444 protein-coding genes, 12 tRNA genes, 1 other RNA gene and 2 pseudogenes (2 of these 459 only partly in view) are annotated in these 455,164 nt (G+C 68.0%); 220 read left to right on the plus strand and 239 right to left on the minus strand.

Annotated features, from left to right (window positions below; all coding sequences use genetic code 11):
• Positions 1-185 carry the 3' end of an SPW repeat domain-containing protein gene (locus RS84_RS14445; protein WP_045258497.1) on the plus strand. It extends 202 nt beyond the left edge of the window, so 185 of the gene's 387 nt are visible here — the last part of the coding sequence; its start codon lies off the left edge, out of view; its stop codon occupies positions 183-185.
• A 77-nt stretch (positions 186-262) separates the two neighbouring features.
• Here the strand turns inward: RS84_RS14445 and RS84_RS14450 are convergent, their stop codons facing one another.
• The 4 genes from RS84_RS14450 to RS84_RS14465 all read right to left on the minus strand — a co-directional run bounded on the left by RS84_RS14450 (position 263) and on the right by RS84_RS14465 (position 4,059).
• A complete protein-coding gene (locus tag RS84_RS14450) occupies positions 263-685 on the minus strand; it encodes a GIY-YIG nuclease family protein (RefSeq protein WP_052676386.1) in 423 nt (140 codons plus the stop codon).
• A 10-nt stretch (positions 686-695) separates the two neighbouring features.
• The gene (locus RS84_RS14455; protein ID WP_045258498.1) at positions 696-1,385 is read right to left on the minus strand and encodes a Pr6Pr family membrane protein; all 690 of its coding nucleotides are present in this window, start codon (positions 1,383-1,385) and stop codon (positions 696-698) included.
• Between the two features lie 79 nt (positions 1,386-1,464).
• Positions 1,465-3,831 carry a lamin tail domain-containing protein gene (locus tag RS84_RS14460; protein ID WP_160298182.1) on the minus strand — a complete coding sequence of 789 codons (2,367 nt, stop codon included), beginning with the start codon at positions 3,829-3,831 and terminating at the stop codon, positions 1,465-1,467.
• Between the two features lie 155 nt (positions 3,832-3,986).
• A tRNA-Val gene (locus RS84_RS14465) sits at positions 3,987-4,059 on the minus strand.
• Positions 4,060-4,212: 153 nt separating this feature from the next.
• On the opposite strand from RS84_RS14465, the gene RS84_RS14470 reads away from it, so the two are divergent.
• The 8 genes from RS84_RS14470 to RS84_RS14505 all read left to right on the plus strand — a co-directional run bounded on the left by RS84_RS14470 (position 4,213) and on the right by RS84_RS14505 (position 8,990).
• A tRNA-Gly gene (locus tag RS84_RS14470) sits at positions 4,213-4,285 on the plus strand.
• 53 nt (positions 4,286-4,338) lie between these two features.
• Positions 4,339-4,409, plus strand: a tRNA-Cys gene (locus RS84_RS14475).
• 25 nt (positions 4,410-4,434) lie between these two features.
• Positions 4,435-4,506 (plus strand) — tRNA-Val (locus tag RS84_RS14480).
• A 102-nt stretch (positions 4,507-4,608) separates the two neighbouring features.
• Entirely contained in the window at positions 4,609-4,962 is a 354-nt protein-coding gene (locus RS84_RS14485; RefSeq protein ID WP_045258499.1) for a YnfA family protein, read from the plus strand.
• 93 nt (positions 4,963-5,055) lie between these two features.
• On the plus strand, positions 5,056-5,232 hold the full coding sequence (locus RS84_RS19360; protein WP_160298183.1) for a hypothetical protein: 177 nt from the start codon (positions 5,056-5,058) through the stop codon (positions 5,230-5,232).
• Positions 5,233-5,321: 89 nt separating this feature from the next.
• A complete protein-coding gene (locus tag RS84_RS14495) occupies positions 5,322-6,380 on the plus strand; it encodes an FUSC family protein (protein WP_045258501.1) in 1,059 nt (352 codons plus the stop codon).
• Between the two features lie 67 nt (positions 6,381-6,447).
• Entirely contained in the window at positions 6,448-8,448 is a 2,001-nt protein-coding gene (gene thrS / locus RS84_RS14500) for a threonine--tRNA ligase (protein WP_045258502.1), read from the plus strand.
• Entirely contained in the window at positions 8,445-8,990 is a 546-nt protein-coding gene (locus tag RS84_RS14505) for an HIT family protein (RefSeq protein WP_045258503.1), read from the plus strand. Before thrS ends, RS84_RS14505 begins: the two co-directional genes overlap by 4 nt.
• A 134-nt stretch (positions 8,991-9,124) precedes the next feature.
• Here the strand turns inward: RS84_RS14505 and pdxY are convergent, their stop codons facing one another.
• Both pdxY and RS84_RS14515 read right to left on the minus strand, forming a co-directional pair.
• On the minus strand, positions 9,125-9,976 hold the full coding sequence (pdxY, locus tag RS84_RS14510; protein ID WP_045258504.1) for a pyridoxal kinase PdxY: 852 nt from the start codon (positions 9,974-9,976) through the stop codon (positions 9,125-9,127).
• A 46-nt stretch (positions 9,977-10,022) separates the two neighbouring features.
• Positions 10,023-11,327: an aminotransferase class I/II-fold pyridoxal phosphate-dependent enzyme gene (locus tag RS84_RS14515; RefSeq protein ID WP_045258505.1), complete on the minus strand. Its 1,305-nt coding sequence runs from the start codon at positions 11,325-11,327 to the stop codon at positions 10,023-10,025.
• An 89-nt stretch (positions 11,328-11,416) separates the two neighbouring features.
• Here RS84_RS14515 and pdxS point away from each other — a divergent pair, with 89 nt between their 5' ends.
• The 10 genes from pdxS to RS84_RS14565 all read left to right on the plus strand — a co-directional run bounded on the left by pdxS (position 11,417) and on the right by RS84_RS14565 (position 21,584).
• The gene (pdxS, locus tag RS84_RS14520) at positions 11,417-12,310 is read left to right on the plus strand and encodes a pyridoxal 5'-phosphate synthase lyase subunit PdxS (RefSeq protein WP_045258506.1); all 894 of its coding nucleotides are present in this window, start codon (positions 11,417-11,419) and stop codon (positions 12,308-12,310) included.
• Positions 12,300-12,911, plus strand: a complete 612-nt coding sequence (gene pdxT / locus RS84_RS14525) for a pyridoxal 5'-phosphate synthase glutaminase subunit PdxT (RefSeq protein WP_045258507.1) — start codon at positions 12,300-12,302, stop codon at positions 12,909-12,911. Before pdxS ends, pdxT begins: the two co-directional genes overlap by 11 nt.
• 53 nt (positions 12,912-12,964) lie before the next feature.
• A complete protein-coding gene (locus tag RS84_RS14530) occupies positions 12,965-13,723 on the plus strand; it encodes a YebC/PmpR family DNA-binding transcriptional regulator (RefSeq protein ID WP_045258508.1) in 759 nt (252 codons plus the stop codon).
• Positions 13,724-13,776: 53 nt separating this feature from the next.
• Complete coding sequence (ruvC, locus tag RS84_RS14535; protein WP_045258509.1) at positions 13,777-14,358, plus strand: crossover junction endodeoxyribonuclease RuvC; 582 nt, start codon at positions 13,777-13,779, stop codon at positions 14,356-14,358.
• 9 nt (positions 14,359-14,367) lie between these two features.
• Positions 14,368-14,973 carry a Holliday junction branch migration protein RuvA gene (ruvA, locus tag RS84_RS14540; protein WP_045258510.1) on the plus strand — a complete coding sequence of 202 codons (606 nt, stop codon included), beginning with the start codon at positions 14,368-14,370 and terminating at the stop codon, positions 14,971-14,973.
• The gene (gene ruvB / locus RS84_RS14545; protein ID WP_045258511.1) at positions 14,966-15,991 is read left to right on the plus strand and encodes a Holliday junction branch migration DNA helicase RuvB; all 1,026 of its coding nucleotides are present in this window, start codon (positions 14,966-14,968) and stop codon (positions 15,989-15,991) included. Before ruvA ends, ruvB begins: the two co-directional genes overlap by 8 nt.
• Before the next feature lie 92 nt (positions 15,992-16,083).
• Positions 16,084-16,464 carry a preprotein translocase subunit YajC gene (locus RS84_RS14550; RefSeq protein WP_082062206.1) on the plus strand — a complete coding sequence of 127 codons (381 nt, stop codon included), beginning with the start codon at positions 16,084-16,086 and terminating at the stop codon, positions 16,462-16,464.
• A 57-nt stretch (positions 16,465-16,521) separates the two neighbouring features.
• Positions 16,522-18,270 (plus strand): protein translocase subunit SecD, encoded by a 1,749-nt coding sequence (gene secD, locus RS84_RS14555; protein ID WP_045258513.1) that lies wholly within the window; start codon positions 16,522-16,524, stop codon positions 18,268-18,270.
• The gene (secF, locus tag RS84_RS14560; protein ID WP_045258514.1) at positions 18,270-19,259 is read left to right on the plus strand and encodes a protein translocase subunit SecF; all 990 of its coding nucleotides are present in this window, start codon (positions 18,270-18,272) and stop codon (positions 19,257-19,259) included. Before secD ends, secF begins: the two co-directional genes overlap by 1 nt.
• 69 nt (positions 19,260-19,328) lie before the next feature.
• Complete coding sequence (locus tag RS84_RS14565; RefSeq protein WP_045258515.1) at positions 19,329-21,584, plus strand: RelA/SpoT family protein; 2,256 nt, start codon at positions 19,329-19,331, stop codon at positions 21,582-21,584.
• On the opposite strand, the gene RS84_RS14570 is transcribed toward RS84_RS14565, so the two are convergent.
• Entirely contained in the window at positions 21,571-22,122 is a 552-nt protein-coding gene (locus RS84_RS14570; protein ID WP_045258516.1) for a hypothetical protein, read from the minus strand. The genes RS84_RS14565 and RS84_RS14570 overlap by 14 nt on opposite strands.
• Before the next feature lie 61 nt (positions 22,123-22,183).
• Positions 22,184-23,551: a DUF349 domain-containing protein gene (locus RS84_RS14575; RefSeq protein WP_082062207.1), complete on the minus strand. Its 1,368-nt coding sequence runs from the start codon at positions 23,549-23,551 to the stop codon at positions 22,184-22,186.
• Between the two features lie 186 nt (positions 23,552-23,737).
• On the opposite strand from RS84_RS14575, the gene nirB reads away from it, so the two are divergent.
• Genes nirB through RS84_RS14595 form a run of 4 tightly spaced genes read left to right on the plus strand, consistent with a single transcriptional unit; the run spans position 23,738 to position 28,558 of the window.
• The gene (gene nirB, locus RS84_RS14580) at positions 23,738-26,308 is read left to right on the plus strand and encodes a nitrite reductase large subunit NirB (RefSeq protein ID WP_200892026.1); all 2,571 of its coding nucleotides are present in this window, start codon (positions 23,738-23,740) and stop codon (positions 26,306-26,308) included.
• A complete protein-coding gene (gene nirD, locus RS84_RS14585; RefSeq protein WP_045258517.1) occupies positions 26,305-26,673 on the plus strand; it encodes a nitrite reductase small subunit NirD in 369 nt (122 codons plus the stop codon). Before nirB ends, nirD begins: the two co-directional genes overlap by 4 nt.
• Complete coding sequence (gene cobA, locus RS84_RS14590) at positions 26,670-27,434, plus strand: uroporphyrinogen-III C-methyltransferase (protein WP_045258518.1); 765 nt, start codon at positions 26,670-26,672, stop codon at positions 27,432-27,434. Before nirD ends, cobA begins: the two co-directional genes overlap by 4 nt.
• Positions 27,431-28,558: a uroporphyrinogen-III synthase gene (locus RS84_RS14595; protein WP_045258519.1), complete on the plus strand. Its 1,128-nt coding sequence runs from the start codon at positions 27,431-27,433 to the stop codon at positions 28,556-28,558. Before cobA ends, RS84_RS14595 begins: the two co-directional genes overlap by 4 nt.
• Before the next feature lie 57 nt (positions 28,559-28,615).
• Here RS84_RS14595 and RS84_RS14600 read toward each other — a convergent pair whose 3' ends face one another.
• Both RS84_RS14600 and RS84_RS14605 read right to left on the minus strand, forming a co-directional pair.
• Entirely contained in the window at positions 28,616-29,488 is an 873-nt protein-coding gene (locus RS84_RS14600) for a formate/nitrite transporter family protein (protein WP_045258520.1), read from the minus strand.
• Positions 29,489-29,631: 143 nt separating this feature from the next.
• Positions 29,632-29,931, minus strand: a complete 300-nt coding sequence (locus tag RS84_RS14605; RefSeq protein ID WP_045258521.1) for a hypothetical protein — start codon at positions 29,929-29,931, stop codon at positions 29,632-29,634.
• A gap of 89 nt (positions 29,932-30,020) precedes the next feature.
• Here RS84_RS14605 and RS84_RS14610 point away from each other — a divergent pair, with 89 nt between their 5' ends.
• The 12 genes from RS84_RS14610 to aroQ all read left to right on the plus strand — a co-directional run bounded on the left by RS84_RS14610 (position 30,021) and on the right by aroQ (position 42,673).
• Positions 30,021-31,355: a replication-associated recombination protein A gene (locus RS84_RS14610; protein WP_082062208.1), complete on the plus strand. Its 1,335-nt coding sequence runs from the start codon at positions 30,021-30,023 to the stop codon at positions 31,353-31,355.
• A 38-nt stretch (positions 31,356-31,393) separates the two neighbouring features.
• On the plus strand, positions 31,394-32,689 hold the full coding sequence (locus tag RS84_RS14615; RefSeq protein WP_045258522.1) for an acyltransferase family protein: 1,296 nt from the start codon (positions 31,394-31,396) through the stop codon (positions 32,687-32,689).
• A 161-nt stretch (positions 32,690-32,850) separates the two neighbouring features.
• Positions 32,851-33,480, plus strand: coding sequence for a 30S ribosomal protein S4 (gene rpsD, locus RS84_RS14620; protein WP_052676389.1), 630 nt, complete (start codon positions 32,851-32,853; stop codon positions 33,478-33,480).
• 105 nt (positions 33,481-33,585) lie between these two features.
• Positions 33,586-33,774, plus strand: coding sequence for a hypothetical protein (locus RS84_RS14625; protein ID WP_045258523.1), 189 nt, complete (start codon positions 33,586-33,588; stop codon positions 33,772-33,774).
• A 59-nt stretch (positions 33,775-33,833) separates the two neighbouring features.
• Positions 33,834-36,494 carry an alanine--tRNA ligase gene (gene alaS, locus RS84_RS14630; protein WP_045258524.1) on the plus strand — a complete coding sequence of 887 codons (2,661 nt, stop codon included), beginning with the start codon at positions 33,834-33,836 and terminating at the stop codon, positions 36,492-36,494.
• On the plus strand, positions 36,491-36,964 hold the full coding sequence (gene ruvX, locus RS84_RS14635; RefSeq protein WP_045258525.1) for a Holliday junction resolvase RuvX: 474 nt from the start codon (positions 36,491-36,493) through the stop codon (positions 36,962-36,964). The genes alaS and ruvX overlap by 4 nt, the downstream gene beginning before the upstream one ends.
• Positions 36,965-36,966: 2 nt before the next feature.
• Positions 36,967-38,553, plus strand: coding sequence for an endolytic transglycosylase MltG (mltG, locus tag RS84_RS14640; RefSeq protein ID WP_045258526.1), 1,587 nt, complete (start codon positions 36,967-36,969; stop codon positions 38,551-38,553).
• Positions 38,553-39,371, plus strand: a complete 819-nt coding sequence (locus RS84_RS14645) for a shikimate dehydrogenase family protein (RefSeq protein WP_045258527.1) — start codon at positions 38,553-38,555, stop codon at positions 39,369-39,371. The genes mltG and RS84_RS14645 overlap by 1 nt, the downstream gene beginning before the upstream one ends.
• A gap of 48 nt (positions 39,372-39,419) precedes the next feature.
• A complete protein-coding gene (gene aroC / locus RS84_RS14650; protein ID WP_045258528.1) occupies positions 39,420-40,649 on the plus strand; it encodes a chorismate synthase in 1,230 nt (409 codons plus the stop codon).
• 4 nt (positions 40,650-40,653) lie between these two features.
• Entirely contained in the window at positions 40,654-41,151 is a 498-nt protein-coding gene (locus tag RS84_RS14655) for a shikimate kinase (RefSeq protein WP_152641847.1), read from the plus strand.
• Positions 41,148-42,236 (plus strand): 3-dehydroquinate synthase, encoded by a 1,089-nt coding sequence (gene aroB, locus RS84_RS14660; RefSeq protein WP_045258530.1) that lies wholly within the window; start codon positions 41,148-41,150, stop codon positions 42,234-42,236. Before RS84_RS14655 ends, aroB begins: the two co-directional genes overlap by 4 nt.
• Positions 42,233-42,673 carry a type II 3-dehydroquinate dehydratase gene (gene aroQ / locus RS84_RS14665; protein ID WP_045258531.1) on the plus strand — a complete coding sequence of 147 codons (441 nt, stop codon included), beginning with the start codon at positions 42,233-42,235 and terminating at the stop codon, positions 42,671-42,673. The genes aroB and aroQ overlap by 4 nt, the downstream gene beginning before the upstream one ends.
• 13 nt (positions 42,674-42,686) lie before the next feature.
• Here the strand turns inward: aroQ and RS84_RS14670 are convergent, their stop codons facing one another.
• A complete protein-coding gene (locus tag RS84_RS14670) occupies positions 42,687-43,001 on the minus strand; it encodes a hypothetical protein (protein WP_152641848.1) in 315 nt (104 codons plus the stop codon).
• A gap of 203 nt (positions 43,002-43,204) precedes the next feature.
• Between RS84_RS14670 and RS84_RS14675 the strand changes: the two genes are divergently transcribed.
• The 4 genes from RS84_RS14675 to RS84_RS14690 all read left to right on the plus strand — a co-directional run bounded on the left by RS84_RS14675 (position 43,205) and on the right by RS84_RS14690 (position 48,060).
• The gene (locus tag RS84_RS14675; protein ID WP_045258533.1) at positions 43,205-43,558 is read left to right on the plus strand and encodes a hypothetical protein; all 354 of its coding nucleotides are present in this window, start codon (positions 43,205-43,207) and stop codon (positions 43,556-43,558) included.
• Between the two features lie 176 nt (positions 43,559-43,734).
• On the plus strand, positions 43,735-44,295 hold the full coding sequence (efp, locus tag RS84_RS14680; RefSeq protein ID WP_045258534.1) for an elongation factor P: 561 nt from the start codon (positions 43,735-43,737) through the stop codon (positions 44,293-44,295).
• Between the two features lie 3 nt (positions 44,296-44,298).
• Complete coding sequence (nusB, locus tag RS84_RS14685) at positions 44,299-44,709, plus strand: transcription antitermination factor NusB (protein WP_045258535.1); 411 nt, start codon at positions 44,299-44,301, stop codon at positions 44,707-44,709.
• A gap of 57 nt (positions 44,710-44,766) precedes the next feature.
• Entirely contained in the window at positions 44,767-48,060 is a 3,294-nt protein-coding gene (locus RS84_RS14690; RefSeq protein WP_235281502.1) for a DEAD/DEAH box helicase, read from the plus strand.
• On the opposite strand, the gene RS84_RS14695 is transcribed toward RS84_RS14690, so the two are convergent.
• Positions 48,057-48,974, minus strand: coding sequence for a DUF4349 domain-containing protein (locus RS84_RS14695; protein ID WP_052676390.1), 918 nt, complete (start codon positions 48,972-48,974; stop codon positions 48,057-48,059). The two genes, RS84_RS14690 and RS84_RS14695, sit on opposite strands and share 4 nt — an antisense overlap.
• A gap of 162 nt (positions 48,975-49,136) precedes the next feature.
• Between RS84_RS14695 and RS84_RS14700 the strand changes: the two genes are divergently transcribed.
• The 30 genes from RS84_RS14700 (at position 49,137) to RS84_RS14845 (ending at position 83,097) form a co-directional block, all read left to right on the plus strand.
• Positions 49,137-50,723: a Rieske 2Fe-2S domain-containing protein gene (locus RS84_RS14700; RefSeq protein WP_045258536.1), complete on the plus strand. Its 1,587-nt coding sequence runs from the start codon at positions 49,137-49,139 to the stop codon at positions 50,721-50,723.
• 82 nt (positions 50,724-50,805) lie between these two features.
• Entirely contained in the window at positions 50,806-51,336 is a 531-nt protein-coding gene (gene pyrR / locus RS84_RS14705; RefSeq protein WP_045258537.1) for a bifunctional pyr operon transcriptional regulator/uracil phosphoribosyltransferase PyrR, read from the plus strand.
• Positions 51,333-52,298 (plus strand): aspartate carbamoyltransferase catalytic subunit, encoded by a 966-nt coding sequence (locus tag RS84_RS14710; RefSeq protein WP_045258538.1) that lies wholly within the window; start codon positions 51,333-51,335, stop codon positions 52,296-52,298. Before pyrR ends, RS84_RS14710 begins: the two co-directional genes overlap by 4 nt.
• A complete protein-coding gene (locus RS84_RS14715; RefSeq protein ID WP_045258539.1) occupies positions 52,295-53,614 on the plus strand; it encodes a dihydroorotase in 1,320 nt (439 codons plus the stop codon). The genes RS84_RS14710 and RS84_RS14715 overlap by 4 nt, the downstream gene beginning before the upstream one ends.
• Positions 53,611-54,120: a hypothetical protein gene (locus tag RS84_RS14720; protein WP_235281503.1), complete on the plus strand. Its 510-nt coding sequence runs from the start codon at positions 53,611-53,613 to the stop codon at positions 54,118-54,120. The genes RS84_RS14715 and RS84_RS14720 overlap by 4 nt, the downstream gene beginning before the upstream one ends.
• The gene (carA, locus tag RS84_RS14725) at positions 54,117-55,256 is read left to right on the plus strand and encodes a glutamine-hydrolyzing carbamoyl-phosphate synthase small subunit (protein WP_045258540.1); all 1,140 of its coding nucleotides are present in this window, start codon (positions 54,117-54,119) and stop codon (positions 55,254-55,256) included. Before RS84_RS14720 ends, carA begins: the two co-directional genes overlap by 4 nt.
• A complete protein-coding gene (carB, locus tag RS84_RS14730) occupies positions 55,256-58,543 on the plus strand; it encodes a carbamoyl-phosphate synthase large subunit (RefSeq protein ID WP_045258541.1) in 3,288 nt (1,095 codons plus the stop codon). The genes carA and carB overlap by 1 nt, the downstream gene beginning before the upstream one ends.
• A 2-nt stretch (positions 58,544-58,545) precedes the next feature.
• Positions 58,546-59,388, plus strand: a complete 843-nt coding sequence (gene pyrF, locus RS84_RS14735) for an orotidine-5'-phosphate decarboxylase (protein ID WP_045258542.1) — start codon at positions 58,546-58,548, stop codon at positions 59,386-59,388.
• A complete protein-coding gene (gene gmk / locus RS84_RS14740; RefSeq protein ID WP_045258543.1) occupies positions 59,381-60,289 on the plus strand; it encodes a guanylate kinase in 909 nt (302 codons plus the stop codon). The genes pyrF and gmk overlap by 8 nt, the downstream gene beginning before the upstream one ends.
• Before the next feature lie 87 nt (positions 60,290-60,376).
• Positions 60,377-60,634, plus strand: coding sequence for a DNA-directed RNA polymerase subunit omega (gene rpoZ, locus RS84_RS14745; RefSeq protein ID WP_045258544.1), 258 nt, complete (start codon positions 60,377-60,379; stop codon positions 60,632-60,634).
• Positions 60,635-60,718: 84 nt separating this feature from the next.
• Positions 60,719-61,912 (plus strand): methionine adenosyltransferase, encoded by a 1,194-nt coding sequence (metK, locus tag RS84_RS14750; RefSeq protein WP_045258545.1) that lies wholly within the window; start codon positions 60,719-60,721, stop codon positions 61,910-61,912.
• On the plus strand, positions 61,912-63,870 hold the full coding sequence (locus RS84_RS14755) for a hypothetical protein (protein ID WP_045258546.1): 1,959 nt from the start codon (positions 61,912-61,914) through the stop codon (positions 63,868-63,870). Before metK ends, RS84_RS14755 begins: the two co-directional genes overlap by 1 nt.
• Positions 63,871-63,889: 19 nt before the next feature.
• Entirely contained in the window at positions 63,890-64,807 is a 918-nt protein-coding gene (gene fmt, locus RS84_RS14760; RefSeq protein ID WP_045258547.1) for a methionyl-tRNA formyltransferase, read from the plus strand.
• Positions 64,804-66,240, plus strand: a complete 1,437-nt coding sequence (locus RS84_RS14765; protein ID WP_082062209.1) for an RsmB/NOP family class I SAM-dependent RNA methyltransferase — start codon at positions 64,804-64,806, stop codon at positions 66,238-66,240. The genes fmt and RS84_RS14765 overlap by 4 nt, the downstream gene beginning before the upstream one ends.
• A 4-nt stretch (positions 66,241-66,244) precedes the next feature.
• Positions 66,245-66,937, plus strand: coding sequence for a ribulose-phosphate 3-epimerase (gene rpe / locus RS84_RS14770; protein ID WP_045258548.1), 693 nt, complete (start codon positions 66,245-66,247; stop codon positions 66,935-66,937).
• On the plus strand, positions 66,934-67,197 hold the full coding sequence (locus tag RS84_RS14775) for a phosphoribosyl-ATP diphosphatase (protein ID WP_045258549.1): 264 nt from the start codon (positions 66,934-66,936) through the stop codon (positions 67,195-67,197). The genes rpe and RS84_RS14775 overlap by 4 nt, the downstream gene beginning before the upstream one ends.
• A 38-nt stretch (positions 67,198-67,235) precedes the next feature.
• Complete coding sequence (gene hisG, locus RS84_RS14780) at positions 67,236-68,078, plus strand: ATP phosphoribosyltransferase (RefSeq protein WP_045258550.1); 843 nt, start codon at positions 67,236-67,238, stop codon at positions 68,076-68,078.
• A complete protein-coding gene (hisF, locus tag RS84_RS14785) occupies positions 68,078-68,839 on the plus strand; it encodes an imidazole glycerol phosphate synthase subunit HisF (protein WP_045258551.1) in 762 nt (253 codons plus the stop codon). The genes hisG and hisF overlap by 1 nt, the downstream gene beginning before the upstream one ends.
• On the plus strand, positions 68,836-69,189 hold the full coding sequence (gene hisI, locus RS84_RS14790; RefSeq protein ID WP_045258552.1) for a phosphoribosyl-AMP cyclohydrolase: 354 nt from the start codon (positions 68,836-68,838) through the stop codon (positions 69,187-69,189). Before hisF ends, hisI begins: the two co-directional genes overlap by 4 nt.
• Positions 69,189-69,779 carry a Trp biosynthesis-associated membrane protein gene (locus RS84_RS14795; protein WP_045258553.1) on the plus strand — a complete coding sequence of 197 codons (591 nt, stop codon included), beginning with the start codon at positions 69,189-69,191 and terminating at the stop codon, positions 69,777-69,779. Before hisI ends, RS84_RS14795 begins: the two co-directional genes overlap by 1 nt.
• 49 nt (positions 69,780-69,828) lie before the next feature.
• Positions 69,829-70,059 carry an HGxxPAAW family protein gene (locus RS84_RS14800; RefSeq protein ID WP_045258554.1) on the plus strand — a complete coding sequence of 77 codons (231 nt, stop codon included), beginning with the start codon at positions 69,829-69,831 and terminating at the stop codon, positions 70,057-70,059.
• On the plus strand, positions 70,059-70,832 hold the full coding sequence (gene trpC / locus RS84_RS14805; RefSeq protein ID WP_082062210.1) for an indole-3-glycerol phosphate synthase TrpC: 774 nt from the start codon (positions 70,059-70,061) through the stop codon (positions 70,830-70,832). The genes RS84_RS14800 and trpC overlap by 1 nt, the downstream gene beginning before the upstream one ends.
• Entirely contained in the window at positions 70,832-72,064 is a 1,233-nt protein-coding gene (gene trpB / locus RS84_RS14810; protein ID WP_045258556.1) for a tryptophan synthase subunit beta, read from the plus strand. The genes trpC and trpB overlap by 1 nt, the downstream gene beginning before the upstream one ends.
• Positions 72,061-72,888 (plus strand): tryptophan synthase subunit alpha, encoded by an 828-nt coding sequence (gene trpA, locus RS84_RS14815; protein WP_045258557.1) that lies wholly within the window; start codon positions 72,061-72,063, stop codon positions 72,886-72,888. Before trpB ends, trpA begins: the two co-directional genes overlap by 4 nt.
• 10 nt (positions 72,889-72,898) lie before the next feature.
• A complete protein-coding gene (gene lgt / locus RS84_RS14820; protein ID WP_045258558.1) occupies positions 72,899-73,927 on the plus strand; it encodes a prolipoprotein diacylglyceryl transferase in 1,029 nt (342 codons plus the stop codon).
• Between the two features lie 136 nt (positions 73,928-74,063).
• The gene (gene gltB / locus RS84_RS14825; protein ID WP_152641882.1) at positions 74,064-78,587 is read left to right on the plus strand and encodes a glutamate synthase large subunit; all 4,524 of its coding nucleotides are present in this window, start codon (positions 74,064-74,066) and stop codon (positions 78,585-78,587) included.
• Positions 78,580-80,046, plus strand: coding sequence for a glutamate synthase subunit beta (locus RS84_RS14830; RefSeq protein WP_045258560.1), 1,467 nt, complete (start codon positions 78,580-78,582; stop codon positions 80,044-80,046). The genes gltB and RS84_RS14830 overlap by 8 nt, the downstream gene beginning before the upstream one ends.
• A gap of 54 nt (positions 80,047-80,100) precedes the next feature.
• Positions 80,101-81,549 carry a pyruvate kinase gene (gene pyk / locus RS84_RS14835; RefSeq protein WP_045258561.1) on the plus strand — a complete coding sequence of 483 codons (1,449 nt, stop codon included), beginning with the start codon at positions 80,101-80,103 and terminating at the stop codon, positions 81,547-81,549.
• A 124-nt stretch (positions 81,550-81,673) separates the two neighbouring features.
• Positions 81,674-82,438, plus strand: a complete 765-nt coding sequence (locus tag RS84_RS14840) for an alpha/beta fold hydrolase (protein WP_045258562.1) — start codon at positions 81,674-81,676, stop codon at positions 82,436-82,438.
• The gene (locus RS84_RS14845; RefSeq protein WP_045258563.1) at positions 82,435-83,097 is read left to right on the plus strand and encodes an esterase/lipase family protein; all 663 of its coding nucleotides are present in this window, start codon (positions 82,435-82,437) and stop codon (positions 83,095-83,097) included. The genes RS84_RS14840 and RS84_RS14845 overlap by 4 nt, the downstream gene beginning before the upstream one ends.
• Positions 83,098-83,154: 57 nt before the next feature.
• Here the strand turns inward: RS84_RS14845 and RS84_RS14850 are convergent.
• A tRNA-Leu gene (locus tag RS84_RS14850) sits at positions 83,155-83,240 on the minus strand.
• A gap of 101 nt (positions 83,241-83,341) precedes the next feature.
• Here RS84_RS14850 and RS84_RS14855 point away from each other — a divergent pair.
• The 3 genes from RS84_RS14855 (at position 83,342) to RS84_RS14865 (ending at position 84,983) form a co-directional block, all read left to right on the plus strand.
• Positions 83,342-83,956: an ANTAR domain-containing response regulator gene (locus RS84_RS14855; RefSeq protein ID WP_045258564.1), complete on the plus strand. Its 615-nt coding sequence runs from the start codon at positions 83,342-83,344 to the stop codon at positions 83,954-83,956.
• Between the two features lie 3 nt (positions 83,957-83,959).
• Positions 83,960-84,496 carry a GNAT family N-acetyltransferase gene (locus RS84_RS14860; protein WP_045258565.1) on the plus strand — a complete coding sequence of 179 codons (537 nt, stop codon included), beginning with the start codon at positions 83,960-83,962 and terminating at the stop codon, positions 84,494-84,496.
• 157 nt (positions 84,497-84,653) lie between these two features.
• Positions 84,654-84,983 carry a hypothetical protein gene (locus RS84_RS14865; protein WP_045258566.1) on the plus strand — a complete coding sequence of 110 codons (330 nt, stop codon included), beginning with the start codon at positions 84,654-84,656 and terminating at the stop codon, positions 84,981-84,983.
• Positions 84,984-84,989: 6 nt separating this feature from the next.
• Here the strand turns inward: RS84_RS14865 and RS84_RS14870 are convergent, their stop codons facing one another.
• Positions 84,990-85,415, minus strand: a complete 426-nt coding sequence (locus RS84_RS14870) for a hotdog fold thioesterase (protein WP_045258567.1) — start codon at positions 85,413-85,415, stop codon at positions 84,990-84,992.
• Positions 85,416-85,460: 45 nt separating this feature from the next.
• Here RS84_RS14870 and polA point away from each other — a divergent pair, with 45 nt between their 5' ends.
• The 7 genes from polA to RS84_RS14905 all read left to right on the plus strand — a co-directional run bounded on the left by polA (position 85,461) and on the right by RS84_RS14905 (position 96,091).
• On the plus strand, positions 85,461-88,094 hold the full coding sequence (gene polA / locus RS84_RS14875; RefSeq protein WP_045258568.1) for a DNA polymerase I: 2,634 nt from the start codon (positions 85,461-85,463) through the stop codon (positions 88,092-88,094).
• A gap of 58 nt (positions 88,095-88,152) precedes the next feature.
• Positions 88,153-89,829, plus strand: a complete 1,677-nt coding sequence (locus tag RS84_RS14880; RefSeq protein WP_045258569.1) for a DUF885 domain-containing protein — start codon at positions 88,153-88,155, stop codon at positions 89,827-89,829.
• Between the two features lie 52 nt (positions 89,830-89,881).
• Positions 89,882-90,910 (plus strand): LLM class flavin-dependent oxidoreductase, encoded by a 1,029-nt coding sequence (locus tag RS84_RS14885; protein ID WP_045258570.1) that lies wholly within the window; start codon positions 89,882-89,884, stop codon positions 90,908-90,910.
• A gap of 37 nt (positions 90,911-90,947) precedes the next feature.
• On the plus strand, positions 90,948-92,300 hold the full coding sequence (locus tag RS84_RS14890) for an MFS transporter (protein ID WP_045258571.1): 1,353 nt from the start codon (positions 90,948-90,950) through the stop codon (positions 92,298-92,300).
• 28 nt (positions 92,301-92,328) lie between these two features.
• A complete protein-coding gene (locus RS84_RS14895; RefSeq protein WP_045258572.1) occupies positions 92,329-93,081 on the plus strand; it encodes an SGNH/GDSL hydrolase family protein in 753 nt (250 codons plus the stop codon).
• Positions 93,078-93,827, plus strand: coding sequence for a formylglycine-generating enzyme family protein (locus RS84_RS14900; protein WP_045258573.1), 750 nt, complete (start codon positions 93,078-93,080; stop codon positions 93,825-93,827). The genes RS84_RS14895 and RS84_RS14900 overlap by 4 nt, the downstream gene beginning before the upstream one ends.
• A 152-nt stretch (positions 93,828-93,979) precedes the next feature.
• Positions 93,980-96,091, plus strand: a complete 2,112-nt coding sequence (locus RS84_RS14905; RefSeq protein ID WP_200892027.1) for a HelD family protein — start codon at positions 93,980-93,982, stop codon at positions 96,089-96,091.
• A 53-nt stretch (positions 96,092-96,144) separates the two neighbouring features.
• Here RS84_RS14905 and RS84_RS14910 read toward each other — a convergent pair whose 3' ends face one another.
• From RS84_RS14910 to RS84_RS14930, 5 genes are read right to left on the minus strand one after another with little or no spacing between them, the layout of a single operon-like run.
• Positions 96,145-96,564 (minus strand): GNAT family N-acetyltransferase, encoded by a 420-nt coding sequence (locus tag RS84_RS14910; protein ID WP_045258574.1) that lies wholly within the window; start codon positions 96,562-96,564, stop codon positions 96,145-96,147.
• A gap of 18 nt (positions 96,565-96,582) precedes the next feature.
• The gene (locus tag RS84_RS14915) at positions 96,583-97,908 is read right to left on the minus strand and encodes an MFS transporter (RefSeq protein WP_045258575.1); all 1,326 of its coding nucleotides are present in this window, start codon (positions 97,906-97,908) and stop codon (positions 96,583-96,585) included.
• Positions 97,905-98,492 (minus strand): GNAT family N-acetyltransferase, encoded by a 588-nt coding sequence (locus RS84_RS18765; protein ID WP_052676392.1) that lies wholly within the window; start codon positions 98,490-98,492, stop codon positions 97,905-97,907. The genes RS84_RS14915 and RS84_RS18765 overlap by 4 nt, the downstream gene beginning before the upstream one ends.
• Positions 98,493-98,537: 45 nt before the next feature.
• A complete protein-coding gene (locus tag RS84_RS14925; RefSeq protein ID WP_045258576.1) occupies positions 98,538-98,819 on the minus strand; it encodes a DUF1905 domain-containing protein in 282 nt (93 codons plus the stop codon).
• Between the two features lie 21 nt (positions 98,820-98,840).
• Positions 98,841-99,221 carry a DUF1761 family protein gene (locus RS84_RS14930; RefSeq protein ID WP_045258577.1) on the minus strand — a complete coding sequence of 127 codons (381 nt, stop codon included), beginning with the start codon at positions 99,219-99,221 and terminating at the stop codon, positions 98,841-98,843.
• A gap of 77 nt (positions 99,222-99,298) precedes the next feature.
• Here RS84_RS14930 and RS84_RS14935 point away from each other — a divergent pair, with 77 nt between their 5' ends.
• The 6 genes from RS84_RS14935 (at position 99,299) to RS84_RS14960 (ending at position 104,230) form a co-directional block, all read left to right on the plus strand.
• Entirely contained in the window at positions 99,299-99,919 is a 621-nt protein-coding gene (locus tag RS84_RS14935; RefSeq protein WP_045258578.1) for a TetR/AcrR family transcriptional regulator, read from the plus strand.
• 355 nt (positions 99,920-100,274) lie between these two features.
• Complete coding sequence (locus RS84_RS19365; RefSeq protein ID WP_052676393.1) at positions 100,275-100,742, plus strand: peptidoglycan recognition family protein; 468 nt, start codon at positions 100,275-100,277, stop codon at positions 100,740-100,742.
• 70 nt (positions 100,743-100,812) lie between these two features.
• Positions 100,813-101,820: an alpha/beta fold hydrolase gene (locus RS84_RS14945; RefSeq protein ID WP_052676394.1), complete on the plus strand. Its 1,008-nt coding sequence runs from the start codon at positions 100,813-100,815 to the stop codon at positions 101,818-101,820.
• Positions 101,821-101,932: 112 nt separating this feature from the next.
• Positions 101,933-102,349, plus strand: coding sequence for a hypothetical protein (locus RS84_RS14950; protein WP_152641849.1), 417 nt, complete (start codon positions 101,933-101,935; stop codon positions 102,347-102,349).
• A gap of 430 nt (positions 102,350-102,779) precedes the next feature.
• Positions 102,780-103,220, plus strand: a complete 441-nt coding sequence (locus RS84_RS14955) for a MarR family winged helix-turn-helix transcriptional regulator (RefSeq protein WP_045259227.1) — start codon at positions 102,780-102,782, stop codon at positions 103,218-103,220.
• Between the two features lie 671 nt (positions 103,221-103,891).
• Positions 103,892-104,230 (plus strand): hypothetical protein, encoded by a 339-nt coding sequence (locus RS84_RS14960; RefSeq protein WP_152641850.1) that lies wholly within the window; start codon positions 103,892-103,894, stop codon positions 104,228-104,230.
• Here the strand turns inward: RS84_RS14960 and RS84_RS19765 are convergent.
• From RS84_RS19765 to RS84_RS14980, 5 genes and pseudogenes are all read right to left on the minus strand, one after another.
• Positions 104,214-104,417: pseudogene (locus tag RS84_RS19765) on the minus strand (hypothetical protein); the annotation flags it as partial. The gene RS84_RS14960 and the pseudogene RS84_RS19765 sit on opposite strands and share 17 nt — an antisense overlap.
• Before the next feature lie 10 nt (positions 104,418-104,427).
• The gene (locus tag RS84_RS14965) at positions 104,428-104,928 is read right to left on the minus strand and encodes a GrpB family protein (RefSeq protein WP_082062216.1); all 501 of its coding nucleotides are present in this window, start codon (positions 104,926-104,928) and stop codon (positions 104,428-104,430) included.
• Positions 104,925-107,279, minus strand: coding sequence for an ATP-binding cassette domain-containing protein (locus tag RS84_RS14970; protein WP_152641852.1), 2,355 nt, complete (start codon positions 107,277-107,279; stop codon positions 104,925-104,927). Before RS84_RS14970 ends, RS84_RS14965 begins: the two co-directional genes overlap by 4 nt.
• 22 nt (positions 107,280-107,301) lie before the next feature.
• Positions 107,302-107,712, minus strand: coding sequence for a VOC family protein (locus RS84_RS14975; RefSeq protein WP_045258583.1), 411 nt, complete (start codon positions 107,710-107,712; stop codon positions 107,302-107,304).
• A 5-nt stretch (positions 107,713-107,717) separates the two neighbouring features.
• Positions 107,718-108,116: a helix-turn-helix transcriptional regulator gene (locus RS84_RS14980; protein ID WP_045259228.1), complete on the minus strand. Its 399-nt coding sequence runs from the start codon at positions 108,114-108,116 to the stop codon at positions 107,718-107,720.
• Positions 108,117-108,295: 179 nt separating this feature from the next.
• Between RS84_RS14980 and RS84_RS14985 the strand changes: the two genes are divergently transcribed.
• Positions 108,296-108,883: an HdeD family acid-resistance protein gene (locus RS84_RS14985; protein WP_045258584.1), complete on the plus strand. Its 588-nt coding sequence runs from the start codon at positions 108,296-108,298 to the stop codon at positions 108,881-108,883.
• 68 nt (positions 108,884-108,951) lie between these two features.
• Here the strand turns inward: RS84_RS14985 and RS84_RS14990 are convergent, their stop codons facing one another.
• Positions 108,952-109,716, minus strand: a complete 765-nt coding sequence (locus RS84_RS14990) for an SDR family oxidoreductase (RefSeq protein WP_045258585.1) — start codon at positions 109,714-109,716, stop codon at positions 108,952-108,954.
• A gap of 121 nt (positions 109,717-109,837) precedes the next feature.
• On the opposite strand from RS84_RS14990, the gene RS84_RS14995 reads away from it, so the two are divergent.
• The 4 genes from RS84_RS14995 to RS84_RS15010 all read left to right on the plus strand — a co-directional run bounded on the left by RS84_RS14995 (position 109,838) and on the right by RS84_RS15010 (position 112,499).
• Positions 109,838-110,311 (plus strand): NfeD family protein, encoded by a 474-nt coding sequence (locus RS84_RS14995; RefSeq protein WP_045258586.1) that lies wholly within the window; start codon positions 109,838-109,840, stop codon positions 110,309-110,311.
• 8 nt (positions 110,312-110,319) lie between these two features.
• Positions 110,320-111,237 carry an SPFH domain-containing protein gene (locus RS84_RS15000; RefSeq protein ID WP_045258587.1) on the plus strand — a complete coding sequence of 306 codons (918 nt, stop codon included), beginning with the start codon at positions 110,320-110,322 and terminating at the stop codon, positions 111,235-111,237.
• A complete protein-coding gene (locus RS84_RS15005) occupies positions 111,234-112,010 on the plus strand; it encodes a glycerophosphodiester phosphodiesterase family protein (RefSeq protein WP_045258588.1) in 777 nt (258 codons plus the stop codon). Before RS84_RS15000 ends, RS84_RS15005 begins: the two co-directional genes overlap by 4 nt.
• A 105-nt stretch (positions 112,011-112,115) precedes the next feature.
• Positions 112,116-112,499 (plus strand): RNA polymerase-binding protein RbpA, encoded by a 384-nt coding sequence (locus RS84_RS15010; RefSeq protein ID WP_045258589.1) that lies wholly within the window; start codon positions 112,116-112,118, stop codon positions 112,497-112,499.
• Here the strand turns inward: RS84_RS15010 and lnt are convergent.
• The 9 genes from lnt to RS84_RS15055 are packed head-to-tail and all read right to left on the minus strand — an operon-like array spanning position 112,496 to position 122,186.
• The gene (lnt, locus tag RS84_RS15015) at positions 112,496-114,019 is read right to left on the minus strand and encodes an apolipoprotein N-acyltransferase (RefSeq protein WP_045258590.1); all 1,524 of its coding nucleotides are present in this window, start codon (positions 114,017-114,019) and stop codon (positions 112,496-112,498) included. The genes RS84_RS15010 and lnt overlap by 4 nt on opposite strands.
• A gap of 11 nt (positions 114,020-114,030) precedes the next feature.
• Positions 114,031-116,493 (minus strand): DEAD/DEAH box helicase, encoded by a 2,463-nt coding sequence (locus RS84_RS15020; protein WP_045258591.1) that lies wholly within the window; start codon positions 116,491-116,493, stop codon positions 114,031-114,033.
• Positions 116,490-117,254 carry a twin-arginine translocase subunit TatC gene (gene tatC / locus RS84_RS15025; RefSeq protein WP_045258592.1) on the minus strand — a complete coding sequence of 255 codons (765 nt, stop codon included), beginning with the start codon at positions 117,252-117,254 and terminating at the stop codon, positions 116,490-116,492. The genes RS84_RS15020 and tatC overlap by 4 nt, the downstream gene beginning before the upstream one ends.
• A gap of 53 nt (positions 117,255-117,307) precedes the next feature.
• Complete coding sequence (locus RS84_RS15030) at positions 117,308-117,559, minus strand: twin-arginine translocase TatA/TatE family subunit (RefSeq protein WP_045258593.1); 252 nt, start codon at positions 117,557-117,559, stop codon at positions 117,308-117,310.
• Positions 117,560-117,589: 30 nt separating this feature from the next.
• A complete protein-coding gene (locus tag RS84_RS15035) occupies positions 117,590-118,579 on the minus strand; it encodes a helix-turn-helix transcriptional regulator (RefSeq protein ID WP_045258594.1) in 990 nt (329 codons plus the stop codon).
• Complete coding sequence (locus tag RS84_RS15040; RefSeq protein ID WP_045258595.1) at positions 118,576-119,562, minus strand: helix-turn-helix transcriptional regulator; 987 nt, start codon at positions 119,560-119,562, stop codon at positions 118,576-118,578. Before RS84_RS15040 ends, RS84_RS15035 begins: the two co-directional genes overlap by 4 nt.
• Positions 119,562-120,473 carry a hypothetical protein gene (locus tag RS84_RS15045; RefSeq protein ID WP_045259229.1) on the minus strand — a complete coding sequence of 304 codons (912 nt, stop codon included), beginning with the start codon at positions 120,471-120,473 and terminating at the stop codon, positions 119,562-119,564. The genes RS84_RS15040 and RS84_RS15045 overlap by 1 nt, the downstream gene beginning before the upstream one ends.
• A gap of 4 nt (positions 120,474-120,477) precedes the next feature.
• The gene (locus RS84_RS15050; RefSeq protein ID WP_045258596.1) at positions 120,478-121,503 is read right to left on the minus strand and encodes a tRNA (adenine-N1)-methyltransferase; all 1,026 of its coding nucleotides are present in this window, start codon (positions 121,501-121,503) and stop codon (positions 120,478-120,480) included.
• A complete protein-coding gene (locus RS84_RS15055) occupies positions 121,500-122,186 on the minus strand; it encodes an HAD family hydrolase (RefSeq protein ID WP_268748621.1) in 687 nt (228 codons plus the stop codon). The genes RS84_RS15050 and RS84_RS15055 overlap by 4 nt, the downstream gene beginning before the upstream one ends.
• A 90-nt stretch (positions 122,187-122,276) precedes the next feature.
• Between RS84_RS15055 and RS84_RS15060 the strand changes: the two genes are divergently transcribed.
• The gene (locus tag RS84_RS15060) at positions 122,277-123,125 is read left to right on the plus strand and encodes a PAC2 family protein (protein WP_045258598.1); all 849 of its coding nucleotides are present in this window, start codon (positions 122,277-122,279) and stop codon (positions 123,123-123,125) included.
• Here RS84_RS15060 and RS84_RS15065 read toward each other — a convergent pair.
• Positions 123,115-123,942, minus strand: a complete 828-nt coding sequence (locus RS84_RS15065; protein ID WP_045258599.1) for an undecaprenyl-diphosphate phosphatase — start codon at positions 123,940-123,942, stop codon at positions 123,115-123,117. The genes RS84_RS15060 and RS84_RS15065 overlap by 11 nt on opposite strands.
• Positions 123,943-123,984: 42 nt before the next feature.
• On the minus strand, positions 123,985-125,280 hold the full coding sequence (locus RS84_RS15070) for a M20/M25/M40 family metallo-hydrolase (protein ID WP_045258600.1): 1,296 nt from the start codon (positions 125,278-125,280) through the stop codon (positions 123,985-123,987).
• 112 nt (positions 125,281-125,392) lie between these two features.
• On the opposite strand from RS84_RS15070, the gene RS84_RS15075 reads away from it, so the two are divergent.
• Positions 125,393-125,475, plus strand: a tRNA-Leu gene (locus RS84_RS15075).
• 112 nt (positions 125,476-125,587) lie between these two features.
• On the opposite strand, the gene RS84_RS15080 is transcribed toward RS84_RS15075, so the two are convergent.
• Together RS84_RS15080 and RS84_RS15085 are read right to left on the minus strand one after the other, a co-directional pair.
• On the minus strand, positions 125,588-126,685 hold the full coding sequence (locus RS84_RS15080; protein WP_045258601.1) for a VIT1/CCC1 transporter family protein: 1,098 nt from the start codon (positions 126,683-126,685) through the stop codon (positions 125,588-125,590).
• Positions 126,686-126,795: 110 nt separating this feature from the next.
• A complete protein-coding gene (locus RS84_RS15085; RefSeq protein ID WP_045258602.1) occupies positions 126,796-128,538 on the minus strand; it encodes a DEAD/DEAH box helicase in 1,743 nt (580 codons plus the stop codon).
• A gap of 115 nt (positions 128,539-128,653) precedes the next feature.
• Here RS84_RS15085 and RS84_RS15090 point away from each other — a divergent pair, with 115 nt between their 5' ends.
• Entirely contained in the window at positions 128,654-129,487 is an 834-nt protein-coding gene (locus tag RS84_RS15090) for an SGNH/GDSL hydrolase family protein (protein ID WP_045259230.1), read from the plus strand.
• A gap of 15 nt (positions 129,488-129,502) precedes the next feature.
• Here RS84_RS15090 and RS84_RS15095 read toward each other — a convergent pair whose 3' ends face one another.
• The gene (locus RS84_RS15095) at positions 129,503-130,303 is read right to left on the minus strand and encodes a TrmH family RNA methyltransferase (protein WP_045258603.1); all 801 of its coding nucleotides are present in this window, start codon (positions 130,301-130,303) and stop codon (positions 129,503-129,505) included.
• 79 nt (positions 130,304-130,382) lie between these two features.
• Between RS84_RS15095 and RS84_RS15100 the strand changes: the two genes are divergently transcribed.
• From RS84_RS15100 to RS84_RS15110, 3 genes are read left to right on the plus strand one after another with little or no spacing between them, the layout of a single operon-like run.
• Positions 130,383-131,213, plus strand: a complete 831-nt coding sequence (locus RS84_RS15100; protein WP_045259231.1) for a Sir2 family NAD-dependent protein deacetylase — start codon at positions 130,383-130,385, stop codon at positions 131,211-131,213.
• Positions 131,210-131,797 (plus strand): histidine phosphatase family protein, encoded by a 588-nt coding sequence (locus RS84_RS15105; protein ID WP_045258604.1) that lies wholly within the window; start codon positions 131,210-131,212, stop codon positions 131,795-131,797. The genes RS84_RS15100 and RS84_RS15105 overlap by 4 nt, the downstream gene beginning before the upstream one ends.
• Positions 131,798-131,799: 2 nt before the next feature.
• A complete protein-coding gene (locus tag RS84_RS15110; RefSeq protein ID WP_045258605.1) occupies positions 131,800-133,104 on the plus strand; it encodes an erythromycin esterase family protein in 1,305 nt (434 codons plus the stop codon).
• Here the strand turns inward: RS84_RS15110 and RS84_RS15115 are convergent, their stop codons facing one another.
• The 5 genes from RS84_RS15115 to RS84_RS15135 are packed head-to-tail and all read right to left on the minus strand — an operon-like array spanning position 133,105 to position 139,067.
• Positions 133,105-133,911, minus strand: coding sequence for an HpcH/HpaI aldolase/citrate lyase family protein (locus RS84_RS15115; RefSeq protein WP_045258606.1), 807 nt, complete (start codon positions 133,909-133,911; stop codon positions 133,105-133,107).
• Positions 133,908-134,390, minus strand: coding sequence for a MaoC family dehydratase (locus RS84_RS15120; RefSeq protein WP_045258607.1), 483 nt, complete (start codon positions 134,388-134,390; stop codon positions 133,908-133,910). Before RS84_RS15120 ends, RS84_RS15115 begins: the two co-directional genes overlap by 4 nt.
• Before the next feature lie 9 nt (positions 134,391-134,399).
• On the minus strand, positions 134,400-135,548 hold the full coding sequence (locus RS84_RS15125) for an acyl-CoA dehydrogenase family protein (protein WP_321163045.1): 1,149 nt from the start codon (positions 135,546-135,548) through the stop codon (positions 134,400-134,402).
• Positions 135,548-137,509 (minus strand): acetyl/propionyl/methylcrotonyl-CoA carboxylase subunit alpha, encoded by a 1,962-nt coding sequence (locus RS84_RS15130; protein WP_045258609.1) that lies wholly within the window; start codon positions 137,507-137,509, stop codon positions 135,548-135,550. Before RS84_RS15130 ends, RS84_RS15125 begins: the two co-directional genes overlap by 1 nt.
• A gap of 4 nt (positions 137,510-137,513) precedes the next feature.
• On the minus strand, positions 137,514-139,067 hold the full coding sequence (locus tag RS84_RS15135; protein WP_045258610.1) for a carboxyl transferase domain-containing protein: 1,554 nt from the start codon (positions 139,065-139,067) through the stop codon (positions 137,514-137,516).
• Between the two features lie 111 nt (positions 139,068-139,178).
• On the opposite strand from RS84_RS15135, the gene RS84_RS15140 reads away from it, so the two are divergent.
• Entirely contained in the window at positions 139,179-139,772 is a 594-nt protein-coding gene (locus RS84_RS15140; RefSeq protein WP_045258611.1) for a TetR/AcrR family transcriptional regulator, read from the plus strand.
• Here the strand turns inward: RS84_RS15140 and RS84_RS15145 are convergent.
• Genes RS84_RS15145 through pdhA form a run of 3 tightly spaced genes read right to left on the minus strand, consistent with a single transcriptional unit; the run spans position 139,765 to position 143,233 of the window.
• On the minus strand, positions 139,765-141,108 hold the full coding sequence (locus RS84_RS15145) for a dihydrolipoamide acetyltransferase family protein (RefSeq protein WP_045258612.1): 1,344 nt from the start codon (positions 141,106-141,108) through the stop codon (positions 139,765-139,767). The genes RS84_RS15140 and RS84_RS15145 overlap by 8 nt on opposite strands.
• On the minus strand, positions 141,105-142,115 hold the full coding sequence (locus RS84_RS15150) for an alpha-ketoacid dehydrogenase subunit beta (protein ID WP_045259232.1): 1,011 nt from the start codon (positions 142,113-142,115) through the stop codon (positions 141,105-141,107). The genes RS84_RS15145 and RS84_RS15150 overlap by 4 nt, the downstream gene beginning before the upstream one ends.
• Positions 142,116-142,117: 2 nt before the next feature.
• A complete protein-coding gene (gene pdhA, locus RS84_RS15155) occupies positions 142,118-143,233 on the minus strand; it encodes a pyruvate dehydrogenase (acetyl-transferring) E1 component subunit alpha (RefSeq protein ID WP_045258613.1) in 1,116 nt (371 codons plus the stop codon).
• Between the two features lie 170 nt (positions 143,234-143,403).
• Here pdhA and RS84_RS15160 point away from each other — a divergent pair, with 170 nt between their 5' ends.
• Positions 143,404-143,877, plus strand: a complete 474-nt coding sequence (locus RS84_RS15160; RefSeq protein WP_045258614.1) for an Lrp/AsnC family transcriptional regulator — start codon at positions 143,404-143,406, stop codon at positions 143,875-143,877.
• Here the strand turns inward: RS84_RS15160 and RS84_RS15165 are convergent.
• Positions 143,849-144,748 (minus strand): alpha/beta fold hydrolase, encoded by a 900-nt coding sequence (locus tag RS84_RS15165; RefSeq protein ID WP_045258615.1) that lies wholly within the window; start codon positions 144,746-144,748, stop codon positions 143,849-143,851. The genes RS84_RS15160 and RS84_RS15165 overlap by 29 nt on opposite strands.
• A 67-nt stretch (positions 144,749-144,815) precedes the next feature.
• On the opposite strand from RS84_RS15165, the gene RS84_RS15170 reads away from it, so the two are divergent.
• From RS84_RS15170 to RS84_RS15180, 3 genes are all read left to right on the plus strand, one after another.
• Positions 144,816-145,541 (plus strand): 3'-5' exonuclease, encoded by a 726-nt coding sequence (locus RS84_RS15170; RefSeq protein ID WP_082062217.1) that lies wholly within the window; start codon positions 144,816-144,818, stop codon positions 145,539-145,541.
• A 29-nt stretch (positions 145,542-145,570) separates the two neighbouring features.
• Entirely contained in the window at positions 145,571-146,500 is a 930-nt protein-coding gene (locus RS84_RS15175; RefSeq protein WP_045258616.1) for a helix-turn-helix transcriptional regulator, read from the plus strand.
• Positions 146,501-146,668: 168 nt separating this feature from the next.
• Positions 146,669-146,980 (plus strand): hypothetical protein, encoded by a 312-nt coding sequence (locus tag RS84_RS15180; RefSeq protein WP_045258617.1) that lies wholly within the window; start codon positions 146,669-146,671, stop codon positions 146,978-146,980.
• A gap of 35 nt (positions 146,981-147,015) precedes the next feature.
• Here the strand turns inward: RS84_RS15180 and RS84_RS15185 are convergent.
• Positions 147,016-147,090: transfer RNA gene (locus RS84_RS15185), tRNA-Ile, on the minus strand.
• A 29-nt stretch (positions 147,091-147,119) separates the two neighbouring features.
• Positions 147,120-147,656: a gamma carbonic anhydrase family protein gene (locus tag RS84_RS15190; RefSeq protein WP_045258618.1), complete on the minus strand. Its 537-nt coding sequence runs from the start codon at positions 147,654-147,656 to the stop codon at positions 147,120-147,122.
• A gap of 140 nt (positions 147,657-147,796) precedes the next feature.
• Here RS84_RS15190 and RS84_RS15195 point away from each other — a divergent pair, with 140 nt between their 5' ends.
• Positions 147,797-148,282, plus strand: coding sequence for a Dps family protein (locus tag RS84_RS15195; protein WP_045258619.1), 486 nt, complete (start codon positions 147,797-147,799; stop codon positions 148,280-148,282).
• A gap of 55 nt (positions 148,283-148,337) precedes the next feature.
• On the opposite strand, the gene RS84_RS15200 is transcribed toward RS84_RS15195, so the two are convergent.
• Genes RS84_RS15200 through RS84_RS15220 form a run of 5 tightly spaced genes read right to left on the minus strand, consistent with a single transcriptional unit; the run spans position 148,338 to position 153,161 of the window.
• Complete coding sequence (locus RS84_RS15200; RefSeq protein WP_045258620.1) at positions 148,338-149,804, minus strand: amidohydrolase; 1,467 nt, start codon at positions 149,802-149,804, stop codon at positions 148,338-148,340.
• Positions 149,801-150,442 carry an FMN-binding negative transcriptional regulator gene (locus RS84_RS15205; RefSeq protein WP_045258621.1) on the minus strand — a complete coding sequence of 214 codons (642 nt, stop codon included), beginning with the start codon at positions 150,440-150,442 and terminating at the stop codon, positions 149,801-149,803. Before RS84_RS15205 ends, RS84_RS15200 begins: the two co-directional genes overlap by 4 nt.
• A 10-nt stretch (positions 150,443-150,452) precedes the next feature.
• Positions 150,453-151,451: an Fpg/Nei family DNA glycosylase gene (locus RS84_RS15210; protein ID WP_045258622.1), complete on the minus strand. Its 999-nt coding sequence runs from the start codon at positions 151,449-151,451 to the stop codon at positions 150,453-150,455.
• A 1-nt stretch (position 151,452) separates the two neighbouring features.
• A complete protein-coding gene (locus RS84_RS15215; protein ID WP_045258623.1) occupies positions 151,453-151,938 on the minus strand; it encodes a ribose-5-phosphate isomerase in 486 nt (161 codons plus the stop codon).
• Between the two features lie 41 nt (positions 151,939-151,979).
• Positions 151,980-153,161 (minus strand): ferrochelatase, encoded by a 1,182-nt coding sequence (locus tag RS84_RS15220; protein ID WP_045258624.1) that lies wholly within the window; start codon positions 153,159-153,161, stop codon positions 151,980-151,982.
• 128 nt (positions 153,162-153,289) lie between these two features.
• Between RS84_RS15220 and pepN (RS84_RS15225) the strand changes: the two genes are divergently transcribed.
• From pepN (RS84_RS15225) to RS84_RS15240, 4 genes are all read left to right on the plus strand, one after another.
• The gene (gene pepN / locus RS84_RS15225; protein ID WP_045258625.1) at positions 153,290-155,860 is read left to right on the plus strand and encodes an aminopeptidase N; all 2,571 of its coding nucleotides are present in this window, start codon (positions 153,290-153,292) and stop codon (positions 155,858-155,860) included.
• Positions 155,861-155,951: 91 nt separating this feature from the next.
• On the plus strand, positions 155,952-157,055 hold the full coding sequence (locus tag RS84_RS15230) for a mechanosensitive ion channel family protein (protein WP_052676396.1): 1,104 nt from the start codon (positions 155,952-155,954) through the stop codon (positions 157,053-157,055).
• Complete coding sequence (locus tag RS84_RS15235; RefSeq protein ID WP_045258626.1) at positions 157,052-157,501, plus strand: globin; 450 nt, start codon at positions 157,052-157,054, stop codon at positions 157,499-157,501. Before RS84_RS15230 ends, RS84_RS15235 begins: the two co-directional genes overlap by 4 nt.
• Positions 157,498-159,156 (plus strand): FAD-binding dehydrogenase, encoded by a 1,659-nt coding sequence (locus RS84_RS15240; RefSeq protein WP_045258627.1) that lies wholly within the window; start codon positions 157,498-157,500, stop codon positions 159,154-159,156. Before RS84_RS15235 ends, RS84_RS15240 begins: the two co-directional genes overlap by 4 nt.
• Before the next feature lie 3 nt (positions 159,157-159,159).
• On the opposite strand, the gene RS84_RS15245 is transcribed toward RS84_RS15240, so the two are convergent.
• Positions 159,160-159,825, minus strand: coding sequence for a hypothetical protein (locus RS84_RS15245; RefSeq protein WP_045258628.1), 666 nt, complete (start codon positions 159,823-159,825; stop codon positions 159,160-159,162).
• An 83-nt stretch (positions 159,826-159,908) separates the two neighbouring features.
• Between RS84_RS15245 and RS84_RS15250 the strand changes: the two genes are divergently transcribed.
• Positions 159,909-160,790, plus strand: coding sequence for an acyl-CoA thioesterase (locus RS84_RS15250; protein WP_045258629.1), 882 nt, complete (start codon positions 159,909-159,911; stop codon positions 160,788-160,790).
• A 30-nt stretch (positions 160,791-160,820) separates the two neighbouring features.
• On the opposite strand, the gene RS84_RS15255 is transcribed toward RS84_RS15250, so the two are convergent.
• The 4 genes from RS84_RS15255 to RS84_RS18995 form a co-directional block, all read right to left on the minus strand.
• Positions 160,821-161,339, minus strand: a complete 519-nt coding sequence (locus RS84_RS15255) for an acyl-CoA thioesterase (protein ID WP_045258630.1) — start codon at positions 161,337-161,339, stop codon at positions 160,821-160,823.
• Positions 161,332-163,011, minus strand: coding sequence for an energy-dependent translational throttle protein EttA (gene ettA / locus RS84_RS15260; protein ID WP_045258631.1), 1,680 nt, complete (start codon positions 163,009-163,011; stop codon positions 161,332-161,334). Before ettA ends, RS84_RS15255 begins: the two co-directional genes overlap by 8 nt.
• An 84-nt stretch (positions 163,012-163,095) precedes the next feature.
• Positions 163,096-163,608: a DUF6993 domain-containing protein gene (locus RS84_RS19480; RefSeq protein ID WP_045258632.1), complete on the minus strand. Its 513-nt coding sequence runs from the start codon at positions 163,606-163,608 to the stop codon at positions 163,096-163,098.
• A gap of 61 nt (positions 163,609-163,669) precedes the next feature.
• Positions 163,670-164,236: a single-stranded DNA-binding protein gene (locus RS84_RS18995; RefSeq protein WP_082062218.1), complete on the minus strand. Its 567-nt coding sequence runs from the start codon at positions 164,234-164,236 to the stop codon at positions 163,670-163,672.
• A 198-nt stretch (positions 164,237-164,434) separates the two neighbouring features.
• On the opposite strand from RS84_RS18995, the gene RS84_RS15275 reads away from it, so the two are divergent.
• The 9 genes from RS84_RS15275 to RS84_RS15315 all read left to right on the plus strand — a co-directional run bounded on the left by RS84_RS15275 (position 164,435) and on the right by RS84_RS15315 (position 171,088).
• On the plus strand, positions 164,435-164,704 hold the full coding sequence (locus RS84_RS15275) for a hypothetical protein (protein ID WP_052676397.1): 270 nt from the start codon (positions 164,435-164,437) through the stop codon (positions 164,702-164,704).
• A 17-nt stretch (positions 164,705-164,721) separates the two neighbouring features.
• Positions 164,722-165,234 carry a hypothetical protein gene (locus RS84_RS19230; protein WP_045258633.1) on the plus strand — a complete coding sequence of 171 codons (513 nt, stop codon included), beginning with the start codon at positions 164,722-164,724 and terminating at the stop codon, positions 165,232-165,234.
• Between the two features lie 7 nt (positions 165,235-165,241).
• A tRNA-Arg gene (locus RS84_RS15285) sits at positions 165,242-165,314 on the plus strand.
• Positions 165,315-165,352: 38 nt separating this feature from the next.
• Positions 165,353-165,979 carry an oligoribonuclease gene (gene orn / locus RS84_RS15290; protein WP_045258634.1) on the plus strand — a complete coding sequence of 209 codons (627 nt, stop codon included), beginning with the start codon at positions 165,353-165,355 and terminating at the stop codon, positions 165,977-165,979.
• Positions 165,980-166,015: 36 nt separating this feature from the next.
• Positions 166,016-166,091 (plus strand) — tRNA-His (locus RS84_RS15295).
• An 85-nt stretch (positions 166,092-166,176) separates the two neighbouring features.
• Positions 166,177-168,354 (plus strand): heavy metal translocating P-type ATPase, encoded by a 2,178-nt coding sequence (locus RS84_RS15300; protein WP_160298184.1) that lies wholly within the window; start codon positions 166,177-166,179, stop codon positions 168,352-168,354.
• 37 nt (positions 168,355-168,391) lie between these two features.
• On the plus strand, positions 168,392-169,024 hold the full coding sequence (locus RS84_RS15305; RefSeq protein ID WP_045258635.1) for a LysE family transporter: 633 nt from the start codon (positions 168,392-168,394) through the stop codon (positions 169,022-169,024).
• Between the two features lie 22 nt (positions 169,025-169,046).
• Positions 169,047-169,730: a response regulator transcription factor gene (locus tag RS84_RS15310; RefSeq protein ID WP_235281505.1), complete on the plus strand. Its 684-nt coding sequence runs from the start codon at positions 169,047-169,049 to the stop codon at positions 169,728-169,730.
• Positions 169,727-171,088: a sensor histidine kinase gene (locus RS84_RS15315; protein ID WP_045258636.1), complete on the plus strand. Its 1,362-nt coding sequence runs from the start codon at positions 169,727-169,729 to the stop codon at positions 171,086-171,088. Before RS84_RS15310 ends, RS84_RS15315 begins: the two co-directional genes overlap by 4 nt.
• Here RS84_RS15315 and RS84_RS15320 read toward each other — a convergent pair.
• From RS84_RS15320 to RS84_RS15330, 3 genes are read right to left on the minus strand one after another with little or no spacing between them, the layout of a single operon-like run.
• On the minus strand, positions 171,037-171,540 hold the full coding sequence (locus tag RS84_RS15320; RefSeq protein WP_045258637.1) for a GtrA family protein: 504 nt from the start codon (positions 171,538-171,540) through the stop codon (positions 171,037-171,039). The genes RS84_RS15315 and RS84_RS15320 overlap by 52 nt on opposite strands.
• Positions 171,533-172,291, minus strand: coding sequence for a polyprenol monophosphomannose synthase (locus tag RS84_RS15325; RefSeq protein WP_045258638.1), 759 nt, complete (start codon positions 172,289-172,291; stop codon positions 171,533-171,535). Before RS84_RS15325 ends, RS84_RS15320 begins: the two co-directional genes overlap by 8 nt.
• Positions 172,288-173,805: a glycosyltransferase family 39 protein gene (locus RS84_RS15330; protein WP_045258639.1), complete on the minus strand. Its 1,518-nt coding sequence runs from the start codon at positions 173,803-173,805 to the stop codon at positions 172,288-172,290. The genes RS84_RS15325 and RS84_RS15330 overlap by 4 nt, the downstream gene beginning before the upstream one ends.
• Positions 173,806-173,905: 100 nt before the next feature.
• Between RS84_RS15330 and RS84_RS15335 the strand changes: the two genes are divergently transcribed.
• The 3 genes from RS84_RS15335 to RS84_RS15345 are packed head-to-tail and all read left to right on the plus strand — an operon-like array spanning position 173,906 to position 175,037.
• Complete coding sequence (locus tag RS84_RS15335; protein ID WP_414738826.1) at positions 173,906-174,253, plus strand: metallopeptidase family protein; 348 nt, start codon at positions 173,906-173,908, stop codon at positions 174,251-174,253.
• A complete protein-coding gene (gene clpS / locus RS84_RS15340) occupies positions 174,250-174,546 on the plus strand; it encodes an ATP-dependent Clp protease adapter ClpS (protein ID WP_045258641.1) in 297 nt (98 codons plus the stop codon). Before RS84_RS15335 ends, clpS begins: the two co-directional genes overlap by 4 nt.
• Positions 174,543-175,037, plus strand: a complete 495-nt coding sequence (locus tag RS84_RS15345) for a DUF2017 family protein (RefSeq protein WP_045259239.1) — start codon at positions 174,543-174,545, stop codon at positions 175,035-175,037. The genes clpS and RS84_RS15345 overlap by 4 nt, the downstream gene beginning before the upstream one ends.
• Before the next feature lie 20 nt (positions 175,038-175,057).
• On the opposite strand, the gene RS84_RS15350 is transcribed toward RS84_RS15345, so the two are convergent.
• The 6 genes from RS84_RS15350 to gatC all read right to left on the minus strand — a co-directional run bounded on the left by RS84_RS15350 (position 175,058) and on the right by gatC (position 180,703).
• Positions 175,058-175,639 carry a hypothetical protein gene (locus RS84_RS15350; RefSeq protein WP_082062220.1) on the minus strand — a complete coding sequence of 194 codons (582 nt, stop codon included), beginning with the start codon at positions 175,637-175,639 and terminating at the stop codon, positions 175,058-175,060.
• A complete protein-coding gene (locus RS84_RS15355; RefSeq protein ID WP_045259241.1) occupies positions 175,623-175,952 on the minus strand; it encodes a hypothetical protein in 330 nt (109 codons plus the stop codon). The genes RS84_RS15350 and RS84_RS15355 overlap by 17 nt, the downstream gene beginning before the upstream one ends.
• A gap of 38 nt (positions 175,953-175,990) precedes the next feature.
• Positions 175,991-177,247, minus strand: a complete 1,257-nt coding sequence (gene dinB / locus RS84_RS15360) for a DNA polymerase IV (RefSeq protein ID WP_045258642.1) — start codon at positions 177,245-177,247, stop codon at positions 175,991-175,993.
• A 128-nt stretch (positions 177,248-177,375) separates the two neighbouring features.
• Positions 177,376-178,890 carry an Asp-tRNA(Asn)/Glu-tRNA(Gln) amidotransferase subunit GatB gene (gatB, locus tag RS84_RS15365; protein ID WP_045258643.1) on the minus strand — a complete coding sequence of 505 codons (1,515 nt, stop codon included), beginning with the start codon at positions 178,888-178,890 and terminating at the stop codon, positions 177,376-177,378.
• Positions 178,890-180,407, minus strand: a complete 1,518-nt coding sequence (gene gatA / locus RS84_RS15370) for an Asp-tRNA(Asn)/Glu-tRNA(Gln) amidotransferase subunit GatA (RefSeq protein WP_045258644.1) — start codon at positions 180,405-180,407, stop codon at positions 178,890-178,892. Before gatA ends, gatB begins: the two co-directional genes overlap by 1 nt.
• On the minus strand, positions 180,404-180,703 hold the full coding sequence (gatC, locus tag RS84_RS15375) for an Asp-tRNA(Asn)/Glu-tRNA(Gln) amidotransferase subunit GatC (protein WP_082062221.1): 300 nt from the start codon (positions 180,701-180,703) through the stop codon (positions 180,404-180,406). The genes gatA and gatC overlap by 4 nt, the downstream gene beginning before the upstream one ends.
• A 66-nt stretch (positions 180,704-180,769) precedes the next feature.
• On the opposite strand from gatC, the gene RS84_RS15380 reads away from it, so the two are divergent.
• The 4 genes from RS84_RS15380 to RS84_RS15395 are packed head-to-tail and all read left to right on the plus strand — an operon-like array spanning position 180,770 to position 185,198.
• Positions 180,770-182,470, plus strand: coding sequence for a long-chain-fatty-acid--CoA ligase (locus tag RS84_RS15380; RefSeq protein WP_045259242.1), 1,701 nt, complete (start codon positions 180,770-180,772; stop codon positions 182,468-182,470).
• Positions 182,471-182,515: 45 nt separating this feature from the next.
• Positions 182,516-184,336 carry a DEAD/DEAH box helicase gene (locus RS84_RS15385; RefSeq protein ID WP_052676398.1) on the plus strand — a complete coding sequence of 607 codons (1,821 nt, stop codon included), beginning with the start codon at positions 182,516-182,518 and terminating at the stop codon, positions 184,334-184,336.
• Between the two features lie 35 nt (positions 184,337-184,371).
• Positions 184,372-184,926 carry a GNAT family N-acetyltransferase gene (locus tag RS84_RS15390; protein WP_045258647.1) on the plus strand — a complete coding sequence of 185 codons (555 nt, stop codon included), beginning with the start codon at positions 184,372-184,374 and terminating at the stop codon, positions 184,924-184,926.
• Positions 184,923-185,198 carry an acylphosphatase gene (locus tag RS84_RS15395; protein ID WP_045258648.1) on the plus strand — a complete coding sequence of 92 codons (276 nt, stop codon included), beginning with the start codon at positions 184,923-184,925 and terminating at the stop codon, positions 185,196-185,198. Before RS84_RS15390 ends, RS84_RS15395 begins: the two co-directional genes overlap by 4 nt.
• Positions 185,199-185,201: 3 nt before the next feature.
• Here RS84_RS15395 and ligA read toward each other — a convergent pair whose 3' ends face one another.
• The 3 genes from ligA to RS84_RS15410 all read right to left on the minus strand — a co-directional run bounded on the left by ligA (position 185,202) and on the right by RS84_RS15410 (position 189,927).
• Positions 185,202-187,523 (minus strand): NAD-dependent DNA ligase LigA, encoded by a 2,322-nt coding sequence (gene ligA, locus RS84_RS15400; protein ID WP_045258649.1) that lies wholly within the window; start codon positions 187,521-187,523, stop codon positions 185,202-185,204.
• A 59-nt stretch (positions 187,524-187,582) separates the two neighbouring features.
• Positions 187,583-188,680: a tRNA 2-thiouridine(34) synthase MnmA gene (gene mnmA, locus RS84_RS15405; protein WP_082062269.1), complete on the minus strand. Its 1,098-nt coding sequence runs from the start codon at positions 188,678-188,680 to the stop codon at positions 187,583-187,585.
• 89 nt (positions 188,681-188,769) lie between these two features.
• Entirely contained in the window at positions 188,770-189,927 is a 1,158-nt protein-coding gene (locus tag RS84_RS15410; RefSeq protein ID WP_045258651.1) for a cysteine desulfurase family protein, read from the minus strand.
• Positions 189,928-190,019: 92 nt separating this feature from the next.
• Between RS84_RS15410 and glgX the strand changes: the two genes are divergently transcribed.
• From glgX to glgB, 3 genes are all read left to right on the plus strand, one after another.
• Entirely contained in the window at positions 190,020-192,092 is a 2,073-nt protein-coding gene (gene glgX, locus RS84_RS15415; protein ID WP_045258652.1) for a glycogen debranching protein GlgX, read from the plus strand.
• A gap of 65 nt (positions 192,093-192,157) precedes the next feature.
• A complete protein-coding gene (locus RS84_RS15420) occupies positions 192,158-194,230 on the plus strand; it encodes an alpha-1,4-glucan--maltose-1-phosphate maltosyltransferase (RefSeq protein ID WP_082062222.1) in 2,073 nt (690 codons plus the stop codon).
• Positions 194,227-196,431, plus strand: a complete 2,205-nt coding sequence (gene glgB, locus RS84_RS15425) for a 1,4-alpha-glucan branching protein GlgB (RefSeq protein ID WP_045258654.1) — start codon at positions 194,227-194,229, stop codon at positions 196,429-196,431. Before RS84_RS15420 ends, glgB begins: the two co-directional genes overlap by 4 nt.
• A gap of 93 nt (positions 196,432-196,524) precedes the next feature.
• On the opposite strand, the gene RS84_RS15430 is transcribed toward glgB, so the two are convergent.
• Positions 196,525-197,454, minus strand: a complete 930-nt coding sequence (locus RS84_RS15430; RefSeq protein WP_045258655.1) for a tetratricopeptide repeat protein — start codon at positions 197,452-197,454, stop codon at positions 196,525-196,527.
• A complete protein-coding gene (locus tag RS84_RS15435; RefSeq protein WP_052676399.1) occupies positions 197,451-199,382 on the minus strand; it encodes a hypothetical protein in 1,932 nt (643 codons plus the stop codon). Before RS84_RS15435 ends, RS84_RS15430 begins: the two co-directional genes overlap by 4 nt.
• Before the next feature lie 181 nt (positions 199,383-199,563).
• On the opposite strand from RS84_RS15435, the gene RS84_RS15440 reads away from it, so the two are divergent.
• Positions 199,564-200,625 (plus strand): AI-2E family transporter, encoded by a 1,062-nt coding sequence (locus RS84_RS15440; protein WP_045259243.1) that lies wholly within the window; start codon positions 199,564-199,566, stop codon positions 200,623-200,625.
• Positions 200,626-200,627: 2 nt separating this feature from the next.
• Here the strand turns inward: RS84_RS15440 and RS84_RS15445 are convergent, their stop codons facing one another.
• The 9 genes from RS84_RS15445 to rpsB all read right to left on the minus strand — a co-directional run bounded on the left by RS84_RS15445 (position 200,628) and on the right by rpsB (position 207,281).
• Positions 200,628-201,350 (minus strand): alpha/beta hydrolase, encoded by a 723-nt coding sequence (locus RS84_RS15445; protein ID WP_045258657.1) that lies wholly within the window; start codon positions 201,348-201,350, stop codon positions 200,628-200,630.
• The gene (locus RS84_RS15450) at positions 201,347-201,634 is read right to left on the minus strand and encodes a hypothetical protein (RefSeq protein WP_045258658.1); all 288 of its coding nucleotides are present in this window, start codon (positions 201,632-201,634) and stop codon (positions 201,347-201,349) included. The genes RS84_RS15445 and RS84_RS15450 overlap by 4 nt, the downstream gene beginning before the upstream one ends.
• A gap of 9 nt (positions 201,635-201,643) precedes the next feature.
• Positions 201,644-202,312, minus strand: a complete 669-nt coding sequence (locus RS84_RS15455; RefSeq protein WP_235281506.1) for a transglycosylase SLT domain-containing protein — start codon at positions 202,310-202,312, stop codon at positions 201,644-201,646.
• Positions 202,313-202,359: 47 nt separating this feature from the next.
• Entirely contained in the window at positions 202,360-202,941 is a 582-nt protein-coding gene (locus tag RS84_RS15460; RefSeq protein WP_045258659.1) for a DivIVA domain-containing protein, read from the minus strand.
• Entirely contained in the window at positions 202,941-204,092 is a 1,152-nt protein-coding gene (locus tag RS84_RS15465; RefSeq protein WP_052676400.1) for a phosphatidate cytidylyltransferase, read from the minus strand. The genes RS84_RS15460 and RS84_RS15465 overlap by 1 nt, the downstream gene beginning before the upstream one ends.
• 6 nt (positions 204,093-204,098) lie before the next feature.
• Entirely contained in the window at positions 204,099-204,653 is a 555-nt protein-coding gene (gene frr / locus RS84_RS15470) for a ribosome recycling factor (protein ID WP_045258660.1), read from the minus strand.
• 63 nt (positions 204,654-204,716) lie between these two features.
• Entirely contained in the window at positions 204,717-205,433 is a 717-nt protein-coding gene (pyrH, locus tag RS84_RS15475) for a UMP kinase (RefSeq protein ID WP_045258661.1), read from the minus strand.
• A 91-nt stretch (positions 205,434-205,524) separates the two neighbouring features.
• Positions 205,525-206,352, minus strand: coding sequence for a translation elongation factor Ts (gene tsf, locus RS84_RS15480; RefSeq protein ID WP_045258662.1), 828 nt, complete (start codon positions 206,350-206,352; stop codon positions 205,525-205,527).
• Between the two features lie 41 nt (positions 206,353-206,393).
• A complete protein-coding gene (gene rpsB / locus RS84_RS15485) occupies positions 206,394-207,281 on the minus strand; it encodes a 30S ribosomal protein S2 (RefSeq protein ID WP_045258663.1) in 888 nt (295 codons plus the stop codon).
• 305 nt (positions 207,282-207,586) lie between these two features.
• Here rpsB and RS84_RS15490 point away from each other — a divergent pair, with 305 nt between their 5' ends.
• On the plus strand, positions 207,587-208,129 hold the full coding sequence (locus RS84_RS15490; RefSeq protein WP_045258664.1) for a murein hydrolase activator EnvC family protein: 543 nt from the start codon (positions 207,587-207,589) through the stop codon (positions 208,127-208,129).
• A gap of 30 nt (positions 208,130-208,159) precedes the next feature.
• Here RS84_RS15490 and RS84_RS15495 read toward each other — a convergent pair whose 3' ends face one another.
• The 9 genes from RS84_RS15495 to RS84_RS15535 form a co-directional block, all read right to left on the minus strand.
• Entirely contained in the window at positions 208,160-209,062 is a 903-nt protein-coding gene (locus RS84_RS15495; RefSeq protein ID WP_045258665.1) for a tyrosine recombinase XerC, read from the minus strand.
• A 49-nt stretch (positions 209,063-209,111) separates the two neighbouring features.
• A complete protein-coding gene (gene dprA / locus RS84_RS15500; RefSeq protein ID WP_045258666.1) occupies positions 209,112-210,290 on the minus strand; it encodes a DNA-processing protein DprA in 1,179 nt (392 codons plus the stop codon).
• A complete protein-coding gene (locus RS84_RS15505) occupies positions 210,287-211,816 on the minus strand; it encodes a YifB family Mg chelatase-like AAA ATPase (RefSeq protein ID WP_045258667.1) in 1,530 nt (509 codons plus the stop codon). The genes dprA and RS84_RS15505 overlap by 4 nt, the downstream gene beginning before the upstream one ends.
• Entirely contained in the window at positions 211,813-212,175 is a 363-nt protein-coding gene (locus tag RS84_RS15510) for a YraN family protein (RefSeq protein WP_045258668.1), read from the minus strand. The genes RS84_RS15505 and RS84_RS15510 overlap by 4 nt, the downstream gene beginning before the upstream one ends.
• Positions 212,176-212,275: 100 nt before the next feature.
• Positions 212,276-212,602: a DUF2469 family protein gene (locus RS84_RS15515; protein WP_045258669.1), complete on the minus strand. Its 327-nt coding sequence runs from the start codon at positions 212,600-212,602 to the stop codon at positions 212,276-212,278.
• Between the two features lie 50 nt (positions 212,603-212,652).
• A complete protein-coding gene (locus tag RS84_RS15520) occupies positions 212,653-213,312 on the minus strand; it encodes a ribonuclease HII (protein ID WP_045258670.1) in 660 nt (219 codons plus the stop codon).
• Positions 213,309-214,043: a signal peptidase I gene (lepB, locus tag RS84_RS15525; protein WP_045258671.1), complete on the minus strand. Its 735-nt coding sequence runs from the start codon at positions 214,041-214,043 to the stop codon at positions 213,309-213,311. The genes RS84_RS15520 and lepB overlap by 4 nt, the downstream gene beginning before the upstream one ends.
• Positions 214,044-214,160: 117 nt before the next feature.
• The gene (gene rplS, locus RS84_RS15530) at positions 214,161-214,508 is read right to left on the minus strand and encodes a 50S ribosomal protein L19 (protein ID WP_045259246.1); all 348 of its coding nucleotides are present in this window, start codon (positions 214,506-214,508) and stop codon (positions 214,161-214,163) included.
• A gap of 166 nt (positions 214,509-214,674) precedes the next feature.
• A complete protein-coding gene (locus RS84_RS15535) occupies positions 214,675-215,163 on the minus strand; it encodes a hypothetical protein (protein WP_045258672.1) in 489 nt (162 codons plus the stop codon).
• Between the two features lie 110 nt (positions 215,164-215,273).
• Here RS84_RS15535 and map point away from each other — a divergent pair, with 110 nt between their 5' ends.
• Positions 215,274-216,056, plus strand: a complete 783-nt coding sequence (gene map, locus RS84_RS15540) for a type I methionyl aminopeptidase (RefSeq protein ID WP_045258673.1) — start codon at positions 215,274-215,276, stop codon at positions 216,054-216,056.
• Between the two features lie 6 nt (positions 216,057-216,062).
• Here map and RS84_RS15545 read toward each other — a convergent pair whose 3' ends face one another.
• Complete coding sequence (locus RS84_RS15545) at positions 216,063-216,800, minus strand: class I SAM-dependent methyltransferase (protein WP_045258674.1); 738 nt, start codon at positions 216,798-216,800, stop codon at positions 216,063-216,065.
• A 43-nt stretch (positions 216,801-216,843) separates the two neighbouring features.
• Between RS84_RS15545 and RS84_RS15550 the strand changes: the two genes are divergently transcribed.
• Positions 216,844-217,437, plus strand: a complete 594-nt coding sequence (locus RS84_RS15550; protein ID WP_235281507.1) for a histidine phosphatase family protein — start codon at positions 216,844-216,846, stop codon at positions 217,435-217,437.
• A 24-nt stretch (positions 217,438-217,461) separates the two neighbouring features.
• Here the strand turns inward: RS84_RS15550 and trmD are convergent, their stop codons facing one another.
• From trmD to rpsP, 4 genes are read right to left on the minus strand one after another with little or no spacing between them, the layout of a single operon-like run.
• Positions 217,462-218,157, minus strand: a complete 696-nt coding sequence (trmD, locus tag RS84_RS15555; RefSeq protein WP_045258675.1) for a tRNA (guanosine(37)-N1)-methyltransferase TrmD — start codon at positions 218,155-218,157, stop codon at positions 217,462-217,464.
• A 9-nt stretch (positions 218,158-218,166) separates the two neighbouring features.
• Complete coding sequence (rimM, locus tag RS84_RS15560; RefSeq protein ID WP_045258676.1) at positions 218,167-218,763, minus strand: ribosome maturation factor RimM; 597 nt, start codon at positions 218,761-218,763, stop codon at positions 218,167-218,169.
• On the minus strand, positions 218,756-218,986 hold the full coding sequence (locus tag RS84_RS15565) for an RNA-binding protein (protein WP_045258677.1): 231 nt from the start codon (positions 218,984-218,986) through the stop codon (positions 218,756-218,758). The genes rimM and RS84_RS15565 overlap by 8 nt, the downstream gene beginning before the upstream one ends.
• Positions 218,987-218,992: 6 nt before the next feature.
• Positions 218,993-219,430 (minus strand): 30S ribosomal protein S16, encoded by a 438-nt coding sequence (gene rpsP / locus RS84_RS15570; protein WP_045258678.1) that lies wholly within the window; start codon positions 219,428-219,430, stop codon positions 218,993-218,995.
• Between the two features lie 208 nt (positions 219,431-219,638).
• On the opposite strand from rpsP, the gene RS84_RS15575 reads away from it, so the two are divergent.
• Positions 219,639-220,790, plus strand: coding sequence for a glutamate--cysteine ligase (locus RS84_RS15575; protein ID WP_045258679.1), 1,152 nt, complete (start codon positions 219,639-219,641; stop codon positions 220,788-220,790).
• 6 nt (positions 220,791-220,796) lie between these two features.
• On the opposite strand, the gene RS84_RS15580 is transcribed toward RS84_RS15575, so the two are convergent.
• The gene (locus RS84_RS15580; protein ID WP_045258680.1) at positions 220,797-221,768 is read right to left on the minus strand and encodes a sugar-binding transcriptional regulator; all 972 of its coding nucleotides are present in this window, start codon (positions 221,766-221,768) and stop codon (positions 220,797-220,799) included.
• A gap of 102 nt (positions 221,769-221,870) precedes the next feature.
• On the opposite strand from RS84_RS15580, the gene RS84_RS15585 reads away from it, so the two are divergent.
• The 3 genes from RS84_RS15585 (at position 221,871) to glpK (ending at position 225,966) form a co-directional block, all read left to right on the plus strand.
• Positions 221,871-223,580: a glycerol-3-phosphate dehydrogenase/oxidase gene (locus RS84_RS15585; protein WP_045258681.1), complete on the plus strand. Its 1,710-nt coding sequence runs from the start codon at positions 221,871-221,873 to the stop codon at positions 223,578-223,580.
• Positions 223,581-223,674: 94 nt separating this feature from the next.
• Entirely contained in the window at positions 223,675-224,427 is a 753-nt protein-coding gene (locus RS84_RS15590) for an MIP/aquaporin family protein (protein WP_045258682.1), read from the plus strand.
• A 24-nt stretch (positions 224,428-224,451) separates the two neighbouring features.
• Entirely contained in the window at positions 224,452-225,966 is a 1,515-nt protein-coding gene (gene glpK / locus RS84_RS15595; protein ID WP_045258683.1) for a glycerol kinase GlpK, read from the plus strand.
• A gap of 7 nt (positions 225,967-225,973) precedes the next feature.
• Here the strand turns inward: glpK and RS84_RS15600 are convergent, their stop codons facing one another.
• Complete coding sequence (locus tag RS84_RS15600; protein WP_045258684.1) at positions 225,974-226,903, minus strand: LysR family transcriptional regulator; 930 nt, start codon at positions 226,901-226,903, stop codon at positions 225,974-225,976.
• A 78-nt stretch (positions 226,904-226,981) separates the two neighbouring features.
• Here RS84_RS15600 and RS84_RS15605 point away from each other — a divergent pair, with 78 nt between their 5' ends.
• A complete protein-coding gene (locus tag RS84_RS15605; RefSeq protein ID WP_045258685.1) occupies positions 226,982-227,899 on the plus strand; it encodes an EamA family transporter in 918 nt (305 codons plus the stop codon).
• A 6-nt stretch (positions 227,900-227,905) separates the two neighbouring features.
• Here RS84_RS15605 and ffh read toward each other — a convergent pair whose 3' ends face one another.
• The 4 genes from ffh to RS84_RS15625 all read right to left on the minus strand — a co-directional run bounded on the left by ffh (position 227,906) and on the right by RS84_RS15625 (position 231,240).
• Complete coding sequence (gene ffh / locus RS84_RS15610) at positions 227,906-229,459, minus strand: signal recognition particle protein (RefSeq protein WP_045258686.1); 1,554 nt, start codon at positions 229,457-229,459, stop codon at positions 227,906-227,908.
• Between the two features lie 12 nt (positions 229,460-229,471).
• Positions 229,472-229,972 carry an RNA polymerase sigma factor gene (locus tag RS84_RS15615; protein ID WP_045258687.1) on the minus strand — a complete coding sequence of 167 codons (501 nt, stop codon included), beginning with the start codon at positions 229,970-229,972 and terminating at the stop codon, positions 229,472-229,474.
• Entirely contained in the window at positions 229,969-230,589 is a 621-nt protein-coding gene (locus RS84_RS15620) for a hypothetical protein (protein ID WP_045258688.1), read from the minus strand. Before RS84_RS15620 ends, RS84_RS15615 begins: the two co-directional genes overlap by 4 nt.
• Positions 230,590-230,652: 63 nt before the next feature.
• A complete protein-coding gene (locus RS84_RS15625; RefSeq protein WP_045258689.1) occupies positions 230,653-231,240 on the minus strand; it encodes a TetR/AcrR family transcriptional regulator in 588 nt (195 codons plus the stop codon).
• Positions 231,241-231,330: 90 nt separating this feature from the next.
• Between RS84_RS15625 and lipB the strand changes: the two genes are divergently transcribed.
• Positions 231,331-231,984: a lipoyl(octanoyl) transferase LipB gene (lipB, locus tag RS84_RS15630; protein ID WP_045258690.1), complete on the plus strand. Its 654-nt coding sequence runs from the start codon at positions 231,331-231,333 to the stop codon at positions 231,982-231,984.
• Positions 231,981-232,970, plus strand: coding sequence for a lipoyl synthase (gene lipA, locus RS84_RS15635; RefSeq protein ID WP_045258691.1), 990 nt, complete (start codon positions 231,981-231,983; stop codon positions 232,968-232,970). Before lipB ends, lipA begins: the two co-directional genes overlap by 4 nt.
• A gap of 94 nt (positions 232,971-233,064) precedes the next feature.
• Here the strand turns inward: lipA and RS84_RS15640 are convergent, their stop codons facing one another.
• On the minus strand, positions 233,065-233,565 hold the full coding sequence (locus tag RS84_RS15640; RefSeq protein WP_045258692.1) for a DUF2004 domain-containing protein: 501 nt from the start codon (positions 233,563-233,565) through the stop codon (positions 233,065-233,067).
• Between the two features lie 44 nt (positions 233,566-233,609).
• Positions 233,610-234,482: a signal recognition particle-docking protein FtsY gene (gene ftsY / locus RS84_RS15645; RefSeq protein WP_045258693.1), complete on the minus strand. Its 873-nt coding sequence runs from the start codon at positions 234,480-234,482 to the stop codon at positions 233,610-233,612.
• Positions 234,483-234,510: 28 nt separating this feature from the next.
• On the opposite strand from ftsY, the gene RS84_RS15650 reads away from it, so the two are divergent.
• Positions 234,511-235,173 (plus strand): hypothetical protein, encoded by a 663-nt coding sequence (locus RS84_RS15650; RefSeq protein ID WP_045258694.1) that lies wholly within the window; start codon positions 234,511-234,513, stop codon positions 235,171-235,173.
• A 35-nt stretch (positions 235,174-235,208) separates the two neighbouring features.
• Here RS84_RS15650 and smc read toward each other — a convergent pair whose 3' ends face one another.
• On the minus strand, positions 235,209-238,754 hold the full coding sequence (gene smc, locus RS84_RS15655) for a chromosome segregation protein SMC (RefSeq protein WP_045258695.1): 3,546 nt from the start codon (positions 238,752-238,754) through the stop codon (positions 235,209-235,211).
• Positions 238,755-239,268: 514 nt separating this feature from the next.
• Here smc and RS84_RS15660 point away from each other — a divergent pair.
• The 6 genes from RS84_RS15660 (at position 239,269) to RS84_RS15685 (ending at position 244,316) form a co-directional block, all read left to right on the plus strand.
• Positions 239,269-239,547 carry a hypothetical protein gene (locus tag RS84_RS15660; RefSeq protein WP_045258696.1) on the plus strand — a complete coding sequence of 93 codons (279 nt, stop codon included), beginning with the start codon at positions 239,269-239,271 and terminating at the stop codon, positions 239,545-239,547.
• Positions 239,548-239,562: 15 nt separating this feature from the next.
• Entirely contained in the window at positions 239,563-240,648 is a 1,086-nt protein-coding gene (locus RS84_RS15665) for a GNAT family N-acetyltransferase (RefSeq protein WP_045258697.1), read from the plus strand.
• Positions 240,645-241,718, plus strand: coding sequence for a GNAT family N-acetyltransferase (locus RS84_RS15670; RefSeq protein ID WP_045258698.1), 1,074 nt, complete (start codon positions 240,645-240,647; stop codon positions 241,716-241,718). Before RS84_RS15665 ends, RS84_RS15670 begins: the two co-directional genes overlap by 4 nt.
• 76 nt (positions 241,719-241,794) lie before the next feature.
• Complete coding sequence (locus tag RS84_RS15675) at positions 241,795-242,490, plus strand: ABC transporter ATP-binding protein (RefSeq protein WP_045258699.1); 696 nt, start codon at positions 241,795-241,797, stop codon at positions 242,488-242,490.
• On the plus strand, positions 242,487-243,809 hold the full coding sequence (locus RS84_RS15680; RefSeq protein ID WP_045258700.1) for a hypothetical protein: 1,323 nt from the start codon (positions 242,487-242,489) through the stop codon (positions 243,807-243,809). Before RS84_RS15675 ends, RS84_RS15680 begins: the two co-directional genes overlap by 4 nt.
• A gap of 33 nt (positions 243,810-243,842) precedes the next feature.
• Positions 243,843-244,316 carry a hypothetical protein gene (locus RS84_RS15685; RefSeq protein ID WP_045258701.1) on the plus strand — a complete coding sequence of 158 codons (474 nt, stop codon included), beginning with the start codon at positions 243,843-243,845 and terminating at the stop codon, positions 244,314-244,316.
• On the opposite strand, the gene RS84_RS15690 is transcribed toward RS84_RS15685, so the two are convergent.
• Positions 244,305-244,880 (minus strand): cupin domain-containing protein, encoded by a 576-nt coding sequence (locus RS84_RS15690; protein WP_082062224.1) that lies wholly within the window; start codon positions 244,878-244,880, stop codon positions 244,305-244,307. The two genes, RS84_RS15685 and RS84_RS15690, sit on opposite strands and share 12 nt — an antisense overlap.
• 140 nt (positions 244,881-245,020) lie before the next feature.
• On the opposite strand from RS84_RS15690, the gene RS84_RS15695 reads away from it, so the two are divergent.
• Complete coding sequence (locus RS84_RS15695) at positions 245,021-245,359, plus strand: carboxymuconolactone decarboxylase family protein (RefSeq protein WP_045258702.1); 339 nt, start codon at positions 245,021-245,023, stop codon at positions 245,357-245,359.
• A 13-nt stretch (positions 245,360-245,372) separates the two neighbouring features.
• On the opposite strand, the gene mutM is transcribed toward RS84_RS15695, so the two are convergent.
• The 6 genes from mutM to RS84_RS15725 are packed head-to-tail and all read right to left on the minus strand — an operon-like array spanning position 245,373 to position 250,459.
• Complete coding sequence (gene mutM, locus RS84_RS15700; RefSeq protein ID WP_045258703.1) at positions 245,373-246,236, minus strand: bifunctional DNA-formamidopyrimidine glycosylase/DNA-(apurinic or apyrimidinic site) lyase; 864 nt, start codon at positions 246,234-246,236, stop codon at positions 245,373-245,375.
• A complete protein-coding gene (rnc, locus tag RS84_RS15705; protein WP_045258704.1) occupies positions 246,229-246,921 on the minus strand; it encodes a ribonuclease III in 693 nt (230 codons plus the stop codon). Before rnc ends, mutM begins: the two co-directional genes overlap by 8 nt.
• Before the next feature lie 7 nt (positions 246,922-246,928).
• Positions 246,929-247,138: a 50S ribosomal protein L32 gene (gene rpmF, locus RS84_RS15710; RefSeq protein ID WP_017830754.1), complete on the minus strand. Its 210-nt coding sequence runs from the start codon at positions 247,136-247,138 to the stop codon at positions 246,929-246,931.
• 2 nt (positions 247,139-247,140) lie between these two features.
• Entirely contained in the window at positions 247,141-247,689 is a 549-nt protein-coding gene (locus tag RS84_RS15715) for a YceD family protein (RefSeq protein WP_045258705.1), read from the minus strand.
• A gap of 51 nt (positions 247,690-247,740) precedes the next feature.
• Entirely contained in the window at positions 247,741-248,238 is a 498-nt protein-coding gene (gene coaD, locus RS84_RS15720) for a pantetheine-phosphate adenylyltransferase (protein ID WP_045258706.1), read from the minus strand.
• A 52-nt stretch (positions 248,239-248,290) separates the two neighbouring features.
• Positions 248,291-250,459 (minus strand): ATP-dependent DNA helicase RecG, encoded by a 2,169-nt coding sequence (locus RS84_RS15725; RefSeq protein WP_045258707.1) that lies wholly within the window; start codon positions 250,457-250,459, stop codon positions 248,291-248,293.
• A 51-nt stretch (positions 250,460-250,510) separates the two neighbouring features.
• Between RS84_RS15725 and rsmD the strand changes: the two genes are divergently transcribed.
• Entirely contained in the window at positions 250,511-251,095 is a 585-nt protein-coding gene (gene rsmD / locus RS84_RS15730) for a 16S rRNA (guanine(966)-N(2))-methyltransferase RsmD (RefSeq protein ID WP_045258708.1), read from the plus strand.
• On the opposite strand, the gene thiL is transcribed toward rsmD, so the two are convergent.
• The gene (thiL, locus tag RS84_RS15735) at positions 251,065-252,060 is read right to left on the minus strand and encodes a thiamine-phosphate kinase (protein WP_045258709.1); all 996 of its coding nucleotides are present in this window, start codon (positions 252,058-252,060) and stop codon (positions 251,065-251,067) included. The two genes, rsmD and thiL, sit on opposite strands and share 31 nt — an antisense overlap.
• A 23-nt stretch (positions 252,061-252,083) precedes the next feature.
• On the opposite strand from thiL, the gene RS84_RS15740 reads away from it, so the two are divergent.
• Positions 252,084-252,554 (plus strand): DUF3515 family protein, encoded by a 471-nt coding sequence (locus tag RS84_RS15740; RefSeq protein ID WP_045258710.1) that lies wholly within the window; start codon positions 252,084-252,086, stop codon positions 252,552-252,554.
• Entirely contained in the window at positions 252,554-252,772 is a 219-nt protein-coding gene (locus tag RS84_RS15745) for a PLDc N-terminal domain-containing protein (RefSeq protein WP_052676401.1), read from the plus strand. Before RS84_RS15740 ends, RS84_RS15745 begins: the two co-directional genes overlap by 1 nt.
• Positions 252,773-252,781: 9 nt before the next feature.
• On the opposite strand, the gene RS84_RS15750 is transcribed toward RS84_RS15745, so the two are convergent.
• From RS84_RS15750 to leuC, 6 genes are all read right to left on the minus strand, one after another.
• Positions 252,782-253,867, minus strand: a complete 1,086-nt coding sequence (locus RS84_RS15750) for a D-alanine--D-alanine ligase family protein (RefSeq protein WP_045258712.1) — start codon at positions 253,865-253,867, stop codon at positions 252,782-252,784.
• Positions 253,773-254,903 (minus strand): NAD(P)H-dependent glycerol-3-phosphate dehydrogenase, encoded by a 1,131-nt coding sequence (locus tag RS84_RS15755; protein ID WP_045258713.1) that lies wholly within the window; start codon positions 254,901-254,903, stop codon positions 253,773-253,775. Before RS84_RS15755 ends, RS84_RS15750 begins: the two co-directional genes overlap by 95 nt.
• Positions 254,893-255,651 (minus strand): lysophospholipid acyltransferase family protein, encoded by a 759-nt coding sequence (locus RS84_RS15760; protein WP_045258714.1) that lies wholly within the window; start codon positions 255,649-255,651, stop codon positions 254,893-254,895. The genes RS84_RS15755 and RS84_RS15760 overlap by 11 nt, the downstream gene beginning before the upstream one ends.
• A 5-nt stretch (positions 255,652-255,656) precedes the next feature.
• Complete coding sequence (gene murA / locus RS84_RS15765) at positions 255,657-257,021, minus strand: UDP-N-acetylglucosamine 1-carboxyvinyltransferase (protein ID WP_045258715.1); 1,365 nt, start codon at positions 257,019-257,021, stop codon at positions 255,657-255,659.
• Between the two features lie 69 nt (positions 257,022-257,090).
• The gene (gene leuD / locus RS84_RS15770; RefSeq protein ID WP_045258716.1) at positions 257,091-257,687 is read right to left on the minus strand and encodes a 3-isopropylmalate dehydratase small subunit; all 597 of its coding nucleotides are present in this window, start codon (positions 257,685-257,687) and stop codon (positions 257,091-257,093) included.
• A gap of 2 nt (positions 257,688-257,689) precedes the next feature.
• Positions 257,690-259,135: a 3-isopropylmalate dehydratase large subunit gene (leuC, locus tag RS84_RS15775; protein ID WP_045258717.1), complete on the minus strand. Its 1,446-nt coding sequence runs from the start codon at positions 259,133-259,135 to the stop codon at positions 257,690-257,692.
• Between the two features lie 187 nt (positions 259,136-259,322).
• On the opposite strand from leuC, the gene RS84_RS15780 reads away from it, so the two are divergent.
• Positions 259,323-260,621, plus strand: a complete 1,299-nt coding sequence (locus RS84_RS15780; protein ID WP_045258718.1) for an O-acetylhomoserine aminocarboxypropyltransferase/cysteine synthase family protein — start codon at positions 259,323-259,325, stop codon at positions 260,619-260,621.
• Positions 260,618-261,931: an LLM class flavin-dependent oxidoreductase gene (locus tag RS84_RS15785; protein ID WP_045258719.1), complete on the plus strand. Its 1,314-nt coding sequence runs from the start codon at positions 260,618-260,620 to the stop codon at positions 261,929-261,931. Before RS84_RS15780 ends, RS84_RS15785 begins: the two co-directional genes overlap by 4 nt.
• A 25-nt stretch (positions 261,932-261,956) precedes the next feature.
• Here the strand turns inward: RS84_RS15785 and RS84_RS15790 are convergent, their stop codons facing one another.
• Positions 261,957-262,958, minus strand: coding sequence for a TerC family protein (locus RS84_RS15790; protein ID WP_045258720.1), 1,002 nt, complete (start codon positions 262,956-262,958; stop codon positions 261,957-261,959).
• 181 nt (positions 262,959-263,139) lie between these two features.
• On the opposite strand from RS84_RS15790, the gene RS84_RS15795 reads away from it, so the two are divergent.
• The 9 genes from RS84_RS15795 (at position 263,140) to RS84_RS15835 (ending at position 270,726) form a co-directional block, all read left to right on the plus strand.
• The gene (locus RS84_RS15795; protein WP_082062225.1) at positions 263,140-263,793 is read left to right on the plus strand and encodes a TIGR00645 family protein; all 654 of its coding nucleotides are present in this window, start codon (positions 263,140-263,142) and stop codon (positions 263,791-263,793) included.
• Between the two features lie 61 nt (positions 263,794-263,854).
• On the plus strand, positions 263,855-264,412 hold the full coding sequence (locus RS84_RS15800) for an RNA polymerase sigma factor (RefSeq protein WP_045258721.1): 558 nt from the start codon (positions 263,855-263,857) through the stop codon (positions 264,410-264,412).
• Complete coding sequence (locus RS84_RS15805; RefSeq protein WP_045258722.1) at positions 264,409-265,473, plus strand: DUF4349 domain-containing protein; 1,065 nt, start codon at positions 264,409-264,411, stop codon at positions 265,471-265,473. The genes RS84_RS15800 and RS84_RS15805 overlap by 4 nt, the downstream gene beginning before the upstream one ends.
• A gap of 119 nt (positions 265,474-265,592) precedes the next feature.
• On the plus strand, positions 265,593-266,141 hold the full coding sequence (locus RS84_RS15810; protein WP_045258723.1) for an ArsR/SmtB family transcription factor: 549 nt from the start codon (positions 265,593-265,595) through the stop codon (positions 266,139-266,141).
• A complete protein-coding gene (locus RS84_RS15815) occupies positions 266,141-267,376 on the plus strand; it encodes an MFS transporter (protein WP_045258724.1) in 1,236 nt (411 codons plus the stop codon). The genes RS84_RS15810 and RS84_RS15815 overlap by 1 nt, the downstream gene beginning before the upstream one ends.
• 61 nt (positions 267,377-267,437) lie before the next feature.
• Positions 267,438-268,751, plus strand: a complete 1,314-nt coding sequence (locus RS84_RS15820) for an acyltransferase family protein (RefSeq protein ID WP_045259250.1) — start codon at positions 267,438-267,440, stop codon at positions 268,749-268,751.
• 30 nt (positions 268,752-268,781) lie between these two features.
• A complete protein-coding gene (locus RS84_RS15825; protein ID WP_045258725.1) occupies positions 268,782-269,366 on the plus strand; it encodes an RNA polymerase sigma factor in 585 nt (194 codons plus the stop codon).
• Positions 269,363-270,238 (plus strand): hypothetical protein, encoded by an 876-nt coding sequence (locus RS84_RS15830; RefSeq protein WP_045258726.1) that lies wholly within the window; start codon positions 269,363-269,365, stop codon positions 270,236-270,238. Before RS84_RS15825 ends, RS84_RS15830 begins: the two co-directional genes overlap by 4 nt.
• 122 nt (positions 270,239-270,360) lie before the next feature.
• Positions 270,361-270,726, plus strand: a complete 366-nt coding sequence (locus RS84_RS15835) for a hypothetical protein (RefSeq protein ID WP_152641855.1) — start codon at positions 270,361-270,363, stop codon at positions 270,724-270,726.
• A gap of 54 nt (positions 270,727-270,780) precedes the next feature.
• On the opposite strand, the gene RS84_RS15840 is transcribed toward RS84_RS15835, so the two are convergent.
• A tRNA-Glu gene (locus tag RS84_RS15840) sits at positions 270,781-270,853 on the minus strand.
• A 151-nt stretch (positions 270,854-271,004) separates the two neighbouring features.
• Between RS84_RS15840 and RS84_RS15845 the strand changes: the two genes are divergently transcribed.
• The gene (locus RS84_RS15845; protein WP_045258728.1) at positions 271,005-271,643 is read left to right on the plus strand and encodes an MBL fold metallo-hydrolase; all 639 of its coding nucleotides are present in this window, start codon (positions 271,005-271,007) and stop codon (positions 271,641-271,643) included.
• A 2-nt stretch (positions 271,644-271,645) separates the two neighbouring features.
• Positions 271,646-272,530: an aminoglycoside phosphotransferase family protein gene (locus tag RS84_RS15850; RefSeq protein ID WP_045258729.1), complete on the plus strand. Its 885-nt coding sequence runs from the start codon at positions 271,646-271,648 to the stop codon at positions 272,528-272,530.
• A 26-nt stretch (positions 272,531-272,556) separates the two neighbouring features.
• Here RS84_RS15850 and pepN (RS84_RS15855) read toward each other — a convergent pair whose 3' ends face one another.
• The gene (gene pepN / locus RS84_RS15855) at positions 272,557-275,040 is read right to left on the minus strand and encodes an aminopeptidase N (protein ID WP_045258730.1); all 2,484 of its coding nucleotides are present in this window, start codon (positions 275,038-275,040) and stop codon (positions 272,557-272,559) included.
• Positions 275,041-275,120: 80 nt separating this feature from the next.
• Here pepN (RS84_RS15855) and RS84_RS15860 point away from each other — a divergent pair, with 80 nt between their 5' ends.
• Both RS84_RS15860 and RS84_RS15865 read left to right on the plus strand, forming a co-directional pair.
• Entirely contained in the window at positions 275,121-275,585 is a 465-nt protein-coding gene (locus tag RS84_RS15860) for a MarR family winged helix-turn-helix transcriptional regulator (protein WP_045258731.1), read from the plus strand.
• Positions 275,582-276,439 carry a 3-hydroxyacyl-CoA dehydrogenase gene (locus RS84_RS15865; RefSeq protein WP_045258732.1) on the plus strand — a complete coding sequence of 286 codons (858 nt, stop codon included), beginning with the start codon at positions 275,582-275,584 and terminating at the stop codon, positions 276,437-276,439. The genes RS84_RS15860 and RS84_RS15865 overlap by 4 nt, the downstream gene beginning before the upstream one ends.
• Before the next feature lie 53 nt (positions 276,440-276,492).
• Here RS84_RS15865 and RS84_RS15870 read toward each other — a convergent pair whose 3' ends face one another.
• The 3 genes from RS84_RS15870 to RS84_RS15880 form a co-directional block, all read right to left on the minus strand.
• Positions 276,493-277,452: a DNA topoisomerase IB gene (locus RS84_RS15870; protein ID WP_045258733.1), complete on the minus strand. Its 960-nt coding sequence runs from the start codon at positions 277,450-277,452 to the stop codon at positions 276,493-276,495.
• Between the two features lie 79 nt (positions 277,453-277,531).
• Positions 277,532-278,026: a hypothetical protein gene (locus RS84_RS15875; RefSeq protein WP_045258734.1), complete on the minus strand. Its 495-nt coding sequence runs from the start codon at positions 278,024-278,026 to the stop codon at positions 277,532-277,534.
• A 59-nt stretch (positions 278,027-278,085) separates the two neighbouring features.
• The gene (locus RS84_RS15880) at positions 278,086-279,327 is read right to left on the minus strand and encodes an MFS transporter (protein WP_045258735.1); all 1,242 of its coding nucleotides are present in this window, start codon (positions 279,325-279,327) and stop codon (positions 278,086-278,088) included.
• Between the two features lie 81 nt (positions 279,328-279,408).
• Between RS84_RS15880 and RS84_RS15885 the strand changes: the two genes are divergently transcribed.
• Positions 279,409-280,248 (plus strand): hypothetical protein, encoded by an 840-nt coding sequence (locus tag RS84_RS15885; protein ID WP_045258736.1) that lies wholly within the window; start codon positions 279,409-279,411, stop codon positions 280,246-280,248.
• 15 nt (positions 280,249-280,263) lie between these two features.
• On the opposite strand, the gene RS84_RS15890 is transcribed toward RS84_RS15885, so the two are convergent.
• Together RS84_RS15890 and fdhD are read right to left on the minus strand one after the other, a co-directional pair.
• Complete coding sequence (locus RS84_RS15890; RefSeq protein WP_045258737.1) at positions 280,264-282,606, minus strand: FdhF/YdeP family oxidoreductase; 2,343 nt, start codon at positions 282,604-282,606, stop codon at positions 280,264-280,266.
• Complete coding sequence (fdhD, locus tag RS84_RS15895; protein WP_045259251.1) at positions 282,596-283,483, minus strand: formate dehydrogenase accessory sulfurtransferase FdhD; 888 nt, start codon at positions 283,481-283,483, stop codon at positions 282,596-282,598. The genes RS84_RS15890 and fdhD overlap by 11 nt, the downstream gene beginning before the upstream one ends.
• Positions 283,484-283,584: 101 nt before the next feature.
• Between fdhD and glp the strand changes: the two genes are divergently transcribed.
• Both glp and RS84_RS19630 read left to right on the plus strand, forming a co-directional pair.
• On the plus strand, positions 283,585-284,829 hold the full coding sequence (glp, locus tag RS84_RS15900; protein WP_235281508.1) for a gephyrin-like molybdotransferase Glp: 1,245 nt from the start codon (positions 283,585-283,587) through the stop codon (positions 284,827-284,829).
• Positions 284,826-285,695, plus strand: coding sequence for an NTP transferase domain-containing protein (locus RS84_RS19630; protein WP_082062227.1), 870 nt, complete (start codon positions 284,826-284,828; stop codon positions 285,693-285,695). The genes glp and RS84_RS19630 overlap by 4 nt, the downstream gene beginning before the upstream one ends.
• 63 nt (positions 285,696-285,758) lie before the next feature.
• Here the strand turns inward: RS84_RS19630 and RS84_RS15910 are convergent.
• The 10 genes from RS84_RS15910 to RS84_RS15955 form a co-directional block, all read right to left on the minus strand.
• Positions 285,759-285,830, minus strand: a tRNA-Gln gene (locus RS84_RS15910).
• A 110-nt stretch (positions 285,831-285,940) separates the two neighbouring features.
• Entirely contained in the window at positions 285,941-286,438 is a 498-nt protein-coding gene (locus RS84_RS15915) for a lipocalin family protein (RefSeq protein WP_045258738.1), read from the minus strand.
• 139 nt (positions 286,439-286,577) lie between these two features.
• Complete coding sequence (locus RS84_RS15920) at positions 286,578-288,668, minus strand: pectinesterase family protein (protein ID WP_052676403.1); 2,091 nt, start codon at positions 288,666-288,668, stop codon at positions 286,578-286,580.
• Entirely contained in the window at positions 288,665-290,128 is a 1,464-nt protein-coding gene (locus RS84_RS15925) for a right-handed parallel beta-helix repeat-containing protein (protein WP_052676404.1), read from the minus strand. The genes RS84_RS15920 and RS84_RS15925 overlap by 4 nt, the downstream gene beginning before the upstream one ends.
• A gap of 227 nt (positions 290,129-290,355) precedes the next feature.
• Positions 290,356-291,861 (minus strand): glutamate--tRNA ligase, encoded by a 1,506-nt coding sequence (gene gltX / locus RS84_RS15930; RefSeq protein WP_045258739.1) that lies wholly within the window; start codon positions 291,859-291,861, stop codon positions 290,356-290,358.
• Between the two features lie 12 nt (positions 291,862-291,873).
• Positions 291,874-293,127: an MFS transporter gene (locus RS84_RS15935; RefSeq protein WP_045258740.1), complete on the minus strand. Its 1,254-nt coding sequence runs from the start codon at positions 293,125-293,127 to the stop codon at positions 291,874-291,876.
• On the minus strand, positions 293,124-293,891 hold the full coding sequence (locus RS84_RS15940) for a fumarylacetoacetate hydrolase family protein (protein WP_045258741.1): 768 nt from the start codon (positions 293,889-293,891) through the stop codon (positions 293,124-293,126). Before RS84_RS15940 ends, RS84_RS15935 begins: the two co-directional genes overlap by 4 nt.
• A gap of 25 nt (positions 293,892-293,916) precedes the next feature.
• Entirely contained in the window at positions 293,917-295,014 is a 1,098-nt protein-coding gene (locus RS84_RS15945; RefSeq protein ID WP_045259256.1) for a branched-chain amino acid aminotransferase, read from the minus strand.
• Between the two features lie 61 nt (positions 295,015-295,075).
• On the minus strand, positions 295,076-296,119 hold the full coding sequence (locus tag RS84_RS15950; RefSeq protein ID WP_045258742.1) for a 3-isopropylmalate dehydrogenase: 1,044 nt from the start codon (positions 296,117-296,119) through the stop codon (positions 295,076-295,078).
• 120 nt (positions 296,120-296,239) lie between these two features.
• On the minus strand, positions 296,240-297,790 hold the full coding sequence (locus RS84_RS15955; RefSeq protein WP_045258743.1) for an MFS transporter: 1,551 nt from the start codon (positions 297,788-297,790) through the stop codon (positions 296,240-296,242).
• Between the two features lie 93 nt (positions 297,791-297,883).
• On the opposite strand from RS84_RS15955, the gene RS84_RS15960 reads away from it, so the two are divergent.
• Entirely contained in the window at positions 297,884-298,429 is a 546-nt protein-coding gene (locus RS84_RS15960) for a TetR/AcrR family transcriptional regulator (protein ID WP_045258744.1), read from the plus strand.
• Positions 298,430-298,441: 12 nt separating this feature from the next.
• On the opposite strand, the gene RS84_RS15965 is transcribed toward RS84_RS15960, so the two are convergent.
• The 5 genes from RS84_RS15965 to RS84_RS15985 form a co-directional block, all read right to left on the minus strand.
• Positions 298,442-299,668: an RNA polymerase sigma factor gene (locus RS84_RS15965; RefSeq protein ID WP_045258745.1), complete on the minus strand. Its 1,227-nt coding sequence runs from the start codon at positions 299,666-299,668 to the stop codon at positions 298,442-298,444.
• A gap of 14 nt (positions 299,669-299,682) precedes the next feature.
• Complete coding sequence (locus RS84_RS19370) at positions 299,683-300,057, minus strand: YciI family protein (RefSeq protein WP_045258746.1); 375 nt, start codon at positions 300,055-300,057, stop codon at positions 299,683-299,685.
• 175 nt (positions 300,058-300,232) lie between these two features.
• On the minus strand, positions 300,233-301,837 hold the full coding sequence (gene serA / locus RS84_RS15975; protein WP_045258747.1) for a phosphoglycerate dehydrogenase: 1,605 nt from the start codon (positions 301,835-301,837) through the stop codon (positions 300,233-300,235).
• Between the two features lie 122 nt (positions 301,838-301,959).
• Complete coding sequence (locus RS84_RS15980) at positions 301,960-302,301, minus strand: hypothetical protein (RefSeq protein ID WP_045258748.1); 342 nt, start codon at positions 302,299-302,301, stop codon at positions 301,960-301,962.
• Positions 302,298-302,765, minus strand: coding sequence for a hypothetical protein (locus RS84_RS15985; protein ID WP_045258749.1), 468 nt, complete (start codon positions 302,763-302,765; stop codon positions 302,298-302,300). Before RS84_RS15985 ends, RS84_RS15980 begins: the two co-directional genes overlap by 4 nt.
• A gap of 78 nt (positions 302,766-302,843) precedes the next feature.
• On the opposite strand from RS84_RS15985, the gene RS84_RS15990 reads away from it, so the two are divergent.
• Positions 302,844-303,785, plus strand: coding sequence for a hypothetical protein (locus RS84_RS15990; protein WP_045258750.1), 942 nt, complete (start codon positions 302,844-302,846; stop codon positions 303,783-303,785).
• On the opposite strand, the gene RS84_RS15995 is transcribed toward RS84_RS15990, so the two are convergent.
• Positions 303,786-304,442, minus strand: a complete 657-nt coding sequence (locus tag RS84_RS15995) for a GntR family transcriptional regulator (RefSeq protein WP_045258751.1) — start codon at positions 304,440-304,442, stop codon at positions 303,786-303,788.
• Positions 304,443-304,513: 71 nt separating this feature from the next.
• Here RS84_RS15995 and RS84_RS16000 point away from each other — a divergent pair, with 71 nt between their 5' ends.
• Positions 304,514-307,354, plus strand: coding sequence for an FAD-binding and (Fe-S)-binding domain-containing protein (locus tag RS84_RS16000; protein ID WP_045258752.1), 2,841 nt, complete (start codon positions 304,514-304,516; stop codon positions 307,352-307,354).
• Here RS84_RS16000 and RS84_RS16005 read toward each other — a convergent pair.
• The 8 genes from RS84_RS16005 to RS84_RS16040 form a co-directional block, all read right to left on the minus strand.
• On the minus strand, positions 307,345-308,820 hold the full coding sequence (locus RS84_RS16005; protein ID WP_045258753.1) for a DUF5129 domain-containing protein: 1,476 nt from the start codon (positions 308,818-308,820) through the stop codon (positions 307,345-307,347). The genes RS84_RS16000 and RS84_RS16005 overlap by 10 nt on opposite strands.
• A gap of 151 nt (positions 308,821-308,971) precedes the next feature.
• Entirely contained in the window at positions 308,972-310,000 is a 1,029-nt protein-coding gene (ilvC, locus tag RS84_RS16010) for a ketol-acid reductoisomerase (protein ID WP_045258754.1), read from the minus strand.
• A gap of 67 nt (positions 310,001-310,067) precedes the next feature.
• Positions 310,068-310,577 (minus strand): acetolactate synthase small subunit, encoded by a 510-nt coding sequence (gene ilvN / locus RS84_RS16015; RefSeq protein WP_045258755.1) that lies wholly within the window; start codon positions 310,575-310,577, stop codon positions 310,068-310,070.
• Between the two features lie 2 nt (positions 310,578-310,579).
• Positions 310,580-312,382, minus strand: coding sequence for an acetolactate synthase large subunit (locus tag RS84_RS16020; RefSeq protein ID WP_045258756.1), 1,803 nt, complete (start codon positions 312,380-312,382; stop codon positions 310,580-310,582).
• A gap of 92 nt (positions 312,383-312,474) precedes the next feature.
• Complete coding sequence (gene ilvD / locus RS84_RS16025) at positions 312,475-314,193, minus strand: dihydroxy-acid dehydratase (RefSeq protein ID WP_045258757.1); 1,719 nt, start codon at positions 314,191-314,193, stop codon at positions 312,475-312,477.
• A 9-nt stretch (positions 314,194-314,202) separates the two neighbouring features.
• On the minus strand, positions 314,203-314,997 hold the full coding sequence (gene otsB, locus RS84_RS16030; RefSeq protein WP_045259257.1) for a trehalose-phosphatase: 795 nt from the start codon (positions 314,995-314,997) through the stop codon (positions 314,203-314,205).
• 42 nt (positions 314,998-315,039) lie between these two features.
• Positions 315,040-316,449, minus strand: a complete 1,410-nt coding sequence (locus RS84_RS16035) for an alpha,alpha-trehalose-phosphate synthase (UDP-forming) (protein ID WP_045258758.1) — start codon at positions 316,447-316,449, stop codon at positions 315,040-315,042.
• A gap of 48 nt (positions 316,450-316,497) precedes the next feature.
• Positions 316,498-317,727 (minus strand): MFS transporter, encoded by a 1,230-nt coding sequence (locus RS84_RS16040; protein WP_045258759.1) that lies wholly within the window; start codon positions 317,725-317,727, stop codon positions 316,498-316,500.
• A 190-nt stretch (positions 317,728-317,917) separates the two neighbouring features.
• On the opposite strand from RS84_RS16040, the gene RS84_RS16045 reads away from it, so the two are divergent.
• Positions 317,918-319,123 (plus strand): PLP-dependent aminotransferase family protein, encoded by a 1,206-nt coding sequence (locus RS84_RS16045; protein WP_235281509.1) that lies wholly within the window; start codon positions 317,918-317,920, stop codon positions 319,121-319,123.
• Complete coding sequence (locus RS84_RS16050; protein WP_045258760.1) at positions 319,120-319,398, plus strand: hypothetical protein; 279 nt, start codon at positions 319,120-319,122, stop codon at positions 319,396-319,398. The genes RS84_RS16045 and RS84_RS16050 overlap by 4 nt, the downstream gene beginning before the upstream one ends.
• Positions 319,399-319,425: 27 nt before the next feature.
• Here the strand turns inward: RS84_RS16050 and RS84_RS16055 are convergent, their stop codons facing one another.
• From RS84_RS16055 to RS84_RS16065, 3 genes are read right to left on the minus strand one after another with little or no spacing between them, the layout of a single operon-like run.
• Entirely contained in the window at positions 319,426-320,610 is a 1,185-nt protein-coding gene (locus RS84_RS16055) for an acetyl-CoA C-acetyltransferase (protein ID WP_045258761.1), read from the minus strand.
• Positions 320,607-321,254 (minus strand): CoA transferase subunit B, encoded by a 648-nt coding sequence (locus RS84_RS16060; protein WP_192626762.1) that lies wholly within the window; start codon positions 321,252-321,254, stop codon positions 320,607-320,609. Before RS84_RS16060 ends, RS84_RS16055 begins: the two co-directional genes overlap by 4 nt.
• A gap of 1 nt (position 321,255) precedes the next feature.
• Complete coding sequence (locus RS84_RS16065) at positions 321,256-322,044, minus strand: CoA transferase subunit A (protein ID WP_045259260.1); 789 nt, start codon at positions 322,042-322,044, stop codon at positions 321,256-321,258.
• Positions 322,045-322,150: 106 nt separating this feature from the next.
• Between RS84_RS16065 and RS84_RS16070 the strand changes: the two genes are divergently transcribed.
• Genes RS84_RS16070 through RS84_RS16085 form a run of 4 tightly spaced genes read left to right on the plus strand, consistent with a single transcriptional unit; the run spans position 322,151 to position 325,150 of the window.
• A complete protein-coding gene (locus RS84_RS16070; RefSeq protein ID WP_045258762.1) occupies positions 322,151-322,936 on the plus strand; it encodes an IclR family transcriptional regulator in 786 nt (261 codons plus the stop codon).
• 35 nt (positions 322,937-322,971) lie between these two features.
• Complete coding sequence (locus RS84_RS16075) at positions 322,972-323,409, plus strand: MarR family winged helix-turn-helix transcriptional regulator (protein ID WP_045258763.1); 438 nt, start codon at positions 322,972-322,974, stop codon at positions 323,407-323,409.
• Entirely contained in the window at positions 323,406-324,629 is a 1,224-nt protein-coding gene (locus RS84_RS16080; protein ID WP_045258764.1) for an MFS transporter, read from the plus strand. The genes RS84_RS16075 and RS84_RS16080 overlap by 4 nt, the downstream gene beginning before the upstream one ends.
• Positions 324,630-324,670: 41 nt before the next feature.
• A complete protein-coding gene (locus RS84_RS16085; protein ID WP_045258765.1) occupies positions 324,671-325,150 on the plus strand; it encodes a YbaK/EbsC family protein in 480 nt (159 codons plus the stop codon).
• A gap of 3 nt (positions 325,151-325,153) precedes the next feature.
• On the opposite strand, the gene RS84_RS16090 is transcribed toward RS84_RS16085, so the two are convergent.
• Both RS84_RS16090 and RS84_RS16095 read right to left on the minus strand, forming a co-directional pair.
• Positions 325,154-325,555: a protease inhibitor I42 family protein gene (locus tag RS84_RS16090; protein ID WP_160298185.1), complete on the minus strand. Its 402-nt coding sequence runs from the start codon at positions 325,553-325,555 to the stop codon at positions 325,154-325,156.
• Positions 325,556-325,652: 97 nt separating this feature from the next.
• Positions 325,653-325,725: transfer RNA gene (locus RS84_RS16095), tRNA-Lys, on the minus strand.
• Positions 325,726-325,875: 150 nt separating this feature from the next.
• Between RS84_RS16095 and RS84_RS16100 the strand changes: the two genes are divergently transcribed.
• The 3 genes from RS84_RS16100 (at position 325,876) to RS84_RS16110 (ending at position 328,281) form a co-directional block, all read left to right on the plus strand.
• Positions 325,876-326,673, plus strand: a complete 798-nt coding sequence (locus tag RS84_RS16100) for an inositol monophosphatase family protein (protein WP_045258767.1) — start codon at positions 325,876-325,878, stop codon at positions 326,671-326,673.
• A gap of 20 nt (positions 326,674-326,693) precedes the next feature.
• A complete protein-coding gene (locus tag RS84_RS16105) occupies positions 326,694-327,263 on the plus strand; it encodes a hypothetical protein (protein ID WP_045258768.1) in 570 nt (189 codons plus the stop codon).
• A gap of 76 nt (positions 327,264-327,339) precedes the next feature.
• A complete protein-coding gene (locus tag RS84_RS16110; protein ID WP_045258769.1) occupies positions 327,340-328,281 on the plus strand; it encodes a hypothetical protein in 942 nt (313 codons plus the stop codon).
• Positions 328,282-328,296: 15 nt separating this feature from the next.
• On the opposite strand, the gene RS84_RS16115 is transcribed toward RS84_RS16110, so the two are convergent.
• Positions 328,297-329,733, minus strand: coding sequence for an Nramp family divalent metal transporter (locus RS84_RS16115; protein ID WP_082062231.1), 1,437 nt, complete (start codon positions 329,731-329,733; stop codon positions 328,297-328,299).
• Between the two features lie 127 nt (positions 329,734-329,860).
• Positions 329,861-330,298 (minus strand): hypothetical protein, encoded by a 438-nt coding sequence (locus tag RS84_RS16120; RefSeq protein ID WP_152641856.1) that lies wholly within the window; start codon positions 330,296-330,298, stop codon positions 329,861-329,863.
• A 359-nt stretch (positions 330,299-330,657) separates the two neighbouring features.
• On the opposite strand from RS84_RS16120, the gene RS84_RS19635 reads away from it, so the two are divergent.
• The 3 genes from RS84_RS19635 (at position 330,658) to RS84_RS19235 (ending at position 332,888) form a co-directional block, all read left to right on the plus strand.
• A complete protein-coding gene (locus RS84_RS19635; RefSeq protein ID WP_268748625.1) occupies positions 330,658-330,780 on the plus strand; it encodes a hypothetical protein in 123 nt (40 codons plus the stop codon).
• Between the two features lie 131 nt (positions 330,781-330,911).
• Positions 330,912-331,295 (plus strand): hypothetical protein, encoded by a 384-nt coding sequence (locus RS84_RS16125; protein ID WP_152641857.1) that lies wholly within the window; start codon positions 330,912-330,914, stop codon positions 331,293-331,295.
• Positions 331,296-331,382: 87 nt separating this feature from the next.
• Positions 331,383-332,888, plus strand: a complete 1,506-nt coding sequence (locus tag RS84_RS19235) for a hypothetical protein (RefSeq protein WP_152641858.1) — start codon at positions 331,383-331,385, stop codon at positions 332,886-332,888.
• A 666-nt stretch (positions 332,889-333,554) separates the two neighbouring features.
• On the opposite strand, the gene RS84_RS16140 is transcribed toward RS84_RS19235, so the two are convergent.
• Positions 333,555-333,824: a hypothetical protein gene (locus RS84_RS16140; RefSeq protein ID WP_235281510.1), complete on the minus strand. Its 270-nt coding sequence runs from the start codon at positions 333,822-333,824 to the stop codon at positions 333,555-333,557.
• A 425-nt stretch (positions 333,825-334,249) separates the two neighbouring features.
• On the opposite strand from RS84_RS16140, the gene RS84_RS16145 reads away from it, so the two are divergent.
• Together RS84_RS16145 and RS84_RS19020 are read left to right on the plus strand one after the other, a co-directional pair.
• Complete coding sequence (locus RS84_RS16145; protein ID WP_045258775.1) at positions 334,250-337,984, plus strand: hypothetical protein; 3,735 nt, start codon at positions 334,250-334,252, stop codon at positions 337,982-337,984.
• Positions 337,985-338,142: 158 nt separating this feature from the next.
• Positions 338,143-338,729: pseudogene (locus RS84_RS19020) on the plus strand (transposase); the annotation flags it as partial.
• Positions 338,730-339,157: 428 nt separating this feature from the next.
• On the opposite strand, the gene RS84_RS19770 reads toward RS84_RS19020, so the two are convergent.
• Positions 339,158-339,514, minus strand: coding sequence for a HEPN domain-containing protein (locus RS84_RS19770; RefSeq protein WP_414738823.1), 357 nt, complete (start codon positions 339,512-339,514; stop codon positions 339,158-339,160).
• 33 nt (positions 339,515-339,547) lie between these two features.
• Positions 339,548-339,917, minus strand: a transfer-messenger RNA (tmRNA) gene (gene ssrA, locus RS84_RS19025).
• A gap of 131 nt (positions 339,918-340,048) precedes the next feature.
• Between ssrA and RS84_RS16155 the strand changes: the two genes are divergently transcribed.
• The 5 genes from RS84_RS16155 to RS84_RS19495 all read left to right on the plus strand — a co-directional run bounded on the left by RS84_RS16155 (position 340,049) and on the right by RS84_RS19495 (position 343,997).
• Positions 340,049-340,708, plus strand: a complete 660-nt coding sequence (locus RS84_RS16155) for an SIMPL domain-containing protein (protein WP_045258776.1) — start codon at positions 340,049-340,051, stop codon at positions 340,706-340,708.
• A gap of 43 nt (positions 340,709-340,751) precedes the next feature.
• The gene (locus RS84_RS16160) at positions 340,752-342,350 is read left to right on the plus strand and encodes a radical SAM protein (protein WP_235281511.1); all 1,599 of its coding nucleotides are present in this window, start codon (positions 340,752-340,754) and stop codon (positions 342,348-342,350) included.
• 77 nt (positions 342,351-342,427) lie between these two features.
• Positions 342,428-342,658 carry a hypothetical protein gene (locus RS84_RS16165; protein ID WP_235281512.1) on the plus strand — a complete coding sequence of 77 codons (231 nt, stop codon included), beginning with the start codon at positions 342,428-342,430 and terminating at the stop codon, positions 342,656-342,658.
• A gap of 3 nt (positions 342,659-342,661) precedes the next feature.
• Positions 342,662-343,468 (plus strand): prolipoprotein diacylglyceryl transferase, encoded by an 807-nt coding sequence (locus RS84_RS16170; RefSeq protein WP_082062234.1) that lies wholly within the window; start codon positions 342,662-342,664, stop codon positions 343,466-343,468.
• Positions 343,449-343,997: a hypothetical protein gene (locus tag RS84_RS19495; RefSeq protein ID WP_052676408.1), complete on the plus strand. Its 549-nt coding sequence runs from the start codon at positions 343,449-343,451 to the stop codon at positions 343,995-343,997. Before RS84_RS16170 ends, RS84_RS19495 begins: the two co-directional genes overlap by 20 nt.
• 7 nt (positions 343,998-344,004) lie before the next feature.
• Here the strand turns inward: RS84_RS19495 and hflX are convergent, their stop codons facing one another.
• Entirely contained in the window at positions 344,005-345,516 is a 1,512-nt protein-coding gene (gene hflX / locus RS84_RS16180; RefSeq protein ID WP_045258778.1) for a GTPase HflX, read from the minus strand.
• Between the two features lie 68 nt (positions 345,517-345,584).
• Here hflX and RS84_RS16185 point away from each other — a divergent pair, with 68 nt between their 5' ends.
• Positions 345,585-346,226, plus strand: coding sequence for a class I SAM-dependent methyltransferase (locus RS84_RS16185; protein WP_045258779.1), 642 nt, complete (start codon positions 345,585-345,587; stop codon positions 346,224-346,226).
• Positions 346,227-346,240: 14 nt separating this feature from the next.
• Here the strand turns inward: RS84_RS16185 and RS84_RS16190 are convergent, their stop codons facing one another.
• The 16 genes from RS84_RS16190 to RS84_RS16265 form a co-directional block, all read right to left on the minus strand.
• A complete protein-coding gene (locus tag RS84_RS16190; RefSeq protein WP_045258780.1) occupies positions 346,241-346,900 on the minus strand; it encodes an HAD family hydrolase in 660 nt (219 codons plus the stop codon).
• A gap of 4 nt (positions 346,901-346,904) precedes the next feature.
• Positions 346,905-347,777, minus strand: coding sequence for a diaminopimelate epimerase (gene dapF, locus RS84_RS16195; protein WP_045258781.1), 873 nt, complete (start codon positions 347,775-347,777; stop codon positions 346,905-346,907).
• A gap of 9 nt (positions 347,778-347,786) precedes the next feature.
• Positions 347,787-348,317 carry a dihydrofolate reductase family protein gene (locus RS84_RS16200; RefSeq protein WP_045258782.1) on the minus strand — a complete coding sequence of 177 codons (531 nt, stop codon included), beginning with the start codon at positions 348,315-348,317 and terminating at the stop codon, positions 347,787-347,789.
• Positions 348,314-349,225 (minus strand): tRNA (adenosine(37)-N6)-dimethylallyltransferase MiaA, encoded by a 912-nt coding sequence (miaA, locus tag RS84_RS16205; RefSeq protein ID WP_045259264.1) that lies wholly within the window; start codon positions 349,223-349,225, stop codon positions 348,314-348,316. The genes RS84_RS16200 and miaA overlap by 4 nt, the downstream gene beginning before the upstream one ends.
• On the minus strand, positions 349,222-350,769 hold the full coding sequence (miaB, locus tag RS84_RS16210; RefSeq protein ID WP_045258783.1) for a tRNA (N6-isopentenyl adenosine(37)-C2)-methylthiotransferase MiaB: 1,548 nt from the start codon (positions 350,767-350,769) through the stop codon (positions 349,222-349,224). Before miaB ends, miaA begins: the two co-directional genes overlap by 4 nt.
• Before the next feature lie 133 nt (positions 350,770-350,902).
• Entirely contained in the window at positions 350,903-351,748 is an 846-nt protein-coding gene (locus RS84_RS18795) for a regulatory protein RecX (protein ID WP_052676409.1), read from the minus strand.
• A gap of 4 nt (positions 351,749-351,752) precedes the next feature.
• A complete protein-coding gene (recA, locus tag RS84_RS16220) occupies positions 351,753-352,796 on the minus strand; it encodes a recombinase RecA (RefSeq protein ID WP_045258784.1) in 1,044 nt (347 codons plus the stop codon).
• A gap of 262 nt (positions 352,797-353,058) precedes the next feature.
• Complete coding sequence (locus RS84_RS16225; protein WP_045258785.1) at positions 353,059-353,283, minus strand: DUF3046 domain-containing protein; 225 nt, start codon at positions 353,281-353,283, stop codon at positions 353,059-353,061.
• An 18-nt stretch (positions 353,284-353,301) separates the two neighbouring features.
• Positions 353,302-353,610, minus strand: coding sequence for a helix-turn-helix domain-containing protein (locus RS84_RS16230; protein WP_045258786.1), 309 nt, complete (start codon positions 353,608-353,610; stop codon positions 353,302-353,304).
• Positions 353,611-353,745: 135 nt separating this feature from the next.
• Entirely contained in the window at positions 353,746-354,228 is a 483-nt protein-coding gene (locus RS84_RS16235; protein ID WP_045258787.1) for a CinA family protein, read from the minus strand.
• On the minus strand, positions 354,225-354,800 hold the full coding sequence (gene pgsA, locus RS84_RS16240) for a CDP-diacylglycerol--glycerol-3-phosphate 3-phosphatidyltransferase (RefSeq protein ID WP_045258788.1): 576 nt from the start codon (positions 354,798-354,800) through the stop codon (positions 354,225-354,227). Before pgsA ends, RS84_RS16235 begins: the two co-directional genes overlap by 4 nt.
• The gene (locus RS84_RS16245; RefSeq protein ID WP_045258789.1) at positions 354,800-357,496 is read right to left on the minus strand and encodes a DNA translocase FtsK; all 2,697 of its coding nucleotides are present in this window, start codon (positions 357,494-357,496) and stop codon (positions 354,800-354,802) included. The genes pgsA and RS84_RS16245 overlap by 1 nt, the downstream gene beginning before the upstream one ends.
• Before the next feature lie 90 nt (positions 357,497-357,586).
• A complete protein-coding gene (locus RS84_RS16250) occupies positions 357,587-358,081 on the minus strand; it encodes a GNAT family N-acetyltransferase (protein ID WP_045258790.1) in 495 nt (164 codons plus the stop codon).
• A gap of 64 nt (positions 358,082-358,145) precedes the next feature.
• The gene (locus tag RS84_RS16255; RefSeq protein WP_045258791.1) at positions 358,146-359,822 is read right to left on the minus strand and encodes a ribonuclease J; all 1,677 of its coding nucleotides are present in this window, start codon (positions 359,820-359,822) and stop codon (positions 358,146-358,148) included.
• Between the two features lie 67 nt (positions 359,823-359,889).
• Positions 359,890-360,867: a 4-hydroxy-tetrahydrodipicolinate synthase gene (gene dapA, locus RS84_RS16260; RefSeq protein ID WP_045259266.1), complete on the minus strand. Its 978-nt coding sequence runs from the start codon at positions 360,865-360,867 to the stop codon at positions 359,890-359,892.
• Between the two features lie 28 nt (positions 360,868-360,895).
• Positions 360,896-361,306, minus strand: a complete 411-nt coding sequence (locus RS84_RS16265; RefSeq protein ID WP_045258792.1) for an EF-Tu/IF-2/RF-3 family GTPase — start codon at positions 361,304-361,306, stop codon at positions 360,896-360,898.
• Positions 361,307-361,346: 40 nt separating this feature from the next.
• Between RS84_RS16265 and RS84_RS16270 the strand changes: the two genes are divergently transcribed.
• Positions 361,347-361,889, plus strand: a complete 543-nt coding sequence (locus tag RS84_RS16270; RefSeq protein WP_045258793.1) for an NUDIX domain-containing protein — start codon at positions 361,347-361,349, stop codon at positions 361,887-361,889.
• 12 nt (positions 361,890-361,901) lie between these two features.
• Here RS84_RS16270 and RS84_RS16275 read toward each other — a convergent pair whose 3' ends face one another.
• Genes RS84_RS16275 through RS84_RS16285 form a run of 3 tightly spaced genes read right to left on the minus strand, consistent with a single transcriptional unit; the run spans position 361,902 to position 363,947 of the window.
• Positions 361,902-362,663, minus strand: coding sequence for an SDR family NAD(P)-dependent oxidoreductase (locus RS84_RS16275; RefSeq protein WP_045258794.1), 762 nt, complete (start codon positions 362,661-362,663; stop codon positions 361,902-361,904).
• Between the two features lies 1 nt (position 362,664).
• Entirely contained in the window at positions 362,665-363,141 is a 477-nt protein-coding gene (locus RS84_RS16280) for a dihydrofolate reductase (RefSeq protein ID WP_045258795.1), read from the minus strand.
• Entirely contained in the window at positions 363,138-363,947 is an 810-nt protein-coding gene (locus RS84_RS16285) for a thymidylate synthase (RefSeq protein ID WP_045258796.1), read from the minus strand. Before RS84_RS16285 ends, RS84_RS16280 begins: the two co-directional genes overlap by 4 nt.
• A gap of 96 nt (positions 363,948-364,043) precedes the next feature.
• Between RS84_RS16285 and RS84_RS16290 the strand changes: the two genes are divergently transcribed.
• The 3 genes from RS84_RS16290 (at position 364,044) to RS84_RS16300 (ending at position 365,557) form a co-directional block, all read left to right on the plus strand.
• Positions 364,044-364,454, plus strand: a complete 411-nt coding sequence (locus RS84_RS16290) for a thioredoxin family protein (protein WP_045258797.1) — start codon at positions 364,044-364,046, stop codon at positions 364,452-364,454.
• Between the two features lie 22 nt (positions 364,455-364,476).
• Positions 364,477-365,046, plus strand: a complete 570-nt coding sequence (locus tag RS84_RS16295; protein WP_045258798.1) for a DUF4395 domain-containing protein — start codon at positions 364,477-364,479, stop codon at positions 365,044-365,046.
• 85 nt (positions 365,047-365,131) lie between these two features.
• A complete protein-coding gene (locus RS84_RS16300; RefSeq protein ID WP_045258799.1) occupies positions 365,132-365,557 on the plus strand; it encodes an OsmC family peroxiredoxin in 426 nt (141 codons plus the stop codon).
• Here RS84_RS16300 and RS84_RS16305 read toward each other — a convergent pair whose 3' ends face one another.
• The 5 genes from RS84_RS16305 to RS84_RS16325 all read right to left on the minus strand — a co-directional run bounded on the left by RS84_RS16305 (position 365,558) and on the right by RS84_RS16325 (position 370,969).
• Complete coding sequence (locus RS84_RS16305) at positions 365,558-365,992, minus strand: hypothetical protein (protein WP_052676410.1); 435 nt, start codon at positions 365,990-365,992, stop codon at positions 365,558-365,560.
• The gene (gene dapB, locus RS84_RS16310) at positions 365,992-366,732 is read right to left on the minus strand and encodes a 4-hydroxy-tetrahydrodipicolinate reductase (RefSeq protein WP_045258801.1); all 741 of its coding nucleotides are present in this window, start codon (positions 366,730-366,732) and stop codon (positions 365,992-365,994) included. The genes RS84_RS16305 and dapB overlap by 1 nt, the downstream gene beginning before the upstream one ends.
• Positions 366,733-366,763: 31 nt before the next feature.
• Positions 366,764-367,366, minus strand: coding sequence for a histidine phosphatase family protein (locus RS84_RS16315; RefSeq protein WP_045258802.1), 603 nt, complete (start codon positions 367,364-367,366; stop codon positions 366,764-366,766).
• 79 nt (positions 367,367-367,445) lie between these two features.
• Positions 367,446-368,471, minus strand: a complete 1,026-nt coding sequence (locus RS84_RS16320; protein ID WP_045259267.1) for an aldo/keto reductase — start codon at positions 368,469-368,471, stop codon at positions 367,446-367,448.
• A 215-nt stretch (positions 368,472-368,686) separates the two neighbouring features.
• Entirely contained in the window at positions 368,687-370,969 is a 2,283-nt protein-coding gene (locus RS84_RS16325; protein WP_045258803.1) for a polyribonucleotide nucleotidyltransferase, read from the minus strand.
• Positions 370,970-371,330: 361 nt separating this feature from the next.
• Here RS84_RS16325 and RS84_RS16330 point away from each other — a divergent pair, with 361 nt between their 5' ends.
• On the plus strand, positions 371,331-372,641 hold the full coding sequence (locus RS84_RS16330; RefSeq protein ID WP_045259268.1) for a UDP-glucose dehydrogenase family protein: 1,311 nt from the start codon (positions 371,331-371,333) through the stop codon (positions 372,639-372,641).
• A 9-nt stretch (positions 372,642-372,650) separates the two neighbouring features.
• Here the strand turns inward: RS84_RS16330 and RS84_RS16335 are convergent, their stop codons facing one another.
• Positions 372,651-374,573 carry a GDSL-type esterase/lipase family protein gene (locus RS84_RS16335; protein ID WP_235281513.1) on the minus strand — a complete coding sequence of 641 codons (1,923 nt, stop codon included), beginning with the start codon at positions 374,571-374,573 and terminating at the stop codon, positions 372,651-372,653.
• Between the two features lie 154 nt (positions 374,574-374,727).
• Between RS84_RS16335 and RS84_RS16340 the strand changes: the two genes are divergently transcribed.
• On the plus strand, positions 374,728-375,300 hold the full coding sequence (locus RS84_RS16340) for a DedA family protein (RefSeq protein WP_152641859.1): 573 nt from the start codon (positions 374,728-374,730) through the stop codon (positions 375,298-375,300).
• Between the two features lie 39 nt (positions 375,301-375,339).
• A complete protein-coding gene (locus tag RS84_RS19375; RefSeq protein ID WP_160298187.1) occupies positions 375,340-375,516 on the plus strand; it encodes a DUF5302 domain-containing protein in 177 nt (58 codons plus the stop codon).
• Between the two features lie 52 nt (positions 375,517-375,568).
• Here RS84_RS19375 and RS84_RS16345 read toward each other — a convergent pair whose 3' ends face one another.
• Positions 375,569-377,008: a cation:dicarboxylate symporter family transporter gene (locus RS84_RS16345; RefSeq protein ID WP_045259270.1), complete on the minus strand. Its 1,440-nt coding sequence runs from the start codon at positions 377,006-377,008 to the stop codon at positions 375,569-375,571.
• 146 nt (positions 377,009-377,154) lie between these two features.
• On the opposite strand from RS84_RS16345, the gene RS84_RS16350 reads away from it, so the two are divergent.
• Together RS84_RS16350 and RS84_RS16355 are read left to right on the plus strand one after the other, a co-directional pair.
• The gene (locus RS84_RS16350) at positions 377,155-378,432 is read left to right on the plus strand and encodes an ATP-binding protein (RefSeq protein WP_045258805.1); all 1,278 of its coding nucleotides are present in this window, start codon (positions 377,155-377,157) and stop codon (positions 378,430-378,432) included.
• Positions 378,429-379,124, plus strand: coding sequence for a response regulator (locus RS84_RS16355; protein ID WP_045258806.1), 696 nt, complete (start codon positions 378,429-378,431; stop codon positions 379,122-379,124). The genes RS84_RS16350 and RS84_RS16355 overlap by 4 nt, the downstream gene beginning before the upstream one ends.
• 3 nt (positions 379,125-379,127) lie before the next feature.
• On the opposite strand, the gene RS84_RS16360 is transcribed toward RS84_RS16355, so the two are convergent.
• Genes RS84_RS16360 through RS84_RS16375 form a run of 4 tightly spaced genes read right to left on the minus strand, consistent with a single transcriptional unit; the run spans position 379,128 to position 383,213 of the window.
• Positions 379,128-379,877 (minus strand): SDR family oxidoreductase, encoded by a 750-nt coding sequence (locus RS84_RS16360; protein ID WP_045258807.1) that lies wholly within the window; start codon positions 379,875-379,877, stop codon positions 379,128-379,130.
• A 53-nt stretch (positions 379,878-379,930) separates the two neighbouring features.
• The gene (locus tag RS84_RS16365) at positions 379,931-381,283 is read right to left on the minus strand and encodes an FAD-binding oxidoreductase (RefSeq protein ID WP_152641860.1); all 1,353 of its coding nucleotides are present in this window, start codon (positions 381,281-381,283) and stop codon (positions 379,931-379,933) included.
• Between the two features lie 57 nt (positions 381,284-381,340).
• Positions 381,341-381,985, minus strand: coding sequence for an FMN reductase (locus tag RS84_RS16370; protein ID WP_045258808.1), 645 nt, complete (start codon positions 381,983-381,985; stop codon positions 381,341-381,343).
• Between the two features lies 1 nt (position 381,986).
• On the minus strand, positions 381,987-383,213 hold the full coding sequence (locus RS84_RS16375) for an LLM class flavin-dependent oxidoreductase (protein WP_045258809.1): 1,227 nt from the start codon (positions 383,211-383,213) through the stop codon (positions 381,987-381,989).
• Between the two features lie 110 nt (positions 383,214-383,323).
• Between RS84_RS16375 and RS84_RS16380 the strand changes: the two genes are divergently transcribed.
• Both RS84_RS16380 and RS84_RS16385 read left to right on the plus strand, forming a co-directional pair.
• Positions 383,324-384,493, plus strand: a complete 1,170-nt coding sequence (locus tag RS84_RS16380; RefSeq protein ID WP_045258810.1) for an acyltransferase family protein — start codon at positions 383,324-383,326, stop codon at positions 384,491-384,493.
• 38 nt (positions 384,494-384,531) lie between these two features.
• Positions 384,532-385,353 carry a serine hydrolase domain-containing protein gene (locus tag RS84_RS16385; RefSeq protein ID WP_235281514.1) on the plus strand — a complete coding sequence of 274 codons (822 nt, stop codon included), beginning with the start codon at positions 384,532-384,534 and terminating at the stop codon, positions 385,351-385,353.
• Positions 385,354-385,360: 7 nt separating this feature from the next.
• On the opposite strand, the gene efeB is transcribed toward RS84_RS16385, so the two are convergent.
• The 3 genes from efeB to efeU are packed head-to-tail and all read right to left on the minus strand — an operon-like array spanning position 385,361 to position 388,872.
• The gene (gene efeB / locus RS84_RS16390; RefSeq protein ID WP_045258812.1) at positions 385,361-386,674 is read right to left on the minus strand and encodes an iron uptake transporter deferrochelatase/peroxidase subunit; all 1,314 of its coding nucleotides are present in this window, start codon (positions 386,672-386,674) and stop codon (positions 385,361-385,363) included.
• Positions 386,675-386,698: 24 nt separating this feature from the next.
• Positions 386,699-387,931 (minus strand): iron uptake system protein EfeO, encoded by a 1,233-nt coding sequence (efeO, locus tag RS84_RS16395; protein ID WP_045258813.1) that lies wholly within the window; start codon positions 387,929-387,931, stop codon positions 386,699-386,701.
• Complete coding sequence (gene efeU, locus RS84_RS16400; RefSeq protein ID WP_082062237.1) at positions 387,928-388,872, minus strand: iron uptake transporter permease EfeU; 945 nt, start codon at positions 388,870-388,872, stop codon at positions 387,928-387,930. The genes efeO and efeU overlap by 4 nt, the downstream gene beginning before the upstream one ends.
• 148 nt (positions 388,873-389,020) lie before the next feature.
• Here efeU and RS84_RS16405 point away from each other — a divergent pair, with 148 nt between their 5' ends.
• On the plus strand, positions 389,021-390,025 hold the full coding sequence (locus RS84_RS16405; protein WP_152641861.1) for an isopenicillin N synthase family dioxygenase: 1,005 nt from the start codon (positions 389,021-389,023) through the stop codon (positions 390,023-390,025).
• Positions 390,026-390,097: 72 nt separating this feature from the next.
• Here the strand turns inward: RS84_RS16405 and RS84_RS16410 are convergent, their stop codons facing one another.
• The 3 genes from RS84_RS16410 to rpsO form a co-directional block, all read right to left on the minus strand.
• The gene (locus RS84_RS16410; RefSeq protein WP_235281515.1) at positions 390,098-390,439 is read right to left on the minus strand and encodes a winged helix-turn-helix domain-containing protein; all 342 of its coding nucleotides are present in this window, start codon (positions 390,437-390,439) and stop codon (positions 390,098-390,100) included.
• Positions 390,429-391,289: a hypothetical protein gene (locus RS84_RS16415; protein WP_045258816.1), complete on the minus strand. Its 861-nt coding sequence runs from the start codon at positions 391,287-391,289 to the stop codon at positions 390,429-390,431. The genes RS84_RS16410 and RS84_RS16415 overlap by 11 nt, the downstream gene beginning before the upstream one ends.
• A gap of 153 nt (positions 391,290-391,442) precedes the next feature.
• Positions 391,443-391,712: a 30S ribosomal protein S15 gene (gene rpsO, locus RS84_RS16420; RefSeq protein WP_005048780.1), complete on the minus strand. Its 270-nt coding sequence runs from the start codon at positions 391,710-391,712 to the stop codon at positions 391,443-391,445.
• Between the two features lie 233 nt (positions 391,713-391,945).
• Here rpsO and RS84_RS16425 point away from each other — a divergent pair, with 233 nt between their 5' ends.
• Both RS84_RS16425 and RS84_RS16430 read left to right on the plus strand, forming a co-directional pair.
• Positions 391,946-392,881, plus strand: a complete 936-nt coding sequence (locus RS84_RS16425; protein WP_045258817.1) for a DMT family transporter — start codon at positions 391,946-391,948, stop codon at positions 392,879-392,881.
• A 37-nt stretch (positions 392,882-392,918) separates the two neighbouring features.
• Positions 392,919-393,800: a DNA-3-methyladenine glycosylase family protein gene (locus RS84_RS16430; RefSeq protein ID WP_045258818.1), complete on the plus strand. Its 882-nt coding sequence runs from the start codon at positions 392,919-392,921 to the stop codon at positions 393,798-393,800.
• Between the two features lie 53 nt (positions 393,801-393,853).
• Here the strand turns inward: RS84_RS16430 and RS84_RS16435 are convergent, their stop codons facing one another.
• From RS84_RS16435 to RS84_RS16460, 6 genes are all read right to left on the minus strand, one after another.
• Positions 393,854-394,402, minus strand: a complete 549-nt coding sequence (locus tag RS84_RS16435; protein WP_045258819.1) for a YceI family protein — start codon at positions 394,400-394,402, stop codon at positions 393,854-393,856.
• A gap of 154 nt (positions 394,403-394,556) precedes the next feature.
• Positions 394,557-394,925 carry an FKBP-type peptidyl-prolyl cis-trans isomerase gene (locus RS84_RS16440; protein ID WP_045258820.1) on the minus strand — a complete coding sequence of 123 codons (369 nt, stop codon included), beginning with the start codon at positions 394,923-394,925 and terminating at the stop codon, positions 394,557-394,559.
• 96 nt (positions 394,926-395,021) lie between these two features.
• Entirely contained in the window at positions 395,022-395,834 is an 813-nt protein-coding gene (locus RS84_RS16445) for an ABC transporter permease (RefSeq protein ID WP_045258821.1), read from the minus strand.
• A gap of 7 nt (positions 395,835-395,841) precedes the next feature.
• Positions 395,842-396,669 carry an ABC transporter permease gene (locus tag RS84_RS16450; RefSeq protein ID WP_045258822.1) on the minus strand — a complete coding sequence of 276 codons (828 nt, stop codon included), beginning with the start codon at positions 396,667-396,669 and terminating at the stop codon, positions 395,842-395,844.
• A gap of 67 nt (positions 396,670-396,736) precedes the next feature.
• On the minus strand, positions 396,737-397,924 hold the full coding sequence (locus RS84_RS16455; RefSeq protein ID WP_045258823.1) for an extracellular solute-binding protein: 1,188 nt from the start codon (positions 397,922-397,924) through the stop codon (positions 396,737-396,739).
• A 40-nt stretch (positions 397,925-397,964) separates the two neighbouring features.
• Positions 397,965-399,035 (minus strand): ABC transporter ATP-binding protein, encoded by a 1,071-nt coding sequence (locus tag RS84_RS16460; RefSeq protein ID WP_045258824.1) that lies wholly within the window; start codon positions 399,033-399,035, stop codon positions 397,965-397,967.
• 116 nt (positions 399,036-399,151) lie between these two features.
• Between RS84_RS16460 and RS84_RS16465 the strand changes: the two genes are divergently transcribed.
• Positions 399,152-399,949, plus strand: coding sequence for a FadR/GntR family transcriptional regulator (locus tag RS84_RS16465; RefSeq protein ID WP_052676412.1), 798 nt, complete (start codon positions 399,152-399,154; stop codon positions 399,947-399,949).
• 37 nt (positions 399,950-399,986) lie between these two features.
• A complete protein-coding gene (locus RS84_RS16470; protein ID WP_045258825.1) occupies positions 399,987-400,691 on the plus strand; it encodes a cache domain-containing protein in 705 nt (234 codons plus the stop codon).
• Positions 400,692-400,818: 127 nt separating this feature from the next.
• Here the strand turns inward: RS84_RS16470 and RS84_RS16475 are convergent, their stop codons facing one another.
• Positions 400,819-402,354, minus strand: coding sequence for a PrsW family glutamic-type intramembrane protease (locus RS84_RS16475; protein WP_082062238.1), 1,536 nt, complete (start codon positions 402,352-402,354; stop codon positions 400,819-400,821).
• An 89-nt stretch (positions 402,355-402,443) separates the two neighbouring features.
• Between RS84_RS16475 and RS84_RS16480 the strand changes: the two genes are divergently transcribed.
• Complete coding sequence (locus RS84_RS16480; RefSeq protein ID WP_045258826.1) at positions 402,444-403,313, plus strand: fumarylacetoacetate hydrolase family protein; 870 nt, start codon at positions 402,444-402,446, stop codon at positions 403,311-403,313.
• A gap of 69 nt (positions 403,314-403,382) precedes the next feature.
• On the opposite strand, the gene RS84_RS16485 is transcribed toward RS84_RS16480, so the two are convergent.
• From RS84_RS16485 to RS84_RS16500, 4 genes are all read right to left on the minus strand, one after another.
• Positions 403,383-403,679, minus strand: a complete 297-nt coding sequence (locus RS84_RS16485; protein ID WP_052676413.1) for a hypothetical protein — start codon at positions 403,677-403,679, stop codon at positions 403,383-403,385.
• A gap of 87 nt (positions 403,680-403,766) precedes the next feature.
• Complete coding sequence (locus RS84_RS16490; RefSeq protein WP_045258827.1) at positions 403,767-405,224, minus strand: aspartate ammonia-lyase; 1,458 nt, start codon at positions 405,222-405,224, stop codon at positions 403,767-403,769.
• Positions 405,225-405,302: 78 nt separating this feature from the next.
• Positions 405,303-406,223: a phosphodiesterase gene (locus tag RS84_RS16495; protein ID WP_045258828.1), complete on the minus strand. Its 921-nt coding sequence runs from the start codon at positions 406,221-406,223 to the stop codon at positions 405,303-405,305.
• A gap of 44 nt (positions 406,224-406,267) precedes the next feature.
• Complete coding sequence (locus RS84_RS16500; protein ID WP_045258829.1) at positions 406,268-406,846, minus strand: dihydrofolate reductase family protein; 579 nt, start codon at positions 406,844-406,846, stop codon at positions 406,268-406,270.
• A 72-nt stretch (positions 406,847-406,918) separates the two neighbouring features.
• On the opposite strand from RS84_RS16500, the gene RS84_RS16505 reads away from it, so the two are divergent.
• The gene (locus RS84_RS16505; RefSeq protein ID WP_045258830.1) at positions 406,919-407,485 is read left to right on the plus strand and encodes a TetR/AcrR family transcriptional regulator; all 567 of its coding nucleotides are present in this window, start codon (positions 406,919-406,921) and stop codon (positions 407,483-407,485) included.
• 37 nt (positions 407,486-407,522) lie between these two features.
• Here RS84_RS16505 and RS84_RS16510 read toward each other — a convergent pair whose 3' ends face one another.
• Together RS84_RS16510 and RS84_RS16515 are read right to left on the minus strand one after the other, a co-directional pair.
• Positions 407,523-407,858, minus strand: a complete 336-nt coding sequence (locus tag RS84_RS16510; protein WP_045258831.1) for a hypothetical protein — start codon at positions 407,856-407,858, stop codon at positions 407,523-407,525.
• Positions 407,855-409,258, minus strand: coding sequence for an inorganic phosphate transporter (locus RS84_RS16515; protein WP_045258832.1), 1,404 nt, complete (start codon positions 409,256-409,258; stop codon positions 407,855-407,857). Before RS84_RS16515 ends, RS84_RS16510 begins: the two co-directional genes overlap by 4 nt.
• 156 nt (positions 409,259-409,414) lie before the next feature.
• On the opposite strand from RS84_RS16515, the gene RS84_RS16520 reads away from it, so the two are divergent.
• Positions 409,415-411,511: a S9 family peptidase gene (locus RS84_RS16520; protein WP_045258833.1), complete on the plus strand. Its 2,097-nt coding sequence runs from the start codon at positions 409,415-409,417 to the stop codon at positions 411,509-411,511.
• Positions 411,512-411,728: 217 nt separating this feature from the next.
• Positions 411,729-412,562: a DUF559 domain-containing protein gene (locus RS84_RS16525; RefSeq protein ID WP_045258834.1), complete on the plus strand. Its 834-nt coding sequence runs from the start codon at positions 411,729-411,731 to the stop codon at positions 412,560-412,562.
• A gap of 158 nt (positions 412,563-412,720) precedes the next feature.
• On the opposite strand, the gene RS84_RS16530 is transcribed toward RS84_RS16525, so the two are convergent.
• The 7 genes from RS84_RS16530 to RS84_RS16560 all read right to left on the minus strand — a co-directional run bounded on the left by RS84_RS16530 (position 412,721) and on the right by RS84_RS16560 (position 419,674).
• The gene (locus tag RS84_RS16530; RefSeq protein ID WP_045258835.1) at positions 412,721-413,749 is read right to left on the minus strand and encodes an ATP-dependent 6-phosphofructokinase; all 1,029 of its coding nucleotides are present in this window, start codon (positions 413,747-413,749) and stop codon (positions 412,721-412,723) included.
• Positions 413,750-413,960: 211 nt separating this feature from the next.
• The gene (locus tag RS84_RS16535) at positions 413,961-416,105 is read right to left on the minus strand and encodes a DEAD/DEAH box helicase (protein ID WP_045258836.1); all 2,145 of its coding nucleotides are present in this window, start codon (positions 416,103-416,105) and stop codon (positions 413,961-413,963) included.
• Positions 416,106-416,310: 205 nt separating this feature from the next.
• Positions 416,311-417,261: a bifunctional riboflavin kinase/FAD synthetase gene (locus tag RS84_RS16540; protein ID WP_045258837.1), complete on the minus strand. Its 951-nt coding sequence runs from the start codon at positions 417,259-417,261 to the stop codon at positions 416,311-416,313.
• Positions 417,258-417,671 (minus strand): hypothetical protein, encoded by a 414-nt coding sequence (locus tag RS84_RS16545; protein WP_192627350.1) that lies wholly within the window; start codon positions 417,669-417,671, stop codon positions 417,258-417,260. Before RS84_RS16545 ends, RS84_RS16540 begins: the two co-directional genes overlap by 4 nt.
• Positions 417,672-417,742: 71 nt before the next feature.
• A complete protein-coding gene (locus RS84_RS16550) occupies positions 417,743-418,111 on the minus strand; it encodes a hypothetical protein (RefSeq protein ID WP_045258839.1) in 369 nt (122 codons plus the stop codon).
• Positions 418,108-419,001: a tRNA pseudouridine(55) synthase TruB gene (gene truB / locus RS84_RS16555; RefSeq protein ID WP_045258840.1), complete on the minus strand. Its 894-nt coding sequence runs from the start codon at positions 418,999-419,001 to the stop codon at positions 418,108-418,110. Before truB ends, RS84_RS16550 begins: the two co-directional genes overlap by 4 nt.
• A gap of 28 nt (positions 419,002-419,029) precedes the next feature.
• Positions 419,030-419,674, minus strand: a complete 645-nt coding sequence (locus RS84_RS16560) for a hypothetical protein (protein WP_045258841.1) — start codon at positions 419,672-419,674, stop codon at positions 419,030-419,032.
• Positions 419,675-419,720: 46 nt separating this feature from the next.
• Between RS84_RS16560 and RS84_RS16565 the strand changes: the two genes are divergently transcribed.
• Positions 419,721-420,617 carry an A/G-specific adenine glycosylase gene (locus RS84_RS16565; protein ID WP_235281516.1) on the plus strand — a complete coding sequence of 299 codons (897 nt, stop codon included), beginning with the start codon at positions 419,721-419,723 and terminating at the stop codon, positions 420,615-420,617.
• A 3-nt stretch (positions 420,618-420,620) separates the two neighbouring features.
• Here the strand turns inward: RS84_RS16565 and RS84_RS16570 are convergent, their stop codons facing one another.
• The 10 genes from RS84_RS16570 to RS84_RS16615 all read right to left on the minus strand — a co-directional run bounded on the left by RS84_RS16570 (position 420,621) and on the right by RS84_RS16615 (position 434,537).
• On the minus strand, positions 420,621-422,753 hold the full coding sequence (locus tag RS84_RS16570; protein WP_045258843.1) for a helix-turn-helix transcriptional regulator: 2,133 nt from the start codon (positions 422,751-422,753) through the stop codon (positions 420,621-420,623).
• Positions 422,754-422,858: 105 nt separating this feature from the next.
• Positions 422,859-423,281, minus strand: coding sequence for a 30S ribosome-binding factor RbfA (gene rbfA, locus RS84_RS16575; RefSeq protein WP_045258844.1), 423 nt, complete (start codon positions 423,279-423,281; stop codon positions 422,859-422,861).
• Between the two features lie 86 nt (positions 423,282-423,367).
• Positions 423,368-426,112, minus strand: coding sequence for a translation initiation factor IF-2 (infB, locus tag RS84_RS16580; protein WP_045258845.1), 2,745 nt, complete (start codon positions 426,110-426,112; stop codon positions 423,368-423,370).
• A gap of 96 nt (positions 426,113-426,208) precedes the next feature.
• Positions 426,209-426,463: a YlxR family protein gene (locus tag RS84_RS16585; protein ID WP_045258846.1), complete on the minus strand. Its 255-nt coding sequence runs from the start codon at positions 426,461-426,463 to the stop codon at positions 426,209-426,211.
• A 58-nt stretch (positions 426,464-426,521) separates the two neighbouring features.
• The gene (nusA, locus tag RS84_RS16590) at positions 426,522-427,505 is read right to left on the minus strand and encodes a transcription termination factor NusA (RefSeq protein ID WP_045258847.1); all 984 of its coding nucleotides are present in this window, start codon (positions 427,503-427,505) and stop codon (positions 426,522-426,524) included.
• Between the two features lie 153 nt (positions 427,506-427,658).
• Positions 427,659-429,713 (minus strand): PhoX family protein, encoded by a 2,055-nt coding sequence (locus tag RS84_RS16595; RefSeq protein ID WP_200892030.1) that lies wholly within the window; start codon positions 429,711-429,713, stop codon positions 427,659-427,661.
• Positions 429,714-429,794: 81 nt separating this feature from the next.
• Positions 429,795-430,832: a TIGR00730 family Rossman fold protein gene (locus tag RS84_RS16600; RefSeq protein ID WP_045258848.1), complete on the minus strand. Its 1,038-nt coding sequence runs from the start codon at positions 430,830-430,832 to the stop codon at positions 429,795-429,797.
• A 96-nt stretch (positions 430,833-430,928) separates the two neighbouring features.
• The gene (locus RS84_RS16605; protein WP_045258849.1) at positions 430,929-432,686 is read right to left on the minus strand and encodes a proline--tRNA ligase; all 1,758 of its coding nucleotides are present in this window, start codon (positions 432,684-432,686) and stop codon (positions 430,929-430,931) included.
• A 41-nt stretch (positions 432,687-432,727) separates the two neighbouring features.
• Complete coding sequence (locus RS84_RS16610; RefSeq protein ID WP_045258850.1) at positions 432,728-433,498, minus strand: isocitrate lyase/PEP mutase family protein; 771 nt, start codon at positions 433,496-433,498, stop codon at positions 432,728-432,730.
• 154 nt (positions 433,499-433,652) lie between these two features.
• Positions 433,653-434,537: a hypothetical protein gene (locus RS84_RS16615; RefSeq protein WP_152641862.1), complete on the minus strand. Its 885-nt coding sequence runs from the start codon at positions 434,535-434,537 to the stop codon at positions 433,653-433,655.
• Positions 434,538-434,612: 75 nt separating this feature from the next.
• Here RS84_RS16615 and RS84_RS16620 point away from each other — a divergent pair, with 75 nt between their 5' ends.
• The 4 genes from RS84_RS16620 to RS84_RS18800 are packed head-to-tail and all read left to right on the plus strand — an operon-like array spanning position 434,613 to position 438,073.
• Positions 434,613-436,028 carry an RNB domain-containing ribonuclease gene (locus RS84_RS16620; RefSeq protein ID WP_045258852.1) on the plus strand — a complete coding sequence of 472 codons (1,416 nt, stop codon included), beginning with the start codon at positions 434,613-434,615 and terminating at the stop codon, positions 436,026-436,028.
• Entirely contained in the window at positions 436,025-436,891 is an 867-nt protein-coding gene (locus tag RS84_RS16625) for a phosphotransferase family protein (RefSeq protein WP_045258853.1), read from the plus strand. The genes RS84_RS16620 and RS84_RS16625 overlap by 4 nt, the downstream gene beginning before the upstream one ends.
• Positions 436,892-436,900: 9 nt before the next feature.
• A complete protein-coding gene (locus RS84_RS16630; RefSeq protein WP_045258854.1) occupies positions 436,901-437,371 on the plus strand; it encodes an NUDIX domain-containing protein in 471 nt (156 codons plus the stop codon).
• Positions 437,372-437,380: 9 nt separating this feature from the next.
• A complete protein-coding gene (locus tag RS84_RS18800) occupies positions 437,381-438,073 on the plus strand; it encodes a nucleotidyltransferase domain-containing protein (protein WP_052676414.1) in 693 nt (230 codons plus the stop codon).
• 6 nt (positions 438,074-438,079) lie between these two features.
• Here the strand turns inward: RS84_RS18800 and RS84_RS16640 are convergent, their stop codons facing one another.
• From RS84_RS16640 to ispG, 4 genes are read right to left on the minus strand one after another with little or no spacing between them, the layout of a single operon-like run.
• A complete protein-coding gene (locus RS84_RS16640; RefSeq protein WP_045258855.1) occupies positions 438,080-438,943 on the minus strand; it encodes a hypothetical protein in 864 nt (287 codons plus the stop codon).
• A 34-nt stretch (positions 438,944-438,977) separates the two neighbouring features.
• Positions 438,978-439,313, minus strand: a complete 336-nt coding sequence (locus RS84_RS16645) for a nuclear transport factor 2 family protein (protein ID WP_045258856.1) — start codon at positions 439,311-439,313, stop codon at positions 438,978-438,980.
• 25 nt (positions 439,314-439,338) lie between these two features.
• Entirely contained in the window at positions 439,339-439,947 is a 609-nt protein-coding gene (locus tag RS84_RS16650; RefSeq protein WP_045258857.1) for an SIMPL domain-containing protein, read from the minus strand.
• Entirely contained in the window at positions 439,944-441,074 is a 1,131-nt protein-coding gene (gene ispG / locus RS84_RS16655; protein WP_045258858.1) for a flavodoxin-dependent (E)-4-hydroxy-3-methylbut-2-enyl-diphosphate synthase, read from the minus strand. Before ispG ends, RS84_RS16650 begins: the two co-directional genes overlap by 4 nt.
• Positions 441,075-441,318: 244 nt before the next feature.
• On the opposite strand from ispG, the gene RS84_RS16660 reads away from it, so the two are divergent.
• Positions 441,319-443,202, plus strand: a complete 1,884-nt coding sequence (locus RS84_RS16660; RefSeq protein ID WP_045258859.1) for a chorismate-binding protein — start codon at positions 441,319-441,321, stop codon at positions 443,200-443,202.
• Positions 443,203-443,266: 64 nt separating this feature from the next.
• On the opposite strand, the gene RS84_RS16665 is transcribed toward RS84_RS16660, so the two are convergent.
• A complete protein-coding gene (locus RS84_RS16665) occupies positions 443,267-444,583 on the minus strand; it encodes a M50 family metallopeptidase (RefSeq protein ID WP_152641863.1) in 1,317 nt (438 codons plus the stop codon).
• A 57-nt stretch (positions 444,584-444,640) separates the two neighbouring features.
• Between RS84_RS16665 and RS84_RS16670 the strand changes: the two genes are divergently transcribed.
• From RS84_RS16670 to RS84_RS16680, 3 genes are all read left to right on the plus strand, one after another.
• Positions 444,641-445,207: a hypothetical protein gene (locus RS84_RS16670; RefSeq protein WP_045258860.1), complete on the plus strand. Its 567-nt coding sequence runs from the start codon at positions 444,641-444,643 to the stop codon at positions 445,205-445,207.
• Between the two features lie 92 nt (positions 445,208-445,299).
• Entirely contained in the window at positions 445,300-445,953 is a 654-nt protein-coding gene (locus RS84_RS16675) for a YcnI family protein (RefSeq protein ID WP_045258861.1), read from the plus strand.
• An 89-nt stretch (positions 445,954-446,042) separates the two neighbouring features.
• Entirely contained in the window at positions 446,043-447,665 is a 1,623-nt protein-coding gene (locus RS84_RS16680; RefSeq protein ID WP_045258862.1) for a Mur ligase family protein, read from the plus strand.
• A 23-nt stretch (positions 447,666-447,688) separates the two neighbouring features.
• On the opposite strand, the gene dxr is transcribed toward RS84_RS16680, so the two are convergent.
• Positions 447,689-448,774 carry a 1-deoxy-D-xylulose-5-phosphate reductoisomerase gene (gene dxr / locus RS84_RS16685; protein ID WP_045258863.1) on the minus strand — a complete coding sequence of 362 codons (1,086 nt, stop codon included), beginning with the start codon at positions 448,772-448,774 and terminating at the stop codon, positions 447,689-447,691.
• A 33-nt stretch (positions 448,775-448,807) separates the two neighbouring features.
• On the minus strand, positions 448,808-449,767 hold the full coding sequence (locus tag RS84_RS16690) for an FKBP-type peptidyl-prolyl cis-trans isomerase (protein WP_045258864.1): 960 nt from the start codon (positions 449,765-449,767) through the stop codon (positions 448,808-448,810).
• A gap of 128 nt (positions 449,768-449,895) precedes the next feature.
• Between RS84_RS16690 and RS84_RS16695 the strand changes: the two genes are divergently transcribed.
• A complete protein-coding gene (locus RS84_RS16695; RefSeq protein WP_045258865.1) occupies positions 449,896-450,675 on the plus strand; it encodes a lysophospholipid acyltransferase family protein in 780 nt (259 codons plus the stop codon).
• A gap of 30 nt (positions 450,676-450,705) precedes the next feature.
• Here the strand turns inward: RS84_RS16695 and RS84_RS16700 are convergent, their stop codons facing one another.
• Positions 450,706-451,191 (minus strand): OsmC family protein, encoded by a 486-nt coding sequence (locus tag RS84_RS16700; RefSeq protein ID WP_045258866.1) that lies wholly within the window; start codon positions 451,189-451,191, stop codon positions 450,706-450,708.
• Between the two features lie 47 nt (positions 451,192-451,238).
• Between RS84_RS16700 and RS84_RS16705 the strand changes: the two genes are divergently transcribed.
• Positions 451,239-452,234, plus strand: coding sequence for an asparaginase (locus RS84_RS16705; RefSeq protein WP_045258867.1), 996 nt, complete (start codon positions 451,239-451,241; stop codon positions 452,232-452,234).
• Between the two features lie 20 nt (positions 452,235-452,254).
• Here the strand turns inward: RS84_RS16705 and RS84_RS16710 are convergent, their stop codons facing one another.
• A complete protein-coding gene (locus tag RS84_RS16710) occupies positions 452,255-454,981 on the minus strand; it encodes an FtsK/SpoIIIE domain-containing protein (RefSeq protein ID WP_052676415.1) in 2,727 nt (908 codons plus the stop codon).
• A gap of 68 nt (positions 454,982-455,049) precedes the next feature.
• On the minus strand, positions 455,050-455,164 hold the final stretch of the coding sequence (locus RS84_RS16715) for a PP2C family protein-serine/threonine phosphatase (RefSeq protein WP_045258869.1). The gene runs 683 nt beyond the window's last position; the window shows 115 of its 798 coding nt (coding positions 684-798); its start codon lies off the right edge, out of view; its stop codon occupies positions 455,050-455,052.

A 455,164-nucleotide genomic window follows, 5' to 3' on the forward strand; every position in this document is an offset into this window, starting at 1 on the left:
TCCACCTCGTGTTCGACGTCGCGGCGAGCCTGTTTCTCGCTCTGTCGCCGTGGCTCTTCGGCTTCTCGGGAGAGGCTCTGAACGTCTGGCTGCCGCATGTCGTGGTCGGCGCGGCGGTGATCGTCGTCGTGCTGTTCTCGCAGCCTCAGCCCGCTTCGGCGAAGGCGAGCCCTGTGCGGGCCTGAGCAGAGCGAGTCGAGGCGCGGATGGCGTCGCGGACTCCGGAGACGGACGTCCGTGACGCCATCCGCCCGTGCCCGTCTCAGGACAGTGCTTCGGCGATCCAGCGGGCGTACCTGCTCCAGGGGTCGTCGCGCCCTCGCAACGAGGAGACATGCCGGCGGAGATCGGCGGTCAGCGTGAACCACTCGCCGCCTTCCCGCACATCGGCGAACTCTCGGTGCCTTTGCTGTTCGAGCGCGCGGCCGCCTCGTTCGAACGCCAGAAGCTCGTGATGACGGATGCTGGCGAGTCGCTGCCGGGGCCTGCGGCTCGTGCCGATCTTCACGCGGCGGTCGTAGCGGATGTAGTAGACGACCTCGACGACCGGTCGTGGGAGATCAGGGTCGGGGGAGTCGCCGTAGCGCCATCCGCAGACCGCGCACAGCCAGGCGCCATCAGGATGCACGCCCGTCGTCGACCCGCACAGCGAGCACGGGCCGGGGAGACGAGCGGGAGCAGCCATCTCCGGGACGCTACCGAGTGGGTCGGACACCGAGTCGGCTGCCGATGCTCGGCGGCGTCTGGGGGGCGACTTCGAAGACCCTGATGCGGCTCATCGCCCAGACGAGCGACGCGCACACGAGAAGAGTGGCCATCAGCATCCCCACGCTCGCCGCGAGCTGCGCGACGCCCCGTGACGGCAGGAGGAAGCCATATGGCACCCACCCGTCCGTGACACCGCGGACCAGGGTGACGCCGAGCCACAGGAGCGGATAGGGGAGCACGAGCCAGATCCGTCGCCATTCGAGCGGAGGACGGTCGGCTATGACGAGCCAGTCGACCAGGAGCAGCAGAGGGAACGCGAGATGCAGGGTGACGCTCACCCACCCCGGAGCAGTACCGGTCCCTGGGACGACGAGGTTGTAGATGAGCGCGACGACGATCATCGCCGTGACGGCCGCTCCGCGGGCGAGGTGCAGCCACGCGGGAGGACGGCCGTCACGCAGCGTCCGCGCTCCGACGGCGATGAGCACGCCGGCGGCGAGCAGACTCGTGAGATTGGTGAAATAGCCGAAGTAGTCGAAAGGGTCGGCGCGGCCCGCGGGGATGCCGAGCACGTAGGTGTACACCAGCACGCCGATGACGACGATGCCGACGACCATGCGCAGCACGCCTGTCGACGTCGGCATCGACGGACGCGGCGGGCGGACCGGCGGGCTCATCGCGCCAGTGTACGACGAGCGGGGCCCTGGTCGCCTGTGTCCTTGCGGACCGGAGACCAGGGCTCGCTCTGATCGGGCGCTATGCGCTCCGTCGCCTGGATATCCCGGTCAGCCCGGCTCCCACGGCGCCGAGCAGGAGCGCGAACGTGACCAGCCCGACGGGGGCGTCGGCGCCGGTCGCGGCGAGCGAGCCTCGTGAGCCCGCTCCGGACGTACCAGGCGCCGTCGCGGCGGCCGTCACCGTGAGCGGTGCGCTCGCGATCACCGTCGACGGGTCCACGGCCGCGGAGACGGTCACGGTGTGGGCTCCTGCGGGGACGGATGCCGGGACTGTGACGCGGGTGAGGGCGAGCCTTCCGGTGGCATCAGCCGTCGCCGTGCCCAGCGTGATCGGGTCGGAGTGCAGGACGACCGCGTAGGCCGCACCAGGGGTCAGACCGGATGCGAAGACGTCGATCGTTCCGCCGGCCGTGACGGATGCCGAGCTCAGCGTCACCGACGCGTCGATGTGGTCGACGAATCCGAGATCGCAGGAGACCGTGCCGGCCCACAGGGAGTGACCGCCGTTGTTGCCGTCGTCGGAGCGCACCACCTGCTTCACGCCGTCGACGCAGGTCGAGTCCGGCGCGAGAGCGAAGCCTTCGAGGTTGAGGTTGGCGAGCCCTGTGGGGCGGTTGTACACGCGGTCGACGGCGAAGCCGCCGGCATCCGCCTTGAGCACGGTGACCGACCCTCCGACGCTGTCGTCCGCGACCGCCCACAGGCGGTCGTTGTCTGCGTCCCACTGCACCTCGGCGATCCGTGGCATCCCCGTCGTCACGGTCGCGATGCGGTGTGCGGATGCGCCGTCGCCGCTCAAGGCGTAGGCGTACAGGTTGCCGTTCTTCTCGAGCGCGAGGAAGAAGAGACCGTCGCCGTGACCTTCGTAGTCGGATGGGTCGTAGGCACGCCCCGTGGACTCGTCGACGAAGCCGCTTGCGGTGAGTGCAGCATCCGGAACCCAGGTGATGCCTTCGAAGCCGAGGTTCGCGTCGTCCTTGATCGCCGGGTCGATGACTCCCGCGAGATCCGCCGTCACGTTCCACTGTGCGGTCGGGTGAAGGATGCCGCCGGCCTCGTTCGGGTCGAATCGCAGGACGCTGTCGAGTGCGACGGACTTGTTCTTGTTGTCGCGCTCCGTGGTCACGTAGAGGAAGCCATCCGGCCCCACGGTGATGCTCTCCGTGTCGGGCTGGCTGGCCGTCGGATCGGTCGCGCCGGGGAACACGAGATCCTTGCCCTCAGCCCAGCCGTCAGCGGGGTCCTTGACCCAGCGGTCGCCGTCTTTGATGAGGCGGTAGACGTGGTTCTTGTTCTTCACGGCCCACATGACGTCGGGGTCGTTCGGGTCGATGTCGAGCCCCGACACGTCCTGCCCGGAGACGGCGGAGGTGAACTGGCACTGGTTGTCTGCGACCTTCCAGTCCTGGCTGCCGGGCCAGGTCAGCCCGCCCGGCTGCTCGGCGCCGAGGTCAGATGCCGGCTCCGTCTGGCACGGCACGGCGCCGCCGCTGAGATCGATGATGCGGCCGCTGCAGGCGGTGGCGTTGGATTCGCCGAAGCTGTCGCGTTCTGTGTGCAGCCAGTTCTCAGAACCGTCGCCGCATCGGGACAGGGAGCCGGGCTGGGCGTCCATGCCCGTCCAGACGATCTCATCGACGAGCGTGGTGCCGTCGGAGAGGTAGAGCCGCACGGCGTCGCCGTCCTTGCTGAGACCCTGGTTCGAGTTCAGGGTGAGGAACCCGTGCGCGGGCACGACGGTGCCGTTCGGCGCGTCGAGAGCCGAGGGGGTGTGCGAACTGTCGTTCTGCAGCCAGTCGGCCACATCGAGGTCGGTATCGCCGCTGTTGAACAGCTCGTACGTGTCGGACTCGGAGGTGACCTCGTTGATCGAGATCGCACTGTACGAGTCGTCGACAGGCGTGCCGTCTCCGCCCTGTCCGGGGTTGAGCTCTCCCGGTGTCTTGATGTCGAGGTGCACTAACTCTCCGGCACTGTTCAGGCCTGACGTGCTGAGGTGCGTGTCGCCCCAGGTCTGAGCGTCGATGCGGGTCGTGCCGTCGGCCGCGAGGACTGTGAGGGTGTCGCCCTTCTTCAGCTTCAGCGCGGGGAACTGCGTGCCGCTGGCGACGTACACTCCGCCGGCAGGGAGCACCGTGTTCGCAGGCAGGGTCACCGAGAAGCCGTTCAGCGAACCGGTGAGCACATAGCCGGACGCATCCAGCGGGTCGGCGGAGAAGTTGATGAGCTCCACCCAATCGGGGCTGCCGTCGGTCTCGATCTCGTTGATCCGGAGAGACGGGGCAGACGCAGTCGGGTCGGCGGATGCGCCGGCCGCACCTCCGAGCGTCGTGAGGGCGATGCCCAGCACGATGGCTGTCGTCTTGATGAGAGTGTTTCGGGGCACCACAGATCCTTCTTCGGGCGGACAGTCGTCTGCGAAGACCATCAGGTGCCGGTGACGAGCGTCGGTCGTGCGGGTGGCCGGAAGATGAACGGATGCCGGAGCCCGGCTCATGAACGACGAAACCCCGCCTCGCTGAGCGAGACGGGGTTGTGCTGTGGGCGATACCGGACTCGAACCGATGACCTCTTCCGTGTGAAGGAAGCGCGCTACCAACTGCGCCAATCGCCCATACCTTGCGGGTACGTCAACCGATACTACCCGACGCTCGGAGGCTCAGATGACCAGAAACCGAGACACGCGCGAGATTCGGTTCTGGTTTTGACAACGGCCGAACGTCGGCTAATGTTTATCAAGTGCTCGGGGCAACAACCCGGGAACAACGCGGATGTAGCGCAGTTGGTAGCGCACAACCTTGCCAAGGTTGGGGTCGCGAGTTCGAGTCTCGTCATCCGCTCAAGTGCAGGGGCCTTCTTCGGAAGGCCTTCCGCACGTGGGGTCAATCCACACGGTGGCGTGGCCGAGCGGCTAGGCACCGGCCTGCAAAGCCGTTTACACGGGTTCGAATCCCGTCGCCACCTCGTAGAAACTGAATAGCCCACTTGGGCGCGATTGGCGCAGCGGTAGCGCGCTTCCCTGACACGGAAGAGGTCACTGGTTCGATCCCAGTATCGCGCACAGACGAGAACCCCCGGCTTCGGCCGGGGGTTCTCTCGTTTCCGGCCTGGACTCGGTTGACCGGAGCGACGGACCGCATCGCACGCCTGGGACACTGATGGGATGAGCGTCTTCCGCATCAGCATCCTCTTCGTCCTGGCCGCGATCGCGGAGATCGGCGGCGCCTGGCTGATCTGGCAGGCGGTGAAAGAAGACCGCGGGTGGCTGTTCGCCGTCCTCGGCGTGATGGCTCTCGGGGCATACGGGTTCATCGCCGCACTGCAGCCTGACGCCCACTTCGGACGCGTCCTCGCCTCGTACGGCGGGGTCTTCATCGCGGGCTCGCTCGCCTGGGGCATCATCGTCGACGGCTTCAAGCCCACGATGTGGGACTGGGTGGGGTCTGTCGTCGCCTTGGTCGGCGCGGCGATCATCATCTTCGCGCCGACGGGGCAGGGTGCGGATGCCGTGTCCTGAGGGCCCATCGACGCGCTGAGCTGTCAAGCCCCTCTCGCAGGAGCTGCGTCGGCACCACAGTGGGTGGCACGACCGCGACCAGAGGAGGCGGAGATGTCAGATCCCCGAGCGATTCCGGATGAAGAGCGTCCGATGGTGCCGGAAGAACTGGTGCCACGGCAGGAGAGCGACGATCCCGTCGATGCCGATCACACGGGTGCCGGATCCGACCCTGCACATAGTGAGGGCGACGAGGACGACGACACCGTCGAGGTCGAGGATCTTCCCTAGCGGGGTCGGGCGTCGAGCGCGCCGGGCGAGGACGGCGTCCGACGTGCCGACCTGCCCGTGGGCCTTCAGTGCCACACGCAAGGATCCCGATGTCTGAGGTGCTCCGCACCGACCGGCTCATCCTCGCCGCGAAGGCGGCGGCAGCGGCATCCGTCGCCTGGCTGCTCGCGCCTTACGTGCCCTACGCCGACGCCGAGTACTCCTATTACGCGCCACTGGGCGTTCTTGTGAGCATGTACCCGACGGTCGCGGGGTCGGCGCGTGCGGGGGCGCAGTCGCTCGCCGGGCTCGGGATCGGCATCGCGCTCGGTCTCGGCATGCTCGGTCTCGTGTACATCGGGCTGCCGGCCGTCATTGCAGTCGCACTCGTGATCGGGGCAGGCATCCTCATCAGCGGCATCCGCACGCTGGGCGTCGGCGGCGACTGGGTGGCGATCGCCGCGCTTTTCGTGCTCCTGCTGGGCGGCCCGGACGCCGACCAATTCTCCCTGTCCTACCTGCTGACGATGGCCTTCGGGGTGCTCGTGGGAGTCCTGACCAACATTCTGATCGTGCCGCCGCTGTACCTCCGACGGGCGTCAGAGCGCCTCACCGCACTCCGGGATGCAGTCTGCGCGGATCTGCGCGACGTCGCGGACGCACTCGACCGAGGAAGGATCGACCCCGACTGGCTGTCGGACGCCGGGACGAGGCTCGCCGGCATGCTCGACGACGTCGCGGATGAAGTCCGGATCGCGGAGGAGAGCAGCAGAGCGAATCCGAGAAGCAGGCGGCGCGGTGCCGATCGGCGATTGAACGAGCGACGCATGGCCGCGCTCGAGCGATCGACGCGAGCGGTCGCAGAACTCGCCGACCTGCTGTCACGCGGATCGGCGGGACGCCTCTTCGCCGATGCCCCGACCCGCCGGGCACTCGCATCCGCGGTGAGGGCGAGTGCAGCTCTGGTCGAGGCTCCGGCCGCCGATCCGCGAGCGCAGCAACGACTCGACTCTGCCACCGGGGCTCTGGACGACGCGCTCGCGCAGCTTGGTCGCGGCGGCGCTCCGCCCGACGACGAACCGGAGGCTCGCGCCTACGCCTACGCGGCGACCCTGTGCGTACGGCGGATCGTCGACGCGTCGCGAGACTTCATCGCCGGCACGGCATGATCCGGGTCGGGGAGGGCGCGGGTGAGGCCGGTGCTCTGCAGGCGAGTAACCTGGAGGGGACCCCGAGATGGAGTGCTCAGTGCCTGAAAATGCCCAGCCGAAAGACGGCTTCGCCCTGTTCTCTGATCGATCCGTCGTCGCGATGCGCGTCAACGGCGTCCTCAAGGACCTCGCCGCCACCGTGACCGACGCCGACGAGGTCGAGCCGGTCACGATCGACAGCCCCGAGGGGCTCAGCATCCTGCGCCACTCCACGGCGCACGTGCTCGCGCAGGCGGTGCAGCGGATCAACCCGCAGGCCAACCTCGGCATCGGCCCGCCCATCACCGACGGCTTCTACTACGACTTCGGCGTCGAGCAGCCGTTCACGCCCGAGGATCTCAAGGCCATCACCAAGGAGATGCAGCGCATCGTGCGCGAGGGCCAGCGCTTCGTGCGTCGTGTCGTGACCGACGACGAGGCGCGCGCCGAGCTCGCCGACGAGCCCTTCAAGCTCGAGCTGATCGGCCTCAAGGGCGGCAAGGAGGCCGCTGAGGGCGCCTCGGTCGAGGTCGGCGAGGGCGAACTGACGATCTACGACAACACGACGCGCGACGGCGAGGTGGTCTGGAAGGACCTCTGCCGCGGTCCGCACCTGCCCAATACGCGCATGATCGGGAACGGCTGGGATCTCACCCGCATCGCCGCCGCGTACTGGCGCGGCAGCGAGAAGAACCCGCAGCTGCAGCGCATCTACGGCACGGCCTGGCCCACGAAGGACGAGCTGCGCGAGTACCAGCATCGCCTCGAGGAGGCGGCCAAGCGCGACCATCGTCGACTCGGCAAGGAGCTCGACCTGTTCTCCTTCCCGGAGGAGATCGGCTCGGGACTGAGCGTCTGGCATCCTCGCGGCGGCATCGTGCGGGGGGAGATGGAGCAGCACGCACGAAAGCGGCACATCGAGGGCGGCTACACGTACGTGTACACGCCGCACATCTCGAAGGAGGACCTCTTCCTCACCTCGAACCACCTCGTCACGTACAAGGAGGGCATGTACCCGCCGATCGTGATGGACGAGGAGCGCGACGACGAGGGCAACATCACCAAGCAGGGCCAGGACTACTACCTGAAGCCCATGAACTGCCCGATGCACATCCTCATCTACAAGGAGCGCGCGCGCAGCTACCGCGATCTGCCGCTGCGCTTCGCGGAGAACGGCACCGTGTACCGCAACGAGCTCTCCGGCGCGCTGCACGGCCTCACCCGCGTGCGCGGCTTCACCCAGGACGACTCGCACCTGTTCGTCACTCCCGACCAGCTCGAGGGTGAGGTCTCGAAGGTCCTCGAATTCATCCTGTCGATGCTCCGCGACTTCGGCCTGACCGATTTCGAACTCGAACTCTCCATGAAGGACGACGAGAAGTCGAAGTGGATCGGCTCGGATGAGTTCTGGGAGTCGTCGACCGATGCTCTGCGTCGTGTCGCGCTCGCCTCGGGACTCAAGCTCACCGAGGTTCCCGGCGAAGCCGCGTTCTACGGCCCCAAGATCGATCTGAAGACGCGAGATGCCATCGGCCGCACGTGGCAGCTGTCCACGGTGCAGGTCGACCCGAACCTGCCGGAACGCTTCGACCTGGAGTTCATGGACAAGGACGGGCAGAAGAAGCGCCCGATCATGATCCACCGCGCGCTGTTCGGATCCATCGAGCGGTTCTTCGCGATCCTGCTCGAGCACTACGCGGGCGACTTCCCGGTGTGGCTGTCGCCGGTGCAGGTCGTCGGCATCCCTGTCGCGGAGGACTTCGCCGACTACCTCGGCGACGTCATCTCGACGCTGCGCAGCCAGGGCGTGCGCGCCGAGCTCGACACCTCTGACGACCGGATGCAGAAGAAGATCCGCACGCACACGACCGGCAAGGTGCCGCTGCTGCTGATCGCGGGGGAGCAGGACCGCAATGCCGGCACCGTCTCGTTCCGGTTCCGCGACGGCACACAGGAGAACGGCGTGCCCATCGCGGATGCCGTCGCCCGCATCCGGGCGGCGATCGACGCACACGCGCTGGTGCAGACAGCAGGGGACCTCGCGTGAGCTCAGGCCCAGAGTCGTTGGAGGATGCCGGCCATCTGGTCGGCGTCCCCGACGAGTTCCAGCGGCTGTGGACCCCGCATCGGATGGCGTACATCCAGGCGGGGCCCGAGCCCCTGCGCGAAGAGTGCCCGTTCTGCGAGGCGCCGAAGTTCCCTGACGCCGAGCGGCTGATCGTCGCGCGCGGCGAGACCGCGTACGTGCTGCTGAACCTGTTCCCGTACAACTCGGGGCACATGCTCGTGTGCCCGTACCGGCACATCGCGACCTACGATCAGGCGACGGCTGAGGAGGTCACCGAGATCGGCGAGCTCACGCAGACGGCCATGCGCGTGCTGCGCGAGGTCTCGCGCTGCGACGGCTTCAACCTGGGCATGAACCAGGGCGCTGTCGCCGGGGCCGGTGTCGACGCCCACCTGCACCAGCATGTGGTGCCGCGGTGGACCTCCGACGCCAACTTCTTCCCGATCATCGCCAAGACCAAGGCGCTGCCGCAGCTGCTCGGCGAGGTCCGCGATGCCGTCGCGCACGCCTGGCCGCGGTGACACGCGGCCGGCCCTTCGACGAGCTCAGGGACCCAGGAAGGCTCGGGGACCCAGGAAGACTCAGGGACCCAGGAAGACTCAGGGACCCAGACAAGCTCAGAGACCCTCTGGGTCGCTGAGCCTGTCGAAGCGCCTCAGCGAACCTGGCGGGCCTCGAACTGCAGACGCGGGTTCGCGTAGAACTCCTGCGCCTCGATGAGCTGCAGCTCGCGCTCGCCCGACTCGAGGGTCAGCGACAGCAGATCGAACACGCTCGACGCGGTGCGCTCCAGCGCGGTCTTCGCGCTGCCGGTCTCGACGTAGTGAGCCGTGAACAGCGCCGCCGTGACGTCGCCCGAGCCGTTCGCCTTCATCGGAAGCCGCGGCGTCTGCACGATCCACGCGCCGGCAGCGTCGGCGACGAGCATCTCGATCGTCCCCTCCTCGCGGTCGGGACGCTCGACGCTCGTGACCAGCACGGTCTTCGGCCCCATGGCCATCGCCAGGTCGACCGAGGCGAGCGTCGACTCCAGGGTGTCCGGCTCCGTCTCGGTGAGGAAACCGAGCTCGAACTGGTTCGGCGTGATGATGTCAGCGACAGGGACGACCTTGTCGCGGAGCAGGATCGGGATCGCCGGCGCGACGAAGCATCCGCTCTTCGCATTGCCCATCACCGGATCGCAGGCGTAGACCGCGCCAGGGTTGGCGGCCTTGACCCGTGCGACGGCGTCGATGATCACGTCGCCGATGCCCTCTCCGCCCTGGTATCCGCTGAGGATCGCGTCGATCTGCCCGAACACGCCGCGCTCTTCGATGCCCGTGATGACCTCGGCGACGTCGGCGGGAGCGATCAGCGGACCGCGCCAGGCGCCGTAGCCGGTGTGGTTGGAGAAGTTGACCGTGTAGACGGGCAGCACCTCGACGCCGATGCGCTGCAGCGGGAAGACCGCCGCGGAGTTGCCGACGTGGCCGTAGGCGACGGCCGACTGGATGGAGAGGACCTTCATTCCTCGATCCCTTCGTGTGGACGCGGGCCGATGTCCGCGTGGATGGTCATCGCAGGGCCGCGACGAGGTCTGCGACGAGCGTCTCCGCATCGTCGTCCGAGAGGTCGTGCACGGTCAAGCGCAGGTGCCTCGATGGCTCGGTGCGGTCGCCGAGGGCGAACTCGTCGCCGGTGCGCGCCAGCCATCCACGGCGCATCAGCCGCTCCGTGACGACGCGGGCGGGCAGGGGGAGCGGAATCCACAGGCTCAGACCGTCGGATGCCGGCGCGTCGATGCCGTGCGCGCGAAGTCGCGCCGAGAACGCCTCGTTGCGAGCGGCGTAGTGCGCGGCGGCGTCGGCGACGTCGGCGGCGACCTGCGGATCCGTCAACTGGGCCAGCGCGAGCCGCTGCAGCAGATGACTGACCCAGGTCGTCCCAGGGCTCAGCCGCATCGCGAGCCGGTTCGCGGTTTCGGGGTCGGTCGCGGCGATCGCCAGGCACATGTCGGGCCCGAGGAACTTCGACACCGAGCGCACGAGCGCGAACCGACGATGCCCGGGGCCGATCAGCGATTCGTAGGGGCGCTGAGACAACAACGAGAAGTGGTCGTCCTCGATGATCAGCACGTACGGATGGTCCGCGAGGACGGCGCGAAGTTCGGCGGCACGCCGGGCGGTCAGGCTCGCCCCGGTCGGATTCTGCGCCCTCGGGGTGCAGATGACGGCCCGGACGCCGGCGTCGAGCGCCGCGCGGAGTCCCGCCACGGTCATGCCCTCGTCGTCGACCGCGACGGGGATCGCGCGATAGCCGCCCAGACGGACGGTATGGATGCTGGCGAGGAAGCAGGGGTCCTCCAGCGCGACCGCGTCATCGCGCATCAGCGCCTGTGCGAGCAGTCGCTCGACGGCATCGACCGCTCCGCTCGTGACCGTGATGCGGAAGTCTGCCTCGAGATCGGCCGCGATCCAGTCGCGCGCCCATGCGTCCAGCGCCTCGTCGATCACAGGTTCGCCGTAGAGGACGGGCCGGCCGGCGACCGTGGTGAGAGCTCTGGTCGGATCGGGGATGAGCCGGGGGTCGGGGTTTCCCGTGGCCACGTCGCGCAGAACCGTGTCGGCCGCGTAGCCCTCCTGGGCGACGGATTCGTGACCGGCGACGACCGTGCCTGCACGGCCCCGTGAGACCACGAGGCCGGCCTGGGCGAGCTGGCGGTACGCGGCGACAGCGGTGTTTCGATTGATGCCCAGGGTGGCGGCGAGCTCCCGCACCGGAGGAAGCACGGTTCCGGGAGGCAGAGCCCCGCGATCGCGCAGGGCGCGCACGCTGTCGGCGATCTCCGCCGCGGTGGTGCCTGTGATGTCGTCGCTCATGTGTCCTCATGTTGATTCTAGGTTGTTCCGGACGGTGCTACTGTTTGGCATAGATCAAACCCGACTTTGGTTGCACCGAGGAGCTTCCCATGACCGAACAGACCACCACCGGATCCTCGCGCGTCAAGCGCGGCCTCGCCGAGATGCTCAAGGGCGGCGTCATCATGGACGTCGTCACCGCGGAGCAGGCGAAGATCGCCGAGGACGCAGGCGCCGTCGCCGTGATGGCCCTCGAGCGGGTCCCCGCCGACATCCGCGCCCAGGGTGGCGTCTCCCGGATGAGCGATCCCGACATGATCGACAGCATCATCGACGCGGTCTCGATCCCGGTCATGGCGAAGGCCCGTATCGGCCACTTCGTCGAGGCGCAGGTGCTGCAGGAGCTCGGCGTCGACTACATCGACGAGTCCGAGGTGCTCTCGCCTGCCGACTACGTCAACCACATCGACAAGTACGACTTCACCGTGCCGTTCGTCTGCGGCGCCACCAACCTCGGCGAGGCCCTGCGTCGCATCAACGAGGGAGCAGCCATGATCCGGTCCAAGGGCGAGGCCGGAACCGGCGACGTATCCGAGGCGATGAAGCACATCCGCAAGATCCGCGGCGAGATCGCGGCCCTCGCGGCGCTGCCCAAGGACGAGCTGTACGTCGCGGCGAAGGAGCTGCAGGCGCCCTACGAGCTGGTCGCCGAGATCGCCGAGACCGGCACGCTGCCGGTCGTCCTGTTCGTCGCCGGTGGCGTCGCGACCCCGGCGGATGCCGCCATGATGATGCAGCTCGGCGCGGACGGCGTGTTCGTCGGCTCCGGGATCTTCAAGTCCGGCAACCCCGCCGAGCGCGCCAAGGCGATCGTCAAGGCCACGACGTTCTACGACGACCCCAAGGTCATCGCCGAGGTCTCGCGTGGCCTGGGCGAGGCCATGGTCGGCATCAACGTCTCCGACCTCCCGGCGCCGCACCGCCTCGCCGAGCGTGGCTGGTAACCCCGCAACGGTCGGCGTCCTCGCGCTGCAGGGCGACGTGCGCGAGCACGCCGCTCTGCTCGCGTCGCTCGGCGCCGAGGCCGTGCTGGTCCGCCGCCCTGCGGAGCTCGCCGAGGTCGACGGGCTCGTGATCCCCGGAGGCGAATCGAGCGTGATCGACAAGCTGTCCCGCATCTTCGGGATGCAGGAGCCGATCCGCATCGCGATCGCCGACGGGATGCCGATGCTCGGCACCTGCGCGGGGCTCATCATGCTCGCCGACAACGTCACGGACGCGATCGAAGGCCAGGAGTCGTTCGGTGGTCTCGACGTGGTCGTGCGGCGGAACGCCTTCGGGCGCCAGGTCGAGTCCTTCGAGGCCGAGCTCGACGTCCCGGAACTCGATGGCGGGCCCGTGAGGGCCGCGTTCATCCGAGGGCCCGTCGTCGAGAGCGTGGGACCGGCTGCATCCACCCTCGCCTCACTGCCTGACGGCCGCGTGGTCGCGGTGGAACAGGGGAGTCTGCTGGGTCTGAGCTTCCACCCCGAGATCACCGGGGAGACCCGCTTCCACGAGCGGTTCCTCGCACGGGTAACCGCGCGCAAGAGCCGACTTCGTTAGACTGGACGATGCCCTGTGCCAGGCGCCGGGGCGGATTCGACGAGCGGAGAGTTATGTCCGGGCATTCCAAGTGGGCCACGACCAAGCACAAGAAGGCGATCATCGACTCGCGTCGTGCGAAGTCGTGGGCCAAGCTCATCAAGAACATCGAGGTCGCGGCCAAGCTCGGCGGCGCTGACCTCCAGGGCAACCCGACCCTGTTCGACGCTGTTCTCAAGGCGAAGAAGACCTCGGTCCCGAAGGACAACATCGACCGTGCGATCAAGCGCGGTGCAGGCATCGGCGGCGAAGCCGTCGAGTACACCTCGATCATGTACGAAGGCTACGGTCCCAACGGCGTCGCCCTCATGATCGAGTGTCTGACCGACAACAAGAACCGCGCCGCCGCCGAGGTGCGCACGGCTCTCAGCCGCAACGGCGGCACGCTGGCCGACCCCGGCAGCGTCGCGTACAACTTCAGCCGCAAGGGCGTCATCGTGGTCAAGTCCGAGGGCACCACCGAGGACGACGTCATGATGGCAGCGCTCGAGGCGGGTGCGGAGGAGATCGAACCGCACGCCGAGGGCTTCGAGATCGTGACCGAGCCGACCGACATGGTCGCGGTCCGCTCGGCCCTCGTCGACGCCGGCATCGAGTACGAGTCGGCCGACGTCGAGTTCGTGCCGAACCTCAAGGTCGAGATCGACGCCGACACCGCGCGCAAGGTCTTCCGTCTCATCGACGCCCTCGAAGACAGCGAGGACGTGCAGAACGTCTTCAGCAACTTCGACCTGTCGGCCGAGGTCCAGGCGGAGCTCGAAGACGACGAGTGAGTCGCGCCGCGTGGCAGCGCCAGGGCGCCGCTGACCGCGCATAGCCTGGGGGAGTGACCTCTTCGCTGCGCGTGCTCGGCATCGACCCCGGCCTCACCCGCTGCGGCGTCGGCATCGTCGACGTCGATCGGGCGCGCCGAGGGACCCTCGTGCACGTGGGCGTCATCCGCACGCCGCCGGATGCGCCCATCGGCGAGCGGCTCGCGGCGGTCGCCGCGGGGATCCGCGAGGTCATCGAGATCCACACGCCGGATGCGGTCGCGGTCGAGCGCGTCTTCGCCCAGCAGAACAGCCATACGGTGATGGGCACGGCGCAGGCCAGTGGCGTCGCTCTGCTGCTCGCCGCAGAGGCCGGCCTGCCGGCCGCGACGCACACGCCGAGCGAGGTGAAGGCGGCGGTCACCGGCTACGGAGCCGCGGACAAGAAGCAGGTGCAGGCGATGATCGCCCGGATCCTGCGCCTTGATGCCCCACCGCAGCCCGCCGACGCCGCGGATGCCCTCGCGATCGCGCTGTGCCATGCCTGGCGGCGCGGCGCGGCCGGCGCTCCTGGGCACGACGTGCTCACGCCCGCCCAGAAGGCCTGGGCCGACGCCGAGCGTGTCGCTCGAACGTATGTACGATCGCGCGCCTAAGCTGGAGCCATGATCTCCTCCCTGCACGGCACCGTGCTGCACACGACGTCCGATCAGGTCGTCATCGAGGTCGGCGGAGTCGGCTTCTCGGTCGCCGTTCCTGCAGACGTCGCGCACACCGCATCGATCGGCGAGCGGATGCTGCTGCACACCAGCCTCATCGTGCGCGAGGACGCGCTGTCGCTGTACGGCTTCGCCGACCGCGACGAGCTGGAGATCTTCGGTCTTCTGATCAGTGTCACGGGGGTCGGTCCGAAGTCCGCTCTCGGCGTGCTCTCTCACCTCACGGTCGATCAGATCGCCGAGGCCGTCACTGCCGAAGACGATGCGCCCTTCCGTCGGGTCTCCGGCATCGGCCCGAAGACCGCCAAGCTCATCGTGCTGCAGCTCGCAGGCAAGGTGCGGGCAGCGGCGCCGACGACGAAGACCGCCGCCGCGAGCGGCGGCGACGTCATCGATCAGGTCGCTACCGCACTGGTCGGGCTCGGCTGGTCCGAGAAGGTCGCCGTCGAGGCGGCCGCGCAGACGGCATCCGATGCGTCCGACGCCGAGCGCGCCTCCGTGTCCTCGCTGCTGCGCCGAGCGCTTGCGGCATTGGGGCCGGCACGTGTCTGACGCTCGCGACGCCATGGAGCCGATCGACGAGGCGGAGCTCGCGATCGAGGGCGCGCTGCGGCCGAGCAGCCTCGATGAGTTCGTCGGCCAGGCGAAGGTGCGTGGTCAGCTGCAGCTGCTTCTCGAGGCCGCTGCGATCCAGGGGCGCTCTGCCGATCACATCCTGCTGGCCGGTCCTCCCGGTCTCGGCAAGACCACACTCGCCATGATCGTGGCGCATGAGAGCGGCCGGCCGCTGCGCATGTCGAGCGGCCCGGCCATCCAGCACGCGGGTGACCTGGCAGCCCTGCTGTCGAGCCTCACGCCCGGCGAGGTGCTCTTCATCGACGAGATCCACCGCATGGCGCGCTCCGCCGAGGAGATGCTGTATCTCGCGATGGAGGACTTCCGCATCGACATCATGGTCGGCAAGGGAGCGGGGGCCACGAGCATCCCGCTGGAGCTCGCGCCGTTCACCCTGGTCGGTGCGACGACCCGATCAGGGCTCCTGCCGAACCCGCTGCGCGACCGCTTCGGCTTCACCGGGCATCTCGAGTTCTACGACGAGGGCGAGCTCGAACAGGTCATCGCGCGATCGGCGCTCGTTCTCGGAGTCGACCTGCCCTCGGATTCCCTCGCCGAGATCGCGCGGCGATCGCGCGGCACACCCCGCATCGCGAACAGGCTGCTGCGCCGGGTGCGCGACTATGCGCTCGTGCACGGCGGGGGAGCAGCGTCGCTCTCCGGCGTCCGCGCGGCTCTCGAGCTCTACGACGTCGACCCGATCGGTCTCGATCGTCTGGATCGGGCGGTGCTCGAAGCGCTTGTCCGTCGGTTCCGCGGCGGTCCTGTGGGCCTCAGCACACTCGCCGTCGCGGTCGGTGAAGAGGCCGAGACGGTCGAGAGCGTGGTCGAGCCCTATCTCGTGAGAATCGGCTTCCTCGGCCGGACGCCTCGCGGGCGGGTTGCGATGCCCGAGGCGTTCGCGCACCTGGGCCTCGCGCACCACGCCGAGGCCGGACTCTTCGATAACCTATAATCGCTGGAGACTTCCGTCTCATCCCCCGAAGTGCAGGCCGCTGTTGGCGTGTGCGCGAATGAAAGGCATCCGTTTTGGATCCCACACTCCTCATGCTCCCGGTCCTCGGCGTCCTGATCGTCTTCATGTTCGTGAACAGCCGCAAGCGGCAGAAGCAGATGAAGGCGGAGCAGGAGGAGAAGGCGACCAAGACGGTCCCCGGCGCCAAGGTGCTGCTGCAGGGCGGGCTCTACGGAACCATCGTGGCCTACGACCCCGAGAACCTGGATGAGCCGGCGCTCGTCGAGATCGCCCCCGGAACCGTCATCGAGGTGCACAGCCAGGCGATCCTTCGGGTCGTCGAGCCGACGGTCGCAGAAGAGACGGATGCGGCGGACGAGACGGATGCCGCCGACGCCGTCGTCCAGGCGCCTTCCATCGAGACCGCAGAAGAGACGCGTGCGCGTCTCGAGCGCGACGCGGACGACAAGTAATCTTCTTCAGGATCTGCGCGCCGCAGCGGCGCGCCGGCATGTCAGAAAGCTGAGCACGTGGCTTCTTCCTCACCGGTCCGTCACGCCTGGAGGGTCCTTCTCGGGCTGCTCCTGGTGACAGGCGTCCTCTTCGGCATCAACGCGCTCGGCGTGTACGTGTTCCAGAAGAGCTCTTGGACCCCAGAACTCGCCCTCGACCTCCAGGGCGGAACGCAGATCGTCCTGCAGGCGCAGACCGAAGACGGCGCCGCTCCCTCGCAGGAGCAGATGGACCAGGCTGCGGCGATCATCCGCCAGCGCGTGGATGCGTCCGGTGTCAGCGAAGCCGACATCACCACCGAGGGCGGACAGAACATCGTCGTCCAGATCCCCGGTGTCGCCGATGAGGCAACCCGCAACCGGATCAAGTCGAGCGCGCAGCTGGAGTTCCGCGCGGTCCTCGATACAACGGCTGCGGCGACAGAATTCACAGGTGAGGACGGCAAGACGACGCCGTACCCCACGCCGGACGACTCGATGAATGCGACCCCGAGTCCCGAACCGACCGACGCAAGCGACCCGTCTTGGATCACCGAGAGGCTACGCGCCGAGTTCCTCGCGTACGACTGCGCGAACCCGCAGAGCGACCCGGCTCGGGCCCCCAAGGACCAGCCGCTCATCGCGTGCGACCCGAGCGGCACCGCCAAGTACCTGCTCGGTCCGGCAGAGCTCGACGGCACCGCGATCACCGACGCGACGTCGGGCCGCGACCCGAAGTCGGGGGCATGGCTCGTGCAGCTCACGATGACCGCCGACGGGGCCGATGCCTTCGGCAAGGTCAGCACCCGGCTCTACCAGAACAAGCTCGCAAGCCTCTCGCCGCGCGACCAGTTCGCGTTCGTGCTCGACGGCAGCGTCATCAGCGCACCGCAGATGAACGGGCAGATCCTCGACGGCCGTCCGAGCATCTCGGGCAGCTTCACGCAGGAGTCCTCGAAGACGCTGGCCGACCAGCTCAAGTTCGGCGCGCTGCCGCTGAGCTTCGAGGTGCAGAGCTCAGGCACCGTCTCGGCAACCCTCGGCACCCAGCAGCTTCAGATCGGCCTCATAGCAGGTCTCATCGGTCTCGCGCTCGTCGCGATCTACTCGCTGATCGTCTACCGAGCGCTCGGAGCCGTCATCGTCGCCTCGATCGCGGTGATGGGCGTCCTGACGTACATCATCATCTGCATCCTCGCGTGGCGCATGGGCTTCCGCCTGTCGCTCGCCGGAGTGGCGGGTCTGATCGTGTCCATCGGATTCGTCGCCGACTCGTTCATCGTGTACTTCGAGCGAATCCGCGACGAGCTCCGCGACGGCAAGTCGATCACCGCCGCGGTGGAAGATGGCTGGGGCCGTGCGAAGCGCACGATCTACATCTCCAAGTCCATCAACATCCTCGCGGCCGTCGTGCTGTACATCCTGGCCGACGCCACGGTGAAGGGCTTCGCGTTCACGCTCGGCCTCACGACGATCATCGATGTGTTCATCTTCGTGATCTTCACGCACCCGGTCATGCAGCTGCTCGTGCGCACGCGGTTCTTCGGCAACGGCCACCCGCTGTCGGGGCTCGACCCCGAATCGCTCGGCGCGGTGTACCGCAGCCGGTCGCAGTACCGCGAAGTGGTCACCGCGGCCAGCGGACGTGGAGCCAAGAACGTCCGCTCCCGCGCCGAGGCCGACCGCCGCCAGACCATCGCCGAGCGCAAGCGCGCCGAAGCCCTGGCCACAGCGGGCACCACCACCGACGAGAGTCCGCGCAGCAAGGCAGAGGAGGGGGAGAACTGATGGCCTCCATGAACGAATTCGGTAACAACCTCTATTCGGGCAAGACCTCCTTCCCGTTCGTCGGCAGGCGCCGGCTCTGGTTCATCATCGCAATCGCCCTCGTGGTGGGTTCGGTGCTCGTCCCGGTGTTCCGCCCGGTGCAGTTCTCGATCGAGTTCACCGGCGGCTCGCAGTTCACGGTCACCGCCCCCAAGAGCACCGATCAGTCCAAGGCCACGGACGCCGTGCACTCGGTCGTCTCGGGTGCCGCGACCAAGGTCGTGACGGTGAACGAGAAGGACATCCGCGTTCAGACCGACCAGATGAGCGACGACGAGACCCAGAAGGTCTCGGACGCTCTGGCCGAGGCCTACGGCGTCGACCCCGACAGCGTCACCTCCTCGTTCATCGGCCCGGCCTGGGGCGAGAACGTCACCAAGCAGTCGCTGTGGGGCCTCGCGATCTTCCTCGCCCTGACGTTCCTGATCCTGGCGCTGTACTTCCGCACGTGGAAGATGTCGGCTGCAGCGATCATCGGCCTGCTCGACGTGCTGGTCATCACGATCGGGGTCTACGCCCTCGCGGGCTTCGAGATCTCTCCGGCTGCCGTCATCGGCTTCCTGACGATCCTCGCGTACTCGCTGTACGACACCACGGTGGTGTTCGACAAGATCCGCGAGAACACCACGGAAGACGGTGACAAGTCCGGGCGCACCTTCGGCGAGGCCGTGAACCTCGCGGTGAACCAGACGCTGGTCCGCTCGATCAACACGTCGATCGTGGCAGCTCTCCCGGTGGGCGCGATCCTGTTCATCGGCGCCTTCTGGCTGGGCGCCGAGACGCTCACCGACATCTCGCTGTCGATCTTCGTCGGCATCCTGGTCGCCACGTACTCGACGCTCTTCGTCGCGGCTCCGCTGTACTCGTTGTTCCGCGAGAACGAGCCCAAGATCAAGGCGCGCGACGCCAAGATCCTCGAAGCTCGCAACAAGGCGACCGTAGAGGCGTGACCGTCCGCGTCCTGCGGGGCCGAGCCCCGCAGGACGCGCGTAAGATGTAGAAGTTCGGGAGGTACGCGGATGGCGGAACCGCAGTCGTCGTCGCAGGGATCGAGTCTGCGACGCCTGGTTCCCCGCATCTTCTCCCGCGCCTCCCGGATCAATGACGTCGACAACCTGATCCGCACCGTCCGGGCGAATCATCCCCGTGGCGATTTCGCCGTGATCGAGCGGGCCTACGCCGTCGCGAAGCAGAAGCACGAGGGCCAGAAGCGCCAGAGCGGCGAGCCCTACATCACCCACCCGCTCGCGGTCGCGCAGATCCTCGCGGAGCTGGGGCTGGGTCCGCGCGCCGTCGCCGCGGCACTGCTGCACGACACGGTGGAGGACACAGGTTACGCGCTGAGTGAGCTGACGGCCGAGTTCGGCGACGAGGTCGCCATGCTCGTCGACGGCGTCACCAAGCTCGACAAGGTCAAATACGGCGAGAGCGCTCAGGCGGAGACCGTCCGCAAGATGATCGTCGCGATGTCGAAAGACATCCGCGTGCTCCTGATCAAGCTCGCCGATCGCCTGCACAACGCGCGCACCTGGGGCTTCGTCCCGCCAGAGAAGGCGGCGAAGAAGGCCAAGGAGACGCTCGAGATCTACGCGCCGCTGGCGAACAGGCTCGGCATCCAGGCGATCAAGTCCGAGCTCGAAGACCTGTCCTTCGCCGTCCTGCATCCGAAGATCTACAACGAGATCCAGAGTCTCATCGCGCAGCGCACCCCGCAGCGCGAGAAGTACCTGAACCAGGTCGTCGAGGAGATAGACGAGGATCTGCGCGATCTCCGCATCCGGGGAACCGTGGTGGGGCGCCCGAAGCAACTGTACTCGGTGTACCAGAAGATGGTCGTCAGAGGGCGCGAGTTCGACGACATCTACGACCTGATCGGCATCCGCGTCATCGTCGGCTCGGTGCGCGACTGCTACGCCGTTCTCGGTGCGATCCACGCACGGTGGACCCCGCTTCCCGGCCGGTTCAAGGACTACATCGCCACTCCGAAGTTCAACCTGTATCAGTCGCTCCACACGACGGTGATCGGTCCTGCAGGCCGCACGGTCGAGATCCAGATCCGCACGCAGGAGATGCACCACCAGGCCGAGTACGGCGTTGCGGCGCACTGGATGTACAAGGAGCGGATGAACGGCGGCAAGACGGAGGTCCGTGCCGCGGATGCGGACATGGCCTGGCTTGCGCACATCTCCGACTGGCAGGCCGAGACCGCCGATCCCGGCGAGTTCCTCGACTCGCTGCGCTTCGAGATCGGCGCCAAGGAGGTCTACGTCTTCACGCCCAAGGGTCGTGTGATCGGACTGCCCGCCGGCGCGTCGCCGGTCGACTTCGCGTATGCCGTGCACACCGAGATCGGCCACCGCACGATGGGCGCCAAGGTCAACGGGCGCCTTGTGCCGCTGGAATCGGAGCTGAAGAGCGGCGACGTGGTCGAGGTGTTCACCTCCAAGAACCCCGATGCCGGTCCCAGCCAGGACTGGCTCGGCTTCGTCAAGAGCACTCGCGCGCGCAACAAGATCCGCGGATGGTTCACGAAGGAGCGGCGCGAAGAGGCCATCGAGCAGGGCAAGGAAGCCATCGCCCGGGCGATGCGCAGGCAGAACCTACCCCTGCAGCGCCTGATGAACCAGGATTCGTTCGCCGAGGTGGCAAGGCAGCTCCGCTACGAAGACGTCTCGGCGCTGTACGCCGCAGTGGGCGAAGGACACGTCTCCACTCAGTCGGTGCTCGAGAAGGTCACCGCGCTCGTCGCGGCGGACGACCCGGCGACCGGGCCCATCGATGTTCCTGGCCGCGTGCAGACCCGCGAGTCCCGCTCCGGCGACTCCGGAGTCCTGGTCCGCGGTGCCTCCGACATCCTGGTGAAGCTCGCGAAGTGCTGCACCCCCGTACCGGGGGACCAGATCGTGGGATTCGTCACGCGCGGAAGCGGCGTCTCGGTGCACCGCGCGGACTGCGTCAACGTCAAGGCGCTGAGCGGCGAAGCCGAGCAGGATCGCTTCGTCGACGTCTCCTGGGCGCCGACCACCAAGAGCGTGTTCCGTGTGCAGATCCAGGTCGAGGCGCTCGACCGTTCGGGCCTGCTCTCCGACGTGACTCGCGTTCTCAGCGAGCACCACGTGAACATCCTCTCTGCGACCGTGTCCACGACCGATGAGCGTCTGGCGCTCAGCCGTTTCGTCTTCGAGATGGGCGACGCCGTGCATCTCGATCGGGTGCTGAACGCCGTGCGCCGCATCGATGCGGTCTACGACGTGTACCGCGTCACGTCCTCCTGAGGCCCAGACCCCTCAGCGCAGCAAGCGCCTGTCTGCGACCGGGGACGCGATGCAGCGACTCGATCTCACGCGCGGCAGGTGCGACGGCTTCGGGCAGCGCATCGGCGAGGAGATCGGCCCACGGCAGGAACGACGGCGTGCGGCCCGCACCCAGCAGCAGGTCGACCATCGTCCGCACCGGCGTCGTCACGGCGGTGCCGCTCAGCAGGCACGTGTCGCCGGTCTCGAGTCGTCGATCGTGGAAGAACACGCGCCGATCTGTGTCGAGCCGCAGTCGCTGAGCCGTGGTCCGGTTCACATGATGCCGCGCGGGCGGCGGCACGCCGCCCGCATGGATCCACGCGGCAGTCGGGCCGCTCGCCGCCGTGCCCGCGGGAATCAACGGGGCCACGGCTCGCGCCCGAAGTTCCGGGCCCTCAACGAGGTCGGCGGGGATGTACCCCTCGCCGAGTTCGATGACGTGCCCGTCGAGGCGAGCGGCGCTCAGCTCGCTGAGGCTCAGTCTGGCGCCCGGCAGATACAGGAACGCGGGATGCATCACGCCAGTGTGGCGCACTGCATCCCGCGTTCGGGCATCTCTGCCGGGATCTGTGGAGAGGTCAGCCGCCCAGCGCGCTGAGCCAGGTGCGGCGCGCCTCGAGAGCATCCGCCGCCGCCTTGGCGGCCTTCTTGTCTCCGGCCTTCTCTGCGGCCGCGAGCTCGGCCTCGAGCTTCTCGATCGCCTCGAGCAGCTGCGAGCTCATGTCGTTCGCGCGCGCCTTGGTCTCGGGGTTGTTCTTCTTCCAGTCGACCTCTTCGCGGGCCTTCAGGGCCTGCTCGATCACGCGCAGACGGTCGTCGAGCGCGCGCTCCTTCTCGCGGGGGAAGATGCGTCCGATCTCGTCCCACTGACGCTGGATGCGGGTGAGCAGAGCCCGGGCGCTCTTGATGTTCGGCTCGTCGGCCACTGCCTTCGCCTCTTCGAGGAGAGCCTGACGGGCCTCGATCTTCGGAGCGGAGTCAGCTTCCTCGGCGGCGGCCTGTTCGGCGCGTGCCGAGTACAGCGCGTCGCCTGCGGCCTTGAAGCGAGCCCACAGCGCGTCATCGGCCTTGCGACCGGCGCGCCCAGCGGACTTCCACTCGTCGAGCAGCGTGCGGTAGGCGGGGATCCCGTCGACTCCGCGGGGAGCCAGGGCCTCTGCGCGCTCGACCAGCCGGGTCTTGGCGTCACGTGCGGACTTGTGCGCGTCGTCGAGCTCGGCGTAGAAGGCACGGCGATGCTTGTCTACCGTGGCTCGCGCATCGCGGAATCGCTTCCACAGCTGCTGCGAGACGCTCTTCGACAGACGAGGGCCGTTCTGCTGGTGAGCCTGCCATTCGCCGAAGAGCTCACCGAGCTCGGCCGTGACCTGCTTCCACTGCACCTTCGACAGATCACGTGCGGCGATGGCCTCGGCGCGCTCGACGAGAGCGGTGCGCTCGGCGATCGCCTTGTCGACGAGCTCCTTGGCTGCCTGCGCCTCCTGCGCGGTCGCCTCGGACAGCGAGTCTGTGAGCGCGTTGAGACGTCCGCGCAGTCCGGCGAGGTCGCCGACTGCAGCGGCGTCGGTCGCCTCCTCGAGGAGGTGCGCGGCCTGCTTGGCGAGGTCGCTCGCCGATGCGCCACCGGCCTGATGACGCTGCTCGAGCGTGTGCACCTTGAAGGCGATGTCGTCGTACTTGCGCACGAAGTAGGCCAGCGCCTCTTCAGGCGTGCCGTCGGGGTACTGGCCGACCACGCGCCAGGTCTCGTTCTCGAGAACCTCGACGGTGCCGTCTTCGGACACCCGACCCCACTTGGCGACCTCCTCAGGGGAGGACGTGGGTGCCACGGGGGCAGCAGGCGCCTGCGCGGCCGCGGGGGCCTTCGGCGGCAGCTTGCGCGGCAGCGGCGCTGCCGGGGGACCGGGAACGGGGGGAGTCGGCTTCGAGGGCTCGGTGGCAGACACTATTGATCTCCTTGCGCGGACGACCGCGGGAGGCGGAAAGGACGAACTTCAGCCTAGTACGCGCGGGCATCTTTCCGAGTGGATGCCGATCTCACATCGGCCGTTACCGATCTGTGAGCGAATCGTTCGATCGAGGAAACACGCCGTGCCCTCTCCGGGAAACACGGCTTTCCTATCGTCGCAGTCATGAACCAGACAGCATCCGAGATCGTGGTCGTCGGCGCCGGCATGGTCGCGCACCGTTTCGTGGAGAGCCTGCTGAGCCGCGCGGACGCCTCAGTGCGCGTCCATGTGTTCGGCGACGAGGGCCGGGGCCCCTACGACCGCGTCGGTCTCACCGGGTTCTTCTCGGGAGCGACCGGCGACGACCTCGCGCTGGACAGGTCGATCTTCGACGACGAGCGCGTCCGGCTGCACCCCGGCGACCGGGTCACGCAGATCGACCGTGCGGCTCGCACGGTGACGACGACGTCGCGCCGGGTGGTGGGCTACGACACCCTGGTGCTGGCCACGGGCTCCTACGCGGCGCGGGTCGCGGTCGACGGTGCGGATCTGCCCGGCTGCTTCGTCTACCGCACCATCGATGACGTGCAGGCGCTGAAGGACTTCGTGGAGCGCCGGGGACGGATGCTCGGACGCCCGCTGCGCGGCGCCGTGATCGGCGGCGGCCTACTCGGCCTGGAGGCCGCCGGCGCGCTGCAGGGCATGGACGTCGACGCGACCGTGGTGCAGTACTCCGACCGCCTGATGTCGCAGCAGCTCGACAGCGCGGGCGCCGGGATGCTCCGGCGGCTGCTCGAGGCGCGAGGCATCAACGTCCGTACCGAGTCCCGGACCACGCGGCTCGATCCCGACCGCTCAGGAGCCGTGGCGGCTCTCGAGTTCCAGGACGGCTCGATGCATGAGGCCGACGTCGTCGTGTTCACGGTGGGCGTGCGTCCCCGGGACGAGCTCGCCCGCGCGGCGGGACTGAAGGTCGACCCGCGCGGGGGCGTCCTGATCGACGAGCGCTGCGTCACGAGCGATCAGGACATCCTCGCGATCGGCGAGGTCGCGAACTTCGACGGACGCTGCGTCGGCCTCGTGGCTCCCGGTTATGCGATGGCCGAGGTCGCCGCCACCCGGCTGCTGGGCGGAGACGCGTCCTTCCCCGGATACGACGACTCGTCCAAGCTCAAGCTCTCCGGCGTCGATGTGGCGAGTTTCGGCGATGCGATGGCGACCACCCCGAACGCTCTCGACGTCGTGTACGCCGACGCGGTCGCGGGCGTCTACAAGAAGCTCGTGCTATCGGACGACGCGCAGACTCTTCTCGGCGGCATCCTCGTCGGCGACGCCTCCGCGTACGGCTCGCTGCGTCCGCTGCTCGGCGCGAGGCTCGGGGCCGACCCCGCGGCCTACCTGCTCCCGGAGGGTGGCAATGAGGCGCCGGGCGGAGAGCTCCCCGACGAGGCCGTGGTGTGCTCGTGCTCGAACGTGACGGCAGGGCGGATCCGCCAGGCGGTGCACGAAGAGGGATGCACGGACGCGGCTGCGGTCAAGGGATGCACGAAGGCCGGCGCGACCTGCGGCTCATGCGTGCTGATGGTCAAGAAGGTCGTCGGGCAGGAGCTCACGAAGCTCGGCCAGACCGTCTCGAACGCGCTGTGCGAGCACTTCGACATGTCGCGGCGTCAGCTGTTCGACGCCGTGCGCGTCGCCGAGCTCACGACGTTCAGCTCGATCGTCGAGCGCTTCGGCCGCGGGCGCGGCTGCGACATCTGCAAGCCGGCGATCGCCAGCATCCTCTCCGTCCTCGTCGGAGCCCACGTGCTCGACGGAGAGAACGCGACGCTGCAGGACACCAACGACCACGTGATGGCGAACATGCAGAAGGACGGCACCTACTCGGTCGTGCCGCGCATGCCCGGCGGTGAGGTCACACCCGAGGGTCTTCTCGCTATCGGCCAGATCGCCAAGGACTACGGGCTGTACACGAAGATCACCGGCGGCCAGCGCATCGACATGTTCGGTGCGCGTCTCGAGCAGCTCCCGGCGATCTGGGGACGCCTGGTGGATGCAGGCTTCGAATCCGGGCACGCGTACGGCAAGTCGCTGCGCACCGTGAAGTCGTGCGTCGGGTCGACTTGGTGCCGCTACGGGGTCCTCGACTCCGTGGGTATGGCCGTGAAGCTCGAGCTGCGCTATCGCGGTCTGCGGGCTCCGCACAAGCTCAAGCTCGGCGTCTCGGGCTGCGCCCGTGAATGCGCCGAGGCGCGAGGCAAGGACGTCGGCGTGATCGCGACCGAGACCGGCTGGAACATGTACGTGGGGGGCAACGGCGGATTCGCTCCCAAGCACGCGCAGCTGCTGGCCTCCGATCTCGACGACGATGCCCTCATCCAGGCGATCGACCGCTTCTTCATGTACTACATCCGCACGGCTGACCGCCTGCAGCGCACCGCACCCTGGCTCGACGACCTGGAGGGCGGGCTGGACGAGCTTCGCCGAGTGATCTTCGACGACAGCCTCGGGATCTGCGCCGACCTCGACGCGGCCATGGCCACGCACGTCGACCGCTATGAGGACGAATGGGCGGCGACGCTCCGCGACCCGGAGAAGCTGCAGCGGTTCCACTCGTTCGTGAACGCCACCGACACACCGGACCCGTCGCTCGCGTACGTCGCCGAGCGCGGGCAGATCCGACCAGCCACATCAGAGGAACGACGCAGCGGCGGTGTGCTCATCGCCGGAACTGCACTGGAGGTACGCCGATGACGCTCATCACGGAGGACACGCTCGTGCGCGTCTGCTCGATCGACGATCTGGAGATCGAACGGGGGAGGGCCGCACTGGTCGACGTGCAGCAGATCGCGCTGTTCCGTCTCACGGATGGAACGGTGCGGGCGGTCGACAACTTCGACCCGTTCAGCGGCGCGAACGTGATCTCGCGCGGCATCGTGGGAACGCGGGGCGCCTCTGCCACGGTCGCCTCGCCGCTGCACAAGCAGGTGTTCGACCTCGCGACCGGCGCCTGCCTCGACTCCCAGGGAAAGCGCCCGGTGAGCGGGACGGATGCCGCGCTGCGCGTGTGGCCGGTGCGGGTCATCGGCGCCGACGTGTACATCGAGGTCGCATCATGAGGCGCACGCGCGTCGGCCGCGTCGACCTCATAGGCGGAGGCCCCGGCCCCGCCGACCTGATGACGATCCGCGCATACCGACTTCTCCAGGAGGCGGAGGTGATCGTCGCGGACCGGCTCGGCCCCTTCGACGAGCTGCGCGCCGAGATCGGTCCCGAGGTGCTCGTGATCGACGTGGGCAAGAGACCGGGCCACCATCCGGTTCCGCAGGAGCAGATCAACGCGCTGCTCGTCCAGCACGCGAAGGCGGGCAAGCGCGTCGTGCGGCTCAAGGGCGGCGACCCGTTCGTGTTCGGACGCGGCGGCGAAGAGGTCATCGCGTGCCAGGCCGCAGGGATCCCCGTGAGCGTGACACCGGGAATCAGCAGCGTGATCTCGGTCCCTCAGGCGGCGGGCATCCCGGTCACGCACCGGGGCGTCTCGGCGGGGATCCACGTCATGAACGGTCAGGGTGAGATCACGCCGAGCGCCCTCGCCTCGATGGGCGACCCGGCCGTGACCACGGTCGTGCTCATGGGCGTCGCCGCTATCGGCCGGATCGCGGAGTCCGCTCTTCGCGCCGGAGTCGCAGCGTCCACGCCGATCGCGATCGTGGAGAACGGCTCCACGCCGCAGCAGCGCACCATCCGCACGACTCTGGGCAGTATCGTGGCGGATGCAGAGGAGGCCGACGTGATCAATCCCGCCGTGATCGTCATCGGAGAGGTGGCCAGAGAAGGGCTCCTGCTCCCCGCTGATGTTCTGGCCGTGAGCACCGCGTGACCCGGCCGCGAACCCTCGACCATGCTCTCGCCGGCTGCACGATCATCGTGGCAGCCGATCGTCGTTCCATCGACCTCGCCACGGCGCTCGAGCGTCGTGGCGCCGTTGTGCATCGCGCTCCCGCCCTGAGCATCGTGCCCAACGTCGATGACGCCGAGCTTCTGCGTCGCACCAAGCTTCTGCTCGAAACCCCTCCGGACATCGTGATCGTCACGACCGGCGTCGGCTTCCGGGGCTGGATGGACGCCGTGCACGAGCACGGCATAGACGAGAAGCTGAGCGCGTCCTTCGAGGGTGCTCAGTTCATCGCCAGGGGCCCGAAGGCGCACGGCGCGATCCAGCAGGCGGGATTCAGCGCCGACTGGGTCGCCGAGTCGGAGACGTCGGCAGAGGTGGGGGAGTATCTTCTCGCCTCGGGCGTGGAGGGAAAACGCATCGTCGTCCAGCATCACGGCGCCGGCTCCGATGGACTCGACGAGCTGCTGGCGGACGCGGGCGCGGATGTTCTCAGCGTCGTCGTGTATCGCTGGGGTCCGCCGCCGAATCCGGATGTGGTGCGCAGGTCGGCGCTGCAGGCGGCGGCGGGCGAAGCGGATGCCGTGCTCTTCACATCCGCGCCGGGCGCTGCGTCCTGGCTCGCGGTGGCAGAGGAGGCGGGCGCGTTGGAGGGCATCCGTCGTCGTGCGGCATCCGGACGGCTGCTGCTTGCCGCAGTCGGCCCCGTCACCGCCGTGCCGCTGCAGGAGGCCGATCTCGCCCTGACGATCGCCGACCGCGGGCGCCTCGGCTCGCTGGCGCGCACGGTCATCGCCTACTTCGGCGGCGGCAAGGCGCCGTCGGTGCACACCGACGAAGGACGAGTCGAGGTGCGCAGCGGAGGCGCTCTGGTCGACGGCCGTTTCGTGCCCCTCTCACGCACCGGCTCAGTGCTGCTCGAGGTGCTGGCGGATGCGGGAGGACGTGTGCTCTCACGTGCAGAGCTCGGCGCGATCCTGCCCGGCGGCGAGCGCAACGCGCACGCTGTGGAAGTGGCAGTCGCCCGGGTGCGGGAATCTCTCGGCGCTCGCGACCTCATCCAGACCGTGGTCAAACGCGGCTACCGGCTCGCGGTCTCCGACCGCTGATCCACCCACGACGATGGGCCCGGCGGAATCCCGCCGGGCCCATCGTCGTCGCCAAGGTCAGACGGCGCCGAGCACCTCGGCGGGGCTCGCGACGCCGGCCTTGGCGCGGGCCTGACGCGGCTCGCGCACCTTCCGTGCGACGGTGCGGCCGTAGGTGAGATACAGGGGGAGTCCGGCGAGGAGCAGTCCGCCGACGAGGTTGCCCACCACTGTGGGGATCTCGTTCCAGATCAGGTAGTCCATGATCGTGAAGTCGGCGCCGAGCAGGAGACCGGAGGGGAACAGGAACATGTTGACGATCGAGTGCTCGAAGCCCATGTAGAAGAACAGGCTGATCGGCAGCCACATGGCGACGATCTTGCCGAGCACGTTGCTGGACACCATCGACAGGATGACACCGGTCGACACCATCCAGTTGCACAGGACGCCGCGGATGAACAGGGTCAGCATGCCTGCGGCGCCGTGCTCGGCGTATCCGACGGTGCGCCCGTGCCCGATCTCGCCGATCGCGAGGCCGACAGGGCTCGGGTCGGACGAGAATCCGTATGTGAAGTAGATCGCCATCAGGACCGCCACGAGCAGGGCGCCGCCGAAGTTGCCGAGGAACACGAGTCCCCAGTTGCGCAGCATCGCGCCGATCGTGGCGCCGGGGCGCTTGTCGAGCACGGCCAGCGGGCCGAGTGTGAACACGCCCGTGAGCAGGTCGTAGCCGAGAAGGTACAGCAGGACGAAGCCGATCGGGAAGAGCAGCGCGCCCAGCAGCGGCTGGCCGGTCTGCGTCGACACGGTGACGGCGAACGCGGCCCCGAGGGTGAGGATCGCGGCTCCCATGAACGCGCGGATCAGTGTGTCCCGCGTGGACAGCTGCATCTTGTAGGCGCCGGCGTCGACCATCAGGGTGACGAGCTCGGCGGGCTTGGTATACGACATGGGCGGGCCTCCATGGGATCAGAGACGAGCTCTCCGCTCGCTCCGCCCAGGCTCTCCCACGCGCGTTTCGGTCTCTCGCGCGGACCGTTACGGCCGTGCGGCGATTCGCTCACAGGCGGGAAGCGCCGACTGTGAGCGTCGACTCACTCGGCTGGGGTCTCGCCGGACGTGGGCTCGGGGGTCGGTGCGCCGGGAAGCGGTGCGTCCGAGGGGGCGACGGTCGAGGTCGGTGTCGGCGTCGGCTCAGGGGCGGTGACCTGAGCGTGCACGACCTGGCTGGCGATGGCGCCGATCACGAGGAGGCCGCCGACGATGCCGGCGATCGTATTGTCACGTACGCGTCGACGGATCCGGCCATCGTGCCAGGACTTGCGCGCTGCGTGCAGTCGTGCGCGTTCCGCCTCCGTGCGCGCCTGTGCGCTCTTCGAACCGCGTGCGGCCATGCCGTGTACTCCCTTGCTGGACGTGAATCGACGACGTCGCCTGAGAGCCTATCGTCGCCGACGTCGGAGGCCGGCATTAGCCTGGACTGATGACCTCCGCAGCCGCGCTCCTCTCCGGGCAGACCCCGCTCGCTGTGCGCATGCGGCCGATCTCGCTGGCCGAGGTCGCCGGTCAGAAGCACCTGCTGCGCGCCGGCTCTCCGATCGTGGCGCTGGCCGATCCTGCGGCCGCATCGCCGGGCGCCGTGTCCATCATCCTGTGGGGTCCGCCCGGCACGGGCAAGACGACCCTCGCACAGGCGATCGCCCGGTCGTCGGGGCGGCGCTTCGTCGAGCTCTCCGCGATCACCGCGGGCGTGAAAGACGTGCGCGAGGTCATGCAGGAGGCGATCACGCAGCGCGACCTCTACGGGCAGACGACCATCCTGTTCCTCGACGAGATCCATCGCTTCACGAAGGCCCAGCAGGACGCTCTGCTTCCCGGCGTCGAGAACGGCTGGGTGATCCTCATCGCGGCGACCACCGAGAACCCCTCGTTCTCCGTGATCTCGCCGCTGCTGTCGCGCTCGCTGCTGCTCACCCTGCAGCCGCTCACAGACGACGACATCGGTCTCCTCGTCGACAGGGCCGTCACGGATGCCCGGGGTCTGAACGGCGCTGTCACTCTTGCAGATGAGGCGCGCTCCTCGCTGATCCGGCTCGCCTCGGGCGATGCCCGGCGGGCTCTCACCGGTCTCGAGGCCGCGGCGGCCGTCGCGACCTCGAACGCCGGCGACGACGAGAAGCCGCCTGCCGTCACGGCCGACGATGTGGCCCAGGCAGTCGACAAGGCGCTGCTCCGGTACGACCGCCAGGGTGACGAGCACTACGACGTCATCAGCGCCTTCATCAAGTCGATCAGGGGGTCCGACCCCGACGCGGCTCTGCACTACCTGGCGCGCATGATCGAAGCGGGGGAAGACCCGCGCTTCATCGCGCGGCGCCTGGTCATCTCGGCCTCGGAGGACGTCGGTCTCGCCGACCCTCAGGCGCTCAGCATCGCGGTCGCCGCGGCTGACGCGGTGGCGTTCATCGGAATGCCGGAGGGGCGGATCCCGCTCGCCGAGGCGACCGTGTATCTGGCGACGACAGCCAAGTCGAACGCCGCCTACGCCGGCATCAACGCGGCGATCGCCGACATCCGCGCCGGCGGCTTCGGTCGCGTGCCTGTGCACCTGCGCGACGCCCACTACCCGGGAGCGAAGCGCCTCGGCCACGGACGCGGCTACGTGTATCCGCACGACAGCGAGTTCGGCATCCTTCCCCAGCAGTATCTCCCCGAGGAGCTCGAAGGCCGCCGCTACTACGAGCCGAAGAACCTCGGCGCCGAGCGCGACATCTCGGCGCGCCTCGAGAAGATCCGCCGCATCCTCGACGATCGCTGATCCGCACTCCGATCGTGCGCACCCCTAGAGTGGGGCCCATGTCACGCAGTCCGATCCGGATCCCGCCCGACCGCGATCTCTCGATCGACTTCGTCCGGGCGATCTGCCTGCCGATCGTCGTGCTGCTGCACGCGTTCCAGATGGGCATCGACGGCGAGCCGCTGCGGGCGTTCAACGCCCTCGCGGAGTGGACGCCCCTGGCCGGCATCACGTGGATCGGCATGATCATGCCGACCTTCTTCATCGCCGGCGGCTTCGCCGGCATCACGACGTGGCGACGGCTGCGGCATCGAGGAGAGAGCGCGGCCGAGTACATCAGAGTGCGCGCGCTCCGATTGGCGCGACCTGTGCTGCTCGCGATGGCCGGCGTGCTGGTGACGCTCGGCGCGATGGCCGCTCTCGGAGCCGACCCCGAATTCCTCCGCAGCTTCGCGTTCCGCCTCGCCGAGCCCCTGTGGTTCATCGCGGTGTACGCGATCTGCACGTCTTTCGTGCCGCTGATGTCCTGGTTCCATCACCGCGCGGCCTGGGCGACCTACTTCACGCTGGCCGGGCTTGTTGTCGCGATCGATCTTGCCGGGAGGTATCTGGGCCTGCCGCTCGGCGCGCTCAACTGGCTGTTCCTGTGGCTGTTCGTGCAGCAGCTCGGCTTCGGTGTGCGCGATCAGTGGTACTCACGCCGTCCGCGGTGGCTGCTGCTCCTTCTCGCGGTCGTCGCGTACGGCCTGATCTGCGTCGCAGTCTTCGGCATGGGCTACGACCCCGACATGATCGCGAACCTGAACCCGCCGACCGTGGTTCTGCTCCTGCTCGGGCTCGCCCAGGTCTACCTGTTCACTCTGCTGCAGCCGTCGATCCGCGCGCTCATGCGTCGGCGAGCCGTGCTGGTCACGATCGGCGCCCTGGGCATCTACGGCATGGTCATCTACCTGTGGCACACGGTCGCGATGGCTGTGGTCGTCGGCATCCAGCTCGCGCTGGGGCTGCCGTTCCCGACCGTCTTGACCTCCGAGTGGTGGATCACTCGCATCCCGTGGCTGCTCGCGATCTGCGCGGTGATCGCGATCTTCTGCGTGATCGTCCCGCCCATCGAGAAGCGCTGGCCGGCCGAGCGTCCGAGGGGCATGCCGCTGTGGGCGTCGATCCTGTGCACGCTGCTGCTGGTCGCGGCGGTCGGCTGCGTGCTGACGCAGGGCTACCTGACGCCGTTGACCGCCTTCGCGATGGGCGGACTGGCGGCGGCGATCGTGTGGCTGACGGTCGGAGGTCCGGGCGCGATGCAGGGCGAGCGGATGCTGGAAGATGCCGCCGTCCGCGGCATCCCGCGGGAGTGACGCCCGATCTGTTAGACTTGATCGGCTCGAAACCGAGTTTTCGGGCATCTCCTCGTTCACACCCCACCTTGCTGGCGCCCCGGCGTGCGCTCCAAGGCAGAACGCGGTGATACGTCCGCGAGTCGCGAAAGTCGCGACCGCGTCATCGGAAGGACAGCTTCGTGACCACGAAGTCCCAGGACCGCCGCAAGGTGCGTCTCAGCCGCGCCCTCGGCGTCGCTCTCACCCCGAAGGCCGCCCGCTACCTCGAGAAGCGTCCCTACGCTCCGGGCGAGCACGGCCGAACCAAGCGCAAGGCCGACAGCGACTACGCCGTCCGCCTCCGTGAGAAGCAGCGTCTGCGCGAGCAGTACGGCATCCGCGAGAAGCAGATGCGCAACACGTTCAACGAGGCTCGCCGCACCGAGGGCCTGACCGGTGAGAACCTGGTCGAGCTCCTCGAGATGCGTCTCGACGCCCTCGTGCTGCGTTCGGGCTTCGCCCGCACCACGGCACAGGCTCGTCAGCTCGTCGTGCACCGTCACATCCTCGTCGACGGCCAGCTCGTCGACCGCCCGTCGTTCCGCGTGAAGCCGGGTCAGCTCATCCACGTCAAGGCCAAGAGCGAGGGTACCGAGCCCTTCCAGGTCGCAGCAGCCGGCGGTCACGCCGAGGTCCTGCCGCCGGTTCCGGGCTACCTCGAGGTCGAGCTCGACAAGCTCCAGGCTCGCCTGGTGCGTCGTCCGAAGCGCGCCGAGGTCCCCGTGACCTGTGAAGTGCAGCTCGTCGTCGAGTACTACGCAGCTCGCTGATCCAGCGATCAGTGCAAGAGGCGTCGGGGTGACCCGACGCCTCTTGTCGTTTCCGCATACGATGGAGGCACCGCGCCCTCGCGGGTTCAAGGCAAGGATGACCACATGAAGAACGTGCTCTGGTTCCTGATCGGCGTGATCGGCGGCTTCGTCGCGGCGCACTTCATGAACAAGGACCCGCGCGGTCACGACCTCCTGGCCGAGCTCGACGCCAGGATCAACGGGTTCACCGCGATCATCGGCGACGCGTATCGCGAGCAGGAGGCGCGGCTCACCGAGCCCGCCGACGACTGAACGCGTTCCCTCACGCGGCACCTCACTCCCTTCCACACGCAAGGACACCCGGCACAGCTATGAAAACTGCGGAGATCGCGCAGCGCTATCTCGATTTCTTCGAGAAGAACGACCACCTCATCGTCCCCTCGGCATCGCTGGTGAGCGACGATCCGTCGCTGCTGTTCACGGTCGCCGGCATGGTGCCGATGATCCCGTACCTCACGGGCGTCGTTCCCGCACCTCACCCGCGCATCGCCGACCTGCAGAAGTGCATCCGCACCAACGACATCGAAGAGGTCGGCCGCACGGCCCGCCACGGCACGTTCTTCCAGATGCTCGGCAACTGGTCGTTCGGCGACTACTTCAAAGAGGGCGCCATCCGCTACGCCTGGGAACTGCTCACGTCGTCAGAGGCTGACGGCGGCCTGGGCTTCGACGAGAAGGATCTCTGGGTCACGGTTTACGAGACCGACGACGAGGCCGAAGCCATCTGGCGCGACATCATCGGCCTCAAGCCCGAGCGCATCCAGCGTCTCGGACGGGCCGACAACTACTGGAACACCGGGCAGCCCGGTCCCGGTGGACCCGACAGCGAGATCTTCTTCGACCGCGGTCCGGCGTACGGCAAGGACGGCGGACCGGCGGCCGACGACTCGAGGTTCCTGGAGATCTGGAACCTCGTGTTCATGCAGGATTTCATCGAGAACATCCGCGGCAAGACGGAGTTCGACATCGTCGGCGAGCTGCCGATGAAGAACATCGACACCGGCATGGGGCTCGAGCGCGTGGCGTTCCTCAAGCAGGGCGTCGAGAACATGTACGAGACCGACCAGGTGCGTCCGGTCCTCGACCGCGCCGTCGAGCTGTCGGGCCGCACGTATGGCAAGGTCCACGAGGACGACGTCCGCTTCCGGGTCATCGCCGATCACGTCCGCTCTTCGCTCATGCTGCTCTCCGATGGCGTGCGCCCGTCGAACGAGGGTCGCGGGTACATCCTGCGCCGCCTGATGCGCCGCACCGTCCGCGCCATGCGTCTGCTCGGTGTCGACGAGCCGGTCTTCCCCGAGCTGTTCGCCACCTCGCGCGACGCGATGAAGACGGCGTACCCCGTGCTCGAGGCGGACTGGTCCACGCTGTCGGCGTCTGCCTTCGCCGAGGAGGAGACGTTCCGCCGCACGCTCGCAGCGGGCTCGACGATCCTCGACCTCGCCCTCGACGAGACCAAGAAGAGCGGCGGCTCGCAGCTCAGCGGCTCCGAGGCCTTCCTGCTGCACGACACGTACGGCTTCCCGATCGACCTCACGCTCGAAGTGGCCGAAGAGGCGGGGCTGGCCGTCGACCGCGCGGCGTTCGACACTCTCATGCAGGAGCAGCGTCAGCGTGCGAAGGCCGATGCACGTAACCGCAAGCGCCAGCTGGCGGACGTGTCGGTGTACCGCGATCTCCGCGCCCTGGGCGAGACCGGCTTCGACGGCTACACCGCGCTCGAGGTGGAGTCGCGCATCCTCGGGATCCTCGTGGACGGTCAGTCCGTCGCCAGCGCGTCCGAGGGCCAGATCGCCGAGGTCGTTCTCGCGGAGACCACGCTGTACGCCGAGTCCGGCGGACAGGTCGCCGACAAGGGCACCATCGTCGGTCCCGGATTCGAGCTCGAGGTGCTCGACGTGCAGCGCCCGGTGCCGGGCCTCATCAGCCACACCGTCGAGGTCAGCCGCGGCGCGGTGGCGGTGCAGGACACCGCGACGACTGTCGTGGATGCCGCGAACCGGCGCGCCGCTCGTCAGGCCCACTCCGCCACGCACCTCGTGCACGCAGCACTCCGCGATACGCTCGGCAAGACGGCCACCCAGGCCGGTTCGCTGAACCGCGCCGGATACATGCGCTTCGACTTCTCGTGGTCGCAGGCGCTCTCGGCAGACACCCGCACTGAGATCGAGGAGATCACCAACCGCGCCGTGCAGGATGCGCTCGAGGTCACCACGCGCATCGTCTCGCTCGACGAGGCGAAGGCCGCGGGTGCCATGGCGCTCTTCGGCGAGAAGTACGGCGATGTCGTGCGCATGGTGGACATCGGCGGCCCGTGGTCGCGCGAGCTCTGTGCCGGCACGCACGTGTCGACCAGCGCCGAGATCGGCCTGGTCAGCATCGTCGGAGAGTCCTCTGTGGGCGCATCCAACCGTCGTATCGAGGCTCTCGTCGGCCAGGACGCGTTCCGTGAGCTCGCAGCCGAGCGTGCTCTCGTGTCGCAGCTGAGCGCCTCGCTGAAGACTCCGCGCGAGCAGCTCCCGGAGCGCATCGCCGATCTCGCCGCGAGCCTGAAGGCCGCCGAGAAGCGCATCGCCCAGTTCGAGGCCAAGGAGCGCGCCGGGCAGGTGCCGGCCATCGCCGACGCTGCTGTGCGCATCGGAGCCTTCCACGTCGCTGCGCAGTCGGTCGGCGAGGTCGCCTCGGCCGATGACGTGCGCGAGCTCGTGCTCGGGGTACGCGACCGTCTGGGTTCTGCTGCGGCGGTCGTCGCCCTCGGTGCTGTCGTGAACGGCCGGCCCGTCGTGGTCGTGGCCACGAATGACGCCGCACGCGCGGCGGGCGCCAAGGCCGGCGCTCTCGCGAAGCGCGCGGCCGGCGTCCTCGGCGGCGGCGGCGGCGGACGTGACGACGTCGCGCAGGGTGGTGGGACGGATGCCGCGGCTCTGCCCGCTGCGCTCGACGCCGTCTCGCAGGAGCTGCACGCAGCGTGAGCGGTTTCCGTCGCGGCGTGCGGCTGGGGATCGACGTCGGCAAGGCGCGAGTGGGCGTTGCCCGCTGCGACCCAGACGGAATGCTGGCCGTGCCGATCGAGACCGTTCCCCGCTCCGAGTCGTCGATCGGCCGGCTGGTCGAGATCGCGGCGGAGTACGAGCCGCTCGAGTTCGTGGTCGGACTGCCCGTGAACATGCGCGGAGACGACACCGCCTCGACCCTCGATGCGCGGGAGTTCGCCGCCGCGCTGGGTGAGCGCTCCGGGATCCCGGTGCGCCTGGTCGACGAGCGGCTGAGCACGGTCTCCGCGCACGCCGCCCTTCGTTCTTCGGGGAGAACCCAGAAGAACTCTCGTAGCATTGTGGATCAGGTCGCCGCGGTTGTGCTTCTGCAGCAGGCGATCGACACGGAGAAGAGCACGGGAAGACCTCCCGGTTCCACGATTCCGCTCGATGAGGAGTCCCGCTGACCATGCCCGAACGTGAGAGTGCGTCCCCCCAGCACGATCCGGACGCCCGTCTCGGCGACCTGTTCGAGAATCTTCCCGATCCCGCGCCGCAGATCCCGGTGGTCGAGGACTCGCGTCCTGCTCCCGGCTCCCGGCGTGCGGCGCGCGAGGCGGCGGCCGCAGCCGGGGCAGCCCCGCAGTCTGCAGCGGCTCCACAGCCCTCGGCATCAGCGCAGCCTGCGGCGGCCGATGCCGCAGCGCAGGACGCATCGTCAGCACGGCGCGAGATGGTCGAGCAGCAGGCCTCGCCCGAGCAGGCTCCTGCGACCGAGACCTCGCCGGCCGGGCATCCTGCGCCGGTCAGCGCGACGCAGGCATCCGACGCGGCAGAACCCGCACCCGTCCGCACGGATGCGGCGGTCTCGCCTCGATCAGAAGACGGCGATTCTCCGGCGGAGCCGGTCTCTCGACCCGCCATCGGCGGCGGACTCGACGACCTGTTCCATGACGATCACGAAGACCACCCGCGCGCACCGAAGAAGAAGCGTCGCACCGGGTGCCTGGTCGCGCTCGTGATCGTGCTGGCACTGCTCGGCGGGCTCGCGGCCGGCGGTGCATGGGTGTGGAACACCTACGGCGACAAGATCAGCGACGCGATGGGCTGGGGCGACCCGAAGGACTGGGAGCCGGGGCTCGCGACGGGAGAGGCGATGGTGACGATCAGCGAGGGCGACACCGGGCAGCCGGTGTCGCAGGCACTGTTCGACGCGGGCGTCACCCGCACCGAAGACGTCTTCTACGACTATCTGGTCGAAGAGAACGTCTCGGCGACGTTCTACCCGGGCGTCTACAGGTTGCAGAAGAAGATGACCGCTGCTGCCGCGCTCGAGGCCCTGCAGAACCCGGAGAACAAGCTCGAGAACACGGTGTCGGTCGCGGAGGGCGGGACGATCTCGTCGATCCTGCCGAGCATCGCGGAGACGATGGAGTTCCCGATCGAGGAGCTGCAGGCAGCCGTCGCCGATCCCAGCGTGTACGGAGTCGCCGCGCAGTCCCTCGAAGGTTGGCTGTTCCCGGCTGTCTACACCTTCGACCCCGGTGTGACGGCGACGCAGGTGATCCAGAAGATGGTCGACCGCACGCGAGAGTCGCTCGCGTCCGCCGGCGTGCCTGACGCAGACGCCGAGCGGATCCTCACGATCGCGTCGATCATCCAGCGCGAGGGGCGCACAGACGACTTCGACAAGGTCTCGCGCGTCATCCAGAACCGTCTCGACATCGACATGAAGCTGCAGATGGACTCGACCGCGCAGTACGGCTACGGCTCGCTCCACGAGGGTGTCGTATCGAGCTCCAAGGAGGCGCTCGAAGATCCGAATCCGTGGAACACCTACGTCAACACGGGTCTTCCGGTGACGCCGATCGCGAGTGCGAGCGATGCGGCGATCAATGCCGCGATGCATCCGGCCGACGGCCCGTGGCTCTACTTCGTGACGGTCAACCTCGAGACCGGCGAGACGGTGTTCTCCACCACCTACGAGGAGCACCAGGCGGCGATCGAGCAGTGGGACGCGTGGTGCAAGGCGAATCCTGACGGCGGCTGCAGCTGATGAGCCGCACCCGGCTGGCGGTGTGGGGCGACCCCATCGCGCATTCGAAGTCTCCGCTGCTGCACGCCGCGGCGTACGAGGTGCTGGGACTCGACTGGGAGTACGAGCGCCGGCAGGTGACCGAGGCGGAGTTCGCCGGCGCCGTGCGCGGTCTGGACGACTCCTGGCGGGGTCTGTCGCTGACCATGCCGCTGAAAGACGAGGCGTTCCGGATCGCGGACTCGCGCGACGCGCACGCCGAGCTCACCGGCGTCGCGAACACGCTGCTGCTGGGCGCGTCGATCGCGGCCTTCAACACCGACGTCGGCGGGATCATCGACGCCCTCGCGGAGAAAGACCTGAGCGGCGTCGGCGAGGTGCGCCTGCTCGGCGCCGGTGCGACCGCGGCATCCGCTCTTGTGGCGGTGAAGGACATGGGGGCGACCCGCGTCGATGTGCGGGCCCGGCGCCCCGAGCGCGCGTCGGCGCTGATCGCCCTCGGTGAGCGACTGGGCGTCACGATCACGGTGTCGACGTTCGACGAACCCGCGTCGTCGGTCGATCTGACGATCGCGTCGCTCCCGGGCGGCACCGTGCTCGACGAGAGCATCGTGCGCCCGCTCTCGGACGAGGGCGGGAAGCTGTTCGACGTCGCCTACTCGCCCTGGCCGTCTGCGCTCGCTATGGCGTGGACCGGTGGAGAGGCCATCGCCGGACTCGGGATGCTGCTGCACCAGGCCGTGCGCCAGATCCGCATCTTCCTGCACGGCGACCCCTCGGCTGAGCTGCCCGACGAGATCGCCGTCGTCGCGGCGATGCGGGCCGCTCTACAGGCCTGAGACGTCACGCGGGACGAGCAATGCCTGAACGCGTGGGAGACTAGAGCAATGCTCCGCGTGCTCACGGCCGGCGAATCGCACGGCCCAGAACTCATTGCCGTCATGGAGGGTCTTCCCTCCGGCGTCCCGGTGTCTTCCGTGGCCATCCAGGCCGATCTCGAGCGCCGCAAGCTCGGCTACGGCCGAGGCTCGCGCATGAAGTTCGAGCAGGACGAGCTCACGATCTCTGGCGGCGTCCGCCACGGCAAGACCCTGGGCAGCCCGATCGCCTTGCGCATCGGCAACACGGAGTGGCCGAAGTGGATCGAGGTCATGAACCCCGAGCCCGTCGAGCTCACCGACAAGTCCCGCGGCCGCAGCGCCCCGCTGACCCGCCCGCGGCCGGGGCATGCCGACCTCGTCGGCATGCAGAAGTACGACTTCGACGAGGCGCGGCCGATCCTCGAGCGTGCGAGCGCCCGTGAGACAGCCGCCCGTGTCGCCCTCGGCGCGATCGCCCGGTCCTTCCTGGGCGAGCTTGGCATCCGCCTGGTCAGTCACACGCTGTCGATCGGACCGGTGCAGGTTCCCGACGGGTCGCCTGTTCCGACTCCGGACGACGTCGACGCGCTCGACGCCGATCCGCTGCGCTGCTTCGACCCCTCCACCTCGGCCCTCATGGTCGCCGAGGTCGACGACGCGAAGAAGGACGGCGACACGCTCGGCGGCATCGTCGAGGTGCTTGCCTACGGCCTGCCACCCGGGCTCGGCTCGCACGTGCAGTGGGACCGGCGCCTCGACGCGCGTCTCGCTCAGGCGCTCATGAGCATCCAGGCGATCAAGGGTGTCGAGGTCGGAGACGGCTTCGAGACCACGCGCCGCCGCGGCTCCGCCGCGCACGACGAGCTGTTCGCCACCGGCGACGGCATCACGCGCGGCTCCGACCGTGCGGGTGGCACCGAGGGCGGGATGTCGACCGGCACTGTGCTCCGCGTCCGCGCGGGAATGAAGCCGATCGCCACCGTTCCGCACGCTCTGCGCACGATCGACGTGTCGACCGGAGAGGACGCCACGGCCCACCACCAGCGCTCGGACGTGTGCGCGGTGCCCGCAGCCGGCGTGGTCGCAGAGGCCATGGTGGCGATCGAGCTCGCGAACGCCGTGCTCGAGAAGTTCGGGGGCGACAGCATCCGCGAGACCCGGCGCAACCTCGAGAGCTACCTCGACGCCATCCCGGCCGAGCTGCGCACCGCTCCGGCATCCGAGGCGGCGCTCATCGCGCATGACGAGCGCGCCTGATCGGATGACGCTGGTGCTGGTCGGCCCCATGGGGGCCGGCAAGACCAGCGTCGGACGACGAGTGGCCCGACGGCTCGGCGTGGCGTTCATCGACACCGACAAGCGGATCGCGCGAGCGCATGGCCCGATCCCGGCCATCTTCGCCGAGCACGGCGAAGAGCGATTCCGCGAGCTCGAGCGCGAGGCGGTCAGCGCCGCCCTCGACGAGGGCGGCGTGGTGTCGCTCGGCGGTGGCGCGGTGACGGATGCCGGAACGCGGGAGCTGCTGCGACGGCATCCGGTCGTCTATCTGACGGTGAGCCCAGAGGCGGTCGCGGAGCGCATCACCGGCAGCGGCCGTCCGCTGCTCGCCGGGGAGGACCCCGTCGCGCGATGGACGGAGATCTTCGCGCAGCGACGCGACCTGTACGACGAAGTGGCCACGGTGACCTTCGACACGTCCCGCCGCCCGATGCAGCGGATCGCGGAGGAGATCGCGGCCTGGAGGAGAGAACAGCCATGAGCACGACCACCATCCCCGTCACCGGGAACGACCCCTATGACATCGCGATCGGGCGCGGCATCCTCGACCAGGTGTCCGCGGCTCTCGCGCCGACCGTGCGCAAGGTGCTCGTCGTGCACCCGCCCACGCTGGCGGCCAGGGCGGCCGAGCTGCGTGAGCGACTTCTCGCCGATACCGAGAACGGGCCGCGCGAGGTGCTGCTCGCCGAGGTGCCGGACGCGGAGCAGGGCAAGCGCATCGAAGTCGCCGCATTCTGCTGGCAGGTCATGGGGCAGGCCGACTTCACGCGTACCGATGCGGTGATCGGCTACGGCGGGGGAGCGGTGACCGACCTCGCAGGCTTCGTCGCGGCCACCTGGCTGCGAGGGGTTCAGGTCGTGCAGGTTCCGACCACGGTGCTGGGGCTCGTCGACGCCTCTGTCGGCGGCAAGACCGGAATCAACACGGCAGAGGGCAAGAATCTCGTCGGGGCGTTCTGGTCACCGCGGGCGGTGATCGGCGATCTCGACGAACTGGGCAGCCTCAGCGCCAATGAGGCGACCGCGGGCTTCGCAGAGGTCGTCAAGGCCGGATTCATCTGGGCGCCGGAGATCCTCGACATCGTCGAGGCCGACCCCGCCCGAGCGGTGGACACGACCACTCCCGAGTTCCGCCGCGCTGTCGAGCTCGCAGTCGGCATGAAGGCGGAGGTCGTCTCCGAGGACTTCCGCGAGGCCGGTCAGCGCGAGATCCTCAACTACGGCCACACTCTGGGACACGCGATCGAGCACGCGGAGCGCTACAAGTGGCGGCACGGGGCGGCGGTCTCGGTCGGCATGATGTACGCGGCCGAGCTGTCGCGGCTGGCAGGACGCCTGTCGGATGCCTCGGCAGAGCGCCACCGCGGCATCCTCGAATCCCTCGGCCTGCCGACCTCGTACCGCGCCGGCGCCTGGCCGCAGCTGCTCGCGACCATGCAGCGCGACAAGAAGAGCCGGGGCGGCATGCTGCGCTTCATCGTGCTCGACGAGATCGGCAAGCCGACCGTGCTGCAGGCGCCCGACGAGTCGCTGCTGTTCGCCGCATACCAGGAGGTCGGGGCGTGAGCGATCCTCGCCGCCTCCTGCTCGTAAACGGGCCGAACCTGAACCTGCTGGGAACGCGTGAGCCGGGCATCTATGGATCCGCGACCCTCGCCGACGTCGAGAGGATCACCGCGGATGCCGCAGCATCCGCAGGTTTCGAGATCCGCGCCATCCAGAGCAACCACGAGGGCGTGCTGATCGACGCGATCCACGCGGCCCGCGAGGACTGCGCGGGCATCGTGATCAACCCTGGCGGACTCACGCACACGTCGGTGTCGCTGCGCGACGCGCTGACCGGTGTCGGGCTGCCGTTCGCCGAGGTGCACATCTCCGACGTGTACGCGCGTGAAGGGTTCCGGCATCATTCGTACCTGCACGACGTCGCCGCCGTGCGGGTCGTCGGACGTGGCGTGGACGGCTACGCGGATGCCGTGAGGCAGCTCGCAGAGCTTCTCTGAGCCGAGCGCCGACTCATCCGGTCAGCGGAGCCCACACGATCGCGACGCAGATCAGCAGACCGATCAGCGCCACGAGCGCCATGCCGAGGAAGCAGCCTGCCAAAGCGCGCAGACGGGGCGAGCCTTCGGGAACGCTCACACGCACGATGACCATGGCGACGAGCGCGGCGACCAGCAGGGATGCTGTCACGAGCGCAACAGGTGCGGCGGGGCTGCCATCCGCCACGATCGCGATGAGCGGCACGAGGCTCACCGCTGTGAACAGCGCGGCGACGATGATCCAGATCGCACCTGAAGACGTTCGCAGCGCGGGCTGATTCGTCACCATCGTCGGGTCCTGCGAGCGCGCCGTCCCTGTCGTCCTCCGCGCGGATGGCCTGCTGAACATGGGATGCACCTCCTTGATCGGCTCCAGGATGAGCCGTTGATCGATCGGCGTCAATGGGGTCGTTCGCCGAGGCGTCGAGAGCTAGATTTCCTCGTGCCGGTGCGCCGAGCGCGGCGCCTCCCGGCGACGGAGAGGAGAGACGCATGAGCGTGCGATTGAACAAGGAAGCACTCGAGTTCGCCCGCCGGATGATCGGCGACGGGAAAGTCATCAACGACGAAAGAGACGACTGGAGCGAGCACGCGCCCAGCACCGATGACGAGAACGCGTTCATCGAGAAGCACGGTATGGAGGAGTTCGCGAAGTGGCACCTCGGTGAGGACACCGACGAGACGGAGGGCACGAAGGGCCGGTGCAAGTTCCCGTATGGAGACTTCCGCAAGGTGCACCGCTGCGCGGTGATCTCTGGGGAGAGCCGTGCCGGCCAGTACGACCACGCTTCGATTGAGAAGGCGCTGAAGGATCTGCTCGCAGAGATCGATGAGGACCGCTCCTGAGCAGGTCGTGCCGTCTGCGGGCATCTGCCCCGAGTCTATCTCGAATATAGCTTCGAATATCCGCAGGGTGACGGGCTCGCATTTCGTCGTTCCTCCGAAGCCGGTCCGCTCATCCCGTAGAATCGACTGTCGGCTCCATCGAGCCCCGCAGACTCACGAACGGAACTCCTTTTCGCATGGCATCTACCGCAGACATCAAGAACGGCGTCGTCCTCAACCTCGAGGGCCAGCTCTGGAGCGTCGTCGAGTTCCAGCACGTGAAGCCGGGCAAGGGCGGCGCGTTCGTGCGCACCAAGCTCAAGAACGTCCTCACCGGCAAGGTCGTCGACAAGACGTTCAACGCGGGCGCCAAGGTCGAGATCGAGAACGTCGACCGCCGCGACTACACCTACCTGTACACCGATGGCGACGGCTACGTCTTCATGGACCAGACCGACTTCGACCAGATCACGGTGGGAGCGGCGACCGTCGGCGACGCCAAGAACTTCCTCCTCGAGAACCAGCAGGTCACGATCGCCCTGAACAACGGCAACCCGCTGTACATCGATCTGCCGGCATCCGTCATCCTCGAGGTGACCTACACCGAGCCCGGCCTGCAGGGCGACCGTTCTTCGGCCGGCACCAAGCCCGCCACGCTCGAGACCGGCTACGAGATCCAGGTTCCGCTGTTCCTCGAGACCGGCACCAAGGTCAAGGTCGACACCCGCACGGGTGACTACCTCGGTCGCGAGAAGTAAGGCGTGGGCGCTCGGACGAAGGCGCGCAAGCGCGCACTCGACATCCTGTTCTCGGCAGATGTCCGAGGCGACGAGGTCTCGGTGACCCTGGCTGCCGAGGCGAAGCGCGCAGCGAGCGAACCTGCCAGAGAGGCCTCGTGGCTCTATGCGCGCGAGGTCGTCGACGGGATCATCGATCACCGCGATGAGATCGACGAGCAGATCACGACGCACAGTCGTGATTGGAAGCTCGAGCGGATGCCGGCGGTCGATCGCGCCCTGCTGCGCATCGGCGTGTGGGAGATCCTCTACAACGACGAGGTTCCCACGGCTGTCGCGATCGACGAGGCAGTCGAACTCGCCAAGGAGTTCTCGACCGACGACTCCGGCGCCTTCGTGCACGGCGTGCTGGCCCGCGTGGCACGCGCCGTCTAATATCCGCTCGTTCGGCGCCGCACCGATGATGTCGGATGCAGCGGGAAGGATATCGGCATGCCCGCGCCACATGTAGATCTTCGTGATCTGATGCAGATCACGAACGCGGGCGGGTACACGCGCGGGCTCGCGTACTTCCGCGAAGGCAACGTGCTCGACCTGATCTGGCACGAGGACCGCCAGGAACTCGAGGCCTACGTCAAAGGCAGTGCGGGCGCGCAGTACGTCAGCGAAGTCACGTTCATCTCCTCGAGCGGCAAGAGGCGTGTGCGCTCGACGCGGTGCACATGCCCGGTCGGCACGGCGTGCAAGCACGTGGTCGCAGCCCTGCTCGCATCGAACGTGCACGAGTACAACCAGCAGACCGGGGGAGCATCGAGCGTGCAGGTCGCCGCAGATCCTGCCCCGGCGCCCGCGCCCGCAGCGCCCTCGTGGCGGGCACTCGCCGCCACGGCATCCGCCGAGCACTTCCAGCCGCTGAGCCTGGGCGTCGAGCTCCGCCACCGCGAGCCGCGGGGCGAGAACCACTGGGCGCCGCGTACCGTGCGCCCGGCCACTCCACGCGACCTCGCGAAGCCGAGTGGCGATCTGCAGCTCGCGATTCGTCCCCTCATGCGCAGCCGGCAGACGGGCGCCTGGATCCAGGGCCACGCCGGGTGGGACACGGTGCGAAGGGACGCGGCGCAGTTCGGCCGCGCGCAGAGCCGATGGTTCGGGGATCTGCTGAGCATCTCGCGCGACTCGCTGCTCTCGGGCAACGCCGGAGAGTGGCTCGTTCTGGACCAGATCGAATCGACTCTGCTCTGGGCGCACCTGCGTGCGGGTGCGGCGCTCGGCATACCTCTGGTCAGCGTGCACAAGAGCGCCTCGGTGCGGCTCGCCGAGTCCGCCGAGATCACAGCGAGCATCGCCCGCGACGACGCGGGGGCGCTGGAGATCTCGGCCGAGATCTCCATCGACGGCCGCTCCGTGCTCGCGGCCGAGGTGCACCCCATCGGTCACAGCGGCGTGTACGCGGCGACGCTGCGGGGCAGCACGATGGAGATCACCCTCGTCGAGCATGCGCTCTCGGCCCCCGTGCACACCCTGCTCTCCGCACGACGGGCGATCGAGGTTCCGGCTGCAGAGGAGAAGGCGTTCGTGGCCGATGCCTATCCGCTGCTCGCCCGGAGCGTGCCGGTGCGCACCGCCGGTCCCGTCGAGCTTCCGGAGGTGCCGGCGCCGCGACCCCAGCTCACGGTCGCCTTCGAGCGCGGCGACGTGGTCAGCTACGCGTTCCGATGGAACTACCGGGGCTTCGGGACTGTCCCGTTCGAGTGGAGCAGGGCCGCAGTCCGCGATGCGGACGCAGAGGCGGCGAAGCGCGCCGAGCTCGAAGCCGTCTGGCAGGAGCACAGCGAGACCCGGTTCCGCGCATCCGGATCGTTCCACGACATCGATGCGGCGGCTTTCGTCGCGCATGTCGTGCCCGCTTTCGAAGCCGCCGGCGTCGTGGTCGAGACCACGGGTACTCGCAAGGAGTATCGCGAGCTCACCGGCGACCCCGAGGTCAAGGTCTCGACCTTCGAGTCCACCGACTCCGACTGGTTCGACCTCGGCATCGTCGTGACGATCGACGGGCGCAGCATCCCCTTCGGCCCGCTGTTCACTGCGTTGAGCAAGGGCAAGAAGAAGCTTCTGCTCGTCGATGGCAGCTACTTCTCGCTCGCTCATCCCGCTCTCGACCGGCTTCGCGAGCTCATCGACGAAGCCGGCGAGCTCGACGAGTGGGAGACCGGACCGCGCATCAGCCGCTATCAGACCGATCTCTGGGAGGAGTTCGAAGACCTCGCAGACGAATCGGAGTCGGCGGTGAGCTGGCGGTCGATGGCCGACGGGCTGCGCCAGGCCACGGGGGTGCCTCCGACGGCGCTACCGCAGGGCCTGGTCGCCGAGCTGCGTCCGTATCAGAAGACCGGCTTCGACTGGCTCGCGTTTCTCTGGCGGCATCGGCTCGGCGGGATCCTCGCCGACGACATGGGTCTCGGCAAGACGCTGCAGCTGCTCAGCTTCGTGCAGCACACACGGGAGGCGGGGGAGAAGCGGCCGTTCCTCGTGCTGGCGCCGACCTCGGTGCTCAGCACCTGGAGGTCGGAGGCTGCGCGCTTCACGCCCGATCTGCGGGTCGCGCTCGTCGAGAGCACGAGCGGAAAGAGGACGGGCCGACTGGCGGATGCCGCGGCATCCGCCGACATCGTCGTGAGCTCCTACACCGTCGCCCGCCTCGATGAGAGGGAGTTCGCGACCGTCGAATGGGCGGGACTGATCCTCGACGAGGCGCAGTTCGTCAAGAACCCCAAGACGAAGCTGCACCGGGCGATCTCCACATTCCGGGCCGATGTCACCTACGCCGTGACGGGCACGCCCATGGAGAACAGCCTGTCTGAGCTGTGGTCCCTCCTGAAGCTGGCCGCCCCTGGGCTGTTCCCCTCGGCGCGGAAGTTCCGCGACCGCTACATCCAGCCCATCGAGAAGGGCAAGGTTCCCGAGAACGAAGAGGGCGGCGAGTACCGCCAGCGACGACTCGCGCAGCTGCGCCGCCGCATCCGTCCGCTCATGCTGCGGCGCACCAAGGAGCTCGTGGCCGCTGATCTTCCGCCCAAGCAGGAGCAGCTGCTCGAGGTGGAGCTGAGCCCGGCGCATCGCGCCCTCTACGACGTGGTGCTGCAGCGGGAACGGCAGAAGGTCCTCGGGCTGATCGACGATCTCGACAAGAACCGGTTCATCGTGTTCCGCTCGCTCACGCTGCTGCGCATGCTGAGCCTCGCGCCGGGACTGATCGACGAGAACGACGCGGAGATCGGCTCGAGCAAGCTCGACACGGTGCTCGAGCGCGTCGTCGAGCTGCAGGCGGAGGGACACCGGGCTCTCGTCTTCAGCCAGTTCACGTCGTTCCTCGATCTGGCGGCGCAACGGCTCGACCAGGCGGGCATCCCGTACGCGCATCTGGACGGCTCGACCCGACGCCGCCAGGATGTGATCGATGGCTTCAAGGCGGGGGAGCAGCCGGTGTTCCTCATCAGCCTCAAGGCCGGCGGTTTCGGTCTCACCCTCACAGAGGCCGATTACGTCTTCCTTCTCGATCCCTGGTGGAACCCGGCGGCCGAGGCGCAGGCCGTCGACCGCACCCACCGCATCGGCCAGACGAGCCAGGTGTTCGTCTACCGGATGATCTCGGCGGGGACGATCGAGGAGAAGGTCCTCGAGCTGCAGCAGCGCAAGGCGCGGCTCTTCACCGCGGTGATGGACGACGACGAGCTGTTCGCCCAGTCGCTGACCGCAGAGGACATCCGGGGCCTGTTCGAGGACTAGCGAGGCGCGGGCGCATCCTCAGGTGTCGGCGGGGTGGTCGTATCCAGGGCGGGGAACAGCGCCGCGTCGAGCCCGGATGCGGCCGGTCGAGACGGGAGTCGCCTGCGGGCTCTGATCGAGACCCAGATCACGAACGCCGTGATCGCCCCGATCGTCGCGAGCCAGGGCAGCATCACGCCCAGCGCGATGACCACGGAGCCCCAGAACCCTATGAATCCGCTCCAGCCCACAGCCAGAGCCTCGCCGAAGTCGGAGGGGGCGGTCTTCGGCGGCACGTACTCGGACAAGAGGCTGAGAGTCACGGTCGACATCGCGATCTGGTCGTCGAGCGCCCTCGCCTGCGCCTCCAGACCCTCCAGCTCGGTCTGCCGCTCGGAGATCTCGGACTCCAGCTCGATCAGATCGGACGTCGCGGATGCTGTGGCCAGCCACTCGTTGTACCGGGCGATAGCCGTGCGCAGCGTCGTCATCCTGGCTTCGAGATCACGCTGCGTGCCGCCGACCTCGACCGACTCCATGCTCGTGTCCTTCACCGTGCCGAGTCCCGCGAGCGCAGAGCGCACATCTTCGAGTCCGTCAGCGGGGATCCGCAACGTGAGCTCGGCCGAAGCCTGACCTCCATCCTCCGCCGCATGCTCGCTTCGGCCGCTCACACGGCCACCGGCATCCGTCACGATCGAGGTCGCCTCGGCCGCCGCATCTATCGGGTCCTCGGTCTCGATCGTGATGCGGCCGGTGATCACGACCGCGGCATCCGGTGCGGTCTCGTCGGTCGCCGCCTCCGGCGCCGGCGCCTGCGCCGCGCTGTCGGCGCCTCCGCCCGATGAGGCGCCGAGACCGGCGCATCCGGCGAGGCCGAGTGCCGCTGCTCCGGCGACGACGAGTAGTGCCAGGACCCTCGGTGTCTTGTTCATCCCGGCAGGCTATTGGCCGTACTCCGCAAGGCCGCCGTGAGAACGGTCACGAACGGATCGCCGTTGCGTAACGAGTGCGCAACGGCGATTGTCACGGCCGTTCTCCGGCGGTGTCCAGAGGGCCGCCGGTAGACTCGATGAGTCCACTTCGAGAGGAATGCAATGCGGATCACGGGACTCGGCCACGCGGGAATGTTCATCGAGACGGTCGGTGGCAACATCATCTGCGACCCCGTGCTCGGTCCGTCTTTCTTCGGCTCGTGGTTCCCGTTCCCTGACAACAGGGGCCTGGACTGGGAGCGGTTCGGGCGAGAGGCGGACTTCCTCTACATCTCGCACCGGCACCGCGACCATTTCGATCCGAGACTGCTCGAGCGCTACATCCGCAAAGACATCGAGGTGCTGCTTCCCGAGTACCCGACCGATGATCTCGAGCAGGACATCCGCGCCCTCGGCTACACCAACATCACCTACGCTCCGGCCGGCGAGATCATCCAGCGCGGCGAGCTGAAGCTCATGATCACACCGCTTCGCGCCCCCAGCGACGGCCCGATCGGAGACTCCTCGCTCAGCGTCGACGACGGCACCGGCTCTGTGCTCAATCAGAACGACTCGCACCCGCTCGATCTCGACAAGCTCATGCACTTCGGCAAGCCCGACGCGTACTTCACACAGGTCTCCGGCGCGATCTGGTGGCCGATGGTCTACGACCTGCCGCTCGACGCCAAGCAGAACTTCGCGCAGCTGAAGCGCGATGCGCAGAACAAGCGCGCGATGTACTACATCGAGAAGGTCGATGCCCCGCACGTCTTCCCGATGGCGGGGCCGCCGATGTTCCTCCGCGACGACCTGTTCGACTTCAACGGCATCGGCCGCAACGGCGAATCGATCTTCACGGACCAGAAGCAGTTCCTCGCCCACATGAAGGAGCTCGCGCCGCAGTACGACGGACAGCTCTTCGTCCCCGGCACCGTGGTCACGGTCGACGGCGGCGAGGTCACCACCGAGCAGACGCTCTACACGGATGCCGAGATCGCCCACATCTTCGATGAGAAGTGGGACTACCTCGAGGAGCAGCGCGCGAGCCGGCAGCAGGAGATCTCCGATGAGATCGCCTCTCGAGCAGAACCCCTGCCCCCGCAGGAGATCCTCGCCGCGATCAAGGAGTGGTGGGAGCCGCTGCTCAAGAAGTCGCGCACGATCCGTCTCGGAGTGGGCGGCTGCGTGCGCTTCAGGATCGGCGACCTGGACATGGTGGTCGATTTCCCCCGCGCGAAGGTGCGCGAGTACGCGGGGGAGGAGTGCGTCTACTGGTACACGATTCCTGCGGATCTGGTGTCGACGAACATCCGAGACCACGAGATCGACTGGTCGAACTCGATCTTCCTCTCCATGCAGTTCTCCGTCGGTCGCAGCGGCAAGTTCAACGAGTTCCTCACGACGTTCCTCAAGTGCCTCTCGGTCGACCGCATCGAGTACGTCGAGAACTGGTACCAGGAGCAGACCGATCAGACCGAAGACGCGGAGATCGGCGACTGGGTCGTGCAGCGGCGCTGCCCCCACCTGCGCGCCGACCTGACCAAGACCGGCAAGGTCGACGACGACGGCATCCTGACCTGCAGCATGCACGACTGGAAGTGGGACCTCAAGACCGGCCGCTGCCTCTCGACCTCCGGTCACCCGATCCGGTCGTCCCGGATCATCGAGACCGGCCGGGTCTCCGACGAGGATCTTCAGCCGACGCCGTGAGGGCTGCCCGTCCGAGCCTGTAGACTCGACACACCGAAGCAACCTTTAACACCGTCCAGAGAGGCGGAGAAGGGAGCGGCTGATGAGCGCACGTACTGTGCTGCACGAAGCCGACGTGGCGCGCGCGCTGACCCGTATCGCGCACGAGATCCTCGAATCGAATCGAGGGGCTGAGAACCTCGTCCTGCTGGGCATTCCGACCCGCGGCGTCACTCTCGCCCACCGCCTGGCCGCACTGATCAGCGAGATCGCGCAGACACCCGTGACCTCGGGTGCGCTCGACGTCACGCTCTTCCGTGACGATCTGGCCAAGCATCCGACCCGCTCGCCGCACCCCACGGACATCCCCGCCGGCGGGATCGACGGCAAGACCGTCGTGCTCGTCGATGACGTGCTGTTCTCGGGTCGCAGCATCCGTGCAGCCCTCGACGCGCTGCAGTCGATCGGCCGTCCTGCGATCGTGCGTCTCGCGATCCTGATCGACCGGGGTCACCGGGAGCTCCCGATCCGGCCCGACTTCATCGGCAAGAACATCCCCTCGGCGCGCAGCGAGCGCGTCAACGTGCGCCTGCTCGAGAACGACGGCGCCGAAGGGGTGACGATCGAAGCATGAGGCACCTTCTCGACACCAAGAACCTCGACAGGGCGACAGCGCTGCGCATCCTCGACATCGCCGAGGACATGTCGGACACGCAGTCGCGCGAGGTCAAGAAGCTTCCGACGCTTCGCGGCAAGACCGTCGTCAACCTGTTCTTCGAAGACTCGACCCGCACGCGCATCTCCTTCGAGGCCGCGGCGAAGCGTCTCTCTGCCGATGTCATCAACTTCGCGGCCAAGGGCTCGAGCGTCTCCAAGGGCGAGAGCCTGAAGGACACGGCGCAGACCCTCGAGGCCATCGGAGCGGATGCCGTCGTGGTGCGGCATCCGTCATCCGGCGCCCCGCAGACCCTCGCGACGAGCGGCTGGATCTCCGCCGGCGTCGTGAACGCGGGAGACGGCACCCACGAGCACCCCACACAGGCGCTGCTCGATGCGTTCACGATCCGCAAGCGCCGGTTCGGAGCCGACAGCCGCGGGCGTGACCTCAGCGGGCTCAAAGTCGTGATCGTCGGGGACGTGCTGCACTCGCGCGTCGCGCGCTCGAACGTGTGGCTGCTCACGACGCTCGGTGCGGAGGTCACGCTCGTCTCGCCGCCCACGCTCGTTCCTCAGAACGTGTCGCTGTGGCCTGTGCAGGTGCTCTTCGACCTCGACCAGGCCCTCGCACAGGGACCGGACGCCGTCATGATGCTCCGCATCCAGCTGGAGCGCATGAATGCCGCGTATTTCCCCACTGAGCGGGAGTATTCCAGGCTGTGGGGCCTTGACGCATTGCGCGTCGACGGGCTGCCGGACGGTAGCATTGTGATGCACCCTGGGCCCATGAACCGGGGCCTGGAGATATCCTCCGAAGCCGCCGACTCCGCACGCTCGACCGTGCTCGAGCAGGTCGCGAACGGGGTGTCCATCCGCATGGCGGTGCTGTACCTGCTCCTTGCAGGAGAACGAGACGACGAACGAGGGGGAGACCAGTGAGCGAGACCCTCGTCATCACCGGCGCACAGCTTCTCGGCGCCGAGAGCGCCGACATCATCGTGGAGGACGGCGTGATCGCCGAGATCGGCTCCGGTCTCAGCCGCGCAGGCGCCCGCGTCATCGACGCGGACGGCCTGGTGGCGCTTCCCGGGCTCGTCGACCTGCACACGCATCTGCGCGAGCCCGGCTACGAGGCGTCGGAGACGATCCTCACCGGGACGAAGGCGGCGGCGGCGGGCGGATTCACCGCGGTCTTCGCGATGCCGAACACCTCGCCCGTGGCCGACACCGCAGGAGTCGTCGAGCAGGAGCTCGCCCTCGGAGAGGCAGCGGGGTACGCCACGGTGCAGCCCATCGGGGCCGTCACGGTCGGTCAGAAGGGCGAGCGCCTCGCCGAGCTGGGGGCCATGGCCACCTCCCGTGCTCAGGTGCGCGTCTTCAGCGACGACGGCTTCTGCGTCTTCGACCCGCTGATCATGCGACGCGCGCTCGAGTACGTGAAGTCCTTCGGCGGAGTCATCGCCCAGCACGCTCAGGACCCGCGCCTCACCGAGGGCGCGCAGATGAACGAGGGCACCGTCTCCGCCGAGCTCGGCCTCGCCGGCTGGCCCGCGGTCGCCGAGGAGTCGATCATCGCCAGGGATGTGCTGCTGGCCGAGCATGTGGGCTCGCGCCTGCACGTCTGCCACCTGTCCACCGCAGGATCGGTCGACATCATCCGGTGGGCGAAGAAGCGCGGCATCGACGTCACGGCGGAGGTGACGCCGCATCACCTGCTCCTGACCGACGAGCTCGTGCGCGGCTACGACGCGCGCTACAAGGTCAACCCGCCGCTGCGCCGCGAAGAGGACGTGCTGGCCGTGCGCGAGGGGCTTGCGGACGGCACGATCGACATCGTCGCCACCGACCACGCCCCGCACCCCAGCGAGCACAAGGCGTGCGAGTGGCAGGCAGCGGCGAACGGCATGGTCGGGCTCGAGAGCGCGCTGCGGGTCGTGCACCAGTCGATGGTGCAGACCGGGCTCATCGGCTGGGACGACGTGGCCAGGGTCATGAGCGCGGCACCCGCGCGCATCGGACGCCTCTCGGGGCACGGCACGCCGCTCGAGGTGGGCCGGGCGGCCCACATCGCGCTGTACGACGCCTCTGCGGCGGGGGTCTTCACAGCAGCCGATCTGCACGGACGCAGCGTGAACTCGCCGTACCTCGGTCGCGAACTGCCCGGGCGGGTGGAGTACACGCTGCACGGCGGTGTGCTGACGGTCGATGGCGGTGCGGTCGTCGCCGAGCTCGGTGATCGGAGCGGGTCGAAGTGACGCGCGAACTCGCGATCGGAGCCATGATCGCGCTGGCAGCCGTCGTGCTGCTCGCGATGCTCCTCGCCTGGCGGGCCCGCATGCGCCGCGACTCGGGGCTGACCGCGCCGCTCGGAGTGCCGGAGCATGCGGAGGTCGTCGCCAGGCACGAAGTGCTCTACGTGTCGACGACCAAGCACGAGCAGCCGCTCGAGCGACTGACCATCTCGCCGCTCGCCTACCGGGCCAGGGGAGAGGCCGCCGTGACCGACCGGGGCCTCGCACTGTGCCTCGACGGGGCACCCACCGTGTTCCTCGCATCGTCTCGCCTGCTCGGCGTCGACCGGGCGACGGTCACGATCGGCAAGGTCGTGGAGCCCGGTGGACTCGTGCGCATCGCGTGGAGCGCCTCCGACGACACGGTGGTCGACTCGTACATCCGGATCGCCGACGGCGACCCGAAGAACTTCATCGCAGAACTGCGGCGGCTCGTACCCGCCGCCGACGACACAGGAGCCACGTCATGACCTTCGATAAGGCAGTCCTCGTCCTGGAGGACGGAACCCGCCATGTCGGCCGCGCCTACGGCGCCCTCGGCACGACCCTCGGCGAGGTGGTCTTCGCCACGGGCATGTCCGGCTACCAGGAGACCCTCACCGACCCCTCGTACGCCGGTCAGATCGTGCTGCAGACGGCGCCGCACATCGGCAACACCGGCATGAACGACGAAGACCCCGAGTCGCGCCGCATCTGGGTGGCCGGCTACATCGTCCGCGACCCCTCGCGCGTCGTGTCGAACTGGCGCGCGAACGCGTCGCTCGACGAGATCCTCGTGCAGGACGGCATCGTCGGCATCAGCGGCATCGACACCCGCTCCATCACGAGGCACATCCGCTCGGCCGGTTCCATGCGCGGAGGCATCTTCTCCGGTGAGGCTGCGGCGCTCGACGCGGACGAGCAGCTGCGCATCGTCCGCGAGGCGCCCGAGATGGCAGGTCAGAACCTGTCGGCGCAGGTCTCGGTCGAAGTCGCGACCGTCACCACGGCCATCGGCGACAAGATCGGCAATCTCGCCGTGCTCGACCTCGGCGTCAAGCAGGCCACGATCGACAACCTCGCGGCCCGCGGGTTCGAGGTGCACGTGCTGCCGCAGTCGTCGACCTTCGCGGATATCACCGCGATCGACCCGGTCGCGGTGTTCTACTCGAACGGACCCGGTGACCCCTCGGCATCCGGCGCCCAGGTGGCGGTGCTCCGCGAAGTGCTCGACGCCAAGCTGCCCTACTTCGGCATCTGCTTCGGGAACCAGCTCTTCGGCCGCGCCCTGGGTCTCAGCACCTACAAGCTCACGTTCGGACACCGCGGCATCAACCAGCCTGTCCTCGACAAGTCGACCGGCCGAGTCGAGATCACCTCTCACAACCACGGCTTCGCTGTCGACGCCCCGCTCGACGGCCCGTTCGCGAGCCCGAACGGCTACGGCCAGGTCGAGGTGAGCCACGTGGGCCTCAACGACCAGGTGGTCGAAGGCCTGCGCGCCCTCGACATCCCCGCGTTCTCGGTGCAGTACCACCCGGAGGCGGCCGCAGGCCCCCACGACGCCAACTACCTCTTCGACCGGTTCCGCGACCTGGTCATCGCCAGCCAGAAGGACGCCAAGTAATGCCCAAGCGCGACGACATCTCCTCCGTCCTCGTCATCGGCTCCGGCCCGATCGTCATCGGCCAGGCCTGCGAGTTCGACTACTCCGGCACCCAGGCGTGCCGTGTCCTCCGTGAAGAGGGCGTGCGCGTGATCCTGGTGAACTCCAACCCCGCCACGATCATGACCGATCCCGACTTCGCCGATGCGACGTACATCGAGCCGATCACTCCCGAGGTGATCGAGACGATCATCGCCAAGGAGAAGCCCGATGCGATCCTGCCGACCCTCGGCGGGCAGACCGCTCTGAACGCGGCCATGGCCCTGCACGAGCGCGGCATCCTCGAGAAGTACGGCGTCGAGCTCATCGGCGCCAAGGTCGAGGCGATCCGGAAGGGCGAGGACCGTCAGATCTTCAAGCAGCTCGTGCTCGACGCGGGCGCAGACGTGGCCCGCAGCATCATCGCCCACACCATGGACGACCTGCTCGCGGGTGCTGCAGAGCTCGGCTACCCGCTGGTCGTCCGCCCGTCGTTCACGATGGGCGGACTCGGCTCCGGCTTCGCATACGACGAGGAAGACCTTCGCCGCATCGGCGGCGCCGGACTTCGCGACTCGCCGACGACCGAGGTGCTCCTGGAGGAGTCGATCCTCGGCTGGAAGGAGTACGAGCTCGAGCTCATGCGCGACACCGCCGACAACACGGTCGTGGTCTGCTCGATCGAGAACGTCGACCCTGTCGGCGTGCACACCGGCGACTCCATCACCGTGGCTCCGGCGCTGACCTTGACCGACCGCGAGTACCAGAAGCTGCGTGACATCGGCATCGACATCATCCGCGCCGTCGGCGTCGACACCGGAGGCTGCAACATCCAGTTCGCGGTGGATCCGTCCAACGGCCGCATCATCGTGATCGAGATGAACCCGCGCGTCTCGCGTTCGAGCGCCCTCGCCTCCAAGGCGACCGGGTTCCCGATCGCAAAGCTCGCCGCCAAGCTCGCACTCGGCTATCGCCTCGATGAGATCCCGAACGACATCACGGGCGTCACACCGGCGAGCTTCGAGCCCACGCTCGACTACGTCGTGGTCAAGGTGCCGCGGTTCGCGTTCGAGAAGTTCCCGGCGGCGGACGCGACGCTGACCACGACCATGAAGTCGGTCGGTGAGGCGATGGCGATCGGCCGTAACTACGCCACAGCCCTGCAGAAGGCCCTCCGCTCGCTGGAGAAGCGCGGATCGAGCTTCCACTGGGGCGCGGAGGACCGCTCGGTCGACGAGCTCCTCGAGATCTCCAAGGTGCCCACGGACGGCCGGATCGTCACGCTGCAGCAGGCGCTGCGCAAGGGCGCCACGGTCGAGCAGGCGTTCGAGGCGACGGCCATCGACCCCTGGTTCCTCGACCAGATCGTGCTGATCAACGAGGTCGCCGAGACCGTCCGCACCGCGGCCGAGCTCGACGCCGACACGATCCGCTACGCCAAGGAGCACGGCTTCTCCGACGCGCAACTCGCCGAGATCCGCGGCATCTCCGAGCAGGAGGTGCGCGGCCTCCGCCACGGCCTCGGCATCCGCCCGGTCTACAAGACGGTCGACACCTGCGCCGGCGAGTTCCCCGCTCTCACCCCGTACCACTACTCGAGCTACGACTTCGAGACCGAGGTCGCGCCGTCGGAGCGCACCAAGGTGGTCATCATCGGCTCGGGCCCGAACCGCATCGGCCAGGGTGTCGAGTTCGACTACTCGTGCGTGCACGCGTCGTTCGCCCTGTCGGATGCCGGTTTCGAGACCGTCATGGTCAACTGCAACCCGGAGACCGTGTCGACCGACTACGACACCTCGGACCGCCTGTACTTCGAGCCGCTGACGCTCGAGGACGTGCTCGAGGTCCTCGACGCGGAAGCTGCCAGCGGCACGATCCTCGGCGTCGTCTGCCAGCTCGGCGGACAGACTCCACTGGGCCTCGCCAAGGGCATCGAGGCCGCGGGGTACACCGTGCTGGGCACCAGCCCGGCGGCGATCGACCTCGCCGAAGAGCGCGAGCTGTTCTCGCAGCTTCTCGACAGGGCCGGTCTGCTCGCGCCTCGCAACGGCACGGCGATCGACGTCGACGGCGCGGTGCGCATCGCCGAGGAGATCGGCTATCCCGTTCTCGTGCGTCCGAGCTTCGTGCTCGGCGGTCGCGGTATGGAGATCGTCTACAGCACGGATGCGCTGCGCGACTACTTCGTGCGCACCGCCGGTGAGGTCATCATCGAGGAGGGCAAGCCGCTCCTCGTCGACCGCTTCCTCGACGACGCGATCGAGCTCGACGTCGACGCGCTCTACGACGGGACCGACCTGTTCATCGGCGGAGTCATGGAGCACCTCGAGGAGGCCGGCATCCACTCCGGCGACTCCAGCTGCACCCTGCCGCCGGTCTCGCTCGGCCGCACCGACGTCGATCGCGTTCGCGAGGCGACCCTCGCCATCGCGAAGGGCGTGGGTGTGCGCGGCCTGCTGAACGTGCAGTTCGCGATCAGTGCCGGCGTGCTCTACGTGATCGAGGCCAACCCGCGTGCGAGCCGCACGGTGCCGTTCGTCTCGAAGGCCCTGGGCATCCCGATGGCGAAGGCAGCCAGCCGCATCATGGCCGGAAGCACGATCGCCGAGCTGCGTGCCGAGGGAATGCTGCCCGAGCAGGACGGATCGCGCGTGCCGCTCGGCTCGCCCGTCTCGGTCAAGGAGGCGGTGCTGCCGTTCAAGCGGTTCCGCACCGCCGAGGGCAAGACCGTCGACTCGATCCTCGGCCCGGAGATGCGCTCGACCGGTGAGGTCATGGGCATCGACCGCGACTTCCCGACCGCGTTCGCCAAGAGCCAGGCGGCGGCCTACGGCGGCATGCCGACCTCGGGGACGGTGTTCATCTCGGTGGCCGACTCGGACAAGCGCGCGGTGATCCTGCCGGCGCATCGCCTGCAGCAGCTCGGCTTCACGATCGTCGCCACCGAGGGCACGGCCGAGATCCTCTCGCGCAACGGCATCGCGGTGACGGTGGTCGAGAAGTACAGCGAGACGCAGGAATCGGGCGCGAAGAACGTCGTCGACCTCATCAACGAGGGCGCGATCGACATCGTCGTGAACACGCCGTCGGGCGGCGCGACGCGTGCAGACGGCTACGAGATCCGCGCGGCGGCGGTCGCGGCCGACAAGGCGCTGTTCACCACGATGGCCGTGCTCGGCGCCGCGGTGAGCGGAATGGATGCGGCGCACGAGGGCTTCCAGGTGCGCAGCCTGCAGGAGTACGCGCAGGACCGGAAGGCGATGGTGTGAGCATGAACTTCGGAGAGCGCGCGCGTGCTGCGCTCGAGGCGCACGGACCGCTGTGCGTCGGCATCGACCCTCACGCGGCGCTGCTCGACGCCTGGGGCCTGCCGCAGAGCGGCGACGGCGTTCGCGAGTTCGGATTGAGGACGGTGGAAGCCGCTGCGGGACGCGTGGGCGCTGTCAAGCCGCAGGTCTCGTTCTTCGAGCGCTTCGGCTCGGCCGGGTTCGCGGCCCTCGAAGAGGTGATCGCGGCCGCCCGCACGGCGGGCCTGCTCGTGATCGCCGATGCGAAGCGCGGCGACATCGGCACCACGATGGACGCGTATGCCGCCGCGTGGTTCATGCCAGGCTCACCGCTCGAGGCCGATGCGCTGACCGTGAGTCCGTACCTGGGCGTCGGAGTGCTCGGCGGGACGTTCGAGCTCGCCGAGCGCCACGGCAAGGGCACGTTCGTCCTCGCCGCGACGAGCAATCCAGAGGCGGCCGGCGTGCAGCGTGCCCGCACCGCTTCCGGTGACACGGTGTCGGCATCCGTCATCGCCGAGGTCTCGGCGCGCAATGCGGCCGCGACCGCGGAGGGGGAGTGGGGCAGCCACGGCTTCGTCGTGGGTGCGACCGTGGACTGGGCGGATGCAGGCATCGCGCCGTTCTCTCCCCCCGCGCCGATCCTCGGCCCCGGATTCGGAACCCAGGGTGCGGGACCCGCTGATCTGCGTGTGCGATACGGCCAGGCGGCGGCTCAGGTGTTCGCGAGCGAAAGCCGCAGCATCCTCGCATCGGGTGCCGCAGGGATCGCGGATGCGATCGATGCGGCAGCAGCGGCCTACCGGGAGGTTCTGCAGCATGGCTGAGAATCGTTCTGTACCAGAGGTCGACCGCGCAGCGGCCGCTCGGCGCGCCGTCGAGCGTCGACGCGCCAGGGCGGCGCTGAAGCGCGACCTCACGATGCGCGTCGTCACTCCGCAGAAGGTGCTCGAGCGTGCGACCGCAGACGCGGATTCGGTCGAGGGATCGATGCGCATCACCGACTTCCTGCTGGCTCTGCCCGCGATCGGTGCAGGCAAGCGCGACCGGATCCTCGCCGAGCTGCAGATCTCGCCGGTCAAGCGCCTGGGTGGCCTCGGTGTGCGCCAGCGCGGCGTGCTCCGCGGCTGGCTCGACAGTCGCTTCCCCGTACTCGAGCCGCGCGGCGCCCGCAGCCGGCTGCTTGTCCTGGCGGGCCCGACAGCGGTGGGCAAGGGCACCGTCGCGGCGTACATCCGCGAGCACAACCCGGAGATCCACCTTTCGGTGTCCGCGACCACGCGCGCTCCGCGTCCTGGGGAGATCGACGGGGTGCACTACTACTTCGTGGACGACGCGGAGTTCGACCGGCTGATCGCCGACGGCGAGCTGCTCGAATACGCCGTGGTGCATAACAAGTCCCGCTACGGCACCCCGCGTGCGCCGATCGACGCGGCCCTGGCCGCGGGAAAGACGGTTCTGCTCGAGATCGACCTTCAGGGCGCCCGCCAGGTGCGACGTGCGGAACCTGCGGCCACGCTGATCTTCCTGCTGCCTCCGACGTGGGACGAACTCGTGCAGCGCCTGGTCGGGCGAGGCACCGAGAACGCCGAGGAGCGGACCCGCCGGCTCAAGACGGCGAAGGTCGAACTGGCCGCCCAGAACGAGTTCGATCACCTCATCGTGAACGAGGACGTCGCCACGGCCGCCGCAGAGGTCGTAGAATTGTCTCTAGGCTCTGCGCGCTGACACGTCTTGACCCGAGTTCATCGAAGGGTCGCGCGCCCATTGCACCGTCTTCGCGACGCATCCGTCGCCTGATCAGGAGGTCCCACCATGGCCGGACACCACAACAAGGGCATCATCGATCCCCCCATCGACAACCTGCTCGACCGCGTCGACTCCAAGTACGAGCTCGTGATCTATGCGGCCAAGCGCGCACGTCAGATCAACGACTACTACTCCGACCTGCACGAGGGCAACCTGTTCGATAACGTCGGCCCGCTCGTCGACTCGTCCGTCGAGGACAAGCCGCTCACGATCGCGCTCCACGAGATCAACGAGGACAAGCTCCGCCTTCGTCACGCAGAGTGATATTCGTGAACCGCACCTCTCGCACTGTCGGAGGTGCGGTTCACTATGTATGCGACCCCTTTCCGATCCCGTTCTGGAGCCCTGATGAGCGCGCTGCGTCTGTTCACGTCCGAGTCCGTCACCGAGGGGCATCCTGACAAGATCTGCGATCAGATCTCCGACAGCATCCTCGACGGACTCATCGCGAAAGACCCAGGTTCGCGCGTCGCGGTCGAGACGCTCGTCACGACCGGACTCGTGCACGTCGCGGGAGAGATCCGCACCGAGGCGTACGTCGACATCCCCACGATCGTGCGCGACGTGGTCAACGGCATCGGCTACACGTCGAGCGACACCGGCTTCGACGGCTCGTCGTGCGGCGTGAGCATCTCGGTCGGCGAACAGTCAGGCGACATCGCGAGCGGGGTCGACAACGCTCAGGAGCACCGCGACGGCACCTCGACCGATCCGCTCGACGGGCTCGGCGCCGGCGATCAGGGCATCATGTTCGGCTTCGCGACGGACGAGACGCCTCAGCTCATGCCGATGGCCGCGTGGACCGCGCATCGTCTGGCCGAGCGCCTCACCGAGGTGCGCCGCTCGGGCGCGCTGCCCTTCCTTCGCCCCGACGGCAAGACCCAGGTCACCCTCGGCTACGACGGCTTCACCCCGAAGACCGTCGATGCGGTCGTGCTCTCGACCCAGCATCACCCCGACATCTCGCAGGACGAGCTCAAGGAGCTCGTGCGCGAACACGTGATCGAACCTGTGCTCGCCACGACCGGACTCGATCTCGACGACGTCACGTTCTACATCAACCCCGCCGGTCCCTTCGTGACGGGCGGCCCGAAGGGCGACGCCGGGCTCACCGGACGCAAGATCATCATCGACACATACGGCGGGGCGGCCCGTCACGGCGGCGGCGCCTTCAGCGGCAAGGACCCGTCGAAGGTCGACCGCTCAGGCGCCTACGCGATGCGCTGGGTGGCGAAGAACGCCGTGGCGGCGGGCCTCGCGGAGCGGCTCGAGGTCCAGGTCGCGTACGCGATCGGGGTCGCCCGGCCCGTCGGGCTCTACGTCGAGACCTTCGGCACCGGCAAGGTGTCCGACGAGAAGATCACGCGCGCCATCACCGACGTCTTCGATCTGCGCCCGCAGGCGATCATCGAACAGCTCGACCTGCTGCGCCCGATCTACGCGCAGACCGCAGCGTACGGGCACTTCGGCCGTGACCTGCCCGACTTCACCTGGGAGCGCACCGACCGCGCCGAAGAGCTCCGGCGCGCCGCCGGACTCTGATGGAGAACGAGAGCCGGCGCATCGCGCGCGTGCTCCTCGACTCGCCGCTGCCGCAGCTCGACCGGCTGTTCGACTACGCCCTGCCCCCGGAACTCGGCGACGTGCCGCTGGGCGTTCGCGTGAAGGTGCCGTTGCGCAGCGCGGGGCGCGTGGTCGACGGCTACGTGGTCGAGATCGACTCCGAGGACGACGCGGATCGGCCGCTGTCGGAGGTCGACAGCGTGGTGTCCGACGTGTGCGTCCTGCCGGAGCGGCTGCATCGACTCGCACGACGGGTGGCCGACCGTGCGGCGGGCTCGGCATCAGACGTGCTGCGACTGGTCATCCCCAAGCGACAGGTGCGCGTCGAGAAGGCGTGGACAGCGGACTCCGCGCCCGTCGAGCCTTCGCCCGCCGCCCAGATGAAGGCTCGCGAGGTCGTCGACGCCTACGAGGGGCTCGAAGCCGTTCTCGCAGAGCACGGCAGAGCTGCGGTGGAGGCGATCCCGCTGCTGCACGGCGACGTGCAGGGCTGGGCGGCGATCCTCGCCGCCTCCGCCACGCGCATGCTCGCGGCGGGGGAGTCCACGGTTCTCGTGGTGCCCGATCATCGAGATCTCGACCGTCTGCTCGCGGCGCTCGAGGAGCTCCTGCCCGCCGAGGCGATCGCACGGTTCGACTCGCGTCAGACGAATCCGGAGCGCTACCGCTCGTTCCTGCGCAGTCTTGAGGACGCCCCGTGCATCGTCGTCGGCAACAGATCGGCCGTGTATGCGCCGGTGCGCGCCGGTCTCGTGGCGATCTGGGATGACGGCGATCCTCTGCTGGGCGAACAGCTCGCCCCTTACGTCAACGCTCGCGACGTGGCGCTGCTGCGGCAGGAGCAGGAGGGGTCGGCTCTGCTGTACGTCGGTCACACCCGGACCACCGACGTCGAGCGGCTGGTCGCTCACGGCTGGCTCGTCGACGTGAGGGCTGCCCGGCGTGTGCTCCCGCGTGTGGTGCTCAGCACGCCCCAGGAGATGGATCAGCCGACAGCGCAGCGGATGCCGTCTTCCGCGTTCCTCTCCGCCCGGAACGCGGCGGGCGAAGGCCCGGTCCTTGTACAGGTGTCGCGCCCGGGATTCGCACCCTCCCTCGTGTGCGCCGAGTGCCGTACGCCCGCGCGCTGCGCACAGTGCGGCGGTCCGCTGGGGGCGAAGCACCGCGGTGCCGTGCCGGTGTGCGGATGGTGCGGCCGGGGCGCGCGGGCATGGGCCTGCACCTCTTGCTCGTCGACGCAGCTGCGGCTGGCCTCCTCAGGGAGCGAGCGCACGGCAGATGAGCTCGGGCGGGCGTTCCCCGGCGTGCGGGTGATCGTCGCCGACAGCGCGCATCCTGTCGAGCGCGTGGCGGACAAGCCGGCCCTGGTCGTCGCCACGCGGGGTGCGGAGCCGCTGGCGGAGGGCGGCTATCGCGCGGTGGTGTTGCTCGACGGCCCGCGGATGCTGCAGGCCCCGGATCTGCGCATCGGCGAGTCGTGCCTGCGATGGTGGTCGAATGCGGCCGCTCTCGCCGCTCCCGGTGCGCCCGTGCACCTCGTCGGGGTCGACGGCGGCGTCGCCCGAGCTCTCGCGACGTGGAACCACTCGTCGTACGCCCGCGCAGAACTGGCCGAGCGCGCCCCGCTGCACATGCCGCCGGCCGCTCGCGTCGCCCTCGTCGAGGGGACTCAGGCCGCGGTCGCGCGTGCGCTTGACGGACTCACCGAGATCGGGCTGCCGAGAGACGCCGTTCTCGGACCTGTCCCCGTCGAATCCGACGACGTGCCTGCGCGGGTCCGAGCCCTGGTGCGCTTCGAGTACGGCGCCGGAACCCGCGTCGCGGCCGCCCTCAGGGCAGCGGTCGTCGCCGAGGCGGTCGCCGCCCGACGAGGCAAGGGCCGCACAGCACGCATAGCGCTCACAGTGCGCCTCGATATCCTCGATCCAGAACTCTGATCCCTTCCGGAGAACCTTCATGCGCCTCGTCTTCGCCGGCACGCCAATGGCTGCCGTCCCCACTCTTCGCCGGCTCGCGGCCGAACACGATGTCGCCGCGGTCGTGACCCGTCCTGATGCGCCACTCGGTCGCAGGCGCGTGCTCACGCCGTCGCCCGTCGCTCAGGTCGCCGAGGAGCTCGGCCTCCCGATCATCAAGGCCGCGCGGCTCGACGACGAGGCGACTGCGGCTGTCACGGCCCTGCACGCCGAACTCGGCGTCATCGTCGCGTACGGGGGCCTGGTCCGCGAGCCCCTGCTGTCGGCGCCCGCACACGGCTGGATCAATCTGCACTTCTCGCTTCTGCCGCAGTGGCGGGGTGCGGCTCCCGTGCAGCGCGCCCTGATCGCCGGCGACGCCGAGCTGGGAGCGAGCGTGTTCCAGCTCGTGCCCGCGCTCGACGCCGGCGACGTGTTCGCGATGCGCGTCGTCGACGTGGCCGAGGACGCGACGGCGGATGCCGCGCTCGAGACCCTTGCGGTCGACGGAGCGCAGCTCACCGCGGAGGTCGTCGCCGCGATCGCAGACGGCACCGCGCGCGCGATCCCGCAGACAGGAGAGCCCACGCTCGCCCCCAAGCTCACGCTGGAGGACGGTCTGCTCGACTGGCACCAGCCGGTCGAGCAGGTGTTCGCGCGATTCCGGGGAGTCACCCCGGAACCTGGAGCCCACACGACGATCGACGGCGTGCGAGTCAAGGTTCTGGAGGCGTCGCCGAGCACCGAGGACCCGCGCGAACCGGGCGAGATCGCCGCCACGAAGAACGCCCTGCTGTTCGGCACCGCGACGCGGCCCCTCGCCGTCACCCGCGTGCAGCCCGCAGGCAAGGGAGCGATGAGCGCCGTCGACTGGTGGCGCGGGCAGCGTGCTCCCGAGGGTCTGCGAGCGGGCGCATGACCGGCTCGCAGCGCGGAGGCCGTCGGCAGGGTCCGCCTCGTTCCGGTCACTCCCGCCCCGAGCGCACTGTGCAGCCGGCCAGGAAGGCCGCCTACGACGTGCTGAGGGCTGTCTCGGCCTCAGACGCGTACGCGAACCTGATGCTGCCGGCCGTCATCGCAGAAGCGGGGCTCGACCCGCAGGACGCGGCGCTCGCGACCGAGCTGACCTACGGCACTCTGCGCCGCCGCGGCACCTATGACGCCATCATCGCCGCGGCCGCCGATCGACCGGCCTCCGACATAGATCCTGCCGTCCTCGATGCTCTGCGTCTCGGCGCACATCAGCTGCTGGCGACCCGCGTCGCGCCGCACGCCGCGGTGAACGAGTCCGTGAACCTCGTGGCGGCGGCGCAGGGCCGCGGCGCCTCGAGCTTCGCGAACGCCGTGCTGCGCCGGATCTCCCGTGAGGGCGCCGAGCGCTGGCAGGAGATCATCGAGTCCGGGGCCCGCTCCGATGACGAGCGCCTCGCGCTGCGGACCGCGCATCCCGTCTGGGTGATCAGGGCGCTGCGTCGCGCTCTCGCCGCAGAGGAGCGGGCAGCAGAGCTCGACGCGCTGCTCGATGCGGACAACGTCTCTCCCGAGGTGACGCTGGTCGCGCTGCCAGGTCTCGCCGAGCCAGGCGACCCGCGACGGCCCTACGCGGCGACGGCATTCGCCTCACCCGGAGGCGATCCGCACCGCATCGTGGCAGGCAGCGGAGGACGAATCCGCGTGCAGGACGAAGGGTCGCAGCTGGTGGCCCTCGCGCTGGCGGCGGCCGCCCCGATTCGCGCGGGTGAGCGCTGGCTCGACCTGTGCGCGGGCCCCGGCGGGAAGACGGCCCTGCTCGCCGCGATCGCGCACGAGAGCGGCGTGACGCTCGAGGCCAATGAGGTCGTTCCCGCGCGCGCGGGTCTGGTGCGCAATGCTCTGCGACCCGTGCCCGGCGAAGTCGTGGTGCACGAGCAGGACGGCCGCGAGTTCGCGAGCGGCCGTCCCGGGGCCTTCGATCGCATTCTCGTCGATGCGCCGTGCACGGGCCTCGGCGCTCTGCGCCGTCGCCCTGAGGCGCGGTGGCGGAAGTCGCCCGCGGATGTCGCCGAGCTCGTGCCGCTGCAGACGCAGCTGCTCTCCGCGGCCCTCGACGCCCTGGCGCCGGGCGGGATCGTAGCCTACGTGACCTGCTCTCCGCACCTGGCCGAGACGACCGGCGTGGTGCAGGAGGTGCTGCGCGAGCGGCCCGAGTACGTGGAGCTCGACGCCGCACGGGTCGTCGCCGGTCTCGCGCGCAACCCGATCGACCTCGCGGAGGGCTCGGGTCACGTGCAGCTGTGGCCGCATCGCCACAGAACAGACGCGATGTTCCTTGCGCTCATCCAGCGACCAGCATCCGACTCACAGGGAGACTGACAACATGCACCTGCACAACCCGCTTCCTCGCGCTCCGCGGATCAATCCCAGCATCCTCGCGGCCGACTTCGTGAACATGCAGCGCGACCTTGCGAAGATCGCGACCGCGGACTTCGCGCACGTCGACGTGATGGACAACCACTTCGTGCCGAACCTGACCTTCGGCCCGCAGATGGTCGAGCGGATCCAGGCCACGAGTCCCGTGCCGCTCGACGTGCACCTGATGATCACGGACCCCGATCGCTGGGCGCCCGGCTACGCGGAGCTGGGGGCTGCGAGCGTGACCTTCCATCTCGAGGCCGCCGCCGATCCGGTCGCTCTCGCCAGGAAGCTTCGCGCGATCGGTGCACGCGCCGGCGTTGCGATCAAGCCAGGGACCGCGGGGGAGAGCCTGTACGACATCATCGACGAGTTCGACCAGATCCTCGTGATGACGGTCGAGCCGGGTTTCGGCGGGCAGGGATTCATGTCCGAGACCATGCCGAAGCTGCGCGGCCTGGCGGATGAGGCGAAGCGCCGCGGATCGGATGTGTGGCTGCAGGTCGATGGAGGCATCTCCGACAGCACGATCGAGATCGCGGCGGCCGCCGGCGCCGACACCTTCGTCGCGGGCTCGGCCGTGTACGGTGCGGATGACGTCGAGGCTGCCGTCATGCGGCTGAGAGACCTCGCCAGAGCGGCTAGCCTGGAATCGTGAAGACTTTCGACGAGCTGTTCGCCGAGCTCAGCGTCAAGGCCGAGACCCGCCCTGAAGGATCGGGAACGGTCGCCGAGCTCGATGGCGGTGTGCACACGATCGGCAAGAAGATCGTGGAAGAGGCCGCCGAGGTGTGGATGGCGTCCGAGTACGAATCCGACGAGGCCGCCGCCGAGGAGATCTCGCAGCTGCTGTACCACGTGCAGGTGATGATGATCGCGAAGGGCCTGACCCTCGCGGACGTCTACCGACATCTGTGATGCGCTCCGCCCCACTCGTTTCGACCTGAAGGCTGTTCATGCTGCGCATCGCTGTTCCCAACAAGGGCTCTCTCTCCGAGACCGCCGCCGACATGCTCGCGGAGGCCGGCTACGCCGGACGCCGTGATCCCAAGACCCTGCACGTCGTCGATTCCGAGAACGACGTCGAGTTCTTCTTCCTCCGTCCCAAGGACATCGCGACCTATGTCGGGTCGGGTGCGATCGATGTGGGCATCACCGGCCGTGACCTCCTGCTCGACGCGCGGATGCCCGGCGCACGAGAGATCGAAGCGCTCGGCTTCGCGGCATCGACGTTCCGCTTCGCCGCTCCGACCGGGCGCTACAGCGACGTCTCGCAGCTCGACGGGCTCCGCATCGCGACCTCCTACCCCGGACTCGTGGACGCGTTCCTCGACGAGCGCGGCATCGCCGTCGATCTCGTCCCGCTGGACGGCGCGGTGGAGTCGGCTGTGCGCCTTGGCGTCGCGGATGCCGTCGCCGATGTCGTGGAGACGGGGACGACCCTCCGTCAGGCAGGACTCGAGGTGTTCGGTCCGGTCATCCTGGAGTCCGAAGCCGTCCTGATCTCAGGTCCCGCCGACGCTGAGGGGGCCGACACGCTCCTGCGTCGCCTGCGCGGCGTGATGGTGGCACGACGCTTCGTGATGATCGACTACGACCTCCCGGCCGCACTCCTCGACGAAGCGGTGAAGATCGCGGGCGGCATCGAATCGCCCACGGTGTCTCCGCTGCGCGACCCCGAATGGGTGGCGGTGCGGGTCATGGTGGCACGCTCGCGAGTCAACCCGGTCATGGACGAGCTGTACGCCCTGGGCGCGCGGGCGATCCTCGTCACGGCCATCCACAACGCGAGGCTCTGATGGCCCTCGCGAAGCGCGTCATCCCCTGTCTCGACGTCGCCGAAGGGCGCGTGGTGAAGGGTGTGAACTTCGAGAACCTGCGCGACATGGGCGATCCGGTCGAACTCGCGCGGCACTACGCCGCGCAGGGAGCCGACGAGATCACGTTCCTCGACGTCACGGCGACCGTGGATGCTCGCGCGACGACGTACGACGTCGTGCAGCGTACCGCCGAGCAGGTCTTCGTGCCGCTGACGGTCGGCGGGGGAGTCCGCTCGGTCGATGACGTCGCCCGGCTGCTCGGGGTGGGTGCGGACAAGGTCGGCGTGAACTCGGCCGCTATCGCCCGCCCGGCCCTGATCGGCGAGATCGCCGACCGTTTCGGCGCGCAGGTGCTCGTGCTGTCGCTCGACGTCAAGCGCGCCGGCACCACGCCATCGGGCTTCGTGGTCACCACGCACGGCGGGCGCAACCTGACCGAGATCGATGCGATCGAGTGGGCGCGCGAAGCGGCCGAGCGCGGGGCAGGCGAGCTGCTCGTCAACTCGATCGACGCCGACGGCACCCGCGACGGCTTCGATCTGGAGCTTGTGGGGCTCATGCGCGAGGCCGCGCGGGTGCCGGTGATCGCCTCGGGAGGTGCGGGATCCGTGGAGCACTTCGCTCCGGCGATCAAGGCCGGAGCCGATGCTGTGCTCGCCGCGAGCGTCTTCCACACGGGCGCCCTCACCGTGGGAGACGTGAAGGACGCTCTGCGCGCCGAAGGAGTGCTGGTCCGGTGAGCGTGGAGGAGAAGATCGCGCAGGTCGCGTTCAACGGCGACGGGCTCGCACCCGTGATCGTGCAGCAGTTCGATACGCGCGAGGTGCTGATGATGGCGTGGATGAACGACGAGGCCCTGCGGCGCACGCTCACCTCGGGCCGGGCCGTGTACTGGTCGCGCTCTCGTCAGGAGTACTGGCGCAAGGGCGACACCTCCGGCAACATCCAGGTCGTGCACGAGGCTCGTCTCGACTGCGACGGCGACGCGATCCTGCTGATCGTCGATCAGACAGGACCCGCGTGCCACACCGGAACCCGCACCTGCTTCGACACGACCGACCTCGAGGCCGTCCCCGGGACCGACGACTGATGGATCTCGCACGCAGAGGACGCTCGATCGCCGTCTCCGGGTTCCTGCTCGGGGGTGCCGTCGGCATCATCGCGTCGACGCAGACCTGGCTCACCGTGCAGCGCGCAGACGCCGGCGCCGACATCCTCGTGCCCGGTGCATCCGCTCTGCCGCTGCTCGCCCCGCTGAGCCTCGCGGTCCTCGCGCTCGGTGCCGCGCTGTCGCTCACGGGATCCGTGCTGCGCCTGATCTTCGGCGCCCTGGCCGGAGCCGTCGCGATCCTGATGGGGTGGAGCACCTTGCAGCTGCTCCTCTCCTCTCCAGTCTCCGCCGTGGCCTCGACCGTCACGGATGCGACCGGCATCGCCGGTGCCGCGGGGCTTGCGGACGTCATCGGCGCGATCGTTCCCACGGCGTGGCCCGTCATCGCACTCGTCGGCTGGGCGATCCTGCTGATCGCGGCCGTCGTGGTCGTTCTCACCGGCCGCACATGGAAGAGCGGCGGCCGCCGCTACCGGACGGATGCCGGCGCAGCCGCCGTCGCCGAAGGCCCCGTCGACGCCGTCGATTCCTGGGACGACCTGTCCCGTGGCACGGATCCGACGCGCTGACCCCGATAGACTGAACCCGATCCAGCTACACCGTCCCCCGGAGGAGAACATGACCAACCCGATCGCCGACCCCGGACACGGACACTCGCCTGCTGCCTGGACTGGCGTTATCATCATGCTCCTCGGCTTCACGCTCGGCACTCTCTTCTTCTGCCTCGAGATGCCCAGCCTGGTGTGGGCATCCGTCGTGCTCATCCCCGTCGGGGCGCTCATCGGCTGGATCCTGTCGAAGGCCGGATGGGGCGCGAAGGGTCCCAAGTACCAGCCGAAGGCGCACTAGTGGTCCTCGCCGACCTGACGGCCGGCGCTGTCGCAGACGCCGAGCGTCGCAAGCTCTCCCGGCCTCTGGCAGATGTCGAGCGGGTGGCATTGGCACGTCCGGCCGCCAAGGACGCGCTCGGATTCCTGGCGCCCGCGGATCGGGTCAAGATCATCGCCGAGGTCAAGCGCGCGAGTCCGTCTCGCGGCGCCCTCGCGGAGATCCCCGACCCCGCCCTGCAGGCGTCGCTGTACGAGACCGGCGGCGCCTCGGCGATCAGCGTTCTCACCGAAGAACGCCGCTTCGGGGGCAGCCTCGCCGATCTCGAGGCGGTCACGGCCCGCGTGTCGCTGCCGGTGCTGCGCAAGGACTTCATCGCCACGCGCTACCAGGTGCTCGAGGCGCGGGCAGCAGGTGCCGACCTGGTGCTGCTGATCGTCGCCGGTCTGGAGCCCGCGGTTCTGAAGGACCTGTTCGGCTTCATCACAGAACTCGGGATGACGCCTCTCGTCGAGACGCACTCCGCCGACGAGCTCGAGGCGGCGATCGACCTCGGGTCGCCGCTGATCGGCGTGAACGCGCGGGATCTCAAGACCCTCGAACTCGACCGCGACCTGTTCGGCCGCCTGGTCGAGCGCATCCCCGACTCCGCGGTCAAGATCGCCGAGTCGGCGGTGCTCACCCCTGCCGATGTCGCGCACTACCGCTCTGCGGGGGCCGACGTCGTCCTGATCGGGGAAGCGCTCGTCACGGGCGACCCGGTCGCCACACTCAAGAGCTTCCTGGAGGTCTGATGCCCAGCACCGAGCGTCCGCCGGGCAGTCTGCGCGAGCAGCACGGCCCGCTTTTCGGCGAGTACGGCGGGCGCTACATGCCCGAATCGCTGATCGCGGCGATCGACGAGCTCACCGAGGCGTATGCCGAGGCGATCGTCGACCCGGGTTTCCGCGCGGAGCTCGCGCACCTGCTGAGCTCGTACGCGGGGCGCCCGTCTCCGCTCACGGAGGTCGCCCGGTTCGCCGAGCACGCCGGCGGCGCCCGCGTCTTCCTCAAGCGCGAAGACCTCAACCACACGGGGTCGCACAAGATCAACAACGTGCTCGGACAGGCGCTGCTCACCAAGCGCCTTGGCAAGACGCGGGTGATCGCCGAGACGGGTGCCGGACAGCATGGGGTCGCCACGGCGACGGCGGCCGCCCTGTTCGGACTCGACTGCACGATCTACATGGGCGAGGTCGACACCGAGCGCCAGGCGCTCAACGTCGCGCGCATGCGCCTGCTGGGCGCGGAGGTCGTCGCCGTGAAGTCCGGCTCGCGCACCCTCAAGGACGCGATCAACGACGCCTACCGCGACTGGGTCGCCTCGGTCGAGACCACCAACTACATCTTCGGCACGGCCGCCGGTCCGCACCCGTTCCCTGCGATGGTGCGCGACTTCCAGAAGATCATCGGCGAGGAGGCGCGCCAGCAGCTGCTCGACGAGGTCGGGCGTCTCCCGGATGCCGTCATCGCGTGCGTGGGCGGCGGCTCGAACGCGATCGGCATGTTCGACGCCTTCCTCGACGACGAGAACGTGAAGCTCTATGGAGTGGAGGCGGCCGGTGACGGCGTCGACACACCGAAGCACGCCGCGTCGATCGAGCGAGGACGCCCTGGCATCCTGCACGGCGCGAAGACCTATGTGCTGCAGGACGAGGACGGGCAGACGATCGAGTCGCACTCGATCTCGGCCGGTCTGGACTACCCGGGTGTCGGTCCTGAGCACTCCTGGCTGGCTGACATCGGCCGCGCCGAGTACATCCCCGCCACCGACGACGAGGCGATGCAGGCCCTTCGCCTGCTGAGCCGCACCGAAGGCATCATCCCCGCTGTCGAGTCGGCGCACGCCCTCGCGGGCGCACTGCGCCTGGGCAAGGTGCTCGGTCCCGACGCCGTGCTCGCGGTGTGCCTCTCCGGCCGCGGCGACAAGGACATGGACACGGCGGCGAAGTACTTCAAGCTCTACGACGAGGGAGCATCCGAGTGACCGCCGACGTCGCCGCACGACCCGGAAGAGTCGAGGCCGCGATCCAGAAGGCCGAGGCCGCAGGGCGCAGCGCCTTCGTGGGCTATCTGCCCGTGGGTTTCCCCGATCTCGAGACGAGCATCCAGGCGGCGATCGCCCTCGCCGAGAACGGCGTCGACATCATCGAGCTGGGGCCGCCCTACAGCGACCCCGTCATGGACGGCTCCGTGATCCAGGAGGCCACGACGGCCGCCCTTGCGAACGGCTTCAAGATGGCCGATCTCTTCACCGCGGTCCGCGCGATCACCGCCGCCACCGACGTGCCGGTCCTCGTGATGACCTATTGGAACCCGGTCTTCCAGTACGGCGTCGACCGCTACGCCGACGATCTTCTCGCCGCCGGCGGTGCCGGGCTGATCACGCCCGACATCACGCCGGAGGTCGCAGGGGAGTGGATCGCCGCGAGCGAGCGCACCGGGCTCGACCGCGTCTTCCTCGCAGCTCCCACCTCGACCGATGCGCGACTCGACCTCGTGGTCACGGCATCCACCGGGTTCGTCTACACGGTCTCCACCATGGGGATCACGGGCGAACGGGCCGAACTCGACCGCGCCGCTCGGACCCTCGTGGGCCGGCTGCGCGCGCACGGCGCGAAGCGCGCGTGCGTCGGCATCGGCATCTCCACCGCCGAGCAGATCGCCGGGGTCAGCGAATACGCCGACGGCGCCATCGTCGGCACCGCACTGGTCCGCGCCCTCCGCGACGGCGGCGTGTCCGCCCTCGCCGAAGTCACCCGCACACTGGCTGCCGGCACATCGTCGGCACGCCCCGTACACGAGAACTAGAATCGCACTCATGTCCCTCGCGCTCCACAGCACCTTCACCGGCGTGCTCGCCAGCATCCCGAGCCCTCCCGTCGCCTACTTCGACCTGGGCCCGATCCGGATCCACTTCTACGCGCTCTGCATCATCGCCGGCATCATCGCCGCCGTGCTGCTGACGAACCACCGCCTCACCAAGCGCGGGGCGGAGCCGTGGGTCGTGATCGACATCTCGATCCTCGCCGTGCCGCTCGCGATCATCACCGCGCGGTTCTACCACGTGTTCACGCACCCGAACGACTACTTCGGGGCCGGCCACAACACGTGGAATCCCTTGCAGCCCGGTTCCATCTGGGCGATCTGGGAGGGCGGCATCGCCATCTACGGCGCCCTCATCGGCGGTGCCATCGGCGCCTGGCTCGGCTGCCGCTGGACCGGCATCCGCTTCTGGACCTTCGCCGACGCCCTCGCACCTGGCCTGCTGCTCGCGCAGGCGATGGGCCGCTTCGGCAACTGGTTCAACCACGAGCTCTTCGGCCTGCCCACCGACCTGCCCTGGGGCCTGGAGATCGAGTCGACCAACTCGGCGTTCCCCCCTGGCCTGCCCGACGGCACGCTGTTCCACCCCACCTTCCTCTACGAGGTGATCTGGAACGGCCTGGGTGTGCTCGTGCTGCTCTGGCTGAGCCGCAAGGCGACCGCTCTGCAGTGGGGACGCCTGTTCGCGATCTACCTCATCTGGTACAGCGCGGGCCGCATCGTGTGGGAATCCATCCGCATCGATCCGAGCGAGATCTACTTCGGTCTGCGCAGCAACGTCTGGGCCGCGATCCTCGGTGTCGTCGTCGGTCTGGTGATCCTGATCGTCCAGAGTCGCAGGCACCCCGGGCTCGAGCCCTCGCCGTATCAGCCGGGTCGCGGCCGGAACGATGCCGACGCTGTTGTAGACTCGCAGGACAATCCCTCTGACTTCGTGGATCTCAGCGAGCCTGATGCCGAAGAAGTCCCCGCAGGAGCCGCAGCCACAAGCACCGCTCCCACGGAAGCGGAAGGCTCCCGATAGCCGCCGATCCGTGCGGAACCCCATGCATTCGCCCGGCCAATGACGTCCCCGGGTCTCCCCGACTGATCTGAGGACGGTTCAGGTGTATTTCCAGCCTCCCTACGGCGCATCCGGCGCTTACCCCCCGAAGCAGGGCATGTACAACCCCGCGTTCGAGAAGGACGCGTGCGGCCTCGCCATGGTCGCGACCCTGCGGGGCGAAGCGGGCCACGACATCATCTCGCTGGCACTGGAAGCCCTGCGCAACCTCGAGCACCGCGGTGCCATCGGCTCGGATGCCGGCACCGGAGACGGCGCAGGCATCCTCACGCAGATGCCCGATGCCTTCCTGCGGGCGGTCACGGGCTTCGAGCTGCCGCCGGTCGGCGAGTACGCCGCCGGAATGGCGTTCCTCCCGCGCGACTCGAGCCAGCGCCGTCAGCAGAAGGCCGGCATCGAGAAGATCGCGAAGGAAGAGGGCCTCCGCGTCCTGGGCTGGCGCGAGGTCCCGACCGTCAACGAGCACCTCGGCAAGCTGGCCGACGAGGCCCGTCCGGCCTTCGAGCAGCTGTTCGTGAGCGCAGGGGGAGCGACGCACGCCGATGCCCCGCTCACCGGCATCGCGCTCGACCGCGTCGCCTATCGCCTGCGCAAGCGCGCCGGTCATGAGCTGGGCGCCTACTTCGTGTCGCTGTCTGCACGCACCCTCGGCTACAAGGGAATGGTCACGACGCTTCAGCTCGAGCCGTTCTACCCCGACCTTCAGGACGAGCGCTTCGCCTCCGAGCTCGCCGTCGTGCACTCGCGCTACTCGACCAACACGTTCCCGTCGTGGCCGCTTGCGCAGCCGCTGCGCATGCTCGCGCACAACGGCGAGATCAACACGGTCGGCGGAAACCGCAACTGGATGCGCGCCCGCCAGTCGCAGCTCGAATCCGAGCTTCTCGGCGACATCGATCCGCTGCTGCCGATCTGCACCGACGGCGCGAGCGACTCCGCATCCTTCGACGAGGTGCTCGAGCTGCTGACCCTCACCGGGCGCAGCCTTCCGCACGCCATCATGATGATGGTTCCGGAGGCCTACGAGAAGCAGTCCGACATCTCTCCGGAGCTGCGTTCCTTCTACGAGTACCACGCCAATCAGATGGAGCCGTGGGACGGCCCTGCCGCCCTCATCTTCACCGACGGCACCCTCGTGGGGGCCACCCTCGACCGCAACGGCCTCCGCCCAGGGCGGTGGACCGAGACCACCGACGGCCTCATCGTGATCGGCTCCGAGACCGGCGTGCTCACGTTCGAGCCGGAGCGCATCAAGCGTCGCGGACGCCTGCAGCCGGGCAAGATGTTCCTCGTCGACACGGCCCAGCGCCGGATCGTCGAGGATGAGGAGATCAAGCGCGAGCTCGCGACCATGCACCCGTGGCAGGAGTGGCTGGATGCCGGTTCGGTGCGCCTCGCCGACCTCCCTGAGCGCGAGCACATCGTGCACCCGCCGGCGTCGATCACCCGCCGTCAGCGCACGTTCGGCTACACCGAGGAAGAAGTCCGCATCCTGCTGACCCCGATGGGCCAGAACGGCGTCGAGCCGCTCGGCGCCATGGGCTCGGACACGCCGATCGCCGTTCTCAGCAAGCGGCCTCGTCTGCTGTTCGACTACTTCACCCAGCAGTTCGCGCAGGTGACCAACCCGCCGCTCGACTCGATCCGCGAAGAGGTCGTCACGAGCCTCAAGCTGGGTCTCGGCCCTGAGCGCAACCTGCTCACGTGGGGACCGGAGCACACCCGCACGGTCTCGCTCGACTTCCCCGTGATCGACAACGACGAACTGTCGAAGATCCGTCACATCGACAAGGCTCTGCCCGGTCGCTCGAGCGCGACGATCCGCGGTCTCTACCACTTCGACGCCGGCCCCCAGACGCTCGCCGCGCGTCTGGACGAGATGTGCGCCGAGGTCGACGAGGCCATCGAGCGCGGTGCCGAGTTCATCATCCTGTCGGACCGCGACTCCAACAAGGACCTCACGCCGATCCCGTCGCTGCTCATGGTGGCTGCCGTGCACCACCACCTGATCCGGCGCGAGAACCGCATGAAGGTCGGTCTGATCGTCGAGGCCGGTGACGTGCGCGAGGTGCACCACGTGGCCACGCTGATCGGATACGGCGCCTCTGCGGTGAACCCGTACCTGGCGATGGAGACGGTCGAGCACCTTGTGCGCACGGGCTACATCACCGGCATCACGCCGGAGAAGGCCGTCCGGAACCTGATCTACGCGCTCGGCAAGGGCGTGCTCAAGATCATGTCGAAGATGGGCATCTCGACCGTGTCGTCGTACGCGGGCGCACAGGTGTTCGAGGCGATCGGTCTCAGCCAGGAGGTCATCGACGCGTACTTCACGCGCACCGAGTCGAAGCTCGGCGGCATCACGATCGAGGACATCTTCGCCGAGAACCAGGCACGTCACGACTACGCCTACCCCGAGGACGCCGCTGCGCGCGCTCACGAGCGCCTGTGGACGGGTGGCGAGTACCAGTGGCGACGCGACGGCTCTCCGCACCTGTTCAACCCCGAGACGGTCTTCAAGCTGCAGCACTCCACGCGAGAGCGCCGCTACGACATCTTCCGTCAGTACACGAAGCTCGTGGACGACCAGGCGGCGGAGCTGAAGACGCTGCGCGGTCTGTTCACGCTGCGCACCGGCCACCGCAAGCCGGTGCCGCTCAGCGAGGTCGAGCCGGTCTCCGAGATCGTCAAGCGGTTCTCCACGGGAGCGATGAGCTACGGCTCGATCTCCAAGGAGGCGCACGAGACGCTCGCGATCGCGATGAACCGGATCGGCGGCAAGTCGAACACCGGTGAGGGCGGAGAGGACGCCGACCGCCTGGTCGATCCTGAGCGCCGCAGTGCCATCAAGCAGGTCGCCTCCGGTCGCTTCGGCGTCACGAGCCAGTACCTCACGGAGTCGGATGACATCCAGATCAAGCTCGCACAGGGCGCCAAGCCGGGCGAGGGCGGTCAGCTGCCTCCGCAGAAGGTGTACCCGTGGGTGGCGCGCACGCGTGGCGGCACGCCGGGCGTCGGTCTCATCTCGCCGCCGCCGCACCACGACATCTACTCGATCGAAGACCTCAAGCAGCTGATCTTCGACCTGAAGCGTGCGAACCCCGAGGCGCGGATCCACACCAAGCTGGTGAGCCAGTCGGGCATCGGCGCGGTGTCGGCCGGTGTCGCCAAGGCGCTCAGCGACGTGATCCTGGTCTCGGGCCACGACGGCGGAACGGGCGCGAGCCCGATGAACTCGCTCAAGCACGCCGGCACCCCGTGGGAGCTGGGTCTCGCCGAGACGCAGCAGACGCTCATGCTCAACGGCATGCGCGACCGCGTCGTGGTGCAGGTCGACGGCCAGCTCAAGACCGGACGCGACGTGATCATCGGAGCGCTGCTGGGCGCGGAGGAGTTCGGCTTCGCCACGGCTCCGCTCGTCGTCAGCGGCTGCATCATGATGCGCGTGTGCCACCTCGACACGTGCCCCGTGGGCGTCGCGACGCAGAACCCGGTGCTTCGTGAGCGCTTCACCGGCAAGCCCGAGTTCGTCGTGAACTTCATGGAGTTCATCGCCGAGGAGGTGCGCGAGATCCTCGCCGAGCTCGGCTTCCGCTCGATCGACGAGATCGTCGGACGCACCGAGCTGCTCGGCGTCGATGCCGCCGTGGAGCACTGGAAGACCGAGGGCCTCGACCTCACCCCGATCCTCGAGGGTCCGGCCTTCCCGGCGGGCGAGCCGCGCAGGAGCGCGCGCACGCAGGATCACGAGCTCGAGAAGCACTTCGACGTGCAGCTCATCGACATCGCGAAGGATGCTCTGCTGAACGGCGAGCATGTCGTGATCGAGCTGCCGATCGCCAACACCGAGCGTGCCGTCGGCACGATGCTCGGTCACCAGGTGACCGCGCGATACGGTGCGGCGGGTCTTCCGCGGGAGACGATCGACGTCACTCTGCACGGCACGGCCGGGCAGTCGCTCGGCGCCTTCATGCCGGCCGGAATCGTGCTGCGCCTGGAGGGCGACGCCAACGACTACGTCGGCAAGGGCCTCTCCGGCGGTGACATCACGATCCGTCCGCCGCGAGGCTCGTCGATCGCACCCCACGAGAACGTCATCGCGGGCAATGTCATCGGCTACGGAGCGACGTCGGGTTCGATGTTCATCTCCGGCGTCGTCGGCGAGCGGTTCCTGGTGCGCAACTCCGGAGCCACCGCGGTCGTCGAGGGTGTGGGCGACCACGCGCTCGAGTACATGACCGGGGGAGTCGCCGTGATCCTGGGCCCGACCGGACGCAACTTCGGCGCAGGCATGTCCGGGGGAGTGGCGTACGTCCGCTCGCTCGACAGCGCCAAGATCAACGCGCAGTCGCTCGGCAGCGGGGAGCTCCTGCTCATGCCGTTGGATCGCGCCGATCTCGAGGTGCTTCGCGGGCTCGTATCCGAGCACGTCGAGCGCACGGCATCCCCTCTCGGTGCGGAGATCCTCGCGGACTTCGAGAACATCGCGACCGAGTTCGTGAAGGTCCTCCCGCGTGACTACGCCGCCGTGCGCAGCATGCGCGAGGAAGCAGTGGCCGAGGGGATCGACCCCGACGGCGATATCGTCTGGAACCGCATCCTGGAGGTGACCGGTGGCTGATCCCAAAGGTTTTCTGAAGGTCACCGAGCGTGAGCTTCCCGCTCGCCGCCCGGTTCCCGTGCGCATCCTCGACTGGAAGGAGGTTTACGAGCCGGGCGACCAGGCCGTGCTCCGTCGCCAGGCGAGCCGCTGCATGGACTGCGGTGTGCCGTTCTGCCACCAGGGCTGCCCGCTCGGCAACCTGATCCCGGAGTGGAACGATCTCACCTGGCGGGGGGAGGGGCGCGCGGCGATCGACCGTCTGCACGCGACCAACAACTTCCCCGAGTTCACCGGTCGTCTGTGCCCTGCACCGTGTGAGAGCGCGTGCGTGCTGGGCATCAACCAGCCGGCCGTGACGATCAAGCAGATCGAGGTCTCGATCATCGACGAGGCCTTCAGCAAGGGCTGGGTCGAGGCCCAGCCGCCTGCTCGTCTGACCGGCAAGACCGTCGCGATCGTGGGTTCGGGGCCTGCAGGACTCGCAGCCGCCCAGCAGCTGACCCGCGCCGGCCACACCGTCGCGGTGTTCGAGCGCGACGACCGGATCGGCGGCCTCATCCGCTACGGCATCCCGGACTTCAAGATGGAGAAGTCGCAGCTCGAAGCCCGGCTGCGTCAGATGCAGGAGGAGGGCACCCGTTTCCGTGCGGGCGTCGAGATCGGCAAGGACATCAGCTGGGCCGACCTCCGTGCGCGCTATGACGCGGTCGTCGTCGCCACAGGCTCGACCGTGCCGCGCGACCTGCCGATCCCCGGCCGTGACCTCGACGGCGTGCACTTCGCGATGGAGTACCTCGTGGAGTCGAACCACGCGGTCGCCGGCGACAAGGTGCCCGAGCAGATCACGGCAGAGGGCAAGCACGTCATCGTGATCGGCGGCGGCGACACCGGCGCCGACTGCATCGGCACCGCACACCGCCAGGGTGCGCTGAGTGTCACGAACCTCGCGATCGGCAAGCAGCCCAGCGCCGAGCGCCCTGGGCACCAGCCCTGGCCGATGATGCCGACGATCTTCGAGGTCTCCTCGGCGCACGAGGAGGGCGGAGAGCGCATGTATCTCGCGTCGACCGTCGAGTTCCTCTCGAATGAGGTCGGCGAGGTGCGCGCACTGCGTGTGGCGGAGACGGAGTACGTCGACGGACGTCGCGTGCCCAAGAGCGGCACCGAGCGCGAGATCCCCGCCGATCTCGTGCTGATCGCGATGGGCTTCACCGGCCCGGAGCAGGACGGCTTCTCCGACGACGAGCGTCCCCAGTTCACCGACCGCGGCAACTTCCAGCGCGACTCGTCGTACCAGTCGACTCTGCCTGGCGTGTTCGTAGCCGGTGACGCCGGCCGCGGCCAGTCGCTGATCGTCTGGGCGATTGCGGAAGGCCGAGCCGCCGCGGCGAACGTCGACCGGTTCCTGATGGGCGAGACCGTGCTTCCCGAGCCGGTGCGTCCGACCGATGTCGCGATCGGGCTTCAGCCCGCGTAGGCTGAGCCCGGCATCGTCGCCTGATCTATATCCCCCTCTACCCTGGAGAATCTGTTGAGACGCGCGAAAATCGTCGCCACCCTGGGCCCCGCAACGTCCACGTATGAAACCGTGCGAGCCATCATCGATGCGGGGGTCGACGTCGCCCGGCTGAACCTCAGCCACGGTGACTACTCCGTGCACGAGAACAACTACGCGAACGTCCGCCGCGCGGCCGACGACGCCGGCAGGGCCGTTGCGGTCCTCGTCGACCTGCAGGGCCCGAAGATCCGCCTCGGCCGGTTCGAGAACGGTCCCTACGAGCTCGAGGCCGGTGACATCTTCAAGATCACCACCGAGGACATCATCGGCAACAAGGATATCTGCGGCACGACCTTCAAGGGTCTGCCCCAGGACGTCAAGCCCGGCGACTTCCTGCTCATCGACGACGGCAAGGTCCGCGTGGAGGTCGTCGAGACCGACGGCGTCACCGTCACGACCAAGGTCATCGTCGCCGGTGCCGTGTCGAACAACAAGGGCATCAACCTGCCCGGCGTCGCCGTCAACGTCCCCGCTCTGAGCGAGAAAGACGAGGACGACCTGCGCTGGGGCCTGCGCACCGGCGCCGACCTCATCGCGCTCTCGTTCGTGCGCAACGCCTCCGACGTCGACCGCGTCCACGAGATCATGGCCGAAGAGGGCGTCAGGGTGCCGGTGATCGCCAAGATCGAGAAGCCGCAGGCTGTCGACGCGCTCGAGGGCATCGTCGACGCGTTCGACGGCATCATGGTCGCCCGCGGTGACCTCGGCGTCGAGCTGCCTCTCGAGGCGGTCCCGATCGTGCAGAAGCGCGCGGTCGAGCTGGCGCGCCGCATGGCCAAGCCCGTCATCGTCGCGACTCAGATGCTGGAGTCCATGATCAACAGCCCGGTTCCGACCCGGGCCGAGACCTCGGACGTCGCGAACGCGGTGCTCGACGGTGCGGATGCGGTGATGCTCTCGGGCGAGACCAGCGTCGGCGACTACCCGGTGATCGTGGTCGAGACCATGGCTCGCATCATCGAGTCGACCGAGGAGCACGGCCTCGAGCGCGTGCTGCCTCTCACCACCAAGCCGCGCACGCAGGGCGGTGCGATCACCCTCGCCGCACTCGAGGTCGCCGAGTTCGTCGAGGCCAAGTACCTCTGCGTCTTCACGCAGTCTGGTGACTCGGCTCGCCGCCTGTCGCGCCTGCGCTCGCGCATCCCGATGCTCGCGTTCACGCCGGAGCCCGGCATCCGTCGCCGCATGGCGCTGACGTGGGGCATCACGTCGACCCTGGTCGACGTCGTGCAGCACACGGATGCCATGTACCACCAGGTCGACGAGCACCTGCTCAGCAACGGTCTTGCGGAAGAAGGGGACAAGGTCGTCGTGATCTCCGGTTCCCCTCCCGGCATCATCGGCTCGACGAACGACCTCCGCGTCCACAAGGTCGGCGACACCATCCGCGGTGCTGCTCCGATCTACAAGGCCGGAATCTGATCGTCTGACCGAAGAGGGGCGAGGCTGCGGCCTCGCCCCTCTTTCTGCGTCGGCGTGATCCCACGGCAGCCCACGCGCCGCTCCGCGGCCGCGATCGAGCCGGTGGACGCGATAGGTTGCCGTCATGACTGCAATCGGACGCCGTGTCGAGATCGGCGGGCTGGCGTTTCGCGTGATCCAGAGCACGCGCCCGGCGGGAGCGACGGCACCCGCCGTGGTTCTCATCCACGGGATCGGCGTATCGCACCGCTACCTCGCCAGGCTGCACGACGAGCTCAGCATGACGACCGCAGTCGCGTCGATAGATCTGCCGGGCTTCGGAGGCCTGCCGAAGCCCTCGGGCGACGTGGGCATCGAGAGGATGTCTGCGGCGCTGGGTGAGATCGTCGCGGCGCTCGGGCATGAGAGGGTCGTGCTGGTGGGGCACTCGATGGGGGCTCAGTGGGCGATCGAGACGGCGTCGCAGCGCCCGGAGATCGCGAGCATGGTGGTCGCCATCGGGCCGGTCGCGGACGACAGGCACCGCACACCCGCGTCTCAGGCGCGAGCCCTCGCCGTCGACACGCTCGGTGAGACACCCGCGATCAACGCGATCGTGCTCGCGGACTACCTGCGCTGCGGCATCCCCTGGTATCTGACGCAGCTGCGGCACATGCTCGCGTATCCCACGGAGGAGAAGGTCGCCGCGCTGACGCGGCCGCTGCTCGTGGTGCGCGGCGGATCCGACCCGGTGGCCGGACGCGATTGGTGTCGCCGGCTGGCGTTGCGCGCTCCTGCCGGTCGGCTGGTGGAGGTGCCCGGGGGACACCATGTCGTGCAGCAGTCGTCCCCGCGCGCCGTCGCGTCCGCGATCCGCTTCCATGCTGAGCACTTCTGGCCGACACCATGACGGCACTGCGGACACTGAGGTGGTGGGCCGCCGATTACGCCTACGCGGCGGTATGGCAGGTGCGAGCGCTCTTCCGAGGCGCCGACGCCGAGTCCTTCGCGAGCGGGAGGGGTGCGACCATCATCGTCCTCCCGGGTGTGTATGAGACGTGGCGGTTCCTGCAGCCGCTGGTCGCGGCCATGCACGATCGCGGCCATGCCGTGCACGTGCTCGAGGTGCTCGCGCACAGCCGACGGCCCGTGACCGAGATGGCGGACCAGGTCACGAGGTACCTGCATGAGCACGATCTGCACGAGGTGATCCTCGTCGCGCACAGCAAGGGAGGGCTGGCCGGAAAGCAGGTCATGCTCGGACCTGAGGGACGCAGAGTGCACTCGATGCTCGCGATCGCAACTCCTTTCGGCGGATCGCGCTACGCGCGACGGATGCCGGTGCGCACTCTTCGGGCGCTCGCGCCCGAAGATCCAGCCATCCTTGCACTGGCAGGGCGCGCTGACGTCAACGCCAGGATCGTCTCGGTCTACGCGCGCTTCGATCCGCACATCCCCGAGGGCAGTGAGCTGCCGGGCGCGAAGAACGTCCCGCTCGACACGGGCGGGCATTTCCGTGTGCTCGCGCACCCTCGGGTGATGGCGGAACTCGCGTCTCTCGCGGAGTAAGAGCGGCACCTGCACTCCGAAACGGGTTCAAAGCACGTGTAGGTTCGTCGACCTCGCTGGTGCCGGCGGTGGGACTCGAACCCACACGCCCTCTCGGACAAAGCATTTTGAGTGCTCCGCGTCTGCCATTCCGCCACGCCGGCTCGTGTGTCGCACCTTCGACCTTAGCGCAGGAGGTCCGCGCGAACCGCCCGAACGGACAGCCTGAGGCGTGCGCACGGCACGGCTCTACTAAGATGGACGGGTGACCGAAGAACAGGTTGAGCAGCCCACGGCATCCGCCCCCCGACGCGTCGTCGTCGCCGAGGACGAATCGCTGATCCGTCTCGACATCGTCGAGATCCTCCGCGACAACGGCTTCGACGTCGTCGGAGAAGCAGGCGACGGCGAGACGGCGGTGGCCCTCGCGACCGAACTGCGCCCGGATCTCGTGATCATGGATGTGAAGATGCCTCAGCTCGACGGCATCAGCGCGGCCGAGAAGCTGCACAAGGGCAACATCGCTCCCGTCGTGCTGCTCACGGCGTTCAGCCAGAAGGAGCTCGTCGAGCGCGCAAGCGAGGCGGGCGCTCTCGCCTACGTGGTCAAGCCGTTCACTCCGAATGACCTGCTGCCCGCGATCGAGATCGCACTCGCGCGCCACGAGCAGATCATCACGCTCGAGGCCGAGGTCGCCGACATGGTCGAGCGCTTCGAGACCCGTAAGCTCGTCGACCGGGCCAAGGGCCTGCTCAACGAGAAGATGGGCCTGAGCGAGCCCGAGGCGTTCCGCTGGATCCAGAAGGCATCCATGGACCGCCGCCTCACAATGCAGGACGTGGCCAAGGCCATCATCGAACAGCTCGCACCGAAGAAGTAGGCCGTGCGGCCGCTCGACGCGGAGCACACGCTTCGCGCGGTGCGCACGGGGGACGGTGCGGCTCTCGCCCGGGCGTACTCAGCGAATCGCGCGCACCTCGCACCCTGGGAGCCCACTCGGTCCGCGGAGTTCTTCACGGCCGAATGGCAGGAGAATCACGTCAGGCAGTGCGTCGATGACGCAGCGGCAGGGCGAAGCATCCGGTTCGTGATCGAATCGTCCGACGGCGAGATCCGCGGCCGGGTCAACATCAACAACATCGTGCGCGGAGCATTCTGGAGCGCGGACCTCGGGTACTGGATCGACGCCTCGCGTACCGGTCGAGGACTCGCGACCCGGGCGGTCGCCCAGGTGCTCGATCACGCGCGTTCCGAGCTGCGGCTGCACCGGATGCAGGCAGCGACGCTGCGTCACAACGAGGGATCGCAGCGTGTGCTCGCCGCCAACGGCTTCGAGCGCATCGGCCTGGCTCCCGAGTACCTGAAGATCGCGGGGGAGTGGCAGGACCACATGCTGTTCCAGCGGATCCTGCACGCATGAGCCGTCGTCGGGAACACGGGCGGGAGCCGAACGGACGCTGATCCTCGCCCGTTTCGCACCCGGAGTCAAGGGGGCGGCGCGCGTGCGCATCCCCTTCTAACATCGAAGCGCGTCGCCCGGGAGAGACGGCGCGAGTCAATGCGAACCGAGGGTCCTGATGAAGCGCATCGTCATGAGCTTCGGCGAATTCCTCACAGGGGATGAGATCGCAGACGCGGTCAGCAGATACTCGCTGGCCCTGGCGAAGACTCACCAGACGGAAGTCGTCGAGATCCCGTACCGATCGACGCCCGGACGCGTCGAGCGCGTCCGGCTGCAGATCGGCTGGCTCGTCGACATCGGCGTCGCCGACGACAGGGAGGGCGGACGAGAACTGCTCGAACCCGAGACCGTGCAGCTCATCCAGGAGTCGGCGGATGCCTTGAAACGGGTCGGTTCCCTCGGGGAGGAACCCCGGTCCTGGACGAGGTGGGAGTACGACCTCTGACGGCGGTCAGTGCGCCGGCGTGTCCTTGATCATGTTCGTGATGCGGATCGTCGAGCACCGTCGGCCTTGATCGTCCGTCACCACGATCTCGTGCACGGTGATGCTGCGGCCGAGGTGGATCGGCGTGCACACGCCCGTCACGAGACCCGAGGTCGCCGACCTCGTGTGCGTGGCGTTGATGTCTACGCCCACTGCGAGCTTGCCAGGGCCCGCGTGCAGATTCGCGGCCATCGACCCGAGCGATTCGCCGAGCACCACGTACGCACCGCCGTGCACGAGGCCGACCGGCTGCGTGTTGCCCTCCACGGGCATCGTCGCGACAGCGCGCTGGATCGAGAACTCGGTGAACTCGATGCCCATCTTCTCGGCGAGCGCGCCCATCCCGCGGGCCGTGGCCCATTCGAGTCCTTCGCTCATCGCGACCTCGCTCATGCATCCTCCTCAGCGGGTGTCTGCCGTCCTCGTTAGGCTGACAGGGTGACGGACTCCGCAAAGCCTACCCTCATGGTCGTCGACGGCCATTCGCTCGCCTATCGTGCCTTCTTCGCCCTCCCGGTCGAGAACTTCACGACGAAGGACAACCAGCACACGAACGCCATCTACGGCTTCCTGTCGATGTTCGTGAACCTCATCAAGGCCGAGAAGCCGACGCACCTGGCGGTCGCGTTCGACACCTCACGTCACTCCTTCCGCACCGACGTCTACCCCGAATACAAGGCGACACGATCCGAGACGCCGCAGGAGTTCCGCGGGCAGATCCCGCTGCTGCAGGACTGCCTCGCGGCGATGTCCGTCCCCGTTCTCACGAAGGAGGGGATCGAGGCCGACGACATCCTCGCGACACTCGCGACTCAGGGTGCCCAGCAGGGATACGACGTCCTGGTCGTGTCAGGAGACCGCGACACGATCCAGCTCGTGACGGATGACGTGACGCTTCTCTACCCGTCCGTGCAGGGCGTGTCCCAGTTGAAGCGCTACGACCCGGTGACCGTCCAGGACCGCTATGGGGTCCGGCCCGAGCAGTATCCCGACATCGCTGCGCTCGTCGGCGAGACCAGCGACAATCTCCCGGGAGTTCCCAAAGTCGGCGAGAAGACGGCGGTCAAGTGGCTCACGCAGTTCGGCTCACTCGATGAGCTGCTCGAGCGAGCCGAGGAGATCAAGGGCGTCGTGGGCGGAAACCTCCGGGAGCACCTCGAGGATGTTCGTCGCAACCGCAGGCTCAACAGGCTGCTCACCGACGTCGAGCTGCCGGTCGCCCCGGCCGACCTCGTGGTGGCTCCGATCGATGCGCAGGGCGTTCGCGACATCTTCGCCCGTCTTGAGTTCCGCACGCTGCTGCCGCGCGTGTTCGAAGCGGTGGGTGCCGGAGAAGTCGCCGACGACCCGGCATCCGCCGTCGTGCTCCCGCAGCCGGTCGAGCTGGCGGCCGCCGAGTTCGCGACCTGGGTCGAGGCCCAGGAGGGCGAGGTCGCGCTGCGCATCACCACCCAGGGCGGAGCACCCACGCGCGTCGGAGCTGCGACCGGAACCGAGGTGCGCGAGATCGACTGGAGCGAGGCGGCGGCCGACTCTCTGCGTGGCTGGCTGGAATCGGACAGCCCGAAGGTGCTGCACGACGCGAAGCCGCAGGTGAAGGCGCTGCTGGGTGCCGGCATCCGTCTCGCCGGACTCGCATACGACACGAGTCTCGCCGGCTGGCTTCTGCGCCCCAGCTTCCCGGACAAGACACTCGTCGATCTGGTGGAGCGCTACCTCGGCGAGAAGCTGCCCCAGGCCGATCCGTCGCAGCTGGTGCCAGAGACCGAGGGGGCGACGCCCTCCCAAGAGGCATGGTTCGCGCTCCGAGTCGCGGCCGCCCTCCGCGAGGACATCCCGGAGTCGGTGGCGCGCGTGCTCACCGAGATCGAGCTGCCCACGCTTCTCACGCTCGCCGACATGGAGGTCGCGGGCGTGGCAGTCTCGCACGACGTGCTCTCCGGATTCTCGGGGGAACTCGCCACGCGTGCCGACGGTCTCGCGCAGGACGCGTTCGCCCTCGTGGGTCGCGAGTTCAATCTCGGATCGCCGAAGCAGCTGCAGGAAGTGCTGTTCGACGACCTGCAGCTGCCGAAGACGCGCAAGACCAAGACGGGCTACTCCACGGATGCCGCGGTGCTCGCGGACCTGCAGGAGAGCAATCCGCACCCGTTCCTCGGACTGCTGCTGCAGCACCGCGAGGCGACCAAGCTGCGGCAGATCATCGAGTCGCTCGACACGGCGATCCGCGACGACCACCGGGTGCACACCACATATGTGCAGACCGGCAGCCAGACCGGCCGTCTTTCAAGCACCGATCCGAACCTGCAGAACATCCCCGTGCGCACCGAGGAGTCGCGTCGCATCCGCAGCGCTTTCCAAGTCGGCGACGGCTACGAGGCGCTGCTCACCGCCGACTACTCCCAGATCGAGATGCGCATCATGGCGCACCTCTCGGGAGACGAGGGCCTCATCGAGGCGTTCAACAGCGGCGAAGATCTGCACAGGTTCGTCGGCGCCCGTGTCTTCGGCGTCGAGCCCTCCGATGTGACGGCAGCGATGCGCACCAAGGTCAAGGCCATGTCGTACGGCCTCGTGTACGGCCTCAGCGCTTTCGGCCTGTCGAAGCAGCTGCGCATCGAGCAGTCGGAGGCCAAGCAGCTGATGGTGGAGTACTTCGCGCGCTTCGGCGCGGTGCGCGACTACCTGCGAGCATCCGTTCTGAAGGCGAAGGAGGTCGGGTACACCGAGACGATCTTCGGTCGTCGTCGCCCGTTCCCCGATCTGTCCAGCCCGAACCGCGTTCTGCGCGAGAACGCCGAGCGTGCCGCTCTCAACGCTCCGATCCAGGGCAGCGCAGCCGACATCATGAAGATCGCGCTGTTCCACATCCACGACGACCTGCGATCCGAGGGGCTCGCCTCGCGGGTGCTGCTGCAGATCCACGATGAGCTCGTGGTCGAGGTCGCACCAGGGGAGTGGGATGCCGCCGAGCGCATCGTCCGTTCGCGAATGGGCGACGCTGCCGAGCTGTCGGTTCCGCTCGACGTGCAGGTCGGCCGCGGCCAGGACTGGAACGAGGCCGCCCACTGATCCTGGGCACCGGGTACCCGAGATGCTGCGACGGGGTGCCGCGGGCTAGTCTGGACGGATGACTTCCGCACCGCGCACCCCGTCAGCGATCGACAAGGTCGCCGATGAGTGGGTCGACACGATTGTCGAACTCTCCCCGATCCTCGGAACGTACATCGGCCGCACCGAGGTGAACGATCGCTTCGGCGACTTCAGCCCTGAGGGGCATGAAGAGATCATCACCGCGACACGTGCGACGCTCGCCAAGCTGCAGTCGCTCGAGCCGGTCGACGCGATCGACGAGGTGACGAAGACCGACCTCTCGTCGGAGCTCGCTCTCGACCTCGAACTGCACGAGGCGAAGTGGCACTTGCGCGACGTCAACGTCATCGCCTCCGCTGCTCAGGACGTGCGCAGCGCCTTCGATCTGATGCCCACCGACACCGCGGAGGACTGGGCGGTCATCGCCACACGTCTCGCAGCCGTCCCCGACGCGCTCCGCGGTTACACCGAGACGCTGCGCGCAGGCATCGCGGCGGGTGTCGTCCCCGCTCGTCGACAGGTCGTCGAGGTCGCCGGCCAGATCGCGCGCTACACCGCTGATGACGGCTTCTTCGCCGAGTTCGTCGCCGAGGCTGGTCCCGCCGAGGGAAACCTGCCTGCATCCCTCGCGCGTTCGCTCGCCGACAACTCCGCCGCCGCGCGCGTCGCGTATGACGAACTCGGGCGGTTCCTCTCTGAAGAGCTGGCCCCCATGGCCGGCGATGCGGATGCCGTGGGGCGCGAGCTGTACGCGCTGAACTCCAGGCGATTCCTCGGCGCGACGATCGACCTCGACGAGACGTACGAGTGGGGTCGCGAGGAGCTGGCGCGCATGGTCGCCGAGCAGACAGCGATCGCGAATGAGATCCTGCCCGGCGCATCGGTCGAGGAAGCGGTCGCGCACCTCGAGGCCGACCCGGCGCGCAAGCTGGTCGGCACCGAGGCCCTGCGGCGCTGGATGCAGGAGACCAGCGACCGCGCGATCGCCGAACTCGGCGCGTCGCACTTCGACATCCCCGAGGCCATCCGCACGCTCGAGTGCATGATCGCGCCGACGCAGGAAGGCGGGATCTACTACACGGGTCCGACCGACGACTTCTCGCGGCCTGGCCGCATGTGGTGGTCGGTGCCCGAGGGCGTCACCGAATTCGACACCTGGCGCGAGCTGACGACGGTCTACCACGAGGGCGTCCCGGGGCATCACCTGCAGATCGCGCAGGCCGTGTACAACCGCTCAGAGCTCAACTCCTGGCGCCGCCTGCTGGCCGGCACCTCGGGTCACGCCGAGGGCTGGGCGCTCTACGCCGAGCGTCTGATGCAGCAGCTCGGGTATCTCGACGACCCGGCAGATCGCCTCGGCATGCTCGACGGACAGCGCATGCGCGCTGCCCGGGTCGTGCTCGACATCGGCGTGCACCTGGGCAAGCCGCGTCTCGATGGCGAAGGTGTGTGGGACGCCGAGTACGCGCTGGAATTCATGCGCAAGAACGTGAACATGTCAGACCAGTTCATCCAGTTCGAGGTGAACCGGTACCTGGGCTGGCCGGGACAGGCTCCCTCGTACAAGGTGGGCCAGCGCATCTGGGAGCAGGTGCGTGACGCGTACCAGGCCGAGCGCGGCGCGGACTTCGACATCAAGGAGTTCCACAAGCGCGCGCTCGACATGGGCGGCGTCGGCCTCGACACCCTCCGGACGGCGCTTCTGAAGAAGTAGGGAATGGCCGGCTTCGATTCGCTGTTCATTCACCTGAATGGAAAGGGATGACATGGACATCGAGTTCGGGCTGGACACCTTCGGCGACATCACCCGCGGCACGGATGGGGAGCTCCTCAGCGGCGCGCAGACGATCCGCAACATCGTCGCGCAGGCCGAGCGGGCCGATGCGGTCGGCGTCGACTTCTTCGGTGTGGGGGAGCACCATCGTCCCGAGTTCGCGGTCTCCGCGCCCGAGATGGTGCTGGCGGCGATCGCCGGCCGCACGGAGCGCATCCGCCTCGGCACCGCGGTGACGGTGCTGTCCTCCGACGATCCGGTGCGCGTGTACGAGCGCTTCGCGACGCTCGACGCGGTCTCGAACGGACGTGCCGAGGTCGTGCTCGGCCGCGGATCGTTCATCGAGTCGTTCCCGCTCTTCGGCTACGACCTGCGCGACTACGACGCGCTCTTCGAGCAGAAGCTCGACCTCTTTGTCCAGCTGCTCGAGGAGAAGCCCGTCACCTGGTCGGGAACGATGCGCGCCTCGCTCGAGAACGCCGACGTGTTCCCGAAGACCGAGAAGGGCCTGCGCACCTGGGTGGGCGTCGGCGGCAGCCCGGAGTCGGTCGTCCGGGTCGCCCGCCACGGTCTCGGACTCATGCTCGCGATCATCGGCGGTCCGGCGGGACGGTTCAAGCCCTTCGTCGACCTGTACCACCGCTCCGTGTCGTCGTTCGGAACAACCGCGCACCCCGTGTCCGTGCACTCTCCCGGGCACATCGCCGCCACGGACGCTGAGGCCTGGGACGAGGCGTACTCCGGCTTCGAGGCGATGAACAACACGATCGGCCGGGAGCGCGGCTGGCCGGCCTACAGCCGAGCGCGATTCCAGAACGACGTGGGCCCTGAGGGTGCTCTCTACGTCGGCTCTCCCGACCGCGTGGCCGCGAAGATCGCCGAGACGGTGAAGCTCCTGGGCCTCGGCCGCTTCGACCTGAAGTACGCGACGGGCACGCTGTCGCACGAGTCGATGATGCGCAGCATCGAGCTGTACGGAACCGAAGTCATCCCACGCGTGCGCCGTCTCCTCGCCGACTGACCCGGATCGGCACGCCGTCGGCTCTACGATGAAGGGCATGGCCAACACAGCGCTGCCGAGCCGTGCCTCTCTCGCTCAGAGACTCGATGACGTGCCGTTCACGAGGAGACATCTTCGTCTCCTGACCGGATCCGGTCTCGGCTGGGCCCTCGACGCGATGGACGTCGGGCTCATCTCGTTCATCCTCGCGGCGCTCACGCAGCAATGGGGACTCACGAAGCCGGAAGCGGGATGGGTCGCATCCGTCGGCTTCATCGGGATGGCGCTCGGCGCCACGCTCGGAGGGCTCCTCGCCGACCGGCTCGGACGCCGGCATGTCTTCGCCATGACCCTCCTCGTGTACGGGATCGCGACCGGGGCGAGTGCGCTGGTCGGCGGCCTCGCGATGCTTCTCGTCCTCCGCTTCTTCGTGGGTCTCGGACTCGGCGCGGAACTGCCCGTCGTCTCGACGTACGTGAGCGAGTTCGCGCCCGCACGCATCAGAGGACGACTGATCGTCATCCTCGAAGCGTTCTGGGCTCTGGGATGGACCGCGGCAGCCCTGATCGGCTACCTCGTGATCCCGGCATCCGCCGATGGCTGGCGCTGGGCCTTCGCGCTCGGCGCGATTCCGGCCGTCTATGCGCTGATCGTCCGCTGGCGTCTTCCCGAGTCGCCGCGCTGGCTCGCCCTGCGGGGCCGGATCTCCGAGGCGGAGAAGGTCGTGGTGTCGTTCGAGCTCGACGCCGGAATCGTCGCGGGCCCTGCCATCCGGAAGGAGCCGCCCTCCCGAGCGATCACGGCGACGACACGCGCCCGGGTCACGACGCTGTGGCACCCCGAGTTCCGACTGCGCACCGTGTGCCTGTGGATTGTCTGGCTCTGCGTGAACTTCGCCTATTACGGCGCGTTCATCTGGATTCCCAGTCTGCTCGTCGACGCCGGCTTCGACCTGGTCAGGTCGTTCGGGTTCACGCTGGTCATCACTCTCGCACAGCTGCCCGGATACGCAGTCGCCGCGTGGCTGATCGAGGTGTGGGGGCGCCGTAGCACGCTGTCGGTGTTCCTGATCGGGTCTGCGGCGTCGGCGCTGTTCTTCGGCACGGCGAGCAGCCCTGGCGCGATCATCGCCTCGGGCATGGCGCTGTCGTTCTTCAACCTCGGGGCCTGGGGCGCCTTGTACGCCATCACCCCTGAGATCTACCCGACCTCGCTCAGAGCGACCGGGGCCGGATGGGCTGCCGGCGTGGGGCGGATCGCGTCGATCGTCGCACCGCTTGCCGTGCCCGCCATGCTTCTGCTCGGCGGAGCGCCGTTCGTATTCGTCGTCTTCGGCGTCTGCTTCGTCGTCGCCGCCGCTGCAACGTGGGGCCTCAGCGACCGCAAGGGGCAGGCGCTCGACGATCGCTGAGCGGGCTTAGGCTGATCGTGTGAGTGATGTGCGTTATGTGGCCATCGGCGATTCGTTCACCGAGGGCGTCGGCGACGAGCTGCCCGACGGTCAGGTTCGCGGGTGGGCCGATCTCACAGCGCAGGGTTGGGCGGATGCTGCGGGCCACCCGATCCGGTACGCCAATCTCGCCATCCGCGGACGTCTGGCCTGGCCGATCGTCGAGCAGCAGCTCGAGCCGGCTCTGGCGCTGCGGCCTACGCATCTTTCCTTCAACGGCGGTGGCAACGATGTCCTGCGACCGCGGGCGGATGTCGAGCACATCGCCGATGCGTTCAGCCGGGTTCTCCGCCGGTGCGATGAGGAAGGCGTCACGCTGATCCTGCTGTCCGGCGCGAATCCGAGCGGTCAGCTGCCGATGGGCAAGGTGTTCCAGAAGCGCGGAGACCTCCTGTCGGAGGCGGTTCTGCGTCGCGTTGAGAACCGACCCGACGTCATCACCGCCCTCAACTGGCCGGATCGTGAGCTGTCGGAGCCGCAGTACTGGTCAGAGGACCGTCTGCACATGAACGCCGCCGGCCATCATCGAGTGGCTGCCAGAGTGCTGCATGCCCTCGGGTTCGAGCCGCCGGAGACGTGGTGGGCGCCGGGAGTTGCAGGCCTGCCCGGCCCCAGCGGTTACGCGTACTACCGTGAGTTCGTCGGACCCTGGGTGAAGCGTCGCGTGACCGGCACATCGTCGGGCGACGGCCGAACCGCGAAGTATCCGAGCTGGGTCGAGCTCCCACCCCGTCGGGCATGACCGACATCGAGATGCGGCGCATCCGCGGGGGCTCCGTGACCCTGCACGATGAACGCCGGAAGATCCAGCGAGTCGTCGAACTCGAGGACTTCGAGATAGGCGTCTTCGCGATCACCGAGGAGCAGTTCGCCGAGATCCTGCCGGTGCCGTCACAGCACCCGCGGCGCCCTGCGACAGATGTGAGCTGGCTGCGCGCCGTGCACTTCTGCAATGCGGCATCCGAATGGGAGGGGCTCGAGCCCGTGTACCGGTTCGACGGCGAGGATGTCACCTGGGACCCGACCGGCGAGGGGTATCGGCTGCCCACCGAGGCCGAGTGGGAGTTCGCGTGCCGGGCAGGTTCATCAGGTCCGCACTACGCCCCGCTCGCAGATGCTGCCTGGACGAGCGCGGAGAGCGTGCGCACACCCCAGGACGTCGGCGGGAAGCTGCCGAACCTCAACGGCCTGTTCGACATGCTCGGCAACGTGTGGGAGTGGTGCTGGGACTACCTGGACCCCGCACGGTATGACGACTACCGGGTGTTCCGCGGCGGAGGGTACGCCGACGATGCCTGGAGCGTGCGCGCCGGGGTGCGACGAGGGGGCGCACCGCGCATGCATCATGCCGACGTGGGGGTGCGCGTGGCTCGAGGGGCGTTCGACACGCCCGGCGCAGCGCAGGGATGGTCGGCGTCCGCGGATCGCGAACGTGCGGCGTTCGACGGACCCGTGCCGTTCGGGTGGACGCATCTCGCCCGCAGGTAGAGCGGTTGCGGAAATCGCGTCTTCATGCCTCGGCATCTTCGCTCGCCGCGCGCCAGCGGCGGGGCTGAAGAGGCCAGATCCGGGCGGGAAAGTCAAAGTTGTCTTTTCTGTTTCGACCCTTCAAGGTGGACGCTGGATGAGGGGAGCACCTGGTGGCAGAGGCAGTCGTCGGCAAGGCGGATCAGCTCGAATCGGAGCAGCGTGCGGTCGGGATGATGTACGCGCGCCTGGATACGGAGAGATCAGAGCATGAGGCTGCGCGTGCCAGATTGATCGCCGCGCAGGTCGAGGGGCCGGTGGCTCGCCTCACGAAGGACGTCGAGGTCGCGCGGTTGAACGGAGCGTTGCGGCGGCTTCAGCTCGCGGATCGTTCTCTGTGCTTCGGGCGGATAGACAGCAGCGCCGGCCCGTCGCTGCATGTCGGTCGTATCGGGCTGCGCTCCGAGACGGGCGAGATGCTCCTGGTCGACTGGCGGGCGGAGGCGGCTCGACCCTTCTACACGGCGACCCTCGCTTCTCCATCGGGAGTGCGCCGCCGCCGTCATCTGCGCCTCGAGGGCCGCCAGGTGGTCGATATCTCCGACGAGATCCTGGACGGAACGGCCCCGACCACCGCGGATGTGATCGGCGATGGACCTCTCGTCTCGGCGCTGGGCGGAGCACGGACAGGGCGTATGCGCGAAGCGGCATCGACACTGCAGCGAGAGCAGGATCAGATCGTGCGCTCCGAGCATCGGGGCGTGATGGTCGTCGACGGGGGCCCCGGCACGGGAAAGACCATCGTCGCACTGCACCGGGCAGCATATGTTCTCTATGCGTTCCCTTCGGTCGCCGAGCGCGGAGTCCTCGTGTACGGCCCGAACAGACGCTTTCTGGACTACATCTCCGAGGTGCTGCCCTCACTCGGGGAGAACGACGTCGAACTGGCCACGGCGCCGGATCTCGTCGCGGCGGAGGCGACGAGACCCGAATCGGATGCGCTCGCGCGCGCGAAAGGCCGCCGAGGCTTCGGTGAAGCGCTCGCACGACGAGTCCACGCGCGGCAGCCGCAGGGCGTGCCTCTGCGGCTCACGACCGCGCACGGGCAGGTCGTCCTCGACGCCCGACGGGTCGACGCGGCTCGCCGCAGCGCCCTCCAGGGCGGGATCGGTCACAACCGCGCACGAGGCCTGTTCCTGGAACTCGTGGTGGAGGACCTGGTGCACGAACTGGAGCAGCAGACGGCGAAGGAGATGTCGGATTTCGAGGAGGAGCTGAGGGAGGTCGGAATCGACCTCGACAGCATGTTCGCGGGGCCTGGCGAACATGCGCGACACGAGGTCGAGTCCTCCGCTGAAGGGCTGGACATCGATTGGGATCGCATCCGCGATGATCTGCTCGAGGACCACGGCATCGAGCGGACCATCTCCGAGGTGTGGCCGTCGCTCCGGGCGGAGGAGGTGCTGCAGGAGTTCCTCGCGGATGCCGAGGCCTTGGCCGATGTCCTGCCAGAGCTCTCTGCGGAGCATCTCGCCTCGATCTCACCTGAGTCGGGGGCTGGATGGAGCAGAGCCGATCTCGCGGCGCTGGACGAGGCGCGGGCGCTCGTGGACGGACTCCCTGAGATCGTCTACGGTCACATCGTGGTCGACGAGGCGCAACAGCTCTCCGAGATGGAGTGGCGGATGCTGATGCGCCGTTGCCCGAGCCGCTCGATGACGATCGTGGGGGACCTCGCCCAGGCGGGTCCGACGACCACCATCACCGACTGGGAAGAGGCCCTGGAGCCGTTCATGTCCGATCGGTACGCGCACCACACTCTGAGCATCAACTATCGAACTACCGCCGAGATCCTCGACGCCACGCTGCCCGTACTCGCCCGCATCGCACCGTCGCAGAGCCTCTCGTACTCGATCCGCTACGGCGAACTGCCGATCAGCCATTCGGTCGCCGAACCCGACGCCGATGCGGTGGTGGGAGACCTCGTCACTCGACTGCAGCACGAGCATCCTCACGACCTGGTCGGGATCATCGCCGCACCGCGCCGCGCGCGAGAGCTGGATCTCAGGTTCCCCGACGATGGCGTCGCCGTCGTGCCGGCTCCGGACGCGAGAGGACTGGAGTTCGATGCGGTGATCATCGTCGATCCCGACGAGATCGAACGCGGGAGCGAAGCGGGTCTCCGCGATCTCTACGTCGCGCAGACCCGAGCGACCAAACGCCTCATCACGGTCATGATCGCATCGCCCTCCACGGCCGAGCCGTCAGCCGCGTCGTCGTCCTGAGCGGGAGGACCGTACCGAGCCCGGACTCGACCGTCTGCAGGCGAGTGCCCGATTTAGGGCGTCATCTGCTTGATCATGAAGCGATTCGGGTCCTCTGCCGGTGCGAACCCGTAACGGGCGTAGAGTCCGTGAGCGTCGGCGGTCGCGAGCATGACACGCCGGAGCCCCAGGGGCTCGAGGTCGGCGAGCACGCCCTCGATGAGCGTCTTGCCGAGGCCACCCCCGCGAATGCCGGGGTCGACGAAGACGTCGCAGAGCCAGGCGAAGGTGACGCCATCCGTCACGACGCGTGCGTACGCGACCTGCTCGCCATCCGCGTCCCAGATGCCGTAATTGCGCGAAGCGTCGATCGCTGCGTCCTGGGTTTCACGCGAGCGGCCTTTCGCCCAGTATGCATCCTCGCTGAGCCAGGCGTGCACACGGGCTCGATCGATCAGAGAGGAGTCGTTCGAGAAGCGGAAGGGGGAGCGCATCGCCCCATCCTAGAAGGACTAGCGCCGTCTCTCAGGATCCAGCCCGATCCGGATGCGCGTGCGTTTGCGTTCGATGAGGATGAAGACGGTTCCGATCAGCCAGATGGGAACGGGCATCAGGAATGCGATGCGGAAAGCGTCGAACGAATAGGTCTCGGGCGTGCCGGCACCCTGGAGGTCGAGGGCGAGACCGATGAGGAAGATCGCGATGAGAGCGGCGATGAACCCGCCGGCGTTGGTCACGCCGGTGGCAGTGCTCAGTCGATGCGTGGGGTTGTGCGTGCGCGCATGGTCGAACGCGATCATGCTGGCGGGTCCGCCCGTGCCGAGAGCGATCGCGAGCACGTAGAGCATCCACAGCGGCGCGGGACCCGGGAGTGCGATCACCGCAACCCAGGCGACGAACTGCAGACCCACAGACGGCAGGACGAGCGCGTAGGAGCGGTGATAGGGCAGACGCCGGGAGAGATCGCCGATGACGGGACCGAGCACCATTCCGGCGACCACGTACACCGAGATGATGCCGGCGGCGTGGGCAGTGTCGAGGCCCTGGGCGGCGGTGAGGAACGGCATTCCCCACAGAAGCACGAAGGCGGTGCCGGCGAAAGGCGAGGTGAAGTGCGACCAGAAGGCGAGGCGGGTGCCGGGGTGGGCCCATGCCGCGCGGATGCCGACACCGGTGTCGATCGCCGAGGTGACCACCTGCACGAGACCGGTGTCGGTGTTGACGGTGACATCGGCGCCGCGCTCGGGCGGGTGGTTGCGGATGACGAGGAACACCAGGATGCTGAACAGCACGCCGAGGCCGGCGATGCTGCCGAAGGTGATCGACCAGCTCGTCGCGTGCAGGAAGGCGGCGAGCGGCACCAGAGCGACGAGCTGGCCCGCTTGACCGAGGATCCCCGTGAACTGCACCATCAGAGGCCCGCGCTGGGCGGGGAACCACGTTGCGACGAGGCGCAGCACGGCCGGGAAGATCGCCGCATCACCCGCTCCGAGCAGGATACGGGCGATGATCGCTATGCCGATGCTGGGGGAGAGGGCCATCGTCAGCTGGCCGGCGGCCATCAGCACCATGCCGATCGTCATGATCGGGCGCGAGCCGTACCGGTCGAGGAGAATCCCGATCGGGATCTGCATGCCGCCGTACACCGCGAGCTGGACGACCGCGAACAGGGCGAGAGTCGATGCGTCCGCGTGGAAGCGGTCGGCGGCTTCGACGCCGACCGCGCCGAGGGAGGTGCGGTTCGTGATCGCGAGGACGTAGGCGGCGACGCCGACCGACCAGATGAGCCAGGCGCGCCACCCGGGAGTTGCTGAGGGGGAGACGGGGACCTGCTTCACCCCTCTACGCTACTCCTGACGGGCAGGGTGATTCGGCGCGACGTTCGGGGACGCAGCCGGATCCCCATGATCTGTGTGGGATGACTCGCCGACACTCTTAGGCAGGGATCGATGACGGTCCATCCCAGCGACGTGTAGAGCCCCTGCGGTGCCACTGCATCCGGGTAGCAGGCGAGAAGAGCGCTGTTGTAGGGGAGGCCGTCGAGCACGTTATTCATGAGCGCCCTGCCCAATCCGGAACGGCGGTGCGACGGCTTCACGACGAGTTCTGCGACCCCGAACTGCTGCTGTTCGAGCCATCGCGCGCGGTGCGGCGCGGCGAGCGTCGCGTTCAGACGGTCCCACCACCAATCGCCGGGCCCGATTCCGGTTCCGAGGACGAAACCGACCAGATCTCCGTCCTCTGTCGCAGTGCGGAGCCGGAACTCCGGCTTCTCTGCCGCGTACCGTCGTATCCGCTGAGGGAACTCGATGAGGTTGCGGGCCGGATCCTCATCGTACGGCGGCTCTGCGAATGCGTCCGCATAGAGCCGTGCGATCGCGTCGAGCTGATCTTCGGTGCCGTCCCACTGCGAGATCTTCACCGCTCGATCTTCGCACGATCGATGCCCGAGGCCTGGGCACGAGGCTCAGCTGAGCCGCTCGGTGAGGTGCACGGTGACGTCGTCGCCGTCGGTCTTCCCGATCTGCTTCCGGATCGCCGCGGTGATGGGGAGCTTGTGCGTGCCGTCTCCGAGCGCCATGAACGCGCCTCGGAAGGGCTCACCGTCGACAGTACCGGCAACCTTCACGAGTCCGCGGGTGCCGAAGATCGTCACGGAATCCGGGAGCTGCACGCACGTCCAGGTATCGCCCTCCCGGACTTTGCCGAGAGTCGCGGTGAACGTCAGGTCAAGAGGTCGAGCGCTCATTTGGTGCCTTCTTTCGTGGGTTCAGACGAAGAGCCCGACGAGGATGCCGATCAGCGTGAGCTTGATGATCCAGTCGAGCAGGTGGACGCAGGCGGTCGGGATCGCGGTGTTCTCGTGCACGACGCCGCCGAACAGCAGGATGAGGGGCAGAGCCGAGAGCGTCAGGCCGAGCAGGGCTCCGACGGCGGCGCCATGCCAGTCGGCTGTCGCCATGAGACCGGCGATGAGCAGTGACGCCAGAAGGCTGCGCAAGATCACCGAGAGCATCTGCACGGGGAACGGGATGCCGGGTCGCGGCGTGCTGGTCCGGGCGACGAGCCGAGAGACCGGCGGGATCGCGTAGAGCGCCGCGCTGGCGATGAAGGATGCGATCGTGGCGATCAGTATGCCGATGACGATCATGACGCCCCCTTGAGTACTTGATGGTACTCAAATGGTATGACTCGCTTAAAGAACCGTCAAGTACTAATATTCGAGGTATGAGCGAGACTGCGACGCGAACCAGAGGCCGTCCCGCCGGGTCGACGGGGGATGAGCTGCTCGACGTGGCCCGCGGGGTGTTCCTCGAATTCGGCTACCGCGGCGCGTCGATGGACGAGGTTGCGAAGCGCGCGAAGATCTCCAAGTCGTCGCTGTATCGCGAGCACTCGTCGAAGAAGGCGCTCTACGCGGCCGTCGTGCATGCGTGGGCGAGGGCCGGCCGCGACGCCATGCGACCGTCGCTCGAGAGGCTGCGGGGGAGCGGTGACCTCCGCTCACGGCTCATCGAGCTCGCGCAGACCATGCGGGCCGGCATTCTGAGTCCGCCCGTGCTGGAGATGCGCCGTCTCGTCACCGCCGAGGCGCAGTCGCAGCCCGAGGTCGCACGGGTGTACCTCGAGGAGAGCTGGAACTCGAACATCCGAAACCTCGGCGAGGCGCTGGGCGAGATCGCAGACGGGGGAGAGCTGCGGATCGACGACCCGGACGCCGCGGCCGCCCAGTTCACGTGGCTGGTGATCGGCGCGCCCCTGAATGCCCGGCTGTTGAGCGCTGTTGTCGACGAGCCGCGTGTCGAGACCGCCGTCGACCTTTTTCTCGCGGGGTATGCTCCGCGCTGACCGGCGATACTGGAACCCATGTATGGGGGAGGGCGTGTTGAATAGGCGGATGAGTACCTCCGTCTCATCGCCCGACCCGGCTGCACCGACTGCGGAACCCTCACGCCGGCGCTTTCTCATCGCCGCGGGGGCGGGACTCGCCGTGACCGCAGCGGGAATCTGGTTGGCTGCCGTACCTGAAGGCGGCGAGGAGGCTGGATCCCCCGTGGACCCGGACAACCCACGGGGCCTGACTGAGTACGCCCCGGTTTACGAGCGAGCCGTGAAGGGCCTAGAAGTGCCTCTGGGGTTCGAGGACTGCGCGAACCCCACTACGAGGGCGAGCCGCGCCACAGCGGGGAGCGACCATCACACAGTGACCCCGCTCATCGACCGATTCGTCATCCATCACACGGGAACAACCGCTGATCAGCTCGATTTCCTCTCGCGGTGCAACAAGCGATCCTCCGCGCCCACGTTCTATCTCCGAAACGATGGCACCGTTTTCGAGCTCATCCGCCCCGGCGCGAAACCCGCGTCGACGGGCGCGGACTGGAACTGGAGATCTCTCGCGGTGGAGACGCTGGACCACACCGGGGCGCCCGACTACGCCGTGACTGCGGAGCAGCTCGAGGAACTCGCGCAGATGATCGCGTGGCTGGCCACGTTCGACGGAGGAACACTGGACGGCGTTCCCGTGTCGTTCACGATCGATCGCGACCACGTCATCAGCCACCAGGAGACGTGGTCGGGAACTGAATGCCCCGGCCCGTACCTCCAGGCTCGACTCGATGACATCGTGGCCCGAGCTCGGGAGATCTTCGAGAAGAACACGGCCGCTTGACCGGGTGACACGTTCTGCGGAGTCGGCGCGATTGCGGTGCCGACTCCTCCTGCGCTTCTACGCTGGTGGCATGGATGACGAAGCCGGCCGCGCCGTGATCGCAGATCTGTGCCGCCTCCCGAATCCCGAGGCAATCGATCGCACGGCGTATGTGGAACTCGGAGGGGTCAGCCAGTTCGTGTCGATCCGCGGGCGAAGCGCGAGCAATCCGGTGCTCGTCGTGTGTCATGGCGGCCCAGCGCTCCCTTCGCTGCCGTCTTCGTGGATCTGGCAGCGAGGCGTCGAGGACTACTTCACCGTCGTCAACTACGACCAGCGCGCCAGCGGCAAGTCGGCGGCGAACGTGCCGGACGGGCTGGATCTGAGCATCGACAGGTATGTCGATGACCTTGTGGAGCTGATCGAGTGGCTTCGGAGTGAGGTGGGCGTGACGAAGGTGGGTGTTCTCGGCCACAGCTGGGGAACGCTCATCGGCGTCACTCTGGCAGAACGGCGAGCAGATCTGCTCTGGGCGTACATCGGCGTCGGCCAGGTGATCTCGGGGGCGGAGAACGAGATCGAGAGCTTCGGCCACGCGGTGCGCAGCGCCATTGCGGATCATAACGACGAGGCCGTGTCAGAGCTCACCGCTCTCGGAGAGTACCCCGGCGTGCAGCAGCTCACAGTGGAGCGAATCGTGACGTGCAGGAGGTGGGCCCAGCACTACGGGGGATTGGCCGCATATCGCTCGGGAGCAGGCTATTTCATCGACGCGGAGGAGTTGTCGCCGTACTACACGAGCGATGAGCTCGAGCTGATCGGCACGGGGCAGCGGGCGACGATGCCCGCTGTGCTTCCCGCGCTGCTCGGCTTCGATGCGCGAGACCGTATCGAGTTCGACGTCCCGATGATCCAGTTCCTCGGGCGGCACGACTGGACGACTCCGACGGGCCCCGTCGAGCGATGGTTCGAGAAGGTCGCGGCTCCATCGAAGAGCCTCATCTGGTTCGAGAACTCGGCCCACCTGTGCATGTTCGAGGAACCAGGAAAGTTCGTCGTGAGCCTGGTGAACTCGGCGCTGCCGCACGCAGCGGTATGAGGAGAAGCGACCGACTCGGCACCGCGGACGCGCTCTGATGACGAGAGGCGGGTGCGTATATCGAACGACGCGTGTTCGCATCCGGGTAGCGATGATGTTCTAGTATCCGAGAGTGTCTGACTTGATGACGCGTTTCCCAGCGGGTGCGGCAGTCCGCGCGATTCGGTTTCCGACCACGGTGCAAGCGGTGGAGTCTTTGGGTGGCCCTCGCATGCCGCTGGCGTTCGTAGTCGCCGTGGAGTCGGGTAAGGTCGCCTTCATCGGGTGGCGCAAGTCGAGTCTGCTCTGGGACATTCCTGTCTCAAACGTCCAGTCGATCAGCGTTGCTGAGACCAGGTCTTCGCCACCGTTTCCGCAAGTTGCTCTGGCTATCGTCTTGACTGTGCAGACCAGCACCGGCTTGACGGAGCTTCCGATTGTGCCTGTTGCGGACGACGGTGAGCAGTCATTGACGTGGAAAGATCGCGAGGTGCGAGCATTGGCAAAGCGGCTTTCAGACGCGATGGCGACAGAGCCCGGCATCAGCTGAGAGATTTGAGCAACGTCAGTCAGTCAGGGGCGTGGCGTCCTACGTGATCTGACATAATGTGCATTATCGGCTATCTCGCGATCGTTGGAACCAGCGAGAGCGGACGCGAGGTTGGCAGATCTCCAGCCTCACCGAAAGACAGGTCGCTGAGGGGTGTTCGTTGGCGGGACAGCACTAGGACGAGCCTGGGGCGCGTCGTCGCTTCGTCGATGTCACGCCTCGACAACTCGGCCCGGTCTACGGGCATCCGCATCGTTGTCTGCGTCCGGGTGCCAATATCGTCCTCGATTCGTGCGCGTTCTCGCCCGGTGGATATACGCGCGTCCGCGACGTGAGCTGGCCGCTTCTTCCACGCACGTCCGGCCCTACGGTATCGTTGGTGACACCAACGATACCGTATTCTCGCTCTCACCGACAGAGAGGTCGCGTGATGTTCTTCGCCGAACTGCCTACCTGGGTGCTCAGCCAGGCCCACCTGCGGGCGCACTCCATCCTCACGGCGAAGCTGGTGGCCGTCGGCGCGCGTGTCTACGACCACCGCATCCTCGACGTGCTCGACCGCAACCCCGAGCCTCTCTCCCAGGTCGGCATCGGTACGCTCGCGCGTCTGGACCGCCGTGACGTGACGCTGACGCTCACGACACTCGAAGAGGAAGGTTATGTGGTGCGCCGTCCCGATCCTGATGATGCCCGCCGTAACGTCGTCGAGCTGACGCCTGAAGGACGCGAACGTCAGCGCTTGCTCGCGGCACTGGCCGCTGATGCGCAGGAGGACGTGCTCGCGCCGCTCGATGCGGACGCGCGCGGAGCCTTCCTCGGTGCGCTCGCGCTCCTCGCAGGCAGTCGCTCGCTACTCGGGACCGAGGCGTGAGGCCTACTCCCCCGGCACGCATGCCGATGTGATGGTCGCTGTACCGGATGTCCTCCTGCATCGCGCGGTCCCGGTCGTATCCGGCAGCGTCCCACACCTCGAGGATCCGAGCCAGCGACCGCGCATTGTCCTCGGTTCGGAAATCGATCGATAGCTCCTTCTGGATACCCGCGGTATCGGCGCAACCCGCGATCACCGGAGTGAGACCCGACACGTCGATCGGTGCGCCTGACGCGTCAAGAACCGCCCCCGCGCTCGCATCGATCGACGCTGTCAGCAGTTCGCGGAGGCCTTCATCGATCGATTCGGCCGTGATCGGTGCGCGTGGCGAAGTCGACGGCGGCGCCGGGAAGAGATCCCGCGGACCCGTCAGACCGCACTGATGCGGTCCGGGCAGCGCCGGCAGCACCAGGGTGGGATATCCAGCGGCCGTGAGATCAGTGTCCTCAGAAGGACGATCGACGGAGTAGTGGATGGTCAGCGTGTCACCATCAGCCGTCACGGCGTATCCACCGGTCGAGAACGGCTGGTATCCGTCGTCTCCTGAAGCCCGCCCGACCCGGACGATCGTGAGCGGGCCGTCCATCCGGTACACCGTGCTGTTCCCGCCCAGGAGGAACGAGCGCTCCACGACCACGTAGCCCGTGTCGCATCCGTCGCTGAGCACCGCAGTGACGTTCGCCTCGACGGTCAGGACCACATCGAGCATCGCGACGGCGGCAGCGCACGCCGCGAGGACCGCCCCCACGATCTTCAGCGGCAGCATCCACCGCGGCGGCGCGACGCCCAGCAAGCCGACGCATAACGCGGACACCGCGACGAGCATCGCCAGGCTCAGCACGCTCTGCCCGTCGAGCGCGCCGAGGAGGACGGATGCCGTGCCCGACGACGCCGCGTCCAGTGCGAGCATCCAGACGATGATCGCCGTTGCGATCGCGAAGAGACCGCCCGCGATCCGCGTCACAGTTCGTCGGGTGGTCTCCATGCCAGCACTCACGTGTGAAGCCTAGGCGGGCACTGCGCCATTGTCGTCGTCTCACAGCCTTCTGGGAGCAGACGAAAACTGGTCACGCCTCGTGCCCCGCCACGCTCACCCGTCAGCGTCGACTTCGCCGAGACGAGCTCGGCAGGTGTGCCTTCGAATACGATACGACCGCCGTCGTGCCCTGTGCCGGGGCCGATGTCGATGTGCCAGTCAGGGCACTCGTCAATCTTGATGGATGGTGCGCAGCAGCGCGGTGACGATGCCTGCTTTGCGGGCGGTGTACTCCCCCCATCCCGTGGCATCAGCCGCCGCAGCTCGTTTGACACTCAGATACCGGGCGCGGGCACCTGAATCGGATCGAAGGAGATCGCGGAATGCCACACGATCGTGCCATTCCTGCCCCTCGGCCTCCACCACGTGGACGACCACGGTCCGCTCCTGTCGGTGCGGCCAACTCAGCCAAGAGTGCCCGGCACGTTGGCCCTCGAGATCGAACTCGTGGTCTGACAAAAGCGATGCAGTCTCTGCAACGTGGTCGTGGTCGACGCCGACCAGCACGTCGACGACGTCCTTCGACGGCAGGTCCGGCACAGCCGTTGAGCCTATGTGTTCGATAAGCGCAGTGGGAACGATTCCCTGCAGCTGTGAACGCAGCACCTCGAAGCGCCGATTCCAGTCTGCGGGACGGCATTCGACAAGGGTGACAGCTCCGATGTGGCTCACGCCCCGACGTACTCCGCCAGGTGCTCACCCGTCAGCGTCGACTTCGCCGCGACGAGCTCGGCAGGCGTGCCTTCGAACACGACCCGACCGCCGTCGTGCCCTGCGCCGGGACCGATGTCGATGAGCCAGTCGGCGTGGGCCATCACCGCCTGATGGTGCTCGATCACGATCACTGTCTTACCGGACTCGACCAGGCGATCGAGCAGACCCAGGATGTTCTGCACATCGGCGAGGTGAAGACCGGTCGTGGGTTCGTCGAGCACGTAGACGTCGCCCTTCTCCCCCATCTGGATCGCGAGTTTGATGCGCTGCCGCTCACCGCCAGAGAGCGTCGACAGCGGCTGCCCCAGTGAGAGGTAGCCGAGCCCCACATCCTCGAGTCTGCCGAGGATGGCCGCGGCCGCAGGCAGCTTCGCCTCGCCCTCCGAGAAGAAGACCCGCGCCTCGGCCACCGGCAGGTCGAGCACCTCGGTGATGTCCTTGCCGGCGAGCTTGTACTCGAGTACCGCTGCCTGGAAGCGCTTGCCACCGCAGTCCTCGCACGGCGTCTCGATCGTGTCCATGAAGCCCAGCTCGGTGATGATCACACCGGCGCCCTTGCAAGTCGGGCAGGCACCCTCGGAGTTCGCGCTGAACAGAGCCGGCTTGACGCCGTTCGCCTTCGCGAAGGCCTTGCGGATCGGCTCGAGCAAGCCCGTGTAGGTCGCGGGGTTGCTTCGTCGTGAACCCTTGATCGCACCCTGGTCGATTGCGACGACGCCCTCTCGCTTGGACACCGATCCGTGGATCAGCGAGCTCTTGCCTGATCCCGCGACGCCTGTGACGACCGTGAGCACGCCCTTCGGGATGTCGACGTCGACGTTCTGGAGGTTGTTCGCGTTCGCGCCGCGGACCTCGATCGACCCGGCACCGGAACGCACCGATTCCTTCAACGCAGCGCGGTCGTCCAGATGCGTACCGGTCTTCGTGCCGCTGCCCTTCAGACCCTCGACCGTGCCCTCGAAGCAGATCTCGCCACCAGCGCTCCCCGCGCCGGGTCCCAGATCGACGACGTGGTCGGCGATCACGATCGTCTCGGGCTTGTGCTCCACCACGAGCACGGTGTTGCCCTTGTCCCGCAGGCGCAGCAGCAGCGAGTTCATGCGCTGGATGTCGTGCGGGTGCAACCCGATCGTCGGCTCGTCGAACACGTAGGTGACATCGGTGAGTGAGGATCCGAGGTGGCGCAGCATCTTGATGCGCTGCGCCTCTCCCCCGCTCAGCGTGCCCGAAGGCCGCTCCAGCGACAGGTATCCGAGCCCGAGCGTCACGAATGCGTCGAGGTTCGCGCTCAGGGCATCGAGCAGCGGGCCCGCCCCTGGCAGCGTGAGCCCGCGCACCCAGTCGGCGAGATCCGTGACCTGCATCCGGCAGGCATCCGCGATGCTGATGCCGTCGATCTTCGACGACCGCGCCCCCTCGGTGAGGCGGGTGCCGTCGCACTCGGGACATGTCGCGAAGGTCGCGACCCGCTCGACGAAGGCGCGGATGTGCGGCTGCAGGGCGTCAAGGTCCTTCGAGAGCATCGACTTCGTGATCTTGGGGATCAGGCCCTCGTAGGTCATGTTGATGCCGGAGATCTTGACCTTCGTGACCTCGCCGTAGAGGAACAGGTGCCGCTGCTTCTCGGTGAACGAGGCGATCGGCTTGTCGGCCGGGTAGAAGCCGGACTCGGAGAAGCCCTTCACCATCCAGCCGTCCGCCGTGTATCCCGGCACCATGATCGCGCCCTCGTTCAGGGACTTCGACTCGTCGACGATCTGAGCGAGGTCGAGGTCTGACACTGCTCCCCTGCCCTCGCACCTCGGGCACATGCCGCCAAGATAGATCGCGTCCTTCACGATCTTCTTCTCGCCGCCGGGACCGGTCATCACGCCGCTCGCCTTCTGCGTCGGGATGTTGAACGAGAACGCGGTCGGGCCGCCGATGTACGGCTGGCCCAGCTTGGAGAACAGGATGCGCAGCATCGCGTTCGCGTCGGTCACGGTGCCGACCGTCGAGCGCGGGTTCGCGCCGAGCCGTTCCTGATCGACGATGATCGCCGTGGTGAGGCCTTCGAGCACGTCGACGTCGGGCCGCGGCACCGACGGCATGAACCCCTGCACGAACGCGCTGTAGGTCTCGTCGATCATCCGTCGCGACTCCGCGGCGATGGTGTCGAAGACGAGCGAGCTCTTCCCTGAGCCCGAGACGCCTGTGAACACCGTCAGACGGCGCTTGGGAATGTCGACGCTCACCTCTTTGAGGTTGTTCTCCCTGGCGCCCTGTACACGGATGATGTCGTGAGTGTCTGCGGGGTGTTCGACGGTCATCGTCATCCTTCTCGTGTTCGGTTCAGGCGCTCTGCTGCAGACGAACCATATTGCCAGCGGGGTCGCGGAACGCGCAGTCCCGCACGCCGTACGGCTGATCGATCGGCTCCTGAACGATATCCGCACCGCGGGACTCGATCGCGGCGAAGGCCGCATCGACGTCGTCGGTCGCGAGAACGATGCCGCCGAAGCTGCCCTTCGCCATGAGCTCGAGAATGGTGGCTCGCTCTTCCTCGTTGATGCCCGGGTCCACGGCCGGCGGGGTGAGCACGATAGACGTGTCTGGCTGGCCCTGCGGTCCCACGGTGATCCACCGCATCCGGTCGTATCCGACGTCTTTTCGGACCTCGAAACCGAGCACGTCGCGGTAGAAGGAGACGGATGCCTCGGCATCCGTGTGCGGAAGGAAGCTGGCGTTGATCGTGATGTTCATGAAGTTCAGGCTAGGTGCGCATCCGTGCGCGGCGCTTCTTGATTCCTGATCGGTCTGATGACCTGCTTCGCCTGGAACGTGGGGATGCCGTCGACATGCGCCGCGCGCTCGCGATAGACACTCGGCGACACGCCCACCAGTTCGCTGAAACGCGTGCTGAAGGTGCCGAGCGAAGAGAACCCCACTTCGAAGCAGACCTCGGTCACGCTGAGATCACCCCGGCGCAGCAGCGCCATGGCGCGTTCGATGCGACGGGTCATCAGATATGAGTACGGCGACTCCCCGTACGTGTCGCGGAATGTGCGGCTCAGGTGCCCCGCCGACATGTGCACGCCGCGCGCAAGCGCCTCCACGTCGAGGGGCTTCGAGTACTCCCGATCGATCCGGTCGCGCACTCTGCGCATCAGCACCAGTTCGCGCAGTCGTGCGTCATCGGCGTGATTCACAGTTCGATCCTGCCATGTCGCTCCCTACGCTCATATATCGGTCTGTGACGCCGAGCCGCGTACCTCCCCCGCGTCGCGCACTCCGGCGACTACCCTGAGGGCATCCCTCACAGGATCTTCCCAGAAAGGGTCTACACATGTCCGAATCCCTCGCTGCAGACGCCAAGGCCGCCTTCAAGGCGATCCGCGTCTCGCTTGCCGTCTCAGGTGCCCTCTCGCTCCTCGCCGGCATCGTCCTGCTGGTGTGGCCGATCAAGTCGATCGTCTTCGTCACCGGCATCTTCGCCGCATATCTGATCGTCGCCGGCCTCGTCTACATCGGCCTCGGCATCTTCTCCAGTTCCAAGGGCGGGTGGGCTCGTGCGGGTCATATCGCCCTGGGTGTGCTCTACATCGTCGCCGGTGTCATCGCCTTCTCCAACCTTCAAGAGGCGGCTGTCACGTTCGCGCTGATCACCGTCATCTTCATCGGCATCAGCTGGCTGTTCGACGGCATCGTCTCGCTGACGCTGCTCGGCAGCGACGGCTCGCGCACGTGGACGCTGCTGTACGCGATCCTCAGCATCGTCGCGGGTGTCTTCGTGCTGTTCAACGTGCTCGCCGCGGGCATCTGGCTGTGGATCTTCTTCGGAGCGTCGCTGGTCGTCCTCGGCATCGTGCAGATCGTCCGGGCCATCACGCTCGGTCGTGACGCGAAGTCGGTCGCCGGCGCAGTCAACGGCTGAGTGCTGCCGCCGAGACGCACATCGGCCCCGAACTGTTCGCAGTTCGGGGCCGATGTCGATTCAGTGAGTCACTCCGCGACGAAACCGCTGACGTCGCCGACGAGGCGGGTGTTGTCAGCGGGAACCGGGTCGATCGCCGCCTGTGCCACCTCGGCCGCGAACTCCGACACGTTGTAGAGCTTGCCGGCCGACTCGCGGCGCTCCGAGATCGCGCCCGGGTTGGCACGCTCGAGAAGAGTCGCGGTGATCGTGCCCTCGATCATGTCGCCCGAGACGACGGTGAAGCCGATCCCCTTCTCGGCGAGGCTCGGGATGAGCTCGCGCAGAGCGTCTTCGCCTGCACGCTTCGACAGCGCGACCGGCAGGTACTCGGGCATCGTGGGTGTGGTGCGGATGAAGTGCGCCTGGTGGCTCGTCACGAACACGACGCGCGAGCCCTCGCCCAGCAGCGGGGTCGCGGCGCCCAGAACGTTGAGCTGCGCATCGCGGTTGAGGGTGAGGGCGTAGTCCTCAGCCATTCCCGATTCCATGCCGCCCGAGGCGTTGAGGACGAGAACGTCGAGCCGGCCGAACTCGCTCTTCACCGCGTCGAACATGTCGGCGACGGATGCCGGGTCGGTGAGGTCCGCGCCGACCACGAGCACACGGCGGCCGAGTCCACGCAGCTCGGCGGCGAGCTTCTCGGCGCGGGGCGCCTTGTTGCGGAAGTTGATGACGACGTCGGCTCCGGCCTCGGCGAAGTAGCGCACCGTGTCGGCGCCGATGCCGCGGGACGAGCCGGTGACAAGAGCGACCTTGCCGTCGAGGGAACCTGCGGGAAGAACGTCGGACACGGTGACTCCTAGAGATGCGCTGATCGCCGCGAGAACGCGACCCACTCACATTACCAACGGCCGCTCGCGGCACCCGGATCGGCGCTCGGCACCGTGATAGGTTGACCGCAAAGGAGGCCGCATGAACGACGTCACGACTTTCGTAGAGTTCATCGACCAGTGGGCATGGATCGGGTGGCTGGTGCTGATCGCCGCCTTCCTCGTGATCGAGATGCTCTCGTTGGACTTCACCTTCCTGATGCTGAGCTTCGGAGCGGCCGTCGGCCTCATCACCGATCTCGTCGGCATCCCGGTCTGGGCGCAGGTGATCATCGCGGCAGCCGCCGCCGGCCTCTTCATCCTGTTCATCCGGCCGCCCCTGCTCAGGAGGCTGCATCGGGGTGAGGACCCGACGAAGTCGAACGTCGATGCGCTCATCGACCTCCGCGGTCTCGCCCAGCAGGAGATCACCCAGGTCTCCGGGCAGGTGAAGCTCAGCAACGGCGACACCTGGACGGCCCGCACGGCCTCTCCCGTCGCGATTCCCGCAGGGGCCGCGATCGCCGTCACCGCGATCCACGGCGCCACCGCCATCGTCCGTCCCGTCAACGACTAGGAGAACAAGTGGACGACTCCAATTTCATCCCCACCGCGATCGGATGGATCCTCGCGATCGCCGTCATCATCTTCGTGGTGGTCACGATCGCACGCTCGATCCGCATCATCCCCCAGGCGACCGCCGGCGTCGTGGAGCGGCTCGGCCGCTATCACAAGACGCTCATGCCCGGCCTGAACATCCTGGTGCCGTTCATCGACCGGCTGCGGCCGCTGATCGACATGCGCGAGCAGGTCGTGTCCTTCCCGCCGCAGCCCGTGATCACCGAGGACAACCTCGTCGTGTCGATCGACACCGTCGTCTACTTCCAGGTGACGGATGCGCGCGCGGCGACCTATGAGATCGCCAACTACCTCGGGGCTGTCGAACAGCTCACCACCACCACGCTCCGCAACGTGGTCGGCGGCCTGAACCTCGAAGAGGCGCTGACCAGCCGCGACAACATCAACGGCCAGCTGCGCGTCGTGCTCGACGAGGCCACCGGCAAGTGGGGAATCCGCGTCGGACGCGTCGAGCTCAAGGCGATCGACCCGCCCGTCTCCATCCAGGACTCGATGGAGAAGCAGATGCGCGCCGAGCGAGACCGCCGCGCCGCCATCCTCACGGCCGAGGGATCGAAGCAGTCTCAGATCCTCGAAGCCGAGGGTCAGCGCCAGGCCGCCATCCTCCAGGCCGAGGGTGACAAGCAGGCGGCAGTGCTCCGCGCCCAGGGTGAGGCCGAGGCGATCCAGAACGTCTTCAGCGCCATTCATCAGGGACAGCCGGACGACAAGCTCCTCGCATACCAGTACCTGCAGATGCTGCCGAAGATCAGCGAGAGCTCCTCGAGCAAGCTGTGGATCATCCCGAGCGAGCTCACCGAGGCGCTCAAGGGCATCGGCAGCGCGTTCACTCCGAAGCCTCCGACGGGCACTCCGGGCGCGTGACGCACCCGTACTTCGCGAAGACACGTCACCCCCGAGTCCTCGCCCACCGCGGTCTTGTCACCGCTGCGGGCGAGGACTCGGGCGTGTGGGAGAACAGCGCGGTGGCGTTCGCCGCAGCTCATGCGGCAGGGGTCGAGTACATCGAAACCGACTGCCATCTGACGGCGGACGGTGATGTGGTCCTCCTGCACGATCCCGACCTCAGCCGTCTGAACGGCGACGAGCGAGCGGTGGCCGACATCGGCACGCGCGAGCTTCGCGACATCTTCGCTGGGCACGGCGGTCTGCTCACTGCCGGAGAGGCGCTCGATGCCTTCCCCGAGGTGCGCTTCAACATCGATGTGAAGACGGATGCCGCGGCGGTGACGCTCGGACGGGTCGTAGCCCCGCACGCTCACAGGGTGCTCGTGACGAGCTTCTCTGATGCGAGACGGCGGGTCGCGGTCGCTGCAGCCGTCGATGCGGGAGCCGACATCCGCCCTGCCACCTCCGGCGGCAGCCGTACGATCGCGCAGATGGTCGCTCGGTCCGCCCTGCGCCTCTCCCCTGCTCGCCTCCTCCGGGACCTCGATGCGCTGCAGATACCCGAGCGACAGCGCGGCATCCACGTGCTCACCCCGGCGCTCCTGCGCGCCGCACACCGACACGGCGTCGAGGTCCACGTATGGACGGTGAACGATCCTGCGGACATGACGCGCCTCGTCGCCGCGGGCGTCGACGGCGTGGTCTCCGACCGGGCGGATCTCGCCCTCGAGGTGCTCGGCGCGCCATAGGTCGTCGCGCTGGGATTCACCTGTGAATCCCAGCGAGAACACGTCTTCTCGGATGAGAAGCACAGGCTCGAGCGTTATACCTGACAGCGACGAGAGGACCACACAATGGCAGATCGCAGCCTGCGCGGCATCCGACTCGGCGCCCAGAGCCTACAGAGCGAAGAGGGCGTCGTTTTCATGGAGCGCCGTGAGACCACCTACACCTGTGACACATGCGGCCACGTCACGAACCTGATGTTCGCGGCGGACGCCGAGCCGCCCCAGACTTGGGAGTGCCGCTCCTGCGGCGCTGAGGCACGCCTGAACGTCGATGGCCAGGCCGTCACGCTCGAGGCCACCGACGAGAAGGCCGCACGTACGCACTGGGACATGCTCCTGGAGCGCCGTACCCGCGCCGAGCTCGAAGAACTGCTCGAGGAGCGTCTCGCGGTTCTGCGTGCCCGCCGCGGCGCCGGGGAAGACCCCAGCCGTCAGAAGATCGGCGCCTAGGCGCGCCGGGAGCGCCAGCCTCCGAACAGGAGCGCTCCGATCCCGCCCCACACCAGCAGCTGCTGAATCCAGGGGCTGAGGATCACCCCAGCCGTGAGGCCGGAGCGAAGCTCGACATCCTCGAGCATCGCCCCGGCCTCATCTGCATCCAGCGCTGTCACCGTCGATCCGTCGGGCCGGATGATCTGGCTCGTTCCGACCGTGGAGACGTTCACCACGCTGCGTCCCGTCTCGATCGCGCGCATGCGTGCGAACGCGAGCTGCTGCAGATTCTCATCTGTGCCGCGGAAGTCCGCGTTGTTCGTCTGAAAGACGAGCACCTCCGCGCCATCGGACACTCCTTCATGCACGAGGTCGTCGTAGATCACGTCGAAGCAGATCGCGAGGCCGACCTTCACCCCGTCGACGTCCACGACGGGCGGGTTCGTGCCCGGCGTGTACTCACGCCCGATCAGCCCGATGAGGTCGGGCACGATCGCGTAATAGAAGGCGCGGTCCGGTACGTACTCGCCGAACGGCACCGGATGCCGTTTGTCGTGCACCTGCTCGGCGGCTCCCTGTCGGGGCCACAGCATCGAGGTGTTGAAGTAGAGGTCGTCACGGCCGGTCGCCGCGTTCGCGAGCAGCGGCGCGTCGATGCTGTTCGCGACGCGGGTCATCCTGCGGGCGGTCGCGGCGTCTTGGAACGGATCGTAGTCGAGCGACCCCTCTGGCCACACCAGCAGATCGACATCCTTGCCGTAGAGCGGCTCAGTGGCAGCCGTCTGCGCGTCGATCACCGAATACGGCTCGCGCTGGTCGAAGTATCCGGTCGGCCCGTTCCCCTGCACGGCGGCGATGCGCAGAGATCCGGCATGCGCCGTCGGGAAGAGCGGCGTGAACAGCAGAACAGCCGCCACCGCAGCAGGGGCGATCAGTCTGAGCGGCCGCCTCCAGATGCCGAGCCGTGTCGTCTCGATCAGCATCGCGACCAGCAGCACCATGAGGAAGCTCAGCCCGCTGACGCCCAGCCATGAGGTCACAGGCGCGAGCGGGCTCTCGGCCTGGGTCATGCCCAGACGCGCCCACGGGAAGCCGCCGTACGGCCAGTTGCCGATGAACAGCTCGCGGCCGACCCACAGCGCAGCGACGACTGCAGGAAGCAGCAGAAGCCGCCCTGCGGGCCCGGGGGCCGCGCGCGGAAGCCACCGGTACGCCAACGCGATCGGGACCAGCGCGATGGCCGTCAGACCGCCCTCGACGACGCTCAGAGCCGCCCACGGGATCGGGCCGAGATACCGCGAGGTCCATGAGACGAGCAGCGCGAAGAAGAGGATGCCGTACACCAGGCCGACAAGGAGGGCACCGCCTGCACGTCGCCCGATCAGCGACAGCAGCAGAAACGCCACAGCCGGGAACGCGAAGATCCAGATGGCAGGCCCCGGGTACGACGCGTACATCAGCAGCGCGGACGCGGCGGCCGCCGGCAGCGCGAGTGGCAGCGGAAGCAGCGGACGCGGGCGCGCGGACGGATCGGACATCTGCTCCCCCGTCACATCGACGAGTAGGCCACGATGCCGCGGCGGATGCCGTCAAGCGCCGTGCGCGCATTGCGGGTCAGGGCTGCGTCTTCGGCGACGATCGAGAGCTGATCCAGGAGGTCGATGGTCTGCTTCGCCCAGCGGACGAAGTCGCCCGCGGCCATGTCCGCGTCGATCAGGACGCGATCGAGCATTCCGCCGCGCGCCCAGGAGTGCATCGCGCCGGCAAGGCCGGGCGCGAGCGGCTCGGTGCCGGGCAGCTGATGATCCTTCTCGAGATCGTCGAGCTCGGCCCAGAGAGTGGTCGTCTTGTCGTAGGCGGTGCGGAACGCGCCGCGAGGAAGGTTGCGCTCCCCCGCGTTCGCCTCGTCGCGACGGGGCTCGTAGACCAGGCAGCAGGCCATGGCCGCGAGAGAGGGCGCGTCGAGGCCCTTCCACAGCCCCTGACGCAGAGATTCGGCGACGAGGAGGTCGCGCTCCCCGTAGATGCGGCGCATCGTGCGACCGGCATCCGTGAGGGACGTCTCACCGTCCACCACCGTGAGATAGTCGAGCGTCTCGAGCACCTCGACGACCCGGTCGAAGACACGCGCGACCGTGCCCGTGCGCGTCTCGATCTGGCGGCGGATGCGGTCGGTCTGCCGCTTGAGCTTCCAGTAGCGCTCCGCCCAGCGCGCGTGCGCCTCGCGGTCGGGGCAGCGATGGCATCCGTGCCGCTGCATCTGCCCCCGAAGCGACTGGATGCGCTTCATGCGCTTCTCTCGTGCGCCGCGCGGCGCGTGAGAGTCCTGCCGGTTCTTCTTCTCGAGGTCGCTGAGCTCGCGTCGGATCGCCCCGTACTCGACGAAGTCTCCGTGCTCGCATTCCATCGACTTCTGGTAACCGGCGAGCGACGCCTCGGCCTCGCGCACCTGCCGCGCGAGCCCCACGACCGCGCGGTCGGCCTGGAACTGCGCGAACGACGATTCCAGGATCTGGCGCGCTCTGTTCTTGCCGAACAGGTCGATCAGGTTCACGGCCATGTTGTACGTCGGGCGGAAGCTGGAGTTCAGAGGATAGGTGCGGCGGGAGGCGAGAGCCGCGACCGCCTGCGGGTCCATGCCCTCGGTCCACTGGACCACAGCGTGACCCTCGACGTCGATGCCTCGGCGCCCCGCACGACCCGTGAGCTGGGTGTACTCCCCCGACGTGATCGCCACGCGTGCCTCGCCGTTGAACTTCTCCATCTTCTCGAGGACGACGGTGCGGGCCGGCATGTTGATACCGAGCGCCAGCGTCTCGGTCGCGAAGACGACCTTGACCAGCTTGCGCCGGAAGAGCTCTTCGACGACCTCCTTGAACGCCGGGAGAAGACCGGCGTGATGGGCTGCGACACCGCGTTCGAGGTCGTCGAGCCACTCCCAGTATCCGAGCACCCCGAGGTCCTCATCCTGCAGGGAGCGTGTCGATTCCTCCACGATGGCGCGGATCTCCGTCCGCTCCTCGGTCGTGGTCAGGCGAAGGCCCGAGCGGCGGACCTGCGCCACGGCGGCGTCGCATCCCACACGGCTGAAGATGAAGAAGATCGCGGGCAGCAGGTTGGCGCGATCGAGCAGATGCACGACCTCTGGCCGGTCGACGCGCTCGATGCGGCGGGCGTCGGGCCTTCGCCCTCCGCGCTGCGGGCGCTGCGCCTGGCGGCCGGCGTGCCGGTCGCTGCGGTACGACTGGGCTCGGCGGTTGTTGTCGTAGTTCGAACCGGTGAAGGAGCGGATGCGCATGAGCTCCTGGTTCACCTTGGTCGTGGCGAGGCCGGCGCGCTCGTCGAACAGCGGCAGCAGGTCGTCGCGCACGAGCACGTGCTGCTCGAGGGGAACCGGGCGGATCTCCGACACGATCACCTCGGTGTCGCCCCGCACCGTGTCGAGCCAGTCGCCGAACTCCTCGGCGTTCGACACGGTGGCACTCAGCGAGACGAGCCGCACGTGCTGCGGCAGATGGATGATGACCTCTTCCCACACGGCGCCGCGGAAGCGGTCGGCGAGATAGTGAACCTCGTCCATGATCACGTAGCGCAGATCGCGCAGGGCGGCCGAATCGGCATAGATCATGTTGCGCAGCACCTCGGTGGTCATGACCACGATGCGCGCGTTGCCGTTGATGTTCGTGTCGCCCGTGAGAAGACCGACCTGATCGGCACCGTAGACGTCGACCAGCTCGCGGAACTTCTGATTCGACAGCGCCTTCATCGGCGTCGTGTAGAACGCCTTGTCGCCCGGCGTCTGCATCGCCAGATGGATCGCGAACTCGCCGACGATCGTCTTTCCTGCACCCGTCGGAGCGGCGACGAGAACGCTGCGGCCACGCTCGAGCGCATGGCAGCCGGCGACCTGGAAAGGGTCGAGATCGAAGCGCTGGCGGGCGGCGAAGGCGGTGGTATGCGGATGCTCGGACGCCTCGCGCGCCGCCGCATAGCGCTCGGCGGGCGAACTCACGAGACCTCTGGCAGAAGGCCTGCGGCCTTCTCGCGCTTGGCCCGGCGTCGGTCGAAGAGCAAGGACACCACTGTCGCCGCGAAGTAGAGGACGACGAGGATGCCTGCGAGAAGGAACATCGAGAAGATGTCTGCGGCCGGCGTCGTGATCGCGGCGAAGAGGCAGGCGATGAGGATCGCGATCCGCCACCCCTTCAAGATCGCCTTGCCGCTCATCACGCCGGCGACGTTCAGCGCCACGAGGAACACCGGCAGCACGAAGGAGACTCCCACGACAAGCACGAACTTGAACATGAAGTCGTAGTACTGACCGGCGTCGAAGTAGTTCACGCCGCCCTCAGGGACGAAGGTCGACATGATCTCGATCACGTGCGGCGCGACCAGAACCGCCACATAGCCGCCCGCGAAGAACAGCGGTATCGCCGCCCCCACGAAGCCGAGCGTGTAGCGGATCTCCTTGCGAGTGAGACCCGGCATGATGAACGCCCAGACCTGCCACAGCCAGATCGGCGCCGACAGCAGCATTCCGATCGCGAGCGCGATGCGCATGCGCAGGTCGAATCCTGAGGAGACCGCGGAGAAGACCAGCTGCGCGAACGGGGTCTCGGTCCCGCGCTCCGCGTCGAGAATCCGGATCGGACCCGTGATGTACCAGATGACCTGGTCGGTCACGAAGAACGCGACGACCATGCCGACGGCGAGGCCGATCACCGCGATGATGAGCCTCTTCCGCAGCTCGACCAGGTGCGCCGCGAGCGTCATCCGCCTCTCGCGAGGCGGAACGACGTCCGACGCAGCGGAACTCTTGGCCACGCCTACGACGAGCGCGGCGGCGTGTCGGTGCTCGGCGCCTCGGTCGACGTCGTGGTGCCCGAAGCGGTGTCGGCAGGAGCGGCGTCCGCCTTGTCGGCGGCGTCCTCCGCCTTCATAGCCTTCATCTCACCCCGGAACACGCGGGCCGACTGGCCCATGCTCTTCGCCAGTGCAGGGAGCTTCGCCGCGCCGAAGAGCAGCAGGATGATGATGAGGATGATCCACAGGTGCGGACCGGCGAACAGATTGCCCATGAGAAAGTCTCCTCGTTGATTTCTGCCAGTCTAACCGGCGTCGCCGGCGTCAGGTCGGTAGTAGAGCGCGAGTCCGGCCGCGGCCCAGTCATGGGTCGCTGCCCTGGCGATGCCCGGCTCCACGACTTCCAGTGCTCCGCCGAACCTCGCGGCGAGGCGCTTGATGCTGCGCGGATCGGCGAGATGCAGTCGTGCCGTCACGACGCCGCCCTGCGTCTCCACGCTGTCGACCGAGAAGAACGCGCCGAGGAGCGGCGCGAGCCGCTCGGGGATGCGCACCGTGACCTCGCCGTCGCCCGAAGCCGCGGAGAACGCCTCGGGAACGGGATCGCCGCGGTGCGTGATCGCGATGTCCGTGAGCTGCGGGTCGCTCACACGATCCAGGTGGAACGTGCGCATCCCCTTCCGGAGGTGGCACCATCCCTGCAGGTACCACTGGCCGTTCGTGATGAGGATCTGCACGGGGTCGACCGTGCGCGTCGTGGGCGCAGCATCCGGAGCCTTGTAGGTGAACGAGACGGCGACGCCGTCCTGCACGCCCCTGGCGACCACCGTGCGCACCTCGTCGACGGCGCTGGGCGCGATCACCACCTCGGCCGGTGCGTCTGCGGCGCCACGCGAGAGCTTGGCGATCAGGCCCTTGACCAGTCCTGTGTCGGACACGGCGGGCACTGCGGCGACCATCTGGAGACCGGCGAGCAGGGCGGCAGCCTCGCGCGCTGTGAAGCGAGGAACCCGCCGCAGCGCCACGTCGTTGGTGATCTCGATCACGTCTTCGTCGTCGAGCAGGTCCCAGTTGATGTCGAACATCTCCTGCGGCTGCTGCCAGTACCCGGAATCGCCGGGGAGCCCGATGACGGTGAGCTTCTCGACCATCGACCGCATCTCCTCGCGGCCGACGCCGAACTCCGCGGCGGCCTCATCGAGGGACACCTGGCCATGCTCGAGCAGGTACGGCACGAGCGTCAGATACAGTCGCACGCGATCGGCGGCGAGCAGGGGCTTCGGCTGGGCGCTCACGGCGAGACCTCGGCATTCGTCTCGACGACGGCTCGCAGCCGCGCGATGACGGCGTCTCGCAGCGCGGCGGGCTCGACGACGCGCACCTCCGGGCCGTAGGAGGCCAGCTCGTCGGCGAAGATGTGCACATCGACGAAGGGAACAGTGATGCCCTGCACGGCCGGGGTCGCGCGGCGCCCCAGTCGCAGAGAGGCCTCGGTCCCGGGGGTGACCTCGAGGAGCGCCGAGTTGCGGGCGGCGACCTCTTCGAGACCGGCGACGGCTCGGTCTCCGGCGCCCTCACGCAGCGCCGGGTCGAAGGAGACATTCGTGATCTTGACGGCTCCGACGATGCGGCTCAGCAGGAACGTCCGGTCCCCGCCCGCCTCGACATCGATGCCGAAGACGTGCCAGCGGGCCTCGTAGTCGACGAGTGCGAGGGGCCGGATGCGGCGCGTGCGGGCAGCATCCTCCCCCGGCTTCAAATACTCGAACGTGACGACGCGGCTCTTCTCTATCGCCTCCTGCAGCGGAGCGAAGGCAGCGTCTCGCGCGGTGATGCGCGGGGCGAACCCGATGATCGGCTCGTCGCCGTCGATGCCGAGGGCGCGGATCTTGCGGACGCCTGCCTGCGCGTCGCCCGAGACGGACTCGGCACTCCAGACGCTGCCGGCGAGCTGCAGGACGGCGAGTTCGGCGGGACTGAAGTCGATGTCGGTCGGCAGATCGTATTCCGCCTGCGGAATACGGTAACGCGCCTCGCGAAGGTCGTTGGGGTCGCTCGCCTCGCCGATGGTCTCGACGGGGATGCCGAGCTTGCGCAGCTCGTCTTTGTCGCGCTCGAACATCTTCTCGAGCGCATCCGAGCGGGCTCCGGCATCCGCTCGCTGACGGTACCCCGAGACGTTGTCGAGGATCTGCTGTTTGGTCAGCCCGATCTCCGTGGCCATGAGCGCCACGACGAGGTTCGTCAGGCGCTCCTCCGCGGGAATCCCGGCTGCCATCACTGCTGCTGCTGCTGCGGTGCCGCTGTCGTGATGCCGAGGATGTCGACGACGAGGACCTGGGCCGGCGACGACTCGTCCGCACCGGGCGTGACGATCATGAGCTGAGAGCCCACGGTCGCACCGACCATCTCGGGCAGAGGCGAGGTGACGAGAGAGGTCGTGCCCCAGCTGGTGCCCGCCACGCTCTTGTCGTCCCAGTTGAGGACCGTGTGGTTGACGACAACGAAGTCGCCCTCCTTCACCTTCGGGCCATCGCCCTTGATGAGGGTCTGCACCACCGCCTCCTTCGGGGCCGCGGAGTCCGGGATGATCACACCGGGCGTCCCGTCGGGGGCGCGCACAACGGTCGGCAGGCCTCGCGCATCGTTGAACTGCGGAGTGCCCTCGGCCTTCGGCAAGAACACCTGGCCGATGTCGAAGACGATGACGACCGTGCCGGCATCCGACTGCGCGCCCATGTCCTTCGACGTGAGCAGACCGACCACGCGGCTCCCGCCCGTGGCGCACTGGAGCACCTCGCTGAGCGCCGGAGAGACCTGGCTCCAGTACGCGATGTCGTGCGGCTGCGTCGTCGAGGCGTCGTAGCCCGTGGTCTGGAGCTTCTCGCCCGTCGTGCCGTCATACGTGGTCACGTTGGCGATGAACGGCTGGTTCGTGTTCACGATCGCGGGGCCGTCACCGACGACGGCGTCGGAGAACTTCGTGGACTTGGCCTTCACAGGGCCGTACACCTCGACGTCCGGCTCCGAGCCGACGTCTCCCGAGGTGCTGACGGAATCCGCAAGTCCGGCCGAGGCGTTCGCCGTGCGGTCGCAGGCGGCGCCGTCGAAGGACGGCGCCGACGAGCAGCCCGTCAGGGCGAGGACGGCAAGGCTGAGAGTCGCCAGAGCGGCGGAGGTTTTACGCACGGGCTCAAGCATATTCCGTCGTCCCATCGGTGTCGCGCGATGCCGCGGCGAGGCGCGCCCCCTCAGCGGCCTTCGCGGCCTCGCGAGCCCGCTTGCGCAGGTTCTTGTCTGTGATCTCGCGGTCGCCGACCGCCCCGGGCGTCCAGAGCTCGACATCCTCGTCGCCGTAGCTGCTCTTCGAGGCGCGGCGCTTGACGGAAGGAGCGATCGCTCCTGGTGCGAGACGCCGAGCTGTGAGCAGGAATCCGGTGTGCGCGACCATCCGGTGGTCCGGGCGGACCGCGAGGCCCTCGACGTGCCAGCCGCGCACCATGGTCTCGGAAGCGTCGGGATCCGTGAACAGCCCGGTGCCGCGGATGTACTCCGCGACGCGAGACAGCTGGGTCGCCGTCGCGACGTAGCAGAGCACCACGCCCCCCGGCGTGAGGGCCTCGGCGACGACATCCATGCACTCCCAGGGGGCGAGCATGTCGAGCACGACCCGATCGACGGTGCCGGGCGAGAACTGCTGCGGAAGCTGCTCGGCGAGGTCGCCGACGACGACGTCCCAGGTGTCCGGGGTCTCTCCGAAGAATGTGGCGACGTTACCGCGCGCCACGTCGGCGAAGTCGTCTCGGCGTTCGAACGACACCAGACGACCAGACGGCCCGACGGCGCGCAGAAGCGACAGCGACAGGGCCCCCGAGCCGACGCCTGCCTCGACCACGACGGCACCGGGGAAGACATCGGCCTGCATCACGATCTGTGCGGCGTCCTTCGGGTACACGATGGCCGCTCCCCTGGGCATCGACATCGCGAAGTCCCGCAGCAGCGGACGCAGAGCGAGGTAGTCGTGGCCGGAGCTGTTCGCGACGACCGAGCCGTCGGGCAAGCCGATGAGGTCGCGGTGCCGCAGCACGCCGTGATGCGTGTGCAGTTCGCCGTCTTCGCGGAGAGTGACGGTGTGCAGGCGGCCTTTCGGCCCCGTCAGCTGCACCCGATCGCCCTCGCGAAAGGGTCCGCTCGGGCGCTTCGCGGTGGATGGGATCATCGGGTGACTCCTGTCAGAGACGTCGAGAGGCGGGTGAACAGTTCTGCGATGTCGGATGCTCCGCGCTCGGCGAGCGTCGGCCACAGCTCGTGCGCGCCGACGCCGTCGAGCGAGACGATATGCGGGACGCCCAGTGCCACGGCACCCGAGGCGATGCCCGCCCGCAAACCGGTCGGAGAATCCTCGATGATCACGGTCTCGGTGATGTCGACACCGAGGAGCGAGGCGGCGCGCAGATAGGGCTCGGGGTGAGGCTTGGGGTTGTCGACGTCATCGCCCGCGACGACGATGTCGAAGGCCTTGAAATCGATCAGCTCGACGACTCCGAGAGCCATGCGGCGCAGGGACATGGTCACCAGCCCCGTGCGGATGCCGGCGGCCCGCAGATCCTGCAGCAGCTCCTGGGCACCAGGGCGGAACGGCACGCCCTGCGTCCGCAGCGCCTCCTGCACGGCATCCGTCAGGCAGGAGATGATCGCCTCGGCGGGCAGGTCGACGCCCGCGTTCTGCAGGATGATCGCGCTGTCGATCAGGCCGTTGCCGACGAGCTGAAGAGCATCCTCGTGGGTCCAGCGGCCGCCGTACGACTCGACCAGCGCCGTCTCCGCGGCCATCCAGTACGGCTCGGTGTCGACGAGTGTCCCATCCATGTCCCAGAGGACTGCGCCCGGCTGTCTGCTCACTGGACCATGTTAGCCGTGGCTGCACCGGGCTCCGCCGTCGCGGACTAGCCTGGAGGGATACCCCGTCCACCGTCATGAAGGGAGCACACGATGGATGTTCTCGGTTCGCGCATCATCATCGCCGCCTTCGACGGCTGGAACGACGCCGGCGAGGCGGCGAGTGGCGCGATCGCAGCTCTGCGATCGATGACCGACTACGACCTCGTGCACTCGATCGACCCGGAGCTCTACTTCGACTATCAGTACACCCGCCCCGCCACCAAGATGGACGGCGAGGGACGCCGCCAGCTGACGTGGCCGGAGGCGGGACTGTGGCGTCCGCGTGATCCCGCATCAGGGCCCGAGTTCTGGCTCCTCACCGGAGTCGAGCCCGCCCGCACCTGGCAGGCGTTTGCGTCGGAGTTCATCGACGTCGCGCTGCGTGACGACGTCACCGGGCTCGTGACGCTCGGGGCCATGCTGTCGGATGTGCCGCATACCCGCCCCATCTCGATCTTCGCGTCGAGTCAGAACGACGAGGTCCGCGAAGCTTACGGACTCGAGCGATCGCTCTACGAGGGCCCGGTGGGCATCCTGAGCGTGTTCGAGCACTTCGCCGAGAACGCCGGCATCCCCACAGCGAGCCTCTGGGCGAGCGTGCCGCATTACGTCGCCTCTGCCACGCCCTCCCCCAAGGTCACTCTCGCTCTGCTCGACCGTCTCGAGGAGCTCACCGGGGTCGATGTGCCCCGCGACAACCTGCGCACCGAAGCGGCGGCTTGGGAGGCGTCGATCGATGCGGCGGCCGCCGACGACGAGGACATGGCCGAGTACATCCGACAGCTCGAGCGCACGCGGGACACCTGGGACTCGCCCGAGGCGTCCGGCGATGCGATCGCTCAGGCCTTCGAGCGCTACCTGAAGCGGCGCGGCGACGGCCCCGGAGATCTCAAGCGGTGAGCACGCCGGTGCTGAGCAGCACCAGCAGCGCTGTGCCCAGCAGCACGCGGTAGATCACGAACGGCAGGAAGCTGCGCTTCGAGATCCAGTTCATGAAGAACGCGATGACGCCGAGTGCCACGACGAAGGCGATTCCGGTCGCCGCGAGGGTCTCGCCGAAGGAGAAGTGCTGGTTCGGCTCGTCCCAACTCTTGTAGACCTGGAAGAATCCGCTGCCGAAGACCGCGGGGATCGCGAGCAGGAACGCGTAGCGTGCTGCTGCCGCGCGCTCGTAGCCGAGGAACAGACCCATCGTGATGGTGCCTCCCGAACGCGAAACGCCGGGGATCAGGGCGAGGGCCTGCGCGAAGCCGTAGGCGATGCCGTGCGGATAGGTGAGATCGTCGAGATTGCGGCGCTTCGCGCCGATGTGATCGGCGATGCCGAGCAGGATGCCGAAGACGATCAGCATCACGGCGACGATCCACAGCGATCGCAGAACGCTCTCGATCTGGTCCTGGAAGAGCAGTCCGAGCACGACGATCGGGACGCTGCCGATGATGATCATCCAGCCCATGCGCGCGTCGGGATCGTTGCGGGGAATCTTGCCGGTCAGAGACCGGAACCAGTGCGAGATGATCCGCACGATGTCGCGCCAGAAGAACACCACGACCGCAGCCTCGGTGCCGATCTGCGTGATCGCGGTGAAGGCGGCACCGGGGTCCTCGCCCGAGGGCAGGAAGCTGCCCACGATGCGCAGATGCGCGCTGGACGAGATCGGCAGGAACTCGGTGAGTCCCTGGACGATGCCGAGGAGGAGGGCTTCGAGCAGGTTCATACGGGGCCTTCTGTGCGGGCTGCGCCGGCGGGAGTCGGGCGCTCAGTACGAGCGCAGCAGATCGGCCAGCACCTGCTGACCGAAGACAAGCGAGTCTACGGGCACTCGCTCATCGACACCGTGGAACATGCCCGTGAAGTCGAGATCGGCGGGCAGTCGCAGGGGCGCGAATCCGTAGCCGGTGATGCCGAGGGATGCGAGAGCCTTGTTGTCGGTGCCCGCGCCGAGCAGGTACGGGATCACGGGAACGCCGGGGTCGTGTGCGCCGATGCTCGCGACCATGGCCTCGACCAGGCCGCCCTCGAACGGCGTCTCCATCCCGATGTCCTGCACCACGATCTCGATTGCGATCTCGTCGCCGACGATGCGCTGCAACTCGGCGAGGACGTCGTCTTCTGTGCCGGGGATCACTCGCACGTCGATCAGCGCTTCGGCGCGCTCGGGGATCACATTGTGCTTGTAACCGGCCGTCAGGGCGGTCGGGTTCGTCGTGGTGCGGAAGGTGGAGCGAAGGAACGCCTCGGCAGGGCCGGATGCCGCGGCCAGCGCGTCCGGGTCGTCGACAGAACGGCCGCTGAGCTCGCTGAGTCCTTCGAGCAGCGCTCTGGTGGTGTCGGTGAGGTGGATCGGCCAGCGGGTGCGTCCGATCGCGGCGACAGCTTCGGCGAGCTTCGTCACCGCGTTGTCTTCGTGCAGGCGGCTGCCGTGACCCGCGCGGCCCTTCGCGACGAGACGGATCCAGATCATGGCCTTCTCGCCCACCTGCAGCAGGTACGCGCGCCTGTCGTCGACGGTGATCGAGTAGCCGCCGACCTCGCTGATCGCCTCGGTCGCGCCCTCGAACCACTCGGGCTTGTTCTGGACGACGAGGGCGGATCCCTCCACGCCGCCGTTCTCCTCATCGGCGAAGAAGACGAGGATCAGGTCGCGCTCCGGCTGCTCCCCCGCGCGGATGATGTCGGCGACCGCCGTGAGGATCATGGCGTCCATGTTCTTCATGTCCACCGCTCCGCGGCCCCACAGCATCCCGTCCTGCACGATGCCGGCGAACGGATCGACGGTCCAGTCCTCCGCCACGGCGGGGACGACGTCGAGGTGCCCGTGGACGACGAGAGCGGGCTTGGATCGATCGCGCCCGGCGATGCGGGCCATCACGTTCGTGCGGCGCGGAATCGGCTCGTAGTACTCGACCTCCAAGCCGAGTCCTTCCAGGAACCGTCCCACGTACTCCGCCGCCTCGCGCTCGCCCTTCGCGTTGCCTCCGCCGTAGTTCGACGTGTCGATGCGGATCAGCTCGCCGGCGATGCGGACGACCTCGGGAAGCGGCTGGGCAGTCATGGGTCAAGGCTATCGAACCGGCGGGGCGCGCCCGGGCGTCTCGGCCGGTTTCAGAGTGCCCCCTCCCCCGTGCTAATGTAAATCTTCGTTCGGCAACGAACATCCAACACCTGCGCGGGTGGCGGAATGGTAGACGCGCTAGCTTGAGGTGCTAGTGCCCGATAGGGCGTGGGGGTTCAAGTCCCCCTCCGCGCACAGAACGATGAAGAGCCCCGGTCCTGAGGATCGGGGCTCTTCGTCGTTTCCACGGGGCGGCTGCGGCTGGTTGCCACCACAGCCGCCTCCCGAGGAGACGGCGCTCGCGCCGCTACAGCGCGCCCACCCCGAACACCAGACCGAGCACGTAGGTGATCGCCGCCGCTCCGAAGCCGATCGCGAGCTGGCGCATGGCCCGACGCAGAGGCGGTCCTCCGGAGAGGATGCCGACCATCGCACCCGTCGACAGCAGAGCGATGCCGACGAGGACGAGCGCGACGATGACGGCCGTGGCACCCTGCAGGCCGAAGATCCACGGGAGCACCGGAACGATCGCTCCGGAGGCGAACAGCAGGAAACTCGAGATCGCGGCGGTCCAGTCGCTGCCCACGATCTCGTGATCGGTGCCGTGGTGCGTGCCCACGGGGCCGGTGCTCGTGTGCTGAACCCCGGCTCGAGCCGCCGTCACGATCTTTCGCGCGCGACTGAGAGATTCCGCCTCGTCCATACCGCGCGCGCGATAGACGAGTGCCAGCTCGTTCTCGTCGATGTCGAGGTCGGCGGCGGAAGCCGCCGCATCGTCGTTCGCCTCCGTCGAGGCGAGGAGCTCGCGCTGCGAGCGCACCGAGACGAACTCCCCCGCCCCCATCGACAGGGCGCCGGCGAGCAGACCGGCGATGCCGCTGAACAGCACGAAGGCGCTGCTGACTCCGGTCGCACCGATGCCGAGCACGAGAGCGAGATTGCTGACCAGGCCGTCGTTCGCTCCGAACACCGCTGCGCGGAACGACCCGGACAGCCGACGCCTCCCGCGCGCCGCCAGCCCGCGAACGACCTCGTAGTGCACCTTCTCGTCGGCACGCATCGCCGGCGAGGCCCAGGCCTCCGTGTCGTAGGGCGATCGGGCCTCCGCGCTCTGCGCGAGAGCGAGGACGAAGATCGAGCCGAAGCGTCCAGCCATCCATCCGAGCATCCGAGAGCGCAGACCCGCACGAGGCAGACGCGCCGGCTCGTTCCCGAGCAGGTCCAGCCAGTGCTGCTCGTGACGACGCTCGGCCTCCGCCAGGCTCAGCAGGATCTCGCGTTCTTCACCGTCCCGGCGAGCGGCGAGTCTCTGGTAGACCGTGCCTTCGGCGCGCTCCTCGACGAGGTAGCGCGCCCATCGGCGACGATCTGCGGCGGTGGGCTCTGCGGCAGCGGGGGCTGTCATGCATTCCTCCAGGATTCGGACAACCGTTCAACGCTATCCGTGCGGATGCCGCGACATGGCCTCAGGACGAGGATTGCCAGGATTTCGGGAATCCGAACCCGTCGACGGGCTCAGGAGCGCACGCGCTTGCGCAGCACCTCGATGCGCGACTGCAGCTGCGTCACCGTGGCCTGCGCCACGGCCGGGCCTCCGCAGATCCGCCGCAGCTCGGCATGAACCGAGCCGTGCGGTTCACCGGTCTGACGGGCGTACAGCCCGACGAGGCTGTTCAGCAGCTGCCGCTGCTCTTTGAGAGTGCGGTGCAGGGGCGCAGGCAGGGTCGTCGTCTCGGTCGGGCCGGCGGTCGACTCTCTCACCTCGCGCAGCCGCGACTGGCGTGCGGCGCGCTGCATGAGCAGCTCGTGCACATGCTCGGGTTCGAGAAGTCCAGGGAACCCGATGAACTCCTCCTCCTCGGGGGTGCCGGGCTCGGCGAGCTGTCCGAAGTCCTTGCCGTCGAACACCACACGGTCGAAGTGCGCGATCGATGAGAGCGCCTGATAGGTGAACTCCTGCGTGAGGGCGTCTGAGGCGTCGTCTTCGCGATTCGCGCTTTCGAGCAGCGAGTCGTCGAGCCCGTCGGCGTCTTTGTCGTGCCGGTCCAGAGCGTGGTCGCGCTGCTTCTCGAGCTCGTTCGCGAGCCCCATCAGCACGGGCACGTTGGGCAGGAAGACGCTCGCGGCCTCGCCGCGGCGCCGGGCCCGCACGAACCGCCCGATGGCCTGGGCGAAGAACAGCGGAGTCGACGAAGACGTGGCGTACACGCCGACTGCCAAACGCGGGACGTCCACACCCTCCGAGACCATGCGCACCGCGACCATCCAGCGGTCGTCGCTCGCGCTGAACTTCTCGATCCGTTCAGAGGCCGAGGCGTCGTCGGAGAGCACGATCGTCGGTTGGCGCCCCGTGATTCCGTGCAGGATCTTGGCGTAGGCTCGCGCGACGGTCTGATCCGTGGCGAGCACCAGCCCGCCGGCATCCGGAACGTGATGGCGGATCTCGGTGAGACGCCGATCGGCCGCCGAGAGAACCGCCGGCATCCACGACCCCTCAGGGTCCAGCGCCGTGCGCCAGGCCTGGGAGTTGACGTCCTTGGTGTTGTCCTGACCGAGATGCGCCTCGAGCTCGTCGCCGGCGCTGGTGCGCCAGCGCATCTTGCCCGCATACATGTGGAACAGCACCGGTCGCACGACGCCGTCGGCGAGGGCGCGGCCGTAGCCGTAGTTGTAGTCGGTGCTCGATATGCGCGCGCCGGATTCGTCGGGCAGGTACTCGACGAACGGGATCGGCGCCGTGTCGCTGCGGAACGGCGTACCGCTCAGCAGCAGTCGGCGCTTGGCGGGACCGTAGGCGTCGCGGATCGCGTCGCCCCAGCTCAGCGCGTCACCGCCGTGGTGCACCTCGTCGAGGATCACCAGGGTCTTGGCGTCTTCGGTCAGGTGTCGATGCACGGACGATTTCGCCGCGACCTGGGCGTATGTGACGACCACGCCGTGGTACTGCCGCGCCGGAGCCCAGTGGCTGTTCTTGAAATACGGGTCGAGCCTGATGTGCACGCGCGCAGCGGCATCCGCCCACTGCGTCTTCAGGTGCTCGGTGGGCGCGACCACGATGATCCGGTTCACTTCGCCTGTGCGCATCAGCTCGACGGCGAGCGTCAGCGCGAACGTGGTCTTGCCTGCTCCGGGCGTCGCGGCGACGAGGAAGTCCCGCTTGTCCGCCTGGAAATACTGCTCGAGCGCCTCCTGCTGCCAGGCCCGCAGCTTGTTCGCCGTGCCCCACGGGGCGCGCTGAGGGAAGGAAGGAGAAAGCATCCCTTCAAAGATAATCGGTGCATCCGACACCCGGCGCACGAGGACGCATGCCGGTAGGCTCGTGGTCTGCGCCGCCGCGAACCACGGACGGCGCATGTTCGTGAAGGAGAGCTGGATGACCGACCAGGATTCGACCCGGACCCCATTCGTGGCCAACGAGACCCCGCACCCGTGGCGACGCTTCGTCGCGGTCGGAGACTCGTTCACCGAAGGAATCGGCGATCCCGATCCCTCGGTGCCCGGCAGCCACCGAGGCTGGGCCGATCGTGTCGCCGAGGTGCTCTCGCAGCAGGTCGACGACTTCGCCTACGCGAACCTGGCCGTGCGCGGCAAGCTGATCGCGCAGATCGTCAACGACCAGATCGAGCCCGCTGTCGCTCTGCGCCCCGACCTGGTCTCCATCTGCGCCGGCGGTAACGACGTCATCCGCCCCGGCACCGACCCCGACGCGATCGCCGTGCAGCTCGAGGACGCGGTCGCGCGGCTCGCATCGACCGGCGCCGCCGTCGTCCTGTTCACGGGCATCGACACGGGGTTCACCCCGGTCTTCCGTCCGTTCCGCGGCAAGGTGGCGATCTACAACGAGAACGTGCGAGCGATCGCAGACCGGCACGACTGCATCGTGGCGGATCAGTGGGCGCTCAAGGTCGTGCAGGACCCGCGGTTCTTCGATGACGACCGCCTGCACTACAACGCGCTCGGACACCACGAGGTCGCGCGCATGGTGCTGCGCGCCCTGAACGTTCCGAACGATCTCGAGGCGATGCAGCCGGAGCCTGTCCCGGTGCGCACGTGGCGCGAAGCCCGTGGCGAGGATCTGGGCTGGGCACGTGAGCACCTCGTACCATGGGTGCTGCGCCGTCTACGCCATCAGTCGTCCGGAGACCACGTCGCGGCCAAGCGGCCGGAGGCCGCTCCCATCATCCGGCTCGAGACGGACCGGAGCTGACGGCGGCGGCGCCGGTCAGCGCGACACCGCCCACAGGGCGACGGCAGCCGCCGACGCGACGTTGAGGGAGTCCACTCCCCCGGTCATCGGGATCGTGACGACGGTGTCGGCGGAGGCGAGGGCCTCCGGAGAGAGACCGTCGCCCTCGGAACCCATCATGAGAGCTACACGTGCGGGCCGGTTGCGTGCGAACGCATCCAGAGGCACCGCATCGTCGGCCAGCGCAAGGGCCGCGAGTTCGATCCCCGCGGCGTGCAGATCCGCGACGCCTGTCTCCCACTCATCGATCCGCGTCCACGGCACCTGGAACACCGTTCCCATGCTCACGCGTACGCTGCGGCGATACAGCGGATCCGCGCAGCGCGGCGACACGAGCACGGCATCCGCCCCGAGGCCGGCCGCAGCGCGGAAGGCCGCGCCGACGTTCGTGTGATCACCGATCCCCTCGAGAAGCAGGATCAGCGAGGCATCCGCGACGATCTCGGCGACCGAGGGCAGCGTCGGCCGGTGCATCGAGGCGAGAGCTCCTCTGTGCACGGCGAAGCCGGTGACGGCCTCGGCCACCTCATCGGGGACGACATAGACCGGAACATCGTGATCGACCAGCAGAGCGCGGATGCCGTCGACCCAGCGCCGCTGCACCATGACCGACCGCGGGCGGTGACCTGCAGCCACGGCACGCTCGATGACCTTCGCCGACTCGGCGATGTAGAGGCCTCCCTCAGGCTCCGACGCCGCGCGCAGCGCGGTGTCCGTGAGCGCCCGGTAGTCGTCCAGCCGCGCGTCGTCCGCCGAGGCGATCTCGATCAGTTCCATAGACCTCAACTGTGTCATGAGCGGAGAGCCGTCGAGTTGCGCGCCCCGTAGACTCGCTGAGGGAGGTTCCGTGACCGCGATGACGGATGAAGAGCTCGACGCTCGCGTCGAGAAGGCCGCAGACCTTCTCCGAGGCCGCAAGATCGCCCTGCTCACGGGCGCCGGCATCTCGACCGACTCCGGCATCCCCGCATACCGTGGCGAGGGCGCCCGGACCCGCTCCGACCCCATGACGATCCAGAAGTATCTGGGCGATGAGGCAGCCAGGCGCCGATACTGGGTCGGCGGGCACCTCGGCTGGCGGGCGTTCGCGCAGGCCGAGCCGAACGCCGGGCACATCGCTCTCGCCGAGATGGAGGCGGGTGGCGTCGTGAGCGGCGTGATCACCCAGAACGTCGACGGCCTGCACCTGCGCGCCGGCAGCTCCCACGTGATCGAGGTGCACGGGACCATGCGCCGAGTGCTCTGCCTGCACTGCGGTCAGGTCTTCGACCGCCGCGACATCGCCCGGCAGATCGAGGAGCGCAACCCCTGGATCACGGTGCCGGAGAACGTTCTGCTGGCACCCGACGGCGACGTCCTGCCGGAGAGCACCGATGGCTTCGTCGTTCCGGTGTGCACTGTATGCGAGGGGATGCTGAAGCCCGACGTCGTGTTCTTCGGCGAGTACGTCCCGCAGGACAGGTTCAAGGCGGCCGAGTCCCTGCTGCGTGCGAGCTCGGCGCTGATCGTCGCCGGATCCTCGCTCGTGGTCAACTCCGGCGTGCGCCTGGTCGAGCGCGCTCGTCGCCGCGGCATTCCCCTCATCATCGTCAACCACGAGCCCACTCGCGCCGACACCTGGGCGGACCTCACGCTCGCGTCGGGCACGAGCGTCGTGCTCCCCGCCATCCAGGAGCTCCTGCAGTGACCCTCATCACCCTCGTCCGACACGGCCAGACCGACTGGAACCTGGCCCGCCGCATCCAGGGCACGACCGACATCCCGCTGAACGAGACCGGGAGGGCCGACGCACGCACGGCCGCTGCGCGGCTCAGCGACTCGGTGCACCACACCATCTACGCGAGCCCGCTGCTTCGTGCCAGGGAGACCGCCGAGATCATCTCCGCCGAACTGGGCCTCGGATCCCCCGCACTCGTCCCTGAGATCCGCGAGCGCGAGTTCGGCGAGGGCGAGGGGATGCTGGTTCCCGACTATCTCGAGAAGTACGGCGACTGGCATGCGCCGGTCCCCGGCGCTGAGACGCTCGAGGAGGTCTGCGAACGGGCGCTCCGCGGCCTGCACCGCATCGCTCGTGAAGCTCGACGGCGCTCGGCACCTGTCGCGGAATCGGTGATCGTGGTCGCGCACGGCGGCGTGATCCGCTCGCTGATCGATCACGTGTCCGGCGGAACGCTCCCCCGGGTCGGCGACGTCCTGGCCAACGGGTCGGTCCACCGCTTCGAGGTGTCGCCGGCCTCGGTGCGCCTGCTCGAGCAGTCGTACGCGCTCTGACGATGAGCGACGATCTGGCGGACTGGCTGCGAACAGCCGCCGTCCGCTTCGATGACGTCGAACCCGACGAGGTCTCGGATGCGCAACTGGAGCCGCTGTTGACATTCGTCGGCGACGCGCGCGTCGTCGCGCTCGGAGAGTCGATGCATCGCGCTCACGAGTTCCTCGCGTGGCGTGCGAGGATCCTGCGATTCCTCGTGGAACACGCAGGCTTTACGGCTCTCGTGCTGGAGAGCGGCTTCATCGAAGGCCAGCCCGTGGACAACTGGGTGCGCACGGGAGAAGGCGGTCTCCGCAGTGTGCTGACAGACGGCATCACGTATCACTTCGGCAAATGTCAGGAGGCGCTCGACCTCGTCGTATGGATGCGCGAACGCGCTGTCTCCAGCGAGCCCGTGCGCTTCTACGGCATGGACATCCCGGACTCCGCGGCGACCGCGCTTCCCGCGGTGCGCGAGGTCATCGCCTTCCTCGACCGGGCCGATCCGCGCTATGCCGAACACCTGCGTGCGACCTTGCTCGGAGGCTTCGACCACCTCCCGGCCGACCGATCAGGCCTCGCTCGCGCCGCGACCGCGATCCAGTCGTACCTCGCTCTGGACGACGCCCGACGCCATGCCATGACGTCGGCGATCAACGCCATGACCGAGCGGCTGCGCGCACGCGCGACCGACTACTGTGCCGCGGGAGCCGACCCCGAGCACGTCGCGTTCGCGATCCGCGCGTCGGAGCTCGCCCGCAGCACTGACGCTTTCCTCGCGGCGATGAGCGAGGGCCCCACCCGCACGTGGGCGCCCGCGAACATCCGCGATTCGGCCATGGCCGACACCGTGGAGTGGATCCTCGAGCGGGAAGAGCGTGTTCTCGTGTTCGCCGCCAATGGGCATGTTCGCAGGACGCCTTACCTCGCTCCTCCGTTCGTCAGCGAGCCGCTTGCGACCGTGGGGACGCATCTGGCGGCGCGACTGGGAGGTGACCTGCGGGTGATCGGCACCACATTCGGAGGTGGCGAGGCATGGCTGCACCGGCCAGGACCTCAGGATGAGCCCGGCCACTCCACGCCGTTCATCGAGCCTCTGCCCTCTCCGCGACCGGACACTCTGGACGGCATGTTGGCGGCCCGAGCCTCCGGTAGCCTGTTCATCGATCTGGCGGAGGCTCCTGACAGCATCGGCGCTGCCGTCGGGACCCACAACGGACCCGAGGTCGAGCTCGCCGACATCCGGGCGGCCTTCGACGGCATCCTGCACGTCGAACGGCTGTCTCCCTGGCATACCTGGATCGACGCAAGGGGCCACTGGAGCTGATCAGCCCGCGCGGGAGATCGTCGATCTGGCGTGCCGGAGCACGGGCTCGTCGATCATCCGGCCGCGGAACCGGAACACTCCGCGCTCGCTCGCGGCGGCCTCCAGCACCGCGCGGGCCCACTCGATCTCATCGGTCTGAGGCCGATAGGCGGCTCTGATCACCGAGACCTGCTTCGGGTGGATGCAGGCCGTCGCCCGGAATCCGGAGGCCGCGGCATCCGTCGCTTCGTGCTGGAGCCCGTCGAGGTCGTCGATCGCGATGTGCACGGCGTCGATCGCCGCCTTGCCGCGTGCGCCCGCCTCGAGCAGCACCCGCGACCGTGCGAAGCGCGCGATGTCGCGGTACCCGCCCTCGGTGGTGCGGCTCGAGGTGCCGCCGAGCGACGCCACAAGATCCTCCGCACCCCACATCATGGCGACGACCCGCGGGTGAGCGGCGATCTTGTCGGCTGCGCTGATTCCGCGTGCGGTCTCGCACAGGGCGATGACGGAGACGTCGTCGTCGAACACATCCAGAGCCTCGGGAGCTTCGGTCTTGGCGACCATGACGGTGCGGAAGCCTGTGCGAGCGAGGGCTGCGAGGTCGTCTCCGAAGGCCTCCGAGCCCGGTGCGTTGACTCTCACGATCACGCGTTCGGGATCGAGTCCGGCGGCGACCACGTTGTCACGTGCGGCGGCCTTCGCCTCTGGCAGCACGGCGTCCTCGAGGTCGAGGATCACCGCATCCGCCTTCTCCAGCGCTCCGTCGAAGCGCTCGGGGCGATCGGCCGGGCAGAACAGCAGGGCGGGTCCCAGCTCGAAGCTCATCTCGGCTCCTCCCCCGGCACGCGGTGCACCAGAACGGTGCGCGTCGCCGTTGCGACGACCACGTCGTCCTGGTTGCGGCCGGTGTGCGCGATCGTGACGATGCCCTGCGAGGGCCGAGACGACGAGAGCCGCTTCTCGACGATCGTGCTCTCGGTGTACAGGGTGTCGCCGGCGAAGAGCGGATGCGGGAACGCGATGTCTCCGAGGCCGAGCTGCGCCACGAGCGTGCCCTGCGTCAGCTGTGCCACGGAGCTTCCCACCATGGTCGACAGTGTCCACATCGAGTTCATCAGCCGCTGACCGAACTCCTGCGACTGCGCGAACGCCGCATCGAGGTGTAGCGCCTGGGTGTTCATCGTCAGCGTGGTGAACAGAACGTTGTCGGCCTCGGTCGCCGTGCGGCCGGGCCTGTGCAGATAGCGGGCGTCCACCTCGAACTCCTCGAAGTAGAGGCCGCGCTGAATGATGTCTCGAGCCACGGTGCCACGCTACCCGGCGAGTCCCAGCGAGCGGGCGATGACGAGCAGCTGCACCTCGGTCGTGCCCTCGCCGATCTCGAGGATCTTCGAGTCGCGGTAATGCCGGGCGACCGGGAACTCGTTCATGAAGCCGTTGCCGCCGAAGACCTGGGTGGCGTCGCGGGCATTGTCCATCGCCGCTTCGCCGGAGACGAGTTTCGCGATCGCCGCCTGCTCGGCGAACGGCCGACCCGAGTCGCGGAGCCGCGCGGCATGCTGCCACGCGAGACGCGCCGTGTGCACCCGCGCCCGCATCCTCGCGAGGGTGAACTGCGCGTTCTGCCTGGTGCTCAGCGCACTGCCGAAGACCGTCCTGCTCTTGGCGTACTCGACAGCCGCCTCCAGGCATCCCTCCGCAGCTCCCGTCGCCAGCGCCGCGATCGCGATGCGGCCCTCGTCGAGGATGCTGAGGAAGCTCCGGAAGCCGGTCCCCCGGTCTCCGAGCAGGTTGCCGGCCGGCACCCGAGCGCCGGTGAAGGTGAGCGGATGGGTGTCGGAGGCGTTCCAGCCGACCTTGTCGTACGGCGCCTCCACAGTGAATCCGGGCGTGCCGTTCGGCACGATGATGGTCGAGATCTCCTTGCGTCCGCCCTCCGCGCCTGTGACGGCGGTGACCGTCACGAAACGGGTGATCGAGGTGCCCGAGTTCGTGATGAACTGCTTCGAACCGTCGATCACCCACTCGTCGCCATCGAGCCGCGCCGTCGTACGCGTCGCGCCGGCATCGCTGCCTGCCTCTGGTTCGGTGAGCCCGAATCCCGCAAGCGCACGTCCGGCAAGGAGATCCGGCAGGAGCTCTCGCTTCTGCTCCTCCGTGCCGAACCGGTAGATGGGCATCGCCCCCAGGCTGACCCCGGCCTCGAGCGTGATCGCGAGCGACTGGTCCACCCGCCCGATCGCCTCGATCGCGAGGCCGAGCGCCATGTAGTCGCCGCCCTGTCCGCCGTACTCCTCCGGGAACGGCAGCCCGAACAGCCCCAGCTCCCCCATCTGCGCGACGACGTCCATCGGCAGCGTGTGGGTGCGATCGGCCTCGTACGACCTCGGTGCGACGACCGTCTCGGCGAACTCCCGCACCATCGCCGCGAGCTCCCGCTCCTCCTCGGTCAGATCTTCCATCATCGGCTCTCCTCCGTCGCCCCGTGTGCGGGGTTCGTCGTGACGCGGGCGACCGGTTGATCGCGCCGCACCTGATCGCCGGTCGCGACCAGGACGTGCACGGCACCGTCGTGCGGCGCCACCACCAGATGCTCCATCTTCATCGCCTCGATCGACACGAGAGCGTCACCGGCTCGCACCTCGGCGCCGTCGGCGACGTGCACGGCGACGACACTGCCGGGCATGGGGGCGCGCGCCTCCGGCTCGGTCGCCGCTGCGGCGATGTCGCGCGCGGCGAGGCGGCGCAGCATCCGCTGTCTGCGATCGAGAGGGCGAAGACGCAGTGAGCGCCCGTCGGCGGAGACCCAGACGCCGCCGTCGGCATCCGTTGCGGCGCGGATGCCCGGTGCCACGCGCGACGGAGCGGCATCGTGCACGACATCGTCATCATCGACGAATGCGAGTGCACGTGCATCGGGGTCGGTGAGCTCACTCCAGGTGCCTCCGGCCCGACCGGCGAGTTCGACGGGAGAGAGGATGCGCCCTGTCTGTGTGCCCTCGTGCAGCACATGCCATCGCGCGGCAGCCAGCATCCGCTCGCTCGCCGGCTCTGCTGCGAACGGCAGCAGTGTGTCGATGAGGCCGGTGTCGAGGTCGCCCTCCACCACCCTGAGATCGCCGCACAACCGGCGCAGGAACGCGATGTTCGTCTCCACGCCCAGTACGACCGTGCGGCTCAGGGCGTCGTCGAGCTGGCGGAGGGCTGTGGGCCGGTCATCCGCGACAGCGATCACCTTCGCGATCATCGGGTCGTAGTGCCCTGTCACGTCAGAACCGGTCTCGATCGCGGCGTCGACGCGCACGCCCGTCGGCGGTTCGAACAGCAGCACGCGCCCGGTCGAGGGCAGGAACCCGCGCTCGGGAGATTCGGCATAGATCCGCGCTTCGATCGCGTGCCCGCGCAGGCGCGGCGCCGGTGTGAGCGTCAGGCCCGCGGCGACCCGCAGCTGCAGCTCGACCAGATCGAGCCCGGTGACCTCCTCTGTGACCGGATGCTCGACCTGCAGACGCGTGTTCATCTCTATGAAGAACACCTCGTCCGGCGCGTCGGCGTCGATCAGGAACTCGACGGTGCCCGCTCCGACGTACGACACGCTCTGCGCGGCGAGCACGGCCGCGTCGAGAAGCCGCTGTCGGGTGGCGTCGGGGATGCCGGCCGAAGGGGCCTCCTCCATCACCTTCTGATGACGCCGCTGCAGCGTGCACTCGCGCTCGCCGAGGGCGATCACCGTGCCGTGCGAGTCGCCGAACACCTGCACCTCGATGTGCCGAGGGCGACGGATCAGCCGCTCGAGGATCAGGGCATCGTCTCCGAATGCGGCCGCCGCCACCCGACGAGCCGAGGCGAGCGCGGAGGCGAGGCTCGACGCGCCCGTCACGACCTCCATGCCTTTGCCGCCGCCGCCGGCGCTGGGCTTGACCAGCAGCGGGAAGCCGACGGCACCCGCTTCCTCCGCGATCTCCGCGTCCGACAGTCCGCGCGCGTCGAAGCCGGGGACGACGGGGACGCCGGAGCGGACGACATGCTCGCGAGCCCGCGCCTTGTCGCCCATGATCTGCAGAGCCTCGGTCGACGGTCCGATGAAGACGATGCCGCTCTCGGCGCAGGCCTCGGCGAGTCCTACGCTCTCGGAGAGGAATCCGTAGCCCGGATGGATGCCCTGTGCTCCCGTCGCGCGCGCAGCGGCGATCACTGCGTCGATGTCGAGATATGACTCGGATGCTGGCGCGGGGCCGATCCGGACGGCGTCGTCGGCCTCGCGCACGTGCGGGGCTGACGCATCCGCGTCGCTGTACACCACCACGCTCCGGATGCCGAGGCGACGGAGCGTGCGGATGACGCGACGGGCGATCTCGCCCCGGTTGGCGACGAGCACCGTGTGGAACGGTTTCGGCTCGGAAGAGCGTTCAGTCGAGTTCATGGAGTCACATCCGGAAGAGGCCGAAGCCGGGCTCGGGAAGAGGTGTGCGCGCGATGACATCGAGCGCAAGACCCAGCACGTCTCTCGTCTCGACGGGATCGATGATCCCGTCGTCCCACAGGCGTGCGGTGGCGTAATAGGGCTCGCCCTGCCGCTCGTACTGCTCGCGGATCGGCGCCTCGAACTCCGCCCGCGCCTCAGGGGTCCAACCCTCGCCGCGGGCGGAGAGCTGGTCTTCCTTCACGGTCGCGAGCACCGACGCCGCCTGCGCGCCGCCCATGACCGAGATCCGGCTCGCCGGCCACGTCCAGAGGAACCGCGGAGAGTAGGCGCGGCCGCACATCGAGTAGTTGCCCGCTCCGAACGATCCGCCGATGATCACCGTGAGCTTCGGCACTCGGGTGCTGGCCACAGCCGTCACCATCTTCGCGCCGTCTTTCGCGATGCCACCCGCTTCGGCGACGGAACCCACCATGAATCCGGTGATGTTCTGGAGGAAGAGCAGAGGAATGCCCCGCTGGTCGCAGAGTTCGATGAAGTGCGCGCCTTTGAGAGCCGATTCGCTGAACAGGACGCCGTTGTTGGCGATGACCCCCACCGGGTGCCCGTGCAGTCGCGCGAAACCCGTGACGAGAGTCGTGCCGTACTCCGCCTTGAACTCACGGAAGGAGTCACCATCGATCAGTCGTGCGATCACCTCGTGTACGTCGTAGCCGGCGTTCACGTCCACCGGAACCACGTCGTACAGCGGCGAGGGCTCGTCGGGCTCTCTGCTCGGCCAGACCTCCCATGCCGGCGCCGCGGGGGCGGGAAGCGTGGAGACGATGTCGCGCAGGATCTCGAGCGCATGCTCGTCATCTTCGGCGAGGTGGTCCACGACGCCGCTGCGGCGGGCATGCAGCTCTCCTCCGCCGAGCTCCTCCGCGGTGACGATCTCGCCGATGGCGGCTTTGACCAGGGGCGGACCGCCGAGGAAGATCGTGCCCTGTCCGCGGACGATCACCGTCTCGTCACTCATCGCCGGCACGTAGGCTCCGCCCGCCGTGCACGATCCGAGAACGGCGGCGAGCTGCGGGATGCCGACGGCCGACATGCGCGCCTGATTGAAGAAGATCCGCCCGAAATGCTCTCGGTCGGGGAACACCTCGTCCTGCTTGGGCAGGAAGGCGCCGCCGGAGTCGACCAGGTAGAGGCAGGGAAGCCGATTCTCCAGCGCGATCTCCTGTGCGCGCAGGTGCTTCTTGACCGTCAGCGGGAAGTAGGTGCCGCCTTTCACCGTGGCGTCGTTGCAGATCACCATGACGTGTCTGCCGTGCACGAGGCCGATGCCGGCGATCACGCCTGCACCCGGTGCCTCTCCCTCGTACAGCCCGTCGGCGGCGAGGGGCGCGATCTCCAGAAAGGGGCTGCCTTCGTCGAGCAGCCGCCTTACGCGGTCGCGAGGAAGAAGTTTGCCGCGGGCGACATGGCGCTCGCGCGAGGCCAGCGGGCCGCCGAGCGCAGCCTGCGCCAGGCGAGCGTGGAGCTCTGCCGCGAGCGACTCCTGGGTGGCATGCATGGTGGACTCCTCCTCGAGTCACGTCCATCCGCGAAACACTGTGGCGCGTCGCGGGCGTTTCCGGTTAGTGTTCACTAACCCGATGATTCAGGTTAGCGAGGATTAACTGAGATGACAAGCCCGCTCACCGCCAGAGACCGCGCGAAGGCCGCGCGTTCCGACGCGATCCTGCGCGAGGCCGCGCAGCTGTTCGCCGCCCGCGGATACAGCGGCGTGAGCCTGGAAGACATCGGCACGGCCGTCGGCGTCTCTGGCCCCGCGGTCTACCGTCATTTCGCCGGCAAGCAGGCTCTTCTCGGAGCAGTCCTGGTCAAGGTCAGCGAGGATCTCGTCTCCGGCGGCAGCCGGGTCTCCGCCGCAGCCTCGTCCGATGAGGAGCGGATGCTGTCGCTCATCCGCTTCCATGTCGATTTCGCGCTCGGCAACGCCGATGTCATCCGCGTGCAGGACCGAGATGTCGCGCACCTCGCAGAGGAGGACCGCGCCGAGGTGCGCCGCCTGCAGCGTGCCTACATCGACCTCTGGATCGCTGCCCTCGCGCCGCTGATCGATGCACGTGAGGACGAGCTCCGTCTCCGGGTGCAGGCGTGCTTCGGCCTCATCAACTCCACGCCGCACTCGACGAGGGCGGAGGCACGACGCCACTCGGCCACCGCGACGGTTCTCGCCGCGATGGCCGATGCGGCACTCCGCGCGTCTACCTGAGCAGCATCGCGCGGCCGGGCTCTTGAAGGACGTCGCCGACGTCCTTCAAGAATCGCGCGCCCTCGGCGCCGTCCACGAGACGGTGGTCGAACGACAGGCTCAGGGTCATGACCTGACGCAGCGCGATCTCACCGCGGTGCTCCCACGGCTGGCGCCGGACGGCTCCCACAGCCAGGATTCCGGACTGCCCCGGCGGCAGGATCGGCGTGCCGGCGTCGACGCCGAAGACTCCCACGTTCGAGATCGAGAACGTTCCGCCAGCGAGATCGGCCGGCGATGTCTTGCCGGCCCGCGCCGTCTCCGCGAGCGTCTTCAGCGCATCCGCGAGGTCGACGAGCGTCATCTGCTCGGCATCGCGGATGTTCGGCACGATCAGCCCTCGGTCGGTCGCGGCCGCGATGCCCAGATCGACGTAGTTGTACTGCACGATCTCGCCGGCCTGCTCATCCCAGTGCGAGTTGAGCCCGGGGGTGCGCGCGAGGGCGAGGCACGCGGCCTTCGCGACGACGGCGAGCGGACCGATGCGATGCTCGGCCAGGGAGCGGTCCTCGCGCAGCGAGGCGATGAGCTCCATCGTCGCCGTCACGTCGACGGTCAGGAACACCGTGACGTGAGGTGCCGTGAAGGCGCTCTGCACCATCGCCGCAGCCGTGTGCTTGCGCACGCCCCTGATCGGGATGCGCAGCTCGCGGCCCTCGGGGGCCAGGGCCGCCGCCGACGTCGGAACATCCACAGGCTCGGTGGCGGTGTCGGAGGCGATGCCGACCCGCTCTGCGTACGCGTCGATATCTGCCCTGGTGATGACGCGGTCGCCGACCCCTGCCGCCACGAGCACCAGATCGACGCCGAGCCGGTTCGCGTACGCACGTACAGGCGGGGTGGACCGTGGACGCTCGATCACCGTCTCGACAGTGGCCGTCGGCCTCGCGTCATGGGGGGCGGCCTCCAGCACGGCGGTGTCTGCGGCAACCGCTGCGCCCGCCCGTCGCGCACGACGCGCGGGGCGCCCGCCCTGCGAGGGAGCCGCGCCGTAGCCGACGAGGTTCGGCTGAGACTTCTCCGCCGCGTCGGCTCCGCTCGGAGCCTGCTCGTCGCCGCCTACGACGTCGAACGCGATCAGAGGCGCACCGACCGCGACGACCTGACCGGCATCCGCGTGCAGCGAGGAGACCGTGCCCTCATAGGGAGAGGGCAGCTCCACGATCGCCTTCGCCGTCTCGACCTCGGCGAGAGTCTGATTGAGCGTCACGGTGTCTCCCGGCGCGACCAGCCACTGCACGACCTCGGCCTCGGTCAGGCCCTCGCCGAGATCCGGGAGGTGGAACTCGGCGATCATGCGTCGGCTCCCGTCAGGCTGTTCGGTCGGTCGAGAACCCGATCGACCGCGTCGAGCAGGCGATCGAGGTCGGGCAGGTGATACTTCTCGAGCTTCGCGGGCGGGTATGGGATGTCGTGTCCGGTGACGCGGAGCGGGGCGGCCTCGAGGTACTCGAAGCAGCGCTCCGTGATGCTGGCGATCACCTCGGCGGCGACGCCCGCCTCGCGCGAGGCTTCATGGGCGACGACGACACGCCCGGTCTTGCGCACGGACGCGGCGACCGAGTCGTAGTCCACGGGTGAGAGCGAGCGCAGGTCGATGACCTCGAGCGAGATGCCCTCGTCCTCGGCGGCCTCAGCCGCCTGGAGAGCCGTGGTCACCATGGCGCCGTACGTGATGAGCGTCGCGTCGGTGCCACCTCGGACGACCCGTGCGAGACCCATCGGCGCAGCATCCGCCAAAGGGGCGTCCAGATCGACTTCGCCCTTGTGGTGGTACAGCCGCTTGGGCTCGAAGAAGATCACCGGATCGTCGCTGGCGATCGCCTGACGAAGACTCCGATACGCGTCTTCGGGGTTCGACACCGCGATCACTCGCAGGCCGGCTGTGTGCACGAAGTAGGCTTCGGGCGACTCTGAGTGGTGCTCGGCGGCGCCGATCCCGCCTGCCCACGGGATGCGGATCGTGATGGGCATCTTGACCCGTCCCTGGGTCCGGTAGTGCAGCTTCGCGACCTGGGAGACGATCTGGTCGAACGCGGGGTACACGAAGCCGTCGAACTGGATCTCGACCACCGGTCGGTACCCGCGGAAGGCGAGCCCCACGGCGGTGCCGACGATGCCCGACTCGGCGAGCGGCGTGTCGAACACACGCGCCGCACCGAACTCGTCGAGCAGGCCGTCGGTGATGCGGAAGACGCCCCCGAGCTTGCCGATGTCCTCGCCGAGCAGGACGACCTTGTCGTCGTCGAGCATCGCGCGGCGGAGCCCAGCACCGAGTGCCTTTCCGAGAGTGAGCTCGGCCATGATCATGCCTCGCCTTCGAACGTAGCCAGGTACGCGGCGTACTCGTCGCGCTGGCGCTGCAGTCCGGTGTGCGGTTCCGCGTACACGCCATCGAAGACCGCGAGGGGCTCGCGGGTCACCATGCCCAGGCATGCTGCGCGCATCTCCCGCGCGGCAGTGTCGGCTGCCGTCTGGATCTCGGCGAGCTGCTCATCGTTCAGCTCGTCCATCGATCGCAGGTGCGCTTCGAGACGGGAGATCGGGTCACGCCGGCGCCAGGACTCCAGATCGGCCTCGGACCGGTATCGGGTCGGGTCGTCGGCCGTGGTGTGCGGACCCATCCGGTACGTGACGGCCTCGATGAAGGCGGGACCCTTGCCGGAACGCGCGTGGTCGAGCGCCCAGCGCATCGCCGCCATGCACGCGAGCACGTCGTTGCCGTCCACTCGCAGGCTCGGGATGCCGAAGCCGGGCGCGCGTCCGGCGATGGGGAACTGGGACTGCACGGAGACCGGCTCGGAGATCGCCCAGTGGTTGTTCTGGCAGACGAAGACGACCGGCGCCTGGTAGGAGGAGGCGAAGACCATCGCCTCGTTCACGTCGCCCTGACTCGAGGCGCCGTCGCCGAAGTAGGTCACCGCGACCTCATCGGCCTTGTCGTGCTTGATGCCGAGGGCATAGCCGACGGCGTGCAGGGTCTGCGCCCCGATGATGATCTGCAGCGGCGCGACGCGCAGCTCCCGAGGGTCGTAGGCGGCTCCCTCTTCACCGCGCCACGCCCGCACGAAGTCGCCTGCGCGGGCGCCGCGTGCGTAGATCACTCCCGTCTCGCGATAACTGGGGAAGACGTAGTCGCGGTCCTCGAGCGCGCGGGCCGTGCCGATCTGTGTCGCCTCCTGACCGTTGCACGGGGCCCAGAGCCCGAGCTGTCCCTGTCGCTGGAGTGCGATGCCCTCGGCGTCGATGCGACGCAGGACCACCATGTCGCTCAGGAGGGAACGCAGCTGGGCGGCATCCACATCTGCGACGTAGGCGTCGAGCGCGGGGTTGGCGATGCGCGCGCCGTCAGGTGAGAGGATCCGCTCGGAGAGCTCCAGATCCTGCGCGGTGTCCACGATCGGTGTGAGTTGCGGTGACATCTTCGTCCTCCTCTGTCGCGAACGCCCTCGTGAGGCGCTGCACGTCGTCCACCGGCTTCTTCGCCGGTAACCCGAGGGTACGTCCGCTCAACACCTCGCTCAAGCATCCGAGCATGGCTTGAGCATGTTGCTCAATCTGGAGGGGTCGGCAGGTGCTACCCTTTGGCACTATGCCCGGACTTGACCGTATCGATCTGGAGCTCCTCGCCGCTCTCGCCGACGACCCCCGCACCACGATCGTGGCGCTCGCCGAGAACCTCGGCCTCTCGCGCAACACGATCCAGGCGCGGATGGCACGCCTCGAGCAGACCGGGGTGTTCCTGTCGTACGAGCGCTCTTTCTCCCCCGATGTCCTGGGCTTCCCCTTGCAGGCCTTCGTGAACATCGGAGTGAAGCAGACCGAGCTCCCCCGGATCACCGCAGAGCTGGCGCGGATCCCCGAGGTGCTGCAGGCCCACGGTCTGAGCGGATCCGTCGACCTGCTCGCACGGGTCGCCTGCCGCGACGCCCGTCACCTGTTCGACACCGACGCCCGCATCCTCTCCATCGAAGGGGTCGAGCGCACCGAGACCTCGCTCGCCATGGGCGAGGTGATCCCGTTCCGGGTCGCCGGACTCATCGGCCTCGCGCGACGGGAATCCTGAGGAAGCGGCGAATGGCGCCGGCCGCTTCGGCAGGCGTCTCGTAGTGGATCAGGTGCCCCACGTGCGCGATCTCCACGAGTTCGGCATCGTCGAAGAGCGTGACGAGCTCGCGTTCGGCCTCGATGGGCGTGATGTCGTCGCGCTGTGCGGCGATCAGCAGCGTCGGCACCTCGATCTCCGCCGCGAACTCGCTCACATCGTGCGACACACTGGCGACGAAGGCATCCTTGAGGACGTCCCGATCAGCGAAGAGCGAGAAGTACGCATCGTGCTGCCCATGGATGAAACGGCGGAGCGCGGCATCCCTCGTCTTGGCCATCGCGATGCTCATGACCCGCACGATGACGCGGTTCCGCAGCAACGCGGTGCCCATCTTCTCCGGCAGACGCGCGCCCATCGCGTAGTACAGCACGGCGAGCCTGGTCATCACGCCCTTCGGACCTTCCAGCGCGGGAGCGCCGATCGGATTGATGAGGATGAGGCGTGGCGTCTGCAGACCGCGGGCCACCGCCGCAGCGGTCACGATCGAGCCGAAGGAGTGGCCGAGGATGATCGCCCCCGGTGCCACCGCAGCCGCGAACTCGGTGAGCCAATCGGCGTACTCGTCGAGGTCATAGGTGCGGCCGTGTTCAGGGGCACTCTGTCCGAACCCCGGCAGGTCGGGAGCGATCACGCGCGCTTCGGGCAGGAACGCGAGAACGGATTCGAGACCGTGGTGGTCGCCGCGGAAGCCGTGCACTGCGACGATCGTCATGTCTGAATCGGCAGGACCGTACTCCCAGTACGCGGTGACGCTGCCGCGCACGTCGACCTCGAAACGTTCGACCGGCAGGCGACTCAGTCGATCGGCGTACGGGGAGGGGGCGCTCATCCTCCGAGTCTATTCAGTCGCCGTGCGCCTTCCTGGCAATGTCCGACGCCCGTTCTAGCGTGATTCCATGCCGTCCGATATTCCGTCAGACCCGCCGCTGCCCAGCTGGCTCCGCCGCGTCGGCGTGTTCGATCTGGAGACGACAGGGATCGATGTGTCCGGCGACCGCATCGTCACGGCGCACGTCGGGGTGCTCGATGCCGCGGGGCGCGAGATCGCCTGGAGAGACTGGATGGCGGATCCCGGAATCGACATCCCGGAGGGCGCCACCGCCGTCCACGGCATCACCACCGCGCACGCGCGAGCCCATGGCAGACCCGCCATCGAGGTCGTCTCCGAAGTCACCAGCGCCCTGCGCTCCCTCCTCGCCCAGGGCGTGCCCGTGGTCGCGTACAACGCCTCGTACGATTTCTCCTTGCTCGCGCACGAGGCGCGTCGCCACGGCATCGAGCCTCTCACGGAGCCGTCGCCCGTGATCGATCCCCTGGTGATCGACAAGGCGTACGATCGTTATCGCCGGGGCAAGCGCACACTCGAGGTGGTCGCCGCCCACTACGCGGTGCGGCTCGACGGCGCACACGACGCCTCGGCGGATGCGGTCGCCGCGGGCCGCGTGGCGCAGGCTCTGGGCAGGCGCTTCCGCATGCCCGAGACGCTCGACGCTCTGCACACGCAGCAGATCGGCTGGGCGCGATCTCAGGCGGCGAGCCTGACCGAGTACTTCATCAGCATCGGTCGGCTCGAACCTGAGGAGGCGCTCGACGGCGCGTGGCCGGTGCGCCAGGGACGTTAGGTGAAAGAGAAGCAACAGGGGGCCTATCGATGAGGTTCACATCTCGCGACGTCGATCGAGTCCAGAGCACATGGCAGCAGTTCGTGCCTTCGGCGACGCTGGAGAACGTCGATCCGAGACGGTTCCGGTTCTCCTGGCGGTCCGCGCAGATCCGCAGTGCTGCGTTTCTCCGCTACGACCTCGCGGCCCAGGTGCGATCGGCGGCCGCCCCTGAGGACCAGCTGCTCGTGTGTCGGATCGACGCACCCGATGCCCGGGTGCGCTCGGGGCAGGACGACCTCGACGCGTCGCTTCCATGGATCACGGACGGCCGGCCGGTCCAGGCCAGCTGGGACCACGGAGCCGCCGTGAGCGCACTCGTCTTCGACCGCGCGGATGCGCAGGAGCGGCTTCGTCGGATCACAGGGGTCGACGATCTCCTGCTGGCAGTGACCGACGTCGGCCCTCGCTCTGCTGACAGCGCTCGTCGATGGGCACAGCTGGTGGACTACCTGGATCTCGTGTGCGCGCCGGAAGGCGACGACCTCGGCATCATGGCCGCCGAACTCGAGCGTCATGCCCTCATCAGCACCCTCTCCGCCTTCGGCACGACATTCGACGAGCATCTGCACAGACCGGCCCAGCGCTCAGGAGCGCCCCTCACGGTGCGCCGCGCCCTCGCGTACATCGACGAGAACGCCCACCTCCCCATCACCGTCGACGATGTCGCGGCCGCATCGTTCATCTCGACTCGCGGACTCCAGTACGCCTTCAGAAGGGCGCTCGATATGACACCGGCCGAAGCGCTCAGGCGTGCTCGGCTCGACGGTGCACGCGCAGAGCTCAGTGCGGGGTTCGACGGCTCGATCGCCGATCTGGCACGGCGGTGGGGCTTCAGTCACCCCTCACGGTTCGCGGCAGCGTTCCGCGCGGCCTTCGGCACATCGCCCTCGGAAGCCGCTCGACACGCACGGCGATGACAAGACGCGCACAGTCTGTTCGCACGGGGCGGCGCGTCACGTCACGACCCGAGGGGGCGCCGGCTTCGCTCCTATGGTCGAGATATGCCGATCGCACCCCGGGGGTCGGTTTCACGCGCTTTGGAGACAAGACATGCATGCATCCTCCCTCGAGATCGGCTGCTGACCGTGGGCAGTCTTCACTACGGCGATGCCATCGCGCCGATCCAGATCGAAGATCGCGCACTCGCGCACCTCAAGGTCGTGATCGCGACGAAGCTCCGGCGCAACGAGAGCTTCACTCTCTCCTGGCGCCACCCCGACGGCGATTGCCCGGGGCGCTCCACGATCTGGCTGCATCCGTCCATTCCTCTGCGCTTCGTCTTCGAAGAGCCGGAGGCACCAGAGCTCAGCCGTCGCTGGATCGAAGACCTCGCTCACTCTGCGAACTCGAGCGGAGGCATCACGCTGATCGAGGAGCACCTCACGGTCTCTGCGTGAGGACCGGCGGGAGGTGCGCCGTCGGAGCGAAACGGTAGGGCGGGCGGGACTTGAACCCGCGAATCGTTGGGTTATGAGCCCACTGCCTTAACCAGCTTGGCCACCGCCCCGTACTCGTCCAGCCTAGCGGGAGCTCCCCTCACGCGGGAGCCGCCGCCGCGTGCGTCCGCACATGCTCGAGGTAGATCTCGGCATTGGCGATGAGACCGGCACGCTCCTCGTCGCTCAGCACCCGCCGCACCTTGGCAGGCACACCTGCGACGAGCGATCCTTCAGGGACCTCCGTGCCGCCGAGGACGACCGCTCCTCCGGCGATCAGGCATCCGGGGCCGATCACCGCTCCGCTGAGGATGACAGCGCCCATGCCGATCAGCGAGCCGTCGCCGATCCTGCAGCCGTGCACGACGGCGTTGTGCCCGATCGACACGTTCTCGCCCACGATCACGGGGTGCCCGCCATCAACGTGCACGGAGACGTTGTCCTGGACGTTGCTGTCGCGGCCGATCGAGATCCCGGCAGAATCAGCGCGGAGAACCGCGTTGTACCAGACGCTCGCGCCCTTCGCGAGCGAGACCTCGCCCACCACACGCGCGCCTTCGGCGACGAAGGCGTCGTCGGCGATCGACGGTGCACGGTTCGGCAGGGTCAGGACGGATGCTCCGGCGGCGATGCTCATAAGGCGAGACTACCCTCACATCCGCGTGTTTCCGCGGGATTCCGGCCCGGTAAGCCCAGCCTGTGCTTGCTTGCGGAATGCGTGAGGCTGAGTAGCGTTGTCTTCATTACGACCGACCAGCCACTTCGGAGGAGCCCACGATGAGCAAGGCACAGACAGTTTCGACCACCGCCAGCGACCCCACGGTCGCCGCAGCCGCCGCCCAGTTCCTCTCCCCGCTCGTGCTCGGCCTCGAGGCGCTGACCGTCAACGGCAAGCAGGCGCACTGGCACGTCCGCGGAGCGAACTTCGTCGGCGTCCATGAGCTGCTCGACACGATCGTCGCTCACGCGGGCGACTTCGCGGACACCGCTGCGGAGCGCATCGTCGCTCTCGGACTTCCTATCGACGCTCGGCTCAGCGCCGTCGCCGAGAAGGCCGGTGCGACCGCCGTCCCTGCGGGCTTCGCACAGTCCGATGACGTCATCCGCGCCGTCATCTCCGACATCGACGCGATCCTCGCCGACACGCAGGCCGCGATCGACGGACTCGATGAGATCGACCTCACCAGCCAGGATGTCGCGATCGAGATCAAGCGCGGGCTCGACAAGGACCGCTGGTTCCTGGTCTCGCACATCGCAGCCTGATCTCTGCCGACGTCGAAGGGCGCAGGATCTTCGGATCCTGCGCCCTTCATCGTGTTCATGCCGCGTGAGTCATCCGGCCCGCGAGCAGCGTGGCGACCACCGGCATCTCCCGCAGTTCGACCCCGTGAGCGAGGCGCGGGTCGAATCCGCAGAGCGCGACGTCTGCCGGCTCGCCAGGGCGGATCGCGGACCGTGTGCTCGCGAGCAGCGCCTGATCGATCGTCAGGCGCTCCTCGGGGTGCCACGGTTCGCGGTCGTCATCGGCGCGGTCGACGGCAGCGCCGATCGCATGCCACGGGTCGAGCGGAGCCACAGGGGCGTCCGAGCCGAACATCAGCCGTGCGCCGGCGTCGCGCAGAGATGCGAGCGGATAGCCGATGGATGTCTGTCCCGCCCAGTGCGCACCGACGAGATCGCGGTCGTCGAGGGCGTGCTGAGGCTGCACGCTCGCCGCGATGTCGAGGCGTGCGAAGCGGGCGAGATCGGCGTGGCGCACCAGCTGCGCGTGCTCGATGGTTCCCGCTGCCCCGGTCGTGGTGAACGCGTCGAGAGCAGCCGTCACCGCTCGATCGCCGATCGCGTGAACGGCTACCGCGAGCCCCGCTCCCGTCGCGGTGATGAGCATGTCGGTCAGCTCTGCCGGCGGGACGTTGAGCACGCCGAAGTTCTCGGGCTCACCCGGGTAGTGGTGCGAGCATGCCGCGGTCCGGGTGCCGAGCGACCCGTCGGTGATGATCTTGAGCGGCCCGACATGGACCAGCGGGCTGCCATGCTGCTCACCGGTGCGCAGGCCTGCAGCGATCGCCCGATCGAGATCGAAGGGGTAGATCGCGAATTCGACGCGGTGCGCCCCGAATCCCGACGCGATACGCCGTGGCCAGGCATCTGCGTTCCACGCCATGTCGAAATCGACGAGACCGGTGATGCCTCGGGCCGCGGCTTGCTCCCCCGCCTGGCGCACGGCCGCGTCTGCATGCAGCGGATCGACGGCGTTGAGCCGCCGCGAGATCTCGAACGCGTCCTCTTCCCGCAGGATGCCGTCTCGAGCCGAGAATCCCTCCCGGCGCAGAGCTGCGGTGTTGAGCCACGCGCTGTGGACGTCGGCGTTGATCAGGTAAGCGGGAGTCGATCCGGTCGCGCGGTCGATGAGCTCGAGTGTCGGGGCATCCGACCACAGCGCATCACGGAATCCCGCGCCGATCACGCGTCCATCGGGCAACGGAGTCGCGTCTCGCATGAGCTCTGCCGCCTCCGCCGCTGATCTCGCATCGCCGAGCGGCAGTCGCTCCGCAGCCAGCGCCCACTGCACCGTGTGCACGTGGTTGTCCCAGAGGCCTGGCACCGCCCAGCTGCCCTCGGCCTCGAGCACCTCGCCCACCGGACGCAGAGTTCCGGTCGGCGCGATGTCGGCGATGCGGCCTCCCGCGATCACGATGTCGACCGGCTCGTCGTCCATCAGGAACTCTCGACCGGGCCCGGCGATGCGAGCACCCCGGATCATGCCGATCTCGGCGCCGATCATCGACGCGCCTCCGCGATGGCATCGTGAGCCCGGCGCATCTCCTGCGCGAGTCCCGGCTGCGCGTACGGTCCATCGCCCTCGAGCTCTGCGATGATCGTCTCGACAGTCTGGGTCGGTTTGTTCTGGCTGAGCTTGCGCTTGGCCACGACACGGGCCGGCGAGAGACGGAAGCCCACTGTGCCTGCGGCGAGGCGGTTGACGAAGGCCTCGTCGTTGGGGCGTTCCCACATGAGGCGAGGGTCGGGCATCCGTCCCTCGAATCGCTGGACCAGCCGATCGAGGACTTTGAGGTTCTCCTCGGCGCTGAGGATCTCAGGGATGCCGGACAGGTGCACGGCGGTGTAGTTCCAGGTCGGCACGGCCTGCACGTCGCCGTACCAGCCGGGCGAGATGTAGCCGTGCGGGCCTTGGAACACGACGAGCATCTCGCGCTCGCCCATGCCGTGGATCTGGTCGTCGGGGCGTCCCACATGACCGACGATCGCGAGGTCATCGCGATCGTCGTCGAGCAGAATGGCGTAATGCGAGGCGACAAGCCCGTCGGGCCCTGAGCTCATGATCGTGGCCCAGGGATTCGCCTCGATCACCCGCCGGATCTCGGCGACGTCCGCGAGGGTGAAACTGGGGTTCTGGCGCATGTGGTCGAGCCTAAGCCTGGCAGTACGGGCACCAGTACAGCTTGCGGGCGCCGATCTCCTCGAGGGCGATCTCGGTGCCGCAGACGCGGCACGGCAGGCCGGCACGGTGGTACACCCAGTGGCGGTCATCTCGACTCGCCATCGCGGCGCGGTACTGATCGGCGGACAGGTCGTCCATGGTCATCATCTGGCCGGTCTCGACACCGACGGCGATCAGGCGCACCCAGTCACGCCAGAGCGCCCGCACGACGTCCTCCGGGACATCCCTGCCCGGAGTGTGCGGGTTCAGGCGCTGCCGGAACAGCATCTCCGCGCGGTACACGTTGCCGATGCCGCTCACGACGCTCTGGTCCATGAGCAGCAGAGCGATCGGCGTCTGCTTCTTCCGGACGACGCGAACGAAGCGCTCCTCGTTCTCGATCGGGTCGCCCACGAGCGGGTCGGGGCCGAGCTTCGCGATCGTCGCGAGCACCTCGTCGGGCGTCTGCAGCACGCAGGCCGTCGGCCCGCGCAGATCCGCGGCCGTGACGTCGGTCATCAGCCGCAGACGCACCTGACCGACGATCGGCGGAGGCCACTCGAGGCCCTCATCGGCGAGCCCCTTGGTCTGCTCCGACATGCGCACATGCACGCGGGCGCGACGCGGAGCGCCGATCGACGCCAGGGAGTTCTCTCCCGCGTCATCGTAGATCGCCTCGTCGAGATCGGTTCCGCGCTGGTTGGTCTGCCCCATCCGCCCGTTCGCCGACGCGATCGTCGGGTCCAGGAAGATCTCTCCCGCGAAGTCCCATGCGCCGTAGAGCCCGAGATGCACGCGCAGCCACACGTCGCCTTCGGCCTCGAGGAACATCTGCTTCCCGACGGCCTGCACGCTCAGAGCTTCACGCCCGTCGAGCACAGCGGCGCCCTCGGCGAAACGCCCCTGCGGGCTCGACGCATGCAGCGTCTTGCCGACGAAGTTCCGGTCGAACTGGCGCGCGATCCGGTGGACGGAATGCCCCTCGGGCATGTCAGGCCCGAGGGTCCGGCAGCAGGGATCCGTCCCGCTCGAAGTCGGCGATCTGAGCGATCCGCCGCACGTGGCGCTCCTCGTTCGAGAAAGGCGTCGCGATGAACGTGTCGATGAAAGAGGTGACCTCGCCGAAGGTGTGCTGGCGGGCGCCGATCGAGATCACGTTCGCGTCGTTGTGCTCGCGGGCGAGCTCGGCCGTCGATGTGTTCCACACGAGCGCGGCTCGGATGCCCTGCACCTTGTTGGCGGCGATCTGCTCGCCGTTGCCCGAACCGCCGAAGACCACGCCGAGAGCCTCGACGCCGGCCGCCTGGTCGGCGACGACCGCCTGAGCCGCGCGGATGCAGAACGCCGGGTAGTCGTCCACGGCGTCGTACTCGATCGGCCCGTGGTCGACGACCTCATGCCCGGCGGAGCGGAGGTGCTCCTGGAGCTGAGTGGAGAAGTCGAGACCGGCGTGATCTGTGGCGATGTGGATGCGCATGGTGTCCATCCTATTGACGGTGTCGGATGCCGGTTCCGGCGTTACGGGACGAGGCCTGCGGCTGCGGGCCTGAAGCCCAGGCGCGCGTTCTCGCAGTCCCCTGGGCGGGAGACGTCGTACCAGGGGCCGAGATCTGTGAGATGGGGCCGCTCGGCCGCGGGCGTTCCCTCGATGCGTTCGATGATGAGGTCGACGAGACCGGACACGAAGGCCGGATGAGTCCCGGGGGTCGGTGTGCGGACCGCACGGATGCCGGCTTCCGCGGCCGTCTCCATCGCCTCGGTGTCGAGGTCCCAGAGCACCTCCATATGGTCGCTCACGAAGCCCAAGGGAACGATCACGACGGCCTTCGCGCCGGTCTCCGGCAGCGTGGAGATCACGTCGTTGATGTCGGGCTCCAGCCACGGCTGGCTGGCGGGACCGGAGCGCGACTGGAACACGAGCTGCCAGGGCACGGTCGATCCGCCCGTGACGGCCACGAGCTCGTGCATGATGTGCTCCGCGACGGCCAGGTGCTGCGCGGCGTAGGCACCGCCCTCGCCCCAGTCGACATCGCGCGGACCGGATCGCTCGGCATCCCCCGTCGGAATCGAGTGCGTCGAGAACAGAACCCGGATGTCCTCAGCGGCGATGCCGTCGGCCAGCAGGGCGCGAACGGCGTCTTCGACGCCCTCTTGGAACGGCTTCACGAAGCCGGGGTGATCGAAGAACAGCCGCACCTTGTCGGCGGTGACGCGTTCTTCGAGCCCGGCGTCCGTGATCGCCGCGGCGATGTCCTCGCGGTACTGCCGGTCGCTCGAGTACGAGCTGTACGCGCTCGTGGCCAGCACGAGAAGCGTGGAGTGCCCGTCATCCGCCGCCTGCGTGAACGCGTCGGGGAGATAGGGCTCCCAGTTGCGGTTGCCCCAGTAGACCGGAAGGTCGAGCCCCCGAGCGGCGATCTCAGCCTCGAGCGCGGCCTTCAGCCGCCGATTCTGCTCGTTGATCGGACTGACCCCGCCGAAATGCCGATAGTGATGAGCGACCTCCTCCAGACGCTCGTCGGGGATGCCCCGCCCGCGGGTGACGTTGCGCAGGAACGGGATGACGTCGTCCTGCCCCTCGGGTCCGCCGAAGCTCGCCAGGATCAGGGCGTCGTAGGCGACCGGAGTCTCCACGAACGGGGCGCCGCCGGCAGCGGCGGGAGAGGCGAAGGGCACGAGGGTCTGATCGTTCGCAGTCACCTCTCCATCCTTTCATCCCCGCGCCTGCACCGACGCCCGCCGGGTCCTGGCGTAGGCTGTCATGGTTGCCGTCGGCGCCAACTGCGCCCGAACCGCGGCCACGTCCCCTCACCCCTGGGAGTACAGCAGTGCCTGGAGAGAACCTCACCCGCATCGAAGCGCAGGAGCGTCGCGACGTCATCGACACGCAGTCGTACGAAGTCGCCCTCGATCTGACGAAGGGTGCCGAGGTCTTCGGCTCTCGCAGCGTTGTGCGCTTCACCGCCACGCCGGAGAGCTTCACGTTCATCGACCTGATCGCGCGCGAGGTCCGGGAGATCTCGCTCAACGGCGAGCAGCTCGACCCGAATGAGGTGTACGCAGACTCGCGCATCGCACTGACCGGGTTGCAGGCCGAGAACGTCCTCGTCGTCGATGCGGACTGCATCTACACGAACACGGGCGAGGGTCTCCACCGCTTCGTCGACCCTGTCGACGGAGAGGTCTATCTCTACTCGCAGTTCGAGGTGCCCGACTCCCGTCGCGTGTTCGCCGTGTTCGAGCAGCCCGACCTCAAGGCGACGTTCCAGTTCACGGTGACGGCGCCCGCCGCGTGGAAGGTCGTCTCCAACTCCCCCACCCCCGAGCCCATCGTGCACGACGCCTCCTCCGGGTCGGGAGCCGGCGAGGTCGCCACCTGGGGCTTCGAGCCCACACCGCGGATCTCGTCCTACATCACCGCGCTGGTCGCCGGCCCCTATGAGGCGACGTTCTCGGAGCTCACCAGCGCATCGGGCCGCGTCATCCCGCTCGGCGTCTACGGGCGCAAGAGCCTGTGGCAGCACCTCGACGCCGACTACATCTTCGAGAAGACCCGCCAGGGCTTCGAGTACTTCGAGTCGAAGTTCGGCGTGCCCTATCCGTTCGCCAAGTACGACCAGCTCTTCGTGCCCGAGTTCAACGCCGGCGCGATGGAGAACGCGGGGGCGGTGACCTTCACCGAGACCTATGTGTTCCGCAGCAAGGTCACGGATGCCGTGAAGGAGCGCCGCGTCGTCACGATCCTGCACGAACTGGCGCACATGTGGTTCGGCGACCTCGTCACCATGAAGTGGTGGAACGACCTCTGGCTGAACGAGTCGTTCGCCGAGTGGGCGTCGACCATCGCGACCGCCGAGGCCACCGAATGGACCGAGGCGTGGACCACCTTCAACGCGATGGAGAAGACCTGGGCCTACCGCCAGGACCAGCTGCCCTCGACGCATCCGATCACCGCCGTCATCAACGACCTCGAGGACGTGCAGGTCAACTTCGACGGCATCACCTACGCCAAGGGCGGGTCGGTTCTGAAGCAGCTCGCCGCCTGGGTGGGGATCGAGGCGTTCTTCGCCGGTGTGTCGAAGTACTTCCAGAAGCACTCCTGGGGCAACACCGAGCTGAGCGACCTGCTCTCCGAGCTCGAGGCCACGAGCGGTCGCGATCTGAGCACCTGGTCGAAGAAGTGGCTCGAGACGGCGGGCGTGAACACGCTCGAACCGCTCATCGCGGAAGCGGCCGACGGCACGATCTCCCGCTTCGCGGTCACGCAGACGGCGCCCGCCGACTACCCGACGATCCGCCCGCACCGTCTGGGCATCGGCTTCTACACGCTGCAGGGCGGCTCGCTCGTGCGCACGCACTTCGCCGAGGTGGATGTCGACGGCGACCGCACCGAGGTTCCGGAACTGAACGGCATCGCCCGTCCGGATCTCGTGCTGCTGAACGATGAGGACCTCGCGTACGCGAAGATCCGTCTCGACGAGCGTTCTCTCGCGACGGCCATCGCGCATCTCGCCGACATCAAGGACCCGCTGGCCCGTTCCCTCGTCTGGGGCGCAGCCTGGGATCAGACCCGCGACGCCGAGAGCGCAGCATCCGATTACATCGATCTCGTACTCGGCAACATCGGCCGCGAGACCGAATCGACCACTGTCCGCACCACGCTCGCCCAGCTGCGCACGGCCGCGACGCTCTACGTCGACCCGGCCCAGCGACACGCGGCTCGGCAGAAGGTGGCGGACGGGCTCTGGGCGCTGGCCGAAGGCGCTGAGGCGGGAAGTGACAGCCAGCTGCAGTTCGTCACGGCTTTCGCGAACGCCCTGGTCACCCCCGAGCACGCCGGTATCGTCGGACGCCTGCGCTCGGGCGAGGAGACCCTCCCCGGACTCGAGATCGACGCCGACCTGAACTGGCAGCTGCTGGTGGGGCTCGCGACGATCGGAGCGACGGATGCCGCCACGATCGATGCCGCGCTCGCTGCGGACAACACCGCCAAGGGCGGAGAGTTCGCCGCTCAGGCGCGGGCCGCGCTGCCCGACTCCGCATCGAAGAAGGCCGCGTGGGCCTCGCTCGTCGAGCGCGACGACGCGCCGAACACGATCGTGCGCTCGGCAGCCCTCGGATTCGTGCACCCCGCCGGTGTCGACGTGCTCGCCGAGTTCGTTCCGGCGTACTTCGACATGCTGCTGCCGATCTGGGAGTCGCGCACCTACCAGATCGCGCAGTACCTGGTCGTCGGTCTCTTCCCCACGGCACTCGCGAACGTCGAACTGCGCGAGGCGACTCGTGGCTGGCTCGCGGCCAACCACGACGCGCCCCCGGCTCTGCGTCGACTCGTGATGGAGAACCTCGCAGATGTCGAGCGCGCTCTCGCCGCGCAGTCGCGCGACGCCGAGGATTGACCTGTCGACAGGCTCGCGGACCATTCCGACGTCCCCGAGCCTGTCGAAGCGTCCAGCCCGCGCAGAGGCCTGATCGCTAGGATCTGTGGTGATGATGTTCCCCTTCCAAACCACTCCTCCCCCTGTCGACGCGCCGCTTCCGGACTGGCTGCAGGCCCTGCTCGCGGTGCTCATCCCGGTGGGCTGGACGGCGCTCACCATCGCGGTCATCATCGTGAGTTGCGTGCTCATCGCGCTCGTGCTGCGAGTGCTCATCCGCCGCGTCGTGCACCGCATCGTCGACACCGCGAAGAGCAAGGCCGCGGTCGACGACACCCAGGCTCTCGAACGCTCCCCCCTCGCCGATATGCGGCTGGTCCAGCGCACCCGCACGCTGGGCAGCATCCTCCAGAACATCGTGAACGTGATGCTGGTGGTGATCGCGATCGTGCTGATCGTGAACGCCATCGACAGCGGGCTGCTCGGCTCTCTGACCCTGCTCACGGCCGCCGTCGGCGCGGGGCTCGGCTTCGGCGCCCAGAACATCGTCAAGGACGTGCTGAACGGCATGTTCATCGTCGCGGAGGATCAGATCGGCATCGGCGATGTCGTCGACCTCGGCCTCGCGAGCGGTGTGGTCGAGTACGTGAGCGTGCGCATCACGCAGGTCCGCGACGTCAACGGCACCCTCTGGTACGTCCGCAACGGCGAGGTCACCCGCATCGGCAACATGTCGCAGGGCTGGGCGCGCGTGATCATCGATCTCGGTGTCCCCGCGGATGCCGACCTCGATGCCGTCGAGCACACCATGCTCGAGACCGCCCAGGGCCTGGCCAAGGATCCGAAGTGGCGCACCCGTATCGTCGAGAAGCCTGAGCTGTGGGGTCTCGAATCGATCAGCGGTGACGCACTCGTCGTGCGCATCGTCATCAAAGCGCGTGCGAACGCCAAGGACGACGTGTCGCAGGAGCTCCGCAAGCGCCTGCGAGCGGCTCTCCAGGAGAACGACGTCGCGATTCCCAGCATGGTGGGCGTTGTTCCCACGGGACCCGAGGGCGCGCAGCGGGTGCGAGGCGCGAACCCTCCCAAGACGCGGCCCAACGCCATCACCGGGGTCCCCGTGATCCCCGATCGGGGCATCTGGCGGCGGAAGAAGTCAGAGGACAAGAAGGCCGACGGCACCACGTCCGGCGATGAAGGGATGCCGCAGCGATGACGTTCTACGACGAGGTCGGGGGTCACGCGACCTTCGAGAAGCTGGTTCAGGTGTTCTACCGCGAGGTCGCGCTCGACCCGGTGCTGAAGCCGATGTATCCGGAAGAGGATCTCGGGCCCGCCGCCGAACGGCTGACGCTGTTCCTTGCGCAGTACTGGGGCGGACCGACGACCTACGGCGAGACACGAGGACACCCGCGCCTGCGGATGCGGCACATGCCGTTTCACATCGACCCGGACGCGCGCGATCGTTGGCTTGCGCACATGCGCACCGCCGTCACGGAGACGAAGCTGTCGCCTCTGCACGAAGCGACGCTCTGGGACTACCTGGAACGCGCCGCATATGCCATGGTGAACACATTCGAGCCGTCGGGCATCGGCCCCGAAGCATCCGGCCGTCCCACTCTCGAGACCCGCGCACGTCAGGAATCAACGGAGAACGCATGAGCACGTCGTCCCTGTCCGCAGATGTTCTGGTGATCGGATGGGGGCTGGCCGGGCTGGTCGCCGCCGGCGAGGCGCTGGATGCCGGTAAACGCGTGATCCTGATCGATCAGGAGCCGCGCACGAATCTCGGCGGGCAGGCCTGGTGGTCCTTCGGCGGGCTGTTCTTCATCGACTCCCCCGAGCAGCGGCGCATGGGAATCAAGGACTCTCTGGAGCTCGCCACACAGGACTGGTTCGGAAACGCCGGCTTCGATCGGCCGGAAGACGAATGGCCGCGCCGCTGGGCTGAGGCCTACCTGAACTTCGCGGCCGGCGAGAAACGCGCCTGGCTGCGCGAACGGGGCGTCGGATTCTTCCCCGTCGTCGGCTGGGCCGAACGCGGCGGCTACGGCGCGCTCGGCCCCGGCAACTCGGTTCCTCGGTTCCACATCACGTGGGGAACCGGCCCAGGCATCGTGGCGCCGTTCGCGGCGCGCGTCGAGCAGGGCGAGCGCCAGGGACGGATCACCATCCTCCCCCGGCACCGCGTCACCGCCCTGATCTCCTCAGACGGGGCGGTCACGGGCGCCAAGGGGGATGTGCTGGCGACGAGCGGTGCAGAACGCGGCGAGGAGTCCTCCCGCGACGTGATCGGAGACTTCGAGATCACCGCGGGAGCCACCGTGATCGCCTCTGGTGGCATCGGCGGCAACCACGACCTGGTGCGCGCGGCCTGGCCGGAGCGACTCGGCACGCCGCCTGAGCACATGCTGACCGGCGTCCCAGCGTACGTCGACGGGTCGATGCAGCCTGTCGCCGAGGCCGCAGGAGCGCGCCTGATCAACGGCGACCGCATGTGGCACTACGTGGAGGGCATCGCGAACTGGGACCCGGTCTGGCCGTCGCACGGCATCCGCATCCTCCCCGGCCCCTCATCCCTGTGGCTCGACGCCACGGGCAAGCGTCTTCCGGTGCCGCTGTTCCCCGGCTTCGATACGCTGGGCACGCTTGCGCACCTGCGCACCACCGGCTACGACCACTCGTGGTTCGTCACCTCACGGCAGATCGTGGAAAAGGAGTTCGCTCTCTCCGGAAGCGAGCAGAACCCCGACCTCACCGGCAAGGACGTCGCGCTGCTCCTGAAGTCGCGACTCGCGAAAGGCCCCACTGACCCGGTCCAGTCGTTCCTCGACGAGGGCGAGGACTTCATCGTCGAGAACGACCTCGAGTCTCTTCTCGAGCAGATGCGCCGGCACCCGGGTGGCGAGGCGCTCGACATCGACCGCGTGCGCCGAGAGGTCCTCGCACGGGATCTCGAGATGGAGAACGACTTCACGAAGGATGCCCAGATCGGGATGCTCCGGTCGATGCGGGGGTATCGCGGCGACAAGCTGATCCGCACCGCCTCCCCGCACCGACTGCAGGACGCTGCCGCGGGGCCGATGATCGCCGTCAAGCTGCACGTGATCACGAGGAAGTCGCTGGGCGGCATCCAGACGGATCTCGATGGCCGCGCGCTCGACGGCGAAGGCTCTCCGATCCCGGGCCTGTTCGCGGCGGGTGAGGCGAGCGGTTTCGGCGGCGGAGGGGTGCACGGGTATCGCGCTCTCGAGGGCACCTTCCTCGGCGGATGCCTGTTCTCCGGCCGCCAGGCCGGTCGTGCGGCCGCGGGCTGAGTCTCAGACCGCGCTGCCCGTGTCGCGCACGGCCGTGAGGCCCGTGGCCACAGGGCCGCGCGAAAGGACGTGCCCGCGCCGGAATGCCAGGCGGATCCAGCGTCCGGAGCGCATCATGGGGACCTGCTCCTCTCCCGAGATGAATCCGAACGCGTCAGCCGCGAAGGCCACGCCGCGAGGGAGGCCGTCGAGGTCTTCGTCGGGCTCTCCCCAGATGGCTGCGCGCAGCGCCCGCACCGCCTCTTCACCGGCACCGGGAGTCGCTCCTCGCGCGACCGCGCTGATGCCCCACTGCGCGCGCTGCGCGATGGCGGATGCGGCGAGGGTGCCCACCGACTCCCACCCTCCGCGGGGCGGGGCGATTCCTGCCCACGCGGGCGACAGGCCGGATTCGGGGAGCTGCAGCATCCGCTCATCGGCGGCGGGGCTCAGCTCTGCGACGACCACGTCGCACTCGAGTTCTGGATCGGCGTGCACGACACGCATGGCGAGGATCGTCGGCGTCTGATCGAAGATCCCGTGCGGGGCGAGCGCGGCCGCAGTGAGCGCGAGCACGCCGTTCGCGCCCTGCAGCCGCACGCCCTCGTCGGAGATGCGGCGGGCCCTTCCGACGAAGGTCAGGACGTCCTTGGACGTTTCGGCATCGGAGAGGACGAGAGCGTGGGGCACGCCCTCTAAACTAGCAACGCCAGCGGGCGCCGCAGACGCGAGAAGGCGGGCCTGCGGTGCCACGACCGACCGGAAGGGCAGGCATGACCGCCGATCAGCACGCGATCCGCACCGTTGAGCAGCTGCTGGCAGTGCTCGATCTCGACTCGACGCAGGCACGCACCACCGAGGACATCTTCACCGGTTCTTCGCACCCGATGCCGAGCGGCCGGATCTACGGCGGGCAGGTGCTCGCACAGAGCCTGCTGGCGGCGGAGCGCACGCTCCCCGAGGACCGCGCCGTGCACTCGATGCACGGGTACTTCCTGCGTCCCGGCGACGCCGCTCAGGGGATCACGATCGCCGTCGACCGCATCCATGACGGGCGCTCCTTCTCAACCCGGCGTTCGCAGGCGTATCAGAATGGCGTCCCGATCTTCTCGATGATCGCCTCGTTCCAGGACCAGGATCCGGGGCTCGAGCACGCGGTGCCGATCCCCGAGGGCATCCCCGATCCGGATTCCCTGCTTCCGGATGAGGAGCGGGTCGAGGGCCTTCCGGCGGGCACGGCGCGGATGCTGAGCGATCGCGCCGCCGATGTGCGCCACGTGGAGTCTCCGCTGTTCCTGCCGAGCGACGATGCCCAGGTGCCTCAGCAGGCCGTGTGGATGCGGATGCGCGCGCCCCTGCCGGATGATCCGCGCCTGCACCGGGCGGCGCTCGCATACCTGAGCGACATGACGATCCAGGAGTCCATCCTTCGCGCGCACGGCGTGTACTGGGCGCTTCCCGGGCTGAAGGTCGCGAGCCTCGACCATGCGATGTGGTGGCACCGCGCGGCGCGCGTCGACGAGTGGCTGCTGTACGTGCAGGAGTCGCCGAACGCGCGCGGAGGTCGGGGGCTCGCACAGGGGCGCATCTATACGCGCGCTGGCGAGCTCGTGGCGACCGTTGCGCAGGAGATCATGGTCCGCGTACCGTCCTGACGGTGAGCGGCTGCGGGCGGATCGCTTCGCTCAGCGGTGCGCGTACTCGATCGACGGGCCGGTGAACGGCTCCCACGCGTCGCGCATCTCCTGCGTGAGCCGAGTCGGTCGCCCTGTCCCGGCATCGACGAGGACGATGATGGCGGTGGAGCGCGCATACAGCTGCCGGGTCTCGGATGCCGGATCGTTGTGCACCTCGTAGCAGACCTCGACACTGGAGCCACCCAGCTTTCCGAACCACATCTGCACCTCGAGCGGGCGCCGCTGGTACGGGACCGGCGCGAGGTATTCGATCTCCTGGCGTGCGATCAGCGTCAGGATGCCCTCTTCGATACCGGAGTCGAGCACCGCGGTGGACGGCGCCTCCTCCCCCGGGCCGGCTCGCCAGAACGCGCGAACGCGGGCTTCTTCGAGGAGCTTGAGCATCGACGTGTTGTTGACGTGGTTGAACGCGTCGAGATCGCCCCAGCGCAGATGGATCGGGATGTGCAGCCGAGACGCTCCGTGGGAGGTCTCGGCTGCCTCATCCGTCGCCCGTACGTCAGTCACGGGTCAGCTTGCGGTGCGTCGACCGGTGCGGCTTGGCGGCGTCCGGGCCAAGCCGCTCGATCTTGTTCTGCTCGTACGCCTCGAAGTTGCCCTCGAACCAGTACCACTTGTCGGGCTGCTCGTCGGTGCCTTCATAGGCGAGGATGTGCGTCGCGATGCGGTCGAGGAACCACCGGTCGTGGGTGATGACCACGGCGCAGCCGGGGAACTCGAGCAGGGCGTTCTCGAGAGAGCTCAGGGTCTCGACGTCGAGGTCGTTGGTCGGCTCGTCGAGGAGAAGCAGGTTGCCGCCCTCCTTCAGGGTGAGCGCGAGGTTCAGGCGGTTGCGCTCACCACCCGAGAGCACGCCGGCCTTCTTCTGCTGGTCGGGCCCCTTGAAGCCGAACTTCGAGACGTAGGCGCGCGAGGGGATCTCGGTCTTGCCGACCGTGATGAAGTCGAGTCCGTCGGACACGACCTCCCACAGCGTCTTGTTCGGGTCGATGTTCGCGCGCGACTGGTCGACATAGCTGATCTTGACGGTCTCGCCGATCTTCAGATCGCCGCCGTCGAGCGGCTCGAGACCGACGATCGTCTTGAACAGCGTGGTCTTTCCCACGCCGTTCGGACCGATCACGCCCACGATCCCGTTCGGCGGAAGGCTGAAGCTGAGTCCGTCGATGAGCGAGCGCCCGTCGAAGCCCTTCTGAAGCTTCTTCGCCTCGATCACGACGTTGCCGAGTCGGGGACCGGCGGGGATCGTGATCTCCTCGAAGTCGAGCTTCCGCGTGCGCTCCGCCTCGGACGCCATCTCCTCGTACCGTGCCAGACGCGCCTTCGACTTGGTCTGGCGGCCCTTGGCGCTGGCGCGGACCCACTCGAGCTCTTCCTTCAGGCGCTTCGCGAGCTTGGCGTCCTTCTTGCCCTGGATGTCGAGTCGCTCGGCCTTCTTCTCGAGATAGGTCGAGTAGTTGCCCTCGTATCCGATCAGGCGCCCGCGGTCGACCTCGGCGATCCACTCGGCGACGTGATCGAGGAAGTACCTGTCGTGGGTGATCGCGATGACGGCACCCTTGTACGACTGCAGGTGCTGCTCGAGCCAGAGCACGCTCTCGGCGTCGAGGTGGTTGGTGGGCTCGTCGAGCAGAAGCAGGTCGGGCTTCTGCAGCAGCAGCTTGGCAAGCGCGACGCGACGCTTCTCACCGCCCGAGAGCGGTGCGATCGCAGCATCCCCCGGCGGCGTGCGCAGGGCGTCCATCGCCTGATCGAGCTGGGAGTCGAGATCCCAGCCGTCGGCGGCGTCGATCTCCTCCTGGAGCGTGCCCATCTCGGCGAGCAGCGCGTCGAAGTCGGCATCCGGGTCGGCCATCAGGGCCGAGATCTCGTTGAAACGGTCGAGCTTGGCCTTGATGGCGATGCCGTCCTGGATGTTCTCGAGCACGGTCTTCGACTCGTCGAGCTCGGGCTCCTGCATCAGGATGCCGACCGAGAAGCCGGGCGTGAGCTTGGCCTCACCATTCGAGGGGGTGTCCAGACCGGCCATGATCTTGAGGATCGTCGACTTACCGGCGCCGTTCGGGCCGACCATGCCGATCTTCGCGCCGGGGAGGAACGACATCGTCACGTCGTCGAGGATGAGCTTGTCGCCCACCGCCTTGCGTGCACGAACCATCGAGTAGATGTACTCAGCCACCGAAAATGCTCCTTCTGTCGGCGTCGAAGATCGACACTCCAGCCTACCGGCCTCGTGCTGTGCCGTTGTCGTGAGCCCGAGCGGTCACCAGTCGATCGCGCGAGTGCTCCCCACGAGGCAGCGGCCTTCGGCGAGCTGCGGCAGCACGGCTGTGACGGGTTCGCCGGTCGACGGGCCGACCTGCCCGACGAGGCACTCGGTCTCGCCCCAGCGGACCGAGAACTGCAGGCTCTCTGCGGCGTTGCCGACCGTGGTCTGATCCTGCGTGACCTGCATCGCCGCGCGGTCGAAGCCTGCGGCGGTCAGAGCGTCGATGTACGCACGCCCCGAACCGCGCTGATCCGTCGCCCAGACCTGTGCGGTGACGGCAGCGAAGAGCGGAAGATTGTCCGCAGCCGTGCCGTCTGCCACGAGCACCGGACCGTCCGGAGTCGGCGTGGCGGTCGGCGCCGTCGTGGGCGCTCCGGACTCGCTGGTCGAGTCGGAGGGCGACGGCTGCTCGGGCGACGGCCCGCACGCAGCCAGCACGAGGATCAGCACTGCGCCGGCACTCGTCAGAAGGATGCGCGATACGGAGGAGGCCGGACGTCGAAGCACGAACCGAGTCTACGTGCCGTCCTCCCCCGGACCTGCGCATGCGCCGCATCCGCTCGGGGGCTCAGCTGGGCACCGGCGCTTCGTCCTTCGCTTCTCCGCCCTGGGTCGCCCACGACACGTCGAGGTCCTCCAGCGGGTCGCCGTTCTCGTCCACCACGTCCGGGGGAAGCTGTTCGGGGAACAGCCGCCCGGCAGGGGCCGGAGTCGATTCGATCTCCCCGCGGGTGGGCGCCCCCTCGGTGTTCGCGAACTCGCGGCTGGCGGTCAGGACGCGGGACCGCGGCAGATAGCTGCTGGTCCCCCACCGCAGGTCGTGACCGATGGCCTCGGCGTCGATGTCGACGCTGGTCCCGTGCTTGCCGTTCGCCTCCCAATTCCGGATCTTCAAGCGCCCGGTGACGATCACGCTGTCTCCCGTGTGCAGCGACGCGCGCACGTGCTCCGCGAGCTGACGGAAGGCGGCGACACTGAACCAGTTGGTCTCGGCGTCGACCCAGGTGTTCGTCGCCTGGTCGAAGCGGCGGTGCGTGCTTGCCAGCCGGAAGTTTGTGACCGCGACGCCTCCGGCGGTGCGCCCGGTCGTCGGATCCGTCGCCACCTTGCCGACGATGGTCAGAATCTCCGTCATGTTCTTCTCCTCTGCATGCCGGGACGTGCGCCCGGATCGCTCAAGGATGCGCCGTCGGTGAGACACGGAGGCGGCCCGAACACGCCATCGGTGGAGAAGATCAGACAGTGCAGCGATTGTGCAGGAAGAGTCCCGATGGGAGGCCATATCCCGATGTCGGAGGCCCCTCGTAGCTTGGAGTTCGAAAGGAGTCCACCGATGTCCGACAAGCTGATCCAGTCCGTGCCCGAAGTTCCCTACGCCGCCCCGCGATTGCGATCCGCGCGCGAGCATCTCGTGCGAGCATCCGCCCACCTGTGGCGCGTGCGGGATCCCTCCGGCCGCGTCCTCGGCCACCTTCGGCTCATCGCCGATCCCCTCGGCATGCGCTATCGCGCAGAGCGGCTGCACCTCGCTACAGGGCAGTTCCGCCTCGTCGGCGACTTCTGGCGGGCCGATGACGCCGTCGCGGCTCTGCGCTACGGCTGAACGCCGCGGAATCCGTCATGCCCAGCACAGGTCAGCATCTCAAAGAGATGCAGGCGCTGCATCGTCATCGCAACTTCGTCCAGATGCTCGCGTATCTCCGTGACCATCCCTGCGCCGACTGTGGCGAACCCGATCCCGTGGTGCTCGACTTCGATCACCGGCCAGGGGTGCGCAAGCGATTCGAGATCGCGCGCGCCGTGAATGCTTCGACGCGCGCGTGGTCGACGATCCTGCGGGAGATCGCGAAGTGCGATGTCGTCTGCGCCAACTGCCATCGGCGCCGTACGGCGAGACGCGCGGGACATCGAAAGCACCTGGTCAACCTCGGCATGGCCCTGGAAGAGCCGGCCGTCGCACGGCGCGGGCGGCGTACGGTGCCGCACGGCGGCGGTGCGAAAGGGAAGCACGGCTGCCCGTGCGAACCCTGTCGCCTGCGCCGGTCATCGTATGCGCGGGACTACCGCCTCGCGCGCAAGTTGCGCGAGCGGGCCGCGGATGACGCAACAGGGGCCGAAGAGTCGATAGTCTGATGGTCTACCCCCAGTAGCTCAGTGGATAGAGCATCGATCTTCTAAGTCGCCGGTCGCACGTTCGAATCGTGCCTGGGGGGCAAGAAGCGGATGTCGGACCCGTCGATAGGATGATCGAATGGTATCTGCGTCCGAGAACGACCGACTGGTCTGGATCGACTGTGAGATGACCGGCCTCGACCTCGCGGTCGACGAGCTCGTCGAGATCGCGGTCGTCATCACCGATTTCGAACTCCGTCCGGTCGATCCCGGCTTCCAGGTCGTGATCCGGCCGAGCGAGGCCGCTCTCGCGAACATGAACGACTTCGTGACGAACATGCACACGTCGTCCGGTCTCATCGAGGAGATTCCGCTCGGCGTATCGCTTGAAGATGCGCAGGATCAGACGCTGGCCTACATCAAGCGCTTCGTGCCGCTGGAGCGCAAGGCTCCACTCGCCGGCAACACGATCGGAACCGACCGCATGTTCCTCGCCAAGTACATGCCGCAGGTCGACGGCTGGCTGCACTACCGGAACGTCGATGTGTCGAGCATCAAGGAGCTGTCGCGCCGCTGGTATCCGCGCGCGTTCTTCCACGCCCCAGCGAAAGACGGCGGACACCGCGCGCTTGCCGACATCCTCGAGTCGATCCGGGAACTCCAGTACTACCGTGAAGCCGTCTTCGTGGCTGAGCCCGGTCCGACAAGCGATGAGGTTCGCGAGATCGCCACCTCCGTTGTGTCAAAGTTCACTCCCAACGTGTAATAGAATCGTGGAGTTGCCTGTTTCGGCGGGCGCATGGTGGGTATAGCTCAGTTGGTAGAGCGCCTGGTTGTGGTCCAGGAGGTCGCGGGTTCAAGCCCCGTTACTCACCCCAGAGAGAAGCCCCGACTCATCGAGTCGGGGCTTCTTGCATTTCATCCGTTCGGAATACCCCACCGGGGTATATGGTTGGCTTCACCATGGACAGTCACCAGCATCATGACGGCGCTCAGGCTCGCGACATCGGCCCCGGATCTGCAACCGATGCGAGCAGGGTCACGGCCACCGGGCATCACGGCCACATGTCGCACGACCACGGCGCGGGTATCGCACCGGGCGCGCACACGCACCATTCCGGGCACAGCGGTCATTCCGACCACCCCGACCACAGCGGCCACAACGGCCATTCCGACCACAACGGCCATTCCGGTCACGCAGGCCACACCGAGCGCTTCCGTCGGCTGTTCTGGATCATGCTGGCGGTCGCGATCCCCGTCGTCGCAGCCTCTCCGATGTTCGCGATGATCCTCGGCTACGAGGTGCCCGGCTGGGCACGGTGGATCGCACCCGTGCTCGGCACCCTGATGTACGTGTGGGGCGGCTCCCCGTTCCTCACCGGCGCCGTCGACGAGATCCGAGCGCGTCGGCCCGGCATGATGCTGCTGATCGGCCTCGCAATCACTGTGGCGTTCCTCGCTTCCTGGGGCGCGAGCCTGGGCGTCCTGCACCACGAACTCGAGTTCTGGTGGGAGCTCGCCCTGTTGATCGTGATCATGCTGCTCGGACACTGGATCGAGATGCGCTCCCTCGCACAGACCGCATCGGCGCTCGATTCCCTCGCCGCGCTGCTCCCCGACGAGGCGGAGCGGGTCGAGGGAGACGACATCGTCACCGTCGCCGCGACGGATCTGCGCATCGACGATGTCGTCGTCGTACGCCCCGGCGGACGCATTCCGGCCGACGGCGTCGTCATCCAGGGCGCGGCCCACGTCGACGAATCCATGATCACCGGGGAATCCCGCGCGGTCCGCAGGGGCGTAGGCGATCGCGTGGTAGCCGGCACCGTGGCGACGGACTCAGGGGTGCGCGTGCAGGTCGCGGCCATCGGTGAGGACACGGCGCTGGCCGGCATCCAGAAGCTGGTGGCGGATGCGCAGGCGTCATCCTCACGGGCGCAGCGCATCGCCGACCGCGCGGCCGCCTGGTTGTTCTGGTTCGCCCTTGCCGCAGCGATCGTGACGGCTCTCGTGTGGACGGCGCTGGGGAAGCCGGACGATGCGGTGATCCGCACCATCACCGTCCTCGTGATCGCGTGCCCCCATGCTTTGGGACTCGCCATCCCGCTCGTCGTCTCGATCGCGACGGAACGCGCCGCGAAGGCCGGGATCCTCGTCAAGGACCGTCTGGCTCTCGAGACGATGCGCAGCGTGGACACGGTGCTGTTCGACAAGACCGGCACGCTCACCAAGGGTGCTCCCGCCGTGACCGCCGTCGTCCCGACCGAGCAGTTCAGCGTCGACGATCTGCTGGCCCTCGCCGCATCGGCCGAACGCGACTCCGAGCATCCGCTCGCCGCGGCGATCGTCGCCGCCGCTGCCGCGCGCGGCCTCGACGTCCCGGCATCCGCCGACTTCTCCTCCTCCCCCGCCGTCGGCGTGAGCGCTCGCGTGGGCGAGCACATCGTCGAGGTCGGCGGGCCGAATCTCCTCGAGGCGAACGTTGCGCAGGAGCTCGGCGTGGCCGATGAGTGGCGATCCGAGGGCGCGATCATCCTGCACGTCCTCGTCGATCACGCCGTCGCAGGTGCGCTGAGGCTGGCCGACGAGGTGCGCCCCGAGTCGCTGCGGGCGGTCGACGCCCTCCACGCCCGCGGCATCCACGTGGTCATGATCACAGGTGATGCGGCGGCCGTCGCGGAACACGTCGGCGCTGAACTCGGCATCGACCGGATCTACGCGGGCGTCCGCCCCGAGGACAAGGCGTCGAAGGTCCGCGAGCTGCAGGACGAAGGCCGCACGGTCGCGATGATCGGCGACGGCGTCAACGACGCCCCGGCTCTCACCCAGGCGGACGTGGGCCTCGCGATCGGCGCCGGAACGGACGTGGCGATCGCCTCCGCAGGCGTCATCCTGGCGGGAAGCGACCCGCGAAGCGTCGTCTCGGTGATCGACCTGTCGACGGCGAGCTACCGGAAGATGTCGCAGAACCTCTGGTGGGCGGCCGGCTACAACCTGCTGTCCGTGCCCCTCGCCGCCGGCGTCCTGGCTCCGTTCGGGTTCGTGCTGCCGATGTCCGTCGGGGCGGTGCTGATGTCGCTCTCCACGATCATCGTCGCGCTCAACGCGCAGCTGCTGCGACACCTCGATCTGCGGCCGTAGCGCATCGCCCGCGAGCAGCGCGCCCTAGAATCGACGGATGTCCTCTGCGCTTTGGAGCGCGCTGCTTGCGGCGTGCATCGTCATCAGCTTCACCCCCGGCGCCGGAGCGATCAACACGATGTCGAACGCCCTGAGCCAGGGCTGGCGTCGCTCGATCTGGGGCATCATCGGCCAGCAGATCGCCCTGATCATCCACGTGATCATCGTGGCGGCGGGCGTCGGACTCCTGGTCTCCCGATCCGAGCTGCTCTTCAACATCATCCGGTACGCGGGAGCCGCATACCTCGTCTATCTCGGCATCCGCCTGATCCTCACCACGCCCACTTTCACCCCGGGCGATGACGATCCGAGCACTGCTGCGCCCCGCGAAGGCCGATGGTCCATGGTCCGCCGTGGCCTGTGGGTGAACCTCCTCAATCCCAAGGCGATCGTCTTCTTCCTCGCCTTCATCCCTCAATTCGTTCGTCTCGATGAGCCGCAACTGCCGCAGTACCTGACGATCATCGCCACCACGATCGTGGTGGACATCGTGGTGATGTGGGGGTTCTTCGCGACGGCTGCCCGGCCCTTCCGCCGCCTCACCCGCTCAGCGCGAGGACAGCGGGTGCTCAACACGGTGTTCGGATGCCTGTTCATCCTCGTCGCCGCGCTCCTGGCGCTTGTGCACTGATTCACGGGCTTAGACTCACGCTGTGCCGATCCGGATCCTCGTCGTCGACGATGAGCCTCAGCTCGCCGGCCTCGTGGCCACGCACCTCGAGCGAGAGGGCTACCGCGCGGAGACCGCGGAAGACGGCGTCGCGGCACTCACGCTCGCGTCGAGCGGGGCGTTCGATCTGGCGGTCGTCGATGTGAACATGCCCGGGATGACCGGGTTCGAAGTGTGCCGCCGGCTGAAGCAGATCGACGGATCGATCAAGGTGCTGATGCTCTCCGCGCGCGATGCCGTCGACGATCGCGTGCACGGGCTCGACTCCGGCGCCGACGACTATCTGATCAAGCCGTTCGACTTCGCCGAGCTCTTCGCGCGCCTTCGGGCTCTCACTCGGCGAGCCCCCGCCGCTCAGCTGCACTGGCGCGTCGGCGATCTCGCACTCGCCGTCGAACGCGGCGCAGTCGCAGTGAACGGTGCGAGCCTGCAGCTGAGCAGACGCGAGTTCGATCTGCTCAGAGCCCTCGTGCAGCGGGCAGGAGAAACCGTCTCGCGGACAGCGCTGCTCACGGAGGTGTGGGGTTCTGAGCATTTCGAGTCCAACGTCGTCGATCAGTACGTCGGATACCTTCGCCGCAAGCTCGACGCAGCAGGCTCCGAGACCAGCATCGCGACCGTGCGAGGTGTCGGGTTCCGGCTCATCCCGGGTGGAGACGAGCGATGAGAAGACGGATCTCACTGCGCGCCCGCATCACGATCGGCTCCACGATCGTGGCGGTGCTTCTGCTCGCCGGCGCGTCGGCGGTCGTATACATGCACCTCACCGGCATCGTCGCCGACAAGGAGCGCGCGATCCTGCACGGGATCACAGAGGTGTACCGAGGGGCGATCGAGGAAGACCCTGGTGAGCGTTTCCCGCCTCCCGGCGTGAAGCAGCACGTGGCCATCGTGGCACCGGATGGCACGGAGCGCATGAACACCTTCCCCGCGGGTCTGGTCGATCGCGTGTCTGACGTGATCGAGGAGGGCCCTCGTCTGCATCACGTCCGCTCGGGCGATACGACCTTCTTCGTCTACGTGGATCCGGTTGAGACAGCCGGCGGCACCTGGTACGTGCTCGCCACTCGTGACACGGACATCGCCGAAGACGTGCTCTCCGATGTGGTGCGCCTGATGGTGCTCGTGCTGACGGTTGGTGCGCTCGTGTTCGCCGTAGGCTCGTGGTTCGTCGCCGGTGCGGCGCTGCGCCCTGTCGAGCAGATGCGCCGCAGCGCGGAGACCCTCGTCGTCGCGCGACGTGGAGAGCTTCTCCCTGTGGGTGACGCCCACGACGACCTCGCCGACCTCGCACGCACGCTCAACGACCTGCTCGAGCGCATGCGCGCGGCGAACGAGCGCGAACGCCAGATGGTGTCCGACGCGAGCCATGAGCTGCGCAATCCGCTGGCGGTTCTGCATGCGCAGCTCGGGCTGATCGATGGAGCGGATGCCACGGCCGATGCCGCCGCGGTGCACGATGCCCGCACGACGCTCGCCCGTCTCACGCGCATCGCCGACTCGCTGCTGCGGTTGTCCCGCATCGACGCAGTCGACGATGTCGGGTCGGCTGCAGTCCGGGAACTCGTCGGCGCCCTCACGGATAGCGTGGACGCGCTGCGCCTGCGCAGCGCGGAGCGGATGCCGGGGCGGGCCGTCGACCTCGATTTCACGATCGACATCCGTGATGAGGAGATGAGGCTGCGCATCCGCGCCGACGACTTCACCCGGGTCGTGGACAACCTCGTGGACAACGCGCTCTCCGCTTCAGGACGACGCGACGTCCGCATCGCCGTCGCGTTCGAAGCCGACTGTGAAGGCGCGCGTCTCTCGGTCACCGATGATGCCGGCGGCTTCGATCCCGAGGTGGCGGCCCATGCATTCGAGCGCTTCGTCCGCGGTCGTGCTCCGGCGTACGCAGGCAGCGGCCTCGGACTCGCGATCGTCGCGGCTCTCGCGTCAAAGGCCGGCGGACGCGCGGTCATCGAGAATCGTCAGGGAGTCGGCGCCACAGTGGTGGTCACCTTCGCGGTCGTCGCCGACTGAGCCGGGGCGCGCTGCGGACGCTCCGCGAAGACCCACCAGCGATACGCCGCGAACCGGAGGGCCGAGCCCGCGAACAGTCCCACGACGTTGGCCGAGACATTGTCTGCGAGCGGTGAGGTCAGGCCGAGCATGTAGTGCGACACGGCGAGGCAGGCGAGGGCCACCGCACTGCCGAGAAGGCTGGCGACCAGGAACTCGAGCGCTTCGCGCGCGGCGTCTGCTCTCCGGCGCTCGCGGAACGTCCACCATCTGCTGCCGATCCAGTTCGCGGCGATCGCACACAGGGTCGACGCGGTCTTGGCGATCATCGGCCATTCCGAAGACCGCGAGTGGTGCATCAGCATGAGGTTGAACACGCCGACGTCGACGATCAGGCCGATCCCGCCGACGGCAGCGAACTTCACGAGCTGCGCGAGAACACCCCCGCCCCGGGAGCGGCCGCCCTCAGACACGCGCGGCCTCGATCTGCAGGGGCTGCTCCTCGCGACTGGACGCGATCCGTCGACGGATACCCCACCGCGTAACCTGCCGAAGCGCCTCCAGGACGATCCGAACGGACATCTTCGACTCCCCGTGCAGTCGGTCGTCGAATTCGATCGGCACCTCCGCGACCCGGCATCCGCTGCGCACCGCGCGATCGAGCATCTCGATCTGGAAGCAATACCCCCGACTCAGCACCTGGGCTGGGTCGATCCGCTCCAGCGCCTCCACGCGGAAGGCCCGGTACCCGCCGGTGATGTCCTTCTGCGGCAGTCTCAGCATCGCTCTCGCGTAAACGCTGCCCGCTCGCGAGAGGAGATAGCGCTGAGGCGACCATCTCGCCACTGCCCCGCCGCGCACCCAACGGGAGCCGATCACGACGTCGGCGTCGGCGAGGGCGGCGAGCATGCGAGGGAGGTCCTCCGGTCGATGCGAGCCATCGGCATCCGATTGCACGATCACCCCGTACCCGTGCGCGACAGCCTCCTCGAAGCCGGCGATGTACGCCGGGCCGAGCCCCTGTTTCGCCGTGCGGTGCAAGACGTGCACCTGCGAGATTCGGGAGCTGAGCAGATCGGCCAGTTCACCGGTGCCGTCGGGCGACGCATCGTCGACCACGAGGATGTCGACCTCGGGGGCGCTGCTACGCAGCCTCCCGACCACTTCGGACAGCGACTCGATCTCGTTGTAGGTGGGCAGAATCACGACCGTGCGCGCGTTCATGATGACCCCTTCCGGAACTCGTAGACGATGGTGCGGTGGACGTCCGTCCGGGACACCTGTGTGAACCCCGCGCGCTGCAGCGCCGCGACGTCATCCTGAGCCGAGCCGGTCGAACCGGTCTCGAGCAGCCAGACTGTGCCGTCGCCCAGTCCGGGCGCGAGGTCGGCGACGACGCCCATGCGATCCCACAGGCCGCTCGTCTCGTCGGCCGGCGTGATGAGCTGCGGGTCCTCGAGACCTTCGAAGGCCTCCGGATACAGCCGGTAGATCAGCCTCGGTGCGCGGGACGGCCGAGTGCCGGTCCCGAACAGGATCGTGTCTCCGGGCTCGCTCCGCGACGCGACCACCATGGCTGCAGCGCGGCCGTCGGCTCCCCCGTCCTTCGCGAACGATGTGCGCTGGTGCACGAACTCGGGCACGAGAACGACGGCTGCGATCGCGATCAGAGCGACGGAAGTGAGGACGCCGCCTCTGGCGGTCAGCCGACGACCGAGGTCGATGACGGCCCAGACCCCGGAAGAGACGAGCAGCGCGACAGCGCCCAGGCTGATCGAGAGGTATCGCGGGTTGTATGTGGGCGACACGAAGATGTCGAGCACGACGAGAACCGCGGCGGGCGTGAGCAGCCACACCGCACTCGGCAGAGCACCTGGCGCAGCACCACGTCTGCGAAGAACGGTCACGAGTCCGATCAGAAGGATCGCGAGAAGCAGCACGGCCGGCCCGAGGTGGACGAACCACGGGGTCACGAACCATCCGCGCGGCGACATGTATCCACGATGCGCGAGAAACGCGACCTGCCCCCGTTGCAGGGCCGCACTGATCACGATCGGAGCAGCCAGTACGGCGGCGACTGCCAGGGAACCCACCCAGCGTCGGACCGCCTCACGAGGCAGCGCGCGCTGCGCGAGCAGCCACGACGCGTGGACCAGAGGCATGAGCAGCAGATAGAGGAACAGGGTGCCGCTCACTGCGACCGCCGCACCGTACAGCAGCCAGGCCGCACGCCCGGAACGCCGATCCACGATGCGGACAAGCAGGATCGTCACCCAGACCGCCGCTGCAGCAGCGAGCGCATAGCCTCGTGCTTCCACGGCGAGCACACCGGCGCGCGGAATCAACGGGACGAGCAGGCCCGCCAGGACGGCCGTCCTGTTATCGAACCAGCGGCGTCCGAGCACGACGACTCCGCCAGCGAGGAATCCGATCCCGATCGAGCTGAGCGCGCGCGTCGACCACTCGCTGGTGCCGAACAGATCGATCCAGACGTGCAGAAGCGCGTAGTACAGACCATGCACGGCGTCGACCGTGGTCAGCTCGGCCGCGAGACTCTGCCAGGAGCGCTGGGCCGACAGCACGCTGGCCGCCTCGTCACCCCAGTACGAGGGGATTCCCGCACCCGCATATGAGACGAGCGCGACGGCCAGGCCTATCCATAGGCCCGCCCGCATCACCGGCCGAGGCGCCGGAGCGGTGCCAGGGCCGACGATGACAGGACGATCCAGAGTGACCATGCAGACAGCTTCGTCCGGCTACTTCGCCATCAGCCCGGAGAACGCGCATCGAATCATGAGAGAACTCACATGATCTCGGACGGCAATAGGCTGGACGATGATGGAGATGGATGCTGACGCCTTCGAGAAGCTCGTGGTCGACGAACTCGACCGGCTGCCGGATGACATGGTCGACGGCCTGGACAACGTCGTGTTCGTCGTCGAAGATCGCCCGGAGGACGGAAGCCTGGATCTTCTCGGTCTCTACGACGGTCTCGCGCTCACTGAGCGGGGCGGATACGGCATGGGTGAGCTCCCGGACCGGATCGTGATCTACCGGGAGCCGCATCTGACGGAGTGCGAGTCCGATGAGGAGCTCCGGGACGAGGTGCACACCACGCTGGTGCACGAGATCGCACACTTCTACGGCATCGACGACGACCAGCTGCACGAGTTGGGCTGGGCATGAGCACGCCTGTAAGCACCCCCGACCTCGACGAGCAGCTCGACCTGGGCGCCGCGCCCATCGAACCCTGGCAGACGGTCGTGTGGAACGATCCGGTCAACCTGATGAGCTACGTCGTCCGCGTGTTCCGCACCTACTTCGGGTATTCGCACGAGAAGGCCACGCAGCTGATGCTCGCTGTGCACCACGACGGGCACGCGATCGTTGCGACAGGACCCCGCGAGGTCATGGAGGTTCACGCCCAGGCCATGCACGACTTCGGCCTGTGGGCGACCGTGCGGAGGGCTTCGCAGTGAGCGCAGGGATCGTGCAGGTGCGCCTGGCGCCCGCCGAAGAGCTGCAGCTGCGCCACCTGATCGAGGACTTCCGCGAGCTGATCGGCGCAGAGCGCGATTCTGCAGACCCGGCAGTCGCGCGACTGACGCCGAGTCCGTATCCGGGTGACTCCGACGCCGCGCACGAGTTCCGGGCAGCGACGGAGGACGACCTGCTGGGCCGGCGGGATGCGGACGCCGCGACCGTGGTGGCCGCGCTCGCGTCGACCGAGCAGGAGCTCGTCACCATGGCCGAGGAGAAGCTGTTCGCAGAGCGTGAGCGAGGCATCCCCGTGGAAGATCTCGACGCGTGGCTGCGGACGCTCACGGCCCTCAGGCTCGTGATCGCGACGCGCCTCGGGATCGACAGTGAAGAGCATCACGACCCGGACGACGCCCGGTTCGGAGTGTACGACTGGCTCGGCTATCGCCTGGAACTGCTCATCGAGGCCGCCGAAGAACAGGGCTTCTGAGGCGCGGGATCCCTGACCCCTCAGGGCACGGCCACGACACGGGTGGCAAGGGAGCGCGGGTCGTCGCGCTGGATGTGTCGGAGCTCCTGCTCGGCCCAGCGATCCCAGTGCGGCCGGTAGGTCTCCCCGTCGCGGGCGAGAGCCCGGGCCTTGCGCCCTGCGTCGCCCGAATCGACCCAGACGGCGACGTCCGCGATCCCCGCGGTCGCGGGCGTCAGGAGGCCGCTGCCCTCGACGATCAGGCCGAGAGCCGGGTTGACGGCGTAACTCTCCGCCTGCGCGTCGCGCTCCCAATCCCAGCGGTGCCAGGTGCTGTGGTAGCCGCGCCCATGCGGCTTGAGAATGCGCTCCAGAGCGTGCTCGACTCCGGCATCCAGTCCGTCCCAGCCGGGATAGATCGAGTCGAGGGCGATGAGCTGCACGGGACCTGCGACCGGCCACCTGTCGGCGAGACGCCGCGCGAGAGAGGTCTTCCCCGCCCCGCTGCGCCCGTCGATCAGGACCACGGGGTTCGCGGCTGCCAGCGCTCGCACGTCGGATTCGATGACCGCCGCCGCGCGCTCCAAGGCGACGGCGACGGGATCGTCACTTCTTGAGGGCACGGATGATGCGGCTGAGCGCGCGACCTGCGATCCAGACGAAGGGAATCGCGACCGCGAGCAGAGACACGAGGTTGGGCTCGAAGCGCAGGCCCTCCTCCCGACGGATGTAGACGCCGAGCGGGATCGCGACGCCACCGCCGCCACCGCCCTCGCCCTCGGCTCCTTCCGCTCCCCCGGATCCGCCCCCGAAGCCCGTCCAGGTCAGGGCGACGGGAGTGAACTCCGCGCCGTCGACCGTCTGCGTCGCGCCGTAGGCGCTGTTGACGCCGAGCGAGCCGGCGTTCTTTCCCAGTTCCACTGCAATGTTCGGCATGCCACCCACGCTAGCCCAGGTGCCGCCCGGATGACCCGTCAATCCAGCCCGCGGGCCTTCGGATGTCGGGCCGTGCCTCGTCCCTCGTCACGGCCGAGGTGCCGGGCTCTCGTGATCGTGGAGGTGCCGAAACGCGCGACCGCTGAGTCGACGGCCCCTTCGACCCGGCGCCAGTCCTCATCGTCGTCCCAGAGACCGATGCCACCGCCCCCGGCCGGTCGCAGCTTCTCGGCCCGCACGCCGACCAGACGCACCGGATCCCTGCTCGCGATCTGCTCGAAGAGCGTCTGAGCAGCCTCGCCGAGGCGCTGCCCCACCGCCGTCGGCTCCGCAAGCGTCTGCGACCGGTTCACCGTGCGGAAGTCGTCGAAACGCACCTTGATCGCCACGGTCCCGGCTTCCCAATCCGCTCGCCGAAGTCGTGCGGCCACCCGATCGGCGAGCCGGAGCAGCTCGGAGCGCAGGAACACCCGGTCTGTGATGTCGACGTCGAACGTCTCCTCGTGGCCGACGCTCTTCTCGACGCGTTCGGTGTCGACGGCCCTCGCGTCATGACCGCGGGCGAGCTGGGCGATACGGGCGCCGAGGGCGGGACCCACCGCGCGATCGAGCATGTCCTGAGACGACTCGCGGATGTCGCGGATCGTGCGGATGCCGCGCGCCTCCAGAGACTCTGCGGCCTTGGGACCGACGCCCCACATGGCTCTGACGGGCCGCGGGGCGAGGAATTCGAGAGTCGCTGACGCCGGGACGACGAGCATCCCGTCCGGCTTCGCGATCGTCGACGCCATCTTCGCGACGTGCTTCGTCGCGGCCACGCCCACGCTGCAGGTGATGCCCACCTCGTCCCGCACCCGCTCCCGGATGACCCGGGCGATCTGCGCCGGGCTGCCCCAGAGCCTGCGCACGCCCTGCACGTCGAGGAACGCCTCGTCGACGGACAGCGGCTCGACGAGCGGAGTGATCGACTCGAAGATCGCCATCACCTGGCGCGAGACCTCCTGATAGCGATGGAAATGCGGCATCACGATGCGCGCCGAGGGGCACAGCCGGATCGCCTGCGCCACCGGCATCGCGGCGTGGACGCCGTAACGCCGTGCCTCGTAGGACGCGCTGGAGACGACCGAGCGGCCGTCGGGCGCGCCGATGATCAGCGGAAGACCCCGCAGAGTCGGATCGTCGAGTATCTCGACGGCGGCGTAGAAGGCGTCCATGTCGACGTGCAGGATCCGGGTGCCGGAGTCGTCGGCGCCGACGGGAGACACGAGCCGCCCGCTCCCGTCGCCATGTCCCATGCGTCTATTCTCCCCCGTGCCACCGACACCGTTCGACAGGGTCAGGGCTTCGGCGCGGTCGACACCCTCAGGGACCAGGGAGGGCCGACAGGCTCAGCGATTCTCGGGTCGCTGAACCTGTCGAAACGCTACTGCGCGGCGCGCTCCAGGGTCAGCTCGCGCACGCGCGCGGCATCCGCCTGGCCCTTCATCGCCTTCATGACGGCGCCGATCACGGCGCCGGCGGCCTGCACCTTGCCGTCCTTGATCTTGGCGAGCACGTCGGGCTGTGCCGCGAACGCCTCGTCGATCGCGGCGATCAGGGCGCCGTCGTCCGAGACCACGGCGAGGCCGCGGCCGTCAACGACCTCCTGCGGAGTGCCCTCGCCCGCGATGACGCCCTCCAGCACCTGACGTGCGAGCTTGTCGGTCAGCGTGCCCGCATCGACCAGCTGCTGGAGAGCCGCGACGTTCTCGGGGCTGATCAGCTCTGCGGCGTCCTTCTCCTGAGCGTTCGCGATACGCGTGATCTCACCGGTCCACCACTTGCGAGCGGCGGCAGGCGCCGCCCCGGCCGCAATCGTCGCCTCGACGACCTCGAGGAGACCGCCGTTGCGGACGTCCTGGAACTCGAGGTCGGTGAAGCCCCACTCGGCCATCAGGCGGCGGCGGCGTGCGACCGGCTGCTCGGGCAGCGCGGCGCGAAGCTCTTCGATCAGCTCGGGTGCCGGGCGAACCGGCAGAAGGTCGGGCTCCGGGAAGTACCGGTAGTCATCCGCATCCGACTTGGGACGCCCTGGAGAGGTGGTCCCGGTGTCCTCGTGCCAGTGCCGGGTCTCCTGCGTGATGGTGCCGCCGTCGGCGAGAATCTGGGCCTGACGCTGGATCTCGTAGCGGACCGCCCGCTCGACCGAGCGCATCGAGTTGACGTTCTTCGTCTCGGTGCGCGTTCCGAGCTTCTCCTGGCCGCGAGGACGCAGCGACACGTTCGCGTCGCACCGCAGGTTGCCGCGCTCGAGCCGAGCCTCCGAGATGCCCAGGCTCCGCACGATGTCGCGGATCGTCTGCACGTAGGCCTTGGCCACCTCGGGAGCACGGTGCTCGGTGCCGAAGATCGTCTTGGTGACGATCTCGACCAGCGGAACACCGGCGCGGTTGTAGTCGACGAGGGAGTACTCCGCGCCCTGGATGCGACCGGTCGAACCGCCCATGTGGGTCAGCTTGCCGGCATCCTCCTCCATGTGCGCGCGCTCGATCGGAATCTGCACGAGTGTGCCGTCTTCGAGCTCGACCTCGACGGATCCCTCATAGGCGATGGGCTCGTCGTACTGGGAGATCTGGTAGTTCTTCCCCAGGTCGGGATAGAAGTAGTTCTTGCGCGCGAAGCGGCTCGACTCCGCGATCGAGCAGCCCAGGGCAAGGCCCAGGCTGATCGACGAGCGGATCGCCGTCGCGTTCACGACGGGCAGCGAGCCGGGAAGACCCAGGTCGACGGGAGCGATGAGCGTGTTCGGCTCCGCCGCGTGATACGCCTCGTTCGCCGGGTTCGGGGCGCCCGAGAACATCTTGGTCTTCGTGTTGAGCTCGACGTGCACCTCGAAACCGAGCACCGGCTCGAACATCTCGAGCGCCTTGTCGAAGTCCATGAGCTTCGCCGTGGCCATCAGCGGTTCCCTCCGTTCAGCTGGGGTGCTCGGCTGAGAAGCGGCGCTCCCCACGAATCGAGCAGCAGGGCTTCGAGAGCCGCGCCGACTCGGTAGAGGCGTGCGTCCTCACGAGCAGGAGCGAGGAACTGGATGCCGACGGGCAGCCCGTCGTCGTCGGAGAGCCCGCTCGGGATCGAGATGCCGGGAACGCCCGCGAGGTTCGCCGGAATCGTGGTGAAGTCGTTCAGGTACATCTGCAGAGGGTCGTCCAGCTGCTCCCCCAGCTTGAAAGCCGTGGTCGGGGCCGTCGGAGTCGCGATCACGTCGACGTCGGCGAACGCCGTGGCGAAGTCCTGCTGGATCAGCGTGCGGACCTTCTGCGCGCTGCCGTAGTACGCGTCGTAGTAGCCGGCCGACAGCGCGTAGGTGCCGAGGATGATGCGGCGCTTGACCTCGTCACCGAAGCCCGCGTCGCGCGTCGCCGACATGACGTCCTCGACGGTCGGGGTGCCGTCAGGAGTGATGCGCAGTCCGAAGCGCACCGAGTCGAACTTCGCCAGGTTGCTGGACGCCTCCGCCGGGAGGACCAGGTAGTAGGCCGCGACGCCGTACTCGAAGTGCGGGGCGCCGATCTCGACGAGCTCGGCTCCGTGCGCCTCGAGCAGTGCCAGCGAGGCTCGGAAGGATGCCGCCACGCCTGGGTCGAACCCGCTGTCGGGCAGCTCGCGGATGACGCCGACCTTGAGGCCCTTCAGCACATCGCCGCGCGCACCCTCGCGGGCGGCATCCGCGAACGACGGCCAGGCATCAGTCAGCGAGGTCGAGTCCTGCGGATCGTGCCCGCCGATCACGTCGTGCAGCAGCCCGGCGTCGAGCACCGTGCGGGTGACGGGACCGACCTGGTCGAGGCTGGAGGCCAGAGCGATCGCACCATAGCGGCTCACGCCGCCGTAGGTCGGCTTCACGCCGACGGTGCCGGTCACATGAGCAGGCTGACGGATCGATCCGCCCGTGTCGGAGCCGAGTGCGAGAGGAGCTTCGAAGGCTGCCACTGCCGCGGCCGAACCGCCACCGGAGCCACCGGGGATGCGGTCGAGATCCCACGGGTTGCGGGTCGGACCGTAGGCGGAGTGCTCGGTGGACGATCCCATGGCGAATTCGTCCATGTTGGTCTTGCCGAGCGGGACAAGACCCGCCGCGCGCGAGCGGGCGACGACCGTCGCGTCGTACGGCGACCGGTATCCTTCGAGGATGCGGGAGCCGCTGGTGGTCGGCTGGTCCGTCGTGACCAGGACGTCCTTGATGGCCAGAGGAACACCGGCGATCGGCCCGAGCTGCTCGCCCGCCGCGCGTCGCGCGTCGATGTCTGCGGCCGCGGCGAGGGCGCCCTCATTCACGTGAAGGAAGGCGTGCACGTCGCCGTCCACGGCGGCGATGCGATCGAGGTGAGCCCGAGTGGCCTCGACGCTGGAGACCTCGCGGGAGGCCAGCTTGTCCGCGAGCTCGGCCGCGGTCAGACGGATGATGTCGCTCACTGCTCTTCTCCCAGGATCGCGGTCACGCGGAAGCGGCCGTCGGCCTGGTCGGGTGCGTTCTGGAGCACCTGCTCGTGGGTGAGGGTGTGCCCCACCTCGTCGGGACGGAACACGTTGCTCAGCGGAATCGGGTGGCTCGTCGCGACGATGTCGGCCGTGGCGACCTCGGACACCTTGGCGATGTTGTCGACGATGGCATCGAGCTCGCTCGTGAGCCGCGTCACCTCGTCGTCGTTCAGCTGGATGCGCGCGAGCACGCCGAGATGGCGCACAAGATCAGGGGTGATTTCAGACACCCGGCCAGTCTACTTGGAGGCCGTCCTTCACCGATCCATGGCACGAGTCGCCATAGGGTGTACCTCGTGAGCACGTTCCAGCCTCCTCGCCCTTGGGTCGCCAGCTACGCCGCCGGAGTCCCCGAAGATCTCGCCCCCGTCGACGGCTCGCTGATCGACATCGTCGCGGCATCCGCCAGGGACTATCCGGATGCTCCTGCGCTGCAGTTCTTCGGCCGTGAGACCAGTTACGCGGACCTTCAGGATGCGATCGACCGGGCCGCAGCAGGCCTTCGCGATCTGGGCGTCAAGGCAGGCGATCCCGTCGCGATCGTCCTGCCGAACTGTCCGCAGCACATCGTCGCCTTCTACGCCGTGCTTCGCCTCGGCGCCGTCGTGGTCGAGCACAACCCGCTCTACACGCCGAGAGAGCTCCGCAAGCAGTTCGAGGATCACGGTGCCAAGCACGCCATCGTGTGGAACAAGGTCGTCGCCACCGTCCAGGAGTTCCCTGCAGACCTTGCGGTGTCCAGCCTGATCTCTGTCGACGTCACCCGCGCCATGCCCTTTCTCACGCGCGTCGCGCTGCGGCTCCCCGTCGCGAAGGCGCGAGAGTCCCGAGCCGCTCTCACCGCAGGCGTGCGCGACACCGTCGTGTGGGAGGCCCTGATCCGCAGCGCGCCGCTCGCGGCATCCCACCCCCGCCCGCGCACAGACGACCTCGCGATCATCCAGTACACCTCGGGCACCACGGGCACGCCGAAGGGCGCCGCTCTCACCCACCGCAACCTGCTCGCGAACGCCGCACAGGCACAGGCGTGGGTGCCGTCGATCCAGCGCGGCAAGGGCTGCGTCGTCTACGCGGTGCTGCCGATGTTCCACGCCTACGGGCTCACGCTGTGCCTCACCTTCGCGATGTCGATGGGCGCGCGCCTCGTCCTCTTCCCGAAGTTCGAGCCCGATCTGGTACTCGACGTCATGAAGAAGCATCCGGCGACCTTCCTCCCCCTGGTGCCGCCGATCGCCGACCGCCTGCTGTCGGCGGCGAACGCCAAGGGCATCTCGCTCGAGGGTGTCGAGGTGGCGATCTCCGGGGCGATGGCACTGCCGCACGAGCTCGTGGTCCCCTTCGAGAAAGCCACGCACGGGTATCTCGTCGAGGGCTACGGGCTCAGCGAGTGCTCTCCCGTGCTGATGGCCAACCCGGTCGCCGACAACCGGGTGCCGGGCACCGTGGGACTGCCGCTTCCCGGCACCGAGTGCCGCGTCGTCGACCCGGAGAATCCGACCGTCGACGTGTCCGCAGGCTCCGCGGGCGAACTCGTCGTGCGGGGACCGCAGGTGTTCGGCGGCTACTACGGCAAGCCCGAGGAGACCGAGGCCGTGTTCGTGGACGGCTGGTTCCGCACCGGCGACATCGTCACGATCGACGAGAGCGGCTTCGTGCGCATTGTCGACCGCATCAAGGAGCTCATCATCACGGGCGGCTTCAACGTGGCACCGACCGAGGTCGAGAACGCCCTGCGCCAGCATCCACAGGTGTCGGATGCCGCCGTGATCGGCCTTCCGAGCGATCACTCCGGCGAGGAGGTTGTGGCGGCGGTCGTCGTGGACGGCGCAGAAGACGTTGACGTCGAGGCGATCCGGGAGTTCGCGCGCAGCATCCTGACCCCCTACAAGGTGCCGCGCCGCATCTTCGTCGTGGACGAGCTGCCGAAGTCGCTGATCGGCAAGGTGCTCCGCCGCCAGGTGAAGGAGAAGCTCGTCGCCCTGACGACGGGTTCCTGACCGCGCGCCCAGGCGCGGCGCAGTCGATCACGCTACCCTTGGTCAGTGACTGAAGAAGACGCTGTGCCCACCGACGCCCCCGAGACCCCTGGATTCGAGGAGCTCGGCATCACCGGGCCCGTCCTCAAGGCCATCAAGGACCTCGGCTACGAGACGCCCTCCCCCATCCAGGCCGCCACGATCCCGACGCTGCTGTCCGGCCGCGACGTCGTCGGCATGGCGCAGACCGGAACCGGCAAGACCGCGGCCTTCGCGCTGCCCGTGCTTGAGCGTCTGGACATCTCGCAGAAGACCCCGCAGGCCCTTGTGCTCGCTCCCACGCGCGAGCTCGCACTTCAGGTCTGCGAGGCCTTCGAGTCGTACGCCTCGAAGATGAAGGGCGTGCACGTGCTGCCCGTCTACGGCGGACAGGGCTACGGCGTGCAGCTGTCGGCCCTTCGCCGCGGCGTGCATGTGGTCGTCGGCACCCCCGGTCGCATCATGGACCACCTCGCCAAGGGCACGCTCGACCTCTCCGAACTGCAGTACCTCGTGCTCGACGAAGCCGACGAGATGCTGAAGATGGGCTTCGCCGAGGATGTCGAGCAGATCCTCGCGCAGACGCCCGCCGAGAAGCAGGTCGCTCTGTTCTCCGCGACCATGCCCCCGCAGATCCGCCGTCTCGCGCAGAAGTACCTGCGCGAGCCGGAGGAGATCAGCATCAAGTCGAAGACCGCGACCGGCACGAACATCACTCAGCGCTACCTCGTGGTGTCGTACCAGCAGAAGGTCGACGCGCTCACCCGCATCCTCGAGGTCGAGAACTTCGACGGCATGATCGTGTTCGTCCGCACCAAGAACGAGACCGAGACGCTCGCCGAGAAGCTGCGCGCCCGAGGCTACTCCGCGGCGGCCATCAACGGCGACGTCCCTCAGGTGCAGCGCGAGCGGAGCGTCAATCAGCTCAAGGACGGCAAGCTCGACATCCTCGTCGCCACCGACGTCGCCGCACGCGGCCTCGACGTCGAGCGCATCAGCCACGTCATCAACTTCGACATCCCCACCGACACCGAGTCGTACGTGCACCGCATCGGCCGCACCGGCCGCGCCGGTCGCAAGGGCGACGCGATCAGCTTCATCACCCCGCGCGAGCGCTACCTGCTCAAGTCGATCGAGCGCGCGACGCGCCAGGAGCCGACGCAGATGCAGCTGCCGAGCACCGATGACGTGAACACCACGCGTCTCGCCAGGTTCGACGACGCGATCACGACGGCTCTGGCCGAGACCGATCGCATCGAGAAGTTCCGCGACATCATCGCGCACTATGTGCGCAACAACGACGTGCCGGAGTCCGATGTGGCCGCCGCTCTCGCGGTCGTCGCGCAGGGCGACACCCCGCTGCTCCTCGACCCGACGAACGACCCGCTCTCGCGCGCAGTGGAGTCCGATAACCGGCCGCAGCGCGAACGTGCTCCGCGTTCCGACCGCGAGCCCCGCGGCGAGCGGCGCGGGCGCGGCGACTACACCGCCTACCGCATCGAGGTCGGTCGCCGCCACCGCGTCGAGCCGCGTCAGATCGTGGGCGCTCTCGCTAACGAGGGCGGGCTGGGCCGCGACGACTTCGGAGTGATCAACATCCGCCCCGACTTCTCGACCGTCGAGCTGCCGGCTAACATGGACCCCTCTGTTCTCGAGAAGCTACGCGACACCCGCATCTCGGGTCGGCTGATCGAGATCAAGCCCGACCGCGGACCTCGCGGCGGCGCCCGTCGCGACGGCGACCGCTTCGAGCGTCGCGACCGTCCCTCGTACGGTGATCGCGACGATCGCCCGGCCCGCGGGGACCGCGACGACAGGACCTTCCGCAAGCCCCGCCACAAGGACTGAGTACGGTGTCGATCACGGCGCGCTAGCGTGGATCGATGATCATCAGAGCAGCGCGGGTCGACGACGCTCGCGGCATCGCCGAAGTGCACGTGGACTCGTGGCGAGCAGCCTACGTCGGGCTGATCGACCAGCGCGTCCTCGATGCGCAGAGCGTCGATGCGCGCGAATCCATGTGGGCGAGCTGGATATCACGCTCCGACGCAGGCCTGCCTCCGATCGGATACAACGAGCCAGCACATCGGATGCTGGTGGCGATCGAAGACGGACGCATCGTGGGATGGGCGACATATGGTCCAGGGCGCGATGATGGCACCGCTCATCTCGGGGAACTCGCCGGCCTGTACGCGCATCCCAGCGCCTGGTCGACCGGCGTCGGTCACGCGCTGATCACCGGGGTCGCGGAAGGGCTCCGCGAGGCGGGGTTCGATGCCGCCTACCTGTGGGTGCTGCACGGCAACGACCGTGCCTCGCGCTTCTACGAGCGACACGGCTGGCTCGCCGACGGCACGGAGAAGACCGCGGATGCCGGAGGCGCCACCGCGCTGCGCGAACTCCGGCACACGAAACGGCTCTCGGAAGGATCCGCATGACGTCCAGACGCGTTCGCGTGCACGGCCGCGTGCAGGCGGTCGGCTACCGCTGGTTCACGCGGAACGTCGCTGAGGCGCACCACGTGACCGGGTGGGTCCGCAACCGCCGTGACGGCACGGTGGAGGCCGAGCTCCACGGCGCGGCCGAGGACGTCGACGCGGTCCTCGCGGAACTGCGTCGCGGCCCCGAGCACGCCCGGGTCGACAGCATCGACGTCGCCGCCATCGACGAGGCGACCGCCGTCGACTTCGAATTCCGCCCGACGATCTGAGACTCAGTCCCCGAGCGCGTCGGGTCCTTCCGTGACCAGGATGTGGAACTGCGCGGCGTCGAGCACGCGGATGCCGAGCTCTTCGGCCTTCGCGAGCTTCGACCCTGCACCGGGTCCGGCCGCGACGAAGTCGGTCTTCTTCGAGACGCTCGACGCCGCCTTTCCGCCTGCCTTGATGATGGCCTCCTGGGCGCCGTCGCGCGTGTATCCGTCGAGGGAACCGGTCGCGACCACCGTGAGGCCGTCGAGCACCCCGCCTTCGGCGACGGCTGCGCCGGGCCCGGGATGACCCGGCGTCGACCACTGCACACCGGCATCCGCCCACCGCTGCACGATCTCCTGATGCCAGTCCACCTCGAACCAGGCGAGCAGCGAATCAGCGATGATGCCTCCGACTCCTTCGACCGCCGCCAGTTCGTCGCGCGATGCTGCGCGGATCGCATCGAGCGACCCGAACCATTGCGCCAGCGCGCGTGCGGCGACGGGGCCGACGTGCCGGATGTTCAGCGAGACGAGAAGCCGCCACAGCTCCTTGGTCTTCGCCTTCTCCAGCTCAGCGAGAAGCGTGATCGCCTGTGACGACGGCTGGGGACCGGTGAGCCCCTGCTTGCGTTCCGCCGAGCTGGGGTTGCGTCGGAACGGCGCACGCGTCTTGACCACGCCGTCGTCGTCCTCTTTGGGAAGGCCCGTCTCGGCATCCTTCACGACGAGCTCGATCGGCACCAGCTGATCGATCGTCAAGGAGAACAGACCCGCCTCCGTCTCGAGCGGCGGGGTATCGGGGAACGTCGGCTGCGTGAGGGCTGCGGCGGTGACCTCACCGAGCGCTTCGACATCGAGAGCGCCTCGTGACCCGATGTGCTCGACCCTGCCGCGCACCTGCGCCGGGCAGGAGCGGGCGTTGGGACACCGCAGGTCGATGTCGCCCTCCTTCATCGCACGCAGCGGCGTCCCGCATTCCGGGCAATCGGCGGGCATCACGAACTCGCGCTCGGTGCCGTCGCGCTTCTCGACGACCGGACCGAGAACCTCGGGGATGACATCCCCGGCCTTGCGCAGAACGACGGTGTCGCCGATGAGCACACCCTTCGCCTTCACGACATCCTTGTTGTGCAGCGTCGCCTGGCGCACCACGGAGCCCGCCACGTGCGCGGGCGCCATCACCGCGAACGGCGTCGCCCGGCCCGTGCGGCCCACCGATACCACGATGTCCAGCAGCGTCGTCTGAACCTCTTCCGGGGGGTACTTGTAGGCGATCGCCCAGCGCGGCGCCCGGCTGGTCATGCCCAGCTCGTCGTGCAGCTCGAGTTCGTCGACCTTCACGACGATGCCGTCGAGCTCATGCTCGACCGAGTGACGATGCTCGCCGAAATGCTCGACGAACGCGACGACATCGTCGATGTCCGCGCAGACCCGGTAGTGCGGACTCGTGGGCAGGCCCCACTCGGCGAGAAGCTCGTACACCTCGCTCTGAGCGGCGACCGGCGGGTTCGGCCAGGCGCCGATGCCGTGCACGTACAGTGCGAGGGACTCGATGCGCAGCAGGCCGGCTTCGAGCTCGAGCCCGTCCTTCTTGTCGATCTGCTGACGAAGCCCGCCGCTGGCGGCGTTGCGCGGATTCGCGAACGCGGGGAATCTGCGTGCGGCCGCGGCGCGAGCCTTCTCCTCGTCGAAGGGCTGCTTCTTGGCCCCAGGGCGGGCCTCCCAGCGCGCGAGCGAGTCGGCGTAGGCCCGATCGCGGAACGCCGCCTGCGCCGCGTTCAGCCTTTCGAAGGCCGCCACAGGGATGAAGACCTCGCCGCGCACCTCGACGATCTCGGGGTGTCCTTCGCCGGAGAGCCGGGCGGGGATCTCCGGCAGCCGCAGCGCGTTCTCGGTGACGATCTCCCCCACTCGCCCGTCGCCACGGGTCGCAGCGGACGTCAGAACGCCGTTCTCGTAGCGCAGGTTGATGGCGAGGCCGTCGATCTTCAGCTCGGTGAGCCAGTTCACATGGCGCCCCGCAGCGGCCCGTGTCTTCGCAGCCCAGTCCCTCAGCTCGTCGATGGAGAACACGTTGTCGAGGCTGAGCATCCGCTCGGCGTGCTCGATCGTCGCGAGGCCCGTCGCCTGCGCGGCGCCCACCATCTGGGTCGGAGAGTCCTGCCCCTGCAGTTCGGGATGCAGCCTCTCGAGCTCTTCGAGGCGTCGCATCCACCCGTCATAGGTGGCGTCGTCGACGACAGAGGTGTCGCGACCGTAGTACGCGTCCTTCGCCTCGAGGATGAGAGTGGTCAACTCGTCAGCCTCGGTACGGGCGGCTTCCAGTGAGATGTTCTCCGGCACCCGTTCAGTCTACGAGCGGGCGCCGACATGCCACGGCGTTCCCGCCGTCGGGCAGAGACTCAGGCGTCGACCGGAACAGCGGAGACCGTGCGATCGATCGTGAACTGCCCCAGCACGCGGGTGCCGACATAGAGCACGGCCGTCTGGCCGGTGGCGACGCCGTCGAGCGAGACTTCGGGCACGACCACCACTCCGTCGGCGGTCACGGTTGCGGATGCCGGAACCGGCTCCGCATGCGCCCGGATCTGCACCTCGCAGGCGAACTCGTCCGCGGTCGGCGCCGCGCCCGCCCAGCTGAACCGGGTCCCGGAGATCTCCCGGACCGCAAGGGCCTCTTTCGGACCCACCACGACGGTGTTCGAGACGGGGCGCACCTCGAGCACGAACCGCGGCTTGCCGTCGGATGCCGGCACGCCCAGCTTCAGGCCTCGGCGCTGTCCGACCGTGAACGAGTGGGCGCCCTCATGCGTGCCGACGACCGCCCCCGAGCGGTCGACGATGTCGCCCGTCTCCGAGCCGACCTTCTCGGCCAGCCAGCCTCGCGTGTCGCCATCGGGGATGAAGCAGATGTCATGGCTGTCGGGCTTCTGCGCGACGCTCAGTCCGCGCTCGGCTGCCTCCGCGCGGACAAGCGCCTTCGAGGGTGTCGAGCCCAGCGGGAAGTAGGTGTGTGCGAGCTGCTCGGCCGTGAGAACGCCCAGCACGTACGACTGGTCCTTGGCGTCGTCCGCGGCCCGGTGCAGCTCGAGACCGGTCTCTGTCGAGACAAGGTTGGCGTAGTGTCCTGTGCAGACCGCGTCGAAGCCGAGCTCGAGCGCCCTCTCGAGGAGTGCGGCGAACTTGATCTTCTCGTTGCAGCGCATGCACGGATTCGGCGTGCGCCCCGCCTGGTACTCGGAGACGAAGTCGGCGATCACATCGTCGCGGAAGCGCTCCGAGAAGTCCCACACGTAGAAGGGGATCCCGAGAAGGTCGGCAGCGCGGCGGGCGTCGAGAGCGTCCTCGATCGTGCAGCAGCCGCGACTGCCGGTGCGCAGAGTTCCCCCTGCACGAGAGAGGGCGAGATGCACCCCGACCACGTCGTGCCCCGCATCGACCGCGCGCGCCGCAGCGACGGCGGAGTCGACTCCCCCGCTCATGGCCGCCAGAATACGCATCACCCCAGTCTACGAGGGGTCAGCTGAGTGGGGCCCCTTCGTCTCGCTCGCCTCCGGCGTGCTCGCTCAAGAACCGGGCCGAGGGGTGGTCAGGAACCCGATGCGCGGCGATACGCGTCCTCGATGACCGCGAGCACCGCGTCCACATCGGCATCCGTCGTCGTGCGACCGAGTGAGAAGCGCAGCACGCTGCGGGCATCCTGCTCGCTGCGTCCCATCGCCATCACGACGTGCGAGGGCTCGGCGACGCCCGCCTGGCATGCCGACCCCGTGGACGCGGCGATCCCCGCCATGTCGAGAAGGAAGAGCAGGCTCTCGCCCACGGCGCCGGGGAACAGGACCTGCGCGTTCCCGGGCAGCCGGTGCACCGGGTCGCCGAGCAGCTCCGCGGCAGGGATGCGCGCGCGGATGCCCTGGATGAGCCGATCGCGAAGAGCGCGCAGGCGATCCCCCTCCGACGCGCGCTCGCGTTCTGCGAGCTCGAGCGCCACCGCGAACGCGGCCGCGCCGGCGACATCCTGCGTGCCTGCGCGCAGACTCCGCTGCTGGGCCCCGCCGTGCAGGAGCGGGGCGATCCGCGCACTGCGGGCGATGACGGCTGCGCCGACACCGACGGGGGCGCCGATCTTGTGGCCGGCGACGCTGAGAGCGACGAGTCCCGCCCCCGCCGGAGCGTCGCCGCGCAACGCGGAGAACGACACGGGAAGGTGTCCGAGCGCAGCGACCGCGTCGAGGTGCAGCGGTACCTGCGCCTCGGCAGATGCCTGCGACAGTGCGGCCGCGTCGTTCACCGTGCCTGATTCGTTGTTGGCGATGAGCGCCGTCGCGAGAGCCGCGCCCGGCAGTGCGGCTGCGAAGTCGGCGACGGGTATCCGGCCTTCGAGAGACACCGCGACGGGATGCAGGACAGCGCCCTCCGCGACGAGGGCGGCGACCGTGTCCATGGTGGCGTGGTGCTCGGCATCCGGCATCACGATGTCTTCCGCACCCGAGCGGCGCGCGGCCCAGAGCCCGCGGATCGCGAAGTTGATCGCCTCGGTTCCTCCAGAGGTCAGCACAACCTCGATCGGCTCGCAGCCGAGCATCGCGGCGATGCGCTCGCGCGACTCCTCGAGAACCCTCCGCGCATCCTGACCGGCTCCGTGCGTCGAGGAGGCGTTGCCGACCACGTCCGCGGCCTGCAGCCATGCCGCACGCGCCTCCGGGCGGAGCGGAGACGTGGCGGCGTGGTCGAGGTAATGGCGCATCCCTACAACTCTCCCCTATTTTCACGCCCTTGGCTCGAGGAACCGAGTGCACCGAGTCGTGACACCCGGGCGCAGCACCCTAATGTGTACTCATGCCCGCGAACCGAGACGTCACCGTGCCCGGCGGTACTGCACTCGACAACCTCGGCGTCCGTCTGCACGACGGCGTCGGAACCCTGCGCGTGTGGTCGCAGAACGCCTCCTCCGTAGAACTCGTCGTGTTCGATTCCACCGACCTCGATTGGGTGACCGATCAGGTCGACCTCGAACGCCTCCCAGGCGGTGTCTGGGAGGTCACGACCCCGCTGCTCCAGCCCGGCGTGAGATACGCCCTCCGAGTGGGCGGTCCGCATGGACCCGGGAACACCTTCAACCCCGAGACCCTCCTCCTCGACCCGTATGCGCGTGGTCTCGCGCAGGGCGACGGCTACGAGGAGTGGCGCTCGGTCGTCATCGTCGACGGCTTCGACTGGGGCGACTCCCGCAAGCCGCAGATACCGCTGGACAGGACCGTCATCTACGAGGGCCATCTGAAGGGCCTCACGAAGCGGCAGCCGGATGTGCCGCCGGCGCTTCACGGCACCTACGCGGGCCTCGCGCACCCCGCCATGATCGAGTACTTCCACGCGCTGGGGATCACTTCGATCGAGCTGCTCCCGGTGCAGGCGTTCGTCTCCGAGCCGCGCCTGCTCGAACGCGGTCTGACGAACTACTGGGGCTACAACACCCTGAACTTCTTCACCCCGCACAACGCCTACGCCACGGAGGAATCACGCAAGGGCGGTCCGGAGGCCGTGCTGGCGGAGTTCAAGGGCATGGTCCGTCTGCTGCACGAGGCCGGGCTCGAGGTCATCCTCGACGTCGTCTACAACCACACCGCCGAAGAGGGTCTGGGCGGTCCCCGGTGGAGCATGCGCGGAATCGACAACGCGAGCTACTACCGGCAGGACTCGAACGGTGCCTATATCGACACGACGGGATGCGGCAACACTCTGAACACGTCGACGGATGCCGGCGCGCGGCTCGTCCTCGATTCGCTCCGCTACTGGGCGCAGGAGATGCAGATCGACGGCTTCCGCTTCGACCTCGCCACGTCGATCGCCAGGGATGCGGCGCACACGTACACGCCGGAGCATCCGCTGCTCACTGCGATCTCGAACGATCCCATCCTGAAGGACGCCAAGCTCATCGCCGAGCCGTGGGACGTCGGACTCGGCGGATGGCAGACCGGCAACTTCCCGGCCGGCTGGCACGAGTGGAACGATCGCTACCGCGACCGCGTCCGCAACTTCTGGCTCAGTGACATCGACTATGCGCGCCGCGCATCGGCTCCCGTCGGCATCGGCGGATTCGCGACGCGTCTCGCAGGCTCCTCGAACACGTTCTCCGACCAGCGAGGCCCGCTCGCCAGCGTCAACTTCGTGACCGCTCACGACGGCTTCACGATGCACGACCTCGTGTCGTACGACGTCAAGCACAACGAGGCCAACGGCGAGCACAACCGCGACGGCGCCGACATGAACCGGTCGTTCAACCACGGCATCGAGGGTCCGACCGACGACCCTGCGATCCTCGCGGCACGGCGCAAGGCGATGCGCAACCTCCTCGGGACCCTGCTGCTCTCCGCCGGCATCCCCATGCTCACCGCCGGCGACGAGGTCGGCCGCTCGCAGCGCGGCAACAACAACGCCTATGCGCAGGACACCGCGATGACCTGGCTGAGCTGGGACGACGAGCCCTGGCAGGAGGACCTGCGAGCGCATGTCGCAAAGCTCATCCGCCTGCGCGCGGAGAACCCCGCCCTCCGACCGAGCAAGTACGCGCGCCTCGGCGAGCACATCCCCAACGCCTCCGTCATGGACTGGTTCGACCAGAACGGCGAGACGATGGAGAGCGAGCAGTGGACCGATCCCGGCAATCGCACGATCCAGTACGTCGCAGCCTCCACGCCCGACACGGAGGCGGCCAACCGCATCCTGCTGATCGTGCACGGAACCGAGGCGCCGATCGATGTGCGCCTCCCAGACGAGATCGAGGGCGCCACGCGGTTCGTGAGTCTCTGGTCCAGCGCGGACGAGAGCCCTTCGGATGCCGGCGAGGTGTTCGCTCCCGGCGACGTGCTGCCGATTCCGGGCACGTCGATGCGCCTGTTCCGCGTGGAGTGACGGGGCACGCGACGCGCCCGGTCACGCGGCTACCGCGGCCGGTCGGGTAACGGTACATTCGCAGTGTGGCAGCACGTGCGAACACCCGGACCCCGGTTCTTCGGAGCCCCGCCCAGATCCCCCTGCGCCCGCTCGGCGCCCTATCGGAGAGCGAGGATCTCCGGACCACGCGCATCCCCTTGGTGAACGGCTCTCCGCGCGTCCCAGGGGGCTTCGCGCCGAAGGCGTTCGTCGGCGAGGTGGTGCCGTTCAGCGTCGTCTCGTTCCGCGAAGGCCACGACATCATCGGCGTCCAGCTGCGCCTGACGGCCCCGAACGGCGAGGAATCGCTGCATCGGATGCAGGCCCTTGCAGATGGCACCGACCGGTGGGCGGTCGAGCTCGCCGTCGACCTTCAGGGGACGTGGACGTTCGCCTTCGAAGCCTTCTCCGACGACTTCGCAACCTGGGCGCACGCAGCAGCGCTGAAGGTCGCTGCGGGGGTCGATCTGCCGGTCATGGCCGCACTCGGCGCCGAGCTGCTGCTGCGGGCCGCAGCCGAGAAAGACCGTCCGGCAGCACAGCGCCGGCTGCTCAAGGCGACGGCCGAGTCGCTCGCGGACGGAGACGGCGACGTGACGCTGGCGGTGTCGACGGATGCCTCGCTGGCGCAGATCTTCCACGATCGTCCGCTGACGACCCTCCGCTCGGCTGGAAAGGCTCAGCCGCTCCTGGTCGAGCGCGTCGCTGCGGGCGTCGGCGCCTGGTACGAGTTCTTTCCTCGTTCGGAAGGGGCCAAGCGGCTCAAGGACGGCTCGATCAAGTCGGGGACGTTCCGCACGGCTGCCAAGCGGCTCCCCGGCGTCGCGGCCATGGGCTTCGACGTCATCTATCTCGTTCCGATCCATCCGATCGGGACGACGAACCGCAAGGGCCGCAACAACACGCTCACGGCAGGCCCCGAGGACCCCGGCTCGCCGTACGCGATCGGCGCCGCCGCCGGCGGGCACGACGCCATCCACCCGGATCTCGGCACCCCCGCGGACTTCCGCGCCTTCGTCCGTGCTGCGCGGGCCGAAGGGCTCGAGATCGCGCTCGACCTCGCGCTGCAGGCATCCCCTGACCACCCCTGGGTCGCCGAGCACCCTGAGTGGTTCACGACGCTCCCCGATGGAACGATCGCGTACGCCGAGAACCCGCCGAAGAAGTATCAGGACATCTATCCCCTGAACTTCGACAACGACCCGGAGGGCATCTACCAGGAGATGCTGCGGATCGTGATGCACTGGGTGGGTCAGGGCGTGAAGATCTTCCGCGTCGACAATCCGCACACCAAGCCGCTGCAGTTCTGGGAGTGGCTCATCGCCACGGTGAACGCGACCGACCCCGACGTGATCTTCCTCGCCGAGGCGTTCACGCGTCCTGCGGTCATGCAGGCTCTCGCCGCTGTCGGATTCCAGCAGAGCTACAGCTACTTCACCTGGCGCAACACGAAGAGCGAACTGGAGGAGTTCCTCAGCGCGGTCGCGCACGACACGAGCGACTTCATGCGACCGAACCTGTTCGTGAACACGCACGACATCCTGACCGAGTACCTGCAGTACGGCGGTCGGGCCGCGTACAAGATCCGCGCCTGCATCGCGGCGACGGCGGCCCCCGTCTACGGCGTGTACGCGGGCTACGAGCTCTTCGAGAACGTGGCGCGCCCCGGGTCGGAGGAGAACATCGACAACGAGAAGTACGAGTACAAGCTCAGGGACTGGGAGGGCGCCGAGGCCGCGGGAGACTCCCTCGCTCCGCTACTGCGCCGCCTGAACGGCATTCGTCGCGAACACCCGGCCCTCCGCCAGCTGCGCAATCTCTCGACGCACTGGAGCGATGACGACGCGGTGCTCGTGTACAGCAAGCACCTCGACGCCGCGTTCACCGGCACGGGCCGCCCCGACACCATCATCGTCGTCGCGAACGTCGATCCGCATTCGGTGCGCGAGACGACCGTGCATCTCGACACCACGGTGTGGGGTGTGCCACTGGGTGAGAGCTTCGAGGTCGAAGACCTCGTGACCGGTGCTGTCTGGACTTGGGCAGACCACAACTACGTGCGGCTGGACTCGTTCTCCGAGCCCGTGCACATCTTGAAGGTGAGGGACCGAGCATGAGCTACGTCGAAGATGTCACGGCATCCGCGGACTGGGCAGCCGTCGCGGGAGCGTCGCACCATGATCCTCACTCCGTCCTGGGCTCGCACCCCTTCGTCGATGCGACCGACCGCACGGTCACGCTGATCCGCGTCCGCCGGCCCCTTGCGTCGTCGGTTGCGGCCGTCTTCGCTGACGGGACGCGGCTCGAGCTCGCGCACGTCGCTCACGGCATCTGGGAGGGACAGCACGACGGCTCTCCCGTGGCCTACCGGGTCGCGACGGTCTATGGCGACGATCCTGAGATCGTCGTCGGCGACCCCTATCGTCATCTTCCTACGCTCGGAGACCTCGATCTCCACCTCATCGCCGAGGGGCGGCATGAGCGGCTGTGGGAGGTCATGGGAGCGCACCTGCGCACGATCGACGGCGATGCCGGCGTCGCGTTCTCCGTCTGGGCTCCCAATGCAACGGCCGTCCGCGTCGTCGGCGAGTTCAACGGCTGGAACGGCGAATCCCACGCGATGCGCTCCATGGGCGTGAGCGGGATCTGGGAGCTCTTCGTGCCTGGTGTCGAGGCCGGCGCGCTCTACAAGTACGAGATCCGCACGAGGGCCGGCGACTGGATCTTCAAGGCCGACCCGATGGCGCAGGAGGCGCAGGTGCCGCCTGCGACCGCGTCTGTGGTCGCCGAGTCCCACTACCGCTGGGCGGACGGCGCCTGGATGACCCGCCGCGCCGCCACACATGCCGTGGCGCAGCCGCTGTCGGTCTATGAGGTCCACCTCGGGTCGTGGCGCGGCGGTCTGGGATACCGCGACGCGGCAGACCCGCTCATCGAGCACGTCACCGATGCCGGCTTCACGCACGTCGAGTTCATGCCGCTGGCCGAGCACCCGTTCGGCGGGTCGTGGGGCTACCAGGTGTCCGGCTACTACGCCGCCACCAGCCGCTTCGGCTCCCCCGACGACCTGCGTTACCTGATCGATCGCCTGCATCAGGCCGGCATCGGGGTCATCATGGACTGGGTTCCAGGCCACTTCCCCAAGGACGCGTTCGCGCTCGCCCGTTTCGACGGTCAGGCGCTGTACGAGCATCCGGACCCCCGTCGGGGAGAGCATCAGGACTGGGGCACACTCATCTTCGACTACGGCCGCAACGAGGTGCGCGGCTTTCTCGTCGCGAATGCCCTGTTCTGGCTGCACGAGTTCCACGTCGACGGTCTGCGCGTGGACGCCGTCGCCTCGATGCTCTATCTCGACTACTCCCGCAAGGAGGGCGAGTGGGCTCCGAACGTGCACGGCGGCCGCGAGAACCTCGAGGCGATCCGCTTCCTGCAGGAGGTCAACGCCACGGCGTACCGTCTTCATCCGGGCGTCCTCATGATCGCCGAGGAGTCCACCGCCTTCCCGGGTGTCACAGCTCCCACCGACCACGCCGGTCTGGGCTTCGGCTTCAAGTGGAACATGGGCTGGATGAACGACTCGCTCCAGTACATCGAGCGCGATCCGATGTACCGGGCCCATCACGAGGGCGAGATGACGTTCTCGTTCGTATACGCCTTCGGCGAGAACTACATGCTGCCGATCAGCCACGACGAGGTCGTGCACGGCAAGGGCAGCCTGCTCGCGAAGATGCCGGGCGACCACTGGCACAAGCTCGCGAACATGCGCGCGTACCTGGGGTACATGTGGGGCCACCCCGGCAAGAAGCTGCTGTTCATGGGCCAGGAGTTCGGTCAGCTCGCAGAGTGGTCCGAGTCCCGCGAGCTCGACTGGTGGCTGCTCGACCAGCCCTCACACGTGCAGTTGCAGAACTTCGTGGGATCCCTCAACCGCACCTACCGCTCGCAATCGCCACTCTGGGAGCGCGACAACGACGGCTCGTCCTTCTCACGTCTCGGCGCTCCCACCTGGGATCCCACCGTGGTGGCGTTCGAGCGACGCGACGGCCACGGCGGGCGCCTGGTCGTCGTGAGCAACTTCGCCGGAGTGGAGCGCGGCGGTTACCGTCTCGAGCTGCCTCGCGAAGGCGTGTGGAACGAGATCCTCAACACGGATGCCGCGGACTTCGGCGGCCGGGGCTCAGGCAACCTCGGCATGGTCGTCGCGACGAGCGACGGCGAAGGGGCACCCACCGCCACCATCACCCTTCCCGCGCTGTCGACCATCTGGCTGCGCTACCAGGGCGAGCCGCACGTCCCGACGATCAACCACGGTTGATTCCGCGCGCTGGTTCGGCGTCCCGGCCATGGGGCGGGGCTCCGAACCAGCTGCGCGAGGGGTCAGACGTCAGACCCTGACGCCCGCCGCGCTTCAGAACAGCAGTGAGGTGAGCCGGGTGCGGGCGGCGGCGACACGTGAGTCCCCGGGGCCGACCAGTCCGAACAGCTCGACGAGGCGCTCGCGCACGGGCGCTCGCTCGGCGGCGGGAAGCTGCGCGAACAGGTCGAGCAGACGTTCGAAGGCGTCGTCGACGTGTCCACCGGCGAGATCCAGATCGGCCACGTCGAACTGGGCCTGCACGTCGAGGGGGGACGCAGCGGCGGCCGCACGCGCGGTCTGGAGGTCGAGCGACTGCACACGGGCCAGCAGCCGGACCTGCCCGAGACCCGCGGCGGCCTCCTCATCACGCGGATTCTCGGCGAGTGCCTTCTCGTACGCGGCGATCGCCGCCGGATAGTCGCCGGCTTCGATCGCGGCGTATGCCTCCGCGTGCAGAGGCGGAAGCTCGGGTTCTGCGGGTGTCTGCGAGGGCCCCTCATCGCCGTCGACGGCGAGAGTGCCCGTCACTCCGTTCTGCGCGGCGAGCTGCAGCAGCTTGTCGAACACCTCGCGCACCTGCGCCTCTGGCACGGCGCCGGTGAACATCGGGACCGGCTGCCCGGCGATCAGCGCCACGACCATCGGGATCGACTGCGCGCGGAAGCCCTGCGCGAGCTGCGGGTTCGCGTCGACGTCGACCTTGGCGAGCAGGACCCGCCCTCCGAGTTCGCGCGTGACCTTCTCGATGATCGGACTGAGCTGCTTGCACGGACCGCACCATTCTGCCCACAGGTCGACGACCACAGGCACGGTGCGAGAGACCTCGAGGATCTGGCCGAACGACTCGTCGGTCGCGTCGACCACGACATCGACCACACCGGGAGCAGGAGCGGCTGCTCCTTCGGCCGGCGCTGCCGGACGGTTGCGGAGCGTCGACAGGTCGACGGCTCCACGGAGGGCTGCGGGCGAGATCTGGCTCATTTGATCACCTCGACGGAGAGAAGGTTCTGGCGGGCGGCGAGCAGATGGATCTGCTCGGTGGACCCCTGCGCCGGCACAGCGAAGAACAGCTGGAACTCGTACTTCGTGGTCACGCCCTTGGCGGACTCTGTGACGCCTGTGAGCGCCTTGGCCTCGGGGTTGTCGTTGAAACGGATCACGGCTTCGGCTGACGTCGGCGTCACGCTTTCTGCCTCGACGAGGGAGACGGCGACGATCGCGCCGCTGTCCAACGTCGTCATCGAGACGGGAGCCGAGTCGGACGCCACGATGTCGAACGCCGTCTGCGAAGTCGAGGCCGCATTGTTGGCGGCCAGGTTGTCGATGATCGCCTGACGGCTGTCGCGGATCGACTTCGCATAGGCGAGCGCGACATCGTCGAAGGAGCCGTAGGAGGGACTCTGCTCGTTCGCATCGACGACGTCGGCGAACGCCTCGGCCAGCTTGCCAGGGGCGATGCTGAGGAACGCCGAATCAGCCGGGACGAGCGAAGTGCCGAGCCACGGAGCCACGACCTCGGGGACCTTCGTGTCCGCGAGCATCTCGGCGATGTCCGTGATCTTGTAGTTCGACCACGGGTCCTGCTGGGTCATGGTGAGGATGACCGGCGGCACGGTTTCGTCGCCGGTGCTCTTGGTCAGCAGCAGCACCGTCCGCGGCCATCGGTCGGTGGCCTCGGGAAGGACCACCTCGACGTCATCCGTGGGGATCGCCGCGGGGAGCGGAGACTCCGGAATCGCGGTTCGCAGAGCGTAGTCGGTCGTGCGTGCAGCAAGCGCGGCACCGTCGAGGCGCGTCTTCGCGAGCTCGATGTCCATCGCGGCGTCGGCCTTCTCGAGCGTGGCGGAGATCTGCTCGATGATGCGCTTGGCCTGAGCCTCGGTCACCGCCGGCGGCTTCTGATTCTCCGGAGCGATCACCGTGGGCGACGGAGTCGGCGTCGGTGATGACGAGCCCAGCTGCGGCCACGAATCGGCCGTGCATCCGGTCGCGAGCACCGCGGTCACCGCCAACGCGGGAAGCGCCACGACCCAGCGCCGGCGCGACGAGCGAGCCGCACGGCTCTCGCTCTTTCGCACCGGCGCGCTCTCCTCGCCATCGGAATCCGGTGCCGGAGACTCCTCGGGGGCCGTCTCTGCGCCCTGTTCGATCGCGGCGCGATCCGCTGCGGGCAGCTCCGCGAGGTCGATCGGCTCGGTGATGGGAAGAGGGCCGGGGCCCTTGCGGCGAGGACCGCGTCCGCGCCGCTGGTGCCGGATGCCCAGGACATAGAGGATCAGGCCGACCAGGAGGACGATCACACCGCTCGTGACCAGCGGGCCCGTCCACGGCGTCGAGTTGTCGAGCGGCCAGGACACTCTGATGTCGGTCGGCGCATCCTTGGTGCCGTCGTAGGCGATCAGCATGCTCACGCCGTCGGGCAGCTGCATGTTGTCGGCGATGAGAGCATCCTTCTCCGAGAACGAGTCGAGCCACAGATCGGATCCGGCGGGATTGTGGCCGCTCGCCTGCTCGGCGTCGTCGGCGCCCGGGGTCTCCGTCGGTGCAGGGGTGGCCTCGCCACCACCGTCATCCGAGCCCTCATCCGAGGCCGACACGAGTTCGACGTCGAGCTTGCCGTTCTTCCCGAGGCTCACGTGGTTGTACTCGGAGTCGGCCAGCCACGCCTTCATATCGGCGGTGCGTCCGTAGGCGGCGAAGATCTCGCCGTCGCCGTTCACGAGCAGCTTCTGGGCCCCCGGGTGCTCACGCAGCACATCGCCGTCCAGAAGCACGAACGGGGCGGGCTCATCGACCTTTACAGACACCTGATCCGACGACGGCCCCAGGAAGACGGTCCGCTGAGCGATGCCCGCACCGATCAGCACCGTGGCCAGCACGAAGGCCGCGACGGCCCAAACGAAACGCACGAAAAGTCTCCTCACGCACCCCGACTCTGTGCCCGGGGCGCAAATACTCGACATTTCAGACTAGCGAAACCTCCTGTGTGTTGCCCACGAGATGCTCGGGGCGCCGCGCTCGCGGCACGTCGAGCTCTCGCGCACCGCGACGGTCGATAACCTGACAGCATCCGTCATCCGAGGAGTCCCGATGAAGATCCACAATCCGTTCCGCACCGCCCTGGTGGCGACGCTCGGCGTGGGTCTGGGCATCCTTCTCATCGGAAGCCTGCAGAGCGTCTCCACAATCCTGCTCTACGTCGGCACAGCACTGTTCCTGAGCCTCGGACTCGACCCGCTCGTGTCATTCCTGGAACGCCGGAGACTGCCGCGCTGGGCGGCAGTGCTCGCCACGATCCTCGCGGTGCTCGGCGCCTTCGCCGGCATCGTGCTGATCATCCTGCCTGTGCTGATCGACCAGATCTCGCAGCTCGTGGCGCAGATCACCGCGATCGTCGAGCGGGGTTCGGCGATCCCCGATCTCAAAGCCTGGATTCAGGACCGGTTCCCGACGCTGCTCGTGGACGATGTCTTCAAGTACATCGAAGACTGGCTCGAGAAGAACCTGAACGAGATCGGCAGCTACGTCGGCCAGGGCGTGATCACCGCGAGCGGTGCCGTGCTGGGCGGCCTGTTCGGCACCTTCATCGTGCTGATCCTGACGATCTACCTGACGGCATCGACACCGTCGCTCAAGCGCGCCGTCTACCAGCTCGCCCCCGCGTCCAAGCGCGAGCGCTTCATCGACCTCGCGGAGCAGATCACCGACTCCGTCGGCTACTACGTGATGGGCCAGGTCACCCAGGGCGTGATCAACGGCGTGCTCAGCATGATCTTCCTCTCGATCATCCGCGCCCCCTTCCCCGCTGTGCTCGCAGTCGTCGCCTTCTTCTTCTCGCTGATCCCGCTCGTCGGCACTCTCACGGGATCGACGATCATCGTGCTCGCCTGTCTGATCCCTGGCCTCGGCTCCCCCGGGGCCGCGATCGCGGCGGGTATCTACTATCTCATCTACATGCAGATCGAGGCGTACGTCATCTCACCGCGCATCATGAGCAGAGCAGTCGCCGTGCCGGGTGCGGTGGTGGTCGTGGCGGCCCTCGCGGGCGGCAGCCTGCTGGGACTGCTCGGCGCGCTGATCGCGATCCCGGTCGCCGCCAGCATCCTGATCATCTATCGCCAGGTGCTGATCCCCCGCATGAACGAACGGTGAGCTCAGTCCGCTGGCCACTGGGTGGGCAGCGGAAGCGCCGAGGGGTTGACCGCCGCGACGACCTCCGTGAGCACGCGTCTGGTCTGGCTCTCCCCCACCCACAGATGCTTGCCGCCCTCGACGGCAATGAGCGTCGCATGCGGGATCATGGCGAATCTCGCCTCGGCTTCGGGAGGTCGCAGATAGTCGTCCAGCTCCGGAACCAGGACGATGACCTGCAGATCCGTCCGCTCAGCCCAGGCGGCCACCTCGGCCTCGGTGGCGCGATGCAGCGGAGGCGACAGCAGGATGATGCCCTCGATGTCGTGCTCACGGCCGTACTTCAGTGCCAACTCGGTGCCGAAGGACCAGCCGAGCAGCCAGGGGCGCGGGAGCGCCCTGGCACGTACGAAATCCATCGCGGCTGCCACGTCGAAACGCTCGGCGCCGCCTCCGTCGAACGATCCGTCGCTCGTGCCGCGCGGCGACGTGGTGCCGCGCGTGTTGAAGCGCAGGACAGCGAGGTCGGCCAGCGCCGGAAGACGCGCCGCGGCCTTGCGGAGGATATGCGAGTCCATGAATCCGCCGGCGGTGGGCAGCGGATGCAGCGTCACGAGTGTCGCGGCGGGTGCTGCATGCTCCGGAAGCGCCAGCTCGCCCACGAGGGTCAGCCCGTCGGAGGTCGCGAGCTCGATGTCCTCACGACGTGCGGGCAGCTCGAGCGGGCCACGGATCTCGATGCTCATGCAATCCTCCAGCAATGGGTGTGCCAATGGCGGCGTGCGGCCAGGTCTGCGGCGTCACCCAGCACGCCGTCGGCTCGCCACACGACGAGGTGCGCGGTCCCCGACTCCACTGTGCGACCGCATCCGGGGCAGATGTAGTCCTTCTGCGCCTGAGCAGCCGAGATCGGCTGCACCGTCCACTCGGCACCGCGGCGCACCTCGCTGCGCTTCCACGATGAGAGCAGGCGATCGAGAGAGTCGTCGACGTCAGGGCGCGCCGGACGGCGCCTGCGCGAGCGGGCCACGACCCGCGATCACCACCAGTGGTTCTTGGACCAGAACGCGTAGGCCCCAGCCCAGCCACCGTAGCGGCTGCTGGCGTATCCCGTACCCCAGCGGAGGTTGTCGACCGGGTCGTAGCCGTTCCCTGGAACCTTGCTGCACGGCAGGGCCTGGACGAGGCCGCACGCGCCCGACGACTTGTTCGTCGCGTTCGGGTTCCAGCCGCTCTCGTGCGACACGATGTAGTCGACGTAGCCCCAGTCGGACTCGGCGATGCCCGCCGCAGCCATCCACTCCGCCGGCGCGCCGCCGCCGGTGTAGAAGAGCGGTCCGCCTCCTCCTCCGCCGCCCGTGGATGCGGGCTTGGCCGTGGGAGTCGGTGTGGGCTTGGGAGTCACATACACCGAGAAGGCTCCGCGATCAGAGGGCGCGATGGCCGCGCCGCCGACCGTGACGGTCAGATCCTGCGTGTCGACGAGAGCGACCGAGTACATGGACTCGGCGACGGCCTCTTCCGGCGGGTCTGCGAGCGCGATACCGGTCGGAGCGACGATCGCGGCGGCGAATCCGACCACTGCGACGCCGGCCACGACACCCGCGATGCGGCGTCGGACCGTGCTCGCGCGCGGCGAGAGCGCACGCGAAGCGGGCAGGGCGGGCACGCCTTTTCTTTCGGAGATCATGTCGTTTCGGGAGTTCACGATGGGTGGCAGTCTACCGGTCGAGCCTGAGATCAGCGTGCGAACTCTCAGCGAACGGCCAGGATGACGTCGATCGTCGCGTCGAGAAGGGCGTCGACCTGCTCCTCCCGATACCCACCGCGCTGCATGCGGAATGCGGCAGATCGCAGCTGCTCCGCGGTCAGGGGCTCGCCGTCGCGCAGGTAGCGCACGACGCGGGTTGCTACATGGTCCACCTCGTCGACGCGGTAGCCGAACGTCAGCATCCCCGTGCGGGCGAACCGATGCTTCCGGGGCCGGGCCAGATGGTCGAGGATGACCTGAGCCTCTTCCCTGGCCTGCTCCACCCAGGCGCCGGCTCCCTGGCTGCGCACGACGCGCTCACGCTCGCGTGTCGCGAGTGCATCTTCCACGCGGCTCAGGGCGGCATCGACCTCGGCGACCACGTATCCGTTCTTCACGAGCGGGAAAGACGCCACCCGCACGTCGGCCGCGGTGATGTCTCCACCGCCTTCGAAGGCCTGGCGCGCCGCGGCGAGGAACGTGTCGACCGCGGCGCGGTGGTAGCCGCGCGTGCGGCCGTGCGTCAGGGAGAACGCCGGCGGCGTCTCCTCGGTCTCATCGAGATCGAGAACGTCGTCAGAGGACATCACAGCACCACCCAAGGTGAGAGGAGGAAGTAGAGGCACAGCGCCGGAATCGTCGACGGCAGGATGCTATCGAGCCGATCGAGCAGACCGCCGTGACCGGGCAGCCAGGAGCTCATGTCCTTGATCCCGATATCGCGCTTGAGCATGGACTCGGCGAGATCGCCGAGCGTCGCGGTCAGCAGAACCGTCACGCCGAAGATCGCTCCCGCCCACCAGGGCAGCTCGAGCAGGAACAGCGCGAGCAGGACCCCGGCGGTGATCGAGGCGACCACAGCGCCGGCGAAGCCCTCCCAGGTCTTCTTGGGACTGATCCGCGGAGCCATCGGATGCTTGCCGAAGGCCAGCCCGCTGGCATACGCGCCGGTGTCCGCGGCGACCGCGATCGCGATGAACCCGAGGACCCACCATTGTCCGCCCTCCTGCCTCAGCAGGATCAGGGCGATGGCGGCGAGGAACGGCACGTAGATCTGCACGAAGCCGCCGACGACGGCATCCGCCAGCACATCGCCGTACGTGCGGCCGTCCTGCGCGACCATCTGGCCCACGAGCCGCCACACGATCACGAAGGCGACGCCGAGGAACAGAAGAGCCCAGACCAGCCAGATCTGCACGAAGTACGCCGGAATGACGACCAGCGCCGCGGCGATGAGCTGCGGGACGAGGTCGATGCGGCGCCCCGACCCTCGCAGGGCCAGAGCCAGTTCGTAGACCCCCAGAAGGGCCGCTGCGAGAGCGAGCGGAACGAAGAAGACCTTGTCGAACAGCAGTGAGGCCAGCAGGGCTGCACCGAAGGCCAGCCCGATCACGATCGCGAGGATCAGATCGCGGCCGGTGCGCTGCTTGATCCGCTCATTGCGCTGCTTGATGCGCTCGTTCGCGTGATCCAACTGGTCGCGGGCGTGCGAGACGTGACTCTCGAACTCGCCGCGCGCCGCGCGCCACTGCTCGCGGATCGCATTGTGCTCCCCTGTGTCCAGAGGTCCTGGCAGCTCAGTCGGCAACGGCGGGCGCGGCGGAATGCTCTCGGCGCTGAACGCCGGGAAGGCGTCATCGGCCAAGGGCATGCCGCCGTCAGGAGTCGCCGACTCACGCGCCTCGCGGCGCGTCTGCGGAGTGCCGTCATCGGCTCCGCGCGAATCGTCGTCGGACATGCCCGATCAGACCTCGAGGAGCTCTGCTTCTTTGCGCTTGAGAGCGTCGTCGATCAGGTCGACGTGCTGCCGGGTGAGCGCGTCGAGCTCCTTCTCACCACGGGCGATCTCGTCTTCGCCGAGCTCGCTCTTCAGCGCATCGAGCTCGTCCTTCGCCTTACGGCGGATGCCGCGGACGTGGACCTTCGCGTCCTCGCCCTTCGCCTTGACCAGCTTGACGTACTCCTTGCGACGATCGGCCGTGAGCTCGGGCATCGTGACGCGCACGATGTTGCCGTCGTTCGACGGGTTCGCGCCGAGGTTGGGCATGTCGCGGATCGCCTGCTCGATGGCCTTCAGCGCCGACTTGTCGTAGGGCGTGATGATGAGCGAGCGCGCCTCGGGGTTTGCGAGCGACGCGAGCTGCGCCAGCGGGGTCGGCGTGCCGTAGTAGTCCACCAGCACCTTCTGGAACATCTGAGGGTTCGCGCGGCCGGTGCGGACCGTTGCGAAGTCCTCCTTGGCGGCGTCGACGGCGCGCGCCATGCGAGAGGTGGTTTCTGCGAGGACATCCGCGATCACGGTGACTCCTATCGTCGGGGTGTTCTGAAATTCTATCGGGCGAAGGCTCTGCGACCGGTGAGGTCAGGCCGTGACGAGCGTGCCGATGGGCTCGCCCAGAAGAGCACGGGTCACGTTGCCGGCCGGCTCCATGCCGAACACGCGCATGTCCATGTTGTTGTCCATGCAGAGGCTGAACGCCGTGGAGTCGACGACCTTGAGGCCACGCTGCAGAGCGTCGCGGTAGGTGACCCGCTCGATGCGCTCGGCATCCGCGTGCTTGTTGGGGTCGGCCGTGTAGATGGCGTCGACGCCGTTCTTGGCGACGAGCACCTCCTGTGCGCCGATCTCGAGCGCACGCTGCGCGGCGACCGTGTCGGTGGAGAAGTACGGCAGTCCCGCGCCGGCGCCGAAGATCACGACGCGGCCCTTCTCCATGTGGCGCTCGGCACGCCTCGGAATGTACGGCTCGGCGACCTGGGTCATCGAGATGGCGGACTGCACGCGGGTCGGCGCACCGGCCTGCTCGAGGAAGTCCTGCAGAGCGAGCGCGTTCATCACGGTGCCCAGCATGCCCATGTAGTCGGCTCGACCGCGGTCCATGCCGCGCTGGCTGAGCTCGGCGCCGCGGAAGAAGTTGCCTCCACCGACGACGATGGCGATCTCGACTCGGTCGACGGCTGCGGCGATGTCGCGCGCGATCTGGCTCACGACGTCCGGGTTGACGCCGAGCTGGCCGGCACCGAATGCCTCGCCGGAGAGCTTGAGCAGGACGCGGCGGCGTCCGGTGCGTTCGGTCATGGGTGGTGTCCTCTCATCCCGATTCAAGATAGTGCCTCTTGGGCATGAAGAAGGGGTTCGGATCGAGATGATCCGAACCCCTTCGACAGTGTTACGCGCCGACCTTGAAGCGAGCGAAGTCAGTCACGGTGATACCGGCATCCTTCGCCACCTGTGCGACCGACAGCTTGTTGTCCTTCGCGTAGTCCTGCTCGAGCAGGGCGACCTGCTTGATGAACGCGGACACGCGACCCTCGACGATCTTCGGCAGGGCTGCCTCGGGCTTGCCCTCGTTGCGGGAGATCTCGGTGACGATCTCGCGCTCCTTCTCGACGGCGTCTGCCGGCACGTCCTCGCGCGAGAGGTACGACGGGTTGGCGAACGAGATGTGCTGAGCGATGCTGCGAGCGGTCTCGGCGTCGTCACCCGAGTAGGCGACGACGACGCCGATCTGCGGCGGCAGATCCTTGCTCGTGCGGTGGAGGTAGACCTCGACCTTGTCGCCGGTGACGGTGCGCACCTGGCGCAGCTCGACCTTCTCGCCGATGATCGCGGCCTCTTCGGAGATGACCGTCTCGACGTTCTTGTCTCCGGCCTGAGCTGCCAGAGCAGCCTCGACCGAGTCCGCCTTGACGGCGGCGACAGCGTCGGCGACCTTGTCGGCGAGCGCGATGAAGCGCTCGTTCTTCGCGACGAAGTCGGTCTCGCAGGCGAGCTCGATGAGGGTCACGGCGCCGTCCTGTTCGCGAGCGACGATGAGGCCCTCGCTGGTCGAACGGTCAGCGCGCTTGGCGTTGCCCTTCGCACCCTTCAGGCGCAGGATCTCGGTGGCCTTCTCGACGTCGCCGTCAGCCTCCTCGAGCGCCTTCTTGGTGTCGACCATTCCCGTTCCGAGCTGCTCACGCAGCGCCTTGAGGTCGGCGATGGTGAAGTTGGCCATGTGTGGTGGCTCCTTGCTTCGTAGGTGTGTGTACGCGGGGATTACTTGGACTCTGCGGCCTCGGCTGCGGCGACCTCGACGGTCTCCTCAGCAGGCGCGGCTGCGGGAGCCTCGTCAGCAGCCTCGGGGGCAGCGGCGGGAGCCTCGTCAGCAGCCTCAGGGGCAGCAGTCTCGGCCGGAGCCTCGAGCAGCTCGCGCTCCCAGTCGGCGAGCGGCTCGGCGTCGCCCGTCTCGGGGTTGTGCTTCTGCTGCAGGCCCTCGGCGGCGGCGTCCGCGATGATGCGGGTGAGCAGCGAGACGGAGCGGATCGCGTCGTCGTTGCCGGGGATCGGGTACTGGAAGTCGTCGGGGTCGGCGTTGGTGTCGAGGATGCCGATCACCGGGATGCCGAGCTTCTTGGCCTCGTCGATCGCGAGGTGCTCGCGCTTGGCGTCGACGACCCAGAGAGCCGACGGCGTCTTGGTGAGGTTGCGGATGCCGCCGAGCGACTTGTGCAGCTTGTCGAGCTCGCGCTTCTTGAGCAGCAGCTCCTTCTTCGTGAAGCCGGAAGCGGCCGGGTTCTCGTAGTCGAGCTCCTCAAGCTCCTTCATGCGGGCGAGACGCTTCGCAATGGTGGAGAAGTTGGTGAGGAGGCCGCCGAGCCAGCGCTGGTTGACGAACGGCTGGCCGACGCGGGTGGCCTGCTCGGCGAGGATCTCCTGCGCCTGCTTCTTCGTGCCGACGAAGAGGATCGTGCCGCCGTGGGCGACGGTCTCCTTGACGAAGTCGTAGGCCTTGTCGATGTAGCCGAGCGACTGCTGAAGGTCGATGATGTGGATGCCGCTGCGCTCGGTGAGGATGAAGCGCTTCACCTTCGGGTTCCACCGGCGGGTCTGGTGTCCGAAGTGCACGCCGCTGTCGAGCAGCTGGCGGATGGTGACCACAGCCATGGTCGTCTCCTTGTTCTGGCGCGAACGCCGTTGAGGTTGTCGCCGATCGGTCGATCGGACTGCCTGGTGCCCGGCGCACTCCCGCCACCTCGGAGAGTTGGACCTGTGGGAGTGGATGCCGCGACCGGAGTCGCTCTGGGCACGCGTAGTCACCCCGATTTCGAGGTGCCCCTCCAGCATACAGGATGACGCCGCGTGCGATCTGCGCTGCACAGGGTGCGGGCTGTTGCGGATTCTCCCCCGTCTCCGTGGTTCACGGGGCCGGCCACGCACGAGCCCGCGCCTGCGGGAGCAGGATGGCGAGCATGCGCGCGCTTTCTCGTATCGGTGCACTCGTCGCCCTGGCTCTGCTGCTCCCTCTCGGCGGGCTGTCCTCTGCGGCGACCGCGGCGCCGCAGGCTGCACACGAGGCGATCGACGACGGTGAGACTCCCGCCTGGCTGTGGCCCGTCGACGGGCCGCACACCGTCGTCGCCGCTTTTCGCGCACCCGCCCATGAGTACGGAGCCGGTCACCGAGGCATCGACATCGCGGCTCCCCTCGGAGCCGCAGTGCGGGCTCCCGCCGATGGCGTGGTCGCCTTCCGGGGCACCGTCGTTGACCGTCCGCTGATCACGATCGAGCGTGAAGGCGGCTTCGTCACCACATTCGAGCCCCTGCTCTCCGAACTCTCCCCAGGTGACGCGGTGTCAGCCGGCGACGTGATCGGCGCGGTCGACGTCGGCGGTCACGCGGCCGCCGGAACGCTGCACATCGGCGTGCGCCTGCATGGCGTCTACGTCAATCCGCTCCTGCTGTTCGGAGAGGTTCCGAGGGCCGTGCTGCTGCCCTGCTGCGAACCGCTCTGAGCAGCGGATCGCACATGAACCGGCAGGGGCTCAGGCGCGCGGGTGGGCGAGGCGGTAGGTCGCGGTGAGCCGCTCGGCCGAGACGTGCGTATAGATCTGCGTGGTGCCGAGGCTCGCGTGGCCGAGGATCTCCTGCACCGCGCGCAGATCGGCTCCTCCGTCGAGCAGGTGCGTGGCAGCCGAGTGGCGGAGCGCGTGCGGACCGACGGTGTCGGCCCCGACCAGTGGCCCCAGAGCTTCGGCGACCACGGCGTACACGGTCCGCGGACCGATGCGTCCCCCGCGCGCCCCGAGGAACACCGCAGGCGACGAGGCTTCCCCCCTTGTTGCCAGAGCCGGGCGTCCGCGGGTCAGGTATGCGCCGATCGCCTTTCGCGCGGGTGCGCCGAAGGGAACGACGCGCTCCTTCGACCCCTTGCCGAGCACCCGTGCTGTGCCGCGGTCGAGGTCGAGATCGTCGAGGTCGAGCCCGCAGAGCTCCGAGACGCGAATCCCCGCGCCGTACAGGAGCTCGAGGATGGCGTGGTCGCGCAGCGCGATCGGATCGCCGCCGGCAGCCGCGGCGCGCCGCGCGTCGAGCAGCGCGGTCAGGGATTCCCTCGAGGCGATCGTGGGGAGCGTCCGTCCGCGCTTGGGAGCGACCAGCCTGAGACTCGGGTCGTGCTCGATCAGCCCCTCGTCCTGCGCCCAGCTGAAGAACGAACGAGCGGCGGCCGCCCGCCGAGCCAGCGTCGACCGTGCGTCGCCTCGTTGCGTCGCCCGCCACAGCCAGTCGCGCAGCGCCTCGAGGTCGATGTCGGCCAGATCCCGGCCGCCGATGCTGTCGCCGAGGTCGCGCAGATCGGAGCGGTATGCCCGTACCGTCGCCGGTGACAGCCGCCGCACCTGCTGCAGATGCTCGGCGAATGCCCCGGCCGCGACCATGAACTCCATCCACACAGCATGCCTCGGGGCCCTCCAGCGGGGCGAGAGCCTCGCCGCGCTAGCCGACCACCGCCGCTGTCCGGCGCCAGCCGGAACCTGAGCGCGCGACGGCGCCTTCGAGATCGAGGAGTCCGAGCAGCGCCTCGACTCTGTGCACCGACAGGCCGCTGCGGCGAGCCAGCTCCGATGCCGGCAGCGCGGTCCTCGTGCTCAAGGCGTCGCGCAGTCGCACCTGATCGGGATCGTCGACGACGGCAGCCCTCGACGGCGTGATCGCGCTCTCCCACAGCTCTCGAATCTCAGTCGTCGTGGTCACGCACCGCGCGTCATACTCGCGCAGCAGGCGGTGGCACCCCGCTGAGGTGGCCGAGGTCACCGGCCCCGGCACGGCCCCGAGCGGCCGACCGAGCGCCGCAGCGTGTCCCGCCGTGTTGATCGATCCACTGCGCCACCCCGCTTCGATGACGACTGTGGCATGGCCGAGAGCCGCGATGAGGCGGTTCCGGCTCAGGAACCGCCATTTCGTGGGAGCCGTGCCGCACGGGACCTCGCTCACCACGGCCCCGGTCCTCGCGATCTCGCGCAGCAGGCTCTGATGCCCCTGCGGATACGAACGGTCGACCCCTCCGGCGAGAAGCGCGACCGTCGCACCGCCTACGGCGAGAGCGGCCCTGTGCGCGGCCCCGTCGATCCCGTAGGCGCCTCCCGAGATCACGACGCAGCCGGTCGCCGCCAGATCACCGGCGAACTCGGCCGCCAGTAGATCGCCGTAACCGCTCGACGCCCGAGCGCCGACGATAGCGACCCTCGGCTCGGCGCCGAGCAGAGCAGGGTCTCCCCGCACCCACAGCATTGTCGGCGCGTGCACACCGAGATCGTCGACCGCGTCGGGCCAGAGCGGGCCGCCGGGCAGCACGAGCCGCGCACCCCGTGCGGATGCGTCACTGAGAGCGTCGACCACGGCCTGTGGCGACGCCCGAGGCCGCCACCGCTCGCAGGCCTCCTGCAGAGCGCGAGGAGACGTTCCGGGCGGCACGAGAGCCGAACCGGCATCCGTCGCCACACTCAGACTCTCGACCGGCCCCAGCTCCGCGATGAGGGTGCCTGCCACGCCATCACCCGGCTCGGCGATGACATTCCAGGCGACCCTGGCCAGCACCTCTTCCACGTCGTGCTCGACGCACGCCGCCCTGGCTGCCGCAACGGCTCGAGGATCCTGCAACAACTGCTCGATCATGCACTGCTTCCCTTCTTCAGATACAGGGCTCGTCCCACCTGGTCCCGACCCGGAGCGTCGACGCCCGCGAGATCGGCCAGGGTCCACGCCAGACGAAGCACGCGATCGTAGCCGCGCAGGGTCAGCGCGCCACGCTCCAGTGCCCGGTCGAGTGGTGCCCTGGACTCTGCGCTCAGCCGATGCGCACCCTGCCGGAGCCAGGTTCCCGGGACGTCTCCGTTCAGCCGCCACGGGGTGTCCCGAAGACGGAGAGCGGCCCTCCCCCTCGCCGCGGCCACCCGTTGCCGCGCCTGATCGGTGGTCGTCTCGGCGCGCTCGGCCGAGGTCGCGCGCGCGGCCGCGACACGTGCCACGTGCAGCTCGATGTCGATGCGATCGCGCAGAGGACCCGACAGTCTGTCCGAGTAGCGCCGGATGGCCAGGGAAGGACACACGCACTCCGCGCCGCGCACTCCGTAGTTTCCGCACGGGCACGGGTTCATAGCCAGGATGAGCTGGAAGCGGGCCGGGAACCGAGCGATGAAGCCGGATCTGTGCACCTCGATCGCGCCGGATTCGAGCGGCTGCCTGAGCGCATCCAGCGCGATGCGGGAGAACTCTGCGGCTTCGTCGAGGAACAGCACGCCCCGGTGCGCGCGCACGATCGCACCCGGCCTGACGACGCGCGATCCGCCGCCGACCAGGGCGGCGACCGAGGCGCTGTGGTGCGGCGCCTCCAGCGGAGCGATGCGATCGAGGCTGTCGACCGCATCGCCGACCAGCGAGCGGATGGAGGCGACCTCGAGGGCCTCCTCCTCTGTGAGCGGGGGCAGTATCCCCGGCAGCCGACGGGCGAGCATCGTCTTCCCCGCGCCAGGAGGGCCGCTGAGCAGCAGGTGATGGCCCCCGGCAGCCGCGATCACGAGCGCCTCGACGGCGTCTTCCTGACCCACGACGTCGGCGAGGTCGAGCATGGCAGCGGGCTCCGTCGCTGGGGCGGCGCCCGCTACCGGCTCCACGTCTGGTACGGGCACATCCGCCCCGTGCCAGGCCGCCACCTCGGCGAGAGACGTGGCGGCGCGCACCTCGATGCCGGGGACGAGGCGGGCCTCGGCGGCATTCGCGTGTGGCACGACCGCCCGCTCGAAGCCCGCGCGAACGGCTGCGAACACGGCGGGGAGCACACCCGCGACCGGACGGACGCGTCCATCGAGGCCGAGCTCGCCGATATGCACGGTCCGGGCGATCGAGTCGTGACTCAGCGAACCGCCCGCCGCAAGCGTCGACACGGCGATGCTCAGATCGAATCCGGAGCCCTGCTTCGGCAGGCTCGCCGGCGAGAGGTTCACCGTCAGGCGCCGCCGTGGCAGGTCGAGCCCTGCATTCTTGCACGCGTTGTGCACGCGCTGCACCGCTTCCCCGAGCGCCTTGTCGGGGAGACCGATGATCTTGAACTCGGGCGTCTGGTTGGAGAGATCGGCCTCGACCTCCACGAGATGCCCGTCGACTCCCGTGAGAGCGACGGCCCACGTCCGGGCCGTCGTCACGAGAGATCCTGCAGATGCTCGAGCGAGCCGGCATCCGGGTCCGCCCCGATGATGCCTATGGCGTCAAGCTGGACCCGTCGTCCGCGGCTGCGCTCGGGGTGCGCCTCGATCCAGGCGTGCGCGAGCTGCCACAGGCGCTTCCGCTTCCGCGCGTCGACCGCCTCGAAGGGGTGCCCGAACGCGGCCGATCGTCGAGTCTTGACCTCGATCACGCACAGCGCGCCTCCCACCGCGGCGACGATGTCGAGCTCGCCCTGGGGGCATCGCCAGTTGCGGTCGAGGATCTCGTATCCGAGTCCGATCAGATATCGGACTGCGCGGTCTTCACCGGCTTTGCCGAGGACGTCTTTCGCTGCCATGACGACATGGTTGCGAACACGCGGTCCCCGCCGCCGACACAGGATCGCGGAAAGACACGAGCCTGTGCACTACCGCCGCAGAGCGCGGAATTGTGCAGATTCACTCGCCGTCGAGCGACAGCTCCTGCGGGAGTTCGAACTCGCGGCGCTGCAGCTCCTCGACGTTCACGTCCTTGAACGTCAGCACACGAACGGCCTTCACGAAGCGGTCGGCGCGGTAGATGTCCCAGACCCAGACGTCGGACATGGAGATCTCGAAGTAGAAGTCGTGCTCGGTGTCACGGCGCACGACGTTGACCTCGTTCGCGAGATAGAACCGACGCTCGGTCTCGACGACGTACGCGAACTGACCGACCACGTCCCGGTACTCCCGGAACAGCGCCAGCTCGAGTTCTCGGTCGTAGTCGTCGAATGCTTCCTCATCCATGATGTGTCCATCCTAGAGTCGCTCGTGACGACAGGCGGCACCGCACGCTGTCAGAACAGGGTCGGAGCGTCGGCGATCGCCCAGGAGGCGCGGTGATACGGCGAGAGGCCGAGCGTGCGGATCGCGTCGCGGTGCTCGACGCTCGCGTAGCCCTTGTTGCGGCTCCACTGGTAGTCGGGGTGCTCGTCGTGGAGCTCCGTCATGTACGCGTCGCGCGCGACCTTTGCGATGACGGATGCCGCCGAGACCGACGCGCAGTCACGATCCGCCTTCACCTGTGAGCGCACGCGCAGGGGCACAGGATGCACCCGCGAGACGTAGTCGTGGTTGCCGTCGAGCAGCACCAGCGCGTTCTCCACCTCGACACCCTGGTCCACCACGCTCTGCACCGCGCGCGAGGCGGCAAGACCCAGGGCACGCATGATCCCCACCTCGTCGATCTCCGCCGCACTCGCCCAGCCGACGCCGGATGCCGACACCCACGCCGCTGCGCGCATCGCGACCTCGGGCCGGCGCTTCTCCGTGACGAGCTTCGAATCACGGAGTCCTTCGGGCACGCGACGACGCGATCCTGCAGCATCCATCACGGCCGCGCCGACCGCCACCGGGCCCGCCAGGGCTCCCCGGCCCACCTCGTCGAGCGCGATGATGAGTTCGCACTCGGACAGCAGCCTGCGCTCGAGCGTGAGCTTGGGGGCGATCACCGTCATTCGGAATCCGGAACGCCGTTGAACGTGCTGTGGTGGCCGTCGATCGAGCCGAATCGACTCAGAGGCCAGGTCGTGAGGAAGGCCTTGCCCACCACATTGGCCATCGGGACGAAGCCTCCGCTCGGAAGCTCCTGGTGCTCTCGCGAGTCGCGTGAACGGTCGCGGTTGTCGCCGAGCAGCCAGAGCGAGCCCTCGGGCACCGTCACGTCGAACGGCTCGTTCGACGCCGCCGTATCCCCAGGGGGGAGATTCAGGTACGAGAGCTCATCGATCGGTGTGCCGTTGATCGTGATCTGGCCCAGCGCGTTGCAGCAGACCACATGGTCGCCCGGGAGCCCGATGATCCTCTTGACGAGGTGATCCTGCGAATCCGTGGCAGAGATCCCGACGAGTGTGAGCACCCAGTCGATCGCCTGAACCAGTGGGGGCTGAGGCGGGGTGGCCGGCTGCGCGTCGAGCCAGCCGCCCGGGTCCTTGAAGACGACGACATCGCCGCGCTCGTAGCCAGTCCATCGCGGAGTGAGCTCGTCGACGAGTATCCGGTCGTTGACCATGAGCGTCTGCTCCATCGACGCCGAGGGGATGTAGAAGGAGCGGACGACGAAGGTCTTCACGACGAAGGACACGAGCGCCGCGATCACGACGATCACCAGGACGTCGCGCAGGAAGACGACGAGTCCGCGCCTCTTCTTCACCGGTGGCGTGGGCGCGGACGCGGATTCAGTCGTCATCGGTTTCCTTCACAGACTCTCGCCGCTCGAACACGGCCCTACCAAGGTTCGCACAAGTGGGGGAAAACACAGCACCCCGGGACATCGTGTCCCGGGGTGCTGTGGAGATGCTGCGACTCAGCGGTCGCGCTTCTCCTTGATCTTCGCCTTCTTGCCGCGCAGGTTGCGGAGGTAGTACAGCTTCGCGCGACGCACGTCACCGCGGGTGACGACCTCGATGTGGTCGATCACCGGGGAGTGCACCGGGAAGGTGCGCTCGACGCCGACCTGGAAGCTGATCTTGCGAACCGTGAAGGTCTCGCGAACGCCATCGCCCTGACGGCCGATCACGACGCCCTTGAAGACCTGGATACGAGAGCGGGTGCCCTCGGTGATGTTCACGTGGACGTTGACGGTGTCGCCGGCATTGAAGTCGGGGATGTCCGAACGGAGGGAAGCCGCATCGACGGCGTCGAGGATCTGCATGATCGTCTCTCTCTGCACTCGCCTCAGGTCGGTTGCATGTTTTCAAAGGAACAAGAACGGGTGTGCGTCGTACGGAGCAGATGCTTCCGCGGGTTCCCCTGAGGCAGAACCGGTCACGGCACAAACATCCATTCTGCCATGGAAACCAGTGCCGACCAAAACGAGCTCAGTCGCGTGGATCGCTCTCGCGCACCACGATCACCTCAGGCTCGCGAGTCGATGCGGTGGGCGAGGTCTGGCCGGGTGCCGCCGACCACGCGATGGTCTCGCGGATGCGGATGCCGCTGCCCTTCGCCTCGTTCCACAGCTGCCACAGCTGCAGCCAGACCAGGCCGATCCCGACCAGGATCGCGGCAGCGAGAAGCCATCCGAAAGCCCCGTCGATGAAGAATCCGACGGCGATCGTCAGGCCATGCCACAGGGTGAAGCCCGCGACGTCCCACCACGAGACTGCCCGCTCGGCACGCACGGAGGCCCGTGAGCGCGTCAGGAGCGTGAGCAGCAGCTGGCCGAGGAACACGGATGGCACGGCGATGAACAGCACCCAGAGCATCCCCCACCCGGCGCCGAACACGATCCCGCCGAGCACGAGCCACAGCGGCAGCACGAACGCCGCTGGCAGCAGCCATCGGAAGAACGCCTCACGCAACCTCATGCGAAGAATCGTACGTCGCACGGATCCCGCGAGTCGCCGTGTTCGCTGTGAGCGCGCGAACGCCCGAGGCCACCGCATCAGGGAGAATGGACGCAACGAGAGGACTGACGATGATCGAACTGCGCACCCCTGCCGAGATCGACGAGATGCGCGCCGCCGGACGCTTCGTCGCCGAGACCCTGGCGACGCTGCGAGACGAGACCAAGGTCGGCACGAACCTCCTCGCGATCGACCGCAGGGCGCATGACATGATCCGCAAGGCGGGTGCCGAGTCCTGCTATATCGACTACCACCCCTCGTTCGGCGCCAGCCCGTTCGGCAAGGTCATCTGCACCTCTGTGAACGATGCGGTGCTGCACGGTCTCCCCCACGACTACACGCTGCGCGACGGTGATCTGGTCTCGCTCGACTTCGCGGTCTCCGTCGACGGCTGGGTCGCCGACTCTGCCGTGTCCTTCGTCGTCGGGACCCCTCGCGACGAGGACCTTCGCCTGATCGAGACCACCGAGCGAGCGCTGGATGCCGCGATCGCCGCGGCCGTGGTCGGAAACCGCATCGGCGACATCTCGGCCGCGATCGCCGAGGTCTCCCTTGGCGAGGGCTACTCGATCAACACCGATTTCGGCGGACACGGCGTCGGTCGCATCATGCACGGCGACCCGCATGTCCCCAACGACGGACGCGCCGGCCGTGGTTTCCCGCTTCGTGCCGGTCTCGTGTTCGCGCTCGAGCCCTGGCTGCTCGCCACGACGGATGAACTGGTCACGGACCCGGACGGCTGGACGCTGCGCAGCGTCGACGGCTCTCGGGGCGCCCACTCCGAGCACACGGTCGCGGTGACGGAGGACGGCCCGATCATCCTGACCGACCGCTCGTTCCTCGGAGTCGATTGAGGGCTCTCAGACGCGCCGATACAGGAAGACGGCGGTGATCATCGGCAGATCGAACTCGGTGCGTCCGGCCGTATGGGGATTCTGATCCAGAACTCGCTCGATCGCCGCCATCTTCTCCTCACGGCCGGCTTCATCGGCGACGAGGAACGTGCTCACCGTCGACCATCGGCCGAGGTAGTCCGCACGTGTGATCCGCTCTCTCCAGCGCAGTTCCGCGTGCTGCACGAAAGTGAAGCCGGGAAGATCGTCGGCAGCACTGGCGGACGTGCTGTCGGCGTCTCCTACCGCCGGATGGGCGACCCTGTGCGCAGCGCGATCCCATGCGCAGTCGGGGTCGGAGTGGTTCCACACCAGGCCGAGCATCCCTCCCGGCAGCAGAACCCGCGAGATCTCGGCGCAGGCGCGCTCACGGTCGAACCAGTGGAATGCCTGCGCGACCGCCACCGCGTCGACCGATGCGTCCGGAAGCGGAATGCTCTCCGCGGTCCCGTCCACCGCCTCGACCTCGGGGAGCTTGGATCGCAGGACGTCGAGCATGGCCGCAGCAGGTTCGACCGCGATGACCCTGCCTGCGCGCCCGAGCAGCCGCTCGGTGAATTTCCCGGTCCCCGCGCCGAGATCGAGCACAGCCTCGACAGGCGCCGGCAGCAGCATCTCCGCCGCGGCCGAGGGGAATCCGGGTCGGAAGCGGTCGTAGTCCGCTCCCGACCGCTCGAACGACTTCGCCAGCATCTCGTCGACCATGCCCCGACGCTACCAGCGCGCATCCCTGTGCCATATTGAGTGCATGATCCCCCAGGACCGTCATGTGCCCGAGCGCCTTCTCCTGGCGCGACACGGCCAGACGCGCTGGAATCTCGAGCATCGACTCCAGGGGCAGCTCGATTCCCCCCTCACGGATGAGGGCCTTCGGCAGGCGAAGGCGGTCGCCGAGCGTGTGGTCGGATCCGGTGTCGCGATGGTCTTCACGAGCCCGCTCGGGCGTGCGCTCCAGACGGCGGTCGTCATCGCCGAGCGTCTGGGCGTCGATGTCGTCGCAGTCGATGAGCTCGCCGACGTCCACCAAGGCGATATGGCCGGTCTCACCTGGGACGAGATCGACATCGAGCACCCCGGAGCGCGGGCGGACCGCGCCGCAAACCGCTACGGCTGGGCGTTCCCCGGCGGCGAGAGCTATGCTCAGGCCCGCGCACGCGCGCGCCGCGCCCTGTCCGCATGCGGCTGGGCGTCGAGCGGAGTCCCGCTCCTGGTCGGTCACGAGATGATCGGACGGATGCTGCGCGCCGAGCTGCGCGGTCTCGACGGCCCCAGTGCGCTAGCGCTCCGGCATCCCCACGACGTGGTCTTCGAGATCACGAACGGAGTCGAGCGGATCCTCTGACGCCCTGGACCGCCCAACCGGATCTCAGGCGCTGTCGTCCGCCAGAAGGTCCGGCCTCCGCACCCTGGTCCGCTCGATCTGCTGCTCTCGGCGCCAGGCCGCGATGGCCCCGTGGTTGCCACTGAGCAGGACGTCGGGCACAGCGCGCTCGCGCCATACCGAGGGCTTGGTGTACGAGGGGTACTCGAGAAGGCCGTCCTCGTGCGACTCCTCGACGAGGCTCTCGGGGTTGCCGACGACGCCCGGGATGAGCCGGCCGATCGCCTCGATCATCGCCATCGTGGCGACCTCCCCGCCATTGAGCACGTAGTCGCCGAGGCTCATCAGGCGGACCTCGCCGATCGACGAGGCGTACTCGAACACGCGCTCATCGATGCCCTCGTACCGGCCGCATCCGAAGATGAGGTGCTCGCGGGTGGCGAGATCGCGGGCCTTCGCCTGCGTGAATACCTCACCTGCGGGCGAGGGGAAGATGATCGTGGGACGCTCGGATCCCGAGGCGAGCTCGTCCAGCGCGAGCCCCCACGGCTCGGACTTCATCACCATGCCGGCGCCTCCGCCGTACGGCGTGTCATCCACCGTGCGATGGCGGTCGTGCGTCCAATCCCGGAGGTCGCGCACGTTCAGGTTCAGAATCCCCGAATCGCGTGCCTTACCGAGAAGCGAGAGCGTCAGACCGTCGAAGTACGACGGGAAGATCGAGACGACGTCGATGCGCACGGCGCAGCCTCACTCGGCCGTTTCGGCGGCAGCATCCTCTTGCGCGGCATCCGGAAGATCTTCGAATAGACCCGCCGGCGGAGTCACGACGACGCGACCACCGGCCACGTCCACCGTCGGCACGATCGCCTCGACGAACGGGACCATGATCTCGCGGTCACCGGCCTTCACGATCAGGAGATCCTGCGCGGGGAAATGCTCGATGCGCGCGACGCGCCCCACGACGACGTCATCGCGCACGACATCGAGTCCGACCAGCTGCTGATCGAACCATGCGTTCTCTTCGACCTCGGACGTGTCCTGATCGATCCACAGGATCGCCCGCACGAGCCCCTCGGCCGCGGTGCGGTCATCCACGTCGTCGAAGAAGACGACCGGGTTTCCGTTCATCACGCGATACTCGCGAACAGTGACGGTCTTGCCGTGCCATGGAGATGCCTCCGGCACCTGCAACGTGAACTCGGCCCCCGGCGTGAAACGACGCTCAGGGTTGTCGGTGTACAGCTCGAGCTTGAGCGCACCCTTCAGGCCGTGGGCCTTGACGAGGCGCCCGACGCGCAGCTGGTTCTTGCCCTGGTTCCTGTCGTTCTGCACCACGTCAGTCATCCGCGACGTCGACGCGCACGCGACGGCCGTCCGCCAGTGCGGTGATGAGCGTGCGAAGTGCTTTGGCGGTGCGGCCGCCGCGCCCGATCACGCGTCCACGGTCGTCGGGGTGCACGCGCACCTCGAGGAGATCGCCTCGCGGCGACGCGGATTCATTGATACGCACATCCTCCGGGTGATCGACGATCCCCTTGACGATGTGTTCGAGCGCGGCGGCGAGCACGACGGATTACTCCGCGTCTGCGGCGGGAGCCTCAGCGGCCTCCGCGTCGGCCTCGACAGCGGCGGGAGCCTCCTCAGCGGGAGCCTCCTTCTTCTCCGCCTTCGGCTTCACGACGGACTTCTTGGAAGCGTCGATCTCGAAAGCGGCCTTGGGCTCTGCGACCTTGAGGGTGGACTTCGCGTCCTTGTCGCCCTTGAACTTGCCCCAGTCGCCCGTGATCTTGAGCAGCGCGGTGACCTGCTCGGTCGGCTGAGCGCCGACGGACAGCCAGTACTGCGCACGCTCGGAGTCGACCTCGATGAACGAGGGCTCCTCGGTGGGGTGGTACTTGCCGATCTCCTCGATCACGCGACCATCGCGCTTGGTGCGCGAGTCTGCGACGACGATGCGGTAGTAGGGCGCACGGATCTTGCCCAGGCGCTTGAGACGAATCTTGACAGCCACGATTCTCCTGAATTGTGTGGAAGGAAACGAACCGATCGCCTGGAGAGTGGGGTGCACACCCGGCGGAAGCTCTGAAAGGGAGGATGAGTGCTGGATAGAGGGTCGAGCACGTCGTCCAAACCTCTATTCTGCCAGATGCGCGGCCTCGGCGCGAAACGTGGCGACACGGTGCGGTCGTGTCGCGCACCCCACATGTCAGACTGTGCACGTGAAGCTCGAATTCGCTCCGTCCGCCCGCTCCACCGTCGGGCTGGAATGGGAGATCATGCTCGCCGATCCTGCGAGCGGAGATCTGGTCGGGCGAGCACCCGAGCTGCTCAGCGCACTCGAGGCCGAGAGCGCCGACGAGCGCCACACCGTGACCGGCGAGCTCCTCACCAACACGATCGAGGTCACGAGCGGGGTCGGCTCCTCCGTCGCGCAGGCGATCGACGACATCGCCAAGGCCATCGCGGCTGTCCGGGCCGCCACCGATCCGGCCGGCATCGAGCTGCTCTCCGCCGGAAGCCACCCGTTCGCGCAGTGGTATGAGCAGCAGGTCACCGACAAGACGCGGTACCACAAGCTGATCGAGCGAACCCAGTGGTGGGGACGCAACATGATGATCTGGGGCATCCACGTGCACGTCGGCGTGGAGGACCCCCGCAAGGTATTCCCCATCATCAACGCTCTCGCCGGCTTCCTGCCCCATCTGCAGTCACTCGCGGCATCGAGCCCGTTCTGGGCCGGCGAACGCACCGGCTACGCCTCGAACCGCGCCCTCGTCTTCCAGCAGCTGCCCACCGCGGGGCTCCCCTGGCCGCTTCACGACTGGCAGCAGTTCGAATCCTTCCTCGACGACATGGTCCGCACGGGAGTGATGGCCGATGCCTCGGAGGTGCGCTGGGACATCCGTCCTGCTCCACGGTGGGGCACCATCGAGGTGCGCGCCTGCGACGGCATGTCCACGCTCCCGGAGCTCGCCGCCGTGGCGTCGCTGATCCAGGTGCTCGTGGAGCATTTCTCCCGGCAGCTCGACGAGGGGCGCGAGCTTCCCATGCTCCAGAGCTGGTTCCACCGCGAGAACAAGTGGCGTGCGGCGCGCTACGGACTCGACGCCCGCGTGATCGTGGACTCGCATGGAGGGCAGCGCCATGTGCGCGATCACCTGTCCGACACCCTCGAAGAACTCGCACCGATCGCGGTCGATCTGGGCTGCGAGAGGGAGTTCGCGAGCATCGGCAGGATCCTCCAGGACGGCGCGAGCTACGCTCGTCAGCTGACAGTGGCGGATGCCGCGGGCGGTGACCTCTCCGCGGTCGTGCACCACCTCATCAGGGAGTTCCGCTCGGGGCCTGAGGCCTCGACGCACGAAGAGTGAGACCCCTCAATCGTCTACGAGCCGCCGAGCGAGTCCCTCGTCGAGGACGACATCGGTGATCAGCTCGGCGGAGATGGCCGACCGCAGGCTGATGAGCTTCGGGATCCCCGACACCACGCAAACGCGACGCGGAACACGCCGCAGCCGATCGAGGCCCGGCCCTGTGGCCCGGGCGTTCACGCGGATATCCTTCCACGATCCGTCTGCGCGGAAGAACACGGTCGCCACATCGCCGATCGCGTTGTCCTCGCGGAGGCTGCGATAGTCGTCGCGGCTGAGGTAGCCGCCCACGTAGACCCGGCTGGGCACCTCGGCCGCGGGTGAGCCTAGGCTGAACACCGCGATGTCCATCTTCGCCTGAAGGTCGAGCACTCGTCGCGTGCTGCGTTCTCGCCACATCGCCTCACGGGTGTGTGGGTCATCGAAGAACGCCGGCACCGGGAACTGCTGCACCTGGGCGCCGAAGGCGCTGCCGAATCGCTGCAGGATGTCGCTCGAATATTCGACGCCGCTGGTCTGCGTGTTGCCGGCTCCGTTGAGCTGCACGAAGGTCGTGTTGTGCGTCTCCTTCTGCGTGAGCCCCCGGCTCACCGCGCTGATCGTCGATCCCCAGGCGACACCGACGATCATGTTCGAATCGACGAACTGCGACAGCAGACGCCCCGCCGTGAGCGCGACACGCTCGAGCCGCTCCACCTCGCTGACGATCTCGGGCATCGGGACGACGTGCGCGGCGACGTGATGACGATCGCGAATGCGCTGCTCCAGCATCCCGAGCCGCTCCAGCGGAGAGTTGATCCTGATGTCGACCAGCCCGCTCTCGCGGGCGAAGCTGAGCAGGCGCGACACCGACGAGCGGGAGGTGCCGAGCTCTTGCGCGATCACCTCCATCGTCTTGTCCTGCATGTAGTACAGCTGCGCGGCGGTGAGCGCCGCGACCAGCTTGGAGTCGCGGGATTCCGCGTCGGTCTTCGCCATCATGACCTCCTGGAGTTCGATCCTTGCACATATGTGCAGTGGGCTTGCGCGCTGTACCGGCCTGGGTAAATGCTGGGGGCAAGCAGAGAAGAGAGGTCGAGGATGATCGAGTCGACACACTCATCGGCGGAGCGCGACGAGGTTCGCGCAGTCCGCGAGGCCGGACGCACGAGCGTCCTTGTCATCGGAGCCGGGATCAACGGCATCTCGACGTTCCGCGACCTGGCGCTCCAGGGCGTCGACGTCGTGCTCGTCGAACGAGGCGACTTCGCGTCCGGCGCATCGTCGGCGTCGAGCCACATGATCCACGGCGGCATCCGCTATCTCGAGAACGGCGAGTTCCGGCTCGTGCGCGAGTCCGTGGAGGAGCGCAACGGACTCCTCAAGATCGCTCCCCACTACGTCAAGCCCCTGCAGACCACGATCCCGATCTACTCGACGTTCTCGGGCATCCTCGCAGCCCCCCTGCGCTTCCTGACGCACAAGAGCGGCAAGCCCCAGGAGCGCGGCGCCTTCCTCATCAAGGTCGGCCTGACCATCTACGACACGTTCTCGCGCGACGGCGGCATGGTTCCGCGTCACCGCTTCCTCGGCCGCAAGAAGTCCCTCGCCGAGCTTCCGGCGCTCGACCCGAACATCAAGTACACGGCGACCTACTACGACGCGTCGATGCACGACCCCGAGCGTCTGGCGCTGGACGTGCTGCAGGACGGCCGAGCGGCCCACCCCGGCGCGATCGCCCTCAACTACGTCGAGGCCATCGGCCGCGACGGCGACAAGGTGCTGCTGCGCGACCGCGAGAGCGGAACGGAGTTCGCGGTCGCGTCCGACGTGGTCGTGAACGCATCCGGACCGTGGACCGATCTCACGAATGACGCGCTTGGCGAGGTCACGCGGTTCATGGGAGGCACGAAGGGATCGCACATCGTGCTCGACCACCCGGAGCTCCTCGAGGCGACCCGGGGCCGGGAGATCTTCTTCGAGCACTCCGACGGACGCATCGTGCTGATCTACCCGCTCAAGGGCCGCGTCCTGGTCGGCACCACCGACATCGACGCAGACCCGCGCGAGGTCCCGGTGTGCACGGACGAGGAGGTCGACTACTTCTTCGACCTGATCCACCACGTGTTCCCCCAGATCACGGTGTCGCGCGAGCAGATCGTGTTCAACTTCTCCGGCATCCGTCCGCTGCCCCGCCACGAGGACACGGCCCCCGGCTTCGTCTCGCGTGACTACCGCATCGAGGTCGACGACAAGGGAGCCACTCCCCTGGTCAGCCTCGTCGGCGGCAAATGGACGACGTTCCGCGCCCTGGGCGAGTCTCTGTCCGATGTGGTTCTCGGCTTGATCACGCGCACTCGCACGGTCTCGACGGCCGGCCGCGCGATCGGAGGAGGCCGCGACTTCCCCCGCACGGAGAAGGCCCGCCGCATCTGGATCCAGGAGAACCTGGGAGGCGCGGGAGACCGGGCAGACGGTCTGCTCTCCCGCTATGGCACGCGCGCCGCGCAGGTCTGGGAGTACATCGAACAGGGCGCCGACGCGCCGCTGGCCGGCGGCGACCTCTCGACGCGAGAGCTCGAGTGGATGGTGCAGAACGAGCTCGTCGCCCGACTGGAGGACGTGATCCTGCGTCGGACGAGCATCGCGTTCACCGGAAACGCGACCGCCGAGGTGCTCGACGAGATCGGCGATGCCCTCGCTCCCCTGCTCGGCTGGGATCGCGACCGTCACGACGCCGAGATCGAGCAGACGCGGCTCCTCCTGAACGAACGACACGGCCTGAACATCTCGTCCCGCGCACGCGGCTGACGACTCCGAACGTCGCCCTCCTCTGCGACGTGAAACTCCCTCGAAACGCGGCAGGGCTGAGGGGTCCTGCCGCACAAGAAAGGTCAATGAAGACATGACTGATGTGAATCTCGGTCTCTACTTCCTGTCTGAGCTCGTCGGAACGGCGATGCTCATCATCCTGGGTTGTGGAGTCGTCGCCAACGTCGCGCTCACGAAGAACAAGGGCTTCGGCGGGGGCTTCCTGATGGTGAACTGGGGGTGGGGTCTCGCGGTGTTCGCGGGTGTCCTCGTCTCGGCATACTCCGGCGCCATCCTGAACCCCGCCGTCGGCATCGGCCTCCTGATCGCCGGCAAGATCGACTTCGCCATGTTCGCCACCGCCGCCGGTGCCGAGCTTCTCGGTGCGATTCTCGGTGCGATCATCGTGTGGCTCGGCTACAAGCAGCACTTCGACGAGGAGCCCGAGGCCGCGAACAAGCTCGGCGTCTTCTCGACCGGCCCCGCCATCCGCTCCTACGGCTGGAACCTCGTGACCGAGATCATCGGCACCTTCGTGCTGGTCTTCGGCATCTTCGCGTTCGCGGACTACGGCGACGTCGAGGTCGGAACGCCCGGAGGCCTCGGCCCGCTCACGGCCCTTCCGGTCGCCCTCCTGGTGGTCGGCATCGGCGCATCGCTCGGTGGCCCCACCGGCTACGCGATCAACCCCGCCCGTGACCTCGGCCCTCGCATCGCCCACGCCATCCTCCCCATCAAGGGCAAGGGATCCAGCGACTGGTCGTACGCGTGGGTTCCGGTCGTCGGCCCCCTCATCGGCGGTGCGATCGCTGCCGTTGCGGCGCCCGTCCTCCTCCACCTCGCCTGACCCTGATTTCAAAGGAGAACAACCATGGCTGACTACATCATCGCCATCGACCAGGGAACCACCTCCAGCCGCGCGATCATCTTCGACAAGAAGGGCAGCATCGTCGCGACGGGCCAGAAGGAGCACGAGCAGATCCTGCCGCAGGCCGGCTGGGTCGAGCACGACGCCTCGGAGATCTGGCGCAACGTGCAGGAGGTCATCGGACTCGCCCTGAGCCGTGCCGACCTCACCCGTCATGACATCGCCGCTGTGGGCATCACGAATCAGCGCGAGACCGCGGTCGTGTGGGACAAGACCACAGGCGAGCCGGTCTACAACGCGATCGTCTGGCAGGACACCCGCACGCAGGGCATCGTCGACCGCCTCGCGGCCGATGGCGGCGTCGAGCGCTTCAAGCAGGTCGTGGGTCTTCCGCTCGCGACCTACTTCTCGGGTACGAAGATCGCCTGGATCCTCGAGAACGTCGAGGGCGCCCGCGAGAAGGCGGAGGCCGGCGATCTGCTCTTCGGCACCACCGACTGCTGGGTGCTCTGGAACCTCACGGGCGGTGTCGACGGAGGCGTTCACGCGACCGACGTGACCAACGCGTCACGCACCATGTTCATGGACCTCGAGACGCTCGAGTGGCGCGACGACATCCTCGAGGCCTTCGGCGTGCCGCGCTCGATGATGCCCGAGATCCGCTCCTCCTCCGAGGTGTACGGCAACGCCGAGGACTCCTCTCTGCTGCGCGAGACGCCGATCGCCGGCATCCTGGGCGACCAGCAGGCGGCGACCTTCGGCCAGGCGGCGTTCAACACGGGCGAGAGCAAGAACACCTACGGCACGGGCTGCTTCCTGATCTTCAACACCGGCGAGGAGATCGTCCACTCGAAGAACGGCCTGCTCACCACGGTCGGCTACAAGCTCGGCGACGGGCCGACCCACTACGCGCTCGAGGGCTCGATCGCGGTGACCGGTTCGCTCATCCAGTGGCTGCGCGACCAGCTCGGCATCATCAGCTCCGCCCCCGAGGTCGAAGAGCTGGCTAAGCAGGTCGAGGACAACGGCGGCGTCTACATCGTCCCCGCGTTCTCGGGTCTGTTCGCGCCCTACTGGCGTCCTGACGCCCGCGGCGCGATCGTCGGACTCACTCGCTACGCGAACAAGAACCACATCGCTCGCGCAGCGCTCGAGGCCGTGGCCTTCCAGACGCGCGACGTGCTCGACGCGGTCAACGCGGATGCCGGGGTGGACCTGACCGAGCTCAAGGTCGACGGCGGCATGGTGGCGAATGACGCCCTCATGCAGTTCCAGGCCGACGTCCTCGGTGTGCCGGTCGTACGGCCTGTCGTCGCGGAGACGACAGCCCTGGGCGCCGCGTACGCTGCCGGCCTCGCGGTCGGGTTCTGGAACGGCCTGGACGATCTGTCCGCCAACTGGCAGGAGGACAAGCGCTGGGAGCCGTCGATGGACGAGGCCGAGCGCGACCGTCAACTGCGCCTGTGGCGCAAGGCCGTCACGAAGTCGATGGACTGGGTCGACGACGACGTGAAGTGATCGTGAGTCACTGAGAGGCGGGTCCGGAGTTCTGCTCCGGACCCGCCTCTCGCATTCCCGCCGAGATCTCGGCGTCGAGCTCGTTCAGAAACGCGTGCGCCACGTTCCTCGCGGTCTGCGCGCTCCAGGCCGCGTACTCGACGCGAACAGGACCGTCGGCGACCTCCACGAAAGCGACACGGGCTCCTGAGCGGGAGATCACCCCCGGCGCCATCATCGTCACCGCGAGCCGGGCGGCGACGAGCCCGAGAAGCAGCTCTGCGGAGTCGGCTTCGAAGGCGACGTCTCGCTTCAGACCGGATGCTGCGAACGCGGCGTCTCCCTGCGCACGCCCCGAGGTGCCGGAGGGGAAGTCGGCGAACACCTCAGCCGCGAGATCGGCGAGCTGCAGACGTCGGCGGCCCGCCAGCTCGTGATCCGGCGGGAGCGCGACGGCGAGCCTCTCCCGCGCGAGCGTACGCACCGCCACTCCCTCAGGAGCCGTCTCCGCACGCAGACCGAGCAGTGCGACGTCGAGCTCTCCCTGGCGCACTCCGACGATGAGCGCGTCGCTGTTTCCGACGCGCAGCTCTACGCGGACGTGCGGATGCTGACGGCGGAACCTCGCGATCAGCGTCGGCACGTCCACAGCGGCCACGGTCGGGATCACCCCCAGGCGGAGCGTGCCGATCACCTGACCGGCTGACGCCGCGGCGTCCTCCTTCGCCGTCTCCGCGGCGATGACGGCGATTCGCGCCTGCCTCAGGAAAGCCTCGCCTGCCTCGGTCAGCCGCACGCTCCGGCTGGTTCGCGCGAACAGACGCTGGCCGAGCTCTCGCTCGAGTGCAGCGATCTGGTGGCTCAACGCCGACTGTGTGACGTAGCAGCGCTCGGCAGCACGCGTGAAGCTTCCCGTGTCGGCGACCTCGACAACGTACCGGAGCTGCTGAAGATCCATGAATACATGATTTCAGCTCATGTCTTTTGTGCAAAGCATGCGTTGGACTCATTGGCTCCTTCCGCGCACCCTGGAAGCATGAGCCGCTTCGCACTCCTTCTCCTCACCGCTCTCGCGCCCGTCGCCTGGGGGACGACCTACCTCGTCACGACGGAGCTGCTCCCCCAGGGGCATCCGCTGCTCGCAGGCCTCCTGCGCGCGCTGCCGGCGGGATTGCTGGCCATCGCGATCGGCCGCACGCTGCCGCGCGGCGACTGGTGGTGGAAAGCCGCGGCGCTCGGCATCCTCAACATCGGCGCGTTCTTCCCGCTGCTCTTCCTCGCCGCTGAGCGGCTTCCGGGAGGAGTCGCCGCCGCCGTCGCCGGGGTGCAGCCGCTCGTCGTCATCGGCCTGGGCTCCCTGGTGCTGCACGAGCGCATCCGTCCGCTCACCGCGTCCGCCGCGGTCGTCGGCGCAGCCGGCGTCGCCCTCGTGGTGCTCGGCCCGGCAGCCCAGCTCGATCTGCTGGGCATTCTGTCCGCGATCGGCGGCACGTCTGCGACCGCAGCCGGCATCGTCCTCACCAAGCGGTGGGGCCGTCCGGCCGGGGTTGGTCCGATCGCGTACGCCGGATGGCAGCTGACCGCCGGAGGGCTCGTGCTGCTCCCGCTCACCCTCCTCTTCGAGGGCATGCCGACGCAGATCGGCTCCGGCGCCGTCCTCGGTTATGTGTGGCTGGGCACTGCAGGCGGTCTGGTCGCCTACACGTTGTGGTTCCGCGGCATCCAGCAGCTGCCTGTCGCGGCGCCGGGACTGCTCGCGCTTCTCTCCCCCGTGGTCGCGACCGCGCTGGGCACGCTCGTCGCCGGCGAGACCCTCACTCCGCTGCAGACGGCCGGCCTCACGCTCGTGCTGGCCGCGTTCATCGCTGGCCAGGTCTTCACCATGCGCCCCCGGATGCCGAAGACACCCGCAGCCGACAAGACCGTCGAGGCTGCGGCGGTGGTCTCTCGCTGAGCCTGCTCAGCCCTTTCCGAAGAGCTTCTGGATCTCGGCGAGGTCGGCCTCTGACGGCGCCTTCTGGCGGCCGAGACCGAAGCCCGAGCCCGTCGGCGCCGACGGTGCGACGAGCCCGGCGTTCTCGGCGGCGCGCTTGGCCGGGTTCCCCGAGCGGGAGACGCCCTTCGACTTGCCCTTCTTGCCGCGCTTCGCCGACGCACCGGGGCGCCCCATGCCGGGCACCGGACCCATGCCGGGAATGTTCGGGGTTCCGCCGCGGGCGACCGTCTTCATCATCTTGGCGGCCTGCTCGAAGCGCTGCACGAGCTGGTTCACGTCGGTCACGGTCATGCCGGAACCGCGCGCGATGCGCAGGCGACGAGAGCCGTTGAGGATCTTGGGGTTGCGACGCTCACCGGGGGTCATCGAACGGATGATCGCCTCGGTGCGGTCGATCTCCTTCTCGTCGAAGTCCTCGAGCTGCTGCTTCATCTGCCCCATGCCCGGGAGCATCCCGAGCATCTTCTTCATCGAGCCCATCTTCTTCATCTGCTGAAGCTGGTCGAGGAAGTCCTCGAGGGTGAAGGCCTCGTTCGCGAGCTTCTCGGCCATCTTCATGGCCTCTTCCTCATCGAAGGCCTGCTGGGCCTGCTCGATGAGGGTCAGGATGTCACCGAGGTCGAGGATTCGGCTCGCCATGCGGTCGGGATGGAACGGCTCGAGGTCTTCGAGGCGCTCACCCGTGGAGGCGAAGATGATGGGGCGGCCGGTCACTGACGCGACCGAGAGGGCGGCGCCACCGCGGGCATCGCCGTCGAGCTTCGACAGCACCACGCCGGTGAAGTCGACACCCTCCTGGAACGCCTTCGCCGTGTTCACGGCATCCTGACCGATCATGGCATCGATCACGAAGAGGACCTCGTCGGGGGCGACCGCCTTGCGGATGTCGGCGGCCTGCTTCATGAGCTCGGCGTCGACGCCGAGGCGGCCGGCGGTGTCGATGATGACCACGTCGTGCTGGTGACGACGGGCGTGCTCGACGCCGTCACGCGAGACCCTGACGGGATCCCCGACGCCGTTGCCCGGCTCGGGGGCGTAGATGGTGGCACCGGCCTGCTCTGCGACGACCTGAAGCTGGTTCACGGCGTTCGGACGCTGCAGGTCGGCCGCCACAAGAAGCGGGGTGTGTCCTTCGCCCTCGAGCTGCTTCGCGAGCTTTCCCGCGAATGTGGTCTTACCCGAGCCCTGGAGGCCGGCGAGCATGATCACGGTCGGCGGCGTCTTCGCGAACTGCAGGCGGCGCTGCTCTCCGCCGAGGATGGCGACCAGTTCTTCATTGACGATCTGCACGACCTGCTGGGCCGGGTTCAGCGCCTTGTTGACCTCGTCGCCGAGCGCACGCTCGCGCACCTTCGCCGTGAAGTCCTTGACCACCGCGAGTGCGACGTCGGCGTCGAGCAGAGCGCGACGGATCTCGCGCACGGTGCCGTCGACGTCGGCGGCGGTGAGCTTTCCCTTCGTGCGCAGATTGCGGAAGGTCTCGGTGAGCCGATCGGAGAGCGTGCCAAACGTAGCCATGGTGCTTCGATTCTACGCGAGCGGAGCCTCGATGCTCAGCGCGGCACGAAGGTCGTCCTTCGCGCGCTGGTGGCGGCCTCGCGCAGTGGACGCGGGGATGCCGAGGAGCTCGGCCGCCTCCGCGACGCTCAAGCCGTCCCAGTGCACGAGTCGCACCAGCTCCGCCTGTTCGGGATCCAGCCGCGCGATCGCGTCACGGACCTCGGCACCGGCATCCGCGGGCGCCCCGGATTGATCGGCGGCCGGCTCGAGGCGGATGCGGTCGGCGAGGGCCCAGCGCCGTCGCTGGCCGCGAGCATGGTTGAGCAGGGTTCCTCTCGCGATGCCGAACAGCCACATGCGTGCTCGCTCGATTCCGGTCGGAAGCTCACGCACCCGGCGCCAGGCGACGACCATGGTCTCTCCGAGCAGGTCCGGCGCATCGTCAGGTCCGACTCGGCGCGAGAGATATGCCAGGAGGTCGGCGGCGTTCGCCTCGACCGCCGCCGTGAGGCGCGCGGCTTCCGCCGTCATCGCGATCCCTCCCCGCCCCAGTCTTCGCCAGCGCAATGCAGCTGGCTGTGACTCTCGGCGCCGGCGAGCCCGTGCTCAGCGTCGTAACCATGCGACTTCAGCTCATCGTGCAGAGCCGTTGCGAGGGCCTGGTCATGTGCCTGCCACGCGTTCAGATCAGGCAGGCGCGGGTCCGTGATGGGATCGCTCGCGGCCTGGTCGGCTTCGATCTGCGACAGGTAGCCCTCTACATATGGCGCGGCTGCAGCTTCGACGTCGGCGTTCGCGAACCACTCGTCGATGATTCTGTTGACGTCGGCCTGGATGAAGATGTTGTGCGTCTCGTAGCCGCTGTATCTCAGTTCGCACTGCCCCCAATTGGGCGAGGTGTACGCATAGCTGCGGTCTGGGTTCTCCAACCCGTCACTCCACAGCCAATCCGTAGACGCCGCGGCATACCCCGCGCCGCCGACCAGCAGGAGTCCGAGCACGCCCCCGAATACGAGGGTTCGGCGCCGTTTCGGCGTACGGACTTCGGCGCGAGCATCCGCCATCATCGCGCGGACATCGACCAGGTCGACGCCCCGGGGTGCCGGCGCCGACGTGCGGAGCAGATCGTCGAGTTCTTCAGTGTCCATGAGCGGTTCCCTTCTCGGTGGGTTCACTCATGACCTGTCCGGCGCGGCGCCGAACGTCCGCCGCTACTTCCAGCGGAGGTCGTCGATGCCGCGCAGCGCGCCGTCGAGCATCGTCTCCGGCGCGCCGAATCCCGCACCTTGCTCGGCCCAGACGCGCAATGAAGAGAACAACGCCGCCGCGTGCGCTGCGCCGACGATGTCAGCGTGGATCGTGCTCATTCCAGCCGCTCTCGCAGCATCCGAGATCGCCGAGGCGAGGCGGATCTGCCGCACTCCCGTGTCGCGCACAAGCTCGTCATCCAGGCCCATGGCCGACCTGTTCCGCAGGGCCAGCGCGAGCGGATCGGGCGCGAAATCGCGGACGATCTCGCGGAGGATCCCGCGCACCCTGTCGGCATCGCCGTCGCGGTCGAGCGCGGCGAGAGCATCCGATGCCTGCGCGATCCGCGCGTCCAGACCCGACCAGAGCACGTCGCTCTTGGATGCGAAGTAGTTGAAGAAGCTCGAGCGGCTCACTCCGGCACGCTGGGTGATGTCTGCCACGGACGTCGCGTCGTAGCCCCGCTCGAGGAACAGTTCGCAGGCGGCCTCGGCGAGCGTCTCGCGCGACGACGCCTTGGGGCGCCCGGCCCTGCTCCCGCTGCTGCTCACCCCCTCACGCTACCGCGAGCCTGACCCGATCGCGCGTTCGAGGGGTATTGTTGGACGCAATCCAACTAGCTTCGAGAGGGCGGACAACGCATGCTCGACATCCTCACCCCCGGCTTCGCACCGTCGTACGTCCCGTACCTCGACGGCTGGGACCTCCAACGGCGCATCCATGCCGACGTGGTCACCGGAACCCGGCCAGACACCCTGATCCTTCTCGAGCACGAGGCCGTCTACACCGCCGGCAAGCGCACCGAGGACCACGAACGCCCTCAGGACGGGACGCCGGTGGTCGACGTCGACCGCGGCGGCAAAATCACCTGGCACGGACCCGGTCAGCTGGTCGGCTATCCCATCGTGCGCCTGCCCGAGCCGATGGACGTCGTCGCGCACGTCCGCCGCCTCGAGCGGCTCCTGATCGACGTGCTGCGCCCGCTCGGAGTCGACGGCTACCAGGTCGAGGGCCGCAGCGGCGTCTGGGTGCGCCGCCCCCTCTCGGAAGACAAGGTCGCCGCGATCGGCGTCCGCGTGCAGCAGGGAGTGACGATGCATGGCTTCGCCATCAACTGCGACAACACCCTGGCCGGCTTCCGCGGGATCATCCCCTGCGGGATCACAGATGCCGGAGTCACCACGGTCAGCGAGGTGATCGGTGCCGCCGTCTCCCCCGCCGACATCGTCGCCGGGGTGATCAACGCCTTCACAGACGAATACGCGTCCGCCGAGTACACAGGAGTTCCCGCATGACCGCCGCGCCCGAGGGCCGCAAGCTCCTCCGCCTGGAGATCCGCAACGCCGAGACGCCCATCGAGCGCAAGCCCGAGTGGATCAAGACCAAGGCGAAGATGGGCCCCGAGTACACGGCCCTTCACTCGCTCGTGAAGAGCGAGGATCTGCACACCGTCTGCCAAGAGGCGGGCTGTCCCAACATCTTCGAATGCTGGGAGGACCGCGAGGCGACGTTCCTCATCGGCGGGTCGCAGTGCACCCGGCGCTGCGACTTCTGCCAGATCGACACCGGCAAGCCGGCCGACTACGACACGGACGAGCCCCGCCGCGTGGCCGAGAGCGTGGTGCGCATGAACCTGCGCTACGCCACGGTCACCTGCGTCGCGCGTGACGACCTCCCCGACGGCGGGGCCTGGCTGAACGCGGAGACGATCCGGCAGATCCATGCGATGAACCCGAACACGGGTGTTGAACTGCTGGCCACGGACTTCAACGGCGACCCGGCGCTGCTGCGCCAGGTGTTCGATGCACGGCCCGAGGTGTTCGCGCACAACGTCGAGACCGTCCCGCGCATCTTCAAGCGCATCCGCCCCGCCTTCCGCTACGAGCGTTCGCTCGACGTGATCACCCAGGCTCGGGATGCCGGCCTCATCACCAAGTCGAACCTGATCCTCGGCATGGGCGAGGAGCCCGAGGAGGTCGTACAGGCGCTGCACGACCTGCACGACGCCGGCTGCGACATCATCACGATCACGCAGTACCTGCGGCCGTCGCCCCGCCACCTCCCGGTGGCGCGCTGGGTCAAGCCCGACGAGTTCGTCGAGTTCAAGGAGGAGGCCGAGCGGATCGGGTTCCTCGGGGTGCTCGCGGGCCCGCTGGTGCGCTCCTCGTACCGCGCAGGGCGCCTGTGGGCGCAGTCGATGGCATCCAAGGGCCGGGAGATCCCGGCGCACCTGGCACACATCGCCGAGAGCGCCGACCTGGGCTTCGCACAGGCCGTCTGAGGCTCCGCCCAGGTAGGAGAAAACGCCGGGGTAGGAGAATCCTGCGTGGATTCACCTACCCCGGCGTTCTTACCTGTCCTCGCTCGGGTCGGACTCAGTCCCCGCTCATCACCGACTGCACGCCGCCGTCGGATCCGAGGTTCACGAGCAGAACGTCGTCTGTCGTGCTGTCGTCGAGCGCGTACTCCAGCACGGCGAACGGCTCCGACCCTCCGTGCTCGTCGGCGAGGATCGTCATGCTCATCAGCCGCAGCGAGCGGATGATGTCGACGGCCGCGTCGCCGCTCACATCGACGAGCACCTCCTCGAGATCTTCGCCGAAGGTCTCCTGCTGCTGAAGGATGTACTCGGTCACCTCGCTGGTGCGATCGTCGACCTCTGCGAGCATGCTGCGGCGAGCCGTGGCGTCGACGCTCTCGAGGCCCGCGATCAGAGATGCGGCGATGTCGAGCGCGTCGGCGGAGACGTCGTCCTGATCGGGAGCCGTGAGGTCGACGGTCACGCTCTGGTCGCCGAGCTCGATCGTCTCCGACCAGAAGATCGAGCCGTCGGGGCCCGAGGACAGAAGTCCGAAGTAGTCGTGTTCGATCGCCATAACGCTATGAAACCAGCCTCTCGCCCACGGCGGTAGCCCTGTCCTCAGCCGACCAGCGACTGGACGAAGACATGGGGGGTGAATCCGGTCAGATCGTCGATCCCCTCGCCCTGACCGAGCAGCTTGACGGGGATGCCGGTGCGCTCCTGCACGGCCAGCACGAAGCCGCCCTTCGCGGAGCCGTCGAGCTTCGTGAGCACGAGCCCCGTGACCCCCGCGTGCTCGAGGAAGGCCTCGGCCTGCATGACGCCGTTCTGCCCCGTGGTGGCGTCGAGGACGAGGAGGACTTCGCTGATAGGAGCCTGCTTCTCGATCACACGGCGGATCTTGGACAGCTCGTCCATCAGACCGCCCTTGGTGTGCAGGCGGCCTGCGGTGTCGATGATCGCGATCTCGATGCCCTGGTTCTTGGCGAACTCGATGGTCTGGAAGGCGACGGATGCCGGATCCTGCCCTTCCTGCTGCGGACGCACGATCGCGGCACCGCCGCGCTGCGCCCACGTCGCGAGCTGGTCGACGGCGGCCGCGCGGAAGGTGTCGGCCGCGCCGACGACGACGCTGCGCTGGTAGCCGCGGAGGAATTTCGTGAACTTGCCGATCGTCGTCGTCTTGCCGACGCCGTTCACGCCGACGACCAGCACGACAGCGGGGCGCTCGGTGAGCTTGAGCGTCGTGTCGAACTTCGCGAAGTGCTCCTCGAGCGTCTCGCGCAGCATCCGATGGAGGTCCTTGGGATCTGTCGTCCGGAAGCGGTCGACCTTCTCGCGGAGCTCTTCGACGACTCGCTCACTGATGTCGGGGCCGAAGTCGGCCGTGATCAGCGCCGTCTCGAGGTCCTCCCATGTGGTCTCGTCGATCGTGGGCTTGACGAACATGCCGCGCAGTGCGCGACCGAGGGACCAGGACTTCTCCGCCATGACTCCAGCCTACGGGTAGCATCCTGGGATGATCCGCGACCGGCTGTACGTGCATGGCGGCGGGCGCCGTGGAGCGGATGCGTGGCCGCATGTTCTCGACCCCCACGCTCGATTCGTGTCGTTCGCCGCCGGCGCATCCATCGTCGACCAGGGGGATGCTCTCGCTCGTGAGCTGACTCCGGGAACCCTGGTCTTCGCGCACTCGATCGGGGCCGTGCCCGTCGCACTGGCGGCGAGGCGCTCGAGCGTCGCCGGCCTCGTGCTCATCGAGCCCGCCCTGTACGACCTCGCCCGAGGACATGAGGCGATCGAGCGGCATATCGGCATCGTCACAGAGGCACGCGCTCGGGCCTCCGCCGGCGACATCCGAGGCTTCTGGGCGATCCTGCGGCCCCTGATGTTCGGCGGCCCATTCGATGACGCGCGCTGGCACGAGGAGCAGCCGCTGGCTGCGCGGTGGGCGAGCACGAACCTCCCCTGGGGCCATGGCGTCCGCGATCGGATGCTGGACGGCGTCCCTGCCCTCGTGGTCACCGGCGGCTGGAACGAGGAGTACGAGGTGATCGCCGATCGCCTCGCGGCCCGAGGCGCCCGGCGCGCGGTGCTTGCCGGTGCCGAGCACCGCCCTCAGGATCTGCCCGGATTCACCGGACTCGTCGCGGAGTTCGAAGCCTCGCTCGCCGTGAGCTGACGGCATCGGTCCGAGAATCCGGATGCTGCTTCCGCTCAGCTCGCTGCGGACGCCCGGTCTCCGACGCGCTGGCCGACCACGGCCGACACGCCGTCCTGACGCATCGAGACGCCATAGAGGGCGTCCGCGATCTCCATCGTGCGCTTCTGGTGGGTGATCACCAGCAGCTGAGAGCTCTCGCGAAGCTGCTCGAACACGGTGAGGAGCCGCCCGAGATTGGCGTCGTCGAGCGCCGCCTCGACCTCGTCGAGGATGTAGAACGGGCTCGGGCGCGCCTTGAAGATCGCCACGAGCAGCGCCACGGCTGCGAGCGAGCGCTCCCCGCCCGACAGCAGCGACAGCCGCTCGATCTTCTTGCCCACCGGGCGTACAGACACCTCGATGCCCGTCGTGAGCATGTTCTCGGGATCCGTGAGCGTGATGCTGCCTGATCCGCCCGGGAACAGCAGCGGGAACACCTCGCCGAAGGCCTGCTTCGTGTCGGCGAAGGCGCTCGCGAAGATCGTCTGCATGCGCTCGTCGAGGTCGGCGATGATCGTCAGGAGATCCTGACGCGTCTGCGTGAGGTCGGCCAGCTGCTCCGTGAGGAAGGCGTGCCGCTGCTCGAGAGCGGCGAACTCCTCCAGAGCGAGCGGATTGACGCGGCCGAGCTGCGCGAGCTTGCGCTCGGCCTCGGCGAGGCGACGCTGCTGCACGCGCCGGTCGTAGGGCACCGTGCCGCCCTCCGCGTGCTCCCCCTCGACGGAGCGGGTGAGCGGATCGTGGGGAACCAGCTGATCGGGGCCATATTCCGCAATGAGAATATCTTCCTCGAGGGCGAGTTCCGAGGCCACGCGTTCGAGCAGGCTGTTGAGGTGGAGTTTCTTCTCATGGATCTGCAGCTCGAGCCCGTGCACGCTCTCGGTGAGGCCGGCGAGGCGCTCCCGCAGAGTCGATTCCTGGGCGCGAAGCGCCGTGAGCTCCTGGTTCTGCGCGGACCGCGCGGACTCGGCCTCGGCCAGCGCCAGTCGCGCTTCCGCGACAGACCGATCGAGAGAATCGAGGATGCGGGGCAGCTCCTCGGCGACGCCGGATGCGGCCTCGCGCTGGGCCCGCCGGATCACGGCGCGGCGCGCGGCTTCGGCGGCCGCCTCCCGCTCCTGCTCGCGCTGGCGCTCCAGCGATGCGACGCGCGCCTGGGCAGCCCGGACTCGCTCCCGCAGTGTCTCCACCTCGAGCCGGGCGCGAACCTCGCCCTCGCGTGCGAGCTCCAGCGCCTCGAGCAGCCCGTCACGCGCGGACGCGTCGAGAACCGGACGCGGAGCGTCGATCGCCTCATCGAGCGCGGCGCGAGCAGCTTCGGCTGTGGCCTCGGCATCTGCGACCGCGGACTGCGCCTGCGCGAGTCCGGCTTCGAGGCGTTCGCACTCGGCGACGGCCGACTCGTGGCGCACCGTCACGCGGTTGACCTGCTCGGTGTGCGACGCCAGAGCCGCGTCGTGCTCGCGCAGCTCGCGCAGCGCCTCCTTCGCGAGTCGTCGGGTCGACTCCACCTGCTCTGTCGCTTCTTCGCGGGCCTCGCGCAGCGAGTCCACGACGACCTGCACCTCGGCGAGGCGCTCCTTGGCGGCGTCGCGCTCAGCTGCGAGCTCCAGTCGCGACCTCTCGCCGCCGGCCCCGGTGCGAAGCGTCTGCGCCGTGATCACATCGCCGCCCACGGTGACGATCGTGGTGCTCGAATCCCCCAGCGCCTCGAGCGCGGCTCGCGCACAGCGCGCGGCGTCGAGGGTGTCCGCGATCAGCACATGGGACAGGATCGCCAGGACGCCTTCCGGCGCCGTCACGGTCTCTACCGCGGGCGTCACGCCCTCGACGACCGGCAGATCGGCCGTCGGACGCTTCGCCGCGGCGATGACCACGTCGACCACGCCCCTGCGCTGATCCGCGGCCTCGAGTGCGACACCGAACGCGTCCGAGGTGTCGTCGACCAGCACGCCCTCCGCCAGCGACCCGAGCACCGCAGCGATGGCCGCTTCGAAACCGGCCCGGACCTGCACCGCATCGCCGACGAGGCCTCGGATGCCGGGTCCCCCGGTCTTGACGATCTCCGCTGCACCGCCTGAGGCCGCCAGGGCGCTGTCGAGCGCTGCCGCCTTGGCCGTCAGAGCATCGACCTCGCGCTCCGCGGCGTGCAGGCGCTCGCGCAGCGTCTCGCGCTCGGCCTCAGCGGCGGTCGCCGCTCGCTGCGCCGACTCGTATGCGGCCGCGTGCTCGGCCGCAGTGCCCTGGGGAGCCTCCGCATCGGCGATGGAGTCCAGCGCCTCGGCCGCCTCGCGCCGGCGGATATGGGCGGCTTCCAGCGCGTTCTCCTGGCGAAGCACGGCGCCCCGTACGGCGGCGAGAGCGGATGCCGCGGCTTCCGCCGTTCCGCGCAGCGCGGTCAACCGCATGTCGTACTCGGAGACCAGAGCGCTCTGCTCGGCGATGTCGACGTCCAGCGTGTCGAGCTCGGCTCGGGCGTGCACCACCTCACGACTCGCGACCGCCGCCGCATCCTGCGCGTCCCCGAGTCCCGCAGAGATCGCATCGATCTCGTCCTTCGCCTCGTCGATCACGGCTTGGGTCACTGTGATCGCCGTGACCGCGGCGTCGTCCTCATCCGAGCCGAGCAGCGCGAGACGCTGATTCGCGAGCGTGTAGAGCCCCCGCATCCGCTCTTGCACCTGCTCGAGACCGAAGGCCACGCTGCGTGCCTGGTCGACCGCAGCAGAGTTCTGCTCGCGCTCGAGTCGCGCGATGCCCGCGCGCACCGCTTCGGCCTGGTCCGTGAGCACGAGCCGTTCGGTGTGCCGCTCCTGCTCGTTGCGGGCATGGTCAGCAAGGGCGGCGCGCAGGGCCACGACGTCGTCCGCGAAGATTCGCGCCTTCGCATCGCGCACGACGGCGGCGATCGTCTGCGCCTCCCGCGCGATCTCGGCCTGACGCCCCAGGGGCTTCAGCTGCCGCCGGATCTCGCCCGCGAGGTCGCTCAGACGAGTGAGGTTGGTCTCCATCGCGTCGAGCTTGCGAAGCGTCTTCTCCTTGCGCCTGCGGTGCTTGAGGATGCCCGCAGCCTCCTCGATGAAGCCGCGGCGGTCCTCGGGAGAGGCCTGCAGAACCGTGTCGAGCCTCCCCTGACCCACGATGACGTGCATCTCGCGGCCGAGCCCGGAGTCGCTGAGGAGCTCCTGCACGTCGAGCAGACGGCAGCTCTCGCCGTTGATCGCGTACTCGCTCGATCCGTTGCGAAACAGCGTGCGACTGATCGTGACCTCTGCGTAGTCGATCGGAAGGGCGCCGTCGCTGTTGTCGATCGTGAGCTGCACCTCGGCACGGCCGAGCGGTCCGCGGGTCGACGTCCCCGCGAAGATGACGTCCTCCATCTTGCCGCCGCGGAGCGTCTTGGCGCCCTGCTCCCCCATCACCCAGGCGAGCGCGTCGACGACGTTCGACTTCCCAGAGCCGTTCGGCCCGACGATGCACGTGACGCCAGGCTCGAAGACGAAGCTCGTCGGCTGCGCGAACGACTTGAACCCCTTGAGCGTCAAGCTCTTCAGATGCATGCGGGGGCCACTCGTCCTCGGGAAATCACGCCCTCACGCTACCGGAATCGTGCGGATCGGCGAGCATCCCGCGCGGTGATCGACGCAACGCGACACGCCGAGCGACACGCCCGGTGCTTGACTCTGCCTGAGAGCCTTCGCTACGGTACCAACGGATCGACCCGTGAAAGGAGGTTACCGATGATGATTCAGCTCAATGCAAAGGCCGCAGGCCTCGACGCGCGTGTTCACTCCGCGCCGCGCTTTGCGTTCTCGGTGACCACCTCGGGCCTCCGACGCTGCACGCTCTCGTAGCACCGCAGCCGGAGAACTCGCCCGCCACAGGTGGGTCTTCTCCCGAACGCCATCCAGCGCTTCGCACCTGATCTCTTCTCAGATCACGGTCTCCCGCCGATCCGGCATCCGTTGATCCCTCTCCGGGATCCGTCTTCTCCTCGCGCCGCCGCCGATCATCCATCGGTGCTCGCCGGCGACGCATTCCACACCCATCCACACCTCCATTCGAAGGAACACCGTGAACACCACGCTGCACCACAGCACCACCCACCCGCCGGATATCCAGGACCAGACGGTCCTGCACATCCCCGCCCCCGACGATCTGCGCGAACTCGCCCTCGCAGACCGACTGTCCCTCAAGATCGGCCTCTGGCTGCTCGAGAGGGCTCAGCGACCGAAGGTCGCGAAGGAACGGATCATCACCACCGCCGAGCCGCTGTTCCTCAACGATCGGCACCTCACGAACGGTGAGGCACGCATCCTGCTCGAGTACCACATGCAGCGTCAGCTGCGCTGACCGGAGGCCGGCACGATGATCGCCCTCACTGCATCCGCGACGCTGCATCCGCTCGTGCTTCCCGCACGGGCGGATGCGGCGGACGCCGACGACCTCATCAGCTACGCGCGGGTCCGCAATGCCTCGCTGATCGAGACCACGGGTCGCGATGACGAGCTTCTCGACCCGGCCGCGCTGCTGCCGCTGCTGCGGTCCGATACCGACGCCACCCGGCGGCAGTGGCTCATCCGCGACGGCGAGGAGACGATCGGACTCGGCGTCCTGAACATCCTCGCCGACGACGACGGACGCACCGCGTTCGTCACGATCAACATCCTCGAGCGCTTCTGGGGCCGCGGACTCGGCTCCGCCGCCCTCGCCCGCATCGAGCAGGTGGCGGCGGATGCCGGGGTGCGCAAGCTGCTGCTGTGGACCCAGCACACCGACCACGGTGAGCCGCACCTCGACTCCCCCACCGGATTCGGCTCGGTTCCTCAGGACCATCACGCGCGCTTCCTGATCCGCCACGGGTTCGTGCTGGAACAGGTCGATCGAGTGAGCGTCCTCGAGTTCGACGACGGCTCGATGAGCGCGCTCGCGGCTCTGCGGGACGAGGCGCAGCGCCTGGCGAGCGACTACCGCGTCGTGCAGTGGATGCTGCCGACCCCGCCCGAGCACATCGCCCGTTATGCGTGGATGAAGGAGCACATGTCGACCGATGCGCCGGATGCCGGCATGGGCATGCCCGCCGAGTCGTGGGATGCCGAGCGCATCGCCCGCCACGATGCCCGTCATCTCGACCGCGGCAACACCGTGCTGGTCACGGCTGCCGAGCACGTCGCAACCGGGGAGCTGTGCGCGTACAACGAGCTGGCGATCGGAAGCCGCCCGGACGAGACGACGCACCAGGAAGACACTCTCGTGCTGTCCGCGCACCGTGGTCATCGACTCGGGATGCTGGTCAAGACGGCCGGACTGCTCACCTGGACGCAACAGCATCCGCTCAGTCCCCGCGTCATCACCTTCAACGCCGAGGAGAACCGTCCGATGCTGAACATCAACGAAGCCATGGGCTTCACCCCGATCGCCTACGAGGGCGCCTGGAGGAAAGACCTGTCATGACCGCCATCACGATCTCGCCGCTCGCGGTCCCTTCGTCCCTGAACGATGAGGACGCCGCGGACTTCCGACTGTTCGGTGAGTTGAGCAGGCAGATCTGCGACGAGCACGTCGGCCTTCCCGATCTGTCGCCCTCCGCCGCCGAGATGCTCTCGGAGTGGCAGGACGCCACGGACAGCCTGCATGTGGGGTTCGTCGCCCGCATGGACGGCGCGGTCGCCGGCATGGTCACGCTGGCGTACGCACAGGAGGAGGGGGCGCAGACCGCCGAGTTCGACATCCTGGTGCCGGAGGCACAGGCCGGGCGTGGAGTCGAGCGCGCTCTGCTGAGCCGCGCTGAAGAGGATGCGACGTCGAGAGGACGCAGCATCCTTCAGACATGGACCCTGCATCGCCCGCAGGAGCAGGAACGCATGCTGATGCCGACCACCGGCTGGGGGCGCATCCCCGCAACACCCCTCTCCGACATCATCGAGGGCGCCGGATACACGCTCGAGCAGGTCGAGCGCAACAGCGAGTACGACCTGCGATCCGACGCCGCCGACGTGCGTCGGATGCTGGCCGACGCCTCCGCGTCCGCCGGAGCGGACTACCGTGTCCTCTCCTGGACCCTGCCCACGCCGCCTGAACTGAGAGACGGCTACGCCGCTGTTCTGGCCCGCCTGTCGACAGATGCGCCCAGCGGAGACATGGACTTCGTCGCGGAGCACTACGACGCCGACCGGGTGGTCCGGCGGGATGCGATGCTGACCTCGGCGGGGCAGCTGGTCTCGGTGGCCGCGGTCGAGCACGTCCCGACTGGCGAACTCGTGGCGTACAACGAGCTGCTGATCGGCGCCGACCGCTGCGGAGTCACGCACCAGTTCGGCACCCTGGTCGCCTCGCACCATCGCGGGCATCGACTCGGCATGATCGTCAAGTGCGCCAATCTGCTGCGGTGGCGCGAGCTGGTCCCGACGTCGCCCGTCGTCTCGACGTTCAACGCGGAGGAGAACCGCCCGATGCTTGACATCAACGAGGCGATCGGCTTCGTGCCGGTGTCGTACTCGGGCGCGTGGCAGAAGCGCGTCTGACAACTCATCCCTGCGATGTAGACGGATCAGCCCGCGGGCCGACGATCCGAACAGCGCGTGCGGCGAGAGTGGAATCATGAACAGTCCCGTCCTCGCCGCACACGCCCTGACAAAGACCTATGGCTCCACCCGCGCGCTCGCCGGAGTCGACCTCGCGATCTCGCGCGGCGAATCGGTCGCCATCATGGGAGCATCCGGTTCCGGCAAGACGACGCTCCTGCATGTACTGGCGGGCATCATCACGCCCGACACCGGTTCCGTGACCTTCCAGCCCGCAGCAGGCGGCGCGATGGAGCTGACCGGCATGAGCGAATCCGCCAGGTCGCGACTGCGCCGAGAGCGCCTCGGCTTCGTGTTCCAGCAGGGGCTGCTCATCCCCGAGCTCACCGCAGTCGAGAATGTCGCGCTCGCCTCGATGATCAACGGCGTGAAGAGAGCGGATGCCGTGCAGCATGCAGCGTCCTGGCTGGGCGCTCTCGGTCTCGCCGGCATGGAGGATCGCCGCATCGGCGAGCTCTCCGGCGGACAGGCGCAGCGGGTCGCGATCGCCCGTGCGCAGGCCACCGGGGCTGAACTCGTGTTCGCCGACGAACCCACCGGCGCGCTGGATTCGCAGACATCGCGGGAGGTGATGGACGCGCTGCTCTGGTCGACCACAGGGCAGGGACGCACGCTCGTCGTCGTCACGCACGACCCGGAGGTGGCTGCGCGCTGCTCTCGGACCATCGCGGTGCGCGACGGACTCGTCGTTCCGACGGCGGTGGACGCATGAACGTCCGCGTCCTGGTGATGCTGCTGCGCCCGTCTCCCGGCCAGGGCGGGCTCATCGCACTCCCGCTGATCGCCTTCGGCGTCGTGACGACACTCGTGCTCACGGTGATCGGCGGCGCCCAGAGCTTCTGGGGATGGAGCGACGACTACGCACCGCTGTATCAGGCGCTCGCCGCGATCGCACTCGCGCTCCTGCTCGTGCCGCTCATGAGCCTCGGCGGTGCGGCCGCCAGACTGGCCGCACGGCGCAGGGACGAGCGGCTCTCGACGCTGCGACTACTCGGCGTGACTCCCCTCGGCGTCGGCGTCGCAACGGTCACCGAATCCGTGTTGCTGGCCGCGGCCGGTGCGGCGGCGGGCGTGGCCGGATATCTGCTCATCAGCCCGCTCATCGGGCTCATCCCGTTCCGCGGCGAAGCGCTGGGCTGGCACGGCGTGCTGCTTTCGCCCCTGCACGTTCTCGCCGTCGTCGGAGGCGTCGTGATCCTCGCCGCGCTGAGCGCCGCGGTCGGTCTCCGCCGCGTCGTGATCTCCCCGCTCGGTGTGCGCATGCGCACGACAGCGACAGGTGCGCACTGGATCCGCTTCGTGATCGGTGCGGGTGCGATCGCGATCGCCTTCGCGTTGGCCCAGCTCGTCCCGCGCATCGCAGGGCTGGTCACGACGATCGTGGTGATCGCTCTGCTGTTCGCCGCTGGGCTGGCTGTGCTGAACCTCGTGGGCCCCTGGTCGCTGAAGGTGAGCGCCCGCGGATGGCTGCGCCGGGCTCAGGTGCCGGAGAGGCTGCTCTCGGCGCGAGTGGTCCTGGACGATCCGAAGGCCGCATGGCGCCAGGTCGGCGGCATCTCGATGGCGAGCTTCATGGCCGTCTTCGCCGGGACGGGAGTCTCTCTGATCGGCGTGCTGGGTGCGGAAGGCGCCGAGGCAGCCGATCTCGCCGTCGCCGACGACATGCGCACAGGATTGATCATCACACTGGTGGCGTCGTTCCTCATGGTGGCGGCATCCGTCGGTGTGAACCAGGCCTCGGCGATCCTCGACTCGCGTGACCTGCATCGCAGTCTCCATCACCTTGGAGTCCCGCTGCAGACAGTCGACCGGGCGCGCACTCGCGCGATCATGGCTCCCCTGCTGCTCACCTCGCTCGGATCGGCACTCTGCGCCGGCATCCTCGTCTTCCCGCTGCTGGGCATCGCTCTCGTCGTGGCCCCCGTCTCTCTGCTGACCATCGCGCTCGTCGTCGCGACGGGGATCTCTGTGGTCTGGGTGAGCACGCGGATGACGAGACCGGTGCTGTCGCGGTCGTTCCATGCCGTGTGACCGCGAGAGCCGCGCGGCTGACAAGATGGTCGCATGAGCACAGTCGTCGATTTCGGGAACGTCTCCACCGCCGGAGTCGAGTCCTCGCCAGTCGTGGAGGCGCTGGCGGGTCTTCGAGCGAACGAGGCGCGCTACATCACCAACAAGTACGGGATCGCCTTCACCGTAAGCACCCCTGAGGAGGACCCGAAGACGCTGCAGTGGGTGACAGACATCCTCCGTGAGGAGCGAGGAATCGTGATCTCGAGCCCGGCGCTCGAGGTGAGCGGCTTCGAAGCCGACGGCATCCGCTTCGGCTACGTCTTCTACGCCTCCGGTCTCGCGATCAACGTGATGTACACGATCGAGGCCGGCGGGAAGCGCGCCGTCGGTTTCAAGCTCTCCCTCGGCATGGACGTCCCCGAGGAGCTGGCGGCGTTCAAGTTCGCGCGGCAGCGGTCGAAGCTGGCCGGCGAGATCCGCGGCTCGTACTTCGTCATCAAGGGCGAGCACCCGTCAGCGGGCTGACGTCACTCCGCGCTGCAGCCGGGGAAGGCGCTGTTCTCGCCGTGATCCAGGTCGCGCAGGAGCCGCAGCTCCGTGTCTTCCGAGGAGATCTCGAAGCCGGCCTCGCCGAGGACGCTCATGGTGTACCCCGTTCTCTTCGTCCGTCGGGAGGGCGGCGTAGTATTCCTCGGCGACAGGCTCGAGCCATTCGTTGCTGACGCCTGCACCCGGCGTGATGAAAGCGACGTGCGAGAACCAGGTGTCGGCCTTCGCGCCGTGCCAGTGCTTGGTGCCGGCCGGAACTCGGATGACCGTTCCGGGCTCCACGCTGATCGGGTCCTCTCCCTCGGCCTGGTACCAGCCCGATCCGGCCGTGCACAGAAGGATCTGGTCGCCGCCGCCGTCCGCACCGTGGTGGATGTGCCAGTTGTTGCGGCATCCCGGCTCGAAGCTGACGTTGCTCACCGGCACGCTCCCTGATGCGAGCGGAGCCAGATAGCTCTGCCCGACGAAGTACTGCGCGAACGCGTCATTCCGCTCGCCGAGGGGGAAGATCTGCGGGAATTCGGTGTTTCCTGAGGTCATGCCTTCGACGCTACGCCCCCTCCCCCTCGTGTGAAACAGTCCCTGTCAGTACACCCCTCGAGAGAGCCTCCCACGATGCGCGCGGGCGGGGTTGGATGGACGATGGGCGCATGCCGCACACGCGCCGGACAGGAGCAGACATGAGCACAGACGGGCAGAGCACGGGCTGGTCCGGTGGGAAGAACGCGTTCGGCGATTTCGCACCGGGGATGGTCCACTACACGGACCGCGTGCTGTTCGACGAGGTGTGGGAGCGCGAGGGGCTCTCCAAGCGAGACCGCAGCCTGATCACGGTGGCGGCCCTCACTGCGATGGGCAAGATGGAACAGCTGCAGTTCCACCTCGGCTACGCACGCCAGAACGGAGTCACCGATGAGGAGCTCACGGAGGCACTGCTCCATCTCGCCTTCTATGCGGGTTGGCCTAACGGCATGGGAGCGACCGCTGTGCTGAAGAACATCGTCGAGCAGGCGGACTGAGCCCTCCCTGACGTCACGGTCTCCGCTGGCAGCGGGGGCAGTAGTGCGAGGAGCGGTTCATGAATGCGGCGCGGACGATGGACCGCCCGCATCGACTGCACGGCTCTCCGTGGCGCCCGTAGGCGTTGAGCGAGTGCGCGAAGTAGCCCGCCTGTCCGTTCACATTCACGTATTGCGCGTCGAAGCTCGTTCCGCCCTCTGCCAGCGCCTTGGCGAGCACGCTGCGGATCTCCGTGAGCAGCCGGCGAACGGCCTGCGTCGACAGCGCTGACGCAGGAGTCTCGGGATGGATGCGCGCCGCCCACAGCGACTCGTCGGCGTAGATGTTGCCGACCCCGCTGATCACGCCTTGATCGAGGAGCACGCGTTTGATCGCGCTGCCCCGCTTGGCGAGGGCGAGCCGGAAGCCCGCATCATCGAAGGCCGGGTCGATCGGATCGCGCGCGATGTGGGCGACCTGCGACGGGATCGATGACGGGCCGTCAGACACCAGGCGATCGACTGCGAGCGATCCGAAGGTGCGCTGGTCGGAGAACACCACAGCGAGTTCGCCGTGGGTCGGATGCTCGAGATGGATGCGGATCCGCTCGTGTCGTTCGGCGACGGCATCCGGTGCGCGCAGCAGCATCTGGCCGCTCATGCCGAGATGGGCGATCAGCGCCTCCTCGCCGCCCTCCAGGGGAAGCCAGAGGAACTTGCCGCGGCGCTCTGCTCCAGTGATCGTGCGGTTCTCGAGGCGCGAGGCGAAGTCGAGCGCTCCGAGCGGATGCCGGGTCAGAGCGCGCTCGTCGAACACGCTGACCGCGGTGACCAGAGAGCCGATGGCGGCGGGAGCGAGTCCCGCTCGGACGACCTCGACCTCGGGGAGCTCAGGCACGTGCGTTGAGCACGCGCCAGGCGTTCAGCGCTGCCGCCATCTCGGCGGTCTTCTTGCTGGTGCCGTTGCCTGTCATCGTGACGTCGCCGACGGTCACGGTCGCGACGAATCGGCGATCGTGGTCGGGACCGCTCGCCTCGACCGCATACTCCGGGGGCGTCGCACCCGAGCGAGCGGCAAGCTCCTGCAGGCTGGTCTTCGGGTCCATCGCGGCGCCATAGCGTTCGGGATCGGCGAGCAGCGGCTTGGTGAGCCTCAGCACGAGATCGGTCGCAGCCTCCGGCCCTGCCGACATGTAGGTCGCACCGATGACGGCTTCCATCGTGTCGGCGAGAATCGAGTCCTTGTCACGACCACCGGTCTGCTCTTCACCACGACCAAGCAGCAGATGCTCGCCGAGGCCGATCCCTCGCGCCACCTCGGCCAGAGCGACCGTCGACACGACGCTCGCGCGCCGCTTCGCGAGGGAACCCTCATCGAGCTCGGGGTGCGTCGTGAAAAGCATCACGGTCACAGCCTGCCCGAGCACGGAATCGCCGAGGAACTCCAGGCGTTCGTTGTGCGGGATCCCGCCGTGCTCGTACGCGTACGAGCGGTGGGTCAGCGCCAACTCCAGAAGCTCCGCGTCGATATCGACACGGAGCTTCTGCGAGAGAGTCTCTTCGCCGGTTGTGACGTCAGTCACGAGCGACTCAGACGTCGGCGACCTTGCGGCCCTTGTACTCGAGGAAGAGCTCGGTGCCCTGCGAGTCGGTGACGACCTTCGCCTGGTGCGGACGGCTGTAGACGACCTGACCGTTCTCGATCGTCTTCACGAGTGCGACGGGAGCCGCCTTCCACTGCGCGCGACGCGAACGGGTGTTGGAACGGGAAACCTTGCGCTTCGGGGGGTTACCAGCCATGACTAGCTCTCTTCTTTCTCGGCGGCACGGCTCTCTGCCGTACCGTCTTGGTCTGTGATCTGCTGGAGCGCACTCCATCGAGGATCGATGGGAGCTTCCTGCTCCGTTCCGGTGCTCACGGTCAGCTTCTCGCCGGTTCTCGGGTCGAGCCCCAGGCAGTCCGGCTGACACACCGGCTGAAAAGGAAGCGACAACACGGCCGCATCCCTGACCAGAGTTTCAAGATCCACGTGGTCGTCTTGAACCTCGAAGTCAGTTTCTTCCTCACCAGGATACGCGAAAAGCTCCTGGAACTCGACTTCGACAGGCCGAGTGATGGGTGTGAGGCATCGACCGCACTCTCCTGAGTACTCTCCGTCGGCTGTTCCGGACACGAGGATGCCCTCGTGAACCGACTCCAGACGCACGTCGAGATCGAGCTCGGATCCCTCGGCGAGAGAGACGATTCCCTCGCCCCACTGCTCGGAGAGGGTGACCGTGAACTCGTGCTCACGCATCTCGCCCGGGCGTCGGACGATGTCGCGGACGGGCAGGACGAAAGGACCATTCATACGGGAACGCACCCCGCAATGCTACCCGCTCCCGCCTGGACGGGTCCCGAGTCAGATGCCTCGGGCGCCGGTGTCGAGGAACGCCGCGACAGCGGGCGGGACGAACGGCGACACGTCGCCCCCGAGTCCGGCCACCTGGCGCACGAGCGAGCTGGACACCATGGCGTGCGAGGGATCAGGCAGCAGGAAGACCGTCTCGATATCGGCGAGGTGCCGGTTGACGATCGCCATCGGCGACTCGTAGGCGACGTCGATCTGCGAGCGGATGCCCTTCACGAGCACGCCGGCGTTCACATCGCGCGCATAGTCGACCAGAAGGCCCATGCTCCATGAACCGATGACGATGTTGCCGCCCATGCCGTCCTCGGCGATCGACTTCTCGAGAAGAGCGAGGCGCTGAGAGATCGGCAGCATCGCCTCCTTGCCGGGGTTGTGCACCACCAGCACGTGCAGCTCGTCGTAGAGCTTCGCTGCTCGGCGGATGACATCGAGATGGCCGAGAGTCGGCGGGTCGAAGGAACCTGGGACGACCGCGATCCGGCTGCTCACATCGACTCCTTCGGTCGCTCACTGCACCGCATGCCTCCCAGCCTAGGGCACGTCAGTTCTTGGCCAGCGCCGCGCGGTCCTCATCGCTCACCCGGCGCTCGATCGCCTCCCGGAGTCCCGGATGAGCGGCGAGAGCCGGGTCGGAGGACAGGATGACCTCGGCCAGCTCACGCGCACGCACGATGAGGCGGGAGTCCTTGACCACGCGCAGAAGCCGCAGAGACGAGCGGACGCCGGCCTGCACAGACCCGAGAACGTCGCCCTCTCCGCGCAGCTCGAGGTCGACCTCGGCCAGCTGGAAGCCGTCGAGAGTTGCGGCGACGGCATCCACCCGCTCTCGCGCCACCGAGCCCTCCTCCGCCTCGGTGACGAGCAGGCACAGGCCCGGCACTCCCCCTCGGCCGACGCGTCCTCGTAGCTGATGCAGCTGCGAGACGCCGAAGCGGTCGGCATCAAGGACGATCATGGTCGACGCGTTCGGCACATCGACGCCGACCTCGATCACGGTCGTGGCCAGCAGGAGATCGATCTCGCCCCGCGCGAACGCCTGCATGACGGCGTCCTTCTCGTCCGACGGCATCTTGCCGTGCAGCACTGCTCGGCGAAGGCCGCCGAGCGTGGGGTGCGTGGACAGCGCCTCGTCGAGCTGCACCACGCCCCACCGAGGTCCGTTCGCACCTTCCTGAGCAGGAAGCGCGCCTGCCTCTCCGGTCTTCTTCGTGGTGTCGATCGCCGCGCACACCGCGAACACCTGCCGCCCCTGGGCGATCTCCTCGGATGCGCGCTGCCACACCCGCTGCCACCAGCCGGGATGCTCGGCGAGAGGGGCGACGAAGGACTGGATCCCCGCGCGCCCTGCCGGCATCGTGCGGATCACGGACGTGTCGAGGTCGCCGAACACGGTCATGGCCACGGTGCGCGGGATGGGCGTGGCAGTGAGGACGAGCGCGTGCGGACTGGAGCCCTTGGCGCGCAGCGCCTCGCGCTGCTCGACGCCGAAGCGGTGCTGCTCGTCGACCACGACCAGTCCGAGGTCGGCGAACGTCGTCTTCTCTCCCAGGAGCGCGTGGGTTCCGACCACGATGAGCGCCTGACCGGATGCCACGCGCAGCGCAGCCTTACGACGGTCGGCCGCGGGCATCTGGCCGGTGAGGAGCGTGGGCATCACCAGTGGCGAGAGCTCCGGTCCGAGCATCTTGGCGATCGAGCGCAGGTGCTGGCCGGCCAGCACCTCGGTCGGAGCGATCAGTGCGGCCTGACCTCCGGACTCGGCGACCTGCAGCATCGCCCTGAGGGCGACGAGTGTCTTGCCGGATCCGACCTCGCCCTGCACGAGCCGATTCATCGGCCAGGCACCGACGAGGTCCTTCGCGATCTGCGCGCCCACGGTGTGCTGGTCGTCGGTCAGCGTGTAGGGCAGCGCCGCATCGAAGCGCTCGAGCAGGCCGCCCGGGTGTGCGGGCCGCGCGGTGGCCGACAGCGCCCGCACGGCGTCGCGCTGCTGCAGCAGCGCGGTCTGCAGGGTCAGCGCCTCGTGCATGCGCAGGGTCCGCACGGCGGGATCGATGTCGGTCCGGGTCTTGGGGCGATGGATCTGCTCGAGCGCCTGGTGCGCGGTGAGCAGCTCCTCCCTGCGCCGGACGTCGTCTGGCAAAGGCTCGGGCAGCGTTCCGAGATCATCAAGAACCCGGCCGATGAGCCTCGCGATCTGCATCGATGCCAGGCTCGCCGTCGCCGGGTAGATCGGGATCGGCACCGTCGCGCGGGCATCGGCTCGGCGCCGGGCCTCGTCTTCATCGTCGAACAGCTCGTACTCAGGGTGCGAGAACTGCGTGACGCCGTTGAACTCGCCCACCTTGCCGGAGAAGATCCCGCGTCGGCCGACGGCGAGCTGATCCGCCCGCCACTTGGCCTGATCGAGGCTCTTGGCGAAGAACGTGAGCGACATCTTGCCGATGCCGTCTCCGATGATCACCTCCACCATCGCGCCGCGGCGATTGCGCATCGCACGGGCACTCGACGTCAGGACCTCGGCCACGATCGTGACGTTCTCTCCGACCGGGAGCTCGCGGATAGGCGTGAGCTCAGCGGGATCGGCATAGCGGCGGGGATAGTGCGAGAGCAGATCGCCCACCGTCTCCATGCCGAACGCGCGCGTGAGCGACTTCGCGACGGTCGCGCCGAGCGCCTCGGCGAGAGTCGAGTCGAGCGAGAGCGGCATGATCCGAGTCTAGGGACAGGCGCCGACGTCGCCTGCCGATATCGTGAACAGGTGACCAGGATCATCGCAGGCAGAGCACGAGGGGCGCGTCTCGAGGTGCCGAGCACGGGCACCCGCCCGACCAGTGACCGCGTACGCGAATCACTCTTCGGAGCCCTCGAATCGGCCGACGCTCTCGCCGGCGCTCGCGTCCTCGATCTGTACGCGGGTTCCGGCGCCCTGGGCCTCGAATCGCTCAGCCGCGGAGCCGCGAGCGTGGATCTGGTCGAGAAGGGCAGGCAGGCGGCGGCGATCGTGCGCCGCAACGCCGCGACGGTGGCGAAGGCCGGCGGGATCGCGATCGGACGCGTGCACGAGAGCGCGGTGCATCCGTTCCTGCTTCGAGCGGCCGGCACGTTCGATCTGGTGTTCTCCGACCCTCCCTACGACATCGCCGACGACGCGATGACGGCCGATCTGGTCGCTCTCGCCCCGCTGCTCTCCGCCGACGCGATCGTGGTCGTCGAGCGCGCGAAGCGCGCCACCCCTCCGGACTTCGCCGCCGCCGGCATGCGGCTGCTGCGTGACAAGGCCTACGGCGACACCACCCTGTGGTGGGCGGAGCCTCAGCCCGCCGTCGAATCCCAGTCGCGGTAGGGGTCCCATCCGGAGACGTCGACGGGTGCGTCGTCGCACAGCAGCGCCTCGACACCCGCCTGGCGGGCTTCGCCGATCACGCGGAACCCCGCGGGCACGATGCCGGGCGGGAACGCCGCCAGCAGAGCGTGGTCCTCTCCCCCGGCCAGCGCACGCGCCGGATCTACGCCGAGAGCGGCTCCGTTCAGTGCGATGGTGATGCCGGATGCCGCGGCCATGCGCCGCGCGTCGAGCGCGAGTCCGTCGGAGACGTCCATCATCGCGGTCGCCCCGGCGACGGCCGCGAACGGGCCCAGCCCGATCGGCGGCGACGGGCGCAGCTGCGCGGCGACCGCCGCGCGCTCGCCCGCCGCGAGCTGTGTCGGCTCCACGGGAACCGGCGTCTCGCCGTCGCGGAAGCGTCCGAACAGCACGGCGAGGCCGTGCGCGGCGAGTCCGAGCTCGCCCGCGACCGCGATCGCGTCTCCCGGGCGCGCGCCGGATCGCGTGACGGCGGCGCGTCCCTCCAGATCGCCCAGGGCAGTGACCGCAACCGTCAGCACGTCGGACACGGTCAGATCGCCGCCGACCACCGCGCATCCGGGCGCGAGCGCCGCGCAGGCCTCGCGGAATCCGTCGGCGAGGCTCTCGACGAACGACAGCCGCAGATCGCGCGGCACGGCGAGAGCGACGAGCAGGGCAGTCGGGCGAGCGCCCATCGCGGCGACATCGGCCAGGTTGACGGCAGCGGACTTCCACCCCAGGTCGTAGCCGCCGGACCACGCCAGCCGGAAGTCGGGGCCGTGCACAAGAGTGTCGGTCGTCGCCACCACGGTGCCCGAAGGCGCCGCGATCACGGCGGCGTCGTCGCCGGGGCCGATGATGGTGTGCGTCGCCTGGGCGGTGCGACTCAGGATCGCCTGCAGGATCTCTCCTTCGGAGAGGTCGCGGAGGCGGGGATCATCGGCGTCGGGTCGGGAGGGCATGCTGTCAAAGGTAGCCTGGAAGCATGCCCCGTTCTCGTCGTCTCACCGCCGCGGCGGGAGCCCTGATCCTTCTCGGCGCCCTGGCCGGATGCTCGACGACGATTCATGTCGATGCCGCGGAAGACGCGGACAATCCCGCCTGCGCTGACGTCTCGGTGCTGCTGCCCGACGCGATCGGCGATCTCGATCGCGTGTGGACGGATGCTCAGGCGACGGGGGCCTGGGGCGACCCGACCGTCGTCCTCAGGTGCGGCGTCGACGTGCCCGCACCCTCGGATCTCGTGTGCCAGACCATCGGCGGTGTCGACTGGCTCGTCCTCGCTCAGGAGGACGAGCGTCAGCGGCTCGTGTCCTACGGACGCGACCCCGCGATCGAGGTGATCATCAAACGCGGATCCGACATCGACTTCCGCTCGATCGTGGAGACGCTGTCGACCAGCATCCAGTCAGGGCTTCAGCCGGCGTCCGCGAAGTGCACCGATCGGATCGAATGATGAACCCGCTGATCCCCACCGCGTACGACGTCTTCTGGAGCGTCCTGGCGGCGGGAATGCTCGCCTGGTCGATTGCAGCATTCGTCTCGATGCTGCGGACGCGGACGCTGAACGGGCTCAGATTCCTGGCCTGGTTCCTGCTCCTGATCCTGCTGCCCCTGCTCGGCGCGACCGCCTGGTTCGTGTACGGGCGCAGAGCCGAAGCCCTGCGCCCGTAGCCGGTCGTCTCAGCGGCGCAGGCCGGCCTCGATCAGCTCTGAGATCAGGTCGCCGTAGCTGAGCCCGGACGCGACCCAGCACTTCGGGAACATCGAGATCGGAGTGAAGCCGGGCATGGTGTTGAGCTCGTTGACGACGAGTTCGCCGGATGCCGTGAGGAACATGTCCACGCGTGCGAGACCTCGACCGTCGACCGCCTCGAACGAGCGGACGCCGACCTCCTGTATCGCCGCGACCTCGGCCTCCGTGAGCTCCGCGGGGCACACGACGTCGACCCCGTCCCCGCCCAGGTACTTGCCCTCGAAGTCGTAGAAGCCGCGCGAGGTGAGCACGATCTCGCCCGGAAGCGATGCACGCACACCATCCGCGCCTTCGAGAACGGCGACCTCGATCTCGCGGCCCGAGACGCCGATCTCGATGAGGACCTTGTCGTCTTCGGCGAAAGCGAGAGCGAGCGCAGCGTCGAGCTCGGAGAAGTCCGAGACCTTCGATACGCCCACGCTCGAGCCCGCACGCGCCGGCTTCACGAACAGCGGAAGCTGCCCGAGCCCTTCGGCCGCGGCGCGCACGCCTGCGGCATCCGCTTCCCACTGCCGAGCGCGCACCGTCACCCAGGGTGCGACCTGGATGCCCGAGGCCTGCAGAGCCACCTTCATGAAGTGCTTGTCCATGCACAGCGCCGAGTCGAGCACTCCGCCGCCAGCGTACGGGACCTCGAGTGTGTCGAAATAGCCCTGGATCGTGCCGTCCTCGCCGTGCGTCCCATGCAGGATCGGGAGCACGATGTCGATCTCGCCGAGGCCCTCCAGAGCACCGTCGGCACGCACGACCCGAAGAGTGCGGTCACCGCCGGGCTCGGGCCAGAGGATGCGGCTGCCGTTGTCGATCACCTCGGGAAGGTGCGCCGCGTCGAGCGGGAACTTCGCCGGCTCGTCGTCCTCGAGGACGAAAGCGCCCTCCCTTGTGATCCCGACAGGGATCACGGCGTAGCGGTCGCGGTCAATCGCGCCGAGGACCCCGCCCGCCGTCGCGGAACTGATCGAATGCTCGCTGGAGCGCCCGCCGAAGAGGACCACCACCGTCTGCTTGTCCATAGTTGGTCCTCTCCCCCTGAGGGGTGTCGTCGTCCGTCGTCAGGTGGGGTGCGATGTCGCGCGGGTTCATCTTCCCGTCGAGCACCATCTTCACCTGTTCGACGATGGGCATGTCCACCTCCGACTCGCGCGCGAGCTGCAGGATCGGCGCAACGGACGCGAGTCCCTCGGCCGTCTGCTGCATCTGCTTCACGACGTCCTGGAAGCTGTACCCCTGGCCGAGCAGGCGCCCGGCCGTGTTGTTGCGGCTCAGTGGAGACTGGCAGGTCGCGATCAGGTCGCCGAGCCCCGCGAGCCCCTGCAGGGTCTCGGGATGCGCCCCGTTCGCCACTGCGAAGTCGGTCATCTCCACAAGCCCGCGGGTGATGATCGACGCCTTCGTGTTCTCTCCGTAGCCGACGCCGTCGACGATGCCGATCGCGACCGCGATCAGGTTCTTGAGAACACCGCCGAACTCGGTGCCGATCACGTCGGTGTTCACGAAGGTGCGGAAGTAGCTGTTGCGCGCTGCACGCGCGATCGTCTCGGCGGTCTCCAGGCTCCGCGACGAGATCACGGCAGCAGTGGGCTGTTCCCGAGCGATCTCCAGCGCGAGGTTCGGACCCGATGCGACAGCGATGCGATCGGGATCGCACTGCAGCTCCTGCTCGATGACCTGGCTCATGCGCAGTCCGGTTCCCCGCTCCACGCCCTTCATCAGGCTGACGATCTTGGCGTCGTTCTCGGCGAGGAGAGGGCGCAGCGCCTTGAGGTTCTCGCGCAGCGACTGGCTCGGGACCGACAGGTACACCTGGTCGACGCCGTGCAGTGCTGTGGCGAGCTCGTGCGTCGCCGCCATCGTCCGAGGCAGGTTGATGCCCGGCAGGTATCGCGAGTTCCGCTTGGCCTCGTTGATCTCGTGCGCGAGCTCCGCGCGGCGCGCCCACATCGTGACGTGCGCACCGCCGTCGGCGAGGATCTTGCCGAAGGTCGTCCCCCAGCTGCCCGCGCCGATGACGGCGACGCGGGGGCCGGCAACCGGCTTCTTAGGAGTCAAGGCGTCCGGTCTCCTTCTGACCGTGCGACGCCGGGTTCCAGCGCTCAGCCGGAGCCTTCTCGTCGCGGATCTCCTCGAGCAGGGCGGTGATCGCGTTCATCAGCCGCGTCGTCGCCTCGTTGAGCGCCGCCTGCTCTCCGGCACGCTCGCGCAGATCGGAGACGTCGACAGGATCACCGATCACGACCGTGATCGGCTTGCGCAGCGGCCAGAGGCTGAGCCCCTTCTGATACCGCCCCATGATCGCCTGCGTGCCCCACTGCGCCATCGGGATCAGCGGAATCCCGTCGGCCAGCGCCAGACGGACCGCGCCCGACTTGCCGCGCATGGGCCACAGATCGGGGTCGCGTGTCAGCGTGCCCTCGGGGTACACGATCACGCCGCGACCGTGCTCGACGAGCTCGGCCGACTGCTTCATGGTCTGCTTCGCCGCGGATGCCGACGAAGAGCGTGCCACGGGGATCATGCCGGTCTTGCGCAGGATCCATCCCACGACCGGGATCTTGAACAGGCTCTCCTTGGCCATGAACCGCGGCGCGCGACCGATTCGCCATACGGCGACCGCGACGATGATCGGATCGAGCTCCGAATAGTGATTCGGGGCAAGAACGAACGCGCCCTCCCGCGGGAGCTTCTCGGCCCCGGTGATGCGGATCCTGGCGATCAGCCCCATGAGCGGCACGACGATCGCAGCGAGCGGCCAGAACAGACTTGGCCGCCGCTTCTCCGGAGACCTCGATGCAGGCATCCGCGTCACCGGATGACGTCGAAGTCGGCGCCCAGGGCGTCGAGCTTGGCGAGGAACTTCTCGTAACCGCGGCTGAGGATGTCGACACCCGACACCTTCGACTCGCCGGTCGCGGTGAGCGCTGCGATCACGTGGCTGTAGCCGCCGCGCAGATCGGGCACCACGATGTCCGCGGCGTGCAGAGGCGTGGGGCCGGTGATGACCGCTGCCTGCTCGAGCTCGCGCCGCGGGACGCGACGAGGGCCGTCCTGCAGGCCGTGGGGGTGCACGACGATGTCGGCGCCCATCTTCACGAGCGCGTCGGTGAATCCCATCCGGTTCTCGTACACCGTCTCGTGCACCACCGAGCGGCCGTGGGCCTGCGTGAGCGCGACGACCAGCGGCTGCTGCCAGTCGGTCATGAATCCGGGGTGCACGTCTGTCTCGACCACGACGGGCTTGATCTCGCCGTCGCGGCGGAAGAGGATGCCGTCCTCCTGGATGTCGAACCAGCCGCCTGCCTTGCGGAACACGTTGAGGAAGGTCAGCATCTCCTGCTGCTTCGCACCGCCGACGAAGATCTCGCCGTCGGTCGCGAGCGCGGCCGACGCCCAGGATGCCGCCTCGTTGCGGTCGAAGATCGAGCGGTGATCGTAGCCGCGGAGCTTTTCGACGCCCTCGATCAGGATGACGCGGTTCGGCTCGTAGGAGATGATCGCGCCCATCTTCTGCAGCACGGCGATGAGGTCCATGATCTCGGGCTCGATGGCCGCGTTGCGCAGCTCCGTCGTGCCCTCGGCGCGCACCGCGGTGAGCAGGACCTGCTCGGTCGCGCCCACGCTCGGGTACGGGAGATGGATGTTCGCACCGTGCAGTCGCTGCGGCGCGGACAGGCGGATGCCGCTCGGAAGCTTCTCGACGACAGCACCGAACTTGCGCAGCGCGTCGAGATGGAAGTCGATCGGACGGTCGCCGATACGGCATCCGCCGAGGTCGGGGATGAAGGCCTGGCCCAGGCGATGCAGGAGCGGACCGCAGAACAGGATCGGGATGCGCGAGGCGCCGGCGTGCGCATCGATCTCCTCGAAATGGGCCGACTCCACGCCGCTCGGGTCGAAGATCAGCGAACCGGGCTCGTCGCCCGAATTCACCTGGACTCCGTGAACCTCGAGCAGAGACCGCACCACGGCGACGTCGCTCAGATCCGGAACGTCGCGAAGCGTGCTCGCTGTCTCGCCGAGGAGAGTGGCGACCATGGCCTTGGTGGCCAGGTTCTTCGCGCCCTTCACGTCGACGCGGCCGCGCAGCGGGCGCCCTCCGCGAATCGCGAGGACGTCTCCGGTGAGGGAGGGGACTCCGTCCGGAAGAGCATCGCGCACGGGTGTCGTCATTCGGAGCCTCACTTCATTCCACAGGATACGGGGGCGGGTTTGCCCCTGGCTCGCCCGCCCCCTTCCGTGTCACTGAACGGGGAGGGTTCGAGGCCGCCACGACTCGCGTCGAGCCTCGAACTGCGCGATCTTGTCTTCGTTGCGCAGCGTGAGCCCGATGTCATCGAGCCCTTCGAGGAGCCGCCATCTAGTGTAATCGTCGATCCCGATGTCGGCCTGGATGCCGCCGATCGACGCGCTGCGCTCCTCGAGGTTCACGGTGATCTGCGCCCCGGGATTCCGGTCGATCTCGGCCCAGATGCGCTCGAGATCCGCCTCGGAGATGGTCGCGGCGAGCAGCCCCTGCTTGCCCGAGTTGCCCCGGAAGATGTCAGCGAACCGCGGGCTCAGCACGACCTTGAACCCGAAGTCGCGCAGCGCCCACACCGCGTGCTCACGGCTCGACCCGGTGCCGAAGTCGGAGCCTGCGACCAGCACCGACGCGCCTTGGAACGGCGCCTGGTTGAGCACGAACTCGGGATCCTGCCGCCAGGCGTGGAACAGCGCGTCGTCGAAGCCGGTCTTGGTCACGCGCTTCAGGAACACCGCGGGGATGATCTGGTCGGTGTCGACGTTGGAGCGCTTCAGCGGAGCCGCGATGCCGGTGTGCGTGGTGAACTTCTCCATGATCAGGCCTCCACCGTCTCGTTCAGGTCGCTCGGGCTGGACAGGGTGCCGCGGATCGCGGTCGCCGCTGCGACCAGCGGCGACACCAGATGCGTGCGACCGCCCTTGCCCTGACGTCCCTCGAAGTTCCGGTTCGACGTCGAGGCGCAGCGCTCCCCCGGCGCGAGCTGGTCGGGGTTCATGCCGAGGCACATCGAGCATCCGGCGAAGCGCCACTCGGCGCCGAAGTCCTTGATGATCTTGTCGAGTCCCTCGGCTTCGGCCTCCAGCCGCACCCGCGCGGACCCGGGGACGACCATCACGCGTACGCCGTCGGCCTTCTTCTTGCCCTCGATGATCGAGGCGAAGGCGCGAAGGTCCTCGATGCGGCTGTTGGTGCAGGAGCCCATGAAGACCGCGTCGACCGGCACCTCCTTGAGGGGCGTGCCCGGGGTCAGAGCCATGTACTCCAGTGCGCGCTCTGCGGCGGCGCGCTCGTTCGGATCGACGATGTCGGCAGGGTTCGGAACGGATGCCGACAGCGAGCTTCCCTGACCGGGGTTCGTGCCCCAGGTGACGAAGGGCTCGAGCTCGTCGGCGTCGATGAACACCTCTGCGTCGAACACGGCGCCCTCATCGGTGGGAAGCGTGCGCCAGTAGGCGACGGCATCCTCCCAGTCCTTGCCCTTCGGCGCGTGCGGCTTGCCCTGGACGTACGCGAAAGTCGTCTCGTCGGGCGCGACCATGCCGGCGCGAGCGCCCGCCTCGATCGACATGTTGCAGATCGTCATCCGGCCTTCCATCGACAGCGCACGGATGGCACTGCCTCGGTATTCCAGGACGTATCCCTGCCCGCCGCCGGTGCCGATCTTCGCGATCACCGCCAGAATGATGTCCTTGGCCGTCACGCCCGGACGCAGGGTGCCCTCGACGTTAATCGCCATGGTCTTGAACGGCTTGAGCGGCAGCGTCTGCGTGGCCATGACGTGCTCGACCTCGCTGGTCCCGATTCCGAAGGCCATGGCGCCGAACGCGCCGTGAGTCGAGGTGTGAGAGTCGCCGCACACGACGGTGATGCCGGGCATCGTCAGACCCAGCTGCGGGCCCACGACATGCACGATCCCCTGTTCGGCGTCGCCCAGCGAATGCAGACGGACGCCGAACTCCTCCGCGTTGCGCCGCAGCGTGTCGATCTGGGTGCGACTGGTGAGGTCGGCGATCGGCTTGTCGATCTCCCACGTCGGCGTGTTGTGGTCCTCGGTGGCGATCGTCAGGTCGAGCCGTCGCAGCGGACGCCCCTCAGCGCGCAGACCGTCGAAGGCCTGAGGACTCGTGACCTCGTGCACGAGGTGCAGATCGATGTAGATGAGGTCCGGCTCGCCGTTCTCGCCCTTGACGACGAGGTGATCGTCCCAGACCTTCTCTGCCAGGGTGCGTGCGCGAGCGGATGCTGCTGCGGGGGTGTTCATCGAATGTCTCCTGAAGCTGGCGGTTCGGCCCACAGTGGACTCCGCGACGAGGAGGGGCTCAGAACGAGGTCTCGTCGCGGCCGCTAAGAAGGAGCACGATCCGCATGACGTCAGGTTACCACCGGTTCACTGCGCTTCCGCACGCCATGACACGCTGTCGACACCCGCATCATCGAGAGGTTTCGCCATGACCGTCGCCGCCCACAGCTTCGCCACCCGCGCCCTGCATGCGGGCCGCAGCCGACTGGCAGCGTCGTCACGCGCGACCCCGATCTACCTCACGGCCGGCTTCGAGTTCGACGACTTCGACCACGCGGCGAACCACTTCGGCACCGGTGAGGGATTCGGGTACACCCGAACGGGCAATCCTACGGTGCGCACAGTCGAACAGCAGCTCGCCGCGTTGGAATCGGGAGCGGATGCCGTGCTCGTCGCGAGTGGTCAGGCAGCCGTCGCCGTCGCGCTGCTCACCGTCGCGGGAGCCGGCGACCACATCGTCTCGTCGACGCATATCTATGAGGGCACCCGCGGCCTCCTCCTCGACAACCTCTCGAGGCTCGGAATCGAAACGACCTTCATCGACGACATCGGCGACCCGGATGCCTGGCGCGCAGCGATCCAGCCGAACACGCGCGCGCTGTTCGCCGAGTCGATCGCGAATGCCCGCAACGACATCCTCGACATCGCCGCTGTGAGCTCGGTCGGCGACGAGTTCGCGATCCCCCTCATCGTCGACAACACGCTGGCCACGCCGTTCCTCCTGCGCCCACTCGAGCACGGCGCATCGATCGTCGTGCACTCCGCCTCGAAGTTCCTCGCCGGCCACGGCTCCGTCCTCGGCGGGGTCATCGTCGACAACGGCCGTTTCGACGCCGAGAAGGCGGGCCACAATGCGCCCCACCTCGTGCTCCCTGGTCGCGGCGGAGTGGCGAGCGTCGCGGCCCGTCATGGCGGCAGCGCCCGCATCGCGTATGCGCGGGAGGCCGTGGCGCCGCGGTTCGGCACGACGCCATCGCCGCTCAACGCCTTCCTGATCGGTCAGGGCGCAGAGACGCTGGGTCTGAGGGTGGAGAGGCAGTCGCGCAACGCTCTCGAGATCGCGCGCTGGCTCGAGGCGCAAGAGGGTGTGGAGAGCGTCGACTACGCAGGCCTCGAGAGCCATCGGGATCATTCGCTCGCCCAGCGCTACCTGAGCGGCGGACACGGCTCGATCTTCACCTTCACGCTGCACGGCGGACTCGACGCCGCGCGCCATGCGATCGAGAACGTGGAGGTGTTCACGCACATGACCCACATCGGCGATGTCCGCTCCCTCGTGCTGCATCCGGCGACGACCAGCCATGCGCTCCGTTCCGACGCCGAGCGCGAGACCCTCGGCATCCGCCCCGGCACGCTCCGCGTGTCGATCGGCATCGAGGACGTCGCCGATCTCATCGGCGACCTCTCGCGCGTGCTCGCCGCGGTCCCTGAGCTGGTCGTGACATGACCCGGCAGCAGCACTTCGGCTGGTTCCTCGCCCGTGGGTTCGGCCCGCAGGGCTGGGGCTATCCTTCGCTCGACTGGGACTACGACTGGACCAGGCCCGAGATCTACCAGGATGCCGCACGGACCCTGGAGCAGGCCGGATTCGACCTCGTCATCATCGAGGACGCCCCCTCTCTCGGATCGCCCGAGACGATCGACCTGCGCGTGCGGCACGCATTCGGCGGGCCCAAGCACGACCCGATGCTGCTGGCTCCCTATCTGTTCCAGGCGACGCGGCACCTGGGCGTGGTCCCGACTGTGAATCCCGCCGCGTACGTGCCGTACACGGCGGCCCGGCAGTTCGCGACGCTCCAGCACCTCAGCGCTCATCGCCTCGGTCTCAACGTCGTGACCGACACCGGAAGCGCGCGGCACTTCTCCGCCGCTGCCCCGCTCGGGCACGATGAGGCATACGACCGCGCCGAGGAATGGCTGGACGGCATCCGGTTGCTATGGCGCAGCTGGGATCATGGCGCCCTCGTGGCCGACCGCGCGACCGACGTCTACGCCGACGGCTCGAAACTGCGCGCCGTGCAGCACCGGGGCGAGTACTTCGCGTTCGACGGGCCGTTGAATGCAATCCCGTTCCCTCACGGCGAACCGGCCATCGTCTCCCCTGGCGGCTCAGGACGCGGACTCGGCTTCGCGGGGGCGAACTCCGATGTGCAGCTCGCGCTCGCCCCGCTGAACGAGAGGTCGGTGCGGGACTACCGCGCCAAGATCCACGATGCGGCCGTCGCCGCAGGCCGCTCTGCCGCCGACATCAAGATCCTGTTCGCGATCCAGCCCGTGATCACGGCTTCGGCGGAGGACGCAGACCGGATCGTCGCGGCATCCGCCCATCCCGATGACGCGGCACTCGTGCAGATCGCTCGTAAGCAGTCCAGCGATCTCGAGACGGATCTGACCTCGCTCGACCTCGACAAGCCGCTCGATCCGTCGGTCTTCGGCGCGCATGTGTCCCGCGGGAGCATTCAGCGTCTGATCGGCGACCGCGGCGACGACGCGCCTCTGCGCGCGCACCTCACGGCGCTGGCACGGGCGGGCCGGATCGCTGATCGGTCGGGCTTCGTCGGCACGGCCGAGGAGTTCGCCGATCTGATCGACGAACTCGGCGACTGGGGCAACGACGGCGTTCTGCTGTGGGGCGACTTCCATCCTGTGACGCTGCACCGCACGCTCGACGAGCTCGTCCCCGTGCTGAGACGGCGTGGCATACTGCGTCGCGAGTACGTGGACGGCGGGCTGCAGGCGAACCTGCGCGCGTTCTGATCGCGCAGGTCCGCCCGCTCCGTGGTTACTCGCTGATCGACGCCTTCTCGGCGCGCTTCTCGCGCGAGGAGGCGATCAGGCTGGCCGCGGTCGCGCCGACCATCGCCACGACGATCACGGTCAGCGACAGCCAGATGGGGATGTCCGGCGCCCAGTCGATGTGGTGTCCGCCGTTGATGAACGGGAGCTCGTTGACGTGCATCGCGTGCAGCACCAGTTTGATGCCGATGAATCCGAGGATGACCGCGATGCCGTAGTGGAGGTACCGCAGCTTGTCGAGCAGGTCGCCGAGGAGGAAGTACAGCTGCCGGAGGCCCATCAGGGCGAAGATGTTCGCCGTGAACACCAGGAAGCTGTTGTGCGTGATGCTGAAGATCGCGGGGATCGAGTCGATCGCGAACATCAGGTCGGTCACGCCGATCGCGACGAACACGATGAGCATGGGCGTCCAGATCTTCTTGCCGTCGACCACGGTGCGCAGCTTGTTGCCGTCGTACTCGTCACTGATGTCGATGCGGCGACGGAGCAGGCGCACGATGAAGTTCTCGCGCTTGACCTCCTCGTCGTGATCGCCCTCGGGCATGGCCTGCTTGATCGCGGTCCAGATCAGGAATGCGCCGAAGATGTAGAACACCGGCGAGAAGTTCTCGATGATCGCGACGCCGAGCAGGATGAAGATGCCGCGGAGCACGAGGGCGATGATGATGCCGACCATCAGCACCATCTGCTGCAGGCGGCGGGGCACTGCGAACTGCGCCATGATCAGCACGAAGACGAACAGGTTGTCGATCGACAGGCTGTATTCGAGCGCCCATCCGGTGAGGAACTCGCCTGCGTACTGACCGCCGGCGAACAGATAGAGCAGACCCGCGAAGATCAGCGCAAGAGCGACGTAGAACACCACCCAGAGAGTGGACTCCTTCGTCGACGGGATGTGCGGGCGGAACTTGGCGAGCAGGAGGTCGCCGATGAGGATGAGCACGAGGACGACGAGAGCGCCGATCTCGAACCAGACAGGGATGTTCACGGGTGCGCAGCACCTTTCGGGAGGGTCGGAAACGAACCGAAAGTCTCTCCCCCGCACAATGTGCGTCGCGCGCCCGGAGCAGCTCAGTCGATGCTCGTGATGACGTTACGCGCGGATCCGGGATACTCCCTCTCGCTCCCCCAATGCTACCGGAGCCTGGCCGACATGGTGAAATGGTCGCGTGACACCGACTTCGCATACTGACAGCGCCGATCACGGCACCGCCCCTCTCGAAGCCCAGCCACAGAACCCCTGGGCCCGCTCCATCGCCTCGCTCATCTTCGTCAGCCGCTGGCTGCAGGCCCCGCTCTACATCGGCCTGATCGTCGCGCAGCTCGTCTACGTCGTGGTCTTCATGGTGGAGCTGTGGCACCTGATCGCCGAGGACGTGTTCGGTGATGTCACCCACATCGAAGAAGCCACGATCATGCTCTCGGTGCTCGGCCTCATCGATGTCGTCATGATCGCGAACCTCCTGATCATGGTGATCATCGGCGGCTACGAGACCTTCGTCTCGCGCATCAACACCGACGGCCACCCTGACCAGCCTGAATGGCTCTCACACGTCAACGCCAACGTGCTCAAGGTCAAGCTCGCGATGGCGATCATCGGCATCTCGTCGATCCACCTGCTCAAGACATTCATCGCCGTGGGGAATATGGACGCGAACGGCGTCACCGAGGCCGAGGTGGATGGTCTGGGCAACTACACCCCGACCGGCGTCCTCTGGCAGGTCGTGATCCACATGGTCTTCATCGTCTCGGCCCTCGCCCTCGCCTGGATCGACAAGATGTCCCAGAGCACGGCGAAGGCCGCCCACGACGCTGCCCACTGAATCTGAGACGATCAGTCGTCAGCCGACACTTTCCGGGTGAGAGACACCGAACGGAAGAACGATGCCCGCACAGACGAGTGATCAGAAGTGGGCGGCCAGGGCCGCGGCAGGTGACGAGGGCGCCTTCCGCGAGCTGTACCGCGCACATGTCCGCCCGGTCTACTGGATCGCCCACGGCATCCTGGGATCCGCCCCAGACGCCGAGGACGTGACCCAGGAGACGTTCGTCGCGGCGTGGCGCAAGCTGCGCGGATTCGAGCTGCAGGGCGAGTCGATCCTGCCGTGGCTGGCCACGATCTGCCGTTTCCAGGCCGCGAACCGACTACGGCAGCGCCGGCGCGATCAGGCGAACACGGCGGACGCCGCGGACGAGACGATCCCGTCGACGGTCAGCGTCGAGGAGCAGGTGATCACGGCGGCTCTGGCCGAGCGGATCGCCGCCGAGGTCGGCACGCTGAACAGCCTCGATCGCGAGATCTTCCGGCTGTGCGCCGCCGAGGGTTACGCGTATCAGGCGGCCGCCGAAGAGCTCGGCATCAGTCACGCGGTCGTCCGGAATCGTCTCTCTCGAGTGCGCACCCGCTTGCGCGGTGCCGTGAAGGAAGCGAGCGAGGCATGACCGAGAAGACCACCACCCCAGAGCTGCCCGAGCTGTCGGACGACGCGATCGCCAGGATCGAGTCGGCCGTCTTCGACGAGATCGCGAGCGAGCGCCCTCCGACGCGGGTCGTCGAACGTGCGCGAGCGCGCCGCCGCGGCTGGCTGACCGGCGCCGGGATCGCGGCAGCCTTCATCGTCGGCGTGCTCGTGACGCCGCCGATCCTGTCGAGCGTCGAGAACTCCGGTTCGTACACCGCCGTGGGCGGTGCCCCGGTCGACGGCTCGGCCGTCGACACGAGCGGCGTGAGTTCGGACAGCGCGCCAGGTGCGGTACCCGACTCCTCTCTGCAGAGCACGGAGTCCGGCGCAAGCCGCGAGATCATCGCGACAGCCGATGCCTCGGTCGAGGTGAAAGACGTGGCAGACGCCGTCGCCGAGATCACGGCACTCGCCGAGGCCCACGGCGGTTACACCGAAAGCACCGACATCGGAAAGAGCGCCTTCGTGTATGACGACGGCGACAGCACGCAGACGGACGGCGGATACGGCTGGATCAGCATCCGCGTTCCCTCCGCTGACCTGACCACCGTGATCGACGAGCTGGCAGATTCCGGCAAGGTGCTGTCGAGCTCCGTGTCGAAGCAGGATGTGACGGCGACGTCGATCGATCTGAAGGCTCGTGTCGACTCACTGACCGCGTCGGTTCAGCGTCTGACCGAACTCATGTCGCAGTCGGCGACCGTGTCCGAGCTCATCGAGGCCGAGACCGCGCTGAGCGATCGCCAGGCGGAGCTGGAGTCGTACCAGCAGCAGCTGAAAGCACTGGAGGATCAGGTCGCCATGTCGACTCTGCAGGTGCAGCTGACGAGCCCCGCAGCGCCGAGCGCCGATCCCGCCGGGTTCGGCGACGGCCTCTCCGCCGGCTGGAAGGGCCTCATCATCTCGCTGAACGCCCTCGTGATCGCGCTCGGGTTCGTCATCCCCTGGCTCGCAGTCGCCGGGCTCATCGTGCTCATCGTGTGGCTGATCCGCCGAGCGCGCCGTCGCCGCCGCGAACCGAAGGCCGCGTCCGAGGGCTGAAGATCCCCGTCCACCATCCGAAGAGCCGCCCCCGATCCGTCGGGGCGGCTCTTCCCTTGATTTTCCGCGGTATACAAGAACTCTTGTCGATGCATCCGATCGCTCCTAGCGTTGATCGGGTGGAAGACATCACCGTGATCACCGCGATCCATCACCCGCTGCGGCGACGCATCGTCGACTATCTGCACCTGTACGGGGCGACGCAGGTCGGTGCGCTGGCGCGCGCATTGGACAGTCAGGTCGGCAGCATCAGCCATCACCTGCGGATGCTCGAGCGGCCCGGCGTCGTCGAGCGGGTCGAGGATCCGAGCGGCGACCGGCGTACCAGCTGGTGGCGCCTGGCACGTCGGGGCATGACCTGGTCGACGGACGACTTCGCCGATTCCCCCGCCGACGCGCTGCTCGCGCGGGAGGCCCAGCGCCAGGGCATCCGCATGCAGATCGAGCGGCTGCAGCGCTGGCACCGCCGTGGCAGTGGATCTCCGTATGCCGATTACGACGCGTTCAACACCGAGACCGCCGGCTGGGCATCTCCCGAGGAGCTGCGCGACCTTTCCGCGCGTCTGCTCACGACGCTTCGGGAGTGGTCCGATTCGATCGACACCGAAGACGGTCAGGAGCGCGCACCGATCTTCTTCTTCGCCCACGCGTTCCCTTCGGAGCCGTGATGACGGTCACCGGCCCCGTCCTGATCACCGAGCCGCCGGTCTTCCGGCGGGATGTGCGGGTGCACGCCTGGATCACCGTCAAGGCGCTGTCGGACGCGGGCGATGCGCTGTGGACGATCGCTCTGGCCTGGACGGCCGTGCAGATCGCCTCCCCCGCGGTCGCCGGGCTCATCGTCGCCGCTGGCACGGTTCCCCGCGCGATCGTGCTGCTGTGGGGCGGCGTGATCGCCGATCGGGCCGATCCACGACGCGTCATGCTGCTGTTCAACGTTCTGCGCATCGGCGTGCTGATCGGCGTCGCGCTGTGGGTGCTCGCGACCACCCCGAGTGTGACGATCCTGATCGTGGCCGCCATCGCGTTCGGGGTGTGCGACGCCTTCTATGAACCGTCTGCGGGCACGATCGCGCGGCAGCTGGTGAGAGCATCGGATCTTCCCTCCTACGGCGCCGTCGCGCAGACCGCTTCGCGTCTGGGGACGATGGCCGGCGCGGCAGCGGGCGGAGTGCTCGTGGCTCATCTCGGGTTGAGCGGCGGCGCGTCCGTGAACGCTCTGACGTTCCTCGTCGTCGTGGCGTTCATCGCGATGTGGCTGCGCCCTCGGTTCCTTCTGGCCCGAGCGCCACGAGAATCCGCACTGCGCGGCATCGGCCGCGGGTTCGCGCATCTCCGAGAAGCCCCGACGACGAGGACGCTCGTGATCGCCCTGTCGGGACTGAACCTCGCAGTCGGACCCGCCGTGGGCATCGGACTCGCCCTGCGCGCCCACGACGAGGGCTGGGGTGCGCAGGCCGTGGGAGTCTTCGAGGCGCTGCTCGGCCTCGGCGCCGCGCTCGGCGCGGTGTGCGTGGCGCGCTGGCGGCCCCGTCGCGAGGCGCTCGGAGGCTTCTGGGCGCTCGTCGTCCAGGGCGCGGCGATCATCGCTCTCGGCGTCGGACCGGTCTGGACCGTCGGCGCCGCTGCCTTCGTGATCGGCTGCACGGCGGGGTTCGCCTCGGTGCTCCTGTCCGCCACGTTCTCCGCTACGGTCGACACCGCGTACCTCGGGCGCATGGGTTCTCTCACCCGCCTCGGCGACGACTGCCTGATGCCGCTCGCGATGGCCGGGTTCGGCGCCCTGGCCGGCGCGACCGTGCTCTGGGTTCCGTTCACGGTGTTCGGCGGCGCGATGATGCTTCTGATGGTGCTGCCTCTGAGCAACCGGGTCTTCCGGACCATGACGCTGCGCAGTACGTGATCACCCTCGTCTCATCGGCGTGGACCCGGAGCGCGCGGAGGCCGTCACTAGAGTGATCGCCATGAGCAGCGCCGCCACCTCTTCACAGCCCCGCTCCGCGCTCGCCGGGCGCGACCTGACCCTGGATCTCGCCAGAGTCGGCTGCGTTGTCCTCGTCGTCTTCGTGCACATCCTGTTCACGGGCGTCGGCCGAGGCGCCGACGGATCGCTGATCATCGAACGCACCGTGGAATCGCAGTCGTGGTTCACCGCAGCGTCCTGGATCGCCAACATCATGCCCCTGTTCTTCGTCGTGGGCGGCTTCGCTGCTCGCGCGGGCTGGCGATCGGCGGTGGCTCGCGGAGACACGGCCGACTCGTTCGTGCGCGTGCGCCTCGCACGCCTCGCGCGCCCGGCCGTGCCGCTCTTCGCGTTCTTCGCCGTCGCCCTCGGCGTCTGCCGTCTCATCGGTCTCGACCCCGCGTTCGTCGACACGGTCGCGATCGGCGTGGGATCGCCGCTGTGGTTCCTCGCGGCATACATGATCGTGCAGGCCGCTGCGCCGACGATGATGCGCCTGCACGAGAACCACCGAGGCCGGGTGCTGCTCGCGCTGTTCGCCGCGGCACTCGTCGTCGATGCCTTCCGCTTCCTCTTCGTTGGCCACGTGCTCGGGATCGAGCCCGTGCCTCCGACCGGGTACGGCATCGGGCAGGATCTTTTCGGCATCCCGAACATCGCGTTCGTGTGGCTGTTCGCGCAGCAGGTCGGCTTCTTCCTCTTCGACGGCTGGTTCGCGAGGCGAACCTGGCCGCAGCTGCTCGGGCTCGTCGTGGTTGGCTATATGGCACTGTGGGGCTTGGTCTCCCTGGGCGGCTATTCGTGGAGCATGCTCGGCAACCAGTGGCCGCCCACGGCGACCATGGCCGTGCTCGCGGTGGTGCAGGCATCCGCTCTCACCCTGCTGCACCGTCCCCTCGCCGCGATCATGCGCACCCGAGCCGCGCAGGGCGCGGTGTTCGCGATCGGCTCTCGGCTGATGACGATCTACCTGTGGCACCTGCCGGTGATCATGATCCTCATCGGAATAGAGCTGGCTCTGCCCATCCCGATGCCGACACCGGGCGGTGCCGCATGGTGGTGGACGAGGCCGCTCTTCCTCCTGATCGTCCTCGCTGCGGTGTGGGTGCTGTCGCTCTGGCTGGTGCGCTACGAGAGCGCGCCGGCGCCCGGTCTCCGGCGATTCCCTGCCTCCGGCGCGACCACCGTCGCGGTCTTCCTCTTCATCGCACCGGTGATCGCGATCACCGCGTACGGGCTGGACTTCCCACTCGCAGCAGTCGCGCTCGCCTGCACCGTGGCTGCCCTGTGGCTGACCGGATCGAAGAAGGTGTGACCTTCTCGGTCCCATCGGACATTCCCTGATATGGAGAAACGGAGCGACGAGGAGATCTGGCGGCGGATGCTGGACGGCGACGCCCGCGCATTCGGGGTGATCTGGGACCGCCATCGCGATCGGGTGCTCCGCTCACTGATCTCGCTCGGCAGCGTGCAGGCAGATGCCGAGGATCTGTCGGCGATGACCTTCCTCGAGCTGTGGCGCAGGCGCCTCCACGTGCGGTTCGTCGATGCCTCGCTACTTCCCTGGCTGCTCGTCACCGCGCACAATGTGCACCGCAACGCCGCACGTGCAAGACGCCGGTACCACGCGCTGCTCGCACGGCTGCCTATCGCGGCCCACGCGCCGGACCCGGCCGATCTGGTGCCGGACTCGACCCCTCGGGCGCAGGCGGTGCGCGAGGTTCTGAGGGTCGCTCGCCCCGTGGATCGGGCACTGCTGGAGCTCACCGCACTTGACGGGCTGACCGTCCGCGAGGCTTCACAGGCCTTGGGCATCGGGGAGTCGGCGGCGAAGATGCGTCTGTCCAGGCTCAGACGACGCATGTCCGACGCGGCGGAGCCGGCGAGAGTCGCCGACTCCGCGCCGATCCTGGAAGGAGAGATCACGTGAACGTGCAGTTCGACAAGGGACGATCGGATGCGATCCGACAGCTGCTCATCGAGACGGCGACCCCATCACGGCAGCAGCGAACGCAGCCGGGTCTCGTCGTCGGCCTGCTGCTGGTCGGCATCCTCACCGGGGCGGGCGCCTCGACGGCAGCGTTTGCGGCGACGCGCGGCTTCATCACGCCGGTGATCGCCCAGCCGAGCGGACAGCCTCGTCCCGATCTTCCCGACGCGGTGCAGGCCCCGGCTGGCACCATCCCCGGGGCGCCGGTGATCTCACTCATCGGTGCGCCGACGGTGCTCACCGTGACCGCGCCGACCGAGCATCCGATCGAGAAGAGGCCAGAGGGGGTGACTCACGTCCGTGTCACTATCGCCGCGCTGACTCCCGGCTCGGTCAGTTGGGGAACGGATGCGGGCGGCAACAACCCCAGCGCCTCGTTCGCGGCAGGCGACATCGGTCGATCCGGCGACACGAGCTGGTACGACTTCCCCCTGGATGAGACCACAGACACGTTCTTCATCACTCCGACCAACGGTCTGACCGCGACCGTCTCGTTCCAGTACGTCAACATGACACCGACACATCTGCAGCGCAACGCCGCCGGCCAGACCTTCGGCGTGGAGGGCGGACCGGATGGAGTGCCGGATCTGATTCTGGTCAGCGGAACATCGCCGGAGGGTGAACGAGTACAGGGATACGCGCGGTCCGGGGAGCTCGCCGCTTTCAGTCCGGAGCACGAGGAGCAGCCGTCCACTCCCGAGGAAGCGCTCGCCTGGCAGGAAGAGCGGCAGAAGGAGCATCCGCACGGCTGGGACATCCCGGTCTTCGAGAGCGATGGGATCACGCAGATCGGCACGTTCCACATCGGGTGATCGACATCGGGATGCGTGGCCGAGCCGCGCGCTAACGTGTCCACATGGACCGACGACGGCTGGTGCGGTGGGGCACTCCCCTTCTGACACTCGCCGCGGTGTTGTCGGTATCTGGATGCTCCATGAACGCCTGTCCCGCTGTGGGTTACAGTTACGGCGGTCCGGCGGTCGTGGAGTTCGACCCGACGCTGCCTCCCGCTTCGGAGGTCGAGTCCTGCTTCGGCGACGGATGCGAGCCTGCCCCCGTCACCGCTGGTCGCGCGGACGAATGGGAGGTGCTTCAAGAGACGCCCTACATCCCGTCAGACAGCATCCCGGGCGGAGAGATCCGCTCTCTCCGGATCGTCGCCAGCACGGCGACAGGAGTGGTCGTCGATGACACGTTCGAGATTCCGATCCTGATGGAGCCGGAAGGCGTCTTCGGGCAGTGCCCCGGACCGTTCCGCTTCGACACCGTCGTCGTCGAGTGGGACGCCGAGCGCGGATGACACCCCCGGATACGACGAAAGCCCTCGGCGAACCGAGGGCTTTCGTGTGTTGTGTGACCCCAGCGGGATTCGAACCCGCGTTACCGCCGTGAGAGGGCGGCGTACTAGGCCGCTATACGATGGGGCCAGGTCTTGCAGAGCGTTTCCGTTCCGCGACAACTCATAAAGTATGACATGCGTTTTCGCGCCTGACCAAATCGAGGCGGGGCGGACCGGATCTCGGGCGTGGCGCAGCGCAGGGGTTTGCCCCGCGCCGGAATCAGGAGTTGACTCTCTCCATGCGCGTCACGAAATTCGAACATGCCGCTCTCCGCATCGATGAAAGCGGCGACACCCTGCTGATCGACCCTGGGTCGTTCACCTCGCCGATCGACGACCTCAGCGGCCTCGTCGCGGTCGTCATCACGCATGAGCACCCCGACCACTGGACGCCTGAGCATCTCGACCGTATCCTGCGCGCCGCTCCGGGCACGCCGATCTTCGCTCCTTCCGGCGTCGCGCGTGCCGCGGAAGGCTACGAGATCACGGTCGTCGCCCCCGGCGACACCGTGCAGGCCGGCGCCTTCGCCCTGCGCTTCTTCGGGGGTCTCCACGCCGTCATCCACTCTTCGCTCCCCGTGGTCGAGAACGTGGGCGTCCTCGTGAACGACGAGTTCTACTATCCGGGCGACTCCTACACCGTGCCCGCAGGCGTCGAGGTCGGCACGCTCGCCGCACCGCTGGGCGCTCCCTGGCTGAAGGTCGGCGATGCGATGGACTACGTCCTCGAGGTCAAGCCGCAGCGCGCCTTCGGCACGCACGACATGACGCTGTCGATCGCGGGCAAGAACATGCACCGACAGCGCCTGCAATGGGCGACGGAGCAGAACGGCGGCGAGTTCTTCGTGCTCGAGCCGGGCGAATCGCTCGATATCTGAGCGTGGCGGATTCCCCCGTCGGCGAGCATCCGCTCACCGAGCCCGATGTGCGGTCTCTGCTGCGCACCGCGGCGCCTGAGCTCGAACACCTCCCGCTGCGCCTCGTCGCCGAGGGCTGGGACAATGCGATCTGGCGGCTCGGCGCCGATCTGGCCGTACGCATTCCCCGGCGCGCCGTGGCGGCGCCTCTTGTCCGGCACGAGCAGCGCGCTCTGGCGGTCCTCGGGCCCTGGCTCACCGAGCACGGCATCCTCTCCCCCGTGCCGACCGTGCACGGAGCGCCCACGCGGAGCTTCCCCTGGCATTGGTCGGTCGTGCCCTGGATCGCGGGCGAACGCCCGCTCGGCCGGCCTCGAGAGGCGAACGGCGTCTGGGCCCCTGACCTCGCCGTCGCGCTGCATGCCATCCACCGCCCCGCGCCCATCGACGCGCCGCCGAACCCCTTTCGCGGCAACCCGCTCCGCACACGCGACGACGTGATGCAGGAGCGACTCGGGCTGACGCCCGAGATGCGCGCTCTCCGTGAAGCGTGGGATGCCGGGCTCGCCGCTCCCCTCGCGGAAGAGCGCGTGTGGATCCACGGCGACGTGCACCCGGGTAACATCCTGGTGCGCGATACGCGCCTCGCAGCCCTCATCGACTTCGGCGACGTCACGGCAGGCGACCCCGCATACGATCTGGCGGCCCAGTGGCTGCTCTTCGACTCCGCGGGCCGGGCAGCCTTCCGCGGTGCCGCCGGCGACCGCTACGACGACGCCACGTGGACGCGCGCACGCGGCTGGGCTGCGTACCTCACCCTCGTCTTCCTGACACAGAGCGACGATCGTGCGGAGTATCGCGAGATCGGCGTCAGCACGGCAGCGGAACTCGCCCTCTCGACGGCGTGATCCGCACCCTCACCCCACGGTGACGGTCACCGATCCGAGGCGCCGGCCGCGCTGCGAACCCGCAGATCCCTGGCGAGCTGATCGCGCTGCTCGATGACGATGCGCCTCAGCGCGGCGGGAGCATCCGCATGGGTCTCCAGCCAGGCGTCGACGGGCTCGAGCGACTCCGCCGCCGGGAACAGCCCCACGACCAGTCGCTGCGCGAGCTCGATGCTGCGCGTGCGCCAGGCCTCGGCGATCCGCTCGAAGTACTCCTCATCGAAGCCCTCGATCAGATCGCGGCGACCGCCCGCACGGAATCCCGCGATCGAGGCATCGAGGTGATCGTTGCTGAGCGCGATGTCATTCCATGCGGAGTCCCACGCCTCGGCGCGCACCGCCGCGAGCGGTCTCGACGCCGCGGCCCTCCGCGCGGCTGTCCGTCCGCTTCCCGTGTCATCGCGCAGCGCCTCGGCGGAGATGTCCTCCATCGACGCATGCCCCGTCGTCACGAGAGCGGTGAGCAGCTGCCACCGCAGGTCCGGGTCGACCGTCAGGCCGTCAGGGGCCTCACCGTCGAGCATGGCTCTGATCTCGTCATGGCGCGCATCGTCGAACGCGGATGCCGTCGCCACTGCCCGAGCCCACGACAGCTGCGCGTCGCTCCCGGCGGAGGCGGCCTGAAGCGCATTCCAGGCTGTGTCGAGCCATGCACGCTGTGCCGCGCCCTGAGCGTCGGAGACGATGAAATGGCGCAAGGCGAACGCCGCATTGCCCAGAACGTCGACCAGGAGACCGATGTTCGACTCGGCCGGCGCGTGCGCCTGGACGATCTCCAGGAAACGGACGGCGTCGAGCTCCCCGTCGCGGGTCGAGTTCCACAGCGACGACCACACGAGCGCACGCGCCAGCGCGTCGTCGATCGATGAGAGGGACGCTGCGACGGTCTCGAGCGAACCCGCGTCGAGCCGCACCTTCGCGTACGTGAGGTCATCGTCGTTCAGCAGCACGAGGGCGGCCTCTGGCAGCTCCACCTCCGTGCGCTCCCCGGTGATGTCGAGGGCCACCTGCGACTGACGCAGGAGACGCCCATCGCTCCAGTCGTACAGGCCGATGCGCAGCCGATGCGGGCGCGGGTCGCTCTGCACGAGGACCCTGCGGTCTTCGAGCCGCAGGGTCGACATCCCCGACGTCTGCAGCCATGCCTGCGACCAGCCGCTCATATCCCTGCCCGACACCTCGCTGAGCTGCACGAGGAAGTCGTCGAGTGTCGTGTTGCCGAATGCGTTCGCCGCGAAGTATCTGCGCGCCCCCTCGAAGAACGCGTCGTCTCCGACGAAGGCGACCAGCTGCTTCAGCACGGCAGCGCCCTTGGCGTAGGTGATCCCGTCGAAGTTGAGCTTCGCCGCCTCGAGATCGGTGATGTCGGCCACGATCGGGTGCGTGGTCGGGAGCTGATCCTGCTTGTACGCCCAGGCCTTGCGGCTCGCGGCGAACTTCACCCAGGCGTCGCGGAAGCGCGTCGCTGCGGCGGAGGCATGTGCCCCCATGTAGTCGGCGAACGACTCCTTGAGCCACAGGTCGTCCCACCACTTCATGGTGACGAGGTCGCCGAACCACATGTGCGCCATCTCGTGCAGGATCGTGTTCGCACGGGCTGCGCGCTGGGCATCCGTCGCCGCTCCGCGCGAGAGATAGGACTCGGTGAAGGTCACCAGCCCCGGGTTCTCCATGGCGCCGAGGTTGTACTCGGGGACGAAGATCTGGTCGTACTTGCCCCAGGGGTACGGGTACGCGAACGCGTCGGTGAAGAACTCGAGTCCCTGCCGCGTGATCTCGAGGATCTCCTCGGCCTCGAGGTGCTGCGCGAGCGATCGCCTCGCGAAGACGCCCAGCTCGATGCGCTGATCATCGCGTTCCCAGATGCCCTGGATACGCGAGTACGGGCCGGCGGCGACTGCAGTGATGTAGCTCGAGATCGGAAGCGTCGGCGCGAACTCGACCCGTTGCACCCCGACGCCCTCGTCGACCTTCACCGCGGACTGGTTGGAGAGCACCTGCCAGCCGGCCGGAGCGTCGACGGTGAACGTGTACGAGGCCTTCATGTCAGGCTGCTCGAAGCACGCCATGACCCGACGCGAGTCGGCGGGTTCGTACTGCGTGTAGAGGTACGTCTCGTCATCCGCCGGATCGTGGAAGCGGTGCATGCCCTCCCCCGATCGGCTGTACGCGCCGATACCCGTGACGACCACCACATTGGACCGACCCAGGCCTGACAGCGCGATCCGAGCGCCGTCGTAGACGACGGGAACCTCTTCGCCGTTGATGGCGACGCTCTCGACCGACTCCCCGATGAAGTCCAGCCAGGTCTCGGACACGGTCGATTCGAACTCGAGGGTGGTCGTGGTGGGGAACCCGCTGCGAGCACGCTCCGGCGCCCCGGTGAGATCGAGTTCGACGCGGATGCTGCGAACGGTGACCGCCGCGGATCGCGCCGCGGTCTCCTCGCGCGTGAGATTGGCTGTGTCCATGCATCCATCCTGTCACCTCGCTTGTGTTGCCTAGAGCAACATTCAGGCGTAGTGTTGCTAAAAGCAACAGAAGGTGGATCATGAGCACACGCCGCACCGACAGCGAGACCGTCCTCCGATCGCTCCTCGCGATCACACGTCGCGGTCTCGCCGACGCGCGGTTCGGCGACGCGCCTCTGTCGATCACTGATCAGTCGATCGTCATGGCGATCGCGGAACAGCCTGGTATCCGCTCGATCGACATCGCGAGGATGTTCCGCCTCAACCGGTCAACCGTGTCCCGCCAGCTGGGTGCGCTCATCGCACTCGGCATCGTGCGCGAGACCCCGGAGGCGCCCGGCCGCGGGAGGCCCCTCGAGCTCACACCTTCCGGGCGGGACGCATATCGCGGAACTCTGCACGCCCTGCAGGGCGTGATCCAAGACCATCTCGCCGAGTGGACGGATGCCGAGGTCGCCCGGTTTGCCAACGACCTCGACCGCTTCGACCGCGGCGGCGGAGAAGGAACCCGACCCACAAGGTCATCACAGAAGGAAGAGAAATGAAGAACATCACCGTTCTCGGCACCGGCGTCCTCGGATCGCAGATCGCGTTCCAGACCGCCTTCCACGGATTCGACGTCGTCGCGTACGACATCGACCAGGCGGCGCTGGACCGCGCTGCCGAGCGGTTCCAGGGTCTCGCGGCCCGATACGTCGCCGACGGTGTCGCCGGAGCTGCTGACGGCGGCGCGGACACGGCGATCAGCCGCATCCGGCTCACGCACGACCTCGCCGTCGCCGCAGCCGACGCCAACCTGATCATCGAGGCGGTGCCCGAGAACCTCGAGCTCAAACAGGGCATCTACCGCACCCTCGCAGAGGTGGCTCCGGCCAAGACCATCTTCGCGACGAACTCGTCGACGCTCCTCCCCAGTGACATCGTCGATGCCACCGGTCGCCCCGACCGCTTCCTCGCTCTGCACTTCGCGAACGAGATCTGGTCGCACAACACCGCCGAGGTCATGGGGACACCGGCCACGGATCCGGCCGTCTACGCCGAGGTCGTCGAGTTCGCGGCCCAGATCGGAATGGTTCCGATCGAGATCAAGAAGGAGAAGGCGGGTTACCTGCTGAATTCGCTGCTCGTCCCGTTCCTCCAGGCCGGTGCCGAGCTTCTGGTCGATGGCATCGCCGATCCCCCCGCCATCGATGCCACCTGGCGCATCGGCACCGGCGCGCCGAAGGGCCCGTTCGAGATCTACGACATCGTCGGTCTCACGACCGCGTACAACATCTCGCGCATGGGCGACGAGAAGCAGCAGAAGTTCGCCGATCTGCTCAAGGAGCAGTACATCGACAAGGGCAAGCTGGGGGTCGCCACAGGCGAGGGCTTCTACTCCTACCCGCGCGAGAGCTGAGTCGGCTTCTCGCCCCGCAGAGCCGGTCACCGCTTCGCGGTGGCCGGCCCGTGTCACCCCAGCAGCCGTCGGATGGCGGTCTCCGGCGCCACCGTGAGATCCAGCGTCCTGCCGCGCGCGTACTCACGGAACACGCGAGGGTCGATGTAACTCCCCCGCGCGACCGCGGTGGTGTTGCCGAGTGCGGATGCCGCGGCCTGCACCGCCAGTCGCTCGGCGCGCCGTCGGTCCTGTCGTGAATCCAGCGACCCGATGCGAGCGAGGGCATCGGCGGCCAGGATCGTGCCGTGCAGCGTGCGGAAGTCCTTCGCCGAGTACGACGCTCCGGTCAGCTCCTTCAGGTAGGCGTTCACCTCGGCAGGCGTGATGCGGACCCGCCGCCTTCCCTTCCGATATGCGAGCAGCGACGCCCGTGGCGAGCCGACGGCGAAATCGGAGACGGCGTCGGCGAGGACGTCATCGGTCACCTCGATCGATGCCGTCTTCCCGCTCTTCGCGGGGAAGTTCATCGACACGGACGAGCCGTCGACCCGGACGTCTCGTCGCTGCAGGGTCGTCAGACCGCGGCTTCCGTGGCGGACGAGGTAGCGCTCCGAGCCCACGCGCAGCGCCGCATCGTCGAGCAGCCTGAACGCAAGCGCGAGTGCGCGCTCCCTGGTGAGCCCCTCGCCACGCAGCGCCTTCGTCACGCGGCGCCGCGCCGACGGCAGCGCTTCCGCCAGGCGCAGAGCGCGGGAGAACTTCCGGCGATCCCTGCCCGCTCGCCAGAGCGGGTGATACAGATACTGTCGGCGACCGGCGTCGTCCGTGCCGACGGCCTGGATGTGCGCCAGCGGGTCGGCAGCGATCCAGACGTCGGTCCATCGAGGAGGGATCACGAGGTCCTGGATCCGCTCCCGATCCGCTGCGGAGACCGGCGTGCCGTCCGCATCGACATAACGGAAACCGGAACCCGAGCGCACCCGGCGGAAGCCGAGGTCCTCCCCCGGGATCACCCTCACCAGACTCGCCATCAGCTCTCCTCTGCTCGTCGACGACTCTGCCTCATCGGCCTGCAGGGATGGAGGGCGTGGCGCGCCGGAGCACCACCTGCTATGGCTGTGTTCGCGGCGGTGCCGCGAACGTCGCGCGCATGTGATCGCTGGTGAGGAAATCGGCGATGCCGATCATGATGAGACTGAACACGATCTGCTCGGTCACCATCCACACGGGATACAGCCCAGGGATCGCGGCGAGCACGAGAGTGATGACGGGGAAGATCTGCGCGAAGAGCCGGAGCCTCAGGTACGCCCACCGCCAGCCCAGCGATGCGCGCCAGGCGAAGTAGAACAGCGTCGCCGTCATGCCGAGCACGACAACTGTGCGCATCCACACGCTGAACGGCACCGCGTCGCCGCCGACCGCCAGCACGAGGGCGACGACCACAGCGCCCGCGCCGAGCGCCAGTTCGGCGACGAGAAGCCAGATGATCCAGGTGAACGCGCGGACCGTCTTCGGATGCCGTCGTGACGCCTCGTCGATCGCGTAACCTGCCTGACGCCCGCCGGCGATGCGGTCAAGGCGGAGGAACATGGATTCGAGGGGCATGATCGAAGCCTAGGCGGCGGTGCGGCCTCGTCTCTCATCCGAACGATGGAGATGCTCGCTCAGACCTCGACGGCCACGCCGTTGGCTGCGGGAGCGAGCACGCGCTCGAGCACGAAGGCGAGCACGCAGACCAGGACGGCGCCCGCGACCATCGCGCCGATGAACCAGCCGCTGCGCCCCTCGCCCAGCATGACACCTGCCACGAGGGGACCGGTGATCGCACCGCCCTGGAACGCCGCGGAGTTGATCGCGTTGTAGCGCCCGCGAGTGCGGTCGCTCGCGAGGTCGTTGTAGATCGCCGGCACCGTCGGCTGCAGCATGGTCTCGCCGAAGGCGAAAACGCCCATGTAGGCGATGACTCCGACCGCGGCGGCGAGAGTTCCCGGGAGGAGTCCGGCACCGCCGAGCAGAACCCAGGAGGCCGCCCAGATCAGCGCCATGACCTGCATGACCCGGGTGCGCCGCCGCCCGCTGATGAGCTTCAGCACCGCGAACTGCAACAGCACGATCACCGCGGTGTTCACCGCGAACGAGATGCCGACGACCCGGGTGGACACCTCTGCGACCTGGCGCGCGAACGCAGGGAATCCGGCTTCCATCTGGCCATAGCCGATGAACACGGAGAGGAAGGTGAGCGCGGTGATCCAGAGCACCGCGGGCCGGCGCAGGATCTCGCGGTATCCGCCGTGCTCTTCTGCAGTGTCGTCTGCCGCCGGCTGCGTCCGCACGTGCCGGAGCGGTCCCAGCAGCAGGCCGAGGGGCACCAGGCAGGTGATGGCGTCGATCAGGAAGATCGCCGTGAACGTGGCGGGCTCGTCGACGTTCACGAAGAACCCGCCGATGACGCCCCCGACGCCGATGCCGAGGTTGACCAGTGCGAAGTTGATCCCGAAGTACTGCTGGCGCACCTCGCCGTCGACCACTGTGGCGATCAGAGCGTTGAACCCGGGCCATGAGACCCCGAAGTTCACGCCGATCAGCATGACCGCGATCGTCGCCACCAGCGGATGCGTGGCGAAGGCGAGCAGTGCGCATCCCGCGATCATCGCGATCAGCCCGGCGATCAGGACGCGCCTGGCGCCCAGGCGATCGATGAGGGTGCCGCCGGGTCCGGTGACGACGAGCCCCGTGATCGCGATGAGGCTCATGAGAGCGCCGGAGAATCCGAGGTCGAATCCGCGCACCTCATGCAGGTAGATGATCGTGAACGGCAGCGTCATGCCTCGTCCGAGCGTCTGCACCGCCACCGTCGACAGCAGCCAGCGCCCTTCAGAGGGCAGCGCGTTCCAGAAGCTTCTCATCCCGACCACCAGAGCATTCTCCCGGATGCCGCCGACATCGCTCGCTTTCCCCGAGCCCGCTCGTCTGGAATCATCCTCAGTATGGCCACATCATTCGAGGAGTTCTCGAACTTCTTGCTGAACTCCGATCAGCGCAGCGCGATGGGCATCCATCTGACCGACGCCGAGGCGCGCGCCGTCCACGCAGAGCCCGCGACCGCCCAGGCCTGGTACTCGTACTGGCTCTCGACCCAGGCGGCATCCGTTCCCCCTGCCGAGTACGTGGTCGCCCCCGCACCGTACCCGGGCACGGCCGCGATCTCCGGTACCGGCGGGCAGCCCGCCGAGACCGCCGCCTTCGCGACGGCGACCGCGGTGTATCCGGGCTTCGCGGCGGACGCCGCGACGGCAGCCGCTCCGAAGAAGAAGCACACCGTCCTGTGGGTCATCCTGTCCATCGTGCTCGTGCTGGTCCTCGCCGTGATCGGAACCGTGGTCTTCGCCTTCACGACCGCGCGCCATTGGACGGCCATCGACGTGCCGGAGCACCCGGAGACGTTCCACACGGAGGAGTACGACACCGGCCTGTACGACGTCACCATGGACGAGATCAACCCGTGCTGGGTGAACGAGGACTGGACCGACTGCACCAACCTCTATGTGGCTTCGTACAACGCGGCGTGCAGCGGAGTCAGCCTCACCGAGAACGGCTCGGCCGTCTGCACGGACTATGCCGACATGATCGAGCAGATGAAGGCGCAGGACGGAGACGGCTACTACGTCGAGACGCTCGGCGGCTACGGCGGCCTGCATCAGACCGCCGAGCGCGCGACACGCGAGGTCTCGAACGACGACTACACACCGGCGCAGACGCATGAGGCCGTGTGCTACCTCGGCTTCATCGGCGAGTGCGGCACCAGTGCAAGCACGACCTCCGGCTGAGGGATCGAGCTTCTCTCACCGAGACGGCCGCACCGTCACCCGCAGGCTCTTCATGAGCGGCTGGTCGCTCTGCTCGCTGTAGTCGCGGTGGCCGATCAGCACGTTCATCTCGGGCATGTAGCCCGCAGCGCTTCCGCGGGGCAGATCGTAGGTCACCGCGCGGAACGCGCGCAGCGAGCGAGTGGAGCCGTCTTTCGACGTCGACACGATGTCGACCATGTCGCCGTCCGCGATGCCGCGGACCCGCATGTCGTCGGCGTGCATGAAGATGAGCTCGCGGATGTTCTTCACCCCGCGATAGCGGTCGTCGTTGGAGTAGATGGTCGTGTTCCACTGGTCGTGCGAGCGGACCGTCTGGAGGACGAGCGTCTCGGAGTCGGCCGGGATCACATCGGGCAGCGGTGCGTGCGAGAACTCGGCCCGGCCGGACGCGGTGCCGAATTCCCTCTCACGGGCCCCCTGCGGAATCCGGAATCCGTGCGGTTCGCGGACCAGCTCGTTGAATCCCTCGAAGCCGGGGAGCACCCGGGCCATCACATCGCGGATGCGGTCGTAGTCGGCGATGTACGCGTCCCACGGGGTGCGCGTGTCCGGCAGCGTCGCCTTGGCCATGCCCGCGATGATCGCGGGCTCCGAGAGCAGGTGAGCGGATGCCGGTTGCTTGCGCCCGATCGACAGATGGACCATGCTCATCGCATCCTCGACCGTCACGCCCTGCAGCCCGCCAGTCTGCTCATCCCGCTCGGTGCGGCCGAGGCACGGCAGGATCAGCGCCTTCTCGCCGTGCACCAGATGACTGCGGTTCAGTTTCGTGCTCACCTGCACGGTGAGCCGGCAGCGACGCAGACCCTCGGCTGTGAAGGCGGTATCGGGTGCGGCCAGCACGAAGTTCCCGCCCATCCCGACGAACACCTTCACGGATCCGTCGTTCATGGCCCGGATCGTCTTGACGGTGTCGAGCCCCGGATGGCGGGGCGGCTCGATCTCACACACCTCGGCGAGGCGGTCGGTCCAGGCCGGCGGCCGGTGGTCGATGCCGCACGTGCGGTTGCCCTGCACGTTGCTGTGGCCGCGGATCGGCGAGGGCCCCGCTCCCGGGCGGCCGATGTTGCCGCGGAGCAGCAGCAGGTTCACGATCTCACGGACCGTGTCGACGCCGTGCTCGTGCTGGCTCACGCCCAGGCACCAGCTGATGACGGTGCGTTCGGAGGCGAGGTAGATCTCTGCAGCGGCGCGGATCCGGGCCTCGGACAGTCCCGACTGGCGGACGAGGTCGGGCCACTGGGTCGCCTCGACCAGCATCCGGTAGTCGTCGAACCCGTTCGTGTACCGATCGAGGAAAGCGCTGTCGAGAGCACCCGGATCGGTCTGCGCCCTCTCGAACACGACCTTGGCCATGCCGCGGATGAGCGCCAGATCCCCACCAGGGCGCACCTGCAGGTTCATCGTGCCGGTATCCGTGCTCTTGAAGCGAGCCATGTCGACGAACTCATGCGGGACGATCGTGCGGGTGGCCGCGGCCTCGATCAAAGGGTTCACGTGGACGACCTGCGCGCCCCGGCGAACGGCATCCGAAAGCGCTGTCAGCATGCGAGGGGCGTTGGATGCCGCATTCACGCCGAGCACGAACAGTGCGTCGCACTGCTCCCAGTCGTGCAGGTCGACCGTCCCCTTGCCGGTGGCGATAGAGGCGTTCAGCGCGCGCCCCGACGCCTCGTGGCACATGTTGGAGCAGTCGGGGAGGTTGTTCGTCCCGTACTCGCGCACCATCAGCTGATAGAGGAAGGTCGCCTCGTTGCTGAGCCTTCCCGATGTGTAGAAGGCGGCCTCGTCGGGGCTGGCAAGTCCCCGCAGCTCGTCGCCGATCAGAGCGAACGCGTCGTCCCAGGAGATCGGCACGTAGCGATCGGTCTCGGAGTCGTAGGTCATGGGCTCGGTCAGACGGCCCTGATCCTCGAGATCGAAATCCGTCCAGTCCGCGAGCTCGGACACGGTGTGCGCCGAGAAGAACGCCCGGTCGACCCGCTTGCGTGTCATCTCCCACGTGACGTGCTTGACGCCGTTCTCGCAGATGTCGAGCTTGAGGTTGCCGAGGTCGTCGGGCCAGGCGCAGCCGGGGCAGTCGTAGCCCGAGATCGGGTGGTTCATCTTCAGCATCGCGAGCGGACCGGCGACGAGTTCGCGCTCGCGCAGCACCACCCGGCCGACGGATGCCGCAGCACCCCATCCCGCGGCGGGATGGCGGTACGGCTTGCGCGACCAGGGGCGATCGGTTCGCGGCCCGTAGCCGCCCTGACGCGGCTCTGCCGGGAGCAACCCGAACGCCAGTCCCTGCCGCCCCTGTTCCTCAGTGCTCATCGATCATCGCCTCCTCGTCGGCTGCGGACCTCACTGAGCTCCGCGTGATCCTGATCCGCTGTGCGTGTGCGTAGACGTTCATCGTCTGCCCTCGTACGAAACCCGCGAGGGTGAGCCCAGAGCTCTCCGCGAGCTCGACCGCCAACGACGAAGGGGCCGACACCGCGGAGAGCACGGGGATACCCGCCATGACCGCTTTCTGCACGAGCTCGAAGCTCGCCCTGCCGGAGACCTGCAGAACCGTCCCGCCCAGAGGAAGTCGTCCGCTCAGCAGAGCCCAGCCGACGGCCTTGTCGACGGCGTTGTGCCGCCCCACGTCCTCGCGCAGCACGAGCATCTCCCCCGTGCTGCCGTCGAAGAGCGCCGCAGCATGAAGGCCACCGGTCTTCCGGAACGCCTCCTGTCCGGCGCGCAGCCGGTCGGGCAGCGCGGTGATCCAGCGATCGTCGATCTCGAGCGGGTCGCCTGCGACGTCGAAGCGCGAGACCGTCGAGACCGCATCGATACTGGCCTTGCCGCACACGCCGCAGGAGCTGGTCGTGTAGAACCGCCGGGCGTCATCCGCCGTCGGCATCCGCGCTCCCTCGCCGAGGGTCACATCGAGCACGTTGTAGGTGTTCTCATCTCCTCCGCTGCCCGGTCCGCCGCAGTGGATGGCCGAGCGGAACTCGCCTGCGCCGCCGATCATCCCCTCGGAGACGAGAAATCCTGCCGCGAGCTCGACATCGTGGCCCGGCGTGCGCATCGTCACCGCCAGCGGCGCGCCGCCGATCCGGATCTCGAGCGGCTCCTCGACCGCGAGCGTGTCGGCACGCCGATCGGAACTCTGTCCCGCGGCGATGCGGAGTACCGGTCGTCGCGTCGTGATCCTGCCCACGATGCCGACCCTACTCGTGCCCGCCGTGTTCGTCACGATTCCCGGTGCCTGTCGACATACTCCGGGCGGACGGCGTACTCCGTGCGCGCGAGCGGATAGCGTTGACCCATGTCGTCCTCGGCACCCGTCTCCCGGCCTCCGCGCGCATGATCACGATCGACGAGCATCGTCTGCGGATCCTCGATGCGGTGACGCCGCTCCCCGTCGAACGCATCCCGCTCTCGGCTGCGCTCGGCCGGGCACTCGCCGCAGATGTGCGCAGTCGCTGGCCGCTCCCGCTGTTCGATTGCTCGGCGATGGACGGCTATGCGGTGCGGATGGCGGATGCCGTCGCCGGCGCCGTGCTCAGAGTGGTCGCCGACCTGCCGGCCGGCTCCTCAGAGGATCCCGCGCTGGGCCCGGGTGAGGCGGCTCGGGTCATGACCGGTGCCCCCGTACCGACCGCTGCGGATGCCGTGGTGCCGCTCGAGCACACCGATCTCGGGACGGCGGTGCGGCAGGACGCTCCCCCGCGCATCACCGTGCTGACCGCCCCTGAGCCGGGAGCGCATATCCGGCGTGCCGGCGAGGACCGCAGGGCGGGAGAGATCGTCGTCCCGGCCGGCGCCGAACTCCGCTCGTGGCAGCTCGCGGCGATCGCGTCGTGCGGGTACGACGAGGTGATCGCGGGCTCGGTCCCGCGCGTCGCCGTGATCTCCACCGGAAGCGAACTCGTGCAGCCGGCCTCGACTCCGCGGCGCGGACAGATCCCCGAGTCGAACTCGGTCCTCCTCGCGGCCGGGATCTCCGCCGCGGGCGGGGCCGTCGCGGCCGTGCATTCGGTTCCCGACGATCCGGACGTCCTGCGTGCCGCGCTGACTGATGTGCTTCCGGCCTCCGACGTCGTCGTCCTCACCGGCGGTGCCAGCGTCGGGTCTTTCGATGTCGTCAAAGCGGTACTGGCGCCGGAATACCGCATCCGCTTCGACAGTGTGTCGATGCAGCCGGGCAAGCCGCAGGGTTTCGGCGTGCACGAGGGGACGCTCATCTTCTGCCTGCCCGGTTCCCCGCTCGGCATGGCCGTGTCGTTCGAGATCTTCGCGCGCCCCGCACTGCGTGCGCTCGCGGGATTCCGCGACAGAGAACGGCGGCGGATGACGGCGTCCGCGAAGGGGTCGTGGCGAGTGCGCGCGGGCAAGACGCAGGTCATCCCCGTGGTTCTCGACGGGGAGGATGTGCGTCCAGCCACCGAGGGCAACGGCTTCCATCCGATCTCGTCCCTCGCCCTCGCCGACGCCCTCGCGATCATCCCGGCTGAGGTGGCCGCCGTGGCCGAGGGCGACCGTGTGTCGGTGATGCTCCTATGATCGCCGGCGCTGGCCCGGCGATCATCGTCGCCGGGGGCCGCGCACGACGCCTCGGCGGCGCGGACAAGCCGATGGTGCCGGTGGCCGGGCGTCGGCTCATCGAGCACGCTCTGGACGCCGCAGCCGCGCGCCGACCGGTCGTGCTCGTCGGCGGCCCCTTCGAGATCGACGACGAGCGCATCAGCTGGACGCGCGAGGAGCCGCCCTTCGGCGGGCCCGCGGCTGCGCTGATCGCGGGGCTGAACGCTCTCGAGCCTGATGTCGCCGCTGAAGAGGTGCTGGTGCTCGCGGCCGATCTCCCGGACGCGGTGCGTCTCGTGCGATTGCTCGACGCGGAGCCGCTCCCTGCCGACGTCGACGGCATCGTGGCGACCGATGCCGCAGGGCGCACGCAGTGGCTTGCGGGACGCTACCGCCTCGCCGCGCTGCGTCGCGCCGCCCGCGCGGTGGGCGACGCAGACGGAGTCTCGATGCGTGAGCTGCTCTCCCATGTGAGGCTGCGGACCGTTCCCGTCGGCGACGCCGCAGCAGATCTCGACACATGGGAGGCGATCGAGGAGTATCGAAGAGCGCATCCGACGACCGCGGAGCCGACGACCGACCAGAAGGACGACACCATGACAGAGTCCCCCTCAGACCTCGAGACCTGGGTGCTCGGGGCAGCTACGGAGCTCGGAGTGGATCCCGGCGAGGTTCCGACCGGCCTGCTGCTGGATGTCACGCGCGAGATCGCACACGAGGTGGTGCGCCCCGCGGGGCCGGTCACCACATTCCTCATCGGCCTCGCAGTCGGACGCGGGAGCACGGTGGACGAGGCTGTCGCGGCAGTCCGAGCCTTGATCGCAGCCCGCGGCTCCGCCGACTGACCCCGTCGGCGGTACTTCTGCCGTAACGACAAAACCCCCGGATGACCGGGGGTTTTCGTCTTGCTGGGGTACCTGGACTCGAACCAAGAACAACGGAACCAGAAACCGCCGTGTTGCCAATTACACCATACCCCAAGGGCGAAACCGGAGCCTCGCACCGAGATTCAACCTTACCCGAACGGCACCCCGGAGCCAAATCAGCACGCGCAGCCCGCGCGTGGCGCATGCGCCGCCGTCGGATCGACTCAGAAGGAGACCACCGCACCCGACTGCGGCGTGCGGATCCACGCTTCGAGGTCGAATCCCTGGTCGCGCGCGGTCTGCAGGAAGCTCTCCGCCGCCGCGGGGTCGGCCTGCGCCTCCCGCGACAGCAGCCACAGGTAGCGGTGATCGGGTGTCCCGACGAGCGCATGCCGGTAGTCGTCGTCCACTCGGAGCACCCAGTAGTCGGCGCGCGTGAACGGCAGCCACCGCAGCTTCTCCGGCAGGAACGACACGCGGAGTCGCCCGGGGTGCTCCGGATCGGGAATCCCCTGGCCGAGTGCACGCTGGGGCTCGCCGTTCCTGTCGAGACATCGGTTGTCGACGGTCACGGTTCCGTCCTCGGCGAGCGAGTACTCGGCTGTCACATCCCGCGCCTCATCGTCTTCGAACCGCAGCGGCAGTCGGCCCTGTTCGTACCAGAGACCCAGATACCGCGCCAGCTCGAGCGCGGGCACCGAGCGCACCAGATCGTCTTCCATCTCTGCCTCCTCTTCGGTTTCCGGCGAAGCTACGGGATGGACGAGGAAGCTTCCACCGGGTTGCACTCGTCCGGAGCATATGCAACGGCACGCAACGCGGCGGCGGACTCGTGCAAGAGCCCGCCGCCGCTGCCCCGCGTCAGCGCCAGGGAGCCCAGCCGTCGTCACCCGACAGGTAGGTCTCGCGCGTGCGCTCGGCGGCCGCGTCATCGCTCAGCTGAGGACGACCATCGACCTCCTCCCCCGCGTTCACGGCTCCCGGGCCCTCATTGCCGAACTCGACCAGGTCGTCGTCGCGCCACGACCATCCGCTCATGTCCGACCACGCCGGCGTGCCGATGTGCGCTCCGAGCCAGGAGTCGCGCACGAGCATCGACGGTTCGACGCCGGGGTTGCTGCTCGGGTGCCATGGGCGGCCGAGGAACACGGTTCCGTCCGCCGCATCCGAGGTGAACCGGCTGCCGACGAAGAGGAAGCCGCGCGATCCGGGCACCGTCGCCGGCGCCGCGACGTAGCCGTTGACAGCACTCGATCCGCGATCCAGCGAGTGGATCTCGGAGTCCTCGACGACGAGGGTGCCGCCACCGTAGATGAAGTCCACGTCGCCCTCGACGTACGAGCCGGTGACATACACGCGGGAGCCCTTCCCCGCATCAGCCAGGAACGTGTCCTGGTTGCCGAGGAGTCGCACCCCCTCGAGCACGATCCGATCGCCGGAGGTGCGCAGGGCCAGCGCCTGGCTGCCTCCGTTCGCCGCCTCGTCATAGGCGTTCTCGATCGTGATGTCCTTCAGCGTGACGTCGTCCGCGAGCACCGACACCGTGGGCGACCCCGTGTGACCGAACGTCCCGGTGCCGTAGAACTTCTTCTGCCCCGCTGCGACGTCGTACGTGATCACGACGTCCGCGGCATCGCCTGTCGATCCGCGGAGCGTGACGTCGTCGAGTCCGGGCCACACACGCACCACCTCACGGTAGATGCCGGGCTCGATCACGATGTCGACCGGATGGTCGACCCGCCACGCGGCGCCGAGCGCGGCGCCGACAGACGCGAAGTCGCCGGTTCCGTCGAGCGCGACGGTGACCGTGCGGGGAATGCTCTCGGGCGGACCGACGGGTCCGGCGAACGACTTCACGATCGCCTCGACATCGGCCACGGGATCGACGGCGTACGAATAGAAGTCGCTCGCCTCGAAGGCCGGTCCGGTGTTCTGCTTCAGACCGCGGATGTCGGTGAAGCTGTTCCCGCGCGACTGCACCTGGGATGCCGCATCCTTCGCGACGATCGCATCCTCACCATGCGCATAGCTGCTGTACTCGACGAGTATCCGCGACGCGCCCCGCGACATCGTGCCGTACTGCCCGAACCCCTCGACATGGTTGTTGTAGAGGTGCGCGTAGGCGACGTTGTCGATGCTGGCGTTGCGCTGGTACGTGTTCGAGATCAGGTTGTGGTGCATCGTGAGCGTCGTCACGACGTTCGGCGTCCAGCCGACGCCGATCGCCTTGTTGTGATCGCGATAGACGTTCCACGAGAGGGTCAGCGCCGTGGAGTCCTTGCGCAGATCGGTCATCCCGTCTCCGATCCGGGTGAACATGTTGTGGTCGATCCAGACGTGGTCCGAGGTGTCGACGCGGATGCCGTCGTTGTCGTTCTCCGGCGACTTGCCGTCCCAGTCTCCCGGGATGTAGGAGTCACGGAAAGTGAGATTCCGCACGATCACGTTGCTCGCGTGATCGATGTACAGACCTCCGCCCACGATCCCCGACTTGGCACCTACGCCGGCGACGGTCTTGTCATCCGAGACCGTGATCATGCTGCCGTCCCCCACGACGATCTCGCCCTTCACGAGGATCGTCAGCGGTCCATCGCTCGCGGCGTACTCCCTGAGGGCTGCGGCATCCCTGACCACCACCGTGTCGCCGCCGATGCCGCCGGTCGTGCCGTGCGGCAGGTCGGCGGTCGGGGTCGATGCGAAGCCCGTCGCGATCGGCGACCACACGGGGCCGTCGGCCGTGACATCGGCGGGCGCGCCGATGCGCTCCAGGAGCGCCGCGCCCGCTGCCGCAGGGTCGGCGGTGACGTCGTCGGCGTGCGCCACCGGTGCGAACAGCCCGAGGGCGAGCACGGGCCCCGCGACAGCGGTGGCGGCGATCCGGAGGAATGAGGCGCGGCCCATTCGAGCGGCGCCTGCCGAGCTCTTCGTCCCGCGGACGTCGTGGGCGGTCATCGCGGATCTCCCTTCAGCTGCTCGCCGATGATGGTCACATCGTCGAGGGCCGTCCCCTCGCCGGAGTCGACGAACGCGTACTCGGCGCCGGTCGAGTTCTCGATCGTGAGGTCGTCGAGCGTCACGCCATCGGCGTGCACGGTCAGTGCGGGCATCTTGTCGTAGGTGATGACCACATCGGCGGGATCGCCCGTCGCACCCCGGATGGTGAGGCCCTCCGCCCCGGGCCAGACCGATACGACTTCGCGGTAGACGCCGGCCTCCACGACGATCTCGACAGCGTGGTCGGCACGCGACGCGGCGCCGACGGCGGCGTGGAGGGAGAGGTAGTCGCCGGAGCCGTCCTGGGCAACCGTCACCTGCTTGTCGATCTGCTCCCGGGATGCGGTCTTCGTCGTTCCCGAGAAGCGAGTGAGAAGATCCACCACGTCTTCGACGGGGTCGGCCGAGTAGTCGTAGAACTCGGTCGCCTCGAACGTCGGTCCGGTCTCCGCCGAGGTCGACTGCCACACGTCCGTGAAGATGTTGTCGCGCTGGTGCAGCCGTGCGGTGTCGGCGACAAGGAGGGGCTGCCTCGCGTGCTCGAACACGCTCGACTCGACGAGCATCGTCGAACCGCCGCGAGAGTTCATTCCGTAAGAGCTGACCCCGGAGAGCCAGTTGTTGTAGGCGTGCCCGTAGGCGACGTTGTCGATGCTGCCGTTGCGCTGATGAACGTTCGAGAAGCGGTTGTGATGCAGAGTCAGCGTCGTGACGAGGTTGGACGTCCACCCGACGCCGAGAGTCTTGTTGTGGTCGTGGAAGTAGTTCCACGAGGCCGTCACCGCCGTCGAGTCCTTGCGGATGTCGAGCTGGCCGTCACCGATGCGGGCGAACTCGTTGTGATCGATCCACACGTGATCGGACGTGTCGATGCGGATACCGTCGTTGTCGTTCTCCGGCGACTTGCCGTCCCAATCACCCGCGATGAAAGAGTCGCGGAAGGTGAGGTTGCGGATGATCACGTTGCTGGCATGGTTCACGAACAGGCCGCCATCGACGATCTCCCCGCCGGATGCCGTGCCCGCGATCGTCTTGTCGTCGGTCACGGTGATCATGCCGCCGTCGCCGACGTTGATCTCGCCGGCGACGAGAATCGTGAGCGGTCCCTCGCTGGCGGCGGAGGCCGCGAGGGCGTCGGCGTCCCTGACGACGACGGTTTCACCTGCCGCACCGCCGGTGGTGCCATCGGGATGTTCTGCTGTCGGCACTGAGGCGAAGCCCGTCGCGACGGGTGACCACACGGGGCCGTCGGCGGATGCCGTCGCCGGCGCGCCCATGTCGTGCAGCAGAGCGGCGCCGGGAATGGGCGCCGCGGAGGCACCCGTCGTCGTCGGCACGGCGATCAGCAGGGCGAGCGCCGAGACGCATAGCGCGCCGACGCGCCGCGATGGAACGGATCTGGGTGTGAAGTGCACCATTGCACATACCTCTCGTGAGACTCGCGGGAACCGCCACGGCGCACAGACATGACGCCGTCTGGGCGTGCGTGATCGCCCCGATGGTCACGTCGGAGCGAAGGCCGGATCCGCCGCACTCTGCGACCGATGCGTCTCTAGAAACCGGTTTCTAAAAAGTAGCGACCGGCAACATATAAGTCAAGGGGTTACCCGACCGGGCAACCCCTTGACCTGCATCAGACGACGATTCAGCCGGCGAGATGCTCCGACAGCGCCCGCAGGCGCCGCAGCGATTCGTCCTTGCCGAGCAGCTCCATCGACTCGAACAGCGGCGGCGACACCCGGCGACCGGTGATCGCGACGCGCGGCGGTCCGTAGGCGACGCGGGGCTTGAGCTCCAGTCCGTCGATGAGCGCTGCGGCGAGAGCATCCTGGATCTTCTCCGGGGTGAACTCGGCGACCGGCTCGAGTGCTGCGACACATGCGTCGAGAACCTCCGCAGCATTCGCGGGAAGACCCTTGAGCCCATCGGCCTCATAGGAGACGTCGTCGGTGAAGAGGAAGCCGAGCATGCCCGGTGCTTCGCCCAGCAGCTGCACGCGCTCCTGGATCAGCGGTGCCGCGCGGAAGGCCAGCACGAGCTGCTCGTGGGTCGGCTCGTCGAAGAGGCCCGCGGCAGCGAGGTAGGGCACGATCCGCTCGGCGAAGTCCTTCTCGTCGAGCATCCGGATGTGGTCTCCGTTGATCGACTCGGCCTTCTTCTGATCGAAGCGAGCCGGGTTCGGGTTCACGTTGACGATGTCGAACGCCTCGGTGAACTCCTCGAGCGAGAACACGTCGCGGTCGTGCCCGATCGACCAGCCCAGCAGCGCGAGGTAGTTCAGGAGCCCCTCGTGGATGAAGCCGCGCTCACGGTGCAGGAACAGGTCGGCCTGCGGGTCGCGCTTGGAGAGCTTCTTGTTGCCCGTCTCTCCCAGCACCAGCGGCATGTGCGCGAAACGCGGGACGAACGTGGTCACGCCCGCGTCGATCAGCGCGGCGTACAGCGCGAGCTGCCGAGCCGTCGACGGCATGAGGTCCTCGCCGCGCAGCACGTGCGTGATTCCCATGAGCGCGTCGTCGACCGGGTTCACGAAGGTGTACAGCGGGATGCCGTTGGGCCGAACCACCACGAAATCGGGGAAGGATCCGGCCGGGAAGGTCACCTCGCCGCGGATGAGGTCGACGTACGTGAGATCTTCATCCGGCACGCGCAGACGCAGTGCGGGCTGACGCCCCTCGGCGCGGAACGCGGCCTTCTGCTCGTCGGTGAGGTCGCGGTCGAAGTTGTCGTAGCCGAGCTGCTTGGCGCGGCCGTTGGCCTCGTTGCGGGCGTCGATCTCCTCCGCGGTCGAGTAGCTCTCATACAGCGCGCCGCTGGCGACGAGCTTGTCGATCACGCCCCGGTAGATGTCGTGACGCTGCGACTGACGGTACGGCTCGTGCGGTCCGCCGACCTCGACGCCCTCGTCCCAGTCGATCTTGAGCCAGGTGAGCGCGTCGACGAGCTGGCGGAAGCTCTCCTCGCTGTCGCGCGCGGCGTCGGTGTCCTCGATGCGGAACACCATCTTGCCGCCGGTGTGACGCGCGTACGCCCAGTTGTAGAGGGCGGTGCGGACCATGCCGACGTGCGGCAGGCCGGTCGGAGACGGGCAGAAGCGGACGCGGACGTCGGCACCACTAGCGGTCGTGGTGAGGGGGTGAGGAGTAGCCATAGCCCCTCGATTCTACTGGGCGCGCACTCTCCCCAGCGGCGAGAGCGCCACGATCGCGACGACGATCACGGATGCTGCGATCCCGAGCCCCGCGTACTGGAAGTTCGACAGGATCACGCCGGCGAGCACGGCGCCGCCCGCGGCGCACAGGCTCATGAGCGAGTCGCTGCGCCCCTGACGACGGGTGCGCAGCTCGGGCGCGCTCGACTCGGTGAGCAGTGCCGCGCCCGCGACCGTCGCCGCGCTCCAGCCGAGTCCCAGCAGGATGAGAGCGACGATGACTCCCCATGCCTGGCCGTTGGCGAACACCGCGAAGGTCAGTGCTCCGCCGAGCAGCACCTGGCCGAGCAGCACCACGCGCAGGCGACCGAGGCGGTCGGCGAGAATGCCGAACACCGGCGACAGCGCATACATGCCGCCGACGTGCAGAGCGATCGTGACGCCGACCAGCGCCGACACATCGGCCGGAGTCGTCTGCACTCCATGCATCTCATGCGCCATGTGCGACAGATGCACGGGTGTCATCGCCATGACAGAGGCCATCACGACGTGCGAGCCCGCGACCGCGAAGATCGCATACCGCGCCACGACCGGCCGGTCTTCCCGAACGATGCCGGTGACGGCCGCGGCCGCCCGTGCGAGCTGCTGAGCGGTCAGAAGCGGGTCAGGCCGAAGAGCGACCAGGTACAGCACCAGCGCGAGGCACTGCGCGACGAATGAGAAGGCATAGGAGCCGGTCTGCGGCGGCATGCCGATCGCATGCCCGACCAGCTCTCCCGGAGCGAGCAGCAGCGGCCCCGCCACTCCCCCGATCGTCGTCGACCACACCACGATCGACAGGTCGCGCCCCCGGTGCTCGGGGGCGGCGAGGTCGGTCGCTGCGAACCTCGACTGGAGGTTTCCCGCGTTGCCGGCGCCGATCGTCAGCGTGCCCAGAAGCAGCAGCGGGAAGATGCGCAGCGACACCGCGAGCACGACGATCATGATGCCGACGAGGGCGAAGATGTTGCCGAGGGTGAGCGCGCGGCGGCGTCCGACGCGCGCGGCCAGCCGGGCGAGCGGGATCGAGCAGAGCGCAGGGCCCAGGGTCACGGATGCTGTGGCCAGCCCGGACAGGCCGTCGTCTCCGGAGAGGTCGGCCGCGAGCAGCGCCCCGAGCGACACGGTCGCGCCGAAGGCGATGCCGCCGAGCACCTGCCCCGCGGACAGGACCACGACGGTTCGCCGCTGAACGGCTGCCTGCTGCTCGGGCGCGAGCGTGGTCACCGCGCGTCGCGAACGGGGTTGCGCAGGATGCCGAGGCCCGAGATCTCGACCTCGACGACGTCGCCCGCGTCGAAGGCGCCGACGCCCGCCGGCGTGCCGGTGAGGATCACGTCTCCGGGAAGCAGCGTGAACACCGCTGACGCGTATTCGATGATCGACGCGACGGAGTGGATCATGTCGGTCAGCGGAGCGTGCTGGCGCACCTCACCGTTCACACGGGTCTCGACCGTGGCGGATGCCGGATCGAAGTCCGTCTCGATCACCGGACCGAGCGGGCAGAAGGTGTCGAAGCCCTTGGCGCGCGACCACTGCCCGTCCTTGCGCTGCAGATCGCGTGCCGTGACGTCGTTCGCGATCGTGTATCCCAGCACGTAGGTCAGCGCGTCCGCCGCCGTGACGTTCTTCGCGATCTTGCCGATCACGACGGCGAGCTCACCCTCGTACTCGGTCTGCTGCGAGAGCGAAGGACGCACGATCGAGTCCCCGGGCCCGATGACAGAGGTGTTCGGCTTCAGAAACAGCAGGGGCTCCTCGGGGGCCACACCGCCCATCTCGGCAGCGTGGTCGTGGTAGTTCTTGCCGACGCAGACCACCTTCGAGCGCGGGATGACCGGCGCGAGCAGCGCGGCATCCGCCAGGGGGATCCGCTGTCCTGTGGGCTCGTAACCGGCGAACATCGGGTCGCCGGCGAGCACGACCAGGTCGGACTCGTCGACGATCCCGTACATGATGGCGTCGTCGTGGCTGAATCGTGCGATCTTCACCCGTCCAGCCTACTCAGCCCTCTGTTCAGACGAGACGGACGAGCCAGCCGTGCTTGTCTTCGCGGCGCCCGTACTGGATGTCGGTGAGCTCTTCGCGCAGCGACAGCGCGAGCTCGCCGAGAGGCTGAGGCTCTTCGAAGTCGGTGCCGACCAGCGCGCCGATCGGGGTGACCACGGCAGCCGTGCCGCAGGCGAAGACCTCGACGATGTCTCCGGATGCGACGCCCTCGCGCCACTCGTCGATCGAGATCGGACGCTTCTCGACGGTGTAGCCGCGGTCTTGCGCGAGCTGCAGGAGCGAATCGCGCGTGATCCCCTCGAGGATGCTGTCGGATTCGGGGGTCACGACGCGGCCGTCCTTGAAGACGAACACGACGTTCATGCCGCCGAGCTCCTCCACATCGCGGTTCTCATTGAGGAACACGACCTGGTCGCATCCCTTCGCATAGGCCTCGGCCTGTGGGAGCAGGCTCGACGCGTAGTTGCCGCCGGTCTTCGCCTTGCCTGTTCCGCCGCGACCCGCACGAGCGTAGTCCTCCGAGAGCCAGATCCGAACGGGCTTCACGCCACCGGTGAAGTACGCGCCGGCGGGGCTCGCGATCACGTAGTACGCGACCTTCTGCGCCGCGCGCACCCCGAGGAACGCCTCCTTGGCGAACATGAACGGCCGCAGGTAGAGGCTCTGGTCGGCGCCGGAGGGCACCCAGCGCTCGTCGATCGAAACGAGCTGGCGCAGCGACTCGATGAAGTACTCGGTCGGCAGCTCTGGCAGCGCGAGACGGCGCGCGCTGGCCTGCATGCGGGCAGCGTTGCGGTCCGGGCGGAAGGTGTGCACAGTGCCGTCTGCGTGCCGGTAGGCCTTGATGCCTTCGAAGATCTCCTGCGCGTAGTGCAGCACGGATGCCGCGGGGTCGAGCGGGATCGGGCCGTAGGGCTGCACGCGCGGCCGGTGCCACCCGCCCTTCGCAGACCAGCAGATGTCGACCATGTGGTCGGTGAAGACCACACCGAAGCCCGGGTTCTCCAGAACCTCGGCCACCCGCGCGGGGGTCGCCGCGTTCAGGTTCTTCGTCACCGCGAACTCCAGCGGAGCTGCAGTCGTCTCGGCGTCGATCGTCGTCATCTCGTCTTCCATTCCTCGTGCGTGGGCGCGTCGTCGCGCCGTTTCAGCCTACGCCTGTCGATCAGAGACGCGCAGCGATCGCGGAGCCGATCTCCGCGGTCGTGCGTGCGCCGTCGCGGGCCGCGATGTCCGCCTCGACCGCGGCGCTGACCCGCGCCGACTCCTCGCTCAGCCCGAGATGATCGAGCAGCAGCGCGACCGAGAGGATCGCGGCGGTCGGGTCCGCCTTCTGCTGGCCGGCGATATCCGGTGCCGAGCCGTGCACCGGCTCGAACATCGACGGGAAGGCCCCGTCAGGATTGATGTTGCCTGACGCCGCGAGCCCGATGCCACCCGTGACGGCGCCTGCGAGATCGGTGAGGATGTCGCCGAACAGGTTGTCGGTGACGATCACGTCGAAGCGCGAGGGGTCGGTCACGAGGAAGATCGTGGCCGCGTCGACGTGCAGGTAGTCGACGGCGACATCGGGGTGCTCGGCCGCGACCTCGTTGACGATGCGCTGCCAGATCGCGCCTGCGTGCACGAGCACGTTGGTCTTGTGCACCAGGGTGAGCTTTCTGCTGCGGCGCTCGGCGAGGTCGAACGCGTATCGCACCACGCGCTCGACACCGAAAGCGGTGTTGACGCTCGTCTCGTTGGCGACCTCGTGCGGGGTGCCCTTGCGGATCGCGCCGCCGTTGCCGACGTAGGGCCCCTCTGTGCCCTCGCGGACGACCACGAAGTCGATCTCGCCGGGCTCCGCCAGCGGGCCGGCAGCTCCCGTGAACAGCTTGGACGGGCGCAGGTTGACATAGTGGTCCAGCGTGAAGCGCAGTTTGAGCAGCAGCCCCCGCTCGATGTTCGCGTCCTTGAGTCGCGGGTCGCCGGGCTGGCCGCCGACGGCGCCGAGAAGGATCGCGTCATTCGCGGAGATCGCCGCGAGGTCCTCGTCGGTCAGAGTGTCGCCCGTCTCGAGGAACCGTGCGGCCCCCAGGGAGAAACGGGTCTTGTCGAACACGACTCCGCTGCCGGCGGTCACCGCGTCGAGGACCTTCTCGGCTTCTGCGACGACCTCGGGGCCGATGCCGTCACCGGGGATGACGGCAAGCTTGACGACACGCGACATGACACTCCTAGCACTGGGGAAGAACCGGCGCGCACACCGATGGGATCGTCGGTTCAGGATCGAATCCAGCGTAGCGCCGCCTCGAGACCCGCGATGTCCGCGTGACGCCCCGCAGCGGGCTCACCCCGCGGTGTTCGTCGAACGCAGTGTGACGGCGGCGATCACGCCCGCGGCGATCACGAGCGCCGCACCGATCAGCGACGTGACCATGATCCCGGAACCGAACGCGGCGGCGGCCGCATCCCACAGTGCCGTCCCGAGTGCGCCCGGCAGCTCCGAAGCCGCGGTGTATGCGCCCGCGAGGGTCTCCCTCGCCGCATCCGCAGCTTCCGCTGGAAGACCTTCCGGCAGCACCAGCGCACCGCGGTAGAAGGCCGTGATGATCCCGCCGAGGATCGCCGTGCCAAGCACTGCACCCAGCTCGTACGCGGTCTCGGACACTGCGCTCGCGGCTCCCGCCTTCTCGGCCGGAGCGCTCGAGAGGATGAGCTCGTTCGAGATGGTCTCGGCAGCGCCGATTCCTAGACCGAGCACAACGAACGCGATGATCAGCGGGACGACGCCGTGATCGGCCGTCGTGAACGCGACCAGCAGATAACCTGCGACCGAGAACGTCAGCGCGGCGGGGATCAGCACGCGCGGCTGAACGCGGCGCGAGATCGGAACCACCGTGAGCCCCGCCACGATCATGGCCGCCATGCCCGGCACCAGCGCGAAACCGGCGACCATCGGCGAAAGCCCCAGCACGAGTTGCAGATGCTGCGACACGAAGTAGAGGAAGCCAACGAGAGCCACGACGCTCAGCAGATTCACGAGTATCGCGCCGGAGAACGTTCCCCTGCGGAAGAGCGCCATGTCGAGCATCGGGATGTCTGCACGCAGCTGGCGGCGGACGAACAGTGCGCCCAGCGCGGCCCCCAGCAGCGCCCACGCACCGGCGCCGAGCGTCGGCCCGTCGGTCGCAAGGGACTTGATCGCGTACACGACGGGGATCATCGCGCCCATCGAGAACAGGATGCTGATCGGGTCGATCCGCCCGGGATTCGGATCACGGCTCTCCGGCACCAGCAGCGGTGCGGCGATCAGCAGCGGGATGAGCACGGGCACCGCGACGAGGAACACCGCACCCCATGCGTAGTGCTCGAGCAGGAACCCGCCGACGATAGGACCAAGCGCAGACCCGGCGGAGAATGCCGACGCCCACACGGCGATGGCGAGCCGCCGCTGGTCCCTGTTCTGGAAGATGGAGCGCAGCAGGGACAGCGTCGACGGCATGAGCATCGCGCCGAAGAACCCGAGCAGCGCGCGGGCGGCGATCAGCAGACCCGCGGTGGGGGCGAATGCAGCGAGCGCCGACACCGCGGCGAATCCGGTGGCTCCGATCAGCAGCATCCGCCGCCGGCCGAAGCGGTCGCCCATCGTCCCCATCGTCACAAGAAGGCCCGCGAGCACGAGCGGATACACGTCGATGATCCAGAGCTGCTCAGCGCCAGACGGCGACAGCGCGATCGAGATCTCCGGCAGGGCGAAGCTCAGCACCGTGTTATCGACCGAGACCAGCAGAACCGGCAGCATCAGCACGACGAGTGCGGCCCATCCCCTCGCCCCGACACGGGGGGCATCGGTCTCGACGGCATCACTGACAGTGGGAATCGACGCTGTGCGCGCCATGAAGCACCTCTCACATCTCCGCGGCCCATAACTGAACCGTCCAGATGGTATAGTAACAGATGTCCCCACCACCCGAACGACTCCGAGGCCCGCATGCCCAGACCCCCGCTCGCCCGTGAACGCGTGCTCGACGCCTTCGAGGCCATCGTCATCGCCGACGGAGAGCGCACCGCGACGCTTGACGCGACGGCGAAGGCGGCAGGCGTCTCGAAGGGCGGCCTGCTCTACCACTTCGGATCCAGAGACGAGCTCGTCGCCGGCCTGCTCGCGCGTCTCGAGGCCCTCAACGACGCGGATCTCGCGAAGATGACGACCGCCGAGGAAGGCCCGGTGGCGTACTACCTCCGCACATCGGTGATGGAGGACGAGGCTCTCGACCGTGCGCTGATCGCCGCATCGCGACTCGCGCAGGGAGGCTCGGCCGCCGCGGCCGAGGCACTGCGGAACTCACGCCGCCGGTGGGAGAACGCGATCCGGCCGCACGTCCGCGACGCTGCGAGCCTTGATCTCGTGATGCTGCTCAGCGACGGCCTGTACTTCAACAACTCGCTCGACGTGAACGGGTCCGACCTTCTGGTCCCCCGGCAGCAGGAGCTCGCCGACCTCATCGCCCTCGTGCTCCGGGCGACGGCGCCCTGACTTCCGTCGTCGTCACACGGTGAGCGCGGAGATCCGTCGCTCCAGATGCCGCCTCACGGCTGGGTCCTCGGTCCGGATGAGCGCTTCGTGGAGGTCCGTGAGCGCCGAGAGCGGATCTCTGCACTGAACATCGAGCTCGGCGCGCACCGCGAAGGCCTGCGCCGCCGTGGTTCCGCGGAAGAGCGCCTCGTCGGCGTCCAGCTCCAGCCGCGCCGATTCGGGTCCGATGGCGGGAGCGTGCCCGCGGGCGACCAGTCGTGCCAGTCGTGACGACGGCGAGGGCCACAGGTCGACGAGCCCTTCGTAAAGCCGCGCGATCGCGTCCCAGTCCGTGTGCTCCCACTCCGCCGCGATCGCGTGGAGCCCGGCGATGCCGGCCTGCAGGGCGAAGCGACCTGTGCCGACAGTCAGAGCCCGGGTGGCGAGCAGCTCGCCTTCAGCGAGCATCCGCACGTCCCACCGCCTGCGGTCGGCGGCCGCGAGTTCCACGAGTTCACCGGCCGGATCCAGGCGCGCGGGCCTGCGGGCATGCGTGAGCAGAAGAAGTGCGAGCAGGCCGGCGGCTTCGGGGTCGTCAGAGCGGATGCGATGCGCGTCGCGGGCCAGCTCGATCGCGTCGGCGCAGAGCTGCGCCGCTTCGGCTCTGGCCGGTGCGTCATAGCCCACGGTGAACATCAGCGAGATCACCGAGAGAGCATCCGGCATCCGCTCGGCGACCTGGCGGCCGTCGGTCATCGCGAACCGGATCGACGACTCGTGCAGGTGACGCTTGGCCCTGGTCAGCCGCGCGGCCATCGCCGACTCCGTGACGAGCAGCATCGACGCGACGTCGCGCGTCGGGATGCCGCAGGCGAAGCGCAGCGCCAGGCCCAGCCGCGTCTCTTCGCCGAGCTCGGGGTGGCACACCGTGAGGATGAGCTCGAGTCGCTCATCGCCCGTGAACGCGAACTCCCCCGGGTCCACCGCATCAGGCGACGCGGCGTCGGCCACGAGCCGCGGATGAGCGCGCGCCGCCGTGCGCTCACGGCGGATGGTGTCGACGGCGATGCGCCGCGCCGCGGTGGTGATCCATGCGGCGGGATTGCCCGGCCCCTCCCCCGCGTTCTCCTGAGCGATCGCGCGTGCGAACGCCTCCTGCACGGCATCCTCGGCCAGCTCCAGGTCACCGGTGTACGCCGTGACCGCACCGAGGATGCGCCCGGCGTCGGTCCGGAACGCATCCTCGATGCGGATGTTCATCTCGGGTCGCGTGGTCAGGCGTCGACAGGCCGTGCGGCCTGCATGTCCAGGACCGGATGCAGGTCGAGCCAGCCGCCGGTGGGAACCATCGCGGCCAGTTCGCGCGCCTGCTCCGGCGAATCGGCCGTGAACACGTAGAACCCCGTGACGACCTCACGTGTCTCGCCGAAGGGGCCGTCGGTGAAGACGGGTCCGGCGTCGGACGGGCGGATGCGCACCGCCTCCGACTGCGGACGCAGCGGCACGCCTGCGGTGATGCGGTGACCGGCCTCGCGGACCGCGGCCTGGAAGGCCCGGTGGCCGGCGAGGTCTGCCTCGATGCGCGCGGCAGGAAGCACCGAGGGATCCCACTCCGGCTCGTGGATGATGATCATGTACTCAGCGGACATCTGCTGTCTCCTTCGTCGTGCGGGCTTCGCCCGTGGATGTCGAACACTGATACGACGTCGACGACCCGATGAAATCGACAGCCGCGTGCAGATTCTTTCGGAAATCCGCGAGGAGGGGAAGACACGACGACGCGGGAGGGGCGATCCGCCCCTCCCGCGTCGTGTTGCCTGTCGCTCAGACCTCGGCGAGCTCGATCTGCCGGAACAGGTCGGCGTCGATGGCGGTGCGCACATCGTCGAGAAGCTCATCCGAGACGGGCGAGTCGAGCGTCAGCACGCTCAGCGCCTGGTCTCCGGCCGCCAGGCGGCCGATCTGCATGCCGGCGATGTTGATGCCGGCCTCACCGAACTTCTGACCGTACACCGCGACGATTCCGGGACGGTCGGTGTAGAGCATCACGACGTGGTGCTTCTCGATCGGCAGCTCGAGAGCGTGATCGTTGATTCCGACGAGCTTCTCGGTCTGCTTGGGTCCGGTCAGCGTGCCCGACACCGACAGCTGGCTGCCGTCGGAGAGCGCACCCTTCAGCGTGATGACGTTGCGGTACTCCTCGCTCACGTCGTCCTTGAGCAGACGCACGGCGATACCGCGCTGCTCTGCGAGCAGAGGAGCGTTCACGTACGACACCGTCTCGCTGACGATGTTCGTGAACACGCCCTTGAGGGCCGCGAGCTTGAGCACGCTCACGTCGTAGTCGTTCAGCTCGCCGTGGACCTCGACGTCGAGGCTCGTGAGCGGCGAGGTGGCCAGCGCCGAGAAGATCTGGCCGAGCTTCTCGACGAGCGAGATGCCGGGGCGCACGTACGGGTCGATGACGCCGCCGGCGACGTTGACCGCATCGGGCACCAGGTCGCCGCCGAGGGCGAGACGCACCGAGCGAGCGACCGAGACACCCGCCTTCTCCTGCGCCTCGTCGGTGCTCGCCCCGAGGTGCGGGGTGACGACGACGTTGGGCAGCTCGGTGAGGGCACGCGCGGTGCTGCCCTCCGCGGGCGGCTCCGAAGTGAAGACATCGAGGCCGGCGCCCGCGATCTCGCCCGCGTTGAGGGCGTCGATCAGAGCCTCCTCATCGATCAGACCGCCGCGGGCGACGTTCACGACGTAGGCGGTCTTCTTCATGGCCTTGAACTGCTCGGTGCTGAGCATGCCCGTGGTCTCGGGCGTCTTGGGCATGTGGATCGTGATGAAGTCGCTCTCCGCGACGAGCTCCTCGAGCGAGAGCAGCTGCACTCCCAGCTGCTGCGCGCGAGCAGACGTGACGTAGGGATCGTAAGCCACCACACGCATGTCGAACGCGGCGAGGCGCGCAGCGACGAGGGCGCCGATGCGGCCGAGGCCGATGATTCCCACGGTCTTCTCGAAGAGCTCGGCGCCGGTGTAGGAGCTGCGCTTCCACTGACCGGCCGACAGAGAGGCGTGCGCGGCCGGGATCCGGCGGGCGAGGCTGAGGATGTGTCCGACCGTGAGCTCGGCTGCAGAGACGATGTTCGAGGTGGGCGCGTTGACGACCATGACTCCGGCGGTGGTGGCCGCCTTGATGTCGACGTTGTCGAGGCCGACACCGGCGCGGGCGACGACCTTCAGCTTCGGGGCGTGGGCCAGCGCCTCCTCGTCGATGCGGGTCGCCGAACGGATCAGCACCGCGTCCGCCTCCGCGAGAGAGGCGAACAGCGCCTCCCGATCGGTGCCGTCGACGCTGCGGACGTCGAAGTCGGGGCCCAGGGCCTCGATGGTGGCGGGAGAGAGTTCTTCGGCGATGAGCACAACAGGCTTCGGCACAGTGGATCCTTCGGGGCAGCGCGACATGCGGGAGAGGGCCGATGCGCCGCACACCATGGGGGCGCGATCACGTCAACTGTACCGGAGCCGCTCCGCTACCCCGTGCCGTGTGTCGGCGCAGGTCAGGAGGTCTGCAGCACGAGGTCGCTCATGTTCAGGATGCTGTACCCGATGAGGTCGAGCCAGAACACCGCCACGAGCGCGAGCCCGGCGAGCAGGACGAGCGCGTACTCCCCCAGCCTGCGCCTGCGACCGATGACGAGCGCGAACGAGAACACCAGCGCGGGGAACAGCACGCCGAACCCCAGCGTCAGCCAGCCGGCGCCGGTGAGACCGCTCTGCGCCATCGAGACGAGATGCGCGACGGCGTTCCAGATCGCGTAGGCGTAGAACAGGCCTGCGATCCCCGTCACCACCGAGACCACCCAGCGTGGAGCTCGAGAGGCCGAGACGGTCTCGCTCATGACCCGATCACCCCCACCGTCACGAATGGCCAGGGCACGAGCAGCACGACCCCGAGCAGCAGCACGCCGACCCTGATCCACGAAGCCCTGCCGCGCGTGAGCACCCATGTCGTCAGGAACCAGATCGCCGGAGCTGCGATCGCGAGCACGAACCAGGGCAGGAACATCGCATCATCCACGATCAGATTCGCCAGCGGCTTGAGCCGAAGGCCGCCGATCGCCCAGCCCACGGCGTAGAGCAGGTAGACGCCGCCGATCACGCCGAGAAGGAGCAGCATCGTCGTGCTGAGGCCTACGGGCTCCTCCGCATCGGGCGCTGCTGCGGCATCCCCCTCGCTTGTCGCCTCCTCGACCGGCCCGCTGCCCTTGCCCACGGCCTTCCATCCCTGGGGCAGCGCGGCCGCCGGTCTCGAGGCGGCGTCATCGCCGTCCCACGTGAGGGCGTCATCGGAATCGGAGCTCATGCCCCCAGCGTAGAACACCGGTTCCACTAGGCTCAGGGAATCATAGGGCTGCACGCGCTCGCGCGGCAGGGGGAAGGGATGCCGGAAGTGGCAGAGAACAAGAGCAACGAGGTCGCCGAGCCTGCGGCGAACTGGAAGCCCACGGCCGAGGCGAAGTCGAAGGCGACGACGTTCCGCTGGATCGCGGCCGTACTGTGGGCGGTCGCGATCGCCGCCGAGGCGGTCGCGATCTTCTGGCTGCTCCGGCAGCGCGAGTACACCGGCCAAGACGGAGAGCTCGTCCGCGACCCCGACACCGGACTGCTCTCCGAGCCGGGTGTCACGGCGCACTTCCCCCAGTGGGCGTTCATCACCCTTCTCGTGCTGCTGGTGGTGATCGCGGCGCTGTCGATCATCGGATCGATGCTGTGGAAGAAGGCGAACCGTCTGGATCCCGCCCGCAGGGCCGACACCTTCCGCTTCTTCGTCCAGAATCAGCTGGGCGCCATCATCGCCATCGTGGCCTTCCTGCCGCTGATCATCCTGATCTTCCTGAACAAGGACATGGACAAGGGCCAGAAGACCACGGCGGGCATCGTCGGCATCGTCCTGGCGGCGCTGGCTGTGATCCTCGGCGTGGACTTCAACCCGCCGTCCGTCGAGCAGTACACGGCGGACCAGTCGACCGTGATCCAGCTGCTGGGCAAGGACGAGGTGGTCTGGGTCGACGGCGGCCAGGTGTACCACGTGTGCGACTCCGTCTCGGATGTGCAGACCGGCAGCGAGATCCGCACAGGCACGACGGCCGAGGCGATCGAGTCGGGCAAGAGCCGTCTGACGCTCGAGTTCGCCTCCGAGCTGAAGAAGTGCGACCTCGCCGTCCCGGAGAACTCCGCCGAGATCGTCGAGGCTCTGCGGGCGATCCGCGACGGTGCGACCGAGACGACCCTCCCTGCTCCGGTGTGGGCCGATCCCTCCGATGCGCCGATCGAGATCCCGGATGCCGCCGAGCCGGAACCGGAGCAGACGCCCGCCGAGTGATCAGTCCCTGCTGAGCGCGTCGACGAGCCTCTCCTGAGCGGAGAGGAGGTGGGCGCTCAGCAGGTCGGCGGCGAGATCTCCGTCTCCTGCCGCGACCGCGTCGAGCATGGCCGCGTGCTGCGCCGCGATCTGTTCGGCATCCAGCAGCCTTCTGCCCTGCACCTGGGCCATGCACAGCCGCACCTCATCGAGCACGCTGCGATACATGCGCCCCGTCCGGTCGCTCTCGAGCGCATCGATCAGTGCGGTGTGGAAGCGCAGATCGGGGTCGACGGTCGCGGGATCGGGTCCGGGGGGCATGGCGAGCAGTTCGGCGTTCGCGGTGCGCGCGGCGTCCGGCACAGTGCGGAATCGCGCGAGCTCACGCAGCGCCGCACTCTCGAGCCGTGCCCTGGTGCGATAGACGTCGCGAACCGTGTCGGCGTCGATGTCGACGACGCGGGCGCTGCGATGCGCCGTGCGTACGAGCAGGCCGCCGGCGACGAGCTGCTCAATCGCCGCCTTCGCGCTGGGCCGGGCCACCCCGAACGTCTGGGCGACGGCCGCCTCGGTCAGCGCCGCTCCGGATGGGATCTCACCGCTCAGGATCTTCGTGCGCAGCTGGGCGGTGACAGCATCCACCACGCCGATCACTCCCAGAGAGGCATCCGTCGTCATGCATCCAGCCTAGTGAAGCGACCAACTGTCGGTACACTTGTCAGACAATCCTGTTCTCAGTGAGGAGCACCGTGTCGACAACGCTCGCCGAACCCCTGGATCCCGCGCTTCTGGGACCGTCGACCGAGGTGCACGTGCGCTCGATCGACCGCTTCGCTCGCGCTCACGATGCCTCGCACTACCTGCTGATACCCGATGCCGTGATCTCTCCCGTCGATGCGGAGGGCGTCGCGCGCGCCTTCGCCGCCACTCGCGCAGCCGGGCGCACGCTCACCTTCCGCTCCGGAGGCACGAGCCTGTCCGGCCAGGGCATCAGCGGCGACATCCTCGTCGACACGCGCAGCCACTTCCGCGACATCGTGGCGGCGGATGACGGCGCCTGGGTGCGGGTGGGCCCGGGAGCGACCGTCCGGCAGGTGAACACGCGTCTCGCCCGGTTCGGGCGCAAGCTCGGCCCCGACCCCGCGAGCGAGATCGCGTGCACGATCGGCGGCGTCGTCGCGAACAACTCCAGCGGCATGGCCTGCGGCATCGTCGAGAACTCATACCGGACGATCGAGTCGATGGTGCTGGTGCTGCCGAGCGGAACGATTCTCGACACCGCTGCACCCGATGCGAATGAGCAGCTCAGGTCGACGGATCCGGAGATCGCCGACGGGCTGCTGATGCTTCGGGAGCGCCTGCTCTCCTCGCCATCGAACGTCGCCTTCGTGCGACACCAGTTCTCGATGAAGAACACCATGGGCTACGGCCTGAACGCGCTGCTCGACTTCGACGACCCGGTGCGCATCCTCGAGCATCTTGTGATCGGCTCCGAAGGCACGCTGGCCTTCGTCGCGGAGGCGCGCTTCCGCACGATCGAAGTCCGTCCGGCGATCGCCACGGGACTCCTCGTCTTCGAGACGCTGTCCGATGCGATGGCGGCGCTGCCCGACCTGGCGGCGCTCGGGCTCGCCACCATCGAGCTGATGGATGCGTCCTCGCTGCGGGTCGCGCAGGGACTCGCCGACGTCCCAGCCGCGATCGCCGCGATCGACGTCGGTGTGCACGCCGCTCTTCTCGTGGAGGTGCACGCCGGCGACGCCGCCGAGCTCGACAGCGACGCAACGAGGGCGCTCGCCCATTTCGGGATGCTGCCCCTCGCGGTACCGGCGAGCCTGACCACGGATGCCGCGGAGCGTGCTGCGCTCTGGCACGTGCGCAAGGGGCTCTACACCGCGGTCGCCGGAGCGCGCCCCTCAGGAACCACCGCGCTGCTCGAAGACATCGTCGTTCCCGTCGACCGGCTTCTCGCCACGTGCGAGCGGCTGGTCGGGCTCTTCGCCGACCACGGGTACGAAGGCTCGGTGATCTTCGGCCACGCGAAGGACGGCAACGTCCACTTCCTGCTCAACGAGCGCTTCGACGACCCATCCAGCGTTGAACGCTACCGGCGCTTCACCGACGATCTCGTCGACCTGGTGCTCGGCCAGGGAGGATCCCTCAAGGCTGAGCACGGCACCGGCCGGATCATGGCCCCGTTCGTGCGCAGGCAGTACGGCGACGAGCTCACCGACATGATGTGGGAGATCAAGCGCCTGATCGACCCGGACGGCATCCTGAACCCCGGGGTCGTTCTCTCCGACGACGCGGACTCCTTTCTGCACGATCTCAAGCGGGTGCCCACGGTCGAGAAGGAGGTGGACCGCTGCGTCGAGTGCGGCTACTGCGAACCCAGCTGTCCGAGCAGGAGCCTCACGCTTACGCCACGTCAGCGCATCGTGCTGCGCCGGGATATGGCCTGGGCGGAGCAGCAGGGTGACATCCGGCAGCTCGCCGAGCTGCGCGCCGACTACGACTACGACGGGGTCCAGACGTGCGCTGTCGATGGCATGTGCGCAGTCGCCTGCCCGGTCGACATCAACACCGGCGACCTGGTGCGCCGGCTGCGGGCCGAACAGAGCTCGAAGATCGAGGACGGACTGTGGGATGCTGCGGCCAGAGGGTGGGGTGCGATCACCCGCGTCGGCGGGCTCGCCCTGACCGTCGCCGATGCCCTGCCCGCACCCTTGGTCACCGGCGTCACCAAGGGTGCTCGAGCGGTGCTGGGCGATGACACCGTTCCGCTGTACGACGCGGGCCTGCCGCGCGGCGGATCGACGTCTCCTGCAGCTGCGACGCCCCCAGACGCGGAGGTCGTGTTCTTCGGGGCCTGCATCGGGACCATGTTCGGCGCCGAGGGCCACGGCGCAGGTTCGAGGGATGCCGTCATGACCCTGCTCTCGAGAGCAGGCATCCCGTTCGTGGTTCCCGGGCACACCGGATCGCTCTGCTGCGGCACCCCGTGGAAGTCGAAGGGACACCTCGCCGGCTATGACAGGATGACCGAGCGCACCCTCGCCGCACTCTGGTCGGCGAGCCACGAGGGCCGGCTGCCGGTCGTCTGCGATGCCGCATCGTGCACCGAGGGGCTTCATGTGATGCTCGCGAAGGCGCGCGACGAGCACCCCGAGTACGCGGGACTCGAGATCGAAGATGCGACCGCCTACCTCGCCCGCGAGGTGCTCCCCCGCCTGGACGTGTCACGCAGCCTCCGCAGGATAGCGGTGCATCCCTCCTGCTCCACGACCGCGCTGGGCGCGACGCCCGCCCTGAAGACCATCGCCTCCGCTGTCGCTGAGGAGATCTACGTGCCAGAGGACTGGGGATGCTGCGCGTTCGCCGGCGACCGGGGGATGCTGCACCCCGAACTCACCGCGAGCGCGACCGCCGTGGAGGCCGCCGAACTGCGCGGGGCCGAGCGCGAAGGAGCGTTCGACGCCTTCGTCTCCGCCAATCGCACCTGCGAGATCGGAATGACGCGGGCGACCGGACGGCCGTACCGCCACATTGCCGAGGTGCTCGAGGAGTGCAGCAGGCCGACTCAGAAGTGAGAAGAGCTCCCCGATCCGGAGAAGCTGCCGCCACTCGATCCGTATCCGGTCGACGATCCGCCCGAGGAGAACGAACTGCTCGCGGCGGCCGCACGATCTGATTCGACCCTGCTCACGCCTGCGCTGTAGCCGGCACCGAACACGATCGGATTCCAGAACTGGCCCGGGCCGTAGACCGTGTCGAGGATCACCCCTGACCGAGGCTGCGCAGACCGCCGTTCGCGCTCCATCGCGGCTTCCATCGCCTGACGCTCTTCGTTCGTCTTCGCGTACACCTCGATGAGAGCCCTCGAGTGCTCTCGGAGCAGACGAGACAGCTCGGCACGCAGAGACTCGAGCGCCTCCAGCGCGGCCTCCGGAGTGATGGTCTGGGCTCGCAGGCCCGCCCCGAGCTTCTCGATCTCAGAATCCGCCGATGCCTGGAAGCTCTCGAGCGCCTGCACGGATGCCGAGCCCTGGGCGGCCGGATCGGCCGTCAGCGCCGAGATCGCTCGCACGTCTTCGCGCACGGGCTCGGCCTGCGCCGCCCATGCCCTCTCCCACGTCGCCGAGCGTGTCAGCAGGGCCGCCGCGTTGACGATGGCGTCGTCGACGAAGTCCATCTCGGCCGCCTCGTCAGCGAACTTCCTCGCCTGTTCGGGACTCCCCGACCGGGATCGCTCCCTCTTGCTCAGCGCCTGCAGGCGCTGCTGCTCTTCGACGGCGCCGTAGTACCGTCCGCTGAAATCATGGAACCGCTGCTCGAGTCGCTGCGCGAACGATGACTCGCGCGGAAGCGTGCGCGCAGACAGCTCGGTCATGTCGAGATCCATGGTCACGGCGGTGAGGTGCTCTCCTCCACGCGTGAGCTCCCGTGCGAACTTCTCACGCCTGCTGGCACGAACGGCGACGATGCCGATCCAGGTTCCGATGCCGGCGACGCCGGCGACGGCCGTGGTGCCGATGAAGCCGGGCGAGGCATACCACGGGCGGTTGATCAGAGAGGCCGCCTTGGTCACACCCGCGATGATCCCGTCGGTCCAGAAGGCAGCTCGGAAGTCGTCCTTCGCAGCATCCTGGATCGAGGTCTGATCGTCGAGCGAGACAGTGCGATCGTCGCCGAAGTAGGTTCCGACCTGACGTCCGTCGGGGTCGAGCGCGAAGATGAACAGGCCGTTGGCCCATTTCTGCCCGTCGGCGCTGATCCACTCCGGGTGCTCGGTTCGCGCATATTCGAGCACCTTCTCGTTCATCTTGTCGTCGTACTCACCGCTGTACGTGTAGATCACCACGGTCGTCGGCTCGTAGAAGTCGACGCCAGAGAGCTCCTGCTCCAGGCGCGGCACGTCGAGCCTGCCCGCGGTGTCGATGATCACGAGATCGTCGTCCGCGGCGGCCATAGCTCCGAGGGACGGGACGACGATCGACAGGATGAACAGGAGGACTCCGGCGAGAACGGATCCCGCGCGGGCGGCTGGTCGCGACATGCCCCCACCCTAACGACAAGAGGGCGCCCCCGAAGGGACGCCCTCTCAGTGTCACCGGTCAGCGCGCAGCGCTGCCGTCGACCCAGGCCCGAAGGGCCGGCGGCCGCGACAGCGGCCCGACCAGCACAGTCTTCCGAAGGCTACGGCGCCGTCAGCGCGCAGCGCTGCCGTCGACGTAGTCCTCGTCCTGCTGCTTCCAGGCGAAGAGCGCACGGAGCTCCTTGCCGGTCGCCTCGATCGGGTGCTGCTCCTCCTTGGCGCGCAGCGCCAGGAACTCCTGGCCGCCGTTGTCCTGGTCCTCGATGAAGCGCTTCGCGAAGGCACCCGACTGGATGTCGGCGAGAACGGCCTTCATGTTCTCCTTGACGCGGGCGTCGACGACGCGCGGGCCGGAGACGTAGTCGCCGAACTCAGCCGTGTCGGAGATCGACCAGCGCTGCTTGGCGATGCCGCCCTCCCACATGAGGTCGACGATGAGCTTGAGCTCGTGCAGAACCTCGAAGTAGGCGATCTGCGGCTGGTAGCCCGCCTCGGTCAGCGTCTCGAAGCCGGCCTGCACCAGGTGGCTCATACCGCCGCACAGCACGGCCTGCTCGCCGAACAGGTCGGTCTCGGTCTCTTCCGTGAAGGTCGTCTTGATGACGCCGGCGCGGGTGCCGCCGATCGCCTTGGCGTACGACAGGGCCGTGGCCCAGGCGCTGCCCGAGGCGTCGCGCTCGACGGCGATGATGTCCGGGATGCCGCGGCCCGCGACGAACTCGCGACGGACCGTGTGGCCCGGAGCCTTCGGCGCGATCAGGATGACATCGACGCCCTCGGGCGCGTCGATGTAGCCGAAGCGGATGTTGAAGCCGTGCGCGAAGGCGAGGGTCTTGCCCGCGGTCAGGTTCGGTGCGATCGACTCGCTGTAGATGGTGCGCTGGTGCTGGTCCGGCGCGAGGATCATGATGAGGTCGGCCCACGCGGTCGCGTCGGCGACGGTCTTGACCGGGAACCCGGCCTCCTCCGCCTTCGCGGCGGACTTCGAGCCCTCCTTGAGGGCGATCGCGACCTCGACGCCCGAGTCGCGCAGGTTCTGCGCGTGGGCGTGGCCCTGAGAGCCGTAGCCGACGATCGCGACCTTCTTGCCCTGGATGATGGACAGATCGGCGTCTGCGTCGTAGAAGATCTCGGTGCTCACTGTGTGTTTCTCCTTGGTTGTGGTTCTGCTTCGGGCCCTTCGCCAGGCTCAGGGACCCAGGTTCGTGTCAGCCGCGCAGGACGCGCTCGGTGATGCTCTTGCCGCCGCGCCCGATGGCGAGGAGGCCGGACTGGGCGATCTCCTTGATGCCGAACGGCTCGAGCGCGCGCAGCATCGCGTCGACCTTGCCCTTGTCGCCGGTGACCTCGATCACCAGGGCATCGGAGGCGTAGTCGACCACCGAGGCGCGGAAGAGGTTCACGACCTCGATCACGTTCGAGCGGGTCGAGTTGTCGGTGCGCACCTTCACGAGCATGTGCTCGCGCTGCACAGAGGTCGAGAAGTCCAGCTCGACGATCTTGATGACGTTGATCAGCTTGTTCAGCTGCTTGGTCACCTGCTCCAGCGGAAGGTCCTCGACGTCGACGACGACGGTGATGCGCGAGATGCCGGGCACCTCGGTCACGCCCACCGCGAGCGAGTCGATGTTGAAGCCGCGGCGGGCGAACAGCCCGGCCACGCGGGTCAGGAGGCCGGGGGTGTTCTCCACCAGCAGGCTCAGCACGTGAGTCGACATGGTCAGTCCTCCTCGTCGAAAGCGGGCGCGTGGTCGCGGGCGTACTGGACGTAGCTGTTGCTCACTCCCTGCGGCACCATCGGCCACACCATGGAGTCGGCGCTGACGACGAAGTCGATGACCACGGGGCGATCATTCGTCTCCAGGGCGAGCTTGATCGCCGCATCCACCTCGTCTTCCTTCTCGACGCGGATCGCGAGGCAGCCGTACGCCTCGGCGAGCTTGACGAAGTCCGGGATGCGCACGGTGCCGTGGCCCGTGTTCAGATCGGTGTTCGAGTGGCGTCCGTCGTAGAACAGCGTCTGCCACTGGCGAACCATGCCCAGGGACGAGTTGTTGATGATCGCGACCTTGATCGGGATGTTGTTGATCGTGCAGGTCGCGAGCTCCTGGTTGGTCATCTGGAAGCATCCGTCGCCGTCGATCGCCCACACCGGGCGGTCGGGCTCGGCGACCTTGGCGCCCATCGCGGCGGGCACGGAGTAACCCATGGTGCCGGCGCCGCCGGAGTTCAGCCAGGCGTTGGGGCGCTCGTACTTGATGAACTGCGCGGCCCACATCTGGTGCTGTCCGACGCCCGCGGCGTAGATTCCCTCGGGCCCGGTGAGCTCGCCGATGCGCTGGATCACGTACTGCGGAGCGAGCAGGCCGTCGGTCGTGGGCGCGTATCCGAGAGGGAACTCCTTGCGGAGCCCGTCGAGATACGACCACCATTCCTCGATGTCCGGCTTGCCATCTCCGATCGCGCCGCGGTACGCGGTCTCGAGATCGATCAGCACGTCGCGCACGTCGCCGACGATCGGCACGTCGGCCGTGCGGATCTTCGAGATCTCGGCGGGATCGATGTCCACGTGCACGACCTTCGCGTGCGGCGCGAACAGTGCGGCCTTGCCCGTCACACGGTCATCGAAGCGCGCGCCGAGCGAGACGAGCAGATCGGCCTCCTGCAGCGCCAGCACGGCGGGAACCGTGCCGTGCATTCCCGGCATGCCCAGGTGCTGGTGGTGCGAGTCGGGGAAGGCCCCGCGCGCCATCAGCGTCGTCACGACCGGTGCGCCGGTGGTCTCTGCGAGGTCGAGCAGCTCAGCCGCCGCGCGACCGCGCACCACGCCGCCGCCGACGTACAGGACCGGCTTCTTCGCCTCGGCGAGCAGGGCCGCAGCGGCCTGGATCTGCTTGCCGTGGGCCTTGGTCACGGGCCGGTAGCCAGGCAGCTCGTACTTCGGCGGCCAGATGAACGGCGCCGTGTCCTGCTGCGCGTCCTTCGTGATGTCCACGAGCACGGGGCCGGGGCGGCCGGTCGAGGCGATCTCGTAGGCCGCCGCGATCGCACCGGGGATCTCCGAGGCATCCTTCACCAGGAACGAGTGCTTGGTGATCGGCATGGTGATGCCGACGATGTCCGCTTCCTGGAACGCGTCGGTGCCCATGAGGGTCGAGAACACCTGTCCCGTGATCGCGAGCATCGGAACCGAGTCCATGTACGCATCGGCGATCGCGGTGACGAGGTTGGTCGCGCCGGGACCGGACGTCGCGATGCAGACGCCGACCTTGCCGGACGAGGATGCGTAGCCCTCGGCCGCGTGGCCCGCGCCCTGCTCGTGACGCACGAGGATGTGACGCAGCTGAGTCGCCGACATGAGCGGGTCGTAGACGGGGAGGATGGCGCCGCCGGGAAGGCCGAACACGTCTGTCACGCCGAGGAGTTCGAGCGTGCGGACGACGGCTTCGGCTCCCGTGATCTCCGGAGCGGCGGACTTGGCGGCGGGCGGTCTCGGCACGGCCGAGACGGAGTCAGCAGTCATGGGACTTCCTTACTGATGGTCTGGAGGCGACGTCGGATGCCGGAGCATCTGAGGCTCGGTGCGTCGGCGGGCTCAGCACCGGTTCATTCGGATCAGCCGGTCGTCGCGCCCTCGGCGGCGGACCGCACGAGACGCGAGTACTTGGCAAGAACGCCACGGGTATAGCGCGGGGGAAGCGGCTCCCAGCCAGAACGGCGGGAGGCGAGCTCCGACTCGTCGACGAGTAGGTCGAGAGAACGAGCTGCGATATCGACCCGTATCAGATCACCATCGCGCACGAAGGCGATAGGACCTGCGTCCACCGCTTCGGGTGCTATGTGGCCGATGCACAGGCCGGTTGTGCCGCCTGAGAATCGTCCGTCTGTCAAGAGTAGTACATCTTTTCCGAGCCCCGCGCCCTTGATGGCGGCGGTGATCGCGAGCATCTCCCGCATGCCGGGCCCGCCCTTGGGGCCTTCGTAGCGGATCACGATCACGGTGTTCTTCTCGATCTCGCCGTTGGCGACGGCATCCATCGCCGCCCGCTCCCGCTCGAAGACGCGCGCGGTGCCCTCGAATACCGCGGCATCGAAGCCCGCGGTCTTCACGACGGCACCCTCGGGAGCCAGTGAGCCGTGCAGGATCGTGAGCCCGCCCGTCGCGTGGATCGGGTCGTCGAAGGTGTGGATGACCTCGCCATCGATCGGCATGGGGTCGAGCTCGGCGAGGTTCTCGGCGAGCGTCTTTCCGGTGACCGTGAGCGCGTCGCCGTGCAGCAGCCCCTCGTCGAGCATCGCCTTCATGATCACCGGGATGCCGCCGTGCCGGTCGACGTCGTTCATGACGTACTTGCCGAAGGGCTTCATGTCGGCGACGTGCGGAACCTTGTCGCCGATGCGGTTGAAGTCGTGCAGGCTCAGCTCGACCTCGGCCTCGCGGGCGATGGCGAGCAGGTGCAGCACGACGTTCGTCGAGCCGCCGAGCGCCATCGCCAGCGCGATCGCGTTCTCGAAGGCCTCCTTGGTGAGGATGTCGCGGGTCGTGATGCCCTGACGAAGCAGGTTCACGACCGCTTCGCCCGAGCGGTGCGCGAAGTAGTCGCGGCGGCGGTCGGCCGCAGGCGGGGCCGCGGATCCTGGCAGGCTGAGTCCGAGCGCCTCGGCGACCGACGCCATGGTGTTCGCGGTGTACATGCCGCCGCAGGCGCCTTCGCCCGGCGCGATCGCGCACTCGATGCGCTTGAGGTCCTCTTCGCTCATGAGGCCGGCCCGGCATGCGCCGACGGCCTCGAACGAGTCGATGATGGTGACGTCCTTCTCGGTGCCGTCGGAGAGCTTCACCCATCCGGGTGCGATGGAGCCGGCGTACAGGAACACGCTCGACAGGTCGAGTCGGGCACTGGCCATGAGCATGCCGGGGATCGACTTGTCGCATCCGGCGAGCAGCACGGAGCCGTCGAGGCGCTCGGCCATCATCACCGTCTCCACGGAGTCCGCGATGACCTCGCGCGAGACCAGCGAGAAGTGCATGCCCTCGTGGCCCATGGAGATGCCGTCGGAGACCGAGATGGTGCCGAACTGCAGGGGGTAGCCTCCGCCGGAGTGCACCCCCTCCTTCGCTCCCTGAGCGAGCCTGTCAAGGCTCAGGTTGCAGGGCGTGATCTCGTTCCAGCTCGAGGCGATGCCGATCTGCGGCTTGTCCCAGTCGGCGTCGCCCATGCCGACCGCACGGAGCATCCCCCGGGAAGTGGTCGCCTCGATGCCGTCGGTGACGACGCGGCTGCGGGGTTTGATGTCGACGGACTCGGGCGATTCGGGATCATGCGAGGACATGCAGGAAGTCTATTCCCGTGCGGCGCCTCGTATGTCAGCGACCACGCTGAGAAGCGGAGCGATCTCCTGTGGACTTCCGACACGCAGGATCGCGGATGTCGCTCCCTCGCCCACACGCACGCCCAGGTCGCCCTCGCCGAGCACCCCCATCGCGTCCTCGTCTGTGACGTCGTCGCCGGCGAACAGGATGCCGGTGGCATCGAACTGTGCGCGCAGCGCGACCATCGCGGCATCCTTGCCCTCGGCGCGCGAGGAGAACTCCAGCACGTGATGCCCGGGACGACGACGCCATTGCGGAAAGCGCTCGGCGACGAGCGCGTCGACCTCGGCGAACACCGCCTCCTCGACCTCGGGCGCTGCACCGCGCGTGTGCACGCCCACCCCGTATGTCTTCGGCTCGAACTCGACGCCGTCGTATTTCGCGACGATGGGGCGCACGGCGGCCCACAGATCGTCGCGTTCCGCGTCGCGCGCCTCCGCCACGGGTTCGGTCAGGCCGATCCCCGGGTACCAGTACTGTGCGCCGTGCGACCCTGCCAGCACCACGGGCGAGTCGTCATGGTGCTCTGTGATCACCCGCAGGTCGTCCATGCTGCGGCCGGAGACGTACGCGACGACCGTGTCGGGCAGGGCGCTCAGCCGCTCGACCTGCGCGACGATCTCCGGCAGCGCCCGAGCCGACATCGGCTCCAGCACGAAGGGCGACGCCGTCCCGTCGAAGTCGAGTGCGACCACGAGCCGCGGCGTCCGCGCGATGGCGGTGAGCGCGGCATCCGAAGTTCCTGGGGTCCAGGTGCGGGTCATGACATCTCCGATCTGCTGCTGTTCATCCGGCATCCGCACGACTCAGCGCGGATGGACCTCGTCCAGGGCGCGGAGGAACGACGACGACCAGGCGTCGACGTCGTTCTCGAGCACGCGCTTGCGCAGCGCGCGCATCCGGCGGCCCTGTTCCCGTGGCGGCATGTGCACGGCCTCCATGATGGCGTCCTTGAGGCCCTCGATGTCGTGCGGGTTGACCCGGACGGCCTGGCGAAGCTCGTCGGCAGCGCCGGTGAACTCGCTGAGGACGAGCACGCCGCGGTTGTCGGCGCGCGTGGCGATGTACTCCTTCGCGACGAGGTTCATGCCGTCTCGTAGGGCCGTCACGAGCATGACGTCCGCCGCGAGATACAGCGCCACCATCTCCTCGCGCGGGTATCCCTGATGCAGGTAGCGGATCGCGGTGTGCCCCACGGTGTCGGTGTCGCCGTTGATGCGGCTGACGGCGAGCTCGATCTCGTCGCGCAGGTGCGCATACGCGTCGACGCGCTCGCGGCTCGGGCTCGCGACCTGCACCAGCGTCACGTCCTCGACGTGCAGACGCCCCGCGGCGAGCAGCTCGCCATAGGCCTTGATCCTGTGCCCGATCCCCTTGGTGTAGTCCAGGCGATCGACCCCGAGCAGAATGCGTGCGGGGTTGCCGAGGCTCTCCCGGATCTCCGCTGCTCGCGCCTGCACCTCGGGACGCGCGGCGAGCTCGATGTACGGAGCCGTGTCGATCGAGATGGGGAACGCGCGTGCGACCGCGGTCCGGGTCTCCCCCGGGCCGCTGGGCACGGACACCGCCGAGCCCTTGACCTCGTAACGCAGACGACGACGGACCGCCGTGAGGAAGTAGGTCGCGTCCTGAGCGCGCTGGAATCCGATCACGTCGGCCCCGAGCAGGCCCCTGAGCACCTGGTCGCGCCAGGGCAGCTGTGCGTAGAGACCGTGCGCGGGGAACGGGATGTGGTGGAAATACCCGATCGTGACATCGGGGCGCAGCTCGCGCACCATCTGCGGCACGAGCTGGAGCTGATAGTCATGCACCCACACCGTGCCGTCCTTCGCGACCGCGGACGCCGCGGCTTCGGCGAAACGCCGGTTGACGACGACGTAGGCCTCCCACCATTCGCGGTGATACTGCGGCGGCGCGATGACATCGTGGTAGAGCGGCCAGATCGTGTCGTTCGCGAAGCCCTCGTAGTACTCGGCGACCTCCTGGGCGCTGAGCGTCACCGGGATCAGATCGATTCCACCGATCTCGAACGGCTCGAGTTCGAGATCGGCCTGGCCCGGCCACCCCACCCAGGCGCCGTGCGCACTGCGCATCATCGGCTCGAGTGCGGCGACGAGACCGCCCGGAGAGGTGCGCCACTCCTCCTCGCCGTTCGGACCCTCGATGCGGTCGACGGGAAGTCGGTTCGCTACGACGACGAAATCTGCGACGGCCATGGTGGTCTCCTCACGCGTGCGGTCACTCCAGGCTACCCAGGCGGGCGCTCAATCGACGCGACGCCGGTGTATCGCGCTGAGACGCCAGTTCACGATGCCTGCGGTGAAGGCGACCGCCGCGGCGATGATCGGCAGAACGAGAGCGGTCGAGGTTCCGACGTTCTCTGCGATCTGGCCCGTGAGCGCTGCGCCGAGCGACTGCCCGACGACGATCGCCGAGCCGAGCATCGTCATGACCGTGGCCGAGCGCCCGAGCGGGCTGCGTGCGGCGCCGAAACTGTACTGCGTCACGAGGGTGGGGCCGATGCCCGCGCCCATGATGCCCAGCGCGACCATCATCGCGCCGGGCGAGTCCACGAACGGGAGCAGCAGGGTGCCAGCGAGGAGGATGCCGCTGAAGGCGAGCCAGCGCGCCCTCATCGAGAAGCGGGGCGGGAGCCAGGCGACGCCCAGGGCGAGGATCGCGGAGCCGACCCCCATGACCCCGTACAACACCCCGGCCTGCTCGGCAGCACCGCGATCGGCCATGAACGAGGTCAGCGCGGTGAGCATCGTCCCGAAGAACAGGCCGACGCCGAGAGTCCCGATCAGCACGATCAGCAGCTGAGGTCGGAAGAGCTCCCCCACGGCCGACGGCGCGGAGCCGTCTGCGTTGCGCTGCTTCGACACCGCGCGTGCACTGGGATGCAGGCCGAACGCGCCCACGAACACGACGATGAGGATGGCGGCGATCGCCAGGGGCGCCCATGGCGCGATCGCGGAGGCCAGGATGCCGACCAGGAATGGTCCGAAGACGAACACGGTCTCGTCGGCGGCGGATTCGTAGGCCATGGTGCCTGAGATCGTGCGCTGCCTGTTCTGCTCCGGCATCCGATCGGCGATGATCGTGACCAGCCGCGACCGCGACATCGGGGCGACCTGCGGCGCCGTCGCTCCGATGCCGAACGCCGCGAGCAGCACGAAGACGTCCACGGCCGCGCTGTAGACGACGAATGTGAAGGCGACGAGCGCTGCGGCGTTCGCCACGGCGAGGACCACGAGAACGGGGCGCTGCCCGAACCGGTCGGCGGCCGCGCCCAGCAGCGGACCGAAGCACGCGGTGCCGAGCCCGACGGCGGCGGAGGTGAGCCCGCCGAGCGACAGGGACTCCCGCGCGGAGACGACGACGGTCAGAACGCCGACCACCATCATGGCGAACGGGAGACGCGCGACGAACGCGATGACGAAGTACGGAAGACCGGCGATGCGGAACAGGCTCGGCTGAGAAGGATTGTGCATGGAGGTTGGCTCTCGCGCGCCGAACCGGCGCGTGTCCGGGTGCCGCCGTTGTCCATCGGGAAGCCGATGTCCGGTAGATGCACGACTTGCGGTCGCGGCGCACCGCGACCGTTCCAGGCTACCGCGTCACACCGCGCGGGGCCTGACAGTCCTCGCAGTAGCCTGTTCGTCATCCGCGTGAGGAGGAGCCATGACGATGACAGAGACCCGCACCGCGCTGCCGGAGCGTTCGCGTCGAGCAGGATCGGCGAAGACCTCGCCCGTGCGCGATCTGCTCGCTCTCACGGAGCGGCCCGAAGTGATCTCCTTCGCGGGCGGGCTCCCTGCCGCCGAGCTGTTCGATCTCGACGGCATCCGCTCCTCCTACGACGAGGTGCTGCAGAGCCCGACCGTGCTGCAGTACTCGACTTCCGAAGGCAACCCTCTCCTGCGCGAAGAGATCGCCAGGCAGTATGCGGCGGCCGGGCTGCCCACCGACCCGGCCTCTCTCCTCGTGACGACCGGCTCACAGCAGGCGCTCGGTCTGCTCTCGACCGCGCTTCTCGACCCCGGCGACACCATCCTCGTCGAGGAGCCCTGCTATCTCGCGGCTCTTCAGACCTTCGCGCTGGCCGGCGCGCGGGTCATCGGGGTGCCGTACCTGGGCGATCATCTGGATCTCGACGCTCTCGAGTCGCTCGCGCGCGAGCACTCCCCGAAGTTCCTCTACACGGTTCCCACCTTCCAGAATCCGACCGGGCGCACCCATGGCATCGAGGCGCGGAAGCGGATGGCGAACGCCGCCCGGCGACATGGCTTCCGGATCATCGAGGACGAGCCCTACCGTCAGCTTCGCTACTCGGGAGACGAGCTGCCGTCGATAGCGACCTTCGCTCCCGAGCATGTCCTGAGCCTCGGCAGTCTCTCGAAGGTGATCGCACCGGGACTGCGCATCGGATGGATCCGCATGACGGCCGACGTCCGGGACGCCGTGACCATCGCGAAGCAGGCAGCGGACCTGCATACGTCCACGATCGATCAGGCCGCGGCCGCGCACTACCTCACCTCCGGCCGCGCCCCCTCGGCTCTCGAGCGCATCCGCACGGCGTACTCCGACCGAAGGGATGCGATGCTCGCCGCTCTGCCGTCGGCGCTGCCCTCGGGGAGCACGTGGAACCGCCCCGACGGCGGGATGTTCGTCTGGGCCCGGCTGCCGGAGGGGATGGATGCCTCAGCAGCGCTGCCGGGAGCGATCGCTCACGACGTCGCCTATGTACCGGGAGCGCCGTTCTTCGCCGGCGCTGCGGACGAACGGGCGCTCCGCCTGTCTTTCACGACCTACTCACCTGACAGAATCCGCACCGGGTTGTCAAGGCTCGGCGCAGCCTGGGATGCACCGGGTAGCGTGAAGGGATGAACTACCTCTTCGGCACCGGACTCATCGGCGCGATCACCGCAGGAAAGACGCTTCTCAGCGGCTCGCGCAACGCACCGATCACGTGGCGCGCCGTCCTCGCGTGGGCGAGCTGGGGTATCACGGTCGCTCTCGCGATCGGCGCCGTCGTCGACGTGTACCGCGCGAACCGCGGACTCCCGGTCGCACCGGATTCGCCGATCGCGGCGAAGCAGGCCAAGGAGCGAGAGAAGGCCGAGAAGCAGCGGGCGAAGGAGCGGGGGCGCAATCGGAAGTGACCGGTAGGCGCCTCCGTCCAGCGCCGATCAGCGCGTGAGGATGAGAGCCTCGCCCTGGCCGCCTCCCCCGCAGAGCCCGACCGCGGCGATCCCCGCACCTCGGCGCGCGAGTTCATGCGCGGCATGCACCACGAGGCGCGCGCCGGAGGCTCCGATCGGGTGACCGATCGCGATCCCGCCGCCGTGGATGTTCACGATGTCGCTGTCGAGACCGAGTTCCGTCTGAGTGCGCGCCACGACAGCGCCGAACGCCTCGTTGATCTCGACGATGTCGAGGTCTGCCGGCGCGATCCCCTGCTTCTCGCAGGCCTTCTCGATGGCTCGTGCGGGCTGAGCCTGCAAGGAGTTGTCGGGACCGGCGGTCTGGCCGCTCGCCCCCACTGTCGCCAACACGGGCCAGCCCTTCGCCTCGGCGGTCCCGCGCGTCGTCACGACGACCGCCGAGGCGCCGTCGGAGATCTGCGAGGAGTTGCCGGCCGTGATCGACCCGCCCTCGGCGAACGCCCCGCGCAGGCCGGCGAGGGATTCGACCGTCGTGTCGGGACGCACGCCCTCATCGGCCGTGACCGAGAGCGCGGGCCCGCGCCGCTGCGGCACCTCGACCGCCACGATCTCGGCATCGAAGACGCCCTCCTCCTGTGCGGCGGCGGCGCGCTGGTGAGACAGCGCGGCGACGGCGTCCTGCGCCTCTCGAGTGAGCTCGTAGCGGTCGTTGTGACGTTCGGTCGATGCCCCCATGCTCTCGCGGTCGTACGCGTCGGTGAGTCCGTCGAAGGCCATGTGGTCGAGCACCTCGACGCTGCCGTAGGTCCAGCCGTCGCGTGACCCCATCAGCAGGTGCGGGGCGCGGGTCATCGACTCCATGCCTCCCGCCACGACGACCTCGGCATCCCCCAGCCGGATCATCCGCGCCGCGTCGATGATCGCGGTGAGGCCCGAGAGGCACACCTTGTTGACCGAGTGCGCGGGGACCTCCCAGCCGATGCCCGCACCGATCGCGGCCTGACGCGCCGCATTCTGGCCGGAGCCGGCCGCAAGCACCTGCCCCATGATCACGGCATCGACGTCGCCCGCGTCGATGGACGCCTGCTCGAGTGCGCCGCGGATCGCGAACGCTCCGAGCTGCGGGGCGGTGAATGACGACAGCTGCCCCTTGAGTCGACCCTGCGGGGTGCGGGCCGCAGCGACGATGACGATGTCTGTGGCGCTCATGAGTTCATTCCTTCGCTGATGATCAGTGCGGGTTCGGTGGCGGCGATGACGTCGTCGACGGAGACCCCGGGTGCCGTCTCGACGAGGACGAGACCGGCATCGGTCACGTCGATCACCGCGAGGTCTGTGATGATCCGGTCGACCACGCCGCGACCGGTGAGCGGCAGGGAGCAGTCGTTCACGATCTTCGCCGAGCCGTCTTTCGCGACGTGCTCCATCAGGACGATCACGCGCCCGGCGCCGTGCACGAGGTCCATCGCGCCGCCCGGCCCCTTGACCATCTTGCCGGGGATCATCCAGTTCGCGAGATCGCCTGTGGCGGACACCTGCATGGCGCCCAGGATGGCGGCGTCGATCTTTCCGCCGCGGATCATCCCGAAGCTCGTCGCGGAATCGAAGAACGCCGACCCTGGCAGCACCGTCACCGTCTCCTTGCCCGCGTTGATGAGATCGGGATCGACCGCGTCCTCGCTCGGGTACGGGCCGACCCCCAGGATGCCGTTCTCGGACTGCAGGACGACGGTCACGCCCTCGGGAACATAGTTGGGCACGAGCGTCGGCAGGCCGATGCCGAGGTTGACATAGGCGCCGTCCTGCAGCTCTGCAGCGGCGCGGGCTGCCATCTGATCGCGTGTGAGCGCCATGTCAGGCTCCTTCCGAAGCGGGTGCAGCAGCAGAGACCGTGCGCCGCTCGATGCGCTTGGGGATGTCGGTGCCCACCTCGACCATGCGGTGCACGTAGACGCCGGGGAGGTGGATGCTGTCGGGGTCGAGCTCACCGGGTTCGACCAGCTGCTCCACCTGAGCGATGCAGACCCGTCCGGCCATCGCCGCGAGCGGGTTGAAGTTGCGCGCCGCCTTGTTGAAGACGAGGTTGCCGTGGCGATCGCCGTAGGCAGCGTGAACAAGGGCGAAGTCTGTCGTGATCGCTTCTTCGAGCACGAACTCGCGGGGCTCCCCGTCGACCTCGAAGGTGCGGACGTCCTTGCGCGGCGAGGCCACGGCGATGCTTCCGTCGGAGTTGTAACGCCGGGGCAGTCCGCCCTCAGCGACCTGCGTGCCGACGCCGGTCTGCGTGTAGAAGGCCGCGATCCCCGATCCCCCCGCCCTGAGCTTCTCGGCAAGCGTTCCCTGCGGGGTGAGTTCGAGTTCGAGCTCACCAGAGAGGAACTGGCGCTCGAACTCCTTGTTCTCGCCGACGTACGAGGAGGTCATCTTGCGGATGCGCTGCGCGCCCAAGAGCACCCCCAGCCCCCAGTCATCCACACCGCAGTTGTTGCTGACGATGCGGAGATCCTTGGTCCCTTGGGCCAGCAGGGCTTCGATCAAGGCGATCGGGTTTCCCGAGAGGCCGAAGCCGCCGACAGCGAGGGAGGATCCATCGGAGATGTCGGCGACGGCATCCGCTGCCGAGTTCCATTGCTTGTCGATCACGCGTGCTCCTTCGAAGACGTGTCCTGCCTCCAGCATCCGCCAGCTCTCACGCACGACGGAAGGCCCTTCTTGTGATGTGGTCGATCTGGAGGGTAGCGTCCACATTATGGAATCGTCGTCCCGCAGCGTCCCCGGCGCGCAGGCCATCGCCCGCGCCGCGCTGCTGCTGCGCCTGGTCACCGCGAGCGGTTCTGACGGCGCATCGTTGCAAGACCTGGCACGCTCCTCCGAGCTTTCCCGCTCGACCGTGCATCGCCTGCTCAGCGCGCTCAGGGCGGAAGGTCTCGTCGATCGCGACGACGAACGGAGCCGCTGGATGCCCGGCCCGGAGCTTTTCCTGATGGGCACGGTCGCCGCGGCACGGTACGACGTCACGGAGCTCGCACGCGACATCGTGCGCTCGCTCGCGGTGAAGACGGAGGAGAGCGCGTTCTTCTCGGTGCGCAGGGCCGACGAGACCGTGTGCCTGCTGCGCGAGGAGGGCTCGTTCCCGATCCGGTCGTTCGTGCTCAGCGAGGGCGTGCGATTCCCGCTGGGCGTCGCGAGCGCAGGACTCGCGATCCTGTCGTTCCTGCCTGACCATGATGTGGATGCCTACATCGCCCGGCACCCCGAGCTCGCGTCCGCCTGGGGGCGGCAGCACGCGCCGGCGCCCTTGCGCACACGTCTCGCCGAGACCAAGGAGCGCGGGTACGCCCTCAACCCCGGACTCATCGTGGAGGGCAGCTGGGGACTCGGAGCCGCGGTCTTCGACCGCGCCGGCCGCCCCGAGTGGGCGCTCAGCCTCACCGGCGTGGAGTTCCGCTTCGGCCCCGATCGCATCGCAGACCTCGGCCGCACCCTGATGGCGCATGCGCACCAGCTCTCGAACAGGATCGCCGCCCGGCACTGAATCAGATACATACCATTGGGTATATACTTTTTGGTATGGAACGTGCGGAGATCATCCCCTCGATCGTGCTGTCGGGCTACGCGCTCGCTCGCATCGCCGCCCACGAGGCGGGCAACGAGGCGCCGGCCGCGCAGTGGCGGGTGCTGAGTCTGCTCAACCAGCAGGGCGGAAGGCGGGTCGGCGAGCTGGCCGCGGCCTCGCGGACGACCCAGCCGGGCATGACCCGGCTGATCGGCGGCCTCGAGCGCGACGGTCTCGTGCTCCGCTCCCCCGATCCTGACGACTCTCGAGCGATCGTCGTCGAGATCACGCCCGCGGGGGCCACCGCGCTGAACGACTGGCGCGCCGAGTTCCGAGACATCCTCGCCCCTCGCTTCGCCGATCTCGACGACGACGACTGGGCGACACTGACCCGCGCGGCCGAGATCCTCGCCACGCACACCGCAACACAATCGACAGGAGCAGTACGTTGAACACCCCCGCACCGTCCGTGTGGAAGCAGCCCGCCCAGGTCTGGGCCGTCGCCTTCGCCTGCGTCGTCGCCTTCATGGGCATGGGCCTGGTCGATCCGATCCTCCCCGCGATCGCCGAATCGCTCGAGGCGACACCGGTGCAGACCGAGCTTCTCTTCACCAGCTATCTGGCAGTCACGGGCCTCGCGATGCTCGTCACGAGCTGGATCTCCAGCCGCATCGGCGCCAAGAAGACGCTCCTCATCGGCCTCGCCCTGATCGTGGTGTTCGCCCTGTTCTGCGCGCTCAGCGGCAGCGTCGACGCCGTGATCGGCTTCCGCGCCGGCTGGGGCCTGGGCAACGCGCTGTTCATCTCGACCGCGCTCGCGACGATCGTCGGCGCAGCGTCAGGCGGCAGCGGGGCCGCCATCGTCCTCTATGAGGCCGCTCTCGGCCTCGGCATCGCGATCGGCCCCCTGCTCGGCGGCATCCTGGGCGAGCAGAGCTGGCGCGCCCCGTTCTTCGGCGTCGTCGTGCTCATGGCGGTCGCGTTCGTGGCGATCCTCCTTCTGCTCAAGGGCGCAGACGAGAAGCGCGAGCCCGTGCCGTTCTCCGCTCCGTTCAAAGCGCTGGGCCGGCCGGCGCTGGCCACTCTGGCGATCGCGGCCCTCTTCTACAACATCGGCTTCTTCGTGCTGCTCGCCTTCTCTCCGTTCCCGCTGGGATTCGGCGCCATGGGCATCGGCTTCACGTTCTTCGGCTGGGGCGTCGCACTGGCCATCACCAGCGTGTGGGTCGCTCCGATCCTGATGCGCCGCATGAAGCGCACGAGCATCATCTTCACGGTGCTTCCGCTGCTCGCCGTCGACCTGGTCGTCGCCGGCCTGCTGGTCGGATCCGCGACCGCCCTCGTCATCTGCATCATCATCGGCGGCCTGCTGCTCGGGGTGATGAACACCGTGCTCACCGAGGCGGTCATGGAGGCGACCGATCTGCCGCGCTCGGTCGCGTCCTCGGCCTACTCCGCCGTGCGCTTCCTCGGCGGCGCGATGGCTCCTCCGATCGCCGCCGCGCTGTGGCACGGCTTCAACGCGACCGTGCCCTACCTGTTCGCGGCCGCCGCAGTGCTGATCGCCGCGCTCACGGTGCTCATCGGGCGCAAGGCGCTCGCGCACATCGACGACGAGGCGGTTGACGCGGCCGAGGACGCGCAGGCGATCCTGCTCGGCGACGCCGCCTGACGAGTTCTCGACGAGCCTGCCGCGTTCGGTATTTTGGGGCGATGACAGCTCCCGATCTCCCCGAACGCAGCAGGCTCGTCGTTCAGCATCTGGCGGATGCCGGAATCGAGACGAGCATCCGCGTGCTGCCCGATTCAGCTCGCACCGCTCCCGAGGCGGCTGCCGCCATCGGGTGCGACGTCGCCGCGATCGCCAACAGCCTGGTGTTCCTCGCCGACGGCTCTCCCGTGCTGGTCATGACAAGCGGCGGACATCGCGCAGACCTCGCAGTGGTGGCCCGCAGCATCGGCGCCGGGGATGTGGCGATGGCCCCGGCATCCGTCGTCCGCGCCTCCACAGGACAGGCGATCGGCGGGGTCGCACCGACGGGACACCCGGCTCCCCTGCCCACCTACATCGACGAGGCGCTCGCCGAGCATGACGAGCTCTGGGCCGCCGCAGGGCACCCGCACACGGTCATGCCGCTCACGTTCTCCTCACTGCAGAAGCTCACCGGCGGCCAGGTCATCGCCGTCGCCTGAACGCTACTTCACTGTGACGGTGATCTCTGCGGACTTCTGCTCGTCGGGGTCGTCCGGCACCGCACCCCGGAACTGGTACTCGAACGCGACCACGGTCGTCCCTGCGCCCGTGGCCTCGAACCGGTAGCTGAGGTCGCTGGATGATCCCGGCGCCGGATCCGGATCGTCGGAGACGTACTCCGATTCGCCCTCCCCGAGCACCGCCGAATCAGGCTTCGTCGTGATCACCCAGTCCGTGCCCACAGACGAGTTGATCTCGCCCATGTGAACCACCAGGGTCTCCCCGACATGCACTGTGACCGCGCTCTGCGTGTACTCGATCGTCTTCTCCGCCGGACCGGTGCACGCCGTCAGCGCCGCACACGCGGCCACAAGAGCGGCCACACCCGCCAGTGCTCGTCTCATCGATCTCATGACGCCCTCCGCGGGTCACGCTATCGCAGCACCCACGCCGGACGCAGAAAAGCCCCGGAAACTGGCGAGAGTTTCCGAGGCTGATCCGTGCACCCCCAGGGACTTGAACCCTGAACCCACTGATTAAGAGTCAGTTGCTCTGCCGATTGAGCTAGAGGTGCGTGGCCCGGGAAGCATCCCCGGCCGAGGAATTACATTACCAGCGGTTGGGCCGCATGCGAAATCGAGGCCCGGCCTTCGCTCTCCCCGCGCGTGTCGCAGCATGTCGCCGCCCCAGACGGCGCTCAGATCCGACGGCTATCCTTGGTGCCGTGACCGCCTCCCCCCGCGCCGACGATCTCTCCCCCGACCTCGCCCTCGCTCTGCGGCTCGCCGACGCGGCCGACGAGCAGTCGCTCGCCCGCTTCGACAGCCCGGACCTGCGCATCTCGACGAAGGCCGACAACTCCCACGTCACCGATGCCGATCTGGCCACCGAACGGGCGATCCGGGCGATCATCGAGGCCGAGCGCCCCGACGACGGCATCTTCGGCGAGGAGTTCGGATCTCAAGGCGGCGCCCAGCGGCAGTGGATCATCGATCCCATCGACGGGACTGCCAACTTCCTTCGCGGCGTGCCGCTGTGGGGCACCATGATCGCCCTCGCTATCGACGGCGTCCCGCAGGTCGGCGTCGTCAGCATGCCGGCCCTCGGTCGTCGCTGGTGGGCTACGACGGGCGGCGGAGCGTGGACCGCGACGGATACCGGGCCGCGGCGTCTGAGCACCTCATCCGTGTCCACCCTCGACGACGCGAGCGTGAGCTTCCAGAGCATCGCACAGTGGTCCGAGTCGGGACACCTCGATCATCTGCTCGCACTCGCGGGCCGCGTCTGGCGCGACCGCGCGTACGGCGACGTCTTCGCGTACATGATGCTCGCGGAGGGTCGCCTCGAGATGGTCGCCGAGTTCGGCGTCAAGGAATACGACATCGCCGCGGCGGTCCCGATCGTCCGGGAAGCCGGCGGCCGGATGACCTCCTTCGACGGCGCCGAGACGATCTCCGCCCAGTCGACACTCGCAAGCAACGGCATCCTCCACGATGCGTTCCTCGCCCTCCTGCACGACTGACACAGGCCTCGAGATCCGAGATGACTCCCCGCACCCCCGTCGCCGCCCTCTCCGGGCTGCTCCTCGCCGCCGCGCTGACGGCGTGCTCCGGCGCACCGCAGGCGGCACCGACGCCGGCGGACACGGCGCCGGCGAACACGCCCGAACCCACCGTGCAACCCGTGCAGACCCAGGCACCCGTGGCGAGCACCGACGAGCCGGCGTGCGACACGATCATCACCGACGGCACCGTCGAGGCGCTGACGTCGATCGGGTGGACGCCGAAGCAGCAGGACTTCGTCATCGGCGACATCGCGCTGCCCGAGGGGATGCTGTGCTTCTGGGCCGACTACTCGGTCGCCACGGATCACGGCCAGCTCTACGGCTGGGCGGAGATCTCCGATGAGGATGCGGCCGCCGCACAGGCGTCGCTGCTCGAGAGCGGGTGGCTCCGCGAGAACGGCCCGGAGGGAAGCTACTTCACCGAGGATCCGCAGTTCTCGCTCGGCACCGACGAGGAGGGCTACGGCATGACGTACCTGTTCGGCGACGGCTGGGTGAAGCTCTCCGACACAAAGCAGGGGCTGATCCTCATCGACTGGGCCCGCTGAGGCCACCCGCCCTCCGACGGTAAGCTTCCGGTCAGCGCATCGATGCGCGATGGCAATCGCAGGGGGGAACGCACGCATGACGACGGACGAGCCGCGACCGGATCCGCTGCAGCAGCGAGTGCCGCTCGCACCGCCCGTCTTCGCGCCCCCGCTCACTCCGGCCGAACCCGCCGTGCCTCTGCCGCAGCAGACGCCCCCTCAGGCTGCACCGGCCGACGCGCCGGCTCCACGCAGGCGCAACACGGCGGTCATCGCCCTCGCGATCGCGTGCTCCGTACTGCTCCTGGCGACGCTCGGACTCGGAGCCACGACCGCGATGCTGCTGCTCGGTGGAGGCTCGACGTCCGCACCTGAGTCGAGCCCCGCTCCCACGTCGACCACCACCGGCACGGCCACCACCGACGCTGACGCCACCGTCCAGGGATTCCCCGTTCGGGTCTTCTCCGACCTCCGCGTGCACCACTTCGCGCTATCGACGGGAACCGGCGTCCCCACGCTGTACGCCCTCGTGACGAACACGAGCAGCAACCAGGTGGCCAAGACGTCGTTCGACATCACCGCGTACGATGCCGATGGCCGCGTCATCGATCGGACGCTGGACATCTTCTATCTCCTCCCCGATCAGACCTCGATGCTGGACGCGGGCTTCCTCACGGATATCGATGACCTCGACCACTTCACGATCGAGCAGCTGGACATCGAGTGGATCGACCCTGCCATCACCGGAGGCGCGACCATCAGCGAAGCGCGCACCGGCGACGGCTATGTCGAGGCGGACCTCGCGTCGACGCTGTCAACATCTGCGGAGTACACCGAGGTGTACGCGGCGGTCTTCGTCGACGACAAGATCGTCGGGGTCTGCTACGACCTCGTCGACTTCCCGGCGAGCGCGGGGACGCTCACGGTCTCATGCGGGCTCGATTCTGCCTGGAGCGACGACGAGGTCGACGTCGAGGATCTGCCGGCGGATGCCGAGGTCGATGTGTTCCTCAAGATCGATTACACGTTCGGCGAATGACCAGGGCGCGAGCGCTCATCCCCCGGTGATCGTGTACCAGACGCCGTAGGCGCCCGCCACGCACATCAGCGCGGTCGTGAACCATCCGATCGTGGCGGCGAGCTTTCCGTTGCGGTACTCGCCCATGATCTCCCTGTCGCGGGAGATCAGCATGAGGATGATCAGGAACGGCCCCGCGGCTATCCCGTTGACGATGGCGCTGAGCACCAGGAGCCCGATCGGATCGGTGTCGGCCACGGAGAGGAGTGTGCCGCCGATCATGCCCACCCCGAGCAGGACGTAGAAGAAGGGCGCCTTCCTCGGCGAGCGCTCGAGGCCCCAGTTCTTGTTCAGCAGCGCAGAGAGGCCGGCCGCCCCCGACGCTGCGAGCACCGGGACGGCGAGCATCCCGGAGCCGATGAAACCCAGTGCGAAGAGCACACCCGCGAAGTCGCCCGCGATCGGCTCGAGGGCCTTTGCAGCCTCAGCGGCGCTGGAGACGGTCTTGTGGTGCGCGCCGAGGGTCGCGGCCGATGAGGCGACGATCGCGAACATGATGATGACGCTGAAGGCCATGCCGGTGAAGACATCGATCCGTCCGTTCCGCAGGCGACGGCGAGCTTCTCCGGCGGGGCGCGCGTCGAGGGGCGGCGCCTCGTCACCGCCCCTCCTCTCCTCGCGCATCTCCTCCACGCGCTGCGCCGACTGCCAGAAGAACATGTACGGAGAGATCGTCGTGCCGAGCACTCCGACAGCCAGGCCGAGGTACGCGGGCGTGAACTCGAACTGCATGCCGATCAGGCCGGTGCCCACGCTCCCCCAGTCGACATGGGTTGCGAACAGCACCCCCACGTACACCAGGAGGACCAGGCACAGCCACTTGAAGATCTTGCCGATGAGCTCGAACGACCCGAGCATGACCGTCACCAGGATCGACGCCCCGGCGATGATGCTCCACAGCCAGGCCGGGCCCGCGTGCAGCAGCTGCATCCCCTGCCCGATCGCGTTGAGATCCGCCGCGAGGTTCAGGCAGTTCGCCGCGATGAGCGCCACCACGAGTACGCCGACCGTCATGCCGACGCCCTTGCTGAAGCGGCGCCGGATGAGCCTTCCGAGACTGTCCCCGGAGGCGAGCGCCATCCGGTCGCAGATCTCCTGCACCGCCATCATCAGCGGCAGCGACAGTGGCACCGTCCACAAGAGGCCGTTGCTGAACGTGGCACCCGCCTGAGAATAGGTCGCCACGCCCGACGGATCATCATCTGCCGCGCCGGTGACGAGTCCTGGGCCCAGAACGCGCAGGAACCGGACGACGGGATTACGCGGTCGCTGAGGATCCGGCTGTCCGTCTCCCACACCGGGCTGTTCATCTGACGCGGGTGGCTGCGATTCCTCAATCGGTCGAGACATCTGACGTCCTCCCCTTCGTTCGGCGAACCGCTGCATCAGCGTGCCAGACGAGGCCGAGCGCATCGAGGGGCTTGCGCCGTGCCCCAAGCCCCGTATACAGCAGAAGACCGCCCCGAAGGACGGTCTTCTGGACGCACCCCAGCACACGGGTTTCGGCGTCTCGTGCCCCTGGCTTGGCGGGCTCTGAACCTTAGGGAACCCACTCCGTGGACCAATAGTCGACGACGAGGTTCAGGACGCTGCCCGCTGGTCGCGCAGACACCCAAACGGTGCGAGGATCCCAGAAGGTGCCGGGTACAGACATCTGTGGGGTTGCGCCCATCTCTTCCGCGAGGGCTTCCGGCGACTGTCCCGCGGGTGGCCGCACGGTGAAGGTCACCGAGCATCCTCCGCTTCCGCAGCCGGTGCTATCGCCAAGAATCTCCGCACCCTCCGGCAGCGGAACCGAGGACGCCGGTGGGACATCGCCTTCCGTTGCCATCATGGTCAGCCAAGCGACGCGTCCGCCATAGAACAACGCCAGTAGCACGGCCGTGATGATGAGCACGATCCACATCGCACGTCGTCGCCTGGCTACTCTCTGGTTCGCCGCCCACGTGGCCTGGTCGAAGGGCAGAGCCGAATCCATTCTGCGAGCCTACTGGCTGAGTCGCTGAACATCGCCCCAGGCACACCCCACGGACGGTCAAGTGCGCGAGCTCAGAGCCTCTTGACCAACGCCTAGCGACCCAATCACGCCGATGTTCGTTTCGAGGTTGCCGACGCAACCTCAGAGCGAACCCGAGTCACTCGGATCGAGGGCGCTGATCCGATGCGGTCGGCGCCCTCTATCCCGAGAGCCTGGCGAACCTCGTTTGGCGAATACGTCCCTGGCGCTTCGCGCGCGCTCCAGTTGGTTAGCGGCGTCGTCGAACTTGACATATCCCTCCGGCGCTCCGGATACTTCCCAAAGCGCCTCTACTAGTGCTCGGGCACAAGTCCGCGGCGATGACCCTCGACACCTACGCCGACCTCTTCGACGACGATCTCGACAGCGTCGCCGAACTGATGAACGCGCGCGGGCAGGCGACAGCAACAGCGGCTCTAGAGCAGTTCGGACTCACGGCCTGATCCAGGGTACGCCCAAAGTGTGCCCACGGCGCAGTTATCCATATCTCGCGCGGGCATAGAAGAACCCCCGTGTTGCGCACGCTGCGCATCGAGACGCCGTCGCTCCGCCAGATCCGCGAGGCGGCAGGACGATGACCGGCATGAACCACTGGGCGTACATCATCGGGCCTTGTTACACCCGTGCCTCCCTGGCGCGCGCTCTCGGGTGGGCGGAGAACGAGGTGTCCGAAGCAGCTTCGTCGCTCAGGGTTCTCGAGCTGCTGACCGATGACGATGTGTTGCTCTACCCGGCGTTCCAAGTTCGAGACGGACGCCTGGTGGAAGGGCTTCCTCAAGTGCTTCAGGTCCTGAACACCGGGACGCGCGGGAGGTGGACGTGGGCGCAGTGGCTGAACACGCGACTCGACGATGAGGACGGCGGCGAGCTGCCGAGCGCCATCGAGCAGCTAGCCGCCGGCGAACTCGAGGATGTGCTCCTTGAGGCCCGCGACGATGCATGGGCCTGGAGCAGCTGATCTGGACCGCCTCATCTTCACGCCGAAAAGGGAGTGAAGCTGGCGTGTAGCTTCGCACCGAGCGCAGGGGTGAGCGAGGATGATTCCGTGGCAAGCGCGAGGCCTGGTGCGGCGGTCAGCGACTGGATGGTCGCTGTGGCCGACGCGCTCCCCCACCCACGCCGACAGACCGCCCCCTACACCCTGGCGGAGGCGGTCTCCGAACTTGGCGCATACGCTCAGTCAACCGCACCATCCTCATGGACGAAGTCAAGAGCCGTGCTCGTGAACCGCGAGTCCCTACGTCACGAACTCACGGCGCAACGCGAAACCCTGGGACCGCGACTCCGCAGCCACATCGACGCCTCGTTCGATGCAGTGCATCAAGAAGAGGACCGACAGAAGCAAGTTCTCGCATCATCCGAGTTCGTTGTCAGGTGGAGGTCGGAGGCAGCCATCACCTCGGCATTCGAAGACCTATGTGAGGAAGCAAAGAACCCAGCGGCAGGCAGCCTGCGATTGCGGCAACTGGCAGAACTCATCGCTTCACAACTTGGCGCAGAGGCGACATCTCACTTCTCACCCCTGCGGGACGCCGCAGACATGCTCGTCGCCTCGGAGAAGGAACTATCGACGTGGAGGGACCTGAATCTTCCACAGCCGTTCGATGAGGCCGCGCGCGTGCGCCTAGCTCGCGAGATGCTCACCGCATCTCCGACCGGGAAAGCGGTCGTATGGGCCGTGTACTCACGTGCGACGGCATGGGGGATGCGCACAGACCTTGGCTCCGTCATCGTCCTGCGTCCGGAATGGGCGGTCCCGAACGCGTTCGACGACAACGGTGAGGATTTTCCTGAGCGAGACGAACTGCGCGAGATCCGCGAACAGGTTCGCTGGTTGAATGGCCTTCATCAGATGTCGACGGACCCGAACTACCGTCTCGCTCTCGTGCGGGTTGAGCTTGGGGAACGCCACGCCGCCGGAGCCACCGAAGACGCTCGACGACTCATTCATGCTCTCCTCGCGGTACCGGTGACGTTGGGCGGGGTCGGCTGGCGCGACACCGGCACCTCCGCGCTACTGCTGGACGGGCGTGTGCGCACGCAGTCTGTCGGCCCAATCCGGGTTGAACACCCAACGTTCGAAGATAGTTATGGGGTCGGAGCAACCGGCGAGATCCTCCATGAGATCGAGAGCCAGCTGGGCCCTGCTCTGCGCAACGCTCCCATGCCGGAACCTTTGATCGAGGTTCTGAACTGTCTCCGCGAAGCCCGGATGACAGATCACCGAGACGTGCGGTTCTACGGCGCGCGCCCAGTCAGTCCGCGGTTCGCAACGGCGCTCGAGGATCATGCGATGGAGCTCATTGCATCCGTGTTGGAGGTGCGCGCCGACCGCCTCGCTGAAGCCATGGAGCTGGGCTACGCCCATCGGCTCGCAGGCCACCGAGTCTCGAGGTTGCTCTTGTCGCCGTTCGAACATAGTTGGGTTATCGAGCAACGCGAGCATCGCGAAGAGCTTGAGCGGGCCGTTCTCGTTACGACAACGGTCGGCACATCGTTAGCATCGCGAACATGGTCGCTCACCAAGAGCAGATACGCTCCCTCACGATGACGCCCTGTCAGCGGGCCGACTTCGAAGAGGGCATTCTCATATCCACCGACCCGACGCGAGAACAGCGTCTACTTCGTCAAGCGCGTGAGGACGCCGCGCTATTGCGCGCACGGCACCGTAGAGTCCGAAACGCGGTGAACCACGGACTGCCACTCGCGCCGGCCACGCTCGGAAGCGTGCGCGACTATGCCGAGAGCACCTCCCAACACTGCTTAGACCTCGCGCTCACCTGGTTCAGCGGAACAGAATCAGGCTCGACTCTACTGAGCAAGGTGACCGACGAATGGTCGCGCCAAGTCGACCGCGCGAAGTATGGCGTCAGCTGGGCGGTACACGAGGAGAGCTCGTAACTCCCTCGTCATCTCCAGCCGGTCAGCCCCTGTGTTGTTCGTGGCGCCACCCCGGACTGAAGCCGGCGGGAGATCCTCCGCGCCGTGGCGAGGACCGCCGGCCCGTACTCCGCTTGGTCAGAGCTGCCGTGCCGGGACGCACAACGCGGCCAGTGAACGGTTGAGTGAACGTGCTCGTCACGCCAACCACTCACGTGTCCTTCCACACCCGTGGTGTCGTCGGACGAGGTGCGCTCCTCGATGGTGCCGAGCGTCGACAGGAACTGAGACCTGCTCTGACCAACGGCGGCTGGAGTCCGGTCCCGCTAGCCATTAGTCACCCGCTCGACCGCGTTCCCCCACACCCAGCAACGAACGTCTGCTCCTCCGCCCGGAACTCCACGCCTGCAGCGAGCGGCGTGGACCGGACGAGCTTCGCATAGACGCGGATCGCCTCCAGCCCGAATCGCACCCAGGCACGTACAGGCACGAACAGATACGGATAGATCGTGACGGGATGCTCGCGCAGACCAAGCTCGCGATCCGTCAATGACGGCAGCGGTCCGGCGCGGGCGGCGGCGAGGATCGCGCGGTGCTGCGCGCGCATGTCCTAATACGCCGCCAACCTCTTGCTCGACCCCACGCCGGCTCCTCTTTCCGGCCTGAACTAACGTCTAGCAATATTCGAACGTTTGTTCTACGGTTAGTCCATGCTCGCTGCCGCCGCTTCCCCTCCCGCCACCATATGGATGGTTGACGACATTCCCTCTCGGATGGTGCTCGCCGGGCGCCGTTGGCGGGTCTCCGATACCCCGACACGGTTGCTCAATTCGATCTGGTCCGCGCCGCACGAAAGACATCGCGGCCTGGACGGCTGGCCGTTTCAGGCGGGTAACGCGATGGTGTTCGATGTTTTCAAGGCCGAAGATGGCTGGCACGTACACCACAGCTACCACTGGTCACATACGTCGTCACGGACGAGTCGCACACCCATTGCCATTCGGCAAGCCGTACTGAGAATACGATGTCGCCATGCCAGAGAACCTCATCTCGACATCAGCCGATGATGACCGTGCCGACGGTGCGCCCCTCCGAACTGGGCAGACCCTGCGCTTGGGCAGCCTGGCGCCGATGTTCGATCCCTCTCGTCACCAGCTGTATTTCGACCTTCTCGAGCGGGCAATCGCTCACAACGGCAGTCGAAATATCGCGCTCACTGGTGCTTACGGGACTGGTAAGAGCAGCGTTCTTGAGCATCTCAAGGAACACCCCAGGTATCGGGATCAGACCGTAACCCTCGCGCTCTCCACTATCGCTCCGCGGGGCGAACCTGACGATGACGATGCCGCGTCACCAACTTCACAGGTGAACCTGATTCAGAAGGAGATCGTCAAGCAGCTCCTATACCGAACCGCAGTGCGAGAAGTTCCGCGAACGCGGTTCCACCGCGCGAGCGTGCCGCCCCGCTTCCGTGGACTGCGAAGCGCCCTAGTCATCGGGCTGAGCATTGCGTTGATCCTCTTCGCTCTTGGCCCACTGCATCCCCTAATCACCGGCTGGTTCGATGGGTGGTGGCGCCACGCTCTCGCGTATGCGGTAGCGACGACGCTCATCGTGGGCGCGACATGGCTTGCTGTCCTCGTCGTGCGCTCGCGACCGCTCATGAGCGCTTCGGTGAACGCGGCGATTACGACCGTGACGCTGGCTAAGAAATCAGACACGTACTTCGACGCATATCTAGACGAGATCGTCTACTTCTTTGAGGCGACTGGGACGACGCTCGTACTCATCGAGGACATCGACCGGTTCGAAGACGCCGAGATCTTCGACACCCTACGTGCGCTCAATAATCTGTTGAACGAGTCTCATCAGGTCAAGCGACGAATCGTCTTCGTCTACGCGATCCGCGACAGCGTGTTCGAGAAGATCGGCGCGGAAGTGCCCGAGATGGACGTTAGCGCGCAGCTCTCCGACCGCGCCAAGGAGGCACTGAAGCGAGCCAGCCGCACCAAGTTCTTTGACGTGGTCATTCCTGTCGTGCCGTTCATCAGCCCCGACAACGCGCGAGACGTGATGTCGAAAGCGATGAAGAGTCCGGAGTTCAAGATCAAGCCGGCGTTGATCCGACTGGCCGCGAGGCACGTCGCCGACATGCGAATGATTCACAACGTTCGCAACGAGTTCGAGGTGTACCGCCAGGAACTCGTTGTCGCAAAGCGTGCCCTTCCGGACATCAACGACAACCTGGTCTTCGCCATTGTGCTGTTCAAGAACACACATCTGTCGGACTACGAGAGCATCAGGCACCGCGAAAGCTCCTTAGACCACTTATACGTCGCATGGCGCGCTCTCGTCGCGCGAGCGCTTCCCCTGGCGACCAAACGACTCGCCGAGTATCGAACGGCTAGCCGTCCAACGCCGACCGCCGAAGAGCGAGCTCGCACCCTCGGAGAACGTCTTCATGTAATTCGGGAAGTCCTCGACGAATCAGTTCCGGGCACCCTCACGGTGGCCTTGGACCCTGAGCTCGAGGACGTCATCACGACGCCATCCGGGTGGGCATCGGTCGCTGAGAACGACGAACTCGTGCTGAGCCTGAACCGCAGCAACGGTACATCGACGGCCCTCACATTCTCTACCGAGAGCTTGACGCGTCTCCTAGAAACACCCGTCAACCCGGCTGACTGGGCTACGCAGGACAGAAAGCTCGCGGAGAGCCAGGAGCGCCACCTCGTTGAAACAGTCGCACTGTTGCGGCATCACACTTGGGCGCAACTGCATGCACGACCAGACTTGACGATCCCCGCTGACGAATTGAATCTCACAGCCGAGGAGGAAGCCCGCTTGCGGGTGATTCTAGGTGGAAGAACGGAAGCCAGCTTCGCAGACCTTGTCTCCGCCATCTTGCTGTCCGAGATGTCACGTGAGCTCGTACGCGACGGGTACATTACGTCCCACTTTGCCCTGTACGCGTCGAACTACTACGGGAAGCATCTCAGCAAGGCCGCGCGGGAGTACATCTACCGATGCATCGGCCCCGGCGTGCCCGATACCAACTATCCGCTCAGCAAGCGCGACGTTCAGCAGATTCTCCGTGAACAGAAGGCTGACAAGAACGACCGATCCGATCTCTTCAATGATGCGAGCGTCCTTAACATCGACTTCGTCGACTATCTGCTGCGGGAACGCCCCGCGGCAGCTGCTCGAGTAGGTCAGCAACTCGGACAGATGGGAGACGCGAGGCTTGAGTTCCTCGATGCCTACATGGCTCAGGGCGGTTCTCCCGGCCCGCTCCTCGCGACGATGGTTCCCCATTGGCGGGATGTAACCCACTATGCGGCGACATCGACTGCCATCGCCGACGACTCCCGCCTAGACATTCTCGATGCTGTGCTTGCAGAAATCCGGGAAGATAGTCAGGCGTCCAGCCCGCCCGTTGCAGCGTTCATCGCCGAGAACTATCGGCGGCTCACGAGCTTCTCGACTCCCGCCTCGACGGCACATGCTGCGTTCGTCGTCGGTCTGCTCGACGGTTACGGGATCCAGATCCCCGATCTGACTCCACTCTCGTCCGCCGCCCGGGACGCCGTGCTATCGCTCGGCCTGTTCCCCGTGACCATGGTCAACCTCCGCACCTTCGTGCCTAGCGGGAATATCGATCTCGCCACTCTACGTCGAACCAATCGCGACCTCTACGACCACATTCTGCAAAACGTGGCAGACTACGCGGCTTTGGCGCAATCCAAGTCACAGTCCGTCGCGACGGTGAAAAACGTCGCGCAGCTCGTATCGCTGATCCAAGACGTACACGCGGTGGACCCCGAGAAGCTCCCAGCGGTCTTCGCAGCGACGCTTCCGCTGCAGGTACCAGACCTCTCCGCGTTCGAGGTTGATGCCTGGCCTGAGATCGTTCGGGCCCAGAGGGTGGTGCCATCAGCGGTTAACGTCGCTGCGTACGTAGAGCAGTATGGTGTCGATGAACATCTCGCCAAGTTGCTGACCCCTCGCAAGATCTTGGAGCCCACGAACCTTGAGGCTGCGACGCGGGTAAAACTGGCGCATTCCATCCTGCAGGCGAAGGATGTCATCCCCTCAACTCTCGCTCGTGTGCGCACCGTGTCGACGCTGGAAACCGGCAAGTTGGATCCGTCTTCCCTCACTCCCGAGAGCGGCGATCTCGTCGCGCGGCTTCTTACCGCGCGACTGTTGGAGGACGACGCGAGCGCGTTCGGCACCGCGCTTATGGTCGACTGGCCCACGCTCGAGCGAACCATCAAATCATCGAAGCAGTTCTCCAGCTTCGTTGCCCCAGCGATCTTGCCGGCTCGCTGGATCGCGTCGTTCTTGCGTAGCAGCATTCCGGGGCAGAAGGCCCGGAATGCCGTCGTCACCGGTCTCCCGTCACTTCTGACGACGGCGACCCGAGCCGAGGCGCGCGCAATCGCATCCGTGCTTGTATCCCAAGGATGGCGCCTTCGCCCCGCACGCATAACAGCGCTGCATCAAGCAGGTGCCTGGCACGAGCAGATTGTGGCGCTCCTAGCTAACAGCGAGACGCTGGTCGACCTTGACGACGCTCGTCAGATCCTCATTGGCCTTGGAGGGGATTACGCTCGCGTTGCCAGCGGGGGTAGCGGAAGACCGAACTTCCCACACAACACCCCACATCACGAGGTCCTAAATCGGTTTGTAGGCAACACGGTCAAGCACGTTAGGGAAGAGAACTTCAAGCGTCTAGGAATCAGATACGTTGCGCGCCTACAGTAACGCCAAGCCCACCAGCTCATAGCCCGCCAGCTTTCCGCACCACACGATTGATAGGGATCACCGTTGGCGAAGGCTCCTCGCGCGCTCGCGACGAAGTACGCGTACAGAGCCTGCTGGCGCGAATCGCGGTCGGCCTCGAGGTCGGCGATGCGCTGAACCGCGACGAGACAAGACCCGCACGGCTGCTGGACATGATCGAGGGACGCTCGAAGGCCGTGTTCAAGCAGTGGCTCGCCGGGCGGCCGAACCCGTAGCGGGACGGGAGCGAGCGCGTGGCGATGGACGGGTTCACCGGGTTCAAGACCGCCGCCACGGAAGAGCTCTCGACAGCGGTCGCCGTGATGGACCCGTTCCATGGCGTCCGCCTCGCCGGGGACGATCTCCTCACAGACACGCAGATCATGCGACTGCAGCCGCTGTTCGCCAGCGCATGATCGTCGCCGACCGCGAACCCGACAAGAAGCTCGGGAGACAGCTCATGCAGGCGGTGATCGACACCATGACCAACAACGTCCCAGCAACGCTCGTCGACATCTGCAGGCTCGGCCGGACGTTGAAGCAGCGCGCCACCGACATCCTCGCGTTCTTCGACCGACCCGGCACCAGCAACGGACAAACTGAGGCCATCAACGGCCGCCTCGAGCACCTCCGCGGTTCAGCGCTCGGCTTCCGCAACTTCACGAACGGTGTCGCGAGATCCCTCGTCAAAGCCGGAGGATTCAGACCCCACCTACACTCTGGAACGCGACGAGTCACTTTGCAGTGGCGTCTCTTTGCAAGCATTCAACTAGTTCACGCGCGGTGCACCGCGACGCCGCCCGTCACCCGTTACTGCAAGATCGATGGTGGCTCGGTGTAGTTCTCAGACCGTCAACGGGCAGCCACCACGGCGCGAACTCCGGGCAAGGTCACTCGACGACCGAACAGCTTGTCGAACCAACTCATCCCAACCCCTTTGCCTATATCGCCAGTCCCGGCACACATCATCATCGTGCCCGAGACGAGAGCGAGACGGAGCTTGTTGTCCTCGTCTGCGTGGCACATGAGGCGACGTGGCGCGCCCTCAGTGCTCCTCCGTCATGCGGGCCATCGAAGACGTCGTGCGGCTCGCTGCTGCGCCTGTGATGGAAACCCCAACCGGTGCATCATCACCAACGTGAGCAATCCCACTGTCTACTGCTCAAGATCGAAGATGTTCGCGTCCCCTTCGAAATTGCTGGTGTGCGCCAACGCGTTGCGTGCACGCACTAGGTTTTTCACCCACAGGTTGACATCGTCGATGACCGTCGCCCGCGCAAACTCGTCCGGTGTTGAGGCGAGCTCACTGAGACGGTCCCGATACGTAGGTCCGTTGCGGATCTTCGCGCACAACCACGAGCGTTCCTCCTCGTCGTCCGCCGTAGGCCAGGCGTGCCCCTTCGCTGCTTCAGCTTCGCGTCGTCCCTCATGGCGAGACAGTACAGCACCGGGACCAGATTGAGCCTCGTTGTTAAGCCTCAATCTGGTCCCCAGCGGTAGCAACTTCCGCATGTTTCCGCGGACTTTCAGTGTGACAACGGCTTGTGGTGGAGCTGGGGGGAATCGAACCCCCGTCCAACGCTGAGTCTCCACGCCTTCTCCGGGCGCAGTCTGTGCAGACGTTCTACTCGGCTCCGACCTTTGTCACAGACACCTAAGTCGACAAGCCCAGCCTGGCAAGAGTCCCGTGTGACGTCCAGACGCCGTCACACAGCAAGATTCCTAGATGACGCCAGGATCCGTATCGGAATCACATACGGCCTGACGGACTATCGGGCTCGCTTAGGCAGCGAGGGCGAAGTCAGTGCGCTTGGTTTCGGCACTTATTGTTTTGCAGGGAGCGTTCACGAGATAACCCTGCATCCTCGGCCCGCTTCTCGTGGATTCACAGGCGCTGTCGAAACCGATCAGCCCCGTGGTCCTTCTCTCGAAGGAGCCGCTGTCGCACTGTGGAATTGCCAATCGGATGCTGTGCACCCGAGCCTCACAGACTACAACGATTCGAGATGCTCCGCCATTCCCGCACCTCGGCGTAGAGTCGCCGTCATGAGCGAAGTCACGATCACGGTCCGCGGCGAGCACGAAGAGCGGGTGGCGCCGGAGCGCGCGACGGTCCGGGTCTCCGTACGTGCCGAGGGCCCCGAGCGCGCCACCACCGTCGATGCCGCGATGCGCCTCGCCGAGCCGCTGCGCGCGAGCCTGAGCGCGCGCAAGGAGACGGGAACCGTTCGGGAATGGAGCAGCCGGAACTTCTCCGTCCGCGCCGAACGCCCGTGGAACGCGGACGGCAAGCGGCTCGCCCCTGTGTACTACGCGAGCATCGACTTCACGGCGACGTTCGACGAAGCATCCGAGCTGTCGATCTGGATCTCCGACATCTCGTCCTGGGACGGCGTCGAGGTCGGAGCCGTCGACTGGCACCTCACGGCAGAGACGGCGGCGAGAATCGAACGTGAGGTCGCCGCCGCCGCGGTCGGTGTCGCAGTGAGCCGCGCCCAGGCGTATGCCGGCGCGCTCGGGCTCGGGGAGATGACGCCGATCGAGATCGCCGATGCGGGGCTGATCTCCAGCGGTCAGCCACCGGCTCCCATGATGAAGGCCCGAGGCGCGAGGGCGTTCTCCGCGGATTCGGCTCCATCGATGGAGTACGAGCCCGAGGAGATCGTGGTCTCCGCGACGGTGGAAGCGCGCTTCGCCGCGCGCTGAGCGTCGCACTCGCGTTCGACGACCCGCCTGCTAGCTTCGGAGCATGTCCCAGCCGACCATGACCGGAATGCCTCTTCGCGATTACCGGATCCATCGGTATGTCAACGCGTTCTGCCCTGCGTGTCACGAGGCCGACCCCGACCGCCCCCTGTCGGAGGTCAAGCGGCTGTCGGGCTGGCTGGCCGATCGCGACGGCACGATCTGGCTCGAGCGCGGATGCCGCGAGCACGGCCTTCAGCGCACTCTCTACGACGAGTCCTCCGAGATCCTCCGCTATCTGGAGCAGTGGACGGCCCCCACCAAGGTGCACTCCCCCGATGTCTCCGGCAACTTCGCTCCGGTCCCGGAAGCGTATCTCGACGGCCTTCCCGAGATGCAGACGCAGCACACCTGCATCCTGCTCGCCGATATCACCGATCACTGCAACCTCAAGTGCCCGACCTGCTTCGCCGAGTCCAGTCCTGCGGCCAGCGCGGTGGCGCCGCTCGACCAGGTGCTCGCGTCTGTCGATGCGAAACTGGCACGGGAGAACGACCGCATCGACGTCTTGATGCTCTCCGGCGGAGAGCCGACGCTCTATCCCTGGCTCGAGCAGCTCCTCGAGCACCTCGTCGCCCGCCCGGTGGTTCGGATCCTGATCAACTCCAACGGCTTGCGCATCGCCAACGACGACGATTTCCTGGCCGTGCTGAAGAAGCATCGCGAGCGCGTCGAGATCTACCTGCAGTACGACGGCGAGGAGCCGGAGACGTCGCGGTTCCACCGCGGCGCGGACATCCGTCACTTCAAGCAGCGCGCGCTCGCGAGGCTGTCGGACGCGGGCATCTTCACCACCCTCACGATGACCGCCGCGCTCGGCGTCAACGACCACGAGATCGGCGCCGTCATCCGACGCGCGATGAGCACGCCGTACGTCGGCGGCGTGACCATCCAGCCCGTTTTCGGCTCAGGGCGATCCAGCGGCATCGACGTGACGGACCGGCTGACGCACACCGGAGTCCTCGCACGGCTCGGCCCCCAGACCGAGGGAGAGGTCACCTGGCGGGATCTCACCGCCCTCCCCTGCAGCCACCCGCACTGCTGCTCTGTCGGGTATCTGCTGCGTGACGATTCCGACACCTGGCGTTCGCTCACCTCTCTCGTCGGCCACGAGCAGCTCAAGGAGTTCCTCGATCTCAACCCGGATCTGATCGCCAACCGCATCGCGGACAGCAACATCAATCGAGCCCTCAAAGACAGCGTCAAGCAGTCGCTGCTCGACCTGCTGAGCGAGCAGTCGTCGCTGTCGCATCCGTCCATCGGCTCGCTGTGGAAGGACATCTGCGCCGGGTGCGATCTCGGCATCGGCACGCTCACGAAGCTCGCGACCGCTGCTCTGCCGGGTCAGCACAAGCGCCTTCGCCAGTTCCTCGGTGAGCGGGTGAAGCGGATCACGGTCAAGCCGTTCATGGACATCAACACGATGATCGAGGAGCGCCTCACCCAGTGCTGCGTGCACGTCGCCACCGTCAACGGAGACACTGCCGAGCACCAGTGCGCGCCGTTCTGCGCCGTGCAGGCGTGGAAGCCGCTGACCGATCAGAAGCTGTCGACGGCGACGGGGCGCACAGCGCTCCCGCTGGCGGGCATCACGGGGGCCTGATGACCGACTGGCCGTTGAATCAGCGCGATCCGAGCGTCGGGGACCCGCCCGGAACTCGCGACCCGCTGAGACTGTGCGTGAATGCGACCGTGGCGCTCATCACCTGCATGCTCGGCCCGATCGCGCTGCTCGGCTTCGCCACCATGGCGATCGTCGCCTACGTGCAGGCGCGACGTGCGGGGGTCATGCGCTCGCGCTGCCTCCTGGGAGACACCCGTCTGGTGCTGGCTTATCTGGTCGTGCTCGCGACGCTGGCCGCAGCAGCCATCCCGTTCTGGGTGCTGCTCTGGATGCGGATGCTGGGATAAGCCGTGTTCCCGACCCTGCCCGACCTCCTCGGCTTCGGACCTCCGCTCGAGACCCACGGGTTCTTCGAAGGCATCGGTCTGCTCGCCGGAGGCTTGGTGTTCTGGATCGAGGCGCGCCGCCGGGGCGCGAAGGACCCCCGTATCCCCTATCTCGTTCTCGGTGCGCTCCTCGGGGCCGCTGTCTTCGCCCGGCTCGGCACCTGGGCGCAGCACCTCGACCCCTCGAAGAACCTCAGCCTCGGCGAGCAGCTCCTCTCGGGCAACGCGTCGATCCTGTCGGCCCTGGTCGGCGCGTGGGCGGGTGTGCACATCACCAAGCGATTGGTCGGCTATCGCGAACGCAGCGGCGACCTTTTCGCACCGGCAGTGGCACTCGCGCTGGCCATCGGCCGCCTAGGCTGCCTGTTCACGGAGAACCCCGGCACACCCACGGGCGCGTCATGGGGAATCGTCCTGAACCCTGAGCAGGCCGCTCGCGTCGGTGCGCCCGCGGGGGTGCCGCTGCATCCGAGCTTCGTGTACGAGATCGTCTTCCACGCGATCGCGTTCGCCGTGCTGTGGTTCTGGCTGCGTCATCTCGGCATCCGCAGCGGAGAGACGCTGACCATCTACATCGCCGCCTACGCGGTCTTCCGCTTCCTCGTCGAGTTCGTGCGCGGCAACGACGTCGCCTGGCTCGTGTTCACCCGCCCGCAGCTGTTCCTGCTCGCGACTCTCCCGCTTCTCGCCATCCGGCTCGTATGGTTGTGGCGGAAGGGCGCGTTCACCCCTGCCGACCGGAGGCTACAGAATGAGCATCAACCCGCCTGACGGCACCCCCGAAGAGTCGGAGCCCGTGTCTCCGCCGGAGCCGGTCATCCCGCCTGCACCGGCCCCGCCGCAGCCGTACAACCAGCCTCCGCAGTACGGCCAGGCGCCGCAATATGCCCAGGCGCCGCAGTACGGCCAGACGCCGCCGGCTCAGCCCCCGCAGTACGGCCAGCCGGGCCAGCCCGGCCAGCCGCCGCAGTACGGCCAGCCCGGCCAGCCGCCGTACGGCTACGCCTATCCGCCCTCTCCACAGCGCTCGGGGATGGGTGACGGTGCGAAGATCGGCATCGGCAGCGGAATCGGCTGCGTGTCGTACATCGTCGCGCTCGTCCTGTTCATGGGCACGATGTCGGCCCTCAGCCAGGCCGGCGGCGCCGCCTATTTCGTGTTCTTCGGCATTCCGCTGCTGGTCGGCGTCGGGCTGCTCTTCGCGCGCAAGACACGCGGCTTCGGCGTCGGCATCCTGATCATCTCCGCCGCCGCGTGGCTGGTCGTACTCGGGCCCTGCGCCGGCCTGCTGTTCGCGTAGACGGGCCTCAGTCGGCCGTGGCGAACTCGGCAAGCTCGGCGGCGAGACGCTCCGACACACGCGCGTGCACGGCAGTGCCGTCCTCACGGTGATCGACCGACAGCAGCATCCCGGTCTCGTGGATCGCCGCGACGAGGTCGCCGCGATCGTAGGGGATCACCGCGGTCACCTCGACCGCGGGCGTGGGCAGTGCCTCCTCGATCGCTGCACGGAGCTCGGCGATGCCCTCTCCCGATCGGGACGACACGAAGTGCGCCTTGGGCTCTAGGCCTCGCAGAACCAGGCGCTCGTCGTCGTCGATGAGGTCTGCCTTGTTGAACACCACGATCTCGGGCATGTCGCGCACGCCCACATCGCCCATCACGTCGCGCACGGTCTGCAGTTGGCCCGCAGGGTCGGGGTGCGATCCGTCGACGACGTGCAGAACCACGTCGGCGTCGCCGACCTCTTCGAGCGTCGAGCGGAACGCCTCGACCAGCTGATGCGGGAGGTTGCGCACGAACCCGACGGTGTCTGTCAGCGTGTAGACGCGACCGTCCGCAGTCTCGGACCGGCGCACCGTCGCATCGAGCGTGGCGAACAGGGCGTTCTCGACGAGCACTCCGGCGCTCGTGAGGGCGTTCAGCAGACTCGACTTGCCTGCGTTCGTGTAGCCGGCGATCGCCACAGAAGGAATCGTGTTGCGCTTGCGCTCGGCGCGCTTGGCTTCGCGGCCAGGCGCGAAGTCGCGGATCTGCTTGCGCAGCAGCGCCATCTTCGTGCGGATGCGGCGGCGATCCAGCTCGATCTTCGTCTCACCGGGACCCCGGGAGCCCATGCCGGCACCGCCCGCGCCGACCTGCCCACCCGCCTGACGGCTCATCGACTCACCCCAGCCGCGCAGGCGCGGAAGCAGATACTCGAGCTGCGCGAGCTCGACCTGGGCCTTGCCCTCACGACTCTTCGCGTGCTGGCTGAAGATGTCGAGGATGACGGTGGTGCGGTCGATGACCTTCACCTTGACGACGTCTTCGAGTGCGCGTCGCTGGCTCGGCGCCAGCTCGGTGTCGGCGATGACCGTGTCGGCGCCGGTCGCCGCGACGATGTCCTTGAGCTCCTGCGCCTTGCCTCTACCGATGTAGGTGGCGGCGTCCGGATGCGGTCGACGCTGCAGCACGCCGTCGAGCACGACAGCGCCGGCCGTCTCGGCGAGAGCGGCGAGTTCGCGCAGCGAGTTCTCTGCATCCTCCTGAGCGCCCTGGGGATACACGCCCACCAGGACCACGTTCTCGAGTCGGAGCTGCCGATACTCGACCTCTGTGACGTCTTCGAGCTCCGTGGAGAGCCCCTGAACGCGACGAAGCGCATGCCGATCCTCGAGGTCCCACTGATCTCCGTCGCCGGATCCGTATCCGGCTGTCGCTGCATCCTGCAGCGCCTGGGCGGCCCCGAACACGCGCGCCTCGGTGCGCCTGTCCGCGTTCGCGAGAACGCGTTCCACGGCCTCGTCGTCGGTGGAGTGTTTGCTGGTGTCCGTCATCCGGTCCTTGTCTCTGGCTTTTGCGCGGAGTCTTAACCTTAGCCCGCGCTGTCCGGTACGCTCACGGTATGGGGTCCGACCATTACTTCACTGCGGCCCCGGCAAGCCCCGAGAACCTGCGCACGATCCGTGTGTCGCTCGCAGGCCGTGAGCTCGACGTCACCACCGCTGGCGGCGTCTTCAGCCCGGATCGGTTGGATGCCGGCACTGCAGTTCTTCTCGCCAACATGCCGCCCGTTCCTCCCGGTGGCAATCTCCTCGACCTCGGCAGCGGATGGGGTCCCATCACGCTGTCCATGGCCTTGGCGTCCCCGCACGCGACCGTGTGGGCCGTCGACGTCAATGAGCGCGCCCTCGATCTGGTTCGCCGCAATGCGGCGTCTCTCGGGCTCACTAACGTCAACGCGTCACTGCCCGACGATGTTCCCGATGACGTGACCTTCCGCACGATCCGATCCAACCCGCCGATCCGGGTGGGCAAGAACGAACTCCACGGAATGCTGGAGCACTGGATCCCGCGGCTGGACGAGCGCAGCGACGCCTGGCTGGTCGTGCAGCGCAACCTCGGAGCCGACTCGCTGCAGCGCTGGATCGCAGCGACCTTCCAGCCCGGATACAGCGTGTTCCGCACCACCACTGGCAAGGGGTATCGCGTGCTCAAGGTGCGCAGACACGGTACGCCTCAGACCGAGCCGATCACGATCTCCTGACCGACGCAGGCGGTTCAGCCCGCCGCGACCACCCCGAGCAGTGCAGGCAACTCGGCCATGTCGCTGAAGACCTCGGTGTTCTCACCCTCCAGCCACTTCGCCGGTGTGAGCCCGCCGGCGTATCCGTAGGAGCGCATTCCGGCTGCCCGCGCGGCGCGGACGCCGAACCGGCTGTCCTCCACCACCGCGCAACGAGACGGCGCGACTCCCATGCGGGCGGCCGCGTGCAGGAACAGGTCAGGCGCGGGCTTGCCCTCGTCGACGTCATCGGCGCTGAAGATGCGGCCGTCGAACCGCGAGAGGAGCCCGGTCAGCGCGAGGTTTCTGCGGATTTTCTCATGCGAGCCGCTCGAGGCGACGCAGGTCGCCAGGGGAATCGCGTCGAGTGCCGCCTCCACGCCGTCTACCGCCACGAGCTCCCGATCGAACGCTTCACGATAGAGGTGCTGGAAGGGCTCTTCCCAGTCATCGCCCAACCTTCGACCGATATGCGCTTCGATCTCCGCTCTGAAGTGATCGGCCGAACGGCCCACGAAGCGGTGAACAATCTCCTCGTGCGTCAGGTCCCAGTCGAAGTGCGCCAGCACATGACGATCCACTTCGACCGAGAGTCTCTCGCTGTCCACGAGGACGCCGTCGCAGTCGAAGATGACGAGCTCGATCGACCCGGGCACGGCGTCAGGCGAGGTCGACCTCGCCGTGGAAGACGAGAGCCGCCGGACCCGACAGGGCCACATGCTCGCCGTCTTCTGCAGGGAACATGCGCACGCCGAGCGTGCCGCCGGGCACCTCGACACGCCAGTTGTTGGGCGCCTTCTCGCCCGCCCAGTAGCGAACCGCCAGTGCGGTGGCAGCGACGCCGGTGCCACAGCTGAGCGTCTCGCCGACACCGCGCTCGGAGACCCGCATCTTCACGTGGCCGATCCCGTCTCGCACGAGCGGCTCACCGGGAACCACGAACTCGATGTTCGCGCCGGCGGGCAGCTCGGGCTCGAGCTGCGGCGTTCGATACAGTTCGAGCGAGGCCAGTTCGGCATCCGAAGCGAGCGCGACGACGACATGCGGATTCCCGACATCGATGCCGAGCCCTGGGCGAGTCACTGCCAGCCCGTCTGCCGTGACCAGAGGGTCGTCACCGGACAGTTTCCACAGACCGAGATCGACCTGATAGCCGGTCTCGCTGCGCGTGACATCGCGCACGCCGGCCCGGGTGCCGATCGGCAGCGTCGATCCCGGCTCGATCGACGCGAGGCCGGATCGGACCAGATAGTGCGCGAACACGCGGATGCCGTTGCCGCACATCTCGGCGATCGAGCCGTCGGCGTTGCGGTAGTCCATGAACCACTCGGCGTCCGGCTCCTCCGCCAGCGCCGCGGCACCGTCGGCGATTGCCGAAGAGCGCACGACTCGCAGAATGCCGTCGCCGCCGATGCCGAAGTGGCGATCGCAGAGGGCCGCGACCTGCTCGGCGCTCAGATCGAGCGCCCCGTCAGGGTCGGCGATGATGACGAAGTCGTTGCCGGTGCCATGCCCTTTGGTGAATGCGACCATGAGGCCAGTCTATTCAGCGCGGATCACCCGATAGCGCCCGCACAAGAACGCCCTGTTGCGGGCGACCTCGATCAGTTCGAGGTCGAGCTCTCGTGGCAGCACGGGTGCTCCCGCACCCAGGGTCACGGGTGCGTACTGCAGCCAGACTTCGTCGAGGAGACCTGCGTCCGCGAACTGGCCCGCGAGATCACCACCGCCCACGATCCACAGATCCTTGCCGCCTGCCGCGTCCGTCATCTGCGCATGCACATCGCGCACGTCGGCCTGCGTGAAGCGCACGTCACCGGTGGCAGGAGACTGGAGGTTCCGATGCGTGAATACCCAGGTCGGCTGCTGGTATCCCCATGTGCCGTTCTCCGCGCGCATGACCCACTCGTACGTGGATGACCCCATGGCGAGAGCGCCGATCGAGTCGACGAACCCTGGATAGGCCATCGGGCCGTCAAGGTCTATGTCCTGCTTCAGCAGCCAGTCGAGTGAGTGATCCTCCGTCGCGATGAAGCCGTCGAGGCTCGTGGCCGTGTAATAGTGCGTGGTCATGCCCTGATCATGGCACCGGCATCCGACAGCGGATCCACCCATTCCAGTCCCGGGTAGCGCTTGAACCACGACACCTGCCTGCGGGCATAGCGTCGGGTGAGCGCCTGCGTCTCGGCGATCGCCTCGGCCCGCGTGAGCCGCCCGTCGAGCTGGCCGAGCGCCTGCGCATAGCCGATCGCGCGGCTGGCGGTCGCGCCGCGCTCGAGGCCGATCCCTCGCAGATGTGCCACCTCATCGACCAGTCCAGCCGCCCACATCCGCTCGACGCGGGCATCGAGGCGCTCCACGAGACGGCTCCGTTCGACGTGCAGGCCGATCAGGCGAGATGACGGATGCCACAGCTCGGGCGCCGCAGGCAGCGTCGCCTGGTGCGTGGTGCTGCCCTGCTCGATCACCTCGAGAGCGCGCACGATCCTGCGACCGTTGCGCGGATCGATGCGAGTGGCCGTCTCCGGATCCGCAGCCCGCAGGCGCTCAAGGAGCGCGCCCGCGCCGAGCTCGTCGAGCTCACCCTCGAGTCGCGCACGGATCGCCGGATCGCGCGGCGGGAAGCGGAAGTCGAACACCACGCTGGAGACGTAAAGTCCCGAGCCCCCTACGAGGATGGCGTCGCCCCCTCGCGCGTGGATCTCAGCGATCGCCGCCCGAGCAAGCGGCTGGTACCAGGCGACTGCCGCCTCTTCCGTGATGTCACGGACGTCGAGCAGATGGTGCGGGATGCCGCGTCGCTCCTCCACCGGGAGCTTCGCCGTGCCGATGTCCATGGCCCGATACAGCTGCATGGCGTCGGCGTTGACGATCTCGGCAGGGTTCCCCTGCTCCCGCAGCCGCCCGGCGAGGTCAAGCGCGAAGTCGCTCTTACCCGTGCCCGTCGCCCCGACGACCGCCCAGAGCCGCGGTGAGCTCACACGCCCACGCGCAGCGTCGGCACGCCGAGGGAGACCGCGCGAGGAGAGCCGTCTGACGCGGGAGACGGCACCGCGCACGATTCGGCCTGCGCGCGGTCCCAGGCGTCGCCGCCGCGTGTGCGACGGATGCGCAGCGGCTGGCCGGTCGGGTCATCAGCAAGCAGGTGGAAGGGCGCCGCATGCGTGATCGTCACCGTGACCGCGTCGCCCGGGCGAGGAAGCTCCGAACCGGGAGTCACCTCGAAGTGCACGAGACGGTTGTCCTTCGCTCGTCCGGTCAGACGATGCGTCTCGGCATCCTTCTTGCCCTCACCCACAGACACGAGCAGTTCGACCTCGCGACTGACCTGCTTCTGGTTCTCTTCAAGTGAGATCCGCTCCTGAAGGGCGATCAGGCGGTTGTAGCGCTCCTGTACGACCTCCTTCGGAACCTGGTTCTCCATCGTCGCGGCCGGGGTGCCCTCGCGAATCGAGTACTGGAATGTGAAAGCACCGGAGAACCGGGACTGCTCGACCACCCGCATGGTGTCTTCGAAGTCCTCATCGGTCTCGCCGGGGAAGCCGACGATGATGTCGGTGGTGATGGCCGCGTGCGGAATGCGCTCGCGCACCCGCTCGATGATGCCGAGGAAGCGTTCGCTGCGGTATGAGCGCCGCATGGCCTTGAGGATGCTGTCGCTGCCGGACTGCAGCGGCATGTGCAGCTGAGGCATGACGTTCGCAGTCTCGGCCATCGCGTCGATCACGTCGTCGGTGAACGCGGCCGGATGCGGGCTCGTGAAGCGGATTCGCTCGAGACCCTCGATCTCGCCTGCGGCGCGCAGCAGTTTGCCGAAGGCCTGGCGATCGCCGAACTCGACGCCGTAGGAGTTGACGTTCTGTCCCAGCAGGGTGATCTCGATCGCGCCGTCTTCGACGAGAAGCCGGATCTCGTTCAGAATGTCGCCGGGACGGCGATCCTTCTCCTTGCCGCGCAGGTGCGGCACGATGCAGAACGTGCACGTGTTGTTGCAGCCGACCGAGATCGACACCCAGCCGCTGTGCGCGGAGTCGCGTTTGGTGGGAAGCGTCGACGGGAACACCTCGAGCGACTCGAGGATCTCGAGCTCGGCCTCGCCGTTGTGTCGAGCACGCTCGAGGAGTCCGGGGAGCGAACCCATGTTGTGCGTTCCGAAGACGACGTCGACCCACGGCGCCTTGTCCAGCACCGCCTGCTTGTCCATCTGGGCCAGGCATCCGCCCACGGCGATCTGCATGCCGTCTTTGCGCCGCTTGACGGACGCGAGCTGACCCAGCGTTCCGTAGAGCTTTCCCGCCGCGTTGTCGCGCACCGCGCAGGTGTTGATGATGACGACGTCGGCCTCGTCGCCGGCGGCCGCGCGTACGTAGCCGGCGCTCTCCAGAGAGCCAGAGAGCCGCTCCGAGTCGTGGACGTTCATCTGGCACCCGAAGGTGCGCACTTCGTACGAGCGCTGCCGCCCGTCGATGTCGAATGCTGCCGACGACGAGTCGATGATCGTCGGTTCGCTGCGAGGGATAGTCATGGTCCTTCGATTCTACGATCGACACGAAGCACCGTGCGCTGACGGCGCCATCCATCGATCCCACGTCGCATCCGAGAGGAAGACGATCGGCTCGACCCGGCACGTCCCACCGAGCGAGCCGATCGTCGTGGGTTCATTCGAATCTCACGCCGGAGGGCCGACGACCGGACGAGTGCTCGCCCATCACCGTTCGGATCACCGAGCTGACCACGCCTCCGGAGTAGCCGCGGCGAGCGAGCTGTCCGGAGAGCCGTCGCTTGGCGGTCTCCGGATCCAGCCGCCCGAGCGAGCGCATCTTCGTCCTCGCGAACTCGAGGGCCCGTTCGACATCGTCGTCGGGAAGATCGCCGAGTGCAGCGTCGATCACCTCCCGGGGGATGCCTCTCTGCGCCAGCGCGCGAGACAGGGCGACTCGTCCCTGCCCCTTGCGCTCGACGCCCGAGGTGATGAGGTGGCCGGCGAGGAGCGCATCGTCGAGGTAGCCCCGACGGCAGAAGTCGTCGATCACCTCGTCGATCTGCTCCGGGGCGAGCCTGAGCTCGTCACGCTCAAAGCCTCGCAGCACGAGGCGCGCCTCGGACACCGACAGCGAGCGCGTTCGCAATCTCCGGACGAGGATCTCCTCTGCCGCCTTCTTGAGCTCCTCAGGATCGGCGCTGCCGGCGGCTCCCCCATCGAACTCCTCATGCGCGGCGAGAGCGCGCAGTCGGGGCGCTGATCGACCCGCTGCGCCTCTCGCCGGGTGACGCTCGCTCGGCGTCCCGGCATAGGTCTCGCGGGAGCCAGACTGTGCGGCATCGGCGTGGCTGGAGGGTCGAGGCGACGATGACGCCCAGGTCGAGCGCCAGAGCTCCGCCTCCGGAGTGGCCTGGGAGGGAGCGGCTTCAGCGTCCCCTCCCAGACCCGTGGACTCGTCGCCCTTGCGTCTTCCGCCGAAGAGCGGAATCACAGGTGCGAGCGGCTCGTCATCCGCGTTCACGACATCAGGCCGGGCGACGCTCGGCGAGCTCGTCGGCAGGAGCAGCCGCTGGCGCTCCGATGCCGAGCTTCTGCTTGATCTGCGACTCGATGGCCAGCGCGATGTCGGGGTTCTTGAGGAGGAACGATCGTGCATTCTCCTTGCCCTGTCCCAGCTGGTCACCGTCGTAGGTGTACCACGACCCCGACTTCTTGACGATGCCGTGCTCGACCCCGAAGTCGATAAGGCTGCCCTCGCGGGAGATGCCGACGCCGTACAGGATGTCGAACTCCGCCTGCTTGAAAGGCGGCGCCATCTTGTTCTTCACGACCTTGACGCGCGTGCGGTTGCCCACTGCGTCGGTGCCGTCCTTCAGCGTCTCGATGCGGCGGATGTCCATCCGCACAGACGCATAGAACTTCAGCGCCTTTCCGCCGGCAGTGGTCTCGGGCGATCCGAAGAAGACGCCGATCTTCTCGCGCAGCTGGTTGATGAAGATCATCGTGGTGTTGGTCTGGTTCAGGCCACCCGTGAGCTTGCGGAGAGCCTGCGACATGAGCCTGGCCTGCAGACCCACGTGCGAATCGCCCATCTCTCCCTCGATCTCCGCGCGGGGCACGAGCGCTGCCACGGAGTCGATGACGATGAGGTCGATGGCGCCGGAGCGCACGAGCATGTCGGCGATCTCGAGCGCCTGCTCACCCGTGTCGGGCTGAGAGACGAGCAGAGCGTCGATGTCGACGCCGAGCTTCGCGGCGTAATCGGGATCGAGAGCGTGCTCGGCGTCGATGAACGCAGCGATTCCTCCCGCGCGCTGGGCGTTGGCGATCGCGTGCAGGGTCAGAGTCGTCTTACCCGACGACTCCGGACCGTAGATCTCGACGATTCGTCCACGCGGCAGGCCGCCGACGCCGAGAGCGACGTCGAGGGCGATGGATCCGGTGGGGATCACGGCGACAGGAGCGCGCTCATCGCTGCCCAGCCGCATGACCGAGCCCTTTCCGAACTGGCGGTCGATCTGGGCGAGGGCGGTCTCGAGGGACTTCTCGCGGTCTGCGGGTGATGGCATGATGTGTTCCTTCTGCTCGCGTGTTGCCGCCTGTAGGCTGTCGCGGCCCTCCCCCGGATGGGGCGAGCTCTCCGACAAGGCGTATGGCTTCGAGGCCTTGTCTTCACCGTACGAGAGGCCTCGGACATTGCATCGAGACGCCCACGAATGGTGGATAACACGGCATCAGAACCACTTGTGCAGAAGACTACGCCTCATCGAACACATATTCGAGGAGATGGGCTCCTCGGCGTGTCGAGAGACGGAACACTCGAACAGCGGTTCAGCGTTTGCGCGGCTCCAGGCGCCCCGCGCCATGACGGCGCTCGAGAGGAACATCCATCTCCGCGCACAGTGCGAGCCAGATCTCACGCGGCGGCACGCCCGCTGCCAGAGCCTCGGCGGCCGTGCGGTCACCCATCTGAGTCAGGACGAGGTCACTGACCAGAGACGACGCACGGCCCCCGAATTCGACGTCGACGGCGCGGAGGAACTCACTGCGACGCATGAAGAAGAGGTCGCGTGATCAGCGGAGCGTGAGCTGCGGCTCGATCGATGCGACGAGATCGTCCGGAACGACGTCGGGGAAGACCTGGATGCCTTCGAGCACCGAGATGCGATCGCCGACTTCGCGCATGATCGTCGAGATGGGGACGTCGAGAGCTTCTGCGACCGAGGCGAGAATCTCGCTCGATGCTTCTTTCTGCCCGCGCTCCACCTCGCTGAGATAGCCGAGAGCGACGGATGCCTTGCTCGCGACCTGCCGGAGCGTGCGCCCCTTCTGCTGACGGAAGTCCCTCAGCACATCGCCGATTTCCTGTCGTACGAGAATCATCGGAACCTCCTCCCAGTTCCCGAGGTTTCCCTCGAAGAGATCGCCAGTCTAATACCTCTTGCCTGCACAGAATCTACCTTGACACCCTGTGGTTTGAATGTGAGCACACTCATGTCAACTTTCACGAGGGGTCGTCTATTCCCGCAGCAGCTCGAGCATCGTCGCGAAGGCCGCCTGCACGCTCTGGGCCCTGATCTCGGCGCGATCGCCGGAGAAGTGGAAGGCCTCCGTCCGCTCGCCAGCGGGCGTCACCACGCCGATGTGCACCGTGCCCACTGGCTGGCCGTCGGGGGAGTCGGGCCCGGCGATTCCGGTCGTCGAGATGCCGGCATCCGCTCGTCGCCCGTCGACGGCGACGGCAGACCGCACTCCGTCGGCCATCTGCTTTGCCACCAGCGGATGAACCGCGCCATGCTCCTCGAGAAGACTGGCATTCACTCCCAGCAGCGTGTGCTTCACGGGCGTCGCGTATGCGACCACGCCTCCGAGAAGCACGGCCGACGCGCCCGATACCGAGACGAACTCCGCAGCGACGGCTCCCCCGGTCAGCGATTCGGCGATTCCCAGTGTCCATCCTCGCGAGCGCAGCTCGTCGAAGACATCGGATGCTCCGCTCATGCCTTCGCTCGGGAGCCCCGCACCTGGGCGACGATGTAGTCGATGCCACTCGCGACCGTGAGAGCCAGGACGACGATCATCAGCACAGTGGTGACGATGGTCCACGGCTGCAGCCCGATCAGGACGTGCAGCGGCAGCAGCGCCCAGCCGAGCGCGACGGCCTGGACCGCGGTCTTGAGCTTGCCCATCCAGGCTGCGGCCACGACGTGCTCGTTCACGATCATGAGCCGGTGGACGGTGATCCCCCACTCGCGCACCAGGATGACCGCGACGATCCACCAGTTGACCTCGCCGAGAATCGCGAGCCCGATGAATCCGGCGCCCGTGAGCAGCTTGTCGGCGATCGGATCCCACAGCTTGCCGAAGTCGCTGACGATGTCATACTTGCGCGCCAGATATCCGTCGACCCAATCGGTCGATATCGCCAGGATGAACAGGGCACCGGCCACCCAGCGGAGTACGAGGTCGGGCTCTCCATAGGTGCCGCCGAGCAGCAGCAGCACGAAGAAGACCACTGCGAGGGGTATCCGTGCGACGGTGATCGCATTCGGAAGCTGCCGGGGAATCGCCATCAGTCGCGGCCCGTGAGTCCCCAGGCGTCTTCATCGCCTTCTGCTTCGACCACGGGAAGTCCTTCGAACTGCGCCTCGACCGGATCGTGGGAATGGCTCGGAGCCGCGGCTGCAGCCGGAGGCGCCGCCGGCGCATCCTCGCCGCGGAGCTTCGCCAGCACCTGGGGCAGCTGCTCGGCGGTCGCCAGGACATCGCGCGCCTTCGATCCCTCGGACGGGCCGACGATCTCCCGTGACTCGAGAAGGTCCATCAGGCGTCCGGCCTTCGCGAAGCCCACGCGGAGCTTTCGCTGGAGCATCGATGTTGAGCCGAACTGCGACGACACGATGAGCTCGGCAGCCGCGAGCAGCAGCTCGAGGTCGTCGCCGATGTCCTCGTCGACCTCCTTCTTCTTGGCCGGGTCCATCGCCTCCTGCACGTCGGAGCGGTACTCGGGACGCGCCTGACGCGTGACGTGCTTGACGACCGCGTCGATCTCCTTCTCGTCGACCCACGCGCCCTGCAGGCGGAACGGCTTGGACGAGCCCATCGGCGAGAACAGGGCGTCACCCTGACCGATGAGCTTGTCGGCACCAGGGCTGTCGAGGATGACGCGGCTGTCTGTGACGCTGGTCACGGCGAACGCGAGACGCGAGGGCACGTTGGCCTTGATCAGACCGGTCACGACATCGACGCTGGGTCGCTGCGTGGCGAGCACCAGGTGAATGCCGGATGCACGGGCGAGCTGGGTGATGCGGACGATCGAGTCCTCGACGTCGCGTGGGGCGACCATCATGAGGTCGGCGAGCTCATCGACCACCACCAGCAGATAGGGGTACGGCTTCAGCACTCGCTCACTGCCGACAGGCACCTCGACCTCGCCGGCGCGCACGGCGCGGTTGAAGTCGTCGATGTGCCGGAATCCGAACGACGCGAGGTCGTCGTACCGCATGTCCATCTCCTTCACGACCCATTGGAGAGCCTCGGCGGCCTTCTTCGGGTTCGTGATGATGGGGGTGATCAGGTGCGGAACCCCCGCATAGCTGGTGAGCTCGACGCGCTTCGGGTCGATCAGCACCATCCGCACGTCCGACGGGCGTGCGCGCATCAGCAGGCTCGTGATCATCGAGTTCACGAAGCTTGACTTTCCCGAGCCGGTCGAGCCGGCGACCAGGAGATGCGGCATCTTCGCGAGGTTGGCGATCACGATGTTGCCGCCCACGTCCTTGCCGACGCCGATCGTCATCGGATGCGTGCTCTTCTGCGCAGCCGGAGAGCGGAGCACATCGCCGAGGGCGACCATCTCCTTATCGGCGTTCGGGATCTCGATTCCGATCGCGGACTTGCCGGGGATCGGCGACAGGATGCGCACGTCGTTCGATGCGACGGCGTAGGCGAAGTTGTTGCTCAGCTGAAGGATCTTCTCGACCTTGACGCCGTGGCCGACCTCGACCTCGTACTGCGTGACCGTCGGGCCGCGCGAGAAGCCGGTGACCTTGGCGTCGACCTTGAACTGCGAAAGCACGCTCGTGATCTGCTCGATGACCTTGTCGGTCGCCTCGGAGCGCACGACCGGCGGCGGGCCCTCGACCAGCAGGCTGGGCGGGGGCAGGATGTACGGTGCCACCGGAGCCTGCGGACCCCGCTCCCCCGGGCCGTCGGTGCCGAAGCCGTCGAGGCCGGGCAGCTCGGGCATGTCGCCCGTGTCGGAGTCGTCGAGCAGCGCCGTGTTCTGCTGACCGGCCAGCGCATCGGCGACCGAGCGGACGTCGGAGAGGACCTCTGTCGCGGCGTCGTACGGATCCTCGACGACGACGGCCTGGTCGTACGCAGGGGTCGGTGTCGGCTCGGAGGTCGTGAGGAGCGCGGTGATGTCGTCGGATCCGAGGGTCCCCTCGTCGGGGTCTTCCTCACGGCCGGTCTTGTTCCGCCGCCACCACGGGAGCACATCCGGGTCATCGACCTTGTCGGCGTCGTCGATCGCCGCGTCCTTGGCCGGCTTCTCGACCCGCTCCGCGTCGAACATCCACGCGTACAGGTCGCCAAGACGCTGTCCGATGCGGTTCGGCGGAGTCTTGGTGAGGATCAGAATGCTGAGCCCCGCGAGCAGCGCGAGCACGATGTAGGCGGGAATGGTCGTCAGGTAGGTCAGCGGCTGCCCGACCATCCATCCGAACAGTCCGCCGGCATCGCTGAGCGCGAGCATGCCCTGCTTGGGCTGCGGCGTACGCCCGGCGATGTGGCAGAAGCCCGCCATCGAGATCACGAAGAGCCCGAACCCGATTCCGATGCGGCCGTTGTCGTGCACGGACGACGGATGCCGGAAGAGCCATCCCGCCAGCAGGAGCAGCAGAACCGGCATGACGAAGGCGACCCGGCCGACCAGCGCTCCGACCGAGTAGGCGCTGATGTTCGTCGCCACCTCGTTGCCGATGAAGAACCACTCGTTCACCGCTCCGGCGATGGCGAGCAGCACGAGCAGGAAGGGGAAGCCGTCCCGCCGGTCGTCCTTCTCGAGGGTCTCGGGACCGAACGCACGGAAGAGACCGCCCACCCCATGTGCGATGCCGTTCCACGCGCGGACGGCGACGGGCGGCTTGTCGGCCTCGTCGATGTACTTCTTGGGAGCCGCCTGAGCCTTCGGCGCGGTCTGCCGCTTCGGGCGCGACGGCGCGCTCGCCGACGCGCGCGCGGACTTCGTAGTGCTCCTGGGCATGCTCTCACGTTACGGCCAGCGACCGACAAAGCCCGTAATGACGCGGCTTTACGGCATCCTTCGGCAACGGACCCGAGTACCCGAAGGGCGTCAGGAGAGTCGATGCACCATGGTGTCGCGACCGTCGACGTGTCCCGTCACGACGAAGCCCTCTGAGCGGTAGAGGTTGCGGGCGAAGTTGTCGTGCTCGACGCTCAGGCTGAGCCGGTTATGGCCCTGCTCGTGCGCGTGTAGGACGAGCCGCCGCAGGAGCGTGCGGCCGACGCCATGGGCGCGCCAGATCGGCAGCACTCCGATGATGAGCTCGGGAACAGCCGTCTCGACGAAGCCGAAACCGGGGTCGCTGCGCGGCAGCATCCTGTACCAGGCGGCGCCCATCTCGTTGCCGCCGGCATCGACCGCGACGAAGCCGGCATCCGCCGGGCGCATCCATCCGGAGATGTACCGACGGTGCACGGGCGAGGTGAGGATCTCGTGCCGCGCTCGAGGCGCTCCGCCACGCCAGTTCGCCGCCTCGACGACCATGTCGCCGAGGAAGCTGCCGTCGCTCTGGGCGGCGGGGCGGATCGAGAACTGCTCGGTCATGACCAGAGCATAGGGTGCGCCGGTTACACCCGAATGACGAGGGCCTGTGAGCCCGAGGCCGGCATCACGCCTCGATGACCAGGGGCACGATCATCGGCCGGCGGCGGAGCTTCTGGTTGACCCAGCGGCCGATCGTGCGACGGACGACCTGCGACAGGGCGTGCGTGTCGCGCACGCCGTTGCCGGATGCGTCCTTGAGCGCTGCGATGATCTTCGGCACCACATCGTCGAAGACCGAGTCGTCTTCCGCGATGCCGCGCGCGTGGATCTCGGGGCCCGAGATGATGCGTCCGGTTCCGGCATCCACCACCACGATCACCGACACGAAACCCTCTTCGCCCAGGATCCGGCGGTCCTTGAGGTCGGCGTCGGTGATCTCGCCGACCGTGGAGCCGTCGACGTAGACGAACCCGAGGTCGAGCTGGCCCACCACTCGCGCCACGCCGTCCTTGAGGTCGATCACCGTGCCGTTCGACGCGATGATCGTGCGCTCCTCCGCGATGCCCGTGTCCTGGGCGAGCTTGGCGTTCGCCATCAGGTGGCGGTACTCGCCGTGCACAGGCAGCACGTTCTTGGGCTTGAGGATGTTGTAGCAGTACAGCAGCTCTCCGGCGGCGGCGTGACCCGAGACGTGCACTCGCGCGTTGGCCTTGTGAACGACGTTCGCGCCGAGCTTGGTCAGCCCGTCGATCACCCGGTAGACGGCGTTCTCGTTGCCCGGGATCAGGCTCGAGGCGAGGATGACCGTGTCGCCCTCGCTGACCTCGATCGCGTGGTCCATGTTGGCCATGCGGCTGAGCACGGCCATCGGCTCGCCCTGCGAACCGGTGGACATGTAGACGATCTGCTCATCGGGAAGGTCGCGGGCCTTCTTGAAGTCGATCAGGACGCCGTCCGGCACCTTCAGGTAGCCGAGCTGCTCGGCGATCGTCATGTTCCGCACCATCGAACGGCCGAGGAAGGCCACCCGGCGACCGTGCGCGTGCGCGGCGTCGATCACCTGCTGCACGCGGTGCACGTGGCTCGAGAAGCTCGCGACGATGACCCGCCGGGGAGCCCTGCCGATCACCTGATCGAGCACGGGGCCGATCGAGCGCTCGGTCGGCGTGAAGCCGGGGACGTCGGCGTTGGTCGAGTCGACCAGGAACAGGTCGACCCCCTCTTCACCGAGACGCGAGAACGCGCGCAGGTCGGTGATGCGTCCGTCCAGCGGCAGCTGGTCCATCTTGAAGTCGCCGGTGGCGAGCACCATGCCGGCCGGCGTGCGGATCGCGACCGCCAGCGCGTCGGGGATCGAGTGGTTGACCGCCACGAACTCGAGATCGAACGGGCCGACCTTCTCCTGCTGGCCCTCCTTCACCGTGAGCGTGAAGGCCTTGATCCGATGCTCCTTGAGCTTCGCCTCGACGAGCGCGAGTGTCAGGCCGGAGCCGATCAGCGGGATGTCGCTCTTCAGACGCAGCAGGTACGGCACCGCGCCGATGTGGTCTTCATGCCCGTGTGTGAGCACGACGCCGACGATGTCGTCGAGGCGGTGCCTGATCGGCTCGAAGTCGGGCAGGATCAGGTCGACGCCCGGCTGGTGCTCCTCGGGGAACAGCACGCCGCAGTCGACGATCAGGATCTTGCCGTCGTACTCGAACATGGTCATGTTGCGACCGATCTCGCCGAGGCCGCCGAGCGGTGTGACGCGCAGGGTCCCGTCGTCGAGTGCTGTCGGATCTGCGATGGGGATGGACATGCTGTCTCCTCTGTCGGACACTCCGCGCGTCCGTTCGTTCATGGTGGCGCGGCCGGCCGCGCCGTGCTCAACGCGTGGTGCCGTGCACCTTCGGCAGAGCGCCGCCCGCGGCCGCATTGCGGTCGGGCCGGAAGTTCGAGAAGTCCGCGCCGGGCACATCGGCGACGAGGGCGAGCTCGTCCTCGATGAGGGCGGCCTCCCACTCCTCGGGGCCGACCAGGGGCAGACGCACGCGCGGGCTCGAGATGCGTCCGAGTCCGTGCAGGATGTACTTGGCCGCGACGGTGCCGGGCACGTGGGTCATCGCGGCGCGCACGAGCGGCTCGAGGCGCTTGTGCTCTGCGGTCGCCGTGGCGAGATCGCCACGGTTCACGGCGTCGACGATGGTGCGGTACGGGGTCGCGGTGATGTTCGCGGTGACGCCGATCAGTCCGGTGGCGCCGATCGCGAGGTGCGGGAGCACGTTCGCATCGTCACCGGAGAAGTACATCAGATCGGTCTGGTTGAGCACGCGGCTCACCTCGGAGAAGTCACCCTTGGCGTCTTTCACCGCGAGGATGTTCGGGTGCTTCGCCAGGCGCAGGATCGTCTCGTACTTGATCGGCACCCCGGTGCGTCCCGGGATGTCGTACAGGATGACCGGCAGATCGGTCGCGTCGGCGACCAGCCGGAAGTGCGTGAGGATGCCGGCCTGGGTCGGCTTGTTGTAGTACGGCGTGACGATCATGATGCCGTCTGCGCCGAGCTTCTCGCTGGCCTTGTACAGCTCGATCGCGTGTGCGGTCTCGTTGGAACCGCCGCCCGTGATGATCTTGGCGCGGCCTGCCGAGACCGACTTGCCGACCTCGACGAGCTTGAGCTTCTCAGGGTCTGTGAGGGTCGAGGTCTCGCCGGTCGTTCCCGTCACGACGATGCCGTCCGCACCCGCGGTGATGACGTCATCCATGTGCTTCTCGACGGCGGGCCAGTCGACTTCGCCGTCGGCGGTCATCGGAGTGACCAGCGCGACGAGAACCTGTCCGAAAGGATTGCCCGAGTGCGTCATGTTCCCAGCGTATAGGTTCGGCACTCGCTCACGCTGACGCGGATGTGCGGATGACGTCGCCGCGCGCGACGTCGACCCTGCCACGCAGCAGCAGACCGGCCAGAGTGCCCGCGGCCGCCTCCGTGGCCTTCTTGCGGAACATCTCGATGCCGGTGATCTCCGAGGAGCCGACATCCGCGCCGTCGCGCAGCACGACGATGCGGTCACCGACCCGGATGACACCCGAGGCAACAGTGCCCGTCACCACCTGTCCCCTGCCCGTGATCGTGAAGACGTCCTCCACGGCGAACTCCGCTGAGGAGAACGAGGCCGAGACGGTCGTCGGGGCGAGGTTCGAGCCGCTCGACAGCCCGGCGAGGCGCGCTGCCTCGGCCTCGTTGTACTGCCGCAGCATCTCGTTCGCGTCCTGCGGATCGCGCTTCCTTCCGAACCAGCCCATGCGTCGATCCTAGGCAGCGCCCTCGCCTAGGCTCGAACCCATGGGCTGGCAGACGCACGACTCCGCATCGGTGTACGAGAACGCCTGGATCTACGTCCGGGAGGACCGTGTCACCGGTCCTGCCGGCGACGGCGTCTACGGCGTGGTCACGATGCGGCATCCCGCGGTGTTCGTCGTCGCTCTGGACGCCGACGACCGCGTCTGCCTCGTCACCCTCGACCGGTACACGACCGGGACGTCCGTCGAGGTGCCGGCGGGCGGGAGCGACGGCGAGGATCCGCTCGTCGCCGCACGGCGCGAGCTCCTCGAGGAGACGGGATTCGAGGCGGCGGAGTGGACGCCGATCGGCACGATGAACGCGCTGAACGGCATCGCGGATGCACCGGAGCACGTGTTCCTCGCCCGCGGCCTGCGGCACGCCGAGGCGGGCGCGGCACGCACTCAGGCCGAAGAGGGCATCGACGCGGTCACATGGGTGCCGTTCGACGAGGTGCTCTCCATGATCGCTGATGGCCGGATCACCGACGGCGAGACCGTCGCCGCGGTCGCCTACGCGGGCATCAGGCTCGGGCGATTCCGCTGACGCCGATGAGGGTCAGACTCGACCTCGGCGCGCGACGCCGGAGGTGAGGGACCGCGGAAGGATGCCCGCGAGCGCGACGATCGCCTTATAACGCAGAGACGGGATCGACACCGCTCGCCCGAGCGCCGCGTCGCGCAATCCCGTGCGCACGACCTCGGGTGCGTGCAGCCACATGAAGCGCGGCACGCCCTCCTCGCCCTGCTCGAGCCCCATGCGCTCGTGGAACGTCGTGTGCGCGAAACCGGGGCACAGCGCGGTCACGCTGACTCCATCGCGGGAGTATTCGGCGTTCGCCCATCGGCTGAAGCCGATCAGCCAGCTCTTGCACGCGGAATAGGTCGATCGCGAGATGAACCCGGCGACTGAGGCGACGTTGATGATCCGCCCTCCCCGTCTGCGCATCGTCTGCAATGCCGCGTGCATGAGCCGCATGGACGCCTCGACGTGCACCCGCAGATGGCGGACCTCGTCGTCGATGTCGTTGTCGGCGAACTGTAGCGGCAGGCCGAAGCCGGCGTTGTTCACGAGCAGGTCGACCGGATCATCCTCGTCGCGCAGACGGGCGGCCACTCGATCCACGTCGTCCGCGACCGCGAGGTCGGCCGTGATGACCTCGACCGCGACCCCGTGGGCGCTGCGCAGCTCGGCCGCGAGCTCCTCGAGCGGACCGATCGAGCGGGCGACCAGGATCAGGTCGGCGCGTCTGCGGGCCAGCTGGCGGGCGAACTCGGCACCCAATCCGGCGCTGGCACCCGTGATCAGAGCGGTGGGCATCTCAGCGCTCGTATCCGAGGAACCGATAGCGGATGCCGCTGCGAGAGGTGCGCCACTCCCCCTCGTCGACGAGCCTCCAGCCCGACTTCGAAGGGGCGTAGGCGTCGCCGTCGACCTCGACGTCGAGCTCGGTGACCTCGAGGCGATCGGCATCCGCGATCACCTGACGGAAGATCTCGGCTCCGCCGATGATCCATACCCGATCCTGCCCGCGCACAGCCTCTTCGACCGTGGCCGCGCGGCGCGCGCCGACGGCTGCCCAATCCTGCTGACGGGTGATCACGATGTTCTCGCGGCCCGCGAGCGGGCGGAACCGCTCAGGGAGCGAATCCCAGGTCTTGCGCCCCATCACGACGGGTGCACCGAGCGTCGTGTCCTTGAAGTGCGCCAGGTCCTCGGGCACATGCCACGGCATCCCGCCCTGTGCTCCGATGACTCCGCCGTGCGCCTCGGCCCAGATCAGTCCCACCCAGGTCATACGGCCACCGCCGCCCTGATCGGCGCGTGGTGCTGATAGTCCTCGACGACGAAGTCCTCGTACCGGTAGTCCAGGATCGATTCCGGCGTGCGAGCGAAACGCAGCGTCGGGTACGGGTAGGCCTCGCGCGAGAGCTGCTCGCGGACCTGCTCGACATGGTTGTCGTAGATGTGGCAGTCGCCACCGGTCCACACGAAGTCGCCGGGCTCGAGGCCCACCTGCTGCGCGACCATGAGCGTCAGCAGCGCGTACGAGGCGATGTTGAACGGGACGCCGAGGAAGAGGTCTGCGCTGCGCTGATAGAGCTGGCAGGAGAGCTTGCCATCCGCGACGTAGAACTGGAAGAGCGCGTGGCACGGGGCGAGCGCCATGTCGGGGATGTCGGCGGGATTCCAGGCCGACACGATCAGGCGCCGGGAGTCGGGGGTCCGGCGGATCTGCTCGATCACCTCGGCCAGCTGGTCGATGCTCCCGCCGTCCGGCGTGGGCCACGATCGCCACTGCACGCCGTAGACAGGCCCCAGGTCGCCCTCGGCATCCGCCCATTCGTCCCAGATCGTGACGCCGTTCTCCTGCAGCCACCTCACGTTGGAGTCTCCTCGCAGGAACCAGAGCAGCTCGTAGGCGATCGACTTGAAGTGCACGCGCTTGGTCGTGATCAGCGGGAAGCCCTTCGCGAGGTCGAAGCGGATCTGCCGCCCGAACACGCTCGTGGTGCCCGTTCCGGTCCTGTCGGATTTGTGCGTGCCGGTCTCCAGCACGTCGCGCAACAGGTCTTCGTACGGAGTCGGCACGGCTTCGCTCATGACAGTCAGACTACCTTCCTTGACACGCGCAGGAGCCGGGCGTCTTATTGCGAAACACCCGCCCGCAACGCGATCAGGCGATCGTATTCTCGACTCATGTCGCCGCTCACCGCTCTCGCCGCAGCCGGCGCACTGCTGCTCATCGCCGCAGTGATCGGCGTGGTGGCGCGCGTGCTCGACGGTCGCCGCCGCGGCGGCGGGCACCTGCGCTTCGACCCCGCCGACGCGCGCGCCGAGCTGGGGACCCGCGCGACCCTCGTGCAGTTCAGCACCGAGATGTGCGCGCGCTGCCCGCAGGTGCGACGAATGCTGGGATCGATCGCCGCGGGCGGCGAAGGGCTCGCGCACGTCGAGGTGGATCTGACGCACCGGCCCGATCTGTCTCACAGGTACAAGGTGCTGCAGACACCGACGACCTTCCTCGTGGACGATGCCGGAGTCGTCCGCGCCCGTTTCAACGGGGTGCCGCACCGGCACGCCCTCGCCGAAGCCCTCGCGGCCGTCTGAGACCGCGAAGACAGGAGCCGAAATGACCGCCCCCGCAGGAATCGATCCGCGTGGTCCGCGATTCGCCGCGACCATCACCGCCGTGCTTCTCCTCGTCGCCACTTTCCTCGGCCTGGTCGGGATCTCGACCGCGCACCTCCCGGGAACGTGGCTGTCCTTCGCGCCAGGCTTCGACTTCGCGATCCTCGGCGGCGACAACTGGGCGATCCAGGTCGCACCCCTCCTGAACCGCATCCTCGATCCCGCCTTCCTGCTGACCGTCGTCATCGCGCTCCTGTTCCTGTGGAGTGCCGCGTGGCCTCAGAGCGCCCCCTGGGGCGCGCTCTTCCGCCGTGCCATCCGCCCGCGACTCGCGCCGCCGGCTGAGCTCGAAGACCCGCGTCCTCCGCGCTTCGCTCAGGGCGTCGGGCTGTTCGTGGTTGCCGTCGGCCTCGTCCTTCATGTGCTCGGTGTGCCCTGGGCTCTGCCGATCGCCACGGCGGCGGCCTTCATCGCCGCGTTCCTCAACGCCGCCTTCGCCTTCTGCCTCGGCTGCCAGCTGTATCTTCTGCTGCAGCGCGCGGGCGTGGTCGGGCGCGCGGCATCCGCCTGAGTGCGGTTCCCCGCGAAGTGCACGCTCGATAGGCTGGCCACGATGCGACGCCGCCACCCAGGCAGCGCGAGAACCGGAGGTCATCATGCCCGTCACCAGTGAAGCCAACAGCACCTGGACCGGATCGCTCACCGAAGGATCCGGCACGGTAGCCTTCGCGTCGTCCAACCTCGGCACTTTCCCCATCGACTGGAAGGCCCGCAGCGAAGGCAGCAGCACCACGACTACTCCTGAGGAGCTCATCGCGGCAGCGCACTCCGCATGCTTCAGCATGGCGCTCTCGCACGCCCTGGCCGAGAACGGGACTCCTCCCGAGCGTGTGAACACCAGCGCGTCGGTGACCTTCAAGCCGGGCACCGGCATCACCGGCAGCCACCTGAACGTGAACGCGGTGGTTCCGGGCCTGACTCCCGAGAAGTTCCAGGAGATCGCCGACGGCGCGAAGACCGGCTGCCCCGTGTCTCAGGCGCTCGCGGGAATCGAGATCACGCTCGAGGCCACGCTCGCCTGATCAGACTCTGGAGAGGCGGATCGCCTCGCGGATGCTGGCGCGGGCGTCTTTGCGGCGCCCCGCCGCATCCTGCACAACCCCCAGCCTGTAGCGCGCACGCCAGTCGGCGGGCTCTGCGTCGGCTGCAGCGAGATAGCGGGCGACCAGCGGGTCGGCATCGGCCCTGGCTATCCGACCGCTGGGTGTGAGCTCGGTCTCCACCGGCGGCATCCCGCCCTCCGCATCGAGCGTCCGGCCGAGGCGATCGGCTGCGAACCCGAACTGCATCTCTCTGATCAGCGCCCAGGCGCCGAGCGGCGCAAGCACGATCAGCGCGACGCCCATGCCGATCGACACCGGCGTGCCGACGGCGAGGAACATGACCGCCAGCCAGACGGCCACGACCAGGTAGACCAGCAGAGCAGCACCCATCAGGGCGACGCCGATGCGCGACATCACGAGCGGATGCCGATGTCGATCATGTTCTCGAGCCCCACGACCACGCCTTCGGCGCTCCGCGCGAACGGGAGGGCAAGGCGGATGCCGGGAGCGTAGGCCTTGGCGGGCTCCACCGTGTCGTGGGTGAAGATCAGCGACTCGCCGGGCCCTGACAGGATGACCTCCTGTCTGGCGACGACACCAGGGCGGCGCAGCGAATGGATGGGCACGCTGCCGACCTGCTGTCCGCGCGCACGCTGATCGGCATGCGGGGCGCTGACGGGCCCCTGCTCGGCTCGCGCCGCGGCGATGAGCTCGGCCGTGCGCACCGCTGTTCCGCTGGGCGAGTCGATCTTCGACTCGTGATGCGCCTCGATGATCTCGGCGGAGCCGAAGAACGGAGCCGCTGCGGCGGCGAGGGCGGTGCCCAGCACCGAGCCGAGCGAGAAGTTCGGGATGAAGACTGCTCCTGTGCCCGCCGCGTCGACGAGCGGACGCACGAGCGCGATGCGCTCGGCCGACCAGCCGGAGGTCGCGACGAGGACGTTGATGCCCCGCTCGACAGCCGTCCGCACGACGTCGATGCTGATCTGCGGTGTCGACGCGTCGACGACCAGGTCGGCGCCGTCCATCTCGGAGAGATCGCTGGATGACGTCAGCACACGGCTCACCTCGAACCCGTCGAGCTCGTCGATCACGGCATGGATGATCGTCCCGAGCTTGCCGGTACCGCCGACCAGGGCAACGCGCGTTGTCATGGAACCAGTCTATTTCGCGCGCGGCAACCGGTCAGACCGGCATGCCGTCGGGGATGCCGGTGCGCAGCTCGACGGGCAGATGACCGGTGTCGTTGTGCGTGAGCAGCGTCCAGGGTCGCCCCTGCTTCTGCGCGATGACAGTGAGTCCGCAGTGGGCCTGGTTCAGGGTCATCCAGCGCCACTCCGGAGCGCCGAGCACCTCACGCACGAACCAGGAGATCACGAAGTTGTGAGTGATGAGCACCTCGTGCACGTCGCCGGTCTTGCGCACGAGGAACTCGTTGACGGCGTCGGCCATCTGCGCGCGACCCGCCTCGATCTCGGCATCCGTCACGGCCCCGAAGAAGGGCTCGAAGACGGCCGGGGTCTCTTCGGTCATGCCGGTCGGCACGCAATCGAAGAGCAGCGCGGTCGGCTCAGGGTCGACCGAGGGAAGTCGCGCGGCGATCGCTCGAGCGGTCTCGTTGGCCCGCAGCAGCGGCGAGTGCCAGACCGCATCGAGCGGAAGTCCCGACAGGCGGTCGGCGATCAGCTCTGCCTGGCGCTGCCCTCGAGGCGACAAGGGGCCGTCGGCGAGACCGTGCTCGGCGTCTTGATGTTCACCATGTCTGACCAGATATATGTAATGCGTCACAACTCGCTCGCTTCATCGCCAGCATCCGCCGGGCTTCACTCCACCATATGCCAGGTATGTGACAGACGCGTGACGACGCTCAGATGCCCGCGCGAGTGAGGTCGGCGAGCTGCGCGCGTGACAGCGTGACGCCTGCACCCTGCATGAGCTCGTCGACGTGGTCGGTCGCGAAGGTGTTCACGATCGGGGCGGCGATCGTGCGCTGCGCCAGCAGCCACGCGATGGATACGGCGGCCACCGGGACCGAGAGGTCGGTCGCGACCTGGTCGAGCGCCCGGAGGATCTTGATGCCTCGCCGGTTCAGGTGGCTGCGCAGCTGCTCGCCGCGCACACCCTGGGCAGCCAGCGCCTTGCTGCGGTGCCGGCCGGAGAGGAAGCCGTGCTCCAGCGCGTGCGACGGCGTGACCGCGAGGTTCTGAGCACCGGCGACGAGTCGCAGATCGCCCTCGAAAGGCTGACGCCTGATGAGGTTGTACGGCGCATCGATCACCTCGATGCGCGGATAGCCGGCCGAGGCGAGGATTCGTGCCTCGACGAGGCGCTCCGGCGTGAAGCCGAACGCTCCGACCGTCGTGATCTTGCCTGCCTCGACAAGCCACTCGACCGTGGCGAGGGTGTCTTCGAGATTCGTCGTCGCATCGAGCGTCGCGTCGAGGTAGAGGACATCGATGCGCTCGACTCCCAGACGGGTGAGCGAGCCCTCGACGGCGCGCACGAGGTTCACGGAGCCGAGCCCGGGGTTGTCGGCGTGTGCGCCGATGCGCACGCTCAGCAGTGTGCGGTCGCGGTGACCGCGCGAACGCAGCCACTGACCGATGATGTGCTCGCTGCGTCCTCCGGAGAACCCGTCGGCCGTGTGGATCGCGTTGCCGCCGAACTCGACGTACCTGTCGAGAATGCCGTGGCTCGTCTCGAGGTCGACGTTCCAGCCGAACTCGGCAGCGCCCAGCATGAGCGGGAACGTGTCGAAGCCGGTCTCGCCCAGCGGCACGCGGACGCTCTCGCCGACGCCCGCGCCGACGATCGGGATGGGAGCGGACGGATGCTCGGCCCCGTCCAGCGTACGCTCGGCTGACGCTCCTGCGCCTACGCTGAACAACCGCATCATTCTCACCCCCGCATCCACCGGTGCGTTCCGATCTTGCGTCACTGCTGCCTGTGCACCCCCCGGTGCGTACTTCGAGGGTATGCGAGAACGGCGTTCCCTCTGACCAATCCGGGGAACGGCGCGGAAACACCGTATAACGTTTTGATCACATCGAATACGACAGAACCCGGACCTCGCTCGGCGAGGCCCGGGTTCTGTCGTGCGAGCGGTGCTTACTCGGCTGCGGCGTCCTCCGCAGGAGCAGCCTCGGCGTCGGCTGCCGGAGCGTCGTCGAGCACGGGCTCGAGCGACAGCTTGCCGCGGTCGTCGATCTTCGTGATCTTCACGAGGATCTTCTGACCGACCGAGAGGACGTCTTCGACGTTCTCGACGCGCTTGCCACCGGCGAGCTTGCGCACCTCGGTGACGTGCAGCAGGCCGTCCTTGCCCGGAAGCAGCGAGATGAAGGCGCCGAACGTGGCGATCTTCACGACGGTTCCGAGGAACTGCTCGCCGACCTCGGGGTTGGTCGGGTTGGCGATCGCGTTGACCTGGGCGCGGGCGGCCTCGGCCGAGGGGCCGTCGGTCGCGCCGATGTAGACGGTGCCGTCCTCCTCGATGGAGATCTGCGCGCCGGTCTCGTCCTGGATCGCGTTGATCGTCTTGCCCTTCGGGCCGATCAGCTCGCCGATCTTGTCGACGGGGATCTGGACGCTGATGACGCGAGGCGCGGTGGGCGCCATCTCGTCCGGGGCGTCGATCGCCGAGTTCAGGACGTTGAGGATCGTCAGACGAGCCTCACGAGCCTGGGTCAGGGCGCCGGCCAGCACCGATGAGGGGATGCCGTCGAGCTTCGTGTCGAGCTGGATCGCCGTCACGAACTCGCTCGTGCCCGCGACCTTGAAGTCCATGTCGCCGAGAGCATCCTCAGCACCCAGGATGTCGGTCAGCGCCGCGTAGCGGGTCTCACCATCGACCTCGTCGGAGACGAGGCCCATCGCGATGCCGGCCACGGGAGCACGCAGCGGCACACCCGCGTTCAGCAGCGACAGGGTCGACGCGCAGACGGAGCCCATCGAGGTCGAGCCGTTGGAGCTCAGCGCCTCGGAGACCTGACGGATCGCGTAGGGGAACTCCTCGCGGCTCGGCAGAACCGGGACGAGCGCACGCTCGGCGAGGAAGCCGTGCCCGATCTCGCGACGCTTCGGCGAGCCCACGCGGCCGGTCTCACCGGTCGAGTACGGCGGGAAGTTGTAGTGGTGCATGTAGCGCTTGCTCGTCGTCGGGGACAGCGAGTCGATCTGCTGCTCCATCTTGAGCATGTTCAGCGTGGTGACGCCCAGGATCTGGGTCTCGCCGCGCTGGAAGATCGCGGAGCCGTGCACGCGCGGGATGACCTGCACCTCGGCGTCGAGCGGACGGATGTCCGCCAGACCACGACCGTCGATGCGGGACCCCTCGGTGAGGATGCGTCCGCGGACGATGCGCTTCGTGACCGACTTGTAGGCGGCAGAGAACTCCGCGAGAGCCGACTCGGGCAGCGTGCCCGCCTCGACGGCCGCAGCCAGCTCGCCCTTGACGCGGTCCTTGATCGCGTCGTCGGCGTTCTGACGCTCTGCCTTGTCGGCGATCTGGTACACGTCGGTGAGCTCGGCGAACGCGCGCTCCGAGACGAAGTCGAGCACCTCGGGGGCGTACGGCGGGAAGACCGGGTAGACGCCCGGCTCCTTCGACGCGGTGGCGGCGAGCTCGGCCTGAGCCTTGACGAGCTGAGCGATGAAGGGCTTCGATGCCTCGAGTCCCTGAGCGACGATCTCCTCGTTCGGCTTGGTGGCGCCGGCCTTGATGAGGTTCCAGCTGCCCTCGGTCGCCTCGGCCTCGACCATCATGATCGCGACATCCTCGGAGCCGTCGGCCTTCGTGACGACACGACCGGCGACGATCAGGTCGAACACCGCCTCCGAGACCTGCTCGGCGGTCGGGAACGCGACCCACTGGTCGGCGTGCTCGCCCTGACCGGGGATGAATGCCAGGCGCACACCGGCGACGGGGCCGGAGAACGGAAGACCCGAGATCTGGGTAGACGCGGACGCGGCGTTGATGGCCAGCGCGTCGTAGAACTCGCCCGGTGCGATCGAGAGCACCGTGATGACGATCTGGACCTCGTTGCGCAGGCCGTCGACGAAGGACGGACGCAGCGGACGGTCGATCAGACGGCAGACCAGGATGGCCTCGGTCGACGGGCGTCCCTCACGACGGAAGAACGAGCCGGGGATCTTGCCGGCGGCGTAGGAGCGCTCCTCGACGTCGACCGTCAGCGGGAAGAAGTCGAAGCCCTCACGCGGGTGCTTGCCTGCGCTGGTGGCCGAGAGGAGCATGGTCTCGCCGTCGAGGTACGCGGCGACTGCGCCCTGAGCCTGCTGCGCGAGGCGGCCGGTCTCGAAGCGGATGGTGCGGGTGCCGAAGCGGCCGTTGTCGAGAACGGCCTCGGTGGCGGTGATTTCAGGACCTTCCAAGAGGTCTCTCCTTCTTTGTTTAGACTCGCGAATCCGTATGACGCGCGAGCGTGTTCATGAAGGAGCGGACGTGCGGGGTTCGGGCGCGCGGGCAATCCCGCGAATGTCACCTGCGCTGGCCACCAGTAGAAAGCCACCCGACGACCGCCGAGGAACCCACCACAGGGGACCAGCTTCTCCGCCGATCGCTCCATGAGTCGATATGAAGTTGTAGGTCGACGCAGATCGACCCCATCCAGCCTATCAGCGAGACCGTGGAAAGCCGCCGTGCGCGCACACATCGCGGATCGTCCACGCAGCGGCCACGCTCCGTTCACCTCTCGGATGCCGCACCGTGGGCGGCATCCGCTCTCCTGTATCCATGCGCATGTCAGTGATCGGCTGCGGCTACCTCGGTGCCGTGCACGCCGCCGCGATGGCCTCGATCGGACACGACGTGATCGGCATCGACGTCGACGACAGCAAGGTCCAGGCGCTGTCGGCCGGCACCGCGCCGTTCTTCGAACCGCAGCTGAGCGAGCTCGTGCAGGCCGGTCTCGCATCGGGCCGGCTGCGATTCAGCACGCGGGCGGCGGATGCGGCAGGAGCGAGCGTGCACTTCCTCGCGGTCGGCACCCCGCAGCTGGCCGGAGGTCACTCAGCGGATCTGCGATTCGTCGACGCCGCGGTCGACGCGCTGATCCCTCATCTTCGTCCGGGTGACGTCGTCGCCGGCAAGTCGACCGTGCCGGTCGGCACCGCAGCCGGGATCTCGGAGCGGATCGCGGAGACGGGGGCGACGCTCGCCTGGAACCCGGAGTTCCTGCGCGAGGGCTGGGCCGTGCATGACACGATCACGCCCGACCGCATCGTGGTCGGGGTGTCGACGGGCGCCTCCGGCGAGCGCGCGAGCGAGACACTCCGCGAGGTCTACCACCACGCGATCGACGCCGGCGCGCCCTTCCTCGTGACCGACCTGGCGACCGCGGAGCTCGTGAAGGGCGCGGCCAACGCGTTCCTCGCGACGAAGATCTCGTTCATCAATGCGATGGCCGAGATCGCCGAGGCCTCCGGCGCCGATGTGACCCTGCTCGCCGATGCTCTCGGACACGACACGCGGATCGGACGCCGCTACCTGGGATCGGGCATCGGGTTCGGCGGCGGATGCCTGCCCAAGGACATCAGGGCCTTCGCCGCGCGTGCGGAGGAGCTCGGCCGCGGCGAGTCGGTCGGGTTCCTGCACGAGGTGGATGCCATCAACCTGCGTCGTCGCGATCGTGCGGTGGAGCTGGTCGTCGACTCTCTGGGAGGGCTGGTGTTCGGCAAGCGCATCGCCGTTCTCGGTGCCGCGTTCAAGCCGTTCAGCGACGACATCCGGGACTCCCCCGCGCTCGACGTGGCGGTGCGCCTCCGCGGTCTCGGCGCCGATGTGATGGTGACAGATCCTGCAGCGATCGACAACGCCAGGGCCGTGCAGCCGCAGCTCGGGTACGAACCCGAGCGGGACGAGGCCCTGCGCGGCGCGGACGCGGTCGTGGTGGTGACCGAGTGGGACGAGTACCGCAGACAGCTGTCGCCGGAGCATGCGGGCGCCCTGGTCTCGGGTCGCGTGATCATCGACGGTCGCAACTGCCTCGACTCCTCCGCGTGGCGGGCGGCGGGCTGGGCCTATCACGGCATGGGCCGGCGCTGAGCGCCTGAGCTACACCTCGACGTCCCGCCTGACGTTCGAGCGACCCAGGTAGATGTAGTCGTCATGCTTGGCGACCCGTCCGTCGCCGGCGGCACGTCCGTGCAGACGGCGCCACACCCAGGGCAGTGCGTGCCTGCGCCACCAGAGACCCGCCCCGATCGACTCGTGCTCGTGAAGCGCGGCATCGAGGGCACCCAGTGCATCGGCGTGCGGCACGCTCAGAACCTCTCCCGCGCGGTAAGCGAGGAAGCGATGCCCCCGGCTGCTCAGGTGCACGAGGTCCTCTCCCCAGTTCGGCCTCTCCCGCAGCGTCGGATGCAGATCGGTGTCGATCAGAATGGCGCCGGTGCGCGCCGCGACGCCGGCGAGAGCCGTCGCGAACGCGGCGAAGCGCCGAGTGTAGATCGCCGCGGCGCGGCGCCCCGGCAGGAACGGCGTGACCAGCAGCACGTCGGCCCCGATCGCTCTGAGCTGCACGATCGCCTCTTCAACCTGCCGAGCGAGCGCCGCAACGTCGGCGCGATGCTTCACGAGATCGTTCGCCCCGACCAGGATCGAGACGAGATCGGGCTGAAGCTGCAGAGCACGCTCGAGCTGCGGGCCGCATACGTCAGCCACGCGCTTGGAACGGATCGCGAGATTCGCGTAGCGAAGGCCGCCCCGCGCGGCGAGCAGCAGTGCGAGGCGATCGGCCCATCCGCGCAGCGAGCCGTCCGGTGCGGGATCGCACAGCCCCTCTGTGAGCGAATCGCCCAGCGCGACGTACCTGCTCCAGCGCCGGTCACCCGCCGATGCCGACCTCTCAGGTCGGACGACGCGGCGAGCGCGCAGGCTGCGGTCGGCGGCGCCCAGCATCCTGGCCTCGTCATAGTGCTCGAGCAGCTGGTCGCACACCTGCGCCCAGCTACGTCCCTGCACCGCCGCGCGGCCTGCCTCGCCGAAAGCCCGGCGCTTGCGGGCGTCACCGGCGAGATCGTTCACTCGCATCCGGAGGTCGTCGAGATCGCCCGGTCGGTAGAGCCAGCCATCGATGCCCATGCGCACGAGGTCGAGAGGTCCGCCTCGCCCGGTGGCGACCACGGGCACCCCGCTGGCATGAGCCTCCTGAAGCGTCTGCCCGAACGTCTCGCTCTCCCCTGGATGCACGAACAGGTCGAATGACGCCATCGCTGCCGAGAGCGCGTCACCGTCCAGCTGACCGAGGAACAGCGCGTCCGGCAGCAGAGACTCGAGGCGCTGACGGCTCGGCCCGTCGCCGACGATCACGAGTCGAGCGCCGGGGATGCCGCGCAGCGCCACGAGATCCTCCACCTGCTTCTCCGGAGCGAGTCGCCCGACGTAGCCGATCACGACATCGGCGCCCCACCTGGCGCGGAGCTCCTGGCTGCGCCTGAGGGGCTGGAAGCGCTCGGCGTCCACTCCCCTGCCCCAGCGTCGGATCCGATCGACTCCGAGCGAGGCGAGCTGCTGCGCGGATTCGGTCGACGGCGCGAGGGTGAGTGTCGCGCGTCGGTGCAGACGCGCGATGTGGGCTTCCGCGATGCCCGTCGTGGCGGCGATCCGGTACCGCTCGGTGTAGGCGGCGATGTCGGTCTGGTAGGCCGCCACGGATGCGACGTCGAGCCTGTCGGCCGCGAGCACACCGCGCCACCCCAGTGCGAACGGGGACGCCAGGTGCACGACGTCGGGACGGAATCGGCGGAGGGATGCTGCCACGCGATGCGCGGGCGACGTGCCGACTCGCACGTTCCGGTAGCCCGGCAGGGCGAAGCTGGGGATGGCCTCGACGTCGGCCCCGTGCAGCGAGGTCGGCATCCCCGCGGCATCCGGCGCGATGACATGCGTGTCGTGGCCCGTGCGTTCGAGGTGCTTCAGGATCTGCAGCACGGATCCGGTGACACCGTTCATGTGCGGAAGGAAGGACTCTGTCACGATCGCGACTCTCACACCCTCAGAATGCCGCCCGCCCGCGCACGGAACAGGCGGAAACGGCTCAGCGCACCAGATGTTCACCGGATGCTGGAACGCCGGTCACCGGCTATCCGATCGTTGGTTGCCGTTCACCTGGGGCGCGCAGGCTGTATGTGTGCCGACCGACCTGCTGACGACGCCCTGGGCTCTGATCGTCATGAGCGTTCTCGTCCTGGGCGACGCGTTCCTCGTGGTGATCCCGGGCGAGATCGCCGTGACCGCACTGGGGGCGATCTCGGCCAGCGCTGGTGCGCCTCCGCTCTGGGCGGTGATCGTCTGCGCGGGCCTTGCCGCCGCCGCAGGCGACATCGCGTGCTACCTGATCGGGCGCACCGTCGGTGTCGAGCGCTGGCGCTGGATGCGCACGACGCGGGTGCAGGGCGCGCTGCAGTGGGCGCGGCGGCGTCTGGATGCCGGCACGGCGACAGTCCTGTTCACCGCGCGCTTCGTGCCCTTCGCCCGGCTGGCTATCAACCTCGTCGCGGGGGCGTCGCGCATCCATCCGCCGCGCTATTTCGCGCTCGTCTTCGTGGCGGCCATCGGGTGGGCCGTCTACCAGGCATCCGTCGGAGCGGTCGTTGCGACCTTCCTTCCGGGCGGTCCCGTCGTCGCAGTGCTCGTGTCGATCGCCGTCGCGATAGCGCTGGGCGCGGTGATCGACATGCTGACGCGCAGACTGCGGCGATGACCCGACCGGGACCGGGCGACGTGCCCTAGGCTGGCGGACATGAGCACCGAAGAAGGCGCATCCTCTCCCGAGGACATGAAGCGCAAGTTCAAGGAAGCGCTCGAGAAGAAGAACGCGCACCACCGGCAGGGCGAAGCCCACCTCGACGGCGACTCCGCCGTCCACGGCGCGCACGCCCCGCAGACGCGGCGCGAGTTCCGACGCAAGAGCGGTTGACCGCGCGGATGCGGGAGCCGACGTCGTCGGCTCCCGCATCCCTCACTCCTGCTCAGCCCTGAGTCGCGCGCTCGCGCGCCCGCTGCTCCTTCGCCGACATCTCTGCGACCGCTGCCTCGTTCAGCTCATGCAGGTCTGCCGCCTGCGGAGACGATGCCGGCTCGTGCCCGTCGACTCCGTCCAGGACCGACTCGTCGAAGGGCAGTTCCCCGCTCAGCACCCGGCCCACCCTGGTGCGGTCGATCTGCCGGGTCCACGTTCCGATGAGCAGCGTGGCCACGGCGTTTCCGGTGAAGTTGGTCAGTGCGCGGCCCTCTGACATGAACCGATCGATGCCGACGATCACTCCGACCCCGTCGACGAGATCCGGACGGTACGCCTGCAGGCCGCCGGCCAGAGTGGCCAGACCCGCGCCGGTGACCCCCGCAGCGCCCTTGCTCGCGATGATCATGAAGACGAGCAGACCGATCTGCTCTCCGATCGTCATCGGCTGCCCGAGCCCGGTGGCGATGAACAGCGACGCCATCGTCAGATAGATCGCCGTGCCGTCGAGGTTGAACGAGTATCCGGTGGGCACCGTGATGCCGACCACAGGCTTGGAGACGCCGACGTGCTCCATCTTCGCGATCAGACGGGGAAGCGCCGACTCCGACGAGGAGGTGCCGACGATCAGCAGGTACTCGCGGCCGAGGTACTTCATCAGGCTGAAGATGCTCACCCTGGTCACGACCCACAGCAGGGTGCCCAGCACGACGACGATGAACAGGATGCAGGTGATGTAGAACGCGACCATGAGGATGCCGAGACTCCAGATCGCCGCGACACCCGTCTTCCCGACGACCGCGGCGATCGCGCCGAACGCCCCGATGGGGGCCAGCCAGAGGATCATGCCGAGGATGCGGAACACCAGCTTCTGCAGCTGCTTCACGGCGTCCATGATGCCGGCGCCCCGCTCGCCGAGGCCCTGCAGCGCGAAGCCGACCAGGAGTGCGATGAACAGGACCTGCAGCACGCTCTCGCCCGTGAAGGCGCCGAAGAACGTGGGCGGGATGATGCCCAGGATGAACTCCTGCGTGGTCTTGGCCTCGGTGCCGGTCGCGTCGTATGAGGCGCCGGCCATGTTCAGGCCCTCACCCGGGTGGATGATGTTGCCGACGACCAGGCCGATCGCGAGCGCGAAGGTCGACATGACCATGAAGTACAGCAGCGCGAGGCCGCCGATCTTGCCGACGGTCGCGGCTTTGGCGATGGAGCCGACGCCGATCACGATCGTGCAGAAGATGATTGGGGCGATCATCATCTTGATGAGCGCGACGAAGCCCTTCCCCAGTGCCTCGAAACCCTGGGCCACATCCGGCCAGATGAGCCCGACGAGAGCGCCCAGCACCACCGCGAGCAGCACGGACACGTACAGCCAGGTGTGCCGGTCCCAGGATTGCTTGCCTCGCCGCCAGTGGAAACCCGGCAGGGTGAATCCGGTTGTGATGGCCATGTGGTCCTCCTCGATCATGAACGTCGTCGTGTCATGTGCCAGCCGCGACCTCGCGTCCGTGAACCCCACGGTGGCCGACGTCGCGCGACCGCGCCATTTGTGGTCGTATTGGTCACTGACGACCCGACGACGAGCGCAGGAGCGACATGACACGTCCACGCCGCACCCGCAGCGTCGCCTCGCGCGTGTTCCTGGTGCTGCTGTCCGCTGCACTCGTGCTCGGCGTTCTCGTAGCCGGCTTCCTCGTCGTCGAGACGCAGCGGGCGGTTCAGGCCGAGGCCGAGCGGGTCACCGCGGTGAGCGCCTCGACGGTCGCAGCCTCGGGTGACGTGGTCGCCGCTCTTCGCAGTCGCGACCGTGAGGCGGCGTCCGCGGCACTCGAGCCGTACGCGCTCGCAGTCATCGAGGACGCCGGACTGGACTTCGTCACCATCATGACGCCGGCGGGTGTGCGCATCACCCATCCCGACCCGGAGCAGATCGGATCCCGGTACCTCGGCACGATCCCGTCCCGCCCCGCGCCCTTCACCGAGACCTTCACGGGAACCCTGGGCCCCTCCGTGCGCACGATCGTTCCCGTCTCCGCCGACGACGGAGCCCTGGTGGGCTGGGTCTCTGCGGGCGTGACCACGGAGTCCATCTCCGAGACCCTGCTGCGACGACTGCCGCTGTCTCTCGCGATCACGGCCCTGCTGATCGGGGTCGGCGCTCTCGGCGCATGGTTCGCACGCAGGGTCGCCCGGAGCATCGCCGGTGATCTTCCACCAGGCACGCTTCGTGATGCGGTGTCGTCCTACGAGTCGATCCGGACCCTCGGCGAGGCTCTGCGTGCGCAGACGCACGAGCACGGCAATCGGATGCACACCGCTGTGGCTCTGCTCGAGCTCGGGCGGACGAAGGAGGCGATCGACATCCTCACGGAGACCTCTCGCGAGAGTCAGTTCCTCGTCGATCAGGTGACCGCGCGCCGGCATGGCGACCCGACGGTCGGCGCCCTGCTGCTGGGCAAGGCGTCTCAGGCGAAGGAGAAGGGCATCGACTGGCGCGTGCGCATCGAGCCGGACACTCCGCGCTCGCAGCTCGCGCCGGTCGACAGCGTGTCGGTTCTCGGAAATCTCATCGACAACGCTATGGACGCCGCAGCGACTGCCGCCGAGCGCTGGGTCGAGGTGGTGTTGCGCCCTTCGGATGCCGGCGGCATCGTGCTAGAGGTCGCCGACAGCGGTCCGGGTGTGCCGATGGAGCTGCGCACGCGCATCTTCGAGCACGGCTTCTCCACGAAGCCCGCTGATGCAGACGGGCGCGGCGTAGGGCTGGCCCTCGTGCGGTCCGTGGTCGAAGAGGCCGGCGGGACGGTCGAGATCCTCGACTCCCCCACGACATTCCGCGTGACGCTTCCGCCCGCACGGAGGCGCACGTCGTGATCCGCACCCTCATCGTCGACGACGACGCCCTGACAGTGGAACTGCACCGCACCTATCTCGAGCGGCTCGACGGGTTCACCGCCGGCGGCGAATGCAGCGGAGCCCGTGCGGCGCTCGCCGCCGTTCTCGATCCTCCTGAAGGCCGCGCGTTCGACCTCGTGCTGCTCGACATCACCATGCCGGACGGCACCGGCATCGACGTGCTGCGGACGCTCCGCGCCCGGGGGGCATCCGTGGATGTCATCGCCATCACCGGCGTGCGGGATGCCGAGACCGTGCGGCAGATGGCGGCGCTCGGCGTCTACCAGTACCTGGTCAAGCCGTTCTCCTTCGCGACGTTCAGCGAACGCCTGCTCGCATTCAAAGAGCACAGGCTGAAGGCGCGATCGACGGATGGAGAGGCGACGCAAGCCGAGATCGATGCGCTGCTCGGCCGCTCAGGAGGACGGATGCCGCTGCCCAAAGGCCTCTCACCGGACACGCTCGGGCGGGTAGCCGACGTCGTGCGGGCGTCCGGTCCGCTCTCGGCCAGCGAGGCTGCCGCCGCGCTGGGGATGTCTCGGGTCGCGGTACGGCGCTACCTCGAGCATCTCGCCGCCGACGGCGTGATCGCTCGCGCCGCGCGCTATGGAGCACCGGGGCGTCCGGAGACCGAGTACGCGTGGGTTCGCGGCGGGAGCGCTGCGGGCTGACCTTCAGCCCCGTGGCTGCGCTGCGAGCCAGTCGGCGAACGTGACGGTCCCGAGATCGGCATCCGAACCCGGAAGGACGCTGCCGTCGCGAATGGCGCGCCCGAAGGCTCCTGGCAGGGCGAACGCCGGCATCCAGCCGCGGCGCCCGGTGTGAGCGGCCCACGACCGCATCATGTCGGCGAGCTGCTCTTCGCGCGGTCCCGCGATGTCTCGCGCGCGCCCCGCCGGCCCGGCCTCGGCGAGGTCGACAAGGCGCATGGCGACCTCCACGACGGAGATGGGCTGCGTGCGCATCCTCAGAGCGAGATGAACAGGACCGAACGCCGCCCCGTGATAGGTCTGCGCGGCGAAATCGTGGAACTGCGTCGCCCGCTGGATCGTCCAGGGCACCTGGCCCGACTGCACCGTCTGCTCCTGCGCGAGCTTGCCGGCGTAGTAGCCGTACGGGGCGCGGTCGACGCCGACGATCGACAGGGCGATGTGGTGGCCGACTCCCGCCCGGAGACCTGAGGCGAGAAGATGCGAAGACGTCTCGGTGAAGAAGTCGGCGGATGCGCGGGCGCTTCGGGTCGAGGTGCTGAGCACGTCGACCACGACGTCGGTGGCAGCGAGCGCCTCCTCGAGGCCCGCACCGGAGCGGACGTCGACGCCGTTGCCACGGGTGAGGACCCGGACGCGATGTCCGCGCTGTTGCGCGATGCGCACGACCTCGCTGCCGGCGATGCCGGTTCCGCCTGCGACTGCGATCTCCATGTCTCTCCTCCGAACGGTGTGCGCCGCGTCGACGCTATCGTGCGCAGGCGGTCTCAGCGCGGCAGCCTGCCTTCGTGCAGGATCGCTTCCGGGTCGACACGATCGCGAAGAGCGCGCAGGCGCTCGATATCGGCGGCGGAGCCGCAGCGTTCGAGAGTCTGGCCCGGCGCGAGGAACGTCGCCACCGTGCGGGGCGACCGCACCGGGTCGAGCAGTTCGAGGAACCCCCTCAGACTCTCTGAGCCCGGCTCGGCAGGCGAGCCGGGGAACAGCGGAGCAAGAGCATGCAGAAGCCACTGTGCGCCCTGCAGCGACGCGAAACCGGCGCGTCGTGGTTCGTCGAGGGCGCCGCCGAGCATGCGGATGTCGATGCTCATGATCGGCCGCTGCTCGTCCCGCTGACGAAATTCCATCAACTGCTCGATCGTCGCGTCGTCGAACGCCGACAGCGCCACGGCTGCCCCACGCCCCGGCGTCGGCTCGGTCGGCTCGTTGGAGGCGGCGGCGAGCGCGGCCGGAGACGTCGCCCCCGATACCTCGCGCTGAACGCGCCCGGCGCCTCGCACGGGCGCGAGCAGGTCTTCCGCGGCTCCATCGGCGGAGAGCGCCTGCACAGTGAGGAAGCTGCGTCCGCGGATCTCCTCGGGCACCTGAGGCGCGTCGGGAAGACGAAGAGAATTCATGAAGACGTTCATCCCAGACGGCGCGATGGCAGCCAGATCGCGCACGGCGCGCAGCACCGCCGCGGCATCCGCCGCGTCGAAGGTCAGCGCGCTGCCCCACAGAGCCGGCGTGCGGACGAGATCGATCTCCAGCGCTGTGACCAGGCCGACGACGCCTCCGGCGCCCCGCAGCGCCCACATGAGGTCGGGATCGCTCTCGTCATCGACGCGCTCGTGCGAGCCGTCGGGTCGGACGATCCAGACGGCGCGGAGGTTGTCGGAGCCCAACCCCGCCGTGCGGCTGAACCACGAATGTCCTCCGCCGAGCGTGTAGCCGGCCACGCTCACCACGGGGCTGGTTCCTGCCGGAGCCGCCCAGCCCGTCCCCTCGAGGGCGTCGACCACCGCACCCCATCGCACGCCGCTGCCGACGCGCACTCGCCCGGCGACCACGTCTACATCGAGATCATCGAAGGCCGCCATGCGCAGGATCACCGCGCCACCGAGGTTTCCCGAGGCGCCGTGGCCGCTGGGTTGCATCGCGAGAGTCGCGCCCGCGTCACGGGCAGCGCTCAGAAGCATCCTGAGATCGTCGATGTCCGCAGGCTCCGCCACCGCGGCCGGAGTCTGCTCGATGGCGAGATTCCACGGGCGACGCGCCTGGTCGAAGGCGTCGTCGGACGGGAGCAGGAGCGAGCCGGTCAGTGTCGCGCGGGCCGTCTCGAGCGCAGAGGGAAGGGGCATGACGCCACCGTACGATGTCACACGGACATTGTCGACGGCGTCACGCCCCTCGGTGGATCACTCTCCGGCGAGACCGCCCAGCATGTGCCCGAACGAGCGCCCCTCACCGAGGTAGGTGGCCGGGTCGTAGGGGTCGGCGACTGCTACGGTGTCGCGTGCGGCGATCGCGACCGCCAGCTCCTTGGCGCCCTTCTCGACGCGCTTCGCGAGCGGGGCGACGTCATCACCGGCACCGCCCCAGTCGCTGGACGCCGCGAAGACGCCGGTGGACACCGCGTCGGCATGCAGGTAGGCGAACAGCGGCCGGATGGCGTAGTCGATGGCGAGCGAGTGCCTCGCGGTTCCCGCGTTGGCGCCGATCAGGACCGGCTTTCCCGTGAGCGCATCGGGGTCGAGCACGTCGATGAACGACTTGAACAGCCCCGAGTAACTCGTCGAGAAGATCGGCGTTACCGCGATCAGGGCATCGGCCGAGACGACCGTGTTGATCGCGGTCTCGAGGGCGGGAGGCGCGAAGCCGGTGAGCATGTTGTTCGTGATGTCGTGCGCGTAGTCGCGCAGCTCGATCACGTCGATGCTCGCCTCGATGCCCTCTGCGGCGAGCGCCTTGACGGTCTCAGCGGCCAGCCGGTCGGCGAGCATCCGGGTGGACGACGGGTTGGAGAGGCCGGCCGAGACGACGGCGATGCGACGAGTGGTCATCTCAGGCCTCCTTCCGACCGAGCCCGAACGCGGCGCCGGCAGGCGCCGGCGTGTCCTGATAGGGCGAGTCGCCGGTGAGGTTGTCTCCGCGATTCGCCCCGGGGCGCGCCTGACGGGTCGGGCCGTCGCCGTACACGGCCTTCACACGTGCGGCGTGGGTGGGAGCATCCGGAACAGCCTCAGGGCGATCTTTCGCGAGCTCCGCGCGCAGCACCGGCACGACCTCCGAACCGAGGATGTCGAGCTGCTCGAGAACGGTCTTGAGAGGGAGACCTGCGTGATCGATGAGGAACAGCTGGCGCTGGTAGTCGCCGTAGTGCTCGCGCATGGCGGCATAGCGGTCGATCACCTGCTGCGGCGATCCGACGGTCAGCGGAGTCATCTCGCTGAAGTCCTCGAGGCTCGGTCCGTGACCGTAGACCGGGGCGTTGTCGAAGTACGGCCGGAACTGAGTGACCGCGTCCTGCGACTTCGCCGCCATGAACACCTGGCCGCCCAGGCCCACGATCGCCTGCTCGGGTGTGCCATGGCCGTAGTGCGCGAAGCGCTGGCGGTAGAGCTCGATCAGACGCTGGTAGTGCTCCTTGGGCCAGAAGATGTTGTTCGCGAAGAAGCCGTCCCCGTAATACGCGGCCTGCTCGGCGATCTCCGGGGTGCGGATCGAGCCGTGCCACACGAACGGCGAGATGCCGTCGAGCGGGCGAGGAGTCGAGGTGAACCCCTGCAGCGGAGTGCGGAACTTGCCCTCCCAGTCGACGACGTCCTGATCCCAGAGCTTGCGCAGCAGCGCGTAGTTCTCGATCGCCAGCGGAAGGCCCTGACGGATATCCTGCCCGAACCAGGGGTAGACCGGCCCGGTGTTGCCGCGGCCGAGCATGAGGTCCATGCGCCCGTCGGACACGTGCTGCAGCATCGCGTACTCCTCGGCGATGCGCACGGGGTCGTTCGTAGTGATCAGCGTGGTCGAGGTGGAGACGATCAGACGCTCGGTCTGCGCGGCGAGCGCGGCGAGGAAGGTGGTGGGGCTGGAGGACCAGAACGGCGGATTGTGATGCTCCCCGATCGCGAAGACGTCAAGACCGACCTCCTCGGCGTGCTTGGCGATGGTCAGGGTCGCCTTGATGCGCTCCTGCTCGCTGGGAGTGACGCCGGTGGTGGGGTCGCGGGTGATGTCGCTGACCGACATGATGCCGAACTGCATCGCCTGTGCGCCTGACTGCTCGCTCATGATTCTCCATGCTCTCCGAATCGGATGACCCTGCATCCGTTTCTATTCATTTGAATGTATATGAGTCAACGCGACCGCACCAACTTTATTCCCGGGGGTAGCCTCGGAGGATGAACAGCGCCGGAGCAGACTCGACGACGCCCGTCACCGGGAGCATTCCGAAGCCGCGCCGGAGAGTGCCGTTCTGGGACAACGCGCGCTACGTGTGCATCGTGCTCGTGGTGCTGGGCCACGCGATCCAACGGCTCATCTACGACTCCGACATCGCTCTGGCGTTCTACCTGGCGCTGTACGCCTTCCACATGCCGGCGTTCGCGATCATCTCCGGCTACTTCTCGAAGTCGGGCTCGCCGACCAGGGTGCAGATGGCGCGGATCATCACCGACATCCTGGTGCCGTACTTCATCTTCGAACTCGTCTGGACGCTGGCGAAGTGGCTGGTCGAGGGGCAGGCGAATCCGAACCTCACAAAGCCGTCGTGGACCCTGTGGTTCCTGCTCGCGCTCGGCATCTTCCGCCTTGTGCTCCCCTACCTCGCACTGCTGCGCTGGCCGCTGCTGTGGACGGTCGTGATCTCGATCGGCGTCGGCTATCTGCCCAACATCGACAGCACGTTCTCCCTGTCGCGCACCCTCGGACTCCTTCCGTTCTTCACACTGGGATGGTGGCTGCGGGAGCATGACATCGTGAACCGCTTCGGGCTGCTCGCGCGTCGTCCGTGGTGGAGCAGGGTGATCGCCGCCGGACTGCTCGTGGGCGCCGGGCTCGCCGCCTGGTTCTGGCTCGACCTGTGGCAGAAGATCGACCTGCGCCATTGGCTCTTCTACGAAGACGCCTATGCGGAGCTCGGCGGCGAGCAGTGGTGGGCGGGAGGAATCCGCATCGCCCTCATGGTCGTCGCGGTGGTGCTCAGCGCCGCGTTCTTCGCGCTCATCCCCCGCGGGCAGTACTGGTGGACGGCCTTCGGGCAGTACACGATGTACGTGTTCCTGCTGCATTCGTTCGTCCTGTACCCGTTCCGGGAGACCGGCATCCTGCGCAACGCCGAGCCGACGTGGCTGTGGCTGCCGCTCGTGACCGTCTCCTCCGTACTGATCGCGCTGCTGCTTGCGACGAAGCCCGTGCGTCGAGTGTTCCGCCCACTCGTGGAGCCGCGTCCGACCTGGCTGTTCGCCGACCCGCAGCTGGCCTCCCGTGAGGGACACCGCAGCGATCCGACGGGTTCACGTCGGCCACGCGAAGCTCGGCACGCAGCGCCGGACGGCGGCGCGGGACGGTGAGCCGCGCCCGCACTGTCCTCGACCGCATCGTCCGGGAGGTGGATGCTTCAGGCTTCCGTGCTCACGGTCTGCACGTGCTCGCAGGCGAGGGCACCGCGGAGCACCGCTGGACCGCGGACGTCCGCGAGGACGTCCACTCGATCACGAAGGGCCTGTGCGTGCTGGCGACGGGCATCGCCGCGGATGCAGGCCTGATCGATGTCGACACGCCGGTCATCGACCTTCTGCCGAGCATCCGCGCCGGAGCCGGGGTCGAAGCCGTGACCCTGCGGCACCTGCTCAGCATGTCGAGCGGGGTCGATCTGCCATGGTCCGAGACGGAGATGGCGGACTGGCCGGATCTCGCGATGGAGTTCCTGGGCCGACCGGCGCCCGAGCGCGCCTTCCAGTATTCGAACGCCAGCACCTACACCGCCATGGCGGTGCTGTCGACTCGCGTCGGCGACGCCGGCGACTTCATCGACGATCGCATCCTGGCTCCACTCGGAATACACGCAACGCGCTGGGAGCGCTGCCCCAACGGCCGTATCCTCGCCGGCGGCGGGCTCGCGCTGCGCACGCAGGAACTCGCGCGCATCGGGCAGCTCATCCGCGATCGCGGCGTCTGGCGCGAAAGGCGCATCGTCTCACCGCACTGGGTCGACGCGATGCATGAGGACTGGATTCCTGCAGGCAGCAGCCCGGGGTACGAGCGCTACGCGCTCGCGGGATGGGACGGTCCAGGAGCGGGCTGGCGGCTGCATGGCGCGCACGGCCAGCTGCTGATCTTCGCGGGGGACGCCGTCGTGACGCTCACGGCCGCCGATCACTTCGGGGCCGACGCGATGGCCCTCTTCGTGATGGACCTGCTCACGGCGTGAACCGTCGCTAGGCGAAGAGCCCGGCCCCCACGTACGAGCCGCTCTTCGCGCCCGGCGGGATCGCCCAGATGCCTGAGCCGATGTGCCGGATGTACTCGCTCATCAGATCCGTAGACAGACGCTTCTGCAGCGTGATGAACTGCTGCGGATCCCGCTGGTAGGACAGGAAGAAGAGCCCTGCGGCGAGACGCCCCAGTTCGTTGTTGCCGTCGACGTAGTTGAATCCGCGACGGAGGATGCGGATTCCGTCGTTCTGATCCGGGTGCGCAAGTCGCACGTGCGAGTTCGCATCGATCGCCGAGCCGCTGAATTTCGGCGCCGTGAATTCGCCTCCGCCCGAAAGCGGGGCGCCGCTGCCTTTCTCGCGGCCGATGATCGTGTCCTGCTCACTCAGTCGGACCCGGTCCCACGTCTCGATGAGCATCGCGATCTTGCGGGCCACGAGATACGAGCCGCCGGCCATCCAGCCGGGGTCATCGGATGCGGCGACCCAGACGTTCTGCTCGAGCGCCTTCGCGTCGTCGGCGAGGATGTTCGCGGTGCCGTCCTTGAACCCGAACAGGTTTCGCGGAGTCGCCTGGCCGGAGGTGGTGCGCGAGGTCTTGCCGAAGCCCAGCTGAGACCACCGCAGGCGCGCCCGACCGAACGCGATCCTGCTGAGGTTGCGGATCGCATGCACGGCCACCTGCGGATCGTCGGCGCAGGCCTGGATGCACAGGTCGCCGTGCGAATGCGCGGGATCGAGATCGTCGCCCACGAAGGCCGGAAGACGCTGCAGGCTCGCCGGACGCCGATCAGCGATGCCGTAGCGGTCGCCGTCCTCGTTCTCGAACAGACTCGGCCCGAAGCCGATCGTGATCGTGAGCCCGGCGGCAGGGAGCCCTTGCGCCTCGCCGGTGTCGTCCGGCGGCTCTTCTGCGTCTCCGCCGACGGCGCCGGTGGCACTGACCTCGAGCCCCTGGGTGATGCGCGACGCCGCGTACGACCAGTCCTGCAGCAGCGAGATGAGATCGTCACGATCCGTGCGGGGCATCATGTCGAAGGACGCGAAGTGCAGATGCTCCTGCACCGGGGTCGTGATGCCTGCCTGATGGGAGCCGAAGAAGTCGTAGGCGGTCTGCGCCTCGTCCGCCGCCCTCGCCCTTCCGAGAGCGACGCCTCCGGCCAGACCAGCGCCGGCGCCGACGGCGAGACCGGCGACACCTCCGCCGAGCGCGAGGCCAAGAAGGCCGCGCCTGCTCAGACCAGGGGACGCGGATGCCGCGGCCACGGCATCGTCATCCGATGCGGTGGCCGCGGCATCCGTCGTGCTTTCGCTCATCTCAGGACCTGCGTGTCGCGAAGATCAATCGAGGACCGTGCCGGTGAGCTGCGACAGCGGCTCGGCCAGGGCGTTGATGAGGTCGGTGAACTCGCGCTTGTCGTCTTCGGTGAGGTCCGAGTACGCCACGAAGCCGTCGGTGAGCGAACCGTGCTTCGCGAGCGCAGACTCGAGCGCGGCGTAGCCGTCCTCGATCTCGGACACGAGCGTCTTGCCCTCGCTGCCCTGCGACGCGGCGAAATCCTGCACCAGCGAGAAGGCCATCTTGGACCCCTCGACGTTCGCAGCGAAGTCGTAGAGGTCGGTGCCGGACCACCAGTCCTCCTCGCCAGAGATCTTGCCGGTGGCGACCTCGTCGAGCAGCGCGATCGCGCCGTTCGAGATGCCGCCGATGCCCTGATCCTCCAGCGCGGTGGTGAAGTCGTCGGAGTGCACGTAATCGTAGAGCTCCTGAGCGTCCGCGATCAGCTGGTCGCCGTATCCGGCGCGCTCCTCCGGCGTCGACGGGGCCCAATCCTGCCACGCAGGAGTCTCGCCGTCGGCGTTCAGGGCATCCTGCGCCGGCACCCAGAGATCCTTCTCGATGCGGTGGAAGCCGGTCCAGTCGAGGCCGTCCGCCACGGCGTCGACCTCACGGAAGTCGATACGAGGGTCGAGGTCGCCGAGCGCCTCGGCGACCGGCTCGATGCGCTCGTAGTATGCGCGCACCTGCGGGAACTGGGCGCGTGCGGCGTCGTCGTCGCCCGACTCGTAAGCCGCGACGAACGTGTCGACGGCCGGAACCAGCTGACCGACCTGGTCCTTCACGAACGCCGCGTACAGGTCGACTGCCTGCTGCTTCTGCTCGGCATCCTCTCCGGTGACCTCGACGCGGTCTCCGGTCACGGTGAACTCGGCCTTGCCGACGCCGTCGCCGACCATGCCGGGCTTGCACAGCGTGTAGTAGGTGCCGGGCTGCGCGACCACGGTGAGCGTGCGGGATGCCGAGGGGGCGATGTTCTCGACTTCGCCGACGATGCGCAGTCCGTCTTCGGCGAGCAGGTAGAACTCGCTCGTCTGGCTGCTCTCGTTCGCGACGTCGAAGACCAGGGTGCCGCTCTTCGCCGTCGCACCCGAGACGGAGCAGGCGCTGTCGGTCGACGAGACGTCGAAGGAGGCCCCGGCGGCGACGTCGGCCTTGGCGACGCAGCCGCTGAGGACGAGTGCTGTCGCACCCGCGGCCGCCAGGGCACCGAGGATTCGGCGGGAGGTGGTCATGCTGCTCCTTGCTGTGTGAGGGAAGACGTCGCGGATCCGGCCGGCGCGACGGCAGGGCGGCGTGCGGGCTTCTTCGAGCGGATGCCGCGGATGAAGAAGTATCCGACGATCACGATGTAGAGGGTCCACGCGGACACCTGGATCCAGGTCATCCGCGGCATGAATCCGACGGTCGCCTGCAGAACGGTGGCCCACACGCTGCCGGGCGGGATCACGGCGGCGAGGTCGAACGCCCAGCCGAACGGGAAGGCCGACCAGCCCGTCGCGACTGCGCCCGAGACGGCGTCGATCGGAGCCGCTTCCGTGAACGGTCCGGGCAGGGCGCCGGCCTCCTGGAGATCCATCATCGCGTAGGCGAGCACGCCGGCGGCGACGATGACGAGGAAGCCGCCGGTCCAGGCGAAGAAGCGGCGGAGGTCGAGTCTGACCGCGCCGCGGGCGAGCAGCCAGCCGATCACGACGGCGCCTGCGAGCCCGAGCAGTGCCCCGAGCAATGCGGCCGGCGCGTCGCCGAACGACTGCACCATCGACCACAGCAGCAGCGTGGTCTCGATGCCCTCCCGAGCCACAGAGACGAAGCCGATGGCGATGAGCGCCCAGAGGCCGCCGACGGTGAGGGCGCGGTCCAGGCCACTCTCGAGAGTCGCCTTCATGGTGCGCCCGGCCTTCTGCATCCAGAAGATCATCCACGTGACCATGCCGACCGCGAGCAGTGAGAGCAGGCCCCCGATGAGCTCCTGAGCCTCGGAGGTCAGCGCGTAGGCCCCGAAGGTGAGGATCGCGCCGATGCCGAGCGCAAGGGCGATCGCCAGGCCGATACCGGCCCACATGCGAGGCAGGGCGTCCTGCCGGCCGAGGCGGCGGAGGTAGGCGACGAGGATGCCGACGACGAGCGCGGCTTCGAGGCCTTCGCGGAGGCCGATCAGGAAACTGGCGAACACGGGATGAACTTCTCCGGGTGGAATGAGGTAAGGCATCCCTTACCGATAAGACTCTAGCATCCGCTCTTTCTTCGTTCGAATGGCGTTACCCCCGGTAATGCTCCGCAACACTCGCGTCTCCCCTCGAATGCGGATCTACTCTCGGGTCATGTCTGAACTCTCGCTACCGATCCTCGATCTCTCTCAGCTCGATGCAGGCCCCGAGGCCGCCGCGCGCTTCCGCGACGACCTGCGGGCCGCGACGCACGATGTGGGGTTCTTCTATCTGACGGGCACCGGGGTCTCGCCCGAGCTGGAAGCCAGGCTGCACCGGGCCGCGCTGGACTTCTTCGCGCTGCCAGAGGCCGAGAAGCTCGCCATCGAGAACATCAACAGCCCGCACTTCCGCGGCTACACCCGCGTCGGAGGCGAGCGCACGCAGGGCGAGGTCGACTGGCGCGAACAGATCGACATCGGCCCCGAGCGCGATGCGGTCGACGGGGGCCCGGCGTACAACCGGCTGATCGGGCCCAACCTGTGGCCTGCGGCCCAGCCCGAGCTGAAGGAGGTCGTCGCCGAGTGGCACTCGACGCTGTCGGAGGTGTCGCGCAGGCTCCTCCGCGCCTGGGCGGAGACTCTCGGCGCCGAGCCGAGCTACTTCGACGAGCACTTCGGCGAGCCGTCTACCCTCATCAAGATCGTCCGCTACCCCGGCACTCACGAGCCGGAGCCGCAGCAGGGCGTGGGCGCGCACAAGGACTCCGGAGTGCTGACGCTGCTCTGGGTGGAGCCTGGGAAGGGCGGACTCCAGGTCGAGCGCGACGGAACCTGGGTCGACGCGCCGTCGGTGCCAGGAGCGTTCGTCGTCAACATCGGCGAGCTGCTCGAATACGCGACCGGCGGCTATCTGAAGGCGACGAACCATCGCGTCGTGTCGCCGAAGGCGCCGGATGAGCGCATCTCGATCCCGTTCTTCTTCAACCCCGCCCTCGACAAGCGTCTGCCGCTGATCGAACTGCCTGCACCCCTCGCGGCCGAGGCGACCGGCGTCACGGACGACCCGCGCAACCCGATCCACGCCCTGTACGGCGAGAACGCCCTGAAGTCGCGACTGCGTGCGCACCCGGACGTCGCGGCGATCCACCACGCGGATCTGGTCGGGGCATCGGCCTGAGGGCCGACCCGGACACGACGAAGGCCGCCCCACTCCCCGAGATCGCGGACCGGCATCGCAGACCGCACCTCTTCAGAGGCCGGATCGCCCGCCCAGCTCGACGATCTCCCGGAGGGCGCTCAGATGAGCGTCGAAGGCCCTGCGTCCCTCGGTGGTCGAGCGCACCCATGTGCGAGGGCGACTGCCCGCCTGCCCCTTGCGTGCTCGCACGTATCCGGCGTCCTGCAGGTGCGTGATCGCCTTGCTCAGAGCCGAGTCGCTCGCCTGCAGCACATCGGCGAGGGTGGCGAAGTCGAGTTCGACGCCATCGCTCAGCGAGGCCATCAGCGAGAACCGGATCGTGCTCGCGAAGTTGTCGTCGAGGCGGGTGCGCGGGTGCGGCCGTCGGCGACCCGCTGGCTGCTCAACGACCACGATCGACCGCGAACGACACGAGCGCAGTGAAGGCGACGACGGCGACTGCTGCCAAGACGACGCCGGCAGAGGTGACCGCTTCCGTCGTGGACATGAGCACGACGACAGCCACCAGCAGCACAGAGCTCGCACCGAGAACCGCGAACTGCGGCCAGTGCCAGACCTGTCCCAGGCGGGCGAGGCCCCAGTCGGTGCGCGCGCCGGCGATTCCCACCACCACGGCGAACAGAGCGAAGATGCTCACGAGGTTCGACAGGAGCGGGTCGCGGAACCCTGCGACCAGGATCAGCACCGCGATCAGCAAGCCCAGCGTGAAGGTGGTCCAGCGGGCCGGCCGTCCGAAACGCGCGCGAGTCTCTCGAATACTCGCGCGTCCTGCTCCACGAAGCTGCAGCACGCCGATGACGACGAAGGCCGAGGTTCCGACCAGAGCGGGCATGACTATCGCCGCGAACGGCGCCGCATCGCCGCCGACCACCGCGACGACGAACGCCGCGAGGACGGAGAGGCCGGCGAGCACGAGCAGGATCGTGCGTAGCAGCCGGCCGCGCGAGAACAGCTGCCGTGCAGTGCCTCGTTCTTCGGCGCCGGAGAGCACCTGCGACGATGCCACCATCACGAACACGAGGATCGGCACGTCGTCGGTGCGCCCGGTGCGCCATAGGAAGGCGAAGGCCATGAGGTACACGAACAGCAGCAGGCCGTTCGCGATCGTAAGCCACCCCTGAAACCCGTCGATCTGCGCGTCGCTTCGCTCCTTGACGTCATCGGCGACATCGAGGTAGTGCCGCGCCACTTCGGCGGAGGGCGGCTCGAGCGGATCCGCTCCGGTGATCGGTTTGTGCTCCATCGTGCCCCCGCATCCGCTTTCCTTCTGGAAAGTCCTATTACTTTCCTAAAGGAAAGCGCGGCGCAGGTCAACCCGGACACGACGAAGGCCGCCCCACACCGTGGGGCGGCCTTCCAAGAACGTTTTGCGCGATTGAACGCTGGTCGTTATGCCTTATCGACGCAGGCCGAGACGCTCGATGAGCGAACGGTAGCGGTTGATGTCGATGTCCTGCAGGTAACCCAGCAGGCGACGGCGCTGACCGACGAGCAGGAACAGACCACGACGCGAGTGGTGGTCGTGCTTGTGCTCCTTCAGGTGCTCGGTGAGGTCCTTGATGCGCTGCGTCAGCATTGCGACCTGCACCTCGGGGGATCCGGTGTCACCGGGGTGCGTCGCGTACTCTTCGATGATCGCCTTCTTGACGTCTGCTTCCAGTGCCATAGATTCGATCCCCTCTCTGCTTGTTGCGCGGTGCCCGGCACCTGATGTGCGAGCTCTCTTTATCCGCGGCCGATCAAACGGCAACCTGAAGAGTCTACCAGCGTTAGCGGCCCGCCGACGACCAGCGCTCCGGTCCCGCGATCGACGACACGATCCTGCCGATCATCGGCGGATTTCGGACGTCACAGTCCCGAGCGCCACCCGAGGTCGGAGCCCGTCGTTAGAGTTCGATCATGACCTCGACCCTGGCCGCGACCCAGACCGGCACGGAGCCCGCTCGCCGCGCACCGATCACGATCCAGTTCATCCTGACCGGCATCGTGTGGGGTTCGAGCTTCCTTTTCATGAAGGTCGCGCTGGGCGGCATCTCCCCCGCGCAGGTCGTCTGGTCCCGCCTCGTGCTGGGGGCGCTCGCACTCGGCCTCTTCGTCGCGCTCCGCCGCGAGCGGCTCCCGCGCGCCCTGCGGACATGGATGCATCTGACCGTCGTCGCCGTGACGTTCTGCGTCATCCCGTTCCTGATCTTCTCGTGGGCGCAGCAGCACGTGAGCTCAGGGTTGGCGAGCATCTTCAATGCGACGACGCCCATCATGACGGCGGTCATGGCGTGGGCCGTGTTCCGCGTGGAGAAGCTGAAACTCGTGCAGGTCATCGGCATCCTGGTCGGCATCGCCGGCGTCATGGTGATCATCGCGCCCTGGCAGGGCATGGATGCCGGGCAGAGCATCGGCGCGCAGCTGGCGATCCTCGGCGCGACCGCCTGCTACGGCTTCAGCCTGGCCTACATGCGACGATTCCTCGGAGACTCGGGCGTCAGCGCTCTCGTCTTCTCGTTCCTGAACATCGGGCTGGCGGCCGCGATCATGGTGCTGCTGACTCCTCTCCTGGTGCTCACCCCTGTGCGCCTGGACATCTGGATCGTCGGCGCCGTCATCCTTCTGGGCTTCCTCGGGACCGGGCTCGCCTACGTCTGGAATCAGAACGTGCTGCGCGCATGGGGCCCGACCAGGGCCTCGACCGTGACCTACATCACGCCGGTGGTCGGCGTGACGTTCGGCATCCTGATCCTGCACGAGGAGCTCAGCTGGAACGAGCCGGTCGGCGCGCTCATCGTGTTCGCCGGGATTCTGCTGACGCAGAACCGGATCCGGTTCCGGCGGCGCACCTGAGTCAGGCGATGTCGGCGGCACCGTGCATAGTGTCGGCATGAGCACCAGCGCACGCACGACGACGATTCACCTGATCGGGCCCTACGACCTTCGCGAAGTCGCATTGATGGGCTTCGGCCATCGCGATGAGTCGTCATTCGACGGCGTCATGAGGCTCGCGTTCTGCACCGACGCGCTCGACTCGCAGGTCGGCGTCGAGGTGCGCCAGAAGGATGACTCGCTCGAGCTGCTCGTCCACGGCGACGGTGACCTCGACGCCATCGCCGCCCAGGTCGCGCGCGTCGTCTCAGCCGATCATGACGGCGACGCGTGGGCATCGGTCTGCGCGTCAGACCCGGTGCTCGCCAGAGTGCACTCCGCCGCACCCGGATTCCGCCCGTCGAACTTCTACAGCCCGTACGAAGCCGCGATCTGGGCGACGCTTTCGGCGCGCCGTTCGCGCCAGCAGGGCATCGGCCTGCGCCAGCGCCTGTCCCGCGCGCACGGAGCGGTGTTCGAGCTGGCAGGCCGGTCGGAGGCGGCACTCCCCCTGCCCGAGCAGCTGCTCGCCCTCGATGCCGTCCCCGGGCTGCCCGCCGACCGCATCCCCCGCCTGCATGCGATCGCGCGCGCCGCGCTCGATGGGCAGCTCGATGTGACGCGCTTCGCCGACATGGATCCGGCGGAGGCGATGCTCGACGTGCAGCGCCTCCCCGGCATCGGCCCCTTCTACAGTGCGCTCATCGTGATCAGGGCATGCGGATTCCCCGACGCCCTCCCCGTTTTCGAGGAGCACACCAAAGCGGCCGTCCGCGCCCTGTACGAGCTCGACCACGATCCAGATGACGCCGAGCTGACCGCGATCGCCGAGACATGGCGCCCGTTCCGCACATGGGCTGCCGTGTCGCTGCGGGCGGTCGGCTCGCGACTTCTCTCCTGACACAGAAGGGGTGCGGATGCCGAGGCATCCGCACCCCTTCTGTCATCCAGAGATCAGGCCTGAAGCGAGCCCTGAAGATCGAGCGTGATCGTGACGTCCTTGCCCACGAGCACTCCGCCTGTCTCGAGAGCCGCGTTCCAGGTGAGGCCGAAGTCCTCGCGGTTGATCACGGTGGTGGCAGACGCGCCTGCCTTGTAGTTGCCGTACGGGTCCTGACCGAAGCCGCCGAACTCCAGCTCGAACGTGACCGGCTTGCTGACGCCGCGGATGCTCAGGTCGCCGTCGACGAAGAAGTCACCGCCTTCGATCCGGGTGCCGGTCGAGACGAACTCCATCGTCGGGTGCTCCTCGGTGTCGAAGAAGTCCGCCGAGCGCAGATGCGCGTCCCGGTTCTCGTCGTTGGTGTCGATCGAGGCGACGTCGACGGTCGCCGACACGGTCGCGTCGAGCGGATTCTCGGGGGCGACGATGGTCGCGCTCTTCACGCCGAAGGTGCCGCGCACCTTCGAGATCATCATGTGGCGGACGCTGAAGGTCACCTCGCTGTGCGCGGGGTCGAGCGTCCAGGTGCCGGCGCGGTAGCCGGGGATGTCGATGGTCATGCTGTCTCCTAGAGGATCGTCGGTCCGCGTGTGCGGCGTCACAGGGTCCAACTTACATGCACATGAATGTATTCCCCTGAATGCTCGACTCCTCCCGGACGCAGAAGACGCCCCTCTCCGCCAGGGAGAGGGGCGCCTTCTCGAGAGGGTCGGATCAGCCGACGGCGACCAGATCGATGATGAAGATCAGGGTCTTGCCGGAGAGGAAGTGACCTCCGCCCACCGGGCCGTAAGCCAGGTGCGGGGGGATGACGAGTTCGCGGCGGCCGCCGACCTTCATGCCAGGGATGCCGTCCTGCCAGCCCTGGATCAGGCCGCGGAGCGGGAACTGGATGGTCTCGCCGCGACCCCAGGAGGAGTCGAACTCCTCACCGGAGTCGTACTCGACGCCGGCGTAGTGGACGGTCACGGTGTCGCCGGGCTTGGCCTCGGCGCCGTCACCCACGATGATGTCGCGGATGACGAGCTCAGCGGGAGCGGGGCCGGCGGGGGCGTCGAACTCAGGCTTCGTACGATCAGTCATGCCTCCATACAACCCGAGCCCCGCGCGCGGGTCAACGCGAGCGCACCTGCTCACAGCGAACACGTCGGCCGGGGCGGGCGGCGATCGCGGCGCGTATCAGTCACGATCGGCGGCGTCTCTGCCGAGACGCTGCGACGCCCACACAGGGATGAACGACGTGAGGATCACGACCGTCGCGACGACCATCACGACGTTGGCCTCGTCCGGCCGGGTCATCTCGTTCATGATCCACAGCGGCAGGGTGTCGACCCCCGGCGGCGCGGTGAAGATCGTGACGTACACCTCGTCGAAGCTCAGCGCGAAGGCGAGGATGCCGCCGGCGATGAAGGAGCTGCGGAACTGCGGGAAGGTCACCATGCGGAAGGTCTGCCATGGCGTGGCGCCGAGATCGCGCGATGCCTCCTCGATCGAGGGGTTCAGTCTGCGCAGCCTCGCCAGCACGTTGTTGAAGACCATGACGATGCAGAAGGTGCCGTGCGCGACGATCATGCCTGCGAAGCCGACCTGGATGCCGGCCGGCTCGAGGATCTGGTTGTAGGTGTTGCTGAGCGCGACGCCCGTGATGATGCCGGGGAGCGCGATCGGCAGAACGACGAGCAGGTTCACCGCGCGCTGGCCGAAGAACCTGTAGCGCTGCAGTGCGAACGCGACCAGAGTGCCGAGGAGCAGCGCGATCGCGGTCGCGCCGGCGGCCACGAGAAGCGAGTTCAGGAGCGCCTCTCGTACCGGCTGGCTCTCGAACGCCTTGTGCCACCACTCCAGCGAGAAGCCTGCGACCGGCCAGCTGGCGATGCGAGCCGAGTTGAACGAGTTGAGCACCACCAGCAGGAGCGGCAGATACATGAAGGCGAGGATCGCGGCGACGATGATCCCGAGGACGATCGTCGAGGTGCGGGAGAGCCTGAGCATGCGGGACTCACATCCTTTCCAGAGCACCGGTGCGCTGCACGCCCACCAGGTAGATCACGACGAAGGCGATCGGCACGAGCGCGAAGGCTGCGGCGATCGGAGGATTGAGGGTGATGTTCGCCGCGATGACGCTGCCGATCATCTGGGTGGACTTGCCGACGAACTTGGCGACGAGGTAGTCGCCGAGGCTCAGTGAGAAGGTGAAGATCGAGCCCGCGATGATCGCCGGCCTGATGAGCGGAAGCACGACCGCTCCGATCGTGCGCCACGCGCCTGCGCCCAGATCGGCGGAGGCATCGAAGAGATTGGGCGGAAGCTGCCGGATCGCGGTGTAGACCGGTACCGCCATGTACGGGAGCCAGAGGTAGGTGAGGGTGATGATGACCGTCAGCGGACCGAACCCGGGCCCCGAGGCTCCCAACGGCGCGAGAAGCCAGTTGACGAAGCCGTCCTCCGTGAAGGTGACGCGCATGGCGAGCACCTTCACGAGATAGCCGGCCCACAGCGGCAGAGTGATGGATGCCGCGAGCAGACCCCGGAGCCACGGCGAGGCGACCTTCGCCATGAAGATGCCCAGAGGGACGGAGACGACGATGCTGATCGCCGTCACCGCCAGCGCTATGCCGAGCGTGCGCAGCGACGTCGTCAGGTACGAGGGGTTGATGAAGAGCTGCTGGAAGTTCTGCAGCGTGAATCCAGGGCTCACCTTTCCGGTGAATGAATCGATCTTCCAGAACGCCGTCACCAGAAGCATGACGAGCGAGAAGATGTAGATCCCGATGAGCCAGAGCATCGGCAGGGCGAGAAGACCCGCGAGTCGTGCGCGTCGCTTCATGTCGGTCCTTTTCGCGAGAAGTCGGATGGATGCCGGGGCGGAGCGGTTGCCCCGCCCCGGCGGCTGATCAGCCCTTGACGGTCAGCCAGGCGTCAGTCCACTGCTGGAAGTTCGTGCACGTCACGTCCGTGCGACCGTCCAGGCAGGTCTCGACAGGAGTCGTCCAGAACCAGACGTTCTTGAAGTACGCCTCGTCCTTGGCGTGGTAGTCGTCGCAGTGCGCCTTGGCCTCGTCGTTCAAGTCGCAGAACGCGGTGTTGGCCGGGGCCATGCCGAAGTTCATCGCGATCGCGCCGTCGACCTCCGGTGATGAGGCGTAGTCCATCCACGCGTAGGCGCAGTTGGGGTTCTTCGACTTCGCCGCCATCATCCAGGCATCCGCCCATCCGGTCGCGCCCTCCTCCGGCACGACGCCCTTGAACTTGTCGTCCTCGGTGAACTTGCGCAGCACCTCCCAGGAGGTGCCGACGACGCTGGTGCCGCCCGTGAACGAGGTGATCTGCGCCGAGGCGTCGGACCAGTACTCCGAGACGATCCCGTTCTGCTTCTTGAGCAGATCGATCGCGGCCGCAAGCTGATCCTCATCGAGCGCGTACGGATTCTTGATCCCGAGATCGGGTTCATGAGCCATGAGATAGAGGGCGGCGTCGGCGATGTAGATGGGGGCGTCGTAGGCGATGACCTTGCCCGCGTAGGGACTGTCGGTCTCCCACGTGATGTCCCAGCTGGTCGGCGTCTCCGTGACGACGCTGCTGTCGTACTGCAGGATGTTCGCGCCGCGACCGAGCGGGATGCCGTAGGTCTTGCCGTTGATCCAGTCATAGGTCTGCTGTTTGATGCCTTCGGCGATGTCGTCGCCGAAGTTCGGAATCAGGTCGAGGTTCAGCGGCTGCACGTCGCCACCGGCGATCAGGCGCAGACTGGCGTCGCCGGAGGCGGAGAGCAGGTCGTAGTCACCGGTTCGCACCAGCTGCACCATCTCGTCGCTCGTGCCTGCCACGCGCCGGTTGACGACGCAGCCCGTGTCAGCGGTGAACTTCTCGGTCCACGCGTCTTCGACGTATCCGGCCCACGCCACGATGTTCACCTCGCCCTCGTAGTCACCGAGCTTCTCCTGGATGGGCAGGTCGGGCGCGTCGATCTTGACGCCGTCCCCTCCCCCGCCGGATGCCGGCTCCTCGGTGCTGGAACAGCCCGAGAAGGCGAGCGCGGCGACGGCCGCCATTGCCGATACGGTCAGGATCTTCTTACGCATGGATCGCTCCTTTGTGATCAGTGCTGCAGGGGTGTGGGTTTCAGGGAAGCCGCGCCGCGTGGGATGCGGCCCACTCGGCACGGACGCGGTCGCCTCTGCCGAAGTCGGATTCGGAGGCGGGGTGATGGTTGTTTGGGCGCTCGGCGATCACGTCGAGCCCGGCATCCGTCCGCACGAGGAATCGCGTCGCCGGCCCCGTGTAGACCACCTCGGCCACCGTGCCGGCGAGTCCGACATCGCCATCTGCGAGCGGCGCGGTCGATGCGGCGATGCGGACTCGCTCGGGTCGGATGCTCATGGTGCGACGGTCGCCGGTGAGCTCCTCGACGAGATCGCCGCTGATCAGGTTCGAGAGGCCGAGGAAGCGCGCGACGAACTCGGTCTGAGGGAATTCGTAAACCTCGCGAGCGGTGCCGACCTGCTCGATGCGCCCGTTGTTGAAGACCGCGACACGGTCGCTCAGCGTCAGCGCCTCCTCCTGATCGTGCGTCACGAAGATGAACGTGATGCCGACCTCGCGCTGGATCTGCTTGAGCTCGATCTGCATCTGCTCGCGCAGCTGCTTGTCGAGCGCTCCGAGAGGCTCGTCGAGCAGCAGTACCTGCGGCCGCAGGATGAGGGCTCTGGCCAGCGCGATGCGCTGACGCTGCCCGCCGGAGAGCTGGTGCGGCAGGCGGTCGGCGACGTGACCCAGACGAACCTGCTCGAGAGACTGCGCGACGCGCTCGAGACGCGCGGCTTTGCGCTCTCCACGCACCCGCAGCCCGTAGCCGACGTTCTCGGCGATCGTCAGATGCGGGAAGAGCGCGTAGTCCTGGAAGACCGTGTTGACCTGCCTGGCGTGCGGGGGAACCCTGGTGACGTCGACGCCGGAGAGGCGGATGCGGCCGCTGGTCGCCTCTTCGAAGCCGGCGATCATCCGCAGGACCGTCGTCTTTCCTGATCCGGACGGGCCGAGCATCGACAGGAACTCCCCCGGCGCCACATCCAGGTCGAGATCGCGGACGGCGGTGAACTCGCCGAAGGCCTTGGTGACGCGCTCGAGATTCACCGCTCCTGGTGCGGGCGCGGACTCGGCGCCTGTGGTCTTCGCGGGTGCGGTGGCGATCATTTCGCTCTCCTCGGATCTTCGTCGAACGGGGAAGGTTGCTTAAACATATAAACCCAGAGGTAATATTTCAAGTATCATTTCCATCACGTCCGACGATGAGGGTGGAGAATCGCAGCATGGAGCAGTCCCCCGCACCGGCCCGCGCAGCGGCGGTACCGGTCGACGCCCCGTCGCCGCACGATGCCCGCCGTCATCCGCATCGCCTCCAGGGTTCGCTGTTCCAGCCGATCGGAGACGAAGGGCGAGCCGAGCTCGTGGAACGCCGTCTGGTCGACGCGATCACCCGTGGACATCTGGCCGCAGGCGAGCGGCTTCCGCCGGAGGCGGACCTCGCGAGGAGTCTCGGCGTCGCCCCCGTGACCGTGCGCGAAGCGCTGCTGGCACTGCGCGGCCGCGGGCTTCTCGTGACCAGGCGAGGCCGTAACGGGGGCAGCTTCGTCGCGGACCACGCCGATCCGCTCTCCTTCACACGAGAAGCCGTCAGAGCAGCGTCTCGCCTGGCACTGCGCGACCTCGGCGCCCACTATGCCGCGATCACCGGCGCCTGCGTGAGGCTGGCCGCACGCAGAGCCGACCCTTCTGAGGCTCAGCAGATCAGGCAGCGGATGCAGCGGCTCGGGGATCTCGACACCGAGCAGCGGCGACGGCTGCTCGACGACGTCCAGATCGAGATCGTCGCCCTGAGCCAATCCGCCCGCCTCACCCGCGAGCAGATGAAGCTGCAGGCCGAGATCTCCCCCTATCTGCTCTTGGTCGCCCACGAGAGCGAAGACGCGCTGCGACAGGGTGAGCATCTGGCCGCCGTCGCCGACGCCGTCGAGGCCGGTGACGAGGAGTCCGCGGTCATCCGCACCGAGCTCATGGTGGATGAGACGATCGACGCCCTGATCTCGCTGCAGGTGAGGCTCAACTGAGGAGCACGGTCACGACGACCTGCTTGGGAGGACAGATATGGAACAGACCGACGAGGTGATCCGCAGTGCGGCGGACATCGTCAGCGAGTACTTCACCGCACCGATGCGCACGCTGCTCGAGTGGGTGGAGCCGTTCGCGGCCCAGGTCGCCCAGCTCCGCAGCACAGGACCCCTGACGCAGGCGAAGCTCGACCCGCTCGTCGAGCCGTACGCGCTCCAGACCCTGGCGCTGGATGGCGTCCCCGTGTACGGAGCCGGCTTCATCGCCGCGATCGACCTGCTCGCCGACGCGCACAGCCACCTCGCCTGGTGGCAGGGCGCGGATCGCCGTCAACTCGTGCTGGCATCGCAGACCGTCAACAAAGAGGACATCGACTACAGCGCCCTGGAGTGGTATCGCGTGCCAATGACCAGCGGCGAGCCCCACGTCGCCGGCCCCTACGTCGACTATCTGTGCAGCGACGAGTACACGATCACGATCGCGGTGCCCGCCGAGATCGACGGCGAGCGCATCGGCGTGGCCGGGCTCGATCTGCTCGTGGCCGCCGTCGAAAAGGAGCTGACGCCGCGGTTCATGGCACTCGGCCACCAGGTCACACTGACCAACGGCGTGGGCCGGGTCGTGGTGTCGACCGATCCTCGAGTGGCCACCGGAGACTCGGTTCGCGGAGGAAGGCTCGCCTCCCTCCCCCGCATCGCGTGCGAAGGCGTCGCGCTGGACGTGATCGTCGAAGAGATCTGACGGCGACGACCGAAAAGCCTTGACACCTCGCGGATGCCGGGTGCACCCTGTTCTTAGATCAACTCAGCGCCCGGAGGACTTGCAGGCATCGCCGCAGCACCGGGCGCTGAGTCTTGTCACGGGAGGCTCAATAGGCGAGAAGCGCCGCCTTGGTCGCTCTCGTGCGCGCGAGCAGAGCCTGCTCGTCCTGCGCGGCGAGCGGGTCGCGACCCGTGATCGCGCGCTGACGGACCATCGCGAGCTTCGTGGCGTCCTTGATGAACTCCCGCATGAGGGGCCGACGATCGCCGCGCAGCTGCGCGGCCCAGTTGAGTCCCACTTTGCGTCCGGGTCGGGTCGCGAGCATGTTGACCTCTTCCGGCGTGAACCAGCCGGCGGCGGCGTACTCGCTCAGGCGCGCCTTGGTCAGACGCGCCTCCTCGCGCCGCAGCGCGATCACTCCGAAGATGAACCCGACGAAGAGCGGAACCTGCAGCAGGAAGTACAGCAGGAAGAAGTCGCCGAAGGTGGCCGAGCCGTTCCACAGCGCATGCAGGAAGACCGCCCCGAGCCACCCCAGCGCGCCGAAGCCGAGGGCGGCCCCCGCCGAGGCCTGCCGGCGCGCGGCGAGACCGATCGCGAGACCGGTGAGCGAGGTGAACATCGCGTGGGCGAACGGCGAGAGGATCGCCCGGACGAAGAACGTCACTCCGAGCTGAGCGCCGCCGCCCTCGATCAGGCTGATCGCGAAGTACTGGATGTTCTCGGTGAACGCGAAGCCCGCTCCGACGAGCGCGCCGTAGACGACGCCGTCGACCGGACCGTCGAAGTTGCGGCGGGCGATCAGGAAGATCAGGTACACACCCAGGCCCTTGAAGAGCTCTTCGACGATCGGGGCCTGCACCACCGCACCGGCTGCGTCACTGCGTCCGCCGACCAGGAGCGTGAGCGCGAGGTCCAGGAGCAGGGTCAGGCCGATCGCGGCGATCGCACCCCAGGCCACAGCGAAGAAGACCATGAGCTTGGGTTCGGGCTCCCAGCGATCGATCATCCACACGACGAAGAACACGATCGCCAGCGGGATCAGTGCGAGCACGAGGCCGATGATCGAGCTGATCGGACCGAGGAAGAACGCGAAGTAGGCGATCAGGGCGAGAAGCAGGAAGCCGAGGAAGCCGAACAGGACGAAGAGCACGACCTTGCCCTTCCCGCCGGGTACCGGAAGCGCCGGCAGTCCCTGCGCGGGAGACGGCGCGACGGGAGCGGGCGGCGAGTAGTGCGTCGGCTGCGCCAGCACGGAGGCGTACCCGGGCTGCTGTGTGAAGTGCGCGGGCGCGTAGTTCGATGCGGCATACTGCTGCGCCGAGTACTGCTGCTGCGGCGGGCTGTACGGCGGCTGAGGCGGCGTCTGCGCAGCAACGGGCTGCTGCGGGTGGGTCGGCTGGGCAGGAGCCGCAGGCTGCTGGTGCGCGGGCGGCTGATACCCCGGATGCTGCACCGGCTGCCGATACGGCTGCTGGGGATATGCGGGCGGCTGATACCCCGGATGCTGCGGGGCTGCCGGCTGCGGGGGTGCCGGCTGCTGGGCTGCAGGCGGCTGGGGCGCAGGCGGCTGAGCGGCCTGCGGCTGCCCCGCGGGCGGCGGGGTATACGGCGTGGGCTGGGACGGTCCTCCGGAACTCATAGACACGAGCATATTGTGAAGCCCCTTCTCCACCGGCTTTTGGATGGTTGCTTCTGCGAAAGACGCTCGATCCCGACTACCGTAGGGGTATGCGGTTCGCTCATCTGCGCCGTGCCGACTCCTCGACGGCAGAGCTTGCCGTCGTGGAGGACGCCGACGCCATCCTCGTCTCAGATCTCCTGCCCGACCCTCCCGCCACGCTGCAACAGCTGATCGAAGGCGGCACAGAGCTTCTCGCCGCCGTGCGTGCCGCACTCATCGGAGCCACGGCCCCACGGCATCCGCTCGCAGAGCAGGCCTTCGCCTCCGCCGTCCTCGCGCCTCCGGCTGTATTGGCCGTCGGTCTCAACTACGCCGCGCATTCAAGCGAACTCGGCCTGAAGACCGATACGGCACCAACAGTCTTCACGCTGTGGCCGAACTCGCTCACCGGTCACGAGCAGACGACGTCCTGGCCTCGGGCGCTCAGTGAGGCGGTCGACTACGAGGCGGAGCTCGGCGTGCTCATCGGCACACCTGCGAAGGACGTCGCTGAGAAAGACGCCCTCTCTCACGTGTGGGGCTACACCGTCGTGAACGACATCACGGCCCGCAACGTGCAGTTCGCCGAGGCGCAGTGGTCACGCTGCAAGTCATTCGACGGGTTCACACCGACCGGTCCGTTCGTCGTGACCGCCGACGAGATCGCCGACCCACAGGACCTGCACATCTGGACGGTGGTGGACGGGCACACCGTCCAGGACGCCACGACGGGACAGATGGTGCGGTCGGTCGCGACGCTCATCGCCCATCTCTCCCAGTCCCTGACGCTGCTTCCGGGAACGCTGATCTCGACGGGCAGCCCGGGCGGAGCAGGCTACTCCCGCGATCCGCAGATCTTCCTCCGTGACCGCTCCACGGTCACGGTCGGGATCGACGGCATCGGTGAGCTCACCACGCACTGCCGCATCATCGGCTGAATCGCACGAAGACGAAGTCAGGGCGGGGATCCGATCGGATCCCCGCCCTGACTGTCGAGTGCGACGGAATCAGCTGCCGTACGAGCCAGACGAAGCCGCGAGCGCGAACATCGAGATGACGAAGAAGATGCCCGCGATCAGGCCGAGCGCCGTGAGGATCCACCCCGCGATGATGGCCACCTTCGCAGGTGTGTTCTCGTATCCCACCTCGCGGCTCTGGTTCCGGGCGACGTAGCCGAGGATCAGGCCGACCACGGACGACGCGACGAAGGTCACGATGACCGCGACGATGCCGAGGGTCTTGCCGGGAATGCTGGCCGGTGCGGGAGCGTATGCCGGCTGGGCGCCGGGAACCTGGTTAGTCATGTTTTCCTCCAGTGAAGATCGGTCGTCGATGACTCTATCCTGTGAACCAGCTGTAAGCCCATGGGGAGAAGGCCCCATGACGGCGCATCAGATCTCGAGATCCTCCGGAGCGATGATCGGGATCGCCGCGGTGACGGCCTCAAGCCCCGACAGGCGAGCCGGCGAGAGCTGCTTGATCACCTCGTCGCGCGACATCAGCCCCGCCTCGACGACGAGATCCGCCACGTTGCGATTGGTGAGCAGTGCGGTCTTCGCGAGTGCCGCTGCCGCCGCGTAGCCGATGAACGGGGTGAGCGCCGTGATGACGCCCACGGAAGCCCCGACCATGGCGCCGAGGCGATCGCGATTCGCCGTGATGCCATCGACGCAGTTCACGCGGAGCGTCCACATCGCCTGCCGCATCCACGTGATCGACTGGAAGATCGAGTGAGCGATGACCGGCTCGAAGGCGTTGAGCTGCAGCTGGCCGCCCTCGACCGCCATCGTGACGGTCATGTCAGCGCCCACCACCGCGAAGGCGACCTGGTTGACCACCTCGGGGATGACCGGGTTCACCTTGCCGGGCATGATGCTCGACCCCGCCTGCATGGCCGGCAGATTGATCTCGCCGAGACCGGCCTGCGGTCCGGACGAGAGCAGGCGCAGGTCGTTGCAGATCTTCGACAGCTTGATCGCATTGCGCTTGATCGACGAGGAGAACGACATGAAGGAGCCGGTGTCGCTGGTGGCTTCGACGAGGTCGGATGCGGTGACCAGATCGAGGCTGGTGATCTGGCGGAGGTGCTTCAGAACCGCCTGCGCATAGTCCGGGTGAGTCGTGATGCCGGTGCCGATCGCCGTCGCACCCATGTTCACCTCGAACATCAGCGCCGCGTTCTCGCTCAGTCTCTGGTGGTCGTATCCGAGAGTCGTGGCGAAACCGTGGAACTCCTGGCCCAGCGTCATGGGGACAGCATCCTGCAGCTGCGTGCGCCCCACCTTCAGGACGTCGTGGAACTCGCCCGCCTTGCGGAGGAACGATCGGCGCAGCAGGTCGAGCTCCTCGAGCATCGAGTGCAGCGTCAGCGAAAGGCCGATCTTCACGGCGGTCGGGTACACGTCGTTCGTGGACTGGCTGCGGTTGGTGTGATCGATCGGCGAGAGGAAGGCGTAGTCGCCCTTCTCGCGACCTGCCATCTCGAGCGCGATGTTCGTGATGACCTCGTTGGCGTTCATGTTCGTCGACGTTCCGGCGCCGCCCTGGATCACGCCCACGGTGAACTGGTCGTGGAACTCGCCGTCGATCACCCGCTGCGCGGCGCGGTCGATCAGGTCTGCGCGCTCAGCGTCGAGGACGCCGATCTCCTTGTTCGCACGGGCGCTGGCCTGCTTGACCATCGCAAGGGCGATGACGAGATCGGGATACACCGAGATCGGACGCTTGGTGATCGGGAAGTTCGCGTCTGCGCGGGCGGTATGGATGCCCCAGTACGCGTCTGCGGGGATCTCCATGCTCCCGAGGGAATCGGTCTCTGTACGGGTGAGGGCGGGCGCGGCAGAAGCCATGTCACATCCTTGTGGGTCGTGGCGAGTGGGTGATTCGGGGGTGCTCCTAGTGTACGCCTGTTCAACGCCGCGCCCGAGTCACCTGCCGGGCTTGCGGGAGAACGCCTCGAGACGCTGCTCCGGCGTGAGACGCGCCATCCGCTCCAGCCATTCCTGCGAGAAGAAGTCGCCCGTCGGCGCATCCAAGACGGGCACCACCGTGTGGGTGATCGTGTCAGGATGCACGTGCACGAGCTGGAACGCCTGCGCGGCATCCATGCCGTTGACGTCCGGGGCAGGGCGCGCCACGTTCATCGTGTAGCAGGTCGCAGAGGCGACGCTCACGGGCACCCCCGCGAACATGCCGTGCGATGAGTAGTGCAGATGACCGGCGAGGATGCCGCGCACATCCGTGCCGCGGATGACATCGGCGAGCTCATCCTGATGCCGCAGTTCCAGGATGTCGAAGAGCGGGAGGTGGCTCGGCAGCGGGGGATGATGCATGGCGAGCAGCGTGCCGTGCGGCGCGGGCTCTGCGAGGACTCCGGCGAGCCAGTCGAGCTGCCTTTCGTCGATGTCACCGTGGTGCCAGCCAGGCACGCTGGTGTCGAGGGCGATCAGACGCAGGCCGTCCAGATCCCACATGCTGGTGACGGGCTCCTCGCTCGGTTCGAGATCGAGAAGCCCTGCGCGCAGCGCCGGACGCTCATCGTGGTTGCCGGCCACCCACACGACGGCGGTGTCCAGTGCTGCCGCGACCGGCTCGACGGCCTCGCGCAGCCGGCGATAGGCGTCGGGCTCCCCCAGATCCGCCAGGTCGCCCGTGATGACGATCGCGGACGGATGCGGGTGCACCGCCATGATCGCCTCGAGCGTGCGGGAGAACGTCTCATCCACGTCGTACCGCCCGCCGAGCCTGGCACCGCCGGCGAGGAAGTGTGTGTCGCTGACGTGGATGATCACGTGCGACGCCGGCTCATGGCGGCCGAAGGCGTACACGCTCTGCGGAGACTCGCTCATGGCTCCAGCCTATGGGGCGGCGCCGACGGTGGGCTGGAGACTCCTCACACAGCAGCCGGGCGGACGTATTCGGAGAGCACGACCCCCGACTCGAACGTCGTCGTGCCGACCTCCTCGAACCGCTCGGGGGCATACGGGCGCGGTCCGAAGAGCGGGATGCCTGCGCCGAAGAGCACGGGATTGCGCTTCAGCACCAGACGATCGATCTGATCGGCGAGGGTGGCGGCCAGCGCACCTCCTCCACACAGCCAGATCGCCGCACCCTCCTGCTCCTTGAGCGCTCGGACCGTCGACACAGGATCGGCCGCCGTGACCTCGAGGCTCTCCCCGGTCACGGTGCGCGTTCGCGAGAACACGATCTGCCGCAGATGGCGGTAGGGGCTCACGACTCCGAACGGCAGTCCGACGGCATAGGTGTTCCATCCCATCAGGACGGTGTCGAACATGCCGCCGTCACGTGACACGCCCAGCGCATCGGCGATGTCGGTCGGCACCGTGTCACCGAATCGCTCGTTGATGGCCGCCATGTGGTCACCCTCGCTCAGGAAGGCGTCGAACTCTCCGGCGGGACCCGCGATGTAGCCGTCCAGGCTCACGGCGACGTAGTAGACCAGTTCTCGCATCTTCGCTCCAATCACAACAGCTGTCGTACTTGGAGTGTACACCAGATGTAGTGGTTCAGCTACACTGACCACATGGCGAAGAATGAGACCCGACGACGTTCTCTGGCGGATGCCGGCCTCGCCGTCCTCGCTCGGCTAGGCTCACGCGGGCTCACGCACCGTGCGGTCGATCTCGAGGCAGGCGCGCCGACGGGCACGACCTCGAACTACTTCCGCAGCCGCGATTCGCTCATCGCGGGCCTCGTCGAGCGCATCGGCGAACGGCTGGCGCCTTCGGACCAGGACATCGAGCGCCGAGCATCCGAGACGCCGAGCCTCGAGCTGTTCGCAGATTATGTGCGCGACATCGTCCGTCGGCTCAGCGACGACCGCCAGGTCACGATCGCGCTGTTCGAATTGCGGCTGGAGAGCAGCCGCCGCCCTGAGGTCGCCGCGGTTCTCGGCGCCTGGCAGCGGGCAGGTTTCGACGGCGACGTCGCCTTCAATGCAGCAGCCGGTCTCCCCGGCGGACGGCGCGAGATCGCCCTCTTCCACTACGCGATAGACGGTCTGCTGCTCGATCGACTGACGACGCCGATCGACCCAGGCACCTCGACCGACGACATCATCGACGATCTCGTCGCGGGATTGCTCGGCTGAACACGAACCCGCCGATGCTGCGGAGGTCGTCGCGCGGTCAGTGCCCGATCACGATGAGCGCGATGCCGCTAGCGACAGCCGCGGCGCACAGTGCGAAGCATCCGTAGGCGCCGACCAGAGCGAGTCTCTTCTCGCCAGCCGTGAGCGGGCTCTTCTTGGCGGCTTTCGCAGCCTTCTTCTCTGCGCGCCTGAGGTCCTTCTCCGTGATCACGGTGATCGCGTCGGTGAACTCGGCCGGGCTCACGACCGGCGCACGGCCGCTGCGGACCAGAAGCCGGAGCCCGATCGCATAGAAGCCGACGATCGCGCACGCGCCGACGAGAGCCGCGACGAACACCAGGAGGAATGCGTTCCAGTCGATCACGACGCTCACAGCGACTCTCCTCTGCTGGAGTTCTGCTCGGACTCGACGGGGGCCTTCGCCTTCTTGCCGGCTTCGGCCTTGCCCTTGGACTTCTTCTTCTCGGCCTTGGCCTTGGCCGCCTTGTCGGCTGCCGCCTTTTCCGCTTCGGCGCGCACCTTCTTGGCGTCGGCCTTGGCCTGCTCACGTGCGGCAGCACGAGCCTTGGCCTCGGCCTTCGCCCGCTCGATGCGCTGCTGACGCCGCGTGGGAGGCGGGGTCTCTGGCAGTTCGACGGCGAGCCCCGACTCGGCCACGTCGCTCATCGCGTTGGCGTGGGTCACCGCATCCTTCCGCGAGCGCAGGAAGAGACCGACGATGATCGCCACGGCGAGCACCGCGTCGACCGCGATGCCCCAGCCGCCGAGCCACTGGATCAGGAGCGCGGCGAGAGCGCCGACGGCGCCCGCCGCGGGAAGCGTGAGGAGCCAGCCGATCGCGATCCGCCCGGCCGTTCCCCAGCGCACGGAGGATCCGCGACGACCGAGGCCAGAGCCGATCACGGAGCCCGATGCGACCTGCGTCGTCGACAGCGCGAAGCCGAAGTAGCTGGAGGCCAGGATGGTCGCGGCCGTGGAGCTCTCGGCCGCGAAGCCCTGCGCGGGCTTGACGTCGGTGAGACCCTTGCCGAGCGTGCGGATGATCCGCCAGCCGCCGAGATAGGTTCCCAGGGCGATCGTGACGGCACACGCGACGATGACCCAGAGGTGCGGATCGGCCTGATCCTGGCTCTGCCACCCCACCGTGATGAGGGCGAGAGTGATGACGCCCATGGTCTTCTGCGCGTCGTTCGTGCCGTGCGCGAGGGCGACCATCGAGGAGGTGAAGATCTGGCCCCACCGGAATCCGTCGCGTCCGTCGGGCTTGTTGTCGTAGCGACGCGTGATCGAGTACGCGATCTTCGTGGCCGCGAACGCGATGATGCCCGCCGTGACGGGGGCGATGACCGCCGGGAGCACGATCTTCGACAGAACGGCCCCGAAGTCGATGCCGCCGAATCCGACACCCACCAGGGTCGCGCCGATCAGACCGCCGAACAGCGCGTGCGAGGAGCTGGAGGGAAGACCCAGCAGCCACGTCAGCATGTTCCAGGTGATCGCGCCGATCAGTCCGGCGAAGATCATCGGCAGGAACGCATCGGATACTCCGTCGTCGCGGATGATCCCGTGCGAGACGGTCTGCGAGACCTCGGTCGACAGGAAGGCGCCGACGAGGTTCAGCCCTGCGGCCAGCAGGACGGCGGTCTTGGGCTTGAGGGCTCCGGTCGCGATGGGCGTGGCCATTGCGTTCGCGGTGTCGTGAAACCCATTGGTGAAGTCGAAGAACAGTGCCAGTGCGATCACCAGCACGACGATGAGGGCTGCGGTTTCCACCGTTCGCTTTCGGTCGTTTGAGGAGGAAGGTGATGTCGACGGGATCGACGTGACGAACGAAGAGTTCATCGTGGGTTTTTCTTCCGTTTACCGGCCCCGGTAAATCCTCCCATCCGGGCCGGAGCCGGTCAACTCGACCTGGGCTAGCGTGGAACGGTGACTGACGCACCGATCGCCGCCCGACGCCCGACCTCCCGCACGCATCACGGCGACACCTTCGAGGATCCGTACGAGTGGTTGCGCGACAAGGACTCCGCCGAGGTGATCACGCATCTTGACGCCGAGAACGCGTTCACGGATGCCGCGACCGCTCACCTGGCGCCGCTGCGCGAGCGGCTCTTCCAGGAGATCAAGGGCCGCGTCCAGGAGACCGACCTGTCTGTGCCCACCCGGCGCGGCGGCTGGTGGTACTACAGCCGTACCGAAGAGGGAGCCCAATACGGCATCCACTGCCGCACCGCCGCTGCGCCAGACGACTGGACTCCCCCTGTCCTGGAGCCCGGGGTCGCCGTGCCCGGTGAAGTCGTCCTGCTGGACGGCAATGTCGAGGCCGAAGACCACGAGTTCTTCTCGCTGGGCGCCTTCGACACCTCGGATGACGCCACGAGACTCCTCTGGTCGACCGACTTCGAGGGCGACGAGCTCTATACGGTGCACGTGCGCGATCTCACGACGGGCGAGACTCTGCCCGACGAGATCCCGAACACCGGCAGCGCGTTCTTCACGCCCGATAGCTCCGGCGTCATCTACACCACTCGCGACGAGGCGTGGCGCCCTGACACCCTCTGGCTGCACCGGCTCGGCACAGACGTCGCCGACGACGTGCAGCTGTTCCACGAGCCGGACGAGAAGTTCTGGCTCGGCGCCGGGATCACCCGCAGCCGCCGCTACCTCGTGATCGCGGTCGGCTCCAGCATCACCAGCGAGGAGTATCTGGTCGACCTCGAAGGCGATCTCACCGCCGAGCCGCGCATCGTCTGGCCGCGCATGGAAGGCGTCGAGTACTCGCTCGAGCACGCCGTGGTCGACGGTGAGGATCGGCTGTACATCCTGCACAACCAGGACGCTTTGGACTTCGAGCTCGTCTCGGTTCCGGCATCCGATCCGCAGGGCGAACGCCGGGTCGTGCTGCCGCACACCCCGGGCCGACGGCTTCTCGGCATGGACGCCTTCCGCGACTTCGGCACGGTCGAGTACCGCAGCGAGGGGCTCGAGCGTGTCGCGCTGCTCGATTACGCCAGCGACGCACTCGAGGACATCGCTTTCGACGAGCCTCTGTACTCGGCAGGTGTGAGCGGCAACCCGGAATGGCACTCGCCGTTCCTGCGTCTCGGCTATGGCTCGTTCGTCACACCCGGCACCGTCTACGAGCTCGATCTCGCCACCCGGGAACTCGTGCTGCGCAAGCAGGCAGTCGTCCTGGGCGGCTACTCCCCCGCGGATTACGGACAGGAGCGCGCCTGGGCCACAGCATCCGACGGCACGCGCGTGCCGATCTCGCTGGTCTGGAAGCGGTCTTTCGGGGAGCCGGGCACTTCCGTTCGCCCGGTGCACCTGTACGGCTACGGCTCCTACGAGCACTCAATCGATCCCGGCTTCTCCGTGGCGCGTCTCTCGGAGCTCGACCGCGGCGTGATCTTCGCGGTCGCCCATGTGCGCGGCGGAGGCGAGATGGGGCGCCAGTGGTACGAAGACGGAAAGCTGCTCAGCAAGCGCAACACCTTCACGGACTTCGTCGCCTGCGCCGAGCACCTCGTCGCGAGCGGTGTGACCTCGCCCGATCGCCTGGTCGCCGAGGGCGGCAGCGCGGGAGGACTGCTGATGGGCGCCGTCGCCAATCTCGCGCCGTCCTCCTTCGCCGGCATCCTGGCCGTTGTCCCGTTCGTCGATGCGCTGACGACCATCCTCGACCCGTCGCTGCCGCTCACGGTGATCGAGTGGGACGAGTGGGGCGACCCGCTTCACGATGCCGACGTGTACGCGTACATGAAGTCGTACACGCCGTATGAGAACATCCGCTCCGGCATCGAGTATCCCCGCATCCTCGCCGTCACCTCGCTCAACGACTCTCGAGTGGCCTACGTCGAACCGGCGAAGTGGGTCGCCGCGCTGCGCGAGGCCGGAGCATCCGACGTCCTGCTGAAGTGCGAGATGGTCGCAGGTCACGGTGGCGTGAGCGGCAGGTACAACTCCTGGCGCGAGCGCGCGTTCGAGCTCGCGTGGATCCTCGACGTGCTCGGCCTCGCCGAGTAGCCCGCCCGCTTGCCTCCGCTCCGAGGTCGACTTCTCCCCGAGAATAGGTCAACCGCACGAGAATAGGATCGATGGCCGCATCCGACCTCATCTCGCGCGGTTGACCTGTTTTCGGGATGGGGCGAATGCTCCTGCACAAGTCGGGGAGCCGTCCATTCTGTCCCCATGAGCTGGTTCTGCGCTCCAACGAGGGCCATCGATCCCGCAGGCTGGGCCGATGCTTCTCGAAGAATGGCTCAGCAGGCACGACGGCGCGGCGCACACCTCGGACATCTACGCGGCGGGATTCAGCCGGCATGCGATCTCGAAGGGAATCGAAAGCGGGAGGATGCTGCGACTGCGCAGATCCTGGATCGTGCTGAGAGACTGCGAGGCAGACATCGTGTCGGCTGTCGCCGCGGGCGGACGACTGACATGCGTCAGCGAGGCGCGACGGCTGGGGCTGTGGGTTCCCGACGATGACGTCGTGCACATCTCGGTCAGATCCGAGCGCTCGCATTTCGACAAGAATGCGTTCTCGGTCCACTGGTCACGCGGCCCGGCGCCGACGAGGGCTCGCGCCCCGATCGAGCCCCTGATCAACGTGCTCGATCACGTTGCTCGCTGCCAAGAACCGCCGCAGGCTCTGGCTATCTGGGAATCCGGATTGAACAAGCGGCTGATCGCCGCTCCTGTGCTCCATGCCGTGCACTGGACGGGGAACCGCGCGAGGCGGATCGCCGCGATCGCGTCGAGCCTCTCGGACTCCGGCATGGAGACCGAGTTCGTCATCCTCATGCGCGCGATCGGCATTCACGTCCGACAGCAGGCGTGGATCGACGGACATCGCGTCGACGCGCTGATCGGAGATCGCCTCATCATCCAACTCGACGGGTTCGCACATCACAGCGACGCCGTCGCACGTCGCCGGGACATCGAGGCAGACGCCCGCCTGCGACTTCGCGGGTACACGGTTCTGCGCTTCGACTATTACCAGGTCTTCTTCCAGCCGGAGTTCGTTCAGGAGACGATCCGCACCGCGATCGCGCAGCTGCTCCACATCGCCGGCTGATTCACGACATCCGACAATAGGTCAACCGCACGAGAAGAGGATGCTTGACTGCATCCTTCCTGTTCTCGCGCGGTTGACCTATTCTGGCGCTTCCTGGAAGCCCGCTACCTCGGCGGAAGCGCGCTGCCCCGGAGAACCGGCGCTCAAGCCGCCGGGGCTCAGCCGAACAGCGTGGCTGCGGCGTCGTAGCGCACCTGCGGGACCGTGTTCAGCTCGCCCAGCGCGTCGGCGAAGGGCACGCGCACGATCTCGGTGCCCTGCATCGCGACCATCTGGCCCCACGCGGCGTCCATGATGGCATCCGCGGCGTGCATGCCGAGGCGCGTCGCGAGAACACGATCGAACGCCGAGGGGGCGCCTCCCCGCTGGATGTGGCCGAGGATCGTGGCGCGCGTCTCGATACCCGTGATCCGCTCGATCTCGGGTGCGAGCAGGTCGCCGATCCCGCCGAGGCGGGGACGGTTGAACGCGTCGAGGCCCTTGTCGCTGTAAGCCTCCTCCATGTCGCGGAGCTTGAAGCCCTCCGACACGACGACCAGGGGCGCACGCCCACGGTCGTGAGCGCTCGTCACCAGGTCGGCGATCTCCTCGATCGACATCGGGACCTCGGGGATGCAGATCACGTGAGCGCCCGCGGCCATGCCGGCGTGCAGGGCGATCCAGCCGACGTGGCGGCCCATGACCTCGGCGACCATGCAGCGGCGGTGCGAGTCGCCCGTGGTGCGCAGCCGGTCCATCGCGTCTGTGGCGATGTTCACCGCGGTGTCGAAACCGAAGGAGTAGTCGGTGGCGCGCAGATCGTTGTCGATCGTCTTCGGGACGCCGATCACGTTGATGCCGTCCTTGGCGAGGCGATCGGCCGCCGCGAGCGTGCCTTCGCCGCCGATCGCGATGATGCCGTCGATCTTGTGGCCGTACAGCGTCTTCGCGATGTTCTCGGCGCCACCGCGCTCACCCTCGTAGGGGTTGGTCCGGCTCGTGCCGAGGATCGTGCCGCCGACCTTCGACAGGCCCTTCACGTCATGCCGGGTGAGCGGGAAGAAGTCGCCGTCGACGACGCCGCGCCAGCCGTCACGGATGCCGACGAACTCGAGGTCGTACGCGCGGGTGCCCTTGAGTACGATCGCGCGGATCACCGCGTTGAGCCCGGGGCAGTCGCCGCCGCTCGTGAGGATGCCGATCTTCATGCTGCCGCCTTCGGTTGTTCGGGTCAGTGAGGGGGTAAAGGCGACGTTGCCTGCGAACGACACTAGCGCCCCGGCAGGAGGAAGCGCCATTCTCGGCGACGAAAACAGCGAATCTTGACTGCTGATCTCAGACGAAATGCCAGACGTGCCAGATACTGGCGGGATTCGACAGAAATGGGCGTTAAGAACCGAGGTTCTTAACGCCCATTTCTCACGCTGCGGCGAGGGCTCCTCGCAGCAGATGCATGAGCGCCGCCAGCTGCACCGGCTCTGCGGCGGCCTCGTCGACGGTCTCGCCGTCGAGCGCGCGAGCTGCGAGACCATGCTTCTGATCGATCAGCTCGGCGATCTTGGTATCGATGGTGTGCGCAGCGATGATCCGCCACGCGGTGACTGGCTCGTCCTGGCCGATGCGGTGCACGCGGTCGATCGCCTGCGTCTGCTCGGCAGCCGTCCACGAAAGCTCAGCTAGCACCACGTTCGAGGCTGCCTGCAGGTTGAGGCCGACGCCCGCCGCGGTGAGCGAGCACACCGCGATGCCGACCTCGGGATCGCCGTTGAAGTCGTCGATGGCCTGCTGCCGGGCCGAGGATGTCTGGTCGCCTCGGATCGACACGGCGCGGATGCCGGATGCTGCGAAATGCGCTTCGGCCCGATCCATCACGTCGATGTGCTTCGCGAAGAACACGACCTTGCCGACCGACCGCTGCAGCTGTGCCGCGTAATCGGCGGCGAGCTGCGCCTTCGCCTGGCCGATGCGCCGCACCATGGTGAAGACGTTGTCGCCCCCGGTGCCCGCCGCCTTCGACTCCTCGAGTTCGTTCTGCGACACGAGCCTGACGATGTCGTCGTCGATCTCACCCGGAGCGAGTCCGCGATCGCCTCGGGCGTCGATGATCCGCCGGTAGCGCGCTGCGAGGCGTTCGCCCAGCTCGCGCTCCGCCTGACGGATGCTCCGCCCGAACTCGTCGTCGAGCTGCACGGGCAGATCCGCGATCAGCTTGTCGGGGAGATCCGCGGCGACATCCTTCTTCTTTCGTCGCACGATGCCCATGGAGATCACGGCATCGCGGGCCTCGGGGTAGAACGCCTTGTCGGCCGGCGTGAATCCGGTCGCGTCGAGCTTCTCCATCAGCTCAGGCCCCGGCTTCTCCCCCGTGGTCCAGCCGAGGAAACGCCAGATCGCGTCGAAGTCCTCGACGTCGTTGATCAGCGGAGTACCGGTGAGCGCGAGCATGAGCGGGTTGCCGCCCGGAGTCCGCTCCCGCACCCGCGCGGCGAGCGAGAGCACGTTCTGCGAGCGCTGGGACGAGAGGTTCTTGATGAAGTGCGCTTCATCGACGACCATGCCGCGCAGGCCGATCGAGGCCAGCCAAGACAGATGCCGGTCGAGGATCTCGTAGTTGACGATGAAGACGTCGGCGAAGGCGTCGATGTCGTCGCCGTCTCCCTGGATGACAGTGGCGCGGCGCTGAGGAGTCCATCGCTCGACCTCGCGCGCCCAGTTCATCTTGACGACGTTCGGAACGACGGCCAGGAGCGGATAGGCACCGGCTACGGATGCCGCCAGCACGGACTGCGCCGTCTTGCCCAGACCCGGCTCGTCCGCGAGCAGGAAGCTGCGATGGCCGCCGCGGACCGCTTCGAGGAAGCGCGACTGATGCACCATGACCTCGAGCCCCTTGGGCGAGAGGTGGTCGTACTCGGGTGCGGGCGGCAGCTCCATGCTGGCCGCCGAGCCGCCGGCACCCGTCTCGAACGCCTTGTAGAGCGGGCCCATCAATTCCCAGCCGTCAAGCCGTCGCCGCGGGGTCGCGGCAGGGCGAGGTGTGAGGTCGGGGGCGAGGAACGGGTTCGCGAGCTGCCGCGCCTCGACCGAGGGCGGCGTGACCTGACGCTCGGCGATCGCCGCAGGCACGACCGGGATCTGCACGGGCGCGACGTCGGCGATGATGAGCTCTTCTGGCGCCAGCTCAGCGCCCGACTCGAGCAGCCAGTCGCGGCGCATCCGCTTGGCGACTGGGGACGTCGCCTGATCGGCCTCGAGCAGCTGGATCAGCGAGGTGTCGCGTGCTGCCGTCTTGGCGAGGATCGTGGCGACGCCGTCGAGCCGCTTGAGCAGTTCCGCGCGGGCGGCGTCGCCGATCTCGGCATCCGCCTTGACCCTGGCGCGCTCTTCGCGCACCAGGAATGCGATCACCTGGAACTTGACGCGGTTCGTGGGGCCGAGCTTTCCGCGCTGAGACTTGGCCTCGATCTCGCGCACCTTGCGCGCGAGGATCGGAATCAGCGGTGCCTCGTCGTCGCGACGAGACGTCTTCCTGCGCCGCGTGGCGGCTGGTGCCGTGGTCGGCATGCTCCTCCTGAGCGTGGAGGCCACAGCATCCGCGGGATGCCGGAGCCGTCTTCGATGTCCGCGTGTGGCGCGAGCCAGGACCGTGCGGACCGTAGTACCGATTCCCGCCGACGCACGAAAGACCTGCGCGGATCACCGGGAACCGAGCGTCAGTCTACGCCATGCTCGCCGCTGCGGGGGCCGCAGGACACGCAGAGTTCATCTTCTACGACTGCGCGCCGAGCACCCGCCGGGCTTCAGTCACATCGTCGGCCATCTGCAGCATGAGCTTCTCGATGCCCTCGAACGCGACCATTCCCCGCAGCCGCTCTACGAACTCCACGGTGACGTCGTGCCCGTAGAGATCGAGCCCGGTCTCGTCGATCACGTGAGCCTCCACCTGGCGCACGAGCACGTCATCGAACGTGGGATTCGTGCCGACCGAGATCGCCGCCCTGTGCCGGATGCCCGTGTCGTGGTCGACCAGCCACCCGGCATAGACGCCGTCGGCTGGAACGAACGCGTCGGTGATCGTCTCGAGGTTCGCGGTCGGGAAGCCGAGCTCGCGTCCTCGCTTGAGTCCGTGCACGACCTCGCCGCGCACGTCGGGATGCCGGCCGAGCACCTCGGCCGCGCCGCTGACGTCTCCTGCCATGAGCAGCTCGCGGATCCACGTCGACGAGACGCGACGGTCGGAACCGGGCAGGTAGACGTCGTCGACGATCTCGACGGCGAACCCGCGGCTGGGGCCCATCTCGGCGAGCAGCGCGGGCGTGCCTGCTCCGCCGCGCCCGAAGCGGAAGTCCGCCCCGACCAGAACGGTCGAGACCCGGAGAGCTGCGACGAGGATGCCCTCGACGAAGTCCTCCGCGCTGCGCGCGGCGAGCTCCTCGTCGAAGGTCAGCACGAGAGTCGCATCGAGGCCGAGCTCTCCCAGGAGCTCGAGCTTGCGCTCGACGGTGACGACGTTCTCGGGGCAGCGGTCGGGACGCAGCACCGCGAGCGGGTTGCGATCGAAGGTCACGGCGACCGCGCGCGCGCCGGATGCCGCGGCCTGGATCTTCAGCCTCTCGATGACCGCGCGGTGCCCCGCGTGCACCCCGTCGAACTTGCCGATCGCGACCGCAGACGGCCCGAAGTCGGCGGGAACGTCGCCCGGGTCGCGGAAGACGATCACGCGGACACCTCGACGCGCGACGCCTCAGCGCGCGACGGCCGATGAGTGCGAAGCCACCACAGGCCGAAGACCGGCAGCACCAGGGGGACGAACAGGTACCCGCGGCCGAACAGAGACCAGACGGTCTCGTGCTGGAACAGATCGGGCACGAGAAGACTCAGGGCTCCCACCACGATCACCCCCGTGAGCTCGAAGACGATCGCTATCCAGGCGACGGCGTACCAGCCTCTCCGCTTGGCCAGCACGAGCGCGAGCGTGGCGAGGATGTAGACGACGGCGGCCACAGCCGACAGCGAGTACGCCAACGGAGCCTCGTCGAAACGGCGGACGATCTGCACGAAGCTCCGGCCGGTCGCCGCGAGCGCCATCACGGCGTACACGATCACGAGGACGCGACCGATGCCGGTCATCCGAGAGGGGGGTGCGGAGGTGCTCATAGCTTCATCCATCCTAATCCGCGACGGATCCCGCAGCTTCGCCGTCACGCGATCTGAACGCTCCAGATGACCTGCATCCGCCACAGCATGATCGCGATCGCGACGGCCGCGACTCCGAGGATCACAGTGCTCCACCTGCTGCGCTCCATCAGAGCCCAGAGCACCGCTCCGATCGGCAGCAGCACGGCCGAGACGAGGTAGACCCAGAACTCGAGCGGGTCGCCCGTCGGCGGGTTGCCCGTCAGCGGGGCGACGATCGCGACGACGACCTGGGCGATCAGCAGCACCTCGACGACCGCGAGCGCGCCGACTGTGAAGTCGCTCGGCCGCCGGCCAGCGAGGCCGGCGGTGACGCAGAAGACGCCGGCCGCGGCGGCGATCGCGATCTGCGCGATGGTGAGCCAGAGGATCATCGAGCGGCCTCCGGCATGTTCATGGCGCTCTTCAGATCAGGGCCGCGCCTCTCCACCACTCCGACGAGCAGTCCGTCTGGGTCGATCGCGGCCGCCAGGGCTCCGTCCAGCCGAGTCGCCTGCCCGGAGAGTCGCTTTCCGTGTCGCAGATCGCGAGCGTCCTCGGCAGTCACATCCAGCGCCTGCAGCACACGCGCCGCTGCCTGCGCGGGGGTCAACGTCGTGGCGCCCTCGAGATCCTCGATCGAGACGGCATCCGCCACATCGAAGTCTCCGACTCTGCTGCGCCGGAGGGCGGTGAGGTGACCGCCGACGCCGAGGTCCTCACCCAGATCGCGCGCGAGAGAGCGGATGTACGTGCCCGATGAGCAGTCCACCACGACGTCGAGATCGACGACGCCCTCGCCCTCACGACGGGCGACGACGTCGAAGCGCGACACTGTCACGCTGCGAGCGGCGAGCACGACCTCCTCCCCCGCCCGGACACGATCGTAGGCGCGACGACCGTCGACCTTGATCGCCGACACCGAGCTCGGAACCTGCGAGATCGTGCCGGTGAGGGCCCGGATGCCGTCGGCGATCCGCTCCTCGGTCACTGCGGTCCACGCATCCGCCGATGCCCGGGTCAGGATCTCGCCGTCGGCATCATCCGTCCCTGTGGTCTGCCCGAGCCGGATCGTCGCCTCGTATGTCTTGTCGGCCCCCACGATGTATGTGAGCAGGCGGGTCGCGCCCTCGATGCCGATCACCAGGAGCCCGGTGGCCATGGGATCGAGCGTGCCCGCGTGCCCGACCTTGCGAGTGCCGAACGCCCGACGGGTGCGGGCGACCACATCGTGGCTGGTGAGGCCTGCGGGTTTGTCGACGAGAAGAATGCCGGGCGAGACCATCCCTCAAGCCTACGATGCGCGCGGATTCTCAGCCGCACACCTCGTAGGAGGGCTGCTCGCCGACCGTGACGACCACATCGGATGCACCGGTCGCACCCTCACGGAACTCGAAGAAGACATGCGCCTGGCCCTCGCCCGGCAGCTTCAGCCAGGTTCCGCCGCCGATCGGCGCCTCGCCCTCCTCAGCACCGGGGTACGCCGCGACGACCTCTTCCTTGGTCGCTCCGATGCCGAGACCCGCCTTTGTGACGGGCGAGGGCACCGCTACAGGCTCCTCCGCAGCCGTGTAGACCGAGATCTCTCTCAGCGGCGCGTCGTCACTCTCGGTCCCCCGTACGAAGAAGACACCATAGCTCGAGTCCTCAGAATTCCACCAGGCGGTCCACGAGCAGTTCTCGTCGTTCGTCCACGTATCCGGCAGCTGGGTCAGGGTCTCATCGAGCTGCGCCCCGATCTCGATGGGCCCCACGCCCGCGTCGCTGATGATCCAGGTCGTCGGGTCCTGCGGGTCGGCCGAGGGCGACGAGGACGCCGTCGGGGCAAGGGTCTGCTTCTCGGTGGGCGTGGCGCTCGAATCGGGACCTGTCTCCCCCGCGCCAGACGCGCACCCTGCGGCTGTGGCCAGCACGAGCCCGGTGATCAGCAGAGCCGCGCCGCTTCGCCGTGTGTTCATCGTCGCCTCCTCCGGTCGTGGCCGGCCTTTCGCCTAGGCTGTCGAGGTGCCCTCGTCGTCCACTCTCCCCCAGCGACGCTTGCCGCTGTCCGAATGGTACCGAGAGGCGGCGCGCGATCTGCCCTGGCGCACATCGCAGTTCCATCACGTTTACGGCGCATGGGGGACGCTCGTCAGCGAGTTCATGCTGCAGCAGACGCCGGTCAATCGCGTGATCCCACACCTCGAAGCATGGCTGGCCCGGTGGCCGACGCCTTCTGCGCTCGCAGCCGCGACTCCGGCCGAGGTGGTGCAGCAGTGGGCCAACCTCGGATACCCTCGACGCGCTCTCTGGCTGCACCGCGCGGCGATCGAGATCGTGCAGCGGCACGACGGACTGGTCCCGCGCGATGTGGACGAGCTTCTCGCTCTCTCCGGCATCGGCGACTACACGGCCAGGGCCGTCGCCGTGTTCGCATATGGAGACCGGCATCCGGTGGTCGACACCAACACCAGGCGCGTCCTCGCTCGCGCCGTGCAGGGACTCGCACAGCCGGCTCCCCCGTCGCGTCGCGACCTCGCGCTCATGGAGTCGCTGCTCCCGGCATCCGACGCCGAGTCCGCCGTCTTCAATGCGGCCGCCATGGAGCTCGGCGCCACGGTCTGCGTCGCACGTTCACCGCACTGCGAGCTGTGCCCGCTCATCGAGCAGTGCGCGTGGGTGGCCGCGGGGCGCCCGGACACCGGCGACACGAGGCGTCGGCAGGCCGCCTTCGAGGGTTCGGATCGTCAGGCGCGAGGCGCAGTGCTGCGGATGCTGCGCGATGCGCCGACCGGCGGCGTCCTGCTGAGCGCGGTGCTGCCCGAATGGCCGGATGCCGCGCAGCGCGACCGTGCCGTCGATTCCCTCATCGCCGACGGTCTCGCCGAGGCCGACGGCGAGATGCTGTCGCTCCCCCGCTGATCCTCAGAGGTATTGCGCAGTGCGGTGCGCCAGGACCGTCAGCTCCACTCGATTGCGCACATCGAGTTTGGTGAAGACCCTGCCGAGGTGGACCTCGACCGTGCGCACTGACAGCTGCAGTTCCTCGCCGATCCGCCGATTCGACGAACCGGCCACGACCTTCATGGCGACCTCCAGCTCCCTGGAGGTGAGCAGCGGCGCCCATGCCAGCCGGCACACCGTCAGGGAATCCCGAGCCGTGTCGTCGCCCGCGGCCTCCTCCTCCACTCGGGCGAGCCGGTGCGCCACCGCGTTCGCCCACGCATCGGCCCCGGCGACGTCGAACAGTCGCCGTGCGGTGCGCAGATGCTCGCTCGCCGCACCGAGATCGTTGAGGATCACGGCGCGGACGCCGAGCATCGATTCGACGCGCGCGCGAGAGAACGGCGACACCAGCGCACGCGTCGCCACCAGCAGCTCTTCTCTCTCGACACGCCATCGCCCGTCCGTCGTCGCGGCGATCCGGGCTCGCAGCCGCTGCGCCTCGCGGATCTCGGGCGGCGCGACCACGGCGGCTGCGAGTCCCCGGTCCTCGCCGATGGGATCGAGCTCATCGAGCCCATCGACGTTCAGCGCCGGCCGCGGGCGCCCGCGGTCGCTCCACAGCTTCATGAACGACGATGCCTCTTCGAACGCGCCGGCCAGATGCGCCTCGATCGCGCGATCGACAAGATGATCCAGACGTGCTGCGGCAGGCAACGACGCCGTGAGCGCACCGCCGAAAGGTCCGATCCGTCCGAGCACGGCAAGATCCAGGCGACGCAGCAGCACGACTCCCAATCCCGCGAAGGGCATCGCCACGGGAAGCGTCATGGCAGCCTGCAGCATCCGCTCGCGCGCGATGCGGACGTCGCCGCGCCACATCAGCAGCAGCACCTCGACGATCGCGCGATAGGCGTTCACCACCGGGCTGTACTCGAATCCGGCCACGAACGGATCGACCTCGGCACCGAGACCCGAGTCCCCGACTGCGATCAGCCGCAGGCCTGTGTCGATATCGCCCGCGATCGCCGAATGCAGAGCTCGCAGCATTCCGCCGCTGAGCGGGCCAGAGCCTTCGACGGGTTCGAGATCCGGCTCACCTGCGAGCAACCAGCTCAGCGCGACCACGGGATCGCGCAGCTCGCGCTCGGAACCGACCTTCGCGCAGCCGTCACGCAGCGCCGAGAGCCACCTGCGCATTCCGCGGCTGTCGCCCCGCTCGGCGCAGAGCACCGCGGCGAACGCCGCCGCTCGGGTCCACGAGTACCAGTCGTCCGGGTCCTGCGTGCTCGGGCGGAACGAGTCGGGATCGATTGCAGGAACGGCTCCCTGCAGGTATGCCTGGGCGATGACGAGAGCGCTGAGTCCCTGCAGCCGGTAGCGCTCGGCGCCGTCGGGGAACAGCGGGCCGAGCCACGCAGCCGCCTCCGTGGCGTATCCCGCCGCGATCGACGAGGCTCCCGCCACCACGCGCGCCTCGTCGAGCTCGACGCCGACCGCGTGAGCCGCCGCCTCACCGGCGAGTTGCAGCGCCCGCGAGGAGTGCCCCGCCTCCGAGAGCTCTCTGGCGATCCTGATGAGTTCGGATGCCGCCTCCGGTACGCCGTGGAGCGCGGCGCGCGAACGATGCCAGTCGGCGCTCACCCGGTCACCGCGTGCGGCGAAGATCTCGACGAGGCGCTCGTTCACCGCGGCCTCGACCGCCGGATCCGCGCTCGCGCGGATCCATATGTCCAGCAGCGGGTCGACGAAGCGCACGCGTCCGGCGTGCAGGGAGAGGTGTGGACCGATGGCGCTGAGCATGAGCTCGTCTGCGATCCTGCCGTCGAACGCCAGCAAGGGCTCGAGCTCATCGCCGAGGCACAGGGAGACGGCGAGGAGAAGATCGCGATCGCGCTCGTCCAGCACGAGACTGTCGTATTTCGCCCGGATCGTTCCGACCATCGGCAGCGGTGCCGGCAGAGGGCGCAGACCGAACCGGGTCGGAGGATCCAGCCGCGTGATCATCTCCCGGATGGTCGGAACATCTCCGCCGAGCTGCACGATGATGCGCACGAGCACGTGCGGCGCGCATGTCAGATCATGCCGGCGCAGCTCGTCGAGGAGCTCCGCCACCGACGCGGGCGTGATGGGCGCCGAACCAGGCGCACTCGAACCGTCTATGCTGATCCCCCCTCAGCTGTGCGGGCTTTGCCGCACAGCCGAGAGTAGCAAACGGGGTCAGTCCTCGTCGTCGTGCACGTAGGGGTCGGCGTCGCCCGCGTGCGAGGCCGAGGACGCGAGCTTCGCCACCTGGGCGTCGTGCTCCTGCGCCTGGCGCAGCAGCGCGCTGATGTGATCCGCGTTCTCCGGCAGCGCATCAGGGATGAACTCCAGGGTCGGCACCAGACGCGTGCTGAGCTGTCGCCCCACCTCGCTGCGCAGCATCCCGGTCGCCGACGTGAGAGCCGCGCCGCTCGCGACGCGCTCCTCCTCGGTGCCCAGGACCGTGTAGAACACGGACGCGTGCTGGAGGTCGCCCGACACGCGCACGTCCGTGATGGTCACGAAGCCCAGACGCGGATCGCGCAGGCCCTTCTCCAGGCGCTCGGCCAGGATCACGCGGATGCGGTCCGCGAGTCGTGCCTGTCGTTCACCAGCCATTGTTCTCTCCCTCTGAGAAGCCTTCGGGCGTCCTGTCCGCTTCCGGCTCGATCACGAGCAGGAAGCCCTGAGGCTGTCGATTCCGATCAGCTGCGAGGCTTCTCGACCAGCTCGGTGGTCTCGATCTCGTCGCCGATCTGGATGTCGTTGTACTTGCCGAGTCCGATACCGGCCTCGAAGTCCGTGCGGACCTCGGTGACGTCGTCCTTGAAGCGGCGCAGCGATTCGATGGCCAGACCATCGGCGATGACGACGCCATCGCGGATGACGCGTGCCTTGGCGTTTCGCGTGATCGTTCCCGACCGCACGATGACACCGGCGATGTTGCCGAACTTCGAGGAGCGGAACACCTCGCGGATCTCGGCGACACCCGACTGGACCTCTTCGAACTCCGGCTTGAGCATGCCCTTGAGGGAGTTCTCGATCTCGTCGATCGCGTTGTAGATGACCGAGTAGAAGCGGATGTCGACGCCTTCGCGCGATGCCGCCTCACGGGCCTTGGAGTCCGGACGCACGTTGAAGCCGATCACGATCGCGTTGTCGATCGTGGCCAGGTTGACGTCGGACTCGGTGATCGCACCCACACCGCGGTGGATGATGCGCAGCTGCACCGAGTCGTCGACCTCGATCTTGAGGAGCGATTCCTCCAGCGCCTCGACGGCACCGGACACGTCGCCCTTGATGATGAGGTTGAGCGTCTCGACCTTGCCCTCTTCGAGAGCACGGGTGAAGTCCTCGAGCGAGATGCGCTTGCGGGCCTTCGCCAGCTGGGCGTTGCGCTCGACGGCCTCACGCTTCTCAGCGATCTGGCGGGCCATGCGGTCCTCTTCGGTGACGATGAAGACGTCGCCGGCGCGGGGCACGGAGTTCAGACCCTGCACCTGCACGGGGCGAGACGGGTAGGCCTCGAGCACGGCGTCGCCGTTCTCGTCTGCCATGGCCCGCACACGTCCGTATGCGGTACCGGCGACGATGGCGTCACCGATGCGCAGGGTTCCGGACTGGATGAGCACGGTCGCGACCGCACCACGACCCTTGTCGAGCTTCGCCTCGATGGCGACACCGCGAGCGGCCTTGTTCGGGTTGGCGGTCAGGTCGAGACCGGCGTCCGCGGTGAGCAGCACGGCGTCCAGGAGGTCCTGGATGCCGGTGCCTGCGCGAGCCGAGACATCGACGAACATGACGTCGCCGCCGTACTCCTCTGCGACCAGACCGTACTCGGTGAGCTGCTGACGAACCTTGGCCGGGTTGGCCTCGGGCTTGTCGACCTTGTTCACCGCGACCACGATCGGGACGTTCGCAGCCTGGGCGTGGTTCAGAGCCTCGACCGTCTGCGGCATGATGCCGTCGTCAGCCGCGACCACGAGGATCGCGAGGTCGGTCACCTGCGCACCACGGGCGCGCATGGCGGTGAACGCCTCGTGACCCGGGGTGTCGATGAAGGTGATCGCGCGCTCGATGCCCTCGTGCTCGGTCCAGACCTGGTACGCGCCGATGTGCTGCGTGATGCCGCCGGCCTCGCCTGCGATGACGTTGGTCTGGCGGATCGCGTCGAGCAGTCGGGTCTTACCGTGATCGACGTGGCCCATGACGGTGACGACCGGAGGACGGATCTCGAGGTCATCCTCGCTCTCGTTCTCCAGCTCGGCCTCGAGGTCGAGACCGAAGCCCTCGAGGAGCTCCTTGTCCTCGTCCTCGGGCGAGACCATCTGCACCTTGTAGCCGAGCTCGGCACCGAGGACCTCGAAGGTCGCCTCATCCAGCGACTCGGTGGCCGTGGCCATCTCGCCGAGGTTGAAGAGGATGGTGACGAGGGTTCCGGGCTGCACGGTGTAGCCCGTCAGCGTCTCGATCTTGTCGGCGAAGTCCGCGATCGACGCGCCGCGGCGCATCCGGATGATCTCCCCGTTGCCGCGGGTGACGTTGACGCCACCGACGACGGGAGCATCCCGCATCTCGAACTCTTGCCGCTTCGCCCGACGCGACTTGCGCTGCTTGCTCTTGCCGCCGCCCTTGCCGAAGGCACCTGCGGTGCCGCCGCCGGGTCCACGACCACGACCACCGCCACCACCGGGCCGACCGGCGAAACCGCCACCGGGACGTGCACCGGGGCCGCCGCCGGGAGCGCCGGCGCCGCCGGGACGACCGGGGCCGCCGGGCCGCTGCTGGAACGGAGCACCGGGACGGCCGCCCTGACCGCCGCGCGGAGCGCCCGGACGGGGCGAACCGGGGCGAGGTGCACCCGGGCGCGGTGCGCCGGGACGCGGCGCCTGCGGACGCGGGATGTTGCCCGGGGTGGGACGCTGTCCCATGCCCTGCGCCGAGGCGAAGGGGTTGTTCCCAGGACGGGGGCCCGCGGGGCGCTGCCCCATGCCCTGCGCCGAGGAGAACGGGTTGTTGCCGGGGCGCGGGGCGCCCGGCTTCGGAGCCGCGCTGTCAGCGGGCTTGGGAGCGGCGGGGCCGGGCTTGGCAGCCGCTGCGGGAGTCGCCGCCTGAGGCGCGGCCTCCGCCGGAGCGGCGGGTGCTGCGGGCGCAGGTGCTTCCGGCGCAGGTGCCGGCTTGGGGCCGGGCTTCGGCCCGGGCGTGGGCGCGGCGGACTTCGCAGCCGCCGGCTTGGCGGCCGCGGGCTTCGCGGCGGGAGCAGCGTCGGCTGCCGGCTTCAGCGAAGCGTCGGACTCGATCGCCGCGCGCAGCTTGCGCGCAACCGGCGGCTCGATGGTCGATGAAGGGCTCTTGACGAATTCGCCGAGCTCCTTGAGCTTTGCAAGTGCGACCTTGCTGTCGACGCCGAGTTCGGCGGCGATCTCATGTACGCGTGGTTTACCAGCCACAATTCTCCTGTCTGGGGTCGGTCTGCCCCAGACAGGGCAGACCATCAGTCGCGGACGGGTCTCATTTCGAGCCGTTCACTTTGTTTCCATAGCTGTTCAGCCTTTGTTTCTGAATGGATACTGTTCGATGGCCTGCGTGTCCACCGTGGCGGACACACGCAGTGCTCGTCCGAAAGCACGTCGCCGCAGAGCGGCTTCCATGCATTCACGCGTCGGATGCAGCCACGCGCCTCGCCCCGGCAGCACGGCGCGCTCATCGATGACGAGGGAGTCGAACTGGGACACCACCCTGATCAGGGCGGAGCGGGGAGCACGCGCGCGACAGCCGACGCACGTTCGTACGGGTTCCATCTTACACCTGCGTTTCACCCGGAGCCGGACGCGTGCCGCGCGAGTCCCGGGAAGCGGATCAGTCGAGGATGCTGTCCGGCTGGATGTCGATCTTCGCGCCGGTGAGCTTGGCGGCCAGGCGAGCGTTCTGGCCCTCCTTGCCGATCGCCAGCGAGAGCTGGTAGTCCGGCACCAGCGCGCGGACGGCCTTGGTGCCGGCATCCAGGATGAACGAGCTGGTCACGCGGGCAGGCGACAGCGCATTGGCCACGAAGGCGGCGAGCTCGGGGTTGTAGTCGATGATGTCGATCTTCTCGCCGGCGAGCTCCTCGGTGACGGCGCGGACGCGGCGTCCGAGCTCTCCGATGCAGGCGCCCTTCGCGTTGATAGCCGGGTCGTTCGCCTTCACCGCGATCTTGGTGCGGTGGCCGGCCTCGCGCGCGAGCGACACGATCTCCACGAGTCCGCCCGCGATCTCGGGGACCTCGAGCGCGAAGAGCTTGCGCACGAGCCCAGGGTGCGTACGGGACACCGTGATCTGCGGACCCTTGAGGCCCTTGGCCACGCTCGTGACGTAAACCCGCACTCGCGAGCCGTGCGTGTACTCCTCGCCCGGCACCTGCTCCTCCGGCGGCAGGATCGCCTCGACGGAGCCGAGATCGACATGGATCATCCGGGGATTGGGACCCTGCTGGATGACACCGGCGACGATGTCGCCCTCCTTGCCGCGGAACTCACCGAGCACCGCGTCGTCAGCGATGTCGCGCAGGCGCTGACTGATGACCTGCTTGGCTGCGAATGCGGCGATGCGCCCGAAGTCGTCTGGCGTGGCATCCTCTTCGCCGATGATCGCACCCTCGTCGTCCTTCACGACCTGGAGCACGGCGACGTGGCCGCTCTTGCGGTCGAGGTCGACCCGGACGCCCTCGGGAGCGGGACCGTCGCCGGCCACGTGCTTGTTGTAGGCCGTCAGGATGGCCTGTTCGATGATCGACACCAATTCGTCGAAGGGGATCGCCTTCTCCTTCTCGATCCCACGCAGCAGACTCAGCTCGATGTCCATGACGGCCTCTCTATTCAGCTCTCGCCTCGCGCGATGAACCGCGGGCATCCGTCCAGGATACCGGACGGCACGGCACGGCGTCTGCGACTCAACGGGAGCCGGCCGGTCGTGCGCTCGCACGACCGGCCGGAGGTCCGCCCCTCTGTTTCCTGCTCAGGCGCGGTACGCCTGGATGACGGCGGGTCGCGGGGCGTTCGGCACGTCGCCGGGCGCACCGGAACCGTAGTCGGGGAAGAGCGAGTGCTGTGCGTCGAAGGTGCCGTCCTCACCCGGGTGCTGCACCGCGACGAACACCAGACCCTCGCGATCGTGGATGACGGGCCCGCAGGTCTCCGCCTCACGCGGAACCGCGAGGAACTGCTGCACGTGACCGCGCTCGGAGCCGGCGAGAGGCACCTTGAACAGCCCGTCGGCGAGGCCGATCGTGCTGGGAGCGCCATCCGTCGAGATCCAGAGGTTCCCCTCGGAGTCGAAGGCGACGTTGTCCGGGCAGGAGATGGGCGAGACGAGCTCCTTCGGGAAGCCCGCGAAATAGGCGTTCTCGAAGGTGGCCGGGTCGCCGCACAGGAGCAGGATGCTCCAGCCGAACGTGGTCCCGCTGTGGCCCGCCGTCTCGGTGAGCTCGACCACATGGCCGTAGCGGTTGCCGGTGACCGGGTTGGTCTCGTCGACCGCAGTGCGCTTGGAGTTGTTCGTCAGGGCGACATAGACCTTGCCGGTCACAGGGCTGGGCTGCACGTCTTCGGGCCGATCCATCTTGGTCGCGCCCACAGCATCCGCAGCAAGACGGGTGTAGACGAGGACCTGCTCGGTGCTGAAGCCCGGGACGACGCTCTGGCCGCCCTGGGTCAGGGGGATCCAGACGCCGGTGCCGTCGAAGGCGCCGTCGGACGGAAGCGCTCCAGTGCCGGTGATCTCGGCGAGAGGCGAGTTGCCCGTGAACTTCGCGACGTAGAGATCGCCCTCGCTCAGGAGGTTCAGGTTCTTCTTTCGCGAACCCGAGATGCGGTTCTTCGACACGAACTTGTAGAGGTAGTCGTTGCGCTCATCGTCGCCCATGTACGCCACGACCCGGCCGTCGGCAGCCACGTGCACGTTGGCTCCCTCGTGCTTGAAGCGTCCCATCGCGGTGTGCTTGCGCGGAGTGGACGTCGGGTCCTGCGGGTCGATCTCGACGATGTAGCCGAAGCGGTTCGGCTCGTTGACGTAGCCGGGGTTGTGCGCGTCGAATCGCGGGTCGTACGCCTCCCAGCCCGTCGACGTCGACGTCGTGCTCGTCGCGGAGTAGCGCTTCTGCTCGGCCGTGTCGGCGGCCCAGGCGAAGTACCCGTTGAAGTTCTCCTCGCCCGAGAGGATCGTGCCCCAGGGTGTGGTGCCGCCGGAGCAGTTGCCCAGCGTGCCGTGGACCCAGCGGCCCTCGGGGTCGGCCGCGGTCTTGACGAGATCCGAACCGGCGGCAGGACCGGTGAGCTCGAAGACCGTCTCGACCGTGATGCGACGATTGCGACGGCCGTCGACGACATACGACCAGGGCTGCCCCACCTTCGAGCGCCGGATGTCGACCACCGACATGCCCTGCGCGGCCTTGTAGATGTCGCCGCGACGACGCAGCTCGGCGGCATCGGTCGAGGCGGGGAACATGATGTTCGGGTTCACGTACTCGTGGTTGTTCACCAGCACGCCGGTCTTGCCACTCGGGTCGGCGACGATGTCGAGATAGTCGCTGTTATATCCGAACTGCTCGGCCTGGGCCTCGGGCGTCTGGCCGGCGAGATCGAAGGCGGGAGTGCGGGAGAACAGCGGGTCGCCCCACCGGATGATGGGCTGCCACGTGAACCCGTCTGGAACGGTGAGCGCGTCGACGTCGGCCGGCACCGGTGAGATCGGGCCGAAGGAGAGCCCTGCCGTTCCCGGCTTGCCCGAGGCCACGCCCGCGCCACCCGCTCCGATCGCGCCGGGAGCCGAGACAGGCGCCTGACGGCCCGCACCGACGGCGATGGCCACCGCCGCGGCGGCGCCGAGGCCGAACAGAGCACGACGCGAGAAGACCGACGAGGCGATCGAACGGAAGTCCTCGTTCGACGACGTGTTGCACTCCGGCCCGAGACAGGCGTTCGCGCACTTCAGCTCGCAGGTGACGGCTGAGCGCTTGCCGCGCACGTGGTCGGCCATCGGGAGCGGACGGCGGGTGTGGTCTGCCAGGGTCATCAAGTCCTCCTCGTCGGGATGCTGCCGGAACAGCATCCTGGCGAGAGATGACGCCGCGGTGAACGGGTGCTGAACCGATGCCTACCGGGAGGCGGACGGCAGTGCGTTGATCGCGCCGATGAGCCGGAACAGGTTCCCGACCTGCCACTGGTCGAAGTGCAGGGCCAGCCGCGGGAGATCGAGCTGATCAAGATCGCCGACCTCGGGCGCGAGCGGTTCGCTGCGTTCGATGCGGCCGGAGAGCAGCATCCTGCCGAACCGCTCGTTCAAGTCATCGATCTCAGCATCCGTCGGCTCCGCCTTGAGTCGCAGCACAAGCGTCTGGCCGACCCAGCGCAGGGAATCGTAATTCCGCCAGAAGCCGGTGATCTCCGCCGTCGCCGCCTCGATGGAGTCTGTGATCACGACCCGGTCGAAATCGCCGTCCGAGATCACGCCGGTCGGAGCGAGGTCTTCTTCGATGAAGCGCTTGAGTCCCTTCCAGAACCGGCCGTCCTGCTCGTCGAGCAGCACGATGGGCATCGGCTCGGCCTTGCCCGTCTGCTGGAGGGTCAGCAGCTCGAACATCTCGTCCAGGGTTCCGAATCCGCCGGGAAGGCAGATGAAGCCGCGGGACTCCTTCATGAGCATGAGCTTGCGGGTGAAGAAGTACTTCATCGCGACGACGTGGTCGGATGCCTCGACGACGGCGTTGGCCTTCTCTTCGAACGGCAGGCGGATCGAGACGCCGAGCGAGAGCGCGGGGCCCGCTCCCTCAGCGGCCGCCTGCATGATCCCCGGACCGGCTCCGGTCACGACCATCCAGCCGTCGGCAGCCAGAGCGGCCGCGACGTCACGCGCCTGCACATAGAGCGGGTCGTCGTGACGCGTGCGCGCAGACCCGAACACCGTGACCTTCGGGATGCCCTCGTAGGGGGCGAAAAGCCGGAAGGCGTCGCGCATCTCGGCGAGAGCGGCCGAGGCGATCTTCAGGTCGAGGCGGCTCGTCCCGTCTTCGCCGAGGAGAACGGCTGTTCGCAGCATCCGCATCACCAGCCGGCGATCGGCGTGGACCCCCGCGTCGTCCAGGACTCGATTGATCTCGGCGCTGAGCGCCGCCGGCAGCGGTTCCTCGGTCATGCGTCCAGCGTGTCACGCTCCCGGCGCCGTAGCCGTCCCGCAACGCCGCCGGCCGCCGACGGTCGATTTCGGCGGCCGGCGGCGAGAGCGTCCAGGTCAACGCTGCGCGAGACGCGCGATCGCATCGGCGACGGAGATGGCGTCGCGCTCCCCCGTGCTGCGATCCCAGAGCTCGACCTGCCCGTCGGCCGCGCCACGCCCGACGATGACGATCTTCGGCACGCCGACGAGCTCGGCATCGCCGAACTTGACACCCGGCGATACCTTGGGACGGTCGTCGTAGAGCACGTCGAGGCCTGCGGACTCGAGCTGCGCCGAGATGTCCGCTGCGACGTCGAACGCGACCTGGTCGCGACCGGCGGCGACCACCTGCACATCGAAAGGCGCGACGGATGCCGGCCAGATGAGGCCCTTGTCGTCGTTGTTCAGCTCGGCGATGATCGCGAGGATGCGGGTGACGCCGATGCCGTAGGAGCCCATCGTCACCGTGACGAGCTTGCCGTTCTCGTCCAGGACCTTGAGGCCGAGTGCCTCGGCGTACTTGCGGCCGAGCTGGAAGACATGGCCGATCTCCATGCCGCGTGCGAGCTCGACGGGGCCGGACCCGTCGGGTGCGGGGTCGCCCTCGCGCACGTTCGCGATCTCGACGATGCCGTCGGCCGCGAAATCGCGCCCTGCGACCACCGAATGCGCGTGCTTCTGGTCCATGTTCGCGCCGGTGATCCAGCTCGTGCCCTCGCTGACGCGGGGGTCGACCAGGTAGCGGATGCCGGTGGCGGACTCCTCGCCGAGGATGGCGCCCGTCGGCGACCAGGGGCCGATGTAGCCCTTGACGAGCAGCGGGTTCTTCTCGAAGTCGTCCGCCGTCGCGGTCTCCACCTCGGCGGGCGCGAATGCCACCTCGGCGCGCTTCTCGTCGACCTCGCGGTCGCCGGGGATCCCGACCACGACGAGTTCGCGAGTGCCGTCGAGGTGGGTCAGTGCGAGGACGACGTTCTTGAGCGTGTCGGCGGCCGTGAACTCGCCGTCGAGGTTCGCGTTGCAGTGCGCGACGAGCGTGTCGATCGTGGGAGTGTTCGGCGAGTCGAAGATCACGGGTGCCGCGTCGGCGTCGAACGGGATCGCGTCGGGCACCGCCGTCGTGAACGCCTCGACGTTCGCCGCATAGCCGCCAGCGCTGCGCACGAACGTGTCCTCGCCCACGGGAGTCGGGTGCAGGAACTCCTCGCTCCGCGACCCGCCCATCGCACCGGCATCCGCCTGCACGATCGCGTACTCGAGGCCGAGCCGCTGGAAGATGCGCTCGTAAGCGTCGCGCTGCGCCTGGTAGCTGGCGTCGAGCCCGGCATCCGAGGAATCGAAGGAGTACGCGTCCTTCATCGTGAACTCGCGGCCTCGGAGCAGGCCTGCACGGGGGCGCGCCTCGTCGCGGTACTTGTCCTGGATCTGGAAGATCGTCAGAGGCAGGTCCTTGTACGACGAATACAGATCCTTCACGAGCATCGTGAAGGCCTCTTCATGCGTCGGCGCGAGGAGGTAGTCGCCGCCCTTGCGGTCCTGCAGACGGAAGAGCAGGTCGCCGTACTCGTCCCAGCGCCCGGTGGCTTCGTACGCCTCACGGGGCATGAGGGCCGGGAAGTGCACCTCCTGTGCACCTGCGGCGGCCATCTCTTCACGGATGACGGTCTCGATCTTCGCCTTGACCCGCAGCCCCAGCGGCAGCCACGCGAAGATGCCCGCCGCCTGCGGCCGGATGTATCCGGCGCGGATCAGCAGCCGGTGGCTGGCGACCTCGGCGCCTGCCGGGTCTTCGCGGAGCGTGCGGAGGAAGAAGTTCGAAAGACGAGTGACCACGGGACGATTCTAGTTGCCCGTGGTCACCCGATTTCTCGCGATCAGTTCAGGGCCGGAAGCCCCTCAGGGATCGTGCCCGTCGCATACAGGTCGGACGCGAGCTCCTGCAGAGCGGTCAGTGCGACGCGCTGCGGGAGCGGTCCGTAGGAGATGCGGGCGACTCCGAGCTCCTCGTAGGCAGCGGCCGACAGCGCGCCCGGAAGACCGATGACGCTCACCTTCCGCTCGCCGATCCCCTCGACGAGCTGACGCGTGCTGTTCGCGTCGAGGATGCCGGGCACGAAGACCGCGGTGGCTCCTGCATCAAGAAACGCCCGCCCGCGCTGGATCGCATCGGCGACGCTCTCCTCGACGGGACGGCCGCCGCCCCGGACGAACGCATCGGTGCGCGCGTTGAGGGCGAAGGGCACGCCTTCGGCTTCCGCCGCCTTCACGATGGCCTCGACGGTCGCGATGGATTCGGCGAGCGGCTTGAGCCGGTCCTCGACGTTGGCGCCGACGACACCCGCGGCAATGGCGAGGCGGGTGGTCTCCCCCGCGTCGCCGTAGCCGTCGTCGAGGTCGGCGGTGACGGGCACGCCGACGGATGCCGCGATGCGACCGACCATGTCGATCATGACGTCGCGGGGCGTGCTGCCGTCGGCGTAGCCGAACGACGCGGCGATGCCGTGGCCTGCCGTCGCGATGGCCTTCGTCTCGGGAAGTGCGGCGACGGCGCGCGCGCCGACGACGTCCCACACATTGACGACGCGGAGGATCTCGGGGGCACCGTAGAGGTCGATCAGGGTCTGAGCTTTAGCGGCAGTGGTCATGGCCTCAACGCTAGTCACTCTCCGGCCGTCGAGGGCGGCTTCCGGTCATGCGCGAGGTCGTTCCTTGCCCGTGACCTCCCGTTCTCTGCGTGAGCCCCGTGCGCCGGAGGTCGGTCTCGCACGGGAACGAGGAGTTCGTCGTCGAACCACCGCATCAGCCGCCGGGGCAGTCCCCCGTCGTTCCGAAGCAGACCGGATGGTCCTCGTGGACCACCGGCGCGGGGACTGGCACGAATCGCCCCCTCGGCACCTGGAACACGAATGCGGCGGCGATGCCGAGAAGGAGAGCCACCGCCGAGACGATGATGAGTCCCCTTCGGCGACGGATGACGGCTAGGACGACGGCCGCCACGAACGCCACCAGCATCAACGCGGCGGTCCACTCGTAGCGTGTCACCTCGTCGCTCGTAGGAGGGTCGGCGGCCTCCCAGATCGAGAAATACACCCCGAACCATCCCAGAGGAAGAGCGAACACGAGGGCTGCGCCGGCGACGAGCGCCAGCAGCACGGCGATCGATACCCCACGGTCCCGGCCGCCCGGAACGACGTCCTCCCCGACGCCGGCGGTTCCGGCGCCGACGGATGCCCCGGCTGCACCACCGACCAGGGCTGCCTCCGCCGCGTGCGCCACGGGCTGCGGCCGACGAGCGTCGATCACGCCTGCCGTCGCGCCGAGCATCGCGGCGCACCCGAGCGTCAGCATCTTCCAGCCAGAGACGACGAAAAGGATGTCACCCATCCCGCCGAACTGCGCGACTGCCGAGACCACGGCGACCACGAGACCCAGGGCCACAGCAGCGATCGCGAATCGCAGGTCGGCCGCTCCGACGAACGGCAGAGCGAATGCCACGATCAGGGCCCAGACGAGCGTATCCACCTGAGGCACGAGCGTTTGCAGCGACGACCACGAGAATCCGCCGAGCAGCACAGACACGATCAGCGTGCCAAGGCTCATCCCGATCATGCCGACGGCGCCGGTGACGACGCCCTGCCTGCGTGCGCGTGCTCTCGGCACCGCGACCCCCTCGTTCGCCGCCATGACCCGAAGCATAGTCCGGCCGCGAGCGGCGGCCCCGTACCGCGGCTCGGCACCGGCTCGGCTTAGGGTGGGGACATGCCTCAGCGTCGATCACATGTCGCCCCGTCCGCTACCCAGACGGAACTCGCCGCGGCCCTGTCGGCTCTGCGCGAAGAACTCGACGCGCCGCAGGAATTCTCGCCTGATGTCCTCGCCGAAGCCGAGAACGCGACCGCCCCTGAGCCGGGTCTCGATCTGCGAGCCGTTCCCTTCGCCACACTCGATCCCGCCGGGTCCATGGACCTCGATCAGGCCTTCCACCTCGAGCGGAACGGAGACGGCTTCACTGTTCGCTACGCGATCGCCGATGTCCCTTCGTTCGTCGCACCCGGTGGGGCTGTGGACGCCGAGGCCCGCCGCCGCGGGCAGACCCTGTACGCGGCGGACGGCACCGTCCCCCTGCATCCGAAAGTGCTCAGCGAAGACAAGGCCTCACTGCTTCCCGATATCGACCGTCCCGCGCTCGTCTGGACGTTCGATCTGGATTCGGCGGGCGCGGTGTCGGCATTCCGCCTGGAGCGGGCGCTGATCAGGTCGCGCGCGAAACTCGATTATGTCGCGACGCAGGCATCCCTCGACCGAGGCGAGGACAGCCCCGCCTCGCTCCTCCCCGTGATCGGCGCGCTGCGCATCGAACAGGAGCGGATGCGCGGAGGAGCCAGCCTCAACCTGCCGGACGAGGAGGTGGTGCGGGCGGCGGACGGCACGTACGCCATCGAGCGCCGCAGCCCGCTCGCCGTCGAGGACTGGAACGCGCAGCTGTCGCTGATGACGGGGATGGCCGCGGCCTCGCTCATGCTCGAAGCGAAGGTCGGCGTGCTGCGCACGATGCCGCAACCGGACGAGAAGTCGTTCGAGACGTTCCGTCACCAGACCGAAGCACTCGGGCGTCCCTGGACGACGGGGCGATACGGCGACTACCTGCGCGCGCTCGACCGTGAGGATCCGCTCACGCTCCCGATCCTCGAGGCCGCGGCCTCGCTGTTCCGGGGCGCGGGCTACGTCGTGTTCGACGGGACCACGCCTGCGGACGCGATGCAGGCTGCGATCGGCGCGCCCTACGCGCACGCGACCGCTCCCCTGCGTCGGCTCGTGGACAGGTGGTCGCTGGCGATCTGCCTGGCGATCTCACAGGGCGAGAAGATCCCGGCCTGGGCGCGCGAATCGCTGAATGAGCTGCCCGCTCTGATGCAGGAGTCCGCGCAGCGCGCTTCCCGGCTCGACTCCGCGACCGTGAACTGCGTGGAGGCCGCGCTGCTCACGCCGTTCGTCGGCGCCACGATCGATGCGACCGTGATCGCGGTGCACGGCGATCGCGCCACGGTGCAGATCGCGGACCCCGCGGTGACGGCATCCGCTCCCGTCCCCGCCGGAACGACGCCCGGCACGTCCGTCCGCGTGACGGTGCAGCGCGTGGACATCTCCGAGGGACAGGTGGAATTGACCACGTGACACGCTGGGACTGCGGCCTGCTCAGCTCCCGGCAGGCGGAGCTCGTGAGCGGATGGCTGCACTCTCCCGAGATGGTGGCGGATCTGTCGTGGGGCATCGTCGACTCCACTGTGCTACATGTTCGCGCGGACGGCGCTGACCTGATCGTCAAAGCAGGCGGACCGACGAACCATCACCTGGGTCGGGAGATCGATGCGCACGACGGGGCGACCGCGAGCCTGATCGCCCGAGGGCTTGCCGCGCCCCTGCGACATGCAGACCGCAGCGCACGCGTCCTGGTCCTCGATCGTCTGCCGGGAATGCTGGTGGCAGGATCGGAATCCGAACACGATCCCGACGTCCATCGACAGGCCGGCGCCGCGCTTGCTCTGCTGCATTCAGGTGACACGCACGTCGATCCCGACTACGAAGAAAGGGTCACCGAGCGCACGCTGGCGTGGCTCGACGGCCCGCACCGCATCCAGCGCACAGTCGAGAACGACGTTCGACGACTCCTCGCGGACCAACGCGGCAGCGCCGCGCACGTCGTCCCGACGCACGGCGACTGGCAGCCCCGCAACTGGCTGATCGATCAGGGCACACTGCGCGTCATCGACTTCGGGCGCTTCGCCTATCGTCCGGCATGCACGGATCTCTGCCACTTGGCCGGCCAGCAGTGGCGCGACCGGCCGGACCTCGCGGACGCCTTCATCGAGGGCTACGGCCCAGACCCGCGGGATGCCCCGCAGTGGCCCATCGAGCAACTGCGCGAGGCCGTCGGAACCGCCGCCTACGCCTTCCAGATCGGCGACGCCGATTTCGAAGCGCAGGGACAGCGGATGCTGCGCGAGGCGCTGCGCATGCTCGGAGGTGCCAGCTCGTAAGCTCGGCGCATGGCCGTCTCTGCGTACGTCAGCAACCTCCGCGCTCGCGTCGGACATGATCTTCTGCTTCTTCCTGGCGTGACGGCAGTGATCCGCAACGGAGACCGATTCCTCCTGGCCAGACAGCTCGAGTCGGCCCGGTGGGGAACCATCGGTGGTGCCATCGACCCCGGCGAGGAGCCAGCAGCGGCCGTCGCCCGAGAGGTACTTGAGGAGATCGGCGTCGCACCCGCGGTCGGCCGTATGATCGGCGCTTATGGAGGAGATGACTTCATCGTCGAGTACCCGAACGGCGACCGCGTGAGCTACATCAGCGTCGCCTACGAGTGCCACCTCCCTGACGATGCCCGATTCTCGTTCGCCGACGGTGAACTAGTGGAGGTCGGATGGTTCACGCGGACAGAGCTCGCAGTGCTCTCACGCGATCCTTGGGTCGACCGCATCCTGGATGATGCCCTGGCCGCGGACGGCTCCGCGTAAGCTCCCGGCATGCAGTACGCCGACGTCACCGAGAGATTCATCGCCGCCAGGTATCCGCGAGCATCGGTGGCTGTCGTCGCGGGGAGCACGGCGCGCGGAGAGCGGACCACGACCAGCGACATCGACCTGCTCCTGCTCGGAGACGCGTTGTTCGAGGATGAGCACAAGACGAGCGAGGCTGCGACGCACGTCTTCGAAGGCGAGGTGTTCGAAGTCTTCGCATATACCGCGAACGGCTTCGACGAATGGGCCGCAAGAGGTGTGGCCGACCATAGACCAGTGATCGCAACCATGCTCGTCGAAGGCATCGCGGTCTGCGACGACGGGAGGCTCGCCGAGTTAAGACGCGCGTGGACCGCGGTACTCGATGCCGGTCCAGCTCTCTCTGATCACGAATCGGCGTTTCGGCGTTACATGGTCGCGGATGCTCTGGATGACCTTCGTGATGCCACCGATCCGTTCGAGCGACAGGTCATTGCGTCCCTGTTGTTCCAGAGAACTGCGGAGCTCATGCTCCTACGCGCCGGTCGCTGGATCGCGACAGGGAAATGGTGGCCCCGCCGACTGCGTTCCATGAGTACCGAGCGTGCGCTCGGCCTCAGTCGACCGCTGCTCGATGGCGACTACGGCCTGTTCGCGACCAGAGTGGAAGAAGAGCTCAATCGCGCTGGGGGACGTGTCCAGGACGGCTTCGTCCGCTGAGTCGGATCAGGCAGGCACCGCAGTCGTCGTCATGACGAGCAGCTGAGGATCGCTCAGGTCCAGGGCGACGGAGATGGAGGCGAACTCAGCGAGCGACTCCACGTGGGTGCCGCCGCAGAGGATCTCCGCCGTGCCCTCGGGCAGCTCGCACACCCACGTGCGGCGGTCGATGATCGTGGGTCCCTCGGTGACGATGCGGCTTGCCGCGCCGGATGCCACCCAGGTGGCCAGCTGCGCATTGATCGACGCCTCGCGCTCGGTCAGTGTCGCCGCGAAGGTCTCGGTGTCGAATCCGGCCCGGCGCAGGCTCTTGCCGAGCCGGTATTCGTCGACCGCACCGTCCTCATGGATGCGGCTCGTCTGATTCGCGCGTCCCTCGAAGTCGGGATTGCCGAGAGCATCCGCGCCCGGGTCCTTGCGCCAGAGATCCGCGACCGCGAGATCGAGTGCCAGCGACGCGAGGTGGCACGCGGTATGACCACGGCTGAGGCCTGAGCGTGATTCCTCGTCCACGGAGAGCGCGACGGATGCGCCGGGGACGAGCCATTCCGGAATCTCGCCGGTGAGGCGGTGGGCGACGAGCCAGGTCCACCCCTCGGCACCCCGCTTGACGGGGATGTCCGCGCCGACGGCGAAGACTCCCTCGTCGCTGACAGCCGCCATCACGGCTTCCGAGACGCTCGCGCTCGCGCCGTCGACAGAGATGGTCCCGGAGTCACCCGGCTGGTCGGGCCAGGTGTGATCGACCGGATGGAACGGCGTCGCGTCGACGACGATCACGCTGCCGTCCGTCAACGGCTCCACGCGGGTGACGGTACCCGATCCGTCGACAGCTCCGGCTGCGAAGGTCACGAGAGTGGGCGATGACATGGGACTCCTGGATGAACGAACGGAAACGGCCCGCTCAATGAGCAGGAGGGATCGTGAAGCTGGCGAGCTTGTCGCCTTCGACGACGAAGATGCCGTCGGATTCGCCATTGAAGACCCGGCTTGACCAGCCGAAGCGGATGCGCGCCGTATCGCCATCGGTCTCGGCAGAGAGCACGGTCATATGCGCGCCGGCTCCGATCGCGTCGCTCAAGGCCCAGCTGCGGACGCCCTCCGGGCCTGACTTGACCCTGCCCCAATCGCTGACGAATCCGTCGGGAGTGAACGCGGCGACGAACGCCTCTGTGTCGGCCGCGTTGATCGCATCGACCAGAACCTGGACAAGGGCGGGTACTGCGGGTGCGGATATCATCGTCTCCTCACGTGTGATGCTGTGGTCAGTGGGTGTCGAACTCGGCGACCACCGCGACGCGGACGGTGATCTCGGGGATGGTCAGCTCGTCGCGTGCTCCTCCTGCAGCGCCGCGAGCAGCGGGCATCGCCGGGCCGCCGGATTCGCGCAGCGTCGCGACCCGGTCGACAGACGTCCCCAGAGCAGCCGCGAAGTCATCCGCCTTCGCCTGAGCATCCTGAACCGCGACGATGCGCAGCTCGCGAATCGTACGCTGCCGCGTCGCATCCGTGAGAGTCCAGTCGGTCGACACACTGGCGCCGATCGCGCTCAGCTCCGCGACGACATCAGCGACGAGATCGAGACGCGCGAGCTTGATGCGGACGCTCCCGCTCGTGACGTGGTCCTGATGCTTGTTACCGTCCTTGTCGGTCCAGACACGGGCATTGGTCGTCAGCACGTCGATCGAGTGCCAAGTCGCCGCCGCTGCCTCGCGCAGACGCACAGCGCTGCCCGCGAGCTGCGAGTGCACAGCCGCACCCAGATCCATCGACCGGTCACGATTCGCGTGCGCGATCGCCACCCGAGCCGTGAGGGTCGCACGCTCGGCGACGAGATGACGCTCGCCGAGCCCATCGACGGTGATCGTCGTCATGCAGTGACGACCTGCGCCGTCCCGAGCGGAGCGTCCGGCCCGAGCTCGGCCGCGATGCGGTTCGCCTCTTCGATGAGCGTGGCGACGATGTCGGCCTCCGGCACCGTCTTGATGACCTCGCCCTTGACGAAGATCTGGCCCTTGCCGTTGCCGGAAGCCACGCCGAGGTCGGCTTCGCGCGCCTCGCCGGGCCCGTTCACGACGCAGCCCATGACGGCGACGCGCAGCGGAACCGTCATGTCCTTCAGACCCTCGGTGACGTCTTCGGCCAGCGTGTACACGTCGACCTGGGCGCGACCGCACGACGGGCACGAGACGATCTCGAGCTTGCGCTCACGAAGGTTCAGCGACTGCAGGATCTGGTGGCCGACCTTGACCTCTTCGGCCGGCGGCGCGGAGAGGGAGACGCGGATGGTGTCGCCGATCCCCTCGCCCAGCAGGATGCCGAACGCAGTGGCGCTCTTGATCGTGCCCTGGAAGGCAGGGCCGGCCTCGGTGACTCCGAGGTGCAGAGGCCAGTCTCCCCGCTCTGCCAGCTGACGGTATGCCTTCACCATCACGATCGGGTCGTTGTGCTTGACCGAGATCTTGAAGTCGTGGAAGTCGTGCTCCTCGAACAGCGAGGCCTCCCACACGGCGCTCTCGACGAGAGCCTCCGGGGTGGCCTTGCCGTACTTCTGCAGCAGGCGCGCATCGAGCGAACCGGCGTTGACGCCGATGCGCAGCGAGACGCCTGCATCCTTCGCGGCCTTCGCGATAGCGCCGACCTGGTCGTCGAACTTGCGGATGTTGCCCGGGTTCACTCGAACAGCCGCACACCCCGCGTCGATCGCCTGGAAGACGTACTTCGGCTGGAAGTGGATGTCGGCGATCACCGGGATCTGGCTCTTCTTCGCGATGATGTGCAGCACGTCGGCGTCATCCTGCGACGGGACGGCCACGCGCACGATCTCGCAGCCGGATGCCGTGAGCTCGGCGATCTGCTGAAGCGTGCCGTTGATGTCCGTCGTCTTCGTCGTGGTCATGGACTGCACGCTGACAGGCGCGTCTCCCCCGACGAGCACTTTGCCCACCCTGATCTGACGAGACTTGCGACGAGGGGCGAGGACTTCGGGGATCTTCGGCATCCCAAGGTTCACTGCTGGCACCCCACAAGCCTACGCCGCCAGGATGCACGAGGGCTGGATGACCGCACCACGTCACGAGCCGGGAACCGGCGCCCGCGGTGTGATAGTTTTCACCACATGTCCGCGAACCTCACCTGGTGGCCCGCCTCCTAGGCGGTGTGTTCGCGTTCCCACGAATCCAGACCGCCTTACGGGGCGGTTTTTTCGTCTGAGCCGCGCCTCTTCCCTCGCACAGGAGACATCGATGACCCTCTCACGCCTCGCCGAGCTCAGCGCCGACCCGGCGGCATCCTTCGTGCTGATCGCGCGCGACGGTGCGGACACCGTCGAGCTGCTCTCCGGCGACGTCATCGATGTGGATCTCCTCGCCGACATCCCGCTCGCGATCGACGGGGTTCCCCGAGAGGTCTTCGCGCTCGTCCCCTATCGTCAGGTGCGCGAGCGCGGCTTCGTCGCGCAGGACGACGGCGCCCCCTTGCGGTGCATCGTCGTCGACGAGCATCTGCATCTTCCGACGGCTCAGCTCGTCGACGCGCTGCCGACGGATGCCGTGCCCCTGAGCGACGCCGGATTCGACATCGCCGACGAGGAGTACGCCGCGATCGTCGAGCGCGTGATCGCCGACGAGATCGGCCACGGCGAGGGAGCCAACTTCGTCATCCGCCGCGATTTCACTGCGAACATCGACGTCGACGACCGCACCGCCGCGCTCACCTGGTTCCGCGCGCTGCTCACGCATGAGCGGGGCGCCTACTGGACGTTCGCCGTCTTCACCCCGGGTCACGTCGCCGTGGGCGCGAGCCCCGAGGCGCATGTCGTCGCCCGCGAGGGAATCGTCACGATGAACCCCATCTCCGGCACCTTCCGCCACCCGGCCGGCGGCGCGACGAAGGAGACGCTCGTCGAGTTCCTCTCCTCCACCAAGGAGACCGAGGAGCTGTTCATGGTCGTCGACGAGGAGCTCAAGATGATGAGCGCCGTCTGCTCGGACGGCGGACGCATCACCGGTCCGCACCTCAAGGAGATGTCGCGCCTCACGCACACCGAGTACATGCTGCGCGGTCGCAGCCGACTCGATCCCCGCGACATCCTGCGCGAGACCATGTTCGCCCCGACCGTCACCGGCTCCCCCATGCAGAACGCCTGCGCCGTGATCCGTCGCCATGAGACGAAGCCCCGCGGGTACTACTCCGGCGTCGCAGCCCTGTTCACGCCGAACGACGAGGGCGGGCACGACCTCGACGCCCCGATCCTCATCCGCACCGTCTACCTGAAGGAGGGCGCGCTGAGCGTACCCGTCGGCGCGACGCTCGTGCGGCACTCCGACCCGTATGGCGAGGTCAGCGAGACCCATGGCAAGGCCGCAGGCGTACTCGGGGCCATCGGCGCCGTCGAGCGCGAGCGCGTCGCCGAGGCCGATGGCGACGCCGATGCTCCGGCAGTCCCCCGGTCTCTCGCCGACGACGCGACGGTGGCAGCGCTCCTCGCCTCGCGCAACGCGCGGCTCGCGGACTTCTGGCTCAACCCGCAGGGCGAGGACTTCGCCGGCCCGTTCACGGGCCGCTCGGCCCTGGTCGTCGACGCCGAGGACCGGTTCACGACGATGCTCGCGCACCAGCTGCGCCACCTCGGCCTCGAGGTCACGATCTCGGCGTGGAGCGATGTGACGGATCCCATGGTCGACGCCGCCGATCTCGTGGTCGCCGGCCCCGGCCCCGGCGACCCTCGCGACGAGGAGAACACCCGGATCGCACGGATGCGGGAGGTCGTCGCGCGACGGCTGGATGCCGGCGCCCCGCTGCTCGCGGTGTGCCTCAGCCACCAGATCCTCGCCGATCGCCTCGGCATCGAGCTCGCCCCGCTGGCCGCCCCGCACCAGGGACTGCAGAAGGCGGTCCCCCTGTTCGGCGAGGACGCGTCGATCGGCTTCTACAACACCTTCACCGCACGAGTCGCGCCTGGCACGGCGGCCGTCGGCGATGCGGAGGTGTCGGCGGATGCCGCGACCGGCGACGTGTATGCACTCCGCGGCGAGCGCTTCGCCTCCGTGCAGGGACACCTCGAGTCGATCCTGTCGCGCGACGGCATCCGCACCCTGGAGCGCCTCGCGGCCCACGCTCTCGCCTGAACCCGGCGTTTCCTCTCGCTTCGCGGTTCGTGAGCGAGGAGTGACGCACCCGCGCGAAGGGCACTCAGCCGCCGAGGATGTTCACGGGGTTGAACAGGTCGGCCACCAGCAGGAGCGCGCCCATCGCGATGAGCAGTGTCGCCACGACCACGGTCAGCGGCACCAGCTTGGTGGCGTCGACGGGCGCGGGGGGCGGACGGCGGAAGATCTTCGCCCACGCGCGCTTGATCCCGTCCCACAGCGCGACGACGATGTGGCCGCCGTCGAGCGGGAGCAGCGGGATCATGTTGAACACGAACAGCGCGATGTTCAGCGAGCCCAGCAGGCCGAGCAGCACCGAGAATCGGTTCAGGATCGGCGCGTCGGTCGCCGCCACCTCCCCCGCGATCCGTCCGACGCCGACCACGCTCAGCGGCCCGTCGGGATCGCGCTCACCGCCGGTGACCAGGGACACCCCGACATCCCACAGCTTCACCGGGAGATTCACGATCAGCGAGGCGACACGCACGACGCTGTCTCCCGTCATCTGCGGTCCCGCCGTCAGCGGCTGCTGCACGAAGCCCATCTGCGCGCCCATGCCGACGTAGCCGACGGTCCGCACGACCTGCACACCCTTGTCGTCGACGATCGGGCGCCCGCTCGCGTCCGTGATGCTGCGCTCGGCGGCGATCGGCGTGACGATGAGCGTCTTCTCGGCTCCGTCGCGCTTCACGACGACCTCGAGATCCTTCCCCGGCGACGCCTGCACGATGGCCGTCGCCTCGGCGAACGTCGACACCGCGGTGCCGTCGATGGAGACGAGGACGTCCCCAGGCCGGATTCCGGCCTCGGCTGCAGGGGACTCGGGATCATCCGCCGAGCACTCGGTCGCCGTCGAACCGGCGGGAAGCACGCACTCGCTGACCGAGGCGATGGTCGTGGTGCCCTGCTGCACGCCGATGCCCGACACGAGCACGGTGAAGATCACAGTCGCGAGGATCAGGTTCATCACCGGCCCGCCGAGCATCACGACGACGCGCTTCCACACCGGCAGCCGGTAGAAGACCCGGTGCTCCTCGCCGTCCGCGATGGTCTCGTCGTTCGCAGTGCGGGCGTCCTGCACCAGCGCCCGGAAGATGCCCTTCGCGGGCCCGGCAGTGGTCGACGCGGGATACATGCCCGACATCGAGATGAACCCGCCCAACGGCAGCAGCTTGAATCCGTACTCGGTCTCGCCGATCCGCTTTGACCACAGCCGCGGGCCGAAGCCGATCATGTACTGGCCGACGCGCACGCCGAACACCTTGGCAGGGAGGAGGTGGCCGACCTCGTGCAGCCCGATCGACAAGCCGAGGCCGATGAGCATGAACAGGATGCCGCCCACATAGAGCAGTGTTTCCACACGCCAACGCTAGTGGCCCCGGCCTAGGAATCCGCCCACACCGAATAGGCTGGTTTCGTGACGACCCGCCAGCTGCGACTACTGCGCGCAGCATCGGCGTCTTCTGCAGCCACAGTGCTGGCCGCCCTCTCCCACACCTTCGCCGGCGGTGCCGCTCCGCATCCGCTCCTGGTCCTGGCCGTCACCGTCCTGCTGATTCCCCTCGCCACGCTGCTGATCGGCGCCCGCGTGTCGAAGCCCAGGGTCGCCCTCACAGTGCTCGTCAGCCAGGCGGCGTTCCATGTGATCTTCCAGCTGCTGGGAGCGCCGACCGGCTCTGCCGTCCCGTTCGGGCACCATCACGACCTCCTCCCCCTGGGGCCGGTTTCGGTCGCCGCGCTCCCCGACCTCGCCATGATCGCCGGGCACGTACTCGCCGCCGTCGCGACGATCGCTCTGATCTGGCACGGCGAGTCGCTCGCCCGGACGATCGCCGCGTGGGTTCTCGCGCTCGTGCGTCTCGACGAGAGCCCGGTTCCTGCAGATCACCGCCGGCCCGCAGCACTCGTGTCGCACCGGCGTCCGCTCGTCGAGACGGCGCTCGACGGCACCGTCTCCCGGCGCGGTCCTCCGCTCTTCTCCTGATCGCAACGCGTCGGCTCTGGCCGGCGCTCTTCTCCGCGGGTCCTCGCGCTGTTTCGCGCGCCCGCATCCATTGCAATCAAGGAGTACTCATCATGCGTTCCACCACCAAGCTCGTCCTCGGCCTCTTCGGAGGCTCCCTCATCGCCGTCGCCGCGCCTCTCGCAGCAAGCGCGCACGTCACCGTCAGCCCCGATGAGATCGCTGCGGGCGAGCACGGCGTGCTCACCTTCGCCTTCTCGCACGGCTGCGAGTCGTCGCCGACCACGTCATTGCGGATCACCATGCCCGAGGGTCTCGCCTCGGTCGCGCCGACGATGGACAGCGACTGGTCCATCGCTGTCGAGCGCGGCGACGACGGCCTCGTCAGTGCCGTGACATACACCGCCGTGAGCCCTGTGCCCATCGATCTGCGAGGAGCCGTGAGCATGTCGATCGGCCTCGATGAGGACACGCCCGAGACACTGGCCTTCCCGGTCGTGCAGACGTGCGTCGAGGGAAGCACCGAGTGGACCCAGCTCGCGAAGGACGGCGAGGACCCGCACGAGCTCGACAACCCGGCCCCGGTGGTCACCGTCTCCCCCGCGACCGGCGAAGAGCACGGAGACGCGCACGGCGAGGCGGATGCCGCGTCATCCGCCTCCTCACCTGCCGCCGATCCGCTGGGCCCGGTTCTTGGAGGCGCGGGCCTCGTCGCGGGCCTCGCCGCGCTCGTGGTCGCCGTGCTCGCCTATCGGCGTCGGGCCTGACACCGGCGTCCGCCCCCGCTCGTCAGACGCGGGGGCGGACGCCGTGCCGAACGGTTCATCCCGCCTCGGCGTGAGAACATGGATCTGACATGTCGATTGAACAACAACCGAGCCTGCCTCCCGTGCTCCGCCCCGCGAACCCGCCCCGGCGTGAGCTGTCCGAACTCGCCTCCAGATTCGCCCGCGACGTCCTCGGCGAACTGGCCGGAATCGCCCTGTCGGGGATCACCCTCGCCACCGCCGATCTCCGCCCGGGCGAGGCGTTCGTCGCGATCCAGGGCGTGAACCGTCATGGCGCGGAGTTCGCGATGACCGCCGCCGAGAAGGGCGCGGTCGCGATCATCACCGATGTGGCCGGTGCCGAGATCGCCGAGCCCGCAGGCCTCCCGATCGTGGTGGTCGACGATCCGCGCGGAGTTCTCGGCGCGCTCAGCGCCTGGGTGTACGGCACGGGGGCCGACGACGACCTGCCCCTTCTGTTCGCCACCACCGGCACGAACGGCAAGACCAGCGTCTCGCACCTGCTCGAGGGCGTGCTCGACCAGATCGGTGTCGTCACCGGATTGTCCTCCACCGCCGAGAGGCACATCGCCGGAGAGATCATCGTCTCGCGACTGACGACTCCCGAAGCCTCCGAGATGCACGCGCTGCTCGCCCTCATGCGCGAGCGCGACGTCGAGGCCGTGGCCGTCGAGGTCAGCGCGCAGGCGCTCTCACGGCACCGCGTCGACGGCATCCTGTTCGACGTCGCCGGCTTCACGAATCTCAGCCACGACCACCTCGACGACTACGCCGACATGGAGGAGTACTTCGAGGCGAAGCTTCCGCTGTTCCGTCCGGATCGGGCCCGCCGCGGCGTCGTCTGCCTCGACTCCCCCTCGGGCGCGACGGTCGTCGAGCGCGCGGAGATTCCCGTGGTCACCGTCGGAACCCCATCGATCGCGGCCGACGCCGAAGCGGCAGCCCGCGCCGACTGGGTTGTGACCATCGACGACGAGCGTGCAGCGGGGACGACATTCACGATGACGGGTCCTGCGGGCTCCCTCACCACGACCGTGCCCGTGATCGGTCCGCACATGGCCGCCAACGCCGCGCTTGCGATCGTCATGCTGCTCGAGGGCGGATACGACTGGCACCGCATCGTCGAGGCGCTCGAGCGCGACGGCGGAATCCGCGCGTACCTGCCCGGTCGCACCCAGCTCGTCTCCGGCGAGAAGGGGCCTGCTGTCTTCGTCGATTTCGGGCACTCCCCGGATGCCTTCGAGAAGACCCTCGCCGCCGTTCGCCGGGTCACGCCCGGCCGGGTGCTCATGCTGTTCGGCGCCGACGGCGACCGCGATGCGAGCAAGCGCTTCGACATGGCACGGACGGCCGTACAGGGCAGCGACATCCTCGTGGTGACCGATCACCACCCGCGCTTCGAGGACCCCGACTCCATCAGGGCGACCCTGGTCGAAGGTGCGCGCAGAGCGCGGCCGGATGCCGAGATCCACGAGTACTCCCCGCCGGAGAAGGCGATAGTGGCCGCGGTGAGCCTTGTCGGCGAAGGCGACGCGATCCTCTGGGCGGGTCCCGGGCATCAGGACTATCGCGATATCCGCGGGGTCCGCACTCCGTACTCCGCGCGCGAACTCGCGCGCCGGGCGCTGAAGGCTGCCGGCTGGCCCGTGCCGGAGCCGCGCTGGCCGGTTCCGTACCCGCCCGAGGACTGAACCGGCCGGGCCGGATCGGCGTGTCAGGCCGATGCCGCGATCAGGGCATCCGCCTTGCGGCGCGCCCAGCCTTCGGCCTCGGCGAGCGATTCCACGGTCAGCGCAGCCGGCGGCTCGTGCGCATCGACCACCCGGGCGATCGTGTCCGTGATGCCGAGGAACGACAGCCGTCCTTCATGGAATGCGTCTACGGCCTGCTCGTTCGCGGCGTTGTAGACCGCAGGGAAGGTCGCTCCCGCACGCCCGACCGCCTTGGCGAGTGCGACGGCGGGGAACGCCTCTTCGTCGAGCGGCTCGAAGGTCCACGACGTCGCCTTGGTCCAGTCCAGCGGGCGGCCGACCCCGCCCACGCGGTTCGGCCAGTCCAGCCCGAGCGAGATCGGCAGCCGCATATCGGGCGGCGATGCCTGTGCGATGGTCGAGCCGTCGATGAACTCGACCATCGAGTGCACGATCGACTGCGGGTGCACCACGACGTCGATGTCGTCGTAGTCGATGTCGAACAGCAGGTGCGCCTCGATCACTTCGAGTCCCTTGTTCACGAGGGTGGCCGAGTTCGTCGTGACCACGCGCCCCATATCCCAGGTCGGGTGCGCGAGAGCCTCCTGCGGGGTGATGTCGCGCATCTCTGAGCGAGAGCGGCCACGGAAGGGCCCACCGGATGCCGTGACGACCAGCCGGCGGACCTCGTCATGCGTGCCGCTGCGCAGAGCCTGGGCCAGGGCGGAATGCTCGGAGTCGACCGGCACGATCTGCCCGGGAGCCGCAGCGGCCTGCACGAGGGATCCGCCGACGATCAGCGACTCCTTGTTCGCGAGGGCGAGCGTCCGGCCCGCATTCAGCGCGGCGAGAGTGGCCCCGAGGCCGATCGATCCGGTGATGGCGTTGAGAACGACATCGGCTTCGACGTCTCGCACCAGCTGCTCGGCATCCGTCGCCCCGAGGGCCGTGTCCGCGACGCGGAACTGCTCGGCCTGCTCGGCCAGCAGCTCCGCATTCGTGCCTGCTGCGAGGCCGACCAGCTCGAACCGGCGCGGGTTGGCGCGGATGACGTCGAGAGCCTGCGTGCCGATGGAGCCGGTGGAGCCGAGGACGATGATGCGACGCATGCCGCCAGCCTATGACACGCCCTCGGCTCTCCCTCACTGCTGCGGTGCGACGGCCTTCTGGTTCGCGAGGATGTCGATCACGAAGACCAGGGTCTGACCCTTGAGGTCGCTCTCGTTGATCTCGCCCTCGCCGTAGCCCAGCGACGGCGGAATGACCACGAGGATCTGAGAGCCGACCTTCTGTCCTTCGAGCGCCTGGATGAAGCCCGGAACGTAGGTGTTGCCGTCGATCGAGATCGGCGCGCCGTTCTTCCACGAGGAGTCGAAGTTCTTCTGCGTGTCCCAGCTGACGCCGTAGTACTGCAGGAGGGTCGTGTCACCCGCGGTGACGGCCGGGCCGTCACCCTCCTTCAGGACAGACATCTTCAGCTCGGTCGGAGCGTCGCCGTCGGGAAGCTCGACGCTCGGCTGACCGTCATCGGCGAGGGTGACCTCGGGCATTCCCTCGACGGCGGGCTGTTCCGCACCCCAGGCCGCCAGAGGAGTGACGCCCAGAACGTCGACGATGTAGATCGACGGGTTCGAGGTGTCGGAGCCGGGAAGCGCTACCGAGAGGCGGGTGCCGATGGTCGCGCAGCCGAGGATCTGCCCCAGCGGGGAATCAGCCGTCACGGCGTTCGGGAGCATGTCGTCGGCCGCGTAACCGGCGTCGCCGAGCCGCTCGCCGGTCGTCGCGTCGAAGGCGCTGAGCGCATATCGCACGTAGTCGCCCTCGGCGATCTTGTCGCCGTCGCCCTCGGTCACCACCGTGCGCTGGATCGCGTCGATGCTCGGGCCGAGGTCGAACGTGGCGTTCGACACCGCGCCGACGCTGCCGTCGACGGTCACGCCGTCGGAGACGTCGCCTGGCTCAGCGGCGACCGAGCAGAGGTCTGCGGCGGCATCGGCGGAGGCGCTCGGAGTGGAGTCCGGGGTCGTCGAGCCGGAGCACCCCGCCAGCAGGAGAGTCGCTACCGCGACAGTGGACAGGATGCTCAGCGATCGGATACGCACAGTGGAAGACCTCGGATTCACGGACGGGGACACCCCATACTCTCTCATCCGGCTAGGTTCGTGCTGAACGGCGCGACTGCCCGGGTCGCATTCCGGACGAGGCATGCGCGGCGGAGTAGCCTTTCCGAATGACCTCTGAGCAGTCCGTGGAGCCCGAGCCGTCGCCTGCAGAGACCGCGAAGCCGCGTCACGCAGGGTTCACGTACCGACTCGGACGCAGTCTGATCAGCCCGCTGGCCCGCCTCGTCTACCGGCCGCGGATCGAAGGCCGCAACCTCGTGCCGCTCGACGGCCCGGTGATCTTCGCGAGCAATCACCTGTCGTTCATCGACTCCATCGCGATCCCCGTCGCTGCTCCCCGGCCCGTGCACTTCCTCGCGAAGTCGAGCTACTTCGAGGGCACCGGCGCCAAGGGATGGCTGAGCAAGACGTTCTTCGAGTCGATCGGCGCGATTCCGGTGCGGCGCGGCGCCGGCCAGGCGGCATTGGACGCCCTCGACCTCCAGCGTCAGCTGCTCGACGAGGGTCTCGCGGTCGCGCTCTATCCTGAAGGCACGCGCTCGACCGACGGACGCCTCTACAAGGGCCGCACCGGCGTCGCCTTCCTCGCCCTGCAGACGGGCGCCCCGGTGGTTCCCGTCGGCCTCATCGGCACCGACAAGGTCATGCCGGTCGGCGCGAAGATGCCGACGCTCAACGAGCGCATCACGGTGAAGTTCGGCGCTCCGCTGAACCTCGCACCGCACGGCCCCGCGAGCAGCGGCAAGGCGCGACGCCTGGCGACGGATGAGATCATGGCCGCCATCCATGCGCTCTCGGGACAGGAGCTCGCGGGTGCTTACAACGAGGCCCCGGCACAGGGCACGATCGAGAAGATCAAGCAGGCTCTTCCGCACGAGCGCCGCTGACGACCCTTCGACAGGCTCGGGAGCCCGGCGCTAGCGCTCGACGGTCACCGTGGCCTCATGCCGAACCGGGAAATTCATCGAGTTCGCGATGAAGCACCATTCGCCTGCCTGCGCGTGCGCCCGCTCCGCCGCCTCGACCATGGACTCGTCGGCGACGACCACCTCGGGCCGCAGCATGACCTCGACGAACGCTCCTCCCCCACGTCCGTCTTCTCGCATCAGCCCGGAGGCGGTGTCGCGGTAGGAGACGACGACCACTCCGGCCGTGACGCACGCGTGCAGGTAGGAGAGCAGGTGGCATTCCGAAAGCGACGCCAGCAGCAGATCCTCCGGGTTCCATCGTGAGGGATCGCCGCGGAAAGGTTTGTCGCTCGACGCGAGGATCTGGGGCTTGCCCTGCACTTCGAGCGTGACATCGCGACGATAGTCGCGGTACCCGCTCGTCCCCGTCCCGGCGTTGCCGGTCCACGTCGAGGTGAGTGCGTAGCGATGCTCTCCGAGAGCGGTGTCTGCCATGCTCTCAGTCTGCCATCGGCATCCGACAGGGCCGGTAGTCTTGGCAGGTGCTGGAGACTTTCACCATTCAGGATGCTGTCGAACTCGCGGTCGTCGAACGGAGCGGATTCGTCGAATCCCGCCATGCGGGAGCCGCCGTCGTCCTCTCCTCCGACGGGGAGATCCTCGCTCGCCACGGGAATGCGGACGCTCTGATACTCCCCCGGTCCAGCCTGAAGCCGCTTCAGGCCGTCGCCTGCATCACGGCGGGGGCGCCGCTCGAAGGCGAGCAGCTCGCCATCTCGACGGCCAGTCATGTCGGCACCGATCGGCATGCCGCCGTCGTCCGCGACATCCTGACCCAGGGCGGCTTGAACGAAGATGACCTGGGCTGCCCTCCTTCGTGGCCCACGGACTCCGCGACGCGCGATGAGATGGTCCGCGAACACGGCGCGCCGACGCGCATCCGCATGGGCTGCTCCGGCAAGCACGCCGCGATGCTGCGCGCCTGCGTCGCGACCGGCTGGCCGACCGACGGCTATCTCGACCCTGCGCACCCCCTGCAGCTTCATATTCGCGAGGTCGTCGAGCGGCTCAGCGGCGAGAAGGTCGCGCACACTGCGATCGACGGATGCGGCGCCCCCGTGCACGCGATCACGCTGACCGGACTGGCCAGGGCGATCCACCGGATCGGCAGCGCGTCGGAGCGCTCGCCCTTCGCCCTGCACCGTGTGGCCGGTTCACTCGTCCGAGCCGTCCGCGAGAATCCCTGGACGATCGAGGGACCTGGGCGCCCCGACACCATGGCGATCGAGAAGCTCGGCGTGTTCGCGAAGTACGGCGCGGAGGGGATCATGGTCATGGTGGCGCCTGACGGCACCACGGTCGTGCTCAAGACACTCGACGGCTCCACGCGCGTCGGCACCCTGGTCGCCGCGACCCTGCTCTCGTACGCAGGAGCACTGCAGGCGGCCGATGTCGACTCGCTCTTCGCCGCGCTGCCGCTCGCCGTGCACGGCGGGGATCGCGAAGTGGGCGCCATACGCATCAGCCCGCTTCTCTGACGGCCGCACCGGTCAGCCGCTCAGCGGGGCGTCAGGGCCGAGAGGACGGCGCGTCGCGGCTGCCCGTCTCCGCGCAGCGACCAGACCCGGCCGGCGTGCAGCCGGGCGAACGGCGGCGTCTCGCGGACGCCCGCGAGCTGCCGCAGATCTGCCGGGTTCTCGGCCCGGATGAGGACCTCGCCCTGCGCCCTGATCTGCTGCCAGAGCTGCCAGCTGCGCTGCCAGGTGTCGGAGTCGGCGACGACGATCGCCGGTCGTGCGGAGTCGGACGGCATTGTCGGGGCGACCACGACCTCGCACCCCGGGTACGCCTCCTGCAGCGCGCGGGCGACGGCATGCGGGCCGGCGGTGACCACGGCCGTGAGCCGCGCCGTCGGCTCCCAGCTCGGGGGCGTCGCTCCTCCGCTCGACGCGGATCCGGCCTCGTCGACCCAGGCGATCTGGACCTCGCGCTCTCCCATGACCGCCCGCCCCGGCAGCCGCTCGCGGTCGAACCCTGCCGATTCTCCTCCGGCTGCCAGGTGCTCCACGCGGCTCGGCATGCGCAGCAGCGCACGCCGAGGCAGAGCATCCAGCAGGCGTCCGACCGACCCCGACGCCCTGGCGGCTGTGAGCACGAACGTCGTGCCCGTCCGCCCGCGGAGGAGCTGCTCCCACCGTTGGGTGAGCACCTGCGCATGCTCGGCCGGGAGGTCGGCCAGCAGGGCATCGATGTCGTCGCACAGCACGAGTTCGGGCGTCGTCACGTGACCGCCGGACAGAGCGGCGACGGCATCCCAGGCCGCTTCAGGGTCTGTGGGGATCCAGAGCGCCGCCGGGTGCTGATGCCGGAGCATTCGCAGCAGCGAGGTGCGCCCTGAACCGGGGGCTCCGAGCACTGCGAGCCCTCGTTCCGCACCGACCCGGAGCGCCTGCACAGGCTGGCGCTGCCGTTCGGGCTCATCCGCCTGCCCCACAACCAGGCACCCAGGCTCAGGGGCCGTCAGCTCTTCCAGCCTGATCAGGGGCCGCAGCGCCGGCAGCCATGGACTCTGCGCGGCCTCCACATCCGCATCCGCCCAGCGCAGCGCCGCGCCTCGCAGATCCGCGGCGCCGGTCAGCGCCACGCGAACGGCCACCGGCTCCGTGTCCTGCGGGCGGCGGACCAGTGCGAGACCTCGCGATGCGACACCACCGGGCAGATCGGCGGCCGCATCCGTGCCGATCACCAGTCGGCTGTCGGCGGGATCGCCGACGCGCAGGCTCACTCGGAGAGGGCAGTTGGCCGCGAGCGCATCGCGGATCACCCCAGAAGCGCGCTGCGTCCCGATCACGAGATGCATCCCCAGCGCCCTCCCCCGCGCGGCGATGTCGGTGAAGACGGCACCGAGGTCGGCATGCTCCTGGAGGAGCGCCGCGAACTCATCGACGACGATCACCAGCCTCGGCAGGGTCGAGTCGCGCACATCCCGGACGCCGGCCGCAGCCAGCACGCCCTCGCGTCGGCGGAGCTCGGCCGTGAGACTCGACACGCCCCTGCGTGCACCGGCCTCGTCGAGGTCGGTGATCACGGCGACGACCTGAGGCAGCTCCCGCAGCGGCTCGAACGCTGTGCCACCCTTGAAGTCGGCGAGCACGAACAGCACCCGCTCCGGTCCGTGCACCGCCGCCATCGCCGCGACCCACGAGACCAGCAGCTCGCTCTTTCCCGTGCCGGTCGTGCCGGTGACGATGGCATGCGGGCCGTCTTCGACGATGTCGAGCACGACCTGATCGCGCTCGTTCCGCCCGATCGCCGCGGGCAGGCCATCCCGCGACGGATGCTGGACCAACTCGCTCAGCGCGACGGACACCGGCAGCACATCGATGTCGTCCTGAGATGCCGACCTCGCTGCAGCGACCAGCGCTGTCTGCGCGAGCGAGACCCCTTCGGCGGACACCTCGTGGATCCCGTGCGGAGTGCGCAGCGACGCCGTCCTCGGCTCGTTCACGTCGAGTACGGTGGTCACACCCTCGGGTACCTCGTCCGAGACGCCGCCGACCCAGAGCACGGCCTCGGCGGCCGGTCGCGGATCGCCGATGCGCGCCACGCCGACGCGCATGGCATCGCGGCGCGCCGACTCGAATCCGGCGATGCCCCACTCCTGCGTCCGCTCGCCGACGATCGCGATCTGCGCCGCACTGAATCTCAGACAGAGCTGCACAACGAATGCTCGCAGCGCCGCCAGAACGACAGGTTCGGCGCCACGCAGGCACACGCCGCCGCCGAGGGCCACGGCGATCGGCGCATCTTCGAGTGTCAGGCATCGGGCCTGGAACGCCCTGGCCCGTTCGCCGTCGCCGCCGGACGAGCGGATCTCACTGCGCCCGTCTCCTCTGCCGACGACCAGGAGAGTGCTGGCATCCGCCCCTTCCGGACCGCGCAAGGGCGGCCGCAGCAGCGCACCGGCCGCGTCCGGATGCCGCAGCATCCACAGGTCGCGCTCCTCGTCGTGCCTGCGGCGCAGTTCTTCCTCAGCGCGCACCCATGACGCCTCGCTCTCCGTCTCGGCGACGCGACGCGCCCGACGACGCGCCCTGGCACCGTCGATCAGCGACGCCACGATCATCAGCGGGCCGAGTGCGGCGAAGCACAGGGCGAACAACGAGCCCGTGACGAGCCACATCACCACGCCGCCCGCCACGGGGACGAGCGCCGCCATGAACGGCACAGGGGGGCGCTTCACGTCGGCGGGCGCAGCGGGAATCGCGATCGGCAGAGAATCCATGCCATCAGTGCACACCATCGACCGAGCGCCGATTGAAGCTATCCCCAGACTTCACCGGGGATCACGAGTCAATGCTCAGAGGTTTCTTCGGTGGAGGAAGAGTCGCCTGCGACCTGCACGATGACGAGCGTCACGTTGTCCCTGCCGCCGTTCTCCAAGGCGGCGGCGAGCATCGCGTCGACC

The sequence above is a fragment of the Microbacterium hydrocarbonoxydans genome, from assembly GCF_000956475.1.
In the GTDB taxonomy this organism is placed as follows: Bacteria; Actinomycetota; Actinomycetes; order Actinomycetales; family Microbacteriaceae; genus Microbacterium; species Microbacterium hydrocarbonoxydans_A.

Excerpts from the sequence above, each read along its gene's own strand:
- RS84_RS14450 (WP_052676386.1), bottom strand. The coding sequence starts at position 685 with ATGGCTGCTCCCGCTCGTCTCCCCGGCCCGTGCTCGCTGTGCGGGTCG.
- RS84_RS14455 (WP_045258498.1), bottom strand. The coding sequence starts at position 1,385 with ATGAGCCCGCCGGTCCGCCCGCCGCGTCCGTCGATGCCGACGTCGACA.
- RS84_RS14485 (WP_045258499.1), top strand. The coding sequence starts at position 4,609 with ATGAGCGTCTTCCGCATCAGCATCCTCTTCGTCCTGGCCGCGATCGCG.
- RS84_RS19360 (WP_160298183.1), top strand. The coding sequence starts at position 5,056 with ATGTCAGATCCCCGAGCGATTCCGGATGAAGAGCGTCCGATGGTGCCG.
- RS84_RS14495 (WP_045258501.1), top strand. The coding sequence starts at position 5,322 with ATGTCTGAGGTGCTCCGCACCGACCGGCTCATCCTCGCCGCGAAGGCG.
- thrS (WP_045258502.1), top strand. The coding sequence starts at position 6,448 with ATGGAGTGCTCAGTGCCTGAAAATGCCCAGCCGAAAGACGGCTTCGCC.
- pdxY (WP_045258504.1), bottom strand. The coding sequence starts at position 9,976 with ATGAAGGTCCTCTCCATCCAGTCGGCCGTCGCCTACGGCCACGTCGGC.
- RS84_RS14515 (WP_045258505.1), bottom strand. The coding sequence starts at position 11,327 with ATGAGCGACGACATCACAGGCACCACCGCGGCGGAGATCGCCGACAGC.
- pdxS (WP_045258506.1), top strand. The coding sequence starts at position 11,417 with ATGACCGAACAGACCACCACCGGATCCTCGCGCGTCAAGCGCGGCCTC.
- RS84_RS14530 (WP_045258508.1), top strand. The coding sequence starts at position 12,965 with ATGTCCGGGCATTCCAAGTGGGCCACGACCAAGCACAAGAAGGCGATC.
- ruvA (WP_045258510.1), top strand. The coding sequence starts at position 14,368 with ATGATCTCCTCCCTGCACGGCACCGTGCTGCACACGACGTCCGATCAG.
- RS84_RS14550 (WP_082062206.1), top strand. The coding sequence starts at position 16,084 with ATGCTCCCGGTCCTCGGCGTCCTGATCGTCTTCATGTTCGTGAACAGC.
- secF (WP_045258514.1), top strand. The coding sequence starts at position 18,270 with ATGGCCTCCATGAACGAATTCGGTAACAACCTCTATTCGGGCAAGACC.
- RS84_RS14565 (WP_045258515.1), top strand. The coding sequence starts at position 19,329 with ATGGCGGAACCGCAGTCGTCGTCGCAGGGATCGAGTCTGCGACGCCTG.
- RS84_RS14570 (WP_045258516.1), bottom strand. The coding sequence starts at position 22,122 with ATGCATCCCGCGTTCCTGTATCTGCCGGGCGCCAGACTGAGCCTCAGC.
- nirB (WP_200892026.1), top strand. The coding sequence starts at position 23,738 with ATGAACCAGACAGCATCCGAGATCGTGGTCGTCGGCGCCGGCATGGTC.
- nirD (WP_045258517.1), top strand. The coding sequence starts at position 26,305 with ATGACGCTCATCACGGAGGACACGCTCGTGCGCGTCTGCTCGATCGAC.
- cobA (WP_045258518.1), top strand. The coding sequence starts at position 26,670 with ATGAGGCGCACGCGCGTCGGCCGCGTCGACCTCATAGGCGGAGGCCCC.
- RS84_RS14600 (WP_045258520.1), bottom strand. The coding sequence starts at position 29,488 with ATGTCGTATACCAAGCCCGCCGAGCTCGTCACCCTGATGGTCGACGCC.
- RS84_RS14605 (WP_045258521.1), bottom strand. The coding sequence starts at position 29,931 with ATGGCCGCACGCGGTTCGAAGAGCGCACAGGCGCGCACGGAGGCGGAA.
- RS84_RS14610 (WP_082062208.1), top strand. The coding sequence starts at position 30,021 with ATGACCTCCGCAGCCGCGCTCCTCTCCGGGCAGACCCCGCTCGCTGTG.
- RS84_RS14615 (WP_045258522.1), top strand. The coding sequence starts at position 31,394 with ATGTCACGCAGTCCGATCCGGATCCCGCCCGACCGCGATCTCTCGATC.
- RS84_RS14625 (WP_045258523.1), top strand. The coding sequence starts at position 33,586 with ATGAAGAACGTGCTCTGGTTCCTGATCGGCGTGATCGGCGGCTTCGTC.
- alaS (WP_045258524.1), top strand. The coding sequence starts at position 33,834 with ATGAAAACTGCGGAGATCGCGCAGCGCTATCTCGATTTCTTCGAGAAG.
- mltG (WP_045258526.1), top strand. The coding sequence starts at position 36,967 with ATGCCCGAACGTGAGAGTGCGTCCCCCCAGCACGATCCGGACGCCCGT.
- RS84_RS14645 (WP_045258527.1), top strand. The coding sequence starts at position 38,553 with ATGAGCCGCACCCGGCTGGCGGTGTGGGGCGACCCCATCGCGCATTCG.
- aroC (WP_045258528.1), top strand. The coding sequence starts at position 39,420 with ATGCTCCGCGTGCTCACGGCCGGCGAATCGCACGGCCCAGAACTCATT.
- RS84_RS14655 (WP_152641847.1), top strand. The coding sequence starts at position 40,654 with ATGACGCTGGTGCTGGTCGGCCCCATGGGGGCCGGCAAGACCAGCGTC.
- aroB (WP_045258530.1), top strand. The coding sequence starts at position 41,148 with ATGAGCACGACCACCATCCCCGTCACCGGGAACGACCCCTATGACATC.
- RS84_RS14670 (WP_152641848.1), bottom strand. The coding sequence starts at position 43,001 with ATGGTGACGAATCAGCCCGCGCTGCGAACGTCTTCAGGTGCGATCTGG.
- RS84_RS14675 (WP_045258533.1), top strand. The coding sequence starts at position 43,205 with ATGAGCGTGCGATTGAACAAGGAAGCACTCGAGTTCGCCCGCCGGATG.
- efp (WP_045258534.1), top strand. The coding sequence starts at position 43,735 with ATGGCATCTACCGCAGACATCAAGAACGGCGTCGTCCTCAACCTCGAG.
- RS84_RS14690 (WP_235281502.1), top strand. The coding sequence starts at position 44,767 with ATGCCCGCGCCACATGTAGATCTTCGTGATCTGATGCAGATCACGAAC.
- RS84_RS14695 (WP_052676390.1), bottom strand. The coding sequence starts at position 48,974 with ATGAACAAGACACCGAGGGTCCTGGCACTACTCGTCGTCGCCGGAGCA.
- RS84_RS14700 (WP_045258536.1), top strand. The coding sequence starts at position 49,137 with ATGCGGATCACGGGACTCGGCCACGCGGGAATGTTCATCGAGACGGTC.
- pyrR (WP_045258537.1), top strand. The coding sequence starts at position 50,806 with ATGAGCGCACGTACTGTGCTGCACGAAGCCGACGTGGCGCGCGCGCTG.
- RS84_RS14710 (WP_045258538.1), top strand. The coding sequence starts at position 51,333 with ATGAGGCACCTTCTCGACACCAAGAACCTCGACAGGGCGACAGCGCTG.
- carA (WP_045258540.1), top strand. The coding sequence starts at position 54,117 with ATGACCTTCGATAAGGCAGTCCTCGTCCTGGAGGACGGAACCCGCCAT.
- carB (WP_045258541.1), top strand. The coding sequence starts at position 55,256 with ATGCCCAAGCGCGACGACATCTCCTCCGTCCTCGTCATCGGCTCCGGC.
- pyrF (WP_045258542.1), top strand. The coding sequence starts at position 58,546 with ATGAACTTCGGAGAGCGCGCGCGTGCTGCGCTCGAGGCGCACGGACCG.
- gmk (WP_045258543.1), top strand. The coding sequence starts at position 59,381 with ATGGCTGAGAATCGTTCTGTACCAGAGGTCGACCGCGCAGCGGCCGCT.
- rpoZ (WP_045258544.1), top strand. The coding sequence starts at position 60,377 with ATGGCCGGACACCACAACAAGGGCATCATCGATCCCCCCATCGACAAC.
- metK (WP_045258545.1), top strand. The coding sequence starts at position 60,719 with ATGAGCGCGCTGCGTCTGTTCACGTCCGAGTCCGTCACCGAGGGGCAT.
- RS84_RS14755 (WP_045258546.1), top strand. The coding sequence starts at position 61,912 with ATGGAGAACGAGAGCCGGCGCATCGCGCGCGTGCTCCTCGACTCGCCG.
- fmt (WP_045258547.1), top strand. The coding sequence starts at position 63,890 with ATGCGCCTCGTCTTCGCCGGCACGCCAATGGCTGCCGTCCCCACTCTT.
- RS84_RS14765 (WP_082062209.1), top strand. The coding sequence starts at position 64,804 with ATGACCGGCTCGCAGCGCGGAGGCCGTCGGCAGGGTCCGCCTCGTTCC.
- rpe (WP_045258548.1), top strand. The coding sequence starts at position 66,245 with ATGCACCTGCACAACCCGCTTCCTCGCGCTCCGCGGATCAATCCCAGC.
- hisG (WP_045258550.1), top strand. The coding sequence starts at position 67,236 with ATGCTGCGCATCGCTGTTCCCAACAAGGGCTCTCTCTCCGAGACCGCC.
- hisF (WP_045258551.1), top strand. The coding sequence starts at position 68,078 with ATGGCCCTCGCGAAGCGCGTCATCCCCTGTCTCGACGTCGCCGAAGGG.
- RS84_RS14795 (WP_045258553.1), top strand. The coding sequence starts at position 69,189 with ATGGATCTCGCACGCAGAGGACGCTCGATCGCCGTCTCCGGGTTCCTG.
- RS84_RS14800 (WP_045258554.1), top strand. The coding sequence starts at position 69,829 with ATGACCAACCCGATCGCCGACCCCGGACACGGACACTCGCCTGCTGCC.
- trpB (WP_045258556.1), top strand. The coding sequence starts at position 70,832 with ATGCCCAGCACCGAGCGTCCGCCGGGCAGTCTGCGCGAGCAGCACGGC.
- lgt (WP_045258558.1), top strand. The coding sequence starts at position 72,899 with ATGTCCCTCGCGCTCCACAGCACCTTCACCGGCGTGCTCGCCAGCATC.
- gltB (WP_152641882.1), top strand. The coding sequence starts at position 74,064 with ATGTACAACCCCGCGTTCGAGAAGGACGCGTGCGGCCTCGCCATGGTC.
- RS84_RS14840 (WP_045258562.1), top strand. The coding sequence starts at position 81,674 with ATGACTGCAATCGGACGCCGTGTCGAGATCGGCGGGCTGGCGTTTCGC.
- RS84_RS14845 (WP_045258563.1), top strand. The coding sequence starts at position 82,435 with ATGACGGCACTGCGGACACTGAGGTGGTGGGCCGCCGATTACGCCTAC.
- RS84_RS14865 (WP_045258566.1), top strand. The coding sequence starts at position 84,654 with ATGAAGCGCATCGTCATGAGCTTCGGCGAATTCCTCACAGGGGATGAG.
- RS84_RS14870 (WP_045258567.1), bottom strand. The coding sequence starts at position 85,415 with ATGAGCGAGGTCGCGATGAGCGAAGGACTCGAATGGGCCACGGCCCGC.
- RS84_RS14880 (WP_045258569.1), top strand. The coding sequence starts at position 88,153 with ATGACTTCCGCACCGCGCACCCCGTCAGCGATCGACAAGGTCGCCGAT.
- RS84_RS14885 (WP_045258570.1), top strand. The coding sequence starts at position 89,882 with ATGGACATCGAGTTCGGGCTGGACACCTTCGGCGACATCACCCGCGGC.
- RS84_RS14890 (WP_045258571.1), top strand. The coding sequence starts at position 90,948 with ATGGCCAACACAGCGCTGCCGAGCCGTGCCTCTCTCGCTCAGAGACTC.
- RS84_RS14900 (WP_045258573.1), top strand. The coding sequence starts at position 93,078 with ATGACCGACATCGAGATGCGGCGCATCCGCGGGGGCTCCGTGACCCTG.
- RS84_RS14910 (WP_045258574.1), bottom strand. The coding sequence starts at position 96,564 with ATGCGCTCCCCCTTCCGCTTCTCGAACGACTCCTCTCTGATCGATCGA.
- RS84_RS14925 (WP_045258576.1), bottom strand. The coding sequence starts at position 98,819 with ATGAGCGCTCGACCTCTTGACCTGACGTTCACCGCGACTCTCGGCAAA.
- RS84_RS14930 (WP_045258577.1), bottom strand. The coding sequence starts at position 99,221 with ATGATCGTCATCGGCATACTGATCGCCACGATCGCATCCTTCATCGCC.
- RS84_RS14935 (WP_045258578.1), top strand. The coding sequence starts at position 99,299 with ATGAGCGAGACTGCGACGCGAACCAGAGGCCGTCCCGCCGGGTCGACG.
- RS84_RS14945 (WP_052676394.1), top strand. The coding sequence starts at position 100,813 with ATGGATGACGAAGCCGGCCGCGCCGTGATCGCAGATCTGTGCCGCCTC.
- RS84_RS14955 (WP_045259227.1), top strand. The coding sequence starts at position 102,780 with ATGTTCTTCGCCGAACTGCCTACCTGGGTGCTCAGCCAGGCCCACCTG.
- RS84_RS14970 (WP_152641852.1), bottom strand. The coding sequence starts at position 107,279 with ATGACCGTCGAACACCCCGCAGACACTCACGACATCATCCGTGTACAG.
- RS84_RS14975 (WP_045258583.1), bottom strand. The coding sequence starts at position 107,712 with ATGAACATCACGATCAACGCCAGCTTCCTTCCGCACACGGATGCCGAG.
- RS84_RS14980 (WP_045259228.1), bottom strand. The coding sequence starts at position 108,116 with ATGCGCAGAGTGCGCGACCGGATCGATCGGGAGTACTCGAAGCCCCTC.
- RS84_RS14985 (WP_045258584.1), top strand. The coding sequence starts at position 108,296 with ATGTCCGAATCCCTCGCTGCAGACGCCAAGGCCGCCTTCAAGGCGATC.
- RS84_RS14995 (WP_045258586.1), top strand. The coding sequence starts at position 109,838 with ATGAACGACGTCACGACTTTCGTAGAGTTCATCGACCAGTGGGCATGG.
- RS84_RS15010 (WP_045258589.1), top strand. The coding sequence starts at position 112,116 with ATGGCAGATCGCAGCCTGCGCGGCATCCGACTCGGCGCCCAGAGCCTA.
- lnt (WP_045258590.1), bottom strand. The coding sequence starts at position 114,019 with ATGTCCGATCCGTCCGCGCGCCCGCGTCCGCTGCTTCCGCTGCCACTC.
- tatC (WP_045258592.1), bottom strand. The coding sequence starts at position 117,254 with ATGACGCTCGCGGCGCACCTGGTCGAGCTGCGGAAGAGGCTCATCATC.
- RS84_RS15030 (WP_045258593.1), bottom strand. The coding sequence starts at position 117,559 with ATGGGCAATCTGTTCGCCGGTCCGCACCTGTGGATCATCCTCATCATC.
- RS84_RS15040 (WP_045258595.1), bottom strand. The coding sequence starts at position 119,562 with ATGGCAGCCGGGATTCCCGCGGAGGAGCGCCTGACGAACCTCGTCGTG.
- RS84_RS15050 (WP_045258596.1), bottom strand. The coding sequence starts at position 121,503 with ATGATCCCATCCACCGCGAAGCGCCCGAGCGGACCCTTTCGCGAGGGC.
- RS84_RS15060 (WP_045258598.1), top strand. The coding sequence starts at position 122,277 with ATGGATGTTCTCGGTTCGCGCATCATCATCGCCGCCTTCGACGGCTGG.
- RS84_RS15065 (WP_045258599.1), bottom strand. The coding sequence starts at position 123,942 with ATGAACCTGCTCGAAGCCCTCCTCCTCGGCATCGTCCAGGGACTCACC.
- RS84_RS15070 (WP_045258600.1), bottom strand. The coding sequence starts at position 125,280 with ATGACTGCCCAGCCGCTTCCCGAGGTCGTCCGCATCGCCGGCGAGCTG.
- RS84_RS15080 (WP_045258601.1), bottom strand. The coding sequence starts at position 126,685 with ATGACAGCCCCCGCTGCCGCAGAGCCCACCGCCGCAGATCGTCGCCGA.
- RS84_RS15085 (WP_045258602.1), bottom strand. The coding sequence starts at position 128,538 with ATGCTTTCTCCTTCCTTCCCTCAGCGCGCCCCGTGGGGCACGGCGAAC.
- RS84_RS15090 (WP_045259230.1), top strand. The coding sequence starts at position 128,654 with ATGACCGACCAGGATTCGACCCGGACCCCATTCGTGGCCAACGAGACC.
- RS84_RS15095 (WP_045258603.1), bottom strand. The coding sequence starts at position 130,303 with ATGGAACTGATCGAGATCGCCTCGGCGGACGACGCGCGGCTGGACGAC.
- RS84_RS15100 (WP_045259231.1), top strand. The coding sequence starts at position 130,383 with ATGACGGATGAAGAGCTCGACGCTCGCGTCGAGAAGGCCGCAGACCTT.
- RS84_RS15110 (WP_045258605.1), top strand. The coding sequence starts at position 131,800 with ATGAGCGACGATCTGGCGGACTGGCTGCGAACAGCCGCCGTCCGCTTC.
- RS84_RS15115 (WP_045258606.1), bottom strand. The coding sequence starts at position 133,911 with ATGAGCTTCGAGCTGGGACCCGCCCTGCTGTTCTGCCCGGCCGATCGC.
- RS84_RS15125 (WP_321163045.1), bottom strand. The coding sequence starts at position 135,548 with ATGGAAGATCTGACCGAGGAGGAGCGGGAGCTCGCGGCGATGGTGCGG.
- RS84_RS15130 (WP_045258609.1), bottom strand. The coding sequence starts at position 137,509 with ATGAACTCGACTGAACGCTCTTCCGAGCCGAAACCGTTCCACACGGTG.
- RS84_RS15135 (WP_045258610.1), bottom strand. The coding sequence starts at position 139,067 with ATGCATGCCACCCAGGAGTCGCTCGCGGCAGAGCTCCACGCTCGCCTG.
- RS84_RS15140 (WP_045258611.1), top strand. The coding sequence starts at position 139,179 with ATGACAAGCCCGCTCACCGCCAGAGACCGCGCGAAGGCCGCGCGTTCC.
- RS84_RS15145 (WP_045258612.1), bottom strand. The coding sequence starts at position 141,108 with ATGATCGCCGAGTTCCACCTCCCGGATCTCGGCGAGGGCCTGACCGAG.
- RS84_RS15150 (WP_045259232.1), bottom strand. The coding sequence starts at position 142,115 with ATGGCCGAGCTCACTCTCGGAAAGGCACTCGGTGCTGGGCTCCGCCGC.
- pdhA (WP_045258613.1), bottom strand. The coding sequence starts at position 143,233 with ATGTCACCGCAACTCACACCGATCGTGGACACCGCGCAGGATCTGGAG.
- RS84_RS15160 (WP_045258614.1), top strand. The coding sequence starts at position 143,404 with ATGCCCGGACTTGACCGTATCGATCTGGAGCTCCTCGCCGCTCTCGCC.
- RS84_RS15165 (WP_045258615.1), bottom strand. The coding sequence starts at position 144,748 with ATGAGCGCCCCCTCCCCGTACGCCGATCGACTGAGTCGCCTGCCGGTC.
- RS84_RS15170 (WP_082062217.1), top strand. The coding sequence starts at position 144,816 with ATGCCGTCCGATATTCCGTCAGACCCGCCGCTGCCCAGCTGGCTCCGC.
- RS84_RS15175 (WP_045258616.1), top strand. The coding sequence starts at position 145,571 with ATGAGGTTCACATCTCGCGACGTCGATCGAGTCCAGAGCACATGGCAG.
- RS84_RS15190 (WP_045258618.1), bottom strand. The coding sequence starts at position 147,656 with ATGAGCATCGCCGCCGGAGCATCCGTCCTGACCCTGCCGAACCGTGCA.
- RS84_RS15195 (WP_045258619.1), top strand. The coding sequence starts at position 147,797 with ATGAGCAAGGCACAGACAGTTTCGACCACCGCCAGCGACCCCACGGTC.
- RS84_RS15200 (WP_045258620.1), bottom strand. The coding sequence starts at position 149,804 with ATGATCGGCGCCGAGATCGGCATGATCCGGGGTGCTCGCATCGCCGGG.
- RS84_RS15205 (WP_045258621.1), bottom strand. The coding sequence starts at position 150,442 with ATGCGCCAGAACCCCAGTTTCACCCTCGCGGACGTCGCCGAGATCCGG.
- RS84_RS15210 (WP_045258622.1), bottom strand. The coding sequence starts at position 151,451 with ATGCCCGAGGGGCATTCCGTCCACCGGATCGCGCGCCAGTTCGACCGG.
- RS84_RS15215 (WP_045258623.1), bottom strand. The coding sequence starts at position 151,938 with ATGCGCATCCACATCGCCACAGATCACGCCGGTCTCGACTTCTCCACT.
- RS84_RS15230 (WP_052676396.1), top strand. The coding sequence starts at position 155,952 with ATGATGTTCCCCTTCCAAACCACTCCTCCCCCTGTCGACGCGCCGCTT.
- RS84_RS15235 (WP_045258626.1), top strand. The coding sequence starts at position 157,052 with ATGACGTTCTACGACGAGGTCGGGGGTCACGCGACCTTCGAGAAGCTG.
- RS84_RS15240 (WP_045258627.1), top strand. The coding sequence starts at position 157,498 with ATGAGCACGTCGTCCCTGTCCGCAGATGTTCTGGTGATCGGATGGGGG.
- RS84_RS15250 (WP_045258629.1), top strand. The coding sequence starts at position 159,909 with ATGACCGCCGATCAGCACGCGATCCGCACCGTTGAGCAGCTGCTGGCA.
- RS84_RS18995 (WP_082062218.1), bottom strand. The coding sequence starts at position 164,236 with ATGACGGAGATTCTGACCATCGTCGGCAAGGTGGCGACGGATCCGACG.
- RS84_RS15275 (WP_052676397.1), top strand. The coding sequence starts at position 164,435 with ATGTCCGACAAGCTGATCCAGTCCGTGCCCGAAGTTCCCTACGCCGCC.
- RS84_RS19230 (WP_045258633.1), top strand. The coding sequence starts at position 164,722 with ATGCCCAGCACAGGTCAGCATCTCAAAGAGATGCAGGCGCTGCATCGT.
- orn (WP_045258634.1), top strand. The coding sequence starts at position 165,353 with ATGGTATCTGCGTCCGAGAACGACCGACTGGTCTGGATCGACTGTGAG.
- RS84_RS15300 (WP_160298184.1), top strand. The coding sequence starts at position 166,177 with ATGGACAGTCACCAGCATCATGACGGCGCTCAGGCTCGCGACATCGGC.
- RS84_RS15305 (WP_045258635.1), top strand. The coding sequence starts at position 168,392 with ATGTCCTCTGCGCTTTGGAGCGCGCTGCTTGCGGCGTGCATCGTCATC.
- RS84_RS15315 (WP_045258636.1), top strand. The coding sequence starts at position 169,727 with ATGAGAAGACGGATCTCACTGCGCGCCCGCATCACGATCGGCTCCACG.
- RS84_RS15325 (WP_045258638.1), bottom strand. The coding sequence starts at position 172,291 with ATGAACGCGCGCACGGTCGTGATTCTGCCCACCTACAACGAGATCGAG.
- RS84_RS15330 (WP_045258639.1), bottom strand. The coding sequence starts at position 173,805 with ATGGTCACTCTGGATCGTCCTGTCATCGTCGGCCCTGGCACCGCTCCG.
- RS84_RS15335 (WP_414738826.1), top strand. The coding sequence starts at position 173,906 with ATGGAGATGGATGCTGACGCCTTCGAGAAGCTCGTGGTCGACGAACTC.
- clpS (WP_045258641.1), top strand. The coding sequence starts at position 174,250 with ATGAGCACGCCTGTAAGCACCCCCGACCTCGACGAGCAGCTCGACCTG.
- RS84_RS15355 (WP_045259241.1), bottom strand. The coding sequence starts at position 175,952 with ATGCCGAACATTGCAGTGGAACTGGGAAAGAACGCCGGCTCGCTCGGC.
- dinB (WP_045258642.1), bottom strand. The coding sequence starts at position 177,247 with ATGGGACATGGCGACGGGAGCGGGCGGCTCGTGTCTCCCGTCGGCGCC.
- gatB (WP_045258643.1), bottom strand. The coding sequence starts at position 178,890 with ATGGCCACGGCGAAGCTCATGGACTTCGACAAGGCGCTCGAGATGTTC.
- RS84_RS15390 (WP_045258647.1), top strand. The coding sequence starts at position 184,372 with ATGATCATCAGAGCAGCGCGGGTCGACGACGCTCGCGGCATCGCCGAA.
- RS84_RS15395 (WP_045258648.1), top strand. The coding sequence starts at position 184,923 with ATGACGTCCAGACGCGTTCGCGTGCACGGCCGCGTGCAGGCGGTCGGC.
- mnmA (WP_082062269.1), bottom strand. The coding sequence starts at position 188,680 with ATGCGTATTCTGGCGGCCATGAGCGGGGGAGTCGACTCCGCCGTCGCT.
- RS84_RS15410 (WP_045258651.1), bottom strand. The coding sequence starts at position 189,927 with ATGCGCCATTACCTCGACCACGCCGCCACGTCTCCGCTCCGCCCGGAG.
- glgX (WP_045258652.1), top strand. The coding sequence starts at position 190,020 with ATGCCCGCGAACCGAGACGTCACCGTGCCCGGCGGTACTGCACTCGAC.
- glgB (WP_045258654.1), top strand. The coding sequence starts at position 194,227 with ATGAGCTACGTCGAAGATGTCACGGCATCCGCGGACTGGGCAGCCGTC.
- RS84_RS15430 (WP_045258655.1), bottom strand. The coding sequence starts at position 197,454 with ATGAGCCAGATCTCGCCCGCAGCCCTCCGTGGAGCCGTCGACCTGTCG.
- RS84_RS15440 (WP_045259243.1), top strand. The coding sequence starts at position 199,564 with ATGAAGATCCACAATCCGTTCCGCACCGCCCTGGTGGCGACGCTCGGC.
- RS84_RS15445 (WP_045258657.1), bottom strand. The coding sequence starts at position 201,350 with ATGAGCATCGAGATCCGTGGCCCGCTCGAGCTGCCCGCACGTCGTGAG.
- RS84_RS15460 (WP_045258659.1), bottom strand. The coding sequence starts at position 202,941 with ATGTCCTCTGACGACGTTCTCGATCTCGATGAGACCGAGGAGACGCCG.
- RS84_RS15465 (WP_052676400.1), bottom strand. The coding sequence starts at position 204,092 with ATGTCCGACGACGATTCGCGCGGAGCCGATGACGGCACTCCGCAGACG.
- pyrH (WP_045258661.1), bottom strand. The coding sequence starts at position 205,433 with ATGACCGAACGCACCGGACGCCGCCGCGTCCTGCTCAAGCTCTCCGGC.
- tsf (WP_045258662.1), bottom strand. The coding sequence starts at position 206,352 with ATGGCCAACTTCACCATCGCCGACCTCAAGGCGCTGCGTGAGCAGCTC.
- rpsB (WP_045258663.1), bottom strand. The coding sequence starts at position 207,281 with ATGGCTGTGGTCACCATCCGCCAGCTGCTCGACAGCGGCGTGCACTTC.
- RS84_RS15490 (WP_045258664.1), top strand. The coding sequence starts at position 207,587 with ATGCGCGCGCTTTCTCGTATCGGTGCACTCGTCGCCCTGGCTCTGCTG.
- RS84_RS15495 (WP_045258665.1), bottom strand. The coding sequence starts at position 209,062 with ATGGAGTTCATGGTCGCGGCCGGGGCATTCGCCGAGCATCTGCAGCAG.
- dprA (WP_045258666.1), bottom strand. The coding sequence starts at position 210,290 with ATGATCGAGCAGTTGTTGCAGGATCCTCGAGCCGTTGCGGCAGCCAGG.
- RS84_RS15510 (WP_045258668.1), bottom strand. The coding sequence starts at position 212,175 with ATGGCAGCGAAAGACGTCCTCGGCAAAGCCGGTGAAGACCGCGCAGTC.
- RS84_RS15515 (WP_045258669.1), bottom strand. The coding sequence starts at position 212,602 with ATGGATGAGGAAGCATTCGACGACTACGACCGAGAACTCGAGCTGGCG.
- RS84_RS15520 (WP_045258670.1), bottom strand. The coding sequence starts at position 213,312 with ATGACGGTGATCGCCCCCAAGCTCACGCTCGAGCGCAGGCTGCTGTCC.
- lepB (WP_045258671.1), bottom strand. The coding sequence starts at position 214,043 with ATGACGACTGAATCCGCGTCCGCGCCCACGCCACCGGTGAAGAAGAGG.
- rplS (WP_045259246.1), bottom strand. The coding sequence starts at position 214,508 with ATGCAGATCCTCGACGCCGTCGATGCGGCTTCCCTCCGTTCGGACATC.
- RS84_RS15535 (WP_045258672.1), bottom strand. The coding sequence starts at position 215,163 with ATGAGGTTGCGTGAGGCGTTCTTCCGATGGCTGCTGCCAGCGGCGTTC.
- map (WP_045258673.1), top strand. The coding sequence starts at position 215,274 with ATGATCGAACTGCGCACCCCTGCCGAGATCGACGAGATGCGCGCCGCC.
- RS84_RS15545 (WP_045258674.1), bottom strand. The coding sequence starts at position 216,800 with ATGGTCGACGAGATGCTGGCGAAGTCGTTCGAGCGGTCGGGAGCGGAC.
- RS84_RS15550 (WP_235281507.1), top strand. The coding sequence starts at position 216,844 with ATGATCCCCCAGGACCGTCATGTGCCCGAGCGCCTTCTCCTGGCGCGA.
- rimM (WP_045258676.1), bottom strand. The coding sequence starts at position 218,763 with ATGACTGACGTGGTGCAGAACGACAGGAACCAGGGCAAGAACCAGCTG.
- RS84_RS15580 (WP_045258680.1), bottom strand. The coding sequence starts at position 221,768 with ATGGCGAAGACCGACGCGGAATCCCGCGACTCCAAGCTGGTCGCGGCG.
- RS84_RS15585 (WP_045258681.1), top strand. The coding sequence starts at position 221,871 with ATGATCGAGTCGACACACTCATCGGCGGAGCGCGACGAGGTTCGCGCA.
- RS84_RS15590 (WP_045258682.1), top strand. The coding sequence starts at position 223,675 with ATGACTGATGTGAATCTCGGTCTCTACTTCCTGTCTGAGCTCGTCGGA.
- glpK (WP_045258683.1), top strand. The coding sequence starts at position 224,452 with ATGGCTGACTACATCATCGCCATCGACCAGGGAACCACCTCCAGCCGC.
- RS84_RS15600 (WP_045258684.1), bottom strand. The coding sequence starts at position 226,903 with ATGGATCTTCAGCAGCTCCGGTACGTTGTCGAGGTCGCCGACACGGGA.
- RS84_RS15605 (WP_045258685.1), top strand. The coding sequence starts at position 226,982 with ATGAGCCGCTTCGCACTCCTTCTCCTCACCGCTCTCGCGCCCGTCGCC.
- ffh (WP_045258686.1), bottom strand. The coding sequence starts at position 229,459 with ATGGCTACGTTTGGCACGCTCTCCGATCGGCTCACCGAGACCTTCCGC.
- RS84_RS15615 (WP_045258687.1), bottom strand. The coding sequence starts at position 229,972 with ATGACGGCGGAAGCCGCGCGCCTCACGGCGGCGGTCGAGGCGAACGCC.
- RS84_RS15620 (WP_045258688.1), bottom strand. The coding sequence starts at position 230,589 with ATGGACACTGAAGAACTCGACGATCTGCTCCGCACGTCGGCGCCGGCA.
- lipB (WP_045258690.1), top strand. The coding sequence starts at position 231,331 with ATGCTCGACATCCTCACCCCCGGCTTCGCACCGTCGTACGTCCCGTAC.
- lipA (WP_045258691.1), top strand. The coding sequence starts at position 231,981 with ATGACCGCCGCGCCCGAGGGCCGCAAGCTCCTCCGCCTGGAGATCCGC.
- RS84_RS15640 (WP_045258692.1), bottom strand. The coding sequence starts at position 233,565 with ATGGCGATCGAACACGACTACTTCGGACTTCTGTCCTCGGGCCCCGAC.
- ftsY (WP_045258693.1), bottom strand. The coding sequence starts at position 234,482 with ATGGCGGAGAAGTCCTGGTCCCTCGGTCGCGCACTGCGCGGCATGTTC.
- RS84_RS15650 (WP_045258694.1), top strand. The coding sequence starts at position 234,511 with ATGATCCGCGACCGGCTGTACGTGCATGGCGGCGGGCGCCGTGGAGCG.
- smc (WP_045258695.1), bottom strand. The coding sequence starts at position 238,754 with ATGCATCTGAAGAGCTTGACGCTCAAGGGGTTCAAGTCGTTCGCGCAG.
- RS84_RS15665 (WP_045258697.1), top strand. The coding sequence starts at position 239,563 with ATGATCGCCCTCACTGCATCCGCGACGCTGCATCCGCTCGTGCTTCCC.
- RS84_RS15670 (WP_045258698.1), top strand. The coding sequence starts at position 240,645 with ATGACCGCCATCACGATCTCGCCGCTCGCGGTCCCTTCGTCCCTGAAC.
- RS84_RS15675 (WP_045258699.1), top strand. The coding sequence starts at position 241,795 with ATGAACAGTCCCGTCCTCGCCGCACACGCCCTGACAAAGACCTATGGC.
- RS84_RS15680 (WP_045258700.1), top strand. The coding sequence starts at position 242,487 with ATGAACGTCCGCGTCCTGGTGATGCTGCTGCGCCCGTCTCCCGGCCAG.
- RS84_RS15685 (WP_045258701.1), top strand. The coding sequence starts at position 243,843 with ATGAGCACAGTCGTCGATTTCGGGAACGTCTCCACCGCCGGAGTCGAG.
- RS84_RS15690 (WP_082062224.1), bottom strand. The coding sequence starts at position 244,880 with ATGACCTCAGGAAACACCGAATTCCCGCAGATCTTCCCCCTCGGCGAG.
- RS84_RS15695 (WP_045258702.1), top strand. The coding sequence starts at position 245,021 with ATGAGCACAGACGGGCAGAGCACGGGCTGGTCCGGTGGGAAGAACGCG.
- rpmF (WP_017830754.1), bottom strand. The coding sequence starts at position 247,138 with ATGGCTGGTAACCCCCCGAAGCGCAAGGTTTCCCGTTCCAACACCCGT.
- RS84_RS15715 (WP_045258705.1), bottom strand. The coding sequence starts at position 247,689 with ATGAATGGTCCTTTCGTCCTGCCCGTCCGCGACATCGTCCGACGCCCG.
- RS84_RS15725 (WP_045258707.1), bottom strand. The coding sequence starts at position 250,459 with ATGCCGCTCTCGCTCGACTCGACTCTCGCCGAGGCGCTCGGCGCGACC.
- thiL (WP_045258709.1), bottom strand. The coding sequence starts at position 252,060 with ATGCCCTCCCGACCCGACGCCGATGATCCCCGCCTCCGCGACCTCTCC.
- RS84_RS15740 (WP_045258710.1), top strand. The coding sequence starts at position 252,084 with ATGCCCCGTTCTCGTCGTCTCACCGCCGCGGCGGGAGCCCTGATCCTT.
- RS84_RS15745 (WP_052676401.1), top strand. The coding sequence starts at position 252,554 with ATGAACCCGCTGATCCCCACCGCGTACGACGTCTTCTGGAGCGTCCTG.
- RS84_RS15750 (WP_045258712.1), bottom strand. The coding sequence starts at position 253,867 with ATGGACAAGCAGACGGTGGTGGTCCTCTTCGGCGGGCGCTCCAGCGAG.
- RS84_RS15760 (WP_045258714.1), bottom strand. The coding sequence starts at position 255,651 with ATGCCTGCATCGAGGTCTCCGGAGAAGCGGCGGCCAAGTCTGTTCTGG.
- murA (WP_045258715.1), bottom strand. The coding sequence starts at position 257,021 with ATGACGACACCCGTGCGCGATGCTCTTCCGGACGGAGTCCCCTCCCTC.
- leuD (WP_045258716.1), bottom strand. The coding sequence starts at position 257,687 with ATGGAGAAGTTCACCACGCACACCGGCATCGCGGCTCCGCTGAAGCGC.
- leuC (WP_045258717.1), bottom strand. The coding sequence starts at position 259,135 with ATGAACACCCCCGCAGCAGCATCCGCTCGCGCACGCACCCTGGCAGAG.
- RS84_RS15780 (WP_045258718.1), top strand. The coding sequence starts at position 259,323 with ATGACCGTCGCCGCCCACAGCTTCGCCACCCGCGCCCTGCATGCGGGC.
- RS84_RS15785 (WP_045258719.1), top strand. The coding sequence starts at position 260,618 with ATGACCCGGCAGCAGCACTTCGGCTGGTTCCTCGCCCGTGGGTTCGGC.
- RS84_RS15800 (WP_045258721.1), top strand. The coding sequence starts at position 263,855 with ATGCCCGCACAGACGAGTGATCAGAAGTGGGCGGCCAGGGCCGCGGCA.
- RS84_RS15805 (WP_045258722.1), top strand. The coding sequence starts at position 264,409 with ATGACCGAGAAGACCACCACCCCAGAGCTGCCCGAGCTGTCGGACGAC.
- RS84_RS15815 (WP_045258724.1), top strand. The coding sequence starts at position 266,141 with ATGACGGTCACCGGCCCCGTCCTGATCACCGAGCCGCCGGTCTTCCGG.
- RS84_RS15820 (WP_045259250.1), top strand. The coding sequence starts at position 267,438 with ATGAGCAGCGCCGCCACCTCTTCACAGCCCCGCTCCGCGCTCGCCGGG.
- RS84_RS15825 (WP_045258725.1), top strand. The coding sequence starts at position 268,782 with ATGGAGAAACGGAGCGACGAGGAGATCTGGCGGCGGATGCTGGACGGC.
- RS84_RS15835 (WP_152641855.1), top strand. The coding sequence starts at position 270,361 with ATGAACGCCTGTCCCGCTGTGGGTTACAGTTACGGCGGTCCGGCGGTC.
- RS84_RS15845 (WP_045258728.1), top strand. The coding sequence starts at position 271,005 with ATGCGCGTCACGAAATTCGAACATGCCGCTCTCCGCATCGATGAAAGC.
- pepN (WP_045258730.1), bottom strand. The coding sequence starts at position 275,040 with ATGGACACAGCCAATCTCACGCGCGAGGAGACCGCGGCGCGATCCGCG.
- RS84_RS15860 (WP_045258731.1), top strand. The coding sequence starts at position 275,121 with ATGAGCACACGCCGCACCGACAGCGAGACCGTCCTCCGATCGCTCCTC.
- RS84_RS15865 (WP_045258732.1), top strand. The coding sequence starts at position 275,582 with ATGAAGAACATCACCGTTCTCGGCACCGGCGTCCTCGGATCGCAGATC.
- RS84_RS15870 (WP_045258733.1), bottom strand. The coding sequence starts at position 277,452 with ATGGCGAGTCTGGTGAGGGTGATCCCGGGGGAGGACCTCGGCTTCCGC.
- RS84_RS15875 (WP_045258734.1), bottom strand. The coding sequence starts at position 278,026 with ATGCCCCTCGAATCCATGTTCCTCCGCCTTGACCGCATCGCCGGCGGG.
- RS84_RS15880 (WP_045258735.1), bottom strand. The coding sequence starts at position 279,327 with ATGAGAAGCTTCTGGAACGCGCTGCCCTCTGAAGGGCGCTGGCTGCTG.
- RS84_RS15885 (WP_045258736.1), top strand. The coding sequence starts at position 279,409 with ATGGCCACATCATTCGAGGAGTTCTCGAACTTCTTGCTGAACTCCGAT.
- RS84_RS15890 (WP_045258737.1), bottom strand. The coding sequence starts at position 282,606 with ATGAGCACTGAGGAACAGGGGCGGCAGGGACTGGCGTTCGGGTTGCTC.
- RS84_RS19630 (WP_082062227.1), top strand. The coding sequence starts at position 284,826 with ATGATCGCCGGCGCTGGCCCGGCGATCATCGTCGCCGGGGGCCGCGCA.
- RS84_RS15915 (WP_045258738.1), bottom strand. The coding sequence starts at position 286,438 with ATGGAAGACGATCTGGTGCGCTCGGTGCCCGCGCTCGAGCTGGCGCGG.
- RS84_RS15920 (WP_052676403.1), bottom strand. The coding sequence starts at position 288,668 with ATGACCGCCCACGACGTCCGCGGGACGAAGAGCTCGGCAGGCGCCGCT.
- RS84_RS15925 (WP_052676404.1), bottom strand. The coding sequence starts at position 290,128 with ATGGTGCACTTCACACCCAGATCCGTTCCATCGCGGCGCGTCGGCGCG.
- gltX (WP_045258739.1), bottom strand. The coding sequence starts at position 291,861 with ATGGCTACTCCTCACCCCCTCACCACGACCGCTAGTGGTGCCGACGTC.
- RS84_RS15945 (WP_045259256.1), bottom strand. The coding sequence starts at position 295,014 with ATGACGACGATCGACGCCGAGACGACTGCAGCTCCGCTGGAGTTCGCG.
- RS84_RS15950 (WP_045258742.1), bottom strand. The coding sequence starts at position 296,119 with ATGTCGCGTGTCGTCAAGCTTGCCGTCATCCCCGGTGACGGCATCGGC.
- RS84_RS15955 (WP_045258743.1), bottom strand. The coding sequence starts at position 297,790 with ATGGCGCGCACAGCGTCGATTCCCACTGTCAGTGATGCCGTCGAGACC.
- RS84_RS15960 (WP_045258744.1), top strand. The coding sequence starts at position 297,884 with ATGCCCAGACCCCCGCTCGCCCGTGAACGCGTGCTCGACGCCTTCGAG.
- RS84_RS15965 (WP_045258745.1), bottom strand. The coding sequence starts at position 299,668 with ATGAACATCCGCATCGAGGATGCGTTCCGGACCGACGCCGGGCGCATC.
- RS84_RS19370 (WP_045258746.1), bottom strand. The coding sequence starts at position 300,057 with ATGTCCGCTGAGTACATGATCATCATCCACGAGCCGGAGTGGGATCCC.
- RS84_RS15980 (WP_045258748.1), bottom strand. The coding sequence starts at position 302,301 with ATGAGCGAGACCGTCTCGGCCTCTCGAGCTCCACGCTGGGTGGTCTCG.
- RS84_RS15985 (WP_045258749.1), bottom strand. The coding sequence starts at position 302,765 with ATGAGCTCCGATTCCGATGACGCCCTCACGTGGGACGGCGATGACGCC.
- RS84_RS15990 (WP_045258750.1), top strand. The coding sequence starts at position 302,844 with ATGCCGGAAGTGGCAGAGAACAAGAGCAACGAGGTCGCCGAGCCTGCG.
- RS84_RS15995 (WP_045258751.1), bottom strand. The coding sequence starts at position 304,442 with ATGACGACGGATGCCTCTCTGGGAGTGATCGGCGTGGTGGATGCTGTC.
- RS84_RS16005 (WP_045258753.1), bottom strand. The coding sequence starts at position 308,820 with ATGTCGCGACCAGCCGCCCGCGCGGGATCCGTTCTCGCCGGAGTCCTC.
- ilvN (WP_045258755.1), bottom strand. The coding sequence starts at position 310,577 with ATGTCGACTCACGTGCTGAGCCTGCTGGTGGAGAACACCCCCGGCCTC.
- RS84_RS16020 (WP_045258756.1), bottom strand. The coding sequence starts at position 312,382 with ATGACTGCTGACTCCGTCTCGGCCGTGCCGAGACCGCCCGCCGCCAAG.
- ilvD (WP_045258757.1), bottom strand. The coding sequence starts at position 314,193 with ATGTCCTCGCATGATCCCGAATCGCCCGAGTCCGTCGACATCAAACCC.
- otsB (WP_045259257.1), bottom strand. The coding sequence starts at position 314,997 with ATGACCCGCACCTGGACCCCAGGAACTTCGGATGCCGCGCTCACCGCC.
- RS84_RS16035 (WP_045258758.1), bottom strand. The coding sequence starts at position 316,449 with ATGGCCGTCGCAGATTTCGTCGTCGTAGCGAACCGACTTCCCGTCGAC.
- RS84_RS16040 (WP_045258759.1), bottom strand. The coding sequence starts at position 317,727 with ATGCACAATCCTTCTCAGCCGAGCCTGTTCCGCATCGCCGGTCTTCCG.
- RS84_RS16045 (WP_235281509.1), top strand. The coding sequence starts at position 317,918 with ATGACGATGACAGAGACCCGCACCGCGCTGCCGGAGCGTTCGCGTCGA.
- RS84_RS16050 (WP_045258760.1), top strand. The coding sequence starts at position 319,120 with ATGAACTACCTCTTCGGCACCGGACTCATCGGCGCGATCACCGCAGGA.
- RS84_RS16055 (WP_045258761.1), bottom strand. The coding sequence starts at position 320,610 with ATGAGCGCCACAGACATCGTCATCGTCGCTGCGGCCCGCACCCCGCAG.
- RS84_RS16060 (WP_192626762.1), bottom strand. The coding sequence starts at position 321,254 with ATGGCGCTCACACGCGATCAGATGGCAGCCCGCGCCGCTGCAGAGCTG.
- RS84_RS16070 (WP_045258762.1), top strand. The coding sequence starts at position 322,151 with ATGGAATCGTCGTCCCGCAGCGTCCCCGGCGCGCAGGCCATCGCCCGC.
- RS84_RS16075 (WP_045258763.1), top strand. The coding sequence starts at position 322,972 with ATGGAACGTGCGGAGATCATCCCCTCGATCGTGCTGTCGGGCTACGCG.
- RS84_RS16085 (WP_045258765.1), top strand. The coding sequence starts at position 324,671 with ATGACAGCTCCCGATCTCCCCGAACGCAGCAGGCTCGTCGTTCAGCAT.
- RS84_RS16090 (WP_160298185.1), bottom strand. The coding sequence starts at position 325,555 with ATGAGACGAGCACTGGCGGGTGTGGCCGCTCTTGTGGCCGCGTGTGCG.
- RS84_RS16105 (WP_045258768.1), top strand. The coding sequence starts at position 326,694 with ATGACTCCCCGCACCCCCGTCGCCGCCCTCTCCGGGCTGCTCCTCGCC.
- RS84_RS16110 (WP_045258769.1), top strand. The coding sequence starts at position 327,340 with ATGACGACGGACGAGCCGCGACCGGATCCGCTGCAGCAGCGAGTGCCG.
- RS84_RS16115 (WP_082062231.1), bottom strand. The coding sequence starts at position 329,733 with ATGCGCTCGGCCTCGTCTGGCACGCTGATGCAGCGGTTCGCCGAACGA.
- RS84_RS16120 (WP_152641856.1), bottom strand. The coding sequence starts at position 330,298 with ATGGATTCGGCTCTGCCCTTCGACCAGGCCACGTGGGCGGCGAACCAG.
- RS84_RS19635 (WP_268748625.1), top strand. The coding sequence starts at position 330,658 with ATGACCCTCGACACCTACGCCGACCTCTTCGACGACGATCTCGACAGC.
- RS84_RS16125 (WP_152641857.1), top strand. The coding sequence starts at position 330,912 with ATGACCGGCATGAACCACTGGGCGTACATCATCGGGCCTTGTTACACC.
- RS84_RS16140 (WP_235281510.1), bottom strand. The coding sequence starts at position 333,824 with ATGCGCGCGCAGCACCGCGCGATCCTCGCCGCCGCCCGCGCCGGACCG.
- RS84_RS16145 (WP_045258775.1), top strand. The coding sequence starts at position 334,250 with ATGCCAGAGAACCTCATCTCGACATCAGCCGATGATGACCGTGCCGAC.
- RS84_RS19770 (WP_414738823.1), bottom strand. The coding sequence starts at position 339,514 with ATGCGGAAGTTGCTACCGCTGGGGACCAGATTGAGGCTTAACAACGAG.
- RS84_RS16155 (WP_045258776.1), top strand. The coding sequence starts at position 340,049 with ATGAGCGAAGTCACGATCACGGTCCGCGGCGAGCACGAAGAGCGGGTG.
- RS84_RS16160 (WP_235281511.1), top strand. The coding sequence starts at position 340,752 with ATGTCCCAGCCGACCATGACCGGAATGCCTCTTCGCGATTACCGGATC.
- RS84_RS19495 (WP_052676408.1), top strand. The coding sequence starts at position 343,449 with ATGAGCATCAACCCGCCTGACGGCACCCCCGAAGAGTCGGAGCCCGTG.
- hflX (WP_045258778.1), bottom strand. The coding sequence starts at position 345,516 with ATGACGGACACCAGCAAACACTCCACCGACGACGAGGCCGTGGAACGC.
- RS84_RS16185 (WP_045258779.1), top strand. The coding sequence starts at position 345,585 with ATGGGGTCCGACCATTACTTCACTGCGGCCCCGGCAAGCCCCGAGAAC.
- dapF (WP_045258781.1), bottom strand. The coding sequence starts at position 347,777 with ATGGTCGCATTCACCAAAGGGCATGGCACCGGCAACGACTTCGTCATC.
- RS84_RS16200 (WP_045258782.1), bottom strand. The coding sequence starts at position 348,317 with ATGACCACGCACTATTACACGGCCACGAGCCTCGACGGCTTCATCGCG.
- miaB (WP_045258783.1), bottom strand. The coding sequence starts at position 350,769 with ATGACTATCCCTCGCAGCGAACCGACGATCATCGACTCGTCGTCGGCA.
- recA (WP_045258784.1), bottom strand. The coding sequence starts at position 352,796 with ATGCCATCACCCGCAGACCGCGAGAAGTCCCTCGAGACCGCCCTCGCC.
- RS84_RS16225 (WP_045258785.1), bottom strand. The coding sequence starts at position 353,283 with ATGCGTCGCAGTGAGTTCCTCCGCGCCGTCGACGTCGAATTCGGGGGC.
- RS84_RS16230 (WP_045258786.1), bottom strand. The coding sequence starts at position 353,610 with ATGATTCTCGTACGACAGGAAATCGGCGATGTGCTGAGGGACTTCCGT.
- RS84_RS16235 (WP_045258787.1), bottom strand. The coding sequence starts at position 354,228 with ATGAGCGGAGCATCCGATGTCTTCGACGAGCTGCGCTCGCGAGGATGG.
- pgsA (WP_045258788.1), bottom strand. The coding sequence starts at position 354,800 with ATGGCGATTCCCCGGCAGCTTCCGAATGCGATCACCGTCGCACGGATA.
- RS84_RS16245 (WP_045258789.1), bottom strand. The coding sequence starts at position 357,496 with ATGCCCAGGAGCACTACGAAGTCCGCGCGCGCGTCGGCGAGCGCGCCG.
- RS84_RS16250 (WP_045258790.1), bottom strand. The coding sequence starts at position 358,081 with ATGACCGAGCAGTTCTCGATCCGCCCCGCCGCCCAGAGCGACGGCAGC.
- RS84_RS16255 (WP_045258791.1), bottom strand. The coding sequence starts at position 359,822 with ATGTCCATCCCCATCGCAGATCCGACAGCACTCGACGACGGGACCCTG.
- dapA (WP_045259266.1), bottom strand. The coding sequence starts at position 360,867 with ATGACGCACTCGGGCAATCCTTTCGGACAGGTTCTCGTCGCGCTGGTC.
- RS84_RS16265 (WP_045258792.1), bottom strand. The coding sequence starts at position 361,306 with ATGGGCTGGTTCGGAAGGAAGCGCGATCCGCAGGACGCGAACGAGATG.
- RS84_RS16270 (WP_045258793.1), top strand. The coding sequence starts at position 361,347 with ATGGGCTGGCAGACGCACGACTCCGCATCGGTGTACGAGAACGCCTGG.
- RS84_RS16275 (WP_045258794.1), bottom strand. The coding sequence starts at position 362,663 with ATGCCCACCGCTCTGATCACGGGTGCCAGCGCCGGATTGGGTGCCGAG.
- RS84_RS16280 (WP_045258795.1), bottom strand. The coding sequence starts at position 363,141 with ATGACCTGGGTGGGACTGATCTGGGCCGAGGCGCACGGCGGAGTCATC.
- RS84_RS16285 (WP_045258796.1), bottom strand. The coding sequence starts at position 363,947 with ATGAGCGAAGCCGTGCCGACTCCGTACGAAGACCTGTTGCGCGACGTG.
- RS84_RS16290 (WP_045258797.1), top strand. The coding sequence starts at position 364,044 with ATGTCGCCGCTCACCGCTCTCGCCGCAGCCGGCGCACTGCTGCTCATC.
- RS84_RS16295 (WP_045258798.1), top strand. The coding sequence starts at position 364,477 with ATGACCGCCCCCGCAGGAATCGATCCGCGTGGTCCGCGATTCGCCGCG.
- RS84_RS16300 (WP_045258799.1), top strand. The coding sequence starts at position 365,132 with ATGCCCGTCACCAGTGAAGCCAACAGCACCTGGACCGGATCGCTCACC.
- RS84_RS16305 (WP_052676410.1), bottom strand. The coding sequence starts at position 365,992 with ATGTCGCGCATCGGCGTCGCCCTGATGGGTGCTGCTCTGCTGGTCTAC.
- dapB (WP_045258801.1), bottom strand. The coding sequence starts at position 366,732 with ATGACAACGCGCGTTGCCCTGGTCGGCGGTACCGGCAAGCTCGGGACG.
- RS84_RS16320 (WP_045259267.1), bottom strand. The coding sequence starts at position 368,471 with ATGCGGTTGTTCAGCGTAGGCGCAGGAGCGTCAGCCGAGCGTACGCTG.
- RS84_RS16330 (WP_045259268.1), top strand. The coding sequence starts at position 371,331 with ATGCGCATGTCAGTGATCGGCTGCGGCTACCTCGGTGCCGTGCACGCC.
- RS84_RS19375 (WP_160298187.1), top strand. The coding sequence starts at position 375,340 with ATGAGCACCGAAGAAGGCGCATCCTCTCCCGAGGACATGAAGCGCAAG.
- RS84_RS16345 (WP_045259270.1), bottom strand. The coding sequence starts at position 377,008 with ATGGCCATCACAACCGGATTCACCCTGCCGGGTTTCCACTGGCGGCGA.
- RS84_RS16350 (WP_045258805.1), top strand. The coding sequence starts at position 377,155 with ATGACACGTCCACGCCGCACCCGCAGCGTCGCCTCGCGCGTGTTCCTG.
- RS84_RS16360 (WP_045258807.1), bottom strand. The coding sequence starts at position 379,877 with ATGGAGATCGCAGTCGCAGGCGGAACCGGCATCGCCGGCAGCGAGGTC.
- RS84_RS16365 (WP_152641860.1), bottom strand. The coding sequence starts at position 381,283 with ATGCCCCTTCCCTCTGCGCTCGAGACGGCCCGCGCGACACTGACCGGC.
- RS84_RS16370 (WP_045258808.1), bottom strand. The coding sequence starts at position 381,985 with ATGACCACTCGTCGCATCGCCGTCGTCTCGGCCGGCCTCTCCAACCCG.
- RS84_RS16375 (WP_045258809.1), bottom strand. The coding sequence starts at position 383,213 with ATGAGCGAGCAGTCAGGCGCACAGGCGATGCAGTTCGGCATCATGTCG.
- RS84_RS16380 (WP_045258810.1), top strand. The coding sequence starts at position 383,324 with ATGAACAGCGCCGGAGCAGACTCGACGACGCCCGTCACCGGGAGCATT.
- efeB (WP_045258812.1), bottom strand. The coding sequence starts at position 386,674 with ATGAGCGAAAGCACGACGGATGCCGCGGCCACCGCATCGGATGACGAT.
- efeO (WP_045258813.1), bottom strand. The coding sequence starts at position 387,931 with ATGACCACCTCCCGCCGAATCCTCGGTGCCCTGGCGGCCGCGGGTGCG.
- RS84_RS16405 (WP_152641861.1), top strand. The coding sequence starts at position 389,021 with ATGTCTGAACTCTCGCTACCGATCCTCGATCTCTCTCAGCTCGATGCA.
- RS84_RS16415 (WP_045258816.1), bottom strand. The coding sequence starts at position 391,289 with ATGGAGCACAAACCGATCACCGGAGCGGATCCGCTCGAGCCGCCCTCC.
- rpsO (WP_005048780.1), bottom strand. The coding sequence starts at position 391,712 with ATGGCACTGGAAGCAGACGTCAAGAAGGCGATCATCGAAGAGTACGCG.
- RS84_RS16425 (WP_045258817.1), top strand. The coding sequence starts at position 391,946 with ATGACCTCGACCCTGGCCGCGACCCAGACCGGCACGGAGCCCGCTCGC.
- RS84_RS16430 (WP_045258818.1), top strand. The coding sequence starts at position 392,919 with ATGAGCACCAGCGCACGCACGACGACGATTCACCTGATCGGGCCCTAC.
- RS84_RS16435 (WP_045258819.1), bottom strand. The coding sequence starts at position 394,402 with ATGACCATCGACATCCCCGGCTACCGCGCCGGCACCTGGACGCTCGAC.
- RS84_RS16440 (WP_045258820.1), bottom strand. The coding sequence starts at position 394,925 with ATGACTGATCGTACGAAGCCTGAGTTCGACGCCCCCGCCGGCCCCGCT.
- RS84_RS16445 (WP_045258821.1), bottom strand. The coding sequence starts at position 395,834 with ATGCTCAGGCTCTCCCGCACCTCGACGATCGTCCTCGGGATCATCGTC.
- RS84_RS16450 (WP_045258822.1), bottom strand. The coding sequence starts at position 396,669 with ATGAAGCGACGCGCACGACTCGCGGGTCTTCTCGCCCTGCCGATGCTC.
- RS84_RS16455 (WP_045258823.1), bottom strand. The coding sequence starts at position 397,924 with ATGCGTAAGAAGATCCTGACCGTATCGGCAATGGCGGCCGTCGCCGCG.
- RS84_RS16460 (WP_045258824.1), bottom strand. The coding sequence starts at position 399,035 with ATGATCGCCACCGCACCCGCGAAGACCACAGGCGCCGAGTCCGCGCCC.
- RS84_RS16465 (WP_052676412.1), top strand. The coding sequence starts at position 399,152 with ATGGAGCAGTCCCCCGCACCGGCCCGCGCAGCGGCGGTACCGGTCGAC.
- RS84_RS16470 (WP_045258825.1), top strand. The coding sequence starts at position 399,987 with ATGGAACAGACCGACGAGGTGATCCGCAGTGCGGCGGACATCGTCAGC.
- RS84_RS16475 (WP_082062238.1), bottom strand. The coding sequence starts at position 402,354 with ATGAGTTCCGGAGGACCGTCCCAGCCCACGCCGTATACCCCGCCGCCC.
- RS84_RS16480 (WP_045258826.1), top strand. The coding sequence starts at position 402,444 with ATGCGGTTCGCTCATCTGCGCCGTGCCGACTCCTCGACGGCAGAGCTT.
- RS84_RS16485 (WP_052676413.1), bottom strand. The coding sequence starts at position 403,679 with ATGACTAACCAGGTTCCCGGCGCCCAGCCGGCATACGCTCCCGCACCG.
- RS84_RS16490 (WP_045258827.1), bottom strand. The coding sequence starts at position 405,224 with ATGGCTTCTGCCGCGCCCGCCCTCACCCGTACAGAGACCGATTCCCTC.
- RS84_RS16495 (WP_045258828.1), bottom strand. The coding sequence starts at position 406,223 with ATGAGCGAGTCTCCGCAGAGCGTGTACGCCTTCGGCCGCCATGAGCCG.
- RS84_RS16500 (WP_045258829.1), bottom strand. The coding sequence starts at position 406,846 with ATGCGAGAACTGGTCTACTACGTCGCCGTGAGCCTGGACGGCTACATC.
- RS84_RS16505 (WP_045258830.1), top strand. The coding sequence starts at position 406,919 with ATGGCGAAGAATGAGACCCGACGACGTTCTCTGGCGGATGCCGGCCTC.
- RS84_RS16525 (WP_045258834.1), top strand. The coding sequence starts at position 411,729 with ATGCTTCTCGAAGAATGGCTCAGCAGGCACGACGGCGCGGCGCACACC.
- RS84_RS16530 (WP_045258835.1), bottom strand. The coding sequence starts at position 413,749 with ATGAAGATCGGCATCCTCACGAGCGGCGGCGACTGCCCCGGGCTCAAC.
- RS84_RS16535 (WP_045258836.1), bottom strand. The coding sequence starts at position 416,105 with ATGCCGACCACGGCACCAGCCGCCACGCGGCGCAGGAAGACGTCTCGT.
- RS84_RS16545 (WP_192627350.1), bottom strand. The coding sequence starts at position 417,671 with ATGACCGGCATCGGTCGCGTCCTCGTGATCGTGTACGCCGTGATGGCG.
- RS84_RS16550 (WP_045258839.1), bottom strand. The coding sequence starts at position 418,111 with ATGATCCTCTGGCTCACCATCGCGCAGATCGCGATCGCCGCCGCGGCC.
- truB (WP_045258840.1), bottom strand. The coding sequence starts at position 419,001 with ATGGTCTCGCCCGGCATTCTTCTCGTCGACAAACCCGCAGGCCTCACC.
- RS84_RS16560 (WP_045258841.1), bottom strand. The coding sequence starts at position 419,674 with ATGAACACACGGCGAAGCGGCGCGGCTCTGCTGATCACCGGGCTCGTG.
- rbfA (WP_045258844.1), bottom strand. The coding sequence starts at position 423,281 with ATGGCTGGTGAACGACAGGCACGACTCGCGGACCGCATCCGCGTGATC.
- RS84_RS16585 (WP_045258846.1), bottom strand. The coding sequence starts at position 426,463 with ATGGAACCCGTACGAACGTGCGTCGGCTGTCGCGCGCGTGCTCCCCGC.
- nusA (WP_045258847.1), bottom strand. The coding sequence starts at position 427,505 with ATGGACATCGAGCTGAGTCTGCTGCGTGGGATCGAGAAGGAGAAGGCG.
- RS84_RS16595 (WP_200892030.1), bottom strand. The coding sequence starts at position 429,713 with ATGACCCTGGCAGACCACACCCGCCGTCCGCTCCCGATGGCCGACCAC.
- RS84_RS16600 (WP_045258848.1), bottom strand. The coding sequence starts at position 430,832 with ATGACCGAGGAACCGCTGCCGGCGGCGCTCAGCGCCGAGATCAATCGA.
- RS84_RS16610 (WP_045258850.1), bottom strand. The coding sequence starts at position 433,498 with ATGACCACTGCCGCTAAAGCTCAGACCCTGATCGACCTCTACGGTGCC.
- RS84_RS16615 (WP_152641862.1), bottom strand. The coding sequence starts at position 434,537 with ATGGCGGCGAACGAGGGGGTCGCGGTGCCGAGAGCACGCGCACGCAGG.
- RS84_RS16620 (WP_045258852.1), top strand. The coding sequence starts at position 434,613 with ATGCCTCAGCGTCGATCACATGTCGCCCCGTCCGCTACCCAGACGGAA.
- RS84_RS16630 (WP_045258854.1), top strand. The coding sequence starts at position 436,901 with ATGGCCGTCTCTGCGTACGTCAGCAACCTCCGCGCTCGCGTCGGACAT.
- RS84_RS18800 (WP_052676414.1), top strand. The coding sequence starts at position 437,381 with ATGCAGTACGCCGACGTCACCGAGAGATTCATCGCCGCCAGGTATCCG.
- RS84_RS16640 (WP_045258855.1), bottom strand. The coding sequence starts at position 438,943 with ATGTCATCGCCCACTCTCGTGACCTTCGCAGCCGGAGCTGTCGACGGA.
- RS84_RS16645 (WP_045258856.1), bottom strand. The coding sequence starts at position 439,313 with ATGATATCCGCACCCGCAGTACCCGCCCTTGTCCAGGTTCTGGTCGAT.
- RS84_RS16650 (WP_045258857.1), bottom strand. The coding sequence starts at position 439,947 with ATGACGACGATCACCGTCGATGGGCTCGGCGAGCGTCATCTCGTCGCC.
- ispG (WP_045258858.1), bottom strand. The coding sequence starts at position 441,074 with ATGCCGAAGATCCCCGAAGTCCTCGCCCCTCGTCGCAAGTCTCGTCAG.
- RS84_RS16660 (WP_045258859.1), top strand. The coding sequence starts at position 441,319 with ATGACCCTCTCACGCCTCGCCGAGCTCAGCGCCGACCCGGCGGCATCC.
- RS84_RS16675 (WP_045258861.1), top strand. The coding sequence starts at position 445,300 with ATGCGTTCCACCACCAAGCTCGTCCTCGGCCTCTTCGGAGGCTCCCTC.
- RS84_RS16680 (WP_045258862.1), top strand. The coding sequence starts at position 446,043 with ATGTCGATTGAACAACAACCGAGCCTGCCTCCCGTGCTCCGCCCCGCG.
- dxr (WP_045258863.1), bottom strand. The coding sequence starts at position 448,774 with ATGCGTCGCATCATCGTCCTCGGCTCCACCGGCTCCATCGGCACGCAG.
- RS84_RS16695 (WP_045258865.1), top strand. The coding sequence starts at position 449,896 with ATGACCTCTGAGCAGTCCGTGGAGCCCGAGCCGTCGCCTGCAGAGACC.
- RS84_RS16700 (WP_045258866.1), bottom strand. The coding sequence starts at position 451,191 with ATGGCAGACACCGCTCTCGGAGAGCATCGCTACGCACTCACCTCGACG.
- RS84_RS16710 (WP_052676415.1), bottom strand. The coding sequence starts at position 454,981 with ATGGATTCTCTGCCGATCGCGATTCCCGCTGCGCCCGCCGACGTGAAG.